Source organism: Flexivirga oryzae, assembly GCF_014190805.1.
GTDB classification, from domain to species: Bacteria; Actinomycetota; Actinomycetes; order Actinomycetales; family Dermatophilaceae; genus Flexivirga; species Flexivirga oryzae.
Genome location: NZ_JACHVQ010000002.1, coordinates 395,897 through 829,728 on the forward strand (window position 1 = coordinate 395,897; position 433,832 = coordinate 829,728).

General features: G+C 68.2%; 403 protein-coding genes, 6 tRNA genes, 1 other RNA gene, 4 pseudogenes and 1 riboswitch (1 of these 415 cut by a window edge). Of the genes and pseudogenes, 173 read left to right on the forward strand and 241 right to left on the reverse strand.

Going from position 1 to position 433,832, the window contains the following annotated elements; all coding sequences use genetic code 11:
- The 5 genes from FHU39_RS14910 to FHU39_RS14930 all read right to left on the reverse strand — a co-directional run.
- A protein-coding gene (locus FHU39_RS14910) for a hypothetical protein (protein ID WP_183321384.1) crosses the window boundary here: on the reverse strand, positions 1-710 show its 5' portion. The gene continues 496 nt to the left of window position 1, outside the view; only the first 710 of its 1,206 coding nucleotides appear in the window; the start codon lies at positions 708-710; its stop codon lies off the left edge, out of view.
- Between the two features lie 3 nt (positions 711-713).
- Positions 714-1,472, reverse strand: coding sequence for an ABC transporter ATP-binding protein (locus FHU39_RS14915; protein ID WP_281379762.1), 759 nt, complete (start codon positions 1,470-1,472; stop codon positions 714-716).
- A gap of 97 nt (positions 1,473-1,569) precedes the next feature.
- Positions 1,570-1,743 (reverse strand): hypothetical protein, encoded by a 174-nt coding sequence (locus FHU39_RS14920; protein WP_183321386.1) that lies wholly within the window; start codon positions 1,741-1,743, stop codon positions 1,570-1,572.
- 434 nt (positions 1,744-2,177) lie between these two features.
- Positions 2,178-2,492, reverse strand: coding sequence for a divalent-cation tolerance protein CutA (gene cutA / locus FHU39_RS14925; protein WP_183321387.1), 315 nt, complete (start codon positions 2,490-2,492; stop codon positions 2,178-2,180).
- Positions 2,489-3,091, reverse strand: coding sequence for a helix-turn-helix transcriptional regulator (locus FHU39_RS14930; protein WP_183321766.1), 603 nt, complete (start codon positions 3,089-3,091; stop codon positions 2,489-2,491). The genes cutA and FHU39_RS14930 overlap by 4 nt, the downstream gene beginning before the upstream one ends.
- A 169-nt stretch (positions 3,092-3,260) precedes the next feature.
- On the opposite strand from FHU39_RS14930, the gene FHU39_RS14935 reads away from it, so the two are divergent.
- The 5 genes from FHU39_RS14935 to FHU39_RS14955 all read left to right on the forward strand — a co-directional run bounded on the left by FHU39_RS14935 (position 3,261) and on the right by FHU39_RS14955 (position 8,233).
- Entirely contained in the window at positions 3,261-3,689 is a 429-nt protein-coding gene (locus FHU39_RS14935; protein WP_183321388.1) for a plasmid replication, integration and excision activator, read from the forward strand.
- A 26-nt stretch (positions 3,690-3,715) separates the two neighbouring features.
- Positions 3,716-5,191: an FtsK/SpoIIIE domain-containing protein gene (locus FHU39_RS25010; RefSeq protein ID WP_183321389.1), complete on the forward strand. Its 1,476-nt coding sequence runs from the start codon at positions 3,716-3,718 to the stop codon at positions 5,189-5,191.
- A gap of 63 nt (positions 5,192-5,254) precedes the next feature.
- Positions 5,255-6,817, forward strand: coding sequence for a replication initiator (locus tag FHU39_RS14945; protein ID WP_183321390.1), 1,563 nt, complete (start codon positions 5,255-5,257; stop codon positions 6,815-6,817).
- Positions 6,817-7,008 carry a helix-turn-helix transcriptional regulator gene (locus FHU39_RS25245; protein WP_123272904.1) on the forward strand — a complete coding sequence of 64 codons (192 nt, stop codon included), beginning with the start codon at positions 6,817-6,819 and terminating at the stop codon, positions 7,006-7,008. Before FHU39_RS14945 ends, FHU39_RS25245 begins: the two co-directional genes overlap by 1 nt.
- A gap of 133 nt (positions 7,009-7,141) precedes the next feature.
- On the forward strand, positions 7,142-8,233 hold the full coding sequence (locus FHU39_RS14955) for a tyrosine-type recombinase/integrase (RefSeq protein ID WP_183321391.1): 1,092 nt from the start codon (positions 7,142-7,144) through the stop codon (positions 8,231-8,233).
- Between the two features lie 85 nt (positions 8,234-8,318).
- On the opposite strand, the gene FHU39_RS14960 is transcribed toward FHU39_RS14955, so the two are convergent.
- The 6 genes from FHU39_RS14960 to tmk form a co-directional block, all read right to left on the reverse strand.
- Positions 8,319-8,395, reverse strand: a tRNA-Thr gene (locus tag FHU39_RS14960).
- 123 nt (positions 8,396-8,518) lie between these two features.
- A complete protein-coding gene (locus tag FHU39_RS14965; protein ID WP_183321392.1) occupies positions 8,519-9,412 on the reverse strand; it encodes an alpha/beta hydrolase in 894 nt (297 codons plus the stop codon).
- Positions 9,412-10,158: a 3-hydroxybutyrate dehydrogenase gene (locus FHU39_RS14970; RefSeq protein ID WP_183321393.1), complete on the reverse strand. Its 747-nt coding sequence runs from the start codon at positions 10,156-10,158 to the stop codon at positions 9,412-9,414. The genes FHU39_RS14965 and FHU39_RS14970 overlap by 1 nt, the downstream gene beginning before the upstream one ends.
- Before the next feature lie 121 nt (positions 10,159-10,279).
- The gene (locus FHU39_RS14975; protein ID WP_246336583.1) at positions 10,280-11,848 is read right to left on the reverse strand and encodes an alpha/beta hydrolase; all 1,569 of its coding nucleotides are present in this window, start codon (positions 11,846-11,848) and stop codon (positions 10,280-10,282) included.
- A gap of 151 nt (positions 11,849-11,999) precedes the next feature.
- Complete coding sequence (locus FHU39_RS14980) at positions 12,000-13,142, reverse strand: DNA polymerase III subunit delta' (RefSeq protein ID WP_183321394.1); 1,143 nt, start codon at positions 13,140-13,142, stop codon at positions 12,000-12,002.
- Between the two features lie 88 nt (positions 13,143-13,230).
- Entirely contained in the window at positions 13,231-13,824 is a 594-nt protein-coding gene (tmk, locus tag FHU39_RS14985; RefSeq protein WP_343065920.1) for a dTMP kinase, read from the reverse strand.
- 72 nt (positions 13,825-13,896) lie between these two features.
- On the opposite strand from tmk, the gene FHU39_RS14990 reads away from it, so the two are divergent.
- Positions 13,897-15,252: a serine hydrolase domain-containing protein gene (locus FHU39_RS14990; protein WP_183321395.1), complete on the forward strand. Its 1,356-nt coding sequence runs from the start codon at positions 13,897-13,899 to the stop codon at positions 15,250-15,252.
- 59 nt (positions 15,253-15,311) lie between these two features.
- Here the strand turns inward: FHU39_RS14990 and FHU39_RS14995 are convergent, their stop codons facing one another.
- Both FHU39_RS14995 and topA read right to left on the reverse strand, forming a co-directional pair.
- Positions 15,312-16,013 carry a hypothetical protein gene (locus FHU39_RS14995; RefSeq protein WP_183321396.1) on the reverse strand — a complete coding sequence of 234 codons (702 nt, stop codon included), beginning with the start codon at positions 16,011-16,013 and terminating at the stop codon, positions 15,312-15,314.
- A 119-nt stretch (positions 16,014-16,132) separates the two neighbouring features.
- A complete protein-coding gene (gene topA / locus FHU39_RS15000; RefSeq protein WP_183321397.1) occupies positions 16,133-18,955 on the reverse strand; it encodes a type I DNA topoisomerase in 2,823 nt (940 codons plus the stop codon).
- A gap of 197 nt (positions 18,956-19,152) precedes the next feature.
- On the opposite strand from topA, the gene FHU39_RS15005 reads away from it, so the two are divergent.
- Positions 19,153-19,941, forward strand: coding sequence for a dioxygenase family protein (locus tag FHU39_RS15005; protein ID WP_425484789.1), 789 nt, complete (start codon positions 19,153-19,155; stop codon positions 19,939-19,941).
- A gap of 103 nt (positions 19,942-20,044) precedes the next feature.
- On the opposite strand, the gene FHU39_RS15010 is transcribed toward FHU39_RS15005, so the two are convergent.
- The 3 genes from FHU39_RS15010 to FHU39_RS15020 all read right to left on the reverse strand — a co-directional run bounded on the left by FHU39_RS15010 (position 20,045) and on the right by FHU39_RS15020 (position 23,056).
- Positions 20,045-20,986, reverse strand: coding sequence for an LLM class F420-dependent oxidoreductase (locus FHU39_RS15010; RefSeq protein ID WP_183321399.1), 942 nt, complete (start codon positions 20,984-20,986; stop codon positions 20,045-20,047).
- 20 nt (positions 20,987-21,006) lie between these two features.
- On the reverse strand, positions 21,007-22,509 hold the full coding sequence (locus FHU39_RS15015; RefSeq protein ID WP_183321400.1) for a DUF7059 domain-containing protein: 1,503 nt from the start codon (positions 22,507-22,509) through the stop codon (positions 21,007-21,009).
- Positions 22,510-22,693: 184 nt separating this feature from the next.
- Positions 22,694-23,056, reverse strand: coding sequence for an STAS domain-containing protein (locus tag FHU39_RS15020; protein WP_343065922.1), 363 nt, complete (start codon positions 23,054-23,056; stop codon positions 22,694-22,696).
- A 109-nt stretch (positions 23,057-23,165) separates the two neighbouring features.
- On the opposite strand from FHU39_RS15020, the gene FHU39_RS15025 reads away from it, so the two are divergent.
- Positions 23,166-25,523, forward strand: coding sequence for a DEAD/DEAH box helicase (locus tag FHU39_RS15025; RefSeq protein ID WP_183321402.1), 2,358 nt, complete (start codon positions 23,166-23,168; stop codon positions 25,521-25,523).
- A gap of 53 nt (positions 25,524-25,576) precedes the next feature.
- Positions 25,577-26,371, forward strand: a complete 795-nt coding sequence (locus FHU39_RS15030) for a GNAT family N-acetyltransferase (RefSeq protein ID WP_183321403.1) — start codon at positions 25,577-25,579, stop codon at positions 26,369-26,371.
- 9 nt (positions 26,372-26,380) lie between these two features.
- Here FHU39_RS15030 and FHU39_RS15035 read toward each other — a convergent pair whose 3' ends face one another.
- Positions 26,381-27,907 (reverse strand): helix-turn-helix domain-containing protein, encoded by a 1,527-nt coding sequence (locus FHU39_RS15035; protein ID WP_183321404.1) that lies wholly within the window; start codon positions 27,905-27,907, stop codon positions 26,381-26,383.
- 199 nt (positions 27,908-28,106) lie between these two features.
- On the opposite strand from FHU39_RS15035, the gene FHU39_RS15040 reads away from it, so the two are divergent.
- Positions 28,107-29,561, forward strand: coding sequence for a hypothetical protein (locus FHU39_RS15040; protein ID WP_183321405.1), 1,455 nt, complete (start codon positions 28,107-28,109; stop codon positions 29,559-29,561).
- Between the two features lie 177 nt (positions 29,562-29,738).
- Complete coding sequence (locus FHU39_RS15045) at positions 29,739-30,923, forward strand: acetyl-CoA C-acyltransferase family protein (protein ID WP_183321406.1); 1,185 nt, start codon at positions 29,739-29,741, stop codon at positions 30,921-30,923.
- 14 nt (positions 30,924-30,937) lie between these two features.
- Here the strand turns inward: FHU39_RS15045 and FHU39_RS15050 are convergent, their stop codons facing one another.
- From FHU39_RS15050 to FHU39_RS15105, 12 genes are all read right to left on the reverse strand, one after another.
- On the reverse strand, positions 30,938-31,288 hold the full coding sequence (locus FHU39_RS15050) for an Rv3654c family TadE-like protein (protein ID WP_246336584.1): 351 nt from the start codon (positions 31,286-31,288) through the stop codon (positions 30,938-30,940).
- Positions 31,285-31,668, reverse strand: coding sequence for a TadE family type IV pilus minor pilin (locus tag FHU39_RS15055; protein WP_343065923.1), 384 nt, complete (start codon positions 31,666-31,668; stop codon positions 31,285-31,287). The genes FHU39_RS15050 and FHU39_RS15055 overlap by 4 nt, the downstream gene beginning before the upstream one ends.
- The gene (locus FHU39_RS15060) at positions 31,665-31,889 is read right to left on the reverse strand and encodes a DUF4244 domain-containing protein (RefSeq protein ID WP_183321408.1); all 225 of its coding nucleotides are present in this window, start codon (positions 31,887-31,889) and stop codon (positions 31,665-31,667) included. Before FHU39_RS15060 ends, FHU39_RS15055 begins: the two co-directional genes overlap by 4 nt.
- A gap of 78 nt (positions 31,890-31,967) precedes the next feature.
- Positions 31,968-32,540: a type II secretion system F family protein gene (locus tag FHU39_RS15065; protein WP_183321409.1), complete on the reverse strand. Its 573-nt coding sequence runs from the start codon at positions 32,538-32,540 to the stop codon at positions 31,968-31,970.
- Complete coding sequence (locus FHU39_RS15070; RefSeq protein ID WP_183321410.1) at positions 32,537-33,229, reverse strand: type II secretion system F family protein; 693 nt, start codon at positions 33,227-33,229, stop codon at positions 32,537-32,539. The genes FHU39_RS15065 and FHU39_RS15070 overlap by 4 nt, the downstream gene beginning before the upstream one ends.
- Complete coding sequence (locus FHU39_RS15075) at positions 33,229-34,413, reverse strand: TadA family conjugal transfer-associated ATPase (RefSeq protein ID WP_183321411.1); 1,185 nt, start codon at positions 34,411-34,413, stop codon at positions 33,229-33,231. The genes FHU39_RS15070 and FHU39_RS15075 overlap by 1 nt, the downstream gene beginning before the upstream one ends.
- The gene (locus FHU39_RS15080) at positions 34,410-35,111 is read right to left on the reverse strand and encodes a CpaE-like family protein (RefSeq protein ID WP_183321412.1); all 702 of its coding nucleotides are present in this window, start codon (positions 35,109-35,111) and stop codon (positions 34,410-34,412) included. Before FHU39_RS15080 ends, FHU39_RS15075 begins: the two co-directional genes overlap by 4 nt.
- Before the next feature lie 669 nt (positions 35,112-35,780).
- Positions 35,781-36,617 carry a Fic family protein gene (locus tag FHU39_RS15085; protein WP_183321413.1) on the reverse strand — a complete coding sequence of 279 codons (837 nt, stop codon included), beginning with the start codon at positions 36,615-36,617 and terminating at the stop codon, positions 35,781-35,783.
- Between the two features lie 77 nt (positions 36,618-36,694).
- Complete coding sequence (locus tag FHU39_RS15090; RefSeq protein WP_183321414.1) at positions 36,695-37,171, reverse strand: SRPBCC family protein; 477 nt, start codon at positions 37,169-37,171, stop codon at positions 36,695-36,697.
- Positions 37,168-37,485 carry an ArsR/SmtB family transcription factor gene (locus FHU39_RS15095; protein ID WP_343065924.1) on the reverse strand — a complete coding sequence of 106 codons (318 nt, stop codon included), beginning with the start codon at positions 37,483-37,485 and terminating at the stop codon, positions 37,168-37,170. Before FHU39_RS15095 ends, FHU39_RS15090 begins: the two co-directional genes overlap by 4 nt.
- Before the next feature lie 13 nt (positions 37,486-37,498).
- On the reverse strand, positions 37,499-38,122 hold the full coding sequence (locus FHU39_RS15100) for a hypothetical protein (RefSeq protein ID WP_183321416.1): 624 nt from the start codon (positions 38,120-38,122) through the stop codon (positions 37,499-37,501).
- A gap of 59 nt (positions 38,123-38,181) precedes the next feature.
- Positions 38,182-38,619: a nitroreductase family deazaflavin-dependent oxidoreductase gene (locus FHU39_RS15105; protein WP_183321417.1), complete on the reverse strand. Its 438-nt coding sequence runs from the start codon at positions 38,617-38,619 to the stop codon at positions 38,182-38,184.
- A gap of 126 nt (positions 38,620-38,745) precedes the next feature.
- Here FHU39_RS15105 and FHU39_RS15110 point away from each other — a divergent pair, with 126 nt between their 5' ends.
- From FHU39_RS15110 to FHU39_RS15125, 4 genes are all read left to right on the forward strand, one after another.
- Positions 38,746-39,435, forward strand: coding sequence for a TetR/AcrR family transcriptional regulator (locus tag FHU39_RS15110; RefSeq protein WP_221185547.1), 690 nt, complete (start codon positions 38,746-38,748; stop codon positions 39,433-39,435).
- A 150-nt stretch (positions 39,436-39,585) separates the two neighbouring features.
- Positions 39,586-40,554: a hypothetical protein gene (locus FHU39_RS15115; protein ID WP_183321419.1), complete on the forward strand. Its 969-nt coding sequence runs from the start codon at positions 39,586-39,588 to the stop codon at positions 40,552-40,554.
- A gap of 161 nt (positions 40,555-40,715) precedes the next feature.
- Positions 40,716-42,038: a Na+/H+ antiporter NhaA gene (nhaA, locus tag FHU39_RS15120; RefSeq protein WP_183321420.1), complete on the forward strand. Its 1,323-nt coding sequence runs from the start codon at positions 40,716-40,718 to the stop codon at positions 42,036-42,038.
- Between the two features lie 108 nt (positions 42,039-42,146).
- Positions 42,147-42,548 carry a phage holin family protein gene (locus FHU39_RS15125; protein ID WP_183321421.1) on the forward strand — a complete coding sequence of 134 codons (402 nt, stop codon included), beginning with the start codon at positions 42,147-42,149 and terminating at the stop codon, positions 42,546-42,548.
- Positions 42,549-42,566: 18 nt separating this feature from the next.
- Here FHU39_RS15125 and FHU39_RS15130 read toward each other — a convergent pair whose 3' ends face one another.
- From FHU39_RS15130 to FHU39_RS15140, 3 genes are read right to left on the reverse strand one after another with little or no spacing between them, the layout of a single operon-like run.
- Positions 42,567-43,223 carry an NUDIX hydrolase gene (locus FHU39_RS15130; protein WP_183321422.1) on the reverse strand — a complete coding sequence of 219 codons (657 nt, stop codon included), beginning with the start codon at positions 43,221-43,223 and terminating at the stop codon, positions 42,567-42,569.
- Positions 43,220-43,987 (reverse strand): endonuclease III, encoded by a 768-nt coding sequence (gene nth, locus FHU39_RS15135; protein WP_343065925.1) that lies wholly within the window; start codon positions 43,985-43,987, stop codon positions 43,220-43,222. The genes FHU39_RS15130 and nth overlap by 4 nt, the downstream gene beginning before the upstream one ends.
- A gap of 29 nt (positions 43,988-44,016) precedes the next feature.
- On the reverse strand, positions 44,017-46,110 hold the full coding sequence (locus tag FHU39_RS15140) for an acyltransferase family protein (protein ID WP_183321423.1): 2,094 nt from the start codon (positions 46,108-46,110) through the stop codon (positions 44,017-44,019).
- 189 nt (positions 46,111-46,299) lie between these two features.
- On the opposite strand from FHU39_RS15140, the gene FHU39_RS15145 reads away from it, so the two are divergent.
- The 3 genes from FHU39_RS15145 (at position 46,300) to FHU39_RS24730 (ending at position 49,495) form a co-directional block, all read left to right on the forward strand.
- Positions 46,300-46,977 (forward strand): Crp/Fnr family transcriptional regulator, encoded by a 678-nt coding sequence (locus tag FHU39_RS15145; RefSeq protein WP_343065926.1) that lies wholly within the window; start codon positions 46,300-46,302, stop codon positions 46,975-46,977.
- A gap of 149 nt (positions 46,978-47,126) precedes the next feature.
- On the forward strand, positions 47,127-47,987 hold the full coding sequence (locus tag FHU39_RS15150) for a protein phosphatase 2C domain-containing protein (RefSeq protein ID WP_183321424.1): 861 nt from the start codon (positions 47,127-47,129) through the stop codon (positions 47,985-47,987).
- An 8-nt stretch (positions 47,988-47,995) separates the two neighbouring features.
- On the forward strand, positions 47,996-49,495 hold the full coding sequence (locus FHU39_RS24730) for a protein kinase domain-containing protein (RefSeq protein WP_183321425.1): 1,500 nt from the start codon (positions 47,996-47,998) through the stop codon (positions 49,493-49,495).
- A gap of 10 nt (positions 49,496-49,505) precedes the next feature.
- Here FHU39_RS24730 and FHU39_RS15160 read toward each other — a convergent pair whose 3' ends face one another.
- On the reverse strand, positions 49,506-50,300 hold the full coding sequence (locus FHU39_RS15160) for an MBL fold metallo-hydrolase (RefSeq protein WP_183321426.1): 795 nt from the start codon (positions 50,298-50,300) through the stop codon (positions 49,506-49,508).
- Between the two features lie 171 nt (positions 50,301-50,471).
- Between FHU39_RS15160 and FHU39_RS15165 the strand changes: the two genes are divergently transcribed.
- From FHU39_RS15165 to FHU39_RS15190, 6 genes are all read left to right on the forward strand, one after another.
- Complete coding sequence (locus FHU39_RS15165; RefSeq protein ID WP_183321427.1) at positions 50,472-51,308, forward strand: lysozyme; 837 nt, start codon at positions 50,472-50,474, stop codon at positions 51,306-51,308.
- Between the two features lie 122 nt (positions 51,309-51,430).
- Entirely contained in the window at positions 51,431-52,273 is an 843-nt protein-coding gene (locus FHU39_RS15170; protein ID WP_183321428.1) for a lysozyme, read from the forward strand.
- Positions 52,274-52,530: 257 nt separating this feature from the next.
- Positions 52,531-52,884 (forward strand): transposase, encoded by a 354-nt coding sequence (locus FHU39_RS15175; RefSeq protein WP_183318081.1) that lies wholly within the window; start codon positions 52,531-52,533, stop codon positions 52,882-52,884.
- A 584-nt stretch (positions 52,885-53,468) separates the two neighbouring features.
- Positions 53,469-54,923: a group II intron reverse transcriptase/maturase gene (gene ltrA, locus FHU39_RS15180; RefSeq protein WP_221185327.1), complete on the forward strand. Its 1,455-nt coding sequence runs from the start codon at positions 53,469-53,471 to the stop codon at positions 54,921-54,923.
- Positions 54,924-54,955: 32 nt separating this feature from the next.
- The gene (locus tag FHU39_RS15185) at positions 54,956-55,966 is read left to right on the forward strand and encodes an IS3 family transposase (RefSeq protein WP_183321429.1); all 1,011 of its coding nucleotides are present in this window, start codon (positions 54,956-54,958) and stop codon (positions 55,964-55,966) included.
- A 172-nt stretch (positions 55,967-56,138) separates the two neighbouring features.
- On the forward strand, positions 56,139-57,374 hold the full coding sequence (locus FHU39_RS15190) for an IS110 family RNA-guided transposase (protein ID WP_183319556.1): 1,236 nt from the start codon (positions 56,139-56,141) through the stop codon (positions 57,372-57,374).
- Between the two features lie 163 nt (positions 57,375-57,537).
- On the opposite strand, the gene FHU39_RS15195 is transcribed toward FHU39_RS15190, so the two are convergent.
- From FHU39_RS15195 to sp36, 3 genes are read right to left on the reverse strand one after another with little or no spacing between them, the layout of a single operon-like run.
- Positions 57,538-58,377: an NUDIX hydrolase gene (locus tag FHU39_RS15195; protein WP_183321430.1), complete on the reverse strand. Its 840-nt coding sequence runs from the start codon at positions 58,375-58,377 to the stop codon at positions 57,538-57,540.
- 7 nt (positions 58,378-58,384) lie between these two features.
- The gene (locus FHU39_RS15200; protein WP_183321431.1) at positions 58,385-58,846 is read right to left on the reverse strand and encodes a RidA family protein; all 462 of its coding nucleotides are present in this window, start codon (positions 58,844-58,846) and stop codon (positions 58,385-58,387) included.
- Between the two features lie 3 nt (positions 58,847-58,849).
- On the reverse strand, positions 58,850-59,008 hold the full coding sequence (sp36, locus tag FHU39_RS15205; protein WP_183321432.1) for a Sp36 family protein: 159 nt from the start codon (positions 59,006-59,008) through the stop codon (positions 58,850-58,852).
- 169 nt (positions 59,009-59,177) lie between these two features.
- On the opposite strand from sp36, the gene FHU39_RS15210 reads away from it, so the two are divergent.
- Positions 59,178-59,903, forward strand: a complete 726-nt coding sequence (locus tag FHU39_RS15210) for an alpha/beta hydrolase family protein (protein WP_221185548.1) — start codon at positions 59,178-59,180, stop codon at positions 59,901-59,903.
- A 252-nt stretch (positions 59,904-60,155) separates the two neighbouring features.
- Here FHU39_RS15210 and FHU39_RS15215 read toward each other — a convergent pair whose 3' ends face one another.
- The 7 genes from FHU39_RS15215 to FHU39_RS15245 form a co-directional block, all read right to left on the reverse strand.
- Entirely contained in the window at positions 60,156-61,346 is a 1,191-nt protein-coding gene (locus FHU39_RS15215; RefSeq protein ID WP_183321433.1) for an MFS transporter, read from the reverse strand.
- Positions 61,309-61,932 carry a DedA family protein gene (locus FHU39_RS15220; RefSeq protein ID WP_183321434.1) on the reverse strand — a complete coding sequence of 208 codons (624 nt, stop codon included), beginning with the start codon at positions 61,930-61,932 and terminating at the stop codon, positions 61,309-61,311. The genes FHU39_RS15215 and FHU39_RS15220 overlap by 38 nt, the downstream gene beginning before the upstream one ends.
- Positions 61,929-62,765, reverse strand: a complete 837-nt coding sequence (locus tag FHU39_RS15225) for an ABC transporter permease (RefSeq protein WP_183321435.1) — start codon at positions 62,763-62,765, stop codon at positions 61,929-61,931. Before FHU39_RS15225 ends, FHU39_RS15220 begins: the two co-directional genes overlap by 4 nt.
- Entirely contained in the window at positions 62,762-63,580 is an 819-nt protein-coding gene (locus FHU39_RS15230; protein WP_221185549.1) for an ABC transporter ATP-binding protein, read from the reverse strand. Before FHU39_RS15230 ends, FHU39_RS15225 begins: the two co-directional genes overlap by 4 nt.
- A 68-nt stretch (positions 63,581-63,648) precedes the next feature.
- Positions 63,649-64,446, reverse strand: a complete 798-nt coding sequence (locus FHU39_RS15235) for an alpha/beta hydrolase (RefSeq protein WP_183321437.1) — start codon at positions 64,444-64,446, stop codon at positions 63,649-63,651.
- A gap of 74 nt (positions 64,447-64,520) precedes the next feature.
- On the reverse strand, positions 64,521-65,192 hold the full coding sequence (locus tag FHU39_RS15240) for a response regulator (RefSeq protein WP_183321438.1): 672 nt from the start codon (positions 65,190-65,192) through the stop codon (positions 64,521-64,523).
- Positions 65,189-66,406, reverse strand: coding sequence for a sensor histidine kinase (locus tag FHU39_RS15245; protein WP_183321439.1), 1,218 nt, complete (start codon positions 66,404-66,406; stop codon positions 65,189-65,191). The genes FHU39_RS15240 and FHU39_RS15245 overlap by 4 nt, the downstream gene beginning before the upstream one ends.
- Before the next feature lie 94 nt (positions 66,407-66,500).
- On the opposite strand from FHU39_RS15245, the gene bagA reads away from it, so the two are divergent.
- Positions 66,501-67,505: an ATPase BagA gene (gene bagA / locus FHU39_RS15250; RefSeq protein ID WP_183321440.1), complete on the forward strand. Its 1,005-nt coding sequence runs from the start codon at positions 66,501-66,503 to the stop codon at positions 67,503-67,505.
- Positions 67,502-68,668: an ArsA family ATPase gene (bagB, locus tag FHU39_RS15255; protein ID WP_183321441.1), complete on the forward strand. Its 1,167-nt coding sequence runs from the start codon at positions 67,502-67,504 to the stop codon at positions 68,666-68,668. The genes bagA and bagB overlap by 4 nt, the downstream gene beginning before the upstream one ends.
- 84 nt (positions 68,669-68,752) lie before the next feature.
- Here bagB and FHU39_RS15260 read toward each other — a convergent pair whose 3' ends face one another.
- A complete protein-coding gene (locus tag FHU39_RS15260; RefSeq protein ID WP_183321442.1) occupies positions 68,753-69,070 on the reverse strand; it encodes a WhiB family transcriptional regulator in 318 nt (105 codons plus the stop codon).
- 222 nt (positions 69,071-69,292) lie between these two features.
- On the opposite strand from FHU39_RS15260, the gene FHU39_RS15265 reads away from it, so the two are divergent.
- Positions 69,293-71,671 carry a transglycosylase domain-containing protein gene (locus FHU39_RS15265; protein ID WP_183321443.1) on the forward strand — a complete coding sequence of 793 codons (2,379 nt, stop codon included), beginning with the start codon at positions 69,293-69,295 and terminating at the stop codon, positions 71,669-71,671.
- Between the two features lie 117 nt (positions 71,672-71,788).
- Here FHU39_RS15265 and FHU39_RS15270 read toward each other — a convergent pair whose 3' ends face one another.
- The gene (locus FHU39_RS15270; protein WP_183321444.1) at positions 71,789-72,241 is read right to left on the reverse strand and encodes a GatB/YqeY domain-containing protein; all 453 of its coding nucleotides are present in this window, start codon (positions 72,239-72,241) and stop codon (positions 71,789-71,791) included.
- A gap of 67 nt (positions 72,242-72,308) precedes the next feature.
- Here FHU39_RS15270 and FHU39_RS15275 point away from each other — a divergent pair, with 67 nt between their 5' ends.
- The 10 genes from FHU39_RS15275 (at position 72,309) to FHU39_RS15320 (ending at position 82,988) form a co-directional block, all read left to right on the forward strand.
- Positions 72,309-73,259 carry a metallophosphoesterase gene (locus tag FHU39_RS15275; RefSeq protein WP_183321445.1) on the forward strand — a complete coding sequence of 317 codons (951 nt, stop codon included), beginning with the start codon at positions 72,309-72,311 and terminating at the stop codon, positions 73,257-73,259.
- A gap of 88 nt (positions 73,260-73,347) precedes the next feature.
- Positions 73,348-74,160, forward strand: a complete 813-nt coding sequence (locus FHU39_RS15280; RefSeq protein WP_183321446.1) for a fructosamine kinase family protein — start codon at positions 73,348-73,350, stop codon at positions 74,158-74,160.
- A gap of 287 nt (positions 74,161-74,447) precedes the next feature.
- A tRNA-Pro gene (locus FHU39_RS15285) sits at positions 74,448-74,521 on the forward strand.
- Positions 74,522-74,891: 370 nt separating this feature from the next.
- Positions 74,892-75,386, forward strand: coding sequence for a helix-turn-helix domain-containing protein (locus FHU39_RS15290; RefSeq protein ID WP_183321447.1), 495 nt, complete (start codon positions 74,892-74,894; stop codon positions 75,384-75,386).
- 114 nt (positions 75,387-75,500) lie between these two features.
- A complete protein-coding gene (locus FHU39_RS15295; RefSeq protein ID WP_343065929.1) occupies positions 75,501-75,956 on the forward strand; it encodes a PIN domain-containing protein in 456 nt (151 codons plus the stop codon).
- A gap of 296 nt (positions 75,957-76,252) precedes the next feature.
- Positions 76,253-76,447, forward strand: coding sequence for a helix-turn-helix transcriptional regulator (locus FHU39_RS15300; protein WP_183321448.1), 195 nt, complete (start codon positions 76,253-76,255; stop codon positions 76,445-76,447).
- 451 nt (positions 76,448-76,898) lie between these two features.
- Positions 76,899-78,776 (forward strand): HAD hydrolase family protein, encoded by a 1,878-nt coding sequence (locus FHU39_RS15305; RefSeq protein ID WP_183321449.1) that lies wholly within the window; start codon positions 76,899-76,901, stop codon positions 78,774-78,776.
- Complete coding sequence (locus FHU39_RS15310) at positions 78,743-79,894, forward strand: phosphoribosyltransferase-like protein (protein WP_183321450.1); 1,152 nt, start codon at positions 78,743-78,745, stop codon at positions 79,892-79,894. The genes FHU39_RS15305 and FHU39_RS15310 overlap by 34 nt, the downstream gene beginning before the upstream one ends.
- On the forward strand, positions 79,894-81,861 hold the full coding sequence (locus tag FHU39_RS15315; protein ID WP_183321451.1) for an ORC-CDC6 family AAA ATPase: 1,968 nt from the start codon (positions 79,894-79,896) through the stop codon (positions 81,859-81,861). The genes FHU39_RS15310 and FHU39_RS15315 overlap by 1 nt, the downstream gene beginning before the upstream one ends.
- 44 nt (positions 81,862-81,905) lie before the next feature.
- Positions 81,906-82,988 carry a hypothetical protein gene (locus FHU39_RS15320; protein ID WP_183321452.1) on the forward strand — a complete coding sequence of 361 codons (1,083 nt, stop codon included), beginning with the start codon at positions 81,906-81,908 and terminating at the stop codon, positions 82,986-82,988.
- Here FHU39_RS15320 and FHU39_RS15325 read toward each other — a convergent pair.
- From FHU39_RS15325 to FHU39_RS15335, 3 genes are all read right to left on the reverse strand, one after another.
- Entirely contained in the window at positions 82,985-83,929 is a 945-nt protein-coding gene (locus FHU39_RS15325) for a PfkB family carbohydrate kinase (RefSeq protein ID WP_221185551.1), read from the reverse strand. The two genes, FHU39_RS15320 and FHU39_RS15325, sit on opposite strands and share 4 nt — an antisense overlap.
- A gap of 418 nt (positions 83,930-84,347) precedes the next feature.
- A complete protein-coding gene (locus FHU39_RS15330; RefSeq protein WP_183321454.1) occupies positions 84,348-85,460 on the reverse strand; it encodes a tyrosine-type recombinase/integrase in 1,113 nt (370 codons plus the stop codon).
- Positions 85,461-85,982: 522 nt separating this feature from the next.
- Positions 85,983-86,273, reverse strand: coding sequence for a hypothetical protein (locus FHU39_RS15335; RefSeq protein ID WP_183321455.1), 291 nt, complete (start codon positions 86,271-86,273; stop codon positions 85,983-85,985).
- A gap of 215 nt (positions 86,274-86,488) precedes the next feature.
- Here FHU39_RS15335 and FHU39_RS15340 point away from each other — a divergent pair, with 215 nt between their 5' ends.
- Complete coding sequence (locus FHU39_RS15340) at positions 86,489-87,073, forward strand: TetR/AcrR family transcriptional regulator (RefSeq protein WP_183321456.1); 585 nt, start codon at positions 86,489-86,491, stop codon at positions 87,071-87,073.
- Positions 87,074-87,092: 19 nt separating this feature from the next.
- Here the strand turns inward: FHU39_RS15340 and FHU39_RS15345 are convergent, their stop codons facing one another.
- The 13 genes from FHU39_RS15345 to FHU39_RS15400 form a co-directional block, all read right to left on the reverse strand.
- Positions 87,093-87,800 carry an alpha/beta hydrolase gene (locus FHU39_RS15345; RefSeq protein ID WP_343065931.1) on the reverse strand — a complete coding sequence of 236 codons (708 nt, stop codon included), beginning with the start codon at positions 87,798-87,800 and terminating at the stop codon, positions 87,093-87,095.
- Positions 87,755-87,988, reverse strand: a complete 234-nt coding sequence (locus FHU39_RS24315; RefSeq protein WP_246336691.1) for a hypothetical protein — start codon at positions 87,986-87,988, stop codon at positions 87,755-87,757. Before FHU39_RS24315 ends, FHU39_RS15345 begins: the two co-directional genes overlap by 46 nt.
- A 36-nt stretch (positions 87,989-88,024) precedes the next feature.
- The gene (locus tag FHU39_RS15350; RefSeq protein ID WP_183321457.1) at positions 88,025-88,738 is read right to left on the reverse strand and encodes a type 1 glutamine amidotransferase domain-containing protein; all 714 of its coding nucleotides are present in this window, start codon (positions 88,736-88,738) and stop codon (positions 88,025-88,027) included.
- On the reverse strand, positions 88,735-89,670 hold the full coding sequence (locus FHU39_RS15355) for an acetoacetate decarboxylase family protein (RefSeq protein ID WP_183321458.1): 936 nt from the start codon (positions 89,668-89,670) through the stop codon (positions 88,735-88,737). Before FHU39_RS15355 ends, FHU39_RS15350 begins: the two co-directional genes overlap by 4 nt.
- A gap of 371 nt (positions 89,671-90,041) precedes the next feature.
- Positions 90,042-90,500 carry a DinB family protein gene (locus FHU39_RS15360; protein ID WP_183321459.1) on the reverse strand — a complete coding sequence of 153 codons (459 nt, stop codon included), beginning with the start codon at positions 90,498-90,500 and terminating at the stop codon, positions 90,042-90,044.
- A 176-nt stretch (positions 90,501-90,676) separates the two neighbouring features.
- Positions 90,677-91,018, reverse strand: coding sequence for a type II toxin-antitoxin system PemK/MazF family toxin (locus FHU39_RS15365; RefSeq protein ID WP_183321460.1), 342 nt, complete (start codon positions 91,016-91,018; stop codon positions 90,677-90,679).
- The gene (locus FHU39_RS15370; protein ID WP_183321461.1) at positions 91,012-91,239 is read right to left on the reverse strand and encodes a ribbon-helix-helix domain-containing protein; all 228 of its coding nucleotides are present in this window, start codon (positions 91,237-91,239) and stop codon (positions 91,012-91,014) included. The genes FHU39_RS15365 and FHU39_RS15370 overlap by 7 nt, the downstream gene beginning before the upstream one ends.
- 50 nt (positions 91,240-91,289) lie before the next feature.
- The gene (locus FHU39_RS15375; RefSeq protein ID WP_183321462.1) at positions 91,290-92,558 is read right to left on the reverse strand and encodes a sigma-70 family RNA polymerase sigma factor; all 1,269 of its coding nucleotides are present in this window, start codon (positions 92,556-92,558) and stop codon (positions 91,290-91,292) included.
- Between the two features lie 23 nt (positions 92,559-92,581).
- Positions 92,582-92,956: a YciI family protein gene (locus FHU39_RS15380; RefSeq protein ID WP_183321463.1), complete on the reverse strand. Its 375-nt coding sequence runs from the start codon at positions 92,954-92,956 to the stop codon at positions 92,582-92,584.
- A gap of 100 nt (positions 92,957-93,056) precedes the next feature.
- Positions 93,057-93,482 carry a PNPOx family protein gene (locus tag FHU39_RS15385; RefSeq protein ID WP_183321464.1) on the reverse strand — a complete coding sequence of 142 codons (426 nt, stop codon included), beginning with the start codon at positions 93,480-93,482 and terminating at the stop codon, positions 93,057-93,059.
- 21 nt (positions 93,483-93,503) lie between these two features.
- Complete coding sequence (locus FHU39_RS15390; RefSeq protein WP_183321465.1) at positions 93,504-93,905, reverse strand: VOC family protein; 402 nt, start codon at positions 93,903-93,905, stop codon at positions 93,504-93,506.
- Between the two features lie 77 nt (positions 93,906-93,982).
- Complete coding sequence (locus tag FHU39_RS15395) at positions 93,983-94,345, reverse strand: DUF3040 domain-containing protein (RefSeq protein WP_183321466.1); 363 nt, start codon at positions 94,343-94,345, stop codon at positions 93,983-93,985.
- A gap of 96 nt (positions 94,346-94,441) precedes the next feature.
- The gene (locus FHU39_RS15400; protein WP_343065932.1) at positions 94,442-95,083 is read right to left on the reverse strand and encodes a GntR family transcriptional regulator; all 642 of its coding nucleotides are present in this window, start codon (positions 95,081-95,083) and stop codon (positions 94,442-94,444) included.
- Between the two features lie 202 nt (positions 95,084-95,285).
- On the opposite strand from FHU39_RS15400, the gene FHU39_RS15405 reads away from it, so the two are divergent.
- Together FHU39_RS15405 and FHU39_RS15410 are read left to right on the forward strand one after the other, a co-directional pair.
- Positions 95,286-96,686, forward strand: a complete 1,401-nt coding sequence (locus FHU39_RS15405) for a purine-cytosine permease family protein (protein ID WP_183321467.1) — start codon at positions 95,286-95,288, stop codon at positions 96,684-96,686.
- Between the two features lie 33 nt (positions 96,687-96,719).
- Positions 96,720-97,376: a flavin reductase gene (locus FHU39_RS15410; RefSeq protein ID WP_183321468.1), complete on the forward strand. Its 657-nt coding sequence runs from the start codon at positions 96,720-96,722 to the stop codon at positions 97,374-97,376.
- A gap of 119 nt (positions 97,377-97,495) precedes the next feature.
- Here FHU39_RS15410 and FHU39_RS15415 read toward each other — a convergent pair whose 3' ends face one another.
- Together FHU39_RS15415 and FHU39_RS15420 are read right to left on the reverse strand one after the other, a co-directional pair.
- Positions 97,496-98,950, reverse strand: coding sequence for an MFS transporter (locus tag FHU39_RS15415; RefSeq protein ID WP_183321469.1), 1,455 nt, complete (start codon positions 98,948-98,950; stop codon positions 97,496-97,498).
- A 20-nt stretch (positions 98,951-98,970) separates the two neighbouring features.
- On the reverse strand, positions 98,971-100,221 hold the full coding sequence (locus FHU39_RS15420) for a M20 metallopeptidase family protein (protein ID WP_183321470.1): 1,251 nt from the start codon (positions 100,219-100,221) through the stop codon (positions 98,971-98,973).
- 146 nt (positions 100,222-100,367) lie between these two features.
- Between FHU39_RS15420 and FHU39_RS15425 the strand changes: the two genes are divergently transcribed.
- The gene (locus FHU39_RS15425) at positions 100,368-101,375 is read left to right on the forward strand and encodes an Lrp/AsnC family transcriptional regulator (protein ID WP_246336585.1); all 1,008 of its coding nucleotides are present in this window, start codon (positions 100,368-100,370) and stop codon (positions 101,373-101,375) included.
- Between the two features lie 17 nt (positions 101,376-101,392).
- Here the strand turns inward: FHU39_RS15425 and FHU39_RS15430 are convergent, their stop codons facing one another.
- On the reverse strand, positions 101,393-102,775 hold the full coding sequence (locus FHU39_RS15430) for a S53 family peptidase (protein ID WP_183321472.1): 1,383 nt from the start codon (positions 102,773-102,775) through the stop codon (positions 101,393-101,395).
- A gap of 174 nt (positions 102,776-102,949) precedes the next feature.
- On the opposite strand from FHU39_RS15430, the gene FHU39_RS15435 reads away from it, so the two are divergent.
- The gene (locus tag FHU39_RS15435) at positions 102,950-103,672 is read left to right on the forward strand and encodes a type 1 glutamine amidotransferase (RefSeq protein WP_183321473.1); all 723 of its coding nucleotides are present in this window, start codon (positions 102,950-102,952) and stop codon (positions 103,670-103,672) included.
- An 8-nt stretch (positions 103,673-103,680) separates the two neighbouring features.
- Here the strand turns inward: FHU39_RS15435 and FHU39_RS15440 are convergent, their stop codons facing one another.
- A complete protein-coding gene (locus tag FHU39_RS15440; protein WP_343065933.1) occupies positions 103,681-104,418 on the reverse strand; it encodes an AAA family ATPase in 738 nt (245 codons plus the stop codon).
- A 127-nt stretch (positions 104,419-104,545) separates the two neighbouring features.
- Between FHU39_RS15440 and FHU39_RS15445 the strand changes: the two genes are divergently transcribed.
- Complete coding sequence (locus tag FHU39_RS15445) at positions 104,546-105,955, forward strand: DUF2786 domain-containing protein (protein ID WP_183321474.1); 1,410 nt, start codon at positions 104,546-104,548, stop codon at positions 105,953-105,955.
- 16 nt (positions 105,956-105,971) lie between these two features.
- Here FHU39_RS15445 and FHU39_RS15450 read toward each other — a convergent pair whose 3' ends face one another.
- Complete coding sequence (locus tag FHU39_RS15450) at positions 105,972-107,948, reverse strand: acetoacetate--CoA ligase (protein ID WP_183321475.1); 1,977 nt, start codon at positions 107,946-107,948, stop codon at positions 105,972-105,974.
- Positions 107,949-108,147: 199 nt separating this feature from the next.
- Here FHU39_RS15450 and FHU39_RS15455 point away from each other — a divergent pair, with 199 nt between their 5' ends.
- Both FHU39_RS15455 and FHU39_RS15460 read left to right on the forward strand, forming a co-directional pair.
- On the forward strand, positions 108,148-108,747 hold the full coding sequence (locus FHU39_RS15455; RefSeq protein ID WP_183321476.1) for a hypothetical protein: 600 nt from the start codon (positions 108,148-108,150) through the stop codon (positions 108,745-108,747).
- A gap of 9 nt (positions 108,748-108,756) precedes the next feature.
- Positions 108,757-110,178 (forward strand): GntT/GntP/DsdX family permease, encoded by a 1,422-nt coding sequence (locus FHU39_RS15460; RefSeq protein WP_183321477.1) that lies wholly within the window; start codon positions 108,757-108,759, stop codon positions 110,176-110,178.
- Positions 110,179-110,185: 7 nt separating this feature from the next.
- Here the strand turns inward: FHU39_RS15460 and FHU39_RS15465 are convergent, their stop codons facing one another.
- Positions 110,186-111,478 (reverse strand): ArsB/NhaD family transporter, encoded by a 1,293-nt coding sequence (locus FHU39_RS15465; protein WP_183321478.1) that lies wholly within the window; start codon positions 111,476-111,478, stop codon positions 110,186-110,188.
- Between the two features lie 73 nt (positions 111,479-111,551).
- Positions 111,552-112,370: a CBS domain-containing protein gene (locus FHU39_RS23840; protein ID WP_221185552.1), complete on the reverse strand. Its 819-nt coding sequence runs from the start codon at positions 112,368-112,370 to the stop codon at positions 111,552-111,554.
- Between the two features lie 160 nt (positions 112,371-112,530).
- Between FHU39_RS23840 and FHU39_RS15475 the strand changes: the two genes are divergently transcribed.
- Positions 112,531-113,496, forward strand: coding sequence for a sensor histidine kinase (locus tag FHU39_RS15475; RefSeq protein ID WP_183321479.1), 966 nt, complete (start codon positions 112,531-112,533; stop codon positions 113,494-113,496).
- Entirely contained in the window at positions 113,493-114,158 is a 666-nt protein-coding gene (locus tag FHU39_RS15480; protein ID WP_183321480.1) for a response regulator, read from the forward strand. The genes FHU39_RS15475 and FHU39_RS15480 overlap by 4 nt, the downstream gene beginning before the upstream one ends.
- Before the next feature lie 12 nt (positions 114,159-114,170).
- On the opposite strand, the gene FHU39_RS15485 is transcribed toward FHU39_RS15480, so the two are convergent.
- A complete protein-coding gene (locus FHU39_RS15485) occupies positions 114,171-116,015 on the reverse strand; it encodes a chloride channel protein (protein ID WP_221185553.1) in 1,845 nt (614 codons plus the stop codon).
- Between the two features lie 111 nt (positions 116,016-116,126).
- Between FHU39_RS15485 and FHU39_RS15490 the strand changes: the two genes are divergently transcribed.
- The 7 genes from FHU39_RS15490 (at position 116,127) to FHU39_RS15520 (ending at position 122,730) form a co-directional block, all read left to right on the forward strand.
- Positions 116,127-116,543, forward strand: a complete 417-nt coding sequence (locus FHU39_RS15490) for a MarR family transcriptional regulator (protein WP_221185554.1) — start codon at positions 116,127-116,129, stop codon at positions 116,541-116,543.
- Positions 116,544-116,573: 30 nt separating this feature from the next.
- A complete protein-coding gene (locus tag FHU39_RS15495; protein WP_183321481.1) occupies positions 116,574-116,894 on the forward strand; it encodes a rhodanese-like domain-containing protein in 321 nt (106 codons plus the stop codon).
- Positions 116,895-116,925: 31 nt separating this feature from the next.
- The gene (locus FHU39_RS15500) at positions 116,926-117,477 is read left to right on the forward strand and encodes a pyridoxamine 5'-phosphate oxidase family protein (protein ID WP_183321482.1); all 552 of its coding nucleotides are present in this window, start codon (positions 116,926-116,928) and stop codon (positions 117,475-117,477) included.
- A gap of 114 nt (positions 117,478-117,591) precedes the next feature.
- Positions 117,592-118,512: an SH3 domain-containing protein gene (locus FHU39_RS15505; protein WP_183321483.1), complete on the forward strand. Its 921-nt coding sequence runs from the start codon at positions 117,592-117,594 to the stop codon at positions 118,510-118,512.
- A gap of 74 nt (positions 118,513-118,586) precedes the next feature.
- Complete coding sequence (locus tag FHU39_RS15510; RefSeq protein WP_246336586.1) at positions 118,587-120,263, forward strand: HAD family acid phosphatase; 1,677 nt, start codon at positions 118,587-118,589, stop codon at positions 120,261-120,263.
- A gap of 236 nt (positions 120,264-120,499) precedes the next feature.
- Positions 120,500-121,510 (forward strand): alpha/beta hydrolase family protein, encoded by a 1,011-nt coding sequence (locus FHU39_RS15515; RefSeq protein WP_183321484.1) that lies wholly within the window; start codon positions 120,500-120,502, stop codon positions 121,508-121,510.
- A 59-nt stretch (positions 121,511-121,569) separates the two neighbouring features.
- The gene (locus FHU39_RS15520) at positions 121,570-122,730 is read left to right on the forward strand and encodes a calcium:cation antiporter (protein WP_343065935.1); all 1,161 of its coding nucleotides are present in this window, start codon (positions 121,570-121,572) and stop codon (positions 122,728-122,730) included.
- Between the two features lie 109 nt (positions 122,731-122,839).
- On the opposite strand, the gene FHU39_RS15525 is transcribed toward FHU39_RS15520, so the two are convergent.
- The 6 genes from FHU39_RS15525 to FHU39_RS15550 all read right to left on the reverse strand — a co-directional run bounded on the left by FHU39_RS15525 (position 122,840) and on the right by FHU39_RS15550 (position 130,047).
- A complete protein-coding gene (locus FHU39_RS15525; protein ID WP_425484790.1) occupies positions 122,840-123,871 on the reverse strand; it encodes a magnesium and cobalt transport protein CorA in 1,032 nt (343 codons plus the stop codon).
- Positions 123,872-124,136: 265 nt separating this feature from the next.
- Positions 124,137-125,552: a class II fumarate hydratase gene (locus FHU39_RS15530; protein ID WP_183321486.1), complete on the reverse strand. Its 1,416-nt coding sequence runs from the start codon at positions 125,550-125,552 to the stop codon at positions 124,137-124,139.
- A 121-nt stretch (positions 125,553-125,673) separates the two neighbouring features.
- The gene (locus FHU39_RS15535) at positions 125,674-128,043 is read right to left on the reverse strand and encodes a glycoside hydrolase family 65 protein (protein WP_183321487.1); all 2,370 of its coding nucleotides are present in this window, start codon (positions 128,041-128,043) and stop codon (positions 125,674-125,676) included.
- 2 nt (positions 128,044-128,045) lie between these two features.
- On the reverse strand, positions 128,046-128,780 hold the full coding sequence (locus FHU39_RS15540; RefSeq protein WP_183321488.1) for a beta-phosphoglucomutase family hydrolase: 735 nt from the start codon (positions 128,778-128,780) through the stop codon (positions 128,046-128,048).
- A gap of 174 nt (positions 128,781-128,954) precedes the next feature.
- Positions 128,955-129,803 (reverse strand): Clp protease N-terminal domain-containing protein, encoded by an 849-nt coding sequence (locus tag FHU39_RS15545; protein ID WP_183321489.1) that lies wholly within the window; start codon positions 129,801-129,803, stop codon positions 128,955-128,957.
- 37 nt (positions 129,804-129,840) lie between these two features.
- On the reverse strand, positions 129,841-130,047 hold the full coding sequence (locus tag FHU39_RS15550; protein WP_183321490.1) for a helix-turn-helix domain-containing protein: 207 nt from the start codon (positions 130,045-130,047) through the stop codon (positions 129,841-129,843).
- Between the two features lie 105 nt (positions 130,048-130,152).
- Here FHU39_RS15550 and FHU39_RS15555 point away from each other — a divergent pair, with 105 nt between their 5' ends.
- A complete protein-coding gene (locus tag FHU39_RS15555) occupies positions 130,153-131,289 on the forward strand; it encodes a serine hydrolase domain-containing protein (RefSeq protein ID WP_183321491.1) in 1,137 nt (378 codons plus the stop codon).
- Between the two features lie 10 nt (positions 131,290-131,299).
- Positions 131,300-132,136, forward strand: a complete 837-nt coding sequence (locus FHU39_RS15560; RefSeq protein ID WP_183321492.1) for an aldo/keto reductase — start codon at positions 131,300-131,302, stop codon at positions 132,134-132,136.
- A 177-nt stretch (positions 132,137-132,313) separates the two neighbouring features.
- On the opposite strand, the gene FHU39_RS15565 is transcribed toward FHU39_RS15560, so the two are convergent.
- From FHU39_RS15565 to FHU39_RS15580, 4 genes are read right to left on the reverse strand one after another with little or no spacing between them, the layout of a single operon-like run.
- Positions 132,314-133,171, reverse strand: a complete 858-nt coding sequence (locus FHU39_RS15565; protein WP_343065936.1) for an ECF transporter S component — start codon at positions 133,169-133,171, stop codon at positions 132,314-132,316.
- Positions 133,172-133,176: 5 nt separating this feature from the next.
- Positions 133,177-134,742: an ATP-binding cassette domain-containing protein gene (locus tag FHU39_RS15570; protein ID WP_183321493.1), complete on the reverse strand. Its 1,566-nt coding sequence runs from the start codon at positions 134,740-134,742 to the stop codon at positions 133,177-133,179.
- Positions 134,739-135,830, reverse strand: coding sequence for an energy-coupling factor transporter transmembrane component T family protein (locus tag FHU39_RS15575; RefSeq protein WP_183321494.1), 1,092 nt, complete (start codon positions 135,828-135,830; stop codon positions 134,739-134,741). The genes FHU39_RS15570 and FHU39_RS15575 overlap by 4 nt, the downstream gene beginning before the upstream one ends.
- On the reverse strand, positions 135,827-136,810 hold the full coding sequence (locus FHU39_RS15580) for a hypothetical protein (RefSeq protein ID WP_183321495.1): 984 nt from the start codon (positions 136,808-136,810) through the stop codon (positions 135,827-135,829). The genes FHU39_RS15575 and FHU39_RS15580 overlap by 4 nt, the downstream gene beginning before the upstream one ends.
- 78 nt (positions 136,811-136,888) lie before the next feature.
- A riboswitch (cobalamin riboswitch) is annotated at positions 136,889-137,026 on the reverse strand.
- A 41-nt stretch (positions 137,027-137,067) separates the two neighbouring features.
- Between FHU39_RS15580 and FHU39_RS15585 the strand changes: the two genes are divergently transcribed.
- The 6 genes from FHU39_RS15585 (at position 137,068) to FHU39_RS15610 (ending at position 142,669) form a co-directional block, all read left to right on the forward strand.
- The gene (locus FHU39_RS15585) at positions 137,068-137,709 is read left to right on the forward strand and encodes a nucleoside/nucleotide kinase family protein (RefSeq protein ID WP_343065937.1); all 642 of its coding nucleotides are present in this window, start codon (positions 137,068-137,070) and stop codon (positions 137,707-137,709) included.
- Positions 137,710-137,967: 258 nt separating this feature from the next.
- Positions 137,968-138,492 carry an RNA polymerase sigma factor gene (locus tag FHU39_RS15590; RefSeq protein WP_246336587.1) on the forward strand — a complete coding sequence of 175 codons (525 nt, stop codon included), beginning with the start codon at positions 137,968-137,970 and terminating at the stop codon, positions 138,490-138,492.
- Entirely contained in the window at positions 138,473-139,273 is an 801-nt protein-coding gene (locus tag FHU39_RS15595) for a hypothetical protein (RefSeq protein ID WP_183321497.1), read from the forward strand. The genes FHU39_RS15590 and FHU39_RS15595 overlap by 20 nt, the downstream gene beginning before the upstream one ends.
- A 116-nt stretch (positions 139,274-139,389) precedes the next feature.
- On the forward strand, positions 139,390-141,327 hold the full coding sequence (locus tag FHU39_RS15600) for a MoaD/ThiS family protein (RefSeq protein WP_183321498.1): 1,938 nt from the start codon (positions 139,390-139,392) through the stop codon (positions 141,325-141,327).
- A gap of 53 nt (positions 141,328-141,380) precedes the next feature.
- A complete protein-coding gene (locus FHU39_RS15605) occupies positions 141,381-142,208 on the forward strand; it encodes a phosphoadenylyl-sulfate reductase (RefSeq protein ID WP_183321499.1) in 828 nt (275 codons plus the stop codon).
- Positions 142,208-142,669: a hypothetical protein gene (locus FHU39_RS15610; RefSeq protein ID WP_183321500.1), complete on the forward strand. Its 462-nt coding sequence runs from the start codon at positions 142,208-142,210 to the stop codon at positions 142,667-142,669. The genes FHU39_RS15605 and FHU39_RS15610 overlap by 1 nt, the downstream gene beginning before the upstream one ends.
- A 114-nt stretch (positions 142,670-142,783) precedes the next feature.
- Here FHU39_RS15610 and glpK (FHU39_RS15615) read toward each other — a convergent pair whose 3' ends face one another.
- Positions 142,784-144,283: a glycerol kinase GlpK gene (gene glpK / locus FHU39_RS15615; protein ID WP_183321501.1), complete on the reverse strand. Its 1,500-nt coding sequence runs from the start codon at positions 144,281-144,283 to the stop codon at positions 142,784-142,786.
- A gap of 7 nt (positions 144,284-144,290) precedes the next feature.
- Positions 144,291-145,073 carry an IclR family transcriptional regulator domain-containing protein gene (locus FHU39_RS15620; RefSeq protein WP_183321502.1) on the reverse strand — a complete coding sequence of 261 codons (783 nt, stop codon included), beginning with the start codon at positions 145,071-145,073 and terminating at the stop codon, positions 144,291-144,293.
- 200 nt (positions 145,074-145,273) lie between these two features.
- Here FHU39_RS15620 and FHU39_RS15625 point away from each other — a divergent pair, with 200 nt between their 5' ends.
- The 3 genes from FHU39_RS15625 to glpD all read left to right on the forward strand — a co-directional run bounded on the left by FHU39_RS15625 (position 145,274) and on the right by glpD (position 149,596).
- Positions 145,274-146,230 (forward strand): MIP/aquaporin family protein, encoded by a 957-nt coding sequence (locus FHU39_RS15625; protein ID WP_183321503.1) that lies wholly within the window; start codon positions 145,274-145,276, stop codon positions 146,228-146,230.
- A 48-nt stretch (positions 146,231-146,278) separates the two neighbouring features.
- Positions 146,279-147,796 carry a glycerol kinase GlpK gene (glpK, locus tag FHU39_RS15630; protein ID WP_183321504.1) on the forward strand — a complete coding sequence of 506 codons (1,518 nt, stop codon included), beginning with the start codon at positions 146,279-146,281 and terminating at the stop codon, positions 147,794-147,796.
- Between the two features lie 72 nt (positions 147,797-147,868).
- A complete protein-coding gene (glpD, locus tag FHU39_RS15635) occupies positions 147,869-149,596 on the forward strand; it encodes a glycerol-3-phosphate dehydrogenase (RefSeq protein WP_183321505.1) in 1,728 nt (575 codons plus the stop codon).
- On the opposite strand, the gene FHU39_RS15640 is transcribed toward glpD, so the two are convergent.
- A complete protein-coding gene (locus FHU39_RS15640) occupies positions 149,580-150,707 on the reverse strand; it encodes a PQQ-dependent sugar dehydrogenase (RefSeq protein ID WP_343065938.1) in 1,128 nt (375 codons plus the stop codon). The genes glpD and FHU39_RS15640 overlap by 17 nt on opposite strands.
- Before the next feature lie 112 nt (positions 150,708-150,819).
- On the opposite strand from FHU39_RS15640, the gene FHU39_RS15645 reads away from it, so the two are divergent.
- Genes FHU39_RS15645 through FHU39_RS15660 form a run of 4 tightly spaced genes read left to right on the forward strand, consistent with a single transcriptional unit; the run spans position 150,820 to position 154,166 of the window.
- Entirely contained in the window at positions 150,820-151,542 is a 723-nt protein-coding gene (locus FHU39_RS15645; protein ID WP_281379742.1) for a response regulator transcription factor, read from the forward strand.
- Positions 151,543-151,570: 28 nt separating this feature from the next.
- Positions 151,571-153,142 carry a sensor histidine kinase gene (locus tag FHU39_RS15650; protein ID WP_183321506.1) on the forward strand — a complete coding sequence of 524 codons (1,572 nt, stop codon included), beginning with the start codon at positions 151,571-151,573 and terminating at the stop codon, positions 153,140-153,142.
- Complete coding sequence (locus tag FHU39_RS15655; protein ID WP_183321507.1) at positions 153,139-153,588, forward strand: GtrA family protein; 450 nt, start codon at positions 153,139-153,141, stop codon at positions 153,586-153,588. Before FHU39_RS15650 ends, FHU39_RS15655 begins: the two co-directional genes overlap by 4 nt.
- A gap of 50 nt (positions 153,589-153,638) precedes the next feature.
- Positions 153,639-154,166 carry a hypothetical protein gene (locus FHU39_RS15660; protein WP_183321508.1) on the forward strand — a complete coding sequence of 176 codons (528 nt, stop codon included), beginning with the start codon at positions 153,639-153,641 and terminating at the stop codon, positions 154,164-154,166.
- Here FHU39_RS15660 and FHU39_RS15665 read toward each other — a convergent pair.
- Positions 154,147-155,631, reverse strand: coding sequence for a phytoene desaturase family protein (locus FHU39_RS15665; RefSeq protein WP_183321509.1), 1,485 nt, complete (start codon positions 155,629-155,631; stop codon positions 154,147-154,149). The two genes, FHU39_RS15660 and FHU39_RS15665, sit on opposite strands and share 20 nt — an antisense overlap.
- Positions 155,632-156,696: 1,065 nt before the next feature.
- On the opposite strand from FHU39_RS15665, the gene FHU39_RS15670 reads away from it, so the two are divergent.
- Entirely contained in the window at positions 156,697-158,364 is a 1,668-nt protein-coding gene (locus FHU39_RS15670) for a beta/alpha barrel domain-containing protein (RefSeq protein WP_183321510.1), read from the forward strand.
- Between the two features lie 180 nt (positions 158,365-158,544).
- On the forward strand, positions 158,545-159,135 hold the full coding sequence (locus FHU39_RS15675; protein ID WP_183321511.1) for a hypothetical protein: 591 nt from the start codon (positions 158,545-158,547) through the stop codon (positions 159,133-159,135).
- Positions 159,136-159,602: 467 nt separating this feature from the next.
- Here FHU39_RS15675 and FHU39_RS15680 read toward each other — a convergent pair whose 3' ends face one another.
- On the reverse strand, positions 159,603-159,956 hold the full coding sequence (locus tag FHU39_RS15680; RefSeq protein WP_183321512.1) for a hypothetical protein: 354 nt from the start codon (positions 159,954-159,956) through the stop codon (positions 159,603-159,605).
- A gap of 10 nt (positions 159,957-159,966) precedes the next feature.
- On the opposite strand from FHU39_RS15680, the gene FHU39_RS15685 reads away from it, so the two are divergent.
- The 4 genes from FHU39_RS15685 to FHU39_RS15700 all read left to right on the forward strand — a co-directional run bounded on the left by FHU39_RS15685 (position 159,967) and on the right by FHU39_RS15700 (position 161,592).
- A complete protein-coding gene (locus tag FHU39_RS15685) occupies positions 159,967-160,365 on the forward strand; it encodes a hypothetical protein (RefSeq protein WP_183321513.1) in 399 nt (132 codons plus the stop codon).
- Positions 160,366-160,731: 366 nt separating this feature from the next.
- Positions 160,732-161,034 carry a hypothetical protein gene (locus FHU39_RS15690; protein WP_183321514.1) on the forward strand — a complete coding sequence of 101 codons (303 nt, stop codon included), beginning with the start codon at positions 160,732-160,734 and terminating at the stop codon, positions 161,032-161,034.
- Positions 161,031-161,363 (forward strand): hypothetical protein, encoded by a 333-nt coding sequence (locus FHU39_RS15695; protein ID WP_183321515.1) that lies wholly within the window; start codon positions 161,031-161,033, stop codon positions 161,361-161,363. The genes FHU39_RS15690 and FHU39_RS15695 overlap by 4 nt, the downstream gene beginning before the upstream one ends.
- 1 nt (position 161,364) lies before the next feature.
- Complete coding sequence (locus FHU39_RS15700; protein WP_183321516.1) at positions 161,365-161,592, forward strand: hypothetical protein; 228 nt, start codon at positions 161,365-161,367, stop codon at positions 161,590-161,592.
- A 792-nt stretch (positions 161,593-162,384) separates the two neighbouring features.
- Here FHU39_RS15700 and FHU39_RS15705 read toward each other — a convergent pair.
- Positions 162,385-162,475 (reverse strand) — tRNA-Ser (locus tag FHU39_RS15705).
- Positions 162,476-162,680: 205 nt separating this feature from the next.
- Between FHU39_RS15705 and FHU39_RS15710 the strand changes: the two genes are divergently transcribed.
- Both FHU39_RS15710 and FHU39_RS15715 read left to right on the forward strand, forming a co-directional pair.
- A complete protein-coding gene (locus tag FHU39_RS15710) occupies positions 162,681-164,318 on the forward strand; it encodes an LCP family glycopolymer transferase (RefSeq protein ID WP_183321517.1) in 1,638 nt (545 codons plus the stop codon).
- A gap of 58 nt (positions 164,319-164,376) precedes the next feature.
- Entirely contained in the window at positions 164,377-166,293 is a 1,917-nt protein-coding gene (locus tag FHU39_RS15715) for a penicillin-binding transpeptidase domain-containing protein (RefSeq protein ID WP_183321518.1), read from the forward strand.
- A 412-nt stretch (positions 166,294-166,705) separates the two neighbouring features.
- Here FHU39_RS15715 and FHU39_RS15720 read toward each other — a convergent pair whose 3' ends face one another.
- Positions 166,706-166,909: a cold-shock protein gene (locus FHU39_RS15720; protein ID WP_123272091.1), complete on the reverse strand. Its 204-nt coding sequence runs from the start codon at positions 166,907-166,909 to the stop codon at positions 166,706-166,708.
- A gap of 299 nt (positions 166,910-167,208) precedes the next feature.
- Here FHU39_RS15720 and FHU39_RS15725 point away from each other — a divergent pair, with 299 nt between their 5' ends.
- Positions 167,209-167,616 carry a cupin domain-containing protein gene (locus FHU39_RS15725; protein WP_183321519.1) on the forward strand — a complete coding sequence of 136 codons (408 nt, stop codon included), beginning with the start codon at positions 167,209-167,211 and terminating at the stop codon, positions 167,614-167,616.
- A gap of 10 nt (positions 167,617-167,626) precedes the next feature.
- On the opposite strand, the gene FHU39_RS15730 is transcribed toward FHU39_RS15725, so the two are convergent.
- From FHU39_RS15730 to FHU39_RS15755, 6 genes are all read right to left on the reverse strand, one after another.
- On the reverse strand, positions 167,627-168,382 hold the full coding sequence (locus FHU39_RS15730) for an IclR family transcriptional regulator (RefSeq protein ID WP_183321520.1): 756 nt from the start codon (positions 168,380-168,382) through the stop codon (positions 167,627-167,629).
- Positions 168,379-168,870: a nucleoside deaminase gene (locus FHU39_RS15735; protein WP_183321521.1), complete on the reverse strand. Its 492-nt coding sequence runs from the start codon at positions 168,868-168,870 to the stop codon at positions 168,379-168,381. Before FHU39_RS15735 ends, FHU39_RS15730 begins: the two co-directional genes overlap by 4 nt.
- Positions 168,871-168,990: 120 nt before the next feature.
- Positions 168,991-170,244 (reverse strand): aminopeptidase P family protein, encoded by a 1,254-nt coding sequence (locus tag FHU39_RS15740; protein ID WP_183321522.1) that lies wholly within the window; start codon positions 170,242-170,244, stop codon positions 168,991-168,993.
- Positions 170,245-170,261: 17 nt separating this feature from the next.
- Positions 170,262-171,200, reverse strand: coding sequence for a polysaccharide deacetylase family protein (locus tag FHU39_RS15745; RefSeq protein WP_183321523.1), 939 nt, complete (start codon positions 171,198-171,200; stop codon positions 170,262-170,264).
- A complete protein-coding gene (locus FHU39_RS15750; RefSeq protein WP_183321524.1) occupies positions 171,197-172,738 on the reverse strand; it encodes a purine-cytosine permease family protein in 1,542 nt (513 codons plus the stop codon). Before FHU39_RS15750 ends, FHU39_RS15745 begins: the two co-directional genes overlap by 4 nt.
- 204 nt (positions 172,739-172,942) lie before the next feature.
- Positions 172,943-173,590 (reverse strand): GntR family transcriptional regulator, encoded by a 648-nt coding sequence (locus tag FHU39_RS15755; RefSeq protein WP_183321525.1) that lies wholly within the window; start codon positions 173,588-173,590, stop codon positions 172,943-172,945.
- A 143-nt stretch (positions 173,591-173,733) separates the two neighbouring features.
- Here FHU39_RS15755 and glyA point away from each other — a divergent pair, with 143 nt between their 5' ends.
- The 7 genes from glyA (at position 173,734) to purU (ending at position 182,430) form a co-directional block, all read left to right on the forward strand.
- Positions 173,734-175,020: a serine hydroxymethyltransferase gene (glyA, locus tag FHU39_RS15760; RefSeq protein ID WP_183321784.1), complete on the forward strand. Its 1,287-nt coding sequence runs from the start codon at positions 173,734-173,736 to the stop codon at positions 175,018-175,020.
- The gene (locus FHU39_RS15765; RefSeq protein ID WP_183321526.1) at positions 175,017-176,240 is read left to right on the forward strand and encodes a sarcosine oxidase subunit beta family protein; all 1,224 of its coding nucleotides are present in this window, start codon (positions 175,017-175,019) and stop codon (positions 176,238-176,240) included. Before glyA ends, FHU39_RS15765 begins: the two co-directional genes overlap by 4 nt.
- Before the next feature lie 79 nt (positions 176,241-176,319).
- On the forward strand, positions 176,320-176,616 hold the full coding sequence (locus FHU39_RS15770) for a sarcosine oxidase subunit delta (protein ID WP_183321527.1): 297 nt from the start codon (positions 176,320-176,322) through the stop codon (positions 176,614-176,616).
- Positions 176,613-179,528 carry a 2Fe-2S iron-sulfur cluster-binding protein gene (locus FHU39_RS15775; protein ID WP_183321528.1) on the forward strand — a complete coding sequence of 972 codons (2,916 nt, stop codon included), beginning with the start codon at positions 176,613-176,615 and terminating at the stop codon, positions 179,526-179,528. Before FHU39_RS15770 ends, FHU39_RS15775 begins: the two co-directional genes overlap by 4 nt.
- Positions 179,521-180,129 (forward strand): sarcosine oxidase subunit gamma, encoded by a 609-nt coding sequence (locus FHU39_RS15780; protein WP_183321529.1) that lies wholly within the window; start codon positions 179,521-179,523, stop codon positions 180,127-180,129. The genes FHU39_RS15775 and FHU39_RS15780 overlap by 8 nt, the downstream gene beginning before the upstream one ends.
- Positions 180,129-181,520: an L-serine ammonia-lyase gene (locus tag FHU39_RS15785; RefSeq protein ID WP_183321530.1), complete on the forward strand. Its 1,392-nt coding sequence runs from the start codon at positions 180,129-180,131 to the stop codon at positions 181,518-181,520. The genes FHU39_RS15780 and FHU39_RS15785 overlap by 1 nt, the downstream gene beginning before the upstream one ends.
- A gap of 37 nt (positions 181,521-181,557) precedes the next feature.
- The gene (gene purU, locus FHU39_RS15790) at positions 181,558-182,430 is read left to right on the forward strand and encodes a formyltetrahydrofolate deformylase (protein ID WP_183321531.1); all 873 of its coding nucleotides are present in this window, start codon (positions 181,558-181,560) and stop codon (positions 182,428-182,430) included.
- Positions 182,431-182,433: 3 nt separating this feature from the next.
- Here the strand turns inward: purU and FHU39_RS15795 are convergent, their stop codons facing one another.
- Positions 182,434-184,152, reverse strand: coding sequence for an AMP-binding protein (locus tag FHU39_RS15795; protein WP_246336588.1), 1,719 nt, complete (start codon positions 184,150-184,152; stop codon positions 182,434-182,436).
- Between the two features lie 50 nt (positions 184,153-184,202).
- On the opposite strand from FHU39_RS15795, the gene FHU39_RS15800 reads away from it, so the two are divergent.
- A complete protein-coding gene (locus tag FHU39_RS15800) occupies positions 184,203-184,904 on the forward strand; it encodes a helical backbone metal receptor (protein ID WP_183321533.1) in 702 nt (233 codons plus the stop codon).
- On the opposite strand, the gene FHU39_RS15805 is transcribed toward FHU39_RS15800, so the two are convergent.
- Positions 184,886-185,464, reverse strand: a complete 579-nt coding sequence (locus FHU39_RS15805) for an Lrp/AsnC family transcriptional regulator (protein ID WP_246336589.1) — start codon at positions 185,462-185,464, stop codon at positions 184,886-184,888. The genes FHU39_RS15800 and FHU39_RS15805 overlap by 19 nt on opposite strands.
- Before the next feature lie 29 nt (positions 185,465-185,493).
- Between FHU39_RS15805 and FHU39_RS15810 the strand changes: the two genes are divergently transcribed.
- Positions 185,494-186,669: a trans-sulfuration enzyme family protein gene (locus FHU39_RS15810; RefSeq protein ID WP_183321534.1), complete on the forward strand. Its 1,176-nt coding sequence runs from the start codon at positions 185,494-185,496 to the stop codon at positions 186,667-186,669.
- Between the two features lie 136 nt (positions 186,670-186,805).
- Here the strand turns inward: FHU39_RS15810 and icmF are convergent, their stop codons facing one another.
- A complete protein-coding gene (gene icmF, locus FHU39_RS15815; protein ID WP_183321535.1) occupies positions 186,806-190,036 on the reverse strand; it encodes a fused isobutyryl-CoA mutase/GTPase IcmF in 3,231 nt (1,076 codons plus the stop codon).
- Positions 190,037-190,131: 95 nt separating this feature from the next.
- Entirely contained in the window at positions 190,132-190,629 is a 498-nt protein-coding gene (locus FHU39_RS15820) for a MarR family transcriptional regulator (RefSeq protein ID WP_221185557.1), read from the reverse strand.
- A 66-nt stretch (positions 190,630-190,695) separates the two neighbouring features.
- On the opposite strand from FHU39_RS15820, the gene FHU39_RS15825 reads away from it, so the two are divergent.
- Positions 190,696-192,159: an MFS transporter gene (locus FHU39_RS15825; protein ID WP_183321536.1), complete on the forward strand. Its 1,464-nt coding sequence runs from the start codon at positions 190,696-190,698 to the stop codon at positions 192,157-192,159.
- 10 nt (positions 192,160-192,169) lie between these two features.
- Here FHU39_RS15825 and selB read toward each other — a convergent pair whose 3' ends face one another.
- From selB to FHU39_RS15850, 5 genes are all read right to left on the reverse strand, one after another.
- Complete coding sequence (gene selB / locus FHU39_RS15830) at positions 192,170-193,972, reverse strand: selenocysteine-specific translation elongation factor (protein ID WP_183321537.1); 1,803 nt, start codon at positions 193,970-193,972, stop codon at positions 192,170-192,172.
- A 1-nt stretch (position 193,973) separates the two neighbouring features.
- Entirely contained in the window at positions 193,974-195,272 is a 1,299-nt protein-coding gene (gene selA, locus FHU39_RS15835) for an L-seryl-tRNA(Sec) selenium transferase (RefSeq protein WP_183321538.1), read from the reverse strand.
- Positions 195,273-195,302: 30 nt separating this feature from the next.
- Positions 195,303-195,398 (reverse strand) — tRNA-Sec (locus FHU39_RS15840).
- A gap of 74 nt (positions 195,399-195,472) precedes the next feature.
- Positions 195,473-196,231, reverse strand: a complete 759-nt coding sequence (locus tag FHU39_RS15845) for a hypothetical protein (RefSeq protein WP_183321539.1) — start codon at positions 196,229-196,231, stop codon at positions 195,473-195,475.
- 151 nt (positions 196,232-196,382) lie between these two features.
- A complete protein-coding gene (locus FHU39_RS15850; RefSeq protein WP_183321540.1) occupies positions 196,383-197,537 on the reverse strand; it encodes a hypothetical protein in 1,155 nt (384 codons plus the stop codon).
- A 210-nt stretch (positions 197,538-197,747) separates the two neighbouring features.
- Between FHU39_RS15850 and FHU39_RS15855 the strand changes: the two genes are divergently transcribed.
- Genes FHU39_RS15855 through selD form a run of 4 tightly spaced genes read left to right on the forward strand, consistent with a single transcriptional unit; the run spans position 197,748 to position 201,631 of the window.
- Complete coding sequence (locus FHU39_RS15855) at positions 197,748-198,647, forward strand: alpha/beta fold hydrolase (RefSeq protein ID WP_221185558.1); 900 nt, start codon at positions 197,748-197,750, stop codon at positions 198,645-198,647.
- Between the two features lie 9 nt (positions 198,648-198,656).
- A complete protein-coding gene (locus tag FHU39_RS15860; RefSeq protein ID WP_246336590.1) occupies positions 198,657-199,304 on the forward strand; it encodes a response regulator transcription factor in 648 nt (215 codons plus the stop codon).
- A 13-nt stretch (positions 199,305-199,317) separates the two neighbouring features.
- Entirely contained in the window at positions 199,318-200,592 is a 1,275-nt protein-coding gene (locus FHU39_RS15865; RefSeq protein WP_183321541.1) for a sensor histidine kinase, read from the forward strand.
- A 46-nt stretch (positions 200,593-200,638) separates the two neighbouring features.
- On the forward strand, positions 200,639-201,631 hold the full coding sequence (gene selD, locus FHU39_RS15870; RefSeq protein ID WP_183321542.1) for a selenide, water dikinase SelD: 993 nt from the start codon (positions 200,639-200,641) through the stop codon (positions 201,629-201,631).
- Between the two features lie 224 nt (positions 201,632-201,855).
- Here the strand turns inward: selD and nrfD are convergent, their stop codons facing one another.
- The 3 genes from nrfD to fdnG are packed head-to-tail and all read right to left on the reverse strand — an operon-like array spanning position 201,856 to position 207,151.
- Positions 201,856-202,950 (reverse strand): NrfD/PsrC family molybdoenzyme membrane anchor subunit, encoded by a 1,095-nt coding sequence (nrfD, locus tag FHU39_RS15875; protein ID WP_183321543.1) that lies wholly within the window; start codon positions 202,948-202,950, stop codon positions 201,856-201,858.
- The gene (locus tag FHU39_RS15880; RefSeq protein WP_183321544.1) at positions 202,950-203,996 is read right to left on the reverse strand and encodes a 4Fe-4S dicluster domain-containing protein; all 1,047 of its coding nucleotides are present in this window, start codon (positions 203,994-203,996) and stop codon (positions 202,950-202,952) included. Before FHU39_RS15880 ends, nrfD begins: the two co-directional genes overlap by 1 nt.
- Complete coding sequence (fdnG, locus tag FHU39_RS15885) at positions 203,996-207,151, reverse strand: formate dehydrogenase-N subunit alpha (RefSeq protein ID WP_221185632.1); 3,156 nt, start codon at positions 207,149-207,151, stop codon at positions 203,996-203,998. The genes FHU39_RS15880 and fdnG overlap by 1 nt, the downstream gene beginning before the upstream one ends.
- 66 nt (positions 207,152-207,217) lie before the next feature.
- On the opposite strand from fdnG, the gene FHU39_RS25015 reads away from it, so the two are divergent.
- The gene (locus FHU39_RS25015) at positions 207,218-208,141 is read left to right on the forward strand and encodes a GNAT family N-acetyltransferase (protein WP_183321546.1); all 924 of its coding nucleotides are present in this window, start codon (positions 207,218-207,220) and stop codon (positions 208,139-208,141) included.
- 1 nt (position 208,142) lies between these two features.
- Here FHU39_RS25015 and FHU39_RS15895 read toward each other — a convergent pair whose 3' ends face one another.
- A complete protein-coding gene (locus FHU39_RS15895; protein WP_183321547.1) occupies positions 208,143-209,219 on the reverse strand; it encodes an LLM class flavin-dependent oxidoreductase in 1,077 nt (358 codons plus the stop codon).
- A 49-nt stretch (positions 209,220-209,268) separates the two neighbouring features.
- Here FHU39_RS15895 and FHU39_RS15900 point away from each other — a divergent pair, with 49 nt between their 5' ends.
- Positions 209,269-210,789 carry a purine-cytosine permease family protein gene (locus FHU39_RS15900; protein ID WP_183321548.1) on the forward strand — a complete coding sequence of 507 codons (1,521 nt, stop codon included), beginning with the start codon at positions 209,269-209,271 and terminating at the stop codon, positions 210,787-210,789.
- A 123-nt stretch (positions 210,790-210,912) separates the two neighbouring features.
- Here FHU39_RS15900 and FHU39_RS15905 read toward each other — a convergent pair whose 3' ends face one another.
- The 8 genes from FHU39_RS15905 to FHU39_RS15940 all read right to left on the reverse strand — a co-directional run bounded on the left by FHU39_RS15905 (position 210,913) and on the right by FHU39_RS15940 (position 220,601).
- Complete coding sequence (locus tag FHU39_RS15905) at positions 210,913-212,301, reverse strand: alpha-hydroxy-acid oxidizing protein (RefSeq protein WP_183321549.1); 1,389 nt, start codon at positions 212,299-212,301, stop codon at positions 210,913-210,915.
- On the reverse strand, positions 212,302-213,831 hold the full coding sequence (locus FHU39_RS15910) for an AMP-binding protein (protein WP_183321550.1): 1,530 nt from the start codon (positions 213,829-213,831) through the stop codon (positions 212,302-212,304). It lies immediately after the preceding gene.
- Positions 213,832-213,903: 72 nt separating this feature from the next.
- Positions 213,904-214,872, reverse strand: coding sequence for a DUF2332 family protein (locus tag FHU39_RS15915; protein WP_183321551.1), 969 nt, complete (start codon positions 214,870-214,872; stop codon positions 213,904-213,906).
- 51 nt (positions 214,873-214,923) lie between these two features.
- Positions 214,924-215,703, reverse strand: coding sequence for an amino acid ABC transporter ATP-binding protein (locus FHU39_RS15920; protein WP_183321552.1), 780 nt, complete (start codon positions 215,701-215,703; stop codon positions 214,924-214,926).
- The gene (locus FHU39_RS25020) at positions 215,700-217,145 is read right to left on the reverse strand and encodes an ABC transporter permease subunit (protein WP_183321553.1); all 1,446 of its coding nucleotides are present in this window, start codon (positions 217,143-217,145) and stop codon (positions 215,700-215,702) included. Before FHU39_RS25020 ends, FHU39_RS15920 begins: the two co-directional genes overlap by 4 nt.
- 86 nt (positions 217,146-217,231) lie before the next feature.
- Complete coding sequence (locus FHU39_RS15930; RefSeq protein ID WP_183321554.1) at positions 217,232-218,290, reverse strand: aspartate-semialdehyde dehydrogenase; 1,059 nt, start codon at positions 218,288-218,290, stop codon at positions 217,232-217,234.
- 2 nt (positions 218,291-218,292) lie between these two features.
- On the reverse strand, positions 218,293-219,333 hold the full coding sequence (locus tag FHU39_RS15935) for an aspartate-semialdehyde dehydrogenase (RefSeq protein WP_183321555.1): 1,041 nt from the start codon (positions 219,331-219,333) through the stop codon (positions 218,293-218,295).
- Positions 219,330-220,601 carry an aspartate kinase gene (locus tag FHU39_RS15940; RefSeq protein ID WP_183321556.1) on the reverse strand — a complete coding sequence of 424 codons (1,272 nt, stop codon included), beginning with the start codon at positions 220,599-220,601 and terminating at the stop codon, positions 219,330-219,332. The genes FHU39_RS15935 and FHU39_RS15940 overlap by 4 nt, the downstream gene beginning before the upstream one ends.
- A gap of 203 nt (positions 220,602-220,804) precedes the next feature.
- On the opposite strand from FHU39_RS15940, the gene FHU39_RS15945 reads away from it, so the two are divergent.
- Positions 220,805-221,686: a phosphatase PAP2 family protein gene (locus FHU39_RS15945; protein ID WP_183321557.1), complete on the forward strand. Its 882-nt coding sequence runs from the start codon at positions 220,805-220,807 to the stop codon at positions 221,684-221,686.
- A gap of 58 nt (positions 221,687-221,744) precedes the next feature.
- Here the strand turns inward: FHU39_RS15945 and FHU39_RS15950 are convergent, their stop codons facing one another.
- The 4 genes from FHU39_RS15950 to FHU39_RS15965 all read right to left on the reverse strand — a co-directional run bounded on the left by FHU39_RS15950 (position 221,745) and on the right by FHU39_RS15965 (position 226,554).
- Positions 221,745-222,320: a DUF5063 domain-containing protein gene (locus FHU39_RS15950; protein WP_183321558.1), complete on the reverse strand. Its 576-nt coding sequence runs from the start codon at positions 222,318-222,320 to the stop codon at positions 221,745-221,747.
- Positions 222,313-222,912, reverse strand: a complete 600-nt coding sequence (gene recR, locus FHU39_RS15955; RefSeq protein WP_183321559.1) for a recombination mediator RecR — start codon at positions 222,910-222,912, stop codon at positions 222,313-222,315. The genes FHU39_RS15950 and recR overlap by 8 nt, the downstream gene beginning before the upstream one ends.
- 307 nt (positions 222,913-223,219) lie before the next feature.
- Positions 223,220-223,897 (reverse strand): lysophospholipid acyltransferase family protein, encoded by a 678-nt coding sequence (locus FHU39_RS15960; protein WP_183321560.1) that lies wholly within the window; start codon positions 223,895-223,897, stop codon positions 223,220-223,222.
- Positions 223,897-226,554 carry a DNA polymerase III subunit gamma and tau gene (locus FHU39_RS15965; protein WP_343065939.1) on the reverse strand — a complete coding sequence of 886 codons (2,658 nt, stop codon included), beginning with the start codon at positions 226,552-226,554 and terminating at the stop codon, positions 223,897-223,899. Before FHU39_RS15965 ends, FHU39_RS15960 begins: the two co-directional genes overlap by 1 nt.
- A 209-nt stretch (positions 226,555-226,763) precedes the next feature.
- Between FHU39_RS15965 and FHU39_RS15970 the strand changes: the two genes are divergently transcribed.
- Positions 226,764-228,365 (forward strand): hypothetical protein, encoded by a 1,602-nt coding sequence (locus tag FHU39_RS15970; RefSeq protein ID WP_183321562.1) that lies wholly within the window; start codon positions 226,764-226,766, stop codon positions 228,363-228,365.
- Between the two features lie 29 nt (positions 228,366-228,394).
- On the opposite strand, the gene ffs is transcribed toward FHU39_RS15970, so the two are convergent.
- Positions 228,395-228,493, reverse strand: an RNA gene (gene ffs, locus FHU39_RS15975) — signal recognition particle sRNA small type.
- A gap of 96 nt (positions 228,494-228,589) precedes the next feature.
- On the opposite strand from ffs, the gene FHU39_RS15980 reads away from it, so the two are divergent.
- Positions 228,590-228,677, forward strand: a tRNA-Ser gene (locus tag FHU39_RS15980).
- A gap of 169 nt (positions 228,678-228,846) precedes the next feature.
- On the forward strand, positions 228,847-229,662 hold the full coding sequence (locus FHU39_RS15985) for a LytR C-terminal domain-containing protein (protein WP_183321563.1): 816 nt from the start codon (positions 228,847-228,849) through the stop codon (positions 229,660-229,662).
- An 8-nt stretch (positions 229,663-229,670) separates the two neighbouring features.
- Here FHU39_RS15985 and FHU39_RS15990 read toward each other — a convergent pair whose 3' ends face one another.
- Entirely contained in the window at positions 229,671-231,230 is a 1,560-nt protein-coding gene (locus tag FHU39_RS15990; RefSeq protein WP_183321564.1) for a helicase HerA-like domain-containing protein, read from the reverse strand.
- A 73-nt stretch (positions 231,231-231,303) separates the two neighbouring features.
- Between FHU39_RS15990 and FHU39_RS15995 the strand changes: the two genes are divergently transcribed.
- The 4 genes from FHU39_RS15995 to FHU39_RS16010 all read left to right on the forward strand — a co-directional run bounded on the left by FHU39_RS15995 (position 231,304) and on the right by FHU39_RS16010 (position 234,781).
- Entirely contained in the window at positions 231,304-231,597 is a 294-nt protein-coding gene (locus tag FHU39_RS15995; RefSeq protein WP_183321565.1) for a type II toxin-antitoxin system VapB family antitoxin, read from the forward strand.
- A complete protein-coding gene (locus FHU39_RS24740; protein ID WP_183321566.1) occupies positions 231,594-232,124 on the forward strand; it encodes a LytR C-terminal domain-containing protein in 531 nt (176 codons plus the stop codon). Before FHU39_RS15995 ends, FHU39_RS24740 begins: the two co-directional genes overlap by 4 nt.
- Positions 232,125-232,265: 141 nt before the next feature.
- Positions 232,266-232,355, forward strand: a tRNA-Ser gene (locus FHU39_RS16005).
- Positions 232,356-232,498: 143 nt separating this feature from the next.
- Complete coding sequence (locus FHU39_RS16010; protein ID WP_183321567.1) at positions 232,499-234,781, forward strand: FdhF/YdeP family oxidoreductase; 2,283 nt, start codon at positions 232,499-232,501, stop codon at positions 234,779-234,781.
- 88 nt (positions 234,782-234,869) lie between these two features.
- Here FHU39_RS16010 and ptsP read toward each other — a convergent pair whose 3' ends face one another.
- The 5 genes from ptsP to FHU39_RS16035 all read right to left on the reverse strand — a co-directional run bounded on the left by ptsP (position 234,870) and on the right by FHU39_RS16035 (position 240,755).
- Positions 234,870-236,558 (reverse strand): phosphoenolpyruvate--protein phosphotransferase, encoded by a 1,689-nt coding sequence (ptsP, locus tag FHU39_RS16015; protein WP_183321568.1) that lies wholly within the window; start codon positions 236,556-236,558, stop codon positions 234,870-234,872.
- A 2-nt stretch (positions 236,559-236,560) separates the two neighbouring features.
- Complete coding sequence (locus tag FHU39_RS16020) at positions 236,561-236,830, reverse strand: HPr family phosphocarrier protein (protein ID WP_183321569.1); 270 nt, start codon at positions 236,828-236,830, stop codon at positions 236,561-236,563.
- Positions 236,831-236,891: 61 nt separating this feature from the next.
- Positions 236,892-238,982 (reverse strand): fructose-specific PTS transporter subunit EIIC, encoded by a 2,091-nt coding sequence (locus FHU39_RS25025; RefSeq protein ID WP_183321570.1) that lies wholly within the window; start codon positions 238,980-238,982, stop codon positions 236,892-236,894.
- Positions 238,983-238,995: 13 nt separating this feature from the next.
- A complete protein-coding gene (gene pfkB / locus FHU39_RS16030; protein WP_183321571.1) occupies positions 238,996-239,994 on the reverse strand; it encodes a 1-phosphofructokinase in 999 nt (332 codons plus the stop codon).
- A complete protein-coding gene (locus tag FHU39_RS16035) occupies positions 239,991-240,755 on the reverse strand; it encodes a DeoR/GlpR family DNA-binding transcription regulator (protein WP_183321572.1) in 765 nt (254 codons plus the stop codon). The genes pfkB and FHU39_RS16035 overlap by 4 nt, the downstream gene beginning before the upstream one ends.
- A 240-nt stretch (positions 240,756-240,995) precedes the next feature.
- On the opposite strand from FHU39_RS16035, the pseudogene FHU39_RS16040 reads away from it, so the two are divergent.
- Positions 240,996-241,622: pseudogene (locus FHU39_RS16040) on the forward strand (zinc-binding dehydrogenase); the annotation flags it as partial.
- A 104-nt stretch (positions 241,623-241,726) separates the two neighbouring features.
- Here FHU39_RS16040 and FHU39_RS16045 read toward each other — a convergent pair.
- The 3 genes and pseudogenes from FHU39_RS16045 to FHU39_RS16055 form a co-directional block, all read right to left on the reverse strand.
- Positions 241,727-242,137, reverse strand: a pseudogene (locus FHU39_RS16045) (DUF4232 domain-containing protein); the annotation flags it as partial.
- A 436-nt stretch (positions 242,138-242,573) separates the two neighbouring features.
- On the reverse strand, positions 242,574-243,611 hold the full coding sequence (locus tag FHU39_RS16050; protein WP_183321573.1) for a helix-turn-helix domain-containing protein: 1,038 nt from the start codon (positions 243,609-243,611) through the stop codon (positions 242,574-242,576).
- A gap of 101 nt (positions 243,612-243,712) precedes the next feature.
- Positions 243,713-243,874, reverse strand: a complete 162-nt coding sequence (locus FHU39_RS16055) for a hypothetical protein (protein ID WP_183321574.1) — start codon at positions 243,872-243,874, stop codon at positions 243,713-243,715.
- A 370-nt stretch (positions 243,875-244,244) separates the two neighbouring features.
- Here FHU39_RS16055 and FHU39_RS16060 point away from each other — a divergent pair, with 370 nt between their 5' ends.
- The 5 genes from FHU39_RS16060 (at position 244,245) to FHU39_RS16080 (ending at position 247,099) form a co-directional block, all read left to right on the forward strand.
- Positions 244,245-244,508, forward strand: a complete 264-nt coding sequence (locus tag FHU39_RS16060; protein WP_183321575.1) for an acyl carrier protein — start codon at positions 244,245-244,247, stop codon at positions 244,506-244,508.
- The gene (locus FHU39_RS16065; RefSeq protein ID WP_183321576.1) at positions 244,508-245,404 is read left to right on the forward strand and encodes a 4'-phosphopantetheinyl transferase family protein; all 897 of its coding nucleotides are present in this window, start codon (positions 244,508-244,510) and stop codon (positions 245,402-245,404) included. Before FHU39_RS16060 ends, FHU39_RS16065 begins: the two co-directional genes overlap by 1 nt.
- 156 nt (positions 245,405-245,560) lie before the next feature.
- Positions 245,561-246,190, forward strand: a complete 630-nt coding sequence (locus FHU39_RS16070) for an RNA polymerase sigma factor (RefSeq protein ID WP_183321577.1) — start codon at positions 245,561-245,563, stop codon at positions 246,188-246,190.
- A 28-nt stretch (positions 246,191-246,218) separates the two neighbouring features.
- On the forward strand, positions 246,219-246,665 hold the full coding sequence (locus FHU39_RS16075; RefSeq protein ID WP_183321578.1) for an acyl carrier protein: 447 nt from the start codon (positions 246,219-246,221) through the stop codon (positions 246,663-246,665).
- Complete coding sequence (locus FHU39_RS16080) at positions 246,662-247,099, forward strand: hypothetical protein (protein WP_183321579.1); 438 nt, start codon at positions 246,662-246,664, stop codon at positions 247,097-247,099. Before FHU39_RS16075 ends, FHU39_RS16080 begins: the two co-directional genes overlap by 4 nt.
- Positions 247,100-247,252: 153 nt before the next feature.
- Here FHU39_RS16080 and FHU39_RS16085 read toward each other — a convergent pair whose 3' ends face one another.
- The 16 genes from FHU39_RS16085 to FHU39_RS16160 all read right to left on the reverse strand — a co-directional run bounded on the left by FHU39_RS16085 (position 247,253) and on the right by FHU39_RS16160 (position 271,097).
- Complete coding sequence (locus FHU39_RS16085; RefSeq protein ID WP_183321580.1) at positions 247,253-247,477, reverse strand: hypothetical protein; 225 nt, start codon at positions 247,475-247,477, stop codon at positions 247,253-247,255.
- A 72-nt stretch (positions 247,478-247,549) separates the two neighbouring features.
- Entirely contained in the window at positions 247,550-248,650 is a 1,101-nt protein-coding gene (locus tag FHU39_RS16090; RefSeq protein WP_183321581.1) for an ABC transporter permease, read from the reverse strand.
- On the reverse strand, positions 248,647-249,750 hold the full coding sequence (locus FHU39_RS16095) for an ABC transporter permease (RefSeq protein ID WP_183321582.1): 1,104 nt from the start codon (positions 249,748-249,750) through the stop codon (positions 248,647-248,649). The genes FHU39_RS16090 and FHU39_RS16095 overlap by 4 nt, the downstream gene beginning before the upstream one ends.
- Positions 249,751-249,780: 30 nt before the next feature.
- Positions 249,781-250,698 (reverse strand): ABC transporter ATP-binding protein, encoded by a 918-nt coding sequence (locus tag FHU39_RS16100; protein ID WP_183321583.1) that lies wholly within the window; start codon positions 250,696-250,698, stop codon positions 249,781-249,783.
- Between the two features lie 53 nt (positions 250,699-250,751).
- Entirely contained in the window at positions 250,752-251,255 is a 504-nt protein-coding gene (locus FHU39_RS16105) for a DUF2505 domain-containing protein (protein WP_183321584.1), read from the reverse strand.
- Between the two features lie 43 nt (positions 251,256-251,298).
- Positions 251,299-252,915 carry a non-ribosomal peptide synthetase gene (locus FHU39_RS16110; RefSeq protein ID WP_183321585.1) on the reverse strand — a complete coding sequence of 539 codons (1,617 nt, stop codon included), beginning with the start codon at positions 252,913-252,915 and terminating at the stop codon, positions 251,299-251,301.
- The gene (locus FHU39_RS16115) at positions 252,912-253,652 is read right to left on the reverse strand and encodes a thioesterase II family protein (protein WP_183321586.1); all 741 of its coding nucleotides are present in this window, start codon (positions 253,650-253,652) and stop codon (positions 252,912-252,914) included. Before FHU39_RS16115 ends, FHU39_RS16110 begins: the two co-directional genes overlap by 4 nt.
- On the reverse strand, positions 253,652-254,911 hold the full coding sequence (locus tag FHU39_RS16120; RefSeq protein ID WP_183321587.1) for a beta-ketoacyl-[acyl-carrier-protein] synthase family protein: 1,260 nt from the start codon (positions 254,909-254,911) through the stop codon (positions 253,652-253,654). The genes FHU39_RS16115 and FHU39_RS16120 overlap by 1 nt, the downstream gene beginning before the upstream one ends.
- A 3-nt stretch (positions 254,912-254,914) precedes the next feature.
- Positions 254,915-259,414 carry a beta-ketoacyl synthase N-terminal-like domain-containing protein gene (locus FHU39_RS16125; RefSeq protein WP_183321588.1) on the reverse strand — a complete coding sequence of 1,500 codons (4,500 nt, stop codon included), beginning with the start codon at positions 259,412-259,414 and terminating at the stop codon, positions 254,915-254,917.
- Positions 259,414-263,139, reverse strand: a complete 3,726-nt coding sequence (locus FHU39_RS16130) for an SDR family NAD(P)-dependent oxidoreductase (protein ID WP_183321589.1) — start codon at positions 263,137-263,139, stop codon at positions 259,414-259,416. Before FHU39_RS16130 ends, FHU39_RS16125 begins: the two co-directional genes overlap by 1 nt.
- Before the next feature lie 10 nt (positions 263,140-263,149).
- On the reverse strand, positions 263,150-264,325 hold the full coding sequence (locus tag FHU39_RS16135; protein WP_183321590.1) for an ACP S-malonyltransferase: 1,176 nt from the start codon (positions 264,323-264,325) through the stop codon (positions 263,150-263,152).
- Positions 264,322-264,582: an acyl carrier protein gene (locus FHU39_RS16140; protein ID WP_183321591.1), complete on the reverse strand. Its 261-nt coding sequence runs from the start codon at positions 264,580-264,582 to the stop codon at positions 264,322-264,324. Before FHU39_RS16140 ends, FHU39_RS16135 begins: the two co-directional genes overlap by 4 nt.
- 13 nt (positions 264,583-264,595) lie before the next feature.
- Positions 264,596-265,828: a condensation domain-containing protein gene (locus FHU39_RS16145; protein WP_281379744.1), complete on the reverse strand. Its 1,233-nt coding sequence runs from the start codon at positions 265,826-265,828 to the stop codon at positions 264,596-264,598.
- Positions 265,818-267,407, reverse strand: a complete 1,590-nt coding sequence (locus FHU39_RS16150; protein ID WP_183321593.1) for a non-ribosomal peptide synthetase — start codon at positions 267,405-267,407, stop codon at positions 265,818-265,820. The genes FHU39_RS16145 and FHU39_RS16150 overlap by 11 nt, the downstream gene beginning before the upstream one ends.
- Positions 267,408-267,438: 31 nt before the next feature.
- Positions 267,439-268,596, reverse strand: a complete 1,158-nt coding sequence (locus FHU39_RS16155) for a hypothetical protein (RefSeq protein WP_221185560.1) — start codon at positions 268,594-268,596, stop codon at positions 267,439-267,441.
- Positions 268,569-271,097, reverse strand: a complete 2,529-nt coding sequence (locus FHU39_RS16160; RefSeq protein WP_183321595.1) for a condensation domain-containing protein — start codon at positions 271,095-271,097, stop codon at positions 268,569-268,571. The genes FHU39_RS16155 and FHU39_RS16160 overlap by 28 nt, the downstream gene beginning before the upstream one ends.
- A 257-nt stretch (positions 271,098-271,354) precedes the next feature.
- Here FHU39_RS16160 and FHU39_RS16165 point away from each other — a divergent pair, with 257 nt between their 5' ends.
- The gene (locus FHU39_RS16165; RefSeq protein ID WP_221185561.1) at positions 271,355-273,010 is read left to right on the forward strand and encodes an acyl-CoA carboxylase subunit beta; all 1,656 of its coding nucleotides are present in this window, start codon (positions 271,355-271,357) and stop codon (positions 273,008-273,010) included.
- 20 nt (positions 273,011-273,030) lie between these two features.
- On the opposite strand, the gene FHU39_RS16170 is transcribed toward FHU39_RS16165, so the two are convergent.
- Positions 273,031-273,558 (reverse strand): mycothiol transferase, encoded by a 528-nt coding sequence (locus FHU39_RS16170; RefSeq protein WP_183321596.1) that lies wholly within the window; start codon positions 273,556-273,558, stop codon positions 273,031-273,033.
- A 53-nt stretch (positions 273,559-273,611) separates the two neighbouring features.
- Between FHU39_RS16170 and FHU39_RS16175 the strand changes: the two genes are divergently transcribed.
- Both FHU39_RS16175 and FHU39_RS16180 read left to right on the forward strand, forming a co-directional pair.
- Positions 273,612-273,914, forward strand: a complete 303-nt coding sequence (locus FHU39_RS16175; protein ID WP_183321597.1) for a DUF6412 domain-containing protein — start codon at positions 273,612-273,614, stop codon at positions 273,912-273,914.
- 61 nt (positions 273,915-273,975) lie between these two features.
- Positions 273,976-274,569 carry a hypothetical protein gene (locus FHU39_RS16180; RefSeq protein WP_183321598.1) on the forward strand — a complete coding sequence of 198 codons (594 nt, stop codon included), beginning with the start codon at positions 273,976-273,978 and terminating at the stop codon, positions 274,567-274,569.
- A gap of 98 nt (positions 274,570-274,667) precedes the next feature.
- On the opposite strand, the gene FHU39_RS16185 is transcribed toward FHU39_RS16180, so the two are convergent.
- A complete protein-coding gene (locus FHU39_RS16185) occupies positions 274,668-275,696 on the reverse strand; it encodes an SAM-dependent methyltransferase (RefSeq protein ID WP_221185562.1) in 1,029 nt (342 codons plus the stop codon).
- Between the two features lie 150 nt (positions 275,697-275,846).
- Here FHU39_RS16185 and FHU39_RS16190 point away from each other — a divergent pair, with 150 nt between their 5' ends.
- A complete protein-coding gene (locus tag FHU39_RS16190; protein ID WP_183321599.1) occupies positions 275,847-277,976 on the forward strand; it encodes an MMPL family transporter in 2,130 nt (709 codons plus the stop codon).
- Between the two features lie 265 nt (positions 277,977-278,241).
- Here the strand turns inward: FHU39_RS16190 and FHU39_RS16195 are convergent, their stop codons facing one another.
- On the reverse strand, positions 278,242-279,558 hold the full coding sequence (locus tag FHU39_RS16195; RefSeq protein WP_221185563.1) for an MFS transporter: 1,317 nt from the start codon (positions 279,556-279,558) through the stop codon (positions 278,242-278,244).
- A 191-nt stretch (positions 279,559-279,749) separates the two neighbouring features.
- Here FHU39_RS16195 and FHU39_RS16200 point away from each other — a divergent pair, with 191 nt between their 5' ends.
- Entirely contained in the window at positions 279,750-281,186 is a 1,437-nt protein-coding gene (locus FHU39_RS16200) for a protein kinase domain-containing protein (RefSeq protein WP_183321600.1), read from the forward strand.
- A 364-nt stretch (positions 281,187-281,550) separates the two neighbouring features.
- On the opposite strand, the gene FHU39_RS16205 is transcribed toward FHU39_RS16200, so the two are convergent.
- On the reverse strand, positions 281,551-283,791 hold the full coding sequence (locus FHU39_RS16205; protein WP_183321601.1) for a heavy metal translocating P-type ATPase: 2,241 nt from the start codon (positions 283,789-283,791) through the stop codon (positions 281,551-281,553).
- 208 nt (positions 283,792-283,999) lie between these two features.
- Between FHU39_RS16205 and FHU39_RS16210 the strand changes: the two genes are divergently transcribed.
- The gene (locus FHU39_RS16210; RefSeq protein WP_343065942.1) at positions 284,000-284,839 is read left to right on the forward strand and encodes a thioesterase family protein; all 840 of its coding nucleotides are present in this window, start codon (positions 284,000-284,002) and stop codon (positions 284,837-284,839) included.
- A 9-nt stretch (positions 284,840-284,848) separates the two neighbouring features.
- Here the strand turns inward: FHU39_RS16210 and FHU39_RS16215 are convergent, their stop codons facing one another.
- Positions 284,849-285,304, reverse strand: coding sequence for a MarR family winged helix-turn-helix transcriptional regulator (locus FHU39_RS16215; protein WP_183321602.1), 456 nt, complete (start codon positions 285,302-285,304; stop codon positions 284,849-284,851).
- Positions 285,305-285,470: 166 nt separating this feature from the next.
- On the opposite strand from FHU39_RS16215, the gene FHU39_RS25030 reads away from it, so the two are divergent.
- Positions 285,471-286,535, forward strand: coding sequence for an aminoglycoside phosphotransferase family protein (locus FHU39_RS25030; protein ID WP_183321603.1), 1,065 nt, complete (start codon positions 285,471-285,473; stop codon positions 286,533-286,535).
- A 13-nt stretch (positions 286,536-286,548) separates the two neighbouring features.
- Here the strand turns inward: FHU39_RS25030 and FHU39_RS16225 are convergent, their stop codons facing one another.
- The gene (locus FHU39_RS16225) at positions 286,549-287,643 is read right to left on the reverse strand and encodes a phosphatase PAP2 family protein (protein WP_183321604.1); all 1,095 of its coding nucleotides are present in this window, start codon (positions 287,641-287,643) and stop codon (positions 286,549-286,551) included.
- Positions 287,644-287,808: 165 nt separating this feature from the next.
- Here FHU39_RS16225 and FHU39_RS16230 point away from each other — a divergent pair, with 165 nt between their 5' ends.
- Together FHU39_RS16230 and FHU39_RS16235 are read left to right on the forward strand one after the other, a co-directional pair.
- Entirely contained in the window at positions 287,809-288,141 is a 333-nt protein-coding gene (locus FHU39_RS16230) for a DUF4235 domain-containing protein (protein ID WP_183321605.1), read from the forward strand.
- Between the two features lie 120 nt (positions 288,142-288,261).
- Positions 288,262-288,648 (forward strand): ankyrin repeat domain-containing protein, encoded by a 387-nt coding sequence (locus FHU39_RS16235; RefSeq protein ID WP_183321606.1) that lies wholly within the window; start codon positions 288,262-288,264, stop codon positions 288,646-288,648.
- A 92-nt stretch (positions 288,649-288,740) separates the two neighbouring features.
- Here FHU39_RS16235 and FHU39_RS16240 read toward each other — a convergent pair whose 3' ends face one another.
- Both FHU39_RS16240 and FHU39_RS16245 read right to left on the reverse strand, forming a co-directional pair.
- Positions 288,741-289,643 (reverse strand): gluzincin family metallopeptidase, encoded by a 903-nt coding sequence (locus FHU39_RS16240; protein WP_183321607.1) that lies wholly within the window; start codon positions 289,641-289,643, stop codon positions 288,741-288,743.
- A gap of 60 nt (positions 289,644-289,703) precedes the next feature.
- A complete protein-coding gene (locus FHU39_RS16245) occupies positions 289,704-290,222 on the reverse strand; it encodes an Lrp/AsnC family transcriptional regulator (protein ID WP_183321608.1) in 519 nt (172 codons plus the stop codon).
- Between the two features lie 99 nt (positions 290,223-290,321).
- Here FHU39_RS16245 and FHU39_RS16250 point away from each other — a divergent pair, with 99 nt between their 5' ends.
- The 7 genes from FHU39_RS16250 (at position 290,322) to FHU39_RS16280 (ending at position 296,630) form a co-directional block, all read left to right on the forward strand.
- Positions 290,322-291,410, forward strand: a complete 1,089-nt coding sequence (locus FHU39_RS16250) for a thiamine pyrophosphate-dependent dehydrogenase E1 component subunit alpha (protein WP_221185564.1) — start codon at positions 290,322-290,324, stop codon at positions 291,408-291,410.
- Position 291,411: 1 nt separating this feature from the next.
- Complete coding sequence (locus FHU39_RS16255; RefSeq protein ID WP_183321610.1) at positions 291,412-292,425, forward strand: alpha-ketoacid dehydrogenase subunit beta; 1,014 nt, start codon at positions 291,412-291,414, stop codon at positions 292,423-292,425.
- A complete protein-coding gene (locus tag FHU39_RS16260; RefSeq protein ID WP_183321611.1) occupies positions 292,418-293,716 on the forward strand; it encodes a 2-oxo acid dehydrogenase subunit E2 in 1,299 nt (432 codons plus the stop codon). Before FHU39_RS16255 ends, FHU39_RS16260 begins: the two co-directional genes overlap by 8 nt.
- Positions 293,717-293,781: 65 nt before the next feature.
- On the forward strand, positions 293,782-294,105 hold the full coding sequence (locus FHU39_RS16265; protein ID WP_221185565.1) for a DUF4333 domain-containing protein: 324 nt from the start codon (positions 293,782-293,784) through the stop codon (positions 294,103-294,105).
- Positions 294,105-295,076 carry a magnesium transporter CorA family protein gene (locus tag FHU39_RS16270; RefSeq protein WP_183321613.1) on the forward strand — a complete coding sequence of 324 codons (972 nt, stop codon included), beginning with the start codon at positions 294,105-294,107 and terminating at the stop codon, positions 295,074-295,076. The genes FHU39_RS16265 and FHU39_RS16270 overlap by 1 nt, the downstream gene beginning before the upstream one ends.
- A gap of 47 nt (positions 295,077-295,123) precedes the next feature.
- Complete coding sequence (locus FHU39_RS16275) at positions 295,124-295,885, forward strand: hypothetical protein (RefSeq protein ID WP_183321614.1); 762 nt, start codon at positions 295,124-295,126, stop codon at positions 295,883-295,885.
- A 49-nt stretch (positions 295,886-295,934) separates the two neighbouring features.
- The gene (locus FHU39_RS16280) at positions 295,935-296,630 is read left to right on the forward strand and encodes a Dph6-related ATP pyrophosphatase (RefSeq protein ID WP_183321615.1); all 696 of its coding nucleotides are present in this window, start codon (positions 295,935-295,937) and stop codon (positions 296,628-296,630) included.
- Between the two features lie 48 nt (positions 296,631-296,678).
- Here FHU39_RS16280 and FHU39_RS16285 read toward each other — a convergent pair whose 3' ends face one another.
- From FHU39_RS16285 to hutH, 11 genes are all read right to left on the reverse strand, one after another.
- The gene (locus tag FHU39_RS16285; RefSeq protein WP_183321616.1) at positions 296,679-297,095 is read right to left on the reverse strand and encodes a nuclear transport factor 2 family protein; all 417 of its coding nucleotides are present in this window, start codon (positions 297,093-297,095) and stop codon (positions 296,679-296,681) included.
- A 136-nt stretch (positions 297,096-297,231) separates the two neighbouring features.
- Entirely contained in the window at positions 297,232-297,990 is a 759-nt protein-coding gene (locus FHU39_RS16290; protein ID WP_183321617.1) for a methyltransferase domain-containing protein, read from the reverse strand.
- A gap of 4 nt (positions 297,991-297,994) precedes the next feature.
- A complete protein-coding gene (locus tag FHU39_RS16295) occupies positions 297,995-298,948 on the reverse strand; it encodes a zinc-binding dehydrogenase (protein ID WP_183321618.1) in 954 nt (317 codons plus the stop codon).
- Positions 298,949-298,979: 31 nt separating this feature from the next.
- Entirely contained in the window at positions 298,980-299,876 is an 897-nt protein-coding gene (locus FHU39_RS16300; RefSeq protein WP_183321619.1) for a LysR family transcriptional regulator, read from the reverse strand.
- A gap of 37 nt (positions 299,877-299,913) precedes the next feature.
- A complete protein-coding gene (locus FHU39_RS16305; RefSeq protein WP_183321620.1) occupies positions 299,914-300,096 on the reverse strand; it encodes a tautomerase family protein in 183 nt (60 codons plus the stop codon).
- 138 nt (positions 300,097-300,234) lie between these two features.
- On the reverse strand, positions 300,235-301,410 hold the full coding sequence (gene hutI, locus FHU39_RS16310) for an imidazolonepropionase (protein WP_183321621.1): 1,176 nt from the start codon (positions 301,408-301,410) through the stop codon (positions 300,235-300,237).
- Complete coding sequence (locus FHU39_RS16315) at positions 301,407-302,735, reverse strand: formimidoylglutamate deiminase (protein WP_183321622.1); 1,329 nt, start codon at positions 302,733-302,735, stop codon at positions 301,407-301,409. The genes hutI and FHU39_RS16315 overlap by 4 nt, the downstream gene beginning before the upstream one ends.
- Positions 302,732-303,916 (reverse strand): allantoate amidohydrolase, encoded by a 1,185-nt coding sequence (locus FHU39_RS16320; RefSeq protein ID WP_183321794.1) that lies wholly within the window; start codon positions 303,914-303,916, stop codon positions 302,732-302,734. The genes FHU39_RS16315 and FHU39_RS16320 overlap by 4 nt, the downstream gene beginning before the upstream one ends.
- 14 nt (positions 303,917-303,930) lie before the next feature.
- Positions 303,931-305,361 (reverse strand): purine-cytosine permease family protein, encoded by a 1,431-nt coding sequence (locus tag FHU39_RS16325; protein WP_183321623.1) that lies wholly within the window; start codon positions 305,359-305,361, stop codon positions 303,931-303,933.
- 7 nt (positions 305,362-305,368) lie between these two features.
- Positions 305,369-307,024: a urocanate hydratase gene (hutU, locus tag FHU39_RS16330; RefSeq protein WP_183321624.1), complete on the reverse strand. Its 1,656-nt coding sequence runs from the start codon at positions 307,022-307,024 to the stop codon at positions 305,369-305,371.
- 47 nt (positions 307,025-307,071) lie between these two features.
- Positions 307,072-308,613, reverse strand: coding sequence for a histidine ammonia-lyase (hutH, locus tag FHU39_RS16335; protein ID WP_183321625.1), 1,542 nt, complete (start codon positions 308,611-308,613; stop codon positions 307,072-307,074).
- An 80-nt stretch (positions 308,614-308,693) separates the two neighbouring features.
- On the opposite strand from hutH, the gene FHU39_RS16340 reads away from it, so the two are divergent.
- Positions 308,694-309,461 (forward strand): IclR family transcriptional regulator, encoded by a 768-nt coding sequence (locus tag FHU39_RS16340; protein ID WP_183321626.1) that lies wholly within the window; start codon positions 308,694-308,696, stop codon positions 309,459-309,461.
- Here FHU39_RS16340 and FHU39_RS16345 read toward each other — a convergent pair.
- Positions 309,432-310,583 (reverse strand): flavin-containing monooxygenase, encoded by a 1,152-nt coding sequence (locus FHU39_RS16345; protein WP_183321627.1) that lies wholly within the window; start codon positions 310,581-310,583, stop codon positions 309,432-309,434. The two genes, FHU39_RS16340 and FHU39_RS16345, sit on opposite strands and share 30 nt — an antisense overlap.
- A gap of 179 nt (positions 310,584-310,762) precedes the next feature.
- Here FHU39_RS16345 and FHU39_RS16350 point away from each other — a divergent pair, with 179 nt between their 5' ends.
- The 5 genes from FHU39_RS16350 (at position 310,763) to FHU39_RS16365 (ending at position 314,131) form a co-directional block, all read left to right on the forward strand.
- Positions 310,763-311,245, forward strand: a complete 483-nt coding sequence (locus FHU39_RS16350) for a methyltransferase domain-containing protein (protein WP_183321628.1) — start codon at positions 310,763-310,765, stop codon at positions 311,243-311,245.
- A gap of 21 nt (positions 311,246-311,266) precedes the next feature.
- Complete coding sequence (locus FHU39_RS24755) at positions 311,267-311,398, forward strand: hypothetical protein (RefSeq protein WP_281379745.1); 132 nt, start codon at positions 311,267-311,269, stop codon at positions 311,396-311,398.
- A gap of 3 nt (positions 311,399-311,401) precedes the next feature.
- A complete protein-coding gene (locus FHU39_RS16355) occupies positions 311,402-312,370 on the forward strand; it encodes an NAD(P)H-quinone oxidoreductase (RefSeq protein WP_183321629.1) in 969 nt (322 codons plus the stop codon).
- Positions 312,371-312,401: 31 nt separating this feature from the next.
- Positions 312,402-312,962: a bacterial proteasome activator family protein gene (locus tag FHU39_RS16360; RefSeq protein ID WP_246336592.1), complete on the forward strand. Its 561-nt coding sequence runs from the start codon at positions 312,402-312,404 to the stop codon at positions 312,960-312,962.
- A gap of 80 nt (positions 312,963-313,042) precedes the next feature.
- Complete coding sequence (locus FHU39_RS16365) at positions 313,043-314,131, forward strand: hypothetical protein (protein ID WP_183321630.1); 1,089 nt, start codon at positions 313,043-313,045, stop codon at positions 314,129-314,131.
- Here the strand turns inward: FHU39_RS16365 and FHU39_RS16370 are convergent.
- Positions 314,119-314,892, reverse strand: coding sequence for a class I SAM-dependent methyltransferase (locus FHU39_RS16370; RefSeq protein WP_183321631.1), 774 nt, complete (start codon positions 314,890-314,892; stop codon positions 314,119-314,121). The genes FHU39_RS16365 and FHU39_RS16370 overlap by 13 nt on opposite strands.
- A gap of 80 nt (positions 314,893-314,972) precedes the next feature.
- On the opposite strand from FHU39_RS16370, the gene FHU39_RS16375 reads away from it, so the two are divergent.
- A complete protein-coding gene (locus tag FHU39_RS16375) occupies positions 314,973-315,716 on the forward strand; it encodes a hypothetical protein (RefSeq protein ID WP_183321632.1) in 744 nt (247 codons plus the stop codon).
- A gap of 13 nt (positions 315,717-315,729) precedes the next feature.
- On the opposite strand, the gene FHU39_RS16380 is transcribed toward FHU39_RS16375, so the two are convergent.
- Together FHU39_RS16380 and FHU39_RS16385 are read right to left on the reverse strand one after the other, a co-directional pair.
- Entirely contained in the window at positions 315,730-316,254 is a 525-nt protein-coding gene (locus FHU39_RS16380; protein ID WP_183321633.1) for an NUDIX domain-containing protein, read from the reverse strand.
- Entirely contained in the window at positions 316,254-317,921 is a 1,668-nt protein-coding gene (locus FHU39_RS16385) for an FAD-binding dehydrogenase (RefSeq protein WP_183321634.1), read from the reverse strand. Before FHU39_RS16385 ends, FHU39_RS16380 begins: the two co-directional genes overlap by 1 nt.
- Before the next feature lie 90 nt (positions 317,922-318,011).
- Between FHU39_RS16385 and FHU39_RS16390 the strand changes: the two genes are divergently transcribed.
- Positions 318,012-318,815: a hypothetical protein gene (locus tag FHU39_RS16390; protein ID WP_183321635.1), complete on the forward strand. Its 804-nt coding sequence runs from the start codon at positions 318,012-318,014 to the stop codon at positions 318,813-318,815.
- Here the strand turns inward: FHU39_RS16390 and FHU39_RS16395 are convergent.
- The 3 genes from FHU39_RS16395 to FHU39_RS16405 are packed head-to-tail and all read right to left on the reverse strand — an operon-like array spanning position 318,802 to position 321,728.
- Positions 318,802-319,458 carry a hypothetical protein gene (locus FHU39_RS16395; RefSeq protein ID WP_183321636.1) on the reverse strand — a complete coding sequence of 219 codons (657 nt, stop codon included), beginning with the start codon at positions 319,456-319,458 and terminating at the stop codon, positions 318,802-318,804. The two genes, FHU39_RS16390 and FHU39_RS16395, sit on opposite strands and share 14 nt — an antisense overlap.
- 51 nt (positions 319,459-319,509) lie before the next feature.
- Entirely contained in the window at positions 319,510-320,445 is a 936-nt protein-coding gene (locus tag FHU39_RS16400; protein ID WP_183321637.1) for an alpha/beta fold hydrolase, read from the reverse strand.
- A gap of 56 nt (positions 320,446-320,501) precedes the next feature.
- The gene (locus FHU39_RS16405) at positions 320,502-321,728 is read right to left on the reverse strand and encodes a PucR family transcriptional regulator (RefSeq protein ID WP_246336593.1); all 1,227 of its coding nucleotides are present in this window, start codon (positions 321,726-321,728) and stop codon (positions 320,502-320,504) included.
- Positions 321,729-321,821: 93 nt separating this feature from the next.
- Here FHU39_RS16405 and FHU39_RS16410 point away from each other — a divergent pair, with 93 nt between their 5' ends.
- The 4 genes from FHU39_RS16410 to FHU39_RS16425 all read left to right on the forward strand — a co-directional run bounded on the left by FHU39_RS16410 (position 321,822) and on the right by FHU39_RS16425 (position 325,311).
- Positions 321,822-322,877, forward strand: coding sequence for a ferredoxin reductase (locus FHU39_RS16410; RefSeq protein WP_183321638.1), 1,056 nt, complete (start codon positions 321,822-321,824; stop codon positions 322,875-322,877).
- Between the two features lie 17 nt (positions 322,878-322,894).
- Positions 322,895-324,151, forward strand: coding sequence for a fatty acid desaturase (locus FHU39_RS16415; protein ID WP_183321639.1), 1,257 nt, complete (start codon positions 322,895-322,897; stop codon positions 324,149-324,151).
- Between the two features lie 45 nt (positions 324,152-324,196).
- Complete coding sequence (locus FHU39_RS16420) at positions 324,197-324,484, forward strand: hypothetical protein (RefSeq protein ID WP_183321640.1); 288 nt, start codon at positions 324,197-324,199, stop codon at positions 324,482-324,484.
- An 83-nt stretch (positions 324,485-324,567) separates the two neighbouring features.
- Positions 324,568-325,311: a histidine phosphatase family protein gene (locus FHU39_RS16425; protein WP_183321641.1), complete on the forward strand. Its 744-nt coding sequence runs from the start codon at positions 324,568-324,570 to the stop codon at positions 325,309-325,311.
- 232 nt (positions 325,312-325,543) lie between these two features.
- Here FHU39_RS16425 and FHU39_RS16430 read toward each other — a convergent pair whose 3' ends face one another.
- The gene (locus FHU39_RS16430; RefSeq protein WP_183321642.1) at positions 325,544-327,337 is read right to left on the reverse strand and encodes a long-chain-acyl-CoA synthetase; all 1,794 of its coding nucleotides are present in this window, start codon (positions 327,335-327,337) and stop codon (positions 325,544-325,546) included.
- 213 nt (positions 327,338-327,550) lie between these two features.
- On the opposite strand from FHU39_RS16430, the gene FHU39_RS16435 reads away from it, so the two are divergent.
- Entirely contained in the window at positions 327,551-329,137 is a 1,587-nt protein-coding gene (locus FHU39_RS16435) for an ABC-F family ATP-binding cassette domain-containing protein (protein ID WP_183321643.1), read from the forward strand.
- Between the two features lie 2 nt (positions 329,138-329,139).
- Here the strand turns inward: FHU39_RS16435 and FHU39_RS16440 are convergent, their stop codons facing one another.
- The gene (locus tag FHU39_RS16440) at positions 329,140-330,348 is read right to left on the reverse strand and encodes an MFS transporter (protein ID WP_221185566.1); all 1,209 of its coding nucleotides are present in this window, start codon (positions 330,346-330,348) and stop codon (positions 329,140-329,142) included.
- A 51-nt stretch (positions 330,349-330,399) separates the two neighbouring features.
- Between FHU39_RS16440 and ligD the strand changes: the two genes are divergently transcribed.
- Positions 330,400-331,368, forward strand: a complete 969-nt coding sequence (gene ligD / locus FHU39_RS16445) for a non-homologous end-joining DNA ligase (protein WP_183321644.1) — start codon at positions 330,400-330,402, stop codon at positions 331,366-331,368.
- 31 nt (positions 331,369-331,399) lie between these two features.
- On the opposite strand, the gene FHU39_RS16450 is transcribed toward ligD, so the two are convergent.
- The gene (locus FHU39_RS16450; protein ID WP_183321645.1) at positions 331,400-332,248 is read right to left on the reverse strand and encodes a glycosyltransferase; all 849 of its coding nucleotides are present in this window, start codon (positions 332,246-332,248) and stop codon (positions 331,400-331,402) included.
- Between the two features lie 23 nt (positions 332,249-332,271).
- Entirely contained in the window at positions 332,272-334,362 is a 2,091-nt protein-coding gene (locus FHU39_RS16455) for an ArnT family glycosyltransferase (protein WP_183321646.1), read from the reverse strand.
- Positions 334,363-334,544: 182 nt separating this feature from the next.
- Here FHU39_RS16455 and FHU39_RS16460 point away from each other — a divergent pair, with 182 nt between their 5' ends.
- Positions 334,545-335,015 (forward strand): hypothetical protein, encoded by a 471-nt coding sequence (locus FHU39_RS16460; RefSeq protein ID WP_183321647.1) that lies wholly within the window; start codon positions 334,545-334,547, stop codon positions 335,013-335,015.
- A gap of 254 nt (positions 335,016-335,269) precedes the next feature.
- Here FHU39_RS16460 and FHU39_RS16465 read toward each other — a convergent pair whose 3' ends face one another.
- On the reverse strand, positions 335,270-335,836 hold the full coding sequence (locus tag FHU39_RS16465) for a TetR/AcrR family transcriptional regulator (protein ID WP_183321648.1): 567 nt from the start codon (positions 335,834-335,836) through the stop codon (positions 335,270-335,272).
- A 100-nt stretch (positions 335,837-335,936) separates the two neighbouring features.
- Between FHU39_RS16465 and FHU39_RS16470 the strand changes: the two genes are divergently transcribed.
- Positions 335,937-336,833, forward strand: coding sequence for an SDR family oxidoreductase (locus FHU39_RS16470; protein ID WP_183321649.1), 897 nt, complete (start codon positions 335,937-335,939; stop codon positions 336,831-336,833).
- 99 nt (positions 336,834-336,932) lie between these two features.
- Here FHU39_RS16470 and FHU39_RS16475 read toward each other — a convergent pair whose 3' ends face one another.
- From FHU39_RS16475 to FHU39_RS16485, 3 genes are read right to left on the reverse strand one after another with little or no spacing between them, the layout of a single operon-like run.
- Complete coding sequence (locus FHU39_RS16475; protein ID WP_183321650.1) at positions 336,933-337,595, reverse strand: NAD(P)H-binding protein; 663 nt, start codon at positions 337,593-337,595, stop codon at positions 336,933-336,935.
- A 7-nt stretch (positions 337,596-337,602) separates the two neighbouring features.
- Complete coding sequence (locus tag FHU39_RS16480; RefSeq protein ID WP_183321651.1) at positions 337,603-338,481, reverse strand: SDR family NAD(P)-dependent oxidoreductase; 879 nt, start codon at positions 338,479-338,481, stop codon at positions 337,603-337,605.
- Positions 338,482-338,523: 42 nt separating this feature from the next.
- Positions 338,524-341,766 (reverse strand): DEAD/DEAH box helicase, encoded by a 3,243-nt coding sequence (locus FHU39_RS16485; RefSeq protein ID WP_343065945.1) that lies wholly within the window; start codon positions 341,764-341,766, stop codon positions 338,524-338,526.
- Positions 341,767-341,953: 187 nt separating this feature from the next.
- On the opposite strand from FHU39_RS16485, the gene FHU39_RS16490 reads away from it, so the two are divergent.
- The gene (locus FHU39_RS16490) at positions 341,954-342,433 is read left to right on the forward strand and encodes a hypothetical protein (RefSeq protein WP_183321652.1); all 480 of its coding nucleotides are present in this window, start codon (positions 341,954-341,956) and stop codon (positions 342,431-342,433) included.
- A 70-nt stretch (positions 342,434-342,503) separates the two neighbouring features.
- Here FHU39_RS16490 and FHU39_RS16495 read toward each other — a convergent pair whose 3' ends face one another.
- Positions 342,504-344,546 (reverse strand): NAD(+) synthase, encoded by a 2,043-nt coding sequence (locus tag FHU39_RS16495; RefSeq protein ID WP_183321653.1) that lies wholly within the window; start codon positions 344,544-344,546, stop codon positions 342,504-342,506.
- A 239-nt stretch (positions 344,547-344,785) separates the two neighbouring features.
- Here FHU39_RS16495 and FHU39_RS16500 point away from each other — a divergent pair, with 239 nt between their 5' ends.
- Both FHU39_RS16500 and FHU39_RS16505 read left to right on the forward strand, forming a co-directional pair.
- Positions 344,786-346,006, forward strand: a complete 1,221-nt coding sequence (locus FHU39_RS16500; protein ID WP_281379748.1) for an MFS transporter — start codon at positions 344,786-344,788, stop codon at positions 346,004-346,006.
- Between the two features lie 9 nt (positions 346,007-346,015).
- Positions 346,016-346,837, forward strand: coding sequence for an alpha/beta fold hydrolase (locus FHU39_RS16505; RefSeq protein ID WP_221185567.1), 822 nt, complete (start codon positions 346,016-346,018; stop codon positions 346,835-346,837).
- A 3-nt stretch (positions 346,838-346,840) separates the two neighbouring features.
- Here the strand turns inward: FHU39_RS16505 and FHU39_RS16510 are convergent, their stop codons facing one another.
- From FHU39_RS16510 to FHU39_RS16610, 21 genes are all read right to left on the reverse strand, one after another.
- Positions 346,841-348,034: a helix-turn-helix domain-containing protein gene (locus tag FHU39_RS16510; RefSeq protein ID WP_183321655.1), complete on the reverse strand. Its 1,194-nt coding sequence runs from the start codon at positions 348,032-348,034 to the stop codon at positions 346,841-346,843.
- A 5-nt stretch (positions 348,035-348,039) separates the two neighbouring features.
- Positions 348,040-348,279 (reverse strand): hypothetical protein, encoded by a 240-nt coding sequence (locus FHU39_RS16515; RefSeq protein ID WP_183321656.1) that lies wholly within the window; start codon positions 348,277-348,279, stop codon positions 348,040-348,042.
- A gap of 115 nt (positions 348,280-348,394) precedes the next feature.
- The gene (locus tag FHU39_RS16520; protein WP_183321657.1) at positions 348,395-348,979 is read right to left on the reverse strand and encodes a 4'-phosphopantetheinyl transferase family protein; all 585 of its coding nucleotides are present in this window, start codon (positions 348,977-348,979) and stop codon (positions 348,395-348,397) included.
- A gap of 22 nt (positions 348,980-349,001) precedes the next feature.
- Positions 349,002-349,715 (reverse strand): thioesterase II family protein, encoded by a 714-nt coding sequence (locus FHU39_RS16525; protein ID WP_183321658.1) that lies wholly within the window; start codon positions 349,713-349,715, stop codon positions 349,002-349,004.
- Positions 349,712-350,128 carry a 4'-phosphopantetheinyl transferase superfamily protein gene (locus FHU39_RS16530; RefSeq protein ID WP_183321659.1) on the reverse strand — a complete coding sequence of 139 codons (417 nt, stop codon included), beginning with the start codon at positions 350,126-350,128 and terminating at the stop codon, positions 349,712-349,714. Before FHU39_RS16530 ends, FHU39_RS16525 begins: the two co-directional genes overlap by 4 nt.
- Positions 350,125-350,721 carry a GNAT family N-acetyltransferase gene (locus FHU39_RS16535; RefSeq protein WP_183321660.1) on the reverse strand — a complete coding sequence of 199 codons (597 nt, stop codon included), beginning with the start codon at positions 350,719-350,721 and terminating at the stop codon, positions 350,125-350,127. The genes FHU39_RS16530 and FHU39_RS16535 overlap by 4 nt, the downstream gene beginning before the upstream one ends.
- The gene (locus tag FHU39_RS16540; RefSeq protein WP_183321661.1) at positions 350,718-351,164 is read right to left on the reverse strand and encodes a hypothetical protein; all 447 of its coding nucleotides are present in this window, start codon (positions 351,162-351,164) and stop codon (positions 350,718-350,720) included. The genes FHU39_RS16535 and FHU39_RS16540 overlap by 4 nt, the downstream gene beginning before the upstream one ends.
- Complete coding sequence (locus FHU39_RS16545; protein ID WP_183321662.1) at positions 351,151-351,465, reverse strand: GNAT family N-acetyltransferase; 315 nt, start codon at positions 351,463-351,465, stop codon at positions 351,151-351,153. The genes FHU39_RS16540 and FHU39_RS16545 overlap by 14 nt, the downstream gene beginning before the upstream one ends.
- 146 nt (positions 351,466-351,611) lie before the next feature.
- On the reverse strand, positions 351,612-352,100 hold the full coding sequence (locus tag FHU39_RS16550; protein WP_183321663.1) for a hypothetical protein: 489 nt from the start codon (positions 352,098-352,100) through the stop codon (positions 351,612-351,614).
- Positions 352,097-353,359 (reverse strand): MATE family efflux transporter, encoded by a 1,263-nt coding sequence (locus FHU39_RS16555; protein WP_221185568.1) that lies wholly within the window; start codon positions 353,357-353,359, stop codon positions 352,097-352,099. Before FHU39_RS16555 ends, FHU39_RS16550 begins: the two co-directional genes overlap by 4 nt.
- An 88-nt stretch (positions 353,360-353,447) precedes the next feature.
- Positions 353,448-354,545, reverse strand: coding sequence for an acyl-CoA dehydrogenase family protein (locus FHU39_RS16560; RefSeq protein WP_183321665.1), 1,098 nt, complete (start codon positions 354,543-354,545; stop codon positions 353,448-353,450).
- A gap of 1 nt (position 354,546) precedes the next feature.
- A complete protein-coding gene (locus FHU39_RS16565) occupies positions 354,547-355,137 on the reverse strand; it encodes a hypothetical protein (RefSeq protein ID WP_183321666.1) in 591 nt (196 codons plus the stop codon).
- A 17-nt stretch (positions 355,138-355,154) separates the two neighbouring features.
- Positions 355,155-355,856, reverse strand: a complete 702-nt coding sequence (locus FHU39_RS16570; protein WP_183321667.1) for a hypothetical protein — start codon at positions 355,854-355,856, stop codon at positions 355,155-355,157.
- A 124-nt stretch (positions 355,857-355,980) separates the two neighbouring features.
- Positions 355,981-356,256: an acyl carrier protein gene (locus tag FHU39_RS16575; RefSeq protein ID WP_183321668.1), complete on the reverse strand. Its 276-nt coding sequence runs from the start codon at positions 356,254-356,256 to the stop codon at positions 355,981-355,983.
- Positions 356,246-357,514 carry a type III PLP-dependent enzyme domain-containing protein gene (locus FHU39_RS16580; protein ID WP_183321669.1) on the reverse strand — a complete coding sequence of 423 codons (1,269 nt, stop codon included), beginning with the start codon at positions 357,512-357,514 and terminating at the stop codon, positions 356,246-356,248. The genes FHU39_RS16575 and FHU39_RS16580 overlap by 11 nt, the downstream gene beginning before the upstream one ends.
- Positions 357,511-358,836 carry a preATP grasp domain-containing protein gene (locus FHU39_RS16585; protein WP_183321670.1) on the reverse strand — a complete coding sequence of 442 codons (1,326 nt, stop codon included), beginning with the start codon at positions 358,834-358,836 and terminating at the stop codon, positions 357,511-357,513. The genes FHU39_RS16580 and FHU39_RS16585 overlap by 4 nt, the downstream gene beginning before the upstream one ends.
- Positions 358,823-359,770, reverse strand: a complete 948-nt coding sequence (locus FHU39_RS25035) for a 3-oxoacyl-[acyl-carrier-protein] synthase III C-terminal domain-containing protein (RefSeq protein WP_183321671.1) — start codon at positions 359,768-359,770, stop codon at positions 358,823-358,825. Before FHU39_RS25035 ends, FHU39_RS16585 begins: the two co-directional genes overlap by 14 nt.
- Before the next feature lie 82 nt (positions 359,771-359,852).
- The gene (locus tag FHU39_RS16595; RefSeq protein WP_183321672.1) at positions 359,853-359,993 is read right to left on the reverse strand and encodes a hypothetical protein; all 141 of its coding nucleotides are present in this window, start codon (positions 359,991-359,993) and stop codon (positions 359,853-359,855) included.
- A gap of 132 nt (positions 359,994-360,125) precedes the next feature.
- Positions 360,126-361,694, reverse strand: coding sequence for an AMP-binding protein (locus tag FHU39_RS16600; RefSeq protein WP_183321673.1), 1,569 nt, complete (start codon positions 361,692-361,694; stop codon positions 360,126-360,128).
- Positions 361,695-361,745: 51 nt separating this feature from the next.
- Entirely contained in the window at positions 361,746-362,081 is a 336-nt protein-coding gene (locus FHU39_RS16605) for an acyl carrier protein (RefSeq protein ID WP_183321674.1), read from the reverse strand.
- A 27-nt stretch (positions 362,082-362,108) separates the two neighbouring features.
- Complete coding sequence (locus tag FHU39_RS16610; protein ID WP_183321675.1) at positions 362,109-363,116, reverse strand: ferritin-like domain-containing protein; 1,008 nt, start codon at positions 363,114-363,116, stop codon at positions 362,109-362,111.
- A gap of 190 nt (positions 363,117-363,306) precedes the next feature.
- Between FHU39_RS16610 and FHU39_RS16615 the strand changes: the two genes are divergently transcribed.
- From FHU39_RS16615 to FHU39_RS16640, 6 genes are all read left to right on the forward strand, one after another.
- Complete coding sequence (locus FHU39_RS16615) at positions 363,307-364,569, forward strand: aspartate aminotransferase family protein (protein WP_281379749.1); 1,263 nt, start codon at positions 363,307-363,309, stop codon at positions 364,567-364,569.
- An 88-nt stretch (positions 364,570-364,657) separates the two neighbouring features.
- Positions 364,658-365,692 (forward strand): helix-turn-helix transcriptional regulator, encoded by a 1,035-nt coding sequence (locus FHU39_RS16620; RefSeq protein WP_183321677.1) that lies wholly within the window; start codon positions 364,658-364,660, stop codon positions 365,690-365,692.
- Complete coding sequence (locus FHU39_RS16625) at positions 365,689-366,594, forward strand: hypothetical protein (RefSeq protein WP_183321678.1); 906 nt, start codon at positions 365,689-365,691, stop codon at positions 366,592-366,594. Before FHU39_RS16620 ends, FHU39_RS16625 begins: the two co-directional genes overlap by 4 nt.
- 197 nt (positions 366,595-366,791) lie before the next feature.
- Positions 366,792-367,730, forward strand: a complete 939-nt coding sequence (locus FHU39_RS16630) for a tyrosine-type recombinase/integrase (protein WP_183319349.1) — start codon at positions 366,792-366,794, stop codon at positions 367,728-367,730.
- Entirely contained in the window at positions 367,727-368,659 is a 933-nt protein-coding gene (locus FHU39_RS16635; RefSeq protein ID WP_183319350.1) for a tyrosine-type recombinase/integrase, read from the forward strand. The genes FHU39_RS16630 and FHU39_RS16635 overlap by 4 nt, the downstream gene beginning before the upstream one ends.
- Complete coding sequence (locus FHU39_RS16640) at positions 368,649-368,936, forward strand: hypothetical protein (RefSeq protein WP_183321679.1); 288 nt, start codon at positions 368,649-368,651, stop codon at positions 368,934-368,936. Before FHU39_RS16635 ends, FHU39_RS16640 begins: the two co-directional genes overlap by 11 nt.
- A gap of 28 nt (positions 368,937-368,964) precedes the next feature.
- Here FHU39_RS16640 and FHU39_RS16645 read toward each other — a convergent pair whose 3' ends face one another.
- The 4 genes from FHU39_RS16645 to FHU39_RS23850 form a co-directional block, all read right to left on the reverse strand.
- The gene (locus tag FHU39_RS16645; RefSeq protein WP_221185080.1) at positions 368,965-369,738 is read right to left on the reverse strand and encodes an ExeA family protein; all 774 of its coding nucleotides are present in this window, start codon (positions 369,736-369,738) and stop codon (positions 368,965-368,967) included.
- Positions 369,739-369,776: 38 nt separating this feature from the next.
- On the reverse strand, positions 369,777-370,325 hold the full coding sequence (locus tag FHU39_RS23845) for a Mu transposase C-terminal domain-containing protein (protein WP_343065947.1): 549 nt from the start codon (positions 370,323-370,325) through the stop codon (positions 369,777-369,779).
- Positions 370,265-371,299: a DDE-type integrase/transposase/recombinase gene (locus FHU39_RS16650; protein ID WP_221185570.1), complete on the reverse strand. Its 1,035-nt coding sequence runs from the start codon at positions 371,297-371,299 to the stop codon at positions 370,265-370,267. Before FHU39_RS16650 ends, FHU39_RS23845 begins: the two co-directional genes overlap by 61 nt.
- A 114-nt stretch (positions 371,300-371,413) precedes the next feature.
- Positions 371,414-371,668 (reverse strand): hypothetical protein, encoded by a 255-nt coding sequence (locus FHU39_RS23850; RefSeq protein ID WP_221185077.1) that lies wholly within the window; start codon positions 371,666-371,668, stop codon positions 371,414-371,416.
- Between the two features lie 748 nt (positions 371,669-372,416).
- On the opposite strand from FHU39_RS23850, the gene FHU39_RS16660 reads away from it, so the two are divergent.
- Positions 372,417-373,049, forward strand: a complete 633-nt coding sequence (locus tag FHU39_RS16660) for a tyrosine-type recombinase/integrase (protein WP_183321680.1) — start codon at positions 372,417-372,419, stop codon at positions 373,047-373,049.
- Positions 373,050-373,117: 68 nt separating this feature from the next.
- On the opposite strand, the gene FHU39_RS16665 is transcribed toward FHU39_RS16660, so the two are convergent.
- Together FHU39_RS16665 and FHU39_RS16670 are read right to left on the reverse strand one after the other, a co-directional pair.
- Positions 373,118-374,434 carry an ISL3-like element ISPfr2 family transposase gene (locus FHU39_RS16665; protein ID WP_183321681.1) on the reverse strand — a complete coding sequence of 439 codons (1,317 nt, stop codon included), beginning with the start codon at positions 374,432-374,434 and terminating at the stop codon, positions 373,118-373,120.
- A 631-nt stretch (positions 374,435-375,065) separates the two neighbouring features.
- Positions 375,066-375,377: a putative quinol monooxygenase gene (locus FHU39_RS16670; protein ID WP_183319351.1), complete on the reverse strand. Its 312-nt coding sequence runs from the start codon at positions 375,375-375,377 to the stop codon at positions 375,066-375,068.
- Between the two features lie 108 nt (positions 375,378-375,485).
- Here FHU39_RS16670 and FHU39_RS16675 point away from each other — a divergent pair, with 108 nt between their 5' ends.
- Both FHU39_RS16675 and FHU39_RS16680 read left to right on the forward strand, forming a co-directional pair.
- The gene (locus FHU39_RS16675) at positions 375,486-376,427 is read left to right on the forward strand and encodes a GlxA family transcriptional regulator (RefSeq protein ID WP_183321682.1); all 942 of its coding nucleotides are present in this window, start codon (positions 375,486-375,488) and stop codon (positions 376,425-376,427) included.
- A gap of 538 nt (positions 376,428-376,965) precedes the next feature.
- Positions 376,966-377,178, forward strand: coding sequence for an antitoxin (locus tag FHU39_RS16680; protein ID WP_221185571.1), 213 nt, complete (start codon positions 376,966-376,968; stop codon positions 377,176-377,178).
- Positions 377,179-377,670: 492 nt separating this feature from the next.
- On the opposite strand, the gene FHU39_RS16685 is transcribed toward FHU39_RS16680, so the two are convergent.
- On the reverse strand, positions 377,671-378,195 hold the full coding sequence (locus FHU39_RS16685) for an SRPBCC family protein (RefSeq protein ID WP_183321683.1): 525 nt from the start codon (positions 378,193-378,195) through the stop codon (positions 377,671-377,673).
- On the reverse strand, positions 378,192-378,560 hold the full coding sequence (locus FHU39_RS16690) for a metalloregulator ArsR/SmtB family transcription factor (protein WP_183321684.1): 369 nt from the start codon (positions 378,558-378,560) through the stop codon (positions 378,192-378,194). Before FHU39_RS16690 ends, FHU39_RS16685 begins: the two co-directional genes overlap by 4 nt.
- Positions 378,561-378,847: 287 nt before the next feature.
- Between FHU39_RS16690 and FHU39_RS16695 the strand changes: the two genes are divergently transcribed.
- Positions 378,848-380,185, forward strand: a complete 1,338-nt coding sequence (locus tag FHU39_RS16695; RefSeq protein ID WP_183321685.1) for an IS4 family transposase — start codon at positions 378,848-378,850, stop codon at positions 380,183-380,185.
- A gap of 16 nt (positions 380,186-380,201) precedes the next feature.
- Here the strand turns inward: FHU39_RS16695 and FHU39_RS16700 are convergent, their stop codons facing one another.
- The gene (locus FHU39_RS16700; protein ID WP_183321686.1) at positions 380,202-381,254 is read right to left on the reverse strand and encodes a VOC family protein; all 1,053 of its coding nucleotides are present in this window, start codon (positions 381,252-381,254) and stop codon (positions 380,202-380,204) included.
- 218 nt (positions 381,255-381,472) lie between these two features.
- Between FHU39_RS16700 and FHU39_RS16705 the strand changes: the two genes are divergently transcribed.
- The 6 genes from FHU39_RS16705 to FHU39_RS16730 all read left to right on the forward strand — a co-directional run bounded on the left by FHU39_RS16705 (position 381,473) and on the right by FHU39_RS16730 (position 387,259).
- Positions 381,473-382,348, forward strand: a complete 876-nt coding sequence (locus FHU39_RS16705) for an acetaldehyde dehydrogenase (acetylating) (RefSeq protein ID WP_183321801.1) — start codon at positions 381,473-381,475, stop codon at positions 382,346-382,348.
- Positions 382,345-383,388 carry a 4-hydroxy-2-oxovalerate aldolase gene (gene dmpG, locus FHU39_RS16710; protein WP_183321687.1) on the forward strand — a complete coding sequence of 348 codons (1,044 nt, stop codon included), beginning with the start codon at positions 382,345-382,347 and terminating at the stop codon, positions 383,386-383,388. The genes FHU39_RS16705 and dmpG overlap by 4 nt, the downstream gene beginning before the upstream one ends.
- Positions 383,389-383,403: 15 nt before the next feature.
- Complete coding sequence (locus FHU39_RS16715) at positions 383,404-384,867, forward strand: aldehyde dehydrogenase (protein WP_183321688.1); 1,464 nt, start codon at positions 383,404-383,406, stop codon at positions 384,865-384,867.
- Positions 384,867-385,616 (forward strand): SDR family oxidoreductase, encoded by a 750-nt coding sequence (locus FHU39_RS16720; protein WP_221185573.1) that lies wholly within the window; start codon positions 384,867-384,869, stop codon positions 385,614-385,616. The genes FHU39_RS16715 and FHU39_RS16720 overlap by 1 nt, the downstream gene beginning before the upstream one ends.
- A 19-nt stretch (positions 385,617-385,635) precedes the next feature.
- On the forward strand, positions 385,636-386,052 hold the full coding sequence (locus FHU39_RS16725) for a tautomerase family protein (protein ID WP_183321689.1): 417 nt from the start codon (positions 385,636-385,638) through the stop codon (positions 386,050-386,052).
- Between the two features lie 142 nt (positions 386,053-386,194).
- Entirely contained in the window at positions 386,195-387,259 is a 1,065-nt protein-coding gene (locus FHU39_RS16730) for an IS630 family transposase (RefSeq protein ID WP_183321690.1), read from the forward strand.
- Here FHU39_RS16730 and FHU39_RS16735 read toward each other — a convergent pair.
- A pseudogene (locus tag FHU39_RS16735) lies at positions 387,256-388,204 on the reverse strand (IS5 family transposase). The gene FHU39_RS16730 and the pseudogene FHU39_RS16735 overlap by 4 nt on opposite strands.
- 115 nt (positions 388,205-388,319) lie before the next feature.
- Here FHU39_RS16735 and FHU39_RS16740 point away from each other — a divergent pair.
- Positions 388,320-389,912: an IS1182 family transposase gene (locus FHU39_RS16740; protein WP_183319280.1), complete on the forward strand. Its 1,593-nt coding sequence runs from the start codon at positions 388,320-388,322 to the stop codon at positions 389,910-389,912.
- Positions 389,913-390,107: 195 nt separating this feature from the next.
- Here the strand turns inward: FHU39_RS16740 and FHU39_RS16745 are convergent, their stop codons facing one another.
- From FHU39_RS16745 to FHU39_RS16755, 3 genes are all read right to left on the reverse strand, one after another.
- Complete coding sequence (locus FHU39_RS16745; protein ID WP_183321691.1) at positions 390,108-390,422, reverse strand: EthD family reductase; 315 nt, start codon at positions 390,420-390,422, stop codon at positions 390,108-390,110.
- Between the two features lie 89 nt (positions 390,423-390,511).
- Entirely contained in the window at positions 390,512-391,627 is a 1,116-nt protein-coding gene (locus tag FHU39_RS16750) for an NADH:ubiquinone reductase (Na(+)-transporting) subunit F (protein WP_183321692.1), read from the reverse strand.
- A gap of 4 nt (positions 391,628-391,631) precedes the next feature.
- Positions 391,632-392,855, reverse strand: a complete 1,224-nt coding sequence (locus tag FHU39_RS16755; protein WP_183321693.1) for a cytochrome P450 — start codon at positions 392,853-392,855, stop codon at positions 391,632-391,634.
- 159 nt (positions 392,856-393,014) lie between these two features.
- Here FHU39_RS16755 and FHU39_RS16760 point away from each other — a divergent pair, with 159 nt between their 5' ends.
- Positions 393,015-394,028: an AraC family transcriptional regulator gene (locus FHU39_RS16760; protein WP_221185574.1), complete on the forward strand. Its 1,014-nt coding sequence runs from the start codon at positions 393,015-393,017 to the stop codon at positions 394,026-394,028.
- A 184-nt stretch (positions 394,029-394,212) separates the two neighbouring features.
- On the opposite strand, the gene FHU39_RS16765 is transcribed toward FHU39_RS16760, so the two are convergent.
- From FHU39_RS16765 to FHU39_RS16820, 12 genes are all read right to left on the reverse strand, one after another.
- Positions 394,213-395,463: an acyl-CoA dehydrogenase family protein gene (locus FHU39_RS16765; protein WP_183321694.1), complete on the reverse strand. Its 1,251-nt coding sequence runs from the start codon at positions 395,461-395,463 to the stop codon at positions 394,213-394,215.
- A gap of 127 nt (positions 395,464-395,590) precedes the next feature.
- A complete protein-coding gene (locus FHU39_RS16770; RefSeq protein WP_183321695.1) occupies positions 395,591-395,791 on the reverse strand; it encodes a 2-hydroxymuconate tautomerase in 201 nt (66 codons plus the stop codon).
- A 3-nt stretch (positions 395,792-395,794) separates the two neighbouring features.
- On the reverse strand, positions 395,795-396,583 hold the full coding sequence (locus tag FHU39_RS16775) for a 2-keto-4-pentenoate hydratase (RefSeq protein ID WP_183321696.1): 789 nt from the start codon (positions 396,581-396,583) through the stop codon (positions 395,795-395,797).
- Entirely contained in the window at positions 396,580-397,371 is a 792-nt protein-coding gene (locus FHU39_RS16780; RefSeq protein ID WP_183321697.1) for a 2-keto-4-pentenoate hydratase, read from the reverse strand. Before FHU39_RS16780 ends, FHU39_RS16775 begins: the two co-directional genes overlap by 4 nt.
- 43 nt (positions 397,372-397,414) lie before the next feature.
- Entirely contained in the window at positions 397,415-398,221 is an 807-nt protein-coding gene (locus tag FHU39_RS16785) for an IclR family transcriptional regulator (protein WP_183321698.1), read from the reverse strand.
- Positions 398,222-398,346: 125 nt separating this feature from the next.
- Positions 398,347-398,889, reverse strand: a complete 543-nt coding sequence (locus FHU39_RS16790; RefSeq protein WP_183321699.1) for a flavin reductase family protein — start codon at positions 398,887-398,889, stop codon at positions 398,347-398,349.
- Positions 398,886-400,448, reverse strand: a complete 1,563-nt coding sequence (locus FHU39_RS16795) for a 4-hydroxyphenylacetate 3-hydroxylase family protein (protein WP_183321700.1) — start codon at positions 400,446-400,448, stop codon at positions 398,886-398,888. Before FHU39_RS16795 ends, FHU39_RS16790 begins: the two co-directional genes overlap by 4 nt.
- A gap of 262 nt (positions 400,449-400,710) precedes the next feature.
- Positions 400,711-401,706 (reverse strand): tyrosine-type recombinase/integrase, encoded by a 996-nt coding sequence (locus tag FHU39_RS16800; RefSeq protein ID WP_246336165.1) that lies wholly within the window; start codon positions 401,704-401,706, stop codon positions 400,711-400,713.
- Positions 401,696-402,628 (reverse strand): tyrosine-type recombinase/integrase, encoded by a 933-nt coding sequence (locus FHU39_RS16805; RefSeq protein WP_183319350.1) that lies wholly within the window; start codon positions 402,626-402,628, stop codon positions 401,696-401,698. Before FHU39_RS16805 ends, FHU39_RS16800 begins: the two co-directional genes overlap by 11 nt.
- Positions 402,625-403,563, reverse strand: a complete 939-nt coding sequence (locus tag FHU39_RS16810) for a tyrosine-type recombinase/integrase (protein ID WP_183319349.1) — start codon at positions 403,561-403,563, stop codon at positions 402,625-402,627. Before FHU39_RS16810 ends, FHU39_RS16805 begins: the two co-directional genes overlap by 4 nt.
- Positions 403,564-403,702: 139 nt before the next feature.
- Positions 403,703-405,019 carry an ISL3 family transposase gene (locus tag FHU39_RS16815; protein ID WP_183321701.1) on the reverse strand — a complete coding sequence of 439 codons (1,317 nt, stop codon included), beginning with the start codon at positions 405,017-405,019 and terminating at the stop codon, positions 403,703-403,705.
- A 492-nt stretch (positions 405,020-405,511) separates the two neighbouring features.
- Positions 405,512-405,823 carry a putative quinol monooxygenase gene (locus tag FHU39_RS16820; protein WP_183319351.1) on the reverse strand — a complete coding sequence of 104 codons (312 nt, stop codon included), beginning with the start codon at positions 405,821-405,823 and terminating at the stop codon, positions 405,512-405,514.
- Between the two features lie 126 nt (positions 405,824-405,949).
- Here FHU39_RS16820 and FHU39_RS16825 point away from each other — a divergent pair, with 126 nt between their 5' ends.
- Together FHU39_RS16825 and FHU39_RS16830 are read left to right on the forward strand one after the other, a co-directional pair.
- Complete coding sequence (locus FHU39_RS16825; protein WP_183321702.1) at positions 405,950-406,837, forward strand: IS5 family transposase; 888 nt, start codon at positions 405,950-405,952, stop codon at positions 406,835-406,837.
- Between the two features lie 103 nt (positions 406,838-406,940).
- Entirely contained in the window at positions 406,941-407,882 is a 942-nt protein-coding gene (locus tag FHU39_RS16830; RefSeq protein ID WP_183319352.1) for a GlxA family transcriptional regulator, read from the forward strand.
- Between the two features lie 523 nt (positions 407,883-408,405).
- On the opposite strand, the gene FHU39_RS16835 is transcribed toward FHU39_RS16830, so the two are convergent.
- From FHU39_RS16835 to FHU39_RS16855, 5 genes are all read right to left on the reverse strand, one after another.
- Positions 408,406-409,980, reverse strand: coding sequence for a GMC family oxidoreductase (locus FHU39_RS16835; RefSeq protein ID WP_183321703.1), 1,575 nt, complete (start codon positions 409,978-409,980; stop codon positions 408,406-408,408).
- Between the two features lie 202 nt (positions 409,981-410,182).
- Entirely contained in the window at positions 410,183-411,238 is a 1,056-nt protein-coding gene (locus FHU39_RS16840) for an MBL fold metallo-hydrolase (RefSeq protein WP_183321704.1), read from the reverse strand.
- A gap of 101 nt (positions 411,239-411,339) precedes the next feature.
- On the reverse strand, positions 411,340-412,134 hold the full coding sequence (locus FHU39_RS16845; RefSeq protein ID WP_183321705.1) for a crotonase/enoyl-CoA hydratase family protein: 795 nt from the start codon (positions 412,132-412,134) through the stop codon (positions 411,340-411,342).
- Positions 412,135-412,178: 44 nt separating this feature from the next.
- Positions 412,179-413,453, reverse strand: coding sequence for a low temperature requirement protein A (locus FHU39_RS16850; protein ID WP_221185575.1), 1,275 nt, complete (start codon positions 413,451-413,453; stop codon positions 412,179-412,181).
- A 39-nt stretch (positions 413,454-413,492) separates the two neighbouring features.
- Entirely contained in the window at positions 413,493-413,951 is a 459-nt protein-coding gene (locus FHU39_RS16855) for a cysteine dioxygenase (protein ID WP_183321706.1), read from the reverse strand.
- 331 nt (positions 413,952-414,282) lie between these two features.
- Here FHU39_RS16855 and trxA point away from each other — a divergent pair, with 331 nt between their 5' ends.
- On the forward strand, positions 414,283-414,675 hold the full coding sequence (gene trxA / locus FHU39_RS16860) for a thioredoxin (protein WP_183321707.1): 393 nt from the start codon (positions 414,283-414,285) through the stop codon (positions 414,673-414,675).
- 20 nt (positions 414,676-414,695) lie between these two features.
- Here the strand turns inward: trxA and FHU39_RS16865 are convergent, their stop codons facing one another.
- The 6 genes from FHU39_RS16865 to FHU39_RS16890 are packed head-to-tail and all read right to left on the reverse strand — an operon-like array spanning position 414,696 to position 420,652.
- The gene (locus tag FHU39_RS16865) at positions 414,696-415,286 is read right to left on the reverse strand and encodes a DUF2599 domain-containing protein (RefSeq protein WP_221185576.1); all 591 of its coding nucleotides are present in this window, start codon (positions 415,284-415,286) and stop codon (positions 414,696-414,698) included.
- A gap of 30 nt (positions 415,287-415,316) precedes the next feature.
- Entirely contained in the window at positions 415,317-415,985 is a 669-nt protein-coding gene (locus FHU39_RS16870) for a class I SAM-dependent methyltransferase (protein WP_221185577.1), read from the reverse strand.
- Entirely contained in the window at positions 415,985-417,082 is a 1,098-nt protein-coding gene (locus FHU39_RS16875; RefSeq protein ID WP_183321708.1) for a glucosidase family protein, read from the reverse strand. The genes FHU39_RS16870 and FHU39_RS16875 overlap by 1 nt, the downstream gene beginning before the upstream one ends.
- Positions 417,079-417,804 (reverse strand): class I SAM-dependent methyltransferase, encoded by a 726-nt coding sequence (locus tag FHU39_RS16880; RefSeq protein ID WP_183321709.1) that lies wholly within the window; start codon positions 417,802-417,804, stop codon positions 417,079-417,081. The genes FHU39_RS16875 and FHU39_RS16880 overlap by 4 nt, the downstream gene beginning before the upstream one ends.
- Complete coding sequence (locus tag FHU39_RS25040) at positions 417,801-419,066, reverse strand: glycosyltransferase (protein ID WP_183321710.1); 1,266 nt, start codon at positions 419,064-419,066, stop codon at positions 417,801-417,803. Before FHU39_RS25040 ends, FHU39_RS16880 begins: the two co-directional genes overlap by 4 nt.
- Positions 419,063-420,652, reverse strand: coding sequence for a flavin-containing monooxygenase (locus FHU39_RS16890; protein WP_183321711.1), 1,590 nt, complete (start codon positions 420,650-420,652; stop codon positions 419,063-419,065). Before FHU39_RS16890 ends, FHU39_RS25040 begins: the two co-directional genes overlap by 4 nt.
- Positions 420,653-420,748: 96 nt before the next feature.
- On the opposite strand from FHU39_RS16890, the gene FHU39_RS16895 reads away from it, so the two are divergent.
- A complete protein-coding gene (locus FHU39_RS16895; protein ID WP_183321712.1) occupies positions 420,749-421,903 on the forward strand; it encodes a geranylgeranyl reductase family protein in 1,155 nt (384 codons plus the stop codon).
- Between the two features lie 7 nt (positions 421,904-421,910).
- Here the strand turns inward: FHU39_RS16895 and FHU39_RS16900 are convergent, their stop codons facing one another.
- Entirely contained in the window at positions 421,911-422,471 is a 561-nt protein-coding gene (locus tag FHU39_RS16900; RefSeq protein WP_183321713.1) for a DUF4190 domain-containing protein, read from the reverse strand.
- Positions 422,472-422,520: 49 nt separating this feature from the next.
- Positions 422,521-423,912, reverse strand: coding sequence for a glucose-6-phosphate dehydrogenase (locus FHU39_RS16905; protein ID WP_183321714.1), 1,392 nt, complete (start codon positions 423,910-423,912; stop codon positions 422,521-422,523).
- A 244-nt stretch (positions 423,913-424,156) separates the two neighbouring features.
- On the opposite strand from FHU39_RS16905, the gene FHU39_RS16910 reads away from it, so the two are divergent.
- Complete coding sequence (locus FHU39_RS16910) at positions 424,157-424,603, forward strand: rhodanese-like domain-containing protein (RefSeq protein ID WP_183321715.1); 447 nt, start codon at positions 424,157-424,159, stop codon at positions 424,601-424,603.
- 142 nt (positions 424,604-424,745) lie between these two features.
- Here FHU39_RS16910 and FHU39_RS16915 read toward each other — a convergent pair whose 3' ends face one another.
- The 3 genes from FHU39_RS16915 to FHU39_RS16925 form a co-directional block, all read right to left on the reverse strand.
- Positions 424,746-425,231: an OsmC family protein gene (locus tag FHU39_RS16915; RefSeq protein WP_183321716.1), complete on the reverse strand. Its 486-nt coding sequence runs from the start codon at positions 425,229-425,231 to the stop codon at positions 424,746-424,748.
- A complete protein-coding gene (locus tag FHU39_RS16920; RefSeq protein ID WP_183321717.1) occupies positions 425,231-426,055 on the reverse strand; it encodes an alpha/beta fold hydrolase in 825 nt (274 codons plus the stop codon). The genes FHU39_RS16915 and FHU39_RS16920 overlap by 1 nt, the downstream gene beginning before the upstream one ends.
- Before the next feature lie 94 nt (positions 426,056-426,149).
- Positions 426,150-426,677, reverse strand: a complete 528-nt coding sequence (locus FHU39_RS16925; RefSeq protein WP_246336597.1) for an 8-oxo-dGTP diphosphatase — start codon at positions 426,675-426,677, stop codon at positions 426,150-426,152.
- Positions 426,678-426,776: 99 nt separating this feature from the next.
- Here FHU39_RS16925 and FHU39_RS16930 point away from each other — a divergent pair, with 99 nt between their 5' ends.
- A complete protein-coding gene (locus FHU39_RS16930) occupies positions 426,777-427,799 on the forward strand; it encodes an ATP-dependent 6-phosphofructokinase (RefSeq protein WP_183321718.1) in 1,023 nt (340 codons plus the stop codon).
- A gap of 190 nt (positions 427,800-427,989) precedes the next feature.
- Here FHU39_RS16930 and FHU39_RS16935 read toward each other — a convergent pair whose 3' ends face one another.
- Positions 427,990-428,421 carry a hypothetical protein gene (locus FHU39_RS16935; protein ID WP_183321719.1) on the reverse strand — a complete coding sequence of 144 codons (432 nt, stop codon included), beginning with the start codon at positions 428,419-428,421 and terminating at the stop codon, positions 427,990-427,992.
- Positions 428,422-428,515: 94 nt separating this feature from the next.
- Between FHU39_RS16935 and FHU39_RS16940 the strand changes: the two genes are divergently transcribed.
- From FHU39_RS16940 to FHU39_RS16960, 5 genes and pseudogenes are all read left to right on the forward strand, one after another.
- Positions 428,516-429,907, forward strand: coding sequence for an MFS transporter (locus tag FHU39_RS16940; RefSeq protein ID WP_183321720.1), 1,392 nt, complete (start codon positions 428,516-428,518; stop codon positions 429,905-429,907).
- A 12-nt stretch (positions 429,908-429,919) separates the two neighbouring features.
- Positions 429,920-430,483 carry a dienelactone hydrolase family protein gene (locus FHU39_RS16945; protein ID WP_183321721.1) on the forward strand — a complete coding sequence of 188 codons (564 nt, stop codon included), beginning with the start codon at positions 429,920-429,922 and terminating at the stop codon, positions 430,481-430,483.
- A 151-nt stretch (positions 430,484-430,634) separates the two neighbouring features.
- Positions 430,635-432,254 (forward strand): DHA2 family efflux MFS transporter permease subunit, encoded by a 1,620-nt coding sequence (locus FHU39_RS16950; protein WP_183321813.1) that lies wholly within the window; start codon positions 430,635-430,637, stop codon positions 432,252-432,254.
- A 213-nt stretch (positions 432,255-432,467) separates the two neighbouring features.
- On the forward strand, positions 432,468-433,535 hold the full coding sequence (locus FHU39_RS16955; protein WP_183321722.1) for an OmpA family protein: 1,068 nt from the start codon (positions 432,468-432,470) through the stop codon (positions 433,533-433,535).
- Positions 433,536-433,578: 43 nt separating this feature from the next.
- A pseudogene (locus tag FHU39_RS16960) lies at positions 433,579-433,832 on the forward strand (hypothetical protein); the annotation flags it as partial.

Here is a 433,832-nt window from a genome sequence, read left to right on the forward strand (position 1 = left end):
ACGGTAACAACGACGATCCCCGCGCGGCGGGCACGGACAGCAAGGCCGGTGGCGCGCCACAGCGAGAGGACTATGACGATTGCGGCAGCGACGGCCAGGTACATACCAAGTTCCCAGGCCAGGGTCGAGGCGCGCGGGGCGAACATCGTGTCGTAGTAGTTGTTGTTCAGCGTGGAGAATTGCGACAGGTACGTTCCGTCGCTGTTGCCAGCCACCAGTGCCCCGAAAAAGCCGACGGTCACGACCAGCGGGAGTGCGAACGGTAGCCGCAGCAGCAGACCGGCTGCCCGCCCGGCCGCGGCGAACGCGAACGTCGCAGCGCACGGCATGCCCAGCAGAGTCAGTGACGGCATCACTGGGGTGGCTTGCCGCGCGCACTGTACCAATGACACGGCCACCAGCAGCAGGTATGCCGCGATACCCCACAGCGAGGCAGCAGTAACGGCGGTGGTATGCGCGCGCACCTGTGCCCACAACTCGGCGCGTGTAGCCATGCCGCGGGGGGTGACCAGGCGGGCGTCAAGTGCCGTCCCGGCTGCGATGCCGAGGAACACGAACAGTGCGTACGTGCTGACAATACCGATGGCTTGGTTGGGCAGTCCTCGCCAGCTGGCGTACTCGTTGGGGGTCCAGATCGCGAATGCCGCCATAACGGTCCCAGCGGCCGCGCCCCAGCGCGCGAACGTACGGTTCGCGAGCGTGCCGAGCACCGCCTACCCCTGATCTCGGGATCGGGCTTGGGCGTGTTCGTGGCGCTCGCCCCACTGGGCGTAGGCGTCGTCGAAGGCCAGGGTGGTGTGGTGCTGCCCGCCCGGCCCGGCCAAGAAGTCATCGATGCCGCCGGAATACACAGCTCTTCCGTCCCGCAGAACGAGCGCTGTACGTGCCGCGCCGATCCACTCGCCACCATGATGCGACGACACGATTACCGGCCGGGACTGCGCCACCCGCGCCAGGTGCGCGGTCAGACGACGCCGTTCGTCGACGTCCAAGCCGTTGGCCGGCTCGTCGCACACCAGCACAGCGGGGCCGGTGATCAGCGCACACCCCACCTGCAGGCGACGTCGCGTCCCACCGGACAGCTTGCGGGCGGGGGTGCCGGCTGCGTCAGTCAGGTTGGCCAGCTCCAGCACGTCTGCGACCCGCGCTGTCCGTGTCTTGCGGTCAGCACCAGACAGCCACGCCGCGTAGTCTAACGTCTCACGGGCAGTCAGCATCGGCGGCAGGTCATCGCCCTGCGGCAGGTATCCGACCTGAGCACGTAACTGACTGGGCGTGCTGACCTGGTCGGCCACGAGGACACCACCATCGCTGGGACGCAAGTCGCCGACCATTATCCGCAGGAGCGTCGTCTTGCCGCTGCCATTCGGCCCAGCTAACAGGTGCAGACCCACTCCGAACCGCACTGAGACATCCCATATCCCTTTGTTATTGCGGAAGCGTACGCTGACCCCGCGTGCACTTAGCGACATATCCTCGGGCGCACCCGACGTCACCGGCAAAACCCCCTGCTTCAGATGTATGTTTTGGCCAACGGAGTTCTGTTGGCCAAAACACTGTGGACCATTCTCAGTAGCTCACCCACATCTTGACCGTTGTCACGGTCGCCGGGTAGATCGGCTGCTCCCGATCCGCGTGGTAGCTGGCCTTAGGCAGGCTCAAACCAGTCACGCCGACGGGGGGAGTCGAGTAGAGCTCGGGGCCGACCTGTGCCTTCGTGATGTCCGGCAACAAAGACCTCACCTGCCGCAGCCGACCGTTGTATTGGCAGTACACCGTACTGCACGAGCCGGCCGCGTCGGTCCAGAACTGCCCGTGCGTGGTAGACCCGGTCGTCTTGTTCCCGCCAGGGAGGGTGACCCAGCCGTTCCAAGCCCCATCTTGGGGCAACGTACCCGACCAGCTCACCCTAGTGGCTGCGGATGCTGCCGGGATCGCGATAGCCGTGGCGGCGATCGCTGTAGCCAGACCAACAGTGACTTTGCTCAGCTTCATGACGGAAGCCTTCCCCTGAATTTGATGTGACGGAAGTCTCTGATGGGTAGAAAGCTACAACACGAAACCGATCAGATCAACGAAATCGATGTGGCGGACGAGTGTTGTAATGACTGCTAGAACCAAGGAGTCTCATCCGAGACTCCATGCTGAGTGGGTTCTAATGGAGTACGCGGATTCAGCTACAGCTTGGTTACATCGTTCAACCACTGCACGTACGACTCGAAGGCCCCGTGCAGTGGCACGGCGACGATGCTGGGGGTCTCGTAGGGGTGGAGTCGTGCCACCTCCGCCTTGATGGCGTCGAACATTGCGGGTGTGGTGTTGAAGGTCGCGCGGACCTCGGGCTGGTGTACGAGCTGGCCGTTCCACCAGTAGGTCGACTCGATTCGCGCCATGTGCCCGGCTGCTGCGAGTCGGGATTTCACGACGTGCTCGACGATGGCTGGCATCGCATCGGGTGGGCCGTTGACGATGACTTGGATGAGTTCAGTCATGGGGTCATGCCTTCCTCGACGAGTTGTCCGAGTTGGTCGGCGGCAGCTTGCTCGTCTCGGGCGATGACTCCGTAGCCGGTGAGCATAGGCCCGTCGTGGGACTGGCCGACCCAGCGGCCGATCATGTGCTGTCCGTGGGTGTGCAGCCGCATGAAGAGCGTTCCCATGGATCGGACGCCGGCCTCGTCAGCGACGTACCAGCCCATGAGGACCTGGTTGTCCCACAAGCGCAGCTCACCACGCCAGGTGTACCCCGCCCCGGGCAGTGCCAGGCCGCGCCGGTCGGCGTGGATTTGCACGAGGTCATCACGTTGCGTGAGCGTGACCGGCTGCGTCGGGTAGGCCGGCGTGTCGTTGGTCTGTGTCTGCCATGACGCCCACCACTGCCCGGACAAGCCGACTCGGCTGCCATGGTTTCCGGCCAGTTCGTCGAGCGTGACATCGAGTGCTTCGGCGATCAGGCGCGCAACGGGGAGGCTCGGCTGTGCCTCGCCTGCCTCGTAGCGGCGAATCTGCCGCTTGTCGACTCCGGCGTGGTGCGCTAGCTCGGCCTGACTGAGGCTGAGCATCGCCCGCCGGCTGCGCATCACTTCTGGCATGTCCACCCCTCCAGTGTGCCAGGAAAGGGCTGAACTGTCCCCTTGGAGAGGGCCTCTGCTGCCTATAGAGGACTCAAACGCCCTTGTATGAGGCAGTCTGATGCCCTATGGTGACTGATACGACCGGTGGGGCAGTAAGAGTCCTCCGGGTTGTCAAAGGAGGTCGCTGATGGCGATTCCACGGCGGATCAACCTGCCGCATCACGAGGTGTTCCCGGCGGGAGCGTTCTTGAAGGGCGAGGTCGAGCCGGTGCTCGACTTCCAGGTGGACAAGCGGTCGGATGGTTCGCGTCCGCAGCAAACGGACAAGGAGACCGGGCTGCTGCTGTGGCAGGCGACGGTGCTGGACGCCGATGAGGAGGCATCCCGTAAGGACACCGCGATCGTGGTGAAGTTCGCGGCGGGCGTGCGGCCGGTGCCGCCGGCGAAGAAGGCAGGGATGCCGTGGACCCCGGTCGAGTTCGTGGGTTTGTCGGCATTGCCGTATGTCGACACCAATAGTGGGCGTCCGCGGCTGGCGTGGTCGTTCCGGGCCGAGTCGATGGCCGAGCCGGGTGCGGCTTCTGCGTCGTCGTCGAGTTCGAAGGGCGCGGCGTGATGCACGCGGTGTGGACGGTCGCCCGTGTGATTGGTTCGGGCCTGGCCAAGTCGGCGCGATGCTGGCGGCGGTGCTACCTGCTGGCGTTCCTGCTGGGTATCGCTGCCGGGGTAGGGGCGATCGCCGGCCTTACCTGGGCGTGGTGGGCGCTGGCCGGTGTGCTGGTGGGTGCCGGGTTCCCGGGTGCGGTGTGGCAGGCGCGGTGGCCCGGGTCATACGAACGGCGCGTGGTGTGGCCGGCCCTGCGTCGCGCGTGGCGAAAGCGGGTCCAACTCGTCTGGCCGGAGGTGTGCCGGGAGGCTGGCCTGTCGTCGCAGCGCACGGTCAAGGCGCGAGATGGTGCCGGATCGGTCCAGGTGTGGACCCCACCCGTGTTGCGTGAGGTGTCCGCGTCCGGTGTGTGGGTCGACGTGATCGCGCAGGTCCGGATGGGACAGACGCCGGATGAACTGATCGCGGCGGCGCCGAGGTTCGCGGCGGCGATGAATGCGCAATCGGTGGCGACCGAGCAGCTCGCCCCGGCGGTGGTGTGGCTGCGGCTGGTGATGTGCGAGCCGCTGCGTGTGCCGGTGACGGCGGCTGTTCCGCAACACGTCGAGCTGGACCGCATCACCTTGGGGCGGCAAGTGGACGGGTCGCCGTGGTCGATGCAACTGATCGAACGTCACACGCTGGTCGTCGGCGCTTCCGGATCGGGCAAGGGCTCAGTGCTGTGGGGCATCTGCGGCGGTCTCGCCCCCGCTGCCCGGGCCGGTCTGGTGCGCCTGTATGGCGTCGATCTCAAGGGCGGGGTCGAGATTGGCATGGGTGAGGGCTTGTTCACCACGACGGCCGAGACGGTCGACGAGGCGCTGGTGGTGCTGCGGACCTTGGTCGGGGTCATGGACAAGCGATTGGCGCGGATGCGTGGTGTCGAGCGGCTGCATCGGCCTGCACCGGGTGAACCGCTGCACGTGCTGGTGATCGACGAACTGGCCGCGCTGGTCGCGTATTCCACGGAGCGCGAGAAGGTGGCCGAGGCAACCAAGCTGCTCGCGCGGCTGCTGTCAGCCGGTCGTGCGCCCGGCGTCCTGGTGCTCGCCTTCGTGCAGGACCCGACCAAGAAGACGGTCGAGATGCGCGGACTGTTCACGCAGACCGTGGCGCTGCGGCTGCGGTCGGCCGAAGAGGTGCGCATGGTGCTCGGGGACGGCATGACCGATGTCGCCCCCGCGCACAAGATCAGCCCGGCAACACCCGGCATGGGCTACGTCGTGCAGGAGAACGGGACGGCGGTGCGGGTGCGCGCCGACTACTGGCCGGACGGACTTGTTCAGCACATTGGGCACGATTTCCCGGCGCCGGTCAAACAGCCTGTGGTTCATGTCGTGCCGGCACCCGGTAACGCCGACAACGGCGGCAGCCGACCTGCCCGGTCCCCGCGCAAGCCGCGATCGCCGCGGGCATCTCGGGGACTTCGTAGCGATGCGGCAACTCGATCCGATGACGGCGAGGCGAGCTGACGTGCGCGCGGCAACACGCACCTGCGGCTCGTCCCGCGACCTGGCCCTGGGAGGCGAACCGCGGTGAGCGCCCCGGTCATGTCGAGTGACGCACTCTCGCCCTCCGAGTTCGCGGGGTTCGGTGAGAGTGCGCCGCTCGATGTGCCCGGGCTGGACTCAGCACACGCTGCGGTGTGGGCGCGTGGCCGGTTCTCGTCCCGGGCGTGGGATGCGTGGTCCCAAGCTGCCGCGTCGGTGGGGCATTGCTCTCGGCCGGTGCGGTTGCATGGGTCGTCGGTGACGGTCGACCGCCGCACCGGGGAAGTGCTCTCCTCGTTCCGGTCGACGGACGCGCCACTGGGTGTGCTGCTGCGTCGGTGCGGCAACCGACGCGATCACGTGTGCCCGTCGTGTTCCCGGCTCTACGCGCGCGACACGTTCGAGATGATCCGTGCCGGGGTGCAGGGAGGCAAACAGGTCCCGCAGACCGTCGCGGATAACCCGCTGGTCTTCCTGACCGTGACCGCGCCCTCGTTCGGGCTGGTCCACGGCACGCGGCACGGCGGCGCGTGCCGGCCGCGTCGACGCGACGACCGCACCCGATGCCCGCACGGCCGGGCGACCTGGTGCCAAGGCCGGCACAACACTGGCGATGCGGAGGTCGGATCGCCGCTGTGCCCAGACTGCTACGACTACGCCTCGCACGTGATCTGGCAGTGGTGGGCACCCGAGCTATGGCGACGCCTAACCATCGAGGTCCGTCGACGACTTGCCGACCAGCTCGGCGTGCGAGAGTCACGCCTGGGCACTGTGGCGTCCTTGCAGTACGCCAAGGTCGCGGAGTACCAAGCCCGCGGACTGATCCATTTCCACGCGCTGGTCCGCCTCGACGGGCCGAAGACCGACGGGATCGGCGCCCCCGCGTCGCCGTTGGTCGACGGCCGCGACCTGGCCGCGTTGCTCGCCGCAGCGGTCGCGAAGGTGTCCTACACGCCACCACTGCTCGACCAGGCCGATACGCCGCGGGTGTTGCGGCTCGGTCAGCAGGTCGACACGCGTGCGGTCCGCATTGGTGCGCGCACCGACGACCCGGCCGGGCCGGTGACCCCGGGACAGGTGGCCGGGTACTTGACGAAGTACGCCACCAAGGGCGCGACAGCGGCAGCCAGTGTCGATCGGCGCAGCACAACACCACACCTGGCCAGGGTCCGTTGTACCTGCGTGGTGCTCGCGGACCGATCACGGGCGGCGGATCGTGACGGTTCACCCGACCCCTACGCGCTGCTGGGCCGGTGGTCGCACATGCTCGGCTTCCGAGGGCACTTCTCCACCAAATCGCGGGCATACTCCATCACCCTCGGCGCGCTGCGGCGTGCTCGCGCCCGGTGGCAGGCCATCGCTGCCGATTCCCGCCGATCCGGGCACCCGATCGACACCGCCGAGCTGGAAGCTCGCCTACTCGCAGCCGACGACGCTGAGTCAACGTTGGTCGTCGGCTCCTGGGCGTATGCCGGCACGGGGTGGGAGGACTCCACCGAGGCTGCTCTGGCGACCGCGACAGCAGCGCGAGCCCGCGAGTACGACCAATGGCGTGCGCAACACCACAAAACCAGACGAAACGCGTTGGAAGTAAAGGAGATCAGGTGATGGTAGTTCAAGTGCAAACCGAAACACTGCTCACGTCCCGGCAGGTGGCGCATTGGCTGGGCATCTCGGCGTCCACGCTGTGCCGGATGCGGCAGGAAGGACGAGGACCGCAGGTTGTGTGGCTCAGCGGGTCGACGCCACGGTATCGGCGCGAAGACGTCGCCGACTGGCTGGAACGGCAAACGTCATGACACGCCAGCTCGTCGCGGTCGCTGCGTCTGGGTCCGGTGTCCGCCTATGGTTGCCCGACGGCAGCACGCACATACTCACGCTGGGCGAAGCGGCAGACCTGGCCACGTTGCTCGCCGACCTCATGGACTTGCCATGACGGTCCGGAAAACGCCGTCCGGGCGCTGGCGTGGTGTGCTCAAGGTCGGACGCCAGCAAGTCGCCAGCAAGACATTCGACACACGCGCGCAAGCCGTTGCCTGGATCGACCGCGAACGAGCCGCCATCGCCGGGGGCGTCGACCCCCGCGCAGGCAAGGCCACGGTCCGCGCGCTGCTACCGCAATGGTTCGAGACGCGTGCGAATTCTGTCGCCGGCACGACCTACAAGACCGATCAACGGCTCTTGAAGGCACTTCCCGCGTGGTTCGTTGCTCGGGGACTGAACTCGCTGACGGATCGTGAGGTTCAGAGGGTGCTGGTCGAGTATGCGAAGGCGGGGCGCGCTCTGTCCTCGACTGTTCGGTATCGGGCGGCACTGTCGTCGTTCTTCTCGTGGTGTGTTCGAGAGCGGCTGATCGTGACAAATCCCGTTGTGAACACGCGTGTTCCGCGTCAGACCACGCCGCGCGTGGAAATGCGGCCGTTCACCGAGGCGGAACTGGAATCCGTCTCGACCGCGGTGGCCGGCCATGATGAACGCCTCGCCCGGTTGGTGCTCATCGCAGGCTGGACCGGACTGCGCTGGTCCGAACTGCGCGCGATGCGGGTTCGCTCGCTGGTGGAGGTGCCGTTGCCGCTGCTCATCGTCGAGCGAGCTGCGCCGGAAGGCGTCGAGGTCAAGACCACGAAGTCTGGTCGCGTGCGTCGGGTGCCGATCGCTGATCGCGTACTGCCTCTCGTGCGTGAGTTCGCGACCGGGAAATCCGCCGATGAGCTGCTGTTCACGACAGCGAGCGGCCATCAGCTGCATGTCGGGGCGTTCAAACGGGCGACCGACTGGAAGAACACCGGTCGAGGGCATCGCGTGTACGACCTGCGGCATACGGCCGCGTGCCTGTGGCTCGTTCGCGGGGTTGATCCGACCACCGTCAAGGCATGGATGGGACACGCGTCGATGGCGACCACGAACCTCTACATTCACCACCTGGGGACAGCGGCCGACCGAGCCGCGCTCGACCGTTTGAACGGTCCGGGGTGCGCCGGGGGTGCGCCGATCAGCACAGATGACGCGGGGCAAGGCTCATGAAAACGTGCTCGCGTCGTGCTCGTCGCATCCGGGGAATGGCCTCTGACCAGCAAGAACACCCCCGACGGTGGTCGAGGGTGTTCGGTGGAGCCGCCTATCGGAATCGAACCGATGACCTATTCATTACGAGTGAATCGCTCTGGCCGACTGAGCTAAGGCGGCATGGCCCGGAGGGCCGCGACGAGTATACGCAAGAGACCGGCCGGACACCGAATCGGCGGTCGCAACCGGTCCCCGTGATGCCGAACGCGCTGTATAGCGCGCGCTTGGCATCACGGGAGACGCTCAGCGGGTCGGTGGGCCGGTGAGCAGCTCCGCGATCGCGTCGGTGATGACGCCGGCGCCGCCGCCGAGGGTGATCGTGTAGTGGTTGACGCCCGACACCTCCCGCCAGCTGAAGTTCGGGTGCCCCGCGGCCCAGGCATCGAGCATCGCGGCCGGGTAGAGCCCGGTGGGTTCGTTCATCAGCCCACGGGGCGCGCGCAGGAAGACCGCCTCGGCGGTGAGGGTCCGCCAGGCCCGGTCGGTCTCGCCGCCGACGAACATCTGCGGGTAGTCCTGGCCGATCAGCTCACCCGACACCGTGCTCCGGTACGGCGGGCCGGAGCCCAGGTCGTAGTCGACGTATGCCGCCACAGCGTCGTTCCACTCGTCGGCGAACGCCGGATGCTGCCGCCAGAACGCCTGGTACTCCTCGTGACTCGCGAAGTCCACCGTCAACCGCTCCACGGCGGGGCCGAGCCCGGCCTTCATCAGCGCCGCCATGTCGACACCCTCCGGCACCGGGAACGGCACCCCGCCGTCGACCAGCAGCACCCGGCCGACCGTCTCGGGGTGCTCCCCCGCCAGCGTGGCGACGACGAAACCGCCCATCGAGTGCCCGACCGCCAGGTCGCAGCGGCCGTCGGCGAGCTCCTGCAGCACGGCGACGCAGTCGGTGGCGTGCTGCGTCATACCCGACGGTCCGGGCAAGGAACCCGACCGCCCGCGGCCACGCAGGTCCGGCGCGAGGATCACGGTCCCTGGCGCCACTGCATCACCCACGAGCTGCCACGAGACGTGGGTGGCGGTGATGCCGTGCACGGCCAGCACGACCCGCTCGACCGGCCCGTCGCCCTGCCACCGCCCGACCCGCAGCGAGCCACCGCGCACCGGCACGTCGTGCGTGGAGTAGCCCATCAGTGCGCCGACCAGCCGCCGTCGAGCGTGAAGCTCGACCCGTTCGCCATCCCGGCGGTGGGCCCGCACAGCCAGGTCACCATGTCGGCGATCTCGGCCGGCTCGGCCAGCCGCTTCACGGCGCTCTCGGTCAGGAAGATCTTCTCGACGACCTCGTCCTCGCCGATCCCGTGCGTGCGAGCCTGATCGGCGATCTGCTTGTCCACCAGCGCGGTTCGCACATACCCGGGGCTGACGCAGACGCTGGTCACGCCCTTGCCGCCACCCTCCAGCGCGATCACCTTGGACAGCCCCTCCAGGCCGTGCTTGGCCGCGACATACGCGGACTTGTACGCCGACGCACGCAATCCGTGCACCGACGTGATGTTGACGATGCGCCCGAAACCGCGCTCGTACATGCCCGGCAGCACGGCCCTGGTCAGCAGGAACGGCGACTCGAGCATCAGCGTGAGGATGAGGTGGAACTTCTCCGGCGGGAACTCCTCGATCGGTGAAACGTGTTGGATGCCGGCGTTGTTCACCAGGATGTCCTGGTCCAGCGACAGGTCGGCGAGCGCCGCGGTGTCGCTCAGATCGACCACCCACGGTGTGCCGCCGACCTGCTGGGCGACCCGTCCGGCCGCCTCTTCGTTGACGTCCGCGACGGTCACCGACGCACCGGCGGCCGCCAGGGCCACCGCGCAGGCCTCCCCGATGCCGCTGCCGGCACCGGTCACCAGCGCACGCTTGCCGCTCAAGTCACTCACACGACTCTCCTTCGGTTGGCGGCGCCCAGGGTGCACGCCGCGACTCAGCAGGTTCTGGCTCTGCCCCGGACGGTACCCCTCGGCCCGCCGCGGTCGACGGAGTGTCCACCCGACCGGCCGGTCAGCAGGTCTTGCCGTTGGCCGGGATGGTCCCCTTCAGGAGGTAGGCGTCCACCGCGGAGTCCACGCAGGACGAGCCCATCATGTATGCCGTGTGGCCGTCCCCGTCATACGACAGCAGGTGGCCGTTCTGCAGCTCCTTCGCCAGCCGCACCGACCACTGGTAGGGGGTGGCCGGGTCACGCGTGGTGCCCAGCACCAGGATCGGCCCGGAGCCGGCGGCGGTGATCTTCTCCGGTTTGCCGGTCGCCTTGATCGGCCATTCGCCGCAGCCGAGCCCTCCCCAGGCGAGCATCGGTCCCCAGGTCGGGGCGACCTTGCTGAACGTCTTGACGTCCTTGCGGTAGGTCGCCAGGTTCGGCGAGCTGCCCCGGTCGAGGCAGTTGACCGCGTTGATCACCTGCATGATGTTGCCGTTGTAGGTGCCGTCGCTGTTGCGGTCGGCGTACTGGTCGGCCAGCGCCATCAGCTTGTCGCCGCTGCCGTTGAACGCCGCCTGGAACGCGTCGGTCAGTGTCGGCCAGGACCCCTTGTCGTACATCGCGTCGGCGATGCCGAAACTCGCCCAGCCCTCGGTCAGCTTCGTGACGTCGCCCTGCCCGGTGACGGGCAGTGGTGCGGCGTCGACATCCTTGAGGAACTTCCGGATCCGCGCCATCCCGGCGTCGACGCTGTTGCCCAGCGGGCAGTCGCCCTGTGCCACGCAGTCACGCACATAGGACCGGGTCGCCTGCTCGAAACCCTTGGCCTGACCGAGGCTCTCCTGGGTGCCGGTGATGTCCGGCGGGACGACGCCGTCGAGCACGAAACGCCCGACCCGCTTCGGGAAGAGCCCGGCGTACGTCGACCCGATGAAGGTGCCGTAGGACTTGCCCAGGTAGTTCAGCTGCTGCTCACCGAGGGCGGCGCGCAGGATGTCCATGTCCTTGGCGACCTCGACCGTCGAGACGTGCCCCAGCAGGTTGCCCGCCTTCGCCTCGCACGCCTTGCCGAACGCCCTGTTGTCCTTGGCCGCCTGCTGCTGCTCGGCCTTCGTGTCGGGAGTGGGGTCCTCGCCGAGGAAGGTGTCCATCTGTGCGTCGCCGTAGCAGGTGATCGGCGCGGACCGCTGGACCCCGCGCGGGTCGAAGCCCACGACGTCGTATGACGAACGCACGTCCTTGCTCACGACGTATCCGGAGGCCGCCGCGGCCGCGTAGTCGACGCCCGAGCCGCCCGGGCCGCCGGGGTTGACAACCAGGGCACCCTTGCGGTCGCCGGTGGCGGGGACCTTGTCGATGGCCAACTGGATGGTGGCGCCGTCCGGTTCGGCGTAGTCGACCGGCACGGTCAGCTTGGCGCACTGGGCCTGACCGCAGGACGACCAGTCGAGCTTCTGGTCGTAGAACTTCGCCAGCGGGGCCGTCGTGCCGCTGGTAGCGGCGTTGGCGGAGCCACCGGACGCGGCCGAGGAGAACTGCGCGCCGCTGGTGGGCGCGGGTCCGGACGAACCGCTGCTGCAACCGGTCGCGAGCGCCATACCCAGGACCGTGAGGCCTGCCAACCCGGCCACTCGCCGTCGTCGCACCATGCGCTGCACGTTACGTCATCGTCCTTGCCCCGGGCCGACAAGACCGGCCACCCACCATACCGAGAGGCTCAGTAGCGACCCACGGGCTCAGTAAACCCGGCCGAAATGACCCCGGATTGCTGAGCCTCTGGGCTGTTGGTGAGCCTCTCGGTTATCGGGTGGGGGCGCGCAGCCCGATCGCCATGGCCTCCAGCGCGAGCAGCGGCGGCACGTTGGCCTCGATCCGCTCGCGCGCCGTCCCGATCGTGTCCATCGCGAGCAGCAACTGCTCGCTGGTCCGACCGTCGGCCAGCTGCCGTACCTCGTCGGTGAGGTCGGCGTTGATCAGCGGCACGGTGTTGCCCGCGCGGACGACCAGGGCGTCCCGGTAGATCGACAACAGATCGACCAGGGACCGGTCGATGACGTCCCGGCTGAACCGGGTCGCGCGGGTCTTCTGCTCCTTCTCCAGCGCGGAGATCTGCGAGCGCACGTGCGGCGGCTGGGTCCGTGCACCCGGGTCGGCGCCGAGCTGTGCCATCAACCGGGCCTTCTCGGCGGCGTCACGCTCCGCGGACGATGCCGAGGACTCCTCGCCGGCGATCGCGGCCAGGTCGGCCGCTGCGCTCATCGCCTCACCGAGGCCGTGGATGTGGCCGGCCAGCAGCAGCGTCTTGCGGCGCCGCTCGCGCGCGGACTCGTCGGTGGCCAGCCGCTTGGCGAGGCCGACGTGCGACTGTGCCGCCCGTGCCGCGTCGGCGGCGACTTGCGGGTCGATGCCGTCGCGCTCCACCAGCAGCCGCGCCACCGCTTCCACCGGCGGGGTCCGGAGCCGCACGTGCCGGGTGCGGGACCGGATGGTGATGATGACGTCCTCCAGCGACGGCGCACAGAGCAACCAGACGGTGCGCTCGACCGGCTCCTCCAGCGCCTTCAGCAGGGCGTCCGCCGCGCGCTCGGTGAGCCGGTCGGCGTCCTCGATGATGATGACCCGCCAGCTCCCGATGCTCGGCCGGCGCTGGGCGAGCCCGGCCAGCTCGCGGGCGTCCTTGACCTGGATCGACAGCCCCTCGGTGGCCAGCACCGTCACATCGGCGTGGGCCAGGTCGCGCACCGTCCGGCACTCGTGACACTCCCCGCAACCGCCGGTGGGGCACTCCAGCGCGGCCGCGAACGCGCGCGCCGCGACGGACCGGCCCGATCCGGGCGGGCCGGTCAGCAGCCAGGCATGGGTCATCCTCGCCGGGTCGGCGACCGCGGCCTGCAGCGTCGCGACCGCCTGGTCCTGGCCGATGACGTCCTTCCACACCGTCATGCCTGGCCACCGCGGCGTGCTGAGAGGCCCTGGGGCCTCCGCGAAGTATCGGAGCGACGAAGAAGCGGAGAACTTCGTGGGGTACAGCTCATGACCGGTCCACCCGTTCGGCCACGATCGCCGCGATCTCCTGCGCCGGCAGGCTCGCGTCGACCACCAGGTAGCGGCCAGGATCCGCCGCCGCCAGCTGCAGGTAGTGCTCGCGCACCCGCGCGTGGAAGTCGTCCTGCTCCGCCTCCAGCCGGTCGTGCACCTCTCCCCGGCGGTCCCGACCGACCTCGGGCGTCACATCCAGCAGCACCGTCAGGTCGGGTAGCAAGTCTTCGGTCGCCCACAACGAAAGTCGTTTGATCTCAGCAGGATCCAGCTCACGCCCGGCTCCCTGATAAGCGACGGACGAGTCGAGGTAGCGGTCCTGCAGCACGATCGCGCCGCGCGCCAGCGCCGGGCGCACGACCGTCGCGATGTGGTGCGCCCGGTCGGCGGCGAAGAGCAACGCCTCCGCGCGGGGCGCCACGTGGTCACCGTGCAGCAGCACTTCCCGGATGCTCGTGCCGAGCTGCGTCCCACCGGGCTCGCGCGTGACGACCACGTCATACCCGGCCTCGATGAGCCGACCGCGCAGCAACTCGATCTGGGTCGTCTTGCCCGCGCCGTCGCCGCCCTCGAACGCTATGAACACAATCCCGCAGCCTAGTCCGGGCCACCCACAAAACGTTTCAGCGGACCGGACCGGGCCACGTAGGTTGGGGGTATGACGCAAAGCCCCTCACCCCTGCTCGAATCGACGACCCGGGCCCTCACCGCCCACGCGATCGAGGCCCAACGCGCCAGTCGCACACCGGCACTGGTGGCCGGCGTCGCCCGCCACGGCGAGCTGCTCTGGGATGCCGCCGTCGGACAGGCGGACCTGTCCGATCCGGGCGTGCCGCTCGGCCCGGACACGCAGTTCCTCGTCGCATCCAACACCAAGACGTTCACGGCCGTGCTGATCATGCAGTTGCGCGACGAGGGCAAGCTGTCATTGGACGACACCCTGGACCAGCTGGTGCCGGGCACCACGCACACGCAGGTGACGGTCCGCGAGATGCTCGCACACATCAGCGGCATGCAGCGCGAGCCGGTCGGCGACGTGTGGGACACCCTGGAGTTCCCCGACCGCGAGGGGCTGATCAGCGGGTGGAACGAGGCCGAGCGGGTGCTGCGCCCGCACAACCGCTGGCACTACTCGAATCTCTGCTACGCGCTGCTCGGTCAGGTCGTGGCGCGGCTGGACGGCGGCAGCTGGGAGGCCTCCCTGCAGCGGCGGCTGCTCGACCCCCTGGAGCTGCGGCGCACCACGCTGACCCTGACCGCGCCGCGCGTCGGGCTCTACTACGTGCCACCGTTCACGGACGTGCCGGTCGAGGAGCCCGTGCTGGCCAAGAACACCACCGACTCGGCGGGTGCGCTCGCCAGCACCCTCGCCGACATGGTGCGCTGGCACGGCTTCCTGCTCGACCCGGTCGAGGAGATCCTCTCCCCCGACACGGTCGAGGAGATGCGGCAGCCGCAGATCGCCGCCGACCCGGGGTGGAACACCGCGTGGGGGCTCGGTCTGGAGCTGGAGCGGCGCGACGGGCGCATCTGGTTCGGGCACACCGGCGGGATGCCCGGCGGCATCACCGGGTTCTTCTCCGAGCCGGAGTCCGGCACCACGGGCGCGGTGCTGATGAACAACTCGATCTCCAAGGACCCGGCGGGCACCGCGATCAAGTTCGGTGCGTATGTCGTCGAGCACGACCCGCAGCTGCCGGCGCCGTGGCAACCCGGCACCGTCGAGCCCGAAGAGCTGAAACCGCTTGTCGGGCAATGGTTCTCCGAGGGCGCCGAGTTCACCTTCGCGATCGCCGACGGCAAACTGACCGCGAAGCTCGCGGCCGCGCCGGCAACCGTTCCGCTGTCGGTGTTCGAGCCCGAGGGAGAGGACGTCTATCGGACGGTCAGCGGCCGCGAGCGCGGCGAGCGTCTCGTCATACACCGTCGGGACGACGGCTCGGTGCGCCAGTTCAACTGGGCCACTTACCGATTCACCCGCGAACCGCTCGGCTTCGGCCAGCCCACCCCCTGAGCGCAGACGCGAAGGGCCGCCGCGGAGAACTCCGCGGCGGCCCTTCGTCGTACGCCCTGTTACTTGGTCCAGCGGATGTTGTGGTCGTAGTCGTTGTAGACGACGTTGGAGACCTTCGCACCGGGGATCTGGTAGATGTAGCAGCTGCTGCCCGTCTCACCGGCCGCCAGCTTCTTCGAGTCGCTCTCGCACGCGTCGGTGTCACCGTAGACACGCTTGGCGTTCTTGACCGAGGCGCCGATCTCCGGGTGGAAGAACAAGCCGTTGATCGAGTTGGTGCCGAAGTAGCTCGACTTGACCTTGATCGGGGTGACGTCGAACTTCAGGTAGTAGACGGTGCCGTTCGCCTTCTTCAGCCGGGCCTCGTTGTAGTCGCTCGCGGGAGCGACCTCCAGCGAGGTCGGCGTGAGCCGGTAGACGTCGTCATCGTCCTTGATGACGGCGGGTTCGCCGAGCTTGAACGTGCCGTCCGGGTCGCTCACCTCGGTCGGTCCGGTCGCCGGCTTGGTCGCCTCGGACGTCGAGGTCTCGCTCGCCTCCGACGTCGTGGTCTCGCTCGGCTCGGTCGTCGTGGTGGACGTCTCCGGTGCGCTCGACTCGGTGGTCGTGCTGGTCTTCGGTGCCGCCGACGACGTCGTCGTGGTCTGGCCGGCCGGCGTGGTCACACTCGCGCTCTCGCCACTGTTGCACGCTGCCAGGCTCAAGGCCCCGGCGACGGCGACAGCACCGATCACGGTGCGCCGAAAAGTATTGCTGGACATAGCTTCCCTCCGTTGTGTCCTGCGGGGCGATCGAGCTTGTGACGGTGCTCGTCGCCCTGCGGTTCCCCGCGAATTGCCGACGTCCCGGGCCGGCCGGTCTCCCCCGACGGACCCTCTCCTCAGTCCGTCGCCGCCTTCTTGGCAGCGGTCTTCTTCGCGGTGGTCTTCTTGGTCGTCTTCTTGGTCGTCTTCTTGGCTGCCCGCTTGCGGGTCGTCGGACCCTTGGCACGCTTCTCGGCGAGCAGCTCGAAGCCGCGCTCCGGCGTGATCGCCGCCGGGTCGTCGCCACGGCGCAGCGTGGCGTTGGTCTCACCGTCGGTCACGTACGGCCCGAAACGGCCGTCCTTGACCACCACGGGCTTGTCCGACACCGGGTCCTTGCCCAGCTCCTTCAGCGGCGGCTGCGCCGCCCGGCCACGCCGCTTCGGTTCGGCGTAGATGGCCAGGGCCTGCTCGAGCGTGATGTCGAAGAGCTGCTGCTCGGTGGCGAGCGACCGCGAGTCGGCGCCCTTCTTCAGGTAAGGACCGTACCGGCCGTTCTGGGCGGTGATCTCCACCTGCTTGGCGTCGTCGCCCTCGCCCTCGGTCACGGTGCCGACCACCCGGGGCAGGCTGAGCAGTTTGAGCGCGGTGCCCAGGTCGATCGTCGCCAGGTCCATGTCCTTGAACAGGCTGGCCGTCCGCGGCTTCGGCCCCGCCGCCTTCTTGGTGCGCTTGGGTTTCGCACCGTCCGCGGGTGCGGGCGGTTCCGGCGGGGCCGGCAGCACCTCGGTGACGTACGGCCCGTAGCGCCCCGCGCGGGCGACGATGTCGTGTCCGGTCTGCGGGTCCTGCCCGAGGACCCGGCCGTCGTCGTCCGCGGCCGCGAGCAGCTCGCGGGCCCGCTCCGGGGTCATCTCGTCGGGGGCGATGTCGTCGTTGATGGTGGCACGACGGGCCTTCGGCGCCTCCGCGCCTTCGGCGGTCACCTCTCCCGTTGACGGGTCAACCCCCTCGGGGACGACCTCCTCGACATACGGCCCGTAACGGCCCACGCGCACCACGACACCGTCGCCGATCTCGATCGTGGAGATCGCCCGCGCGTCGATGTCCGGCAGGTGCTCGACCATCTCCTGCAGACCCTCGGTGCCGTCCGGGCCGGCGGCGGGCAGGCCAGGGGCGCGATCGTTGCCGTCGCCGAAGTAGAACCGGGTCAGCCACTCGACCCGGCCGATGTCGCCGTTGGCGATGCGGTCCAGGCCCTCCTCCATGGACGCGGTGAAGTCGTAGTCGACCAGCGACGGGAAGTGCTCCTCGAGCAACCGGATCACCGCGAACGCCGTCCAGGTCGGGATCAGGGCGGTGCCACGCTTGCCGACGTAACCGCGGTCCTGGATGGTGCCGACGATCGAGGCGTAGGTCGACGGGCGTCCGATGCCCATCTCCTCCATCGCCTTGACGAGCGTGGCCTCGGTGTAGCGCGGCGGCGGGCTGGTCTGGTGCCCCTCGGCCTCGGCGCGCAGCACGTCGACGGCCACACCCTCGGACAGTTTGGGCAGCCGGCGCTCGGTGTCGTCGCTCGCGTTGCGCTCGACGTCACGGCCCTCCTCGTATGCCGCGAGGAACCCGCGGAACGTGATGACCGTGCCGGACGCGGTGAACTCCGAACGCTGCGCAACACCCGAATCCTCGATCGGGACAGCGAGTTTCACGGTGGCAGTGCTGCCGCGAGCGTCCGCCATCTGGGAGGCGACAGTGCGCTTCCAGATGAGCTCGTAGAGCGCGAACTCCTCGCCGCGCAGCTCGCCGGCCACCTGCGCCGGTGTGCGGAACGTGTCGCCGGCGGGCCGGATCGCCTCGTGCGCCTCCTGGGCGTTCTTGACCTTCGCCTGGTAGCGCCGCGGCTGGTCGGGCACGTAGTCCGCGCCGTACAGGTCGCGCGCCTGGCTGCGAGCCGCGCGAATCGCGGACTCCGACAACGTGATCGAGTCGGTCCGCATGTAGGTGATGTAGCCGTTCTCGTACAGCCGCTGGGCGACGCTCATCGCGGCCTTGCTGCTCATCCGCAGCTTGCGACCGGCCTCCTGCTGCAGGGTGCTGGTCGTGAACGGTGCGCTCGGACGCCGGGTGTAGGGCTTCTCCTGGACCGAGCTGACCGCTGCGACCGCGGCGGCCACCGACTCGGCGATCGCGTTGGCCTGTGCGGCATTGAGGTGGAAGACCTTGTCGCTCTTGAGGTTTCCGCGGTCGTCGAAGTCACGGCCGGTGGCGACGCGGGTGCCGTCCAGTGCGGTCAGCTTCGCGGTGAACGCCTGGCTGCCGCTGCCACCCGGCGCGAAGTCACCCTCGACAACCCAGTAGGAGGCGGTGCGGAACGCCATACGCTCCCGCTCACGCTCCACCACCATGCGTGTGGTGACGGACTGCACACGACCGGCGGACAGGCCGCGGCGGATCTTGCGCCAGAGCACCGGGCTGACCTCGTAGCCGTAGAGCCGGTCGAGCACGCGCCGGGTCTCCTGCGCGTCGACCAGCCGGTCGTCGAGGTCACGGGTGTTGTTGGCGGCACGCTGGATCGCGTCCTTGGTGATCTCGTGGAAGACCATCCGCTTGACCGGCACCTTGGGCTTGAGCACCTCGAGCAGGTGCCAGGCGATGGCCTCACCCTCGCGGTCCTCATCGGTGGCCAGGTAGAGCTCGTCGCTGTCCTTCAGCAGGCGCTTGAGCTCGGCGACCTTCTTCTTCTTGGCGGCCGCGACGACGTAATAGGGCTCGAAGCCGTCGTCGATGTTGACGGCGAACTTCCCGTAGGGGCCCTTCTTCATCTCGGGCGGCAACTCCGACGGGTTCGGCAGGTCACGGATGTGCCCGACACTCGCGTCGACGATGTACTCGTCCCCCAGATAACCGCCGATCTTCTTCGCCTTCGCGGGCGACTCGACGATGACAAGCTTGCGCGCCACTCTCGTTCTTCTCACTCTCCGTCCGACGTGCAGTGGATTCGTCACTGCTTCGACGTGCGAACGGGTCGCAGTCTATGCACGACCCCGGGCATCGCCGCAGTCCGGGCCGGTCCGTGGGCACCGGTGTGACCCGTGCCACTCGGTCGTGAAGGGCGCCATTGGGGAATTAGTTGAAAGTTAAACTTGTTGCTGCCATCATGAACACCATGACCACCGAACGCCAGCCCGTCCTCTTCCTCAGCCACGGCGCACCGCCGCTCGCGGATGACGCCCGGTGGACCGCAGAACTCGGCACCTGGGGCAAGGACCTGCCCCGTCCCAAGCGCATCCTGATGGTCTCGGCGCACTGGGAGTCCGCCCCGATCGCGGTCAGTTCGACCACGGGCGCGCCGCTGGTCTACGACTTCTGGGGCTTCCCGCAGAAGTACTACGAGACGCGGTATGACGCGCCGGTCGCGCCGGAGCTGGCCGACGACGTCGCCAAGCTGATCGCCACCCCCGGGCAGTCACTGGTGCGGGACGAGAGCCGAGGCCTGGACCACGGCGCCTACGTGCCGCTGGTGGAGATGTTCCCCGAGGCGGACATCCCGGTGCTGCAGCTGTCCATGCCGACGCTCGACCCGCAGCAGCTCTACGAACTCGGCAAGAAGCTCGCCCCGCTGCGCGACGACGGCACGCTCATCGTCGGGTCCGGCTTCACGACCCACAACCTCAGCTGCATGCAGCCGAGCGCCGACGCGGCACCGGCCGCGTTCATGTCCGAGTTCGACCACTGGGCGGCCGAGGCGATGGCCAAGGGCGACCTGGACGCCCTGATGGACTTCGGTCACACGGCACCGGCCGCGCAGCTGGCGCACCCGCGCACCGAGCACTGGGCACCGCTGTATGTCGCCCTCGGCGCGGCCGCGTCCGACGGGTCCGCCTCGCACACCGTCATCGACGGGTTCTGGCACGGGCTGTCCAAGCGTTCCTGGCAATTACTGTAGGTCGACTCCTCGCAGTTCGGTCCCGACTCCTGCTCGCAAGCTCGCAGCGCGTCGGACCCGAACTGGTCGTCGTCTCCCGTTTGACACCCCGGTCGCTGCCTGATCAGCCGGTGATGTGCGGCATGACCTCCGACGCGATCAGGTCCAAGTGGTCCAGGTCGTGCAGGTCGAGCACCTGCAGGTAGACCCGCTCGGCGCCCGCCGCCGCGAGCGCCGCGAGCCGGTCGACGGCCTCTGCGGGCGTGCCGGCCACGCCGTTCGCCCGCAGCTCCGCCTTGGCCCTGCCGATCGCCGCGGCGCGCCGGTCCAACTCGGCCTCGTCGCCACCCACACAGACGACCTGCGCTGCCGAACAGATCAGTGAATCCGGTGTCCGGCCGGCCTTCTCGGCCGCCTCACGCACGCGGCCGATCTGCGCTCGCGTGCCCTCGATCGGCGAGAACGCGACGTTGAACTCGTCCGCGAAGCGGGCGGCGAGAGCCGGCGTGCGCTTCTTGCCGTGGCCGCCGATCACCACGGGGACACCGCCACGAAAGCCCTGCTGCTGCACCGGTTTCGGCAGCGCCGGGCTGTCCTGCAGTTGGTAGTGGGAGCCGTCGAACGAGTAGGTGCCGGTCGCGGACCACAGGTCGGTGATGATCTCCAGCTGCTCCTCGAGTCGGTCGAAACGCTCCCCCGTCGACGGGAACGGTATGCCGTATGCCGCGTGCTCGCGCTCGAACCAGCCTGCGCCCAGGCCGAGTTCGACGCGCCCACCGGACATGGCGTCGACGTTGGCCACCTCGATCGCGAGCACGCCCGGCAGCCGGAAGGTTGCGCTCGTCACCAGCGTGCCGAGCCGGATCGACGACGTCTCCCGCGCGATGCCGGCGAGCGTGATCCACGCATCGCTGGGTCCCGGAAGCCCTGATCCGTCACCCATCGCGAGGTAGTGGTCGGACCGGAAGAACGCGCCGAAGCCAAGGCTCTCAGCGCGTTTCGCGACAGCGACGAGGTCGTCGTACGAGGCGCCCTGCTGGGGCTCGGTGAAGATGCGCAACTCCATGTTCCCGAGCCTACGGGTGCTCACCCGTCGACGAGGAGGAGGCCGTCGGCGACCATCTCGTGTATGACGGGCAACGCTTCTCGCACCAGCACGTCGGCCGCGACGTCGAGCAGGGAGGCGATCGCCTCGAGCGCCTGACCGGTCGACAGCTCGCCGTCACAGACCGATGTGAACGCTGCCATCGCGGTGTCGACCTGGAACGCCCGCCGCAGGCCACCGCCCTGCCGGATCACGATCACCGACGGGTCCTCGGCGCCCGGCCGTCCGTGTCGCTCCTCGGTCACGTCGGGCGCGAGCGTCAGGTGGGCGCCCAGCAGACCCTGCTCACCTGCTTCGGCGAGCCAGGTCCGCGCCCGCAGACCCGCGTCGATCGTCGGGCCCATCGGCGACTGCACCGGTCCGGTCACCTCGACCAGGTCCAGCCAGGGACGCCGTCGCGCGGTCGGCAATTGCACGGTGATCACGCCGAAGCCGATCTCGGCCACACTGCGCTCGCTGAAGTCACGCAACCAGGCGGCATACATCTGCTCGAAACCGGTTGCGCCGGAACGCAACCCACCGTCGCCCGACCACAGCTCGGCGTACTCGGCGGGATCCTGCGTGTCCCGCTGCACCACCCAGGCGCCCAGGCCGGTGCGCTCGAACCAGCCGCCGACCACGTCCTTCCAGTCCGATCCCTCCGGCACCTCCCAGTTGGCCAGCAACTGGGCAACACCGCCCGGCTGCAGGTGGCGTGACAGTTCGCGGATCAGGGTGCGCACCACGCCGTCGCCGACCCGCCCGCCGTCACGGTATTCGTAGGTCGGGACACCGTCGACACGTGGCGTGATCACGAACGGCGGGTTGCTCACGACCAGCTCGAATCGTTCCCCGGCAACGGGTTTGAACAGATCTCCACGTCGCAGGTCCCAGTCCGCACCGTTCAGGCGGGCGTTCCACGCGGCGATGTCGAGCGCACGCTGCGACGTGTCGGTCGCGACGATCCGGTCGGCATGGGCGGTGAGGTGCAGTGACTGGACCCCGCAACCGGTGCCCAGGTCGAGCGCCCGCTGCACCTTCCGGCGTGGGGTCCACGATGCGAGCGTCGTCGACGCCCCGCCGATGCCGAGCACGTGGTCCACCGGCAACGGCTCACCGGTCATCACCTCGGACAGGTCGGAGGCGACCCACCACTGGTGGTCGTCGTCGCCGTACGGCCGCAGATCGTATGCCGCCCGCGCCCGCGACCCCTCGACCCGGACCAGTCCCGCGGCGACCAGCCGCGCGGTGTCCCACCCTGCGAGCGCTCGGTCCAGCTGCCGGACGCCGACCGGCAGACCGAGGGCGAAGAGCCGGATGAGTGTCGCCACCGGCGAGTCGTCGCCCCGGGTGACCAGGTCCGCGGGGAGGCGCTGCTCGCGGTGCAGCGCCGCGGAGGCGAGTGGCCCGAGGCAGTCCGCGACCCCGTCAAGGGTGAAGTGGGCTGCGATCAGCGTGCGCCGGAGAGCGGCAGGGTCGTCGCCGAGCGGCGCGGGGTGCGGCATACCGACATCTTCACGCACCGACCCGGCCCACTTCAGCGACAGGCCCAGAAAACACCGACCGGCTCAGTTACCGGGCCCTCCCGGACCACGCGTAGCTGAGCCCCTGGGCGTTATGTGGGCCTTTCGGCAAGAAGGCTGGTGGCCGTCGGAGGTCCTGCTAATCCCGCTAATCCTGCTAATCCCGCTATTCCCCCTCGGCCGCCGCGTTGTCGGCGGCGACCGCCTCCGCGACCGTCGGATAGATGTGGAAGACGCGGTCCAGTCCGGTGATCCGGAAGTTCCGCAGCAGCCGTTCGGAGGGTATGACGAGCGCGAGATCCCCGCCGTCCAGGCGCAGCTGTTTCAACCGGGCGACCAGCACACCGAGGCCGGTGGAGTCCATGAACGGCACATCGGTCAGGTCCACGAGCACCTTCTCCGAGGTGTCGGTGATGAGACGCAGCAGCGCATCGCGCAACCGGCCGGCGGCCGAGACGTCCACGTCACCGACCAGGCGGATGACGGTGAAGTCGCCCTCGTCACTGCCGGTGATGTCCAGATCGGTCACAGAGGGTGCCTTTCGAAGTCGTACGTCGGTTGCCGCGGGCAAGTCTTTCACCGATCGGGGCGGGTGGTCGCAGCGCCTGTCCGGGATCGGACCTAACGTGGGATGCGCCATGACCAACATCGCGCCTGCGCCCGGCACTTCGCAAGTCCCGCCGGAACGCCCGCCTGCCGTCGAGCAGCAACCGGCTGACTTCGACGCGCGGGCCGCGCTCGCCGCACTCGACGGGGTCGGCACCGGACAACTGCTGCACGTCCACGAGATCCCGGCCCGGCCCGCCCAGGAAGCCGGTTGGCCAGGCTGGGTCAACCCCCAGGTGGCCGCCGCGGTCAACGGCACGGGCATCGACCGGCTGTGGTCCCATCAACGCCGGGCAGCCGACCTTGCCTGGTCCGGCGAGCACGTGGTGTTGTCGACCGGCACGGCATCGGGGAAGAGTTTGGGTTACCTGCTGCCGATGCTGTCCGCCGTGGCCGACGGCACCGCCGCACCCACCGGTCGCGGCGCGACCGCGATCTACCTTGCGCCGACCAAGGCCCTGGCCGCCGACCAGGAAGCGCGCATCCGCGGTTTCGCCATACCCGGTGTACGCGCGGCAACGCTCGACGGCGACACGCCTCTCGACGAGCGCCGCTGGATCCGTGACCACGCGGCGTTGGTGCTCACCAACCCTGACCTGCTGCACCACACCCTGCTGCCGGGGCACGAGCGCTGGGCGTCGTTCCTGCGCGCTCTGAAGTATGTCGTCATCGACGAATGCCATGTCTACAAGGGTGTTTTCGGCTCACACGTGGCCGGTGTCATTCGCCGGTTGAGACGCCTGGCGGCGCGCTACCGCGCCGAGCCGACCTTCGTGCTCGCCTCGGCCACCGTCGCCACCCCCGGCCTGCACGCGAGCGAGCTGATCGGCCTGCCCGTGCGGGAGGTGACCGTCGACGGCTCACCGCGCGCCCCCATGGTTGTGGGGCTCTGGCAGCCGGGCGGGAAGCCGGGCAGCGGGCACGAGACCGCCCGGCGCAGCGCCGTGGCCGAGTCGGCGGATCTCATGGCCGGCCTCATCGGCCGGGGCGTGCAGACGCTGACCTTCGCGCGTTCACGAGTCGGTGTCGAGGTCGTGGCCGAGATGGTGCGCGCCAGCGCCGGCGACCACGTGGCCGCCTACCGCGGCGGCTACCTTCCCGAGGAACGCCGCGCACTCGAGAACGACCTGCGCACAGGCAAACTGCGCGGGCTCGCGGCCACGTCAGCGCTGGAGCTGGGCATCGACGTCAGTGGGCTCGACGCGGTCCTGCTCGCCGGTTGGCCGGGGACACTGGCCTCCCTGTGGCAGCGGGCCGGTCGCGCGGGCCGCAGTCGCCGGACCTCGCTCGTGGTGCTGGTCGCCGACGACGACCCGCTCGACTCGTTCCTGGTGCACCACCCGGACGCGGTCTTCGAGCGACCCGTGGAGGCCGCCACGCTCGACCCGGGCAATCCGTTCGTGCTCGCGCCCCACGTGGCCGCCGCGGCCCACGAACTCCCGGTCACGACGGCCGACACCGAGCTGTTCGGACCGTCACTGCCGGGGATCCTCGACTCCTTGGTCTCCGGCGGCGTCCTGCGCAAGCGCCCCCGGGGCTGGTTCTGGGCCCGTGACGACCGCCCGGCCGACCACTTCTCGCTGCGCGGTGGCGGCGAGGACGACGTGCGCATCGTCGAGACGCGCACCGCCCGGGTGCTCGGCACCGTCGACGCCGCCCGGGCACACGCCGCCGTGCACACCGGCGCGGTCTACCTGCATCAGGGACAGTCGTACGTGGTCACCGAGCTCGACCTGGAGGCGACGACCGCCCAGGTGGTCGTCGGTGATCCGGGCTGGTCGACCGTCGCGCAGTCGGTGTCGGCGTTCGACATAAAACACAGCGAGCGTGAAACCCGCTGGGGTGATGCCGTTCTGCACTTCGGCACGATCAAGGTCCGCACGCGGGTGACGTCGTTCCAGCGGCTGCTGCCGTCGGGTGAGGTCATCGGCATCCACCAGCTGGATCTGCCCGAGCGCGAACTAGTGACCCGCGGCGTCTGGTGGACCATCGACGAGGACGAACTGCTCGCTGCCGGGCTCGCGCCGGGAGAGCTGCCCGGCGCACTGCACGCCGCCGAGCACGCGTCGATCGCGATGCTGCCGCTGGTCGCGCAGTCGGACCGCTGGGACGTCGGCGGCGTCTCGACCGCACTGCACCCGGACACCGGGCTACCGACGGTCGTCGTCTACGACGGTTACCCGGGTGGTGCCGGGTTCGCCGAGCGTGCGTATGGCGAGGCCGCCACCTGGTTGATGGCGACGCGCGCCGCGATCGCCGGTTGTCCGTGCTCGGACGGCTGCCCCGCCTGCGTCCAATCGCCGAAATGCGGCAACGGCAACAACCCGCTGGACAAGCGCGGAGCCGTCGTGGTCCTCGACCGCCTGCTGCGCGACCACCACACCGGTTGACGCCGAAAATCGTTTGCCCCGAACCACCCGCCACGGCAAGGTCTCCTGTCGTGATGGATGACGCGAGCCTGTTGGCTGCCTACGACGAGCAGTTGCGCTCCGTCGCCGAGATGCGCTCGACCCTCGAGTACGAGCAGCACGGTCCGCTCTTCTGGGGGAAACACCGCGGCGGGCGCGGCTTCGTCAGCTACCGTTCCCTCGGCTCTGCGACGGACGCGGCATTGGAGCGGCTGATCGTCGACACGGTCGCGCACTACTCCGCCGACCCGGACATCACCCAGTTCGAGTGGAAGACCCGTGGGCACGACGGTGTACCGAACCTGCACACCCTGCTGCTCCAGCACGGTTTCGTCGCCGAAGAACCCGAGTCGGTGATGATCGGCGAAGCCCAGGCATTGGCAACGGATGTTCCTCTGCCGGATGGGGTTTCAGTTCGCCGAGTCACGGAGCGCGGCGACATCGAGGCGATGACCCGGATGCAGGCCTCTGTGTTCGGCGACCCGGAGACCGCGACCGAACGGGTGGAGGAGACGATGCGACGGCTCGCGGAGCCGGACGCCGCCGGTCTCGAGTTGTGGGTGGCCGAGGCGGACGGGCAGGTCGTCAGCGCCGGCCGGATCGATCCTGTTCCGGACACCGAGTTCGCCGGCATCTGGGGTGGCGCGACGCTGCCCGAGTGGCGCGGCCGCGGCATCTACCGAGCGCTCACCGCAAAGCGTGCCCAGGCGGCCCTGCGTGCCGGCAAGCGGCTGATCAATTCCGATTCCACCGAGTACTCCCGACCGATCCTCGAACGGTCCGGCTTCCGACGGGTCACGACGACGACGCCATACACCTGGACGCGCTGAGTTCGCCTGTCATTCCCAGCAACCCGGCCCCACGCTCTGCCACCACCGGGCATCGGGGCTCTCCGCCTCCGGCGACATCAACTGCGGGTGATGGGTGATGCCGGCGACGTAGATGGCCGTCCACCGCAACTCGCTGTCACACAGATAGGGCCGCAGGTCGTCCTCCGTCCGCAGCGCCGAAATGTGCCCGAGCGCCATCAGGCACGCGCTGCGCAGGTCCCTGCGCCGGGTGTCCGCCAGCACTGAGCGCAACAGCTCCTCGTTGTCGGCGGTGACGGTGCGGCTCAGCACGTAGATCGCTGCGTCATGGGCGGCGGCCCCGAAATCATCTGAGGATGCGACGAATACGGCTGCTTCGGCCAACGCGGCAGCGTAGGGGCTCACCCACAGCAGACTGCCGGTGTGCATGCGTTGCCCGAACTGCTCACCGAGCAACACCACGCGCAACAAGGCCTCGAGCTGACCGTCCGGCCGGCCCGGCCAGGCAGCCTCGGTCGCGAATCGCAGATACACCGCCAGCTCGGCGTCCAGGTCACGGTCGTCCTGCGACGTGTCCGACCGGCGAGTGCGCGGCCGTATCCGGGCGATCTCCTCACGAACGGCCGCAGTCACGCTGCGCGGCATCCAACCGATCAACCGGTCGACGACTTCAACGGTGGTGTGCCCCGCGGTCGGCAGTCGCGCCGCACAGGCGGAGCAGATGCTCCTCATCTGTTCGGTCGTCAACCGCTGATCGAAGCCCGGCTGGCTGAGCGCGGCGCAGAATGCTCGGAACGTACTCTCCGGCACCGTTTGCAGCGGTTCGATCAACTGGTCCAGCAGCCTGGGGTTGCGTATGTCGCCGACCACCGCCCAGGCGTCATACGCCCCGGAAACCCCAGGGACTGCGGTGAGTTCGCGCACTGCTCTGAGCACCATGGGTGCGGTGTGGTCGTACGCTGCCACCGTCGACGCAGCCTCGAGCCGTACGAAGTAGCCGTTGTTCACGCCACGCATCAACTCGCTGAGGAGCCGCCGAACCCACCGGAACAACAACCGGGTGGGCACTCCGTCGCAGACGCCCGTGGCGACGGCGTGTGCCAACCGCAACCACTGCGCGCCGGTGATCGGCGCGCCGGCCTCCTCCGCATCGAAGATCTCGTCGACGATGGCCCCGGACCGCCCCTCCGGCACAGCCGACGGCTGCAGCCATCGCCGCCCCAGGTCGTCGTCGACAACGCGCGACAAGGACAGCAGGGGCGCCTGCAGCTCACCGTACGGCAGCTCGAGCAGCCGCTCGTAGCTGTGAATGGTGCGCAGCGGGACGTCCACCTTGCCGTGCTCGACCCGACTCACCTGGCTCTCGGACAGCCCGAGTGACTCCAGCACCGGAGCCAGCTCCTTGACCGGCACCAGGCCGAGATCCGACGACATCCGGCGCGACCACAGCAGCCAACCCGCGCACCGGCGCAGGTCCTCGATCAGGGTCCACTCACGGGGCGGCCGCCCCGGTCCGTGCGAAAGGTTCCCCGAGCGACCGGCAACAGGCCAAGTCACGAGGTCCATGATGTCGGCGGCCGGTGCACCGAAAAGACGGACTTGCGCTGCAAGACTTCTTGCGCAAGATACTTGGGAGTACAGCACCGGGCCCGCACGACGGGTGCAAAATTCGGTGATGGTCTGGGAGGTTGCAAAACGCAGGGGGCACGTCGGTCAGGGGCCCGTCGTCACCGGGCCATGGCACACGCTGCACGACATGAACGCCGTGGCGGGCTGGCTGCTGTGGTCACACCGGATGTCATCCGAATTCGGCGGTATGACGGGCCGGGCCTTCGCGGCCGCCGCCCGCGAGCGTGGGGTGCCGCTGTCCGAGACGGAGGTCTCACGGGCCGAGAACGGCGAAGGGGACGTCGCGATCGCCGCGATCGCGAAGTACGAGCGGGTGCTCGGCATGTCGGTGGGCGCGTTGAGCTCCCCGTTGCGTTCGGCCGCACGCCTGGCCGCGGGTGCGCCCGGATCCGACAAGTTGGCAGCCCTCCGCTCGGTACCGAAGTCCATGGAGGTCCGGCAGGAGGTCGTCAACGACGCGTATGTGCGCTGGTCCGCCGGAGAGCGGTTGATCGCGAGCGACTGGTTGCGGCTCATGGACGCCATCACCTACGACCGGCAGTCGTTGCTACCGGACGCCTTGGCAGCGGCATGGATCCGCGAACTCCTCGACGAAGGAATGCGCTCGGTCAACGCCGCGTACTTCCCTCGCATCGAGGCGCTGTCCACGGTCGCCGAGTACGACCGCTACGCGGTGCACCTGCTCGCAGCCGCCCGGGAGCTGACCGCGGCACCCGGTTCCTCGGGCGAGCTGGAAGCGTGGAGCGTCGTCGGTGACATCCGCAACCCGGCCGTGATCGACGTGCTGGTCCACCAGTTGCGATCGGTGCCGGACGACAAGATCCTGGAATTCGCCGTGGCGCTGGTCATGCCGATCCAACGAGACGATCTGAGCCACGAACAGGCGCAGCTGATCGCCGCGGAGTTGACACGGCGTCTCGATCACTGGTCGCTCGGCTCGTACGAGCCCGTCGCGACGCTGGCAGCGGAACTGCCGTTCGGGCTGGGTGGGCCGATCCTGCGGCGCATCGACCAGGTGCACCCGATGTCCCGACTGACCGGGCCACGGGTCGACCGCGACGTGAGTGGCGAGATCGCGACATACACCCGCGCGGCGCTGGCCAACTCCTGGCCGGACCATCCGAGCGGAAGCGTGCTGCCGGAACTGCTCCGGCTCATCCTCAGCAGCGAGCACTTCGGGCTGCGCCACCACGCGGCGAACCTCATCTACTGCAGTCCGTTCGCCGCCGCGATCTGTGACGCGGCGGCTGACCTCGCCATGCTCGGCGACACCCCGCCGGCCCGGCAACTCGCCACCTACCTGGTGTCACGCCTGGCGACCCGGGAGAACGCCGAGCGGCTCCGCCTGCTGTTGAAGCAGGGCGACCGGAAAGGCCTGATCGTCAACACCCTCACGGGTATGGCGCACGCCGGCATCCTGACCGAGCAGGACGACTTCACACCGTTCATCGAGGACAAGGACTTCCGGTACATCGGCATCTACGCAACAGGAATTACCGACCACCCCGACCTCTACCGCGAGATCGCCGACGGAGACGCAGCAACGTGGTGGCGGTCCAAGCACGGCGGCGTGTGGGCGTAGGTCTCACTCTGCGAGCACCGTTCCCCGAGAGCGTGTCTGACGGCAGTCGCCGGTTTAGGCTGCGAGCGTGCCCGACAAACGGGTGATCGAGACGGGACCGACCGAGTCGGTCAGCGTGGACATCCTTGGCCAGGAAGGCTTTTGACGCGACCGGCCCCCGTCGTGAAAGGAACTGGCATGAGCGAACGAGATGTAGTCGTACTGTCCGCCGTACGGTCACCGATCGGCAGCTTCGGCGGAAGCCTCGCCGATCTGGAACCGGCCGACCTGGCCGGGACGGTGATGAAGGAGGCCGTCGATCGCTCGGGGATCGACCCGAACGTCATCAACTACGTGACGGTGGGCAATGTGATCCCCACCGAGTCGCGGTATCCCTACGTCGCGCGGGTCGCCGCGATCCAGGCCGGTCTGCCGATGGACTCGGTGGCGATGGCCGTCAACCGGCTGTGTTCCTCGGGCCTGCAGGGCGTGGTGACCACCGCGCAGAACATCCTGTTGGACGACGCCGACTTCGGCGTCGGTGGCGGCGTCGAGGTGATGTCGCGCGGCGCCTACCTGTCACCGGCCATGCGCAACGGCGCCCGGATGGGCGACACCAAGGTGATCGACGGCATGGTGGCCGCGCTGACCGACCCGTTCGGTGTGGGTCACATGGGCATCACCGCCGAGAACCTCGCCGCGAAGTGGGACATCACCCGCGAGCAGCAGGACGAGTTGGCTGCCGAGTCGCACCGGCGCGCCTCGATCGCGATCGAGGAGGGCCGCTTCAAGACCCAGATCCTGCCGATCGTCAAGCAGACCCGCAAGGGTGAGGTCGTCTTCGAGACCGACGAGCACGTCCGCCCGGGCACCACCGTCGAGAAGCTGGCCGGGATGCGGCCGGCCTTCAAGAAGGACGGCACGGTGACCGCCGGCAACGCGTCGGGCATCAACGACGGCGCGGCGTTCCTCGTGCTCGGCGAGGCGTCCGCGGCCGAAGCTGCCGGCGCCAAGCCGATGGCCCGGCTGGCCTCGTATGCCGTCGCCGGCGTGCCGAACGACGTGATGGGTGAGGGCCCGATCCCCGCCACGAAGAAGGCGCTCGCCAAGGGCGGCTTCACGCTGGACCAGATGGACGTCATCGAGTCGAACGAGGCGTTCGCGGCACAGGCGATCGCGGTGTCCCGCGGCCTGGGGTTGGACATGGACAAGACCAACCCCAATGGCGGCGCGATCGCGCTCGGCCACCCGATCGGCTGCTCCGGCGCGTTCCTCGCCGTCAAGGCGCTCTATGAACTGGAGCGCATCGACGGCAAGTACGCACTGGTCACCATGTGCATCGGCGGCGGACAGGGCATCGCAGCGGTCTTCGAACGGCTGTAAGAGCCGACCACCGGTTACGGACTGGGTCCGGCGCGTGCGCCGGCACGCGCCGGGCCCAGTCCCGGCCAGCCCGGTGCGGTGGCGACCGTGACGGTGACCGCTGCACCGCCGACGACGCAGGCGAGCACCGTGGACCCGTTGCGCGCGGCGACCGTGCCCGCTACCGCGCACGGGTCAGCGGCGCGGCCGTGCACCAGGGCATCGGCAGCGGCCAACGCGGCCAGGTCCGCCGCGGCACGCGCACGATGACTCGCCGACACGGCGGACACCAGCGCCATCGCAGCGCCGAGAAGCAACGCCAGCACACCGATCGCCGACACCACGAGCACGGTGCCCGATCCGCGCTCACGCTCACCAGCACTCATGGCGCCGGATCCGCATCCTCGACCGGGGTGGTCGCGGAGGCCCGCAGCGGCTGCCCGCCCACGAGCCATCCGAAGGGGCCGGGCACCGGCGCGGACACGGTGACCGTCACCATCGCACCCCCAGCCGCCACCGAGACCGCGCTCCCCGACGGGCCCGCCCGCGCACCGACCTCCTGCACCGCCTGCGCGCTGTCGCCGCGGGCGGCAGCCCGTGCCGCCGCCCGCGCCGCATCGACGCACCGCACCTGATCGATGCCGATCATCACGGCATTGACCGCCACCAGCAACACGAAGATCAGCGCCGGGATGGCGGCCGCGAGCTCCGCGGTGACCATCCCGCCGTCGGCGCGCTGCCGCCGCGACCACCGTCCCCGCGTCACCCGACGCTCAACGCCGCCTGGATGATGCCGGACAGGGCGGACTTCACCGCACCCGACTTCACCACGACCATCAGCACCGCGGCGAACGCGACCGCCGCCAGGGTGCCCACGGCATACTCCGCCGTGGTCATCCCGTGCTCCCGGCGCGCACTGGTCGCGTCGCCGAGTTGCATCAGGCGGTGCTGCAACCGGACACCGAGCCGGATCGTCCTTCGTGACATGTGATTTCTCCTTTGTGAGGTGGATCGCCCTCCCCGAGGGCGGTTTCCGTGCGCCGGGTTCGACGCATGGTCGGGAGGTCACGCCGCACCGGCCAGCAGGTCACCGGCGAGTGCGGCAACCACCGGAACGACGGTCAGCAGCGCGAACGCCGGCAGGAAGCACAGCCCGAGAGGTATGACGACCAGCACCGACAGGCGACCGGTGGCCTCCTCGATGCGGCGTTGCTCGGCACGGCGCAGGTCGGCGGCGGCACGGGTGAGCAGGCCGGCCGGTGGCACGCCCGCCATCCCCGCCAGTGCGACTGCCCGAGCGGCCGGGCGCCATACCTCCGGCAGCCCCTCCCACGCCTTGGCGTCCTCGACCCCCCAGCGCAGCGCCGCGACGACCCGGCGCAGGTGACCGGCGACGACGGGTCCGGATCGCTGCGCGACCTGCTCGACGGCGACCACGAGCGGGACGCCACTCCCGAGCGCGAGCGCCATCAGCTCGAGGGCACCGGCCACGCTCAGCACGTCCTCGGTCCGGCCGGCCGCGCCCGGACACGCGGGCACCGGCGCTGGTGCGGGCACCGCCGCGCGACCGGAGATCCCGCGGGTGGGCCACACCAGCGGCAGCACGGCGAACACGACCGCCGCCGCCAGCACTGTCACGACAGCGCCGCCGGTGCCGATGCCCGCCGGATCATCCGCCGGGTGAGGAGCCGCCCGGCCGTCACGAACAGCGCCCCGAGGATCAGCACGGCCATGCCGAGGCGACCGGAATACAGCTGCCAGGGCGGCACCCCGATCAGCGCCGCGATGGCCACTCCGAGGATCGGCAGGGCGGTCAGCAGCTGCATCGTTGCGCGTGGCCCGGCGGTCGCGGCCGCGATGCATCGCTGCAGGTCGACCTGCTCGCGCAGCATCGTGGTCGTCGCACGCAACGCATCACCGATCGGGCACCCGAGTTGCTCGGACAGCGCCCAGGCGCGGGCGATGTCGTCGAGGGCGGCGATGCGGTGCCGGGCGTAGAGCCGTGCCCACTGCGGCGCGAGTTCGTCGCCGTCACCAGCGCGTCGCCCCAGGTGCGCCAGGTCGCCGCCGAGCCCGGGCCGGGTCACCGAGGTGGCGGCCAGTGTCGCCGAGGTCGCCACGGCCGTCGCGGGGGTGACGCCCGCGGCGAGCGCCGGACCGATGCCCTCGAGCATGCCGGTGATCGCGTCCAGGTCGGCGCCGGGCCTGCTCCGCCGCGGGAGTGCAGCACGCCACCACCTCCTCCGTGGACGTGGTCCGACGGGGCCGCCGCGCACCGGCCAGGCGATGACTCCCGCGCACACGCAGACCGCGGCCAGCAGGATCATCAGCGGCCACCCGAGAGTTCGAGCAGCGACCGCAGCTGCGGCCAGCCCGCAGCCTCACGCAGCGCACCGTCGGTGCGACGCATCGCGGGTGCGACCCGCAACCGGTCGCCGTCCCAGCCGATGACGCCGATTTCGTCGACCAGGCGCGCGGCGCTCTCCCGGCGCAGGTGGACCACGACCTGCAGGGCCGACGCGAGTTGGGACCGCACCGCGTCGCCGGACATGTCCGCCAGCGCACCCAGCGCCTCGAAGCGGGCCAGTACGTCGCCGCTGGTGTTGGCGTGCACCGTCCCGCAGCCTCCCTCGTGGCCGGTGTTGAGCGCACTCAGCAGCTCACGCACCTCGGCGCCACGGACCTCCCCCACCACCAGCCGGTCCGGGCGCATCCGCAGCGACTGCCGCACCAGGGTGGACAGCGAGATCTCGCCGCTCCCTTCGACGTTGGGCGCCCGGCTCTCCAGCCGGACGACGTGCGGGTGGTCGACCTGCAACTCCCGGACGTCCTCGACGATCACGATCCGCTCGGCCGTGGCCACCTCGGCGAGCATGGACGCCAGCAGGGTGGTCTTCCCGGAGCCGGTGCCGCCGCTGACCGCGAACGCCACGCGCGCAGCCACGATGCGACGGAGCACCGCGAGCCCCCGCGCATCACAGGTGCCGGTGTCGGCCAGCTCCGCCAACCGTGGCGGACACCGCCGCGGCACCCGCAGACTGATGTGCGCCGCACCCTCGACCAGCGGCGGCAGCACGGCGTGCAGCCGCACCCCGCCGGGAAGCAACCCGTCGACGTAGGGGACGGTCTCGTCCAACCGCCGGCCGGCGAGGGTGGCCAGCCGCACCGCGAGCCTGCGCACGGCCGCCGCGTCCCCGACCTCGACGTCGGCCCGCTCCAGACCCCGCCCGCGGTCCACCCAGACACCTGTCGACCCGTTGACGAGCACATCGGTCACCCCCGGTATGGCGAGCAACGGATCGAGTGGGCCGGCGCCGAACACCTCCGACCGCAGCCGGCCGGCCAGGGTCCGGACACTGCGCTGCCCGAGGACCGCCGCGTCCACAGCCGCCAGCACGTCCACCCGCTCCGGTGTCGGCGACCGCCCTTCGCGGATCTCCTCCCAGAGCGCATCGCCCACCGCGACGTCTCCCGTGCCGGACCCGCGCGCATCCGAGTGCGCGGCGCTCATGCGGCGGCCCTCCTCGACACGAGCAACTCGCGCAGCAGGCGGTCGCACGCACCGGCATACGACGAACGGCCCCGGGACCCGGCCGGTAGGCCGCGCTCGCAGTCCCCGGACAGGTGCCGGTCCTCGGGCAGGCAACCCGCGCACTCCAGCCCGAGGGCCTGCGCGGCGTCGACCGCCTGCTGTTCGCGCATGCCGCGCACCAGCAACAGCGCGGGCCGGCCGAGTCGTTGCGCGGTGGCGCCAGCGGCCGCCAGTCCGCACGGGGACCCGCGCGAGACCAGCAGCACCTCGTCGTACTCCGCTGTTCGTGCCGTCCGCAGGTCGCGACCCAGGTCGACCAGGACCAGCTCGCTGACCTGACGCAGCGCCGACATCGCGTGCTCCAGCAGGTCGGCGGGCAGGTCACACCACTGCCGGCCGAAGGAGAGGACCTTCGGCCCGCCGGACCGCGCCGGTAATCGCTGCGTGAGCCGCTCCCCGTCCAGCGGCCCGTCCGAGCCCAGCAGGTCCTCCCAGCGCACCCCGGGCTCGGTCTCCAGGCCGAAGGCCACGTCGATGCCGCCACCGCACGGATCGGCGTCCACCACCGTCACTTCGCGGCCCGCAGCGGCCGCTCGCACGGCCAGGCCGACGAGTGCGGTCGTCGCCCCCGCGCCGGTGCCGCCGCCGAGCACCGCGATCGTCATCACGTCGTTCATGGACCGATCGTGGGTCGGGTGGAACCCGATCGGCAGTGCGGACGTCGCTAACTGTGGATGTCGGCCGACGCTTCACCGGGGTGTGGATGAGGGGACCGGAGGGCGCCGGCCGGCATCCGCACACCCGACCCCGTCGACGAGCGCGTCCGGTGCATAAGAAGGCCCCCGCCGGGGGGGTGGGCGGGGGCCTTCTGTGTGCACCGAATCCCCGGGGGGGGGTTAGGAACCCGATGCGGCGCTTCGACCTGGAAGGGAGCGCTTCGTCAACCAGTGTGAAACCGGTCAACTGCCCAATACAACGATCCGAGACGATCCCATAAGAAATCCTTACCTTTCCCAGAAGGACGGCGCACACCGTAAGGATTTCGTGAGAATTTCGTGGGGCGACAGCAGTGCGGACAAGGACGAGGACCCCGCCACACAAGGTGGCGGGGTCCTCAACCGCTTTCTACCTCCGGTTACCAGGCGTGCATCCTCAAGGTTTGTCGCCGCGGCGCAAGGCCCCGGACGAGCGGTCCATAACGTGGACTGTCTCCGCGTGGGTGCCGGTCTCGATAGCGGTGGTCGTCGGATTCCCATCCGTCGTTCGTGAGACCAGGTTTACTCCGATCCGTGCCGTCATACAAGACTTGAATCCGGTGCGTCGGAGGCGGACAATCCGCCCTTGGTTCAGCGGCCGGTGAGCCGCCCCGCGAGCACCGAATCGGCGATGTCGGTCGCCTCGACGGCCCCGGCGAGGATCGCCTCGGCGTAGTGCCGCAGCCACAGCGCGACCCCGTCCGGACGTCCGGTGGCGTATGCCGCGAGCGCTCCCTGGTAGGCGACTCCACCCTGCCGCGAGTAGCCCGCCTCACCCACGACGACACCGGTCGGGTCGACACCCAGCACCTGCAGCAGCAGCCGCTCCAATGCGCGTGCGACCAGGCCGTTTCCCTGCACGAACGGCCGCACCGAGGCGACCTCAGCGTGCGCGATCGCGGCGACCAGGACTCCCGGCTCGCCCTCCGCGGCGCCCAGCAGCTCGACGACTCCCCGCAGCCGCGCCCCGGCCTCCGAGGCCGGTGGGGCGACCCCCAGGTCCTTCAGCTCGGTCGAGGTCTCCCCGGCCAGCCGCGGCCGGCCGAGCTGATCGGGTGCCGCGGTGCCCGCGGCGGCCGCGATGTGCAGTCGTGCGAGTGCCTGCGCCGGCGCGGTCAGCACGACCGAGCGCAACTCCTCGGTCGCCGCCGTCACCTGTATGGCGCCACGCAGCACCCGCTCCCGCGGCCCGTCCTGCTCCAGCGCGAGCGCCCCACGCATGACGTCGCGCACCACCGGGACCGGGAACTCCGCGCCCTCCAGGAACGCGCTGGCCCGGGCGCCGCGCACGCGTGATTCGGCGGCCACTTCGGGGATCCGGCGGCGCAGCGCCTGGTGCCAGCGCAGCTGGGTGCAGGCGTCCCGCGCGGCGTCGACGGCGCCGGCGACTCCGGGCAGCGCCAGCAGTCGCGTCAACTCAGCAGCCATCGGGGCGGCCCTCCTCGGGCTTGGTCGGGAACGCTCCGAGGATAGGGCTGGGCCGCGGGGGCGGCTCAGGCGGCCGATCAGACAGCGGCAGCGGTCCCGGCGAGCTCGGCGAACCGGCCCAGGTAGACCGGCCAGCCATTGTCCCCGCCGAGTGCCGCAGGCATGCTTCCCGCTCCGGGGCCGTGCTGGTCGAGCCGGAAGTGCCGCAACGACACGAGCGTGCCGTCGCCGTCCGGGGTGAACCGCACCTCCACCTCGCTGGCGTTCTCGCGCGGCTGGATCTGCCAGTCCGGCCCGATCAGCCAGGCGAACCGCAGCAGGCCGGGTGGTTCGACGGCGAGCACCTCGCCCCAGACGCATTGCGTGCCGTCCTCCGCCTCGTCGAGGATCCGGCCGCCGGGCCGCACCTCCATGACGGTGCGCGCGACGGGGACCTCCATCAGGTTGTGGTCGCGCGGCTTGATCCGGTCGAACTGCTCGGTGAACATCCGGAACGCCTGCTCGACGGGCAACGGCACCGTCACGGTGCGCAGCACTTCGGGTGTGGTGGTCATGGCTGGTTTCCCTTCGTATCGCTCGGCTGCTCGCCGAAGTTGGCGAGCGTGCGTGCCCAGAAGGCGTCCAGCTGGTCACGCAGGGCCTCGACCGCAACGGGGTTGAGGCGGTACACCCGGCGGGTGCCGGCAGGTTGCTCGGCGACGAGACCCGCCTCCTTGAGCACCTTCAGGTGTTGGGAGACGGCGGGTCGGCTGATGGGCAGTTCGGCCGCGAGGTCGACCACCGCCCGCGGCTGCCGGGCGAGCGCCTCGACGATCGCCCGCCGGCTCGGGTCGGACAGCACGGCCCACGCGTCTTGGTAAGTTGTCACGAACCGTAAGTTCTCACTTACCATTCGTGATGTCAACCCCCTGCCGCGGACCATGCCTGTCGTCCCCCTCGGACATGACCTGCGCGTTGATCGGCATCCGCCACCGCCCCGTGGGGCCGTCCCCGGTCAACGCGTTGAGCAGCCGGGCGACGCGCCACGAGATGCCGATCGCCATACCCATCAGGAAGATGGCCAGCGGGATCTCCACCACGATCGCGGACGCCACCGACAGGTGCACGCTGTCGCGGTCGGCCGTGGTGACGTCGAACCACGCATCCGCCAGCAGCAGCACCCCCGCGGCGAACGAGGTCAGCACCACGAGCATCCGCTTGCGCCACGCGAAGAACGCCGTGAGCCCGAGCAGCACCATCAGCAGCACGTCGAAGCCCACCCAGGTCAGCCGCCAGGCGTGCGACTCGTAGTGCTCGGGGAGGCTGAGTGCGAGGTATGCCGTCCACGGCACCAGCAGTGCCGTCGCGACGGCGGTGACCGTGAGTGCGACCGCGCGGCCGCGGCGCGCCTTGCGCACAACCGGTGCGCGCACGGCGTCGACCACCTCGCCGTGTCGCAGCCGATGCACCAGGGCGAGCCGTTCGGCGAGGGTGAGTTCCTCGATCTCCCGATCGGTCAACGGCATGGCTCAAGTCAACCTCATCAGCCTGACAACCGCCGAGTCCTTTCGGACCAGCGCCCGGCCTACGCCCGCTCCAACCGGAACACCGGATGCGCCGCGACGATCGCCTCGAGCTCGGCGTCGGTCGACGTCGCGGTCACGCCCTCCGGGAAGAACTTCCCCACCTCCCAGGCCCACCGCTTCAGGTAGTGCCGCATCACCGGCACCGCGTCCGATCCGTGCACCTCGTGCACGGTGCATGCCGCCTCACGCCGTCCGCTGCGCACCGTGACCCGGGGGTTGTGGCGTGCGTTGCGCACCCATTGCGTCTGCCCGCGTGGCGCGACTAGGTAGAGCTGCCCCTCGACCTCCACCGGATTGACCGGAGTGCTGTGCGGCTGACCGGACTTGCGCCCGATGACGACGAGTTCCTTCGCCCCGAAGGCCCTGATGCCCATCCGGGACATCCCCTTCACCAGCGAATTCATCACCCGAGTGGACCGGTCGAGTTGAGTTGCCATGACTTTCACCTTCCGCAGGAATCCGAGAGCACCGCTCTCTGAAATAAGGAAACCATGTCATCTCGAATAAAACAAGAGCACTGCTCTCTCTTGTGTTCGATGCTCACTATTGCGAGCATGGTTCCCATGTCCCCCACCCCTCGCGAGCGCGCACGCATCGACACCATGGAGCGGATCCTGGAGTCCGGCCGCCGGCAACTGGCCGAGCAGGGCGCGGCCGCACTCTCGCTGCGCGCCGTCGCCCGGGACCTCGGCATGGTGTCCTCCGCGGTGTACCGCTACGTGCCGAGCCGGGACGACCTGCTGACGGCGCTGATCGTGGAGGGCTACCGGGACGTCGCGGTCGCGGCGGAGGCCGCTGCGGCCGGTCGCACCGCCCCCGGGCGCCGCTTCGTCGCGGTCTGCGAGGCGATCTACACCTGGGCCCGCGAGCACCCGCACCAGTACGCGCTGATCTACGGCTCACCGGTGCCCGGATACCACGCACCGCAGGAAACCATCACCGACGCCGCCCGCATACCCGCTGTCGCCATACAACTCATCGAAAATGCATGGACTGCAGGAGAACTCAGCGTTGACGCCCCCATGCCACCAGCAGGCCAGGCACTGCGCCGGCAGGCACGCGACCTGCGCACGACGCTCGGCACCGAACTGCCCGAGCCGGTGCTGCTGCGCTTCGCCGCCGCCTGGACCCAGATCTTCGGAGTGATCAGCTTCGACCTGTTCGGGCAACTCGTCGGCAGTTTCGAGCCCGGTGATGCCGTGTGCACGTTCACCTTCCGCACCGCCGCGCAGGCGATCGGCTTCACCGACTGACGCCCCAACCCGCGGTTGACGCCCGAGATCGCCGTTGACCCCCCTATTGCGCCGTCAGCGGCCATTTCGGCCGTCAACGGCCGAGCGCCGCGCCCGATCTCCCCTGTGGACAACCGTTTTGACCCCGTCCGGGCAGCGCATCATCGGACGATGCGCACCCCCGAGCGACCGTTGCACCCCGACGACCTCCTGCACACGCGTGACCTGTTGCGCCGCGGCGTCCTCCCGTCGGAGGAAGCGCGCCGCGGCAAGGCCACGCTGCGTCGAATCCGTCGAGGCTCCTACATCGAGCAGGCCCGCTGGTCGGAGCTGGACGCAGGGAACCGGTTCCGCGCGCTCGTGGTCTGCTCCTACGAATCCATGCGCACCTCGCCGCCACCCACGGCCTGCCTCTTCGCAGCAGCCGTCCTGTGGGGGCTGCCGATCCTCGGGCGGTGGCCGGATCGCGTTGACGTCGTGACGGATTCGGGTGCTTCAGGGGGGAGCAAGCTGATCCGCAGGCACCGGGTTGCAGTCGTGCCGGATCCGGTGGACCTGCGCGGCATCCCAGTCACCACGGTCGCGCGCACCGTCGTCGACCTGGCCCGCATCGGCGACCTGGCGGCCGGACTCGTGACGGCCGATGCGGCGCTGCACGAGCACAAGTGCACCTTGGCGGAGTTGGATGCCGAGGTCGCCGCCATACCGCCCGGCGCAGCCGGTCGACGGCGCGCTGCGCTCGCCATACATCTGGCCGACGGTCGCTCGGAGTCACCTGGGGAATCGCTCAGCAGGGCACGGATCTACGAGTTCGGCTTCACCCAACCCGACCTCCAGATGCCGCTGACCGACGGCGGCGGCTGTTTCGGATTCTCCGACTTCGGCTGGGTGAACAGGCGCGGCGAGTTCGACGGTGAGTTGAAGTATGCCGAGCCCGATGCCCTCTGGCGGGAGAAGCAGCGAGAGGACCGGGCACGGCGTGCCGGGCAGCCGTCGGAGCGATGGGTCTGGGACGACGCGCTCCGTGGCCATCCCTTGCGCACCGTCCTGCGCAACGCTGGCATCCCGCGATCGAGGGCGCCGTGGCGCCGCTGGGACCCGGAGCGGCAACCGATCCGGACCGATGCAGGCTTCCATTGACGGTCCAACCCGTCATTGACGCCCGAGACCGCCGTTGACCCCCCTATTGCGCCGTCAACGGCCATTTCGACCGTCAACGGCGGGCCGGTAGAGTAGTCGCCGGTGTGCCGGGAAGTCTGGTCGGCGTCGCAATTTGCAGACCCCGCACACGAAAGGCGCGTATGACGATCCGGCCCATCCGACGAGCCTTCGCCCGCGGCGACTGGCCCGAGGCGCGGCGCATCGCGGGCCTGCTGCGCCAGGAGACCGTCGGCGGCGCGGTGCTCCTGCTGGCCGCGCTCGCCGCACTCGTCTGGGCCAACTCCCCCTGGCGCGACGCGTACCACGCCCTCACCGCATGGCACCTCGGCCCGGATGTCCTTGATCTGGACCTGAGTCTCGCCCACTGGACCTCCGACGGGCTGCTGGCGATCTTCTTCTTCCTCGCCGGGCTCGAGCTGAAGCACGAGTTCACCCACGGGGCGCTGCGCGACCCCGGCAAGGCGGCCGTGCCGATCGTCGCGGCCTGCAGCGGTGTCGCGCTCCCGGCGATCCTCTACGCCGGCTGGCAGGTGTATGACGACGGCACACTCGCCGGCTGGGCCATCCCGACCGCCACCGACATCGCCTTCGCGCTCGCCGTGCTGGCCGTCATCGGCACCCACCTGCCGAGCGCGCTGCGGTCGTTCCTGCTGACGCTGGCCGTGGTGGACGACCTGATCGCGATCAGCATCATCGCGTTCTTCTACACGAGCAGCATCAGCATCGGCTGGCTCGTCGTCGCCCTCGTGGCGCTGGCCGGCTTCGCGTCGACCCTGCGGTACGGCCGGAACCCGGTGCTGCTGCTCGCCACCGCCCTGCTGGCCTGGCTCGCCGTCCTCAACTCCGGCGTGCACGCGACGGTCGCCGGAGTCGCGCTCGGGCTGCTGATGCCGGTCACCGCGGGTCCCGGCGAACGCGTCTCGTTCGGCGGACGGGTGGACCGCTGGCTGAGACCGGTGTCCGCGGGGTTCTGCGTGCCCGCGTTCGCGTTCTGCGCGGCCGGCGTCACGGTGGTCGGCGGCGGGCTCGGCGACGCGATCGGCGATCCGGTGTTCATCGGCGTCGTCATCGGCCTGGTCGTCGGCAAGACGATCGGTGTCTTCGGCGGCACCTTCCTCACCGTGCGGCTGACCCGCGCGGAGCTGGACGACGAGCTGACCTGGCCGGACATCTTCGGTCTCGCGCTGCTGGCGGGTGTCGGTTTCACCGTCTCGCTGCTGATCGGCGAACTCGCCTTCGGCGGCGGGTCGGTCACCGACGACCACGTGAAGCTCGGCGTACTGGCCGGCTCCCTGCTGGCGGCGCTGCTCGCGAGCGTCTGCCTGCGGTTGCGCAACGCGACCTACCGGCGGATCCACGAGGCGGAGTCGCGGGACGCCGACGGCGACGGGGTCCCGGACTGCTACGCCCCGGAACGGGCTCCCGCACCGACCACTGACCCGCCCGGCAACCCCGGCCGGTGAGCCGATCCGGCTCAAGTCGCTACAGTACCGATGAGTTCGATGACCCTATGCTGGCTGGCAGCACGACAGCGAAGGCGCGATCAGACACCTACTCACGAGGAGTAATCGATGGCCCAGATCACCAAGGGCACGGAGCGGACGCTCGGCCAGTTGGTCGCCGACGCTTCCACCGACCTGAAGACGATCGTCAAGGACGAGATCGCGCTCGCCAAGGTGGAGATCAAGGCCGATGTCGCCAAGGGCGGCAAGGGTGCCGGTCTGCTCGCGGGCGCCGGGCTGTTCGCGCTCTACCTGCTCGGCTTCCTGCTGCTGACCCTCGCCTGGGGGCTGCACGCCGCCGGTCTGCAGCTGTGGATCGGCCTGCTGATCACCTCGGGCGTACTGCTGGTGATCACGCTGATCCTCGCCCTGCTCGGCGTCAGTGCGCTGAAGAAGGTCAAGGGCAAGCCGGCCCGCACCATCGACAACGCGCAGCGCACGGTCGCCGCGATCAAGCCGCCCAAGGTCTGACGCCCCCGATCGACCGGGTCAGCCGCCACGCCAGTAGCGGTCCGGGACCGGACGCTTGTCCTCGCGGTCCCACGGCCGCTCCAGCCCGGCCAGCCGCAGCGTGGCGTCGAGCACCATCGCGGTGAATCCCCAGATGTAGAGCCCGTCCACCTCGAAGGCCGGCGCGTCGAACGATCGTGCCGGGTGGACCGAGCTGAACCGGTGGTCCGGGTCGACCAGGTCCGCCAGCGCGACCCGCTCCACCCGGGCGACCTCGGCCGGGTCGACGACCCGGATCGGCGACGGGTCACGCCACCACGCGACCACCGGGGTGACCTGGAAACCGGTCACGCTGAGCGGCAGCACGGGCAACTCCCCCACGACCTGCACGCCGTCCGGGGACAGCCCGATCTCCTCGCGCGCCTCCCGCAGCGCCGTGTCGACCAGCGTCGCGTCGCCGGGGTCGGCCCCACCGCCGGGGAACGACACCTGCCCGGCGTGCTTGCGCAGGGTCAGCGCCCGCTCGGTCAGCACGACGTCCTCGCCGCCGGAGCCGGCGGGCCCGAAGAGTATCAACACCGCGGAGGCACGCCCGGTCGCCGCGGGCAGATGCGGGATGAAGGCGGACTCGTGCGCCCGGTGCTCCAGATCCCGCAACCACTGCGGCTCCGGCGCGCCGGCGGGCTCGGCCGTCATACCGGCGAGACCGCCGCCGGCTCGGGCACGCCGGGGGGCCGGGTGGCGCCGGGTGCGAGCTCGAACTTCAGCAGTTTGCGGGCCTTGTCGGGGTCGGTCTCCCCCGTGCCGTACGACGGGCACCACCGCGCCACCGGGCAGACGCCGCAGGCGGGCCGCTTCGCGTGGCAGATCCGCCGTCCCTGGAAGATCAGCACGTGGCTGAGCTGGGTCCAGTCCTTGCGCGGGAACATCGCCCCGATCGCGGCCTCGACCTTGACCGGGTCCTCCAGGTCGGTCCAGCCCATCCGGCGGACCATCCGGCCGAAGTGCGTGTCGACGGTCAGCCCGGGCAGCCCGAACGCGTCGCCCAGCACCACGAACGCGGTCTTGCGGCCGACACCGGGCAGGGTCACCAGGTCCTTCAGCCGCGGCGGCACCTGCCCGTCGAAGCGTTCGACCAGCGCCTGCCCGAGCGTCATCACCGACTTGGCCTTGGCCCGGTAGAAGCCGGTCGGCCGTAGCAGCTCCTCCAGCTGCTCGCGGTCGGCGCCGGCGTATGCCGCGGCGTCGGGGTAGCGGGCGAACAGTGTGGGCGTGACCTTGTTGACCCCCACATCGGTGGTCTGCGCCGACAGGATCGTCGCGACCAACAGCTCCAGCGGAGTGCGGAAGTCCAGCTCGCAGTGCGCGTGCGGGAACTGCTCCTGCAGCGCACGGAACATCTTGCGGGCGCGGCGGGTGCGGGAGAGGTCGGACTCACCCGAGATGTCGATGCGCTTCACGGCGTCGAGCCTAGTCGGCGGCGGTGACGCTACTTCTCGACCGCCGCCCGCGCGACCAGGTGCGCGTAGGCCTGCCCGCCGCTCGGTGTCAGGTGGATGCCGTCGCTCCACAACCAGCTGCTCTGGTCGGCGACGGCGGCGTTCCAGTCCATCAGCCGTGCGTTGGGGTAGTCCGGCACCACCTTGCGCAGCACCGCGACGGCCGGCTGCTCCCACTGCCGAGGCGTGTGCGGTGTCGCGACGACCACCCGACGCGCACCGTGCAGCGCGGCCAGGGCGGTGCGCAGCTGCGACTCGGAGATCAGGCCGTTGTCCCCGGTGTGCAACAGCACCACCGCGCCGTCGAGGCGCCCCGCCTGCGCGTCCGCGGTCAACTCGGGCAGCAGGTCCCACGACTGCTCGCCCTCGGTCGCGTGGTTGGTGACCGAGGCGAACTCACCGGTCAGTTCGGGCACCGCGCCGAGCGGCACCGAGTCGCCGTAGACGACCAGGGGCAGGCTGCGCAGCTGTTCGACGCCCTGTGGTGCGGGCGGCACCGCCTGATGGGTCGTGGGCGCCGGTTCCGACGCCGCCGACGGCGCCGATAACGACGCAGTGGTCGGCTGCGTCGTGGCAGTCGCCGTCGCGTGGTGGGTGGGTTTCGGCGCCGGTGAACTCGTCGAGGACGCAGTGGGTTTCGCGGCCCGGGTGCTCGTCGCAGTGGGTGCGGTCGCCGGGTGGTCGGTGTCCCCGGGTGCGCACCGCGCGCCCGGTGGAGCACTCGCCGGCAGGTGCGGTGTGCCGTTCGCCGCCGTCGGGCACTGCACGTAGACACCGCCTGCGGCATACGAGGTCTGGTGCGGTGCGGCGACTCCGGCGGGTGCGCAGACCGACGCGACCAGCACCGCCCCGAGCCCGCCGAGCAGCGCCGGGCCGCGGGCCCGGCCGATCCGCACCGCGCGGATGCGCCGCCAGACGGCCCGCCAGCCGTGCCGGCGGATCGGGCACTCCACGAGCTGGTAGGTGGCCTCGGTGAGGGCCAGGGTGATGCCGACCCGCAGCAGGAAGACCTTCCACTCGGGCCAGGCGAGGTCGAGGCCGGGGCGCGTCATACACGCGACCGGCCAGTGCCACAGGTACATCGAGTAGGACCGCCGGCCGATCGCGGCCAGCATCGGGTTGCCCAGCACCCGCTCGAGCGGGCCCGGCTGCACCGCGACCGCGATCACCACGGCGGTCACGACGCTGAACAGCAGGAAGCCGAACCGGTAGAGCCAGGTGGAGTATTCGCCGACCTGGGAGAGGCAGACCAGCACCAGGGCGAGCGCGAGGAAACCGACCCGGGTGGACCACGGGTGTGCCCGCCCCGCTGTCGTATGACGTCGTCCGCCCAGCCCGTCGCCGCCCCGGGCGATCGCCAGGATCGATCCGACCAGCAGCCCGATGGCGTGCGAGTCGCTGCCGAAGTACCACCGTGACGGGTCGCCGAGCTGCGGCACCTGCGCGTGCGCGCTGCCCATCCCCATCACGAGCGCGCTCGCCACGGCCAGCCCGACGGCCACCAGCAGCAGCGCACCCTTGCGGGCCCACCGCTTGCGCACCACCAGCGTGACCAGCAGGACCACGACCGGCCAGACGAGGTAGAACTGCTCCTCCACGGCCAGTGACCACAGGTGCTGCAGCATCGGCGGGCGGCCGGAGGCCACGAAGTAGGAGCGGTGGTGGAAGACGTACCACCAGTTCGAGGTGTATGTCGCAGCGGCCGCGAGGTCACCGCGGTAGACGCTGAGCTGCACCCGGTCGGCGACCGCGACCACGCCGGTGGTCACGGCGAGCACGACCGCCAGCGACGGGAAGAGACGACGGGCACGGGCTCCCCAGAACTTCCCGAACGACCGGACCCCGATCGACGGGCCGAACACCCACCGGGTCATCAGCTGACCGGTGATGAGGTAGCCGCTCAGCACGAAGAACAGGTCGACGCCGAGGAAGCCGCCGGAGGAGTGCGGGACCCCGAAGTGGTAGAGCAGCACACCGATGACGGCGACCGCGCGGATGCCGTCCAGGGCACGGAAGTGCTGCATCGGTCGCGGTGTCCGGACCGTGCCGACGGATCCACCCATCCGGTGTGTCGTCTGGACCATGGTTCTGCTCGCTGCCGCCTCTCCCGGCCGCAACCCCTCGCGGCCCTCACCCCGAGGACGCCGTAGCGCCGCTCGCGGTTGGTCAACGGTCTCGCCGGCGGCCGCCGGAAGCGAGCATCACGCCCGGCGTTTCGGGTCTGGGTGTGAGGTGCGTAACTTCTGCGGCCGGCTCGTGGCAGACTGCAGGACGTGGATACTGAGGCCGTGCGCAAAGCGCCACTGTTCGCCGCCCTTGACGACGACGCCGCCGAGGCGTTGCTCTCGACGATGACCCGCACCAAGTTCGCGCGGGGACAGGAGCTGTTCCATGAGGGCGAGCAGGGCGACTCCCTGTATGTCATCACCTCCGGCAAGGTCAAGCTCGGGCGCCGTTCACCGGACGGCCGGGAGAACCTCCTGGCGATCCTCGGCGAGGGCGAGATGCTCGGCGAGCTGAGCCTGTTCGACCCCGGCCCGCGCACCGCCACGGCGACCGCCGTCGCCGACACCGAGCTGGTCGGGCTGTCGCACCCGGACATGCGGTCGTTCCTGGGGACCCGCCCCGAGGTCGCCATGACCATGTTGTCCGCGCTGGCCGCGCGCCTGCGGCGCACCAACGAGGCGCTCGGTGACCTGGTCTTCACCGACGTGCCGGGTCGTGTCGCCAAGGCGCTGCTGGACCTGTCGCGCCGCTTCGGCAAGCCGTCCGACGAGGGCACGCTGGTCGCCCACGACCTCACCCAGGAGGAGCTGGCACAGCTGGTCGGCGCCTCCCGGGAGACCGTGAACAAGGCGCTGGCCGACTTCTCCTCGCGCGGTTGGATCAAGCTCGAGGCCCGCGCCGTCACCCTCATCGACCTCGACCGGCTGCAGCGCCGAGCGCGCTGACGTCGGCGCAGCGGACCGGCTGCGCCCGAAGGGCCGCCACCGCGGCCACCGATCCGACATACTGACCTCGTCGCCAGGGGAACCGCCGACGCGCCGGTGCCGTCTGCCTGTCGGGCACCAGTGGCGGTCGTGGGAAGAAAGGCCAGGGAGTGGACAACAGCCAGACACCGGAGGCGGCGCAGGATCCGCGCGATCACGTTGCGCTGTCACCACACCCGTGGGTCGCCGGCCTGTCCGACATCGGTCGCCGGCACCGTCGCAACGAGGACTCCATCGCGCTCGCGGCCTCCAGTGAGGTCGGTGGCCGCGCGGTGCTCGTGGTGTGCGACGGGGTGTCCACCTCGACCGAGTCGGAACTGGCGTCCCAGGCCGCGTCGGTGGCCGCGATGGAGCGCCTGTCCGAGCCGATGCCACGTCACGACATACCCGTCGAGACGTGGCTGGAGACGGCTGCGCACGCGTTCGCGGAGGCGGCGGAGGCGGGCAGCGCGGCGGCGGCTGCGACCGCCGAGGAGGACGACCCGACACCACCGTCCTGCACGATGGCCGCGGCCGTCGTCGAGGACAACCTGATCGTCGGCGGCAACGTGGGCGACAGCCGGGTCTACTGGATCCCGGCGTCCGGTCCGGAACGTGCCGTGCAGCTGGGCCAGGACGATTCGATGGCCAACGAGCTGATGCGGCGCGGGGTGCCGCGCGAGAACGCCGAGAACGCACCCAACGCGCACGCGATCACCCGCTGGCTGGGCCGCAACGCACCCAAGGACGTCACGCCGCGCCTGGCGCACCTGCCGGTGGAGGAACCCGGCTGGCTGATCGTCTGCAGCGACGGGCTGTGGAACTACTGCTCGGCCCCGGCCGACCTGTGGGACCTGGTCCAGCGGGTGCGGTCCGCGCGCGGCGAGTCCCCCGCCGAGCTCGTCGAGGGGCTGGTCGAATTCGCCAACGCCTCAGGGGGCGCGGACAACATCAGTGTCGTGCTCGCCGCACTCACCCCGGCGGAGGGTTGACCGGAGCCGTGTCACGGGGGCTGCACGAGGGCGACATCTTCGCCGGTTATCGCATCAGGGGGTTGCTGGGCCGGGGCGGGATGGGCGCGGTGTATGCCGCGGACCACCCGCGGCTGCCCCGCACGGTCGCCATCAAGACGCTGACCGCCGCCACGGACGACCGCGAGGCGCTGGCCCGTTTCGAGCGGGAGGCCGAGATGATCGCCCGGCTGGACCACCCGGGCATCGTGTCCGTGCTCGACCGCGGTGTCGAGGACGGCGTCCCGTGGATCTCCATGCAGTTCGTGCGGGGCTCCGACGTGGCCGCCCTGCTGCGCGCCCACGGCCCGATGCCGCTGGACCGGGCGGCAACCATCGCGGCGCAGACCGCGGACGCGCTGGACTACGCGCACGCCCGCGGGGTGCTGCACCGGGACGTGAAGCCGGCCAACATCATGCTGGAGTCGGAGGCTCCCGGCCGCGCGTTGCTGACCGACTTCGGGATCGCCACCGTGCTGGACCACTCGCACGACATCACCAGCACCGGGCAGACCCTGGCCACCTTCGATTTCGCATCCCCCGAGCAGCTGCGCGGCGGGCAGCTGGACGGCCGCTCCGACCAGTACTCGCTGGCGTGCACCGTGCACACCCTGCTGACCGGGCGGGCGCCATACGCATCCGACAACGTGGCCACCGTGGTGCAGGGTCACCTGACGGCTCCGCCGCCGGCGCTCAGCGCGACCCGGCCGGACCTCGGCGCGGACGTCTCGAGCGCGATCGTCCGGGCACTGTCGAAGGACCCGGCGGACCGTTTCGCGTCGTGCCGCGAGTTCGCCGAGGCGCTGCGGGGCACCGGGCCGGCAGTGGCGACGCCGGTGCAGCAGGCGGCGGCGCCGGCAGCGGCGCGGCGACGGCGGCCGGCCCTGGTGTGGGGTGCCGGCGCGGGTGCGGTGCTGGTGCTGGCGGCCGGGGGCTACGGCCTGAGCCGGTCGCTCAGCGACGCGGCGCCGCCTCCCACCACGACCACCGACCCGACCAGCTCGACGAGCTCGACGAGCCAGTCCGGTATGCCGACCGGCGACGACGGGCCCGGCCAGCTCGCGGTGTGGGACGCCGTGAAACCGGCGCAGCAGTTGTGGCCGACGCTGCTGCCGCAGACGCCGACCGGCGTGGGTTACACCGGGCTGAAATGCGCGGCGGTGACCAAGAAGGTGACCGGGACGATGCCGCAGTACAACTACCGGCTCAACTGTGCTCGGGCAGACGGACTGGAGCTGGAGATGCTCGCCTACGACACGAGCAGCCACGTCGACCGGCTCGTCAGCTACTACGGCGCCAAGGGCCCGATCAACCTGACCGCCGCCAACGGGCGGAAGCTGATCGCCTACAAGCTCGTCGACCCGGACAACGCCAAGACCTGGATGCTGGTGCAGGTGCAGGGGGACAGCGACAAGGGCGCCTACGCGTTCCAGGTGAGTGGCCTCGAATGGCAGGGCGAGGCGACGTTCGTCGCGACCGCGCCCTGGTGAACGACTCCCCTCAGGGGGTGGCCCGCAGGTAATCCAGTTGGGCGGCGACGCTCGACCTGGCCGCCGGCCACACCTCGCGCGGCACGTCGGCATACACCCGCTCGACGACCGCCTGTGCCACGTCGGGGGCGTCGGCGTCACCGGCCGCGAGCGCGGCACGCACCTGATCCAGCCGTTCCGCGCGGTGTTGCTGGTAGGTCGCGATCACGGCCGCGGCATCGGCGTGTGACGGACCGTGTGCGGGAGCCAGCAGCGTCGGGCGCTCCGCGGCGACGGCGTGCAGCTTCGCCAGCGAGTCGAGGTAGGGGCCGAGGGCACCGTCCGGGTGCGCGACCACCGTGGTGCCCCTGCCGAGCACGGTGTCGCCGGTGACCAGCACGTCCGCGTCGGGCAGGTGGAACGACACCGAGTCCGCGGTGTGCCCCGGGGTTGCCAACGCCCGGATCTGCAGCGATCCCACGGTGATCCGCTCGTCATCGTCGAACGGTGTGCCGTGCCCTCCGCCGCGGATCGGTGCCTCGACCAGCTCCGCCCAGCGCCCCAGCGACTCGGTGTGGTCGTGGTGCCAGTGGGTGACCAGGGTCAGCGCGACCCGCGCGCCGCGCTCGGCCACCCGGCGCAGCACCGCCTGCAGGTGGCCCTCGTCGAGCGGACCGGGATCGACCACCGCGGCGACGTCGTCGCCCGGGGCGTGCAGGATCCAGGTGTTGGTGCCGTCCAGGGTCATCGGTCCGGGGTTGGGCGCGAGTACGGCGTGGGCCCGATCGCCGAGGGGGCCGCCGCGCCATACCGAATCAGTCGTCATGAAAACAACGCTAGCCGCTACCGATGGGCGCCACCGCAGCAGCCGATCGGCGCGCTGATCTGCCAAACCTTTACAGAACCTTGGTACCGCATTTACTCAGCGTGAATACCGTGAAAGATGTTGCAGCTGAGGTTTCCCCGCCCAGCTCCAGTCTCGCGCAAAGGACCGTCGATGAAGAAGCCCCTGCCCACCATCTGCGCCGCCGTCGCCGCGCTCGGCCTCGCGGCCACCGCGGCGCCAGCCCACGCGGCGACCCGACACAACACGCTCCCCACCAAGGCCGCCCGGCTCGCCGGCATCACGGCGCTCGGCGGCGGCTACGCCGGCTGGAAACAGCACGCCGAGCCCAGCCGGTCGACGTCCCTCCTGGTCGGCGTCACCGCGGCGACGCGGCGGACCCTGGGCGTCGACGTGTCGGCATACCAAGGCAACGTGAACTGGTCGGCACAGTGGAAGAACGGCGTGCGCTGGGCCTACACGAAGGCGACCGAGGGCACCTACTACAAGAACGCCTACTTCAACCAGCAGTACAACGGCGCCTACAACGTCGGGATGATCCGCGGCGCCTACCACTTCGCGAACCCCGCGTACTCCTCCCCGGTCAGCCAGGCCGACTACTTCGTGGCGCACGGCGGCGGGTGGTCCAAGGACGGCAAGACCCTGCCGGGGATGCTGGACATCGAGTACAACCCGTACGGCGCGACGTGCTTCGGCAAGACCAAATCGCAGATGGTCAGCTGGATCCGGTCCTTCCTCAACGAGTACAAGCGCAAGACCGGTCGTGACGCGGTCATCTACACGACCACCGGCTGGTGGCAGCAGTGCACCGGCAACTCGACCGCGTTCAACTCGACCAATCCGCTCTGGGTGGCCCGGTACTCCTCCTCGGCCGGCACCCTACCGGGCGGCTGGCCCTACTACACGATGTGGCAGTTCACCGATTCACCGATCGACCAGGACCTGTTCAACGGCGACATCTCCCGGGTGCGTGCCCTGGCCACCGGCTGATCCGGCAAAGTTTTACCTCCGCGCGGTAATCAATTTACCAAGTCTCAATACCCTGGGAATTCCTTACCGATGCGTCGTGCACCTCACCAGGACGGCACCACGCACGTCCCTGGAGGAAGCACATGAGGAAATCCCTGATCCCTGCCGTCTGCCTGGCCGGCGCTGTCGCGTGCACCGTGTCGGCCACCCCGGCACACGCCGCGGTCGTCGGCTCCGTCACGCCGACGAGCTCGGCCGCACGCGCCGGCATCCATCAGCCGGGTGATGCGTATGCCGGGTGGTCGGCGCACCGGTCGGCGTCGCTCACGCGCACGCCGCTGGCCGGCGCGCGCCCGATGGCGGCCGCGGGTCAGACCCTCGGGATCGACGTGTCCAGCCACCAGGGCAACGTGGACTGGAGCGCGCAGTGGGGCGCCGGCGTGAAGTGGGCCTACACGAAGGCGACCGAGGGCACCTACTACACGAATCCCTACTTCGCGCAGCAGTACAACGGCTCCTACAACGTCGGGATGATCCGTGGCGCCTACCATTTCGCGACCCCGGACACCACGTCCGGCGCCGCGCAGGCCGACTACTTCGTGGCGCACGGAGGCGGGTGGTCCAAGGACGGCAAGACGCTGCCGGGCATGCTGGACATGGAGTACAACCCGTACGGCGCGACCTGCTACGGCAAGTCCGCGTCCTCGATGGTCAGCTGGATCCACTCGTTCCTGAACGAGTACAAGGCCAAGACCGGCCGGGACGCGGTCATCTACACCAACTACGACTGGTGGAGCACCTGCACGGGCAACTCGACCGCGTTCAACGCGACCAACCCGCTGATGGTGGCCCGCTACGCGTCCGCCCCGGGCACGCTGCCCGGTGGCTGGCCGTACTACACGATCTGGCAGTACACCTCGTCGCCGCTCGACAAGGACTGGTTCAACGGCGACATCTCCCGCGTCCGCGCGCTCGCCAACGGCTGACCCCCGAGAGGCTCACAAACCCACCGAGCTTGCCGGGCCGCTTCGCTTGGCCCACCGTGGGTGGGGAAGATTTCTGGTGGTGGTGGCTGGCTGTTCGTGGGCTGTTGGCGGGACACTGGTGGAGTGTGTTGCGGTTAGACGCCGTTCCTCTCTAGCGCCATGGTGAGCCTGGCACCGAGCATGGTGGCGGAGGGCTCTGAATCGTCCTTGGTTTGATTGAGGGGAAGCCAGATTTCCTGGAAGGAATCCCATCGATCATGGCGAATGTGAAGTATCCGCTGGAGCTTCGTGAGCGTGCGACCCGGTTGGCCGTGGAGGCCCGTCGTGACCCCGATACCCGTACCGGCGCGATCGCTCGGGTCGCCGAGCAACTCGGGGTGCACAAGGAGGCGTTGCGGATGTGGGTCCGTAAGGCCGAAGCAGCGGATCTACCGGTCGAGCCGGAAGACTCCGAGGCGCGGATCCGGTTGCTGGAGAAGGAGAACCGGGAACTACGTCGTAGTAACGAGATCCTGAAGTCGGCCGCGGCTTTCTTCGCGGCGGAGTTGTGCGCCACGAGGCGCCGTGTTATCGAGAGGCGGTGGGAGACCGTCTCCGCCGGGTTGTCGTAGCAGCTTGGTGAAGCCTGGGGGCAGCCTGGTGCGGGTGGTGACTCGCGCCGGGTGGCAAGCGGCCCCGACAAGCGCAGGGCGTGCCGGTACTGCCAGACGGTGCGGGCCTGTGAGGCGAGGTCAGAGGGTACAGCGAGAGCGAACCAGTGGTTGACGCCCCGTAATCGCGAAGCCGGCTCGAACCTGGTAGATCTGGGCCGGTGCGCAGCGCACGCTCATCGGGCACCGTGTGGTGACCGGTGGGTGACTTCGAAGCCGTGTAGCTCTGACGGTGGGAAGGCTGCGGTGAAGGGCTACGGCGTAGCCGCAGCGATGCTGCCGGGGTAGAGCTGGGTGCCGGACTGGCTGATCGAGACATGGTGAACGTGGGAACCACCCCGTGGTGCGAGAGCCCGTTGTCCGGGCTCGGGTCGGTCACCACCGGTGCGCCGCGGGGTGGGGCGGAGGCCTGGTAGTAGTCGCGGGCGTGACGACCCGCCGTAGGAGTCCGGGAAAGCCGGGCACAGGGCGAAGCGGGCCAGCAGGTCGAGCAGGTTGTGTCACTGGAAGATCAGGAGGTTCCCGTCCCACATGGGCGGGTGTCGATGGTGAATACCGACGAACTGGAAGCTGCGCTGTTCACGGCGCAGCAGCGGGTACTGAAGATTCAGACCAAACTGCATGGTTGGGCGCTGCGGGATCGTGATCAGCGGTTTCGTGACGTGTTCAACCTCGTTGCCGATCCGGCGTTCCTTTTGGTGGCGTGGGATCGGGTCGCGGGAAATACCGGCGCACGTACTGCCGGGGTCGACGGACGAACTGCCGTCAGTGTTGCGGACGGGATCGGTGTGGACGTGTTCCTGGCCGATCTTCGGGCGGCGTTGCGTGACGGGACGTTTCGGGCCTTACCGGTGCGGCAGCGGATGATTCCGAAGCCGTCCGGTGGGAAGCGACGGTTGGGGATCCCGACCATCGCGGACCGGGTGGTGCAGGCGTCGGTCAAGCTGGTGTTGGAGCCGATCTTCGAGGCGGACTTCCTGCCGTGCTCGTACGGTTTCCGCCCGAACCGCCGCGCGCATGACGCGGTCGCCGAGGTGCGTTACCTGGCCAGCCGCCCACGCTGTTACCAGTGGGTGCTGGAAGGAGACATCAAGGCGTGCTTTGACGAGATCGACCACACGGCCTTGTTGGGGCTGGTGCGTCGTCGCGTCAAGGACAAGCGCGTGATCGCGCTGGTGCGGGCGTTCTTGAAGGCCGGGCTGATGGATGAGGCCAGGGCCTTTGAAGAGACCACCGCGGGTACCCCGCAGGGTGGAGTGCTGTCACCGTTGTTGGCGAACATCGCGTTGTCCGTGCTGGATGAGCACATCGCGGCTCACCCGGGCGGGCCGCGCGCCAGTAAGGACCAGCGACACCGGCGTCGCCGTCACGGGCTGCCGTCGGTGCGGTTGGTCCGGTACGCCGATGACTGGTGTCTGATGGTCAAAGGCACTCGGCAGGACGCGGCTGTTCTTCGCGAGCAGATCGCCGTCGTGCTGGCAACGATCGGGTTACGGCTCTCGCCGGACAAGACGTTGATCACCCACATCGATGAGGGACTGGACTTCCTGGGGTGGCATCTTCAACGCCACCGTAAGAGGGGAACCAGCCGGTACTACGTCTACACCTACCCCTCACGCGCTGCGGTGCGGCGCGTGACCAGGAAGGTCAAGTCGCTGTCCCGGCAGGTCGGCACGAGCCAACCACTGGCCGAGCTGCTGCGACGCGTGAACAACGCGGTCCGTGGCTGGTGCGGCTACTTCCGGCACGGGGTGTCGTCGCGCGTGTTTTCCTACCTCAACCACGTCGTGTGGTCGCGGGTGTGGAACTGGATGCGGCGCAAGCACCGTCACGCCACGTGGAAGGACCTACGCCGCCGGTACTGCGGCGGCAGGTGGTGGCCCGCGGACGACCGGGTCGTCTTGTACGACCCGGCCAAGGTCCGCACGAACTGGTACCGATACCGCGGAACACTCATCCCCAGCCCCTGGCCACAACCGGCCCAGGGGCAGGCTGCCTGAGCAGACCTGTGGAGAGCCCGGTGCATTGAAAGGTGCACGCCGGGTTCGGGAAGCGGCCCGGGGAAACGGAATCCGCCCCTGCGGCGGACACCGCGCCCCGGGCCGACTTTCACCGACCGCCCATCCAGGTAGTCGTCGCGTTCATCGACGAGCACCGGCACCGCTGGGGTGTCGAACCGATCTGCCGCGTCCTTTCCACCGAACTGGACGTCAAGATCGCCCCCGGCACGTACTACGCCCACAAGAAGCGACCGCCCTCGGCACGCGCCCGCCGCGATGCCGAGTTGAAGGAGGAGATCATGCGCATCCACGCCGACCGGCGGATGCGGGTCTACGGGATCCGCAAGATCCACGCGCAGCTGAACCGCGACGGGATCGACGTGGCCCGGTGCACCGTGGAGCGACTGTGCAAGCAGCTGGGTATCCGCGGCACGGTACGGGGAAAGTTCCCCCGCACCACGCGCCCGGCACCAGAGACCGGCCGGCCCAAGGACCTGGTCGATCGGCAGTTCGTCGCGGCCGCCCCGAACAAATTGTGGGTCGCGGACATCACCTACGTGCGCACCGAGACCGGCTGGGTGTACGTGGCGTTCGTGCTGGATGTGTTCTCCCGGATGATCGTGGGCTGGCAGGCCTCCACCCGGATGTACACCGACCTGGCGTTGGACGCGTTGAACATGGGCCTGTTCGCTCGCCGCCGTGCCGGGCATGACGTCAACGGCCTTGTGCACCACAGTGATCGGGGCGTGCAGTACCGGGCGTTGCGGTACGCCCACCGGCTGGAGGAGGCCGACGCGGTCGCGTCCGTCGGGTCCCGTGGGGACTCCTACGACAACGCGATGGCCGAAGCGTTGAACTCCTTGTACAAGGCCGAACTCATCCACCTCGACGGCCCCTGGGACGGCATCGACGACGTCGAGACCGCGACCGCGGACTGGGTTGCTTGGTTCAACCACCACCGGATCCACTCCATGCTCAACTATCAACCTCCGGTCGAGGTCGAAGCAGCGTACTGGACGCAACACGCGACCGGCGCAGCATAAGAAAATCAAACCCGCTGAGCCTCAACCAAACCCGGGACTTGACACTCCACGGGAACCGTGGATTGTTGCTACGAGCACGCGTTACAGACTTCATTTCTTTCCTGCCCTCCCCGCAACACGCACCCGACCCCGGTCCTGGGGCCGGGCCGGCGGCGGTCTGAAGGAGGCCGTGATGGAAGTAGTACACGCCCGGTGTGCCGGGATCGATATCGCAAAAAAGGGCGCGAAAGTCTGTGTCCGGGTACAAGGCACTCGCCGCCGCAAGACCGGGTATGAGGTCACGGACTGGGGTTCGATGACTGATGACATCCTCGGGTTACGCCAGTACTTGATCGATCAGCAGGTGACCGGGGTGTTGATGGAATCGACCAGTGACTACTGGAAACCGTTCTACTACCTGCTCGAGGACGCCGGGTTCGAACTGATCTTGGCCAATGCCCGGCACGTGAAGAACATCCCCGGCCGCAAGAGCGACGTCAATGACGCGACCTGGCTGTCGGACTTGTGCGCACACCGGCTGGTGCGATCCAGCTTCGTGCCGCCGGCACCGATCCGGGCGTTGCGGGATCTGACCCGTTCCCGGGAGGTGATCACCCACGAACGGACCCGCAAGATCGCCCGGCTGGAAAAGCAGTTGGAGGACGCCGGGATCAAACTGTCCTCGGTGGCCTCCAACCTGAGCGGGGTGTCCTGTCACGACATGCTGACCGCGATGGTCGCCGGGCAACGCGACCCGATCGCCCTGTCGGAGTTGGCCCGCGGCAGCATGCGCAACAAGCGCCCGGACCTGCAACGAGCCCTGACCGGCCGGTTCACTGAGCATCACGCGTTCTTGGTGCGGATGTCCCTGGAACGCATCGCCCAGGACGACGCAGCGATCGCCGCGTTGACCCAGCGGATCGAGGCACAGATCGAACCCTTTCGCTCCTTCCGGGACTTGATCTGCGCGATCCCGGGAATCAGTACCACCGTCGCGGACGTGATCATCGCCGAGACCGGCGCGGACATGAGCGTGTTTCCCACCGCCGGGCACCTGGCCGCGTGGGCCGGGGTCGCGCCCGGGCAAAACGAGTCCGCCGGACGCACGGGATCGACCACGGCCCGTCCCGGGGACTCCCACCTCAAAGGCGCCCTGGGCATCGCGGCCATGTCGGTTTCCCGCACCAGAAACACGCGCCTGGGCGCCCGGTATCACCGCATCGCTGCCCGCCGCGGCAAACTCAAAGCCATCGTCGCGATCGAACGCACCCTGCTGTCCATCGTTTGGGCCATGGGCCACACCGGCCAGCCCTACCAGGAACCCGGCGCTGACTACTACACCCGGCTACGCCCGGACCGCACGAAAACACGTGCCCTGAAAATGCTCCGCGACCTCGGCTACACCGTCACCCTCACACCCGCAGCCTGACAACCCAGGACACAACGCCACGCACCTATCTTCGTTACAGAGGCTCACTAACACCGGCGATTTCGCGCGATTTTGTCCGGAATTGCTGGGCCTGTCGGTAGTTGCTGAGCCTGTCGGCCAGGGGTGTATGGCGAGACGCCGCGTCCCGGGGGCGCGGCGTCTCTCAGTCGTTCAGGTGGGAGCGCAGTACGACCCGGTCGCCGAGGTCGACCGGCTCCGGCAGGACCGCCGCCAGCCCTTCGCGGCTGGCCGTCACCGGCGTGAGGTCGCGCCAGGCGGCGACCCGGTCGAGCTGGACGACGGTCGGCGGGAACATCCGAGTGCGTCCGTCCCGGACCTCGGCGAGCGCGTCGGCGGGGCGGCGCCATACCGCCTCCTCGGCCTCGCTGGTGCGGTCGTCGGCGACCTGCGACGCGGGCAGCAACGCCGAGAAGAACCAGGTGTCGTAGCGGCGCGGCTCCAGCTCGGGGGTGATCCAATGGTCCTGCAGCGCAAGCAGATCCGAGCGCAGCAGCAGCCCCCGACGCTGTAACAGCTCGGCGAACGCCACGCTCCGATCGACCAGCGCGGCGCGGTCGGCCTGCCAGTCGTCGCCGCTGACGTCCGGGGCGACCTCGTCGGCGCTCGGTCCGGCGAGCAGCACGCCGCACTCCTCGAAGACCTCACGCACCGCCGCGATGACCAGCGCCTGCGCGATCGGCTCCGGCACGCCCATGAGCCGGGCCCACTCCCGCGGAGCGGGCCCGGCCCAGGGCACACCGGACGTCTCGTCGCGGGCGTCGACCCCGCCACCCGGGAAGACCCACATCGACGGCGCGAACTTCATCGACGACACCCGCCGCTGCATGAAAACCTCTGTGCTGCCGCTGGATTCGCGCAGCAGCAGGACCGTCGACGCCAACCGTGCTGGAGCGGCGGTGCGCTCATCCGCCGGCGTCGACAGCCACTCCCGGGCCCGCTCGCGCAGTTGCTGCGGCGGCTCGAAGTCGCGCGTCGTGGTCACGCCGGTGCTACTGCACCGAGACGGTGATCTCGACCTCGACCGGGGCGTTCAGCGGCAGCACCGCGACACCGACGGCCGAGCGCGCGTGCGCACCGCGCTCACCGAACGCCTTGCCGAGCAACTCGCTGGCGCCGTTGATCACCGCGGGCTGCGCGGTGAAACCCGGGTCGCTGGCGACGAATCCGACGACCTTGACGACCCGCGTGACTTTGTCGAGGTCGCCGACGATCGACTTCACCGCCGCGATCGCGTTGAGCGCGCAAAGCTCCGCCAGCTTGGCCGCGTCGTCCTGTGCGACCTCGGCGCCGACCTTGCCGGTGGCCTGCAGCGCGCCGTCGACCATGGGCAGCTGGCCGGAGGTGTAGACGAGGTTGCCGTCCTGGAGGGCGGGCACGTAGGCCGCCACTGGCTTGGTGACCTCGGGGACCTGCAGACCCAGCTCGGCGAGGCGGTCTTCAACTGCGGACATCTGTCACTGCTCCTTCTGGCGCTTCAGGTAGGCAACGAGGTTGCTGCCATCGGGACCGGACACCACCTGGACGAGCTCCCAGCCGTCCTCGCCCCACTGGTCGAGGATCTGCTTGGTGGCGTGCACGATCAGCGGAACGGTTGCGTACTCCCACTTGGTCATGCCGTCACTGTATTCCCCACCCGGCGCACCGCCCGACCGCCTCCGGATTCCCGGTGAACCCACGGACCGAGAGGGGCACAAACTGACTGGCGGGAGTACGAAAATCGCCCGTTCCGGTACTCCTGTGGGTCGGTTTCTGCGCCTCTCGCTCGCCGGTAGGGTCGGCGACGTGTCCATCCTGTCGATGCCCGCTCCCCCACCGGACCGCAGCGTGGCCTACGGCGCGCACGCCGATCAGCTGTATGACGTCCGGCGTCCCACCGGCACACCGCGCGACGCTACGGTCGTCGTGGTGCACGGCGGGTTCTGGCGTCCGTCATACGACCGAACGCACGCGGGTGCGCAGTCCGAAGCGTTGGCAGCACACGGGTTTCACGTCGCAACGATCGAGTACCGCCGGATTCCCGGCGACTGGCCCGCCATGGCTGCGGACGTGCTCTCGTCGGTCGGTGCCGTGCAGGACGACCCGGCACTGCCGGACCGCCTGGTGCTGCTGGGGCACTCCGCCGGCGGCCAGCTGGTGACCTGGGCGAGCTACCAGCCGGAGGTGCGAGTCGTCGGTGTGGTCTCGCTGGCCGGCTGCGTCGACCTCCACCTCACCCGGGACCTGGGGCTGGGTGACGGTGCGGCCGCTGCGTTGCTGGGCTCCGCCCCCGAAAAGGTATGGCGCGCCGCCGATCCCGCACTGCTCGGCCCGCCGCGGACCCGGGTCCGGCTGGTGCACGGCGCCGCCGACGACCGGGTGCCGGTGGAGGTCTCCGAGAGCTACCAGGCCGCGGTGGGCGGCGGCGTGCCGTTGCAGGTGCTCGCTGGCTGCGGACACTTCGAGCTGATCGACCCGCGATCGGCATACTTCCCGCCGACCGTCGCGGCCGTCGACGCCGTCCTCACCTGACGACCGTCGGCACTTCGGGACGCCCCCGGGGCACAACCCCGTCCCTACCCACCGACCGTCGGCACTTCGGGACGCCCCCGGGGCGCAACCCCGTCCCTACCCACCGACCGTCGGCACTTCGGGACGCCCCCGGAGCACAACCCCGTCCCTACCCACCGACCGTCGGCACTTCGGGACGCCCCCGGAGCACAACCCCGTCCCTACCCACCGATGGTCGGCACTTCGGGACGCCTCCGGGGCACAACCCCGTCCCTACCGACCGACCGTCGGCACTTCGGGACGCCCCCGCGCATCGGACCGGCCGCCGGCGACCGCCCCGAACACCGTGAACGGCACCGTCACCACCTGCAGCACCAGCGGGACCGACCACCAGTGTGCGAGGCCTCCCACCAGTGCGAAGCTGGTGATCGCACCCACCTCGGCGAGCACTCCGCTCACCGAGGTGACCGTGGCACGAGAGGTTCCCACTATCTGGTGCTGCAGCCGGTTCTCCTGGGCCACATACACATTCGTGACGAGTCCGTAGGCGACAGCCACGAGCAGGGCGGCCCCGGCCGCGGCCGCGACGCTGTGCAGGAGGGCCGCCGCCGAGCCCGCGACGAAGCCACCGCCGCCGAGCAGCGTCAGCCACAGCACCGCACGGGGACCGGGGAGTGCCCGCCGCCCGGCGGTCCAGGTGCCGACGCCCTGGGCCAGTGCGGTCACCGCCATCGCCACCGCGACCCATCCCGGCGCGAGTCCGGCCTCGGCGAAGAAGAGCGAGAAGTACTCGTCGAGGCCGACCAGCGCCACGATCGCGGCGATCGCGAGGACGGTCCGTCGCAGCGCCGGTGTCCGGGTGACCTCCGACAGCCCGTCGCGCAGGTGCTGGAGGTAGCGGTGCTCGGCAACCGTGTCCCGCTTCGCGGCGCGCGGCAGGACCGCGGTCAGCGCCAGGTGGATCGCGGCGACGGCAACGCTCGCGATCCCGACCGCCCGGAAACCGCCCAGGGCGATCAGCGGGCCGGCCGCGAGCATGCCGGCCGCGATCGCCGCCACCGCGGCCGTCTCCGCCCGCGTCCGCACGAGGTTGTACGACGCCTGCGCGCCGGCGGATGCCAACTCGTCGTACAGCAACGCCTCGAAGGTGCCGGACATCAGCGACGACGAGACGCCCCAGAGCACGAAGCCGAGCAGGAAGCCCCAATAGACAGGGAAGAGAACCCAGCTCGCGAAGCACCCCAGGTACAGCACTCCGGAGATCCCGAGCAGCAGACGGCGGTTGACGCTGTCGGCGAGCGCGCCCGACGGCACCTCACAGACGAACGAGGTCAGCGACCACAGCACGAACAGCGCCCCCTGCGCGGTCGCACCGGCACCGTGCGCGGCGAAGTAGAGCGGGCTGACGGCGAAGAACGCGATGAACTCACGGCTTGCCCGGTAGGCAGCCGCCCGGTAGGTCAACGAGGTGACTCAATGTCGGCGCATCACCACACTGTATGCCGTGCCGTGCTCGCCTGCTGCGCGTCCACCGCACGGCCTGCCCCAGCACGGCCATGGTCACCAGCGAGATCGCGGCGACCACGATCGGGCCGGCGCCGGTGAGTGCGCCGACGGTGGCGCCGATCCCCACCAGGTATGACGCCCACAGCGTGGACCCGAGCACGCTGGCTGGGAGGAACCGGCGCAGCGGCAGCCCGCCGGCCCCTGCCAGGAAGGTGATCGCGACCCGCCAACCGGGCAGCAGGCGCGCGGACACGATGAGTGGCACACCCTGCCGGTCCAGAGCGGCGCTGGTGCGCTCGAGGATCCGGGCGATCCGCGGACGACGTTGCCACGCAAAGCGTTTCGTGCCGATACGCCGCCCGATCAGGTAGGTGATCAGGTCGCCGAGCACCGCCGCCGGAGCGGCGAGCAGCACCAGACCGAGCAGCGCCGGCCACCCCGCTGCGGCAGCCGCCGGCACGTGCGCGAGCAGCACGGCCTCACTCGGGACCGGTGGCACGACGCCGTCCGCGACGACCATCAGGAAGAGCAGCACGAGGCTCATCGCGCCAACCTCCTCAGCCGGGCGAGAGCCAGCGGCATACAGACCGCGGTGATCACGACCGGCCAAGCGACAGCGGCCCCGGTCGCGTGCTCAGCCACCCACGAGGTCGCCGGCCCGGCCGGATTCCCGAGCAGGCCCCGGGTTGCGATCACGGTGGCGGACAACGGGTTCCAGCTCGCCGGACCGGACAGCCAGCCCGGCATCAGGTCGGTGGGGATGACGGTGTCGGCGACCATCGCCAGCGGGAACAGCAACGCGAAGTACTTCATCGCCGCCTCCGGCCCGCTGACCAGCAGACCGAGCAGGATGCCGACCCAGGAGAACGCCACGCGCAGCAGCGCCAGCAGACCGAACGCCGCGAGCACCGCCCCCAACCCACCGTGCCACTGCCACCCGAGGGCGAAGCCGAGCGTCATCACGATCGCCAGTTCGACCGCCGCAGTGAGCAGATCGGCCAGCGATCGGCCGGCCAGCACGGCGACGGGCGACATGGGCAGCGACCGCATCCGGTCCAGCACGCCCCCGCGTACGTCGGCCGCTACGGAGATGGTGGTGTTGCCGATGCCGAACGCCATGGTGAGCGCGAACAGCCCGGGCAGCAGGAACTCGCGGTATTCGCCGCCGGGGACGGTCATTGCCGCACCCAGCGCGTCGCCGAAGACGAAGCCGAACATCCCGACCGCCAGCACCGGGATCAGCAGGGTGCCGAGCAGTTCGTCCGGCCGGTGCAGCAGCCGCATCAGGTGTCGCCGGGCGACGACCCAGGTGTCGGACGCGAACCAGCGCAGGCCGGGACGCGGTGCGACCGGAAGGACTTCGACCACGGCAGTCACCCCGCCCTCCGACCGGCCGCGCCGGCCGCGCCGGCTGCGTCTGCCTCGTGGGCCACGTCCGCCGCGTCCGCCGACCGCACCGCGGTGAGCTGCAGGAACGCATCGTCCAGGCTTCCCCCGGCGCGTTCCTTCAGCTCGGCCGGCGAGCCCTCGGCGACGATCCGGCCCCGGTCCAGCAACGAGATCCGGTCACACAACCGGTCGGCCTCCTCGAGGTACTGGGTGGTGAGCAGCACGGTCGTTCCCGCCGCGGCCAGCTCCCCGACCGCGTCCCACACCTCGCCGCGGCTGCGCGGGTCGAGTCCGGTGCTGGGTTCGTCCAGGAAGAGCACGCGGGCGTTGCGGATCAGGCTGACCGCCAGGTCCAGGCGGCGGCGCATCCCGCCGGAGTAGTGCCGCACCGGTCGGTCGGCCGCGGCGCCCAGGTCGAACCGGTCCAGCAGGTCAGCCGCCCGCCGCCGTGCGGCCGCCCGGCGCAGGTGGTGCAGCCGCGCGAACAACTCCAGGTTCTGCCGCCCGGTGAGCACCTCGTCGACCGCCGCGTACTGCCCGGCGATGCCGATCCGGGCACGTACGGCCGCCGGATCGCGAGTCACGTCGCGCCCGGCGACCCGGACCCGGCCGGAGTCGAATCGCTGCAAGGTCGCCAGGATTCGCACCAGGGTGGTCTTGCCGGCGCCGTTCGGGCCGAGCAGTCCGTGCACCGTCCCGGGAGCCACCGCGAGGTCGACGCCCTCCAGCACCGGACCGCGGCCCGGGAAGCTCTTGCGCAGCCGTTCGCACAGGATCGCCGGCTCGGTCGTCGGCGCACTCATCCGAGGCCTGACGCGGGGTCCCCGCGAAGTATCGGAGGAGCGCAGCGGGGGAGAACTTCGTGGGGTCTTCATGCTGCGACCTCCATGGCGGCGGCAGGCGCCGTCGCCACCGCGCGGACGCCCGCCGGGGTGACCTCGGCATACCGGCCGACCGCGATGCGCGCGATGTTGCGCACCGACTCGCTGCCCGCGGTGTAGTAGCCGCAGTGGCCGGTGATGTCACCGGTGCCGAACCGCCGGGCCTGTATGGCGGGGTGCAGGGGCGGCCGCCCCAGCCCGAGCGGCCCCACCCGGCCGTGCGGGAAGAAGCGGATCCAGTCGGTCTCGGTCTGCGCGGCCCACAACCGGGTGCCGGTGCCGAGTTCGTCCCGCCGGGACACACCGACGCCCGCGCTGCCCAGCGCGACACAGTCCTCGACCCGCGCGGCCGGTAGCGCCAGACCGCAGACCGCGCTGCCGTAGCTGTGCCCGATCAGCGTCAGGTGTGCCGAGCGCGGCAGGTAGTGCGTGAGCCGGGCCAGGTCGCCCGCACCGTCGCGGGCGTACCGGTTGGAGAACGCGGACGCCATACCGGCCGGGGTGCGGTAGCCGACCCACACGACGACGGCGACACGCTCCCCGGGTGCCTGCGCGGCCATGGCGTCGCGCACGAGCTCACCGCGGGTGCGGGGGCTGACCGGGCCGCGGTCGGTGAAGTAGTTGCCCAGGTGGTGCCCGTTGCCGGGCACGACGATCGCGATGTGGTCGGCCATCGCCACGTCGCCGAACGCCTCGACGATGCGCACCCCACCGGGCGGGTCACACGCCAGCAACGTGTGGTCGTCGACGTGTTGCAGTCGGTAGTGAAGAGCGGTAGAAGTGTTCATGCCGGCGAAGGTAGGGAGCAGGTTGTCCCACCCGCATCACTCCGGGGAGCCATTTGCCGACCCCTACCCGGGTACTACTCGCCGGGCGTCACCAGCCCCGACTCGTAGGCGAACACCACGGCCTGGGCGCGATCTCGCAGGTCGAGTTTGGTGAAGACCCGGCTCAGGTGCGTCTTCACCGTCTGCTCGGCGACGAAGAGCTGCCCCGCGATCTCGGCGTTGGAGTTGCCGCGGGCCACCAGGGTCAGCACTTCGGTCTCCCGGTCGGTGAGCGCGTTCAGCCGCAACGCCGGCTTGCCTCCCCCGGCCGGCCGCCGCTGGGCGAACTCCGCGATCAGCCGCCGGGTCACCGACGGTGCGAGCAGCGCGTCCCCGGCGGCGACGACGTGCACGGCCGAGATCAGGTCGGCCGGCGGGGCGTCCTTCAGCAGGAAGCCGCTGGCGCCCGCGCGCAGCGCCTCGTAGACGTAGTCGTCGATGTCGAACGTGGTCAGCATCAGCACCCGGGTCCGGTCCGCGACACCCGGCGACGACAGGATCCGACGGGTCGCCTCCAGGCCGTCCATCTTCGGCATCCGCACGTCCATCAGCACCACGTCCGGGTGGGTCCGCCGGCACAGTGCCACACCCTCCTCGCCGTCCGGTGCCTCACCCACGACCTCCAGACCGTCCTGGGCGGACAGCAGCGCCGCGAACCCGGCACGCACCATGGCCTGGTCGTCGACGATGATGACCCGCGTCGTCACGTGAGTTCCTTTCCGGTGAGCGGGATTCCGGCGATCACCTGGAAGCCGCCGCCCGGTTGCGGGCCCGCCTCGAGGGTGCCACCGACGAGCCGGACGCGTTCGCGCATGCCGACCAGGCCGTGCCCAGTGTCGCCTTCTTCGAGCGGCGCATCGGGGGGCTCCGGTGAGCGTTCGTTGGCGACGCGCACCACGAGTTGCCCGTCGCCGGCGGTCAGCGCCACCCGGGTCGGCGCGCCGGGTGCGTGCCGCACCACGTTGGCCAGCGCCTCCTGGACGATGCGGTATGCCGACAGCCCGACCCCCTCTGGCACTTCGACCTCGCACGGCGTGAATTCGACTGGCACTCCTGCGCGTTCGGTTGCCTCGACCAGGTGTCCGATGTCTCGCAGGCCCGGTTGTGGCGCGAGCTCCCCGCCGTTCTCCTCGCTGCGCAGGACGCCCAGCAGCCGCCGCATCTCCCCCAGCGACTCGCGCGCCGTGGCCGCGATGGAGGTGAACTCCTCCTGCACCTGCGGCGACAGGTCGTGCAGCCGATAGCTCGCGGTGTCGGCCTGCACCGTGATCATCGACATGTTGTGCGCCACCACGTCGTGCAGTTCGCGGGCGATCCGGGCACGTTCCTCCAGCAGGGTCCGCCTGCTGCGCTCGGCCTCGCTGATGGTCTCCTGCTCGGCGAGTCGCCGCTGCGCGTCATACCTCTCCCGCAGCGCCGCACCCAGGACCAGGGCGACGCCGCTCAGCACGATGACGACGGCGCTGGTGTTGCTGGTGCTGGCCGGCGCGAGGAGGGTGAGCGCGATGCTCGCGACCGTCGTGGCACCCCACACCACCAGCAGCATGCGGCGCGGCTCGCGCAGGCCGACGGCGAGGCAGAGCGCGACATACCCGACGATCTCCATCGGCGGGTACGGCCAGGCGTACCCGGCGGTGTCGACGGCGAGCAACGCGAGCGCGCCGGCGACGTCGGCGGCGAAGACGACGTACCAGGACTGCAGTGGGAGGACCACGGCGACCAGCAACGGCACGGTCTGCAGGACGGCCAGGGCGCCGGCGATCCCGTCGTTGAGCCCGTAGTCGGCGCTGAGCACGCCGACGGTGGTCGGCAGCAGCGACACCACGAGCAGGAACGCGACAGCCCAGGGCAGCAACCGGACCCACCGGCGTGACGCGTCGGCAAGCAGCGCGTCCGGGCGGCTCCCCTCGACGGACGTCATGCAGTCAGCGTAGGTGAGCGACCCGGCACCGTCGTCACCCTCGAGTATGACGACGCAGGTATGACGCCCGCGGCCTCCCGATACCGTGGGCGGCATGACGTTCGGCGACGCAGGCGGAGTGCGCCTGCACGTGGTGACGGGCAAGGGCGGCACCGGCAAGACGACGGTCGCGGCCGCCCTCGCGATGGCGCTCGCGACCCAGGGCAAGCGGGTGCTGGTCGCCGAGGTGGAGGGCCGGCAGGGCATCAGCGGCGTCTTCGACGTGCCGCGGCTGTCCGGTGACGAGGAGGTGCAGGTCGCGACCGGCCCGGGCGGCGGGCAGGTGATGGGGTTGTCGGTCGACCCGAAGGCCGCCCTGCTCGAATACCTGCAGATGTTCTACAAGCTCGGCATGGCCGGCGGGATGCTGGAGCGGTTCGGCGTGATCGACTTCGCCACCACGGTGGCGCCCGGGCTGCGGGACGTGCTGCTGATCGGGAAGGTCTACGAGGCGGTCCGGCGCCGCCCGAGCCGGCGCGGCACCCGCAGCGACCAGTTGTATGACGCCGTCGTCCTGGACGCCCCGCCGACCGGCCGGGTGGCACAGTTCCTCGGGGTCAACCACGCGATGGCCGGCCTGGCGAAGGTCGGCCCGATCAAGAACCAGGCGGACGCGATCACCGCGCTGCTGCAGTCGTCGCAGACCGCGGTGCACCTGGTGACCCTGCTGGAGGAGATGCCGGTGCAGGAGACGGTCGAGGCGGTCGCCGAGCTGCGCGCGCTGTCCCTGCCGCTCGGTGCGATCGTCGTCAACCAGGAGGTCACACCCCCGATCAGCGACGAGACGCTGGCGCTGCTCGCGGCAGACGACTTCGACGAGGACCCGCTCGCCGAGGACCTGGCAGCGGTGGGGCTGCGCGTCGGCCCGCGGATGCTGGGCGGGCTGACCCAGACCGGCATCGACCTGACGCACCGGCTCGCCCTGCAGGACCGCGAGCGCGAGACGCTCGACGGCCTCGGTCTGCCGACCTTCCACCTGCCGCTGATCCCGGGCGGGATGGACGCGGGCGGCCTGCTGGAGCTCACCGCCGCCCTGGCCGAGCAGGAGGCTGCGGTATGACGCAGCCGCCCACCCTCGACATCGACACGCTGCTGCGCGACGACTCGGTGCGCACCATCGTGTGTTGCGGCTCCGGCGGCGTCGGCAAGACGACGACGGCGGCCGCCATCGCCATACGAGCCGCGGAGCAGGGGCGCACGGTGGCGGTGCTGACGATCGACCCGGCGAAGCGGCTGGCGCAGGCGCTGGGGCTGGAGCACCTGGACAACGAGCCGGCCCCGGTGGAGGCGATCGACGGGTCCAACGGCGGCTCGCTCGACGCGATGATGCTGGACATGAAGCGCACCTTCGACGAGTTGGTGCTGCGGCACTCCGCGCCCGACAAGGCGCAGCAGATCCTGGAGAACCCCTTCTACCAGGCGGTGTCGAGCTCGTTCGCGGGCACGCAGGAGTACATGGCGATGGAGCGGCTGGGCCAGTTGCACGCGGAGCAGGCCGGCGACGGCGCGCGGTGGGACCTGATCGTGGTCGACACCCCGCCGTCACGGTCGGCGCTGGACTTCCTGGACGCCCCGAAGCGGCTCGGGTCGTTCCTGGACGGCAAGTTCATCCGGTTGCTGATGTCGCCGGCGAAGGCGGGCGGCCGGGCCTATCTGAAGGTGATGTCGGTCGGCGTCAACACGGTGACCGCGGTGATGTCGAAGGTGCTGGGCGGGCAGTTGCTGCGGGACGCGCAGACGTTCGTGGCGGCGCTGGACTCGATGTTCGGCGGCTTCCGGGAGCGCGCCGACCAGACGTACGCCCTGCTCAGCGATGCGGCGACGGCGTTCGTGGTGGTGGCGACCCCGGAGCGGGACGCGCTGCGGGAGGCGTCGTTCTTCGCCGGCCGGCTGGCGGAGGAGCGTATGCCGCTGGCGGGTCTCGTGGTCAACCGGGTCGAACGGACCCGGGTGCCGTCACTGCGGGAGGGCCGGGCGGACGCGGCGGCGGAGGAGGCGGACGCGTTACCCGAGCGGGAGGGCACGCAGTGGCAGCCGTCCGACACCGCGGCGCTGCTGCGGTTGCACGCCGAGCACGCCGCGCAGGCGATGCGGCAGGAGGCCGCGATCGGCCGTTTCACGGCGGCGCACCCGACGATCCCGCAGGTGCTGGTCGCCGCTGCGGCGGAGGACGTCAACGACGTGGAGCAGTTGCGGGACATCGGGGCGCAGCTGGCCGACTGACTGCGGGTAGGGCGGGCGCCGAACGCCGAGCAAGTAACGACCGTAGCCAGCCGCTCGCGCGGGAAAACGCGCGAAGCCGGAAGGTCAGTCGGTGTGCGAGCGCGCCTCGTCGGCACGCGCGAGCTTGAACAGTTGCGCCCAGGAGCGGACGTCCGGCCGGCGGCGCAGCAGGGCGCGGCGCTCGCGCTCCGTCATACCGCCCCACACGCCGTATTCGGTGTGGTTGTCCAAGGCGTCCGCGAGGCACTCGGCGACGACCGGGCACTTCTGACAGATCACTTTGGCCGACTGTTGCGCGGCACCCTTGGCGAACAGCTCGTCAGGTGATGACCCCGTGCGGCACAGCGCTCGGGCCGGCCAGTTTTCGTCCCAGGTCGCCTTGTCAGGCAGTACAGCTGTCATGTTCTCTTCTCGGCCTTCCCCACCCAGCTTGGATTTTTTACGTCCTCGCGCCCCGCGTGTTCTGTGGTCACCGTATTGACCGTTCGGGTCGGCCGCCAGATCCCCGGGGAACTATTTCCAAATAGTCCTTTCGCACTATACGTGGGCGGCTCTCATTTCGTCTATGATGTCGGGCCGCGCCGGATGCGGGATCTGACAGCCTCGGCGGTTAGGCTGCCCACCATGCGTGTTGCGACCCGTCTCGGCACCGTGCTCAGCCTCCTAGGAGCTTTGATCGCCACAGCAGTGGCCATGGGGCTGATCGCGGCCTGCTTGGCCCTACCCGCGCTCGGCGCGGCGGGCCAGGCGACCAACGGCAGCATCAAGCTGTTCAACGAGATGCCCGGGTCGTTCGCGATGAATCCGCTGGCCCAGCAGTCGAAGATCCTGGCCGCGGACGGCAGCGTGCTCGCGACGCCGTTCAGTCAGAACCGCATCGTGGTGCCGTTCGACAAGATCTCCAAGCCGATGAAGCAGGCGCAGGTGGCGATCGAGGACGAGCGCTTCTACGAGCACGGTGCGCTGGACTCCAAGGGGCTGGCCCGCGCGATCACCTCCAACATCTTCAGCAACGGCACGCAGGGTGCGTCGACGCTGACCCAGCAGTACGTCAAGATCGCGTTGCAGAACCAGGCGCTCAACTCCGGCGACACGCAGGCCGCCAAGGAGGCCGTCAGCCGCACCGGCATGGAGGGTTACGTCCGCAAGCTGCAGCAGTTGAAGTACGCGGTGTCGCTGGAGCAGAAGTACACCAAGGACCAGATCCTCGACGGATACCTCAATCTGGTGCCGTATGGCGGCAACATCTACGGCGTCGAAGCTGCCGCCCTGACCTACTTCGGCGTGCACGCCTCGCAGCTGACCGTCCCGCAAGCGGCGATGATGGCCGGCATCGTCAACGAGCCGGGTCTGCTCAACCCGTTCGTCCGCCCCAAGCTGGTGCTGGACCGGCGCAACGTCGTGCTGCAGAAGATGTACCAGCAGAAGATGATCACCCGGAAGCAGCTGATCAAGGCGCAGAACTCCCCGCTCGGCCTGCACCCGACGCAGACGTCGTCCAACAGTTGCGCCGACTCGAAGTACCCGTACTTCTGCTACTACGTCATCAACTGGCTGGAGACCCAGCCGTCGCTGGGCAAGACACCGAAGGAGCGCCTGGCGACGTTGCAGAGCGGTGGCCTGACGATCAGGACCAGCTTCAGCCCGAAGATCGCCGACGTCATCAACAAGGAGGTCCGGGCCAAGGTGCCGCAGGGCAACAGCGCGGGCATCGACTCCGCGGCGGTGGTCGTGCAGCCCGGGACGGGTCTGGTGCTCGGTAGCGGGCAGAACACCAAGTACTCCAACTCCTCCGGCCGGGGCCTCAACGCGTCCGACTTCACCGTCTCGGGCCGCGGCTACCCCTACGGTTCGACCGCCAAGTTGTTCGCGGTGATCACCGCGCTGGAGAACGGCTACACGCCGGACAGCACGATCACCGTGCCGTCGTACGACGCGAAATCGAGTGCCGGCGCCAACGCGCACGCGTTCACCAGCGAGGACTTCCCGGGCAAGTGCGGTCTGGGCGGCAGCGAGGTGTGGACGCTCCCGAACGACGCGCCGCAACCGCGGGCGGGCAGCAAGATGACCCTCGCGAACGCCACCGCGCAGTCGGTCAACACCGTCTTCGCACACCTGGTGAGCACCCTCGGTGCGTGCAACGTGCTCAACACGACCACCAAGTTCGGCATCCGCGACGGCAACGGCAACCCGATCGAGGCGGGCCCGTCCTCGATCACCCTGGGCACCTCCAACACCACCCCGCTGGACCTGGCCAACGCCTACGCGACCGTCGCGTCCGGCGGCGTGTACTGCGAGCCCCACCCGGTGGTGTCGATCACCGACGGCAACGGCAAGAAGCTCAAGCTGACCGGCACCAAGTGCAAGCGCATCATGAACAAGAAGGTCGCCGCCGAGACCACGCAGATCTTCGAGACGGTGCTGACCAGCCCTTACGGCACCACCGGCGGCAAGACCCTGCTGGCGGGCAACCGGCAGGCGGCGGGCAAGACCGGCACCAACGACCGCTCGACCAACATCTGGTTCGTCGGTTACACGCCGCAGATGGCCACGGCGGTCTGGGTCGGTCACGCGAACGGGTTCTCCGAGATGAGGAACGTCACCCTTGCCGGGCACCTCTACACCAGCCCCGGCGGCGGCTACGTCTTCGCCGGTGACCTGGCGGCGCCGATCTGGAAGGGCATCATGGACGGTGCCCTGAAGGGCCAGAAAGTGAAGTACTTCCCGTTGCCGGACGGCAGCACCCCCACGACGGCGCCGTCCCCGTCGACGACGGCACGGACGTACACCTACACCTACACGTCCACCTACAGCCCGCCGGCCACCACCACGACGACCCAACCGCCGTCGACGTCGACCACGCAGCCGCCGAAGACGACCGAGCCCCCGAAGTCGACCGAGCCGCCGAAGCCGACAATGACGACGCAGCCGCCGCAGCCGACGAAGACCCAGACTCCCCCACCGGGACGCAGCCACACCGGCCCGCCACGGCACGTCGGCTGATCACCCTGCGCGGTCCGGCGATCCCTGAGTAGGTCGCGAGGAACGAGGTACCGGTCCAGCGTTCCCTGAGTAGGTCGCGAGGAACGAGCGACCGTATCGAAGGGACCCGGCTCCGGCTCAGCCCTGCAGCGCCTGCTTGACCGCGGCGGCGACGCGGCCGCCGTCGGCGCGACCGGCGACCTTCGGCTGGACGGCCTTCATCACCTGACCCATGCCGGCCATGCCGGACGCACCCGTCTCGCTGATCGCGTCAGCGACCAGCGTCGCCAGTTCGTCGTCGGACAGCTGCTTCGGGAGGTACTCCTCGAGCACGGCCAGCTCGGCCCGCTCGGTGTCGGCGAGCTCGGTGCGACCGGCGTCGTCATACGCCTGGGCCGCCTCGCGACGCTTCTTGGCCTCCTTGGCGATCACCTGCTGGACCTCGTCGTCGGTGAGCTCCTTGGCCGCCTTGCCGGCGACCTCGGCGTTGGTGACCGCGGCGAGTGCCATCCGCAGCGTGCCGGTGCGCACCTTGTCGCGGGCGCGCATGGCGGCGGTCATGTCCTCACGCAGACTCTGCTTGCTCGTCATGCGCACCAGTGTCGCACCGTGGGTCGATCGAACCCGCACGGATTCCCATCGCATAATTGGCAGCCTCATGCATGCACTCACCAAGACCTCGGCCGCTGTCGTCGGCGTTGGGCTCGGGACACTCGCCTGGGCGTCCCTCGTCGAGCGTCATCTCTACACGTTGCGACGGTTCGAGGTGCCGGTGCTGGCGCCCGGGTCGCGTCCCGTGCGCCTGCTGCAGGTGAGCGACCTGCATCTGATCCCGCGTCAGCAGCACCGGATCGACTGGGTGCGTGGGCTGGCGGCGCTGGAGCCGGACTTCGTCCTCAACACCGGGGACAACTGCTCGGACCTGTATGCCGTCCCGGCGGTGCTGCATGCGATGGAGCCGTTGCTGGACTTCCCGGGTGCGTTCGTGCTGGGGTCCAACGACTACTACGCGCCGGCGCCGAAGAACCCGCTGAAGTATGTCGGCATCGGCCGGGCCCACAGACGCGGTCCGGAGCTCAACGTGCCGACCCTGCCGGTCGAGGAGCTGGTCGGCGGCTTCACCGGCGGCGGGTGGACCGACCTGGACAATGTGCGCACGACGCTCGAGATCAAAGGGATGCCAGTCGAATTCGTCGGCGTCAACGACCCGCACATCGAGATGGACGACTATCCGTCGGTCGCGGGGCATGCTGCCTCTGGCGTCGCCACGACGGTCGGGGTGGTGCATGCGCCATACACGCGGGTGCTGGACGCGATGGCTGCCGACGGTGCGCGGCTCATCATCGCCGGGCACACGCACGGTGGCCAGGTCTGTGTGCCGGGGTATGGCGCCCTCACCACCAACTGCGACCTGGACAACGCTCGTGCCAAAGGGGTTTCGCGATGGTGGCCCGGTGCGCTGGGACACTCCGACGCCGACGCACCGAACGATGCGGCATGGCTGGAGGTGTCCGCGGGACTCGGGCACAACAAGTACAACCCGGTGCGCTTCGCCTGCCGGCCGGAGGCGACGCTGCTGACGCTCGTGCCTGCCGGAGCTGCGGGTTGAGCACGAGCCGCGGGTTGAGTAGGGCGAGGAACGAGCCACCCCGCGGGTTGAGTAGCGCGAGGAACGAGCGCGTATCGAAACCAGCCCGATGAGCTTCGTCAAGCACGCGTCATCGCCACGGGCTGCGCAGTGGGAGGCGGCGGGGCTCGACTGGTTGCGTGCCGCCGGCGGCGCGACGGTCGTCGAGATCGTCGCGATCGAGCAGGAGACGCTGGCGTTGCAGCGGCTCCGCTCAGCGTCTCCGACTCCTGCCGCGGCGGAGGCGTTCGGCCGGGCACTGGCAGCAACACACGCCGCGGGTGCGTCCGCGTATGGCGTCGGCCCCGACGGCTGGGACGGCGACGGCTTCCAGGGCCCGGCCGACGACATGCTGCCGTTGCCGCTGCGCCCCTACGAGTCGTGGGGTGCGATGTATGCCGACCTGCGCCTCGCTCCCCTCCTCGAGCCGCGGGTCGAGTGCCGGAGGAGCGAAGCGGGGGAGGCATATCGAGACCAGCGGGGCGACGGAGTCCGCGTGTCCAGGCTCGCGCCGCTCGCGGAGCTTGCCGAGCCAGTCCTGCGGCGGCTGCGCGACGGCGAGTTCGACGGCTCCTGCCCCGCGCCGGCGCGGCTGCACGGTGACCTGTGGTCGGGCAACGTCATGTGGACCGCGGACGGCGCAGTGCTGATCGATCCGGCCGCACACGGCGGGCATCCGGAGTCCGACCTCGCCGCGCTGGCCCTCTTCGGCGCGCCGCAGCTGGAGAGGCTGCTCGCGTCATACCTCGAGGCCGCGCCGCTGGCCGACGGCTGGCGTGACCGCGTGCCCCTCATGCAACTGCACCTGGTGCTGCTGCACGCCGTGCTCTTCGGCGGTGGCTATGTCGACCACGCTCGCGCCATCCTGCGCCGCTACGCCTGAACCGGCGCAGCACACCGTCCGAGCCCACGCCGCGGTGGCCGAGTAGCGCGAGCCGATAGGCGAGCCCGTCATCGAGGTCCCGCACCCTCGATCGCACCGTCCGAGCCCACACCGCGGTGGCCGAGTCACCACCGCGGTGGCCGAGTAGGGCGAGCCGATAGGCGAGCCCGTCATCGAGGTCTCGCAGCCTCACTCGCGCCCCGCCGACCCCGATTGGGCGAAACCCCAGGTCAGCTTGTATCGTTGCATCTCGCTGCGCACATCCATCGGGTGCACGCGGCATGCCACGGGGTGTGGCGCAGCTTGGTAGCGCGCTTCGTTCGGGACGAAGAGGTCGCAGGTTCAAATCCTGTCACCCCGACCGGTTAACACACCGGCTCTGACCTGCGAAAACGCGGTCAGGACCGGCGCGTATGGCATCCTGTCGGGCATAACAGCGCCGGTCGGCGACGCTTACGACTGCCGAGATAACGACTCTGGGGCCGAGCACCAGCGGCACCTTCAAGGGCCGTGAGGCGCTCGGAGATGCCAGCCCCTCATGCTGAAGATCGCGCGCTGGCACGCGATGCCAGCCTTCACGCAGGCCTGTATCGTGCAGGTACCACATCCCCACAGCCTCTCCACGATGCGCAACTCTGGGGATCTTCTGTTTCCACAGCCGAACCAGAAACGACATCGTGTTCGTTTTGTTCGTTTAGGCTAGGGTGGGGTCAAACCCAAGGAGGCAGATCATGAGTCGCGCCGCAGCGGTCCCCGCACCACGCACCTACATCACCGATGACCGCGAAGACGCCCAGATCCTCGACTTCGTCCGCGCACTGGAAGCAGCCGGCCTGCAGGCGCCCGAGGCAATGCCGTCCCTCGTCGCGGCGGACGGCACGCGGCTTGAGCTGCCCCCGGCCATGTACGCCGTGCTGAAACAGGTCGCCGAAGCCCTCGCCGGTGGGATGGGCGTCACTGTCGCGCCCCTGAACGCGATGCTCACGACCCAGGAGGCCGCAGACTACCTGGGCGTCTCTCGCCCGACGCTGGTCCGGATGCTTGAGCGCGGTGATCTACCGATGGAGAAGCCCGGCCGGCACCGGTTCGTGCGACTCAGCGACCTGGTCGACTTCCAGGAGCGCCAGCGGATCGACCGGCGGCGCGCCCTGTCGGATATGCAGCGGCAAGGTCAAGAAGACGGCCTGTACGAGGCCACCGACGGCCCGGCACCGCGCACCCGCTGACCGTGAGTTTTCCGGTCTTCTTCGACACCTGCGCGCTGTTCGGCGGCACCCTCAACGACACACTCCTACGCCTCGCCGAGCCCGGCCCCGTACCGGATCCTGTGGTCCGAGGATGTGCTGACCGAGCTCGAACGCAACCTCACCAGCAGGGTCGGCCCGACCGGCGCTGCCCGGCGAGTGTCGGCCATGCGCGTCGCGTTCCCCGACGCCGCAGTGACGGACTACGAGGACCTCGTCCATGCGATGACCTGTGATCCGAAGGATCGACACGTGCTCGCCGCCGCCGTCCGTGGTCAGGCAGAAGTGCTCGTCACGTTCAACACCACAGACTTCCCCGGGCCCTCACTCGAGCCCCATGCGCTGACGGTCGTACACCCCGATGACTTCCTCCTCGACCAGCTCGACCTCCACCCGGCACGAGTCGGCGCCGCTCTGGCAGGTCAGGTACTCGACGCCAACAGGCCACCGCTGACGCGACTGCTCGGCATCCTCGCACGCTCGAACGTCCCCCGGTTCGCCGCCGAAGCCCGACGCCACGACTTCCAAGTCCCAGGAGAATCCGATGACTGAACCCACACCGATAGAACGTCGCATGACCCGGCAGCCGTGGACGGACAACTTGCCGTCGCCTCACCCATCACCTGCGGGTCGGCTGCTCTTCGCACTCCCGCCGCCATCTGGCCGCGCGCCGCAGCGACCTTGTCCGTACGAGAGACAGGCAAACGCGGACTCCTCGGTTCGCGGCTCCGTTGTGAGCGAACCGCCACGAGTCCTCCCAACGATCGAAACCCCCTTCCAGGATCTCTTTCCGAATCCGACCGCCAGAGACACGACACACCCCTTCAGGTAGGTGAAAGGAGAACACCATGCCTACCACTTCAACTCCCCGCCGTCAGTTCGAAACCCTCGCAGACGCCGCCGAGCGCACCGGTCTAAGTACCCGCACAATCCGCCGCAGGATCGCCGCCGGCCAACTCCCCGCCTACCGCAGCGGACCCCGCGTCCTGCGAGTAGACCCTGCCGACGTCGACCGCCTGATGGTGCTCATTCCCACCGCATAACCTCGCGCGACCTCAGGCAACAGATGTAAGCCCCACGTGCGCGTCTTACCGCCCAAAATGACGCCAGCTTGATCCTAGGCAACGCCATCGCCTCTACCTCGCCCCACCGGCAAGGTCACCGCGGCCCTCGCCCAGTCGTGTCGGGCCGTTCGTCCAGCACTCAGTCGAGCTCGAGACCGCGGCCCGTCACACGCGGACACATCGCTCCGCCGTTATTGCCGGGTACGTAGCAGGTCAGCTTGTTACTGATCGTGCCGCAGGCCCTTCTCCATAGCTCCCTCGCCAGACGCCACAACACGACCAGCCAATTGCGGGTAGGTCGAGGGCGATCTGATCCGGCGGCGGCCGCCGCGTGGCGATGGCGATGGCGGACAGAGGCTCGATGTCCGGATTGTCGGCGACGTCTGGTAGTACTCAACGAAAGATCGAGTGATGTGAGAGAGTTGAGACCTTGGGACGACGGTACGCAGACGAGCTGGGAGAGCTATCGGAGACCTACCAAGCTGTCCGGGCGCTCGAAGACGAGGACTTGGCCAAGCTCAGCCGGGTTCAGAGTGAGTTCAACCGGCACAGTGCCTACTTCGTAGGGAGTGGCGGAGCGCTGGCGATGGCGCAGTTGGCCGCTCGCGTTCATGGGGCCCACAGCTCATACCCGTCGAGCGCCGTGACTCCGTTGACGTTGGCGCTCGGTGATGGTCTTCGGCCGACGAATGCGACAGTGGGCCTGTTCAGTGCGCGGGCGCGACACCCCGACGTGCGCCTCGCAGCCCGAGCGGTGCGAGCCGGGCCAGGCAACAGGGTGGTGCTACTGACCCAGCTATCGGCCTCGAAGGTAGCCCCTGAGTTAGCCGCGGTCGTCGATGAGATCGTGACGTTGCCGCGAACGGCCAAGGACGGGTTCTTGGCGACCAACAGCATCTTGGCGATGGGGAGTGCGTGGTTGAGAGCCGCCGGGTTTGACCTGCCCGACAGGCTTCCGATGCTGGATGCCCCGATGTCGCCGTGGCCTGAAGAAGTCCGACGCGCCCTGGTGCTCTACGGGCCGGACCAACTCGCAGCGGCCTATGACGTGGAGGCGCGCCTCTCGGAGACCGGGCTCGTTGACGTGCAACTGGCCGATCTGCGGAACATGGCGCATGGCCGACATGTCGGCTTGCTCAATCGAGCGGCGTCTACGGTCGTCGTCACCCTGGGTGACCCTGGCTCGCAGCCGTTGGTAAACAAGACAATCGGGGTGCTTCCGTCGTCGCTTCGCGCGGTGGACCTGTCCACCCGGATATCGGGTCCGGTCGGCACGCTGGACAGCCTCGTTGGCTGTATGCGGCTCGCCGGGGAGATCGGCGCGGTCAGCGGGGTCGACCCTGGGCAACCGCCGGTCAGCACCACTGGACGAAAGCTCTACCACTTGCCTTGGGCAAGTCTCGCGTCGAGCCCGGACGGATCACGCCCGGCGCGTGTCAAGGCGATCGCCGCCGGGATGGTCGACCGGAATCGAGCCGACCTCGACGCCTGGATGGACGCGTGGCAGACGTGGCGCACGTCCGTTTGCGGACGACCGCTGGCAGCTGTGGTGCTCGATTACGACGGCACCTGTGTCCCCACTGCACGTCGGACGAAGCCCCCGACGCAGGAAGTCCAGGACGAGATTCACCGGCTGCTGGAGCACGGCGTACGAATCGCATTCGCGTCGGGGCGAGGCCCATCAGTCATCGACGAGCTGCGCCGGTGGATTCGGCAACCGCTCTGGAACGAAGTGGTCATCGGGATCTACAACGGTGCGGTGATCAATCCGCTCGCCGAAGACGTCGAGCGCGGCACCGTCGCGGATGGAGACCTGGCAACGGCTGCCGACATCCTCTCCCGGCGACTCGTGGGCGAGGGATGGGATCTGTCGGCCCGGCGCTGGCAGGTCACGGTGCAAAGAGGCGGCGCTGCGCTGGCCGATACCGGCGCAGCGGTAGCCGCGATTCTTGAGCCCGCGCTGGGCGAACGGTTGAAGGTCGTCGAGAGCGGACACAGCGTCGACATAGTGTCGCGGTCCACAAGCAAGCGAGCGGTCGTCGATCATCTCGGGGTCGATAGCAGCAACGTGCTTCTGATCGGCGACCAAGGAGAAGTCGGAGGCAACGACTTCGAGTTGCTGTCCTACTCAGACCTCTCACTGTCGGTTGACCGGGTGTCCGCAGACGGAAGCCGATGCTGGAACCTCTCCGAAGACGGGACCGCTGGACCAGCGCTGTTGACACGATATCTTCGGGCTGTCCAACTACGAGAGCGGGCGGGCGCCAGGTTCTCGTGGAAGCAGCCAGGTATGAGGAGGAGCAGCTGAAGACCTCACTCGCCAATCAACTGCTGGGCAGGCTCGTCGACCTCGACGAGGCAGCCGAAGCCGAACTCGTCCCGAAGCTGACGACGATGGCGGAACTCAAGTGGGACACCTACGAGGGTTTCCGAGCGGGCCAGCGATTCATGGAGAGCCTCGCACGGTGGCTGCAGGGCTTCGACCAGGCGACCCGTAAGCGATGGCTCGACTTCCTCCTCGACCGGCTTGTCTTCATCAGCGCTGCGGAAGTCGATCATCTCATCGCCGTGGCATATCCGGACGTCATCAGACCAGCCGTTCTCGAACGGGTCGCCATGGCCAGCGGCATTTCGCGGCACCGCAAGGCCCAGCTCGTGAGCACGCCCGCCTTCAAAGTTGAACTGCGCCGCATCCTCGTTTTTGCCCTATCCGACGGTGCCCGCCTCGATGTCTTGAGGCGCAACTCCGACCTGTCCCACGAGCAGTTCATCCCCCAGCCCGCTGTGCCTCCCACTAGACGCGCCGACCTCAGGAAGAAGCTCGTCACGGCGCTGCAAGTTCACGGCGGGGAGGCGGACGATTTCACCTTCAACCACGTGCTCCTGGTCGATGACTTCTATGGCAGCGGAACCAGCCTGATCGACATCGTGGAGAACGCTGACGGCACCGTTTCCCCCGACGGCAAGATCGCAAAGTTTCTCAAGGAAGCTGCATCACTCGCAACCGCTGATGAGGACGAACCGGCGGTGCTTGACGAGGGCTACAGCGCCACCATCTTGATCTACATGGCCAGCGCCCGAGCCAAGCGCCACATCGAGGACGCCCTCCAGAAGGCGGGGCTGGCCGATCGCTGGAGGTTGGAGGTGATCCAGGTGTTTGACGACACGTGCGAGGTCACCGACGCCGACCTGCTGGCGGACTGCGACGTCTTCTGGGATCCGGTCCTAGAAGACGAGCACAAGGCCTGTGCCGCGCGCGGTTACAAGGACTGCGCGTTGCCCATCGTCCTGCACCACAACGCTCCCAATAACAGCGTCAGTCCGCTCTGGGCCGACAGCACTGGCCGGCGCCGCGAGGGCTACACGAGCATGGAGAGACGAGCCCTGTTTCCCCGTTACGAACGCCACCATTCGGATCGCCCCTGATGACCCGCGCGAACCCCTTCCGCACCCGACACAGTGAGGCAGCCTCCCGCAATCTCGGGCTCTTCACTGCCACCTTCGCCCCAGAGGTGCTGCACGCGCTTCCGGCGCCTCCGTTCGATCAGTTCTACGTGTTGCGGAGCGCGCCGGGGGCTGGCAAGACCAGCCTGATGAAGTGCCTGACCGCTCCGACCTTGAACTACATCCATCAACGTCGCTCCAAGACCGCCCACCTCGTCTCGTTCCTGACGGACTTCGGCGTCTTGGACGTCAACGGACCGCTTGTCATCGGTGTGCTGGAGAATCTCGACCAGAACTACGCCGGCCTTGTCGACGTAGCCGAGGACTCTGACCTCCAGAAGCGGCTGCTGTTCAAGCTGCTCGACGCTCGCGTCATCCAGGGCCTGATCCGCGCCTGCCTTGAATTCGCGGGAAGGGCTCCCGATGAGGATCCCGACCTGGTGCAGTTCCGTCCTCGGACCCCCGATGCAACGCGCGCCTTCATGCGTCTCGGAGGAACCAGCGGCTCCGACCTCATCGCCGCCGCGGAGGCTGCAGAGGACGAACTCCTCGACCTCTTTGACCAAATCATCGCCACATCTGGGGAGATGCCCACGGGGCACGGCAGACTGCACAGTCTTACGGCCTTATCGGCCACCGGGATAGAAGTGGCAGGTGCGCCAGTTTCGGCCAGCACGCTGATCATGTTTGACGACGCCCACGCCCTCGCTGAGAGCCAGCGAACAGCCCTCCTAGGAGAGTTGCGAAGCCGGGCGCACACCGTGGGGCGGTGGATGGCGACGCGGAACGTGGCCCTCGATGACGACGAACTCTTCGGGGCTGGCGACGAGGGTCGCGACTTCGACGTGATCGAGCTCGAGGCGCTGGCCCGGGACCGCACCAGCAGCGCCGCGGCTCTCCACCGACTCACGGGCCAGACACTCACCCCCACTCGCTTTCGCAAGGTGCTGCTGGACATCGCCGACAAACGCGCCTCACCAGCGCTCGATAGAATGCTCACCGACGACACCTCCCTAACCAACCTGCTCGGAGTCGAGCCTGATTCGGCGCTGGAGTTCGCCTCCGAGGATCCCTTCGCCAGAGTACGGAGCAGGATCGCCGACAAGGTCGGAGACGATCCTCGGTACGCCGTTTGGCTCGCGGAGACCGTGCAGCTCGACGGCCGCGATGGCCTGGCACGTCTGTCCGAGATCGACGTGCTGATCGAACGCGACCGAACTCGAGCACAGCAGGAACTCTTCGACGTTCCCCTGCCAGCTGATCAACTAGTTTCCCGTGGCAGCAGTTCCTTGCGCGAAGCGGCTTACATGCGCACTGCCATCAACTGCGGCATCCCTTACTACGTCGGCGCCGAGACCTACGCCCGTCTCGGAAGCGCGAATATCGAGCAATTCCTCGAAGTCTGCGGCGACTTGATGGCACGCCTCCAGACCCAGGATGTAACAGGACGCGAGTTGGCATTGACGCCGTCGATCCAGGACAAGATCGCCCGCGATGCAAGCCGGAACTACTACCGGAGTCTCACCCAATTGCCCCACGGCAACTACATCCAGAGGTTCGTCGACGGTGTCGCGCGCATCAGCAAGGAGGAGGCCGCCAAGCCGCGGATTCCCTATCCGCCCGGCGTTACCGGGACTGCTCTCCTCATGTCGGACCGCGCGAAACTCCGCGAGCCCTCCAGTAGAGAGCTGCCAGAGATGGCAGCTCTCTACTGCGGGCTCAAGTCCGCAATCGCGCACAACGTGGTCTGGATCGAGCTCAACTACCGGGTCAAGAACGCCGACTACATGGTCATCTATCTCAACCGACTGCTGTGCCCAACCTTCGACATGCCGCTCGGGCTGGGAGCGTTCCGCGAACGCAAGCTCATCCAGATGGCAGGCTGGATGGTCGAACCGCCTCGCCGCGCTGGCGAGACAGCCGATCCGCGACAGGGGACGCTCCTGTGACCCAGACTGCCCCCACCAATACGTCCTTGTCATGGGACAACCCAATGATGGCGACCGATGGCGCGCCCAACGGCGCGGCAGTCGTGGACGAACTGCTCACCACCGCTAGTCACGACAACGACCGCACCCTGTTCGTACTCTCGGCCGGGTTCGATCCTCGGTCGACCGCGGGGCTTGCGCGTTTCATCGACGCCACCGGATCGGCGCCCCACGTGTTGGCCATCGATCCTCAACCCGCGAGCGAGGCGTCTGGTGACGACCTCACCGCTCGACGCGCCGACAACGAGACGGCAATCGCAGACCTGGCCACCCGCACCCACCGCGCCTGGAACTACCCGGCCGTGCACGATGAGGCGAGCGCAGGCCGGCAGCTTGCGCGTGACCTCGCCGCGCAGAGCGCGCTGAAAGATATCGATGCCGTCGTGTTCGACCTCTCGGCGTTCCCGACGACCTTGGCCTTTCCGATGCTCAGCGCACTGCTTCAGCGAGCCGGGACAGCGGGGTTCCCGACCGAACTGTTGGCGCTCGTCACCCAGAACCCGAAACTCGATGGAGACATCACGGAGGACGGCCTCGGTGCAGCCCACCAGCTGCCGGGCTTCGGCAAGCGCAGTCAACGGGCACGCTCCAACGCGGTGCGAGTGTGGGCTCCGGTCCTGGGACGAGGGTCCGGGGCAGCAATGAAGAAGATTGCCGACTTCCTGGACCCCCAGGAAGTGTGCCCGGTGCTGCCGTTCCCAGCGCGCGATCCCCGGCTCGCCGACCAGCTCCTATTGGAGCATCGCGACCTGATCAGAGACCGGTTCGAGGTCCAGCCCACCAGCTTCATCTACGCCGCGGAGACCAATCCGTTCGACCTGTACCGCACCCTGGTCAAGTTCGATATCGACTACCAGCACATCCTCGGTCCAATTGGCGGCGCCGACGTCACTCTCAGCAGCCACGGCAGCAAACTGCTATCGATCGGTGCGCTGCTCGCGGCGTACGAGCGGAAGCTACAGGTATTGGCCGTTCGCGCCACCCGGCGCACCCTTGATGGTGGGCACTGGGAACCCGAGGCGCGGGTCGCCGATCAGTTGGCGTGCGTCTGGCTCAAAGGCGAGCCCTACGACCAACTACGGTCCTAGGCACGATTGCCGCACGCGGTACAGCCATCAATCTGGTGAGCTGGCGTCACAACCTCGGAGCGGTAGGCGGACTTCCGCTCTGCGCCCTGCCAAGAGATGAAACCAGGACGGTCTAGGAGCCCTTGAGCCTCGCCCCAGGACAATGTGTTGTTCATTCCGCGTGCCCCTACGAAGGCACACGAAAGTGCAGCCAATGCCTGCCCCAGATCGAGGCCATCGCTGATGTTGCGGTGGGTCAGCCTCGGATAGTCAGTCAGATAAGCCAGCAAGCCCGCGGTGACCCAGTCACCGGCACCCGCCGAGTCACTCACCCGCGCCCGGTGTGCACGCCGGGAGTGCCACGCACCGTGCCCGAGACGGAACTCAAGTCCCCTCGCCCCCCGCGTTCGGACCTGAACCTGGCTCCCCGGCGTACTGCTCAAGAGCGACCCGAGCGCTGGGACCCGCTCCTCGCTGACCTTGAGTATGTCTGCGAGCGCAATCGCCTCGGCCGTGAGCCCCCGCCGCCCGGGACCATTCGGTTCGAACATAACAATTCCGCCCCGCTGCTTGACCTTACCCATCAGATCAATGGATGCCTTGCTCGCGCGATCGACGAAGACAACTTCGGGACACGAACCCGCTGCCTCCTCGGCCTGCTCGCGAGTCGCAGGCCGGTGCGAGGCGAACTTGTAGTTGCAAACAGGGCATCTGAAGAGGTATTCGGGTCCGGACTCCGTGAGTCGCTGGATCAGCATCGGCGTCTCCACATCCGCGCTGCAGTGAACGTGACTGGTGTCGACGCCCGCACCCGAGAGATCGTTGCGCAGAAGTTCGCCAGCGACGTCGTTGCCGATGCGTGCCAGCAGTCCGGATCGTTGGCCGAGCCAAGCTAGGTCGGCCGCGACGTTGCCTGCAGTCCCGCCCGCATTCCGGCCCACCACATGGGTGGTCGTGATCACATCCAGGACTAGGTATCCGACGCTGAGAACCGTTACCCGCGACACCTCTGGCGCTTTGGCATCCCGAGGTATGGCGTGCTGCGCAGGGCGAAGCTGCAAAGACGTCACAGATGAGAGCCTAACCGGGAGCGCCGACAAGCAACGCACCGGAGCCTCCTCAACTCCGTGTCCGCAAGACCGGCCCGATGGCGCGTCACTCCGCCGGCAGTCGGCGTCTTCGACCTGCGTCACTCCGCCGCATGTCTGGGTCGCACGACGTACTGCCTCGAGCGTCCGTGCTGGCGGCCCTTGCCTTCACTCGGGAACAGTGCGGTAGTCACGTGCAACCGATCGGCATACCTGGCAAGGTGCCCCACATCGCCGCGTATACGTCTACGGCGAGACGACACGGCAAGCCAGATCGGGTGCAATCGCACACTCAATAACCAGCCAGCTCGGACAGCTTCGCCGCAATCTCCGCGTCGCGGCCTCGCGCGACGTGCTGGTAACGCATCGCTGCTTCGGCGCTGAGGTGCCCGAGCCGGTCCATGGTCTCCTTCGGTGTCGCGCCGGCCAGGGCGGCGAGCACCGCGCCCGTGTGCCGCAGGTCGTGGATACGCATGTGGGGTCGTCCGGCGGCCTCTCTTGCCTTGATCCAGTGGCGGCGGACGGTGTTGGAGTGGATCTGGCGGGTGCTGTCACCGACGGCAGGGAACAGCAGCGCGTCCGAGGGGCGTTCGACGAACCGGTCGAGGTGCGCGCTCACTACGTCGACGATGTGCGGTGGCATCGACACCGAGCGCTGCTGGCCGTTCTTGGGCGTGCCGACGACCGGGGTGCTGTGGTCCCAGGTGACTGCTCGCCGCACGTGGATGAGCCCGGTCTTCACGTCGATGTCGCCGCGACGTAGCTCGGCAAGCTCACCGAAACGCAGCCCGCACCACGCGGCGATGATCACGAATGCCCAATATCGGTCAGGCATTTCGTTCATCAGGGTCACGATCTCCTCTGGCGACGCCGGGTCGATCGGCCGCTGCCGCTTGGCGATGCCGGCGCTTCGGATGGTGCACGGGTTCTTGGCCAGGATGTCGTCCCGGACCGCCTCGTTCAGGATCGCGCGCAGCAGCGAGTAGACGTGGGCTCGTTGCGTGGGCCGCGTCGGGTCGATGCTCGTGTACCAGGTGCGAACGACGGGTGGCGTGATGTCCCGCAGAGACATCTCGGCGAACGCCGGAAGGATGAAGCGATCGAGCTGGCGTCGGTAGAGGGCTCGAGTTCGCTGCTTGATCTCGCGCTGTGCCAGCCATGCCTCCGCATACGGCCCGAAGGCCTCGGTCGCCCGTCGCACCTTCGCCCGACGTGACTTCGCCGGCGACCACTCGTCGTTCTGAATCAGCCGACGCTCGGCGGCGAGCCAGCCCTCCGCGTCTGACTTCGTCTGGAAGGTCGATGGCGCACGATGGAAGCCCTGATCGGGTCCCATGTAGTAGGCCTGATAGCGGCCGTTGGCGCGCTTCCGGATCGTCCCGAAGTCTCGTTTTGCGCGCGTCATGACGTGCCGTTCGCGGACACACCGGGACATAATCCGGGCATAATTCGAGGATCGTCGTGTCCTCTTGTGCCCATTCCTCTCACGCGCTAGAGTCTACATCGCTGCAGGTCAGATGCTTGTAGTGCAGATCAGAGTGTTAGCCGAAGACCGCGCGTGAACAGTTCAAATCCTGTCACCCCGACCAAATTTTCCGCCAGCTCCGCTGGCGGATTTTTTGTTGGTCGTGACCGCGGTGTCCTTATCCACCTGCCACTCGCGGCAATCGTTCAGCAAGCCGCCATAGGTTGACGGTGTTCATGGTCGCGGCTACCGCGATCCCACGAATCATCGAGCCCGAGCGGCACTGAGGAGGAAGTAGTCGTGCACCTCCCATGGCAGCGGACCAAGCAGCATCCGCACGCAGATCGCATCTGCAAGTGCGGCCACCACGAGGGATGGCATGACGGAAACGGTTGTCGCGTATGTGAATGCTGCCTACCTCGGTCGCACGGTGAGCCGTAGCCGAACCGGCGTCGCACAGGGCTAGCGTTGAAGCTGCCCGATCTTCGCCACCACCGCCCCCGCAGCCGGACACATCCAGACGGCGGTCTCGTTTCGCTGCTCCGCGACGAGCGGATGTGTGCGAGGGTGCATCGGGCACTGCGGCCACACCAACCCTTTCGCGCCCAATGCCTCGGTGACGTAGTCCGACGCTTCGCTCGCCGCCGCGACCAGCGCCTCCGCCATGTCGTCAACCGGCGAGAGGTGCAGCGTGACACCGTGATCGCCGGCAACGCATACGTGAATCGTCTCGCCCTCGGGCTTGAACTCCACGTCGTGAGCAGGAAGAAGTGCCCTGGCGTCGGCGAACAACGCCAGAGCGACTTCTACCGCGCGAGAATTCGTCATCTCCGTAAATCAGTCTGCCTTGACCGGACAGTCTCGCCGAACACCGGAGCAGCCCTGCCACCGGACGTCGAGATTGCCTGCTACAACCGTAGAAGATAATGTAATCAACGTAAACATAGACTGGTGGATAAGGTTCGGGCATGGCTGACACGGCAGCATCGAGCTACCACCACGGCGACCTGCCAGCGACGATGGTTCGGTCCGCGTTGGAGATGCTCGACGAGGACGGCGACGTGGAGCTGTCCCTTCGCGCCGTGGCGCGCAAGGCCGGTGTGTCGAGTGCGGCGCCGTACCGCCACTTCCCCGACCGACTGTCGTTGCTGTCCGCCGTCGCCGCAGTCGGCTACCAGGAGCTGACGACCGACCTTGCCTCTCGGCAGCCGCGACCGAGCACCGCGGACGATGTGGCCGAACTCGCCGTCGGTTACGTGGAATTCGCGCTGTCCCGGCCCGGCCTGTTCCGGGTGATGTTCGCCGAGGGCTGCGACCGCACCAGCCCGGATCGGGTCGCGGCGGTCGACGCCATACACGCCTACCTGGGCGAGGCGGTCGGGCGGATATTCCAGACCGATGATCCGGCGGCGCTGGCGACCGGACTGTGGTCCGTCGTCCACGGCCTGGCCTTCCTGCATCTGGACGGAAAGCTGGACACCACTTCAACCGAACGCGTCCGGGCGCGAGTGCGCCAGACGATCACCGCGCTGCTGTCGGCACGGATCTCCTAGCGCACGTCGGCCACCCGGGTCAGCTCGCGAACGCCTCCCCGCCGCCGTTGAGTGCGGTGCGCAGGAAGTCGATCGCCAGTTTGCGGGCGACGTTGGATGCCTTGGTGTCGCGCAGGCTGTCCAGCAGCAGGAAGTCGTGGACCATGCCGGCGACGCGCACGGAAGTGACGTCGACGCCTGCTTCACGCAGTTTGTTGGCGTACTGCTCGCCTTCGTCGCGCAGCACGTCGGCCTCGTCGGTGATCACCAGGGTGGTCGGCAACCCCTTCAGCTCGTCGAGGGTGGCTTGCAGCGGGGAGGCGTACTTTTCGGCACGCTGGGCCGGGTCGGTGGTGTATGCGTCCCAGAACCACTGCATCCCGTCACGGGTCAGGTAGTAGCCGTCGGCGAACTGGCGGTATGACGGGGTGTCGAAATCGGCGTTGGTCACCGGGTAGAGCAGTGCCTGCGCCTCGAGGTCCAGGCCGCCGCGGTCCTTGTTCATCAGCGCGAAGACGGCCGACATACATCCGCCGACCGATTCGCCGGTGACCGCGAGCCGGGACGCGTCGATGCCGTGCTCGGCACCGTGCTCCTTGACCCACTGCCCGACCGCATAGTTCTGCTCGACCTGGCTGGGATAGCCCTTCTCCGGCGCCCGGTCGTAGACCGGGAAGATCCCGGTGGCTGCGGCACCGACGGTCAGTTCGCGGAAGAGTCGGTCGTGGGTGTGCTCGTCGCCGAACACCCAGCCGGCGCCGTGGATGTAGAACAGTCCAGGCGCGGCACGGACTGGTCGCTCTGCAGGTCGGCCAGGATCTTGCGGCCCTCCTCCGGCGGTATCTCGTAGATCCGCGGGTGCTGCGCGGTCGCCTCGGCAAGGTCCTTGGCTGCCGGCTCCAGGTAGGGCGTGATGGGTGCAGGAATCTCGGACATCGTGCTGCTCCTTCTTCGGATGGGTTGACGTACGGGTCAGTGAGACGCGGCCGGAGCTTGTAGCTCGGTGATGAGTCGCCGCGCGAGTTGCTCTGAGGACTGGGGGTTCTGACCGGTGTAGAGGTTGTGGTCGTGGACCATGTGCGGACGTAGTGGCAGGCCCTTGGAATAGTCGGCGCCGGCTTCCTTGAGCCGGTCCTCCAATAGCCACTTGGCTTTCCAGGCGAACTTGTTGAGGCGTTCTTCGCGGTTGGACAGGCCGGTCATTCGGTAGCCGGCGAAAGGCCAGCTCCCGTCCGGGTTTTCGGCCGCCAGCGCGGCAGCAGGTGCGTGACACAGCAATGCCAGCGGACGACCCGACGCGAGCCGTTTGGTGAGCAGGGCGCCGGATACCTCGTCCACGGCGAGGTCTTCCATCGGTCCGTGGCCGCCGGAGTAGAAGACCAGGTCGAAGTCGTCCGGATCCATGTCGGACAAGTTCGCCGGATGATCCAGCACCGGCTGGAGGCGCTGCACGTCGGTGGCAATCTTCTTGGTCTTGGACGGCAGGCCGCCGGAGAGGCCGAGGCTGAGCTGGTCGATGACAGGCTGCTTGCCTCCGGGCGCCGCAACCGTGACGTCGAAGCCGGCGTCCGTGAACAGTTGGTAAGGCACCGCGAATTCCTCGGCCCACACCCCGGTCGGATGCAGGGTCCCGTCCTTGAGGGTCCAGTGGCGGGCTGCGGACAACACCATCAGCACGGCAGTCATGACTTCGCGCCTTTCAAGGGTCCGTGCGTGGCGGGGAACGACACGGGTACGGGGATGTGGAGGGCGTTCTGGCACTCGGTGAACACGTCCAACCGCAGCGGTCGCTTCGGTTTCAGGGAGCGGATATCGTCGCTCAACCTCCCCGACCCCAGCTCAAGGCCCACGTCCCCCGTCAGCAGGTCGCTGCCGAAGACCAGGTTGTTGGTCTGGCTGAGCGTTTGGTTCCAACCACCGTTCAGTTCGGTGTATGACGTGAGCGTCGACACGCTCGTCCCGCTGGCGACCCGCTTCTGCTTCGGAGTCGCCACCGACAGCGCGATGTCGGTGCCCCCGGCGTCATTGGCGACCCGGCCCGTGGCACGGCGTGCGTCGATGTCCACGTCGATGTCGGTTACCCACTTGGGGAACCCGTAGCCGTCGTGTCCGCGCACTTGGGCGATCTCGGTGTTCACCGGCAGTGAGAGCACGTACGCGTACAGATGGTCGTTGCCCAGCGCGGACAGCAGGTCCACCGGCGGGAGGTTGCCGTGCCGTACTTCCCTGACCGCGATCCCGACGGTGACCTCGGTGTAGAAGTCGATGTCGCACACGTCATACCGGAAGAAGACCACCGAGAACAGTCCGATCCCGGGCGCGACGGTCAGCGGGTCCAGCCCGTCAGGCAGGCGGCTGCGTAGCGCCTTGGTCGGTGCGAGGTAGGTGATCTGCGCCTTGGACATGGCGTAGTAGAAGTTCGGTGTGCGGGTGGTCCCGATCGCCGACTCGACGCTTGTCTTGGGCAACGTGCGGAAGAAGTCGACGGTGCTGACCCGCGGGTCAGCCTCCACGACATCCAGATCGGTGTCCATGCGGTACCGGGCAAAGAGCCCGTCGGCCGGCACCCTCAGTTTTCTGCTGCCGAGCTCTACCTCAACGGTTTCCATGTTCGTCATCGGTGACGCCCTCTCGTGCCTGGTTGGCAGGTGGTGCATGGTCCTCGACTCGCATCCCGGCGCTTCCGGTGCGACTCGAGGTGTGCAACCCGCGCGCGGTGATGCGATGTAAACACTGCTTGCATTACCGTATGGCGCAATGTTTACAGTGTCAACAATGGTTTGACGGCGCGCACTCACCCACTCGCCTTCGTCGACGAGTTCAAGAGGCGATTCCCCCGGGCGCTCCTGGACGCTGAGCAGGTGATCGATGAAGGCCCAAGCATCATGCTGCGCACCTGCGAGGTTCATGATCGCCGACGCCCCGTAGCGTCCGGGTTGCTCGGTCTCAGGCTGGCGTCATACAGCGCAGCACTCTTCGCACACGGCGATCAGCGAGAACGACCGGCGTAGAGATCACGCAGGAGGGCGGCCTCGGCACCGTGGTGAATGAGTTCGTCCGCAATGTGCAGCACGAAGGCACGTCGGGTGGATAGTTCAAACGGCCCCGCCACGGGACCGAGCTCCACCCCGAACGTGGGCGCGGCGTCACTGAGCACCGCCCGCAGATCTGCATACGCCGCTGCCAGGGCTGTGCACGCGGATGACGCAGTCCTGGCCGCCCCGGCCGTCGCGGACGCGTCCGGCGTCGGCAGGCCGAGCCAGATCCAGTTCTTCGGTGCCCTCAGCAGGTCGGTGATGTGGTCCAGTCGCCATTGAATGCTGATGTCATGGTCGGCATCGGAGGGGCACCACCTCCACTCCGCGTCCCCGAGACCCTCCATGCGCCGGCGCAGGCGATCCCAGGCGAAGTCCAGAAGCTCGAGTACGTCGTCCTCAGCAGTGTTCACGTCCGTATCCTCCTCCAGCCGGCGCGTCCACCACGCCTGGACAATGAGGCGCACGTTATGCCACCCCGGTAGACGTATCGTGAGTTCACAGAAAGATTTCCGAGGCGTGAGGGTGTGACCATCTTGACGACGCGCGACCGCGAGACACGATGACCACGACACTCGATTGCTGTCGATCAAAGCCCGAGGACCAGTCGGAGGCCGGAGTCGACTTGCCGCATCGCGACCGAGTCCAACCTTCCGACGACGTCGGTCAGGCGTCCGCGATCGATCACGAGCGTTTGAGACACATTGACGACCGATGGCTTCGTGAGGCCGACAACTCCAGACTCGAACTCGACGTTTCCCGGCGCATCGGCGAGACGCAAATTGCTGGTCATCGCCGTCACAATCACCGTCGAGATCCTCGACCGATTGAATCGGTCCGAGGAGACGACGAGCGCAGGCCGGCGAAAACCCGGCTCAGATCCGACTGGCGCTCCAAAATCGACCCACCAGACCTCACCGCGGACTACCACTCCCAGGCCCCGGACTCAATGAGCGCACGACCCGTGTTCGGAGTCACCGCCGCGTCCTCCGCGAGCGCATCAAGTGCTGCGGTCACCGGGTCGTCTTCCTGACCTTCGAGGAAGTCACGGATCGCCCGCGTGTAAAGCTGCGACCGGCTCCAGCCGAGTCGCGTAGCGGTTTCGTCGGCGTCGCGGAAGACATCATCCGGGATTGATACTGCGGTCTTCATAAGGAAAGTATAACCGGTATAACCAACTACACAGGCGCTGTCCACAGCGCTCAAACCGGGCCTGCCCGGCCCTCCAGGATGAGGCGTTCGCTGTCGTTCTTCGTCCGCGCGGCGGCCTCGGTGAACGCTTCGCGCGCCTCTGTATGGCGCCCAGCGCGTTCCAGCAGATCACCGCGCACACTCGGCACGAGCGGCGAGTCGCCGAGCGCGTCGTCCGGCAGCGCGTCCAGCACCGCCAGCCCGACGTCGGGTCCGAACGCGCGGCCATGCGCTACCGCGCGATTCACCTCCACCACCGGTCCGGGAGTGGCGGTGGCGAGGACGTCGTACAGGGCGGCGATCCGTCGCCAGTTGGTGTCCTCGGCCCGCTCGGCACGTGCGTGCTGCGCGGCGATCGAGGCTTGCAGGAAGTACCGCCCCACGGGCCGACCCCGGCCGGCCATCTCCTCCGCCCGCCGCAGCGCAGCCAGCCCGCGACGGATCAGCAACTGGTCCCAGCGCGTCCGGTCCTGCGCCTCCAGCAGCACCGGTGCACCGTTCTCGTCGAGCCGGGCCGCCATCCGCGAACCCTGCAACTTCAGCAGCGCCTGCAGTCCGAGCACTTCGACCTCGTCCGGCGCGAGCGTCGCCAGCATCCGCGCCAGGCGCATCCCCTCGTTCGCCAGGTCCGGCCGCATCCAGTCGGCGCCGGCGGTGGCGGCATACCCCTCGTTGAAGATCAGATAGATCACCGCCATGACGTCGTCCAGCCGCTCGACCCGCTCCCGCCCGGTCGGCAGTTCGAACTCTGCACGCGACTGCACAAGCGCCTTCTTGGCGCGCGAAATCCGTTGTCCCATGGTCGATTCGCTGACCAGGAAGCCGCGCGCGATCTCCGCCGTGGTGAGCCCGCCGACCAGCCGCAGCGTCAACGCGGCGCGAGACTCGGCGGTGAGCGACGGGTGACAGGACAGAAAGATCAGCCGCAGCACATCGTCCTCGATGTGGTCGACCTGATCATCGAGGTCGGGCACAGTGCCCTCCTCTCCGGCACCGGCATGCTCCAACTGCGCCACCTTGCGACGCAGCACGTCCGCGCGCCGGAAATGGTCGATGCCGCGCCGCTTCGCCGTGGTCATCAACCAGGCGCCGGGATTGTCGGGTATACCGCCCGCCGGCCACTGTTCGAGCGCTGCTACGAGCGCGTCCTGGGCAAGATCCTCCGCGAGCGCGACGTCGCGGGTCATGCGGGTGAGCGCGCCGACGAGGCGGGCCGACTCGGCCCGCCACGCGGCAACGATGGCGTGGTGCGGATCCCCCGCCTGGGTCTGCGCCGGCACCAGGCCAGCGTAGTGAGCGGTGCTCAGCCGGCGGGCTCCTCCGGGCCCTCGGAGATCTGCCGCAGCGTCGCGACCATCGAGACCTCCGGCCAGTACTTCGCGTGCAGCTCGGCGAACTCCTTGTTGCCGGCGATCGCCTCCTCCAGGCTGTCGAACTGCATGAGCGCCCAGCCTCCGACGACCTCCTTCGCCTCGGCATACGGACCGTCGACCCGGCTGACCTCGCCCTCGCGGACGACGAAGTTCACCGCGTCCTCGGTGCCGTACAGCCCGCCGCCGTCGAGGAAGATGCCCTTGGCGGCCTGCTCCCCGATGTAGGTGTCCATCGCATCGAACAGCGCCTTCGGGGGCGTGCCGATGCCTTCTTCCATCCGGACGAATCCCATGAAACGTGGCATCTCGATCTCTCCTCGGGTTGGTGGGAGGTGCCTGTCACACGTACGTCGATCAGCTTCCAGCATCTTCGACATCGGGTGCCAAGAATTTTCCGGGGAAGTGTCAGCCGCCCTCCGCGGCCCACCCGGTCAGCCCGGTGAGCTGCAGGATCAGCACCTTCGCAAACGGCCGCTGATGGTACTGCGGAAAGGAGCTCGCCAGCAGCCCGGCGAGCTCCTCGGCGAGCGCCGGGTCGGTGCCCTCGCGCCACCGCAGCTGCGCCCGGACCCACCACAGCCGCGACCAGTCCTCGCGCTCCCAGTGCTCGACCAGAAGCGTGGCACGCGGGTCGGCCCGCAGATTGCGCTCCCGCTGCAGATTGGTCGACGACTTGGGTTTCACCGTGTCGATGGGTATGCCGACATACTCCCCCGTGATCGCGTAGACGACCGGCACCGCGTCCACCCCACGCCGTGGGTGCACGGTGCACAGCACTCCATGCCCATCGGCCACGAGCAGCTCGCGCGCCGACTCCGCGGTCAGCCTCACCGTTCACACGGTAGTTGCCACTCAGTCGTCGTCGACGACAATTTCGAACTCGAAACCTTCCTCGTTCTCGACGAACAGTGCCGTGTGGTGAGGGCCGCCGGCGTGTGGATAGTGCTGCGCGAAGAGTTCTGACCAGCCATGCGCGGCGGAGTCGTCACGCAGCCGGTCCAGAGTTTCACGATCGGGCGCGCGTAACGCGAGGTGGTTGAGCCCGGCACGCATCCGCTCGTGCCGTCCCGTCACCGCAGAGGACTGCTCGAGCACGATGTATGGCGCGCCCTGGCGGCGCCATACACGGCCGGCATCCCAAGCGGCGTCGACATCCTCGTCCCAACCGATGCGGGTGAGCAGCCAGTCGAACGACGCACCGCCGTGGCGAATATCCGTCGTCCAGAGCTCGATGTGGTGCACAGGATTCGCCATGGAGGCGCACGATACCCGGGAAGTGACGAACACACCGTTTCGTTGACCTGGCTGCCCTGCAACGAGTCCCGAACAACTCAGAGACGCCGCGACAGCCGCCGCGACACCCATCGCACGGGCCGAAGTCCGGTGCGGCCCGCACGCAGTGCCACCGCACGGGTCCGACGGATCACCACCCGCGGGTCGGCGCTGCGGACCTGCCCGAGGCACCAGCCGGCGAGGAACGCCGCAGCTGCCGTACCGGCTACCGTGACCGTCGGATTCTCCGGTCGTGACACCACCAGTACGACGACGAGCACCAGCAGACACAGCCCGGCGACCACGAGCTTGCGGTGCGGCCGCAGCAGTCGATGCATCCGCTCGGCGAAGCCGGGATCACTCTCGAGCAGCGACTCCTCGATCTCGTGGATCTGCCGTTCCTCGTGCGGCGTCAGGCCCATGGTGCGCTCCTTATGCAACCGGTCGCCGGATGCATACCCGCAAAGGACCCGCGTGAATCCCCTCGCCGTAGGGCTGCGGCCACCGCCGGCCCGGCGTCAGCGTGAGCTCCGCAGCGTGGCGTACGAGAAGTCGATGAGGTATTCGTTCAGGGCACGCGAGGCGGCCTCTGCGGCGTCGGCGTCCCCGTCGAGGATCGCCGTGAGAATGCGGCTGTGCAACGACGATCCCGCTGCGATCTCGGCCTGCTCATCGACGACGTGCGCGAACCAGAAGCGTCGGGACAGACCCTGCGCTGGTGCAATGGCGTCGGCGAGGTATTCGTTGGCGGCGCCCTCGACGATGAGCTCGTGGGTGTCCTTGACGGTGTCGGCATACGCCTCCAGCGTGAAGGCGTCCTTTGCCAGCAGCTCCACCATCGCAGTCATCCGCTCGCGCACGTCGGCGCCAGCGCGCTCGGCGGCCAACCGGACCGCGAGCGCCTCGAGTGCCCGGCGCAGTTCGAGCATCCGCAGCTCGGCCTCCACCGACGTCGGCGGGATCAGCACGCCCTTGTTCGGGTGGATCTCCACCATCCGATTGCGGGCGAGCTGCTGGAGCGCCTCCCGCACCGGCGTGCGACCGAGTCCGGTGCGCTCCATCAGCTGTGACTCGGACACGAGGGAGCCCGGCGGCACCTCCTGGAACACGATCATCCGCTCGATCGCGCGATAGGCCTGCGCGGCCTTTCCTTCACTCACGTCCCACCTCCGTCTGCCGCCGATCGTAGGACGGACCGGCAGGAGCCGCCGAGCTCGCCGCCCCACTGCGAAAGAAGAATCTCCATCAAACCATTGTGCAACCAGTATATCGGTTGCATACTGTATCGACGAAGCGTGGTGGTACACATCACTACGACCCTCGCCGCGGCAACCGCCGCACGGCACGTTTGTGAGGTTGAGCATGAACACACTCGAACAGCGATCGATCGACTTCATCCCGCCCGATGAACGGCACGGCTCACCGAGGAGCCTGCTCTTCGTGTGGTTCGCCGCGAACACCTCGATCACGGCAGTCGTCACCGGCGCCTTGTTCGTCGTCCTGGGCAACACCGCGCTCTGGTCGATCCCGGCGATCGTGCTGGGCAACATCGCCGGGGGCTTCTTCACGTCCCTGCACTCCGCGCAGGGCCCGAGGCTCGGTGTGCCGCAAATGATCCAGAGCAGAGCCCAATTCGGCTACCTGGGCGCCATACTCCCACTCGTCCTCGCCCTGATGATCTTCCTGGGCTTCTACGCGACAGGACTGGTGCTGGGCGGCCAGGCACTGGCCAACCTCCTGCACATCTCCCGGCACCTCGGGGCGGTCCTGTTCGCCGTCGTGTCAACGGTGCTGGCCATCTACGGTTACCGCTACATCCATCGCTTCTCCCACCTCGCGGCAGTGCTGAGCGGCGTGGTGTTCGTCGGCCTGTTCGTGCGGATCGGCTTCGACTCGCACACGGGCGCAGCCTTCAGCCACCACGAGTTCGCGGCCGCCCCGTTCGTCCTCGGCGTCTCACTCTCCGCGTCGTGGCAACTCACCTTCGGCCCGTACATCGCCGACTACTCGCGCTACCTGCCGGAGACCACCCCCAAGTCGGCAACCATCGGCTGGACCTTCCTCGGCAGCGTCCTCGGCGGCTCGCTCGCCATGGTGCTCGGCGCGCTGGTCGCGGCGATCGGCGGCGCCGCGTTCCTGAGCGACCAGGTCGGCTACCTCGCCGACCTCGGGGGCGCGCTGTCCGCCCTGGTCCTGCTCGCCGTCATCTGCGGCAAGCTCACCGGCGACACGCTGAGCGCGTACGGAGGTTACATGTCGGTGGTCACGATCGTCACCAGCATCACCGGCCAGAAGGTGATCCGACCGAAGCACCGCGCCATCTACGTCACGCTGATCTCGGCGGCGGCGCTGGCGATCGCGCTGGCCGCGACCAATTCGTTCCTCACATCGTTCACCAACTTCCTGCTCTTCCTGCTCTACTTCATGACCCCGTGGTCGGCCATCAACCTCGTCGACTTCTACTGGGTCCGTCGCGAGCAGTACCGCATCCAGGACCTGTTCGACCCGCACGGCAGCTACGGCCGGATCAACAAGGCAGCGTTCACCGCATACCTGATCGGCGTGGCGATCCAGATCCCGTTCATGAACAGCAGCCTGTATGTCGGCCCCATCGCCGACTGGCTCGGTGGCGCCGAGGTCGCCTGGGTGCTCGGCTTGCTGGTTGCCGGCGGTCTCTACTACGTCCTGTCCGCTGCTGTCCGGAGGGAACACCTTCCGGTTGCGGAGTTACCCGCCGAGCCGGCCTCCGCCGCAGCCAACTGACCCGACACCCTTCCCGAAACACGAGGAGTCATCGTGAAATACAGCCCTGCCACCGAGCGGAACCCCCTGCCCTACTCCCCCTTCAAGGCGTGCACCGTGCCGCGCCCGATCGGCTGGCTCTCCAGCGTCAGCCGGGACGGCGTGGAGAACCTCGCGCCATACAGCCAGTGGCAGAACCTGACGTTCGACCCGCCGATGGTGATGTTCTCCGCAAACCAGTACCCGGACGGCCGGCGCAAGGACACCGTCGTCAACGCGGAGCGGACCGGCTGGTTCGCGTGGAACATGGCCACCTGGGAGCTGCGCGACGCCGTCAACATCAGCGCCATGGCCCTCCCCGATCACGAGAGCGAGTTCGAACGTGCCGGTCTGCGCCGCGAAACCGCAGACCTGTCAGGGGTTCCCATGGTTGCCGACAGCCCCTGCCACTTCGAGTGCAAGTACCTGTCCACCCACCGCCTGGTGGGCAACTCCGAGGTCGGCACCATCGATATCGTCTTCGCCAGCGTCGAGCGCATCCACATCGCGGATGACGCCCTCACGCCGGACGGCAAGCTCGACGTCTCGCGCATCCAGCCCATCGCCCGCATGGGCTACTACGACTACACCGTCGTCAAGGACACCTTCGAGATGCGCATCCCTGGTGCCACCGCGGAAGCCGCGGACGGACTTGAGGGCGCGGCGGGTTAGCAGGGCGGCACCGTCGACCGACAGGCCCAGCAAACACTGACAGGCTCACCTACACCGGCGCGAATCCGTCCGTGTAAGTGGGCCTGTCGAGCGTAAGTGGGCCTGTCGGTGGTGGGGGGTCAGGCCGCGGGGGCGGGAGCACCCTTCCGGCGGCGGCCGGCGATGACGAAGCCGACGGCGACCACTGCGGCCAGTGCACAGGACAGGCCCATGACCAGCCAGCTGAGCTGGTAGCCGTGCTCGCTCGCCAGGCCCTTCACCGAGGACGCGTGCGCGGACAGGATCGCGCCGAAGACCGCCGAGCCGACGGCCGGGCCGAGGCTGATCGACAGCTCGTAGATGCCCTCCCCCATCGACACCTCGTGCTCGCGCAGACCGCCGACGACCAGGGTGCGGGTGGAGCTCTCGATGAAGCCCATGCCGCCGACCGCCACCGCCGTCAGCACGACCACCGCGGCCAGGCTGTTGTGCCAGCCGACCAGGCCGAGGAACCCGACGGCCGCCAGCACGGAGCCGATCATCATCACCGTGCGGAAGCCGATCGCCTTGCCGAGCCAGGCGGTCGACAGGACACCGAGGAACATCACGAAGAAGGTCACGGCCAGCCAGATGCTGATGCCGAAGGGCGACAGGCTCAGTCCGTAGCCGAGGACGGCATGCGGTGCGGCCATGAAGGTCGAGCCAACGACCTGGCCGCCGAGAACGGCCAGGTACGTGCAGAATCCGACGATGTAGACCGGCACGAAGTGCGGCTTGAAGAGCCACCGCAGGTCGGCGAGCGGCTGGTCGATCCGCAACTCGACGGCCGTCCAGGCGACGAGGATCAGCGCGCCGAGCACGATGCTGCCGATCACCCGGGCCGACGTCCAGCCCCAGTCCGAGCCCTCGGAGATGCCGAGAAGCAGGAACGCGAAGCCGGCGCCCAGCATGACCGCACCGACCCAGTCGACGCGCAGGTCGGAGCGACGCTCCACCTTCTCGCCGCGCACCAGCAGCAGCCCGACCAGGCCGACCAGTGTCCCGACCGCCGGCAGCCAGAGCGCCCAGGTGGGTCCGTCCGTGTAGCGAGTGATGAATCCGACTGCGACCAAACCGAATACGACACCGAAGATGAGGATCGAGGTGAGGTAGCTGATCGCGCGCTTGGTGTCGTCGTCGCCGTACCGAGCGCGCACCAGCCCGAACATCAGGGGCAGGTATGCCGGGAACATGCCTTGCAGCACACGCCCTGCCACGAGCACGGAAAACGTTGGTGCTGCTGCAATCAGGACGGATCCGGCGGCGACGATGGACACCTGGATCCGCAGGATCTTGCGGTGCCCGTACACGTCACCGAGCTTGCAGAAGACCGGTGTCGACACGGCGCTGGCGAGGGTGAAGGCGGTCAGTGCCCAGGACAGGGTGCCGACGCCGACGCCGAACTTGGCTGCCAGCGACGCGTAGACCGGTGAGAAGTAGATCTGCAGCACGCCGCTGAAGAGTTCGACCAGCACCAGCGGTCCGAGGAAGACGGCGAGCGGTTGCCGGGTGAGCGGTTGCGCTTTGCGCAGTGGGGTTTCCAGTACGTGGGTCATGGTCCTACCTGTTCGGGGAGTCACGCCGTCGCCAGCGCGTCGGCGGTGTCGGTCGGCGTCGCCTCGGCATGCAGCGCGGCGAGGCGGGTCGTGGCGAGTTCGGCATACAGGGCGGCGCCATCGGTGAGGACACCGTCGTCGAAGACGGCGAGCGGCGAGTGGTTGAACGCCGCGGCGGCCGGGTCGGCGCCGGGAGTGAGCGCGCCGAGCCCGATGAAGGTGCCGGGCACCCGATCGAGCACGTGGGAGAAGTCCTCCGACCCGGAGACCGGGGTCGCCAGGCGGGTCATCCGCTCCTCCCCGAGCAGGGCGGCGATGACCCGCTCCGCACGCTCGGTCTCGGTCAGATCCGTGACGGTGCGCGGGTATTCGGTCCGGTAGTGCACCTCGGCCTCCAGTCCGTGCGCGGCCGCGATCCCCTGCAGCAGCCGTGGGATCGCCACCTGCAGGTGGTTGCGGTTCTCGTCGGAGAACGTCCGGATGGTCGCCTCGAAGCGTGCCGTGTCGGGTATGACGTTGCGCTTCGTGCCGGCCTGCAGCAGCCCGACCGTCACCACCGCCGGATCGAACATGTCGAGCTGCCGGGTGACCATCACCTGCAGCGCGGTGACCATCTCGGCGGCGGTCGTGACCGGGTCCTTCGCGTGGTGCGGCGCCGACCCGTGCCCGCCGGAGCCGTGCACGACGACCTCCAGCCCGTCGGACGCGCTCATCATCACGCCGGGCTTGGTCAGCAGCTGGCCGTGCGGTGCCAGGCCGGAGAAGACGTGCATGGCGTATGCCGCGTCCGCGGTGCGTCCGGCCGCCTCGAGCACGCCTTCGCGGAGCATGACGGACGCCCCGTCATACCCCTCCTCGCCGGGCTGGAACATCAGCACGACGTCGCCGGGCAACTGCTCGACACGATCCGCGAGCAGCCGGGCCGCGCCGGTGAGCATGGCGGTGTGCAGGTCGTGACCGCAGGCGTGCATCGCACCGTCGACACGCGAGCTGAACGCGACGCCGGACCGCTCCTGCACGGGCAGCGCGTCCATGTCGGCACGCAGCAGGACGACAGGGCGGTCCGGTCCGGCCGGCGCACCGCGTCCCCGAAGGACCGCCGTGACCGAGGTCGTGTCCGTGCCCGTCGAGATCTCCAGCGGCAGGCCGTCGAGCTCACGCAGCACCTTCTGCTGCGTCCGCGGCAGGTCCAGACCGACCTCCGGCTCCTGGTGCAATTCGTGGCGGAAGCGGATCAGGTCGTCGGTCAGGTCGCGGGGTTCCAGTGACATCGGCTCTCCTCGTCGGGTGAAAATCGGCTGGATCGATTGTGAGGTGAGCCGCATCACAGATCACTGAATCCCTACAACCGATCAGTAACCTGCTAGCTATCCCAGCTTTCATGCTTCAATCACGGAGTATGGCGAGTATTCGCGATATGCCCAGCGAGGAAGATCTGGCCCTGATCAACGCGCTGCAGATCGCCCCGCGAGCGCACTGGACCGACCTGGCCGACGTGCTCGAGGTGCACCCGACTTCATTGGCGGCGCGCTGGGAACGGCTGCGCGCAACCGGCACGGCCTGGGTCACCGGACACCTCGTCGGGGATCCCCAGGCGATGTCGCTGTCGTTCCTGGAGGTCGATTGCGACATGCGGCAGCGTGAGACCGTCTCGGCGGCGCTGACCCGGCTGCCGAACATCGCGACCGTGGAACACTCGGCCGGCGACCGGACCCTGCTGCTGACGGTGATCACCGAGTCGTTCCAGACGTTCAGCGACGTGGTGATCGAGCAGATCACCGCACTACCCGGCGTGATGGGTTACCGGTCGGCACTGTGCACACGACTGCACCACGGCGGCTGGGCGTGGCGCCTCGGCGTGCTGAACGCTACCCAACGGGCCCAGATCCAGCGGCTGGCAACCGTGATCGGCCCGACGCAGCCGGTGCCGGACAGCCACCGGGCGTTGCTGCCCCACCTGGCCGTCAACGGGCGCGCCACTGCAGCCGAGATCGCCCGTGCCGTGGGCCGCAGCCCGGCGACGGTGCAACGCCAGCTGAACCGGGTGATCGCCGCGAACGTGCTGTCCTTCCGGTGCGAGATAGCCCAGCGTTACAGCGGTTTCCCGGTCAGCTGCCAGTGGTTCGTGCGGGTGCCCGCCGACGCCCACGACCAAGCGGCCCGGGCCATCGGCGAGCTCCCGCAGGTCCGCCTCGCCGCGTCCACGACCGGTGAGGCGAACATGATCATCGTGATGTGGCTGCGTTCCGTCGCGGAGGTGATGGACGTGGAGGTCACACTCACCCGGCGGATCCCGGGCATCGAGTTGCTACGCAACAGCATCATCCTGCGTGCCACCAAACGCGTCGGCTGGTTGCTCAACCCGGACACCACCGGCAAGGGACCGGCGGAGCATCCGCTGGAAGTCACCGACCTCGCGCACTGAGCGGCCGTACGAGAGCGTCAGCGGTGTCCGTGCCCGTGTCCGTGCCCATGTCCGTGCCCACGCTGCACCAGCGCCGGAATGAGCTTGTCCGCCTTCGGGGTACCGAGACCGCTCGCAGCGTCCCAACCACGGTGCGCCGAGAAGCCGGCAATCACCGGGTCACCCGGGAAGTGGTTGTCCCCGGTCGTCACGTCGTGGAAGTCGTTGGCGTAGTTCTTCCTGGAGTGCGAGATGGCGTAGAGCGTCGGGTTGATCGCGCCGACCCGCCGCCGGCCGGCCTGATCGGCCAGGGCGATGAGCCCGGCCCACTGCGGCGACCCGGCGCTGGTGCCTCCGAACAGGTAGGTGGCCTGTGGGTTGTTGCCCGGCGTCCACACCGCCAGCACACCACCGTTGATCGCGGCGTTGTACGCGACGTCAGGAACCCCGCGGGACCGGAGGTGCAGGTTGCCCCGCTGGTATGACGGGGTGCGGTACAGCACCGAGAAGCCGCCACCACCCGCGGCCTCGTAACCTGGCTCGTTCCAGACGGTTTCACTGTGATACGCGCCGGTCAGCCCGTCCGCGTCGAGCATCGTTCCGCCTACACCCGTGACGTTGGGATCGCTGGCCGGCGTGCTCGCCGCCTTGTAGTAGGAGGTGCCGTCGCAGGTCGGCTGCGCCGATCCCTGGTCTCCCGACGAGGCGAGCAGGGTGATGCCTCGGGCAGTCGCCCTGGCGAACAACCGGTGCTGCTGGGCCATCAGTGCGGGGTCCATGCACTTCTCGCCCTCGCCGAAGCTCTGCGAGATCACGTCGCCGAGGTTGTGGTCCACGGCATACCGCGTGGCCGACAGGATGTCCGCGTCCTGGTTCGACCTGGCCATCACCAGCTTGATCCTGGCGGCGGGCGCGATCGCGTGGGCCCATTCGACGTCGAGGGTGATCTCACCGGACCAGTTCACCTGGTTCGCGTCGTTCGGGTCGAAGGGTGTCAAGCCGTCCGGCGCGATCTGCGTCAGGTTGGCCGCGGGGAGGTCGAACTGCGCGTTGAACGTGTTCAGGTCGTTGACCAGCGACGGGCTCGAGTAGGCATCGATGATGACGATCGTGCGGCCGCGACCGTCCAGGCCCTTCTTGGCGAGCTTGTCGACGCCGTACGCGGCCCGCATCTGGGCCGGACCGTAACAGCCGGCGGGCGTGGTCGTCTGGCACCCGAACGTCGTCGCGTTCGGCGATGCGGTGCCGACCCGCTTGAAGTGCGGCTGTGCACCGATCGCCGGTGTCATCGACCCGGTGGCGGTGCCTGCCGCCGTTGCGGCGGTGCCGGGTGCTGCGGCGGTGAGTGCGAGGGCCGCGGAGCCTGCCATGGCGATGAGGGTGGCCGCCTTGCGTCCGGTGCGGGCAGAGGTGTGGGGCATGGATGATCCTCCATCCTGAGCAACGCCGACGGGGTGGTCGTGCTCAGTCGTTACCTGCGGAGGCTCGGGGTGGGCCAGCGCATCGGCAACCTATACCCTCCTAGCGCGTGTGTGGGCCGGAACGACGGACATACGCGATCGTCGACCGATTCGACAGCAGAGGACGGTTTCGTGATGGATCAGCCGACAGCGGCGCGGGTGTTGGTCGTCCAACCCGGCGACGACGACCCGCTGGGTCGCTTCGACGGGTGGCTCACCGCACGCGGCATCGACATACACACTGTTCGGCCGTATGCCGGAGACGCTGTCCCACAACGGCTTTCGGCCGACGCACTAATCGTGCTCGGCGGTGAGATGAGTTCGACGGACGACGCGAACTTCCCGTGGCTGGAGCAGGTTCGCGTGCTCTATCGCGACGCGGCGGAGCAGGCGAAACCCACCCTCGGGATCTGCCTCGGCGGGCAACTGCTCGCGCAGGCGCTCGGTGGCACGGTCGAGAAGGGCGCACACGGGACCGAGGCCGGACTGGTCACTGTGGGTCTGACCGGGGACGCGGCCGGTGACGACCTCTTCGGTGACCTCGGACCAGAGATTCAGGTCGCCTCCATGCACGGCGACGCCATCACCAGGCTGCCCGACGAGGCCGTGTTGCTCGGCACCGGTCGGACCTATCCCAACCAGGCATTCCGCGCCGCGCCGAACGCGTGGGGTGTGCAGTTCCATCCCGAGATCAGCCCCGCCACCTATGCGGAGTGGGCAGGTGCGTTCCGCGGCTCCGACCCGGAGGAGATCCGGCGGGTCGGGCAGGGCGTGGACGACCTGGTCGCTGCGGACGCCACGGTGCAGCGGACCGCGGCCGTGCTTGCGTCCCGGTTCGCCGACCTGGTCACCGGCTGACCGGCGACCTACTCGAGGTGCCGCAGATAGCGCGTCGGTGAGTCGCAGAAGTTGCGGTAGTGCATGACGAGTTCGAGGTCGTCCCACGAGCGTTCGTGGTAGCCCTCCTCATCCAGCTCCAGCACCGTCGCCCCGGGCAGGCTCGCGATGACCGGCGAGTGCGTCGCCAGCAGCACCTGGACGCCGGGACTGGTCAGCATCGTCATCAGCTCCCCCACCAGACGCAACTGCGCGGTGAACGACAGACCCGCCTCCGGCTCGTCGAGCACGAAGAACCCGTCACCGCTGAATCGGCTGGTGTCGATGAGGGTCCGGAACGCTTCGCCGTGGCTGAGGCGATGGAACTCGGGGTCCCTGGTGTGGCTGTCACGCCGGGTGCTGTCCAGGTAGGTGAACAGTCCGTGCATCGTCTCGGCCCGGACGAAATAGCCCCACCGCGACGCACCGGCGCCACGGACCAGACGCAGCCAGTCGTGCAGCGGGGACTCGCTGTGCCAGGTGGTGTGCATGGCACCGGTCGAGCCGCCCTCGGCGTTCATCCCGAACGCCATGGCGACCGCCTCGACGAGCGTGGACTTGCCGGTGCCGTTCTCCCCCACGAGCACCGTCGCACGGGACAGGTCGAGACCCTCGTCGAGCAGTTGCCGCACCGGCGGAAGCGACGCCGGCCACCCCTGCTCGACCGGCGCGTCCGGTCGCTTCTCGACGCGCCGCACCGGTGCCGGCATGAGCCACTGATCCGCCACGCCTCGCACCCTACGGGTCGCCACCGACCGGTGGTCGACAGCAGCAGGGCGGCACGGCGGCCCTGTCGGTGCTCGGTGCGAGCATCGCCCGATCAATCAGAACCGCGAAGGACTCGGGGGAGACACCATGGGGATGCACAATCAGCAACGGCGAGCCGCGAAAGCCAAGGCTCGCCGACGGCGCCGAGCACCGGCCGGTCATCAGGGTGCGGGCTCCGCCGCACATGCCGCGTGGCCATGGACCGGGGCGCCGCCCGCGGATCCTGACCGGACCGAGGACGACCGGATCGCCGACGACATCGCCGATGCCGTCGGATCACTGGCCGCGGGAACCCCACAGACGGCAGCTGCTCCGTTGCAACGGTTGCTGGATCGTGGCGCGCCCGCGGCGCTGCGGGTTGCGACCTGCCATCAGCTGAGCGCGATGCTGGAGGCCAGGATCGACGACGCGTGGACGCGCGGTTGGCGACCGGTCGACCTGCACAACCTCACCGGTCGCAACCTCAACGAGTCCGCCAAGCTGGTCGTCGCGGACGCCATGGCGGCACAGCTGGCCGCCTTTGCGACCGCAACGATCGCCCCGGCCTGGGCCGAGCAGCTGCGCACCATGGGTGCCAGTCGTTGGTGGCGGGCATCGGACGACTTCGTGACGGCCCGATCCGGCACCGACGGTTTCGAGCGCACTGTCCGATCCGCGGTCGACGTCGCCGCCCTGCTCGCAATGCTGCCCACCATCGAACGCCTCGACCCGCTACCGGGCACGGCGCGCCCACAGCGGCCTGAACCATCCGATCAGGTCGACCCACGGATCCTCGAGCGAGTACGCCGGTTGCTCGCCCAGGCGGAGTCGACGCCGTACGAGGCGGAGGCCGACACCTTCACCGCAGCCGCACAGTCGCTGATGGCCAGGCACAGCCTCGACGTGGCCATGTTGTCGGTGTCTGCCGACCGACCCGCCGACCAGGCCGGACCCGTCCGGCTCTGGGTCGAACGCCCCTATGAGCAGGAGAAGATCCAGCTGCTGCACGTCGTGGCGGAGGCAAACCGGTGCCGCGCGGTCTGGACGTCCGATCTCGGCTTCGCGACCGTCATCGGCCACCGGCCCGACCTGGCCGCCGTCGAGGCGATCTTCACTTCCCTACTGCTGCAAGCGACCCGGGCGATGGTGGGTGAAGGACGCCAGGTCACGAGCTCGGGTCGGTCGCGCACTCGCAGCTTCCGACGGTCGTTCCTGTTCTCCTACGCCACTCGTATCGGCGAACGTCTGCAAGCCGCCACCGACTCGGAAACTGCGTCAGTGTTGGAGGAACACGATGCCAACCCGTCCGGTGACACAGACGCCTCACGTGCGCTCGTCCGGGTCCTGGCGAAGCGCTCCGCCGAGGTCGACGCAGTGGTCGACGAGCTGTTCCCCCAACTGGTTTCGAAGGCGAGCAGCTTCACGCCGGATCTCTACGGCTGGAGTGCGGGCCAGCGGGCCGCAGATGCCGCGACCCTGTCCGGTGCCAAGTCGACACTCGCGAAACCCTCCTCGTGACAGTGCTGTTGGGCGATCAACGCGCGTATGCCGTGAACGCCTGTAGCGCGGCGAAGTCATCCACCGCATCCGGGCTGGCGACCTGCTCCAGCGGATGACCCTGGATCAGCCGTTTGACCGGCACTTCCAGCTTCTTGCCGGTGCGGGTGTGGGGTATGGCGTCCACCGCGACGACGTCGTCCGGCACGTGCCGCGGTGAGGCGCCGGTCCGGATCGCCGCCTTGACGTCGGCCGCCAACTCATCGGTCAGCTCGACGCCGTCCGCCGTCACGACGAACAACGCCAACCAGTAGCCGCCATCGGCGAGTTCGGCTCCGATCACCAGGGATTCGCGGATCTGCGGGATCTTGTCGACCACCGCGTAGATGTCGGCGCTGCCCAGCCGCACACCGTGCCGGTTGAGCGTGGAATCCGAACGCCCGGAGACGATCACGGTGCCGCGCGAGGTCACCGTCACCCAGTCGCCGTGGCGCCATACACCGGGGTAGGTGGAGAAGTACGCGTCGTGGTAGCGGCTGCCGTCGGGGTCGTTCCAGAAGTACAGCGGCATCGACGGCATCGGCCGGGTGACCACGAGCTCGCCGACCTGGTCGACCAGCGGCTGGCCGCCCGCGTCCCAGGCCGCGAGCGCGACACCGAGCGACGGCCCCGACATCTCGCCACGCCACACCGGTGTGGAGGGCGCCGCCCCCGCGAAGGCAGCGACCACGTCCGTGCCGCCGGAGGTCGACTGCACCTGGACCTGCGCGCTGACCCGTTCGCGCACCCAGTCGTACGACGCGGGCGAGACCGGTGCCCCGGTGACGCCGATGACCCGCAACGCCGACAGATCCAGGTCGCGTCCCGGCTGCAGATCGGCCTGGGCGCCGGCGAGCAGATAGCCGGGGCTGACCCCGAGCATGGCGACCCGTTCGTCGGCGGCGATCCGCCACAGCCGGTCCGGGCCGGGGTGTGAGGGGCTGCCGTCATACAGCACGACCGGTGCGCCGACGAGCAGCCCGGCGGCGACGATGTTCCACATCATCCAGTTGGTGGTGGTGTACCAGAAGAGCGGGCGTTGCGGGCCGGCATCCAGGTGCAGCCCGAGCATCTTCAGGTGCTCCAGCACCACGCCACCGTGCCCGTGCACGATGCCCTTGGGCAGGCCGGTCGTGCCCGAGGAGAACAGCACCCAGAGCGGGTGGTCGAAGGCGACCCGGTCGAAGCGTGGGGCCGCCGGTGTGCCGGCCACCTGGCTCCAACTGAACGCCCCTGGGGCGGAGGGCTTTTCGTCATACAACCCGAGGTTGGGCACCTCGACGACAGCCCGCAAGCTCGGCAACGACTCGCGCAGCGCGGCCACCTCGTCACGGCGGTCGAGCGAGCGGCCGTTCCAGTGGTAGCCGTCCGCGGCGAAGAGCACGACCGGCTCCAACTGCGCGAATCGGCCGGCCGCTCCGCTGCCGGAGTAGTCCTGCGCACAGGCCGACCAGACCGCGCCGATGCTGGCACAGGCCAGGAACGCGACCAGCGTGGGAGTGGTGTTGGGCAGGTAGCCGACCACCCGGTCACCGGGACGCACGTCGTTCGCGCGGAGCCAGCCGGCGACGGCACCCACCTGGGCACGCAGTTGCGCCCACGTCGTCCGCACGACGGTCCCGTCCTCGTCGATGGCGGTGACCGCCACCGTGTCGGCCGTCGCGGGGTCCGCACCGTGCCGCAGCGCGTGCTCGGCGTAGTTGAGCCGGGTGCCGGGGAACCACTGCGCTCCCGGCATGGTGTCGTCGGCCAGCACCGTGGCAGGGTCCCCGTCGGCGACGACGTCGAAGAAGTCCCACACCTGGCGCCAGAAGCCGTCCGGGTCGGTGACCGACCACGACCACAACTCGCGGTAGTCGCTCAGGTCGCACCCGGCCCGGGTGGCCGCCTGCTGCGCGAACCGGGTGATCGCTGCGCCGGCGAGCTCGGCAGGGTCCGGCCGCCAGATCGGCTCGGGTGTCTGGTCGTCACTCATCAGGTCCTCTTCCGTTCGCAGCCCGTCGCCGCCTGATCAATCCTGCTGCTGAGAAGTTACCCGCCGGACCCGACGTCGTGGCGACCCAGTCGCCGGACCCGCCCGCGCGACGCCGCAGCCGTCCTTTTCAGGGTCGTCCAAGGTGTGCCTGGGGGTTGACCCTGATGTGTGGTGCACCATCGCGAGCAACAGTGGATGGATGAACCAATCCCGCTCTCTCGCCGTCGATTCGGCGCGCGTTCCCGCCCTGTGGGTTCCGGCGATGCTGCTCGCCTACGGACTCTTCCGCTTCCTCGACCGGCTGGGTGGAACCGACCGGTCCGGACCACTCTGGGTCGCCGGGCACGTGTGCTTCTTGGTGGCCATCATCGGTGTCGCGGCCCTCGACGTCATGGTCTGGCGACGGTTGGGCCGCAGCCTTGCGCCCGACGCCGCCCTGGTCGCCGGTCTTCTCGGGTCCGCGGCGTTCGTCTGGGTCATCCTGGGAGACATCTTCCCGGGCGTGCACTCGAACTATCCGGTGCCCGACCTGGTCGCCGCCGCGGGCCCGCCGGCGTTCCTGGTCGGTCTCTTCGGGCTGCTGGGCAGCCTGGCACACCGAGGCCTGTTCCCTTGGCCGCATTGGGCTCTCGTTGTGATCGGGTTCGGCTGTGTCGGCGTCTCGCTGCAGCTGCTGCCGCTCGCGGCAGTCATCCTGTTGCTCGCCTTCGAGCCGTTCCGCTCCGCCACCCGCAGGCTCGTCGGCGGACGGGCGCCGACGGGGACGCGCCTCCCCCACAACAGTCCGCCCGGCGGCTAGCGTCGACCCATGCTCATCGCCAAGGACGCGGCCCAGCTGTCGCACGCGGGCAACACGCAGCTCACCTTCGCAGCCTTGGCCGGCATCGCCGCCGTGGTGCTGCTGATCGTCGTGGTGAAACTGCACCCCTTCATCTCGTTGATCGTCGGCTCGGCCGTCGTGGCCCTGGTCGCCTGGATCCCCGGCGCTGATGCGGTGACCAGCTTCACCAACGGCGCGATCTCCCCGAACGGTGGCTTCTCCGGCACCGCCGGCTCGGTGGCACTCCTCATCGCGCTCGGCGCCATGCTGGGCCAGATCCTGGTCGACTCCGGCGGCGCCGGGGTCGTGGTCGACACCATCAGCGACAAACTGTCCGGCTCCGCCCTCCCCTGGGGTATGGCGCTGATGGCGGCGCTCATCGGATTGCCGATGTTCTTCGAGATCGGCGTGGTCGTGCTGGTGCCGATCGTGCTGATGGTGGCCCGGCACACCGGGCAACGGTTGATGCTGGTCGGCATACCCGCCCTCGCCGGCCTGTCGGTGCTGCACGGCCTCGTCCCACCGCACCCCGGCCCGGAGACCGCGATCGCGTCGTTGCACGCGGACCAGGGGCGCACGCTCATCTTCGGCCTCATCGTCGCGATCCCGACCCTGGTCCTCTGCGGCCCGCTGCTCGCCCGGGTGCTGGACCGAATGGTGCCGATCGAGCACCCGACGCTGCCCGGCGGCAGCACCGAGGACGTCGCGGCCCACCTCGACGACAAGACCGGCGCCACCACCCGCCCCAGCTTCGGCCGCTCGGTCGCGATGCTGCTCCTGCCGGTCTGCCTGATGCTGCCGGCGGCGATCATCAACCTGATCGTGCACGACGAGGACAACCGGGCCCGGCAGATCCTGGACGTGATCGGCACCCCGTCGGTCGCCCTGCTGATCACCGTCGTCGTCGCCTACTTCGCGCTCGGCCTCGGCTCGGGTATGTCGCGCAGCCAGGCCAGTGACTCCCTCGGCCGCGGCCTGCCCGGCATCGCGGGCATCATGCTGATCGTCTGCGCCGGCGGCGGATTCAAGCAGGTGCTGGTCGACGCCGGTGTCGGCAACGTGATCGCGGACTGGGCCGAGGGCAAGCACATCAGCGTGCTGCTGCTCGGCTGGCTGGTCGCGGTCGGGATCCGGCTCGCGACCGGGTCGGCCACGGTCGCGACGGTGACGGCGGCCGGCATCGTCAGCGGCCTCGCCGCCGACCTGTCACCGAGTCACCTGGCGCTGCTGGTGCTGGCCATCGGGTGTGGATCGCTGTTCTTCTCCCACGTCAACGACGCCGGCTTCTGGCTGGTCAAGGAGTACTTCGGGATGTCGGTCGGCCAGACGATCCGGTCCTGGTCGCTGATGGAGACCGCGATCTCGGTCGTCGGTTTCGCGTTCGTGATGCTGCTGAGCGTCTTCACCTGACCGGGTCTCACGCGAACACGAAGTACCGCAGGCTGACGTACACCCAGGCGAGCGTCGTGGTCACCGCCGTGACCACGATGCCGTAGCGGGTGAACTGCCAGAAGCTGATCCGGTGCCCGGTGCGGGCGGCCAGGCCGATGGCCACCACGTTGGCGCTGGCTGCGACGGCGGTGCCGTTGCCGCCGAAGTCGGCGCCGAGCGCGAACGCCCACCACAGCGACCGTCCGGTCGCCTCGTCGGGCGCGTCGGCGGCCAGTTCCTCGACGACGGGGGCCATCGTCGCGACATACGGGATGTTGTCGAAGAAGGCGCCCAGGATGCTGGACCCGAACAGCAGCGCGGTGGCGGCCAGGTAGTAGTTGTCGCCGACCGCATCCGCGACCCAGCCACCGAAGGTGTCGATCACCCCGGTGTGAGTGAGTCCGGCGACCATGACGAACAGGCCCATGAAGAAGATCAGGGTCGGCCACTCCACCTCGGCGACCGCGTCCTGCGGGTCGGTCCGCGTCACCAGCAGCATGACACCGGCACCCAGCAGCGCGACGATCGCCGGGTCGAGCGACAACGCCCCGTGCAGGCTGAAACCGACGACCACGAGGGCGAAGACGGCCAGCGCCCGGCGCAGCATCGCCGGGTCGGTGATCGCCCGGCGTTCGTTGAGCAGCATCACCTCGGCGACCCGGTCCGGGTGGTACCGGAACTCGGACCGGAAGAGCACCCGCGCGCCGAGCACGAAGACCACGAAGATGACCACGACGACCGGCGCCATGTGCACCAGGAAGTCGGTGAAGCTGAGCCCGGCCCGGCTGCCGATGATGATGTTCGGCGGATCGCCGATCAGCGTCGCGGCACCGCCGATGTTGGACGCGAGCACCTCGGCGATCAGGTAGGGCCGCGCCGAGACGGCCAGCCGGTCGCAGACCACCACCGTCACCGGCGCGACCAGCATGATCGTGGTGACGTTGTCCAGGAACGGCGACGCGATCGCGGTGATGATCATCAGCATCACCATCAGCCGGTACGGCTTGCCGCCGGACCGTTTCGCCGCCCAGATCGCCAGGAAGTCGAAGAGGCCGGTCTGTTTGATGATGCCGACGATGATCATCATCCCCAGCAGCAGGAAGATGACGTTCCAGTCGATGCCCGCGTGCTCGGAGAAGAAGACCTCGCTGCCCGGGATCAGCTTCAGCCCGGCCATCACCCCCGAGGCGATGAGCACCACCGCAACCTTGTCGGCCTTCTCCGTGGCGATGAAGAAGAAGGCGACAAGGAAGATCGTCAGGGCCAGCGCCGCTGTCATCGGCTGGTCCTCGGGGGACGGGCTGGGCGGTTCACGGGGTGTCCTCCTCACCCGGGCGAAACGCCCAGTGGGATCAGGGGTTGTCGGTCAGGTCGTCACCGGCCGTCACGGCGAGGCTGGTGATCAGCCGCTCGAGCGTGATCGCGCCACGCAGGGATCCGTCGTCGTCGACGACCGCGATGACCGGACTACGCAGCCGCGCCATCAGCGCGGCGACCTCGAGCAGCGTCGCGTCGGCACGCACCAGGACCGGGGGTCTCATCGGGTCGGGCAGGCAGTCCGCGATCGTCCGCTTGGCCGCGGTCAACCAGAACCGGTCCGCGTGCGACTCGTCGACGGTGCGCACCAGCGCCGGGTCGTCCCGGTAGGAGTCCGGCACGATGAGGCGGAGCACCTGGCTGCCCGGCAGCACCGTCACCGGGCGTCCCTCGTCGTCCACGACGATCAGTCCCGGGATGCGGCTGACGGCCATCACCCGAACCGCTCGGATCACCTGATCGCCCGTGGTCACGGTCGGCGCGTGGGCGGCGATGTCCCCTGCCTGCATAGCATCCGTTCCCGTCATACATCGCGGTCGCGTGAGCAACCCGACGGCGCCCGGCACCACTTCGGTCATCACTGGCGCCTCCGTCCGTATGTCGTTGTCGATCCGCTGCCAGCCTTTCAAATCGGCCGGCGCCCCGGTATCCGTGCTGACACCCATATCGGTCGTGGGCAACCATGCAGCCGCATCGGCGTGACGCGTCCTCCGGCGCGGTGGCTCGACCGCGGACAGACCCGCCACGACGAGGCCGGCGGCGATCAGCAGACCGTGCCCCAGAGTCATCCCGATCGCGACCGCCGCCAGCCCCGTGACGAGCGCCACCTGCAGCCACCGCCGTGGTGTCATCATCGGCATCACGACCCTTCGGCTGGGTTCTCGTCCCTTCCACCCTGACCGGTCCCGCGCCGGTTCACCATCGGTGTCAGCACCCATCTTCGCGGCGTGAACCGTGCAGCACGGCCCCGTCGTGTGGACGCCGCGACGCCTCGCATGTCAGGCTCGCGGCACTATGTCGCTCTTCTGGCGGATCTACCTGCTGAACGCCGTGGTGCTCGTCGCGGCGACCATCAGCCTGGTCTTCGGGCCGGCGAGCGTCTCCGCACAGCCGGTCTTCGCCGAGATCGTCGTCGTCGTCCTCGGACTCGCCGCCCTGCTCGCGCTCGACGGCGTCCTCTTCCGGATCGGGCTGGCGCCGCTGCGCCGGCTCAGCCGGGCCATGACCTCCGTCGACCTGCTGCGCCCGGTCCCCCGCCCGGTGGACGCCGGCGGCGGGGACGTCGCGGAGGTGATCCGCACCTTCAACACCATGATCGACCGGCTCGAGTCCGAGCGGGGCCGCAGCGCGGCCCGTGCCCTGTCCGCGCAGGAGGCCGAGCGCCGGCGGATCGCCCAGGAGTTGCACGACGAGGTCGGGCAGACCCTGACCGCGGTGCTGCTCGACCTCAAACGGGTTGCCGATCGCGCCCCCGACCACGTGCGGGCGGAGCTGCGGGAGGTGCAGGAGACCACGCGTGGCAGCCTCGACGAGATCCGGCGGATCGCCCACCGGCTGCGCCCCGGTGTGCTCACCGAACTCGGACTCCCGAGCGCACTGCGGGTACTCACGGGCGACACCGCCGAGCGCACCGGCCTGCAGATCGACTACACCTGCAGCCCCGACCTGCCGCAGCTCGGCACCGAGACCGAGCTGGTCGTCTACCGGGTGGCGCAGGAGGCGCTGACCAACATCACCCGGCACGCACGGGCGGAGCGGGTCATGCTGTCGCTGGAGCACACACCCACCCGGGTCGAGTTGCGGATCCGCGACGACGGGGTGGGTATGGCGGGCGCCGCCGAAGGCGCGGGCCTGCAGGGGATGCGCGAACGCGCCCTGCTCATCGGTGCCCGCCTGACCATCGGCACCCCGCCGACCGGACACGGCACCGACATACATCTCGAGGTCCCCGTCGACCCGCAGACCACGGGGGCCGCATGACCTTCGACGCGCAGAACCCCGCCACCGTGCTGCTGGCCGACGACCACGCGCTGGTCCGCCGCGGGGTGCGGCTGATCATCGACAACGAGCCGGACCTGCAGGTGGTCGCGGAGGCCAGCGACGGCGCCGAGGCCATCGAGCAGGCCCGCGCCCACCTGCCGGACCTGGCGATCCTGGACATCTCGATGCCGCGGATGACCGGCCTGCAGGCCGCCCGGGAGCTCTCCCGCGAGCGCCCCGACCTGCCGATCCTCATCCTCACCATGCACGACAACGAGGAGTTCTTCTTCGAGGCGCTCAAGGTGGGCGCCTCCGGGTACGTCCTGAAGTCGGTGGCCGACCGCGACCTGATCGAGGGCTGCCGGGCCGCGCTGCGCGGCGAGCCGTTCCTGTATGCCGGAGCGGTGAACGCACTCATCCGCAACTATCTCGACCAGGTGCGTCGCGGCGCGGACCCGACCGGTTCGCCGATCACCCCGCGCGAGGAGGAGATCCTCAAACTGGTCGCCGAGGGCCGCTCCAGTCGGGAGATCGCCGACCTGCTCGTCATCAGCCCCAAGACGGTCGAGCGGCATCGTGCCAACCTGCTCGCGAAGCTCGGCCTGAAGGACCGGGTCGAGCTGACCCGTTACGCGATCCGCACCGGCCTGATCCAGGCCTGACGGGCCTCAGCGCTACGGGCGGTCCTGCCGGCCGAACCAGCTGGGCCGCGCGACCCGCAGCCGCAGCACCCGCTCGGACTCCTGCGCCTCCCGGACGTCACGGACCCGGCCCTCGAGCAACATGGTGAGCGACACCAGCCCGACCAACCGGGTCGAGTCCTCCCGGTCGACGACCGGCATCTTGTCGACAGCGTTGGCGGCCATGGCATTCGCGGTCTCCCGCAGCGTCTGGTCGGAGTGCGTGACGATGGGCGCGGTGATGCACAGCTCCTGCACCGGCCGGTTTGCGGAGCCCTCGTGCACGGCGGTCTCCAGCTGGGTCCGGGTCACCACGCCGACGATCTTGTCGCCGTCCTCGACGACCGGGTAGAGCATCTGCCGGCGGGTCTCCACCTTGGCCGGCTCGGTGCCGGAGATGACCTCCAGCGCCTCCGCCGCGGACAGGTCGCTCTCGTAGCTGAGGATGTCGCGCTGCATGACCTCGCCGACGAAGTAGATCTCCAGCGGGTCGACGTCGTACTCCCGCGTCAGGTGGTAGCCGCGGCGGGCGATCTTCTCGGTCAGCACCGAGCGCTTCAGCAGCAGGCTGGACAGCGCGAACGCCGTGGACGCGCCGATGATCATCGGCAGGATGGCGTCGAACCGGCCGGTCAGCTCCAGCGCGAAGATCACCCCGGTGAACGGCGAGCGCATGACGCCGCCGAGCACGCCGGCGAGCGCGACCAGCGCCCAGAAACCGGGACCGACGTCGGGGAAGATGTGCGCCTCGAGGGCACCGAGCGCGCCACCGATCATGAACATCGGCGCGAGGATGCCGCCGGAGGTGCCCGATCCGAGTGACAGCGACCAGATGAGGGTCTTGACGATCAGGATGCCCACGACCAGGCCGATCGAGATGCTGCCGTCCAGCTCGGCGCCGATGATGTTGTAGCCGACGCCCAGCGCCTCCGGCACGATCAGGCCACCGAGGCCGATGATGATGCCGCCGATCGCCGGCCACCACATCCAGTGCACCGGCAGCCGCCGGAAACCGTCCTCGGCGGCGTAGACCAGCATGGTCGACACGATCGCGAGCAGGCCGGCGACGATCCCGGTGACCGCACACAGCAGCTCGGCCAGCGGCGAGACGTGCAGGGCGCCGTGCACCGGGAAGAGCACACCGCTGCCCAGCATCGGGTGTCGTATGACGGTCGCGACGCACACCGCGGTGGCCACCGGCACATAGCTGCGCGGCCGCCATTCGAACAGCAGCAGCTCCACCGCCAGCATCACCGCCGCGAACGGCGTGTTGAAGGTTGCCGCCATACCGGCCGCCGAACCGGCCACCAGCAGGGTCTTGCGTTCGTCGGCGGTCAGCCGCAGGAACTGCGCGAACAGCGAACCGATGGCACCGCCGGTCATGATGATCGGGCCCTCGGCACCGAACGGACCGCCGGTGCCGATCGCGATCGCCGACGACACCGGTTTCAGCACCGCGACCCGCGGTTGCACCTTGCTGCCGCCCAGCAGGATCGCCTCGATCGCCTCGGGCATGCCGTGTCCGCGGATCTTCTCGGACCCGTAGCGCGCCATCACCCCGATGACCAGACCACCGATGATCGGGGCGAGCAGCACGACATACCAGTGGTCGTGACCGCCACCCGGTGCGACGAGCGCGGTGTCGATGCGCTGGTAGAAGATCGCGTTGGTGATCAACCCGATGAGCCGCAGCAGGGCCCACGCCACGACTGCCGCGATGGCGCCGACCGGAATGGCGAGCGCGGCGATGACGACCATTCGCGGTGTCGCGCGGAAGTCGCCGAGGTGGTGGACGTCGCGCGGTACGTCGTTCGGCGCAATGGGCTGGGTCGAGCTCAACGGGGTCACTCTCTTGTCATGTGCACTGGTTCACATTTATATCGTGACACGACTATGTCGTGCGACGACATAGTATAGGGTTGCCCGAAATCACAACGGAAGGTCCAATCCGTGGCCACGCGCCCGCGCGTCACCGACGCCGACTACGCACGCCTGTTGCGGATGCGCACGCGCCTGCGCAAATTCGAGCACTGGAGCGCGGCACAGGCGGCGGCGATGGGGCTCACCGCGAGCCAGCATCAGCTGCTGCTCGCCATCCGCGGGCACGGCGGGGACGAGGGCCCGACGATCGGGGAGGTCGCCGACTACCTGCTGGTCCGGCACAACACCGCGGTCGAGCTGGTCAACCGCACCCAGGAGCTCGGGCTGATCGACCGGCACCGCGACGGCGCCGACCACCGGGTCGTGCGGCTCAGCCTCACCGACGAGGGCCGCGAACGACTCAACGCGCTGTCCGCGGACCACCTGGAGGAGCTGGCCCGGCTGGCGCAGGTGGTCGACGAACTCTTCGACACCCTGCACACCTGATCTCCCCCGCCCGTTTGGCAGGATCGGCGTATGAGCAACAACACCACTCCGGCCGAACTGGCCGACGACGCCGTCATCCTCGATGTCCGCCGCCAGGACGAGTGGGACGCCGGCCACGCGCCGACCGCCGTCCACATCCCCATCGAGGAGCTGCAGGACCGGCTCGGCGAGCTGCCCTCGACCGACGGCCCGATCCCGGTCGTCTGCCGCGGCGGTGGCCGGTCCGCCCGAGCCGCCAAGTGGCTGGGCGAGAACGGCTACCAGGCGATCAACGTCTCCGGCGGCATGAAGGCGTGGCACGCGGCCGGCAAGCCGATGGAGAGCGCGAGCGGCGACCCGGAAGTCATTTGAGGCCGCACCGCCGGCTTGCCAGACTTGGGGCGTGGCCACCCAGTACCCCGAGATCAGCGACCAGTTCCGCGGGTTCATCGAGGAGCAGCACCTGTTCTTCGTCGGCACCGCGGCGCGCGACGGTCGGGTCAACGTGTCCCCGAAGGGCCTGGACTCGCTGCGCGTGCTCGGCCCCGATCGGGTCGTCTGGCTGAACGGCACCGGTAGCGGGAACGAGACGGCCGCCCACCTGCTGGACACACCGCGGATGACGCTGATGTTCTGCTCGTTCACCCGCACGCCGATCGTGCTGCGGTTGTATGGCGCGGCGCGGGTCCTGCACCGGCGCGATCCGGAGTGGGACGAGTTGATCGACCTGTTCCCGCCGATGCGCGGAGCACGCAACATCTTCGACCTGCGGGTCGAGCTGGTGCAGAAGTCCTGCGGTTACGGTGTGCCGCTGTTCGACTTCCAGGAGGACCGCACGCTGATGGACTCGTGGGCGGCCAAGAAGGGTGCGGACGGCCTCGCCACCTACCAGCGGGACACCAACCAGCGCAGCATCGACGGCCTCCCCACCGGGCTGTTCGACGACACCCGCTGAGGCGTCCGATCTCGCCACCGGTTGCACCGCGCCGACATCGACCGGCGCAATAAGTCACACCAACACCACCGGCATCTGGTGGAATGGAGGTGTGATCGCGAGGGGAGGGCGACCATGACAACCGCACCCGCCGGTTCGACGCCGACCGGCGCACCGGCTTCGGAAACCACGCGTTTCGTCGCGCCGGACATCGACAATCTGAACGTCCGGATGGGGCCGAGCACGTCATACCCAGCCGTCGGCCTGCTGATGCCCGGCGCGCAGGTGACCGGCGTCAGCCTCCCGGGGCAGGACTGGCTCCAGGTGACGCACGGTCCACTGACCGGCGCCTGCGTCAGCGGCGACTACCTGACCGACGAGGCGCCTCCGGCGACACCCGCGACCCCCTGTCCGCGCATCGAAGGACGGGTCACCACCGACGACCAGTTCGCCAACATCCGGTCCGGCCCGGACTTCTCGCACCCGATCGTCGGGCGCTACCAGCACCACGAGCTGGTCAGCGGCAGCCTCGTCGACGACGGACCCTGGATCCGCACCGAACGCGGCTACGTCAACGGCGGCACCCTCACCCTGCACACGCCCGACCCGAGCTGCCTCAACGGCCGGATCCCGGAGCACCTGCTGTCGCCGATCCCGTTGTGCTACAACGCCACTGGCGAGTTCGACCCCGGCTACACCGCGACGACGCCGCGCTATCTCAACGGCGCCGCGCTCGACGCCCTGCACCGACTGCAGGCGGCGTTCAAACGACGTTTCGGACATTTCGCCACCATCGACCTCACCTATCGCTCGTACGACGAGCAGCAGTTCTGGTTCGAGAAGTTCAGCAGCCCACGCGCCGCGACTCCGGGCACCTCCAACCACGGTTACGGCCTGGCGATCGATTTCGAGGAGCGCGAAACCCCGTGGATCTACTCGTGGGGCGCGGTTGCCAACGAGTGGCTGCTGGCGCATCAGGCCCGCTTCGGTTTCGACAACCCGTTCGCGAGCACCCTGCAGGAGGGCGAGGACTACCACTTCAACTTTGTTGGCTGAAGTCTTGCGCCTTCCGGTCTCCGGAGCAGTAGTGTCGGTGGGCCCCAATTATCGTCACGTTTCGGAGATGAAATATGCATCGTCGTGCTGCACTGATCGCTGCGGTCACGGTGGCGACAACCGCCCCCGCGCTCGCACTCGCGCCGACTGCGACGGCCAAACCGGGTCACCACCCGCCGGCCGCCTCCACGAACCATCAGATGGTCAAGTCGCTCTCCTCCTGGGTCGACAAGCACCTCACACCGCGCACCCACTTCATGATGGCACCGGATGGCTCTAGCGGCAAAACCCAAGGTGGAGAGGGGATTCCGAACATCGACTCGGTGAAGGCGACGATTCGGGCCTACTACAACGCCGACTCCAACGGCATCGCGAGCAAGACGTCGTCGCCATACCGCACCGAGATGCAGCGGATCCTCGCCAAGGAGACCAAGAAGCTCAAGGCGCTCTACCGACAGAGCTCCCGGCACGGCAAGAAGCCGGCCATCGTCTTCGACGCCGACGACACGACGCTGATGACGTACGACATGGAAGACGGCGCCATGCACTTCAACTACAACCCTGCGCTGCAGGACGTGTGGGTGCAGAGCGAGAAGTTCCCCGCCACACCGGGCATGGTCGCGTTCGTCACGGCCGCCAAGCGGGTCGGCTTCACGATCTTCGGGGTCACCGGTCGCAACGACGACCAGAAGAAGGCCACGGTGGAGAACCTGGCCAACGACGGCTACCGCGGCTTCACCCTCGACCGCTTCTACACCAAGTGGACCGGCGTGGGCGACAGCCAGCAGCCGAACTACATCAAGTGCGCGACGAGCTCCTGCACCACCGTGGAGTTCAAGGCGGGCACCCGCAAGCACATCGAGTCGATGGGTTACGACATCGCCCTCAACGTCGGCGACCAGTTCTCCGACCTCCAGGGTGGTTACGCAGACCACTACCTGAAGCTGCCGAACCCGACCTACTACCTGCCGTCCCCCGACCTGCCCGGTGTCAGCGAGCCGTGGCTGTCGCCACGGACCCACTTCACCATGAAGCCGGACGGGTCCAGCGGTAAAACCCAAGGCGGAGAAGGCATTCCGAACATCGACTCGGTGAAGTCGACGATCCGCACCTACTACAACGCGGACTCCAACGGCATCGCCAACCCGACCACCTCGCCGTACCGGACCGAGATGGCGAAGCTGACCTCGAGCGTCACGCCGCTGCTCTCGACGGCCTGCTGGTTCGGGAAGCTGTTCGGCGTCAACCCGGCCATCGTGCTCGACGCGGACGACACGACCTTGATGACGTATGACATGGAAGACGGCGCCATGAAGTTCAACTACGACCCCGCGCTGCAGGACGTGTGGGTGCAGAACGAGCAGTTCCCGGCCACCCCGGGCATGGTCGCGATGGTCAATGCCGCGAGCAAGGCCGGGTGCACGCTGATCGGGCTCACCGGCCGCAACGACGACCAGAAGGCCGCCACGCTCGGCAACCTGAGCAAGGTCGGCTACACCGGCTTCACCAACGCCAACTACTACACCAAGTGGACGGGCGTCGGTGACAGCCAGCAGCCGTCATACATCAAGTGCGCGGCCGCCAAGTGCACGACGATCGAGTACAAGTCGCAGACCCGGGCGCACGTCGAGACGCGCTCCGGCGGCAACTACACGATCATCGCGAACTTCGGTGACCAGTTCAGCGACCTGATCGGCGGCCACGCCCTGGTGCCGGTCAAGCTCCCGAACCCGACGTACTACCTCCCGTAACCCCACCGCTCCTCTTTGCCGAGAGGACAAGCAATACCCGAGAGGACAAGCAAAACAGCCCGTTCCGTGGCGTTTTGCTTGTCCTCTCGGCGTGATGTTGTCCTGTCGGGAGCGATGTCGTCCCCTCGGTCGGCGGTACGTTGGACGACATGCTCGGTCAGGGGAGATCCGCGGTTGCCGCGTGCGCTGCCGCTGCAGTGCTGCTTGCCGGTTGCGCAGGTGCGTCGAAGCCGTCCGTGACCGCCGCTGCGCCGGGCACCGCAGCATCGGGCACCGCAGCAACGGCGCCGACGAGCACCGAGGTGTCCTTCGACGCCCAGGGCACGACGACCTACGCGACGCTCGAAGAGCCCGCGCACCCGAGCGGCCGGAAGCTGCCGGCCGCACTGCTCATCGCCGGCAGCGGCCCGACGGACCGCAACGGCAACCCGAAGACCGGCGAAAGCCCGGACACCTTGCGGCTGGTCGCGGATCTGCTTGCCCGACAAGGCATTGCGTCACTGCGCTTCGACAAGTACTTCTCCGGCAAGACCGGTGCGGGGCGGTTCGCCGGGAAGGCCTCCACCATCACCGTCGACGACTTCCTGGATCAAGCGACTGCGGCATACAGTTTCCTGCGCGGCCGGCCCGGCATCGATCCCGGCAAGCTGCTGCTGGTCGGTCACAGCCAGGGCGGCAAGTACGCGCTCGTGCTGGCGAATTCGCTCTCCCCGCGCCCGGCCGGACTCTGCCTACTGGAGCCGGGCGACCTGCGGCTGCTCACCGTCCACGAGTTGCAGCTCGACGAGCACATCGCCGGCTGGGTCAGGTCCGGAGCGCTCACCTCCGCCGCGGGCAGGCAGAACTCCCGCCTGGTCCACGCACAGATCGTGAGCTTCCGCACGACCGGATCGGCCACCACGTCGGGTATGGCGCCCCAGGTGGCACGCGCTTTCACGAGCGTCATCAATCCGAACAACGCCGCGTACTCCCGCAGCGACGACGAACTCGTGCCCGCGACGTACGCCGCGAAGCTTCCGAGCAGCACCAAGGTCCTGATGACCGACGGTACGCGCGACAGCAAGATCCCGCCGAGTTCGACCGGCCCGCTGGTGTCCGCGCTGCGACGAGCGCACGTGAGCGGCCCCGGCTACCGGCTGATCAAGGGCATCGACCACGACTTGCACCTCGCGGACCAGCCGGACTCGACGCAGGTTCTCGCACCCGCGGTCGTCGACGTGATCGATTCCTGGTCGAAGGAGTTCTGAGCACCGCCGGTCCGGGCCGTATGTCGGACCAGCGCCTCCCGTCCCGGATAATGGCGTGGGTGAACCCGACTCGACTGCGCACCGCGCTGGCCCGCTGGACCGTCTGGGCTCCCATCCTGGCGTTGCTGCCGCTCCCCTTCACCTTCGGCAAGCACATCGGGGCTGCGTGGATCGTCGTCGTCGCCGTGCTGCTGTGCGCGTCCGTGCTCGCGGCCGTGCACCACGCCGAGGTCGTCGCGCACCGGGTGGGTGAACCGTTCGGCTCGTTGGTGCTGGCCGTGGCGGTGACCGTCATCGAGGTCGCGCTGATCGTGACCCTCATGGTCAGCGGCGGGTCCGACGCCGCCACGCTCGCCCGCGACACCGTCTTCTCCGCCGCGATGCTGACCTGCAACGGCATCGTCGGGGTCTCCTTGCTGGTGGGAGCTTTGCGGCACAACACGGTCACCTTCAACGCGGAGGGCACCGGTGCTGCCCTGGCCTGTGTACTGACCGTCGCCACGACCTGTCTGGTGCTGCCCAACTTCACCTCGAGCGTGTCCGGCCCGGAGTTCTCCGGGTCGCAACTGGCGTTCGCCGCCGTCGCATCGCTCGCCCTCTACGCGCTCTTCGTGCTCACCCAGACCGTCCGGCACCGCGACTTCTTCCTGCCGGTGCGCCGCGAGGACTACCGGCCGCTCGCACAGAACGGGTCGGACGCGACCGCACCGGTCGACGACCCGGCGACCCAGGAGTCCGAGGGCGACCACGCACCGCCGCCGACCAGCCGCGCCGCGTTGCAGAGCCTTGCCCTGCTGCTGGTCTCGCTCGTCGCGGTCGTCGGTCTGGCCAAGGTCGAGTCCAAGCCGATCGAGGACGGGGTGTCCGCTCTCGGGCTGCCCAACTCGTTCGTCGGGGTGATCATCGCGCTGCTGGTCCTCGCGCCGGAGACGCTCGCTGCGGTCAACGCCGCCCGGCGCGACCGCGTGCAGATCAGCCTCAACCTCGGCTACGGCTCCGCGATGGCCTCCATCGGCCTCACCATCCCGGTCATCGCCATCGCGTCCATCTGGCTGCCGACCGATCTGCACCTCGGCCTCGGGGACACCCAGATCGTGTTGCTCGGCATCACCGCCGTCGTCGGCATCCTGACCGTCGTGCCGGGACGGGCGACGCGCCTGCAGGGCGCCATACATCTGCTCTTGACAGCGGCGTTCATCTTCCTGGCGGCAAACCCGTAGCCCCTCCCGCCGAGAGGACAACAAACGACCGAGCGGACACGAAAAATTGCCCCTGCCGTAGCCGATTTAGTTGTCCTGTCGGTACTTTCGTGTCCTGTCGGCTGGTGGGTTACAGCCACTTCCGTTTGCGGAAGATGACGAAGAGGACGCAGCACACGACCAGCATGAGCAGGATCGCGAACGGATAGCCGATCCGCCAGGCGAGCTCCGGCATGTGGTGGAAGTTCATCCCATAGATGCCGCTGATCAGCGACGGGGCGAAGAGGATGGCGGCCCAGGCGGAGATCTTCTTGACCTCGTCGTTCTGGTCCATGCCGGCCTCGGCGAGCCGGCGCATCTCTTCGTTCTGGGTCTGCGCGACCAGGGTCGCGTTGAGGGTCAGGATGTCGGCGAGGTTGCTGCGGAAGCCGTCGACCCGCTCCACCACGCTCGTCGCGTGGTCCTTGACGTCGCGCAGGTTGCGCTGCAGCTCCTCGTCCGTGCCGTACTTGTCGAAGCCGCCCTCGAGCGCATCCATGATCTGCAGCAGCGGCTTGGTCGCGCGCTGCAGCTCGGCCACTTCACGCGACAACTCGTAGATGCGGCGGGACACGGCGGGGTCGGACTCGAAGACCTGGTTCTCGATCTCGTCGATGTCGTTCTCGAGACCGGCGATCACCGGGGCGTAGGCGTCCACCACGAAGTCGATCAGCGCGTAGAGCACCGCCTCCGGCCCCCGGGCGAGCAGCTCCGGGTCACCCTCCAGCCGCTGGCGGACCTTGCCCAGGCTGATCCGGTCGGTATGCCGGACGGTGAGCACGAAGTCCGGCCCGATGAAGATGTGCACCTCGCCGATCTGCACGGTTTCGGAGTCGTCCAGGTAGATCGCCGGGCGCAGGACCGCGAAGAGCGTCTCGTCATACCGCTCCAGCTTGGGCCGCTGATGCGCGACGATGGCGTCCTCGACGGCCAACGGGTGCAGGTCGAACACGGCGGCCATGTCGTTGATCTGCGCCTCGGTCGGGTGCACCAGACCGATCCAGGCCATCGGATTGTCCGGCTCGTGCAAGCGGTGCATCGCCTCCCGCAACGACTGTGGCGCCTCCACACGCCGCCCGTTGCAGTAGAGCGCCTTCTCGACGACCGATGCCTCGACCGGCACGTCGTCCTCCCGCCGCGGCTGCAGGAGGCGTTCGGGCGCGTCGTGCAGCGGCTGCTGCCGCGGCGATCGTCCCGGCAGCACCGCGGTCGGCCGGAACGGCCGGTTCTTCCAACTGGGCACGGTTGCAGCCTAGTGCCGGACTCCCCGCCGAGAGGCCCACAAAACCACCGAGAGGCTCAGATCGACAGGCGATCGGGCCCGATTCAAACCCGTATTGTTGGGCCTGTCGATATTTGTTGGGCCTGTCAGTGGTGGGGCGGGCGCGTCAGTCACCGTGCGGGCGGGCCATGGCGAGCACGTCCAGCACCCGGTCCAGCTCCTGCTCGCTGATGGAGCCGTCCCGGACGTGGCCGCGTTCGATGACGACCTCCCGGATGGTCTTGCCCTCCTTGAGGGACTGCTTGGCGATCGCGGAGGCCTCGTCATACCCGACGTAGTGGTTCAGCGGGGTGACGATCGACGGCGACGACTCGGCGAATTCGCGACAGCGGTCGGCGTTGGCGGTGATGCCGTCGATGCACCGGTCCGCGAAGAGCACACCGACCCTGGCGAGCAGCCCGATCGACTGCAGCAGGTTGTCGGCGATGACCGGCAGCATGACGTTGAGCTCGAAGTTTCCTGCGGCGCCGCCCCAGGCGACCGCGGCATCGTTGCCGACCACCTGCGCTGCCACCTGGCAAACCGCCTCTGCCAGAACCGGATTCACCTTCCCGGGCATGATGGAGCTGCCGGGCTGCAGATCCGGCAGGAAGATCTCGGTGAGGCCGGTGCGCGGCCCGGACCCCATCCAGCGGATGTCGTTGGCGATCTTCGTCATACCGACCGCGATCGTCCGCAGCACGCCGGACAGTTCGACGAGGGAGTCACGAGCACCTTGCGCCTCGAAATGGTTCGCGGCCTCGGTCAGCGGCAGGTCGAGCTCCTGTGCGATCCGCGAAATCACTTCGGCGGCAAGGCCTTCCGGTGCGTTGATGCCGGTCCCGACCGCGGTTCCGCCCAAGGGCAGCGACCCCACGCGTGGCAGCACGCTCTCCAGCCTGGTGATGCCGAGTCGTACCTGCGCGGCATACCCGCCGAACTCCTGACCGAGCGTCACCGGCGTCGCGTCCATCAGGTGTGTGCGACCGGACTTGACGACATCGGCGAACTCGATCGCCTTGCCCTCCAACGATGTTGCCAGCTGTTGCAGTGCCGGGACGAGCTCGTGTATGACGGCAGCGGTGGCCGCGATGTGGATGGCGGCGGGGAACTGGTCGTTCGATGAGAACGGGTCGTTGACGTCGTCGTTCGGGTGGACGGGCTGCCCGAGCGCATCCTGCGCCAGGGTCGCGATGACCTCGTTGGCGTTCATGTTCGACGAGGTGCCCGAGCCGGTCTGGAAGACGTCGATCGGGAACTCGTCGTCCCAGAAGCCGCGTGCCACCTCGGCGGCGGCGGTGTGGATCGCCTTGGCCTTCTCCGGGTCGAGCATGCCGCGCTCCGCGCGCACGGTCGCCGAGCAGCCCTTGATCGACGCGAGCGCGCCGATCAACTCACGCTCGATGTGTTTGCCCGAGATCGGGAAGTTCTCGACGGCCCGCTGGGTCTGCGCCCGCCACTTGGCATCCGCCGGCACCTCGATGTCACCCATCGAGTCGTGCTCGATCCGCACTCCGGAGGTCGAATTCGTCTCTGCAGCCATGCCTCCAGTCTGCCACCGGCCATGTCGCGGTGCCCGAGCATGAGGTGGCCGAGCCTGTCGAGGTCACGCCCTGGGGGGTTTCGACAAGCTCAACCGCCTCGCGGCTCAACCGCCTCGCGGCTCAGCCGCCGGAACCCGCCCGGATCGGCTCGCGGCCGACCGGCTGCTTCGGCCGTGGCGTGAGCGGCTTCGGTGGCTTGGTGGCCTTGGACGCCGTCTTCCCGGACCGCAGGGTGAACTTGCGCCCGTAGTGCTTGATCGGCACATGGGCGTCCGGACCGTCCTCCAGCTGGTAGATCGTCCGCTCGTGGGTGACCTCGACCCGGATCTTGCAGCCCTGCCAGCGCAGCGTGAAGGCGAGGCGCTGGATCTTCTCCGGCAACGTCGGGGCGAAGCTGAGCTGCCCGTGGTGGTCCCGCATCCCGCCGAAGCCGCACACCAATGCCAACCAGGCGCCGGCCAGCGACGCGACGTGCACGCCGTCGCCGGTGTTGTGCTCCAGGTTGTGCAGGTCCATCAGGGCGGCCTCGGTCGCGTAGTCGTGGGCGAGCTCGACCTGGCCGACCTCGGCGGCGATGACGGCCTGGGTGCAGGCCGACAGCGACGAGTCCCGGCAGGTCACCGCTTCGTAGTACTCGAAGGCGCGGGCCTTCTGCTCCGGGGTGAATTCGTCGCCGCACCAGTGCATTGCGAGGATCAGGTCGGCCTGTTTGACGACCTGCTTCGGGTAGATGTCGACATACGGGTAGTGCAGCAACAGCGGGTAGCCGTCGTCCTTGAGTGTCTCCTCGAAGTCCCAGACACGGTGCTGGGTGAAGTCGGCGTCCTGCATGTGGACGTCCTTGTCGCTGTCGTAGGGCACCGCGATCGTCTCCACCGCCGCCCACCAGTCGGCGCGTTCGGACTCGGTGACCTTGAGCTCCTTGGCGGCCTTCGGCCACCGCTCGGCTGCTTCGGCGGCGTAGCGGAGGTTCCGGGCCGCCATCAGGTTGGTGTAGACGTTGTCGTCGACGATCGCGCTGTATTCGTCGGGACCGGTCACGCCGTCGATGTGGAAACGCCCGTCGTCGCCGTGATAGCCGAGGTCGGCCCACAGGCGCGCGGTCTGCACCAGCAGCGGGAGGGCGATCTCCTTGTCGAACTCCTCGTCCTGGGTCCAGAACACATACCGCGCAGCCGAGACGGCGATCGCCGCGTTGACGTGGAAGGCCGCCGTCCCCGCCGGCCAGTAGGCGGAACACTCCTGACCGCGGATGGTGCGCCACGGGAAGGCAACACCCTTCAGTTTCAAGGTTTGTGCGCGCTCCGCGGCGAGTTCGGCGATCGACAGGCGCCAGCTGATCGCGTCCCGTGCCGCCTGCGGGGCCGTCGCCGTCAACACCGGCAGGACGTACATCTCGCTGTCCCAGAAGCAGTGCCCGTCATACCCCGGACCGGTCAGGCCCTTGGCGGGTATGGCGCGCCCCTCCGCGCGGGCGCCGGACTGCAGCACGTGCCACAGACCGAAACGCACCGCCTGCTGGATGGCCGGGTCACCGTCGACCTCGACATCGGCGCCGTCCCAGAACTCGTCGAGGTAACTGCGCTGCTCGGCGACGAGGTTGTCCCAGCCGGTGTGCAGCACCGCGGACAGCGCGGCGTCCACCTGGTCACGCAGTGCGGGCAGCGTGCGCTGCGAACTCCAGCCGTAGGCAACGAATTTCGTCAACCCCACGGTCTCGCCGGGCTGCAACTCGGTGCCCACCGTGGTGCGGGTCCAATCGGGTTGCACGTAGGTGTTGGAGTGGAAGTCCTCCTCACCGTGGATGACGTGGTCGCAGGCCACCGCGACGCGCAGCTTGCTGCGGCGCGTGCGATGGATCAGCAACGACCGGTTGCCGGTGTGGGAGTGTTCCTCCGGCCGCAACGGATCCTTCAAGGCCGCAGCGACCCGGGGGTCCTTCGATGCGACCTTGAGCCGCTCGTTGGCGACCATCTCCGACTGCATCACGATGCGCACCGGCTTGTTGATCGCCTCGACCGAGTAGCGGATGGCGAGGATGGCGCGCTGCGTGAAGGACACCAGCCGGGTCGAGCGGATGCGCACCTGGGTGCCGGCGGTCGTCTCCCAGATCACGTCGCGGTGCAACAGGCCTTCGCGCATGTCCAGGGATCGTTCCTGGTGGCGGACAACGCCGTACCGCATGTCGAGCGGTTGGTCGTCGACCAGCAGCCGGATGATCTTGCCGTCCGTGACGTTGACGATCGTCTGGCCCTCTTCGGGGTAGCCGTAGCCCGCTTCGGCATACGGCAGCGGACGCTCCTCGTAGAAGGAGTTGAGGTAGGTCCCGAGCAGGCCGTTCGGCGTCGACTCGTCGTAGTTGCCGCGCACCCCGATGTGCCCGTTGGACAGCGCGAAGACCGACTCGGACTGCGCCAGATTGCCCGGATGGAGGCCGAGTTCGCGCACCCGCCAGGGTTCGACCGTGAATTCGCTCTTCGCGCTGGCCATCGTCATTTCTCCTCGTCGATCAGCTCGGAAAGGTCCTGCACGACGACATCGGCGCCGTGCTCCCGCAGCGCGTCTGCATGACCCACTCGGTCGACGCCGACCACGAGGCCGAAGTTCCCCGCGTGGCCGGCCTCGACGCCGGAGACCGCGTCCTCGAACACCGCGGCCTGAGCAGCGGTCACACCCGCGAGCTTTGCCCCCGCGAGGAAGGAGTCGGGTGCTGGCTTTCCCTTGATGTTCTGCTCCCGCAGGGTGACTCCGTCAACGCGCCCTTCGACATACTCCGCGAGCCCCGTGACCTCCAGGACCATGGCAGTGTTGGCGCTCGACGACACGACGATCCGGTGCAGCCCGTTCTCACGGGCCAGCTGCAGGTAGCGCCGGCTGCCCTCGTACACCTCGACGCCGTTGCGCTTGATCTCGTCCTGCACGTTGTCGTTCTTGCGATTGCCCAGACCCCAGACGGTTTCGGCGTCCGGCCCGTCGTCGGGAGACCCTTCGGGCAGTTGGATGTCCCGTGACGTCAGAAAGTCCCGGACACCATCCTGGCGTGGCTTGCCGTCGACGTACTGGTTGTAGTCGTCGTCGGTGAACGGCCGGAAATCCTGGCCGTCGCGTGCCTCCAGGTAGGCATCGAACATCTGCTTCCACGCCTTGCGGTGCACGCTGGCGGTGTCGGTGAGGACACCGTCCAGGTCGAAAAGGCAGGTCGTGACGGCGTCCGGCAGTCCAAGCATCGAACCGTTCCTCTGCATCGGCAATCGTCTTCATCGCATGCTGCGGCCCCGTAGGGCTCTTGGCAGATTAGACCCGCAGCGCCCGTGGGCCAGGGACATTCCGTGCAGTGTTCGGACATGCGTCAGGGCTCGGCCACCCACTCAGATGAGCGGCCGAGCCCGTGGACGGCCAGGTCAGGCGGTGGTCCGGTCGGCCAATTCATCCACGGCGTCGCGCAACGCCTTCGGGTCGTCGGACGCCTCGATGATGGCTTCGATCGCCGGGTCCCCGCTGTTGAAGAGCGCCGCCAACACCACACCCGCGAGCGGCCCGCCGGCGTCATCCCACGGCCCGGACCCGTGCGACGCCCGCATCTCCTGCCGCATCTCGTGCAGCACCCGGTGCATGCTCGGGGTCACCTGGGTGAACCGTCGGCTGCGTGGTCCGCGACGGCCTCGACCGCCCGGCCCGAAACCACCCGGCCCGAAACCACCGGGGCCGAACGGGCCCGGGCCGAACGGCCCGAATCCCTCGTCGAAACCTTCCGATTCGTTCTCGTGCCCTTCGCGGTCGGAGCCGGACTCACCCGTGTCCTCCACGCACGGCAGCTGCCCGCCGCGCGGATGCGGTCCGCGTGGCCGACGTCCGCGATGACCGCCGTGCTGCCCGCGTCCCCGGCGCTGCCCCCACCCGTCCGTGATGTCCTCACCGAACGTCTCGCGGACCGCGTCCCGCACCTTGTCGAGGTCGATACCGATGGCCCGCAACGCCTCCCGGTCCTCCTCGAGATTGTCCGCCGCGTCCTGACGGTCCCGAGCCGGTGCGGACGAGGCCGTGTCGTCGTGCTTCTCGACGACCACCCGACGTGCCCATTCGTAGGTCACGCCCTGCTCGGCGAGCACCTTGTATGCCGAGCCGCGCACGTTCGAGAGAAGTCCGAGCAGGAAGTGATCGGGGCCGAGCAGCTCATGATCGAGCTCCCTGCGCTCCTCCACCGCCTGCAGCATCGCTATTCGTAGCTCTGAATCCATTCGTCGAAACATGGTTGATCTCCTTGAAAGTCGTTGATCCGCAGCACCTTCACCGCGAATGCTTCTGATGAACGGCCTGTCGGCTGACCTGCAGGACATCGGCGATGGCCTGCCAACTCCAACCGCGCTCCCGAGCGTTTCGCACCTGCACGTCCTCCAACCGGTCGGCGAGGACGCGGAGTGCACGAACCGCGGCGAGTCCCTGCGCGGGATTGGTGCTCGCGGCCGCCTCGGTGAGCTTCATGTCGTCGTTCATGGTGTCAAGTAAACCTGACACTTCCGGACATGTCAAGAAAACCTGACACGAGAGTCTTGCCATCGTTGGGTGAGGGAGCCGTCACCGGCGGAATAGGGTCGGATCATGACGCTCCCCGGAGTCACCCGCGCGGTCGACGCCGCCATCAGTGGCCGGCGCATCGCCGGCGCGGTGGTGCTGATCAGCCGTGACGGGCATCCGGTGCACGACCAGGCCGCGGGTCTGGCCGATCTGGCGTCGGAGACGCCCATGCGGCGGGGCACGGTGTTCCGTCTCGCCTCGGTGACCAAGCCGGTCATCGCCGTCACCACGATGCACCTGGTCGAGGCCGGAGACCTGGACCTGACCTCCCCGATCCATCGCTGGCTGGGCGATTTTCGGCCGAGGCTCGCCGACGGGTCGGTGCCGGACATCACGGTCGACAACCTGCTCACGCACACGGCGGGTCTCTCCTACCGGATGAGCGAGCCGCCCGGCAGCGACTACGACCGGCTCGAGGTCTCCGACGGGCTGGACCGCACCGATCTCACCCTGCAGCAGAACCTGGACCGGATCGCGCGGACCACGCTGCGGGCGGTGCCCGGCACCGAGTTCCGCTACTCCCTCGCGTATGACGTGCTCGGCGCGCTCATCGAGTCGGTGACCGGCACGACGTTGCCGAAGGCAGTCGACCAGATCGTGTGCCGCCCCCTGCAACTGCACAGCTTCGGCTTCTCCGTCGGTGAGTTGGCGCAGGTGGCGACGGCGTACAGCGATGGCCTCATCCCGATCACCGACGAGCCGATCCCCAACGACTTCAACGTTGTTCGGTTCTCTCCGGAGCGGATCTTCGACCACACCCAGTGGCCGTCGGGCGGCGCTGGCGCTGCCGGAACCGCGGGCGACGTGCTGCGGTTCCTGGAGTCGGTCGCCCTCGGCGGCGACCCGATCCTCACCTCGCGCACGGTCACCGAGATGTACGCGGCCCGGATCGGTCGGCAGCTGGTCGGGACGACGCTGCACGACTCCTTCGCCCGCGGCTGGGCGGTCACGTCACCGGACACCGCTCCGCTCTACGGCCTGCCGATCGACTCGGTCCACTGGGGCGGCGCCTACGGACATTCCTGGGCGATCGATCCCGCGACCCGCACCGTGGTCGTCGCGCTGACCAACACCACCCCGGAGGGCATGGCGGGCGCATTCCCCGCGGACGTCGCTCGTGCGGCGTTCACCGATCTCGCAACCGGCGCGCTCGACGCGTAGCGTGGTGGCGATGAGCCTCCCGACATACACCCTCAACGACGGCACGACCCTTCCGGCGATCGGCTTCGGCACCTACCCGCTGAGGGACGAGGACGGCCTCACCGCGATCCGGAGTGCCCTCGACGCCGGCTACCGATTGCTCGACACCGCAGTCAATTACGAGAACGAACCCGAGGTCGGCGAGGCACTCCGCCGTTCCGGGGTACCGCGCGACGAGGTGCGGATCCAGAGCAAGATCCCCGGCCGGCACCACGGGTATGACGATGCCCTGGCGTCGATCCGCGCGTCCCTCGAGGTGATGCAGCTCGACCACATCGATGTGCACCTGATCCACTGGCCGAATCCGAGCGTCGACAAGTACGTCGAGGCGTGGCGCGCCCTGGTGACCGCGCAGCGGGAGGGGTTGGTGACGACGATCGGCGTCTCCAACTTCACCCAGGAGCAGCTGCGCCGGATCATCGACGACACCGGGGTCACCCCGGCGGTGAACCAGATCGAGCTGCACCCCTACTTCCCGCAGGTGGAGATGCGAAAGGTCAACGCCGACCTGGGGATCCGCACCGAGGCGTGGAGCCCGATGGGCAGGCGCCAGGCACCGTTCGGCGAGCCGCCGGTCGCGGATGCGGCGACCGCCCACGACGTCACACCCGGTCAGGTCATCCTGCGCTGGCACTACCAGCTCGGGTCGCTGCCGCTGCCCAAGTCCGCGACCCCGCAGCGCCAAGCGGACAACCTCGACATTCTCGGGTTCGAGCTGACCGACGCCGAGATGGCCGCCATCACCGGACTGGCCAAGCCGGACGGCCGGCTCTTCGGCGGCGACCCCAACACCCACGAAGAGATGTGACCCCACCCCCAGCCGACAGGCTCACATAACCACCGACGGGCTCACAAATACCGCCCTCCGGCGCACAGAATCGCACCCATGAGTGAGCCTCTCGGTCATTACTGGGCCTGTCGCTGAATTGGGTGGGCGGGGTGCGCGGGGTGCGGGCGGGGTGGTCGTCTGCTGACTGGGTTGCGGTCAGGCGTCGGTGCGGATGGGGTCGTATGACGCGCGGCGGGCCGCGCGGCGCAGCAGCGTCAGCACGGGGCGGCCCAGGAGGGCGATGGCTATCGCGTTGGTGATGGCCCGTCCGGTGTCCCATCCACCGGTCGAGGTCACGAGGGTGTAGACGAGGAAGCGGTGCAGGTTGGACCACAGCGAATCCCCCGGAACATAGGCCAGATTCGCGTGCCCCGAGATGTCCGTGCCGGCGAGGAACGGCCAGCCGTAGAGGTTCATCAACGCCCCGAAGAGATACGCCACCAACACGCCGTAGCCGACCAGCATGACGATCTCGCGCCGCCCGCGGACGCGGCGTGGCAGCAGTCCGGCGCCCATCCCGATCCAGGCCGAGCAGAGCATCTGGAACGGCAGCCAGGGACCGACCCCGGCGGTCAGCAACGCCGACGCGAAGAGGGACGTGCACCCCAGCACGAAGCCGAAACCCGGCCCGAACACCCGCCCGGCGAGGATCAGCAGGAAGAACACCGTCTCGATACCCCCGGTGCCGCCACCGGTCGGCCGCAACGCGGCATCGACCGCCGACAGCACGCCGAGCATCGCCAGCGCCTTGGAATCCATGCCGCCATCGGCGAATTCGGCGAGTACGACGACGACCAGCAGCGGCAGCGTCACCGCGAAGATGATCGGCGCGTCGGTCACGTGGGCCGTGTCGGTGGCAGCGTGCCGGGTCAGCAGCGGCCAGCAGAACATCGCCAGCCCGGCGATCGAGACCAGCACGAGGACGACCGCGGACCGCAAACCCACGGGCACCGCGGAGCCGCCCAGCCGCGCCACCAGATCGGCCGGCCGGTCGGGGGCGGCGCGGTCGGTCACCGGGTTCACGCGGAGCCCTCGAGCGCCACCGCGACGTCACCGACCGTCAGGAAAGGCTCCGGTGCCAACACTTTCGCCACCTGTGGCGCGAAGATCGGCGATGATGCGACCACCTCGGCGGTCGGCCCGTCGGCGATCACATCGCCGTCCGCCAGCACGACCACCCGATCGGCCAGACCGGCGACGAACTCGACGTCGTGGGTGGCCACCAGGACCGCGTGCCCGCCACGAGCGAGCAGGTCCAGCTGTTCGGTGAGTCTCTCCTTGGCCAGGTAGTCCAGACCACGCGTCGGCTCGTCCAGCAGGAGCACACCCGGGTCACCGGCGAGCTGGATCGCCAGCACCAGCGAGAGCCGTTGGCCCTCCGACAGATCGCGCGGATTCTGCCGGTCGGGGATCCCCGGCGCGAGCCGGTCCAGCAGGTCCCGCGCGGCCGGTCCCGCGACCGCGCACTCCTCGCCGACGGTCTCGAGATAGAGCAGGTCGGCCGCCGTCTGCGGGACCAGAGCCACCGCACCCGTGGCTCCCGCCGTCTCCACCCCGTCGACCAGCACCGAGCCGCCCGCACGCGCGCCGCTCCCCTGCAGTGCCCACAGCAGGGATGACTTCCCCGACCCGTTGCGCCCCATCAGCGCGGTCACCGTGCCCTCGGCCAGATCCAGGTCGACCCCGCGCACCGCGACGTTCGCGCCGTACCGCACCGTCACACCACGCGCGGCGAGCGCCACGTCACCCGCCGAGCGGGTGCGTGCCGCCGGCGCCCGCAGCGATGACCGCAGCGGCCGCGCAGCGCGCCGTGCGTCCCGCACCGACAACGCCAACGGCGCCCACGAGCAGAGCCGGCCGAGCCCGACCACGGGCGGCGCAACCGGTGAGTCGATCATCAGGGTCGCCGGGTCGCCGCTGCGTACGACGCCGTCGCCCGGCAGGACGATCAGCGAATCGGCATACTGCACAGCGCGTTCCAGCCGGTGTTCGGCCATCACGACGGTCGTGCCCAGATCGTGGACGAGACGGGTGATCGCCGCGAGCACCTCTTCGGCCGCGCCCGGATCGAGCGCCGAGGTCGGCTCATCCAGCACGAGCACCGAGGGCGAGGTCACCAGGGCGGCTCCGATCGCGACGCGCTGCTGCTGCCCACCCGACAGCGTCGCCAGTGAGCGGCTGCGCAGCTCGGCGATCCCCAGCAGGTCGAGCGTCTCCTCGACGCGCTTGCGCATGGTTGCCGGCGGAACGCCCAACTGCTCCATGCCGTAGGCGAGTTCCTCCTCCGCCGTGTCGGCGACGAAGCCGGCCAACGGATCCTGCCCGACCCGGCCGACGACCTCCGCCATCTCGCGCGGCGGATGGTCGCGGGTGTCCAGTCCGCCGACGATCACCCGACCGGACAACCGCCCCCCGGTGAAATGCGGCACCAGCCCGTTGACGGTCCCCAGCAGAGTGGACTTCCCGGCGCCGGTGCGCCCCACGACGAGCGCGAGCTCGCCTTCCTCGACCACCAGGTCGACGTCCGCCAGTTCGGGCGGGCGGCTGTCGTCGTACCGCACCGACACGTCGGTCAGCTCGATCACGCCGGCACCTCCTGATCCTGTATGGCGCGCGGCGGCGAAACCACCACCGCGACCAGCCCGACCACGGCGGCGAGCAACGGCAGCAGGTCCACGATCGGCCATTGCACCGGGTCGGTCGACGTACTCAGGTGTGCCGGAGCGTACTTCGTCGCCAGCAGCATCAGCACGCCCGCGGCGAGCCCGCTGGCCGACACACCCCACGCCGCGAGGTCGAACGGGTCGGGCCGATACCGCGTGACCGTGCGTTCGCGTGCGGTGAAGGCCAGCCCGGCCGCAGCCAGCAGTGCGCCGAACACGAAGGCGGGCCAGCGGAACACGGCGGCCGCCTGCCCGTCCAGCACACCGAAGATCCCGATGCAGACGGCGATCAGGCCGACCAGCGTCAGCACGGCGACGGCCCGGCGGGTCCGCGGCGGGGTCGCCCCGCGGCGGCCGTACCCCCGCGAATCCATCGCCGCCGCGAGCAGCAGCGACCGGTCGAGCGCATCGCCGAGCACGGGCACGATCATCCGCCGCACCAGGTGCCACCGTCCCCCCGGCGCCGGCCGCAGCCGTTGCGCGCGTCGCACCCGCGCGATGCTCTCCGCCAGCTGCGGGAACACCGAGACGGCGACCACCACGACGGTCCCGATGTCGTAGAGGCTGATCGGCACCACCTTGAGCAGTCGCTTCGGGTTCGCCAACGAGTTGGCGGCGCCGACGCAGATGACCATCGCCGCGAGGTGGAGGCCGTCATACAGGCCGTCGAGCAGGTCGGACAGGTGCACCGGGCCCAGCAGGGTGATGCCGGCCGCCCAGTCGGGCAGCGGGATCCGCGGCAGGTCGACCAGCACCGGTCCGGTCCCGACGGCTCCGAGCAGACACCGGAACAGGACGCGGATGACGACGATGAAGGCACCGAGGGCCAGATAGACGCGCAGCGACCGCGCCCACGGGGCGTTGCCGCGGCGGGCCACCACCACGAAGCAGGAAACCCCGATGAGCAGCAAGAGCAGCAGCGGGTTCGTGGTGAACGACGCCGCCACGGCCAAGCCGATCGCCCAGAGCCACCAGGCGAGGGGGTGGACCGGAGCCCGCAGCCGCTTCACCCGAGGTTGCGCCGACGGATGATCGCGACCGCGGCCCCGCCGATCGCCAGCACCGCGAGCACGCCGCCGCCGACGGCGGTGGTGGCGTTGATGCTGCTGGACTTGTCGGACTCGTTGATCAGCCTGTCGCTGTCCGCCAGCCTCGCGCCGCCCGCGGCGACGGCGCCGCCGGACGTCGAACCGCTCGACGCCGAACCCGCGGCCGAGGCCGAGGTCGACGTGCCGCTCGCTCGCCGCGACTTCTTCGCGGCACGACTCGACGACGTGGTGTGCGACGTGTGGGCCGTCGCCGGTGCGGTCGAGGACGGACGTGACCGGTGCGCGGTGCTGCTGTGGGCGGACGGCGCCGGGTCGTGCCTCGCCGCGGTCGTGGACGGCGGCGCAGTGGTGGTCGTGTGCCGGGGCGGCGCGGTGGTGGTCGTATGACGAGGCGGTGCGGGCGGCCGGGTCGTCGTGTGGGTGGCGGTCGGCTTCGGTTTCGGCGCCGGGCGGACCGGGGCCACACCCGGGGCGACCTTGCTGCCGGTGGAGAAGGCCCAGCCCTCGAACCCGCCCGGGATGACGTGGTGGCTCGCGGCACCCTCGCTGCTGTAGCTCCAGGCGCCGCCGTTCGGGGCGTGCCAGTAGCTCCAGTAGGCGGTCGTCGGGGAGGCGTTGACACACGGGTCGGAGGCGGGCTTCCCGTAGAGCCGGCAGACGAAACCGGGCTGCCGGGCCGCCATCGTGACCGGGACCCCTGCGGCCTGCAACGCGTCCAGCCCGGTCGCGCCGCTGCGGACGGGCGCGCACCGCACCGCGACTCCCCCACCCAGGCTCCGGAAGTCCACCACCACGGTCACGCCCGTGCTGGAGGTGCAGTAGCCGTTGTAGCCGGCCGCGCGAGCCGGCGCCGCCGTCCCGGCATACAGCACCCCGCTCGCAGAGATCGCGAGCGCGCCGGCGGCAGCCGAACGCATCAACCGGCGGGGTGCGGCGGGCATACGGGGTGGATCCTTTCGGACCGCGGAACGCCACGCGCGACCCGAGAATCGCCCGAGACTGCAGTCCGCGGCAGTCGTTGTCGGTCTTCCGGTGGCGCAGGTGTTCCGGCTCACGACGTCGGGTCGTTCACGGCTGCGGGTCAGCGCCGGAGTCACACCGGCTTCCCCTGCTCGCACCTCGGACGCTCGGCCTGAGCGTCCGCCGAAAACGGTAGCACCGCTTGTGCAAAGACCCGGAATGCCGCAAAGTCCTGCCCGTGACGTCGATCCGCGAACTCAATCCCGACCGGGCCGTCCGTGCACTGACCCGGCTCGCCGACGGCACGGACCGGGTGATCGTCGGGATCACCGGCGCTCCGGGCGCGGGCAAGTCGACGGCCGCCAAGACCCTCGCCCGGCGCTGCACCGCCAGCGGCGTGCCCACGGTGGTGGTGCCGATGGACGGCTTCCATCTGGCGCAGGCGGTGCTGGAGGCGCGCGGCTGGGCGCCGGAGAAGGGCGCGCCGCACACCTTCGACGGGGCCGGGTACGTGGCGCTGATCGAGCGGATCCGCCGCGAACGACGCTGGTCGGTCTGGGCGCCCGCCTTCGAGCGGACCCTGGAGGATCCGGTCGCCGGGTCGATCGAGGTCGCACCGCAGACCCGTCTGGTCATCACCGAGGGCAACTACCTGCTGTCGCCCGACGAACCGTGGTCGGAGCTGCCCGGGCTGCTCGACGCGGTCTGGTATGTCGACACGCCCGACCAGCTGCGGCTGGACTGGCTGATCGCTCGCCGCCGCAGGTACGGCGCCACCATGCAGGAGGCGACCGACCTGGCCCTCGGCCCGGACGAGCGCAATGCCGAGCTGATCCGGGCGTCCCGCGACCGGGCGGACGCGTTCTTGCAGGTGGAGTGAGCCGCGTCATACCACCGGCCAGGCAACCTCGGCGCCGCTCGAACGTCTTCCCACCATGAGACGTGACGCAGGGGCGGCAGGGCGGGGCCTTCGGGCTCCCTCCCCGCGCTGCGTTACCCATCGACGCGATCACTGGTTAAGGTCGGAGCGAGGGGTCGGGGCCTCATGACGGTGAGCGCACCCGCCGTGTATGCCGAGAGGCCGTATCGCGTGGGAGGTCGGATCCGTGACCGTGGATCTGCGGCCACCCGCGGCGCGATGACCGCCGACGACTCGGTCGACCTGGCCGAGCTCTACCGCACGCACCACCTGCAGATGGTGCGGCTGGCGCGGTTGCTCGTCGACGACCTGGCCAGCGCCGAGGACGTCGTGCAGGAGGCGTTCCTCGGGATGCACCGCAACCGGGCGGCGCTGCGCGACTCGGGGGCGGCCGTGGGCTACCTGCGGCGGGCCGTGGTCAACCAGTCCCGCTCGATGCTGCGCCGCCGCCGCACGGTGCGCGCGCACCTCAAGGTCGCCGAGCCGGAGATCGCACCACCGGCCGACAGCGAGGTGCTGCTGGCCGAGGAACACCAGCAGGTGCTGCGCGCGGTCGACCAGCTGCCACCGCGGCAACGCGAGGTCCTGGTGCTGCGCTACTGGTCCGACATGTCCGAGGCGGAGATCGCCGCCGCCCTCGGGATCAGCAAGGGAACTGTGAAATCACAAGCAAGCCGGGCAATGACCGCTCTGGCACAGATCATGGCCGAAGGAGGCGCATCCGATGAGTCAGCACCACGATGACGACGACCTGGAGCGTCGCCTCCGGGCGGCCTTCACCGCCAAGGCCGAGCAGATCGGTCCGCACGACCTCGACACCGACCGCGAGGACGCGGTCGCCGCGTTGCTGCGCGAGCCCGCGCGGCCCGGGCGCGTCCGCAAAGTGGTGTCCGGCATCGGCATCCTCGCCGCCGCGGCCGCGGCGGTCGGGGTGGTGGCGCTCGCCATACATCCTTCGCAGCAGCACACGACCACCGCGCTGCACCCGGTGACGACGGCCGCGTCGACGGGTGTGGTCAGTGTTGCGCCGCCGACGCAGACGACACCGAGCACGACCGCGGGGGAGACACCCCACATGGGGCAGGCGACGCCGGACAACCAAGTGGGCACGCAGTCGCAGCCGCTGACGACGACCACCACGACGACGACGTCGACCAGCACGACCACGACGCCGCCGAGCTCGTCGACGACCCGCACCGCCCTCAGCGCCGGAGGGACCCAGGGGTCGTCGAGCAGCAGCACGTCCAGCAGCAGCACCCCCACCGACCGGTCCGGTGCGATCCCGCTCGACGGTCAACGCACCGTGCCGGTGCCCGAGGGCCTCACCTGGGAGGTGACCGCGGAGACCGACCGCACCCGGACGGTCCGCATCACCTACCTGCCCACCGACATCGAGGCCTGGTGGGGCACGCACCTGCCCGCGCAGGGCTGGGAGGAGTCGGCGGACCACGGGTGGACGATCCCCGGCACGGCGTATGCCGTCAGCCCGATCACCGACAAGGGGTCGTTCACCGTCACCTGGTGATCCCGGGCCGCGTTCCGGAACGAGTGTCTACAGAGTGAGACGCTTTGACGCGCTCCCATGCCGGATGGTTATCTTTCTAATCACGTTCAGTTAACCAACCGCTCGGAGAGGTAACCATGACTGCCGTGACGGCTCGGCCCCGACGCTCGCGCGCCGATCGGCCAGCGCCCGACTGGGACCTGGTTTACAAGCGCAACTACATCGAGCGACTGAAGCGGGACCGCCCGCCGATGAACGTGCGCGAAGAGCTGCCCGAGCTGATCGCTCGCGGTTACGAGGATATCCCAGAGGAGGACATCGTCCGCCTCTACTGGTGGGCGCTGGCGCACGACAAGCCGAAGATCGGCACGTTCATGGTGCGCATCAAGGTCGCGGGTGGCCTGGTCAACGCGGCGCAGGTGCGCGCGCTGGCCCAGATCTCGAACGACTACGGGCGCGGCGAGGCCGAGCTGACGACCCGCCAGGGCATCCAGCTGCACTGGGTCGAGCTGGCGAAGCTGCCCGAGGTCATGGAGCGGATCGAGGCGGCCGGTCTCACCACCAACGGCGGCGAGGGCGACACCGTCCGCAACATCACCGGGTGCCCGGTCACCGGGCTGGCCGAGGGCGAAGCCTTCGACGTGACGCCGGTGATCCGCGAGGTGGCCGACCACTTCTACGGCAACCCGGAGTTCTCCAACCTGCCGCGCAAGCACAAGTACACGATCTCGGCCTGCGAGTCGCAGTGCAACGCCCCGGAGATCTCCGACGTCGCGCTGATCGCCGTCCGCAAGGACGGCCGCGAGGGTTTCACGCTCCGCATCGGCGGAGGTATGACGAACACCCCGCGCATCTCGCGTGACGTCGGTGTGTTCATCCCCCGCGAGGAGACCGTCGAGGTCCTCGAGGCGGTCACCAACGCCTGGCAGCGCGACCTGCGTTACCGCATCTCCCGGGCGAAGGCCCGCATCAAGTTCATGATGGACGACTACGGCCCGGAGGGCATGCGCCAGCGGATCGAAGCCGCCCTCGGCCGCCCGCTGGAGGACGGCGTAGCGCCCGAGCCGACGGCCGACACCGACCACCTCGGCGTCCACCCGCAGGCTCAGCCGGGCCTGCTGTATGCCGGCGTGCCGGTCTCATCCGGCCGCATCTCCGGCGCTCAGCTGGAGGCGATCGCCGACCTGGTCGAGAGCTACGGCGGCGACGTCCGCTTCACCCGGCAGCAGAACTTCCTGCTGGGCAACATCCCCGAGTCCCGGATCGACGATGTCCGGAACACGTTGCGCGACATCGGTTTCGACCTGGACCGGGGCCGGGCGTTCGGCCGCTCGATCGCGTGCACCAGCCACCGGTTCTGCAACTACTCGGTCGCCGAGACCAAGGGCAAGCTGGAGGAGATCCTCGACGAGCTCACCGACAGCTACGGCGCCGGCCCGATCGGCGACCTGGCGATCCACGTCGACGGTTGTCCGCACGCCTGTGCGCAGCACTGGGTCGGCGAGATCGGCCTGCAGGGCACGACGACCCGCGTCGACGGCTCGGACGAGCGCATCGAGGCCTACGACCTGACCGTCGGCGGGGGGCTCGGCTCGCGCAGCGCCATCGGCCGCCGGTTGATGCGCCGGGTGCCGACGCACGAGATCAACGGCGTCATGGACCGGCTGGTCGGTGCGTGGCTGAAGGAGCGTGCCGACAAGGGCGACTTCAACTTCACTCTCGGCGACTTCTGCAACGGCCACACCGACGACGAGCTGATCGCCGTCGCCCAGGGCATCGACGTTGCCAACGCGTCGCCCGACACCAGTGTCGGCGTGCGCGTCCCCGGACCGCTGCTGCCCCTGGTGGACGGCGAGGACCGCATCGAGGTGCAGGCTCCGACCGTCGGCGAGGCACTGGCCATCGTCGCGAAGCGCTTCCCCGGGTTCAAGGAGACGGTGATGCCCGAAGGCACCGTCGACAAGGCCTTCCTGATCGCCATCGGCGACGAGGACGTCCGCAACCTCGACGGCATGAACACCGCCGTCCAGCCCGGTGCCGACATCGTGGTCATCACCGCCCTCTCCGGCGGCTGAGCGACGCGCAACACGGCACACCACTTCGGCTACGGCATACGAAAGGACATGGCATGACACTGAGCCTCGCACCGAGCACCGAGGATGAGCGCGTCGTCTTCGACGACCTGGAGATCGGCGAGATCGCCGTCGAGCTCGACGACCAGGAGCCCGAGGACGTCATCGAGTGGGCCCTGGAGACCTTCGGCGACCGCGTCGCGATCGTCACGGCCCTGCAGGAGGACGGGATGGCCGTGCTCGACATGGCCGCCCAGATCAAACCGGACGTGAGGGTGATCACCGTCGACACCGGCCGACTGCCCGACGAGACCTACCAGTTCATCGACGAGGTGCGCTCGCGGTACCCGCGGACGCAGTGGGACGTGCTGTTCCCGGACTCCTCCGAGGTGGAGGCGATGGTGAACCGCCGTGGCGTCAACCTCTTCCGCAACTCGGTGGAGGAGCGGATGCTGTGCTGCCAGATCCGCAAGGTCCGTCCGCTGGTCAAGGCCCTGCAGGGGCTGGACGCCTGGTTCACCGGGCTGCGCCGTGACCAGTGGGCATCGCGCGCCGCGATCAAGAAGGTCGAGCTCGACCACGACCACGAGGGCATCGTGAAGATCAACGCGTTGGCCGACTGGGAGGGCGACGAGGTCAAGGCCTACATCGCGGACAACGATGTTCCGGTCCACCCGCTCTACGCCAAGGGTTACACCAGCTTCGGCTGCGGCCCCTGCACCCGCGCGATCGAGCCCGGCGAGAACGACCGCGCCGGCCGCTGGTGGTGGGAGACCGGCGCTCCCAAGGAGTGCGGCATCCACTGCCCGATCGAGACCGGCAGCTTCGAGCACGAGGCCGAGGCGATCTTCGCCGAGGCCGAGCGCAAGTCCGCCGGACACTGATGACCGACGAGCCGTTCGAGCTCGCTGAGGCAGAGGCGGTGGCCATCGCTGAGGTGGCCACCGCCTTTGCCGCTGTCCTGCCGCCCGAGCGACGCGGGCCGTATGACGGGCTGGTCGAGGCCGCATCCGCCGGAAGCGTTGACCCGGAACAGCTTCCGGAGCTGGAGCGGGTCTGCGTGCTGGCCCTGGAGACCGGCCGCGCGCGGCAACTCGGCAAGGCCGAGACCGAGCGCCTGGTCAATGCGGTCTACCGCCGCACCCCGGGCGGGCGGGCGCTGACCGCCGAGGCCTCCGACGTCAACAAGGTGCTCGCGGGCCTGGCCGGCAAGTCGCTGCAGACCGCGCGGATCACCTGCCGTATGCCGGGCCGCTACCTGCTGGACCTGGTCGTGGACGGCATCGACGTGTCGATCTCGCTGGAGCCGGAAGGGCTCGAGGTCCGCAGCCTGCAGACCGGCTGAGCGGCGCCGGCCCGGCGCCGCGGGGACTCTGACGGCCGGATTCACCGTTGACGGTCGAATTCGGCCGTCAACGGTGAATCGGACCGTCAGCCTCGTCGCGACATACCCCCGCGGTCACCCGCGCACGTCGAGGGTGCGCACGATCGCCGCGCGCCACGCAGCGCGCTGTTGCTCGCGCAGCTCGCTGCGCAGCTGCGGGTCCCACTGCCCGGCGCGGTGCCAGTTGCGCCGCAGCACGTGCACGTCCGGCCAGTAGCCCACCGCGAGGCCGGCCAGGTAGGCGGCACCGAGACTGACGGTCTCGCTGCTGGTCGGCCGCACCACCGACACGTCGAGCACGTCGGCGACCAGCTGCATCAGCAGGTGGTTGGACGTCATACCCCCGTCGACCCGCAGTGATTTCAACGGAACTCCGGCATCGGCCGCCATCGCCTCGACCACGTCGTTGGTCTGCCAGGCGCACGACTCGAGCACCGCGCGCGCCAGGTGCCCCGCCGTGACGAAACTGGTCAGCCCGGAGATGACACCGCGCGCGGAGGACGACCAGTACGGCGAGAACAACCCGGTGAAGGCGGGCACGACCACGCAGCCGCCGCTGTCGTCCACCGTCCGGGCCAGGGTCTCGATCTGCGGCGCCGACTCGATCAGGCCCAGCCCGTCGCGGACCCACTGCACGAGACCACCGGCCACGGCGATCGAGCCCTCCAGGGCGTAGGCCTTCGAACCGTCGGCCAGCTGATAGGCCACGGTCGGCAGCATGCCGTGCGTCGAGGTCACGATGTCGGCGCCGGTGTTCATCAGCAGGAACGCCCCGGTGCCGTACGTGCACTTGACCTCGCCGGCGTCGAAGCAGGTCTGCCCGAACAGCGCACCCTGCTGGTCCCCGACTGCCGCCGCGACCGGCACGCCGGCGAGCCCACCGACGGCGGTGCCGACGACCTTCGAGGACGGCACGATCCGGGGCAGGATCGCCTCGGGGACGTCGAAGAACTCCAGCAGGTCAGGATCCCAGTCGAGGGTCTTCAGGTTCATCAGCAACGTGCGGCTGGCGTTCGTGACGTCGGTGACGTGCACCCCGCCGTCCGGGCCACCGGTGAGGTTCCAGATCAGCCAGGTCTCCATGGTGCCCATCAGCAGCTCCCCACGCAGCGCTCGGACGCGCAGGTCGGGGTGCGTCTCCATCAGCCAGGACAGACGCGGCGCCGTGAAGTATGCCGCCGGCGGGATGCCCGCTCGGCTGCGGAAGAAGTCCGCGCCGGGATCGTCGAGCAGCCGGTCGACGATCAGCTGCGACCGGGTGTCCTGCCAGACGATCGCGGGGCACACCGGCCGCCCCGAGTCCCGCTCCCACAGCACGAACGTCTCGCGTTGGCTGGCCACCCCGACGGCTGCCACGTCGGCGACCGAGATGCCCAGGTCGGCGAGCGCCTGCGGTATGACGCGCCGGGTGTTCGCCCAGATCTGCGCGGCATCGTGCTCGACCCACCCCGGCCGCGGGAAGATCTGCCGGTGCTCGCGCTGCCCCATCCCGGCCAGCCGGCCGTTCCGGTCGAAGACCATCGCGCGCGTCGAGGTCGTGCCCTGATCGATGCTGAGCACATATCGGGAGGTCATGGCGGGGCTACCACCGTTCTGCCATCAGCGCATGGCTGGTGCCGCGGGCGGCCTCGCGGAGCGGGGCCAGCAGATCGTCCCTGGGCGCCCGCCGCGGTGTCAGCACGTCTTCGGGAGTGCCCCGCACCCCGAGAGCGGCGACCACCACTCCGCCGAGGCTGCGCACCGGCACCGCCAGACCGGCGGTGCGGACGGCCGATTCCTCGTCGTCGACGGCGAACCCCCGGCTGCGTGTCGCATCGATCTCGTCACGCAGGGCGCTGGTGCGGGTGATCGTCCGTGCCGTCGCGGCCACCGGACGCAACCCGTCCAGCACGTTCGCACCGGACGGCGCGAAGGCCAGCAGGATCTTGCCCTCCGCGGTGGCCGCGAGGTTGACGTCCTCGCCGATCTCGACGTGCTGCGGGGCCGGCGACGCACTGAACACGTGGTGCGACACGATGCCGGTCTGGATCTCCGCGGCGGGTACGTCCGGCAACACGACCAGCCGCGTCGACAACCGGGTGCGTGCTGCCAGCGCGTCCACCCAGTTGGTCGCGCGCGCTCGCATTTCGTTGAGGTCCATGGATTTCCAGCGGTTCTCCAGGATGCTCGGCGCCAGCCGGTAGCTCCCGGTGGCCTGATCCTGCTCGGCGAGGCCGACCTCGACGAGGGTCCGCAGGATGCCGTGGACGGTGCTCTTGCTCAGTCCCAGCGCCGACGACAGATCGCCCAGTTGCCGCAGGTCGCGGGTCGCGAGCAGGCGCATGATCGCCGCCGCTCGTTCGACGGACTGCACATATCCCGGCACCCGACCGACAGTAACGGGCCATGATTCAGGAGAATCTGACGCCTATTCGACAATGTCGAACGCTCTGCCGTTCAGGGCCTCCCGTTCTCCCTAATGTGTCCCGCGCGCACCACAACCGTGTGATGCACAGCACACCGATCAGGAGGCTGTTCCGTGATGAAACGACCAGATTCCCACCCGCTCCACGGGGTGAGCACACGATGAGCGCCGTCACCGCACCGTTGAAGACCGGCCTCGGGCTGAAACGCCTGGGCGGCCTGTGGGGCGAGTGCGCGGCGGAATTCCTCGGCACCTGCGTGCTGATCCTCTTCGGCGACGGCGTGGTCGCCATGGCCGTGGCGGCACTCCCGGCGTCCGGCCGGGCGGAGACGTCGACCACGATCTTCCTGGCCTCCGGCGACTGGCTGCTGATCACCTGGGGCTGGGCCTTCGCGGTCTGCTTCGGGGTCTACATCGCCGGTGGTGTCACCGGTGCGCACCTGAACCCGGCGGTCACGCTGGCCTTCGCCGTACGGCGCAAGTTCCCCTGGCGCAAGGTGCTCCCCTACTCGCTCGCCCAGGTGGTCGGTGCCTTCGTCGGTGCGGCACTGGTCTGGTGGAACTACCACGACTCCATCAACGCCTACGATCACGCGGCCGCGGCCAAGGCGGGGACCGTCCTGGTGAACGGGCACACGAACGCCACCTTCTCGATCTTCGCGACCTTCCCGTCCGGGGCGTTCCACGGCTCGATGTGGGGGCCACTGCTCGACCAGATCATCGGCACCGCACTGCTGTTGCTGTGCATCGCCGCGGTCGTGGACGCCCGCAACACGATCGTCAAGGCCAACCTGGGTCCGCTCGTCATCGGCTTCGCCGTCGCCGCGATCGGCATGAGCTTCGGCGCGAACGCCGGATATGCGATCAACCCGGCACGTGACCTCGGTCCGCGCCTGTTCGCCGGCCTCGCCGGCTTCGGCAAACTCGCCCTGCCCGGATCCGTCCCGGGAAGTTTCAGCAACTACATGTGGGTGCCCATCGTCGGGCCGCTGATCGGCGGCGTGATCGGCATCGTCGTCTACGACCTCCTGATCGGCAAGGTGCTCGACGTGCGGGCCCAACTCGGCGAACCGCACGAAGAACCTGAGAAGGTGACAGAAACCGACGACGAGGACTGACCCTTCCGCCACCACAACCCCACACGCCACCACTTGCAAGGAGAGACCATGGCCGACTTCGTAGGAGCCCTCGACCAGGGCACGACCAGCACCCGTTTCATGATCTTCGACCACAGCGGCAACGAGATCGCCAAACGCCAGCTCGAGCACGAGCAGATCATGCCGCAGGCCGGCTGGGTCGAACACAGTCCGCTGGAGATCATCGACCGCACCCGCACCGTCATCGGCGGCGCCCTGGCGAACGCGAACCTGCAGGCGTCCGACCTGGATTCGATCGGCATCACCAACCAGCGCGAGACCGCGGTGGTGTGGAACAAGAAGACCGGCCGCCCCTACTACAACGCGATCGTCTGGCAGGACACCCGCACCGACAAGATCGCGTCGGCCCTGGAACGGGAGGGCAAGGGTGACGTGATCCGGCAGAAGGCGGGCATCCCGCCGGCGACGTACTTCTCCGCGGGCAAGGTCCAGTGGATGCTGGAGAACGTCGACGGGCTCCGAGAAGCCGCCGAGGCTGGCGACGCGATCTTCGGCAACACCGACAGCTGGGTGCTGTGGAACCTCACCGGCGGCACGGACGGCGGCGTGCACGTCACCGACGTGACCAACGCCAGCCGCACCATGCTGATGAACCTCGAGACGCTCGACTGGGACGACGAGCTGTTGTCGTTCTTCGGCATCCCGCGCTCGATGCTGCCGACGATCCGGCCCAGCTCCGACCCCGACTTCTACGGGACCACGCAGCGATCGGGGCCGGTCGGCGGCGAGGTGCCGTTGTGCGGCGACCTCGGCGACCAGCAGGCCGCGACCGTCGGGCAGGTCTGCTTCGCCCCCGGGGCGGCGAAGAACACCTACGGCACCGGCAACTTCCTGCTGATGAACACCGGCGAGGAGATCGTGCGCAGCAAGAGCGGTCTGCTCACGACCCCGGCGTACAAGTTCGGCGACGCCCCTGCCGTGTTCGCGCTGGAAGGCTCGATCGCCGTGACCGGCAGCGCCGTCCAGTGGCTGCGCGATCAACTCGGCATCATCTCCGGCGCGGCCGAGACCGAGCAGCTGGCCCGTCAGGTCGAGGACACCGGTGGGATGTATTTCGTCCCGGCGTTCTCCGGCCTGTTCGCCCCCTACTGGCGCTCCGACGCACGCGGCGCGATCGTCGGTATGTCGCGCTTCAACACCAACGCGCATCTCGCGCGGGCGACGCTCGAATCCATTTGCTACCAGAGCAAAGACGTCGCCGACGCGATGGCCAAGGACTCCGGCGTGACGTTGGACGTGCTCAAGGTCGACGGCGGTGTCACCGCCAACAGCCTGTGCATGCAGTTGCAGGCGGACATCCTCGGTGTGCCGGTGTCACGCCCGGTCGTCGCCGAGACCACCGCCCTGGGCGCGGCATACGCCGCCGGGCTGGCGACCGGTTTCTGGAGCAACACCGACGAGCTGCGCGCCAACTGGAACGAAGCAACGCGGTGGGATCCGGAGTGGAGCGACGAGCAACGGGCCAGCGGCTACGCCGGGTGGCAGAAGGCCGTGCAGCGCACGCTCGACTGGGTCGACGTCGACTGAGACATCGACGACCGGGGTACCTAGAGTGAAAGACGTCAGCCGTCCGCGGGTCGGCATACAGGAGGAGAACCCATGGTGATGCAGCTGGGCAGCTCTCGGCTCGGGCCGGCAGAGCGCGCGCAGGCATGGAAAGAGTTGCAGGAGAACGAGTTCGACGTACTGGTCATCGGTGGCGGGGTCACCGGCTCCGGAGCGGCACTCGACGCTGCCACCCGCGGACTGCGCACCGCACTGGTGGAGTCGCGCGACCTGGCCAGCGGCACGTCGTCCCGCAGCAGCAAACTCTTCCACGGCGGGCTGCGCTACCTGGAGCAGATGAACTTCGGTCTGGTGGCGGAGGCGCTGCGAGAGCGCGAGCTGATGCTGACGACGATCGCGCCGCACCTGGTGCACCCGGTCTCGTTCCTTTACCCGCTGTCCCACAGGGGGTGGGAACGCCCTTACGTGGCAACGGGTTTGGCGATGTACGACCAGATGGGTGGGGCGCGGTCGGTGCCGCGGCAGAAGCATCTGACGCGCGGCGGCGCGCTCAAGCTCTTCCCCAGCCTGAAGTCCGACTCGCTGGTCGGCGCGGTCCGTTACTACGACGCGCAGGCCGACGACGCCCGCCATACGATGACCGTCGCGCGGACCGCGGCGCACTACGGCGCCGTGGTGCGCACCTCGACCGAGGTGGTGGAGATCCTGCGGGAGGCGGACCGGGTGGTCGGCGCCGTGGTGCGCGACGTCGAGACCGACGAGCGGATCGAGGTGCACGCCAAGGTGGTCGTCAATGCGACCGGCGTGTGGACCGACGACGTGCAGAAGATGAGCGGCGGTCGGGGCCGTTTCCGGGTCCGTGCGTCGAAGGGCATCCACATCCTGGTGCCCCGTGATCGCATCGCGGGCGAGGTCGGGCTGATCCTGCGCACCGAGAAGTCGGTGCTGTTCGTCATACCGTGGGGCCAGCAGTGGCTCATCGGCACGACCGACACCGACTGGACGCACGATCTGGCACACCCGGCGGCGACCGCCGCGGACATCGAATACCTGCTGGAGCACGCCAATTCGGTGCTCGCGACGCCGATCACCAAGGACGACATCCTCGGCGTCTACGCCGGGCTCCGTCCGCTGCTCGCCGGCGAGAGCGAGAACACCAGCCAGTTGTCCCGCGAGCACGCGGTGGCCCGCCCGCAGCCGGGACTGGTGTCGATCGCCGGCGGCAAGTACACCACCTACCGGGTGATGGCCAAGGACGCGATCGACATCGCCGGCAAGGACCTCGGCGAGATCAAGGAGTCGGTCACCGAACACGTCCCGCTGATCGGCGCGGACGGGTATGCCGCCATGCTCAACCTCACCCACGAGCTGTCCGAGCAGACCGGCCTGCCGTCCTGGCGGATCGAGCACCTGCTCGGCCGCTACGGGTCCCGGCTGGAGGAGGTGCTGGCGCTGGCCGCCGAGGACGACACCCTGCTCAAGCCGGTGAAGTCCGCCGAGACCTACCTGCGGGTCGAGTTGAAGTACGCGGTCACCCACGAAGGTGCCCTGCACCTGGCCGACGTGCTGGCGCGGCGCACCCGGATGTCGATCGAGACCAAGCACCGCGGCGTCGACGCGGCGCAGGAGACCGCCGACATCATGGCCGAGGTGCTCGGCTGGGACGAGGAGGCCAAGCGCAAGGAGGTCCAGACCTACCGGGAGCGTGTGGAGGCCGAGCGGAAGTCCCAGGAGCTGGAGACCGACACCGAGAGCGACGCGGCCCGGTTGCGCGCCCCCGAGATGCGCCAGGGGCTGCGCCGCGTCACCGCGACAAAGTAGCGGGGTCCACCCGCAGGATCCGGTCGTCGCCGGGTTTCGGGTCGCCCCGGCCGTCGGTGTTGTTGGTCAGCACCCACAACGACCCGTCCGGGGCGACCTCGACGTCGCGCAGCCGGCCGTAGGTGCCGACGAAGTAGGACTTCGAGGTGCTCGGTTCCGGCACCGGCACCGCGCGCAGCCGCTCGCCGCGCAGGCAGGCGATGTAGATGGTGTCGCCCCGGATCGCCATCCCGCTCGGGGACGCCTCTCCGGTCGGCCACTGCTGCACCGGGTTGCGGTACTTCGGGTCGTCCGCGCGACCCTCGTGGACCGGCCAGCCGTAGTTGCCTCCGGGCACGATGACGTTGAGCTCGTCCCAGGTGTTCTCGCCGAACTCCACCGCGAACATCGTCCGGTCGGCCGCCCACGCCATACCCTGCACGTTGCGGTGGCCCATCGACCAGACCCGGCTGCCGGGGAACGGGTTGTCCGACGGCACCGACCCGTCCGGCTCCATGCGGAGGATCTTGCCCGCGAGACTGCCCCTGTCCTGGGCCAATTCGCGCTGGGTGGTGTCGCCGACCGAGACGTAGAGCTTGCCGTCCGGTCCGAACTCGACCCGTCCCCCGTCGTGCACCACACCGGCCGGTATGCCGTCCAGGATCTGCTGCCGCCCCGTCAACCGCACGGTCCCCGATCGCTTCGACCAGCGCCACCGTGCGACGTGGTTCGCGTCGTCGCTGCCGGTGTAGTAGACGGTCAGCCAGTCGCCGCGCACCGCCATACCGAGCAGGCCGCCCTCGCCGCCGTGCCGCACGCCGGGCACGGTGAAGACCGCACGCAGCTCACCGTCGACCAACTGGCGGATGCGGGCGTCGTCACGCTGGCTGATCAGCGGTGCGCCGCCCGCCCACACGACCGACCAGGGTGCCGTGAGTCCGGTGATGACATCGCGCACACCGCCGGTGGGCCGCTCGGCGGTCGACCGTCCGGTGCCCGCCCGCACCGAATCGGGTGCCTGCTGAGCGCTGCCGGTGGCGCACGCGCCGACCGCAGCGGTGCCCGTGACGGCACCGAGCAGCGTCAGCACCGTGCGTCGGGTCGGTCCGGGGTCCGGTCTCACGATCACCACCACCTGCACCCATCGTGCGCGACCGGCCGGTTTTTCGCCATACAGATTCCACACAGGATCGTCATAGACTTGACCGGGTCCGCGCACAGTGAAGGGCGACAAAGTGACAGGTATGAGCACTGCATCTGGCCTGAAACGACCCGACGGTTCCCCCGTCCGGGTGCTCGTCGTGGACGACGAGAGCAACCTGACCGAGCTGCTGTCGATGGCACTGCGCTACGAGGGCTGGGACATCAAGAGCGCCGGCACCGGGTCCGGCGCCGTCCGCACCGCCAAGGACTTCCGCCCCGACGCCGTCGTGCTCGACATGATGCTCCCCGACTTCGACGGCATGGAGGTGCTGCGCCGGCTGCGCGACGAGGACCCGACCGTGCCGGTCCTGTTCCTCACCGCACGCGACGCGGTGGAGGACCGGGTCGCCGGGTTGACCGCAGGTGGCGACGACTACGTCACCAAACCGTTCTCGTTGGAGGAGGTCGTGGCGCGGGTGCGAGCACTGCTGCGCCGGTCGGTGGTCATGAGTGAGGACAACTCCTCGATGCTGGTCGTCGGCGACCTGCGACTGGACGAGGACAGCCACGAGGTCTTCCGGGGGGACGACGAGATCAACCTGACCGCAACCGAGTTCGAGCTGTTGCGCTACCTGATGCGCAACCCGAAGCGGGTCCTGTCCAAGGCGCAGATCCTGGACCGGGTGTGGCACTACGACTTCGGTGGCCAGGCCAACGTCGTCGAGCTCTACATCTCCTACCTGCGCAAGAAGATCGACGCCGGTCGCGAGCCGATGATCCACACCATGCGCGGTGCGGGTTACGTCCTCAAACCGGCCGGCTGAGCGAGGCCCGGCAGTCTCGGCGCATCCCATGACCGCACACGCAATCTGGCGACCCAGCCGGTGGACCCTCCGCACGAAGCTCGTCGCGTGGATGCTGCTGCTCTTCATCGCCGTCACCGTCGCCGTCGGCGCGTTGACCGTCTGGCAGCTGAACCGCACGCTCATGTCGAGCGTCAACCACCAGCTGCAGTCGGCGCAACTGGCGATCGAGGGCCCGGGGAACGGCAGCGGGCCGGGGAACAACAGCGGCAACGTCGGTCTGGCCGGGGGAAACTCGCTGCGCTTCGACTTCCAGACCAATGGCGACGCGGTCTACCGCTTCGACAACCAGACGCAGCAGAGCGTCCTCAGCGCGACGGTCTACAAACTCGGCGGCAGCACCCAGCTCACCGCCGCACAACGCCAGAAGCTGATCAAGGCCGGCATCGGGCACGACCCCAAGGCGGTGGACCTCGGCACGCTCGGCACCTACCAGCTCATCGCGGTCAACCACCTGCAGACGCTGCGGTCGCTGAACACCGGCAACGAATACCGCGCCGAGGTCACCACGATTGTCGGGCTGCCGATCAACGACAACGTGTCGACCATCCGCAAGACCGCCGTCTCGATCGCGCTGCTGAGCGGCTCCGGCGTCATCCTGGTGGCGCTGGCGGCGACCTGGCTGATCCAGCGCAACCTCGAACCGTTGCGCCGCGTCGCCGGCACTGCGACCCGCGTCGCCAAACTCCCCCTGTCCTCCGGTGAGGTCGTGATGTCCGAGCGCGTCGAACCGCGCGACACCGACGAGCGCACCGAGGTCGGACAGGTCGGTGCGGCACTCAACGACATGCTCGACCACATCGACAACGCACTGACCGCCCGGCAGACCAGCGAGATGCAGGTGCGGCAGTTCGTCGCGGACGCCTCCCACGAACTGCGCACCCCGCTGGCGTCGATCCGGGGGTATGCCGAACTCTCCCGCCGGGAGACCGAACCGGTGCCGCCCGGTGTCACCCACGCCCTCGGCCGCATCGAGTCCGAGGCCGGCCGGATGACGACCCTCGTGGAGGACCTGCTGCTGCTGGCCCGGCTGGACGCGGGCCGCCAGCTCGACTTCCAGCCGGTGGAGCTGCCGATCATCGCGATCGAGACCGTCAGCGACGCGCGGGCCGCCGGGCCGGACCACCAGTGGGCGCTGGACCTGCCCGAGGAGGGTGTCGAGATCGAGGCGGACGAGGCGCGCATCCGGCAGATCCTGATCAACCTGCTCGGCAACGCCCGCAAGCACACGCCCGCCGGGACCCACGTCGTGGTGTCGGTGCAGCCGCAGGGCGACAGCGTCCAGCTGCAGGTCCGGGACGACGGCCCCGGCATACCCGCCGATCTGGTGCCGCACATCTTCGAGCGCTTCACCCGCGGCGACGCGGCGCGCACCCGCACCGAGGGGTCGACCGGGCTGGGCCTGTCCATCGTCTCCGCGGTCGTCGCCGCGCACCACGGCACCGTCGAGGTCAGTTCCCGGCCGGGCGAGACGGTCTTCTCGATCCGGCTGCCGCGCCGGCAGAACACGTCGGGCCCGACCCCGGCCGCACAGCCGAGCGATCCGCGGGTGTCGGTATGACGGGCGCGCGCCATACCCGCCTGAGTCACCAGTTGAGCAGCTTCGCGGTGATCGGGGTGGCCAGCACCCTGGCCAACGTCGTGCTGTTCTACCTGCTCAACCTGACGATCAACACCCAGCTCGCCAACGCCCTGGCGCTGATCATCACCACGGTCTTCAACACCGCGGCCAACCGGCGCTACACCTTCGGGGTGCGCACCCGGGAAGGCGCGGGCGTCGCCCAACTGCAGGGGCTCGTGCTGTGGCTGATCATGTGGGCGATGACCGCGCTGGCGCTGTGGCTGCTCGCCCGGGCCGACCCGCACGCGTCGCACGGGACGCAGTCGGTCGTGCAGTTCGCCGGCAACGTCGTCGCCACGATCATCCGCTTCGTGATGCTGCGCAAGTGGTTCGCGCAGCGCCCCGCGCCCGTGGCTGACGACCCCGCCCCGGCCCCCGCCGAGTGACGCTGCAAACACGCGCACCGGTGTCGTTAGCCGCGGGTAGCGTCAGCAGTATGGCGCTCCCCGACTTCGACTTCGCGGCATTCACGACAGCCCTCGACACCCAACGCGTGCAGGGGGACCTCGGCTGGTACGACCTGGCGGACCAGGTGTGGGACCAGTCGGTGTCGCTGAACGCGCAGCGACCACAGGACCATCCGATGTGCGGCGGTGCGATCGGGCGTTTGTCGGCGCGTGGTGAGACCTCCTGTCAATACGCGCTGTTCCTCCTCCGGTGGATGGGCAGGGCACCGGAGGAGTTCCTCACCGGCGACATGGTCGACGTCGGGAAGGTCCACCTGCCGAAGGCCGGCCCCGACAAGCGGCTGCGGTGGGATCTGCCGGCGCTGCACGCCGCTGTCAACGACGAGCGCCGCGCCCGCGAGATGACCTGGGCGCAACTCGCGGACGTCATCGGCTGCACACCGAGCCGATTGACCAACCTGCGCGGGGCCAAACAGGCCGACCTCGCACTGGTCATGCGCGTCACCCAATGGCTCGCCCGTCCGTCGACGGACTTCATCAGCGCCGTGTCGTGGTGACTCCCGGGCCGAGCTGCGGCACCTCGAAACCGTTGTCCGACAGGAGGGTTCGCGCCGCGTGCCAGCCCGCCATACCGTGCACGGCCGGGCCGGGCGACGTGGCCCCCGAGGCCAGGTAGACACCTGACAGCGGAGTCCGCCACGGCACCGGCGACAGCACCGGCCGCTTGATCAGCTGGCGCATCGTGATGGCGCCGCTGGCGAAGTCGCCGCCGGCGAAGTTCGCGCTGACCGCGGCCCCCAGCTCCGTCGCCGGGGTCGCCGTGCTCGCCAGGACGAGGTCACGGAAGCCCGGCGCGTGCTCCTCGACGGCGGCCGTCACCGCCTGGGTCGCGTCGAAGTCGCTGCCGAACGGCACGTGCAGGTAGGCCCACAGCACGGCCTTCCCGTCGGGGGCACGCGACGGGTCGACCACGCTCGGCTGCGCGACCAGCACGTAGGGGTGCTCGGGTATGCCGCCCCGCAGCACCATCCGCTCCGCTGCCGCGATCTGCGCCCGGGTCCCGCCCAGGTGCACCGTCGGTGCCTGACCGACCACCGGGTCGCTCCACGGCACCGGGCCGGCCAGGGCGAAGTCGACCTTCGAGACGCCGTCGCCGGGCCGGAAGCGGGCCAACGCGCGGCGGTAGCGGTCCGGCAGCCGGTCACCGCCGAGTGTCGCGAGCGCCCGGGCGGAGACGTCGAGGACGGCGGCGTCGAAGCCGTCCAGCTGTCGCAGCTCGGTCACCTCGGTGCCGAGGCGCAGCCGACCACCGTGCGCCCGCAGGTCGGCCACGAGCGCATCGGTGATCGATTGCGAACCGCCGACCGGGATCGGCCAGCCCGCGCGGTGTGCCGTGGCGGCCAGCAGCAGTCCGCCGCCGGCCGCGGCCGGACCGGGGTGGCGGCCGATGGCATGCGCCGCGCAACCGGTCAGCATCGCCGGCGCGATGTCCCCGTCGAAGCGCGCGCCCCATGCCGGCGAACCCGCCTCGGCGACCCTCACGCCATACAACCCCGCGGCGAGCGGATCGCGGGGCAGCCGGAGCAGCGGGTTCATCGCCAGGTCGACGACGCCGTCCAGGTGATCGACCAACGGGCGCAGCAGCCGGCGGTATGCCGGGCCGTCCCGGCCGAGGTCCGCGGCCGTCCGATCCAGGTCGCGGTAACCGTGCCCGCCGCGCCCGGGCAGCGGGTGCGCGAACGACACCTCCGGCACCACCAGGTCGATCCGGCGGGCGAGCCCGAACTCCCGGAAGAACGGGCTGGCGAGCGCCATCGGGTGCACGGCACTGGCCACGTCGTGCCGGAAACCGGGCAGGGTGATCTCGCGGGTCGCCGCGCCACCACCGGCCCAGTCGTTGCGCTCGAAGACCTCGACCGCCAGCCCGGCCCGCGCGAGCGTCACCGCCGCCGCCAGACCGTTCGGACCCGATCCGACGACGGCGACACTCCCGAGTCGGGCAACAGCATGTCGCCGGGTCATGAATTCACTCTAGAGAGACGGAGGCGGAGGGAGCCGTCGCTCAGTCGCTACGCTCCCTCGCTCCTCCCAAATCCCGCGTATCCAAAAAACGACGTTGGACCCCGACGAAAAGCATGTCGGGGTCCAACGTCGTTTGCGGGCCAACTGACAGAAGGATGGACCCAATCAGTCTGGGATCGGGTGGCGCGAGTGCTGGCGGCGGGCACTCCAGCAACCCCCGTCGTACGGCGGCAATCCCCGCCTCGGCGGCGCCAGCACCGGCTCAGCGCGGCCCAAGTTGCTCAGCTCGTAGCTGACTATCAGGCCGGGATGTCGATCCAGAAGGTCGCTACCAAGTACCGGGTCGTTCCGCAGCACACCAGAGACCAGCTTGACCTGCGGAAACGCGGAGACGCCACATCCATGACTCACACCTACGAACCTGACGGGCGTCTGCTCCCCATGGGGTCCACGAGCATCTCGCTCCAGCGGTCCGCAGTCTGGTCATGTCGTCTCATATTTCGAGACGTACGTCGACCATGCTCCGAGCGCGTAACTGGTCCAGTTGCCGGGACCTTGCAGTACCTGAGGCCCGAGTCACTGGGTTCGCCAAAGCCAAGGCGTCACTCCGAGAGTTGACCTGAAGAAGCCTTCGACGGGGACTATCGCAAATGGGCGGATCGCCCCCGAACCGAATGATGAGATATAGTACGAAGGGTAAGGAACATTCGTACCGTCAGCACCATTCACGTAGGTTGCGACGGGAAGAACTTTCCCCAACACTCGGACTACCAGGAACTTCGCGAGCCCCGTTACCGTTATGATGCCCAGGCAAAGGCTGACGAACGGACGGGCAGACATTGATTACTGTGAACGGAGTCCAACACCGCACCATTGCCGATATGGTGCCCGTGTTCGGGGTCTCGACCAGGACCATCAGGAACTACGTCAGGCAGGGCATCATCCCCAAGCCGCCAGTAGTAGCCTATGGTCTCCGGGAAGTCTGGGTCTTCCCCGATGACTACCTCGCAGAGGCGGAGCGCGACCTCGCAGAGCGTCGAGGTCGCGCGAATGGAGATGACTGACGTGTCCGAGGACACCGCCACCAACTGGTTGACTGGCCCCCCGGCAGTTGAACCTGAAGAGGTCCGATCCCAATGGGGCGACTTCGCGCCCCGTGAAGAACGCGCGGTCCTCCGTGCGCTTCTGAGCGACCTCTCGGACGACGGTGGCCCGCTTGACGCGCTCGATCAGGAACTCCCCGCTGCCCTCGAGGCTGGGCTGCCCGGCCGAGTTGCACGCACGGTCCGCGACGCCGTCGTGGCAGACCCCGACATGATGGGCGAAGATGCGCCCGACGTGCTTGGCGACCTCATCGAGTACCTGTACTACGCCGATCAGTCGTCCTTACTTGCCAAGTACCGCCTTCTGCAGCCTGCCTACAAGGTGTACGCCGATCATGAGGCGAACGCCAAGTCTCCGTCCGGCACCTTGCCAGAGAACGTGCCATCCTGGATCGGCTCACGGTGGCCCTTCCTGGGGCACCGCATCGGGTTCCCCATCGGGGTTGCCGCCTCGGGCCTGACTACGAACGCCCGTTGTGTGCAGCGCTTGTTCGAAGCCGGGTACAACGTCGTGACTTACAAGACCGTGCGCTCTCGGTTTATCGGACCGCATCCACGTCCGAACTGGGCTTTGCTCAACTCGTACGACATCGAGGCAATCGATGACCCGAACACAGTGGTGACGGTTAACCCCGAAACCACCCTTTCCGAAGCAGACAGTTCTGCGAATTCTTTCGGCGTGCCGAGCCCGGACCCGGTCGAGTGGATTACGGACTTCCGCGCTGCGGCAGCGGCCGCGGACGACGGGCAGGTTCTCATCTGCAGCGTCCTCGGTGAGGACTACAACAGCGACCGAGGCGCCCGAAACACAGATGTCTTGATTGCGGACTTCGTAGCGGTTACTCGTCACGCCATCTCGGCGGGTGCAGAGTTCGTTGAACTCAACTTGTCCTGCCCGAACACACTCGGCAGGAAGGGCGAGCCCACCCCGCCGCTTTGCTACGACATCGATCTGGCGATCGATATTGTCACGCGAGTTCACGCCGAGCTTGGCGATTCCGTCAAGCTCGGCGTAAAACTTTCGCACTTGGAGCACGGCAACCTTGTTACGTTCCTTGAAGGGGCCGCAAGCCACTTGGACTTTATTTCCGGGATCAATACGGTTGCGCACCCGGTGGAGTCAGCCGCTGGCGGAGGTGCGGCGTACTTCGGCGAGCGCACAATCGCCGGGATAGGCGGGACCGCCATCCAATCGTTGGCGACTGAGTTCGTGCGCGCTTGCAAGCAATACCGGGACGATAACGACGCGAAGTTTGTCATTGTCGGAGTGGGTGGCGTCACCGACCCCGAATCATTCATATCCATGCATGAGGCTGGCGCCGACGTTGTCCAGGCTGTTACTGGCGTTTTCCTGAACAGCCTCTTGGCTGTCGACTGCATGCGCACGCTTGGTGCCACGCTGCGCAGTCCACTGGACGAGAACGGGAAGGACGATCTTCTTCGCATCGCTTCAGTGAACGTCGCTGTGCCTGCCTGGGAATTCGCAACCTCACTCGACCTCCCGGTGGGCGTTACCCTTAAGTTGCTTGATGAGCTAGTCGAAAATGGAGAACTCTCCGTCACGTCCGTAGCGGGTGCGCCAAACTACATGCGAACAAGGGCCGTCGAGCACCTTTCAGTGCGATCCTAAGCAGAGGGCATACTTGTGCTCTTCTGCCTGGTGGCGAGCCTCTGTGTGCTCGCAGTCGCAGCATGGTTCGCGTTCGAACACCGAAGTCTATGCCGCTTCAATGCCCCTGTTCTACGAGGGAAACGCGACGACCCTGGCGGGAAGACACTCGCGAAGTCTTTTGCGCTCTATTTCGGTACGATGGAGCTCATCCTGTGGGTCCCAGTTGTTGGTGCAGGCAGTATTCGCGCAAAGTGGTGGGGAAAGTTCGAGCTTTCGTGGTGGGCAGGCCTTCCTGCGCTCGCGGGTGCACTACTAACAGGAGTTTGGTTATCCGTTCAGATCAAGCACCTCTTCAAAGACGATGACGGGCCACCAGCCGGCTTTCTCCGTGGCGAGCGCTTCACCTCAAGCCGCAACTATCTAGTCCGCTGGCAGGACAGGCTGACTAGTGAGTATATTCGAACCGAACGTGAGAACATAAAAGGATATTTCCCGATACTTGCCGACAGAATTCTTGCTGTAGACAAATTCAGTAGTGCTGAGGTTCGAAGACGCTTTCGCACCTCGTACACGAATTACGTCACGGCTGATGGGGTTACGGAAGACGCGACGCGAATCGAGCAGACCGAAATTATGCTCACGTCTCTCGTCTCAAGTTGGGATATCACTGATCGACAGGTCATCATTCTCGGCCTCGGCTGCATTACATTTCAGGGCTCAGAATACAATTTCGAGTACATCGAATTTATCGAACGCCATTTCAATCCGACATTCGTGGACGACAACTAATGTATAATAAGCATATGAAATATGCTCAGCACTCTTGTAAGTTGTACCCATGGCCGAGGGACCGGAGTTAGCCCCCTATCACCGGCGACCCAGCTGGCGCCTGATTCGGCGCCTTGGTCGGATTTTCGACCCCGTGTCGACTGGAGCTCTCGACGGACTGGACTGGTCCCTTAGGGTCCGCATTCCGCGAGGAGCTGCTGTCGAACGGCGCCTCGGGGCCGAAGCCATCGATAGCTTTCTTGAGTCCTCGGCTTCTTTTCCTGCCTTGGTGCGGGGTCTGGCCACTGGTAACGAGATTGAACAGAGCGTTGCAGTGAGGTCTCTTCAGAATCTGGGCAATAGGGACATGGTCCTCGCTTGCGCAATTGCCGAAGAATTAACCTCAAGTCAATATCCCAAGGTCGCAAGTGCGGCGTCGAAAGAATGGGACGAACTAGCTAAGTTTGCCGGCAGCGCTGACTGACTATCTACCACTCCCAGGCCACCCCGCAGTACAGGCCGCCGTAGATGTCGCGAAACTGGGCCGCGGTGGTGCCGCGTGCGGTCACCTCGAGCGTGGTGTCTCTGGTTGGCGGGCCCGGTCGTTCGAGCGCGGTCAGCCCTGAGAACGCCCACGTGATGGCTGGCACCTCGCCGAGGAAGACCACCTCGAACGTGGCGAAGCGGGTCGGTTCGTGGAAGGCGAGACTTTCCTCGTGCAGCCAGTAGGGATCGTTGGTCGGGTCTGGGTTGACCACGCGGAAGGCCAAGTCGTAGGTCTGGCCTCGTCGCATGGGCGCCTTGTGCCAGAACTGGTGGAGGTATCCGCCGGTCGTCTGCATGGTGCGAACCGTGAACTGGTCGCCGACGACCACAGGTGGTGTTGGTTCGGCGCTGCTCCAGGCGAGGGTACTCGACTCCGTCGAAGAGGGCGAAAAGTCGGTAGTGGTGCCGGGATTCGAGGTGTTTGCGGTCCCGGACGTACGTGGTGACGCTGACGGCGTGCTGGACGAACCTGTTGTGCGATTCGGGGATCCGGATACCCATCGGGGACTTGGGGTACCAGCCGGTGAGGAGTTGCCGCAGCAGCTTCTCGACCGCAGCAGCGTCCCGATCGGCGACGGCTTCTCTCCGGATTCCCAGCCGTCTACCGGCGACGTCGCGCCGCGGTCCGAGGCTGGCTATGCCGTTGGTCTCGGGATCCAGGCCATAGACGTCCAACAGGAGGTCGGCATCGCTGTCGTGCAGTGAGCAGATCGCGGATCTCTAGGCGTTCTCGCAGCACTTCGGGTGTTTCGGACCGGCCGCCGAGCACGCCGACCAGTGCTGGGCGTCCGGCGAGCCGCTGCGGCGTGTAGCCGGGTCCTTTGCGCAGGTAGAGCAGGTCGGTGAGGACGTCCTTGGGTGCGTACGGCCGCACCGGACGCTGTACCGCAGGCTCTGCCACGTCTGTTCCTCCCTTCTCCGACTGACTGATTCCAACTTTGCGCGCCCCAGACTCCAAGTCCGCCGCGGCCCATGGTGAAGCGTTCGGGGCGTTCGTAGCGTCGTTGTCACCGGGAATTCCCGGCCCGAACAACCCCAGCACGAACATCACCTGAGAGAAGGAATCAGTCCATGAGCAGTATGGAGCTACACCGGCAGGGATCCGGTCAGCGTTTGCCGGTCCGCGAGCAGAAGCAGCACAACAACGCCGTGGCCCGCGTCGTCGCCGACACCAAGCTGACGGCGGTGAAAGTGGATGCCGAGGCGGCCTTGACCGGCCGCATGATGGAACGGGCGGTCGACATCGACGACTACCGCCACGCCCTGGTCGGCGGCGATGAGACCAAGAACGCCATCCTGACCCGGCTGGAGATGACGTTCATCGGGAAGGTCGAGCGCATCCAGCGCAACTTCGGCTCGGAGTTCGGGCTGTGAGCACCACCGCGGTTGCCGTAGTGGCGGCCCGCGCGGCGATTCCGCCGTCGGTAGCATCCGGGTCCCCGCTCGGGGTGCTGGTCGCCGCGTGGTGGCACCGCCGTCGGAGCCGCGTCGAACATGTCGGAGTTGCCGGCCCGGAGCACACCGGCAGCGAGAACGGCGTCGTTACCTGTGAAGACCGCGAGGTTCTCGACCCGGAAACGGTGGTCCACGCGCAGGCGGTCGCTGCTGGGTTGGCGGACTACGCCGACACCCTCGCGGCCGGGGATCCGCTGCTGCGCTCGCGGCTACGGGTGCTGGAGCACCGTATGCGCAGGCGGGCCTGACATGACCGGCATACTCATCGCCGTTGTTGTCCTGGTCCTGCTGGCGGTGGTGTGCGGCGTCACCTCGTGGCGCGCACATCAGGCCCGGCTCTACGGACCGCCGCGCACCGCCGCGGAGGTTCACGCCCGGTTGGAGCAAGCGGATGAGGAAGTCACTGCCGCCTGGAAGGCGACCCGCCGTGCCATGAACGACGCGGTGGGCCAGTCCTGGCGCAACTTCACCGACTGACCCGCGCAAAGAGAAGGAATAGCGGCTCCCCATCGAAACCTCGTGGTGGACACCAACCACGTCGTGATGGCCGACGCGCCCCTGACCGGACCAGTCGCCGCCGTCACCCGAACAGCACGGCTCGCCAACGAAAAAGAGACCCCAAGGGTCTCCACACGCAAGCCGCAGCCGGTCGATCCTCAGAGTCAGGTCGGGCCGTCCCCCTCGCCGAGCTTTCGCTCAGCGAGGGTTCCAACCTGACTCTTCTGGCGGAGGCGGAGGGAGCCGTCGCGGATGGACCCCCGACGAAAAACGTGTCGGGGTCCATCGGCGTCTTGCGGAGGCGGAGGTGTTGAGTTTCACGACATCGATGACGGGTCTGACCTGCGGTTTTCGGGGTGATCGTTGACCGGTGAGTCGGGTCATGGTTGACACAATCGGGCTCGTGATCGTTGACCGGTGAGTCGCGACATCGGCGACATCCGTCTGACCTCGACAGGATCGTCTTCGCTGGCGCGAGAGCAGGAGCACGAAGCGGCCCGACAATGGCCGTCATCGTCGGTGCCCGCAGCCGGCGTCAGGGCTGGCCGTGGGCCGCCCGAAGGGCTTGGCCTTGACGCCAGTGAGGACACCGACACCATCGCGCGCGGGGAGCGTGAATCAGCCTCGGTTCGAGCGTGCATCGCTTCAAGTGCCCGGGACCGAAGATCAGCGACTCGGTGAGCCGCGACATCCACGACACCCCAACTGAACCCACGAAAAAGGTCCTGAGCCGCGACACCGTGTAAACGATGTCGCGACTCAGGACACTTGCGGAGGCGGAGGGATTTGAACCCTCGATGGGGTTTTATCCCCAAACCCGCTTAGCAGGCGGGCGCCATAGACCAGACTAGGCGACGCCTCCAGTGCTGCACCTCGCGGTGAAGCGTGGCAAGGCTACCCAAGACACGGGTCGAAGTTCAAAGCGGGTCCACGCGGCCCGGCAACCGAAGACCTAGGTTCGGCGTCTACGGTGACGACACCCGATTTGTGATCCGACCGACAGTCGTTCACGATTGGCAGACCCACAAGGTCACAGCACGGTAACGGACTCGAATGAAGGTAGGCGAATGACGGGAAACGTCGGAGGTGTCGGCGGTGGCCGCCCGGTGCCCGAGCGTGACCCCGATGAGACCATCATCGCCTCCCGGCGGGAACTCGCCCGGCGCCAGAGTGCCCCCCGGCAGACCGCGCGCTCCCGCCACGAGCGCCGGATGGCCCGCGCGCGGGACGTCCGTCGTGCCCTCGGCCTGACCGCGCTGTCGGTGCTGCTGCCCGGCCTCGGACTGCTGTGGACCAAACGGCGCATGATCGGTCTGGCGATGATCGGCGTGGCGCTCGTGGGCGCCATCAGTTTCGCGATCATCGTCTCCAGCGGCGGGCTGATCCACGGCGCCGCGCAGCTGCTGACCCGCAAGGGCCTGATCCTGCTGCTCGTCTTCACGATCTGCGGCGGGCTGCTGTGGATCGCGGGCATCGTGCTGACGGCGTTGACGACGACGAACCGGCGCTGGCCGGAGCAGACGCGGTGGTTGCACCGCATCTTCGCGACCCTCATGTGTCTGATCGTCGCCGCGCCGACGGCATACGCCACCCGCGACGTGATCATCACCCGCAACGCGTTCGACCAGATCTTCACCAAGCGCTACACCACCAACACCGATGCGGTCACCCCGGCCGACGGCAGCAACCCGTGGAAGGACATTCCGCGGGTCAACATCCTGTTGTTCGGCTCCGACGCCGGCGCCGACCGTTACCTGCAGCGTCCCGACTCGCTCATCGTCGCCAGCGTCAACACCGTGACCGGCGACACCGTGCTGGTCAGCGTCCCGCGCAACATGGGCCACGCACCGATCCCGGCGAGCGACCCGTTGCACAAGATCTACCCGAACGGCTTCGTCAAACTCCCCGGCCAGACGGACCCGGCAGCGGGTCTGATGGAGAGCATCTGGCAGGCCGGCAACGAGCACAAGAAGCTGTTCCCCAAGAACGACCCCAGCCCCGGCCTCACCGCCACGCGCGACGCGGTCACCGGGATCACCGGCCTCAAGATCGACTACACCGCAACCGTCGACCTCTCCGGCTTCCAGCAACTGGTCAACGCCATGGGCGGGGTCTGGGTCAACGTCAAGCCCGACCCCAACTCGCTCACCGACCCCAAGAAGGGCATCCCGATCGGCGGCCGGATCATCAACGGCCAGATCCAGCCCGGCTCGATCGTCGGTTACATCAAGCCGGGCTACCAGAAACTCAACGGTTTCCAGGCGCTGTGGTACTCCCGCAGCCGCGTTGCCAGCAGCGACGACCAGCGGATGCGCCGCCAACGCTGCATGATCAACGACCTCATCTCGCAGGTGAACCCGTTCCAGATGGTCCAGAAGTTCCCGTCGATCATGCAGGTCGCCGCCAAGAACATCCGGATCGACATCGACCAGGACAAGTTGCCCGCGTTCGCCACCCTGGCCAACAAGATGAAGAACGGCAACATGCGCACGGTCGACATCTCCGACCCGGTGAGCAACAGCAACCCGGACTTCACCAAGATCCACGCGCTGATCAAGAAGGCGATCACGGAGAAGCACAACAAGAAGGCTCCGACGCCGGACAAGGGCAAGACCAAGACCAAGAAGGCGACCGCCTCCTCCAGCTCCTCCTCGTCGTCGAGCACCACCACCAGCGCGATCAGCGACACCGCGAACTCTTGCTGACACGCGCGAGGCGCTCCCGTCATACGAGCTCACCCGCGCGATGGGGTTGGATGCTGTCATGAGTTCACGCACAGTGCTGGGAGTCACCGCGGGAGCCCTGGTCATCGCCGGTGGGGTCGGCGGCTACATGTACCTGCAGCAGGCCTCGGCGGTCAGCAAGCAGGATTCGGCCGCGAAGGCGGCGGCGACGGCATTCGCGCAGGACTGGTCGGCGCGCACGCTCGACAAGGCGGTGTATGTCGGCACCACCCCGAAGGCGGCCGCGGACAACTTCGCCACCGCCACCGCGGCACTCGGCAAGGGCCCGATCTCCGTGCAGGTCGACGACTTCAACCGGGACGGCGACACCGGCACCGCAACGCTGCACGTGGCCTGGACGCTCAGCGGCAAGCGGGTCTTCAAGTGGGACGACCCGATCGCGCTGGTCAAGTCGGCCGACGGCACCTGGGGCATCCGGGTCGATGCGACCAAGTCGTTGTGGCACCCGAAACTGCAGGCGTCCGACGCGTTCGTGGTGAACCAGACGATGGGTCTGCGCGGCGAGATCCGCGGCGCGGACGACAGCGGGATCATGACCAACCAGAAGGTGTACGACATCTCGATCGACCCGACCAAGGCCACCGACGCCTCGATCGGGCAGTTGCAGAACGTGCTGAACATCGCCGGGTTGGTCACCAAGCTGCACGCGGCCAAGAAGTCCGGGTCGCAGGCGCTCATTCCGGTGATCACCTACCGGCAGAGCGACTACTTCATCTACCAGAACGGCATCCAGGACCTCCAGGGCGTCGTGGTGCAGACCCGACGCCAGCCGCTGGCCGCCACCTCCACCTTCGGACAGCCGCTGCTGGGCACCGTCGGGCAGGTCACCGCCGACATGATCAAGAAGCACCCGAAGACGTACCGGGCGGGCGACTACGCCGGCCTCTACGGGCTGCAGGCGCAGTATGACGCCACCATGCGTCCGACCTCCGGCTTCACCGTCACGCCCCGCTCGGACACGTCCGACATACTCTTCGGCACCAAGGCCAAGAACGGCACCAACCTCAAGACCACCCTCGACCCGACCGTGCAGAACGCCGCCGAGAAGGCGCTCGCGAGCATGAAGGACAAGCCGGCCGCCATCGTCGCGGTCAACGTCAAGACCGGTGGCGTGTCGGCGGTGGCCAACTCCCCCTACTACGGCATCGACCGGGCACTCCTCGGGCGTTACGCACCCGGCTCGCAGATGAAGATCGCCACGACCTACGCGCTGCTGACGCACGGCTTCGACCCCGACTCCAAGGTGCCCTGCCCCAGGAACGTCTACGTCAACGGCTACAAGATCGGCAACTTCGAGGGCGAGACCGGTGGCAACCCGAAGTTCAGCAAGGACTTCGCGATGTCCTGCAACACCGCCTTCGTGAAGGCCAGCTCCGACTTCACCGACACCGAGTTGCAACAGGCCGCCAATTCGCTCGGCCTGGGCGCCGACTGGGCCGACCGGATCGGGGTGGCCGGAACGTTCGCCGGGAACGTGCCCACCGCGAACGGCGCGACCGACAAGGCGGTGTCGGTGTTCGGGCAGGGCCGGGTGCAGGCCTCGCCGCTGTCGATCGCCGTGATGACGGGGTCCGTCGCGCGCGGCTCCTACCTCGCGCCGGAGCTCGTGACCAGCCCGGCGCCGGCGAAGGGTGCCCGGTCGGCCACGCCGCTGAAGGCGGGCGCGATCCAGGAGATCAAGAAGCTGATGCGGCTGACCGTCACGGACGGCACCGCGACCGCGGTGAAGAAGGTGCCCGGCGGCCCGGTCTACGCCAAGACCGGCACCTCCGAGTTCGCCGAGGGCGGCAAGACCGGCGTCAACGGCTGGCTGACCGGCTGGCAGGGCAACACCGCGTTCTGTGTGCTCGTCGAGGACGTCCCCTCGGGCAAGAGCGGCGGCAACACGGCTGCCCCGCTGGCCGCGAAGTTCCTCACCACCCTCGCGACCAGCTGACTACTGTCGTCACTTCCTCGCCCGTGTGCGTAGGTCCCCCCGGGGGAGACGTATGACCGGGTTCCGGCATCGCACCCGTACACAGCTCCCCACCGGGGGGACGTATGACCGCGTTCCGGCGTCCCACCCGTACACAGCTCCCCACCGGGGGGACGTATGACCGGGTTCCGGCGTCCCACCCGCGCGTAGCTCCCCACCGGGGGGACGTATGACCGGGTTCCGGCGTGCCACCCGTACACAGCACCCCACCGGGGGGACGTATGACCGGCTCGAGCGCAGGGCGACGCGAAGCCCGACGCGCGCCGCGCCCACCGGAACGACAAAACGCCCCGGCGAGCGCCGAATGCGCTGCCGGGGCTTTCGCTGACCGGGCTACTGCCCGACCATGGGTCCTGCTACATCAAGGGGTCGATCAGACCGGAACGACATTGGCCGCCTGCGGGCCCTTGTCACCCTGGGTGATCTCGAACTCGACGCGCTGTGCCTCGTCGAGGCTGCGGTAACCCTGAGACTGGATCGCAGTGAAGTGGACGAAAACGTCCGGACCGCCGCCATCCTGGGCGATGAAACCAAAGCCCTTTTCAGCGTTGAACCACTTGACGGTTCCCTGTGCCATTGGGGGTAACTCTCAATCTATTGTTCTTCGTTGCGTGTGACCGCGCACCTTACGTGGCCACGACGACCGCCGAGGCATCCCCCCAATGGGTGAACCGTCCGCTCACAAACTCGGCGCCCAACGTTTGGGGTCGGGCGCCGCACCACGAGGAACTGCAACAACAGTCGAGGCTCGACGGTAGCACGGCAAGTGTGGACGCAAGGTGTCCTGGAGATGACCGATCTCACACGGTGAACTGCTGCCCCGCTCCGCCCGAGCTACCCCGTGCCGGGGGCCGTTGCACTGGTTAGGCTGCGGTGATGATCGAGCGGGCCGGCGAGTTCGCCTTCGCGCACAGATTCCACGGCGGGACCGGCGAGACCCGCGTCGAGTGGCACGGATTCGGCCGCCTGCAGCTGCCGGTGGCGGTGCAGACCTGGCACCTGCCGCCCGGCGCCTCCGAGGGTATGCACACGCACGATCCCGCCGCTGATCCGCTCGAGGAGCTCTACGTGGTGATCGCCGGCACCGGGCGGATGCGCGTCGACGACACGGTGTATGACGTCAGCGCCGGCGACAGCGTCGTCGCCGCGTCCGGCAGCGCGCACGATCTCGTCAACACCGGCGACGACGAGTTGCGGGTGCTCGTGGTGTGGGGGCCACCGGGGGACGCCGACTGGTCGGCATACGGCTCCGCACAGAAGGCGCGGCGGGCCCGCGAGCGCTGACGCCGCGAGATCAGGCCGTGCGCTGCTCCGGTGTGCCGCCCAGGGCGCGGGTCAGGTCGTCGGCGGCGGCCCGACACGCGGCGCACAGCTGCGCGAGCCGGTCGTCGTCGACGCGGTAGGCGGGCACCGCGAGCAGGATCGCGGCGATGAGCCGGCCACGGTGGTCACGGACCGCCGCGGCGACGCCGACCTCGTCCGGCGTCGTGTCACCGTTGTTGACCGCGACGCCGTCCCGGTCGTTCGCGGCCAGCCGCCGGTATGCCGCCCGGCTCTGCGGCGCCGCATCGAAGAACTCGTCACGCTCGGTGTCCGACAAGGTCGCGAGCCGCACCCGGACGGAGGCATCCTCGACCCTGCTGTACCGCGAGCCCAGCTCGGTGACGTGCTTGATCGGGTTCGCGGACGGCACCTGCTCGACGATGACCGCCGCGAAGCGGTCCCACAGCACCAGGGAGCTGGTCTCGCCGGTGGCGGCGGTGAGCTCGGTGAGCACCGGCAGCGCGGCGCGCCGTACATCCAGGTTCGCGAGCAACGAGCCGGCCACGCTGAGCAGACCGAGCCCGAGCCGGTACTTCTTCGACAGCGGGTCCTGCTCGACCAGGTCCTCGGCCTCCAGGGTGGTCATCATCCGCGACACCGACGACTTGTGCAGCCCGATCTCCTCGGCGATCTCGACGACGCCGAGCACCGGATGCTCCGGGCTGAAACACCGCAGCACGGCCATCGCGGTGGCGACCGGGGACGTGCCGCGCGGTGCGGTCGTCATCGGTCCGCACCGTCCGGCTCGGCGGGCAGGGCGCCGATGTCCTCGGCCCACACCCGCGGAAAGCGTTGCTGGAACTGCCTCATCAGCTCCGTGCACCGGTCGTCGCCCAGCATCAGCACGGTCACCCCGCGGCTGCGCAGCCAGTCGAGTTCGCCGTCGAAGGTGCGGTTCTCGCCGGCCACCACCGAGGTGATGCCGAACTGCACGATCGCCCCGGCGCACATCGCGCACGGTGCGAGTGTGGTGTGCAGGATCGTGCCGGCGTACGAGCCGATGCGACCCGCCTGGCGCAGACAGTCGATCTCCCCGTGCGCGGTGGGATCACCGTGCTGCACCCGTTGGTTGTGGCCGGTTGCGAGCAGCCGGCCGTCCTTCTCGAGGGCGGCACCGATGGGCACGCCACCGTCCTGCAGCGACGCGGCCGCCGCCGCGACCGCCGCCTCGAACGCCGGCCGCGAGTAGCGAGTGCGCAGTTCGTCCTCGTCCATGGCCTCCCCTTTCCGGTGCTGGTTTCCCTCGCGATTGTGGCGCACCCGTCGTCATACCGCGCGCAGAACGCCGGGCTCGGGGGGCCTGCAGGTCCCCCGAGCCCGGTCGTTCCGCCCTGCTCAGGCGCTGATGATGTTCTGCTCCGGGCCGAACGGGAACTTGGTGATGTTCTCGGCACCGTCCTCGCCGACGACCAGGATGTCGTGCTCGCGGTACCCGCCCGCGCCCGGCTCGCCCTCGGGCACGGTGATCATCGGCTCCATCGACACGACCATGCCCGGCTCCAGGACGGTGTCGATGTCCTCGCGCAACTCCAGCCCGGCCTCGCGTCCGTAGTAGTGCGACAGCACTCCGAAGGAGTGCCCGTAGCCGAAGGTGCGGTTGGGCAGCAGGCCGTAGCCGACGTAGATCTTGTTCAGTTCGGCGGCGATGTCCTTGCAGACCGCGCCGGGCTTGATCAGTTCCAGCCCGGCCCGGTGCACCTCGACGTTGATGTTCCACAGCTCCAGCGACCGCGCGTCCGGCTCGCCGAGGAACAGCGTGCGCTCCAGGGCGGTGTAGTAGCCCGAGGTCATCGGGAAACAGTTGAGCGACAGGATGTCGCCCTCCTCCAGCTTGCGGGTCGTCGACCAGTTGTGTGCACCGTCGGTGTTGATGCCCGACTGGAACCACACCCAGGTGTCGCGGATCTCGCTGTGCGGGAACGCTTTCGCGATCTCGTGGGTCATCGCCTCGGTGCCGGCGAGCGCGACCTCGTACTCGCTGACGCCGACCTTGATGGCGCGGCGGATCGCCTCGCCGCCCAGGTCGCCGATCCGGGTGCCGTGCTTGATGACCTCGATCTCCTCGGGCGACTTGATCATCCGCTGGCGCATGGCGGCCTGCGACACGTCGACCAGTTCCGCGCCGTCCAGGGCGGCGGCCAGCCGTCCGCGCAGGATGAGCGGCAGCTGGTCGTCCTCGACGCCGACCCGCTTGGCGGTGACGCCGCGCTGCTTCAGGGCCTGCTGGATCGCGTAGTAGTAGTTGTCGCGGTTCCAGTCGGTGTAGACGATGTTCTCGCCGTACGACCGGCGCCACGGCATACCGGCGTCGATGTTCGCCGTGATCGTCACCGTGTCGTCCGCCGTGACGACCATCGCGTAGGAGCGGCCGAAGTAGGTGAACAGGAAGTCGCTGTAGTACTTGATCGAGTGGTATGACGTCAGCACGACGGCGTCGAGCTGCAGGTCCGCCATGATCGAACGCAGCCCGTTGATGCGGCGCTCGAGCTCGGAGTCACTGAAGGTCAGCGGCACCTTCGAGCCGTTGTGCAGGACCTTCAGGCGCTCCAGGTCGGCGACGCTGGTGGCGGGGGAAGCGGTGGTGGTCATGGTGTTGCTCCTTCGTTCTAGAGGTTGTCGTGCAGGTGGCCCAGCGGGTGTCCGTCACCGCTCTGGCCGGGTTGTGCACCGGGATCGGGGATCCGGCGGTGGATCTTGATGTCGGACAACGTGTTCGCGCTGTGCTCCGCGATCTGCTGCAGAGTTGCGAACCACACGCCGTCCAGTGATTCGAGATGGTCGACGAGCTGCGACAGGGCGCTCAGCCGGGTCGGGCGCCCGGAGATGAACGGATGGTTGGTCAGGACGAAGCAGTTGCCGGCCGCGGCCGCCACGGACGCCTCGTCGGACCACATCTGCAACGCCTTGCGGGGCGACTCGATGAGTCCGCTGCCGGTCCACTCCGGGTAGAACGCGAACTGCTCCCAGTCGTCCAGTGCCCAGTCGACCGGGATCTCGACGAGATCACGGTCCGCCCCCTCCCCCGAGGTGAAGCGGTAGGGCACGTCGCCGTCCAACAGGCTCGAGTCGTAAGCGAATCCGCGGTCGAGCAGCAGATCGGTCGTGCGGTAGTTGTACTCCCACCACGGTGCCCGGTAGCCGACCGGTCGCACGCCGACGCGGTCCAGGCTCTCCAGTCCGCGGTCGAGCATCTCGGCCTCCTGCTCGTCGGTCAGCGAGGTGGTCTTCTCGTGCATCCAGCCGTGGTGCGCGATCTCGTGGCCGGCGTCGGCGATCTGCTTGACCATGTCCGGGTAGAGGTCGGCGGTGTAACCGGGCACGAAGAACGTCGCCGGTATGCCGTGGTGCTCGAGCATCGCCAGCAGCTTCGGCACCGCCACGGTCGGCCCGTAACTCTGGTGGGTCATCAGCGACATCCGGCGGTGGAACGTCGAGTCGAACGCCAGCGCACCGGACTCCGCGTCCACGTCGAAGGTCAGCGAGGCCGCGAACCTCGTGCCCTCGGGCCAGACGAAACCCGACGGCGGGTGGAAGATCTCGCTCATGCTGAGATCTCCGGGACACGGTCGCGGACGGCGGCGTCCTTCTCGCAGGACTCCAGCTCGGCGACCGCCTGGTGGTCCTCGATGTCGCCACGGATCCCCAGCGGGATGCCGTCGTGGATCCGGCGCTTGAACCGCCGGTAGCCGGTGAGGAAGTAGATCGTGCCGGAGGTCACGGTGCCGGCCAGCCAGGAGAAGTCGGCGCCACCGAGGGCGCGAGCGGCCGGGCCCTGGAGGGCGGGGATGCCGCCATACATGAACGTCCAGGTCATGACCAGGCCACAGAAGAACGCGATGATGGCGTATTTGTTGACGGCCTTGAGATGGGTGTCCTTCGGGTCCCGGAAGAGGTAGTCGAAGTTGCGGTGCCGGCGCTCGAAGATGAAGTAGTGCACCGCCATGATGCCGCCCCAGGTGGCGACCCAGCCGGCGATCGCGACGAGCCAGGTGTCCACGACGGTGGCGAAGTCGCCGGCGAACATGAACCCGATGACCGCGCACATCGACAGCACACCGACCAGCAGCGAGAGCTTGCGGCGGGAGATCCGGATGTCCAGCGCCTGGCTGGCGACGCTGAAGGTGTACATGTTGATGATGTTGGTGGCGATCGGCCCGTGGATCACCAGCAGGATGATCGGGATGGCCATCGTGCCGAAGTTGCCCGCGATCAGTGCCCCGGGGTCGGCCTTGGGGTTGGTCGTGGCGAGCGAGGCACCGAGCGCGCCCAGCCAGACGACGGGGATGAACTGACCCAGCACGCTGGCCAGGTACAGCTTCCGGCGCGGAACGCTGCGGCTGACGAACCGTGAGTAGTCGGGTGCGTAGGTGAACCACCCGATGCCCCACCCGATCCCGATGGCGGTCATGATCGCCGACATCGTCGCCAGGCGCTCCGTACCGTGCAGGCCGGCACCCTGGAAGCTCCAGTTCACGTCGACCTTGGTCCACGCGAGAATGGTCATCACGGTGAGCACGATCATGGTGGGCGGCATCGACCAGCGCTCGAACGCCGCGATCGCCCGGTAACCGAGGAAGCAGATGGTGACCTGGACGAGCATGATGACGGCCGCCACCGCGATGCGCGCGCCGTAGTTGTGCGCGTCCGGGTCGACCCAGCCGAGCAGCCCGAACAGGCTCATCACCAGGTCGAGGATGATCCAGGTGTTCACCGCGGCCCAGCCGATCGCGACGATCGCTTGTATGGCGGCGGGCAGATACGCGCCCTTGCGGCCGAAAGCGCCGCGGGACAGCAGCATTCCGGTGGCGCCGGAGCGCTGGCCGAGCAGCACGAAGAAGCCGAAGCCGAACATGCCGATCAGGTTGCCGACGACCAGCACGATCATCGTGTCGCGCAGGCTCAGGCCGAGCTGCACGCCGAGTGCTCCGAGGATCCAGTTGATCGGCGCGACGTTGGCGCCCAACCAGATCCAGAACTGCCCGGAGACCTTGGTGGTCCGCTTCGATTCGGGGATCGGCTGGAGGACGTCCTCGACGTCGGCCGTGCGGCTCTCGTCGGTTGATGCGTCAATAGGGGTCTGCATTCCGGTTTCTTTCTGAGGGAAGGGATCCGGTGTCCGTGACCGAAGGGTCCGGGGTTGCCGCGAGGGGCGAGCGCAGGTGCCGGACCAAGCCGGTGGTTGCGCTGAATGCAACGTGGTTGCATTGAATGTAGGTGTGCCGCGACGCACCGTCAACCCCTACCGGGGAGTAGTCGGTGCGAAAGGCCGGGAAAGGCCGCCGGTGAGTCAGAGAACGGTGCGGATGCGCGCCTCGAAGGCGTCCATGTGCTCGCGCATCAGGCGCTCCGCGCGCTCGCTGTCGCCCTCGGCGACGGCGTCGAGCAGCTCGACGTGCTCGAGGATGTGCGAACCGACGTCCGCCAGTCGGGGTGCGGCAACCGACCAGATGCGGGTTGCGAGGTTGCCGTAGCGGATCAGGGCGGTCTCCAGGTGCGCATTGTGCGTCGCCTGGTAGATCGACCGGTGCACCTGCAGATCCCACTGCATGTGATCGCGCGCCGACGTGTCGGCCGGCAACGCGACCAGGCCGTCACGCAGCTTCTGCAGGATCCGGCGATCCTCCGCGTCCGCGCGCTGGGCGCCGAGTGCGGCGGCGAGTGGCTCCAGCGCCCGGCGGATCTCGGAGATCTCCGACAGCGCGGTGATGTCCACCGCCGTTGCGAAGGTCCCCCGGCGCGGATAGGTGACCACCAGGTGGTCGGACTCCAGCCGCTTCAGCGCCTCCCGCAGCGGCGTGCGGCCGACCGCGAGTTCCGCGGACAGCGCCTGCTCGCTCAGCGGGTCGCCGGGCGCGATGTCCAGCAGGACCAGCCGTTCCTTGAGCGCCTCGTAGGCGACCTCGGTCAGCGATCCGTTGCTCACGGTTCGAATCATGACATCACCTCGGGGTTGACACGGACGCGATCAGGGGGTCAAGCTTACCCGACAACTGATATATAAGTTGTCGATCTCGTGTAGAAGGAATCGTCGTGACTTCAGCAACCTCCCCTGTGCAAGACACCCCCACCACCGGCAGTGTGCCCAGTGGGTTCAATTCCGCTCTGGCGCAAGCAGATCCGGAGGTCGCCGCCGCGATCGACCAGGAGCTGATCCGCCAGCAGAGCACGCTGGAGATGATCGCGTCGGAGAACTTCGCACCGGTCGCCGCACTGCAGGCCCAGGGCAGCGTGCTCACCAACAAGTACGCCGAGGGCTACCCGGGACGGCGCTACTACGGCGGTTGCGAGCACGTCGACGTGATCGAGAGCCTGGCGATCGAGCGGGTGAAGGGGCTCTTCGGGGCCGCCTACGCCAACGTCCAACCGCACTCCGGCGCCCAGGCGAACACCGCCGTCTATTTCGCGCTGCTCCAGCCGGGTGACACCATCCTCGGCCTCGACCTGGCACACGGCGGCCACCTCACGCACGGCATGCGGATCAACTACAGCGGCAAGATGTTCGACGTCGCCGCCTACCACGTCGACGACAACGGACTGGTCGACATGGACGAGGTCGCCCACCTCGCCCGCGAGCACCGGCCGAAGCTGATCGTCGCAGGCTGGTCGGCATACCCGCGCACGCTCGACTTCGCCGCCTTCCGCGCGATCGCCGACGAGGTCGGCGCGCTGCTGATGGTCGACATGGCGCACTTCGCCGGGCTGGTCGCGGCCGGCCTGCACCCCAACCCGGTCCCGTATGCCGACGTCACCACCAGCACAACCCACAAGACGCTGGGCGGCCCCCGTGGCGGCATCATCCTGACCAATGACGCCGCGATCGCCAAGAAGATCAACTCCGCGGTCTTCCCCGGCATGCAGGGCGGCCCGCTGGAGCACGTGATCGCCGCCAAGGCCGTCGCGTTCCGTGCCGCCGCATCGGACGACTTCGCCGACCGGCAGCGCCGGACCCTTTCCGGCGCCCGCATCCTCGCCGAACGACTGCTGCAGGACGACGCCGCGCAGCACGGCGTGCGGGTGCTGTCCGGCGGCACCGACGTCCACCTGATCCTGGTCGACCTGCGCGATGCCGAGCTCGACGGCAAACAGGCCGAGGACCGGCTGCACAGCATCGGAATCACGGTGAACCGCAACGCCGTTCCCAACGATCCGCGCCCGCCGATGGTGACCTCCGGGCTACGGATCGGCACCCCCGCGCTGGCCACCCGCGGCTTCGGCGACGCGGAGTTCACCGAGGTCGCCGACATCATCGCCGCGACCCTCGTCGCCGATGACATCGATGCGGTCGCGGACGAGCTGCGCTCCCGCGTCGCCGCGCTCACCACCCGTTTCCCCCTCTACCCCGACCTCGGCCAGGAGAACTCATGAGCAACCAGCGAGCACTGCCACCACACCCGTCGTTCCTGTGGCGCAACCCGGACCCGCGCGACTCCTACGACGTCGTGATCGTCGGAGGCGGCGGGCACGGCCTGGCGACCGCCTACTACCTCGCCAAGGTGCACGGCATCACCAATGTCGCGGTCCTGGAGCGCGGTTGGCTGGCCGGCGGCAACATGGCCCGCAACACCACGATCATCCGCAGCAACTATCTGTGGGACGAGTCGGCCGCGATCTACGAGCAGTCGCTCAAGCTCTGGGAGGGCCTTGAGGAGGAGCTCGGCTACGACATCTTCTTCTCGCAGCGCGGCGTGCTGAACCTCGCGCACACCCTGCAGGACGTCCGTGACTCGGTGCGCCGGGTCGAGGCGAACCGGCTCAACGGGGTCGACGCGGAGTTCGTGACGCCCGAGCAGGTCAAGGAGCTCTGCCCGATCATCAACATCGGTCAGGACATCCGCTATCCGGTGATGGGTGCGACCTACCAACCCCGCGCGGGCATCGCCAAGCACGACTGGGTCGCCTGGGGTTACGCCCGCCGCGCCAGCGAGCTCGGCGTCGACCTGATCCAGAACTGCGAGGTGACCGGTTTCGACCTGGACGGCGACCGGGTGGTCGGCGTCCGCACCAACCGCGGCAACATCAAGGCCGGCCGGGTCGCACTGGCCGCCGCCGGGCACACCTCCACGCTCACCGAGCTGGCCGGTTTCCGGGTGCCGATCCAGTCGCACCCGCTGCAGGCACTCGTGTCCGAGCTGCACGAGATCATCCACCCGACCGTCGTCATGTCCAACCACGTGCACGTCTACGTCTCGCAGGCGCACAAGGGCGAGCTGGTCATGGGTGCCGGAGTCGACTCCTACAACGGCTACGGGCAACGCGGTTCGTTCCATGTCATCGAGCACCAGATGTCCGCCGCCGTCGAGCTCTTCCCTGCCTTCGCGCGAGCGCACCTGCTGCGCACCTGGGGTGGCATCGTCGACGTCACCCTCGATGCGTCGCCGATCATGGGACTCACCCCCGTCGAGGGGATGTATGTCGACTGCGGCTGGGGCACCGGCGGATTCAAGGCCGTGCCCGGCGCGGGTTACGCGTTCGCACACACCATCGCCCACAACGAGCCACACGAGCTCAACCGCCCCTACTCCCTGGAGCGCTTCGTCACCGGAGAGCTCATCGACGAGCACGGCGCCGCGGCCGTCGCCCACTGACAGCCCGGTTCGTACCTCACCGCGCTGTCGCGTAACCAACACTTTGTGCGTCCTTCGGCCGCACTGAGAGGACCCAGACATGTTGATGATCGAATGCCCGCACTGCGGCGTGCGCCCCGAGGGCGAGTTCACCTACGGCGGACAGGCCCATGTGCCCTACCCGGAGGACCCGCACACCCTCAGCGACGAGGAGTGGGCCCAGTACCTCTTCTACCGGGACAACCCGAAGGGCGCGTTCCGTGAACGCTGGGTGCACAGCGCCGGTTGCCGCAAGTGGTTCAACGCGGTGCGCGACACCCGCACCTACGACATCACCTCCACCTACGTCGGCGCCGCACCGTCCGACACCAACACCACGCAAGGAGCGCAGTCATGACCGCACACCGTCTCGATTCCGGCGGCGTCGTCGACCGCGCTGCCGGCCGTCGCTTCACGATCGACGGCCAGTCACTCGAAGGCTTCGCAGGTGACACGGTTGCCTCCGCCGCACTGGCGAACGGCGTTGTCCGCGTGGGCAACTCGATCTACCGGGGCCGGTCGCGCGGCGTGCTGACCAGCGGTGTGGAGGAGCCCAACGCGTTCGTCCGCAGCGAGGGCGGGTACGGCGAGTCGATGCTCCCGGCCACCACCGCGGAGCTGCTCGACGGACTGCAGCTGACCTGGGAGGACGGCATCGGCACGCTCGACCAGTCGGTCGACCCCGCCGAGTACGACCACATGCACGTCCACACGGACGTCGCCGTCATCGGCGCCGGACCGGCCGGTCTCGCCGCGGCCCGTGCGGCCGTCGCGACCGGGGTCCGGGTGACGCTCTTCGAGAGCGACTTCGCACTCGGTGGCAGCCTGCTCGGCCGGCCGGGCGAAGTCGTCGAGGGGATCCCCGCAGCCGCCTGGATCGATGATGTCCGTGAGCAACTGGAGGCGGCGTCGAACTGCCGGATCCTCACCCGCACCAGCGTGTTCGGCAGTTACGACAGCAACTACCTGATCGCCCTGGAGAAGCGCGTCGGCGCGCCCGCCACGGACGGCGTCTCCCGGCAGCGGGTCTGGCACGTCAACGCGGGTCGCGTCGTGCTGGCTACCGGCGCGTTCGAGCGCGCGCTGGTCTTCGCGAACAACGACCTGCCCGGCGTGATGCTGGCGTCGGCCGCGCAGAACTTCCTCGGCCGCTACGGCGTCCTCGCCGGGGACCGGGTCGTCGTCTTCACGACCAACGACTCGGCATACCCCGTCGCTGCGGATCTCGCCGCCGCGGGCGCAACGGTGACCCTGGTCGACAGCCGCGCCGAGGCGGGTGTCGAGGACCCCACCGAGGTCGACGTGCGCCACGGCAGTGTGGTCGTCGAGGCGGTCGGGACCGACCAGCTCGACGGCGTCCGGATCGCGGCCGCAGGAGACCTCGACAAGCTCGGCCACCTCGACAAGCTCGGGGAGGCGCAACAGCTTCCGTGCGACCTGCTGGCGGTCTCCGGCGGTTGGTCGGCCAACGTCAACCTGCACTCGCAGCGCCAGGGTGCGCTGCACTGGGACGACGCCCTGGTCGGCTTCGTGCCCTCCGGCGGCGTCCGTGACCAGGCGCTCGCCGGCTCGGTGACGGGCACCTACTGGACGGACGGCGTCGTCGCCGAGGGTCGCGCTGCGGGCGCGGGCGAGCCGGCGCCGCTCACCGCCGTCGAACGCGCCGTCGGCTCGGGCCACACCGATGCCCTCTGGCTGATCCCCTCCCCCGACGGGGAATTCGACACGCACTTCGTCGACCTGCAGCGCGATGAGACCGCGGCGGGTGTCGTGCGGGCGGTGCGGGCCGGGATGCGCTCGGTCGAGCACGTCAAGCGCTACACCTCCATCAGCACCGGCCTGGACCAGGGCAAGATCGGCGGTGTCCTGACCATCGGCGTGCTCAGCCAACTGCTCGGCGAACACGATATGGCAGCGATGCCGGCCGGCCAGCCCGGCCAGGACGAGAGCACCGGTGCGCCGAAGCCGTCGCCCGGCACCATCGGCACCACCACGTTCCGTGCACCGTTCACTCCGGTCGCGTTCGCGGCACTCGCCGGGCGCCACCGCGGCGAGCTCTACGACCCCGCCCGCCTGACGCCCGCTCAGGCCCGGCACGTCGAGCGCGGAGCGGAGTTCGAGGACGTCGGTCAGTGGAAACGGCCCTGGTTCTACCCGCAGGACGGGGAGGACCTGGATGCCGCGGTCGCCCGCGAATGCCGTGCCGCACGAACGAATGTCGCCTACATGGACGGCTCGACGCTGGGCAAGATCGAGGTCCGCGGCAAGGACGCACCGACCTTCCTCAACCGGATCTACACCAACGCCTTCGCCAAGCTGCCGGTCGGCAAGCAGCGGTACGGCGTCATGTGCCGGCCTGACGGGATGGTCTTCGACGACGGCGTCTCCTTCCGGCTCGCAGACGACCGCTTCCTGATGACGACCACCACCGGCGGCGCCGCCGGCGTCCTCGAATGGCTCGAGGAGTGGCACCAGACCGAGTGGCCGGAGCTGGACGTCTTCTTCACCTCGGTCACCGAACAGTGGTCCACGACCGTCGTCGCCGGGCCGCGATCGCGGGACGTCATACACAAGATCGCGCCGGACCTGGACGTGTCGAAGGAAGGCTTCGAGTTCATGGCCTTCCGCGACACGGTCCTGGCGAGCGGCATACCGGCTCGCATCGCCCGGGTCACCTTCTCCGGCGAGTTGGCCTTCGAGGTCAACGTCAGCGGCTGGTACGGCGAGGCCGTCTGGGACGACATCACCGAGGCCGGTGCGGAGTTCGGCATCACGCCCTACGGCACCGAGACGATGCACGTGCTGCGCGCCGAGAAGGCCTACCCGATCGTCGGGCAGGACACCGACGGCACGGTCACGCCGCAGGACCTCGGGATGGACTGGGTGGTGGCCAAGAAGAAGAAGGACTTCATCGGCATGCGTTCCTACGCGCGGGCCGGTCACGTCGAGGAGGGCCGCAAGCAGCTTGTCAGCCTCTTCCCGACCGACCGCGAGCTGCGACTGCCCGAGGGCAGCCAGATCGTCGCGCCCGCCGACGCACCGGCAGCACCGATCAACGGCTTTGCCGCAGAACCCATTCCGATGCTCGGGCACGTCACGTCCAGTTACCGGAGCGAGGCGCTGGACCGCACGTTCGCGCTCGCGCTGGTCCGTGACGGCCGGTCGCGGATCGGCGAGCAGGTGATGGCCTCGTTCGAGGGCAAGTTCTTCCCGGTGGAGATCGCCGAGGCAGTCGTCTATGACAAGGAAGGAGCACGTCGCGATGGTTGAGCGTAATGCGGTGCTGGAGCGCCGACGGAGCCCACTGCAGCGGCTGTCGGCCGAGCTGGTGGCCGGCAGCGGCACGCAGGTTTCCCTGCGGGAGATCCCGTTCCTCGCCCAGATCGGGCTGCGGGCCGAGCCGGGCAGCCCGTCGGCGGTCGCCCTCGAATGGGCTTTGACGGGAGCGCTTCCCGGCGGCGTCGGTGACGTCACGGAGCTGTCCGAAGACCGCCACGTCCTCTGGCTGGGCCCGGACGAGTTCCTGCTCATCGCCCCCGACGAGGCCGCGGGTGGCCCGGACCCGGCGCGGCTCACGGCCGAACTGAGCACCGCGCTGGGCGGATTGCCGGGTCAGGTCGTCGAGCTGTCGGCCAACCGGACCACGCTGGAGCTGCGCGGGCCACGCGCCCAGGAGGTGCTGGACAAGTCCTGCCGCCTCGACCTCGACCTCGTGTCCTTCCCGGCCGGGTCGGCACTGGTCACGGTGCTCGGCACGGTGAACGTCATCCTGTGGCGCGTCGAGCCGGACAACTGGCGGATCCTGCCGCGGGCATCCTTCGCGGTGCACACCGCACGCTGGCTGCTGGACGGCATGCGCGAGTTCGTCTGATGGCACTGTCCGTTCTCGATCTCTTCTCGATCGGCATCGGGCCCTCGTCCTCGCACACGGTGGGTCCGATGCGGGCGGCCGCCGCCTTCGTCGGACGACTCCGTGCCGGGTCGTCGTTGCCGCGGGTGCACCGGGTGTCGGTGCAGCTGTTCGGCTCGCTGGCGGCCACCGGAGTCGGACACGGGACCGACCGTGCGGTCGTGCTCGGCCTGACCGGGGCCGACCCGGAGACGATCGACGTGGCGGCGGCGTTCGCGCAGTACGACGACATCTGCGACACCCGGCGGCTGCGGCTGGGCGGAGACCACGTCATCGGATTCGACCCGGACGTCGACGTGGAGTTCCACCGCAAGCCGCTCCCCCGGCACCCCAACGGGATGCGTTTCGCTGCGTATGACGCCGCCGGCGTCATACTCTCCGAGGCCGAATCATATTCGGTGGGAGGGGGTTTCGTCGTCGGCAAGGACGACGACGACCGGCTCGGCACCAACGAGGTGACGGTCCCCCACCCGTTCGCCACGGCGCAGGAGCTGCTCGCGCAGTGCGCCCGCACCGGCGGCTCCATCGCGGAGGTGATGCTCGCCAACGAGGCCGCGTTCCGGCCCGAGCCGGAGACGCGGGCGCAGCTGCTGCGGATCTGGGACGTCATGCAGGAATGCGTCGAGAACGGCTGCACCCGTGAGGAGAAGTTCCTGCCCGGGCGACTGCAGGTGCGGCGGCGTGCCCCTGACCTGCGGCGGAAGCTGCGTGAGCACGAGGCCGCCGAACGCGCGCGCACCGGCACGATGAGCGATCCGTTGTGGGCGATGGAGTGGGTGAACCTGTACGCACTCGCCGTCAACGAGGAGAACGCCTCGGGAGGGCGGGTCGTGACCGCGCCGACGAACGGGGCAGCGGGCATCGTGCCCGCCGTGCTGCACTACCTCACCCGGTTCGTCGACGGTGCCGATGACGACGCGGTCGTGACCTTCCTGCTGACGGCGGCTGCGATCGGCATCCTCTTCAAGGAGGGAGCCTCGATCTCCGGTGCCGAGGTGGGCTGCCAGGGCGAGGTGGGCTCCGCGTGCTCGATGGCGGCGGGTGGGTTGTGTGCGGCGCTCGGCGGGACACCGGTCCAGGTGGAGAACGCCGCCGAGATCGGCATCGAGCACAACCTCGGACTGACCTGCGACCCGGTCGGCGGCCTCGTGCAGGTGCCGTGCATCGAGCGCAACGCGATCGCGTCGGTCAAGGCGATCAACGCCGCCCGGCTCGCCCTGCAGGGCGACGGCGACCATCGCGTCGGGCTGGATGCGGCCATTCGCACGATGCGGCAGACCGGCCGGGACATGAAGAGCAAATACAAGGAGACCAGCCGCGGCGGGCTCGCGGTAAACGTGGTCGAGTGCTGAGTGCGCTCGATCTGCTGACAGGACAAGGAGGTTCGCCGTGAGCGAACGCAACGGTGCCCACCGCTACGTGTTGACCGTCGATGGTGCCGAACGCCCGGGACTGCTGCACGCGGTGACCGGGTTCCTGGTCGACCACCGGGCCAACATCCGCGAGATCAAGCAGTTCGACGACGAGCTGGCCGGCCGCTACGTCTGCCGGGTGGATTTCGTGGTGCCGGATGACGACGATCCGGGGCTCGAGGAGCTGGAGGCCTCGCTCGACGGGTTACGCGTCGACTGGGAACTGACCGCACGGTTGCGCCGGGCGGCGGACCGGCAGCGGGTGCTGATCATGGTCTCGAAGTTCGCACACTGCCTGAACGACCTGCTCTTCCGGGCACACGTGGACGAGCTGCCGATCGACATCGTCGCCGTGGTCTCCAACCACCCGGACCACGAGGATCTGGCGCGCTGGCACCAGGTGCCCTTCCACCACATCCCGGTCACCCGCGACACCAAACCGGACGCCGAGGGCCGGCTGCTGGAACTGGTGGACGAGCTCGACGTCGACCTGGTGGTGCTGGCCCGGTACATGCAGATCCTGTCGGACGACCTGGCCAAGACACTCAGCGGCCGCGCGATCAACATCCACCACTCGTTCCTGCCCAGCTTCAAGGGCGCGAAGCCCTACCACCAGGCGTACGAGCGTGGAGTGAAAACCGTTGGAGCCACGGCGCATTACGTCACCGGAGACCTCGACGAGGGGCCGATCATCTCCCAGCAGGTGCAGGAGGTGGACCACTCCTACACGCCGGCCGACCTGGTGGCTGCCGGGCGCGACACCGAGTGCAAGGCGCTGTCCAACGCCGTCCGTTGGCATTGCGAGGGAAGGGTTTTCATCCAGGGTCGGCGGACCGTGGTGCTGCGCTGACGCTCAGCCCTTCAGCTCCGGGAAGTCGTCGTCGCGCCACTCCGGCACCGAGCGCTCGTCACCGGACACCTCCTCCTCCCTGCCGCGCAGCTCGACCCGGCGGATCTTGCCCGAGATCGTCTTGGGCAACTCGTAGAACTCCACCCGCCGCACGCGTTGGTAGGGCGCGAGGTGCTCGCGCGCGTACTTGAGGATCTCGAACGCCGTCTGCTTCGTCGGTTCGTGACCGGGCGCGAGGGCGATGTAGGCCTTGGGCACCGCCAGGCGCACCGGGTCGGGCGCCGGCACGATCGCCGCCTCCGCGACCGCAGGGTGCTCGATCAGCACCGATTCCAGCTCGAACGGGCTGATCTTGTAGTCGGATGCCTTGAAGACGTCGTCGGTCCGGCCGATGTAGGTGTAGTAGCCGTCGCCGTCCCGGGACGCGACGTCACCGGTGTGGTAGACACCGTGCGCCATCACCGCGGCGTTGCGCTCGGGATCGGCCTGGTACCCGGTCATCAGCCCCACCGGGTGCCGGCTCAGGTCGAGGCAGAGCTCGCCCTCGTCCGCGTCGGGCGGCAACAGCTCACCGGTCACCGGGTCGGCCAGCCCGGAGGGGACCCCGGGGAGCGGGCGACCCATCGAGCCCGGCTTCACCTGCGATCCAGGAGTGTTCGCGATCTGCACACTGGTCTCGGTCTGGCCGTAGCCGTCCCGGATGGTCAGCCCCCAGGACCTCTCGATCTGCCGGATCACCTCTGGATTCAGCGGTTCCCCGGCGCCGACTACTTCGCGCAGCGCCTCCGGTTTCGTTCCGAGGTCGGCGTTGATGAGCATGCGCCATACGGTCGGTGGGGCGCAGAAGCTGGTGACACCTTCGGTGCGCAGCTGCTCCAGCATCGCGGCGGCGTCGAATCGCGTGTAGTTGTAGAGGAAGATCGTCGCCTCACCGATCCACGGTGCGAAGAAGTTGGACCAGGCGTGCTTCGCCCAGCCCGGGGACGACACGTTGAGGTGGACGTCGCCGGGTTTGAGGCCGATCCAGTACATCGTCGACAGGTGCCCGACCGGGTAGGACACCTGGGTGTGCTCCACCAGTTTCGGCTTCGAGGTGGTGCCGGAGGTGAAGTAGAGCAGCAACCGGTCCTGCGGCGTGGTGCCCGGGTGCGCGATCGCCTGCCAGTCGGTGTCGAAGGCGCCGGTGAGATCCCGCCAGCCGTCGGCGGTCCCGACGCTGAGACGCAGGTAGTCGCCCGGGACCCCGTCGAGCTTGTCGACGTCAACGGCGTTGCAGACGACCGCCCTGGCGGACGTGCGCCCGATGCGGTCGGTCAGCTCCTTGGGCCCGGCGGCTGTGGTGGTCGGCACGATCACGGCGCCGAGCTTCATGACCCCGAGCATGAGCTCCCAGAGCTCGACCTGGTTGTTCAGCATGATGATCACCGCATCGCCCTTGCCGACACCGAGGCCGGCGAGCCAGGTCGCCACCTGGTCCGAGTGGCGCGACATCTCCTGGAAACTGCGGCTGGTCCGGGACCCGTCCTGCTCCACGATGACCAGCGCCTCGCGGTCGTTGCCGGCGGCGACCGCGTCGAACCAGTCGACGGCCCAGCAGAACTGGTCGCCCAGGTCGGGCCAGCGGAAACCTTCGACCGCCGCGTCGTAGTCGTCGTGGTGCTGCAGCAGGAAGTCCCGTGCCGCCCGGTATGCCGTGGTTGCCGTCGAGTCCATGTTCGTCATCATGGCACCGGGAGCCCGGACGCGCGGGTCGTCGTGGAATCATCGTGCCGATGGCTGCTCGACGCGTCGTGTCACTGGTGCCCTCGATCACCGAGGCCCTGGCCGCCACCCGCCCTGAGGCGCTGGTCGGTGCGACCGACTGGTGCACGCATCCGGCCGGCCTGGCCGTCACGCGTGTCCGCGGGACCAAGAACCCGAACCTCGACGTCATCCGCGCGCTCGAACCCGATGTGGTCGTCGCCAACAAGGAGGAGAACCGCGAGCTCGACGTCCGGCGGCTACGTGAGTCCGGGGTGACCGTGTGGGTCAGCGACATCGAAACGGTGCCTGCGGCGTTCGAGGCGTATGACGAACTGTTCGACCAGGTCCTGCGCTGGCCGCGGCCGGACTGGCTGGACGTGGCGCGGGCGCTGTGGTCCGGCGCTCTGCCGCCGATACGCGCTCGCGTCGCCGTGCCGATCTGGCGCGACCCGTGGATGGTGGTCGGGGCGCGCACGTTCACCGGGGATCTGTTGCGCCGCCTGGGTTTCGAGAATGTGTATGGCGATGCCGACGGGCGTTATCCGAAGGCAGAAGCGGGCGAGATCGACCGCAGCGGCGCGGACGTCATACTCCTGCCGGACGAGCCGTACGTGTTCACCGCCGACGACGGGCCCGAGGCGTTCACCACTCCGACCCGGCTGGTCAGCGGCCGGCTGATCACGTGGTACGGCCCGTCGATGATCGAGGCGCATCACCGCCTCTCGGGGTGACCGGGGAAGATGCCGGCGCCGGACATGACGCTGAAGACGAGTTGCGTCTCGGTGTGCTGCACACCCGAGTGCACGTTGATGTGGTCGAGCACGATGTCGCGCAGCTGCTCCGGGCTGGTGACGGCAACGTGCAGCAGATAGTCGTTCTCGCCGGCGACGTGGAACACCGTGAGCACGCCCGGTATGGCGGTGAGCGTGTCGTGGAAGCGCAGCACGTGATCCCGGTTGTGGCTGGCCAGGCGCACCGCGATCACCGCCTGGATCGGGTGTCCCAGCGCGGCCAGGTCCATCTGGGTGGTGAATCCGGTGATGATCCGCCGCTCCCGCAGCAGCTGCATCCGTTTCGCGCAGGTCGACTCGGCGACACCGACGCGCTTGGCCAGTGCCGCGCCGGTGATGCGTGCGTTGCCGGACAGCTCGGCGAGGATCGCCAGGTCGACGCCGTCGAGTCCTGCGCCGGGTTGCGGATTCTGCGTCGCCGCCGCCATCGTGCCGCTCCGATCATCGGAATCTGCTGAGTATTGCTCATTGTGCTGCAGGATCTGCGCCGTGTGCGCCATACAAGATGGGTTTCTTCTAACTTCCTGGTATGACGACAGCGCTGCACTTCGACTCGATCGCCACCCATGCCGGCCGGGACGGCCTCGCCGAGCAGGGGGTGCACGTCCCGCCGATCGACCTGTCGACCACCAACCCGGTTCCTGATCTGGACGCGAGCGGGCTGTCCTACGAGACGATGGCGGGCGGCGGGAGGCCCGTGACCGGCGGCGGCAATGTCTATGCGCGACTGTGGAATCCGACGGTCGCGCGCTTCGAGGAGGGACTTGCGGCACTGGAGGGCACCGACGAGGCGGTGGCGTTCTCCTCCGGGATGGCGGCGATGACAGCGGTCGTCCTGGCGGCCAAGGGCGAGCGCGGTGGGCGACACGTCGTCGCCGTCCGCCCGCTGTACGGCGGCACCGACCACCTGCTCGGCTCCCCGCTGCTGGATGTCGAGACGACCTATTGCACCCCGGACCAGGTGGCGACAGCGGTTCGGCCCGACACCTGCCTGGTCGTTGTGGAAACGCCCGCCAACCCGACACTGCAACTGGTCGACATCGCGGCGATCACCGCGGCGGCGGGCACGGCACCGGTCGTGGTCGACAACACCTTCGCGACGCCGGTGCTGCAGACCCCTGCGCAACTGGGAGCCTCGCTGGTGTTGCACAGCGCGACGAAATTCATTGGCGGACATGGGGATGCGATCGCCGGCGTGGTCGCGACGAGCACCCCGTGGGCGGAGGCACTGCGGCGAGTCCGGGCGATCACCGGCGGCCTGCTGCACCCGTTCGCCGGCTACCTGCTGCACCGCGGCCTCGCCACACTGCCGCTGCGAGTACGCGCCGGCCAGGACTCCGCGGACAAGCTGGTCAGCTGGGCGACCGACCACCCCGCGATCGCGGAGGTCTTCTACCCGGGGCTGCCCGAGTGCGACCCAGTTGGCCTCATCGGCCGCCAGATGCGTGGTCCGGGAGCGATGTTCGCACTCCGCCTCGCCGGTGGGTATGACGCGGCAGCGCGTCTCGTGAGCAACGTCCGCCTCTTCGAGCACGCCGTCTCGCTCGGCGGTGTCACGTCGCTGATCTCCCACCCCGCGTCGCTGACCCACCGCCCCGTCCCCGCCGACGCACGACCGGGCGCCGACGTGGTCCGGGTGTCGATCGGCCTGGAGGACGTCGAGGACCTGCGCGCCGACCTGGACCAAGCCCTCCCTGCCCACTGACCGAAAGGCTCACCTACGACCGACAGGCCCACTTGTATCGCGCGTTTTCGGGCGTTTCGGGCCTGTCCGACTGAGCCTCTCGATCGTTTGTGGGCCTCTCGGCATGAGGCACCTCGGCGTGTCGGTGGGTGGAGCGTCAGACGTTGCGGCGGTACTGGCCGCCCACCTCGAAGAACGCGTCGGTGATCTGGCCGAGCGAACACACCCGCGCGGCGTCCATCAGCACCGCGAAGACGTTCTCTCCCTTGGTCGCGGCATCGCGCAACCGGGCCAACGCCTCCTGCGCCTCCTGGCTGTGCTCCTGCTGGAACGCGTGCACCCGCGACAGCTGCGACTCCTTCTCCGTCTCCGAAGCACGCGCCAATTCAACGGTTTTCGCTTCTTCACCCTCGTGCGGATTGCGGAAGGTGTTGACGCCGACGATCGGCAGCGACCCGTCGTGTTTGCGGTGCTCGTAGAGCATCGACTCGTCCTGGATCCGGCCGCGCTGATAGCCGGTCTCCATCGCACCCAGCACGCCACCGCGCTCCGAGATCCGGTCGAACTCGGTGAGCACGGCCTCCTCGACCAGGTCGGTCAATTCGTCGATGATGAACGATCCCTGCAGCGGGTTCTCGTTCACCGCCAGACCCCACTCGCGGTTGATGATCAGCTGTATGGCGAGCGCCCGCCGCACCGAGTCGGCCGACGGCGTCGTGACGGCCTCGTCGAAAGCGTTGGTGTGCAACGAATTCGCGTTGTCGTAGATCGCGATCAGTGCCTGCAGCGTGGTCCGGATGTCGTTGAACTGCATCTCCTGGGCGTGCAGCGACCGACCGGAGGTCTGCACGTGGTACTTCAGCTTCTGGCTGCGCTCGCCCGCGCCATACTTGTCCCGCATCGCGACCGACCAGATGCGGCGCGCGACCCGGCCGATGACGGAGTACTCCGGGTCCATGCCGTTGGAGAAGAAGAACGACAGGTTGGGCGCGAAGTCGTCGATGTCCATCCCGCGGGCGAGGTAGGCCTCGACGTAGGTGAACCCGTTGGCGAGCGTGAAGGCGAGCTGACTGATCGGGTTCGCACCCGCCTCGGCGATGTGGTAGCCGCTGATCGACACCGAGTAGAAGTTGCGAACTGCGTTGGCAATGAACCATTCCTGGATGTCTGCCATCATCCGCAGGGAGAACTCGGTGGAGAACAGGCAGGTGTTCTGTCCCTGGTCCTCCTTGAGGATGTCGGCCTGCACGGTGCCGCGCACCGTCGCGAGCGCGCGAGCCCGAACCTCCTGCGCTTCGTCGGCATTCGGCTCCCGGCCCTGCTCCTCGGCGAACTTCGCGAGCTCCTGGTCGATGACCGTGTTGAGGAAGAACGCCAGGATCGTCGGCGCCGGACCGTTGATCGTCATCGACACACTCGTCGACGGGGAGGTGAGGTCGAAGCCGTCGTACAGCGCCTTCATGTCATCCAGCGTGGCGACGGAAACGCCTGAGGTGCCGACCTTTCCGTAGATGTCGGGACGCAGGTCGGGGTCACGGCCGTAGAGCGTCACCGAGTCGAACGCCGTGGACAGCCGGGTCGCCGGCTGTCCCTCCGACAGCAGCTTGAAACGCCGGTTGGTGCGGAACGGGTCGCCCTCGCCGGCGAACATCCGTGCCGGGTCCTCGTTGTCCCGCTTGAACGGGAAGACACCCGCCGTGAACGGGAAGTAGCCGGGCAGGTTCTCCCGCCGAAGGAAGGACAGCAGCTCGCCGTGGTCCTGGTAGCGTGGCAGTGCGACCCGCCGAATCTTGTTGCCGGACAACGACTCCTTGGTGAGCGCGGTGTGGATCTCCTTGTCGCGGATCTTCACGACCTGCTCGTCGCCGCTGTATGACGCCACGACCTTCGGCCAGTCCGACAGGACGCGGCCGATCGAGGCCGGCAGGTGCTGCCCGGCATCGTCGATCAGCTCGGACAGCTCGGCGGGAGCCTTGTCCCCCAACGCGTCCCGTGCCGTCGTGAGGTGCTGGATGCGACGCACCGCGTCGACATACGACACGGTGTCGGCGTGGTAGCCGCGCACCGTCTCGGTGATCTCGGACAGGTAGCGCACCCGCTGGGGTGGCACGACCTGCCGCAGCACCGACGAGTGACGCACGCTGACCGGCTCCAGCGTGCCCTCGGCCAGCTCCAGTCCCTTGCCACCCAGCTCGGAGCGCAGCTCCTGGTAGAGCGCGGTCACCCCGTCGTCGTTGAAGGTCGCGGCGGACGTGCCGAAGACCGGCATGTCCTCGGGCTTCTTGCCGAACGCCTCACGGTTGCGCACCATCTGCCGGCCGACGTCGCGCAGCGCGTCCATCGCGCCGCGCCGCTCGAACTTGTTGATCGCCACCACGTCGGCGAAGTCGAGCATGTCGATCTTCTCCAGCTGGCTCTGCGCGCCGAACTCGGGCGTCATCACATAGAGGTTGACGTCCGCGAAGTCGATGATCGCCGCGTCGCCCTGGCCGATGCCGGGGGTCTCCACGATGATCAGGTCGTAGGCCGCGGCACGCAGGACGGTGAGCACCTCGGCCAGTTCCTCGGGGACTTCGCGTCCACCACGAGTGGCCAACGACCGGAAGAAGATGCGTTCGCCGTCAAGGGAATTCATCCGGATGCGGTCACCGAGCAGGGCACCGCCGCCGCGCCGCCGCGTCGGGTCGATCGCCACGCACGCGATGCGTAACTTGTCCTGCTGGTCCATCCGGAAGCGCCGGACCAACTCGTCGGTGAGGCTGGACTTGCCCGAACCGCCGGTGCCGGTGATGCCGAGCACCGGGGTGTGCCGCTCGTCGGCCGCCGTGCGCAGCTGCCCCAGCAGATCCGAGGCGATGGCTCCCTGCTCGGCGCCGCTGATCGTGCGCGCGACCGCCGCGCGATCACCCGAGATCACGGCGTGCGCGTCGGGCCGCGAGACGTCATACACATTGAAGTCGCAGTCCTTGATGACCTGGTTGATCATCCCGACCAAGCCGAGCCGCTGCCCGTCCTCGGGGCTGAAGATGGTCACCCCGGAGTTGCGCAGCCGGGCGATCTCCTCCGGCACGATGACGCCGCCACCACCGCCGACCACGCGGATGTGGTCCGCACCGGCGTCCCGCAGCAGCTGCACGAGGTATTCGAAGTATTCAACGTGCCCGCCCTGGTAGGAGCTGACCGCGATGCCCTGGGCGTCCTCCTCGATCGCCGCGTCGACGACCTCCTGCACGCTGCGGTTGTGGCCGAGGTGGATCACCTCCGCACCCTGGCTCTGCATGATGCGCCGCATGATGTTGATCGACGCGTCGTGGCCGTCGAACAGACTGGAAGCGCTGACGATGCGCACGGGGTTCTCGGGGACGTGCAGCGCGGGTGCCTCGGACATCGGATCTCCACTACCTAGGATGAGGGATCCGCTAATAGTAGGACGTCCTAGTATTTTGGTCCAATCGTCGGTATGGCGCCCGCCGGCGGACCGACTCAGCGCCGCCGGCCGCCCGCAGCGTCGCGATAGGCCTCGACGAACGTCGCCAGCATGACCAGGAAACGTTCCTGTTCGGATCCGAGGGCGGCGAGGGCGGCACCCATGACGCCCATCAGGGCTTCGACGTCCTCCTCGTAGCGCCGCGTGCCGTCCGTGGTGGCCGTCAGCTGCGCCGCGCCCGAGCCGGCGTCCAGCCGTTCGAGGTGCCCGGCGCGCAGTGCCGCGTTGACCTGCCGGTTGACGGTCGACTGCTCGAGGTTCAGCTCGGTGGAGATCTCCCGCTGGGTGCGGGGCCGGCCGTCGGACAGCAGCCACAGCAGGCGCAGGTCGGCAGCACTGAGGCTGGTCGCGCTCTCGACCACCCGGCGATCGACGTCGAACGAGTGCAGGATCGCCGCCACGCGCTGGACGGGCGCCAGGTCCTGCCGCTCGGCCATCGCGACCAGGTCGGTCGGCCAGTCGCTGGCCGGCTGGGCGGAGTCGTCGGCGGTCATGGGGGTCATTTTGACAGATGTGGTCATATGCATGCACCATACATATAACCACAACGAAGAGGACCCATGACGACCACGACATCCGAAACACCGCCGGCACGGACGAAGGTCAGGCCGCAGCTGATCATCGCCGTCCTCTGCTTCGGCGCACTGTCCGCAGCCTTGATGCAGACCCTGGTGCTACCGATCCAGATCGAACTCCCCCAGCTCCTGCACGCCTCGGCGAGCGACACCTCCTGGATCGTCACCGCCACGCTACTCGGCGGCGGTGTCGCGATGCCGGTCTCGGGACGCCTCGGCGACATCGTCGGCAAGCAACGAGTGCTGGTCGGCTCCTCGGTCATCCTGGTCGCCGGGTCGGTGCTGTGCGCCCTGTCCACCAGCGTGTGGCCGATGATCGGCGGACGCTTCCTGCAGGGCATCGCCATGGGATTCATCCCCGTCGCCATCAGCATGGTTCGCGAGGTGGTGCCGCCGCAGATGGCCTCCACCGCGATCGCCACCCTCAGCGCGACCATGGGGGTCGGCGGTGCCATCGGCCTGCCGCTCGCGGCCTGGCTCGCGCAGGACTACAACTGGCACACGCTCTTCTGGGTGTCCGCCGCACTCGCCGTGGTCATGGTCGCGACCAGCGCACTGTTCGTCCCGAACGTCGCCGACGGGCACCCGGCGTCCATCGACGTGGTCGGGGCGATCAGCCTGGCGATCGGACTGATCGCGACCCTCGTCGGCATCTCCAAGGGCAACGACTGGGGCTGGGCCTCCGCGAACACGCTCCTGTGCGTCGTCGGCGGCGTCGTGGTCCTGCTGCTGTTCGGTGTCTACGAGCTGCGCCAGGACGACCCGCTCGTCGATCTGCGCACCACCGCACGACGACCGGTCCTGCTGACCAACCTGGCCGCGCTGCTCATCGGATTCGGGATGATGGCCCAGTCGATCGTCGTCCCGCAGCTGCTCGAGATGCCGAAGGCGACCGGCTACGGCCTCGGCCAGAGCATCCTCGAGGCCGGCCTGTGGATGGCCCCGGGCGGACTGATGATGATGTTCCTCGCACCGGTCTCGAGCAAGCTGATGACCACGGTCGGCGCCCGCATCACCCTGGTGATCGGCGCCGGCGTCCTCGGCCTCGGCTACCTGGTGGCGCTGTTCATGATGAGCGCACCGTGGCAGCTGCTGGTCGCCAGCTGCATCAGCATGGCCGGCGTCGGCATCGGGTATGCCGCCATGCCGACCCTCATCCTGGAGAACGTCCCGCCGTCCGAGTCCGGCTCCGGCGTCGGCATCAACACGGTGATGCGGTCGGTCGGCACGACGATCGCGGGCGCGGTCATGGCCAGCCTGCTGACCAGCCGGACCATCACGCTGGCGCCGGGCACCGCAGCGATCCCCTCCCAGGACGCATTCCGGCTGTGCTTCCTGGTGGGCGCCGTCGCGGCACTCGCCGGCGGTGCGATCGCCCTGACCATCTCCGGACGACGCCGCAAGCAGCCGATCGCGGTGGTGGAGGACCTCGCACTCAGCGAGACCTGAGGTCCACTGCTCACCCGTCGACGCCGGCTCGCACCACGGTGCGATGTCCGGCGTCGATGCGTCTGGTCCAGCCGCGCGCGTCCAGGTGCTCCAGGAGAGGTATGGCGACCCGGCGCGTCGTGCGAAGCGCACCTCTCGCCTCGCTGGTGGTGAACACCCGTGGCAGTTTGACCAGTTCGCGCATGGCCTGCGCGGGCGCGGTGGGCAGCAGCACGACACCATCGGCCAGCCGGAGCAGCCGGCCCGTGCGTTCGGCGGCGGCCAGCTCTCGGCGCCCGAGGCCGAGCTCGGTGAGTTCGTCGGCTTCGGGGGCCGCGAACGGGGCCTCCTGCAGCCGGCGTTCGACCTCGGACACGGCGGCCTCGGCCGGCCCGAGATCCTCCGACGCCTGCGACGTCGTCACCGACGGGCCGTGCACCGCGAGCTCCGCCTCTCGAACGACGACGCCGAGCAGCACGACGTCCGGGAGCGCGATGGCATCGGCCGCCGCCTTGTGGGACAGCCCGGATGACAACGGGTTCCGCGCCCGGTCGTCCTCGACTGCGGCGCGGAGGCCCGCCGCCCACTCGTGCAGGCGACGCTCGTCGATCCACCAGTCGGCGTCCGTGCGCAGACCGTCGACCGGGTGGTCCGGGACGATGACTCCCAGTCGCCGCAGGTCGGCCACCCGCATGGCCCCACGGCGAGCGACCTCGGCCCGGATGGGTCCGGCGGGATCATCGGCCGCCAGGGCGGCCGCCCGCCGGCGCCCGTCACCGCGTCGCCGCAGCGCGGGCGGGTCGACGTCGAGCACCTGCACACCACCCGCGATGCGCTGAGATCCGTTGTTCCGCAGGATCATCCGGTCACCGATGGTGAGTGGGAGCGCCCGCACCAGGGTGAGTCGAGCCGTGTCCTCGTCGAACGGCCGCAAGTGTGCACGCACCGCCGCGGTCCCGATGTGCACGATCACCTCACCGGCTGCGTCGTGGCACGGGACCCCGCTGGTTCGCCGCACGTCGACGACGTCGGCCAGTTGCCAGTCGCCCCGGGTGAGCAACACATCGCCACGGTGGATCTGGTCGGCGCCGGGTGACCGTAGGTTGAGCGCGACCCGATTCGCCGGACCGGCGCTCGGGACCACTGCCCCGTGCTCCTGCACTCCCCGGACGGTCACCTCTTGCGCTCCGTGCGAGCCGGCGAGCACCAACCGGTCGTCGGGGCGGACGGTGCCGGCGGACAGGGTGCCGGTCACGACCGTGCCGGCACCCTTGATCGTGAACGCACGATCGATCCAGAACCGAATGCGGCTGTCAGCAGGCGGTTTCGGGACGGTGACAAGAACACGGTCCAGCGTCGCGAGCAGCTGATCCAGCCCCTCGCCGGTGACCGCGGACACAGGCACGATCGGCGCGTCACGCAACCCGGTATCCGACAACTCCCGGCGGATCTGGGTCACGACCTCCGGGACCCGATCCGGCGCGAGATCGATCCGGCTGATGACGACCACACCGTGCTCGATCCCCAACGCCCGGACGGCGTCGCGATGGTCGTCGGACTGCTGCCGCCAACCCTCGTCGGCCGCGACCACGAAACAGACGACGGGTGCGGGGCCGATGCCGGCGAGCATGTTCCCGAGGAAGCGTTCGTGACCCGGGACATCGACGAAGGAGACCTCGTTGCCGGACGGCGTGGTGGTCCAGGCGAATCCGAGATCGATCGTCAGGCCGCGCCGCTTCTCCTCGTCCCACCGGTCGGGCTCGATCCCCGTGATCGCGCGCACCAGGGTGCTCTTGCCGTGGTCGACGTGCCCGGCGGTCGCGACGACATACATCTCAGCCGCCCAGAGCGGCCCGCACCGCGGCGGCCAGCCGCTCGTCCTCGGACTCGGGGACACACCGCAGGTCCACCAGGCAACGCCCGCCGTGGCTGCGCGGCAGCACCGCTGGATCCCCGAGTCGCAGTGCGGCTGCTGCACTTTCGGGCAGCGCGACGGCCCAGCCGGGCAACGGAACACCCGGTGCACCACCGCCGCCGACCCGCCCGTCGTGCGGGACGACCTCTCCCCCGACCGTGGCGGCGAGCTTCTCGGCACGTTCCCGGAGCCGCACCGGGTCGGCGTGCAGCGCAACGCTCGTCGGGGTGTCGGGCCCGGACAGCGTCGCCTCGAGCGCTGCCAGCGCAAGCTTGTCGGCGCGGACTGCGCGGGCGAGGGGGTGTTTCGCCATACGATCCACAATTTCCTTGCGGCCCAGAACGATTCCGGCCTGTGGGCCGCCGAGCAGCTTGTCACCGCTCGCGGTGATGACATCGGCGCCATCGCTGATCGTCGTGGACGCGTCCGGTTCGTCGGGGATCATCGGGTCCGGTGCGAGCAACCCGCTGCCGAGATCGACGACAAGGGGCACGTCGTGCTCTGCCGCGAGCGCACGCAGCTCGCTGACGGAAGCCGCAGCGGTGAAGCCGCCGAGCCGGAAGTTGCTCGGGTGCACCTTCAGGATGCAACCGGTCTCCGGGCCTGTCGCGTCTGCGTAGTCGACCAGGTGCGTGCGGTTGGTGGTGCCGACCTCCCGCAGCCGCGCTCCGGTCGACGCGATCAGGTCGGGCAGCCGGAAGCCGGCGCCGATCTCGATGAGTTCGCCTCTGCTGACAATGATTTCACGACCTTGTGCAAGGGTCGTCGTCGCAAGCACGAGCGCAGCAGCACCGTTGTTGACGACCAGCGCCTCTTCGGCGGCCGGGCACCGGGCGAGCAGCGCGGCACGTGCGGCGACCCCGCGCTTCGACCGGGTGCCCGTGGTGAGGTCCAGTTCGACATCGACATACTCCGCGGCGGTGCAGATCGCGTCGATCGCGGCTCGCGACAGCGGTGCCCGCCCCAGGTTGGTGTGTATGACGACCCCGGTCGCGTTGAGCACCGGGTGCAGTCGGGTCGGGCTGCGCTGCAGCGACCCGGCGAGCACTGCAGCTACCTGCTCCGGCTCGATCTCCCCCCTGCGTGCCCGGTCCTGTGCCGCCGTCACGAGACGCCGCACCGTGGCCGCGCCGAGCCGCTCCGTCGCCTCGAGCGCCGCCGGTGACGCGAGCAGCGTGTCCGTGCGTGGGATGCGGCTGCGCGGGTCCTGCGACGACATCGGCACCTCCGGGCGGCACGGCATTCGTTCTGGCGGAGACGGACGGGAATCGAACCCGCCAGACCGAGATGCTCGGCCTCACCGGTTTTGAAGACCGGGGGGCCCACCAGGAACCCTGACGCCTCCACACGCCAACTTACCCGCTGCCCCGTTTCGGCCAGTGCGGGCTGTGGGTGCCCGGGCGAGCCGTGGAGCTCGGCTCAGTGGGTGACCTTGAGTGGCGGAAGCTGAGCCGTCAGCATCTTGACGCGCGGGTTCGAGGTGATCGGCACCTGACCCTTGGGCATGGTCGCGTTGGTGCCTGGGTTGACCGCTCCGTACTTCTGCTGCACGGCCAGGTAGGTGACGCCGGTCGTGGAGTCGCCGCCCGGGGCGGGAGCGGGCTCGGTGATGGTGACGTTGTCGACGTGGTAGGTCGTGCCGTTCGCGGTGAACGTGTAGTCACCGGTGAACGTCGCCTGCCGGTGTGCCGCGGCGACCCAGACGGCGGTGCCGGGCCGGGCCGTCACCGTGATCCGCTCCGAGTCGGAGGTTTCGGTGGCCCACCGGTGCTCGGCGCTGAACTTGATGCTGACCTTGGCATTGGCAAAACCGAGGGCGCTCAAGGTCGTCTCGGCTCCGACCGATCCACCGATCGAGAAGCTCGCCCCCGCCTGGTGGGTCACCTTGATGTCCTGGGTGACCGGTTCCGTGCTGTCCGGGGGGTTCTCCAGGATGGTCGAGCTGGCATCCTCCCAGCCGGTCTCGGAGTAGGCGGGATTGCTGGTCGGTTTGAACGCCTTGTCCGTGGCGTTCGGGAAGAGCGCCATCGCCGTGCCGGCGGCCGTGGGTTGGGCGGCGGCGTCGATGGTGACCGTGTTCCCGTCCGCCGCGTAGGCCGCCGTGCCGATGGCGGTCGACCCGACCAGCACGGTGGCGAGCAGGGTTCCGGTGATGACTCGGGTCTTGGTGATTTTCATGGTGTTTCCTTCGAGGTGTGGTGTCCTGGTGGACGCTGCGATGGGGTTGTTGTCGAGGTGTTACGAGTGTGTCGGGGCGCGGCCCGACCGGCCGTCGGCCGGACGGCCGATGGGGCGTACGACGTGTCCGTCGGCCGATCGATGGACAGAGCTACTCGCACGCGGCCGGATCGACCGGTGCCTGCCCCGTGCCGACCGCGCTGAGGACCGGACGGAACGCGGTGCCCGGCATCGGTATGGACTGGCCCGGCTTGCTGATCCCCGGCATCGAGACCGTGACGTTCTTGATGTGGTAGGTCAGCTCGCCGTTGTAGACGGTGAAGTCGAAGTCGCCCGTGACGTTCTCCACCTCAGTGGTCTTGACGAAGTGACCTTGCTGACACGCGGGGACGGTCATCGTGTCGCCGTTGTCGACGCTGTTCGACACGCTCCACTCCTGGCCGCTCTCGACCGACGCGCTGATGCCGGCGTTGGCCAGCCCCAGGACACCGAGTTCGGTGTCCCATTCGAGGCTTTCCGACAGGGAGGTGCTTTCGGTGTTGGTGCTGCCGGTCATGGCGGTCAGCTCGGCCGGGCTCGACGTGGTGTTGATGAGCGTCGCCGACCCGGGGGCCGGGTTCGACTCGGTCCACGTCGGGTCCGCGGTCGGTGTGAACGCCTTGTGGGTCGCGTCGGCGTCGGTGAAGTGAGTCATCGCATCCGCGGCCCCGTCGGGGCTGGTGCTCGCGTCGACGGTGATCTCGGCGGGTTCGTTGAGGAACGCGCCCACCGAGTTCTTCTCCGCGCCGGGCTGCACGGCCATGTGGAACACCGCCGTGGAGTTCGCCCAGCCGGTGTCGGTGTCGGCCTTGTCCATGCTGAAGCTGGTCACGTTGTCGTTGACGTCGGCGTGGATCCGCACCAGGTGCTGGCCGCCGTCGGCATCGGTGAACGTGTAACTGACCCAGTCGTCGTCGCCGTCGGCGGCGTACGGCGACTTCGACTCCTTGCGCAGGTGCATGACGTCGCCCGGCTTCATCGTCTCGGCCGGCCCCGTCCCCCGCCAGTCGACCTTCGTCCATCCGGAATTGCTGTACAAGTGCTGCGACTGGGTGCCGGACGGCTGAATGGTCCACGTGTACGGAGTGTCGTTGTAGAGCCGGTAGTCGAACGAGAGGTCGTTCGGCGCCGGCGGGCCGACCGGCTGCACCCCGGAATCGTCCTGGCCCCCGGTCGCGGCGAGCGCGGGGCCGGCCGCCAGGCCGACGAGCACGACACTGCCGGCCACCGCCGCGGCGAGCTTCCTGGTCACGGTGTTGATACGCACGGTACGTCTCCTACAGTCTGATCCGCCCGGTTCGGGCGGTTCGTGGTTGATGCCTCAACTGTCCGGCCGAACGACGATCGCCACAGTCGGCCGAGGAGATGACCACCCGGTGGAAACGACGTCGGCCGATCGGCCGACATGTGCTGTCGTCGAACCGGTGATCCGGCGAAACCGGTCCTGGCCCGCGGCCCTCGCGCGTAGCGTGGATTCGTGCAGCACAGTTGGCCGGACGGAGTCTCGCCGGAGACCGTCGACACCCGGCTGGGACCGGTGCAGTACGCGTGCATCGGCAGCGGCGCTCCCGTCGTCGTGCTCCACGGGAGCCCCGGCGGGATCGACGCGGCGGCGCTGATGGCCGACTTCCTGCCCCGGGACGGCGTCCGCGCGATCCTGCTGTCGCGGCCCGGCTACCTCGGCACGGAACTCGGCGGCCGGCAGACTCCCGACCAGCAGGCGGACCTCGTCGCCGCGCTGATGGACGTCTTGGGGATCCGCTCCGCCGGCGTGCTGTCCTGGTCCGGGGGCGGCCCGTGCGGATTCCGGCTGGCGGTCCGCCACCCCGACCGGGTGACGGCTCTCGTCGCGTTCGCTGCTGTGAGCACGGCATACCAGCCCCCACCCGTCGGCCTGAGTGACCGGCTGCTGCTGGCCACCGCGCCGGGGCGCCGGCTGCTGCGGATGCTCGCCCGACACCGCCCCGCGGACGTGATTACCGGCACGCTGCGCAGCGAGAGCTCGCTGACCGGTGCGCAGCTGCGGGACCGGGTCGCCGCCATCGTCGCCGACCCGGTCAAGCGCGACTTCGTGCTGGGACTTGCGGGCACCGCCGGTCTCGGGCCTGATCGGCGCGTCGGCTACCGCAACGACCTTGCGCAGTTCGCCCGGATCGGCTCACTCGAACTGGAGCGCATCGGTGCCCCCACTCTGGTGGTGCACGGCACCGCCGACACCGACGTTTCGCCCGAACACAGCGATCATGCCGTCGCAACGATCCCGGGGGCGCGCCGGCTCGACCTCGATCAGGGCAGCCATCTCGCGCTCTACACCCATCCCGACGCCGCGCAGGCACAACGCCGGGTGGTCGACTTCCTGCTGCGCAGAGAGGCATAGGTCGCCGCGATGGCGATGTCGGACGAGTTGGTCACCGTGGTCGTCGCCGACGACCACCCCTTCTTCCGCGACGGGGTGGCCCGGGGGCTGAACAACAGCGGACGGATCCGGGTCGTCGGCGAGGCCGGCGACGGGCGAGAGGCGCTGGACCTCATCCGGGGCGAACATCCGCAGGTCGCGGTGGTCGACCACCAGATGCCGCAACTGAGCGGCCTCGAGGTCGTCCGTGCCGTGGTGCGCGACCAGCTGCCGACCCGGGTGCTCCTGCTGTCCGCCTTCGCGGACGGCGCCGTCGTGTTCCAGGCCTTGCAGGAGGGTGCGGCCGGTTACCTGACCAAGGACGCCTCCCGCGGCGAGATCGTCGAAGCTGTGGCGCGCGTCGCGGCCGGCCACACCGTCATACCGCCTGGACTGGCCGGCGGACTCGCCGACCAGATCCGACTGCGCTCCCAATCGGAGACGCCGGTGCTCTCGGAGCGCGAACGACAAGTGCTGGAGGCGTTCTCGCGTGGCCTGTCCATCCCGCAGGCGTCCGCCGAGCTGTTCCTCGGCGTGAGCACCATCAAGACCTACACGCAGCGGCTCTACGAGAAGCTCGGTGTCTCCGATCGGGCCGCCGCGGTCGCCGAGGCGATGCGCCGAGGCCTGCTCGAGTAGAAGGGCCGGTGACATGGCCGCAGTGCTTGGCGAGGTTCGGCTCGACGAACTGGCCCGGACCCCCGAACTGCGGGACGTCCTGCTGCGCCACGCCTATCGCAGCGTCTGGGTGCAACTCGGATTGCGCGTGCTGCTCGTCGTTTTCGTCGCTCTGACCATCGGTTTCGTTCCGCCCGAGCACGATCTGGCCGCATGCTGGTCGATCGTCACGGGGTATGTCGTGTGGGCCGCCGCTCTCGCCGCGCTGACCCGCGATCGAGGTGTCGCCCCCTTGCGCTGGATGTGGCTCGCCCTCCTCGTCGACACCTGTGCATTGTCCGCGCTGACGCTCGTGTCCGGGATCGCCGCGGAGCAGTCGTGGACCGCCGACGTACTCGTCAACGGGTTCTACGTCATACCCATGCTCGCCGCGACGTCGTTGCGGCCGATGGTGTGCGCCGCGATCGCTCTGCCGACGCTGGCGGCCAGCGTGGTGGTGAGCGTCCTGACGCAGCAGGCCAACGCCGAGCCGTGGTCGTCGATCCTGCTGCGGTCGCTCGTGCTTGCCGGCCTCGGTGCCGGATCGGTCGCCCTGTCCGCAGTGCAACTGTCCCGCGTGCTCACGATCGGCAGCCTGCTGCGGGAACGGACCGGTCTGCTCGACGACATCGTCTCCGTCGAGGCGCGCGAGCAGGCCTTGCTGGCCGAGAACCTGCACGACGGTGCCCTGCAGTACCTCCTCGCCGCCCGGCAGGACCTGGAGGACGCGCGCGACTCCGGCGACCCAGCTTCCTTCGATCGCATCTCCCATGCTCTGCGCGAGTCCTCGACGCTGTTGCGGTCCACGGTGTCCGAGTTGCATCCCGCCGTGCTGGAGCAGGCGGGGCTCGCTCGGGCGCTCGCGGACCTCGCCGCCGGCGTCGCCGCCCGGGCACGACTCACTGCGGAGCTCGACCTGGCCGACTGGTCCGAGCCCACCGCGGTGGACCGGGTGCTGTTCGCCGCCGCCCGGGAGGCGTTGACCAACGTGGCCAAACACGCGCACGCGCGCACCGTCCTGGTCTCGCTGCACCGGGACGGACCCGACGCCGTGCTCATCGTCAGCGACGACGGAAGGGGCATCGCCGGCGACGCGCTTGCCCAGCGGTTGGCCGACGGCCACATCGGGCTCGCCAGCCACCGCACCCGGGTGGCGGCAGTCGGCGGCGAATTGCAGGTTGAGCCGAATCTGCCTGTCGGCACACGAATTCGGGTACGTGTGCCGGTGCCTGAGCGATCGGCGTCGCCGAGGCCGGCCCGGTTGCCGTGAGTCATCCGCAGTACGGACGGACCGGTGGCGTCATACCCTCGGAGGTATGACGGGCACCGAGGCACCCTTGCGACTGACCGACTTCGCGCACGGCGGCGGGTGCGCGTGCAAGATCCCGGCGGGCGAACTGGAGGACGCGGTCCGCGGCCTCGTCGGCCAGACCGGGCCGGACGTACTGGTCGGGCTGGATGACGGTGACGACGCGGCCGCCGTCCGGGTGCGCGACGACCTGGCCGTGCTGTCGACGGCGGACTTCTTCACCCCCGTGGTGAACGACCCCTACGACTGGGGACGGATCGCGGCGGCGAACGCGCTGTCGGACATCTACGCGATGGGTGGACGGCCGGTGGTCGCCATCAACCTGGTCGGCTGGCCGCGCGGGGTGCTGCCGATGGAGCTGATGACCGAGGTGCTGCGCGGTGGCCTCGACGTCGGCCGACAGGCCGGCTGCCCGGTCATCGGCGGGCACACCATCGACGACCCGGAGCCCAAATACGGTATGGCGGTCACGGGTGTTGCTGACCCGAATCGCTTGCTGCGCAACGATTCCGGCGTCGCCGGTCTACCGCTCACCCTCACCAAGCCCATCGGTGTCGGGCTGTTGAACAACCGCCACAAGCAGACCGGTGACCCCATTGAGGCTGCAATCGCATCGATGACCGCGCTGAACGACGTCGCCGCCAGGGATGCGCTGGCCGCGGGGGTGACGACCGCGACCGACGTCACGGGCTTCGGTTTGCTCGGCCACCTGCACAAGCTGTGCCGGGCGTCCGGCATCGGCGCGGTCCTCGACCGGGCAGCGGTGCCGGCGATCGATGGCGCGCTGGACGCGCTCGCCGCTGGGTGCATCACCGGCGGGACCCGCCGCAACCTGGACTGGGTGCGCCCCCACCTGCAGGTGGGGTCCGGAATCACCGAGGAGGACCTGCTCTTCCTGGCCGACGCGCAGACCTCCGGTGGGCTGCTGATCGTGGGCGAGGTGCCGGGCTACCCGGTCATCGGGCACACCGTCGCCGGGAGCGGCATACAGGTCCGCTGAGCGGCGGCGCTTTCGCCCAACCTCTCCCGCCAAACCCCGTCCCGCCATACCCACTGCCGGCATGACACACACCCCGACGACCGACAGGCTCAGCAACGACCGAGAGGCCCAGTAACACCCGGCCAAACACACCGGAATTGCTGGGCCTCTGGGCGTTTACTGGGCCTCTCGGCGAGAAGGGGAGGGGCGAGAAGGGGAGGGGCGAGAAGGGTGGGGGTCGTTCGTCAGCCGGCGGTGGTGATCGAGTCGTCGGTGATGCCGGCGGCCCGACGTGCGGCGAGGCGGCGGCGCTGCGGTTCGATCGTGTAGCGCGGGTCCTTCGCCGAATTGATCCCGGCCTCGAGCACCCCGAAACGGGTGCAGGCCGACGCACCGAGCAGCGCGGCACCGGCCACCGCAGCGCACACCCGGTTGCGACCCAGCAGCAGCGCACCCACCCCGCCGGCGATCGCCAGCCGCTCGCTCCACCGCAAGAGGGTGCCCGGTCGGCCGTGGTGCAGCGGTTCGGCGGCCACCGGATCCATCCGGCGCTCCATGTAACGCGTGGCGAGCAGGTCACCGGCGACGCCCAGCACCGCGAGGACCCGTGCGGGCCTTGTCTCGCGGGTCGGCGTGGTGACCATCGCGAGGCCGCCGGCTGCGAGTGAGGCCGAACTGGCGAAGACGAACGGCAGGTCGCGGTGCGCGGCGTTCCAGGTCGGGTTGGCCGTGTCGGACAAGAGCACCGCGGTGTAGACGGCGAGCGGTGCACCGAAGACTGCGCCCGCGACACCCGCCGCCGGCTCGACGGCGGACAGGACCCGGCGCAGTGGACCGAGCGGCAGCCGGCCACCGGTGAGCCGGTCGACCTCGGAGGCAGCCGCGAGCCCCATGCCGCCGCTGTACGCCGTGAGGATCCACGACCCGAGGCTCATCGGCGAGGTCAGCTTGACGGTACGCAGCATGTTGTAGAAGCGATCGGGTCGTCCGAGGTCCTTCACCAGCGCCCCGCTACCCAGCGCGATCGCAAGCATGGCGCCGATGCGAGCGTTGCGGCACAACAGTTTCCGGCCGGTGAGCTGCGCACCGTAGGCCAGCAGCCCCGACCCCCCGGCGACACCGCCGAGGAAGAGGTATGCCGCGATCTCCGGCCCCCACGGGGGCGCCTTGACCACCGGTTTGCCGTAGTACGACGTGAATTCGGCGTCCGGCACCATCGGCATCTCGCGCGCGCCGTCGGCACCGCCTCCGCCTCGACGACGACCGCCCGGGCGGCGCAGGCGGCGCCGCCGGCCACCCTGCTCCGGCGGCCGATAGGCGTCGTAGGGCGACGTCGTCATCAGCGGCCTCCCAGGAAGGCAACGGCTGCCGCGGCCAGCATCCCTGCCGCAGCCAGTCCGGCACGCTTGAACATCACCGGCAGATCCGCGGTCGGCACCCGCGGGTCCGGCGGCAGACCGTAGACCTCGGGCTCGTCGAGCAGCAGAAAGACCGAGCCGGTTCCGCCGACCCCGTCGAGCTCGTTGGCGCCATACAGTCGTGCCTCGGTGAGTCCCTGCTCGTGCAGCTGCTTGACCCGATCGCGAGCGGTGTCAACCAGATCCGCGTGATCACCGAACTTGATCGACGTCGTGGGACAGGTCTTGGCACACGCCGGCTGCTCCCCGTCGACCAGCCGGTCGTAGCAGAGGGTGCACTTCTGTGCGATGCCGATGTTGGGCACGTCAGGCTGTTCGCCCTTGCGCTCGCCACGTCGTGTCTTGGGGGCGGCCGTGCCGTCGGTACGCCGCTCGATCACGCCGAACGGGCACCCCGCGACGCAGGTGCCGCACCCGTTGCAGACGTCGGCTTGCACCACGACGGAGCCGAATTCGCTGCGGAACAGGGCGCCGGTCGGGCAGACGTCGAGGCAGCCCGCGTGGGTGCAGTGCTTACATACGTCGGAGGCCATCAGCCAACGGAACTCCGGCGTGTCGGGAGGAGTCACGTCGGATGGTGGGGCGTCCGAGACCTCGATACGGCCTCCGCTAGCGCTCCGGCCTACTCGGCCATCTTGGGTGGTGCGGTCGCTCGACCGCACGGTCGGCATCCCGAGATCGACCAGTTTGCGGCCGGATTCGCGTGCCTGCTCGATGTGCGCGGAGTCCTGCTCGATGAACGCGACGTGCCGCCAGGTGCTGGCACCCAGCTGCTGCGTGTTGTCGTAGGACATGCCGGTGATCTCGAGGTCACCGTCCCGCGGGTTGTGGTTCCACTCCTTGCACGCCACCTCGCAGGCCTTGCAGCCGATGCAGATCGACGTGTCGGTGAAGAACCCCTTGCGGTGCTCGTGGGTCGTCCAGTGCGCGTCGACCGCGGGATCGGCCGGGCCGGAGAACTGTCCCATCAGTCGTCCTCCCTCGGCGTCATACGCTCGTTGTCGGTCTCGGTGGTCGCCCCGGCGCGCGACTGGAACTCCGCGATGAAGCGCAGTAGCGCGTCACCCTGGGGTCTCCGTCCGGGCAGTATGTCGCACGAACCCGCCTTCGACTCCTGGATCAGCACGTTCGGGTCCAGCGTCAGGCCGAGCAAATCGTTGGCCGAGTCGCCGCTCACGACGGCGTCACTTCCGACCCCCCAGTGGTATGGCAGGCCGATCTGGTGCACGGTGTGGCCTGCGATCACCAGTGGCGTCATCCGCTCGGTGACCAGCACCCTGGCCTCGATCGCCGCGCGTGGCGACACGATCGTGGCCCACCCGCCGTGCTCCAGCCCGCGCTCGGCCGCCAGCTGCGGCGAGACCTCGCAGAACATCTCCGGCTGCAGTTCCGAGAGGTAGGGCAGCCACCTGCTCATGCCACCCGCGGTGTGATGCTCAGTGAGCCGATACGTCGTGAAAACGTAAGGGTAGACACCAGATCCGGGGGCACCCGCGCTCGGCGCACTGAGGTTGTCCTTGCGCGGGAACACCAGTCTGGCCGGGTTCTGCTGCTGGTGGTACAGCGGGTTGGCGACCGGCGACTCCTGCGGCTCGTAGTGCGTCGGCAGCGGGCCGTCCACCAGCCCGCTCGGCGCGAAGAGCCACGCCTTGCCGTCGGGACGCATCACGAATGCGTCGTCTCCCGCGAGCGCCGCGGGACCACCGAGCGCGGGATCCGGGTGGCTGTCCGGCGCTCGATCGACCGGGAAGTCGGGCACATCGTCACCGGTCCATTTGCCGAGATCCTCGTCCCACCAGACGTACTTCTTGCGCTCGCTCCACGGCCGCCCCTGCGGGTCGGCGGAGGCTCGGTTGTAGAGGATCCGGCGGTTGGCCGGCCAGGCCCAACCCCATTCCGGCGCGACCGGCGACTGCGAGTGGCCGGGCTTGCGCCGGTCGGCCTGGTTGACGCCGTCCGCATAGACGCCGGTGTAGATCCAGCAGCCGCCGTCGGTCGATCCGTCGGCACGCATCTCGTTGAACGTCGAGAGCGGCTGCCCGGCCTTCTCCCCGGTGCGGAACCGTCCGTTGATCTCCAAAAGGACTGCCTCGCCGTCGGGTTCACCGTGCTCGTCGACCGGGTAGTCCCAGGTCAGGTCGAGCAGGGGTCGGTCCCGCTCGTCGGTGGATCCGGCCAGCCTGGCGCGGATCCGGCGGCCCAGCTCGTAGAAGAACGTCAGCTCGCTCTGGCACTCACCCGGCGGTTGCACTGCCTGGTGGCGCCACTGCAGCAGCCGCTGCGTCTGGGTGAAGGACCCGGCCTTCTCGACGTGGCTGGCCGCGGGCAGGAAGAAGACCTCGGTGTCGATGTCCTCCGGCTTCAGCTCGCCCGAGGCGATCTCGGGACCGTCCTTCCAGAACGTCGCCGACTCGATCATGTTGAGGTCGCGCACGACCAGCCACTTCAGGTGCGCCATCGCCTCACGTTGCAGCCGCCCGTGCGCGGATCCGACCGCGGGGTTCTGGCCGAGCAGGAAGTAGCCCTCGACCTGGTCGTCCTTCATCGCCATGGTGGTCTCGTAGGTGCCGTGCGGACCGGACAACCGCGGCAGGTAGTCGAAGGCGTAGTCGTTGTCGGCCGTGGCAGCGTCGCCCCACCACGACTTCAGCAGGCTGATGAAATAGGCGTCGGTATTGGCCCAGAAGCCCTTCTCCGACTTGGAGTGCACCCGGGTGAGGTAGTCCTCGAGCGAGTCGTGCTGGCCGACACTGGGCATCGGCAGATATCCGGGCAGCAGGTCGAAAAGCGTTGGTATGTCGGTGGATCCCTGGATGCTGGCGTGCCCGCGCAGCGCCATGATGCCGCCGCCCGGGCGGCCCATGTTGCCCAACAGCAGCTGCAGGATCGCCGCTGTGCGGATGAACTGGGCGCCGAGCGTGTGCTGGGTCCAGCCCACGGCATACGCGAAGCAGGTGGTGCGCTCTCGGCCGGAGTTCTCGGTGATCGCCCGCGCGATGTAGGCGAAGTCGCCAGCCCCGACACCGCACGCCTGCCGGACCATCTCGGGCGTATAGCGCGCGTAGTGCCGCTTCAGGATCTGGAAGACGGTGCGCGGATGCTGCAGCGTCTCGTCGCGAGCACCGTCCGCGTCATACGACCAGCTCGTGTTGTCGTACTTGCCGGTGCTCGGGTCGTAGCCGGAGAACAGCCCGTCCGCGTCCTCGGCGTCCTGGTAGTCGGCGCTGATCAGCATGGCGGCATTGGTGTAAGCGATGACGTAGTCCTTGAACCACAGGTCATTGCTCAGGATGTGGTTGATCAGGGCACCGAGCAGCACCACGTCGGATCCGGCGCGGATCGGGACGTGCTTGTCGGCGATCGCTGACGTGCGCGTAAAGCGGGGATCGATGTGAATCACCTTGGCGCCACGTGCTTTTGCCTCGGAGACCCACTGGAACCCGACGGGATGGCACTCGGCCATGTTCGAGCCTTCGATCACGATGCAGTCGGCGTTGGCCATGTCCTGCAGATATTGCGTCGCGCCGCCGCGTCCGAACGAGGTCCCCAAACTGGGAACCGTGGAGGAGTGTCAAATGCGGGCTTGGTTCTCGATCTGTATGGCGCCCGCCGCGGTGAAGAGCTTCTTGATCAGATAGTTCTCTTCGTTGTCCAGCGTCGCACCACCGAGGGACGCGATGCCCATGGTGCGGCGGAGTTTGCGCCCCTTCTCGTCCAGGTCCTGCCAGGTGTTGCGGCGGGTGCGCAGGAAGCGGTCGGCGATCATGTCGATCGCGGTGTCGCGATCGAGCCGCTGCCACTCGGTGGCTCGTGGCGGGCGGTAGAGGACCTCCGTCTGCCGGCCCGGCGAATTGACCAGTTGCTCGCTCGCCGCACCCTTCGGGCACAGCCGTCCCCGGGAGATCGGCGAGTCCGGGTCACCCTCGATCTGGACGATCTTCTCGTCCTTGACGTAGACGCGCTGGCCGCACCCGACGGCGCAATAGGGGCAGACGCTGCGCACGACACGGTCGGCGGTCGCGGTGCGCGGCTGCACGTCACGTGTCTTCGCCGAGGTCGCGGCGGGACCGCGCCCGAGATAGTCCCCGGACCGGAACTGCCGGACGACCGGCCACTCCAGCATGCTGAACCTGCCCACGCTTCAACCCTAGCGCGCTGATCGCGTCCGTTCCCGGCATACGGTTGGACCGTGAGCGATGACGAGGCCCTGACCGACTTCTGGCAGGTATGCCGGGAGCGGCTGCCGCAGCTTCCCGCGCAGCAGCCGCAGGCCTGGGCGTTCGGTGCCACCGCCGAACAGGCGGACGAGTTGCTCGGCCTGGTGCTCCGCGGCGTGAAGACCGCCACCGCGTCGAGTCTGTGGGACTACGAGGCCGACGGGGATCCGCTGCCCGAGGTGGGTGAGCTCAGCATCCTCCTGGACAGCAGCGGCGCGCCGCACGCCCTCATCGAGACGACGGAGGTGCGCACGGTGCCCTTCGACGAGGTCGGGCCGGAGCACGCACGTGCCGAAGGCGAAGGCGACCGGACGCTCGAAGCCTGGCGCGCCATCCACGAGCGGTTCTGGACCGAGCACTCCTCCAGCCCGCGCGGTTTCGAGCCCACCATGCCGGTGGTCTGCGAGCGCTTCCGCCTCTTGTACCCGACGGCCCCGACCGTGGTCGTCCGCCCAGTCGACGCTGCCGACGAGGCACGCTGGCGTGAGTTGTTCCGCGGCTACCGCGACTTCTACCGGCTGCCGGACTCGGACGAGGTCGTCTCGCGCGTCTGGGGCTGGCTGATGGACCCGGAGCACGAATGCCAGGGGCTGGTGGCGGAGACGGCTGACGGGCTCATCGCGATCGGCGACTACCGCCGGTTCGCGCGCCCCTCCACCGGCACGGTCGGCCTGTGGCTCGACGACCTCTTCACCGATCCCGCGGCGCGCGGGAATGGTGCCGGGCGGGCGATCATCGCCCGGCTCACCGACATCGCCGCGTCCGAGGGACTGTCGGTGGTGCGCTGGATCACGGCGGACGACAACCAGCAGGCGCAAGCGCTCTACGACCAGGTCGCGGCGCGCACCCGCTGGGTCACCTACGACGCCACACCGGACGACGGCGCGCAGCTATAGGTCACTGCGCCGGGGCCGGTGTCGCGGCGAGCGCAGGGTCGTCGCCCTCGACCGGGCCCGTGGTGTTGGGCCGCCAGCCGAGCGCCGGCGCGACGTGCTCGGCGAACGCCTGCAGCACGTGCAGGTTGTAGTCGACGCCGAGCTGGTTCGGGATCGTGAGCATGACGGTGTCGGCCGCCATCACCGCGGCGTCGCCCCGCAGCTGCTCGATCAGCTTGTCGGGGGCGTCGGCATACGTCTTGCCGAACGTCGACCGGTAGCCGTCGATGATGCCGACCTGGTCGCTGTCGCGGGCGCCACCGAAGTATGCCGCGTCACGCTCGTCGACGATCGGGAAGATGCTGCGCGACACCGAGACGCGGGGTCGGCCGGTGTGCCCGGCGGCGACATACGCGGCCCGGAAGCGGTCGATCTGCTCGCGTTGCAGGTCGGCGAACGACGCGCCGTTCGCCTCGGTGAGCAGCGTGGACGACATCAGGTTGAGGCCGAGATTGCCCACCCACTCTGCGGTTTCGCGGGTGCTGGAGCCCCACCAGATGCGGTCGCGCAGTCCCGCGGAGCGCGGCTCGATCCGCAACCGGATGCCGGGCATGGTGCGCTGCGGGTCGGCGTCGACCAATCCCGCGCCGTCGATGGCCGCCAGGAAGGTCGCGAACTTGTCGCGGGCGACGTCCGCGCCGCGCGGGTCCTGGGCACCGGTGTAACCGAACGCCTCGTAACCGCGCACCGCCGTCTCGGGTGAGCCACGGGAGATGCCGATCGCGAGCCGCTGGTCGCTGAGCAGGTCGAGCGCGCCGAGCTCCTCGGCGAGCTGCAGCGGGTTCTCGTAGCGCATGTCGATGACCCCGGTGCCGACCTCGATGTGCTTCGTGCGCGCGGCGATCGTCGACAGCAGCGGGATCGGGGAGGACAGCTGCCGCTCGAAGTGGTGGACCCGGAAGTAGGCGCCGTTGACGCCGATCTCGTCGGCACCGACGCCGATCTCGGCCGACTGCTTCAGCGCGCTCGCCGCGTCCTGCGTCTGCGAGCCGGGAACCCGGCCGTAGTGGCCGAAACTGAGGAATCCGAAAGCTTTCATACAAATTTGAACAATTGCGGCTCGCCTGCTGTTCCCGCATGCTCCAGCAATGAGCGATTCCCAGCAGGAGGTGCGCCGCCTCGGCGTGGAGACCACCGGTATCGAGATCATCGAGGAGTCGGAACGGACGGCGCAGCCGCGCGATCTGTTCTGGCCGTGGTTCGCCGCGAACGTGTCCGTCTTCGGCATCTCCTACGCCGCCTTCGTGCTCGGCTTCGGGATCTCGTTCTGGCAGTCGGTCGTGGTGGTCGTCGTCGGCGTCGTGGTGAGCTTCGCGCTGTGCGGTCTCATCGCGCTGGCCGGCAAACGCGGGTCGGCACCGACGATGATCCCGTCGCGGGCGGCGTTCGGGGTCACCGGTCAGAAGGTCCCCGGCGTGATCAGTTGGCTGACCTCGATCGGCTGGGAGACGTTCCTGACCATCAACGCCACGCTCGCCACCGCAACGGTGATGCACAAGCTCGGCTGGGGCGGCGGCACCGCGACCAAGATCATCGCCTGCATCATCGTGGCCGCACTCGTCGTGCTCGCATCGGTCGCGGGCTATCACATCATCATGCGGTTGCAGTCCTGGCTGACCTGGATCACCGGCGTCATCACGGTCGTCTTCATGGTGGTCGCCGCCTCGCACATCGAGTGGTCGAAGGTCTCGGCGCTGCCGTCGGGCAGCTGGCAACAGACCATCGGCGCGCTGGTGATGGTGATGACCGGGTTCGGCCTGGGCTGGATCAACATCGCCGCCGACTGGTCGCGCTACCAGCGACGGGACGCATCGGGCGGTCAGATCGTCGCCTGGAACACCTTCGGCGGCGCCATCGCACCGGTCATCCTGGTGATCTTCGGGCTGCTGCTCGCCGGCTCCGACGACAAGGTCGCGAACGGCATCCTCGACAACCCGATCGGCGCGCTCGCCGACATCCTGCCCACCTGGTTCCTGGTGCCCTTCCTCATCGCCGCCATCCTGTCGCTCGTCAGCGGCGCGGTCCTGGGCATCTACTCCTCGGGGCTCACGCTGCTCTCGCTCGGGGTGCGGATCCCGCGGCCGTCGGCTGCCCTCGTCGACGGCGTGATCCTCACGCTGGGAACGATCTACGTGGTGTTCGTCGCCGAGAGCTTCGCGAGCCCGTTCCAGTCGTTCCTGATCACTCTCGGGGTGCCGCTCGCGTCCTGGGCGGGCATCATGATCGCCGACATCGCACTGCGCAAGGGCTCGTACGCCGAGGACGATCTCTTCGACACCAGCGGCCGCTACGGCGCGTGGGACTGGACCGCGATCGGCACACTGGTCGTCACGTCGGTGATCGGCTGGGGTCTGGTGGTCAACAACTTCGCGCAGGACGCCTCGTGGAACAACTGGCAGGGCTATCTGCTGCATCCCCTCGGCCTCGGCACGTATGACGCGAAAACCGCGTCGTGGAGCGGCGACTGGGCATACGCGAACCTCGGGGTCCTCGTCGCGCTCGTGCTGTCGTTCGTTGCGGCATACATCCTGCAACGCGGCAAGATCGCACGCCAGGAGGCGGCTGGCTCCGACACCACTGACGACAAGACCACGACAGTGGACGCGTGACACAGGACGCACACCCCCTCACCGAAAGGCTCAGCAACGATCGACAGGCTCAGAAATATCGGCGAATCCGGGCGAGCCTGGCGGGCATTACTGAGCCCCTCGGTGCGTATGTGAGCCTGTCGGTCATGGGTGGGCGAGGCAGTCGCGGGTGATCCCGGCGATCGACGCGACGCCGGAAAGGCCCATCGTCAGGTCGAGTTCGGCGAGCAACCGCTCCATCACCGCCTGCGCTCCGGCCGCTCCGTCGAGTGCGAGACCGAAGAGCCACGGCCGGCCGACGAGGACCGCGGATGCGCCGAGTGCGAGCGCCTTGAAGATGTCCGCACCACCGCGTATGCCGCTGTCGAAGAGCACCGGCACCCGGCCGTCGACGACCGGCGTGATCGCGGCGAGTGCGTCGAGGGACGCGACTGCTCCGTCGACCTGACGACCGCCGTGGTTCGAGACGATGATGCCGTCCACCCCGTGATCGAGTGCAGCGCGCGAGTCCTCCACTGCCTGAATCCCTTTGAGTATGACGGGCAGTCGCGTCCAGTCGCGCAGTTTCGCCAGCTGCTCCCAGGTGAGGCCCGGGCAGGGGAACACGTCCAGGAAGGTCTCCACCGCGGCGCGTGGTAGCGGTGACCGGAGGTTGTCGCGGAAGCGACTCAGACCGCGCGCCGAGTAGTCCGGAGCCTGCGGAGGACGTATCGAGGCGTAGTGGCGGGCGATCGAGATGAGAGTCCGGATGGCGGCGGGTGTGGGGCGCTGGTGCGGAATCACGGGGTCTCGATACGGCTCGGCTAGCGCCTCGCCTACTCGACCCGCAACACCCGCCTCGCCTACTCGACCTGTTTGACCGACGCGGTCACGCACCAGTTGCTGGAAGACCGGGTCGGAAAGGTACTGCGCGATACCCTGCCCGCGCGCGAAGGGCAGGTAGCCGAGATCCAGATCCTTGGTCCGCCAGCCGAGCAGGTGCGTGTCGAGCGTGACGACGATCGCCTGGGCGCCCGCCTTCTCCGCCCGCTGCACCAGCGACCTCGCCAGCTCGTCATTGTTGCTCCAATACAGCTGGTACCACATCGGATTGCCGCCGAGCTCCCGCACGGTGTCCTCCATCGGCACCGAGCCCTGGGTCGAGAGCACCATCGGCAGCCCAAGGGCGCGGGCCGCCCGCGCCACCGCGAGCTCCGCGTCCCGGTGCGCCATCTCCAACACACCGATGGGCGCGAACAGCACCGGCGCCGGCAGGTCGTGACCGAAGAGGCTCACGCCGAGCGAGCGCTCCGACACATCCCGCAACATCCGCGGAACGATCGGGAACCGTTGGAAAGCATCCCGGTTCGCGGCATCGGTCCGCTCCTGCCCGGCGCTGCCCGCGACATACGCCCACGCCTGGCGACTCATCCGCCGCCGCGCCGCGGCATACAAGGCGGACGGTTTGACCGGGACCTTGGGCTTGTGCCCGTACGCGCCGGCGCTGTAGATCGCACCCTGGACCGCGCGGCCGATCCCGGTGAGGTCCCGCACTCAGTTGACCTGCTTCTCCGAGTCCGCCCAATACGGTTGCCGCAGCTTGAATTTCTGCAGCTTACCGGTCGCGGTACGCGCCAGCTCGCTGCGGAACTCCACCTTCTTCGGCACCTTGTACCCGGCGAGCGACTGCCGGGCGTGCGCGATCAGGTCGTCCTCGCTCACGTCCGACTCGGCGACCACGAGAGCGGTCACCAGTTCACCCCACTTCTCGTCCGGTATGCCGATCACCGCGACCTCACGCACCGCGGGATGCGACATCAGGACGTCCTCCACCTCGATCGAGGAGACGTTCTCACCACCGGAGATGATCACGTCCTTCTTGCGGTCGGCGATGACCAATGCACCGTCGTCGAGATATCCACCGTCACCGGTGTGGAACCAGTTGCCCGCCAACGCCGCCGCGGTCGCCTCGGGGTTGTCCCAGTACGCCTCCAGGTTGTGGTTGCTCTGCGCGAGCACCTCTCCGCTCTCGTCGATGGCGAGCCGCACACCGACGGCCGGGTATCCGGCGCGACCGAGTTTGCGCGCCTGGTCGGTGGGCGACAGCTCCTCCCATTCGGAGCGCATGCGGCTCATCGTGAGCACCGGTGCTGTCTCGGTCAGCCCGTAGATCTGGATGAACTCCCAGCCGAGGTCCTCCCGCACCCGTTCGATGGTGCGCGTCGGCGGTGGCGCGCCGGCGACCACGATCCGAGTGCGGTCCCGCCCGGGGATCGGGCCGTCCCAGTCACGCGCCGCATCCAGCGCCGCCGCAACGACGGCGGGTGCGGCACACATCAGGGTCACGCCCTGGTCCCGCACCCGGCGCAGGATCTCCGCGCCGTCGACCTTGCGCAGCACGACGTGTCGCCCGCCCATGCCGGTCACCGCGAACGGCATACCCCAGCCGTTCGCGTGGAACATCGGCAGTGTGTGCAGGTAGACATCCTCATCGGAAACGCTTGCCTGCCAACCGAACACGGTCGCGTTCAGCCAGTTGTTGCGGTGCGTCAGCTGCACACCCTTCGGGCGGGCGGTCGTGCCGGAGGTGTAGTTGATCGTCGCCGTGGCGTGCTCGTCGCCCTCCCAGGGCCGCGGTTCCGCAGTGGACCCCCACACCTCGTCGTCGGACTCCCCGAGCAGGAACTTGCGCTCACACTCGACCTCGTCGAGCAGGTTCTTCAGCTCCGGGTCGACCATCAGCACCTCGGCACCGGAGTGCTGGACGATGTATTGGACCTCGGGCACCGACAGGCGGAAGTTGACCGGCACCAGGATGCGGCCGTAGCCACTCACCCCGTAGAACGACGTCAGCAGGCGGGCACTGTTGTGCGACACGACCGCAACCCGGCCGCCGACCGGGACACCCAACGCGTCCAGTCCCGCGGCCTGCGCACGGGCCAGCTGAGCCATCCGCCGGTAGGTGATCTCACCTCCGTCGAACGGCGCCGCGGGTTGGTCGGGTTCGTCGACGGCCGCGACACGGTCGCCGTAGACCGTCTCGGCGCGATCGAGGAAATCACGGACGATGAGTGGGAATTCCATCGGCAGCCTCCAAATCGGGATGCCGCCATTCTTGCCACCTCAGCTGTATGGCGCCAGGGATCCGCGCAGAAGCTACGCCAGCCGCACGATCTCGGCGTGCAGCTCGCCGGCCCGGTAGTGCGCCAGCCGGGTCGCCCGGGCAGCGGGTTCGGCGTCGCGCAGCTCGGGCGCGTGACTGACCGATCGCAACACACCGACCGTCTCATCCGCGATCCAGATCCCCTCCGCGTGCCGAGCGCTCATCAGCACGTCCATCAGCCCGCGGTTGTCGACCGAGCACAGGAAGGACGAGCCGAACACGACCGGCAACCGTCCGAAGCCGAAACCCTCCGACGCCACGACCTCGAAGGCGTTACGACGCGAGACCACGATGTCCTGCTCGTCGACCAGCCGTGCCGCGCGGCGCATGCGTTCCTGAGCGGCGACCTGGTCGGGCTCGAGCAACGACAGCATGCGGTCGAGCACGCCCTCGGCGCGCGGGTCGAGCGGGTGCAGGTCGTACCCGCGCCGGGCCACGATGTGGTGCCCGGCGAGCAGGTCGGGCTCGAACGAGTCCGCGACGAGCTCGAAGCCGGCCGCCGCGCCGACCGCGACCAGTTCGAGCGTGACCGGCCCCGCGAAGGCGTCTCGCAGGTACTGGTCTGCGAGTTGCAGCATCCGCACTCCCGTTGCGGGATCGTTCAGCGGCACCGGCTCCTCCTGCAACAGCCGCCCGATCGGACCCCTGCGGTCCCGCAGCCGTTCGGTCCACAACTGGTAGGAGCGGTTGTCCGGCGGCAGCGTGCCGTCGAGCACCGGGAAGTATGCCGCCAGCGGCTTGTCGCGCCCGGTGCGCCGGAGGTCGAGGCTGGTCGCGCGCAACAGGTGCTGAGCGGCCCGCCAGTCGCCGAAGTCCAGCCCGTATGCGGTGAACGCCGTGAAGGTCCGGTCGTCGGTGCCGGTCTCGGCGCCGGCGAGCGCGCACCAGCGACGATAGAGCGGGCCGGAGAAGCGTTCGGCGGCAGCGGCGAACGCCGCGCGGCAGTCGGCGAGGACGGTCATGATCACGCCAATGTAACCGGGGCAGAGTGGGCTTCGCGCGGCCGCTCGGCGTCATACCTCCAGGAGGCGGTGCAGGAACGTGCGGGTGCGCTCCTGCTGCGGATCGTCGATCACCTCGGCGGGGGCTCCGCGCTCGACCACGAGACCACCGTCGATGAACAGCACCTGGTCGGCGACATCCCGCGCGAAACGGATCTCGTGGGTCACCAGGACCATGGTGCGGCCCTCGGCCGCCAGCCCGCGGATGACCTCCAGCACACCGCCGACGAGCTCCGGGTCGAGGGCCGATGTCGGCTCGTCGAAGAGCAGCAGGTCCGGCTCGAGTGCGAGCGCCCGCGCGATGCCGACCCGTTGCTGCTGGCCGCCGGACAGCTGGGACGGGTACTTGTCGGCGTGCTCGGCGAGTCCGACCTTCGTGAGCAGCTCCCGCGCCTCGTCGTTCGCCTGATCGGTCCGCTTGCCCTGCACCACGATCGGACCCTCGGTGACGTTCTGCAACGCCGTGCGGTGCGGGAAGAGGTTGTGACTCTGGAACACCATGCCGCTGCGGGCCTGGTAACGACGGATCAACTCCCGGTCCGAGGACTTCAGCCGACCGTTCCGCGATGACCTCAGCTTCGCGAAATCGACTGTTACGTCACCGATCCGGATGATGCCGCTGTCCGGGCGTTCGAGTGCGTTCAGGCCGCGCAACAGGGTCGTCTTGCCCGATCCGGAGGGCCCGATGATCACGGTCACCGTCCCCTTGGGCACGGTGAACGAGACGTCCTTGATGACCTGGTGGTCACCGAACTTCTTGGCCACCGAGGTGGCTTCCAACAAGTCATTCATGCGATGACATACCTGTTCAGTCGGGTCTCGAGACGACCTTGGAATCCGTTGAGAACGAAGCAGATCACCCAGTAGTAGACGGCTGCCGCGGAGTACAGCGCGAAGTAGCTGTAGGTCGGGGCGGCCGCGATCTGGGCCTGGTGGAACAGATCGAGGGCCAGGATGACGGAGGTGAGAGACGTGTCCTTGACCAGCGACAGCAAGGTGTTGCCCAACGGCGGCACGGCGATCCGTGCGGCCTGCGGCAGCACGACCCGGCGCAGCGACGTCCGATAGCCCATGCCGATCGTCTCGGCCGCCTCCCACTGGCCCCGTGGGACCGAGGAGATCGCCGAGCGGACGATCTCTGCGCCGTACCCACCGACGTTGAGGCTCAGGGCGATGACCGCCGAGAAGAACGTCGAGAACTTCACCCCGATCTCGGGCAGCCCGTAGAAGACGATCACCAGTTGCACCAGCAGTGGAGTGCCTCGGATGATCGAGATGTAGATCCGGGCGATCCAGGAAAGGACCAACACGCTGGACCGCCGCAGCAGCGCCACGACGACGGAGATGATCAGGCCGATCACGAAACTGACTGCGGTCAGCGGGATCGTGGTCTTGAGGGTGGCCTGGAGCATCGGCCACGCGTTGTCCTTGACGAGCTGCCAGTCGCTGGTCGTCGACTTCTGCTCCGACTTCGCACCGAAGTACTTGTCGTAGATCTGCTGCAGCGAACCGTCCTGCCGCATCTGGGCGATCTGCTTGTTGATCGCCGGCATGTAGCCGCTGCCCTTGCGGGCCGCGAAGACCGACTCGCTCTTGTCGTCAGTGGTGGCAACGATTTTCACGCTCTTGTTGCCGGTGGTGTTCAGGTAGTTCTTGACCGCGAGCTGATCGTTGACCATCGCGTCCACCCGTCCCTGGGTCAGCGCGGCGACCGCCTTGTCCATGGCGTCGACGCCGACGACGGTGGCGCCCGCCTGCTTCGCGGTCTGCGCCCAGTTGCTGGTGATGTTCTCGGCCGCGCGCTTGCCCTTCAGGTCGGCGAGCGACTTGATGGTCGTGTTGTCGGACTTCACCACCAGGACTCCGGTGGTGGTGATGTATGGCGCGGACAGGTCGTACTTCGCCGCCCGCTCCGGATTGCGCGTGACTTCGTTGGCGACCAGATCGATCCGCTTGGACTGCAGCGCCGCGAACATCGAATCCCATTGGGTTTCGACGAATTCGATCTTGACACCGAGTCGCTTGCCGATGGCGGTGATGAGGTCGACGTCGAAACCGGTCAGCTTGTCGGAACTGTCGTGATAGCTGAACGGCGGGTAGACGCCTTCGGTGCCGACGCGCAGCACCGGCGGCAGACCCGTCCCGGAAGGCTTCTGCGGCGCCGCCACTGCCGCGGGCGTCGCCAGCGCGCCCAAGCCGAGGAAGAGCGTGGCGAGCAGCGCAGCGGAGCGCATCAATAATAATCGAACCTTATGCACTACCAAAGCCTACGATATGGAATCTCGGGCCGCGAAGTCGCGCACCGACGAACCGGTGAGAGTCAGACGGTCAGCTCCGCGATCTGCAGCAGGTTGAGCGCCGAGCCCTTGCGCAGGTTGTCCGCGCAGATGAACAACTCGATCGAGTTCGGGAAGCCCTCGCTGCGCCGCACGCGGCCCGCGAAGATCGGGTCGGCACCGACCACGTCCACCGGCGTCGGCCATGCGTCGTCGAGCGAGTTGGCCGAATCGTCCAGCACCACCACGGAATTGGACGACTCGGTGAGGATCCGCACGGCATCGTTGCGGTCGGTCTCGGCTGCGAACGTCGCGTGCAGGGACACCGAGTGAGTCCGCACCACGGGCACCTGGACGCAGGTCACCGCAACCGGCAGGTGCGACACCCGCAACAGCCGGCGCAGTTCGTCGCGCACCGCGCTCTCGGTGGTCGTTGCGCCCTGGTCCGCTTCGTCGCCGACCCACGGGATGACGTTGAACGCCACCGGCGCGAGGAACGGTGACGACCCGAGGTCGGACAGCATCCGTCGCACGTCCCCGGGTGACTGACCCACGCTCTGGTTGCCGGCCAGCTCCATCGTCTCGTCGTACAACCGGAGGGCGCCGGCGACACCGGCGTCCGTGACGGCCTGGAAGGTCGTGATGACGGCCGAGGTCAACTGCCAAGCACTGTGCAGCGAGTGCAGCGCACCGACCATCATCAAGGTGGCGGCGCTCGGGCTGGCGACGATCCCGGACGCCGGCTCCTTCGCCGCGTCCGGGTTGATCTCCGGCACCACGAGCGGCACGTCCGGCGTGAGGGTGAAGTTGCCGGAGCTGTCGACCACGGTGGCGCCGGCCTCGACGGCGATCGGTGCCCATTTCGCGGCGACCGCCGCCGGCACCGCCATGACGACGACGTCCACCCCGCGGAACGAATCGACACTCAGCTCCCGGACGACGGTGTCCTTCCCGAGGATCGACACCCGGCGACCGGTCGACCGGCTGGACGCGATCGGGCGGATCTCACCCCAGATGTCATCCCGGGTGGGCAGCAGGGACAGCAGCGACAGCCCGACGACGCCGGTCGCCCCGACGACTGCGAGTGTGGGCTTGCCCGCCATGGTCAGCGCCCCGCGGCGATGACCTCGGCGATCTGGATCGTGTTGAGGGCAGCACCCTTCCGCAGGTTGTCACCGGAGACGAAGAGCACCAGTCCCTTGCCGTCCGGCACGGACTGGTCCTGCCGGATGCGCCCGACATACGACGGGTCCTTGCCGGCCGCCTCCAACGGGGTCGGCACATCGGTGACCACGACCCCGGGTGTGTCGGACAGCAACTCGCGCGCCTCGTCGGGGGTGATCGCCCTGTCGAACTCGGCGTGGATCGCCAGCGAGTGGCCGGAGAAGACCGGCACCCGCACGCAGGTGCCCGCAACCGCGAGGTCCGGCAGGTCGAGGATCTTGCGCGACTCGTTGCGCAGCTTCTGCTCCTCGTCGGTCTCCCCGCTGCCGTCCCCGACGACGGACCCGGCCATGGCGAGCACGTTGTAGGCGATGGGGGCGACATACTTCTTCGCCGGGCCGAGCTCGACGGCCTCCCCGTCGTGCGCGAGTCCCTCGAGGTTGCCCTCGACGCCCTGGCGGATCTGCCCGGCCAGCTCCTCGACACCGGCGATGCCCGACCCTGAGACGGCCTGGTAGGTCGCCACGATCAGCCGGCGCAGCCCGGCCGCGTCGGTCAGCGGCTTCAGCACCGGCATCGCAGCCATCGTGGTGCAGTTCGGGTTGGCGATGATGCCCTTCGGGGTGTTGGCGATCTGCTGCGGGTTGACCTCGGAGACGACCAGCGGGACCTCGGGGTCACTGCGCCACGCGGACGAGTTGTCGATGACCGTGACTCCGGCCGCGGCGAACCGGGGGGCCTGCTCCCGGGAGGTCGCACCACCGGCGGAGAAGATCGCGATGTCCAGACCGGCCGGGTCGGCGGTCGACGCGTCTTCGACAACCAGTCGCTTGCCCTGCCAGTCGATCTCACGGCCGGCCGAGCGTGCCGAGGCGAACAGGCGCAACTCGGCCACCGGGAAGTTGCGCTCCGCGAGCAGCTTGAGCACGACCCCACCGACCTGGCCGGTGGCGCCGACGACGCCGACGTTCAATGCATTCATCGTCCGGTACCTCCGTAAACCACTGCTTCACCGTCACTGGAATCCAGGCCGAACGCCGTGTGCACCGCACGCACCGCGTCGTCCAGCAGGTCACCCCTGGTGACGACCGACACCCGGATCTCCGAGGTCGTGATCATCTCGATGTTGATGCCGGCGTCGGCCAGTGCCTGGAAGAACGTGGCCGAGACGCCGGGGTGGCTGCGCATGCCGGAGCCGATGAGCGACAGCTTGCCGATCTGGTCGTCGTACTGCAGCGACTCGAAGCCGAGCGCGTCCTTGGCGTCCTGCAGCGCCTGGACGGCACGCTGGCCGTCGGTCTTGGGCAGCGTGAACGACACATCGGTCTTGCCGGTGGCGACCGCCGAGACGTTCTGGACGATCATGTCGATGTTGACCTGCTGCTGCGAGATCAGGTTGAAGATCGCCGCGGCGCTGCCCGGCGTGTCCTTGACACCGACGACCGTGATCTTGGCCTCGCTGGGGTCGTGCGCGACACCGGCGATGATCGGGGCTTCCACGTCGTCTTCTCCTTCGACTGCTGGGTAGACCCAGGTGCCCTCGCGGTAGCTGAACGACGAGCGCACATGGATCGGCAGGTTGAACCGTCGGGCGTATTCGACGCACCGCAACATCAGGACCTTGGCGCCCGACGCGGCCATCTCCTGCATTTCCTCGTTGCTGATGCGGTCGACCTTGTGGGCCGTGGGCACGATGCGCGGGTCCGCGGTGAAGATGCCGTCGACGTCGGTGTAGATCTCGCAGACATCGGCATTCAACGCGGCGGCGAGCGCCACGGCCGTGGTGTCGGAGCCGCCACGGCCCAGCGTGGTGATCTCCTTGGTGTTCTGGCTCACGCCCTGGAAGCCGGCGACGATCACGATGTGGCCCTTGGCGAGCGCATCGGTGATCCGGCCGGGCGTGACATCGATGATGCGGGCCTTGCCGTGGGCGTCGTCGGTGATCACCCCGGCCTGGGAGCCGGTGAACGACCGAGCGGAGTCGCCGAGGTTGGCGATCGCCATGGAGACCAGGGCCATCGACATGCGTTCACCGGCCGTGAGCAGCATGTCGAGCTCCCGCTCCGGCGGGGCGGGCGAGACCGCGTCGGCGAGGTCGAGCAGCTCGTCGGTCGTGTCACCCATCGCGGAGACGACGACGCATACCTGGTTGCCGGCCTTGCGCGTGTCGACGATGCGTCGTGCGACCCGCTTGATGCTTTCGGCGTCGGCGAGCGAGGAGCCGCCATACTTCTGGACCACGAGAGGCACTGCTCGAGCTTCCCTTCGGGGGACGTCATGGGCGGGGATGCCGATTCTACCGGCGGCTCCTCCCCCAGATTTCGTCGCCCGTATGGCGGAATGTCCGTCCACCTTCTGGACGCACGTTCAGGGCGGCCCGGTAACCACCCGGTGAACACACCGTGATCGGGAGGCAATTTCGAGCTGTGAGACATCAGTGACAGACTTGATGTGTGTCGAGTAGTAGGGAAGGGGTCGGCGACCTCACTGTCTCACAGCGTCGCGCCGAGTCCGGCCCGGCGCTGCTACCCGTTGCGTGGCGAGCGTACCGTCCGCCGCGCTGGTGGTTCGAGATCATCCTGATCGTCGTACTCGACGCCGTCTACGAGCATCTGCGCGACCTCGTCCCCCTGCGCGAGCACGAGGCCTACGCGCGGGGCTGGGACCTGTTCCACTTCGAGCAGCACCTCGGCTTCGACATCGAGCTCACCCTCAACCGGTTCGTGATGCACCACCACTGGATCGCCCAGGCCGCGAACTACGGCTACGCAACCTTCGCTGTCCCGGTGATCGGGGTGCTGGTCTGGCTGTTCATCTGGCACCGTCGCGTCTACAAGACCGCACGAAGCGTGCTCGCCTTCACTACGATCCTCGGGCTGATCGGCTTCTGGCTCTTCCCGACGGCGCCACCGCGCTTGCTGAACGGCGCCGGGTTCGTCGACACCACGGTCTATTTCCATACCATCGGTTCGTGGGGCAGCCGCACGGTGAGCGAGCACTCCAACCTCTTCGCCGCCATGCCGAGCCTGCACTGCGCGTGGGCCCTGTGGGTCGGGCTGTCGCTCTTCTTCGTCGCGCGACATCGGCTGCTGCGCGCACTTGGTGTCCTCTACCCGCTCTGGACGTTGTTCCTCGTGATGGCGACGGCCAACCACTACATTTTCGACGCGCTCGCCGGCTACTTCTGCGTCGCGGTCTCGGTCGTGGCGGTCTGGCTGCTCTTCGGCCACCAGCCGTGGTCACCGGCGCGCGACAAGGAGGAGCTGACGCGCCTCCACCACGCGAAGGACGCGGCACAACCGTCCGAGGGAGACCGGGCGCCGTCCGCGGTCTGACGCATGGCGGGCGAGTAGGTCGCTACCGTCGTCACTTCCTCGCGGCCCAGGATCCGGCTCAGGGGTGCAGTGCCTCGAACTCCGCATCGGCGACCGTCTCGTCGTCGGCGTCCAGCCGCAGGTGCGCCAGGATCGTCTGTACGACGCGCAGCGCCGCCGACGAACGCACACCCCACTGCGACAGGTAGCTGAACTGCCACCACCACAGCGCCTCGGTCAGCCGACCGTGGTCGAAGTGGGCCAGGCCGTGCTCGAGCGCGCCGACGATATCGGCGAGGTCGTCGGAGAGGGCGCCGCGGGCCGGTTCCACGGAGGTCATCGGGTCGACGACGTCGGCGTAGTCGTCGATGCCGTCGAGCATGTTGGCCAGGCCCATGCGCAGCGCGTCGAGGTTGCTCTCCGGGCCCGGGTCGGCTTCGTACCGCTCCTCCGGCACGACATCCTGTATGGCGCCCAGCCGGGCACCGGCGACCTGCAGTTGTGCCAGCATCAGCAGCATCAGGGGCAGCGCGGCGTCGGGCGCCGAACCGGCGGCCAGTTGGCGCACCGACTCGCAGAACGCGCGCGCGTCCTGGGCGGTCTCCGCCGCCAGCGTGCCGACCTGCAGGGCTTCGGCGTCAGGTGTCTCAGGCATCGACAACTCTCCGTCCTTCGAATGCGCGACCGAGGGTCACTTCGTCGGCATACTCCAAGTCTCCCCCGACGGGCAGGCCGGAAGCCAGGCGGGTGACGCGCAGTCCCATCGTGCGCAGCAGCCGCGACAGGTAGGTAGCGGTGGCCTCACCGTTCAGGTTGGGGTTGGTGGCCAGGATGACCTCCTCGATCGGCTCCTCGCCGAGGCGCCGGACCAGCTCGGTGATCTTCAGGTCGTCCGGCCCGATGCCGTCGATCGGGCTGATCGCCCCGCCGAGCACGTGGTAGCGGCCGCGGAACTCGCGGGTCCGCTCGACCGCGACGACGTCCTTGGGCTCCTCGACCACACAGATCGGCGTGTCGTCGCGGCGTGGGTCCTGGCAGATCCGGCAGAGGGTCTCCTCGGCGACGTTGAAGCACCGCTCGCAGAAGCGCACCTTCTCGCGGACGACGGCCAGCACCTCGGTCAGCCGGGCCACGTCGGCGGGGTCGGCCTGCAGCAGGTGGAACGCGATGCGCTGCGCCGACTTCGGACCCACCCCCGGCAGCTTGCCGAGCTCGTCGATCAGGTCCTGGACCACACCCTCATACACAGTTCACGAGCCTAATCCTCGGGCGCGACACCACCGCCATCGACGCTCCCACCCGCAGGCCGGAAGCCTCGCGGACGGGTCGACACCGGCACATCGGGTAGCACAATTGGCTGGTAGGCCCTTGTTAGGGTGCCGGGATGTTGGCTGATCTGTTGTACGTCGCCGCTCCGCGTGACGACGTCGTCGAGATCGCGCATCTGTCGTCGGCTGGGACCAACCGGACTGGACGCTGCTCGGTTATCGGCGCGGCCGCACCCGCCGTCGCTTCCACTCTCGCTCGACTGACCCCCCGCGAGGGCGAGACTCGCTACCCGGCCGGGCGTTCGTTGTATGACGACGCGCGCTCCTGGCCGGACAACTGCGCGATGGCGTCCATGATCCGGTCTGTCGCCACGCGCCGGGCCTTGCCGGCCGGCATCGACTTGAACTCCTCGCCGAAGGTGAGCGGCGCGCCGAACTTCACCGTGACCTTCGCCAATCGCGGGACGTTGGTGCCGATCGGCTGGACCTCCGGGGTGCCGATGACCCCGGTCGGTACGACGGGCACACCCGCCTCCATCGCGAGGTGGGCAACCCCGACCCGGCCCCGGTAGAGCCGGCCGTCGCGCGAACGGGTGCCTTCGGGGTAGATGCCGAACGCCTCACCTTCCCGTAGCACCCGCAGCGCCTGGTCGAGCGAGTTGACCGCGGCGCGCGAGTCCTCCCGCTCCACCGGGATCATGCCCATGGCGTTGAACCAGCTCCTGGACGCGACCCCTTTGACACCCTTGCCGGTGAAGTATTCGACCTTCGCCAGGAAGACCACCTTGCGTGGCGCGACCAGCGGGATCACGACGCTGTCGATGAAGGACAGGTGGTTGCTCGCGATCAGCACGCCGCCGGTCCGGGGCACGTTGTCCCTGCCCTCGACCTGCGGGCGCCACACCGCCCGCAGCAACGGGGCAACGGTCATCCGCGACAGCGGGTAGAGGGGCCCGCCACCCATCAGTCCACCTGCTCGTCGATCACGGTGGCGCCGAGCACCGCCTGCATCACCGGAAGCCCCACCGGACCCGGGTCGTCGACGTCCTCGTCGTCCATCGACTCCGCAATCTCCTCCTCGGGCTTCGGCTTCGCCTGCGCGACGGAGCGGTCCGGAGCCGCAGGGTTCTCGGCGGTCGCCCACTCCGGTGGCGGAGCGTTGACCGAACCCCAGCCGCCGCCGGTGTCCGTCGTGCCGGAACCTGCCGACAGGCCGGCCTGGGCGAGCGCCTCGGCGGCCCGGGACCGACGCGAGGGAGGTGCGGCGTCGCGGGTGCGGTCGCTCGGCCCGTCAACCGGCGGTGGGATGTCCTGGGCCGGGGGCTGCCGGTCGGTCTGCGGTGCGGCCGGTGCCGACGCGTCATCGGGCGGTCCGGGCGCACGGCCGGGCCCGTCATCCGGCTCCGGCGGGAGGTTGGGAGCCGGCGCGCCCGAGTCGGGTCGTGCCGTCACCCGGGCACGTATGCCGAGCGCGTCGAACAGTGCCGCCGCCACCACGTCCGGGTGCGGTGGTCGCTCGACCGCCTGCGCCAGCCCGGGGCTGCTGGTGCCCAGCACCAGCGTCTCGCCGTCGAAGTCGGCCACGTGCGCGTGCTGGCTCAGCAACGTCCAGGTGACCCGCTTGGCGCGCGCGATGCGCTCCAGCACGTCCGGCCACGCACGGCGTACGGCGTCCGTCGTCACCGCGCCCGACGGTGCCGCCTGTTGTGGCGCACCCGCGCCGGCCGAGGCGGCACCCGCGCTGGTCGAGCCCGCTCCTGCGCCGGTCGAGCCCGCTCCTGCGCTGGTCGAGTAGGGCGAGGCGCTAGCCGAGCCCGTATCGAGACCCGCGGGACCTCGATGCGCGGCTCGTTCCTCGCCGCTTACTCGGCCACCGCTGCCTTGCTCCTGCCCCACTCGGGGCGAGGCGCCAGCCGAGCCCGCTCCCGCGCTGGTCGAGTAGGGCGAGGCGCTAGCCGAGCCCGTATCGAGACCCGCGGGACCTCGATGCGCGGCTCGTTCCTCGCCGCTTACTCGGCCACCGCTGCCTTGCTCCTGCCCCACTCGGGGCGAGGCGCCAGCCGAGCCCGCTCCCGCGCTGGTCGAGTAGGGCGAGGCGCTAGCCGAGCCCGTATCGAGACCCGCGGGACCTCGATGCGCGGCTCGTTCCTCGCCGCTTACTCGGCCACCGCTGCTTTGCTCCTGCCCCACTCGGGGCGAGGCGCTAGCCGAGCCCGCTCCCGCGCTGGTCGAGTAGGGCGAGGCGCTAGCCGAGCCCGCTCCCGCGCTGGTCGAGTAGGGCGAGGCGCTAGCCGAGCCCGTATCGAGACCCGCGGGACCTCGATGCGCGGCTCGTACCTCGCCGCTTACTCGGCCACCGCTCGGGTGCCCGGCTTGGTCCTCGCCGCTTACTCGGCCACCGCTCGGGTGCCCGGCTCGTTCCTCGCCGCTTACTCGGCCACCTCCCATGGCCGGGGGGCCGCCGATGTCCATACGGCGCTCGAGGCGGTCCAGGCGGGCGGCATACCCCTGCTCACCGGAGACGGCAGGCAACAGCACCCGCGCACAGATCAGCTCCAGTTGCAGCCGCGGGCCGGTGGCGCCGGTCATCTCGGACAGCCCGGTGTTGACGATGTCGGCGGCGCGCGACAGCTCCCCCGGCCCGAACGAGGCCGCCTGCTGCCGCATCCGGTCCAGCTGGTCCTCCGGCACACCACGCAACACCTGCGCGGCACCGTCCGGCACCGCGGCGATGACGATCAGGTCGCGCAGTCTTTCCAGCAGGTCTTCGATGAAACGCCTTGGGTCGTGGCCGGATTCGACCACCCGGTCGATCTGCCGGAAGACGGCGCCGCTGTCGCGTGCGCCGAGCGCGTCCACCGTCGCGTCGAGCAACTCACCGTCGGTGAAGCCGAGGAGGGCGGCGGCCCCGGCATACGTCAGCCCCTCCTCACCCGACCCGGCGATCAGCTGGTCGAGCACCGACAGCGAGTCACGCACCGACCCGGCACCCGCCCGCGTCACGAACGAGAGGACACCCGGCTCGACGGCCACACCCTCGGCGTCGCACAACTGCTGCAGGTAGTCGGTCAGCCGCGCCGGCGGCACCAGCCGGAACGGGTAATGGTGGGTGCGCGACCGGATGGTGCCGATGACCTTCTCCGGCTCGGTCGTCGCGAAGACGAACTTCACGTGCTCCGGCGGCTCCTCGACGATCTTCAACAGCGCGTTGAAGCCCTGCGGCGTCACCATGTGCGCCTCGTCGATGATGTAGATCTTGTAGCGCGCCTGCGCGGGGCCGTATGACGCCCGCTCGCGCAGGTCACGCGCGTCGTCGACACCACCGTGACTCGCGGCGTCGATCTCGATGACGTCGACCGTGCCGGACCCACCGCGCGACAGCGCGACACACGACTCACACACCCCGCACGGCGTGGGCGTCGGCCCCTGCTCGCAGTTGAGGCAGCGGGCCAGGATCCGTGCCGAGGTCGTCTTACCGCACCCGCGCGGCCCGCTGAACAGGTAGGCGTGGTTGACCCGCCCGGTGCGCAGGGCCTGCATCAGCGGCTCGGTCACGTGCTCCTGGCCGATCACGTCGGCGAAGGTCTCGGGCCGGTAGCGGCGGTACAGCGCGGTCGTCACGACTCCGACTCTATTCGCCCTCGCCCACACGCGTGATGGGTCCGTGGCGTCCGGTCGGAACCCGCCGGTCATATCCCGCGCGGAAAGCCACCGGAGAGTGCGACGATGGAGGTACCGGGCGCCGTTGATCAGCTCGCCAGACCTCACGGGCGCCGGTCCCAGGGGCACGGTCAGGGGTCGATCAGGCGGCGGAAGGGGCCGTGGGAGTCATGCTTTCGTGGCGTCGGCTGCGCACGCCGACGGCCTTGGCAACCGCGTGCGCGGTCGTGTTCGCGCTGCTCTACATCTTCTGGACGCCCCAGGTGCCGGACCTCGCCGCACAGGTCGCCCGCGCCAAGGTCGCCCGCGTCGGTGGCTCCCCGGTGTGGTGGGGCGGCTGGTTCGGGGGCATCACCCTGCCCAACTACAGCGCCCTGGTCCCCTTCTCGATGGCGACCGTCGGCATCCGGCTGACCGGCGTCATCGCCGTGGTGGTCAGTGCGTATGGCGGGGCGCTGCTCGTCGCGGGCGCGCCGCGGCCCCGTGCGGGCGCGGTCGCGATCGCGCTGGCCCAGGCCGCCGATCTGCTGAACGGCCGGGTCACGTTCACGGTCGGCGCGGCGCTCGGGATCTGGGCGCTGGTCGCGTTGCGTCACCGGCACGAGAAGTCCGCGATCGTCCTGTCACTGCTGTCCTTCCTCGCCTCCCCGCTGGCCGGCTTCTTCGTCGGCATGATCGCCGCGGTGGTCGCGCTGTCGCGCCCCGAACGCCGGCGCACCGCGGGCATCTGCGCCGGCATACTCCTGCTCGCCGGAATCGCAATGGCGGTCCTCTTCCCCGGCACGGGCAAGATGCCGTTCCCGATCACCGACGCGGCGCCGGCGCTGCTGTCCTGCGTGGTGGTGTTCGGGGTGTGCCATCACAAGCTGATCCGGGCGACCGCCGCGGTCCTCGCCGTGTCCTTCATCCCCCTGCTGATCGTCCCGCTCGCCATCGGCAGCAACGTGACTCGGCTGGCCTGGCTGGCCGCGGTGCCGGCGGTCGTGGCGTATGCCGAACTGCGCCAGTCGCTCGTCACCGCCTGCGCGGTGATCGTGGCGATCTGGCCGATGAGTGACCTGGTCAACCAGTTGACCCTGGCCCACCAGCCGTCCAGCAACTACGTCTTCTACAAGCCGCTCGCGACCGCGCTGAAGACGGATCAGCAACGGTTGGGACCGAAGGTGATCGGGCGGCGCGTCGAGGTCGTCGACACCAAGAACCACTGGGGGTCGGCATACCTCACGTCGTTCTCCCTGGCACGCGGCTGGGACCGGCAGGCGGACAAGGCGGACAACCCGATCTTCTACCAGCCGCAGAAGCTCAACCCGGTGAGTTACCGGCAGTGGCTGGACTCACTCGCCGTCGGCTGGGTCGCGGTCCCGAAGGCGCCGATCGACTACGCGTCCAAGGACGAGGCCGAACTGGTGCTCGGCGGGCTCCCCTACCTCAAACTGACCTGGAGCAACTCCGACTGGCGACTCTTCCGGGTGATCAACCCGGCACCCCTCGCAACCGGCGCGAAGGTGAGCACCATCGACGCGCACGGCGTCGTGCTGAACGCGACGGCGAACAAGACGATCGACCTGAAGGTCCGCTATTCGGCGTATGTCGGCGCCAGCGACCCGGTCACCAAGAAGCCGCTTCCGGCCTGCATCGTGAACAATCAGGGCTGGCTCCGGGTCACCGTGCCGGACAGCGAGCGCATCCGACTGTCCAGCGATTTCGCGCCGGTGCGGTCCACCCCACCCGGCTGCGCCACCCCCAGCAACTCGCCGACTGCGACGCCGTGACTCGGCCGTCGTAGGGACTCCCGATCGGGAAAAAAGAACCCCTCGCGCACCTGGAAGAGCTCTCCTACCCTTGCTGCATTCCTGCCCTGGGGGAGTTCGGAGAGGTACCACCGCACGAGGGGTCCGGCGCCAACTGTAGAACACACCGGGCCGTCATACGCAATCGAGACCGGTCGTCCGGTGCCGATTCGGTGTCCGGGCGATGAACGGGTATTCTCCTGCGCGGAGGATTCGCATAGTGGCCTAGTGCGCACGCTTGGAAAGCGTGTTGAGTGAAAGCTCTCAGGGGTTCGAATCCCCTATCCTCCGCCAACTGGTCGCGCGTATGCCGATCGCGCCGAATACGACGCGCTTGGCATGCCCGGGATCCTCCCGCCGAATGCTGTGACCGACCCGCAACCGTGGGGTGCTCGGGTTCCCAAGGTCCACCACTCATACTGTGTGTCGACAGAGTTCGTTTGGGGCGCACAGGGTGGGCACGATGGGATTGACCGGCACACGCGCGGTGGGAGTTGCTGCGGCCGTGGCGCTCGCGCTCCCACTGCTGGCCGGGTGCACCAGCTCCGGCCCGGACCGTGCCGCAACCTCCAGTTGCAGTGCGTCGATCGCGACGCCGACGATGAAGATCCCGCTGAGTTCCATCCACGCCAACGTGTGGAACGCCAGTGGCGAGACCGGGATGGCCGCGACCGTCTCCTCGCAGCTGAGGTGGCGTGGCGTCCAGATCATCGCGACCGGCAACGACCCGAGCGCCGAGAAGGCACCCAAGTACGCCATCATCCGGTACGGCGCCAACGGCAGACAGATCGCGCTGACCCTTGCCGAGCAGGTCCAGCATGCGAAGCTCGAGCAGGACGACCGGACCGACCCCAGCGTCGACGTCGTGATCGGGTTGAAGTTCGCGCTGGTTCCCGTGCCACCGCCGCCGCCGTCGAAGATCACGATCAACGTGCTGAACGCCTACGTCATACCCGGCACGGCCACCGACATCGCCACCGAGATGCGCAAGCGTGGCTTCCACGTCGACAAGATCGGCAACGACACCTCGCACTTCTACCCCGACCACGCGGTCATCGTGCGCTACGGCGCGAAGGGTGAGCCGGCGGCCCGTCGAGTCGCGTTGCAGTTCAACGATGTCCGGATGGTTCAGGACAACCGCAAGAGCTCGACGGTCGATGTGGTGATCGGCAGCAAGTGGACGGACAAGGCCGTCGTCCCGGCAGCGCGGGCCACGCCGAAGCCGACCTCGCCATCACCGACAGCCACGTGCGCCCCGGCCACGTCGGCCGCCCGGTGACCGGCTGGTCAGCGCCGCTTGGCGACCCCGAAGATGCTGCGGGTGATCTCCCGGCCGACGACGGTGCCCGCTGACCGCATCAGCGACTTGAACGCCGAGGACTTCACCACCTGTTCGACCATGCTCGGCTCGTCCTTCTTCTTGGGCTCGGCCTTCTCCTTCGGCGCCGCCTGCGCGGACGCCTGCTTCTCGTCGGTTTCCTCCGGGGCGCTCGCGAGCTTCTTGTTGAGCATCTCGTATGCCGACTCGCGGTCGACTGCCTCCGAGTATTTCGGTGCGAGAGGTGATTTGGCGACGATGCCGTCGATCGTCGCCTCCGGGGACGGCGCCATCAACGACAGCGGGGCACGCATCCGGGTCCAGGCGACGGGGGTCGGCGCACCCTTCTCGGAGAGCACAGTGACGACGGCCTCGCCGGTCCCCAGCGAGGTGAGCAGCTTGTCTAGGTCGTAGTCGCTGGTCGGGAAGGTCTGCACGGTCGCCTTCAGCGCCTTGGCGTCGTCCGGGGTGAAGGCCCGCAGCGCGTGCTGCACGCGGTTGCCCAGCTGGGAAAGCACATCGTTGGGAACGTCTTTCGGCGTCTGGGTGACGAAGAAGATGCCGACGCCCTTGGAGCGGATCAGCTTCACCGTCTGCTCGATCGACTGCAGGAAGGCGTTGGACGCGTCGCTGAAGAGCAGGTGCGCCTCGTCGAAGAAGAACACCAGCTTGGGCTTGTCGGCGTCACCGACCTCGGGCAATTCGTGGAAGAGGTCGGCCAGCAGCCACATCAGGAAGGTCGAGAAGAGCGCCGGCTTGTCCTGCACACCGGGGAGCTCCAGGCACGTGACGACGCCCTTGCCGTCGTCCGTGGTGCGGGTCAGGTCCTTGGTCTCGAACTCCGGCTCACCGAAGAACGCGTCGGCGCCCTGGTCGGAGAACGCGATCAGGTTGCGGAGTATGACGCCGGCGGTCGACGCGGACAGGCCCCCGAGGCCTTTCAGGTCCGCCTTACCCTCGTCGGAGGTCAGGAACTTGATGACGGCCGTCAGGTCCTTGAGGTCCAGCAGGCTCAGGCCGCGCTTGTCGGCATAGTGGAAGACGAGTCCGAGCGACGACTCCTGGGTGTCGTTCAGGCCGAGGACCTTCGACAGCAGGGTCGGGCCGAACGACGTGATGGTCGCCCGGATCGGCACCCCCTTGCCCTGGCCGCCGAGGGAGAGGAACTCCGTGGGGAATCCCGTCGCCTCCCACTGCTCCCCGACGTCCTTGGCCCGTGCCTCGATCTTCTCGCCGCCCTCGCCCGGCGAGGCGATGCCCGACACGTCACCCTTGACGTCGGCGAGAAAGACCGGCACCCCGGCGGCCGACAGCTGCTCGGCCATCAATTGCAGGGTCTTGGTCTTGCCGGTGCCGGTGGCGCCGGCCACCAGGCCGTGCCGGTTCATCATCGAGATCGGCAGCCGGACGGGAGCATCCGCGTGTGCCGTGTCGTCGATGACTGCGGCGCCGAGCTCGACCGCCGCACCCTCGAAGGAGTAGCCATTCCTGATCTGTTCGAGCTGGTCGCTCGCCGTGGTATCGGTCACGTTGCCTGAGAATAGCCGCGCCACGCCCGAGTTCGAAGTGTTCCGCCCGGTGACGCGACCTAAGCTGTGCCTCGTGATCTTCAAGGCGGTGGGCGAGGGGCGGCCCTACCCGGATCACGGCCTGGTCAGTCCGAAGGACTGGCGAACCGTGTCACCCAGGGTCGTCCGCCTCGACGAACTCGTCACCATCAAGCGCACGCTCGACCTCGACACCTTGCTCTCGGAGGACTCTACGTTCTACGGCGACATCTTCGCGCACGTCGTGTCCTGGCAGGGCGACCTCTACCTCGAGGACGGCCTGCACCGTGCGCTGCGAGCGGCCCTGCAACAACGTCCCGTGCTGCATGCACGGGTCCTGGCGCTGTGAGCTACGTCCGCGAGGACGGCCTCGCCCAGGCCCGCCGCCGCCGGAAGCGCCGGTCGATCATCGTCCTGATCATCGCCGCGGCGCTCGTCGTGGGCGCCTTCGCCTATGCCCTCGGTTACATCAACACCTCGGGTTCCTCGGATCCGGCGGCTTCGTCGTGCGCCGTGACGACCACTTCGCCACCGCAGTCGATCTTCGTCCTCAACGTCTACAACGCGTCCTCGGACACCGGTGTGGCCAACCGCACCGCCACCGCCATGGAGTCGCACGGCTTCAACATCGGCACGATCAGCAACGACCCCTACAAGGAGTCGCTCTCCGGGGCGGGTCAGATCCGGTTCGGGCCGAAGGGTAAGAAGAACGCCGTCGAGTTCGTGAAGAAGTACCTACCCGGCGCCCAGTTGGTCCAGGACGGCCGGACCGACGACTCGGTCGACCTGGTCCTCGGGGACGACGCCCCGGTGATCAAATCGGCGCCCCCGACGACCGCCACTCCCCCGCCCGGCTGCGACAACGTCGTCCAGTGAGCAGGCGGTGGCGGTGGCCGAGCTCGTCGAGGTGGCCGAGCTCGTCGAGGTGGCCGAGCTCGTCGAGGTCCCGCGCCGGCCGAGCCTGTCGAGGTCCCGCTCATTTTGGCGTGAACGCCCGTGTCAGGTAGCCTCTTCGGCGGTGGCGTGTCCGAGCGGCCGAAGGTGCAACACTCGAAATGTTGTGTGGGGGCGACTCCACCGTGGGTTCAAATCCCACCGCCACCGCCAGATGTCTGAGGGGCCCGACAGCAGCTTGTCGGGCCCCTCAGACATTTTCGGATCCAGCGGGTGGGATCCGGGAGGTGCTGGCGGACCGCTCTCAACGACACGGACTACAGTCGCAATGGCGGTCGACGTCGAGGGAGTGCGCGATGGCATCGAACGAAGATCCGCGGGACGACTTGAAGGTCACCCCGCCGAAGCGGTGGGCCGCAGGGGTCCCGGCGGTGGCCCACGCGATGGAGTATTCGATCCACCAGGCCGGGCTGAAACGACCGGCGCTGACCTTGCTGAACCTCAATCAGGTCAACGGGATCGACTGTCCCGGGTGCGCGTGGCCCGACCCGGGCCATCGGCACAAGAACGAATACTGCGAGAACGGCGCGAAGCACGTCAACGACGAGGCGACCACCCGTCGTGTCCGTCGCGAGTTCTTCGCCGAGCACTCCGTCAGCGAGCTCGACGGCAAGTCGGACATGTGGCTCAACCACCAGGGCCGGCTGACCGAACCGATGATCAAGCGACCGGGTGCGACCCACTACGAGCCGATCACCTGGGACGGAGCCTTCGACGTCATCGCCGGTGAACTGCGAGGCCTGTCGTCGCCCGACGAAGCGCTGTTCTACACCTCAGGCCGGGTCAGCAACGAAGCCGCCTTCCTGTTCCAACTCTTCGCGCGCTCGTTCGGCACCAACAACCTGCCGGACTGCTCCAACATGTGCCACGAATCGAGCGGGTCGGGCCTCAACGAGACCATCGGGGTCGGCAAGGGCACCGTGTCGCTGGACGACATCTACGCCGCCGACCTGATCCTCATCGCCGGGCAGAACCCGGGGACCAACCATCCGCGCATGCTGTCGGCCCTGGAGAAGACCAAGCGCAACGGCGGCAAGATCGTCGCGATCAACCCGCTGCCCGAGGCGGGTCTGATCCGCTTCAAGAACCCGCAACAGCCGAGCGGCGTCGTCGGGCGCGGCATCGACATCGCCGACCAGTTCCTGAAGATCCGCCCCGGCGGCGACCTCGCGCTCTTCCAGATGCTCGGTCGTTTGCTGCTCGAAGCCGAGGACGCGGCCCCCGGACAGGTGCTGGACCACAAGTTCATCGCCGCGAACACCACGGACTTCGACAAGTTCGCCGAGCACGTGCGCTCGACCAGCTGGGACGACGTCCTGCGTGCCACCGGACTCGCACGCGAGGAGATCGAGGAGTTGCACCGACGGGTGCTCGAGAGCCGGTCCATCATCGTGTGCTGGGCGATGGGGATCACCCAGCAGAAGCACGGTGTGCCGACCATCCGCGAGATCGTCAACTTCCTGCTGCTGCGCGGCAACCTCGGGCGCCCCGGCGCCGGTGTGTGCCCGGTGCGCGGCCACAGCAACGTGCAGGGCGACCGCACCATGGGCATCTGGGAGCAGATGCCCGAGTCGTTCATGACCGCCCTCGGCGACGAGTTCGGCTTCACCCCGCCGGCGAAGCACGGCTTCGACTCGGTCGATGCCGTGCGGGCGATGCGCGACGGCGCCGCGAGCGTCTTCTTCGGCCTCGCCGGCAACTTCGTACGCGCCATGTCCGACAGCGACGTCACGGAGGAAGCGCTCCGCAAGTGCCGGCTCACCGTGCAGGTCTCGACCAAGCTGAACCGCTCACACACCGTCTGTGGGGAGACTGCGATCATCCTGCCGACCCTCGGGCGCAGCGATCGCGATCTCCAGGCCGGGGAGGAGCAGTTCGTCACGGTCGAGAACTCCATGAGCGAGATCAGCGCATCCCGCGGCCGACTCGAGCCCGCCTCCCCCGACCTGCTGAGCGAAGTCGCGATCATCTCGCGGCTTGCCCGTCATACGCTCGGCCCGGAGAACACGATCGACTGGGAGGGGTTCGAGGCCGACTACGACCGGATCCGCGATCACATCGCTCACGTCGTGCCCGGCTTCGAGGACTTCAACGCACGCATCAAGCAGGGCGGCTTCCGGCTGCAGAGCGCGGTCAACGAAGGCCGCTACCAGACAGCGAGCGGCAAGGCCGTCTTCACCTGCAACGACTTCGAGATGTCCGACGCCCCCAAGGGGTACCTGGTACTCCAGTCACTGCGCTCCCATGACCAGTGGAACACCATCCCCTACACGATGAACGACCGCTACCGCGGCATCCACAACGCTCGGCGGATCGTCATGGTGCACCCCGCCGACATCGCCGAGCTCGGTTTCGCCGACCGCGACCTGGTGGACATGGTCAGTGTGTGGACCGACGGGACCGAACGCCGCGCGGCGGGCTTCCAGGTGGTCGGTTACCCGGCGGCCCGTGGCTCGGCAGCGGCATACTTCCCGGAGGCCAACGTGCTGGTCCCCCTCGACAGCGTGGCGCACACCAGCAACACGCCGACGTCCAAGGGCGTCTACGTGCGTTTGGAGCCGGCCACCACGCAGGGCTGAGCTCGTCCCCTGCATCTGGCAGGAGGCTCGCGAGGTAAGAGCGAGCCGACGGCTCCCACCGCCACCGCGGTGGGATTTCGGAGGGGACTCAGAGGATCTGGACGACGTCCTGATCGGCGGCGTGTCGGACAGCGGCCCTCGCGTCGGCGGCGGTGCGCGCCTGACGCGCGAGCGCCGCGAGGTGCCGGCACTGCGCGAGTGTATGGCGACCGAGCGCGTAGCGGACCACGGGCACCTTCGACGGTGCCATCGACAAGGACGCCACGCCCAGTCCCACCAGGACCAGCGCGAGCAGCGGATCACCGCCGGCTTCACCACACACCCCAATGGGCTTGCCGGTGTCCTGGCCGCCCTCGCACGCCGCCGCGATGATGTCGAGCACCGCGGGCTGCCACGGGTCCAGCAGGTCAGCCAGGTCGCCCTGCATCCGATCGGCCGCCATCGTGTACTGCGCCAGGTCGTTCGTGCCGAGGCTGGCGAAGTCCACATCGGCCAGCACCTGCCGGGAACGAAGCGCCGCGGCCGGTACCTCGATCATGACACCTGCTTTCGGCAGACCGTGCTCGCGGACACGCCGGGCGAACCACGCCGCCTCCTCCGCCGTCGCGACCATGGGCGCCATGACCTGCACGTCGGCCCTGGTTACCTGGGCGGCGGCGGCCACGGCGGCGAGCTGCGTGTCGAGCAGGTCCGGATGAAGTGCGGACAGACGCAGTCCGCGGCGCCCAAGTGCAGGGTTCTCCTCCGGCCCGAGGTCGGCGAAGGACAACGGTTTGTCGGCGCCGGCGTCGAGCGTGCGCACGACCACTTTGCGGCCACCGAACGGCTCGAAGACCGCCCGATAGATCGACGTCTGCTCCTCGACCGTCGGCGCTGATGTGGCGGACAGGAAGACAAACTCAGTGCGAAACAGCCCGACACCCTCCAGATCCTGTGCGCCGGCGGCGACAGCGTCCTCGACACCACCGATGTTCGCCAGGAGCGCCACGGGGTGGTCGTCGCTGGTCCGCCCCGGTCCGACGGACGATGCCAGTGCGGCGGTCCGCCGCTCGCGCCGCTGCGTCATACCGGTCACGAAGTCGGCGCTCGGGTCGATGCTGACCTGGCCGGTGTCGCCGTCCAGCGCCACCATGGCGTCGGCCGGGATGTCCAGCACACCGCCACAGTGGACGACAGCCGGGATCCCCATCTGGGCCGCCAGGATCGCGGTGTGGCTTGTGCGACCGCCCGCCTCGGTCACGATGCCCGCGACCAGGGCCGGATCGAGGGTCGCGGTCTCCGCCGGTGCCAGGTCGTGGGCCAGGACAATGCTCGGTGCGGCGAGGTCGGGGATGCCCGGCGCGGGCACCCCGAGGACGGCCGCGATGGCGCGTGCCCCGACGTCGCGCAGGTCGGTGACGCGTTCGGCGAAGTATCCACCGAGCGCCTCGAACTGCGCGGCATACTCCTCGATCGCTGCGTCGACCGCGCTCGCCGGGCCGAGGCCGGCGGCGAGCTGTTTACCGGTCGCCTTGTGCAGACCCTTGTCGCGCGCGATCAACGCGGTCGCCTTCAGGATCTGCTGGGCCGTGTCGTCGGACCTGCTGGCGCGTGCCTCCAGGTCGGCGGCCACCTTCTCGTATGCCACCTTTACACGCGCCAGCGCTGCATCCGGATCGGTCGTGGCCGGCTCGTTCCGGGGAGGACGCACTGCCGGTGCCACCTTGACGACCGGGCCGTAGGCGGTGCCTCCGCTGACCCCGATGCCGCGCAACGTCTCCGACGACTCGCCGGCCATGATCACTCCGCGTCGAGGTCGCGCGACAGCAGCGCGACCAGCTTGTCGAGTGCCTCGTCGGCTCCTTCGCCGTCGGCGGTGAGGACGACCTCCTCGCCGTGCTTGGCGCCCAGGGCCATGACACCGAGGATGCTGGTCGCGTCCACTGGGTCCTCACCGGGTCGGGCGATCTCGACGTCGAGCCCGGTGTCACCGGCGGCTTCGACGAAGAGTGCCGCGGGTCGTGCGTGCAGTCCGACGGACGAGGCGATGGTTGCAGTGCGTTGAGCCATGAGAGTTCTCCTTCGAGTGGTTGTCAGAGCGTTTGTCGTTGTCTGGAAAAGGTGCCTGGGGTCAGGCGTTCTCAGCTGCCATGAGCCGTGCGGGGTCGCGCTGCTTGAGCGCGATCACGATGGCGGCGCTGACCAGCACCCCGATCGCGAGCGCGACGACGAACATCGCGAAGTTGCCGATCAACGGCAGCACCCAGATCCCACCGTGCGGTGCCCGCAATGTGGCGCCGAAGAGCATCGTGAGGGCTCCGGTGATCCCCGATCCGACGACCGAGGAGACGATGACACGCCACGGGTCGGCCGCCGCGAACGGGATCGCACCCTCGCTGATGAAGGAGGCGCCCAACAGCCACGCGGCCTTGCCGTTCTCCCGCTCCGGTTCACTGAACAGGGCCGGGCGCACCGCGGTCGCCAAAGCCATCGCGAGCGGAGCGACCATGCCGGCCGCCATGACCGCTGCCATGATCTTCAGCTGCGGCGCGTTGGTCGCCGTCCCGGCCGCAGCCAGTCCGGTCGTCGCGAACGTGTAGGCGACCTTGTTGACCGGACCACCGAGGTCGAAGCCCATCATGACGCCCAGGACCAGGCCGAGCACGATCGCGCTGGTGCCGTTCATGGAGTTGAGTGCATGCGCCAGCCCGTCGGACAAGCCCTTGATCGGGCGGCCGAGGACGGTGATGAACAGCCCGATGGTGATCAGTGTCGAGACCAGAGGTATGACGACAACCGGCATCACGCCGCGCACACCCTTGGGGACCCGCCAACTTGCGACCCATTTGGCGAGGAAGCCGGCCAGGAAGCCGGTCACGATGCCGCCGAGGAAGCCGGCGTGCATGGTTGCCGCGACCGCACCACCGACGATGCCGGGCACCAGTCCCGGCCGATCGGCGATCGCGTAGGCGATGAAACCGGACAGGATCGGCACCAGGAAGCCGAACGCGGCGGACCCGATGAGAAAGAACAGCGCCGCCCAGTTCATTCCGCTGGTCGGGTCGAAACTGTTCTGCAGGATCGCCACGCCCTTGGCAGTCGAACTGGGGTCGAGTGTGAAGTGGGTCGTGACGTCGATCGCGCCGGTCTTGCCGCCGGCGAACTGGGCGATCATGAAGCCGATCGCGATCAGGATGCCGCCCGCCGCGACGAACGGGATCATGTAGGACACACCGGTCATCAGCCACTGGCGGATGCGGGTTCCGACACCGCCCTGGTCGTCGACCTTGGTCGCCATACCTGCTCCGCCTCCTGCGGTGGCGGCAGCGGCCTGCGCCCTGCTCGGGTCGGCCTTCCACTCGGCGGCGAGGCGCTCGGCCTCCTTGATGAGGGCCGGACCGTCGCTGATCGCCTTCTTGACCCCGACATCGATCGTCGGCTTGCCATGGAAGCGGACCTTGTCCCGGACCTCCACGTCATGGGCGAAGATCACTGCGTCAGCCTCGGCGATCTCCTGCGGGCTGACGGGATTGGCGCCCGCGGAGCCCTGGGTCTCGACCTTCATGGAGTGGCCGGCCTCCTGGGCGGCCCGCTCCAGTGCTTCCGCCGCCATGTAGGTGTGCGCGATGCCGGTGGGGCAGGAGGTCACGCCGACGAGCTTCAGCTTCCTGTCCGCCGGCGCTCCCGCGGCGTGCACCGGCTCGGCCGAGTCGGTCGCCGGGCCGGTCGCAGGTGCCGCGGCGGCGGGTACTGCGGCGGCGGGTGCTGCAGGCTCATCGAGCCGAACGTGCCCGTTGACGATGCCGACAACCTCCTCGCTCGTTGTCGCAGACTCCAGTTGCGCCCGGAAGTCCTTGTTCATCAGCGCTTTTGCAAGCTTGGGAAGCATCTGCATGTGCGCTTCACCGCCGCCTTCCGGCGCCGCGATCAGGAAGATCAGGTGCGCCGGCCCGTCCTTGGCGCCCCAGTCGACGCCGTCGCTCGAGCGTCCGAAGACGAGCGACGGCTCGGTGATCGCGGCACTGCGGGCGTGCGGTATGCCGATGCCGCCCGGTAGCCCGGTCGCCATCTTCGACTCGCGTTCGCGCACATCGGCGAGGAACACCTCGACGTCCGTGCAGCGCCCGCTCTCGGAGAGCGTTCGGGCGAGCGTTTCAGTCGCCTCATGGCGGTCCGCGCCAGTCAGGTCGAGAACGACCTGATCCGTGGTGATGAGAGACACGGTGATCGGATCCTTACGGTGTGGTGGGTGTGGGAGTGTGGGCCTGCTCGCCGGTCAGGCGGATCGGCATGGACAGGTCCGGTTCGGTGGAGGTCCTGACGGTGACCTCGGCAATGTCTGCCGGGCCGGGAACCCTGCTGCCGGGCAATGCGACGGCCGCCGCACCCCAGGCGACGCCCCGGGCCAGCGAGGCCCCGAGGCCTTCCCCGGCATCCAGCCCGAAAAGGACACCGGCGAGGAGACAGTCACCTGCGCCGACCGTGCTGAGCGGGCGCTCGACGGTGGCGTTCGCCCACAGCGGGTCGGACTCGGCGCTGGTCGCATCGACCGCAACCGCGCCATCCGCCCCAAGGCTGACCACGACCACTTCGATTCCGTCATCGACAAGGTCGCGGGCGGCGTCGACGACGTCGCCGAGAGTGGGGAGTGGACGCCCCACCAGCTCGGCGAGTTCATCGTGGTTGGGCTTGATGAGGGACGGTTTGGCCGCGACGGCGGCGTTGAACGGCATGCCCGACGAGTCGATCGCGACACGGGCGCCGAGGTTGCGAGCGCGAGCGACGAGGTCGGCATACAAATCGCTGGGCACCCCGGGTGGCAGGCTGCCGCATCCCACGACCCAGTTGCCGGGCTGCGCGGCATCCAAGGTTGCCGCGAGCAGTGCATCGGCCTCCTCGCCGGTGAGTTCCGGTCCCGCCTCGTTGAGCTTGGTGGTGGTTCCGTCAGGGGTAACGGCGGCGACGTTCATCCGGCCGGCCCCGGCGATGGGCACCTCGCACCGAGGGACGCCCGCGAGCTCGAGCAGCTCGGCGAGCAGCCGACCCTCGGGACCACCAACGGGCAACACTGCCCGGGTGTCCGCACCGTGCGCGATCAGCGCACGGGAGACGTTGATCCCCTTGCCACCCGGGTCGATTCGACTGGAAGTGGCGCGCTGGACCTCGCCGATGCGGATGCTGTCGAACGCGATCGTCCGGTCCACGCTGGGGTTGGGGGTGAGCGTTACGATCATGCGCGCGTCACCTCGGGGCCCAGAGCCTCGACTGCTGCAGCAATGGTTCGATCGAGCGAACTGTCGGTGATGATCCGATCCAGCTGCGACAGGTCGGCGAAGGTGTGGAAATGGTCGACACCGAACTTGGAGGCGTCGGCGACGGCCACCACCCGGCGCGCACAGTGGACCATCGCGCGCTTGACGGTCCCCTCGGCCTGGTCGGGCGTGGTCAACCCGTGCTCGGGTGACACACCGTTCGTGCCGATGAAGGCGACGTCGACGGTGATACCTCCCAGCGCACGCCCGGCCCACTCCCCGACCATCGCGCCGGTCCGGTTGCGGACCCGGCCACCGATCACGAACAGCGTGAGCTTGTCGTGCGCCGCCAGCTGGTCTCCCGTCTGAACGGAGTTCGTGACGACGGTGAGCTCGCGGTCCGTGGGCAGCAGTTCGGCGATGGCACCGGTCGTGGACCCCGCGTCCAGCAGGATGGTGGCGCCGTCCTCGATCTCGTCCAGCGCGCGTGCCGCGATCCGCTTCTTCTCAGCTGTGAGCCGGGTCGACCGGGCCGCCAGGGTCGGCTCGTCACCCAGCCGTTCGACTGGTATGGCGCCTCCGTGCACGCGCCGCAGGGCACCCCGCTTCTCCAGGGTGGTGAGGTCGCGACGCACCGTCTCCGGCGTGACGTCGAGCTCGGTTGCGACTGTATTGACCTCGACCCGGCCATGGCGCCGCGCCTCGTCCAGGATGCGCTGTTGCCGCTCCGCTGCGTAGAGCATGTGTGCTCGCCTCCAACCGGGTGATGTGAACCTGGCCACAAGCATGGCAACACAAATACAGACATGTCAACAGATACACAGATTTGTTTATGTCTGTTTCTCGGTGCGAGGAACCCCCCGCACGAAGTAGGTCGCGCCGGCCGACTCAGTCGCCAGTATTCTCCGAGCCGGGGAGGATCGGGCCAACCGTGAGATAGGACCGGCTCTGCGGCGGCTTGCAGGTGACGGCCGGCAGCGGTAGGGCAGCCCGACGAGGACCTGATCCCTTCACTGCTGGCCGCATCCGACGTGCTCGGCACGGGTTGGTTCGGAGCAGTCGCCGCCGAGACCGGGCCCGGCAAGACCGTCGCCGTCGTCGGCGATGGCGCCGTCGGACTGCTCGCAATTCTCTCCGCCAAGCAACTCGGCCCCCAGCGGATCATCGCGATGTCCCGCCACGAGCCACGCCAGCGGCTCGCGCTCGAATTCGGCGCGACCGACATGTTCGCCGAGCGCGGCGAGGAGGGTGTGGCACGCGTCAAGGAGCTCACCGCCGGCCTCGGCGCACATTCCGTCGTCGAAGCTGTCGGCACCCAGGAAGCCATGGCACAGGCCATCCGCTCTACCCGACCCGGTGGACATGTCGGCTTCGTCGGGGTCTCCCACGGTGTGCAGCTCCTCGGCGAAGAACTCTTCTACTCGGCGGTGCACCTGCACGGTGGCCCGGCTCCGGTCCGCCGTTTCCTCCCTGACCTCATCGACCGGATCTGGAAGCGGGAGATCGATCCGGGAAAGGTCTTCGACCTCGTCCTGCCGCTGTCCGAGGTCGCCGAGGGCTACCGCGCCATGGACGAGCGCCGCGCCATCAAAACACTGCTGCGTCCCTGACTCATCCCGTCATTGATTCTCGGACGTTGAAGGTCGCTCAACGGTCCGTAGAAGGTGCGGTATGGCGCACTTTGTGCAGACCACACGCGTCGGGTGCCGCCGCGTCATACCCCGCTGTTGTTCGGACCGGGCAGGATCGGGCCGACCTTGAGGTAGGAGCGGCTCTGCGGCGGCTTGCAGGTGAACTCGGGCAGCGGGAGGTATGCCGACCGGTACGAGTCCGGCGGGTAGACCCGCAGCCCGCGCACCGCCACCTGCTGGCAGTCGCTCTTGCGCGGCGCGCTGGACAGGAACGGCCCGGCGGAGGCGGTCGCGTTCGGGATCAACACCACCGGCTGGTGCCCGACGATCCGGTCCGCCGCGCGGCCGACCTGGTGACCGTCGTCGCCGGCGACATACGAAACACCCGGCGCGCCGGTGAGCTTGCAGACCGTGTTGCTGATGTTGGTGAACCGCAGCGGCCGGTGCGAGCCCTGCATGTCGAAATCGCCGGCGCCGAGAGACAGCTTCAGCTGGTCGACCGTGCAGCGCGGGACCCGGTTTGTCGCCCGGCGACGAGGTGGTCGGTTGTTGGGTGGTCTGCGGCGCGGAAGCGTGGCTCGTGCTTCCCGTCCCCGTCACGGATGCCGCCGCCGGCGAGCTGTCTGTTGTGCTGGAGGTCTGCAGGCTCTGCACCTCACTGGTCGTTCCCGCATCCACACCTGTCGAGGACCCGGCCGGTGACTGCACGGCTCCGGAGCCGCCACTCGGCCCGCAGCCGGCGAGGAGAAACACCGCACCGACACCTGCGGCGGTCAGAGCAGTGCGTGCTGATGTGCGAATCATCGTGATCGTCCCCTGCTCACGGTCGATCTCTGGCCGACCGACCTCTCCTGGTAGGACGCGCAGGTGGCAGGCCAGGTTGGCTCAGCGGTGTCAGCGCTGGTCGAGCAGGGGTGCGTCCTCCGGATTTCAAACGGGTGGTGCGGCGCCCGGGTCCTCGTAGTCAGAGGACAGCAGACCCCGTCGAACCGCCGCGATCCCGAGTTGGAAGCGCGTGTCGACGCCCAGGCTCTCGAAGAGCTGCGAGAGATGGCGCCGCAGTGTCCTCGACGAGATGCCGAGCCGGCGGGCGATCGCCTCGTCGGTCCTGCCCTCGGCAAGTTCGTGCAGGATCGCCGTCTGTATCTCGAACGGGACGTAGTCGTCGCCCTCGTCGGTCGTATCGCTGAAGTCCTGCCCGCGCTCCCACAGGAACTCGAAGATCAGATGCAGATAGTCGACGACCGCCTGGTCGCGAACCAGCGCTGCGCTCGCACCCATCGTCGGTGCCGGAATCAGCGCGAACGAACGGTCGATGAGCACCATCCGGGCGGGAATGATCGACGCCGTGCGGATCTCGGCCCCCATCTCCGCCATCGACTTGAGGTATTGCAGCGAGTGGTGATAGCGCCGGGCGGTGTGCGTGTACAAGTCGCGGAAGACGATCCCACGCCGAAGCATCTCGCCGTCCTCCTCGACCGCGGACTTGAGCACCTCCGGAGTGGCCATGGTGGGGTGGGCCGAATAGATGCACTGTCGAACGCCGTCTCGGATCTCCCCCATCCGGTCGCGAACCTCACCACCGTCGGTGAGCAACTCCGAGGACGCCAGGACCTCACTCACGCGGGTCGCGTCGCGGTACAGGGGCGCGAGTTCGCGCAACTCCGCCCGCAGGTCTGCGCAGTCGCGCAACTCCTGGTGAACCCTCGCCTCACGTGGCCCGAGCACTTCCTCCGCGGCCTCGCTCGGGCTCAACGCCTCGAACCTGTCCTCCCCGCTCCGATGCACCAGGTGGAGCCGGACCAGCACGTTCAGGGCCTCGTCGATGTCCGTGTCGGCCAGCGTCGCGGCCGCCTTGGTGAGGTCCCCGACGTGTTCGATCAGCGACGCATACAACGCACGGGCACCGGGCCCCAACCCATCTGGATCGGAGTCCGGTGCCGTCGAGTCGTCTGAGCGACATCCCATCGTCACGCCTCCCGCGGCGACTATACAAGCGATGGGCGACCCGGCGTGCCCAGTTCGGAAAATCCACCAGGCCCGCACGAGTTCAATTGCCTACCAACGGATCACGGCCACCACAGCCCGTCCGCCTGGAAGGTCGCACCACCGTTGTCGGTCGTCACGGTGCTCGCGGGTGCTCCGTCGGCCTGGTGCGAGACTGCGTGCCCGCCACCTCCGAGACCGATCAAGACAGTCGACATGACGACGGCGAGTGCGAACTTCTTCATCAGTGAACCCTCCAGAGATAGAACTTGAGAAACGTTGTCGTCTACGCGTTTTCGTCCAACACCCCCGCTTCGGCGACAACCACAGCAAACGCTCGCCGGGTAAGTCGCCGCAATAGATTCGGGCTGTCCTACGTCGGCCAGTACGTGACCGCATCGGGACATCCGGCCCGTCGACCGATCTTGCTCAACCGTCCGGTAAGTTACTGAAATCCCTTTATCTGCAACATTTTTCATCGCCCACTTGTTGCCCCGGGTGGCTCACACCGTGTCCGGTGCCAGATGGGGGCACCGTCCGGTTCACCGGGCCCGGGAACTCTTGCTAGCTGAATGAGCGGCACTCGGAAGCCGTTCCGCAAGGTGAAGAGGCACCATGACCGTCACGACCACAACATCGGGCAAGCGCTCCACCCAAGACGTGAGCAACTGGCTGGTCGGCTGGATCCACCGGCACCTCGGCATCCCCGCCGAGTCCTTCGGGATCGCGTGCGACCTACGAGACCTCGCGATGGACTCCACCGAGTCGCTGCTCCTGTTGGAGGACATTCGCTCCGAGTTCGGCGTCCGGCTGCGCCCGATAGCGCTGGTCAACTCCTCGGTGTGGCGGCTCGCCGGGCTTGTCGCCGAGCGCCCATAATGACAACCACCGAACTGCTACCGGCGCAGTCGGTGGCCACCCGAATACACCCGGTCCCGGGTGGGTGTGACTTGTGGCTGCTCGCCGAGTCCGACGTCGACGAGGTCGCCGCACGCCTCGACGCGTCGTCAGCGCTGTCACCCCTGGAGACCGAGCGGCTGCAACGGTTGCTACGCCCGGATTCGCGTCGGCGGCATCTGGGCGCAAGGGTGCTCGCTCGCTGGGCCGTGGGTCGCTATCTCGGACAGCGTCCGCGCGACGTCCGATTCGCCGTCGGCGAGTACGGCCGACCGTTGTTGATCGACGGAGGCCACCTGGACTTCAACCTGACACACACCGACGGCCTCATCGCGTGTGCGGTGACCACCGGCGCGACCGTCGGTTTGGACGTCGAGACCTTTCCGGCTCGCGCGGAGGCCGGTCGGTTGATCACACGGGTGCTCACCGCTCGGGAGCTCGAGCACATCGAGTGCACGAACCAACGAGGTGTCCGGGAGGCCCTCGCCGAGCACTGGGTCCTGAAGGAGGCCTACACCAAGGCTCTCGGCCTGGGACTGCATCACGCATTCGACTCGTTCGACATTCGCGACCTCAAGGGACGGCCCCGCGTGCACGACCCGAAGACCGCTGCGATGCCCCTGCCCGACTGGTCGTTGCACCTCCTGCACCTCGGGCGGGCCTACGTGATGGGACTGGCCCGGTCCGATCGGCGCCACGGAACGGTGCTGCCTCTTCGGCTGTTCGACGCCGCCGGGACCCTCGCGGGGGTGGAGACGGCAACGGCGGCCCTCGTCCCCCGCGCTGTCGCCGGTGTCGCGGTGGCCCGGGTGTCCGTCTCGGGACAGGCCGTAGTGAGCCACCTGCAAACCCTTGAGGCACCCGCGCACCCCGATTAGACATGACTCACCGGGTCACCCGACCCGGACGCTCGAGGCCTCGAGCTCCTTCCCCGCCTGTGGGTCGACGAAGGACCGGACGCGGTTCCGGCCCACCGGCGGACTTTTCGACCGACCGCTTCGTGCGGGGGGACCGCATCACCGAAGGAGTTCACCATGCCTGCTCTGACCCGTCTCGGAAACAAGCCGCCCGACGTCTCGCCCGGAGATCTGGTCGCGGGTTGTGCCGCCGGCGAACAAGCCTGCTGGGACGAGTTGATGAGACGCTACGGGCGGCTGGTCTACGGCGTCGCCCGCCGTTACCGGCTGACCTCGGCCGAATGTGACGACGTCGCGCAAGCCACCTGGCTCCGGCTGGTCCAGCGGATCACGACCCTGCGCAACCCCGACAGCGTCGGCGATTGGTTGGCAACGGTCGCCCGCAACGAATCCCTCCGGGTCATCACCCGCGAGCGCCGCGCGATCCCCATGGCGGAGCCGATCGAAGCGATGGCCGTCGCCACCACCGGCGACCCGGAACGGGCGGCACTGGTCCGCAGCGAACTGGCCGTGCTTCGGGTCGCGATGGAACAACTGAGCTCGCGCGACCAGCACCTCCTGCGCCTGGTCCTGCGCGACCCGGCTCCGACATACCAGCAGATCAGCGACGAAACGGGCATACCGGTCGCGTCGATCGGACCCACGCGCACGCGTTGCCTGCGCAAGCTGCGCGCGGCGATGTCCGAACTCGGCGTCGAGCGTCCGTCGGCATGTCCGGTTCAGGCCACGGCGGGATCTTCTACATAGACCTGTCCCGTCGCCCAGGAGGAAATCGGTGCCCGGATCAAACTCGTCATACCAACGGCGCCCCACCACGGCGGCGGATGTCTTCCCGATCGTGCGCACCTGTATGGCGCAGGCACTCGACGTGCCCGAAGTACTGATCGAACCGACGACCGCGTTCTTCGACGAGCTCGCGGCCACCTCCTTCGACGTGGTCGACCTGCTTCACCGACTCGACGAGGCGACCGGAGCGATCGGCGACACGCACGACCTGCGGACCCTGATCCGGGGCGATCTCGCCCCGGATCAGTTCGCGGATGCATCCGGGAGGCTGACCGAACGCGGCCGCGCCCAGGTCGTCGAGCTGCTGCCGCACCGACGCGCGGTGACACGGCAGCCACAGACGCCCGAGGACGCCGTCTCGTCGCTGACCGCCTGGGCGATCGCCATGATCGTCGGCCGGCGAGTCACCGCCCAGGAACAGGCGGCACACCGATGAACGCCTCCTTCGCCGACACCGTCAGGGTGAGAACGGCCGTCGTCGGACAGCCGCACGACGTGTGCGACACCGTGCGCGAACTGACCCTGCAGGCACTGGAGCCCACCGAAGCACTGTGGCGGCCGGACCTGGTCGAGGTCGTCGAGGTCGCCGGCGAGATCTGCGTCGAACTTCGCGGGCCGCTGGGCGTCTTCGCCCGGGCGCACGGTTGCCGGACCGTCGGCGCGCACAGCCGCCGGCACCTCGACCGGCAGCTCGCGACGGTTGTGCTGGTCCGACACGCGGACGGCGCATCGGCTGAAGCGGCCGCCGCCGACGGCGCGGATGCCGGTCTCATCGCTGGTGGTCCCGCGACGACATCGAGCACCGCGCGCAATCATCTGGCGGAGCTCGTCCACTCGGTGATCTCCACCTCGGACGCCGCGGCGGCCTGAACCGCACAGCCAAACCGCAGATCCGCTCCTGCTGCACGCAGGGGCGGATCTCCTTTCTGTGCCCGCCCGGGGTCGGTGCGGCACATCGACAACGACACCACCCTCCGGCGGCAGAAGCCCTCCGGAGGGTGGTGGTCGATCGGTGGTGGCCCGTCAGCCGGCCGCGAGGTGACGCAGTCGCAGTCGCGAGGCCAGCACGACGACCGCCAGGCCCACGATCCCCATGACGATGCCGGATGTCGGCTGGTCGTGACCCATCCAGGTCGTGAGAACGGTGTCCATGTTCAGCTGGGTCCGCAGGTATGCCGACCCGAAGCCGAGCACGGCGAGCGTCCAGCCCACGGCGCGGACGAGGTGGTACTGCACGTGATGTGACATGGGGAGATCCCTTCGTTGATGGCTCGATCGGTTGATGAACGGCCGCGCGATGGTCGGGGCGGCCTGCTCTCTTCAGAGCTTTTCGGTCGACACCCTGCTGAGCGTGACCAGTGCGACGGCGCCGGCGGCCGCAAGCAGCAGCAGCGGCCGCGCCACGGACCAGGCACCGGGTGTGAAACCGCTGAACAATGCGCCGTTCAGCTGCGTGACCCACGTCGTGGGCAGCACCTGCGCGACCGCCTGCATCCAGTCCGGCATGATGCTGAGCGGCCACAGCGCGCCGCCCAGCATCGCCATCGGCAGGGTCACCGCCGTGACGAGCAGCCGGGCGACCGACTCCTTGGTGGTCCGGGTGACCAGCAACAGCCCGAAGGCTATGGCGAACACGTTGAACAGGACGAACGCCCCCACAAGTGCCGCCAGCCGTCCGGTGCTGAGACCCAGCGGAACATGGAAGATCCATCGCATGCCGGCCACCATGACGAGGAACTCACCCACCGCCAGCAGCGCGAACAACGAGACGAGCTGGGCGACATACCCCAGGCGGCTGCTGGACGCGATGAGGATCCGTTGGGTCGTGGTGAATGTCTTGTCCTTCACGAACATCAGGATGTTGGACATGGTCAGCAGCAACATGACGAAGACGATCATGTTGAACGAGGACACCAGGACGGTGGCGTTGTCGTTGCCGATCACCGATGCCTCGGCACGCATCGCCGGTGCGGTGTGCGCGAAGGTTCGCAGCGAGTTGCGCAGCTGCGCCGCTGAGTCGCTGTTGTCGGCCAAATAGCCCAGGGTCGACGCGATCGAATTGAGCCGGGTGGCCAACAGCACGTTGTTGGCGCTGACCTGGCCGTAGCTGACCTTCGCGCGGAGCGCCGCCGCATCACCGGCGGCCGCCTCGAGGCTGCCGTCGATGGCAAGCATGGCGTCGTCTGTCGAACCGCGGTCGGCACGCGACACCACCGAGTAGTCGATGTCTGCCGACTTCAACTCCGTGGTGACGAAGCCTCGCAACACCGGATCCGTGACCGAGACGGCGACCGATGGGTTGGTCCCGTTGTGGTACTGCAGCACGACGCCCTGCACCAGCACCAACGGCATGACGATCGCCACGAGCAGCACGAACGGTCGCTTCAGCACCCGCCGCGCATAAAGGGCCAGAACACTCATCGGACCGCTCCCTTCTGACCGATCATCACGGCCGACGCCGTCAGCGCCGCGACGGCGACAGCCGCACTCACCAGCAGCGGCGTCCACTGCGTCGCATATCCGGAGATCTCCCGGAAGAAGGCGGATTGGAAGACCGAGTTGACCGCCAGGTTGCTCAGCGCGCCGAAGTCGAGCTTGACGAACCCGCCGCCGACGAAGGTCATCACCGGGATGAGCAACGACACCACCGGATCGAGCCACGGGCGGCTGCGCCCGAGAACGCCCAGCAACAGGCCGATGCTGTTGAACAGGACCGCGCTCACGACGATGATCGCGGCCAGCACCCACGGCCTCGACCCGAGGTCGGCGCCGAATGCGAGCGTTGCGGTGACCACGATGACCGTTGCCTGCAGGATGGAGCACAGGGTTCCCGCCACGACCTCCGCGCTCATCAGCCGGAACACCCCCGTGGGGCTGGCGAGGTACCTGTCGCCCAGCGGCCCGTCATACTCGTCCTTGACGAAGTTCATCGTGTTGCCCAGACCGTAGAGCAGGATCAGCACCAGCATGGTGACCGTGTAGTAGGTGATCCCGGACACTCCCGCCGATGGGTCCTTCGCGGTCGACACCGGTTGTGAGATGTAGTCGGCCGTCTTGTATGCCGCGGTCGACCCGCCGGCCGCGACCACCGCCGTCGCCCGCTGCGCATCGGTGATCGAGGACACCGCGGCTCGCGCCGCGTTCAACTGGTCGATGCGGGAGTCCACGGCGGTGAGCTCGACGATCGGTGGCGAGGCGGCCCGGGCAGCGCTGCCGAAGTCGGCCGGGATGGTCGCGACGACGTCGACCGAGCCGTCCGCCAGCTGGTCGGCGGCCGCGGCCGCCGACGCCGGGGCCACGGTGAACGCGTTGGTCGCCGAAAGCTGCGACACCAGCGCCGTCGACGCCGCAGTGTGGGACAGGTCGACGACCGCGAGTGACGTGCGCGAGCCGACGGTGTCCGAAGAGGCGCTGTGCTGCGTGAAGGTCGACGCCAGCGCGTTGCCCAGGATCACGATCAACAGCAGCGGCAGCACCAGCAGGTTGAGCAACACGGACTTGTTGGTCAACTTCCGCCGCATGGACGAGACGATGATGGTCAGCACGCCGCGTCAGTCCCGAAGAGCCTTGCGAGTGAGCCGGAAGAACACCTGCTCCAGGTTCGGAGGTATGTAGGTGAACCGCTGCACCTTGTCGTCCAACCGATCGGCGAGTACGCCCATGTCGTCCAGGTGCCCGTCCGGCATCGCGACGCTCACCGTCCTGTCCGTGCGTTCCAGCACCTGCAGTCCGGTCAGGTCGTCGCCGTGCAGGGATGCGCCCTGGGTGAGTTCGAGGTTGACGATCGCCTCAGGTGCGTAGTCCGACAACAACTCCTCGAGGGTGCCACCGCACAGGTACGTGCCGTCATCGATGATGCCGAGCGACGAGCACAGCCGCTCGACCTCCTCCATGTAGTGCGAGATGTAGATGATGGTGGTGCCGGAGTCCCGCAGCTCCTCGATGGCCTCCAGGATGCGGTTGCGCGACTGCGGGTCGACACCCACGGTCGGCTCGTCCATGATCACCACGTCGGGCTCGTGCACGATGCCGCAGGCGATGTTCAGCCGTCGTTTCATACCACCGGAGTAGGACCCGGGCTGCTTCTTGCGTTCCGCCCACAGGCCGACGAAGTCGAGTGCGGCGCGTGTCCGTGCCTTGATCTGGCCGGACGACAAACCGTTCAGCCGGCCGAAGAAGCGAACGTTGTCCTCCGCCGACAGGTCGTACAACAGGGCCAGGTCCTGAGGGACGTAGCCGATCCGGCGTCGTGCCCGGGTCGTCAGCTCCTCCCCGAACCACCGCACGGTCCCGCCACCCGGCTTGTTCAGCCCCAGGAGGATCTTCACCAGGGTCGACTTGCCGGCACCGTTCGGGCCGAGCAGGCCGAAGATCTGACCCTGATCGATGGAGAAGGTGATGTCGTCAAGAACCTGGTGTTTCCGGTCGTAACCGAACGACACGTTGGTGCACTCGAGCGCTGTGGCCATGCCCGGTCCTTTAGGTGCTAGGTGAAACTGCTGTCAGTGAGAAGATCCCTGGCTCAGCCGATCCGGACAGCGGCAGCCGACATCTCCTGCGCCTCCTGGGCACACGCACTGTCCAGACTCGCCAACAGAAACGCTTCGATCTTGCGGCCCAGCAACGGGATGCCCGCGGATGCGGTCGCCTCCACCACCCATTCCGAACCGGTCGCGGTCGGGCTGACCCGGTAGGTTCCGCGCAGCGACGTGGAGTTCGAGGTGGACTCCACGGTGAACTTGCCGCTCAGCCCATCACCGTCCACGACCCAGTCCTCGGTGCGCACGTTCTCGGGGCCATGATCGGGGAACCGTCCCTGCATCCAGCCCGGTAGTTCGTCCTTACGGGTGAAATAGCGCGCGGTGATCCGAGTCCGCCCGTGACCGGTCGAATGGCTGACCAGCACCGGATCCTCGCGCCGCGCCGCCGCAAGGCGCGCGACCGCGAACTCCGGTGCTGCGAGTGCCGTCGCGAGGTCCGCGGGGCTGATGTCGAGGGTGTATGTCGTGCGGGCCGAACGGGTCATGATGTCTCCTGGTCGATGGTGGGTACGCGTGGCCACGGTGGGTTCAGGCAGCGGCCGAAGGCGGTGCCACCTGCTGGGTGGCCGCCTCCAGGGAACTGATCCTCGGGTCGAGCAGAACGTCGAAAAGCGTCAGCTCAGTGCCGAATTCGTCGTTGATCGCGGCGACGAGGGTCCAGATCGCGATGGAGTCCGCACCGAGGACGAACAAATCGTCGTCTTCCGCGTGTACCGCGACGCCCAGCTGCTCGGCGATCACCGTTCGGACGGAGGTCGCGGAGGGCCCGGCGAGCCTGCGCTCGATGAGCGCCTTCAGCGCCGGTAGGTCCACCTTGCCGTTGGGCTTGGTCGGGATGACGTCGACCAGGTGGATCTGTTGGGGCTGCATGTAGCCGGGCAGGAAGTCCGCGGCCGCTTCGCGCAGGGAGTCCCCACCCTCGGTCACCGCCAGTTGCACGCGGCCGTCGTCGACGAACGCCTTCGCGGTGCCGGCTCCACACTCGAGGAACGCGTGCTCGACCTCCTGCAGGTCGATGCGGTAGCCGCTCACCTTCACCTGCGAATCGATCCGTCCCCGGTAGGCGAGCCGCCCGTCCGGCCCGCGAGCGACGAAGTCACCCGTGCGGTATGCGCGGCGCCCGGCGAGGTCGACGAAGCTGCGCGCAGTCTTGTCCGGATCGTTGAGATAACCGAGTGCGAGGCCGTCGCCGAGCGCGAGCAGCTCACCCTCGTCCGCGGCGTTCCCCGCCTCGTCCACGACGATCACCTCGGTGCCGGCGACCGGCGTGCCGATCCGGATCTCGCTGACCGCGGAGGCTGTCATCACATCCAGCGTGGTGAAGACGGTGTTCTCGGTCGGCCCGTAACCGTTGACGACCGTGACATACGGCAGTGCCTTGTTGACGTGGTGCAGGCTCAGCGCCTCTCCGCCGACCAACACCCGCCGCAGGCCACGGAACGCCTCGGGGCGGCGATCGACGAAGAAGTTGAACAACGATGTCGTGAGCCACATGACGTCCGCACGGTGCTCGATGATCTCGAGCATCACGAACGGATCGATGACGTCCCGGGGTGGCACACAGAGCACCTCCATCCCGCTCAGTAGTCCGCCCCACAGCTCGATCACCGACGCGTCGAACTCGATGGGCGACACGTGGGTGATGCGGTCGCCGGCGGCCAGCCCGATCCTCGGGTCGGCGAGCAGCCGCAGCACGGCGCGGTCGGGTACGCCGACCGCCTTGGGTGCGGAGGTGGTCCCGGACGTGAAGACGACATACATCAATGAATCCGCTTGGCGAACGAAATCCTCTGCTGAAGAAGCATTTTCGATGTCAGGCTGAAATCCCTCATCGATGGTGAGGACTGGATCGAGGGCCTCGATCATGGCCGCACGCCGGTGCTGCGGGTAGCTCTCCCCGATGACGGTGTAGGCGCCTCCGGCGAGGAGGATCCCGATCATCGCGGCGATGGCGTCGATCCCGCGCGGTCGTTGCAGGATCACCGTGCGACCGGCCGTCACGCCGCGGCGCAGGCAGGCGTCGCGGTAACCACCCGCGAGCCGGGCAAGCTCCGCATACGTGACCGCCCGATCACCCTCTCGCAGTGCGATCGCGTCGGAGTGTTCACTCACCGAGTGACGGAAGGCAGTGGCGAAGTCGTTCATACGTGGGTCCTTTCGCTGAGTCTGGTGAGCGTGTCCGAGACGTCTCCGATGAGCGCGTCGGCGCATTCGGTCAGGAAGAAGTGCCCGGCGTCGTAGGTGTATTCGTCGCCCCGCCGGTCGGTGAGTTCGTACCACTCGGCGATGTCCTCGACGGTGCGGTCCGCACGGCCGTTGAAGGTCGTCACGGAGGTTCCGGGTTGCAGCCTGCGCTGCCCGCGCGCCGCACCCGGGTAGCGATCCACGGCCAGGATGTCGTTGCGCAGGGCGGGCAGCAGCAGCGCACGCAATACACCGTCGGTGAACGTCGCAGCATCGATCAGGCCGTACTGCTCACAGTGCGACAGGAGATCGGCGTCACTGTCCAACTGCAGGCCCGTGCCGTGGATCCGGGCCGGCGGAGTACACGCCATCGCGAGCAACCCGATCTGCGGCACGCCGAAATCCTCGAGCAACTGCGACAACTCGTACGCGACGAGCGCACCCATGCTGTAGCCCAGCAGGGTGACCGGTTCGGTGATGTCCCGCGCCGCCCGGTCCGTCAGGACCTTCTCCAAGGCGTCGTGCGCCATCGCGACGATGCTCGGCAGCGGCTCAGCACCGATCCGGTTGCCGTGCCCCGCATAGGTGATGCTCGTGCTGCGCAGTCCGGCGACACTCGACTCCCACACAGCGCGCGCGGCGCGGAACGGGTCGAGATGGGAGCCCGCGAAGGGCAAGCAGACCAGGTGCTGGCTCATCAGGCAGCCACCTCCCCGGCTCGTGCAGGGCGCGTGCCACGGTCGGTGCCGCGCAGGTCGACGACGACGGCGACGCAGCTGCCGTGCACCGAATAGGCGACGAAGACGAAGACGTCGAAGTCGGCCGGGTTCGCGGCCAGATGCTCGACGGGCCGTCCGGACAACACCGCACCGGAAGGGTGCGCGGCGAGATCGTCCACCGCGTCACCTGCGGCTCGTCGCTGCAGCAGCCGGACCAGGCCCTGCAGGCCGTGCGCACCGATGACGTAGTGCGTGTCGCCCTTCAGGTAACCGGTCTGCAGCAGTGGGAATTTCGCCCGAACCCGCTCCATCGCCGCCAGTTCGGCGCTGTCATCGATCCGGTTGCCGCGACCGTAGAGATCGACGAAGACCGGCGTCCCCTCGTCCACCCCGGCCGACCGGAGCGCGCGCAGCACGACGGCCGTGACGACCTGCCGGTTGACCACGCTCGATCCGAAGGTGCCGTGTGCCGCGCCGACGACACGAGCGAGAACCGGGCCGTCATACCCGTCGGCGTCCATCAATCGCAGGCCCACGCCACCTTCCGCGTTGTAGTGGCCGGTGGCGTTCTCGGTGAACGGGAGCCCGTCGCGGCGGCCGCCGAAACCGACGGGTGTGGTCTCGAAAGGCAGCGCGACGGATTTCCCGCTCGCGGCCGTGACGATAGCGCCGCCGTTGGTCGCCGTGACCCGCTCGGCCGCGTCCACCAGTCCGACCACTCCCGACGCCGATGCTTCCACCACACGGCTCACCGACGGCCGGCCGAGACCAGGGACCGCTCCGTACAGACCGAGCGGATCGAAGAAGGTGCCGAACTGCTCCGGCGGGATCGTCGCGCCGGCCGCTGTCACGAACGTCTGCTTCGCGATGTCTTCCAGCGGGTCCGCGGTCACCACGTGCATCGCCTTCGAGGCCGACGGCGCGTTCCTGGTCAAGGTCTCCACCAGATGCAGCGAGATCCGCTCACCGGTGCTCACCATCGGCTCCGGCAGCCCCGCGGCCGTCTCCGACGGCGCTGCACCGACCGGGTCCTCGAGGTAGATCCCGCGGAACGGCTGCGCCGCCACCTGCCCGGCGCCACCCATCCGCTGCAGCTCGCGATTGAAACGCGCGGACCGGAGCTGCCAGATCGACTCACTGCGATCGGCGTGTACCTCTGCCGCCGATCTGGTCGTCGACGCGTGGACCGCTGCGACGTCGGTGATGACCGCGCCGAACCTGCGGGAGTCAACCGGCATCGCTCAGCCCTCCTGCATCTCGCGGACGTGCGCGCTGAGCTCGAGCACGGTGGAATGGATGAAGATGTCGGCCACCTCCAGGTCCACGTCGAGTTGTTCGACCAACGGGGTGTAGATGCTGAACGCCTTGAGCGAGTCACCACCCAGATCGGTGAAACTGGCCCGCACATCGATCTCGTCGCGCTCGAGCACGGAAGCGAAGAGCACCGCGACCAGCTTCTCGATGTCGCTCAACTCACGATCCGCACCGGTGATCTTCAGCTCGTCGAAGGAGCGGATGACCAGGCCGTTCTGCTCCGCGGACTCGGTGTCGACGCCCGCAGCGGTCGCCGTGCCGCTGGACTCGGTGGACGGCGCCGGTTCCGCGGACGAAGCCTCGAAACCCATCCACGGAGAGAGTGTTTCGTGCGCCGAGGCGGTGAACTCCCCAGCGACGACATCGACGAACGACCGTCCCAGGGTCTCTCGCACGTAGGCTGCGGCTTCATCCGTCGGCAGCGCCCGCAACAGGAAGGCGTCGTCCGTCGCGGAGTCCACGCCGAACCGGGTCGCCATACCGGTCTCCTTCCAGCCCGGCCACCGAACGACGCCGGCACCGTCCGTCGCACGTGCCAGACCCTCCAGGTAGGCATTCGCGAAGGTGTAGCCGAACTGACCGGGCGCTCCCGCGAGCGTGGTCATCGAGGAGGCTGCGAGGAACTGCGGCCGCTGTCCGGCCAGTTCCTCCAGCAGCACCGCCGCCGCGGCCGCCTTCGGCGCAACGATCGCCCGAAGGTCCTCCCACTCCTTGCGGAACAGCATGCCGTCCTCGGGAACACCGGCCAGATGAACGACGGCATCGAAAACCAGCTCCTCGCGGAGCGACCGGATCGTTTCGCGGACGGCTGCGTCGTCGGACAGGTCGCAGCGGACGAAGCGCAGCGACATACCGTCGTCGACGAGCCGGCCGATCTGCTCGCCGCGTGCGCGGTCGTCGGCGTCGTCGCTGTCGAGCAGGTCCGTCGCGTCACGCCGCCCCAGCACGACGACCGACGCCCGATAGTGCTCCCACAACGCGGTCAGGTACTGCGTGCCGACACCACCGAACGCACCCGTCACGAGGACCGTTGCGTTCTCGGGAAGCTGACGGTCCGGCAAGGCACCGCGTCGGGTTCGGACAACCTCGCCCAGGAGGCCGTCGGCACCGACCAGGACCTTGCGTCCGGCGAGAGCCTCTGCCGACGCCAGCCGGACCGCTCGCTGCAGGTCGAGCTCGGGGTCGGCGATCGCGACCGTGGTCAGCCGCGGGTTCTCCAGCTGGATCACTCGCGCCGCGGCGGACACGGCATACGCGAACGGGTCCGCCGAACCGGTCCCGGTGGCGAGTCCGTCACGGGTGAGGAAGACCAGCCTGCCGCCGGCCCGCAGGGCGCGGGGAGCGGCCTTGGCGACGGTGAGGACGTCGCGCAGCGCCTTCTCGAACGCTGCCACGTCACCGCCGTCCATCGCCGGGCTGACGTGGACCAGCGCATCGAGCTTGTCCGGCAGCCCGGCCACCTCATCGGCGCCGATCCGTTGCCATTGCGGCAGACCGGTGAAGTCTCCGAGCCGACCCGCGCTGTCGACGACAGCGACGGACGCGGGAAGCTCGCACTCCGCCGGCGACTCGATCGGCTCCAGGCAGACCTCGTGGAACGTCGTCGTGTGGCTCGTCGCCGATCCCGTGAACGCCCGCATCGCGTAGCGCTCCAACTGGACGACGAGGCGACCCTGGTCGTCGTAGATCCACACGTCCGCGACCGCGACCAGCGGGTCGGAGGCCACGTCGTAGTGCAGCTTGGTCCGCGACCGAACGGTCGGAGTGAACGGCAGACCGGTGAACCGCAGCGCACCGTAGGACAACGGGAGGTAGGTGCGGCCGGTCGCGGTGCTGCGCTCCCAGCTGACGACTCCCGCCACAAGATCGAGCAGCGCGGGCGAGATGTGGAAGTCGGTGAGGTCCTCGCGGAACTCCGGGGCGAGGGTGAACCGCATGACATGATCCGACGGCGTCAGCGCGTCCAGGACCATCTCGTTCTTGCGGACGTCCCAGCGTCCGGCGAAGCGCATGCCGCCGCTGTCCTCCTCATCGTTCCCGGACCAGTTGGAGGCGACGGCGTCCGGTCCCGGGTCGGCAGGACCCGGACCGATGTCGATCCGGTCGTCCGACAACGGTGCGAGACGGAACGAACCGTGTGTGATGAACGGCGCCTCGGCGTCGTCGGTCTGCGAGAACACCTCCACTTCCAGACCGCGGTCCTGGCCCTTGGCGCTCTTCGTCGCCTGCACGAGCACGGTCCGCGCCTCGGTGACCTGGATGAGGTTCTGGAACATCATCTTGGTGAGCTCGTAACGCGGCGTGCCGAAGTGCAGCTGCGCCAGCTCGGCCGCCAGTTGGGTGTATGCGGTCCCCGACAGCGTTGGCAGGCCTGCGATCCGGTGATTGGTCAAGAACCAGCGGTCGAGGTCGAGCTGCATGGTGTAGAGATCGGTCGACGGTGTCGACAGCAGCCGGGAGGTGAGCAGCTGCCCGTCCACCGGCGTACCGCTCAGAGCGTTGTCGGCCTGGTAGACGTTGTACTTCTTCACCGTCCCCCAGTAGCGCCGTGTGTCGAAGACGTGCCCCGGCAGACCGCACACCCGGGCGTCGCCGAAGTCGCCCTCCCCGAGGAAGCCGTCACCCTCGGCGGCCTCCAGCTCCAGCCGTTCTTGCAGGCTGAAGAGTTCGGGGTGCTGGGCGATCCTCGCCCGCAGCAGTTCCGTCGACCTGCTGGCGGGTCCGTCGGCCGTCCCGTCCCCCAGGAAGATGCCGTCGGCCGCTTGACCGGCGGCGAGCGCCGCCCGCGCAGTTCGCAACGAGGCGAAGAACTCCTCGTGTGACGAGGCGGTGAAGCCGACACTGCTGGCGTAGCGCCGCCGGCGGCATACCAGGGTGTAGGCGATGTCGGCGAGGAGATTCTCGCGAATGAGCTCTTCGTGCGAGAGGAAACCGTCGATCACCTGCATCAGTTGGGCACCGGTCGGCGAGCTGAGCAGGAAGGGGAACTCGGTCCCCGTCTGTGGATCCCGACGGTCCGCCGGGTACTCCTCCAGCACGGCGTGCCCGTTGGTGCCGCTGAAGCCGAAGCTGCTGATGGCGCCGCGCCGCGGGTGGTCACGCGACTCCCAGTGCGACAGTTGGTTCGGGACGTAGAACGGTGTGTCGATGAACTTGATGAAGTCGTTGGGCACCTCGAAACCGCCTGCGGGATAGATCATCCGCGAGTTGAGCGCGAGGGACATCTTGATCAGACCACCGACTCCGGCCGCTCCGACCGTGTGGCCGATGTTCTCCTTGAGGCTGGACAGCGCACAGGTCGAGTAGGACGCGACGCCACCGGTGCGGAATGCGTCCGTCAGTCCACGGATCTCGATCGGGTCGCCCAGTTTGGTGCCCGTCCCGTGTGCATCGACGTAGTCGATGGTCTCCGGGGAGATCGCCGCGGCGGAGTAGGTGTCGAGGATCAGGTTGGTCTGGGCCTTCGGGTTGGGTGCGGTCAGCCCGTTGGAGCGACCGTCGGAGTTGATGCCGGTCGCCCGCACCAACGAGTAGACCTTGTCGCGACGACTCACGGCGTCCGGCAGCCGACGCAGCATCACGAAGCCCACTCCCTCGCCGAAGATCGTTCCCGACGACGCCCGGTCGAAGACCTTGAGATGGTCGCGCGCGGTCTCGACGCTGGCGTAGTCACCGAAGACCTCACCCTGGCGCGGCGCCATACCCAGCGCGATGCCACCGACGAGTGCGATGTCGATCTCGTTGTCCCGCAACATCTTCTTGGCGATGTGCAACGCGACCAGTGAGGACGAGCATGCGGTGTCGACCACCAGCGAACCGCCCTGCAGGTCGTACAGGTAGTTCAGCCGACTGGCCAGGATCCCTTCCCAGGTACCCGGGTTCACCAGATCGGAGTCCGCCTCGATCTCGGATGCGTAGGAGCCGGCTATCGACCGGTCCTTACCGACATAGATCGCCGTGCGGGAACCGACGATCTCCTCACGGGTCATTCCCGAGTGTTCGATCGCCAGGTGCAGGTGTTTCAGCACCAGCCGGTGCATCGGATCGATGTACGTCGCCTCGTTCTCCGCGATGTCGAAGAAGCCCGGCTCGAACTGGTCGACGTCGTCCAGGTAGGCACCGGGTTGGCCACACATCGCCTGGAACAGTTCCTCGGCGTCGCGTCCGGACACCCGGGCGGCGTCCACCAGGTAACGATGGTCCCTCGGGAAGTACTGCTTGCGGGACTCGGGGAAGGACCGGAAGCCGTTGCGGCCACTGCGCAGCATCTCCTCGAATCCGAAAACTGAGTCGGCACCGGTGTATTCGCAGGACATACCCACGACGGCGATGTCGCTGGGTAGAACCTGCCCGATGTAGCGCCGACCTTCCGCCTCGTCGAGTTGACCCGAAGTGATCTGGGAGTACAAGTACTGTGCGAGTTCCATCAACGGGAACCTCCGTTCGAATCGAGAAGGCGTCGTATCGCGTCTATGTCGGCGGCCGTGTCCGCCGGGTCGTGGTCGGTTTGCAGCGCCTGCTCCACCCAGCTGACCTGGTCGTCGACCGTCGAGCAGGAGAACAGGGTCGTCACGTCGAAGAGGTCCGGAAACTCGCGGCTCAACTCGTCGCACAACTGCACGACCGAGATCGAGTCGCCCCCGTACTCGAAGAACGTGACATCAGTGGCGTAGGTGTCCTCGCCCAGGACTCGGGCCCACGCACCGAGGACCGCACTGCGCAGGCCGTCCCGGTCCGTGATCGATGCCCCTGGGTTGGTTGGCGATCCCGCAGGGCTCGAAGGAGTCGGCGCCACCGCGGCGGACACACGACCGGGTGCGGCGAAGAGGATGGAGTAGTCGTCCGCCCCGGCGAGTGTGTCGAACAGGGACGCCACCGGCCGGTCACTCATGACGAACGTGTGCACCATCGGCAATCCCTCCTCCGGCCGCGTCTTGACGAACAGCTCATCGATGAGATCCGCCGACATGCCGATTTCGGACCAGCCGCCCAGATTCAGGCACCGGAACGGCCCCGCCGACTGCGCCAGCCCGCTCTGGTAGGCGTTGCCGGCGGCGTACTCCGCCTGACCCATGGCGCCGACATATCCGGCCACCGAACCCATCAGCACGATGTCGCGGCACTCCGGGTACGCCGCGGCCAGCAGATGCGGTCCCTGGACCTTGGGCGCCATACACGCCTCGAACTGCTCCGGGCCGCTGGTGACGAACAGTCCCCCGGCGGCCAGACCGGCGAAGCTGACGATCAGGTCGACCGGGCCCGTCATACGCGCCAACTGCTCCAGCTGCACGGGATCACACACATCGGCTCGCAGGTATTCGAAGCCCGAACCGTCGGCATCCAGCTGCCGCCGACCGCACCCGATCACGCGCAGCTGTGGGTAGTGCGCCGCCAGCCAGTTCGCGTAGGCCTGCCCGATTCCGCTGCTGGCCCCTGCGATCAGGACCGTGCCGGTCTTGTCCTGTGGCCACGGCTGCACGGCGAGTCCGACCTCCCGCAGCCGACCGGTCTCCACCACGTCCGACCCACGCTCGGGATCGACACGGAAGATGCCATCGGTGCCCAACGCCTCTGCCAACCGCAGGGAACGCGGGTCCGCCGGCGCATCCAACACTCGCACGGCGAAACGGAATTCGGTGCGCAGTGAGTATGCCGTCTGCGCCATCGCGGTCAGCCGGGCGTCGGCAGCCGAACCGGTCGCGAACGCACCCGGGGCGACGACGGTGACCAGCTCGGTGGTGGATCCCTGGTGGATGCTGAGCAGCGTGTCTCCCACGGCACGGCACTGGCGGCCGAGGGATGAGCCATCGTCGGCGAGCACGAGCGCAACGTGTTCACCCCAGTCATGGACGTTCCGTGCGTCTGGCGCCGAGATCGTCCGACGGCCGTCGGCTTGCCACCGGGCGGGGTCCGTTCCGGCAGGCAGGACGATCGTCGCCGCCTCCGGAGACTTCGTCGCCCGGTCCGGGGCGCACGTCTCGAACATCAGGTCCTGCATCGTGCACCGGTCGCCGACAGCGGGACGATTCTTGACACGGTGCCCTCGAACCGACACGACACAGCGACCCGATTCGTTCCAGAGGTCGGCGTCGACGGTCACGATGACGTTGCCCAGTTCGTCCGTGACGGTCCCCCGGTGGACGATGTTGGCCGTGAACCGGTGCCCCTCCAGCGCAGGGACGTGGTAGCGGACGCGATCGGTAACCCACGGGAGCAGCACCTCGTCCGGGACGAGCAACGCGTTCGACCCGTTCAACGCGGCGTCCAGGATCGGGGGCCAGAAGCGGTAGTCACGCGCTTCGTCGACGAAGCGCGCCGGCACCTCCAACAGCAGGACGACCCGGGACCGGTCGGGTGCCTGTGCCAGGCGTCGGGTCACCGCCCACCGTTCGGACACCGCGACGCGCTCGTCGTCGCCTACCTGTGTGGTCACCGGTATGTCGACGAGCCCGTCGAAGGCGGGAGGCTCGGCGGTGAGGGGCTCGATCCACTCGGTCGGGTGCAACGTGAAGGTCACCCAGGGCTGCCAACCCGATTCCGCCACCCGGAAACGGACTTCGCCCTTTCCTGTCCGATGTTCGACGGCGGCGACCAGGTCGACCGACGCCGCGGTCGAGGCCAACGGCCCCGCCATACACAGGTCGACCACGTCGTACTCCAGCAGCGACGACCCGCTCCCCGGAAGCAGCCCGGCGAGCACCTCGTGGATGGCCGTTCCCACCATCATCGGTGCGCCGCCCACCCGATGCTCGCTGATCTCCCAGTCACGGTCCGGGGTGATGGTGTGACTCGCGGACGACACCCCGAGCGCGTGAACGTGCGAAGTGCCGCTGTGCTCGAAGGTGTTGCGCCGAGGGGTGAACCAGTGCCGGACCGGTTCTTCGCCGATGTCGGCAGCCGGGCCGGGCAGGCGTCGCCCACCCCGGACCACCACATGCACATTGGTGCCGGTCATGCCGAACGAACTCACGCCGGCCAGCGCACCCGATGGTGGTGTCCCCGTCATGGTCGGGATGAAGAAGGCCGACTCGACGAGTTCGGAGCTGTCCGACGGAGTCACGAACGCCGGATGGGACGGCACTCGACGGGTGTTGAGTGCGCCGATCGCGGCAGCGACGGAGATCAGGCCGGATGTCGAATCCAGGTGCCCCAGATGTGCTTTCACCGAGATCAGCGGTACTGAGGACGGCTGCAGATCGGCAAACGGACTCGCCGTGCGCAGCGCCTCCACCTCGATCGCGTCCCCGACCGACGTGCCGGTGCCGTGGCTCACGAGCAGACCCAACTCCGCCGGGTCCAGGCCGGACCCGGTCCATGCCTGGTCGAGCGCAGCGACCTGGGCGGCCGGGTTGGGCGAGGACATGGTTGCCGTTCGGCCGTCCTGGGTCACGGCCCAGGCCTCCACCTGCGCGTAGACCGACTCCGGCGAACAGTCGTCGGCCCTCCTCAGCACGAACGTGACCACCCCCTCGCCCATCGAGGTTCCGTCCGCGGTGCGATCGAACGCCCTGGCCTGCGAGGTGGGTGACACGACGTCCACGGCCGCGGAACCGCGACGTCCGGGGTCGAGGTAGAGGTTGGTGGAGCTGACGATCGCGGTGTCGACTCGTCCTGCGCGAAGTTCCTCGGCGGCGACGGTGAGGGCGTACAGCGACGACGAACACGCGGTGTCGACCATCACCGACGGTCCGTGCAGGTCGAGGAAATGGCTGATCCGACCGGCGACACTGGAGTTGAGCACCGCCAGCAGATCCGGAGAGACACCGTTCTCACGCTGGGTGGAGCCGTAGACCGCCTGCTGGAAACCGTTGCAACTCGCATACACGCCGACGACACCGTCACCCGGAGCGACACCGGCGTCCTGGACGGCCCGGACCGCGGATGACAGACACCACCGTTGGAACGGATCCATCTGGTCGGCGACCTTCGACGACACCCGGAACCGACGGTGGTCGAAGCGGTCGATCGACTCGAAGAAGCCACCGTCGTAGTAGTCGTCGGGTCGTCCGGTCAGTAGTGAGTCCCGTAGCCGTTGCTGCGGGAAGGACCGGGTGTTGACCCGGCCCGCACCGAGCATCTCGGTGAGGCCGGCGAAACCCTCGCCTCCCGGCACCTGCACGTCAACACCGATCACGGCGAGCGGCATACCCATCAGAGTCTCCTCATGCGGCGAACCGCGCTGCGCGCCAACGCAACTCGGACATCTTACGATCGCGGAGCTGTTCGTCGACCTGCTTGACCCGGAGCACGTCGTCGACGATGCCGAGGATCTGGTCCGGTTGCTGGTCCGCCCGACCGACCATCGCTCGCAGCTCCTGGTACGCCGGTATGACGCGGTCGCGGTACAGCTCCCTGTCCGGTTGATGGTTGGGGGTGCTGACGATGGCCCCGAGCGCGCGAGCCGCGAGGTCGTAACTGCCCTCGACCGCCAGCACGTGACGCAGTTCGCGCTGCACCGCGTCGATGGCATCGGGGGTGCCGGAGGGCAGGTGCCGGACGCCAGGACACCCCGCCATCCGGGTGAGCATGCCCGTGGACGACAGGTCGAGTGCGACTTGGCTGCCGTGCATGTACGCGTAACGCAACGCCTCGGCCCAACGGACCGGAGCAACGATCTGCCGGGCGAGTTCGTCGATCAGGTCGGCGTCGTCCGGATAGGGGGTTGCCGTGCGGTTGCGGATGACCGCCGGCCCGAAGCTCTCACCCAGATCGAGTGGGGCGGCGAGCTCGCGGAACCTGTCGGCGGCCGCCTGCATGAACGGGGTGTGGAACGCGCCCTTGACCTTCAACGGCAGCAGTCGCAGCCCGGACGTCGCCGCGAAGTCGTCCAGTGCCGACAGGGTTCCGCTGATCACGATCTGCCGGGTGGAGTTGTGATTTGCCACGTAGACCTGGGGTGCCGCCGCCACCAGCTCCGCGAGCTCCGCCGGCGGATCGACGACCGCTCGCATACCGGTCGGGACCTCGGCGGATCGCAGTGCGTCGTGCATCGCCCGTCCGCGCGCGGCCACCAGCTGCGCGACCGTGCTCACGCTCAAGCCTCTGCAGATGCCCAGGGCAGCGACCTCACCGACACTGTGGCCGACCGCGAAGCTCGGCGCGATCGGCACCTCCCGGGCGACAACGGCATAGGTGGCCATCGACCCGATCGCCGAAATCACCTGGGCACGGTAGGTATCCGTCGGATCTCCCTGGTCGAGCCAGGAGTCCAATGGTTCCTTCAGCGTGTCCGCGGCTTCCTCCCAGACCGCTCGGGCGCGGTCGTCGCAGCGCCACATGGTGATCACGTCCGCGGAGGGTGTCTCGCCCTGCCCCGACAACAGCAGCGTCATTCTCATCGGACATCCTCCGCCCGTTCGGCGATCAGCGAGGCCAGTGAGTCGATCTCGAAATTCGTGAAGAAGTCGGAGAACTTCACCGAGACACCGAATTCGTCCAGGATCTGTTCCTTGAGGTCGACGAGCATGAGGGACTCGACACCGATGTCGAAGATGTTGTCGTCCCTACTCACCTCCGCACCCACGAGTTGTGAGACTGCCGTGACCAGGAAATCGGTGACCCTCGGTGTCGTGGACGTCATGGGGACAGCTGACATGTTTTCCTCCTGCTCAGGCCGAAGCGGCCAGTTCTGTGGGGTGGGTGAAGGACTCGGGCGGCGCCGATCGCAGTGGCCCGTATCGCAGTTGCTGCGCGTAGAGCCATGCGAGCTGTTCGAGCCGGTGAGCGGGGATGCCCTCGGCCACCAGGGTCAGGCTCTGCTCGTCACCGTCCTGATCCACACTGAGGTGCAGGCCGTACTTCGGATCCACGTAGCTGTCGTCCTCGACGATGCGACCCGGCAGGTCCTCGTGGATCCTCCGGGGTACGAGCGACTGTGTCCCGTAGTCGAAGACGACTGATGTCGCGGGGATCCGGTCGCTCAGCTTCGCGGAGCCGGACGAGAGTGGAACTGTGGCACGGATCGCCATGCCGACGGCCAGCGAACCGAGCTCCCTGCGCAGCACCGGCGTCTCGACCAACGGCCAGGCGTCGACATCGAAAACGAGCGGCTGCAGCCGGACGAAATTGCCGATCGCCGCACGATGTGCGGCGTCGCGTCCGACGAGCGCGGTGGACAGCAGCACGCTCCGGGTGTCGGTCCACACCGACAGTGCCGGCACCACTGCACCGAGGCTTGCGGCGAACCCCGTCCGTTCGGGCGCGCGCACCGTGCGCCGTACCTGTACGGTGCCGACTCCCGCCTCGCGCATGCCGTGTAGGGCGGTGACGAACGCCGCTGCTGCCTCGGATGATTCGGACATGGCCAGGTGTTCGGTGCCGACGATGGCACGGGGTGCTGCGTGATGCTCCGCCGCGTCGGCGATCCGCGGGAACGCCGGTGGTGCGCCCGTCAGATATGCGTCGGCGATGGTGTGCAACAACAGCGCAAGGCTGATGCCGTCGACGACCGCATGATGCGCGTTCAGGTACAGCCGGGTTCGGCCGGTGTCCCGTACCGAGATCACGGCTGCGTGGACCAGCGGCGTGTCCAGGACGGGAATCCGCCGATCGCCGACGTCGTTCATTGCCCGGCTCGACAGGACCTCGACCCGCTCCACGACCGGGGTCGCCGGTGTCGCGAACAGCCGGACGCCATCACGCCGGAACGCACGACACAGTTCAGGACAGGCCTCAACGGTCATGCGCACGGCCCGGAACAATCGCTCCTCGTCGACCGGCTCGTCGAAGTCCACGAATACCGGCACGTTGTAAGGGGCTTCGTGATCGCTCATCAGACAGGCAGTGACAATTTCACGTTCCCGTGCCGACAACGGGACTTCCACCACGGACTCAAGCGACATTGCTGAGCACCTCCTCCAACGGTCGGGTGAGCAGGTCTCCCATGTCGACCACCACCCCTTGGTCGTCCAACTGCCAGACTGCGTTCATTGCGCTCAGCGAGTCGCCGCCGAGGTCGAGGAACGTGCTGGACGGTGTGCCGGTCGGCACCAAGGCGGCGAAGAGTTCCCGCGCGCGTTCCTGCCCCGGGGTCATTTCACGTGCGAACTCCAGCAGTGCGCCGGTGTCGGTCTTCCCGTTACGAGTCAGCGGGATGGCGCCGACCGGCGTGACCACGGGGACCGTGTATGACGGCAGCACCTCCCGCAGATGGTGGCGTAGCGCACTCAGATCGGAGCAACCGCTGATGAACAGCCGGACGATGCCCTTGTCCGTGACCGCTGTCGCCGTTGACCGACGTCCGTTGATACAGACGAAATCTGTTGCGACGCGCTCAATTTCGGCAAGGTCGATGCGATATCCCTTGACTTTGACCTGGCGGTCGCGGCGACCGATGAAGGTCATCGCTCCTTCGGCCGAGGTCACCAGGTCGCCGGTGCGGTAGTGCGGGGCGCCGTGCAGGGTGATCATCGACCGTTCGGTGATGTCCGGCTCGTCACGGTAGCCGCGCATGAGACCGGGCCCGCCCACGACCAGTTCGCCGGGATCGGCGCCGTTCACCGGATCACCGGTCTCGTCCAGCACATGAGTGCACATGTTCTGCATGGCGCGGCCGATCGGGACGTCTTCCCCGGGGAGCACATCGCCGATCTCGTAGGACGTGGCGAACACCGTTGTCTCCGTTGGGCCGTAGACATGAATGACGCGGCATCTGGGTAGAACGTTGCGCACATGCCGAGGAGATACTCGTTCACCCCCGAACAGGACGAGCTGGAGGTCGTCGAACACCTCCGGGCTTCGGTCGGCGAGCAGGTTGAAGACCGCTGTGGTGACGAAGAGTGTGTCCACGGCGTGCAGCGCATGGCGCACCCGGGAACGGTCCAGCAGATCGTCCAGTTCGACGACCTGGATCGTCATACCGTTGAGGAGACCGCCGAGAATCTCGTAGATGCACGCATCGAACTGCAACGCGGCCGTGTGCGCGATGACCTCGCCCGGGTAGATGCCGGGTTGGGTCGCCAGATTCGCCAGGCCACGGTCCGTGATCTCGACGGCCTTCGGTTCGCCCGTGCTCCCCGAGGTGAAGATGACGTAGGCGAGCTGGTCGGGCCGGCGCGATGGCAGAGCACGTGTCGTCCCGTCCCGCAGTTCGACTGCGTCCGCAACACTCCGGACGACGGCGACCGGCCGTGTCCGGCGCCTGATCTGCTCCACCCGCGCCGTCGGGTACGTCGGGGGCACCACACAGAAGCCGCCGCCCGCACGCAGCACGGACACCATCAGGATCACTGCCTCGACGTGATCGTCGGTGTGGATCTCGACGATCTCATCAGTGGTCGTTCCGGCGGCACCCAGGCCGTCCGCGGCCTGACGCGTCAACTGCTCGAACTCGCTGCGGCTGAACGATCGCTGCTCGGACCGCAGGATGATGCGGTCATCCGGGTCCTGGAGTACCTCCTCCAGACGGGTGGCGATATTCATTCTTCCTCCTTGACGTACTGGGTTCCGGTGATCAGGCGGTGAGGGTCTCGTCCAGGTGGGCGAGCAGGCTCCGCGCCAGTTGTTCATCGACCCGCGAGCGGTCGAACTCCAGGTGGATCGTGGTTGTCCCTTCGTCGACCACTGCCCGGGCATAGAGCGCGAAGCGTGGATACGTGTCCACCGAGATGAATCGGCCTGTGCGGTAGCGGAAGTCCTCGTAGGAGAAGACGACATCCGCAGTGGCGGCGACCGCCGTCGACGGCTCCAGGACCGGGTCAGCGGTCCGCAGCATCAGGTCGGTGCAGCGACTCCGCAGGTCCTCGTGAGGTCCCGCCTCCTCGACCACGAGGACAGGGAGGTTGGCCACGACCTCGCGGATGCCGAGCGTGTAGCGCCATGAGGACACCCACACGTACGACGAGCCTGCGGCCACGGTGTGCAGCCACTCCTCGAAGGCGGCCTGGATCGCCACGCGCGGGAAGCTTCGGTGCCGGCGCGCGAGGTCCGCGATCGAGGACGTCGCCACGTCGACGCGGAGCCTGCCGAGCTCCGGACCGTGCGCCGGCGGTCCGCCGCCCGGCAGCGGAAGTGTGGCGACCGCGGGACGCCGTGGCCACTTCTTCTCGGCCGCCGCAACGTGCTCGTAGACCAGCCGTATCCGCTCCGCGTCCTCGACGACCGTGCCGCCGCCCGAAGGGAACAGCGACTCCTCAACGGCCACGGCTCCGATGCCGTCGACCGCGATGTGGTGGAACTCCAGCACGAGGTGCGCCTGCCCGCCCACAGTGCACCGAAATGCGGTGACGGGCAGAGCGTTCGGGCCAAGTGGTGGGATGTGGCTCTCGTCGGCGCAGAAGGAGAAGAGCGACTCCACCGGACCGGCATCGGTGACCACGGCGTGCCGGATCAGGTCCGGCCGCGCCGTGCGGAAGAAGCCCCTGCCGTCATACTCGAACGTGCTCGCCAGGCCCGGATGCGCCGTCAGCATCCGGTGGACCCGTGCGGTCAACGACGCGATGTCGTGTTCGTCGCCGTGCAGTGCGTAGGCGAACGGCAACCGGTAGCAGGCTGCACCCTGGCTGATGAACATCCTGATCTGGGTGTCCGTCATGGGCTGCCGTGACCGGATCTTCGACCCCACGACGATGGGTGATTCGCGCATCATGCAGCCCTCACGGTCGGTCTGCACCCCGGTAGATGGGCGCACAGTGCGGCGGTGAGTTCGCGCAACTCGGGTGGCGTGTAGACGTCGGCCGCCACGGTGACTTCCAACACCTGGTCGTCGCCACCGTCGACGATCGTGAGCAGAATGCCGAACTTGGTGCGCCCGCCGAACTCGACACGTTCGGCATGACCGGTGGACAGCGGGCGGACTCGCAGTATTTGGAACGCAATCGGGAACGCTGTTCCGTTCGGCCACCCGGTGTCTCCCGCGGTTGCGGCCTGGCCCTGCAGTACCCGGCGAATGCTGCGTTCGAGCACTGCGCCGTCGTGTCTGTCGTACTGGATCGGCAGCACCCGCGCGAACGAGCCGACCGCGTGTGCGCTGCCCGGGATCGTCCGCCCGTGGTGCACTGAACCGAAGGTTCCCCGGTCACGGCCGGTGAAGTCGGACAACGCCTGCGTGATCGGGCCGAGGACGCCTGGCAGCTCGAGGCCGAGTGTGCCTCCAGACAGATCGAGCACGCTCTGATGGAATTGGCCTCCGGCGGTCGGCGTGCGTCCGGCCGGGGGGAACTCGGCGGTGTCGATCGGGGCGGCATCCCAGACGCGACGGGCCGCCTGCGCGCCGCGGTCCAGCCCGGCAGCCAATGCGTTCCAGTCCGAGCGCCCGCTCAGCTCCTCACCACGCAGACCGCGTGCGACGTCCGCCAGCAGTAGCTGCAGACCGGCGTCGTCGATGAGCAGATGATGGAGCTTGAGGTACAACCACGTGCGCCGGTTCACTTCTGCCACAGCCAGATCCGCGAGATGTTGGCCTGCCGCACGCAGCCGCAGCGGCCGACGGTCGCGCACGTCCTCCCACCCACGGGCTCGCACGGACCGGACCCGGAGCGGGGCACCCGGCAGGAACATCACCCCACCCCGACCGAACGAGATCCGGGCGGAGAGCATTTGGTGGTGGTCGACAACGCGCTGTACCACTGCGGTTGTCGTGTGCAGGTCACGGGAGGTCACGTCGAGGCGGTAGGCGAACTCGACCTCGTACGGATCATCGTCGCCGCGGCGATATGCGTCGATGAAGATGTCGTTGAGATGGGGCAACGTCACCGCTGCCGACGCGTGTGGCGGTGCCGCCGAGGGGTGCGCGGTGAGCTGGTCGTCCGCCGGGGCCTGCGGTCGTTGCACCAGCTGCTGCACGTCGGCCGCGACCTCCCAGCGGTAGAAGTCCTCGACCCCGACCCGGATCCCGTGCTCGTCGGCGAGGGCGTCGAGCACGGTCAGCACGTCGAAGGACGAGATGCGCAGGTCCCGCAGGTCGGTCCCTGGCGCCGCGTGCAGAATGCGGTCGAGCGGACCGTCCGTGTCCTGGCGGGTCGTTCCGCCCTCGCGGCAGGGCACCGGTGCGGGGACCACCGGGGCCGGCGCCTCGAGCGCACGCCGATCCAGCAGCGCGTCCAAGTGCTCCAGGTAGCGCTCCAGCAGTCGCGCCCCACCACGCTGGTCGTAGCACTCGAGCCGGATCTGCCCGTCGTGCGCTTGGAGCTGAACGTGTCGTGCGAACTTCACGACATACGGACCGAGGTCCACACCTGTGATCGCGGTGAGACCGTCGGTGTCCGGCAGACCGGACATGGAGATCAGCAACTCCTGCGGGTCGCCGGTGGACGGCTCCGCCCTGCCGCCCCAGGTGCGCACGAACTCCTCGTAGCGCGCCCTGACCTCGGTCTCGGTGTCCACGACGGCAGCCAACGCAACGCTCAGATGACGGGTGGCGTTGCCCGATCTCCCCAAACCACGAACCGTGCGGTCACTCACGACCGCACCGAGGCTCGGCCCGGCGTCGGAGGGCTCCTTGAGCGCCGAGCCGAGCCTCGCGCCCGCCGCCCAGAACACTGCGAAGGGGGTGGTTCCGCAGCGGTGGGCGAGGGCGTCCACCCGCTCGACACGATCGCGGTCGAGCGGGAGCTGGGTGTGCTCACCCGGCTGCGGGTACCGCGCCGACGCGAGCGACGGCACCTCGGGCAGCACGACATGACCGTGCCGCGACTCCCACGGCCACTCCGGTTGATGCGGGAGCGGAGCGGCTACCAGCGCCCGGTCCAGATCCTGCACCAGCTCGCGAAGGGAGTCGGCGTCCAGCGCGACATGGTGCCCCAGCAGTTCCAGAACACAGCGCTCCGGATCCAGGTGATAGTGCAGCAACCGCTGCCCCCGAGCGGCGAGGATCGTGAAGCCACGTAGCGACGCCGCGTGCTCCAGTTCCGTGACTTCACGGACCGGGTCGTGCACCGCAACGAATCCCCCGTCGTCGGCAACGATGCGTGCCTGGAGGCTCGGCCACGCCTCAAGCGTCTGCGCCAACGCCTGTCGGCATACACCGAAAACCTCTGGTGCAACATGCAGCTCGACGAACATGCCGAAATCGCCGCCACGTTGTTCGGCCCGTAGGAGTTCCACGTCGGCCGGCCCGAGCAGCCCCTGCAGCCGGGCCCAGCCCTGATCTGCCGCACGAACGATGTCCGCCATGAAGCCCCTCCCTTCCGTCGACTGCGCTGTGTGAGCGAGAAGAAAGATCCCGTGCGGTCGCCCATCGGGCTGCGCTGGGCCTCACCGCTTCCGGACAGGAAGCGCTGCACGGGTGTCCAGAACCGGCCAAGCGGATCGACCTGACTCGTCGCCACCGTCAACGCGGTGCCGGTGAACGGTCCGGTCGGCGGGCAACCCGTATCTGGTTGATGAATGGGAAGAGACATCCCCTGCCTGCCGACCCAGGGAGCAACGTGATGAGTACGACAGCTGCAGGGCCGTCCGACCGGTTCGACGAACTGCCCTGGCCCGCACCGGAACAACGCGAAACGAAGCGCCCGCCGCTACGGGTCGTTCCGGTCGAGCCCTCGATGACTGCGTTGACCACTGACCTCCGGCACACCCGGCGTGCCGTGCATGCCGGGTCCGCGGATGCGACCGCAGCGCAACACCGCAAGGGGAAACTCACGGTCCGCGAGCGCATCGACGCGCTGTTCGACGACGATTCGTTCACCGAGATCCAGGCATTTCGGCGCCACCGCACCACCGAGTTCGGTCTCGGCGACCGCCGACCGCACTCCGACGGCGTCGTCACCGGTTGGGGGCGCATCTTCGGCCGGAAGGTGTTCGTCTTCGCCCACGACTTCCGCATCTTCGGTGGCGCGCTCGGCCAGGAGCACGCGGCCAAGATCCACCGGCTGATGGACCTGGCTCGCCGCACCGGTTGCCCCATCGTCAGTCTCAACGACGGTGCCGGCGCCCGTATCCAGGAAGGCGCCCGGGCGCTCGACGGGTTCGGGGGCATCTTCCGACGGACCGTGGCAGCCTCCGGAGTCGTCCCGCAGATCAGCGTCATGCTCGGCCCGTGCGCCGGCGGCGCGGCATACGCGCCCGCCCTCACCGACTTCGTGTTCATGGTGCGGGACACCTCGAAGATGTTCATCACCGGACCGGACGTCGTTCGGTCCGTCACCGGCGAGCAGATCGATCACGAAGGGCTCGGCGGTGCCTCGGTGCACGAGGCCCGGACCGGCGTCGCGACGCTGGCCTACGACTCGGAGGCCGAGTGCCTGGAGGACGTCCGCTTCCTGCTGTCGATGCTGCCGTCGAACAACCGCGAACCGGTCGATCCGGTCGAGTGCGCCGACCCGGTCGATCGCGCCACCCCGGCTCTCCTGCAGATGGTCCCGTCCGACGCGACCCAGCCCTACGACATGCGGGCCGTGATCGAGGAGATCGTCGACGACGGGGAGACCTTCGAGGTCCAACCGTTGTGGGCACAGAACCTGATCTGTTCACTGGCACGGTTGGGCGGACGTCTCGTGGGTGTCGTCGCGAACCAACCCCAGGTCCAGGCTGGGGTGCTCGACATCGATGCGAGCGCCAAGGGGGCGCGGTTCGTGCAATTCTGCGACGCGTTCGGCATACCCCTGGTCAGTTTGGTGGACGTGCCGGGCTTCCTACCCGGTGTGGGTCAGGAGCACGGTGGGATCATCCGGCACGGCGCCAAGCTGCTCTATGCCTACTGCGCGGCGACTGTTCCGCGCATCCAGCTGATCACGCGCAAGGCATTCGGCGGCGCGTACATCGTGATGGACTCCCTGTCCATCGGGGCCGACATATCGCTCGCCTGGCCGAGCAACGAGATCGCCGTGATGGGTGCCGAGGCTGCGGTGAACGTGATCTTCCGTCGCGACCTCGCGCAGTCCGACGACCCGGAAACAACTCGTGCGGAACGGATCTCGCTGTACCGGGACACCTTGATGCATCCCCTCTACGGTGCGGAGAACGGCCTCGTCGACGATGTCATCGACCCGGGTGACACCCGTGCGGTCCTGATCGAGGCGCTGACGACGCTGCAGGACAAGAGCGATCGGCCCGTCGAGCGCAAGCACGGGAACCCACCGATCTGACCCTCGCGCGGCGGCAGACGTCAGCGCTGGTCGAGCAGGCCTTTCACGTAGGAGAGCTGACCGAAGTGCTGGGTGATGTCGCCGAGCACCGACACCACCCGCACCGCTGCCGTCACAGGCGGGTCCCACCGCTCGTCGACGATGCGTTCGTAGTCCTGCGGGGTCTGCAGCATCCCGAGCACCTGCGCCGTCAACTCGTACACCGCCTGGTGGTAGCCGATCAGCAGCGACGTGTCGCTGACGGCGAACGCCCCCACCTCCGCGCTGGACTGGCCATAACCCACGGTGGCGTCGTCATACGGGAGCGCGAACCGCGTCGACCAATCTCCGCCGGTCCACGCCTGGTCGACGCCACCCAGGTCGGCGAGGTGGTCGTCCTGGACGCGGGTGAGGTGCCAGGCCAGCCAGCCGATGGAGTTCGCGTCCGGCGCGGGGCGCCAGAGAACTTCGTCCGCGGTCAATCCGTCGAGTTGTGAGGCCAATCCGTCCCGGACCCGGGTGAACGCGTCCAGCAGGATGTTCGTCGTCACTTCCGCCATGTCTGCCATGCCTCCACTATGCGCCTTGTCACCCTGTTGGCCGATGACGGAGACTGGGCCCGATGGAGATGACCGAGACGATGCACCGCATCCGCACCCACGTTGCGGGTGTGGCGGTCCTGCTCGGCCTGCTCACGGTCGCCGCCGAACCGGGGCACTCACCCCTCCTGATCGGGGTCGCACTGGTGGCGGCGCTGCTGGTCATCGCAGCGAACCACCTGCTGCTGATGCCGGTCGTGGTCCGCTGCTCCGTCGGGCCGCATCGCGCGCGAGCGCCCGGCGTCGTACTCACCAGCACGCACCCGGACGCGGCAGGGCACGCGCGCCCGAGGGCACCAGGGGCCGGCATGGTGACCCTGGCCTGACCCACCGCTGGGGTCACCTCCGATCACCCATCGATTTCCTTGATCCGGAGGCTTTTTCGCCATGCACATCCTTGCCCTTCTCGACCCCTTCGTCGATGCCCTGTATGCCGTCGTGGGGCCGCTCGCCGAGCACGTCCCGGCGGCGGTGCTGGTCGTCGCACTCACCCTGCTCACCCGGCTCGCGCTGCATCCGCTGATGCGCCGGCCGGGCCTGCTCACGATCGTCGCGCAGGCTCCGGTCTTCGCCACGATCTACCGGCTCTTCACCAGTCCGGTCATCGCCGGACAGCAGAACCTGCTGCTCGACCAGTCACTGCTCGGCGCACCGATGGCCGGCCACCTGCTCGGCGTGGGCCTACCCGGCGTGTTCGTGCTCGGCGGGTTGCTGGCACTCATCGCGCTCGTCGGCTGGCTCACCGTGCTCGACGCCCGTGCCCATGTTCCGGAGTTGAAGCTGCCCGACGGGCAACCGCCCGAGGTCGCAGCAGCAGCGGCCCTGATGCAGCGGGTGGCGCCATACCTGTCGCTCGGGTCGGTGCTGTTCGCTGCGCTGATGCCGCTGGCAGCGATGTGCTACCTGCTGACCAGCTCGGCCTGGAGCCTGCTGGAGCGGCGTCACCTGCGCGGCCTGACCGCAGCAGCAGCGCCCCTCTGATCGACCGGCATACCGATTGATTGAGCGGCCTACGGATTCGGGCGAAATCCGTATGCCGGTCAATGCAGGGGTATGCCGCTCGATCGGGGGCCGCAGGATCAGCGGCGGGTGGCGACGACCGTGACCTCGTGCCGGTTGTGCTGCAACTGGCGCATGAAGCTCGGGTCGTAGGCCTGGGTCAGCACCGCGAGCGCGTCGTCGATCTGCTTCTCCGGGTTGTTGGTGCCGAGCTTGAGCGTGACGACCGCCTGCCCGCCCGGCCGCAGCAGCCGCGCCGCGTCGACCATCGTGTGCGCGGTCAGCTGCGGCACCATCCGCATGTCGTTGACGATCAGGTCGACGGCGTCGCCGTCATACTCCTTGACGAAATCGCCCGCCGTCTGCCGGTGATGTATGACGCCCGGCAGGTCCAGCACCCGCTCGTCCAGGGAGGCCGGGTCAACCGAGTGCACCGTCCGAAATCCCTGCGAATGCACGATTCTCGTCCAGCCGCCGGGGCTCGCACCGAGGTCGACGGCGAGGTTGCCACGCGGTGGTTCGACATACGAGAAGAGCTCCTCGAGTTTGAACTCCGCGCGTGACACCTGCTCCGGTCGGGTGGCGAGGCGGATCCGGCCGCCCGGCCAGTCGCACAACGACACGTCCGTGGGGTTGACGCCCGCGGAGACCCGCTCCGTGCCGAAGCAGACACTTCCGACGGTCTCCGCTCCGGTGGTGACGACGCGAATCCCGTTGTCCACCAACAGTTCCAGCAGTGGCCGGCGGACCTTGCCGGGCGCGAAAGCCGCGTCTCCGCTGTCCCAGGTGTGCAGGCTGATCGTGTCGCCGACGTTTACTTTCGCGAGCAGCACGCTGGCCGCCCACTCCGCGAGCTCCGTCGGGCCGGCGAACGTCCCGGCGCCCCGCACCGCGTCTGCCCGCGCGAGGTGCCGGACCAGCGGGATCTCACCGCCCCAGCAGGCATCGGCGACGCCCTGCAGATCACCGGATCCGAGGTGCGCTACGCCGGCGTCCGGACCGACGCGCTGCACCTTGGTCACGTCGAGCGCAGCGCGCAACTCGGCGACGGCGAAGCGGTAGTAGTCGGGTGCGGCAGAGAAGAGCACGGGCGGTTCCACGCCGTCCATGCTCTCAGGTGGGTCGGTCCGGCGGATCTCATCCTCAAGGCGGAGACGGTCGAGCCATTGGTCGCATGCGCGCGGCGCACAGGGCAGGCATGATGAACCGTGGGCCGCTTCGCGGCATACAGCCATCCGCGCCACGACTTCAGGAGAGCAATGTTCGCCAGCCTCGGCCGGTACGTCGTCAAACACCCCTGGCAGATCATCGCCGGCTGGATCGTCGCCGCCGTCGTGATCGTCGCGTTCGCGCCCGCGCTGCCGAACAGCAGCAACGAGAGCGACTTCCTGCCGCGCCACTACGAGTCGATCAAGGCCGCGACCGTCCAGCAGGAGGCATTCCCCGCGGCGTTCACCCCGACCATGATCGGTGTCTTCCAACGCTCCGACGGCAAACCGCTGACGAAGGCCGACCAGGCGAAGGTGGCCTCGCTCGCGGGTCTGATCACCGACAAGAAGATCAAGTACGTCCAGCGGGTCGTCCCGGCGCCGGCGTCGCCGAAGAAGCTGGTGCAGACCCTGCTCTTCCAGACGCCGGAACAGACGCAGAGCAACTACCTGAAGCTGAATGACACGGCCAAGGAGGTGCGCAGCCAGCTGCACGCCATGGTCAAGGGCACCGATCTGAAGGTCGGTACGACGGGGGCGATCGCGCAGAGCCTGGACCAGCAGGAGGCGTCGGGCAACTCGGACGCGATCATCGGCATCGCCACGATCGGTTTGATCATCGTGCTGCTGCTGGTGATCTTCCGCAGCCCGATCATCGCGTTCCTGCCGATCGTGCTGATCGGCGTCGTCAGTCAGGTCGCCAATGGCCTGATCGGATTTGCTGCCAAGGTTTTCGGGCTCAAGGCGGACAGTTCGATCAACCAGTTGCTGATCGTCGTCCTCTTCGGGGTGGGCACCGACTACATCCTGTTCCTGATGTTCCGTTACCGCGAACGGCTGCGCGCGGGTGAGGACCCGAAACAGGCGATGGTGACGGCCGTGACACGTGTCGGCGAGGCGATCGCGTCCGCCGCCGGCGTCGTGATCATCGCCTTCCTCGCCATGTCGCTGTCGTCGCTCGGCATGCTGCGGGCCATGGGCCCGTCGCTCGCCATCGCCGTCGCGGTCACCCTGATCGCGGGGCTCACCCTGGTGCCGGCGGTCGTGTCGCTGCTCGGGACGAAGGTGTTCTGGCCGAGCAAGGCCTGGCAGAAGGAGCCCACCGGCGCGAGGTATGCCGCCATCGGCAGCTCCCTCGGCAAGCGCCCCGCAGTGTTCGCGGCCGTGTCGGGCCTGGTCCTGCTGGTGCTCGCGATCAGCGCACTCGGTTTCAAGCCGACGTTCGACCTGGCCGGTTCGTCGATGCCGAAGACCGCCGAGTCCGTGGTCGCGTTGCACGACCTGGAACGCGACATGCCCGCGGGCGCCACGGAACCGACGGACGTCTACGTCCAGGCGAAGACGCCGCTCGACAAGGCGGCGCTGGCGTCATACAAGACGAAGCTGGCGGCGGTCGACGGCGTCGGCTCGGTCGCGGCACCGAAGCTCAGCAGGGACGGCAGGACCGCCGACTTCTCGGTGATCCTCGCCGACTCGCCCGAGTCGGACAAGGCACTCGACACGGTGGCCGGGCCGCTGCGCGACGCCGCTCATCACAACGCACCGGAGGGTGCCACGGCGTATGTCGGCGGCATCACCTCGGTCTACGTCGACATCAAGGCGGCGATGAACCGGGACTACGCGCTGGTCTTCCCGGTCGCGGCGGTGCTGATCATGATCGTGCTCGGCGTGCTGCTGCGCAGCCTGGTCGCGCCGTGGTACCTGATGGTCTCCGTGGGGCTCGGCTTCCTGGCGACGCTGGGGGCAACCACGTTGATCTTCCAGGGGATCCAGGGCGAGAGCGGCCTGATGTTCATGCTGCCGCTGATCATGTACATGTTCGTGGTGGCGCTCGGCACCGACTACAACATCCTGATGGTGTCGCGGTTGCGGGAGGAGGCACAGGAAGGTATGTCGCCGCGGGACGCCGCGGCGGTCGCGATCCGGCACGCCGGCCCGACGATCGGTGCGGCCGGGCTGATCCTGGCGGGTTCGTTCGGGTCGCTGATGCTGGCCGGCAACTCGTTGCTGTCGTCGATGGGCTTCGCGCTCGCCTGCGGCATCGTGATGGCGGCGTTCGTGATGGCGACGATCTTCACCCCGGCGCTCACCGCGCTCATCGGGCACCTGGCGTGGTGGCCGGGCCACGGGGACGAGAAGGATCCTGCGGCCGAGGAGCAGGTGCCGGCGTCGGCGCACTGACGGCGCGGGGTCGATGAGCGGGGCGGGGTCGATGAGCGGGGCGAGGAGCCGCGACGCCACCCATGGACCCGGCCCTCGGGCGCGCCTTTCGCGCCACCTCCCTCCCTCCCCATCCCGAAAGGCTCAGCAACGCTCGACAGGCTCAGTAAAACCACCCTCACAGGGCCTCACAGAGCCGGTTTTCCTGAGCCTGTCGCGATTTTGTGAGCCGCTCGGTTGTGGGGCGGGCGGCGTTTGTGAGCCGCTCGGTGTGGGCGGGCGTGCGTCAGGGGGTTGGTGGCGGGTGCGGGGCGGGCGTGGGTTCGACTGCAGGAGCACGCACGACGCGGTACCGCACGAACACGGGTATGGCGAACGCCGCCACGAGCACCAGCACGACCACGAGCACGCCGCCACCCGCGGCGGTCGCGGCCGTGCCGGCGACCGCCGCGACACCACCGTGCGCCACGTCGGCGATCCGCGGACCGCCGGCGACCACCACCGTGAAGACGCCCTGCAGCCGGCCGCGCACCTCGTCGCTGGCCGCTTCCTGCAGCATCGTGGACCGGAACGCGGCCGACGCCATGTCCGCGGCGCCGCCGACCACCAGGCCGGCGAGCGCGAGCACGAGGAACACATCGGCGCTCCCGTCGGCGAGCCCGACTCCCACGCCGAACAGCACCATCGACGCTCCCCACACCACGATCGCGCTCACCACCGCCAGGCCCTGCCGCTCGACCCGCGACACCCACCCGGAGAAGATGCCACCGAACACCGCACCCGCCGGGATCGCGGCGAACAGCAGTGCGAACGCGAGCCCGCCGTCGGTCGGCCCGCCGAAACTCTGGTGCGCGACCTGCGGGAAGAGCGCCCGCGGCATACCGAAGACCATCGCGATGATGTCGACGAGGAACGACATCAACAGCACTTTGTGTTTGCGCAGGTAGGCGAATCCGTCGATGACCGAGCGCAGCCCGGCCTTCGGCGCGTTGTCGTGCTCCGGCGGCATCGGCGGCAGGGTGATGACCGCCCACAGCGTCGCGAACAGGCAGATCGTGTCGGTCAGGTAGAGGTAGGAATAGCCGAGGACCGGGATGAGCGCACCGCCGACGAGCGGTCCGGCGATCGCGCCGAACTGCATCACGGTCATGTTCAGCGAGTTGGCGGCCGGCAACTGCTCCATCGGGATCAGCCGGGGCAGGATCGCGGTGCGGGTCGGCTGGTTGACCGCGAAGAACGCCTGCTGCACCGCGAACAGCACCAGGATGAACCACACGTTGTCCGAGTGGAACGCGGCCTGCAGCCAGAAGAGCGCGCTGCACGCGATCAGCCCCACCGTGGAGATCGTCAGCAATCGGCGCCGGTCCATCGCATCCGCGAGTGCCCCGCCATACAACCCGAAGATGACCAGCGGCACGAGGCCGAAGATCCCCGTCAGACCCACGTATGCCGAACTCCCGGTCTCGGCGTAGATCTGTGCCGGCACCGCGACGACGGTCAGTTGGGCGCCGATGACGGTGATGATGTTGGCGGTCCAGAGCCGCTGGAACGCGGGCACCTGCAACGGCCGGGTGTCCGCGAACACACTGCGCAGGCTGCTCATGGCAGTTCCCTCCTCCGTCGGGCCATGCCATTCGCCTGTGTCCCTCGTCGCTCGCTGCGCTCGCTCACTCAGGGTCCTGTTCGCACTCGAAATCTTCGGACACCAATGTAAACGCGGTACCTCCCGGATGGAACGTGCGACCGCCCTTCGGACGTCGTTAGGCTGCAGCGAAAGATCTCGGAGGGCTCGTCATGCAACGCACGAACGGCACGGAGGTGGGTGGCCGCTACCGCCTCGAGTCACGCATCGCCGGCGGCGGCATGGGTGAGGTATGGCGAGGCGTCGACACAGTGCTCGAACGACCGGTCGCGATCAAGCTGCTCAAGACCGGGCTGACCGACGACCCGGAGTTCCTGGCGCGGTTCCGCACCGAGGCACGCAACGCCGCCCGGCTCAGCCACGGCAACATCGCGCAGGTCTACGACTACGGCGAGGACAGCGGCACGGCATACCTCGTGATGGAGCTCCTGGAGGGCGAGCCGCTCTCGAAGGTGATCGCCGAGCGCGCGCCGATGGACGAGGACGACGCGGTCCACCTGCTGGTGCAGGCCGCCAACGCGTTGCACGCGGCGCACGCCAAGGGCATCGTGCACCGCGACGTGAAGCCGGCGAACATCGTCGTCGACGACGAATTCGTCGCCAAACTCACCGATTTCGGCATCGCGCGGGCTCTCGACGCGTCCTCGATGACACGAGCCGGAGAGGTGATGGGCACTCCGCAGTACCTCGCGCCCGAGGCCGCGATGGGCAAGGAGGCGACCCCGGAGTCGGACATCTACTCCCTCGGGGTCGTGGCGTTCCAGATGCTCGTCGGGCATCTGCCGTTCCACGCGGACACCGCGGTCGGTTTCGCGCTGGCGCACGTGCAGCAGCCGGTGCCACCGCTGCCGGAGTCGGTGTCGGCGCCGTTGCGCGCGGTGATCGACGCGTCGCTCGCCAAGGATCCGGATCGGCGGCCGCAGGGTGCGGTGGAGTTCGCCCGAGAGCTGCAGGAGGCGATCGGGGTGTCCGCCCCGACTCCGCACCGGATGGCACCGGTCCGGGTCGCGCACCTGCCCGAGGTGCAGCCGACGACGCCGGTGTCTGCGACCGTGGTGGGCGAGGCGCAGCGGCAGGCGGCGTTCACGTTGTCCCGCGGGCAGAACGCGCCGCTGTCCTCCACCTCGTTGTCCCTGCGGGTCGAGGCGACCGGCGACGTCACCGTCGACCTGATCGCCTGCGAACTCGGCGCGGACGAGCGCGCCCTGGGCGACGACAGCCTGGTCTTCTTCAACAACCGGGCCTCCGCCGACGGTGTCGTGCGGCTGACCGACTCGGGGCGGGTGGAGTTCGACGCGTCCGGCCTGGACCCGGAAGTGCACGCCGTGGTTGTCGGTATGGCGGTCGACCCGCCCGCCACGCTCGGGCAGCTCACCGACCTGCGCACCACCTTGTATGCCGGGAGCGGCGACACCCGGGAGGAGTTCCACCTGCCCGCCGGGCTGACCGACGAGCGCGCGGCCGTCCTCGCCCGGATCTACCGACGGGGCGAGACGTGGAAGGTGCGCAACGTGTCGGCCGGCTGGCAGTCCGGCCTCCCTGCGCTCGTCGACGCGCTCGGGCTGGCCGTCGCATCGCCGGCGGAGTAGGCGGCGAGAGGGAGTCGGCCCGTCGACCGGGCGAATCGAAATCGCCGAGCCCGTACCGGAGTCCCCCCAGTGGGGAGACGCGTACGCCAAACCACGGCCGACCCGTACCGGAGTCCCCCCAGTGGCGACCTGTGACCGCTGTATGCCGCCCGCCCGTACCGGAGTCCCCCCAGTGGGGAGACGCGCACGCCAAACCACCGCCAAGCCGTACCGGACTCCCCCCAGTGGCGACCTGTGACCGCTGCACGCCACCCACCCGTACCGGAGCCCCCACTGGGGAGACCTACGCACGGCGCTGGGGCACGCCGCCCACCGCGCACCGCCCGCCGCCCGACGCCTCCGCCCGGCCGACGGAACCCAGCCGTCACTCCAAGGGCTGGAAACGCCTCAGCCGCAACGAGTTCAGCACCACGAACACCGACGAGAACGCCATCGCGAAGCCGGCCACCATCGGCCCGAGCCGGCCACTCATCGCCAGCGGGATCGCCGCCACGTTGTAGCCGAACGCCCACACCAGGTTGGACTTGATCACCCGTAAAGTGCTGCGGGACAACCGGATTGCATCGGCGGCGCCGCGCAGGTCGCCACGGACGAGCGTCAGGTCGCTCGCTTCGATCGCGACATCGGTGCCGGTGCCCATCGCGATCCCGAGGTCGGCCTGCGCGAGGGCGGCGGCATCGTTCACGCCGTCGCCGACCATCGCCACGACGCGTCCCGCGTCCTGCAGACGTCGCACCTGCGACGCCTTGTCCTCCGGCAGCACACCCGCGATGACGTCGTCGATGCCGACCCGTGCGGCCACCGTCCGCGCGACGGCCTCGTTGTCACCCGTCAACAGCACCGGCCGCAGCCCGAGCGACCGCAGGTTCGCGACGGCCGCCTCCGACGTCGGCTTGATCTCGTCAGCGACCGCGATGAGCCCGCGGGCCACGCCGTCCCAGGCGACCGCGACCACGGTCTCCCCCAGCCCCTCGGCCGCAGTCATTGCCGATCGCAGCTCGTCGGTCAACTGAATCTCGTTGCTTTGCAATAGGTTCGGCCGGCCGACGATCACGTCGCACCCGGACACAACCCCGGTGACTCCGAGACCACTGACATCCGTCATACCCTCGACCGGCGCCAGCGCCGCCCGGTCCGCTGCGGCGTCGGCGATCGCCCGCGCGATCGGATGCGCGGAGCCGTGCTCGAGCGCCCCGGCGAGCGCGAGCACCCGATCCTCATCCTCGCCCGCAGCCGGTATGACGCGAGCCACCCGCATCACCCCGGTCGTGACGGTGCCGGTCTTGTCCAGCAGCACGGTGTCGATCGTGCGGGTGCTCTCCAGCACCTCCGGGCCTTTGATCAGCAGACCCAGCTGGGCACCCCGGCCGCTGCCGACCAGCAGCGCGGTCGGGGTCGCGAGGCCGAGCGCGCACGGGCAAGCGATGACCAGCACCGCGACCGCGGCGGTGAACGCCGTGACGACCGACCCGCCGAACACGACCCATCCAAGGAACGTGAGGAGGGCCAGCACGATGACCGCCGGCACGAAGACGGCGGACACCCGGTCGGCGAGGCGTTGCACCTGTGCCTTGCCGGTCTGTGCCTGCTCGACCAACCGCCCGAGTTGCGCCAGGGCCGTGTCCGCGCCGACACGCGTCGCCCGGACGACGAGCTTGCCACCGGCGTTCACCGCGGAGCCGGTCACAGCGGAACCGGGACCCACCTCGACCGGCACCGACTCCCCCGTCATCGCCGAGTTGTCGACGGCCGAGGTGCCGTCGACGACCTCACCGTCGGTCGCTATCTTCTCGCCGGACCGCGTGACGAAGAGGTCGCCGACCCGCAATTCCTCGACGGGCACGGTGAATTCGCGTCCGTCGCGCAGCACCGACACCTCCTTGGCGCCGAGCTCGAGCAACGCGCGCAACGCCGCGCCGGCGGCCCGCTTGGACCGTGCCTCCAGATAGCGGCCGGTCAGCAGGAAGGCCGTGACTCCGGCCGCCGCCTCCAGATAGATGGTGCTGGTGCCTTCGCCCGCGGGAGTGGTGAGCGAGAAGCCGTGGCGCATGCCCGGCATACCGGCATCACCGATGAAGAGCGTGTAGAGCGACCACCCGAACGCCGCGATGGTGCCGACGCTGACCAGCGTGTCCATCGTCGTGGCCCGGTGCCGCAGCCCCGCCCAGGCCGCACGGTGGAACGGCAACCCGCCCCAGACCACGACCGGCGCGGTCAGCACCAGGGAGAGCCACTGCCAGTTGCGGAACTGGAACGCCGGCACCATCGCCAGCACGATCACCGGCGCGGCCAGCAGCCAGCTGACGATCATCCGGTGGCGCAGTGCGGCGGTCTCGTCGGCAGGTTCCGCGCCGCCCTCCTCGTCCGCACGGCGCGGTTGCGGCACGCTGGCGTCATACCCCGCGGACTGTATGACGCCCACCAGCTCCTCGGTGGACACGCCCTCCGGGTAGGACACGGTGGCCTTCTCGGTCGCGAAGTTGACCGTGGCGTCGACGCCGTCGACCTTGCGCAGTTTCTTCTCGATACGCACCGCGCACGACGCACAGGTCATCCCGGTGATGTTCAGCTCGACCTCGTGGGCCGCCGGGCTCTCGGTTGTCATGTCGTCACCTCCGATCAGCACCAACTATACCCCCCGTGGGTATATTCCGACGCGCCCCTCACCCCCGCCCCCTCCGCTCGACAGGCTCAGAAACGCGCCCAGCGGCTCAGTAATCCGGCCCGACAGACGCCGCACAGGTGAGCCTGTCGGTCGTAAGTGAGCCTCTCGGCGAGGGGGTATCGCGCCGTGTCGCCTACGCTGCTGTGTCGTGACCGACCCCAGCACCGCCCCCGCGACGGACGCCGCCACCCCGAATGCCTTCTACGTACCCGTGGCACCCGGCGTCTACCGGCCGACGCTGCACGTGCAGGGCGCGTGGCAGGAGACCGAGCAGCACATGGCGCCGATCAGCGGGCTGATCACCCATGAGCTGGCCATGCACGACCCGCGCGACGACATGCAGATCGCGCGGATCTGCTTCGAGATCCTGGGGATGATCCCGCTGGAGGAGAGCACCATCACGGTCGAGACGGTCCGCCCGGGCCGGACGATCGAGCTGCTGGAGGCGACCCTGACGATCGGCGGCCGGACGATCATCCGGGCGCGCGCCTGGCGGCTGGCGGTGTCGGACATGCGATCCGTCGAGGGCATCGAGCTCCCCGCCATGCCAGGTGCCGACAACGCGGAGAAGCTGGAGAGCACTCTGGAGTGGCCCGGCGGTTACATCCGATCCGTGCAGGTCCACGCGGTTCCGGGCGGGCGCGACGGGCGCCGGCAGGTCTGGGTCCGGTCCGATTGCGACCTGATCGACGGTGTGCAGGCGGCGCCGATCGCGGCATACACCATGCTCGTCGACACGGCCAACGGCATCGCAACCCGTGTGCGGCCGACCGAGCTGATGTTCCCCAACGTGGAGCTCACGGTGCACTACATCCGCGAACCCGACCCGACGCTGGTCGGCCTGGACACCAGCGTCACGTTCGGGCCGACCGGCCTCGGCCTCACCTCGTCGGTGCTGAACGACGTCCACGGGCCGGTCGGTCGGGCCGAGCAGTGCCTCACGGTCCGCCACTTCCCGGCACGCAAGGACACCGCCGCCGCTCAGTGATCGCCGCGGTCAGCCGAAGCTGTCCGCGCCGAGCTCACGCATCACCGCCACCATCGTGTCGTAGCGGCGGGCGCCCACTTCCGCCCGCAGCCTCTCCTCCACCGATCCGATCACTCGGTCGATGTCGGCCGCCACCGCATCGCCCAGCGCAGTCCTGCGGACCAATCGCACCCGCCGGTCGCTCGGAAGTCGCTCGCTGACAACGAGTTCCGCGGTCTCCATCGAGTCCACGAACTCACCCACCGCCTGCTTGGTCATGCGCGCGAGCGTCGCGTAGTCCGTGATCCGGATCCCGTCCGGAGGAATCAACTGCAGCATCCGCGCGAAACTCGGCCGCTCGAACGGTGGGTGCGGACCGAAAGCAACAGCCACCTCTGCCCGCATTCGCCGACGCAGACCCTCCACCAACCTGAACAAGTGGTCCGGCAGGTGATCGGTGGAAACCTCTGGTGAACTCTTGCCCATAGTAGTAAGCCTACCTTACTTTAAAAAGAAAGGTAGCCTTACTTTCTTGATCGAGAGCGGTGATCGGCATGCCAACGCACATCGAGTCCGAGGCGGAGACGTTCGCGACCGCTGCCGTCGACGACGACGTACTGCAGCGCATCACGTCGGCCGCCACCGCTCCCAGGTGCATGTCACCGCTGTCGACGTCCGGCCCATCGACTACGCCTGGGGATCGGTGCCCACCGCAGGGCTGTGGCAGGTGACCGCACACTTCGACGGCGGAGGCTACCGCTACTTCGTCAAGCTGCTACGCCACCCACGGCTCTGGCCGGGCCTGGCGTCGATCCCGGAGCAGTATCGCGAGGAGTTCCTCGATGCGCTCCCGTGGCGCTTCGAGTACGACATGCATCGTTCGGGCATCGAAGACGTCTTGCCGGACGGCATGCGAATGCCGCGACTGCATCATGTCAAGACGATCGATGATGCGTACGTCGCGCTCTGGTGGGAATTCATCGACATCGACACATCTCCTTGGGCAACAGCGGATTTCGCGCTCACCGCGTACCTGCTCGGTCGGTTGGCCGGTCGCCGGAAGGTGGGCGCGGAGGTCAACCGCAGAATGCCCACCGTGGCGAGCATCGACAACTCGTTGCGCTATTTCGTCGAGCATCGGGTGCTGCTCATGACGGTGCCGGCCCTGCACGACCGATCCGTGTGGCAGCACCCCCTGCTCGCCGAGGCCCTGCACCGCGTTCAGGACCCGTCGCTGCCGGACGACATGCGCGGGCTGGCCGACCGCATCCCGGCGATCCTGGATCACCTCGACGCGCTTCCGCAGACCTACGCCCACGGTGACGCAGGCCCGCAGAACCTGCTCATACCGGCCGCCGATCGCAGCCAGCGCGTCGTGATCGACTGGGGTTTCGGCACACCGCTACCCATCGGATTCGACCTCGGACAGTTGTTGATCGGGTTGGCCCACGCCGGCGAGCTCGCCCCGGACCGGCTGCGGGAGATCGATGCCGCGATCCTGCCGGCCTATCTCGAAGGGCTCGCCGACGAGCACTACATCGCCGATCCCGTGGAGGTGCGGTTCGGGTATGTCGGGTCGATGGCCGCACGCTCCGCCCTGTGCGCCCTACCCCTGGAGCTCCTCGACACGACACCGACGGAGGCCGACCTCGACCTGCTGGTGGACCGGGTGCGACTGACCAGGGTGCTGGTGGACATGGCGCCCGCCGCTCACTGAGTGGCCGGGCGAGTCAGACGTGCGGTCGCTCGAGGACCGGTGCGGGACCCTCGACCGGCGCCTCACGGTCCGGCACTCTCCAACTCGACAGGACCCCGGAGCCGCCCAGTAGCCGCGGCAGGTGCAGCGGCCGGCGGCGCAGCACCCGCCACGCCGCCAGCAGCACCAGCGCGTAGAGCACACCGGCGATCTCATCGGTCACGTAGTGCTCACCGGAGTAGACGAGCGTGAACGCCATCAGCGCCGGGTAGAGCAGCAGCAACGGCCGCACCCAGCGACGGACGCTGAACCAGAAGAACCCGACCACGAGGGTCGCGGTCGCCATGTGCAGCGAAGGCATCGCGGCGACCGGGTTGGAGCGCGCCTGCGCGTCGCCGAGCACCTGCGCCGCGCCGTGGAAGTCCAGCCACGCCCAGCCCTGCCCGGAGATGCGGTAGATCGGCGTCCCCGAGATGTAGTCCTGTTGCGACGCGAGCCACGGCGGACTCATCGGGAAGAGGAAGTATGTCGCAATGCCCGCGACGGCCAGCGCGACGAGCAGCGCCGCCCAGGCACGGAACCGGTCGCGGGAGCGGATCCACAGCACGGCCGCCACGATCGGCGACACCATGAAGTGGCTGCAGTAACACATGGTGATGAAGATCGACCACCACGGCGCGTGCGCGACCGCGCCGCTGAGTTGCTCCTGCACCCATTGGTTCGGCAGGTGTCCGCCGAACAGCCACTCGTCGACGCGGATCGGGAAGGTCACGTGCAGCGGCATACCCAGGCGGTTGACCGATCCCTCGAGCGGGAAGCCGTCGGTGAAGCCGCCGCTGAAGTGCGATGCGGCGCCGTAACTGTAGTCGTAGGCGAGCAGGATCCCCTGGAACGGCAACCAGTCCAGCATCATCCGGACCCAGGCCCGCCAGCCCTTGCCGATGCACACCGCGGTGAGGCCGACGATGATCCAGATGGTGAGGCCGACCCGGTCCATCGGCACGCCCCACGTCACGCAGTAGCTCGCCAGCACGACGACATACAGCCCGATGGCCCCCCAGCGCACCGTGGTCCACGGCACGCGGGAGGAAAACGTCGTGGGGACGCTCTCCTCCCCTGCGGTGACCATTCGAAACATAGTAGACAAACACTCCGGGAATCACCCGTGGATTGGCGGTGTACCGGGCGTGGGTATGGCGCCGGCGCGCCCCGGCGTGACGTGGACGCTGGGACGTGGCAGGCTCGGACGGGGCAGGAGAGCTGCCCACGGCATACGAACGGAGATTGCAAGGCTATGGCTGGGATGGCGTACAAGGTGCTGCTCACGGTGTCCGGCATCGCCGCAGGCAAGGCCGCGAAGAAGGTCACCACGTCGACCTGGAAGACCGCGACGGGCGGCACTCCACCGGTCGACAAGCACGACCCGAACTACTCCGCGGCGCAGGTCGCGGTGTTCGCGATCCTCTCCTCCGCCATCGCCGGCGGATTCCGTGCCTACGCCCAGCGCAAGGCGTCCGACTACTACACGAAGACGTCGGGGCATCTGCCGCCGCCGGTCGAGAAGGCCCGCAAGAAGGCGGAGGCTGCCGCTGCCGCGAAGGGCTCGAAGAAGTCCGCGAAGGCCTGAGCTTTTCTGCGACTTCTGCTGACGTCACCTGTCAGTTAGGCTCACCTTATGAGCGCCGACCGAGCCGAGGATCGCAGCGAAGCGAGGACCGGAGGCGAGGGAAGAGGCGCGGCCAACGCTATGAGTGACGCGCGAACGGACGAGGGAGCACCGGCGGGGCACGTCGTCGACCCCCGCACCGATCTCGCACGTGACGGTGACGTGCCCGGTCTGGTCGGTCAGCTGGAGACCGGTATGCCGGTCGACCTGGCCGATTCGTGCGGCAACACGCTGCTGATGCTGGCGGCATACCACGGGCACGCGGGCGCGGTGTCCGCGCTGATCGAGCGCGGTGCCGACGTCAACCGGCTCAACGACCGCGGTCAGTCCCCACTGGCCGGCGCGGTGTTCAAGGGCGAGGACACGATCGTCTGGCTCCTGCTGGATGCCGGCGCCGACGTCAACACCGGGTCACCGTCCGCCGCCGCCACCGCCGAGCTGTTCGGCCGCGGCGACCTGCTCCGCTGAGTTCTCCGATTGAGAGGAGCACAAACCGACCGAGTGGAGTACGAATTCGAGCGTATTTCATACTCCGCTCGGGACGCATGTACTCCTGTCGGTCAGGACACGAGCTCGGCGACCTGCTTCTTGTATTGCGCCGCCCAGTCCTTGGTGACCGACGCGAGCGTGGCGCCGAACACCGCGTGGAACGCGTGCGACGTGCTGCCGCCGGAGGCGTCGGTCGCACGCTTGTAGAACCGGATCGCGCTGCGTTGGCCGAAGCGGTCGACCAGGTAGGCCACGAACACGAAGGCCTGGGCGTACGAGCTGCCCGGCCGGTGGGCGAAGTCGGCGTCGGTCGGCACGACCGCCGGGGGTGGCTTCGTCGGAAACGCGATCATGATCGCCGAGGCGACCCACTCGGCGAATCCCTCGAGGACCCATTTCGGTGCGCCACCGTCGCCGTCCTCCAGCGTGTTGGCGTGGAACAGCTCGTGCCGGATGACGGAGTTGAGGTAGTCGTCGTCGTCCAGCAGCGTCATGCCGTGTCCCACCGCGGCGGCGCACTTGATGACGACCCAGCCCTGCCAGCTCGAATCCACCGGCGCGCAGTAGTCGCCGGCGACGTCCGCGGTCCGGTCGTGCGACCAGCTGTCGAACTCGGCGGACGTCCTGGGCAGCAGCACCAGATACTTCTGATCCAGGTGTATGCCGGTGAGCTTCTCGATCACCCGGATCGAGGTGTCGGCGTGCAGCTGACAGGCCTGCAGCTCCCCCACCCCGATGTCGCCCACCAGCACCGAGCGTGCGCTGGTCAACGCGTGCAGATCACGCCGCGTCGCCAGCGGTCCCGGGGTGAAACTGTCCGCGATCCGGTCGATGACGCTCGGCGCCAACGTTCCGCGCGGCGCGGTCGTGTCGCCGGCGGACGTGCGCGCCACCACGCCGGACGCCCTGCAGCCGGTGAGCGCCGACACCGCTGCGACCCCCGCCAAGCCGAGCGCCTGTCGCCTACCCAGCACCGCCGTGCCCCTCTCCTCGGTCGTCCGCAGCCTCGCTCACGCTGCTGGGAGCACGCTGAATCACCGCTCCCAGGGGGCACCCGCGCCGCGGATCTCCTCGAACGCCAACCAGGTCCGCGTGCCCAGGACGCCGGGGATCGCCTGGATCCGCTCCAGCACGAGGGTGCGCAACGCCTGGTTGTCGGGGGCGTGGGCGAGCGCGAGCACGTCGAACTCCGACGCCAGCAACGAGATCGAGTCGATGTAGTCCAGTTTCGCCAGCTCCGCGGAGACCGCCCGCCAGGTGTTCTGCTCGATCTGCAGCGCGATGTACGCCGTGGTCTGCAACCCCGCCAGGTGCGGCACCACCCGCGCGGAGAAGCCGGCGATCACGCCGTCGTCGAGCAGCCGTTGCAGCCGGGCGTACGTCGCCGCCCGCGACAGGTGCAACTGCTCGGCGAGCGACCGCACCGACAGCCGAGCGTCCCGCTCCAGCGCACCGACGATCCGCAGGTCGACGGCGTCGAGGGCGCGGGGCGCGGCCGACTGTCCGGTTGAGCTCGGACTGCGACCGGGTTTGCTGGACTCCTGTGGCGTCATACCGGAAGTATGCCGCCATACGTCTTGTATGACCCGCACAATCGGTGCAATCTGCCAAGTCGGCGGCACACTGGAGTGATGGAGACCACAGTCGAGGCGATGACAGCTGGCTTGCTGCCCTCGCCCAATCCGGTGCAGTTGATCGACCCGACGGGCGCCGAGGTGGAGCAGGCCGGCACCCGGCGCGATTACCCGGTGCCCAGTGCGGCGCGGCTGCGCGAGGTGTGGCACGCGATGGTGATCGGACGGCGGTTCGACATCCAGGCGACCGCACTGACCAAGCAGGGACGGCTCGCGGTCTACCCGAGCTCGCGCGGCCAGGAGGCGTGCCAGGTCGGCGCGACGCTGTCGATCACCGGCGACGACTGGCTCTTCCCGACCTACCGTGAGTCGATGGCGCTGGTGACCCGCGGCATCGACCCCGTCGAGGTGCTCTCGCTGCTGCGCGGCGACAGCCACTGCGGCTACGACCCGATCGCGACCAGGACCGCCGCGCAGTGCACTCCGCTGTCGACGCAGCTGATCCACGCCGCCGGTGCGGGGTATGGCGAGAAGCGTCGCGGCACCGACCATGTCGCGCTGGCGTTCATCGGTGACGGCGCGACCAGCGAGGGCGACTTCCACGAGGCGCTGAACTTCGCCGCGGTCTTCGAAGCACCGACCATCTTCTTCGTCCAGAACAACAAGTACGCCATCAGCGTCCCACTCTCCAAGCAGACCAAGGCACCGTCGTTGGCCTACAAGGGAATCGGGTACGGCGTCCCCGCCGAACAGGTCGACGGCAACGACCCGGCGGCCGTGCTCGCGGTCATGGACGCTGCGCTGGAGCACTGCCGCAGCGGCAAGGGACCGTTCCTGATCGAGGCACACACCTACCGCCTCGACGCGCACACCAACGCCGACGACGCCACCCGCTACCGGTCCGACGACGAAGTGACCGCGTGGCTGGAGCGCGACCCGATCGCGCGGGTCGAGGCGTGGCTGCGGGCCCGTGGCGAGCTGGGCGACGACATCGTCGCGGCGACCAACGCCGAGGCGGAGGCCATGGCCGCACAGCTGCGTGACCGGATGAACGCCGATCCGAGCGTGGATCCGATGTCGTTGTTCGACAACGTTTTTGCACAACGCACGCCGCAGCTGGAGGAAGCACGTGCAATGGTCGCCGAAGAGATCCAGGCGGAGGTCTGAGATGACAGTGACGATGGGCGGCGCACTCAACGCCGCACTGCGCGACGCGCTCGCAGCGGACGACGACGTGTTGGTCTTCGGTGAGGACGTCGGCACCCTCGGTGGTGTCTTCCGGATCACCGACGGACTCACCCAGCAGTTCGGCGAAACCCGTTGCTTCGACACGCCACTCGCCGAGTCCGGCATCGTCGGCTTCGCGATCGGCATGTGCCTCACCGGTTTCCGGCCGGTCGTGGAGATGCAGTTCGACGCGTTCGCCTACCCGGCGTTCGAGCAGATCACCTCGCACGTCGCCAAGATGCGCAACCGCACCTCCGGCCGGGTCGGGCTGCCGTTGGTCATCCGGGTCCCCTACGCGGGCGGTATCGGCGGCGTCGAGCACCACTGCGACTCCAGCGAGGGCTACTACGCGCACACCCCCGGCCTCAAGGTCGTCACCCCGTCCGATGCGGCCGACGCCTACAGCCTGCTGCGTGAGGCGATCGAGGACCCGGACCCGGTCATCTTCATGGAGCCGAAGGCGCTCTACTGGTCGAAGCAGGACATCGAACTCCCCTGCAAACGCCCGGCATTCGGCAAGGCGAAGGTCCGCCGTGACGGTGACGACGTCACGCTGGTCACCTACGGACCGTCCGTGCCGACCGCACTGAAGGCCGCGGAGGCCGCCGCGGAGGAGGGCTGGAGTGTCGAGGTCGTCGACCTGCGCACCATCGTGCCCTTCGACGACGAGACCGTCGTGGAGTCCGTGCGCCGCACCGGCCGGTGCGTGGTCGTGTCGGAGGCGCAGGGCTTCGCGGGCGTCGCCGGGGAGATCTCGGCCCGGGTGACCGAGCGCTGCTTCCACTCGCTGGCCGCCCCGGTCGCGCGGGTGAGCGGCCTGCCCACGCCATACCCCGCACCGATGCTGGAGAAGACCTACCTGCCCGGCGTCGAGCGCATCCTGGACGCGATCGCCCGGCTGCAGTGGGACGACCAGCCCGACCTGACCTACGCGGAGGTCGGTGCCCGTGGCTGAGCAGACCTTCAACCTCCCGGACCTCGGCGAGGGACTCACCGAGGCCGACCTCGTCGAGTGGTTGGTCGCCGACGGCGACGAGGTCGCGATCGACCAGCACGTCGTGGTAGTCGAGACCGCCAAGGCGACCGTCGAGGTGCCCTGCCCGTATGCCGGTCGCGTCCACACCCGGCACGGCGCGGTGGGCGACACCATAGAGGTCGGATCCGCGCTGTTGACAGTGGATTCCGGGGACGGCGCCGCGAGCGAGTCCGGTGCGGTGCTCGTCGGTTACGGCACGTCCGAGGCGAGCAGCAGCTCCTCGGCGGCCCGCCGCGCCGCCCGCCGCAGCCGCGCCGCCTCCGTCACCCCGGCTCCGCCCCCGGCGCCGGCCGCGCAGCCCACCACCGGGTCCGCCGCACCCAAGGTGATCTCCCCCATCGTGCGCAAGCTGGCGGCCGACCACGGCCTGGACCTGCACACGATCACGCCCGGACCCGACGGGGTGATCCGGCGCTGCGACGTCGAGGCCGCGGCCGCGATCACCACCACCGAGCCCGCTACCACCGAGCGCTCGCCGAGTAGCACCTCCGATCGCTCGCCGAGTAGCGACGAAGGAGCGTATCGAGGTGGCGACCAGCGCATCCCGCTCACCGGCATCCGCCGCGCGGTGGCCGACAAACTCACCACCTCCCGCCGGGAGATCCCGGACGCCACGACCTGGGTCGACGCCGACGCGACCGGCCTGGTCGAGGCGCGCCGGGTCATCGGCCTGGAACGCGCGGGCCTGCTCGCGCTGCTCGGCCGCATCTGCGTCGCCGGGCTGCGCCGGTTCCCCGAGCTCAACGCATCCGTGGACACCGACCGGGCCGAGATCGTGCGGCACGGCGCGATCCACCTGGGTTTCGCAGCGGACTCCCCGCGCGGACTCGTGGTGCCGGTCGTGCACGACGCGCACCTGCTGACCACGCGGCAGCTCGCCGAGCGGATGGTCCAGCTCGTCGAGGCGGCCCGGGCGGGCACCCTCGCGCCCGCCGACCTGACCGGCGGGACGTTCACGCTGAACAACTACGGCGTCTTCGGCGTCGACGGCAGCACTCCGATCATCAACCACCCGGAAGCGGCGATGCTGGGCGTCGGGCGGATCATCGACCGGCCGTGGGTCGTCGACGGCGAGCTCGCAGTCCGCAAGGTCGTGCAGCTGGGGCTGACCTTCGACCACCGGGTCTGCGACGGCGGCGTGGCCGGCGGTTTCCTGCGATTCGTGGCCGACGCGGTGGAGCGACCACTGCAACTGCTCGGGGACCTGTGACACGTGGGAGGCCTTCGCCATACCACTCGAAACTGCCACGACGTAAACTCGCGCGGGTGATGCGCGTGACAGCAGAAGGTTCCAGGAAGAAATCAGTGCGTCGCGGCGCGACAGGTCTCACCGCTGCCCTCGCGGTCGTCGGCCTGCTCGCCGGCTGCGGTGGCAAGGTCGTCAAGAAGAGCGACCTCGAGTCGCAGATCAAGGAGAAGGTGGCCGCCGCGGCGACCGGGTCCAAGGTCGGCGACGTCAAGTGCGACGACGACCTGAAGGCCAAGGTGAAGGCGACCACGTCCTGCACGGTCTCGATCGACGGCAAGACGCAGAAGATCACCGCGGTCGTCAACAAGGTCGACGGCGACAAGGTGAGCTACAGCATCAAGCAGGGCTGATGACCTGCGAGCGCCGCACACGCGTGTGGCGCGGTGGCGCCACCGGTGAACACGACCTGCCGCTGAGTGAGCTGCCGAAGCTGCTGGCCGAGGACGGCACCCTCACCTGGGTCGATCTGCTCGACCCGAAACCCGACGACGTGCAGGAGCTCGCCGACGCGATCGGCCTGGACAAGCACACCGTCGAGGATGCTCTCGGGGAGCGCGAGCGGCCGAAAGCCGTGCGTTTCCACGACTATTTCTTCGTCACCTGTTTCACCGTGGAGGGTATGGCGGAGGACGACGACCTGCACCGCCTGTCGATCATCGTGTTGCCGCGTGCCGTGGTGACGGTCCGCCTCGGCAACGACTTCCCGATCGACACGGTCGAGGAGACCTTCTCCGCGGACGACGACCTGGTGCGGCTCGGCGCCAAGGCCCTGCTGCACGCCATCCTCGACACGGTGGTCGACGACTACTTCGAGGTGATGACGCGCATCGACGACGCCGTCGACGATCTGGAGAGCGGCCTCTTCGACCAGCAGCACGCCGGTCCGGCGATCGCCCGGAAGGCATTCACCCTGCACAAGCGGATCAGCCGGATGCGGCGGGTGACCCTGCCGATGCGTGAGGTCGTCACCACCATGCTGCGCCGCACCGACCCCGAGCATCACGAACTGCTGCCCTACTACGAGGACCTCTACGACCACACGATGCGGGTCGCGGAGTGGTCGGAGTCGCTGCGCGACACGATCGAGTCGGTCCAGGACACCAACCTCGCCCTCGGTGACGCCGCCCTCAACAACGTGATGAAGAAGCTGACCTCCTGGGCGGCGATCATCGCCGTGCCGACCGCGATCACCGGGTGGTACGGACAGAACATCCCCTACCCGGGCTTCGGTGAGGTCTGGGGGTTCTGGTTCAGCACGGCCCTGATGGTGGCGATCGCGGTCGTTCTGTATGTCGCCTTCAAACGACGCAACTGGCTCTGACGGCCGGGGAACGGGTGGTTCGGGCACGCAACACGTATGGTCTCGGTATGGGGAGAATGAGAATCAGGGGAATTTCGACCATTGCCGCGGTGGCGGTGACCGCCGGTGCGCTGGCGGGCTGCAACGGCTCCAGCACCGCCGGGTCGGGCACCGGCAGCGGGGCAACCACGCCGGCGGCATCCACCACGAGCACGGCGGCCACACCGAGCAGGACCACCACGGCCGCGCCGAGCAAGACGACCGCGACCAAGGCCGACGCGACCAAGACCACCGCGTCACCGTCCGGCAGCAGCGCGTCCCAGGACGAGCTCAAGGGCAAGATCATCGCCGGTGCACCACCGCAGGACCTCACCTGGCTCGTCCGGCGTGTGCCGTCCAGCTGGAAGAAGGTGACCAATGTCGGCTCCGGCCAGTCCGAGTGGTCGATCGGCGGCCGGTGCGCCGTGCTCCTCGACCAGCCGGCGGGCATCGGCACCCAGCCGCAGCCGGACTCGCGCGGGGTGCTCGAGCACACCGCGGACCGGACCGGCCAGGCGTTCCCGGGCAAGCCCAAGCCGAAATACGTTGCCGGGGCGCAGAAGCAGCACACCCTGCCCAATGTCGTCACCGGCCTGAACGGCATCACCACGGCGAAGTTCGAGGAGGATGTGGCCGACTACGGCAAGGGCCGGGCGCAGTTCCTCGCCTATCGCAACGGCGACTTCGCGCTGACGTTCACCGGGGTGTGCGGCACGAAGGCCGGTTTCGCGGCGAAGAAGAACGTCTTCGAGAGCTTCATCAGCGATCTGAGCGCGCACACGACGTACTGAGCCGCGTCCGGGCAACGACCGCCCGGCGCGGTCGCGGGACGATGGACCCATGACCCCCATCCCCGTGGCCTTCCACTGGAGCGGCGGCAAGGACTCCGCACACGCGCTCGGTCGGTTGCTGGCCGACGAGCGGTACGACGTGCGCTGCCTGCTGACCACCGTGCACGCGTCGAAGGGCGAGTCCACCGTGCACGGCCTCCCCACGGCGCTGCTGCGCTCGCAGGCGGAGGCGATCGGTCTCCCGCTGCGCGTTGTCGAGCTCGCCGGTGCCGGTCTTGACGGGTATGTCGAGGCGATGGACGCGCAGGCGCGACTGCTCCGCGCGGAAGGCATCGCGGGCTTCGCGTTCGGGGACCTCGAGCACTCGGATGTGTTGCGGCACAAGCAGGCCCAGTTCGGACCGCTGGGGGTCGAGGTCATCGAACCGTTGTGGGGTATGTCGCCGCGCGAATGCGTCGAAGACTTCCTCACCACCGGGATCCAGGCGCTGATTGTGGTCGTCGATGCGTCCGTGCTCGGGCCGAGCCACCTCGGCGTGGCGGTCGACCGAGCCTTCGTCGATGCCCTGCCCGAGGGCTGCGATCCGTGCGGTGAGTATGGCGAGTTCCACACCTTCGTGTGGGACGCGCCGTACTTCCGCGATCCGGTGCCGTTCACCCGCGGCGGGACCGAGCGCATCGAGCGACGCATCGGCACGACCTCCGGGGTGCAGGAGTTCGCCTACTGGCGGCTGCACCTTCGCTGAACCGGCGCGTGATGCTCCGAGTCGTCCTGCTGCAGGTCGCGGTGCATCTCAGGCAGCCTCTGCGAACAAGGTCTCGGCGACGTGCTGGGTGTCAAGGTACTCGCGGACCTCACTGATCCGGCCGTCCCGGACGACGAAGACCCCGCAGTACTCGTTGTCGTACTCCTTGCCGGTGGCGGTGGCGGTGCCGCGGGCTCGCCACTCGAGCACCGCCCGATCGTGCTCGGCCGTGATGTCGCCGAAGGTGAACGTCAGGGTGCCCGGCACGAAGAGCGCGACGGCGCTCGTCAGGAAGTCGACGATCGCCTGCCGACCCCGGCGCACCCCCGACAACGGCAGCCCGCCATACAGGGTCCAGGTGGCGTCCTCGGTGAAACTGTCGGCGATCCTCTCGAGGTCACCGGCGACCAGCGCCTTCAGATATGCCTGGACGACGTCGCGCGCTTCGATGGTCTGGGTGGACATGGTTGTGCCTCCTGTATGGCGTGTCTCGCCTTTCGTTGCCACCATTCGACGCCATCTCGCCGCGCTGATCGAGACGCCAATCAGTCTCGCAGCGATCGGTTTTCGTGATCGACCGCCCTGTGGGACGAGGGGGCCTTCAGTCCGGCTTGTGGGCGCGGACCAGCAGCCTGGTGGAGTGCGCGACGAACGTGCCGTGCCGGCGCAGGTGTGCGTCGAGCTCGCGCAGGCGCGCGTCATACCGCTCGACGCTGAAGTCGGGCACCCACCACACGCACTTGCGCAGGATGTACACCACGGCACCGATGTCGAAGAACTCCATCCGGCAGCGTGCGCTGCGGATCTCGTCCACCACCAGGCCGGCGGCCGTCGCTCCCGCCCGGTCGTGGCGGGGATGACGACCCTCGCGCACCTCCGTCGGCAACGGCCCGGTGAACCATTCGATGAGTTCGAACGCCGATGCAGGTCCGACGTGCTGGGCGAGGTAGCGCCCGCCGGGACGCAACACGCGTGCGATCTCCGGCCACGGTGCGCGCACCGGATGCCGGGAGGACACCAGCTCGAACGACGCGTCCGGCCACGGCAGCGGTGCACCCTCGGCGACCTCCACCACCTGGACACCCCTGGGACCCAACCGATTCCGGGCTGCCGCAGCGTTCGGTGACCATCCCTCGGTCACCGCCATGCGGTCGGGCAGCCGTGCTACGGAGTCGACCACCTCTCCCCCACCGGTCTGCAGATCCAGCCCGCTGCCCACTTCGGACAGTGCGGTCGCGAGCAGGCCGGCGTAGCCCCAGCCCGGCCGCTCCTCGACGGCTCGTCCGTCCAGCCAGGAGAAGTCCCACCCGGACACGTCGACGTGCGCTGCCTCGTCCACCAGTTCGTCGTACGACCTCATGTGTTCACCTCGAGGTGGTCGGTGTGCTCGGATCCGTCGTGGCCATACGCGTCACTTCCAGCACGGCGTTCCCTCGGACCCGGCGGGCGAGCAGGTCGGTGATGACCGACGCGGTGTCGGTCCAGTCCGCCACCGCGGTGATCTCCGGGTGCAACCGGCCGGACGCCACGAGCCGCACGAGGGTGGCCAGGTCGGCAGCGTCACTCACGTCGGACTCCGAGTAGAGGAACTTGCGCATCGTGGCGTTCGCGCCGCCGGTCCAGTCGAAGAAGTCGATCGTCGGCCGGGTGTGACTCGCCTGTCCCATCCAGACGAGCAGGCCACGGGTCCGCAGCAGGCGCCAGGTGGCCGCGAAGAGGTCGCCGCCGACGCTCTCGATCACAACGTCGAACGGGCCCGCTGCGTCGGAGATGTCGGTCACCAGCTGTTCGGCGCCGAGTGCGAGCAGCCGCTGCCCACGGTCGACCGACGAACACATCACCGTCACGCGGGCTCCGAGCCCGGCAGCGAGCTCCACGAAGTAGTGGCCAACTCCTCCCGACGCACCGGTGAACAGCATTGTGCGTCCTGGGATCTCGCCGATCGTTCGGATCAGCCGCAGCGCGGTGAGACCCGCCAGCGGCAGCGCGGCCGCTGTCCGGCTCGGGATCGAGTCCGGGAGTGCAGCCACCCGGTCCGCCGGTACGCCGACCCGCTCGGCCCAGCCGGAGTGCTCGGGGTGCGCGACGACACGCTGTCCCACGGCCAGCGCGGTGACCTCGGCGCCCACGTCGAGGACGGCACCGGCCACGTCCTTGCCCGGTCGCCACCCGTCCGGGGGCGCGTCGAGCAGGAACGTCTCGCCGCGGTTGACGGAGTACGCCTCGACCGCGACGAGCACGTCGTGCCTGCCGACACGCGGCTCCGGAACGTCGGCCCATGCGATCGACCCTCGTCCGTCGGGGATCGCTGCTCTCATCTGTTGTGCACCTTCCTGATTCGTGACGCGCTCAGGTTTCGTGATCGCCGGCTCCGGCCGCGGCGCAGGCGCGCAGGAGCGGCGCCACCTGGCGGGAGGTCGCCGTCTCCGGCACCGCCAGAGCGGTGGGCATCAGCAGAGCCGGCTCGGTCGGGACGAACTGCACCGACGGATGCCGCAGGGTGTCCGCCTCGGGTTGGTAGATCACCGTCCAGCTCGGGCTGCCCGAGCCCACCGCCGCGATCAGGTCGTCGAGAGAACCCAGGTGTTCGCCGAGCGTCGGCGCGAATCCGGCTGCCGCGCACCTTTCCATCACCAGATCGAACAGTGGGGCGTTCCGCTGGCGCGGCACGATCCGCAACGGCAGCGCGGCCAGGTCGGCCAACCGGACCGTCGCGTCCTCGCCGATCGGGTATGACGCCGGCAGCACGGCCAGCAGGCGGTCCTGCCAGACCTCGATCAACTCGACGCCACCGGCGCTGGTCACACCCCGGACGAAGGCCGCGTCCAGCTGGCCGCTCGCCACTCGGGCGAGCCGGGCGCGGGCCGGCGCTCGCACGAGTTTGGTGGTGGTCGCCGGAAGCAGGTCGGACAGCGCTCCGAGCACGCCGGTCAGCCTGCTTCCCATGCCCGCGCTGCTGCCGAGCCGGAGCGTCTGTGACGGCCGTTCCACACCGGAACGAGCGACGTTGCGCACCCGATCGGCGGCTGCCAGCACCGCCCGGGCCTCGGGCAGCAGCCGGGCGCCTGCGGCTGTGAGGCGCACCCTTCGTGCCGACCGGTCGAACAGCTGCACTCCGAGCTCGCGCTCCAGGCGGGCGACCTGCTGGCTGACCGCAGGCTGGCCGATCGCCAGATTCGCCGCCGCACGCCCGAAGTGCAACTCCTCCGCGACGGCGACGAAGTATTCGAGCTGACGCAACTCCACCAAGCCATCGTGCCATCACGGAGACGGTGACGTCCGATCACTTGTCGGCGGTCAGCACCCCGTCGGCACCCCAACTGTCAGCTGGGGTCTCCTGGATCCAGACCTGCACGAGGTCACCCGGGATCCCGAGCACCTCGACGAACGCGTCGGTGATGCGGCGGATCAGGTCGCGCTTGACCTCGACGGGGCGCGGCCCCTGCAGAACGGTCACGGTAGGCATACTGGAATCTCCTCGATGATGGTGACGACACCGTGTCGCCGTCACCCATTCCAGTCGCCCGGCCGGCCGGGAACCAGGCGTGATCCGGACCTGCAGCGATCACGATCTGCGATGGCTGCCACCTGCCCGGGTCTCGCGCTACGTGAGCTTGCGCGCGACAGGAACACCGGGACGGTAGGCCAGGTGCAGGTATGACGGCGCATCGAGGACCGTGAGATCGGCCTGAGCCCCACCGCGGATGACGCCGATGTCGGTGCGCCGCAACGACTGCGCCGCTCCCGCCGTGGCCGCGAGCAGGGCCTCGGCGGGCGTCATACCCATGTCCCGCACCGCGACCGCGATCGCGAACGGGATCGAGCTGGAGTAGCAGGTGCCGGGGTTGCAGTCACTGGCCAGTGCCACGGTCGCGCCGGCATCGATCAGCCGGCGGGCGTCCGGGTAGGGCGACCTGGTGGAGAACTCGACACCCGGCAACAGCGTTGCCACCGTTGCAGATCCGGCCAGGGCGTCCACATCCGCGTCGGACAGGAACGTGCAGTGGTCGACGCTTGCCGCACCCAGCTCGACCGCGAGTCGTGCACCCGGTCCGTGTCCCAGCTGGTTGCCGTGCACGCGCAGCTCCAGACCGGCCGCGAGTCCGGCGCGCAGCACTCGCTCGGACTCCTCCCCGGTGAACGCGTACACGCTGTTCGGCTCGCAGAAGACGTCGATCCAGCGGGCGTGCGGCGCGCAGGCGGCGAGCATGTCGCCGCACACGAGGTCGAGGTAGTCGTCGCGCCCACCGGCACTTTCGCGGAACTCAGGTGGCACCACGTGCGCACCGAGGAACGTTGTCTCGTCGGTGAATTCGCGTGCGATGCGCAGCGCACGCGCCTCATTGTCGACGTCCAGTCCGTAGCCGCTCTTGATCTCCACGACACCCGTGCCCTGAGCGTGCAGCTCGGCGACCCGTGCACCGACCAGGGCGCGTAACTCGTCGTCGGTCGCCGCGCGGGTGGCCGCCATGGAAACCGCGATACCACCGCCGTCGTACGGCTCACCGGTCATCCGCGCGGCGAACTCCGCGGACCGGTCGCCGGCGAAGACGAGGTGACTGTGGCTGTCGACGAAGGCGGGTATGACGGCACGCCCACCGAGATCACGGCGCTCGTCCGCGTCCGGCAATCGGTGCTGGGCACCGACCCACACGACCTTGCCGCCGTCGGTGACCACCGCGGCCTGCGTGATGATCCCGAGTGGTGAGCCGTCCGCCTCGGGATGCGTCGGATCGTTCGTGACCAGTTCGCTGATCCCGGTCCACGCTGTGCTCGTCACGGTGCCTCCCACAAGTCGTTGATCGCGTCGGTCAACAGGTGACCGACGTCCCCCAGCCGGTGTTGCCGGTCGCCCACGACGACCTCGCCGTCGCGGATCACGTCGGTGACATCGGCTGCGGTGGCAGCGGTGAGCACGAATTCTGCCGGGACCCCTGCGGTGCGGGGCGACTCGAGGTCGACGGCGACCAGGTCGGCCTTCGCGCCGATCTGCAGTGACCCGGCCTCGCTCCAGCCGACCGTGTCGTGTGCGGTCGCGGCCGACAGCAGCTCCTCCGGCATGAGGCGGCCGCGGTGCAGCGTCCGCAGCCGTTCGTGCGACTCAAGGCCACGGACCTCCTCGAACATGTCGATGACGGCGTGCTGATCCGAGCCGAGGCTCAATCGGGCTCCCGCGTCGAGCAGTTCGCGGGACGGTCCGATGCCGTCGGCGAGGTCGCGCTCGGTGGTCGGGCAGAACGATGCGATCGAAGCTGCCCCGCCCAGCGTCTTGATGTCGCCGTCGGTGAGGTGCGTGGCGTGCACCGCGGTGAAGTCGTCGTCCACGACGCCCGCCTCGGCGAGCAACTGCACCGGCGTCATGCCGTAGAACGCCAGGCACGCTTCGTTCTCCGCCGGCTGCTCCGACACGTGCGCGTGGGTCGTCGGCAGCGTCTGCCCGAAGTGCTTGTACTGGACGAACTCCCGCAGTTGGTCGCGCGGCACGGCCCGCACGGAGTGGATCGCCGTGCCCACCCGGTTGGTCGCGTCGTCCCACAGCTGGGAGACCCGCTCCGCCCAGCGAGAGACGTCACCGTCGCCGAAGCGCGACTGTTCGGGCTCGAGCGGCACGTGCCCGTCGGCGGTCAAACCGCCTGCGAGATAACAGGTGTCGAGCAGCGTCAGTCGCACACCGGCGTCGCGCGCCGCCTGCTGCAGCGCCTCGCCCATCGCGTTGGGGTTGTCGTAGGGCGTGCCGTCCGGGTTGTGGTGGACATAGTGGAACTCGCCCACACTGGTGATGCCCGACAGCGCCATCTCGGCGTACGCCGCCCGGGCGAGCTTCAGGTAGTTGTCCGGGGTGAGACGCGCCGCTGCGTCATACATCCGGGACCGCCAGGTCCAGAAGGTGCCGCCCTCGGCGTGCGTGCGGCCGCGCAGCGCCCGGTGGAACGCGTGGCTGTGTGTGTTGGCGAAACCGGGCAGGACGACGCCGGGCAGGCGGTGCGCATCGCCGTGCGGCTGCCCGGCCTCGATCCGGTCGAAGACGTCGCCGGCGAGCGTGAAGCGCACATCGTGCGCGATTCCGCTTGGCAACAGTGCGTATTCGGCCCAATAGCTCGTCATGACGAAGCCAGCTCCTCCACCACTGCGGTGAGCGCGTCCACCCCGCGCAGGCAGTCGTCGCGCTCGGCGAACTCCTCCGGCGAGTGGGAGACACCGGTCGGGTTGCGCACGAAGAGCATCGACGTCGACACCCCGGCGGTGGCGAGCACCCCGGCGTCGTGACCGGCGCCGGTGCCGAGCATCGGCGTCTGCTCACCCAGGATCTGCCGGAGCCGCCCGGACAGCTCGTCGTCGAAGCGCGTGGTGTCGGTCCAGGACTCCTCGGTGAGAGTGCCACCGAGCCCACGCGCCGCCTCCTCGACCGCGGAAACGGTTGCGCGCACGGCCTGCTGGTCCGAGCCACGGGCGTCGAGCCACAGCCGGACGTGCGAGGGTATGGCGTTCACGCCGCCCGGCTCGACCGCGATCTTGCCGGTCGTGGCGACACAGCCGTTCGCGGTTGCGGCGGCCCGGGCGGCGAGGACGACCTCGGCAGCCGACAGCATCGCGTCCTGTCGGTCCGCCAGCGCCGTGGTGCCGGCGTGGTTCGCGGTACCGGGCAGGTCGATCCGCCACCGGCCGTGCGGCCAGATGTCGGTGCCGACCGCGACGGCCGAAGTGGCCGGGTCCAGATCGGCGAGCGCACGACCCTGTTCGACATGGAGCTCGACGAACTGGCCGATGCGACGCAGGGTTTCGTCGTCACGGCCGATGGTGTCGGGTGCACGACCGGCAGCGCGCAACGCCTCGGCCATGCTGACACCGTCGGCATCGGTCAGGCCGAGCGCCCGCTCCGCCGTCATGGCGCCGCTGATGACGCGTGATCCGGCGCAGGCGACGCCGAACCGAGCACCTTCCTCGTCACCGAAGTTGACGACGGCGATGGGTCGGGTCGGCTGGAATCCCCTGGCCCGCAGCGCATCGACCGCCGCGAAGGCGGAGACCACCCCGAGCGGCCCGTCGTACGCCCCACCGTCGGGCACCGAGTCCAGGTGCGAGCCGACGACCACGCCGGGGCCGTCACGGTCCGGGTCACCCCACCAGGCCCACTGGTTGCCCATCCGGTCCTGGGTCAGGTCCAGGCCGCGTGCCTGCGCCTCGGCGGCGAACCACTCGCGCAGCGTGTGGTCCTCCGCGGTCCAGGCGAAGCGCCGGTAACCGCCGGTCGTCGCGCGACCCACCGGCTGCAGGTCGGACCACATCCGGTCGAAATCGCTCACGCCTTCACCTCCGCGCGCTCGGTGTACCACTTGGCCTCACCGGCCACGATGTGCCCCCGGAAGGCGGCGTACACGGCGGCAGACACGATCAGCCCGAGGATCCAGGAGATGTCCGCGCCGCCGAGGTGGTCGACCATCGGGCCGGTGTAGAACGTGGTGCTCATGAAGGGCACCTCGACGATCACACCGAGCACGTAGGCCAGCAGCGCCGGCCAACTCCAGTCCGGGTAGAGCCCGCCGCGGTCCAGGATCGACGGAATGTCGTAGCGCTCCCGCCGGACCAGGTAGAAGTCGACCAGATTGATCGCGGTCCACGGGATCAGGAAGTAGGCGAGGAAGAGGATGAAGTTCTCGAAGTTGGGCACGAAGTTGGAGTGCCCGAGCACTGCGATCAGCGAGCCGACAACCGCGGTGACGATGACGAAGCTCGCGCGAACACCGGTGCCCATCTTCAGTTTCACGACCGCCGACGTGGTGGTTGTCGTCGACATGAACGCGCCGTAGAGGTTCAGCGTGTTGATGGCCAGCACCCCGAGCAGCAGGATGATGTAGAAGACCCACTGCGCGCCACCGGGGGCCAGGTCGACCACGAACGACACCGAGTTGTCGCCGAAGGACTTCGACGCGAGTGCTGCGGCGATCGAGCCGAACGCCATCATCCACACGGTGCCGATGAACGACCCGGCATACGTCCACCCGAAGGACGCCCGCGCGCTCGTGTCCTCCGGCAGGTAACGCGAGTAGTCGGCGACGTACGGCGCGAAGGTGATCTGCCAGGTGGCCGCGATCGCGACCGCCAGCAGGAATGTCCCGAACGAGAAGGACCCAGCGTGCCACGCGTTACCGATGTCGTGCTGCTGCAGCAACCGGAAGGACAGGTAGAGGAAGCCGAGCACCGCACAGACACTGATCACTCGCTCCATGGCGTGGATCCAGCGGTAGCCGAGCACGGCCGCGACCGTGCACACGGCGCTGACGATCAGGATCGACGGCACGAGGCCCAGCCCGGTCCACGCGGACAGGGCCTGACCACCGAGCACGCCGCTGCTGGCGAAGAAGCCGAGGTACATCAGCAGCACCAGGATCAGCGGCAGGATCGCACCGTAGAAGCCGAACTGCGCTCTGCTCTGGATCATCTGGGGGATGCCGAGCTTCGGCCCCTGCGCCGAGTGCAGCGCCATGAAGATCGCACCGAACGCGTTGCCGACCACGATCGCGAGCAGCGCCCACGGCAGCGACAACCCGATGATCACCGCGAGCGCGCCGGTCACCACGGTGGTGATCTGCATGTTCGCGGCGAACCATACCGAGAAGAGGTTGCGCACGGACCCGTGCCGGTCCTCCGGGGGGATCCAGTCGATCGAGTGCTTCTCGACCGCGCCGGTCGGCTCCGCGGGCACCTCGGGGGCAAGCGACTCGGTGCTCATCGCCGGGTCAGCCCTCGCGCATCGGGACGCGCACGCCGCGCTCGGTCGCGACGTCCTCGGCGATGTCGTAACCCGCGTCGACGTGGCGGATGACGCCCATGCCCGGGTCGTTGGTGAGCACGCGGGCCAGTTTCTGCGCGGCGAGCGGAGTGCCGTCCGCCAGGGAGACCTGGCCGGCGTGGATGGAACGGCCGATGCCGACACCGCCGCCGTGGTGGAGCGACACCCAGCTCGCACCGGAGCTGGTGTTGACCAGCGCGTTGAGCAGCGGCCAGTCGGCGATCGCGTCGGAACCGTCTGCCATCGCTTCGGTTTCACGGTATGGCGACGCGACCGATCCGCAGTCCAGGTGGTCGCGGCCGATCACGATCGGTGCGCTGACCTCACCGCGGGCGACCAGGTCGTTGAACGCGAGTCCGGCCTTGTCACGCTCGCCGTATCCGAGCCAGCAGATACGGGCCGGCAGCCCCTGGAAGGCGATCTTCTCCTTGGCGCCGCGCATCCACTTCTGCAGGCGGTCGTTGTCGGGGAACAGATCCATCACGGCCTTGTCGGTCGCGTAGATGTCCTTCGGGTCACCGGACAGCGCCGCCCAGCGGAACGGGCCCTTGCCCTCGCAGAACAGCGGGCGGATGTATGCCGGCACGAAGCCGGGGAACTCGAAGGCCCGCTCGTAGCCGCCCTTGCGTGCCTCGTCGCGGATGGAATTGCCGTAGTCGAAGACCTCGGCGCCGCCGTCCTGGAACTCCACCATGGCCTGCACGTGCTTGGCCATCGACTCGCGGGAGCGGTCGGTGAACTCCTCCGGCTTCTTGGCGGCGTAGTCGTGCCAGTCATCCGGCGAAATGCCTTCCGGCAGATAGGAGAGCGGGTCGTGGGCGCTGGTCTGGTCGGTGACGATGTCGATCGGCACACCGCGACGCAGCAACTCGGGGAAGATCTCGGCGGCGTTGCCGACGACACCCACGGACCAGGCGCGGCGCTCGTTCTTGGCCGCGACGGCCTTCTCGATCGCGTCGTCCAGATCGTCGGCGACCTCGTCGAGGTAACGGTGCTCGACGCGGCGGCGCAGCCGTGACTCGTCGACGTCGACGATCAGGCAGGCTCCGTCGTTGAGGGTGACGGCGAGCGGCTGCGCGCCGCCCATGCCGCCACACCCGCCGGTCAGTGTCAGGGTGCCGGCGAGCGTGCCGTTGAAGCGCTTCTCCGCGACCGCGGCGAAGGTCTCGTAGGTGCCCTGCACGATGCCCTGGGTACCGATGTAGATCCAGGAACCGGCGGTCATCTGCCCGTACATCGTCAGGCCGAGCTGCTCCAGCCGGCGGAACTCCGGCCAGTTCGCCCAGTCGGGAACGAGATTGGAGTTGGCGATGAGCACGCGCGGCGCCCACTCGTGGGTCTGCATGACGCCGACCGGGCGGCCGGACTGCACCAGCATGGTCTCGTCGGCCTTGAGGCCCTGCAGGGTGCGGACCATCGCGTCGAAGGACCGCCAGTCGCGGGCGGCGCGGCCGGTGCCGCCGTAGACGACCAGGTCGTCGGGGTGCTCGGCGACCTCCGGGTCGAGGTTGTTCATCAGCATGCGCATCGGCGCCTCGGTGGCCCAGGACTGGGCGGTGAGGGTCGTACCGCGCGGGGCGCGGACCGGTCGTGCACCTTCCATGATCGTCAGATCCTTTCGTTGTCAGTCAATTCGGTATGGCGGGAACGTCAAACCAGCGGGCCGGTAACGCTCTCCGCAGCCGCCAGCGCGTCACCGGCTGCGACGAACTCAACGGCCTTCTCGATCTCCGGGGACAGGAATCGGTCGGGGCCGGGGACCCCGATGTTCGGGAGCGCGGCGACGACCGCGGCGGTCGCCGGACCGGGTCGCAGCGGCTGACGCAGCCGGATGCCGCGGGCCGCTGTGAGCAGCTCGATCGCGAGGACCCGGCGCAGCCCGTCGACGGCGCGCCGGAGCTTGCGGGCGCCGGACCAGCCCATCGAGACGTGGTCCTCCTGCATCGCGCTGGACGGGATCGAGTCCACCGATGCCGGGTTGGCGAGCCGCTTCAGCTCGGAAACGATGGCGGCCTGGGTGTATTGGGCGATCATGTGGCCGGAGTCGACGCCCGGGTCGTCCGCGAGGAACGGCGGCAGACCGTTGTTGCGGGACACGTCGAGGAAGCGGTCGGTCCGTCGCTCACTGATGCTGGCCAGGTCGGCCGTCACGATCGCGAGGAAGTCGAGCACGTAGGCGACCGGTGCGCCGTGGAAGTTGCCGTTGGACTCCACACGCCCGTCCTTGGTGACGACCGGGTTGTCCACTGCCGAGGCGAGCTCGGCGTCCGCGACCGTTGTCGCGTGGGCGATGGTGTCGCGAGCGCCGCCGGCGACCTGCGGGGAACAGCGCAGCGAGTAGGCGTCCTGCACGCGGGTGCAGGCTGCCGGGTCACGGTGGCTCTCGCGGATCTCACTGTCCTTCAGCAGGTTCCGCAGGTTCTCGGCGCTCAACGCCTGGCCGCGCTGCGGGCGCAGCTCGTGCAGGTCGGCGGCGAAGACGTCGTCGGTCCCGAGCAGGCCCTCGATGGACATCGCGGCCGTGATGTCGGCGACCTTGGTGAGCGCGGTGAGGTCGGTGATGGCGAGGCAGAGCATGCCGAGCATGCCGTCCGTGCCGTTGATGAGGGCGAGGCCCTCCTTCTCGCGCAGTTCGACCGGGGTGAGTCCGGCAGCTGCGAAAGCGTCTGCGGTCGGCTGCAGTTCGCCGTCGGCGCCCCGGACCTCGCCCTCGCCCATCACCGCGAGCGCGCAGTGCGCGAGCGGTGCGAGGTCGCCGGAACACCCGAGCGAGCCGTACTCCCGGACGACCGGGGTGATGCCCGCGTTGAGCATCCCGACATACGTCTGCAGCACCTCGGGGCGCACGCCGGTCCGGCCGGTGGCCAGCGTGCTCGCGCGCAGCAGCATCAGCGCCCGCACGACCTCCCGCTCGACCTCGGGGCCGGAGCCGGCCGCGTGCGAGCGGACCAGCGAGCGCTGCAGCTGGGCGCGGGACTCGACCGGGATGTGCTTGGTGGCGAGGGCACCGAAACCGGTGGAGACGCCGTAGTGCGGGATCGGGTCGTCGGCGAGCTGCTCGATGATGGCGCGGCTGCGGGCGACCTCGTCGAGGGACTCCTGGGAGACCTCGACCTTCGCGTCGTGACGGGCAACGGCGACGACATCGGCGATGGAGAGGGCGCCGACTCCGACAACAACTGTTTCGCTCATGTGATCCATTGCATACCCCTGGGAACACCGCCAACAGCGGCGAGCGGCCGTTTGTGTCTCGCATCTGAGACAATGTGAGTATGGCGAACGCCCCCGCCGCCGCTCAGGCCGTGGCGCTGCTGCAACTGCTCGCCCGGCACGCGGAGCCGATGCCGGCGGCCACCATCGCGCGCCAGCTGGGCATGCCCCGCTCGTCGACCTACCACCTGCTGACGGTGCTCTCCGACGCCGGTTTCGTCACGCACCTGGGTGACGAGCGCCGCTGGGGGCTGGGCGTGGCGGTCTTCGAGCTCGGCTCGGCATACGTCCGGCAGGCTCCGCTGCAACGGATCGCGCGGCCCATCCTCGCGCGCCTGGTGGAGAGCACCACGCACAACGCACACCTGGCGGTGCTGCACGGCCGGGACGTGTTCTACGTGATCGAGGAACGCGCGCCACGCCGCCCGTCGCTCGTCACCGACGTCGGCGTGCGACTTCCTGCGGCGCTCACCGCATCGGGTATGGCGATGCTCGCGGCGCTGCCCGGCCCGCAGGTCCGCGCGCTCTACCCGGACCGGGCCTCCTTCGTGCAGCGCAACGGACAGGGCGTCACATCGCTCACCGCGCTGAACTCCGAACTCGCGCAGGTGCGGCGCCGTGGGTATGCCGTCGAAACCGAGTCGGTGTCACCGGGATTCGCGTCGGTGGCGGTCGCGGCGCTCGACCACAACGGCGGCCCCGCAGCGGGGATCGCGGTCACCTACCCGGCGGACGAGCCGCCCGCGGAGGGCCTGCTCGTGGCCGCGGTCCGGTCAGCGGCTGCCGATCTCAGCCGTCGTTTAGGCCACCGCACCAGGTTGGCCGAGTAGCGGAGGAGCGAAGCGAAGGAGCGTATCGAGGTCTCGTGGCTTCTCGAGTGAGCGCAACGCCCCGCGCGCGGCGCGCCGCCCGGCCCGCGTCGCGCCGAGGGTCGACGCGCTGGGCCCGTAGCCGACCACGAAGAGCCGCGGCTCCCTGACCAGCGAGACGTCGTCGTCCGCCACCAGCAGTCCGCCACCCGGCTCGCGCAGTTTGAGCGGTGCGAGATGCCCCAGCGAGGCACGGAACCCGGTCGCCCACAGGATCACCTCGACGTCCGCGTGGCTGCCGTCGACGAAATCGACGCCGTGCTCGGTGAGCCGGGCGATCCGGCCGCGGCTGACCAACGTCCCGCGAGCGATACCTGCCTCGTAGTCCGGCCGTTTCAGCAGTCCTGTGTTGGACACGACGGAGCCCGCAGGCAGTCCGGCGCGGGTCTTGGCAGCGACCCGTCGCTCCACCTCGGCGCCCCATCTCGGGCTCACGGCGCGGTCGATCCATTGCGGCGGGCGGCGCGTGGACCAGACCGTCGAGACGCCATACCTCTCCAGGAGCAGCAGGAACTGCACTGCCGACGCTCCCCCGCCCACGACGAGCACGCGTTTGCCGCGGAAGTCCTCCGGTGCTCGGAAATCCCTTGTCGTCAGCTGGATCCCGGCAAAGCGCCCGGGGTATGCCGGCACGTACGGCCGGTCCCATGTGCCCGTCGCGCTGATCACCGCATCGGCCACGTACTCGCGACGCAGGTCGCCGCTGGTCGCGCCCACCAGCAGTGGCCCGCGGCCGGAGTCCTCGACCTCGGTCACCCGCCACGGCCGCTGCACCCGGAGGTTCTCGTGCCGCTCGTAGGCGGCGTAGTAACGCTTGACCACTTCGCGGGCCGGCTCGGTCGGGTCGGGCACGCCGAGCGGGAAGTCGGGCAGGTCGTGTATGCCGTGCGCGTCGCCGAGGGTCAACGCGTCCCACCGGTGGCTCCAGGCCCCGCCCGCGGTCGGGTTCGCGTCCAGCACGTCGAAGTCGACGCCCGGGGTCAGCCCGCCCTTGCGCAGGAAGTGACTCGCGGACAGGCCCGCTTGCCCGGCGCCGATGACGACCACGTCGCGGCGCAGCGTCGTCGGCGTTCGGTCAGTCATACAAATTTGAACGACCTCACTCGCCCGGGCATTCCATCGCCGTTGACGGTCCGAACGCCCGCTGACGGCGCAATCTCGGGGTCAGCGGCGGATTTGAGCGTCGACCGCGGTTTCGACCGTCAATGGGCGCGCTCCGAGCACACTAGGGTCGGGAGCCATCCGCCACCGAAAGGACCACCGTGCCCGACAGCCGCGCCGAGCGGGAAGCCGACCTGCGCACCTACTACGACAACGAGGCGGCCGACCGGCGGGACAAGCACCTGCCGGTCGCCCGCGTGCAGCACCGGGACGCCTTCATCGAGCTGTTGCGGCGCGAGCGGCGCGGCTCTGTCGTGGAGGTCGGCACCGGACCCGGTCGCGACCTGCTCGCCTTCCGCGACGCCGGGCTGGCCGTGCGCGGCCTGGATCTGGCACCGGCAAGCGTCGAACTGTGCCGGGCCGAAGGCCTGGACGTGCAGGTCGGCTCGGTGCTCGAGACTCCGTTCGGCACAGGAGAATTCGAGTCGGCATACACGGCGAGCACGCTGCTGCACGTCGCCGATGCGGACCTGGACACCGCGCTGGCCGAGCTCGTCCGGGTCACCCGGCCCGGTTCCCCGATCGCGATCGGCGTCTGGGGCGCCGACGAGACCCGCGAGCAACGCTGGGGCAAGGCGGCATAGGGCCCGCCCCGGTTCTTCGCGTTGCGCAGCGACGCCGACCTGCGGGCCGCGCTGGAGCGCCACGCCGCGATCGAAGGCTTCGAGACCTGGCCGGACGACGAGACGGACCTGCACTACCAGTGGGCCGTCCTGCGCGCGCCGCGTAACGTCTGACCCATGCGTGCGATCACCCTGCCGAGCTTCGGCGACGAGTCCGTGCTCACCCCCACCGACCTGCCGACCCCGGCCATCGGCGACGACGAGGTCCTGGTCGACGTCGCGGCGGCCGGCGTGAACCGGGCCGACCTGATGCAACGGCAGGGCTTCTACCCACCGCCGAAGGGCGAGTCGGAGATCCCCGGGCTCGAGGTCAGCGGCACCATCGCGGCGCTCGGCGACGCGGTGACCGGCTGGTCCGTGGGCGACCGGGTGTGCGCACTGCTCGCCGGCGGCGGGTATGCCGAGCAGGTCGCCGTGCCCGCGGGCCAGCTGCTACCGGTCCCCGACGACCTCGACCTGGTGGACGCCGCGGCACTGCCGGAGGTCGTCTGCACCGTCTGGTCCAACATCTTCATGACCGCGCACCTGCAGCCCGAGGAGCTGCTGCTCGTGCACGGCGGTTCCAGCGGCATCGGCACCATGGCGATCCAGCTGGGCAAGGCGTTCCACGCCCGCGTCGCGGTGACCGCCGGCTCCGCGGAGAAGCTGCAGCGCTGCGCCGAACTGGGCGCCGACATACTCATCAACTACAAGGAGCAGGACTTCGTCGAGATCGTGTCGGCGGAGGGCGGCGCGGACGTCATCCTCGACGTCATCGGCGCCAAGTACCTCGCCCGCAACATCGCCGCGCTGGCGCCGGACGGCCGGCTGGACATCATCGGCTTCCAGGGCGGCAACACCGCCGAGCTCGACCTGCGGGCGCTGATGGTCAAGCGCGGATCGATCGTCGTCACGGGCCTACGAGCGCGGGACCGGGCGAACAAGGCGAAGGTGGTCGCCCAGGTGCGCGAGCTCGTCTGGCCGTTGCTGGAGGCCGGCACGGTCCGGCCGATCGTGCACGAGAAGCTGCCGCTGGAGCGCGCCGGCGACGCCCACCGGGTGCTGGCGCAGTCGCAGCACGTCGGCAAGGTCCTGCTCACGGTGTGAGGCGCAGCCCGCATTTGGCAGGATGGGGCACATGACGCCTGACGAGGAGAACCAGGACGACCAGCAGCGGATCGTCGTCGTGACCCAGGACGGCATGGGGGTGGCGTCGCCGCCGAGCGACGACGCGGAGTCCGACGGTGAGACGACCGAGGGCACCGTCGAGGAGAACCCCGCCGACCTGGTCGAGCAGCCCGCGAAGGTCATGCGCATCGGGTCGATGATCAAGCAGTTGCTGGAGGAGGTCCGCAACTCGCCCCTCGACGACGCCGGCCGCCGGCGGCTCGCCGACATCCACAAGCGGTCCATCGGTGAGCTCAGGGAGGGCCTGGCACCCGAGCTGGTCGAGGAGCTGGACCGCATCGCGCTGCCCTTCACCGACGAGGCGCCGAGTGACGCCGAGCTGCGGATCGCGCAGGCGCAGCTGGTCGGCTGGCTGGAGGGGCTGTTCCACGGCATACAGACCGCGATCGTGGCGCAGCAGATGGCCGCGCAGGCGCAGTTGCAGGCGATGCGGCGTGGCCTGCCGCCCGGTCAGGGCGCGCACCCGGTGCCCGCGGACGGGCCGACCGGCCCGACGGGACAGTACCTCTGAGCACACGCGCCCACCTGGATCGCTGGCTGCAGCGGCCGGCGGGCCGAGCCTGGCTGGTCGGCTGCTCGATCTTCGTGGTCGTGCGGCTGGTCGGCGCCTGGTGGCTGATGTATGTCGGGCACCGCAACAACCGCTCGGTCCACGACATGCTCGCGTCCTGGGACGGGCAGTGGATGCTCGCGCTGGCGCAACACGGCTACGCGGACGTCCCGGTCAGCCTGACCGACGCGCACGGCCAGCACACCGCCGACACGGCCTATGCGTTCTTCCCCGGCTATCCCGGGGTCGTGCACACGGTCAGCTTCCTGGGCATCGGCACGTATGCCGCGGCGATCACGACGAGCCTGGTCTGCGGCGCGGCCGCGACGGTGGCCGCGTACCGGATCGGCAGCTGGTGCGCGACCCGCAGGTGGCCGACCGGCGATGCGCGGGCCGACCAGGCCGGGATGCTGATGGCCGTGCTGTTCGCGGCCACCCCGATGAGCATCATGCTGTCGATGGCCTACACGGAGGCGATCTACTGCGCACTCGCCGGCTGGGCGCTGTGGTTCGTACTCGAAAAACGTTGGACCGCCGCAGGATTCCTCACCGCCTGTGCCGGGCTGACCCGGGCCACGGCGGTTGCGCTGATCGCGGTCGTGGTGATCGCGGCGTTCGTCGATCGACGCGCGGACGCACGGGCCTGGCTGTGCATCGTCCTCGCGCCGCTCGGCTGGCTGGCCTGGATGGTCGCGGTGGCGGTGCACACCGGATCGCTCATGGGCTGGTTCGACGTGCAGGGCGACGGCTGGGACACCGGCATCGACTTCGGCCGGGCGACACTCACCTACCTGCGGGACACCTTCGCCGCCAACCAGACCGCCGGGGACGTGTTCACCGCGTGGGTGATCGTCGCGACCATCGTGCTCGTCGTGCTCAACTTCGTGACACGACTCCCGTGGCCGGTCGCGCTGTACGGCACCCTAGCCGCCGCGACGGTGCTGCTGTCCACCGGGTTGATGAATTCCCGTGTGCGGCTGCTGCTTCCGGCGTTCGTGCTGCTGACGCCCGTCGCGCTGGCGCTCGCGCAACGGTCCCGGACGACGCAGTTGACGGTCGCGGCGGCGACGACCGCGGTCAGCGCCTGGTTCGGCGCCTACATGCTGGGCATCTACCCCTACGCGATCTGAGACGTGCCGACCCTGCGCGCGAGATGCAGGGTGAGATCTGCGCGCAGCTCGACCGCGTCGGGCAGCGCCGCAGCGACGGCGGCGAACACCGCGCCCCGGTCAGCCTCGTCCAGCATCAGGTAGGCCGAGACCGTCGACAGGTAGCCGATCCAGTCCTCCGTCGCCACCTCGAAGCGTTGCTCGATCGTCGTCTCCCGAACATCGGTGAATCGCGGATCGCCGACGAGCTCGCTTGCCGGCCAGCGCATCCCGTCTTCGGTTGACTCGACCGGACCTGCTGGGGAGTCATCGACCAGCCACGGCCGCTGCGCATCCTCCATCGCCTCCTCGAGTGCCGGGTCGGCCAGGTACGGCGCACCGCCGAAGTTCGCGAAGACCCCGCCCGGACGGAGCAACCGCGCGATCCGGTCCCAGCGGCCGTCGGGAGCGGTCCAGTGCAGGGCAGCGGCCGCCACGACGAGGTCGAAGGGCCCGAGCCGCGGCAGCTGCTCGAGTGCTGCGGCGACCGTCGTGGTCTCGGGAACCGCCGCCGCCAGCTGCTGCAGCATCGCCTCGTCCGGATCGCTCGCGGTGACCGCGATCCCGTGTCGGGCAAGGACTCTCGTCGCCTTCCCGGTGCCGGCACCCAGCTCCAGCGCGGTCCGCACCGGTCCGTCGGCATACTCGAGGATCAGTTGCACCAGCACATCGGGATATTCCGGTCGGTACCTCTCGTAGGCCGCAGCCATCACACCGAAACTCCGCGACCGTTCCCTCGCCATACCCTCGACTATCCCGATGCGCGCGACCTGCGGCAATCCATTTGTGCGCCGGATCTGCCTCGGCGGCTTATGCTCCCGGGGTGCGTGGTCAGGGGAACAACCCGGTGTTCGACCGGCTCTTTCGGCGTGCGGCGCCGGTCATCGTCAACGGCGCACACGAGCGGGACCAGCCGCCGCAGGACGGCGGTCGCTGGCCGGTGTCGGTCGTCGCGACCGGTGCGCCCGACTCCTTCCGCACCCTGCTGCACGAGCACCTCACCGAGCTCGTGGAGTATGCCGGGCCGGGCCACTTCATGACGGGACGGCCCGAGGCCTCGCACATCACGGTGCGTGCACTGGAGCCGTACCGGCAGGCCGCCGACAAGGATGACCTGATCGTGGGTGACTGGGTGGACGCCATGAAGCGCACGGCGGCCGACACACCGACCTGCGAGCTCACCTGCACCGGGCTGACGCTGACCACGGGCGGTGTGCTCGCCCAGCTCGAGCCGCATGACGCGACGCCGTGGGAGCTGCTCGACCGGTTCCGTGCGGAGCTGGGCGACCTGGCGTGGTTCGAGGACCAGTGGATGAAGCGAAACATCTGGTACTCCAGCATCATTCACTTCGCTGCCGACATCCGAGACCCGCACGGTCTGGTCGACTGGGTCGCCGGGCACCGGCGGTTCGCCGACCCCATGACGGTCCGCCTCACCGGCCTGGACCTGGTGCGGTTCCGTCACACGGTCGTGCCGGACACGCACGAGCAGTACATGGGGCCGCGCACCTGGTACTCCGTCGAGTTCGCGGACACGGCCGGGGACCCGCGGGACGCCGGTAGGTGACCACGCGGTGCGATTACCCGCCCACCGCGTCGTCCGGCGACGTCAGCACCGCACCCACGCGCGGCTGCCGGTGCGCCGCCTCGAGCGCATCCAGGATCCGCTGGGTCGCGTTGTCGACGTCGTTCCACTGGTCGGCCGGCAGCCACTCGTACGACGTGGCCTCGCTCGCGACGTGCACGGTGGGCTCGGTGTCACACACCACCCGGAAGATGACGTCGATGTGCCGGACCGTCGTCTCGAAGGTCGTCGCGGCGACATCACCGGGATCGATGCGGATCCCGGTCTCCTCCAGGACCTCTCGGACGACGGCGGTCGCGGGGTGCTCGCCCTTCTCGACCATGCCGCCGGGCAGGCTGACGCCCTTGCGGTGGGTCTGCCGCAGCGCGAGCAGTTTCCCGTCGTACTCGATGAGTGCGATGGCGCCCATCGTGAACGTCGGTGAGATCAGCCGGACGGCCGGCCAGACGAGGCGCATGGGGCTGACGCGGAAGACCAGCAACGCCAGTTTCCGCACCGGCCCGGGGTGCTCGTGCGACATCAACCGACCTGTGCCGCCGCGGCACGCCCTGCTGCTCGCCCGGAGAAGATGCACCCGCCGAGGAACGTGCCTTCCAGCGAGTTGTACCCGTGCACGCCGCCGCCGCCGAAACCGGCGGCCTCCCCGGCGGCGAACAGCCCTTCGACCGGGTCACCGTTCGGACCGAGCACCCGGGACTGCAGGTCGGTCTGCAGTCCCCCCAAGGACTTTCGCGTGAGAATGTGAAGTTTCACGCCGATCAGCGGACCCGCCTCCGGGTCCAGGATCCGGTGCGGTTTCGCGACCCGGATCAGCCGGTCACCGCGATAGCGGCGCGCACCACGGACCGCGGTGATCTGCGCGTCCTTGCTGAACGGGTTGGCGACCTCACGGTCACGCGCCGCGATCTGCCGCTCGATCTCCGCCGGTTCGAGCAGCGGCTCCGGCGTCAGGGCGTTCATCCGGTCGACCAGCGTCGAAATATCTTCAGCCACAACGAAATCCGCGCCCTTCTGCTTGAACGCCTCGACCGGCCCCGGTGCACCCTTGCGTACCCGCGACGCCAGTAGCTTCAGGTCCTTGTTGGTGATGTCCGGGTTCTGCTCCGACCCGGAGAGCGCGAACTCCTTCTCGATGATCTTCTGCGTGACGACGAACCACGAGTGGTCGTACGGCGCCAACTCGGGTGTGGTCCGCAGGTAGCGCAGCGTGCCCAACGTGTCGAAGCCCGGCAGGTATGGCGCAGGAAGCCGACGTCCCAACGCGTCGAACCACATCGGCGACGGCCCGGGCAGGATCCGGATCGCGTGCTGTGGCCACACCGGCGCCCAGTTCCTGATGCCTTCGACGTAATGCCACATGCGGTCCCTGTTGACCGTGCGTGCTCCCGCCTGTTCGGCGATCTCGATCATCCGGCCGTCGACGTATGCCGGGACACCGGTGATCATCTCGCGCGGCGCGGTGCCCAGCCGGGTCGGCCACCACTTGCGCACCAGGTCGTGGTTGCCGCCGATGCCTCCGCTGCTCACGATCACCGCCTGCGCGGTCAGCTCGAACTCCCCGACCTCTTCGCGGGAGGACTGCGCACCGCGAACAGCGTTGTCCCCGAACAGGATCCGGCCGCGGACCCCGGTCACGGCGGCGCCGTCCCGGATGAGTTCGTCGACCCGGTGCCGGTGCAGCAGGCGCACCTGCCCGGACTCGGAGGCCGCGACCGCAGCGTCCGCGAACGGCTTGACCACACCGGTCCCGGTCCCCCACGTGATGTGGAAGCGCGGCACCGAGTTGCCGTGTCCGTCCGCGCGTCCGTCGCCGCGCTCGGCCCAGCCGACGATCGCCAGCCAGCCCATGCCGCGTTCCTTGAGCCAGGAGCGCTTCTCGCCCGCCGCGAACTCGACGTAGGCGCGAGCCCACTTGCGCGCCCAGGTGTCCTCGTCGACCAGCCGGTCGAAGGCGGCGCTGCCCTGCCAGTCCTGCCAGGCGAGCTCGACCGAGTCCTTGATCCCCATCCGCCGCTGCTCGGGCGAGTCGACGAAGAACAGCCCGCCGAAGGACCACCACGCCTGGCCACCGAGGTTGGCGGCGCTCTCCTGGTCGACGATCACCACCCGCTTCCCGGCCGCGATCAGCTCGCCCGCGGCGACCAGCCCGGCGAGACCGGCTCCGACGATGATGACGTCAGCGTCCATGGGGGTGTGGCCACCTTTCGAAGTTGCGAGCCCCCTTAACCTACCTGCCGGTATCGATCACCGGGCGGCGTCGTGTTGTTGACTGGGCGCATGGCAGCCGACGACTTCGACACCACGGTCGAGCAGTTGTATGGCGCGCCGGCCGCGCAGTTCGTCGCCACCCGCGACGCAGCGGTCAAGCGGGCCCGCGCGGCGGGTGACCGCGAGCTGGCCGATCGGATCAAGCAGTTGCGGCGCCCCACCGCCGCAGCCGCGGTGCTCAACCGGTATCTGCGCGGCGGTGACACGGACGACCTGGACGCACTGATCGAGCTCGGCGAGAAGCTCCGGGCTGCGCAGCGCGAGCTGGACGTCCCGGCCATGCGAGAGCTCGGCGCGGAACGGACGCCGCTCATCGCGGCGGTCGTGGTCGCCGTCGAGGCGGTGGCGCCGGACGAGCTGACCGCGACGGTTCGTGAGCAGCTGAGCCAGACGCTGACCGCGGCGGTGGCGGACGCCGACGCCGCGCGTGCGGTGCGCAGTGGCCACCTGGTGGCTGCCCTGAGCTACAGCGGGTTCGGGGAGGTGGACCTGCGTGACGCCGTCGCGGTGCCGCTGGCCAGGCGCACCGAAGACGCCGGGGGCCACACCGACACCAGCCCGGAGGCACCGGCGCAGGAGGATCGCGCAAAAGCCGCGGCGGAGCAGCACCTGGCGGAGCGGCTCGCCATACTGACCAGGGCCCAGCAGGCGGAGGAGTCGGCGCAGCAGTCGGCGCAACTGGCCGACCGCGCACTCGCCGCGGCTCGTCGCACGGCGCAGAACTCCCGCGCCCGCGCCACGGAGGCGAGCGCCGCCCGTGCGGCGGCGGAGGCCGAGGTCGCCGAGGCGCGCGCCCGGGTCAGGCGTTCGTGATCAGCTTCTGGCAGTAGCTGCGCAGCGTCCCGGAGTCCTTGTTGTAGGCCGTCGTGGTCACGCTCTTGCCGTCGAACTGCGCCTTCGCCATCACGTCCAGGTCGGTCGCGACAGCCTTCACCCGGGTCTCGAAGCCCTTGTCCTGCGACGTGGCCGGCAGCTTGCGCAGGTTGTCCGCCGTGGTCTGGAAGTTCTTCGCCGCGGCGTCCAGTTTGCTCTTGGACTGGGAGGTGACCGCGGCGTTCCACTGGGTGATCGCGGAGTTGCTGTCCTTGTTGGCCGTCAGGCAGGCGCCGACCGGGTCGGCCTTCACCGACGGCTTGCTCGTGGCCGGCTTCGCGCTCTTGCTGCTCTTGCCGCTGGTGGACGCCGACGGGCTGGACGCCTTGGAGCTGGACGCCTTCGCGCTGGAGGACAGCGGGCTCTGCGCGGAGGAGGACGCCGACGGGTGCAGGACCGATCGGCTGACCGACGGGGTGCTGCTCGGGGTGGTGGAGGTGACCGTCAGCGTGCTCTTGGTCGTCAGACCGCTGCTGGACGAAGCGCCCGTCGAGCCGCTGCTGGAGCAGGCGCTCAGCGTGACGAGACCGCATGCGGCGACGGCGACCACGCCGGCTCCGGAGAGGACCTTCGGTTTGCTCATGCCGTAAACCATGCCGGTCGATTTCGGTTGCACCAAATCGCGTGACCCTCGTCACGCACTGCGCGCCAGGGTCAGTTTGCGCATCATCGCCGACTGGCCATCCATCCAGGTCAGCACCTCGTCGGCGACCCAGTCTGGGTAGTCGAGCATGGGTGTGTGCCCCTTGTCGGCGCCCTCGACATACGACCAGTGCGGGTGCGCGGCGGCCAGCGACCGGGCCGTGCCGACATGGATCAGCCGGTCGAGCGCACCGTGGATCAGCAGCACCGGCTGCAGGATCCGGTCCATCGTCGCCGCGTAGCGATCCCGCCGGAACAGCTGCCACAGCAGCGATCGGGTGGCGGCGAGGTGTTGCGCGTCGGCCTGCGCGATCCGGTCACGGCGCTGCAGCGTGTCCTCCAGGTGCTGCAGCCGCAGTTGCTCGCTGATCCGGTCGGCGTTGCTGGTCACCAGGCGCATGGTGAAGTCGACCTGCTGCTCCAAAGTCACGCGTTCGCTCTGCCGGGCCAGGAAACGCGGGCCGAGCACCGGCAGCGACTCGATGCCGAACCCGGCGAGAACGAGCGGGTGCGGTCTGCTCACCGGGGTCGGGGGTATGGCGGGGTCGATCAGCACGGCGCCGGCGACGGCCCTCTTGTCCAGGGCCGCGAGCTGCGCGGTGAGCAGGCCGCCCATCGAGTTACCGATCACGACGGCGGGTCGGCCGTCACATGCGCTGTGCACGAAACGCTGCAGCAGCTGCAGGTTGGCCGGCATACTCGCCTGTTCGGGCGGCACGTCGGTGAGCCCGTGGCCACCCAGGTCCAGCGCGACCACCCGGCCGCGTTCGGCGAGCAACGGCATGACATCGGCCCAGTTGGCCCAGGACCCGCCCAGGCCGTGCACGAGCACGAACCGCGGCCCGTCCTTGGGGCCGTCCTCGGTCACGTAGTGGACGCGGGTGCCGTCCAGGTCGACATAACGCTCGCGCAGCTTGGCAGTCGTCACGGTCGTCCAACCTATAGACCGCGGGGTGACCGTGTAACGCATGCGGTCAAGATCGCTCAGTCCTGCGCAGCCGGATCCGGCCGGTGACCCGCCCGGAGCACCAGCTCGAGCTCGAAGCGGCGGTCGGGGTCGTCCAGGTCGTCGGCGAAGACGTCCCGCAGCTGCCCGAGCCGGTAGCCGACGGTCTGCGGGTGCACGTGCAGCTCGCGCGCGATGCGGCCGCGTTCGCCGCGGTGTTTGAGCCAGACGAGGAGCGTCTCGGCGAGTCGCTCCCGCTGCTCCGGGCGCAGGTGCCGCATCGGCTCCAGGCTGCGCGCGGCGAGATCGCGCATCACCAGCGGATCGGACCGCAGCGCGATCATGGTGAGGTGGTCGTCCACCCAGCGGACGTCACCCTCCGGGTCGGAGAGGGACGGTGTGCCGGCGGCGAGCGCCGCGGTCCGGTAGGACTCCTCGGTGGTCTCCCAGCCACGAGCCGGGCCGACCCACGCGTGCCGGCCGCGCAGCATCTGCGCGATCTGCTCCCGCTGCGCATCGGTGGCCGGCGCCGCGAACACGACCACGACCTCACCGGTGCGGCTGCTGATCAGGGCGTCGTCGCCGAGTGCGGCGCGCAGGCCCTCGGCGTGCTCGGGCGAGAGCACGGCCGCGACCACCCGCGCCGGGATCGGCCAGCCGGCGCGCGCCGCGAGCCGCCGCGCCTCCACCTCGGACAGGTTGCCGGCGAGCATCCGGCGCAGCAGCGACTCCCGGCGCCGGTCCCGTTCCCCCACCTGGCGGGACTGTTCCTCGGTGAAACCCTCGATGCTCGCGGCGGAGATCTCGTCGATGTAGACGAAGATCGACTCGCCGAGCGGCAGCATCAGCCGCGGCTCCAGGCCGACGCGGTCGGCGATCGCCGACACCGCACGGAACGTCACCCGGGCACCGAGCCGGTATGCCGACAGCAGCGCCTCCAGGGAGCGGCCGGTCCGGGCCTCACCGACCCCGATCTGCCGGTAGATCGCGCGGGTCGCCGGCATCAGCGCCGGCTCGTCCCGGCCGGGCAGGTCGATGAAGAGCCGGCCGAGCGCGATCTCGACACCACGCCGTACCGAGGCGCCGAACTCGCCCTCCAGGGGACGGGAGTACTCGGGAACCTCCTGCGGGATCCGCAGCACGATCTCCTCCACCAGCTCCGACAGCGAGCCGGCCAGCAGCGTGCTGACGTCGCGCGGCAGCTCCGCCCACGGCATCTCGGAGCCGAGCGAACTGCGGCCCATCGGCTGGTGTGTGCTCGTCATACCGCCCCTTTTGTGCTGTCGCGATAAAACTAGATGCTCCATTGTAGGCCGGAGGCGGATGAATCAGCGCCGCGAGCCAATTACAGTAGTGGCATGGGTCTGAAGTCCGCCGCGCTCCGCGCAGCCTCGGTGTTCACGCACCCCGCGCACCCCCACGACTTCCTGGCCCTGATCAACCCGTTGTCCTCGGCACGGCAGCTGCGTGGTGTCGTCACCGCGGTCCGGCCGGAGACTCCGCAGTCCACGACGATCGCGTTCCGGCCCGGCGACGGCTGGTCGCCGCACGACGCCGGCCAATGGGCCCGGATCGGCGTGGAGATCGACGGTGTCCGCCAGTGGCGGTCCTACTCGTTGTCCGCACCGGCGGGCGGCGACCCCGAGATCACGGTGACCGCGTGCGGCAGGGTCTCGGCGCACCTGGCGCACGAGACCCGGGTCGGCGACATCTTCTTCCTCGCCCCGCCGCAGGGCGACTTCCTGCTGCCGACCGGGCCGCGCCCCCTGCTGATGCTCACCGGCGGCAGCGGCATCACACCGGTCATGTCGATGGTCCGCACCCTGCTGCCGAAGCGCGCGGACGCGGATGTCGTGCTCATCCACTCCGCACACGACCGTGAGTCGTCACTGTTCGGCGACGAGCTCGCCGAGCTGGCGGCGCGGCACGACGGTTTCCACGTCGTGCACCGTTACACCGCCGAGGACGGACGCATCGACTTCTCCACCGTTCGCGACATCGACGCGCTCTGCCCCGACTGGCGCAGCCGCAAGACCTACGTGTGCGGCCCGTCGGCGATGCTCGACGACGCCGAGAAACTCTGGGTGGACGCGAACCTTCCGGGCAGCCTGACCGTTGAGCGTTTCGAGACGGCGAAGCTGACCCAGGTCTCCGGCAACGGCGGCACGGTGATCTTCGAGAAGTCCGACCGCGAGGTCGAGGCCGACGCGAGCACACCGTTGCTCGAGGTCGGCGAAGAAGCCGGCGTGCTGATGCCGAGCGGATGCCGGATGGGTATCTGCCGCACCTGCCTGACCCCTCTGCTGTCCGGCCAGGTGCGCGACCTGCGCACCGGCGAGATCAACGACACCGAAGGCGACCTCATCCAGACCTGCATCTCGGCGGCCGCCGGGAACTGCCACCTCGATATCTGAGCAAGGACGGATACCCCGTGACTCTCACCACCGAAGCGACCGAGACCACCGTCGCGACCAAGAAGCGCACCGGCGTCCTCCCGACCACCGGCGCGCCGCTGGAGCGACCGTCCGCGGCTGCGCACCTGTCCGACGAGCAGGTGCAACAGCTCGGCGCCGAGCTGGACGCGATCCGGGACGAGATCATCGCCAAACGCGGTGCGTCCGACGCGGCATACATCCGCCGGACGATCAAGGTCGCCCGCGGCCTCGACGTCGGCGGTCGCATCGCGCTCGTCTTCAGCAAGACCAAGCTCGGCTGGGCGGCCGGCACCGGCGCCATCGCGCTGTCGAAGGTGCTGGAGAACATGGAGATCGGGCACAACGTGCTGCACGGCCAGTGGGACTGGATGCGCGACCCCGACATCCACTCCACGACCTGGGAGTGGGACTTCGTGGCGCCGGCCCGCGGCTGGCAGCACACGCACAACGACATCCACCACACCTGGACCAACGTGCTCGGCAAGGACCGCGACGTCGGCTACAACATCCTGCGCGTCAGCGAGGACCAGCCGTGGCAGCCGCGGGACGTCTGGAACCCGGTCGTCAACGCGTTCCTCGCGCCGTTCTTCGAGTGGGGCATCGCGTCCTACGACCTCGAGTGGGACATGGTGACGGCCGGCCTGAAGTCCAAGGAGGACTTCAAGTCCGACCTCACCGCGCTGAAGAAGAAGGCCATCCGTCAGGTCGCCAAGGACTACGTCGCCACCCCGGCGGCGGGCATCCTGGTCGGCAACTCGTTCAAGCGCGGGCTGGCCGGCACGGTCACCGCCAACATGATCCGCAACGTCTGGGCGCACGCGGTGATCTTCTGCGGTCACTTCCCCGACGGCGTCGACGTCTTCACCGAGGAGATGATCGACGGCGAGACCCGCGGTGACTGGTACATCCGGCAGATGCTCGGCTCGGCCAACCTGTCCGGTTCGAAGCTCTTCCACATCCTGACCGGCAACCTGTCGCACCAGATCGAGCACCACTGCTTCCCGGACCTGCCGTCCAACCGCTACATCGAGGTGGCTCCGAAGCTGCGTGCGGTATGCCGCAAGTACGACCTGCCCTACACCACGGGTCCGTTGCCGAAGCAGCTCTTCCAGACCTGGAAGAAGATCTGCCAGCTGGCGCTGCCGGACGAGAACAAGTGGGAGACCGTGAAGGCCGTCTACTCGCCGAACAAGGCGAAGCGGCGTCGCGCGAAGGCCGCGCTCAAGGCGGGCCAGCCCATCCCGACGGCATAGACGTCGCATAGCAGGGTCATAGCGCTCGACGGTTGAGTTGTCCCCATGGACACCACAACCGCCTTGCACCTACCCGAAGCCGACCGTTCCGGATTCCTGCGCCGAGCCGGCCGGTCCGTGCTCGGCAGCGCGGCCATCCTCATCGTCGGCGCCGGCGCCATACCAGCGGCCGACGCCGCGGGCGCCGGGGTCGCGACCGGGCTCAAGCACATCTCCGCGCAGCACTCGAGTCAGGACGCGAAGCTCAGCCCCAGTGCCCTGCCTGCCGAATCACGAGCCTCTGCAGCACGATTCGTGGTCGGCGAGGACGGCCGGCTGACCCGGGCGGACTGAGGCCAAGTGCGACGCCGCGGTGTGCATGAGTGCGCACGGCTCGTCGTTGCGCGTCGACGCCCGCGCCCGGCTAGGTTGATCTCATGCCACGTTCGATTCTGCTGGTGCGCCACGGCCAAGCGTCGTTCGGCAAGAGCGACTACGACCAGCTCAGCGACGTCGGGCGCACCCAGGCGCGTCTGCTCGGTCAGTTCCTGAGCACGCGCGACATCACACCCGACCGGATCGTCACCGGCAGCCTCAACCGGCAACGGCAGACCGCCGCCGGGATGTGCGTGGCGGCGGGCTGGATCACCCCGACCGACGTGAACGATTCGTGGAACGAGCTGGACCACGTCGAGATCATCAACACGTTCAAGCCGGCGTACAAGAACATGCTGGTGCTCAAGGCCGACATGGTCCGCACGCTGCGGCCGCGGGCGGCGTTCGAGGACATGTTCACCCAGGCGATCGCGCGCTGGGCGAGCGGCGAGCACGACGAGGACTACACCGAGAGCTTCTCCGCGTTCGACACGCGGGTCCGCAAGGCGATGTCGGCGCTGCTCGAGGACGAGGCGGATTGCACGATGGTCGTCTCCAGCGTCGGCCTCATCTCCTGGATCGTCGCGCGCATCCTCGTGCGCGAGCCGTGGGACCGCGACGTGCGTGATCCCGGCCGCCCGGGCACCAACGACCTTGCCATCGAGAGCATCTGGCGCGCGACCTCCATGGCCGGCTACAACAGCGGCGTCACCCGGCTCCAGCTGGACAAGGAGGGTCAGCCGCAACTGTTGACCTACAACGAGATCGGGCACCTGCCGGAGAACAAACTCGTCACCGTCCGGTGACCCTCCCCGCGCAGCCGAACCCCAGCTCGCGACGAACCGGAGCGCGACGAACCGGAGCGCGACGAACCGGAGCGCGGACGAACCCACCACGCCACCCGCCCGTCCACTTCCTGCCGAGAGGACACGATCTGGCCCAGAGGACACGAAAAGCGCTCGCTCTGGGGCGCTTTCGGGCCGCGGTTCGTGTCCTCTCGGTGCGTTTGTGGGCCTCTCGGCGAGGGGGGTGTCTGCGTCAGAGACTCGGGATCCTGCCCGCCGCGACCTCGTCGACATAGCCGTCGTAGACCGGCACATACCCTCGCTCGCTGTCGGTGAGCACGAAAACCTCGTCGTCACCGGGCTTTTCGAAACCTTGGTTGCGCAGCTCCACCTTGCGGCTCTTGAAGGTCGAGGTGTGCTCGAGGGAGTCGGTGATCCGGATGAACAAGGGCAGGGCGTATGACGGCAGGCTGCTCGCGAGCTCCTTGCCCCAACGGACACCGTCGACCGAACCGCCTTCTGCGAGAACGACGGCCGCCATACCGGCCTTTCCGTCGGTGCCGGGCACGCCGACGCCGTAGACGATGCTCTCCTCGACACCGGGTAGCCCGTCGAGCGCGCCCTCGACCTCGGTGGTCGCGACGTTCTCGCCCTTCCAGCGGAAGGTGTCGCCGAGCCGGTCGACGAACGCGACGTGCGTGAGACCCTGATTGCGCACCAGGTCACCGGTGTTGAACCACACGTCGCCGTCCTTGAATCCGTCGCGCAGCAGCTTCGCCTCGCTCGCACCCTCGTCGGTGTAACCGTCGAACGGTGCGCGCTCGGTGACCTTCGCGAGGAGCAACCCGACCTCGCCCTTCTTCACCTTGCGCAGCCGGCCCTTGTCGTCGCGTGTCGCCGCGCCGGTCTCGGTGTCGTAGGCGACGACGGAGTAGGGCAGCGGACAGGTGCCGGCGGTCTGGTCGACGTTGTAGGCGTTGATGAAGGCGATGTTGCACTCGCTGGCGCCGTAGAACTCCGCGATGCGGGCGATCCCGAAGCGCTGCTGGAACTGCGCCCAGATGTCGGGGCGGAGGCCGTTGCCGACGATGACCCGCACCTGGTGCTGCGTGTCGACCGGCTTCCCCGGCTGCGAGAGCAGGTAGCGGCACAACTCGCCGATGTAGACGAAAGCCGTTGCGTCATACCGGATGCAGTCGTCCCAGAACCGGCTCGCGGTGAACTTCGCCGGCAACGCCATACTCGCGCCACTGACCAGCACCGAGCTGAGCGCGACCGTCACAGCGTTGTTGTGGTAGAGCGGTAGCGGACAGTACATCGTGTCGGTGGATTTCAGCCGCACCCCGAGCGCACCGAGCCCGCTGTAGGACTTCAGCCACCGGAAGTGGCTCATCACCGACGCCTTCGGCATGCCCGTGGTGCCGGAAGTGAAGATGTAGAAGGCCTTTTCGTGGGCGACGGTCTCCGCGCACGCGCCCGGGTCGTCGTCCGGCGCATCGGCGGCAGCCTCCTGCAGTTCGCTGAACGTCATGACGTGTTGCGCCCGGGAGGCGTCGCCCGCGCTGGCGAAATCCTCGGTGCACGAGTCCTCGACGACCACGAGGCGCGCGGTCAGCACCCCGAGACTGTGCGCCAGCACGTCGGCGCGCTGGTTGTAGTTGAGCAGTCCGGCGATGGCGCCCAGCTTCACCACGGCGAGCTGGACCAGCAGGTTGTCGATGCCGTTGTGCGCCATCACGCCGACGACATCGCCGCGCTGGACCCCGAGTGATTCGAGTACGTGCGCATAACGGTTGACGGTTGCGTTGGCCTCGCCGTACGAGACGGTGCGGACCTCACCGTCCGCGCCCTCGCCCTTGAGGAACGGCCGCTCGGGGTGGCGCGCCGCGGCGTGCTGGAAGACCAGACCGAGGGAATTCTTCGCGGTCGGCTTGCGGAAGAGCAGGCCGGGCGCCTCGCGGGCGAGCAACGGCAGGTCCGGGAGTATGCCGAGCGCCCCTTTCCCGAGATCGAGCAGGCCGACGCGCTGACGGGTCTGTGGGCTCACTGGACTGACTCCTTGTTGCTGATGCGAGGCTCCCGGAAACTCCTACTTTACCCGCGAGTAACCCGTTGGCCAGGGGTTCGCGGTCGCCAATCGAATTGTGTATGCCGGCCGGGTCGTGGCACAGTATCCGCATCATGAAGCTCTGAGTCCGTCATCGCTCGCGTCCGCGGCCACGCCCGGCGAGCATTCCCACACCCGTGGAACGGATCCCTCATGTCATTGCTGATCACCGATCTGGTGTGTTCGTATGCCGACCGCCGTGTGCTCGACGGCGTCAGCCTCTCGGTCACCGACGGGGCGACCGTCGGCCTGGTGGGCGAGAACGGTTCCGGCAAGTCGACGCTGTTGCGTGTCGTGGCGGGGCTGCACGAGGCCGACGGAGGATCGGTGAGCGTGTCCCTTGATCTCGGGTTCTTCAGCCAGGACACCGGCCTCGATGCCTCCGCGACCCTCGGCCAGGTCCTGTATGACGCGCTCGCGCCGTTGCATGAGGCGACCCGCCGGTTGGAGGCACTGGCCGAGCGGATGTCCGACGACACAGCGGCGGCAGCCGAGTACGCGGCAGTGCTCGAGTGGGCCGTGCACCACGACGCGTGGGACGCCGACCGGCGCGCCGAGGTGGCGGCGCACCGGCTGGGTCTGGGCGAGATCGACCGGGGCCGCACCGTCTCCTCGATGTCCGGCGGTGAGCGGTCTCGGCTCGCACTGGCCGCACTGCTGACCCGGCGGCCAGAGGTATTGCTGCTGGACGAACCGACCAACCACCTGGACGACGACGCCCTTGACTTCCTGGAGACCGAACTCGCGGCAATGAACGGCGCCACCCTGGTCGCGTCGCACGACCGGGTCTTCCTGGACCGGACCTGCACCGCGATCGTGGATCTGGACCCGTCCCACTTCGGGACCGATGGCCGCGGCGGACGACTCTTCTCCGGCAACTTCACGGATTATCTTGCGGCCAAGCGCGATTCGCGAGTGCGCTGGCAGGAGGAGTTCGAGGCCCAGCAGGACGAGTTGAACGCCTTGCGGGTCGCTGCGCGCACGACGAACACCGATATCGCGCACAACCGTGGCCCGCGGGACAACGACAAGTTCATCTACGGCTTCAAAGGGCAGCGGGTGCAGGCCACGGTGAGCCGTCGACGGCGCAACGCGGAGCAGCGCATCGAGTTGCTGGAGCGTGAACGGATCCCGAAACCACCTGCGCCGATGCATTTCTCGGGCTCGTTCGACCGGGAACCCATCGCCAGCGTGATGCTGCGGTCGGTGCGGGTGCCCGGCCGGTTGCGGTGCGATCGGCTCGACGTGGCGCCCGGCGAGCAATTGCTGGTCACCGGCGCGAACGGCGCCGGGAAGTCGACGCTGCTCGACGTGATCGCGGGACGGCTGGCGGTGGCGGACGGTGATGTGCAGGTCCGGGCGCGCCAGATCGGGTTGCTCACCCAGGATGTCTCACTCACCGACCTGTCCACGAGCGCGGCGGCCCTCTTCGACGAGGTCGACTCGCGGATCTCCCTGTCGTCGCTGGGATTGCTGCACCCGCGGGACCATCGCCGGCGGATCGGCGCGCTGAGCCTCGGGCAGCAACGGCGGGTCGAGCTGGCCCTGCTGATCGCTCGCCAACCGGACCTGCTGCTGCTCGACGAGCCGACCAATCACTTGTCCCTGTCACTGGTGGACGAGTTGGAGGAGGCGCTCGACGCGAGCCCGGTGACCGTCATACTCGCCAGCCATGACCGGTGGATCCGGCGGCGGTGGGCCGGCGACGCCATTCACCTCGAGCCGGCCGGTCGGGCATGAACTCAGCCGACGCGCGCCGAGCGCAGCGTCCACTCGCCGACGACGATCGCGAGCAGCAGCACCACGGCGATCGCGCCACCGAGGACGCACACCCCGTCCCAGCCGTGCGCCGCGGCGACGCGGGTCGCCGCCCACGAACCGAGTGAGCCGCCGATGAAGTAGGTCGTCATGTAGGCGCTGTTGACCCGCGACCGCACCTCGCCGGGGATCGCGTAGATCTGGCTCTGGTTGCTGACCTGGACACCCTGCACCCCGAGGTCCAGCGCCACGATGCCGATGATGAGCGGCACCAGGTGATTTCGCCCCGCCGCCATCGCGCACCAGGACAGGAGGAGGAGTATGGCGAAGCCGACGGCGAGGTGCAGCGCGTGGCCCTTGTCGGAGTGGCGGCCCGCGAACTGCGCCGAGACGGCGCCCGCCGCACCGACCAGGCCGAAGAGTCCGATCACTGCCTCCGAATAGTGATAGGGAGCGCCGACCAGTAGGCCGGTCAGCGCCGTCCACAGGACGCTGAACTGCGCGAAGGTGAGCGCGCCGTACAGCATCCGCCGGCGCAGCACCGGCTCGGTGCGCACCAGCCGGGCCACCGATCGCAGCAGGCCACCGTATGACGCGGTGACCGTGGCCGGGCTCGGCGGCAACCCGCGCCGCAGGGCCACGGCGAGCATCAGGACGAGTGCCGCCGCGACGACATACACCGCGCGCCAGCCGCCGACCTCCGCGAGCGCCCCCGCGACGGTGCGGGCGAGCAGGATGCCGAGCAGCAGGCCGCTCATCACGGTGCCGACGACGGTGCCCCGCTCGGCGGGCGCGGCCAGATTCGCCGCGAGCGGCACGAGGATCTGCGCCAGCACGGACAACAGGCCGACCAGCAGCGACGCGACGAAAAGCCAACTGGCCGTGGGCGCCACCGCAACCAACAGGAGTGCGACGACCAGCCCGAACGACAGGTTGACGACGAGCCGGCGGCGCTCCAGCAAGTCCCCGAGCGGTATGACGAAGAACAGGCCCAGGGCGTAGCCGACCTGGGTGCAGGTCACCAGCAGGCCTGCGGCGGCATGCGGGATTCCCAGGCCCTGACTCATGGTGTGCAGCAACGGCTGGCAGTAGTAGAGACTCGCCACCGTCAGGCCGGTCGCCACCGCCATGAGCAGCACGGTCGAACGATGCAGCGGAGCGACGGGCGGTGCGGTGGGCTGCTGGGTCGACACGCGTCCATTGTCCGTGACGCACCCGATCGGTCCGCACAGTAGGTTTGCTGGATGGCAGCCAAGGGCAGCACGCCGGCCATCGAGGTCGAGGCCGGCGACCACACCGTCCGCATCTCGAATCCGGACCGGGTCTACTTCCCCGCGCGCGGCGAGACCAAATTGGATCTCGCGCGTTACTACCTCGCGGTCGGCGACGGCATCGTGCGGGCGCTGCGCGACCGGCCGTGCATGCTGCACCGCTACCCGACCGGGGTGACCGGTGAGAAGGTGCACCAGAAACGCGTTCCCCGCGGCGCACCGGACTGGTTGGAAACAGTGCGGATCCACTTCCCGCGGTGGAACCGCACCGCGGACGAGCTGTGCGTGACCGAGATCGGCGCGGTCATCTGGGCGGTGCAGATGTCGACCGTCGAGTTGCACCCGTGGAACTCCCGGCGCTTCGACGTCGAGCAACCCGACGAGTGGCGGATCGACCTCGACCCGATGCCGGACGCGGACTTCGCGCGGGTGCGGCGCACCGCGCACGTCGCACACGAAGTGCTCGACGAGCTCGGCATCACCGGCTACCCGAAGACGTCGGGCGGCTCCGGGCTGCACATCTACGTGCGGATCGAGCCGGAGTGGGGCTTCCAGGACGTGCGCCGTGCCGCGCTGGCGTTCGCCCGCGAGGTCGAGCGTCGTGCTCCGGACGACGTGACCACCACCTGGTGGCGCAAGGACCGGGATCCGCGCCAGGTGTTCGTGGACTACAACCAGAACACCCGCGACCACACGATCGCCGCGGCCTATTCGGTGCGGGGCAACCCGGACGCCACCGTCTCCACACCGTTCGCCTGGGACGAGTTGGACGACATCGACCCCCGCGACTGGACCATCGCCACCGTGCCGGCGCGGTATGCCGAGAAGGGCGACCTCACAGCGGGAATCGACGACGAAGCGTTCCGCCTCGATACCTTGCTGGAGTGGGCGGACCGGGACGAACGGGACGGCGCCGAGGAGCCACCGGAGCCGGAGGACTGATCGCCGAACTCCGACTCCAGGGGCCCCTCAGCTAGTCCACCGGTGCGAGTGATCTGGTCGCGACGCCCTGGATACCGAGTCGCCCCAGCGCGTTTCGCACCTGTGCGAGCCTCGGCTCGAGCTGGGCTCGGGTGCTGCGCAGGCGCCATACACCGTGCAGATCGTCGCGGGCCGTGCTCGCGATGTGCACGCGGCTGTCCGGATCGTCATACCAGTCGACCGGGACCTCGTGGATGCGCAGCCGGCACCACTCGGCCAGCACCAGCAGCTCGGTGTCGAAGAACCACGACTCGTCCTCCACCAGCGGGAGGAGCACCTGCGCGACGTCACGGCGGATCGCCTTGAAACCGCACTGCGCATCGGAGAACTTGACCCGGAGCCCCTGGTGCAGGATGAAGTTGTAGCTGCGCGAGATGAATTCGCGTTTCGGTCCACGTACCACGTGAGCACCGTGTGCGAGGCGGGAGCCGATCGCCACATCCGAATGACCGGACATGAGCGGCGCCACCAGCGGGAAGAGCGCGCCGAGGTCGGTCGACAGGTCCACGTCCATGTAGGCGAGCACCAGGGCGTCGGACGCGAGCCACGTCTGCTTCAGCGCGAGACCGCGGCCCTTCCTGCTGAGCACCTGCACGCGGACCTCCGCGAGCGACGATGCGAGCCGACGCGCCACTCGCAGGGTGCTGTCGGTCGACGCGTTGTCCGCGATGGTGATCCGGAACGGGTAGGGGAACTCCTTGTGCAGCATCCGCCAGACCGTCTCGACGCTGGCCGCGAGCACGTGCTCCTCGTTGTAGACCGGGATCACGACATCGAGCACCACGGGCTTCCGCTCCGCCCAGACCGGGCGATGATCCGGCGAAATGAGCTCTGTCTGCATTTGTTTCATCATCGTTCCCTGTCTCAGTCGCTCGACGACGAACTGGTCGGCTGGGTGAGGTCGTAGAAGGTCGATCCCCCGATCGTCACCTTCTTGTAGTTGGCCTCGACCCAGCTCGAGATCTCCTGCGAGGCGTTGGAGCCACCCATCTGCTGTCCGCCGACTCCGCCCGCGACGAAGTAGTGGATCTTGCCCGCCTGCACGTATGCCTTGAACTGTGCCAGCGTCGGCGAGTTGTCGCTGCCGTTGAAGCCGCCGATCGCCATCACCGGCTGCTGGGTGGCCAACTGGAGCCCGGCCGCGTTGTTGCTGCCGATGGCTGCCGCGACCCAGGTGTACTTGCTGGCGTTGGACTGGAGGGCCGCGACGACCGCCGTGCTCGGTGTCGACGCATCGAGCAGTCCGCCCATGCCGCCGCCGTTGGTCGTGCCATCCTGCGTGGTGCCACCGGTGGTGCCGCCGGGAGTCGTCCCGCCCTGGCCGGTGGTGCCGCCCTGGCCGGTCGTACCACCGGGTGCGGTGCCGCCACCCGGCATACCGCCGCCGCCGCCTCCGGGGCCGCCACCCATGCCGCCACTCGGGCCGGCGGTCGGGATGGACCCGGTGTGCGCGGAGTTCACCGTGCTCCAGGTGTATGCCGCCGGGCCGGCAAGTCCGGCCGCCACAGCGGCCGCGAGCACGAGCGGGATTGCCTTACGGTGCAACCAGTTCAGCGCGAGTAGGAGGAACGCTGCCGCCATACCGACTGCAAGGATCGAGACGCGCAGCCAGTCGCCGTACGCCGTGGTGCGGGTCAGCAGGATGAACGACCAGGTTGCCGCTGCGGCCGTGGCGGCCGCGAGGGTGATCGAGCCGAGGGGGCTGTGCCGGCGTTCCCAGGCCTCGTGGGCACCCATGCCGACCACCGCGGCGATCGCGGGCGCCAGGGCCACCGTGTAGTACTGGTGGAAGATGCCCGCCATGAAGGAGAAGGTCAGCCCGGTGACCAGCAGCCAGCCGCCCCAGACGAGGTATGCCGCCCGGCGGCTGTCCGTGCGCGGTGCGCGACCGCGCATGACCACGCCCATCGCGAGCAGGATCAGCGCGGTGGGTAGCAGCCAGGAGACCTGACTGCCGACCTCGGAGCCGAACATCCGGGTGATGCCGGTGACGCCCCACATGCCGCCGCCGTTGCCACCACCACCGCCGACGGAACCGGTCTCGTTGCCGCTGAGCCGGCCGAAGCCGTTGTAGCCGAAGGTGAGGTTCCAGAACGAGTTGTCCTCGCTACCACCGATGTACGGCCGGCTGCCGGCCGGAACCAACTGCACGATGAGCACCCACCAGCCACCGGCGGCGACGAGACCACCGATGCCCGCGAGGAGGCCGAGGACGCGACGCTTCAGGTTCGTGCGCGCCGCGAGCAGATAGGCGATGCCGAAGAACGGGACGACCAGGAACACCTGCAGCGTCTTGGTGAGGAAGCCGAAGCCGAGGAAGATGCCGACGAACGCCATCCAGCGGATCGAGCCCTTCTCGATCGCCTTCATCGTCGCCCACGCGCCGAGCGTCATCAGCAGCACGAGCAGCGCATCGGGGTTGTTGAAGCGGAACATCAACGCTGCGACCGGGGTCAGTGCCAGGGTCGCGCCCGACAGCAGGCCCGCCACCGGACCGAAGTGGCGTCGAACCATGGTGTACACGAGGCCGACGGTCGCGACGCCCATCAACACTTCGGGCATCAGCAGCGCGAACGAGTTGAGCCCGAAGATCCGCACCGACAGGGCCATCACCCACAGCGCGGCCGGTGGTTTGTCGACGGTGATGGAGTTGGCTGCGTCGGAGGAGCCGTAGAAGAACGCCTCCCAGTTGACCGAGCCCGCCTGGGCGGCAGCCGAATAGAAGGAGTTGGCCCACCCGCTGGCGGTGAGGTTGTAGAAGTAGAGGACCGCTGTCGCCAGCAGGAGCCCGAACGCGGAGGGCCGCGCCCAGCTGGGGTCGTCCGGGTGGCCCCTCCAGAGCCGGGTCGTTCGGCCACTTCGGGTGGCGACCGCACTCACGTGGGTCGCAGCACCCTGCGGCTCCCGAGGGATCGCCTGGTCTGAGGTCCGCAGGTGTGCGGTCGCTGAATCCATGCCGCCGAGACTGTCGGCGCTCCTTGTGGGCATCCTGTGGCAGGCAGCAGGTCTGCCCATGAACGAACAGCGGCTTCGAAAAGTTGCCAGGACAGACAGCGAATGCTCAAAGGCGAGACACAGGACGGGCGGCGAGGTTCTGCTGTGACAACGATTCCCTGCCACGCGAAGGACCATTGTTCATGACGCAGCAACCACCTCAGCAGCCGGAGCAGAACGGCCGACCGCCCGAGACATGGTCGGGGGCCGCGTCGGGTGAGTCGCCGGTAGCGCCGCCCGGGTACGGGTATGGCGTGCCGGACGCTCCGCAGCCTCCGGCGACCTCGCCCGCGCTGCGCCAGCCCCGCTGGTCCGGGAAGAAGACCGCGGTGGTCGCGGCCCTGGCGATCGGCCTGTCGTCCGCGGGCGCGATCACGGCGTCCGCTGCGGTGCCGAGTGGTTCCACCGGTGGCGACGGCATGGGCGGTCGCGGTGGTTTCGGCAACTTCCGGCAGTTCGGCGACGGTGGCACGGGCGGAAACTCGAACGGCAGTGCCGGCAGCGACGGCAACGCACCCGGTGGCGGGGTCCCCGGTGGCACCATGCCATCCGGTGCACCGGGCGCAGGCGAGGGAGCACCGGGCGGCTCCAGCGGCTCCGGTAGCAATACCTGACCGATCGGCCGGTGGGACGTCATGTGCACCGGCGCCTGAGCAATACCGCGCGCGACCTCGATACGCCTCCTCCGCTTCGCTCCCCCGGCTACTCGGCCACCGCGGAGTGGACTACTGACTACTCGACCACCGCTGTGCCGATCGGCCACCGCGAAGTGGACTACTGACCACTCGACCACCGCTGTGCCACTCGGCCAGCGCGGAGTGGACTACGACTACTCGGCCGCTGTGCCGATCGGCCAGCGCGGAGTGGACTACTCGGTCACCAGTTGCGTGAGCGCGGCAAGCCGCTCGTGCGCGATGGTCGCCATACTCCGCTTCTCACCTTTGGTGATCCACTGCTGGAACGACAGGTGGAAGACCATGACACCCACCTCGGCGGCCAGGGTCGCGGCGGGCTCGCCGACGCCTCGCTCGCCGAACACCTCGCCGAGCCGCGTCTTCAGGGTCGCGAGTTTGGCCAACTCCCGCTCCTGCAGCGCAGGCTCGCGGGCGATGATCACGGCACGTGCGCGAGCGAACGCCCGGCGTTCGTCGGTGAAGAAGGCTCCCGCCGCGACGAGCGAGCGCCCGATCAGCTCGTACGGCGCGGTGCCGTCCGGCGCCGCATCGATCGGCTCGAGGAACAGCTGCAGAAAGTCGTCCTGCCCGGCGAACAGCACCTCGCGCTTGTCCGCGAAGTGCCGGAAGAAGGTGCGTTCGGTGAGTCCTGCGGCCTCGGCGATCTCGGCGACGGTCGTCCGCTCGAAGCCCTGATCCGCGAACAACCGCATCGCGACCTCTCCCAGTCGGTCGCGCGCTCCGGGTTCCCAGCGGGCCATGCCGAGAACTGTACTGATGACAGTCACTGACGTCGAGGTGTACCGTAGGTGATGTCAGTGAATGACATCAATTCGATGCACCACTCAGGAAGGACGCAGCATGCGCGTATTCGTCACCGGAGCCACCGGATGGATCGGCTCCGCGACCGTCGACGAGTTGCTCCGTGCGGGGCACCAGGTGACCGGTCTCGCCCGGTCGGACTCGTCGGCCGACCAGCTCGTCGCGAAGGGAGCCGCTGTCCTGCGCGGCGACCTGGATGACCTGGACGCCATTCGCAAGGGCGCCGACGCCGCCGAGGGCGTCATACATCTCGCCAACAAGCACGACTGGGCCAACCCGGCCGACTCCAATGCCGCAGAACGTGCTTCGGTCGAAGCGATCGGTGAAGTCCTCTCCGGGAGCGACCGCCCGTTCGTCTTCGCCTCGGGTGTCGCCGGCCTCGTCCAGGGCCGGCCGTCGACCGAGGATGATGCGAGTCCCTTCGTCGGCCCCGACGCACCGCGCGGTGGTGCCGAAGCTCGTGCGTTCGACTTCGTCGGCGACGGGGTGCGATCGATCGCCGCCCGCTTCGCACCCACGGTGCACGGCACCGGGGACCACGGTTTCATCGCACGGATCGTCGCCGCTGCGCAGCAGCACGGGGTGTCCGGGTATGTCGGTGACGGCTCCAACAGCTGGGCGGCTGTCCACCGGTTCGACGCCGCGCGCCTCGTGCGACTCGGATTGGAGTCCGCACCGGCAGGCACCCGGCTGCACGCGACCGGCGAGGCCGCCGTGCCGACCAAGGCGATTGCCGAGGCCATCGGTGCGGGCCTGAACCTGCCTGTCGTCTCGATCGATCCGAGCGACGCCGTCGATCACTTCGGCTTCGTCGGCCAGTTCTTCGGCATGGAGATGTCGGCGTCGTCGAACCGGACCAGGAAGCTGCTCGGCTGGCAGCCGACCGGACCGACGCTGCTCGAGGACCTCGCGGCCGGGGCGTATTTCGGGTCGTGAGTCCGCGGAGCACGTGGTCTCGATACGCCGGCTCGTACCTCGCCGGCTACTCGACCCGCGTGAGCATGCCGTACTCCGGCTACGCAACCCGCATTCGGGCTAGAGCTGGGCGACGGCCTCCGCGATCGGGGTGTCACCGTTGTTGAACTGCACGAACGCGCCGACGGAGTTCTGCGCGGGCAGCAACGCCGCGACCACGGCCGCGACATCGGCGCGCGACACCGACCCGGAGGTGAGCTCGGCCCCACCCTGACCGTTGACCTCGATCCGTCCGGTGGGCGGATCGAGGGTGAGCCCGCTCGGCGCAGCGATGGTCCAGGACAAACCCGTGCCACGCAGGTACTGGTCCGCCGCGGCCTTCGCCTCGGCATACGCGAAGAACGGATCACCTTCGGGCACACCGTGATCCGGCGATGCTCCGAAGTACGAGACCATGATGTAGCGCTCGATGCCGAGCTCCGCGGTCGCGTTCATGCTGCGGATGGCGGCATCCCGGTCGACCGCGTAGGTCCGCGCCGAGTTGCCGCCGCCCGCACCGGCGGACCACACGACGGCGTCGACTCCGTCGAGCAGTTCCGAGAGTGCCGGCACGTCGAGATGTTCGACGTCGGCGACGACCGGTATTGCCCCGGTGGCCGCGACCTCGGGCGCGTGGTCCTCGTTGCGGAACAGCGAACGCACCGAATGACCTTGGGACGTCAGCAGTTCCGCGAGGAGCAACGCAACCTTGCCGTGTCCGCCGATGATCGCGACCGAGCTCATGACTTCCTCACTTCTTTCTGGCGCCGAGCGACTGCAGCTTCTCGACGATCCTAGGCGTCGTCGGCCGACCCGTGCCCACCTGCTTCCCGGCGGCGAACATCGCCCGGTCGTAGAGCGGCCGCGCGAAGCGCTTGGCGGCATACGCGACATGCCCGTCGCGGTCGGTGAGGATGATGAACTTTCCGGCCTTCATCCCGGCAAACGCAACGGCCGCAACCTGATCCGCCGACCGGGGCGCCTTGTTGATCATGTCGGTGCCGCTCGCCTCCATGTCGACGTCCTTACCGCCGAACGACTGCGCGAGGTTGGTGCGGAAGAACGACGGGCAGATCACCGACACCGAGATGCCCGAGGGCGCGAGCTCCGTGCGCAGCGTCTCGCTGATCGCCACCACGCCCGCCTTCACGGCGTTGTACGACGCCATCGCCGGCGCGTGCACCAGCCCGGCGAGGGACGCGGTGTTGACGATCTGGCCACCGGAGTCCTGCTGCTTCATCATCGGCACGAAGGTGTGGCATCCCCGGGCGACGCCGATCAGGTTGATGTCGGTGATGCGGCGCCACTCGTCCATGTCGGCCACGTCGATGCGGCCACCCGCGGCGATGCCGGCGTTGTTGATCAGCAGGTCGAGACCGCCGTACGTGCTCTCGACCCAGTTGCGGGCCGCGTCCCAGTCCTCGTCCTTGCTCACGTCCAGCCTGAGGTAGTCGACCCCGGCCGGCAGCGAGCCCTCCGGCGCGGTCTCGTGCACGTCGCCGACGACCACGCGGGCGCCGTCAGCGACCAGCAGCTCGACCAGCGCCTGGCCGAGCCCGGAACACCCGCCGGTCACCAGGCAACGGGCTGCGGCATACGACCTGGACGGTTTCGAGGAGAGGAGACCCATGTCCTCACCCTAGACGCGGTTACCGCCCAGTAACCAGGGGGTTCACTGCAACAGGGCGCGGATGTCGTCCGGTGTGATCGCCCCACCGGAGCCGCCGTCCCCGTCGACGACCTTCTCGAAGAGCTCGCGTTTGCGGTCCTGCAGCGCAACGACCTTCTCCTCGATGGTGCCGGCACTCACCAGCCGGTAGACCATCACCGGTTTGTCCTGGCCGATGCGGTGCGCACGGTCGATCGCCTGAGCCTCGGTGGCGGGGTTCCACCACGGGTCGAGCACGAAGACGTAATCGGCCTCGGTGAGGGTGAGCCCCACCCCGCCGGCCTTCAACGAGATGAGGAACGCCGCGTCGTCACCGTTCTTGAACCCGTCGATGACCTGCTGCCTCCCGCGGGTCCGACCGTCCAGGTATGACGTGCTCAGCCCGGCGTCGGCCAACGCCTCGCGGGCGAGCTTCAGGAACGACGTGAACTGGCTGAACACCAGGGCCCGGTGACCCTCGGCCGCCAGCTCACCGATCTGCTGGACCAGCAGCGCGAGCTTGGCGGAGGTCTCGGCGGCGTTGCTCGGCACGTCGTCGACCAGCCGCGGGTCGAGCGCGAGCTGGCGCAGCCGGGTCAGCGCGGCCAGGATCGCGACGCGGTTGCCGTCCGGGTCCTCCAGCAGTCCGAGCACCCGCTGCCGCTCCCGCTGCAGGTGCCGGTCGTAGGTCTGCCGGTGCTTGGCGCCCAGCTCGACCGTCTGCACCTGGACCTGCTTGGGCGGCAGGTCGCTCGCCACCTGTTCCTTGGTGCGGCGCAGCATCAGCGGGCGGATGCGGCGGCGCAACTGCGCCAGCAGCTCCGCGCCGTCGCCGCGCTCGATCGGCTTGCGGTAGCGCTCCTTGAAGGAGTCGGGGCGCGGATAGAGGCCGGGTGCGGTGAGCGCCAGCATGGACCAGAGGTCCATCAGCGAATTCTCCAGCGGGGTGCCGGTGATAGCGAGGGTGAACGGCGCACCGATCCGCTTGGCCGCCTGGAACGTCTTGGACTGGTGATTCTTGATCCACTGGGCCTCGTCGAGGACCAGGCCGTTCCACCGGGTCGCGGCGAACTCGTCGGCGTCCAGCCGCAGCACGGCATACGACGTGACGACGACCTGCGCATCACCGATCGCCTCGGCGACCGTGCTCCCGCGCCGCTTGCTGGTCTCGGCGAGCGGCAGCACCCGCAGGTCGGGCGCGAACCGTGCCGCCTCGCTCACCCATGTGCCGACGACCGAGCTGGGTGCGACGACGAGCACCGGCACGTCCAGCTCGCCCTCCTCCCGGGCCCGCGCCAGCAGTGCCAGCGTCTGCAACGTCTTGCCGAGGCCCATGTCGTCGGCGAGAATCCCGCCGAGCGCGCAGTCCCACAGCGCGGCGAGCCAGGTGAACCCGTCGACCTGGTAGCCGCGCAGCGTCGCGTGCAACGACTCCGGCACGCTCGGCGCCGTGAACCGGTCGAGGCCGCGGACCCGCTCGACCTGCTGCACCCAGCGCTCGCTCTGCTGGTCGACGACCCCGAGACCCTCCAGCTCGTCCCACAGCCCGAGGTGGAAGCGGTTGATCGACAGCCCCTCGCGGTGCTTGTCGGAGATCTCGCGGGCCTCGGCTATCAGCCGCTCCAGCTGCCGCAACTCCGGCCGGTCCAGGCTGAAATAGGTCCCGGACATCAGCAGCATCGCCTCGTCCCCGCGGGCGAGCGCGGCGAAGAGGGCCGCGAACGGCACCTCCTCCCCGTCGATGGACACGGTCACGTGCAGATCGAGCCAGTCGTGGTCGTCGGAGTCGGTGGCGCCGATGGTGATCTGCGGTGCGGTCCGGCTCTCCTCGAAGCTCGGCAGCTCCGTCGCCGTGACGATCTCGAGGTCGTCGTCGTCCTCCAGCTCGGCGAGGCTCTCGACCAAGCGCACCGCGGGCCAGCCGCGCAACAGGCTCCGGCCGAGCGGCCACCAGCCCAGGCCGCCGACCAGCTCCATCAGCTCGTGCTCGCGCAGCGTGTCCTCGAGCCGGCCGACGAGGGCGTGCTCGGCGGCGCGGTCGCGCGTGCGGTCGTAGACGTCAAGCGCGACCGGCCGCGCGTGCTTGCCGGCATACAGCATCTCGGCGACCACCTCGACCGCCTGCGGCTCCGGTGAGCTGAGCGTGAGCCGCAACCGGATGGGCTCCGGCTCCGGCACGGGCACGCCGTTGCTCGCCACCAGGTGCAGCTGCCGCGTGAGGCGCGGGTAGTAGAGGTCGCGGAACTCCTCGGCATCCTCGGCCGGCACGTCCACGGGGCCGTCCAGCAGGAGGGCCCGAGCCGCGGTGCTCAACGCGCCGTCGAGAGCGGCGAGGGTGATGCTGCCGTCGGGCCGGATGTGCGCGATGCCGTGGCCCGGGTCACCGAGCACGACGAGCTCGCCGGTGACGTCGGCCAGGCCGAGCACACTCGCGGACCCGCGCAACGAGCCGTCGTCCTGCTCCTCGAAGTCGGCGACGACGTGCGTCGGATCGGGTGCGAGGCGCACGTCACCGTGCCCGTTGTATGACGGCAGCAGCTCCACCCCGGTGGCCAGGCACTCGCGCAGCGCCGACCACACACCGGCGTTCGCCCCGTCGAGCTGCACCACGGGGTCGCTGAGCGCCCAGGCGTGACGCCTGCTCGACGTGAGGTCACGCAACGCGGTGACCGCGTCGGCCTGCGCGACGTTGAACCGCCGGCGGACCCGGTTGAGGCCGATCTCGTCCCAGGACGACTGTTTGGACCAGCGCTCCGCCTTGGTGCGGTGCGACGGGGTGAGGCCGATGCGGGTCACCCGGTGCCGGCCGCTCAGCTCATGGCTCACCGAGACCCGCAGGCCCAGCCGAACCCCGTCATCGGTGTCGTCGACCGGCGGCTCGGTCAGTTGCTCCTGCACGAACCGGCGCCAGGCGGGCACCTCCGGGGTGCCGCCGCCCAGGTGGTCGCGGGCCGTGAGCAGCGTCGCCGCCACGTGCTTGCACTCGGTGGCCATCGGGCAGGAGCACCGGGAGTGCCACTGCGGCACCCCGTCGAAATCCTCCATCCGGGTGATCATCACGGTGTAGGGCCGGGCCCGGTTGCCTTCGACCGTGGCCAGCAGCAGCCTGCCCTGGTCGCCGACGTTGATCGTCTGCACGCGCTCGGAGTCGACATACAACTCCGCCCGGGCGAGCGTGAGCTCCCCCATCCGCTCGGCGAGCTGCTCCGGTGTCACGCGGCGCACCCACTCGGCACCGCGCAGCTGCAGCTCCGACGGGTTGATCACGCTCCGACGTTAGCCGCCGGGGCCGACAGCCGCGACCACCACCACCACGCTTCTGTGCACGACGGGTTTCCGGGGCAGGGGATGTGGACGCCCGGCCGGCCCGCCGACGGCGGCGCCGGGTTGCGTACTGGTAAGGATTGTGGACACAACTTGGACGATTCCCGCCGTCCGTCAGATACTCGGCTCTATGCGAAGGACACAGAGCGCCGTCGGCATGGGCCTGGCGATCGCCGTCCTTCTCGGGATTCTGGGCCTCTGGCTGTGGGGAAAGCCGCGCACCTCGGTGCCGCTGCCGTCGAGCGAGGCGTCGCCCGCCCAGGTGGTCAAGACGTTCGCGCAGGCCCTGAACGACCGGGATTTCGCTGCGGCGAAGAGCATGGTCATCGGCAACCAGGTGGGTGTCGACGCCGAATGGTGGGACCTGCACGGCCCGCGCATCGAGGAGCTGCAGATCCTGGGGACCAAGCGGGTGACGACCGGTGCCACCTGCGGCAGCAAGGTCACCAAGGCCTGGAAGCAGTGCGTCGAGGTGGACACGCTGTCCACCTTCCGGCACGTCAAGAGTCTCAACACCAGCGAGGACCCGCACCGCGAGGCCTGGTCCTACTACCTGGTCCGCAACAGCGACACGCAGAGCTGGCGGATCCGGGACTGGGGCAAGGGGTAGGGCTCCTCGTCGGGCTTCGAGTATGCCCAGCGCGTGGCATACGCCGCGATCGGCATACTGCAGCGCCTGATCAGTCCGCCGGGACGTTGGCCTCCAGCTCCCGCAGCCACGCCGCAGCATTGCCGTCGCTCGGGGCGCGCCAGTCGCCGCGCGGTGAGAGCGCACCCCCGGCGACGACCTTGGGGCCGTTCGGCAGCGCCGACCGCTTGAACTGGCTGAACCCGAAGAACCGCTTGATGAACAGCTCCAGCCAGGACCGGATCTCCGCGAGGGTGTATGCCGTCCGGCGGTCGTCCGGAAAACCTTCCGGCCACTCCCCTGCCGCGGCGTCGTGCCACGCGTGCCACGACATGAACGCGATGCGGCTGGGCCGGAAACCGAAGCGCAGCACGTGGAAGAGATTGAAGTCCTGCAGCGCGTAGGGACCGATGGCGTCCTCGGTCGACTGCGGCTTCTCGTCCGCGCCCGCCGGCACCAGCTCCGGGCTGATCTCGGCATCCAGGATCGTCTGCAGCGTCCGGGCCGCAGCCTCGTCGAAGTGCCCGGCACCGATGACCCACCGGATCAGGTGCTGGATCATCGTTTTCGGGATGCCGGCGTTGACGTTGTAGTGCGACATCTGGTCGCCCACGCCGTACGTGCACCAGCCGAGCGCGAGCTCCGACAGGTCGCCGGTGCCGAGCACGATGCCGTTCTCGTTGTTGGCGATCCGGAAGAGGTAGTCGTAGCGCAGCCCGGCCTGGACGTTCTCGAAGGTCACGTCGTAGACAGGTTCGCCGTCGCCGGCGGGATGCCCGAGGTCGCGCAGCATCTGGGTCGCCGCGGGGCGGATGTCCAACTCCTGGAAGGAGACCCCCATCGCGCCCGCCAGGTCGGTGGCCGCCGTCCTGCTCGCGCTGCCGGTCGCGAAACCCGGCATGGTGTAGGCGAGTATGTCGGTGCGCGGCCGACCCAGTTCGTCCATCGCCCGCGCCGCGACGAGCAGCGCGTGCGTCGAGTCGAGACCCCCGGAGACCCCGATGACGATCTTCGGCCCGCCGATGGCCCGCAACCGCTGCTTCAGGGCCGTGACCTGGATCGTGTAGGCCTCGTAGCAGTCCTGCGCCAGGTGTGCCGGGTCGTCCGGGACGAAGGGGAAGCGCTGCAGCTTCCGCAACAGGCCGATGTCCTCACGCGGCGGGTTCAGCCGGAAGCCGACCGTCCGGAAATCGCTGGCAGCTTTGAAGGTCCGCGCATTGTCCGCGATCGACCCGTCGCGCAGCCGCTCCTGCCGGAGACGGTCCAGGTCGATGTCGGCGGTGGTGCGTGTCGCCTCCTGCGGGAAGCGCTCGCCCTGGTCGAGCAGGGTGCCGCACTCGTGGATCATCGTCATACCGTCCCAGGACAGGTCGGTGGTGGATTCGCCGGACCCGGAGGCGGCATACACGTACGCCGCGAGGCACCGGGCGCTCTGCGCGGCGGCCAGCGCGCGGCGGTCGGCGGCGCGCCCGACGGTGATCGGGCTGCCGGAGATGTTGACCAGCAGGTTCGCGCCCGCCAGGGCGGCGACCGAGGACGGCGGGATCGGCACCCACATGTCCTCGCACACCTCGACGTGCAGGCGCAGCGACGGCAGGTCCTCGGCGGCAAAGATCAGGTCCGGCCCGAACGGCACGGTCGCGTCGCCGATGGTGATCGACTCCCCGCGCTGGTCGTCGCCCGGCGCGAAGTAGCGCTTGTCGTAGAACTCCCGGTAGTTGGGCAGGTAGCTCTTCGGCGCGACCCCGAGCACGCGGCCGCGGTGGATCACCACCGCGCAGTTGTAGAGGCGCAGCCCCTTGCGCAGCGGCGCACCGACGACGACGACGGGCAGCAGGTCGGTCGTGGCCGCCGCGATCTCGCCGATGGCGGCCTGCACCTCGTCGAGCACCGCGTCCTGCAGCACCAGGTCGTCGATCGCGTAGCCGGTCAGGCTCATCTCGGGGAACACCGCCACGCAGGCCGAGTCCGCGTCGCACGCCCGCACCTGCTCCAGGATCGTCGCGGCGTTGGCAGCCGGGTCGGCGATCGCGGTCGGGACGGTGCACGCAGCAACACGCGCGAAGCCCTGGTCGTATGCCGAGAAGAAGTTCATGGCTGCAGTCTGTCAGGCCGGGCGTGATGGGACCTCGACAAGCTCGGCCGCCTCCGAGCGCCCCAGCCGAGCGCCGCCCTGAGTAGCCCGCGAGGTACGAGCGGGCATATCGAAGGGTAAGTGGAGGAGCGAAGCGGGGGAACGCATCGAGGTCCCGACCCATCGGTGGCCGAGTAAGTGGAGGAGCGAAGCGGGGGAACGCATCGAGGTCCGCTCCCCCACCGCTTCCCGCCACTGCCATGCTGAGCACCATGCGGATCCCCGGTTGGCTGCGCGTCGCCTTCGCGATGTTCGTCGTCGGGTGGGGCGCCAACCAGTTCACCCCGCTACTGCTGGTCTACCGCTCAACCGACCACTACTCGCAGACGCTGGTCACCTCGATGTTCGCGGCGTACGTGCTCGGGCTGGTGCCGGCGCTGCTGCTGTCCGCCGAACTCGCCGGACGCCACGGGCACCGTTCGGTCCTGCGGCCGATCATGGTCCTCACCGCGATCTCCTCACTGCTGCTGGCGGTCGGCGCACATTCGGCGGCACCGCTCTTCGTCGGCCGGGTCCTGTACGGCGTGTGCACCGGCGCCGCCATGGCACCCGGCACCACCTGGGTGAAGGAACTGTCCACCGACGCACCCGTCGGCACCGGTGCCCGCCGCGCCACGATCGCGCTGTCCGCGGGGTTCGGCGGCGGCGCGTTCCTCGTCGGATTCATGGCGCAGTGGCTCCCAGAACCCAAAGTGCTGCCGTATGTCGTGCACATCGCGCTCACCGTCATCGCCGGGATACTGGTCTGGAACGCGCCGACCATCGACGCCGGTGTCCACCCAAGCGGTGGCCGAGTAGCGGAGGAGCGAAGCGGGGGAGCGTATCGAGGTCCCGCGCGCCCTCACCACGCCCTCAGCCGGCACTTCTGGACGCGCATCGCACCGATGGCGGCCTGGGTCTTCGCTTGTCCGAGTATCAGCATGGTCATCCTGCCGCCGCTCATCAAGGCCCAGATCAGTGGATTCGCAGTGGCATTCACCGGCATCGTCTGCGGTCTCACCCTCGGCACCGGCGTGCTCGTGCAGCAGCCGGCGCGACGGCTGGAGGCACGCCGACCAGGTGGCGTCACGGTGCTGGGCATGCTGGGAACCCTCGCCGGTGTGCTGCTCACCGTGCTGACCGCGGGCGAGCACTCGGTGCTCCTCGTCGTCGTTGCCGCGGTCGTGCTCGGCGCCGGCTACGGTATGACGCTCGTCGGTGGCCTCACCGCGGTCGAACGCTCCACACCGGCAAGCGAACTCGCGATGACCAATGCCGTGTTCTACTCGCTCACGTATGCCGGATTCACCGTGCCGACCATCGTGTCAGTGCTGGTCGAGCACTGGCCCGAGCGGTCCGTGCTGGTCGGACTCGCCGCACCGGCCGCACTCAGCCTCGTGGCAGCGTTGCGCGCACAGCGCGCCGCCGCACCCGCGAGCTAAGGTCGACACATGCACGAGGAGACGCTGGCCGACCCGGAAGGCGTGCTCGTCATACCCGAGAACCATTGCGGGACAGGTATCCTCACCATCGGCGGGTCCAGCGGGCGGGTCGATGCCGACCGCGCACGATTGCTCGCGGCACACGGCGCCCTTGCATTGTCGATCCGCTGGTTCGGCGGGCCCGGACAGCCCGACACACCGCGGCTGGTGCCGCTCGAGACCTTCACACACGCACTCGACCGACTCGCCGTCGACTGTGACCGGCTGATCATCTCGGGGCTGTCGTTCGGGGCGGAAGCTGCGTTGCTCGTCGCTGCCCACGACGAGCGGGTCGACGGTTGCATCGGATTCGCACCCAGCCCGTACGCCTGGAGCTACATCGACCCGGACGACAGCCAGGTCTCACACTGGACGCTGCACGGCGCAGCGGTACCCGCCGTCCCGTTCGACCTGAGCTGGGAGCCGGACACCGATCCACCGGCCTTCGTCGGTAGCTACCGGCAGAGCGTGGCCACCGCCCGCGCGGAAACGCTTGCGAACGCTGCCATCCCGGTCGAACGGATCGGTGAGCTGCTCCTCGTCGCAGGCGGCGACGACCAGGTGTGGCCGTCCGTCGACTTCGCGGAGCAGATAGTCGCCACCCGCCAACGCCACGGCCTGGCAACGGATCTCGTCACGCTGCCCGCGGCAGGGCACCGCACGATGCTACCCGGCGAGACTCCGGTGGTCGCCGGGCAGGCGATGGCCCGAGGCGGCACCGACGAGAGCAACCGAGAGCACGGCCGGCTCGCCTGGCCGCACGTCAGACACATGCTGCGACTTCGGGAGTAGCGATCAGCTCGCCACCGCGACTGTCCGCACGCTCACTGTGGAACGGTCAGGCACCGCGGCGGCCTGCAGCATCAGTCGACTGACGTGGTAGCGCGCAGTCGTTGACTGACGAACATGGACAAGTCCCGAGCGGATGAGTCGCAGTAAGACGATCACGGCTTGCTCACGCAGCATGCCGCACATGACTATGGAGTCGACGACCTGCTCGAAGGTCATCCAAGGAAGCGCATGACGGGCGACGGTCCGCGCAGTCGCCAGGTCTTCCTCTGAAACGGCCGCGGCCTGCTCACACAGCCGATCCAAGGTCGTTCTCTGCGAACCCGGGAGGTAGGCATACAACAATTGGACCAGGTTTGGGGTGGTGAGCATCTCAGCGATTGGTAGCGTCAGGCTGATCTCGGCGAGGCGCAGGACGAACCACGGCCGGTCGTCGACCAGGTCGCAGAGTTTGCGGATATCGCTCGAGTCGGGCAGTGACCCCCCGACCTGCCGTGCCTGACGACGGTACAGCTCGACCGACGGCACCACGGCATCACGGCCATCGCCACAGAGCGTGCCGACCTCGATGGTCGGCCCCCAGGTGCGTTCTGCGTCACATGAGGTCGCGACAACGTAGATCGGCAGTTTGGGTGGTACTCCGTCGAGCATCGTCGTGACATGTTGTCCTGGCCGGATCCTCTCCGGAGCATCGGGTATCACCACGACGATTCCTTCGCACGAACCGCAAAAGTAATTGTTATGAACCATCGGGGTGACCGCGCCGCTCGAGCCCGAGTGCGATCGCGGCTCGATCACTGCGAGATTGCCGAATTGCTCAGCTAGCCGCTGCGCCACGGCCGAAGCGAGCGCCCGCTTGCCAACAACGGCGGGGCCGAGCAACGTGATGACTTTCTCGTCGTGGAGTTTCGCCACCGCACGCTCGATCAGCTGATCGCGGCCGAGGAGACGAGGCCTCTCGTCCGCCGATTGCGCCGGCGCCTCCAGCAGTTCGGAACGTTCAAGCCCGAGGTGGGTCGCGAGCAACGTGAGAGTGGAGCTGCGGGGCGCTTCGATAAGGTCCCGCTCCAGATTGCGAATCGTTCGCACGCTGAGTCCTGTGGCTTCGGCAAGTTGCTCCTGGGTCCAACCCTGGCGATGCCGAGCTGCCTCGACGAGCGTCGCGATCCTTGTCGTATTGCGTAGCTGGCTACTGGACACTTTCGTCACTCTCCCCATGCGTCGTCGTCGGGCCACCCCACGAGCGAGTCTCCGGTCGCGTTCGCAGGACGAACCACATCACCGTCGTCGGGCCAGCCAACTGGCGCGGCCGAAACAACTGACGGGTGGCTGAGTGCCATTGATGTGTTGTCGTGCGCAGCACCAACCACGCCATGGAACGCTGCACCCGCCAGCGTGATCGACAAAGCACCTTTGGCAATGACGCGAAGCGTACGGATCATCATGTGGCCCTCCTGAGGTTCGTGTGAACTCGATGCAGATCATTTGAGCGGACCCGGGAACGGCATGGAAGATCCTCGGCTGGCATGCGTCGGCCATGACAGAAACCGGCAAAGCCGCTCAATGCACAGCTCGGGTCAACCACATCCGTGTACGCCGTGGCGCGGCTACCGACAGCACCCAATCAGCGGTCAGCAGCGTTCCGTGGAACAGGCTGGGCTCAGCGGTGGGCCGCAAGGCCGACGATCCGCACACCCGGTTGGGCGTCCCGAAGTTTCGTGCAGCCAGCGCTCCCCCCTGCAGGCCGATACCACGGAGTTTCCCAATCGATTCCTTCATCGTCCACAACTGGAGGAATGCCACGTTCTGGTCTGGCTGTGAGCGCAGCCATGCGGTGTCGTCGAGATGAAAGAACCGTTGGGCGAGGCGTGCCGGATCGATGACCCGGCGGTCGCGGGGCTCGACGTCGATCCCGATCGGATCGTCGAGGTCCGCTGCAACAGCGACCCAGCCGGCCGAATGCGCGATGCTGACATGGATCGGCGGACCGTGGGGGATCTCGGCGGTCGCAGGGCGCCGGAGTGTGTGTCTGACGCGGACCTCATCCGGATTGCGTGCCGTGCATTCGGCAACGACCCGACGCAGCAGGTCGTCGGCTGTTGGTCGCTCTTCTCGCCCCTCGCAGCGAGCGATCGCGCAGCGCATGTTCGATCCGAACCGTGCCCTGTCAGGCGGCTGCGCCGGCGATCGCGTCGGTCGGCAGGCATCGGTCGAGCACGTCAAGCAACGCGGGTGCGTCTTGATGGAACAGATGGGAACCGATGACCGTGCTGGATCGGAACGTCTCCGTGCTGTAGCTCTCCCACTGGGTGATCAGCGACGGCGTACACCACGGGTCGTCACTGCCCGCTATAGCAGCCACGGGCGTGTCTAGCGGGTTGCGGTCGACGAACTCTCGCCAGCTCCGCACGAAGCGGAGACCCGCACGCAACCTCGGCAGCAGCACCCGCCGGAGGGTGCTGCTCCGCAGCGTCAGCGGTGCGCCGTTGGCCTTCTCCAGAAACGCGAACAACCGCTCCTCCGATGCAGCATCGTCGATGCGAGGAGCAGTGATGTGTGGCGGCAGGCACGCTCCGAGAGCAAGGAAGCAGGGCCCGCGCCCCTGGTATTCGAGGCGTCGAGTGAGCGCGTGCGCAACTGCCGCGCCCATGCTGTGCCCGTACAGTGCATACGGCTGACTCGTGTGTGAGCTTCGCAGAATCTGACGCTCGAGTGCTCCGACGACGCGGTCGACGTAGACCCTGTCCTCAGGCTCGGCCATGTGCTGCTGCAGTGGGATCGGCACCGGAATGACGGCGAACCGGGACTCTGTCATCGACAAACGCCGATAGGTGAGTGCGCTGCCGCCAGCGTGGTGGAAGCACAGCAATGGCAGTGTCATGACGCCAACGGGTCAGAAGAGACTTCGGCGGCTGCACCCTCCGCGACTGCCACGGCGACTGCAACGACGACCGACGGCTGATGGGAGATGGAGAGCTGGATCTCGGTGATACCGAGTTCATCCTGTCGACGGCGAGCTCCGCCGTGAAGGACGATGGCTGGTTCTCCGAACCAGCCGGTTGCAATCTCGATGTCCCGCCAGGTGAGCCCCTGGCCGTACCCCCGGCCGAGCAGTTTGCCCACGGCCTCCTTTCCGCACAATCGCCCACTGCACCACTCGACGGCGCGGTCGGACGCCATCGACCTCACCCGCTCCGCTTCGGCCCGGTGCAGGATCCACTTGTGGCTCTTCGGAGTCCGGAAGATCCGATCGGACCGGCTCCTTTCGAGGACATCGATCCCTACCCGCATCATGACGCCACCTCGACTTTGGTCCGCAACCGGTCCTTGAGCTGACTCCAGCGTTGCTCGGCACACTCGAATGCATCCAAGAACTGCTTCCGGTCCTCGGTCCAGTAGAACGCGTCGCGGTCCTGACCGGCAGTGTTGTCGTCGTTCCTGCTCACGAGAGTTGCATAGCGGTTCAGCTGGCTTCGGCGCACGAACATGCTGTTGTGGCCGAGCACCTGATGGGTCACGGCGGCCATTCCGAGTTCGTTCCAGACGTACCAGGAGGCGGCCGTGTGCACGAGCAGCCCGTACGCACCGCGGTATTCAGGGAGAATCGCGAACGACAGCTCGCAGTGGGCTGCAACGACGTCCAATGAGGTGATCCAACAGAACCCGACCACTACGCCATCACCTTTCGTCACGGTGTATACGCGCTTGGTCCACTGACCGTCGGTGATGGTGTGCTCTTCCCGCGCTCGAATCGCGTCGGCGGATGACCGGGAGCCCCATCCGTTCAGGTTCGCTTCGAACGCTGCGTCTCGCAGTAGTCGGGCGCGGATGGGGATGTCCGTGGAACGATAGTGACGCACTACGAGTTTAATGGAGCGGGGGTTCACGATGCCTCCTCTGGAATGCGGACGTAGACCGTGACATCGTGCTGCACACCATCCCGCAGGTGATGCGCGCGCATTGTTCCACAGCGCTGGAATCCACTGCGAACAAACGCATCCGGTGATTCATCCGCATCGAGAAACGTGATGAAGTTGCGGTAGCCATACCGCTGTTCGGCAAGCTCCAGGAACGCCGGCAGATGTGCTCCTGCCGCCTCGCTCATCGACACCTGGGCGTAGTCCGACAACTGCTGAGCCGGTGCGACGCCCAGCAGTTGTCCTGCGCACGAGTACACGGAGGCACGTGCCTGAGTCAGTCGCCGACTCATCCATGACGCGTTCTGGACGATCGGGTCCAGTCCAAGGAACCCGCGATACGCAGCCGGATCGTCCTGGAGAAGCTCGCAGGCCTCGTCGACATCCGAGCGGCGCAGTTCATCGTTCGTCATGGTCGCCTCCGCGCGCCCAGATCTCTCGGTCGTGGAATCCGCCGCCCATCCAGTGGCCGTGCGGGACGCGTGCCTCGCAGACGAAGCCGTTGTCGGCGAGGCCGGAGTACCCGTGCGGCCCGTCGGGTGTCACCCAACCCCAGATCTTGGTGAGATTCAGGTCGCGGAAGGTATACCGGACGATCTCGTCCACGGCCTGCTGAGGATCACTGGCCGGACCGAGAGCAATCTCGATCCTGCCCGTGCGCGCAGCCCAATCGATGTCGTGGACCGCTGCCACGGTGTCCGGCCCGAGAACCACTGGTCGACAGGTTTCGGGTTCGCAACCGCATGCGGTCAGATCGGTCAGATCGGTCAGGGCCGGCCAGGGCAACGGGCGCGAGATAAGTTCCCCGGGGATCCAAGGGCCCCTGAACCGCGTCCGGTTCCCGTGACGAAGTGCGGTGATCATGGCGTCTCCTCTGGGGTGGAGTACTGGACGATGTCACGGCGTTGCCCATTCACGAAGCGTGCTGCGCGCATGAATCCCTCGTTGACGAGCCCAAGAATTGCGCACCCCCCGGCGGCCGCCGGACTGGCGTCGTCGACCAGAACGCTCACCTTGCGTACTGGGCACGTGAACCGTAGGGAGTTCGCTACGAGGTTGAAGGCCGCCGCCCATTGTTCAGGCGTGCAGGTTTCCGACACGTCGAGGTGGACTCGGTGGTGCTGCGCCGCGCGGGAGCCGATCGGCTCGGTTCCTGCGACCGCGACCGCGGATCCACAGCGCAGGACGGATCGCCCCTGCAACAGGTCCCACAACTCCGGCTCACGCATCGTGCGGGGCGACCGTCCGTCGAGTGTCGGCAGGTGTTGGTCGACGAGATCGAGGACACGCGGATCCGCGGGCTCGAGGTGCTCAACGGTCCACGCGGTGCCGGCGGTGACGTCACTCATCGCGGGTCTCTGCTCTCGATGATGTGTCGCACGTATCGGGGTGCGACCAACCCCGCGAGACCTCCCGCAATCGTCATCATCGCGTACAGCCCCACGACGCTGCCGGTGAAGTGTGTCAGGAGCCAGCCGATGACGATGACCTCGACGAAGTACAGAAGGTTCAGCACGACCGCGATGTGCCCAAATCCGGTTTCCTCGAGGATCGTCATGGTGCCGAGCGCCAGACCAGTGAGGCCCAGCGAGGGACCAACGATGTGAAGGAAGAGATACATCTGGTCCGCGGATCGATGATCGCCGATCATCACCTCGGCCAGGCTGTGCGCCCCGACGATGAGCAGAACTGTCAAGAAGGCGTAGTAGGCGACCAGCAATTGAACTCCCCGCCGGTACAACTGCTGTGCCTCCTGTCCTCGCAGATCGCCGGTCTGGTTCATCAGGATCGCCAAACCGGATGCAAAGCCCGCGGCGGGCACGATGACGAGGGTTTGAATCGTCATACCGGCGGAGAATCCTTCGACAGTTGCCCGACCGTGCCCTGAGACGATGTGCAGCAGGAGCGAGTTCTCGATGAAGAGCAGGATGAACGATGCTGCGACCGGCAGCCCGATCCGGACGATGTAGCCCGTTACGGCGCTGTCCCATCGAGCGACGGTCCCTAGCGTGCACAGTTCGCGGTGCACGAGCAGGCCAGCGCCGATCGTGATCTCGATGGCACCACCGAGCACATAACCGCAGGGGACGGCGAAAAGGCCGGCACCGGCGCCGAGTCCCACGAGGGCAACGAACGCCACGTTCACGCACGCGCCCGATACGGACATCAGGGTCCCGGCGGTGGTGGCACCGCTTCCGCGCACCATCGCTGCACACAACTCCCCGATCGCATTGATCGTGACCGCCACGACCATCAGGATCAGGAAATGGCGAAGCTCAGGGACGTAGCTCGCCGGCATGTTGTTCGCCCACGCGAGTGGCCTGACCAGACCTGCACACAACAGCCCGACCACAAGACCACAGACGATCACGATGCGTGCGCTGCTGCCGAGCCACGCACCTCGCTCAACGGCACCCGCGTCCCGAACCGTCCGGGCGGTCCGCACCTGGAGAGGCACGGCTGCACCAACCGTCACCGCGTTCAATACGAATGAGAGCGGCGCATAGATCGAGCGGATATAGAGCGCCGATCCACCCATCTGCCCGATCAGTGCCGTCAGCACGACGGTGGTCGCAAGCCCTATGCCCGAGCTCAGCGAGACAGGCAAGCAAACCCGCACGATCCTGCGTGTCCGGCTTGACTGCTGCGGCCCGTGGCCCGCAACAGTCGAACGCTGAGCTCCGCGGCCGGGCGCGTCATGCACAGCGCTGAGCGAACTCTTGGGCGATGTGGATGCGTTGGACATTCGATACCCCTTCCATAAACTCGAACCCGTATGCGTCACGCCACCACTTCTCCAGCAGCGGGTGCTCCAACAGGCTTGATGGTCCGAGGGATTCGATGGCCCACTCGGATAGATCGCGGCAAAGTTCGACTGCGTGGAGCTTTGCCAATGAAGCAAGGTGCGATACCGCGGGATCCTGATCAGCCTGCTCGGCGCCGCGCAACATCAATGCGTAACCGGCGTCGATGCGCGCTCGGTGAAATGCCACGTCCAGTGCTGGTTTCGCCGCTGCCACGAGGTCGACGATGGCGGCCGAGGTCCCGATCGCGAGCGCAGCGACTTGCGTTCGCATGATGTTGAAGGCTTGTACTGCACCCCATACACCGCGGCGTGTGACCGGGAGATGCTGGCCCAGCACGGCATGGGATGGGACAAAGACGTCGGAGAAGGTCAACTGGGCGATCTGTGCGCCCCTCAGACCAACCGTGTCGATCGGTGTTCGTTGGACTCCGGACGCGGCCGGATCGAGCAGGATGGCGCGGATTGTCAGCGGCGACAAACCGGTTCGGGCGAAGACGACGCCGATCTTCCCACGAGCGCCGTTGCCGATATAGCGCTTCTCGCCATTGAGAAGGTAGCCACCGTCCGTCGCGGTCAGCCGCGCCTCCATGCCCATGGCGTCGCTGCCGTGACGTGGTTCGGTGATTCCGCAGAAGCTGTGCGCTGCGGGATCGCTGAGAGCGGCGTAGAACGTGTCGCGCTGCTGCGGAGCGCCGAGCAGGTCGACGACCACCCCGGCCAGAGACGGACCTGGCGCTGCCAGAACCCCGCCCGCGTCGCCATACGCGAGGGCTGTCACGAGAATGCTGTGACCAACGCAGCCCTGTAGCTTCGCCTCGTCATTGCCAGGCGCGGGGAGCGACGCGTGCCTAAGCAGTTGCATACCGACCGAGTCGGCGTATCCGCTGGTATCACCAGGGTCCCGATCGATGGGGAGTGCCATCGCACGCAGGTCGTCAGCACCACGCGTCGTATCGGCGCTCTCGCCGAAGGTGTGCCGAGCGGGCATGTCAGGCCGCCATCTTTCGGGTGTCGCCCGCATCGGATCGGACGATCCAGGACTCGGCGACGAAACGCAGCTGCATCAACTGGTGAGGGAGGTGGCCACGCTGATATCCCGAGGCCCCGAACAGGGTCATGGCGTTTCGCTCATGCCTGGCCAGCATGTCGGACAGCTCCCGCAACACCGTGTCACTGTCCACGCTGGTCAGGATCTGCCGGGAGGTGGCGACGGCTTGCACGATATCGGCGACGGTGCCCTCCACCAGCTGCATCCTTCCGATCGGCTGACCGCCGAAAGTGCGATCGCGAAGCCACAGGACCGCTGCGGCCGTAAGTCCTTCGAGCATGGTCAGGCGTGCTGAGAGCACGGAACGAAGCAGCCCGCGACGGACCGTGGGAGACCGCTCACCGGCGGGAACGGACACCCAGCACAGGCCCGAGTCCAGGACACCGTGTGTCGTGCGAAACCAGGCGTGCTCCTGCACCAACTGCGTCGGGAGGATCACCGTGTGACCACCGAAGGCTGCGATGAGGTCGACGTCACGGAGTAGCTGACTGAGCACTTCGACCGTGCCGTGTCCGGTATTGCTGAGAGACATCGTGTACTTTCCGATCGCTAGATCTGCGCGTCCAGGGTGGCCGCGTAGATGCGCTGGGCGTGCGGGTCGTAATCCGCCAATAGATGCGTGCCGCTCTCGGGCCACTTCGACTCGACCGCCCGCCAGAGGCTGGTGCACATTCCTGCAGGGCCGACGAACAGGTCGCGCCCTGGAGCAAGCTGTTCGGGATCATCGGCGTACCCGGCGAGCGTGGCACCGACATAGACACCACTGATGCGCGGATCAGCGGCGATCATGTCGTTGAGCTGGCGGACCGGGTCCGAGGTCGACGCGACACGGAATCCCTCGAACACCGGGCCGGAGTCCGTGCCGAAACGGACAACTGCGGCGCCGTCGACCTTCGGCGGGTGCGGCGCGCCCGGGACGTGGTAAGGCGTGATCTGGTCAACGGCGAACAGCAGTCCGTCGGTGTGGTTACCCGATGACGCGAAGCCGCGCGCGATTTCGAGCGCCGTCAACCCTGCGCCACCGGCCTGATCGGACACGCCATACATCTCCGGGCGCTGGTCCTCGCCGCAGAGGGCATCAACCAGGTAGCAACCCACCACATCGGTGAGCATCAGATCCGGCGTCGAGTACGCAACGGCAATCACTGCGGGCGCCGGCATGTCCTTGAGGAGGTCACGGGCGCATTGCCGTGCCATACGGACGTAGCTGTGCCCGGGCCAAAGATCTTCGATGGGAAGGTCGGCCGGCAACTGGTACTCATCCAGCAGTTCCGCGGTTGACTGCACATCGGGGTCGTCGTACCGCTCGTGCCACGAGTGACGACACTCGACGGACTCCACTCGCTGGAGGTGAAGTTGACGCGTCCCGTTCATGTCAACTGGCCGCCGGAAAGACCGCGGAGGAACTGTGCGCCGCCGCGTAATCGGTGAGGCTGCCAAAGGTTTCGAAGACCTCCGGCTCGAGCTCGTCGGGATCGATGTCCAGGCCGAGACTGTCCTCCAGCACCATCAGGAGTTCGATGACGCTCGTGGAGTCCAGTTGCAGCTCCTCGAACAGCATGGTGCTTGCGTCGACAGCGCCCAGATCGTCCTTCTCCAGGACCACGCAGAGTGCTCGACGGACATGTTCGGCGACGGATTCATGCGACATGGCGTTCCTCTTTCTTGGTTGTGCTGGTGAACAGAATTTGGCCGGACAGAATGTCTTCGACCGTTTCGCGGCGACGAATCAGGACGGCTTCACCATCGACGAGCAGGACCTCCGCGGGAAACCCGTGGCTCAGGAACCGCCCGGGTGACGCCGTGGGACCATATGCGCCGGATGCATCGACGACGACGCAGGCACCCACCTCGATGCCGCTGAGGCTCACTTTGCTGCCGATCGTGTCGTTCGGCGTGCAAAGTGGACCGGTCAGTGTCCAGTTGTCCACGGCGCCCGCCGCACAGGACCGCAGCGGGAAGTTTCGCTTCACGAACGATCCGATACCGACAGCCGCCATGTGATGGTTGGTCCCGCCGTCGCATATCGCGAACCGGCGTCCCTTCGATGACTTGGTGGAAACGACTCTCGTCACGTAGTGGCCGCTCTCAGCGACGAGGAATCTGCCGGCTTCCAGGATCAGTCGGGTTTGCGAATGCCTGCCCCGAAACCCGCGGAGCAATTGACGCATCGGCTCGTGTATGGCGAACAGATCGATCGACTGCTCACCTTCGAAATACGGCACACCGAGCCCACCGCCGACGTCCACGGCATCCAGGTCGAATCCGAACTGTACGGCGAGTTCCTCGGCCATTCGCAGGATGTACCGCGTGTGCTGCAAGACGACATCGGCGTCGAGAATCCTGGTCCCGAGATAGGCCTGAACACCCATCACCCGCACACCCTTGTACTCCGGCAACGCCGACAGTTCACGCAGTTGCGACTCGTCGATCCCGAATTGGCGAGGCTTGCCGGCCATCGACAAACGTGAACCACTGGTGGACAACTCCGGGTTGACCCGCAGCATCACGTCCTGAACACATCCCATGGACTTGGCGAGCGCATCAAGCCTCGCGAGCTCGTCGAACGATTCGACGACAACCGCGTAGACACCGGTCGTGACACAGGCACGCAACTCTCGGTCCGTCTTGCCGGGACCCAGGAAGATGATGTCCTGCGGCTGGTGCCCTGCCAGCTCGGCGGTGCGCAGTTCCGCCAACGAGCACACCTCGGCCCGCACGCCGTTCTGGCGCAGAGCCGCGACGATGCTCGCGTTCGGATTGGACTTCAGCGAGAAGAAGACTTCGAGTTCGCCGTCGCCGAGGTCTCGGAGATCGGCCGCTCGTTGCGTGAGAACGTCGCTTTCATAAACAAAGACCGGTGTGCCGAAGGTATCCGCAATACCCGACAATGTCTGCGCAGAAATCATGCTGCACTCCATTCACTCAGTGCTTTCTCCGAACGGTCCTGAATGCTTGCGACCTCTTGTTCGCTGCTCCCGGTGATGACGCCGTATAGCCGGCCCTTACCCGATTTCCCCGAGACGACCGCAGCATTGACGGTCGCGAAATTGGTCACCAGGATCCCGTGACCATCGAGCCCCTCCGCCAGCGTGTCGGACAGCGCGTCACGTAAAGCGGAGAAACGCACCGGCTGATCGACCAGGATTCCGAACTGCACCGCCCGGCCGACTCGGCCCGACGACTCACCGAAGAGGTTGTTCTGATAGGTCGACATGTTGAAACGGGCATTGATCTCGAGACAGGGGAAGACCGTTCCCGTCGAGGAGACGAGTGCGTCGATCCCAGCGATCCCGAAATAGCCGTCCGCGAAGAGGCGGCGACCAATCGCCATTCCTGCGAGGAGAAGTTCGGATCGCTGACGCTCGGACAGTTGTGCCGGGAAACGGTGCCCTCGATGAACGCCATCCACAACGACGGCTTCCTTGATCGCCTGGATGCTGATCTCGCCGTGCCGGGAGATCAGGACCTGATAGTTGATGTCAATGGCATCTGGAATCCATGACTCGACCACGAATTCAAGGGCGCCGGCCTTCTTGGCGAGCATCCGCAGGAGTGACGCTGCCTGCCGCTCACTCCGGATAACTACTTGGCCGCGGCCAGACACCCCGAGCGGTTCCTTGACCGTGCAGGTGCCACCGTCCGGACGGTGGTGGGCAATCAGTTCACCCAGTTCGCCGATGGACTGCGCGACACCCCCTGGCACAACCGGCAGCGAAAGCTCCTCGCACAGCCTTCGGCTGTACACCTTCGAATTGACGGCTCGGCATATGTTGGCCGGAGGGCCGGACAACGGCAATCCGGACAGCTCAGACAGCGTCATCTCGACTTCCGATGTGCCCAGCGGACACAGGTACGTGTTCCCATCGTTCAGCTGCCGCAAGGCGCTCAACAGCCTCGGTGATGCCACGGCGTCCTGGGTCACGGTCGCCTCCGGGTGATTCGCGTCGACGACTAGCGTCCGGGGGAGCCGGACACCGACACTCTGGAGATACCGGCGGTACTCCTCGTCGACTTCCGATTTCAGGACGACCACGTCGTGGGTGTCCGCCAGCAGGAGACCCAGCTCTTCCATCCGGTTCACAGTGGAAGCGGCGAAGCTCACCGCCGCGCCCGGTAGCTGAGGCGAGCCGACCGCCCACAGGCGCTCCACCTCGAAATTGCCGAGGAACACGAATCGTGCATCTGGGTCTCCGACAAGAGCTTCCTTCAATTCGCTAACAAACGACATCGCACGAACCCACTTTCACTACGCTGGCGACAAAGGTCGCTCCAAGTCCTGCACTCGTCAGCACGACGTATTCCCCGGGCCGAACGGAACCATCACGCTTCGCGTCGTGCAGATTGATGAAAGGATCCGCTCCGAAGCAATGGCCGAACCTCGGAATGTTCTTCGTGTACACCACGGTGGCATCGACAGCACTGTGGCGCATGACTGATCGCCATGAATAGGTGTTGACATTGTGCGGGAGAATTTTCGAGATGCATTCGGGATGTAGTCCCGCTTCACGAACCGCTTCATCGATCGTCGCACCTAGAACTTCCGGATATAGCGCGTCGTATTCTGCCTGAAGTTGAGCGGAGACTTCGTTCGCCTCGAAGAATCTGCCGACAATCCGGTGAGTGACACTGAGGACTTCGTCTCCCCCCTGTTGCTTGCTCACCAGGCACGACGCAGTGGCCTCCCCCATGACTGTTGTTCCTCGGATGATCCGGGCGCGGTCCGGGAAGGCTCGCTCGCCAGCAAGGATCACCGCCTGCGCCCCGTCCGGCTGCGCATTCAGCAGGACTTCAGCGATCCTGAGGCAGTACAGCGGCGTGGAGCAGTTTTGCTGCGAGACGGCCAGAGCGACGGCGTTGTCCAGGTCGAGCCGGCGACGCACACGATCGAGAATGGCGCGGTTGGGCGGCGCCATGTGCGGCACGGTATGCCCGTAGATGAGATATGCGACCTGGCTCGTATCGGCATCTTCCAGCGCGCGGAGGGCAGGTTCGACCAGCATGTCTTCCAACTCTCGCTCGGAGATCACCAGGTTTCGCTGCCCGAGAAACCACGTGTGCATCCGGACCTCTTTGCCCGTCATCCCGAGGTGCTCGGCCATGTCCATGATGGGCATGCTCCGTTCTGGGATCTCTACGCCGATGCGGTCGATGCTGAGATTCACGTTGCCCCTCCTTTCTCCGAGAAATCTGTTGTCGGTGGTTCCCGTGGACGTGTGCAGGTACGCACACGTCCACGGGAAGAACTCAGTCCGCCTTGGAGTCGGCCTTCGAGAACGCCGGAGCGTCCGCCTTGGAGTCGGCCTTCGAGGCGAGCGAACCGTCGGCCTTGGAGTCAGCCTTGGAAAACGCCGGACCGTCGGCCTTCGAGTCAGCCTTCGAGAACATGTCTGTCATCCTTTCTGTTGATTCCTTCTTATTGAGTCACCTAGCCCTTTGTTTGGCTATTGCTTGGCGACTACACCTATATTGAATCCCGGCACGTTCCCTTCGACCAGGAATTTCACCGGCAGAACGCGACTACGCTGCGGCAGCTTCGCGCATCGCCAGGAAGTTTCGGAACATCTCTTTGCGCCGCGGTTTGCCACTGCTGGTGAGCAGCATCTTTGACTGCGAGGCCTCGTAGATCTCGATGGCCACGTTCGCCGGCAGACGCCGCGACGCAACCCTGACCGCAATGTCGCGCCAGCCGGGTCTTGGTTTGACCAGTACCACGACAGCGTATGGCCGGCCGCTTTCCGAGTTACCGAGCAATACCGCCGAACTGCGTTGCGGGATACCGTTCTGCGCAAGATCCGCTTCAATTGTTTCGGCGAACAACATCGTTCCGTTGACTTTGAATCCATCCCCGTAGCGACCGATGACAAAGAGCTTTCCGTCGCGCATGAACCCGGCATCTCCGGTGAAGAGTTGGTTGTCGAATATCGAGGTGGTGGACTCAGAACTACCAGCGACATACCCAGGAGATATCGCAGGTCCCATCACCACGATTTCCCCAATTTCCCCGTCCGTCGCCAACTTCCCGGAATGGGTCATCACACGCACCGTGACATCCTTCAAAGCCTCGCCGCAGGTCACGACTTTGTCCGTGCTCCCGTTTGCGCTGGAACTGCTCCAGGATGTGCCGCGAGGCAACCCGGTGACCGCAAGGGTGGCTTCGGCCCCGCCATAGGCCGGGAGCAACGCCGTGGAAAGCAACCCGTTGGCCTCGAAGCGGCTGCTGAACCGTTTCATGAGCTCAGGATCCAGCCGCTCGGCACCGAGGATGATGCCATCGAGACAGGAGAGATCGAGGTCAGCCGTTCGGTCTCGGGAGGCGCGACGCACTGTGTATTCCATGCCGAAATTCGGCATGACGGTAAAATTGATGCGATGTCTCGATATTGTCTCCAGGTACCACGTGGGGTCCCGGATGAACTGCTCAGGTTGCATCAGCCAGGTCTCACACGATGCCACGACCACGTTGAGCAGGACGCCAACCATTCCCATGTCATGGTGGCTGGGTAGCCAACTGATTCCCCGGGTGATCCCCTCTTGGACACCGATCCATTCCCGAATCGCGCCGAGGTTCGACTCGAGGTTTCTGGTGGTGATCTTGACTGCTTTGGAGTAGCCGCTCGACCCGGACGTGAACTGAATCATGGCAAGGTCGCCGGTACCTGGGAGGCTGAGCGTAACCGGCGCGGCCGCCGGTTCCGTCACGATCAGTTCCGGCACGGGTAGCCCACGCCGGGTGCACAAGGCGGCGACCTGTTGAGCCGAGTCGGCATCACACAGCACGATGTCCGGCTTCGCGACGGCAAGAAGTTGGCCAACGTGATCCTCGTACCGATCCGCCTGCAGAAAGGCGAAGGGGTGTGGGACCGAACATGGCACGGCCCCGATGGCGAACGCTCCGAAGAAGCTGGCGACGAGCCCGGGGCTCGTCCGCGACACCACAGCGACGACGGATCCACGTGTCGCGCCGAGCTCTGTCAGCCGAGCCGCTGCGGTTCTGGTGAGTTCGGCGAGGTCGCGGTATGACCAGAACTGCCACTCTCCGTCGTCCTGCGCGAAGTGCAAGCCCTGGTGGGAATCTGGTTCCGTCATCCAGTCCAGTAGGCGTCGAGATGGTTGCTGAGACGCGGTCGCCATCATTGCTCAGTCCACCGTGTAGCGTTCGATGTACTCGCGCACAGCCGTCTCTGTCGGTGCTGTCGCACTCCCATCCTGGATTTTTTCACCGAGAAGTTCGGTGATGTCCGAGAGTGTTTGCAACCGGACTGCGACCTCGGGGACGACCGGCTCCAGATCGAACAAGTCCTCCAACGCGAACGCGAGCTCGGCAAAGCCCAGGGAGGTGTAGCCGAGATCCTCTTCGAGATGACTCGAAGCGGTAAGTGGCACCGCTTTGCGCGCCGCGAATGCTCGGACGACTTCTTGGATGGCCGATTCGAATGAATATTTGTCGTTGGTGACTGCGATGTAGTGACTCATGATTGCTCCTACTGACGATGTGATTTCTTATGCGGCGACAGCTCGGGGAGTGGCAAGTTTCTGCTCCACCAGAAGATGGCGCAGCCGCGGCGTGAGCAGGTCCACCTCTCGCAGAATTTGTACTACCTTCTGGAAAAGGAGATTCCGGAAGGCAACCATTCCGGGGTAGTTCTTTGCATAGTCGACGCCGTCTGCCACCGGCACGCCCATCTTCAACCAGACGTCCTCCAGCAGGAATCTGCGCGACATGAGGAGCAGCGCCTCTGCGAGGAATTCATCCCGGTCGGCGAGCTCCGCCGACGTGAGGTCCTTGTAGAGGCCCTTGAGCGACAACAGGCCAAACGCGATGTGCCGCGCCTCGTCGCGAGCGACGTATTTGGAGATGTCTCGAACAATGGGGTCGTTGAAGCTGGTCGAGGCTATCCGCGTGGCGACGAGGGCCAGTCCCTCGACGATCACCTGCATTCCGAGATAGACGATGTCCCATCGCGATTCCTGCAGGATGTTGGTGAGGAGCGATCCGAGCCCCGGGGTGATCGGATAGGTGACTCGCAACTTCTCATTGACGTACCGTGCATACGCCTCCACATGCCGCGCTTCGTCGGAGACCTGAACTGCGGCATAGAGTTTGGACTCGACGTCCGGAACCGTTTCGGTCAGCCGGCCAGTGGCAACGAGAGCACCCTGCTCGCCGTGGAGGAACTGGTTGACCATCCACGCCTGGTACTCCCAGCGAAAGGTATCCCAACGGTCGCGGGGTATGAGCCTAGCCAGAGCCTCGGAGAACGGGCCCTTGCCTGGACTCTCGAGGACCTTCAATGGCGACCCGAATTCGACCGGAATCGACCAGTCGATTGTGGTCGACACGTTCCACTGCGCAATCTTGTTGCGCTCGTACAGGGTGCGCAGGCGTTCATTCTTGCTCGAGTAGTCCCAGTTGAGGACCGACCCGACCATGGCCTGTATGTCGAGGCCCGATAGGTCGGGGTATTGATCGATCGGGGGACCATTCACTTCTGGAGATTCGTCGTTCATGCCCGTGTCCGCTCCTAACTGTGCGTCGAGAAGTGCTTCTGTGCAGAAGCTACGAAGGAACGTGCGGAAGGGTCGAGGATGTACGGCGGCAACTGCCTGGGGCGGCAATTGCCGGTCAGGTTCCTGGGATCACCCGGGGTATGGACGACACGATGAGCGGGCATCAATATCTCGGACCGATAGGAAAGCCATGAAGGTTGCGGACCACAACCCTGAGTCAGCACAAGGCTGTCTCGCCGCATATCGTCAACACTCGAGTCCGGCCACCGCTGACCGGTATCAACTACTCGGTGGCGGCGGTGTGGAGATACGTGGTGCGGGCGCAACTGTGGAACTCAACAACGGCCGGCAGTTGATCGACATGGGCAGCTACGCCGTTCCGCTCTTCGGCCACCGCCCTGCAGCAGTCGCCGACGAAGTGCGTGCGACCCTCGACCGCTTGCCCGTGACGACGCGCCTGGTCGCCAACCCCGTCGCCGCCGCGTACCTGCGTGAACTGTCCAACTACGTCAATCGGGCAGATCTGACGCGGGTGTGGCTCGGCCTGAACGGCACCGATGCCGTCGAGGCTGCACTGAAGTTCGCAGTCGCAGCGACCCGAGTACCGAGCATCCTGGCGGTCAAGGGCGGCTATCACGGCAAAAGTCTGTTCTCGCTGGCCGCGACATGGGACCCGGCGCGCAAGGAGCCGGTTCGAGGCGTCCTGCCCGACGCACGCCACATCGATGTCGCTGCGAACGCTGTCGCCCGGGCGTTGGACGAGCGTCCCGCGGCCGCCCTGATCTTTGAGCCGTTACAAGCTGAAGGGGGCGGTCATCTGATTCCAGCCGAGGTGATGCGGCAGTGGGTGGCCGATGCCCACGACCGCGGCACCTTTGTCATCGCGGACGAAATCCAGTGCGGGTTTCACCGTTGTGGTCCCGTGTCGCTTGCCCTCGAAGCAGGCGCGGACGTCGATGCTGTGCTCCTGGGCAAGCCGTTGGGTGGAGGGGTGATGCCGCTTTCGGCTGTGGTGACCACTGACCGGTTGTGGGGTGACATGGCCACTGACCCCTATTTGCACACGGCAACCTTCTCGGCACATCCGTTGTCATGCGCCGCAGGTCGTGCCGCGTTGCAACTTGCGGTGACGACCTGCGAGGAGCGGAGCATCGCCGAGCAACGTCTGTCGCGTCTGGTCGCCGACGTTGCCGAGCAGTGCGACGTGGTGCAACGAGCGGAGGCGCACGGCCTCTTCGCCGTCTTCGACGTCGGCACGGCTGAGCAAGCGGGCGCAGTGGTGACGCACGCGGCCCGAGCCGGCCTACTGGTCGCTCCATGCACCACGTCGCCCACCTCGATCCGCCTGTTGCCCTCGCTCACGACAACACCGGAGCAGTGGCACCGGGCACAGTCGATCATGTGCCGCGCGCTCGGCCGAGCCGCCAGGATACGGCCCGCGACGGCCGCCTGACGCGAGTCCGCGATGTCACGTCAACCCCAAACCGACACTTCGAGTCGTATGCTGCTGACGAAATGTCGGGCTACGTGGGGGCGGGCAAGTGGCGAGGCTGGAGAAGTTCGGACTGGGCCGCAATGCCGAGACCGCGTATGACGCGCTCATCCGTGGCGTTGCACCCACTGCAGAAGCACTCGTCGCCGCTATCGGGTTGACCACGGAGGATGCGGTGCAATCCCTCGACGAACTCAAGTCGCATGCACTCCTACGTGAGTCGAAAACGGCCGACTGTCTTCGAGTGACACCACCGGACGAGGCAATCGAACTTCTCATCGCGCACGAAGAACGACTCCTCGAGCAAAGACGCCTGGACATCCAGCAAGCACGAGGCGAGATCGACGACCTCGTCGAGTCATTCGTCAGCGCCGCAACCGAGACTCCTGTCGGATCGCCTGCCATCACGTATCTCAAGGGAAGCGAAGTCATCCGCTCCAAGCTGTATCAACTCGTGGGCGAGGCATCTGACGTCACCTTGAACATGATTCCCGGATCGCGCACCTTCAGTGCTGCCGCAATTCGGTCCGCGGAACGACTCGACAACCAACTCATTGCTCGCGGAGTCCACGAGCGATTCATCGTGTCCGAGCTCTCCATTCAAGACCCGAACTGGAGCGCCTATCTACGACGCATCGGTGAGAAGGGGTGCCAGGTCCGCACGCATGTGTCACCTCCAACACTCCTGGTGACCTTCGATCACCGGACGGCCGTGGTGCCTCGCGGCAAGGACATCTCCAATGCCGCCATCCTGATTCAGGAACCCGGAGTTGTCGAACAGATCGAATATCTATTTGAAGAGGTGTGGGCTGCAGCCACACCCCTTCCCCTCCACGATGCGCCGACCAACACGGACGCAGCGGATACTGTTGACCCTCGCCTCCGGCAGGTGATCGTGCTCCTCGGACGTGGCTACAAAGACGAGGCAATCGCGCGAAAGATCGGTGTCTCGGTGCGCACGGTCGGACGGCTTGTCGCCGAGATAGTGGATCTTTTCGGCGCGCAAGGTCGGTTCCAGGCGGGTGTGATCGCGGCTCAGCAGGGCTGGATAGAAAAGGCCGCCTCTCCAAAAAGCGACGAATGATGAGAAGATCCGTCGACGATGCCCAGCAGCGCCTGCTCCTTGAGGATGAGCGCTTTCTTGCCCGGTCACAGAAGTTGAGGTACCACGAGATCGCGGAGTCCGGCGATGACGGTACCCTCAGGGCCGCGGTTCCGGTCTACGACGCCGAAGTGTCCGAATTGCCGATCTTGTTACGTCGGTACATGGGCATTGATGACGTGACAGGTTTAATTCGCTGTGTCGGTGGCGGACTCGCAATCCGGCGCTCCGTGTTCTACGAGAACATCAGTAGCGACGAAAACGGGAATTCCCTCGCCTCGCTGCTGGAAAAGAACGGCGAGTGGATCATGGATTTCCCTGGCACGATCTACGCGCTCTACGCCACTTCCTGTGAAGCGGGTCTCCTGCAAGGGATCGCACCGGATGCAACTGCCACGGACCACGGCACGACGCACTATTCACTGCAACTCCCCGGCGGTGACGCAATCTTCGATGACTTCGTCGCAACTCTCACGGCGCCTCCCCGGCGGACCTGGAAAGTGGATATTTCAGCGGCCAGCAACCTCGAACTCACGTATTCCGCAGCACCCCTGTCGCCTCAGCAGATCCCCGAACTGGCACCACTCATCTCTGACGTCGCCGCTCGCAACGGGATCCGGCAGCCATTGTTCGTCCAGCGACAGATCCTTCGAAACCTACTCACCCAGGCGGGAGAACCCGTTGTGGTGAGAAGTTCCATCGACGGCCGACCAGCAGGGGCATGCGTTTGCCGTCGTTATGACACATTTCTCGACGCCTTCCAGGTCGGTATCATCGAGCACGAGAACCGTCGGGAGATATATCATTTCACTGCTTTTGTGGCGCCCCTGCTCTACGCACTTTCCAGGCTCATCCCAATCGGGGGTGTAGGAGTTGGGGTCTGAAGCCGCCGGTCTCGAGCAGGCTTCGGGCGATGGTATGTCGACCTCGGGGTTATGTTGACTGGCTCGGTCGATGCCCTGCTCCGGAGGGGACCGGGCGCTGAGCTGGTCAAGATAACGATGAGCGTCTGTGTCGGGGTTCGCTTGATCTGACTGGGCGGTCGCTGGGATCGCCTGGCGTCAGGTCAGGAGGACCAGGGATGGTGATTCATCGTGATCAGCGCCGCGCCGACGTGCGGGAGGCGCTGAACGAGTTCGAGAAGTGGCTGCTGCGGGAGCGGTCAGCGCAGGAGCGCACCGCTGCCGCTTACACGGCCCGTGTCGCAGCGTTTGTGGAGTGGCTGCCCGCACCGGTCGATCAGTCGCTGGCGACGCTGACGGCGGCGAAGGTGACCGAATGGGTGAACCTGGAAGCAGCACGAGGGTTGAAGGCGTCCACGCTGGGCAAGCAGTTGGTGATGCTGCGCTCGTTCTTGCAGTACGCCCACCGCTCAGGCCGGACGGGGCAGGACCTGTCCGGAGTGGTGCCGCACGCGGCGGCCTGGCGGCTGTCGTCGATCCCTGACCCGGTGCCTGCTGGGACGATCGAGGCGCTGTTCGCCACTCTCGATTTGCATTCGGCGAAAGGGCTGCGTGACCGGGCGATCCTGTTGCTGTTGACCGGTCTGGGGCTGCGGGCCTGTGAGATCGCCGGGCTGCGACTCGACGACATCGGATGGCGCACCGGAACCCTGCGCGTTCGGGGCAAGGGTGACCGTGTCGATGAGCTCCCACTGCCGGATGAGATCGGCCAAGCGTTGGAGGACTACGTTCTTCACGGCCGCGGCGGCCGGATCGTCGGCGAGGAAGTGTTCTTCACCGTGATCGATCCGGTCCAGCCGTTGACGGCGAATGGTGTCTGCGGGACCGTCCGACAGATCTGTATCAAGGCCGGGGTGGAGAAGTTCGGCCCGCACCGTCTGCGACACACGTTCGCGACGGGGATGCTCGCATCCGGGGCCACGTTGCAGGAGATCCAACGGCTGCTACGGCACGCTCACCTGCGCACGACCGCGATCTACACCAAGGTCGACACGAACCGACTGGCCGCGCTGGCTCCCGAGTGGCCTGCTGCCGCGTCGAGCAGGCGGACCCGATGACCGGCCTGCGTGAACTCCTGGAAGGCTACCTGGCGACCCGAAGGGCGCTCGGGTTCAAACTGGCCACGCCCGGCAAGGCCCTGGACGCGTTCGTGGGGTGGATGGAAGAAGCAGGCGAACCCACCATCCGACACGATCTGGCGACCGCCTGGGCTTCACAGTTCTCCCGTGGCACCGTGTTGGAGTACTTGAACTACGTCCGTCAGTTCGCTGCGCACGTCGCCTGGTTCGACCCCGCTACCGAGATTCCGATCCTCGACGGGCGACCCTACGGGGCGCATCGTCCTCGCCCGCTGATCTTCACCAGCGACCAGATCGACATGCTGCTGGCTGCGGCGGGCAGGCTGACTCCACAGGTCCGTGCGGCATCCTGGCAAACACTGCTCGGGCTGCTCACAGTGACCGGGATGAGGATCAGCGAAGCCCGCAACCTCGATGACGGGGACATCGCCCTGGACGAGTCCGGTGATGGCAGCGGCTGGGCACGAGTGACGGACACGAAGTTCGGCAAGTCCCGCCTCGTTCCGCTCCGCTCATCGACGATGGCAGCGATCAACAGATATCAGCGCCTTCGGGACAAGACGTTCCCGGTCCCGAAGACCGCGGCAGTGTTCGTCGCTCGGCGCGGCACCCGACTCGCTCGCTCGACCGCAGGAAACACCTTCCGAGAGATCCGAGAGATGGCCGGTCTGGCTGGTGGCCCGAACCAGCCGGCTGCCCGGCTGCATGACTTTCGGCACTCGTTCGCGACAACCACGCTGATCGGTCACATCCGCGGCGGCGGGGATGTCGATGCGATGATGCCGGTGCTGTCGGCGTTCCTCGGGCACGTCGGCCCGGAAGCGACGTACTGGTATCTGTCGAACACCCCGGAGTTGGCAGCCGCTCTTGCCGAACGTATCCAGGCGAGTGGGGCCGATGATGAGTGAGCTCGCACCGCTGCTGCAACGGTTCTTCACCGACAAGCTCGACCGGCACCTGAACGCCAGCGTCCACACGAAAGCGGCCTACGCCGACACGTTCCGCCTCCTGCTGGGTTACGCCGAGCGGGCCACGGGCATCGCCCCGTCCGCGCTGACTCTGGCCGACCTCGACGCGTGTTGTCCGTCGCTCATCTTGCGGATGTTGTCGTCATTGATGTTGCCGATGATTGGGTATGAGATTGGCCCCGCCCGGAGGTTTCGGGCGGGGCCTTGCTCGTCATGATGACGGCGTTGTCGGCGCGGTGACGCGGTTAGTCAGTGCCGGTTTCGGTGATCGCGGCCCGGGCTGCTTTCTCGTCGACGAGGGTGTCGTTACGGGCGAACGCGGCGGTCAAGGCGTTGAGGGCGAGGTTGTTGACCGCTCGGGGGTAGCCGCGGGAGGCGTTGTGGATCAGGGTGATCGCGTCGGCGGTGAACAGGGCGTCGGCGCGGCCGGCGATCTTGAGGTGATGGCCGATGTAGTCGACGGTGTCCTCGGGGTTCATCCCGGCCAGGGCGTACCGGACGGCGATGCGTTGATCCAGGGCGGCGAGCACGCCCAGGCGTAGGCGTTGCCGCAGGGTGGGTTGGCCGACCAGGATCGCGGCGAACGGTGCGCCGGAGTCCATGTCGTGGTTGGTCAGCATCCGGATCGCTTCGAGCTGCGGGTTATCCAGTAGGTGGGCTTCGTCGAAGATGATCACGGGGGTGCGGCCGCGTTCGGCGTGTTCGGCGGCCAGGGCGTCGGCGGCTTGCGGGGCCAGCGTCGCGGTGTAGAACGAGGGGACGTGTCCCAGGGTCGCGACGATGTGGTGCAGCATCCCGCGGACCCCGATGGAGGGGTTGGGCAGGTAGATGATGATGTGCCGGGAGCCGTCCAGGGCGGTGGTCGCTGCGCGTACTGCGACGGTTTTCCCGGCGCCGACTTCGCCGGTGACCACCCCGAGGGCGTGCTGGCTGATGCACCAGTCGATCCGGGCCACGGCCTCGGCGTGTCCGGCGTGCCGGTGCAGCATGGACGGGGCCAGGTTCCGCCCGAACGGCATGGTCGTGAATCCCCAATGTGATTGCAATCGTTGAATACTCACTGCTGCTCCTGTGTCGGGTCGTTGCCGTGGTGGCGCCGGTGTTCGGTGTGTGCGTCGTCGTGGTCGGGCGCGTCGATGAAGTCCTCGATGCTGGTGTGCCCCGGGACCTGCTCACGGCCACCGCCGTCACCAGCCAGCCGGGAGTACAACGCGTTGAACCCGATGCCGGGGTCGTCGGCGAGCCCAGCGTGGTGGGCCTGGGTGACCAGGTTCAGGTACGCGATCCCGGTCGATGGTGCTGTTTCGGGCTCGGGCGTTTCGGGTTTCGCCTTGGGGTGAGCGTGCCGGGTGATGACCTGCGGGAGGGCGGGACCGTAGCAGCGGCCGTCGTATCGGACGTGAATGTGTTCCAGGTCGAACGGGGAGAAGACGAGTTCGACCTTGCGGCCGACCAGGGCGGCTTCGACCTGGTAGCTGTTGCCGTGCAACGAGACGGTCGCGGTTTTGGTCACGGTGCGCACCTGTGACCATAGGAACGCCTCGGTCAGGCGTCGCCGCTGGGTATCGCGGGGGCGGCTCCGATCCGGTCCCACCCGGTGTTCCACCGCTCCAGCGGGGTTTGCCCGGTTTCGGAGTGGACCTGGTGGTGGTAGACCGATTCGACCCATGCGGTGAACTGGGCATTCAACCCCAGTAGCGCCGCCGCAGCTGTGATGCCCTGGCCGGTCAGGTCGGCGGCGCTGGTGTCGGTGACTTCGACGAGGAACTGGTCTCGTACGGTCCTGAAGAATCGTTCGATCTTCCCTTTTCCTTGGGGCCGGTTCGGGGTCGCGTGGGTCAGCCGGATCCCGAGCGTGGCGCACGCCCGCAGCAACCACGAATCCACATAGGCGGCGCCGTTGTCGACGTAGCAGCAGCCGGGGATCCCGCGGGAAGACAACGCGGGTTTGAGGGCGGCTGCTAACCGGACGGTGTCTTCGGCGAACCCGAACCGGTAGCCGACCAGCAGCCGGGTGTGGTCGTCCAAGAACGCGAACAAGTACACCTTCCGCCCGCCGATCTTCGGGCCGTGTAACGCGTCGCCGACCCACCGCTGGTTGGGCGCGTCGGCCTCGTACCGGCTGAACACTTCACCGGTCCCGGGTGCGTCGAGCATCAACTGCCGTCGGTGGAACAGGCGCAGCAGTGTCGATTCCGAGGGGGACCAGCCCGAGGAGGCGGCCAGGATCCGGGCGACCTGCGCGGCGGTCCGGTCCGGGTTCTCCTTCTTCAACGCGACCGCGAGTTCGAGCACGTTCACATCGATGCGTGAACCTGCCTGCCGCAGTGAGGGTTTCAGCCCTTCGAACCCGTCGGCCCGGTAGCGGCGGATCCACCGGTCCAGGGTGTCGCGGGAATACCGGTGCGTCCCGCCGAACGGTCCCTGATGGTCACGCGCGGCGATCGCGCGCACGATCCGCCCCCGCGCCCTGGTCGACAACGCCGGGTCCAACGCGGGACAAATCACCTGGTACCGGAACAGCGCGACCTGCTGTGCCCGTTCCTGTCGTTTCACGCTCTCGTGGGCAGCCTCGGCCATGAATACCTCTATTCGACAACGAATCCCAGCCCACACGTACAGGCCGAGAAGGGATGCCCGCGAGGATTCCAGGCCGACCCGCCACCGGTCAGGGGCAACTGGTGTTGCCCGCCCTCACACCGCCACCGCCGGCCATCCCGGCGCGAGAAGCCGACCAGCCGAGCACGCGGCAGCAACCTGCCACGCCGTCACCGGACCGAGAACACCCCGCGGGCCGAAACGAGCCGTGATCGCAGCCATCGCCGCGCCGAGCGCGGCCAGCACGTCCCGCCACTGACAGCCCAACCCGTCCGGGACCGGCACGTCGACCCCCGCCCGCCGGGCAACGCCCAGCAGCGCGACACGCGCGGCAGCCAGCCGACCAGTCATGACTCGTAGCCAGCCCCGGACAGTGGACTCGGGCACCCCAAGACGCACGCTGATCGGCCGGAACCCCCGCCCCTTCGCGCGCGCCGCCAACGCGGACCCGATGACCTCCACCCCATACGCTCGACGCAGCAACACCGTCACCGGCAACAGCACATGAGTGACCAGGCATCCCGGGCACCGAGCACGCCGCGGCCGCAAGACGCCCGCGATCCCGTGGATTCGTCGAGGCCGCGCCCACCCCCACGGGCGTAACGCTTCCCGGCACGCCGGGCAGTCGATCCCGCCCGCGGCCAACCGTGACTCGACCCGACCATGATCAGCCTCTACTGTCACCACAGGGTGCCTCCGTGCATCCGGCACGGTCCTCCCGCGACAGGTCCTCCACGACGAGAAGCGGGAGGGCCGTGGTCATCGATTGATCAGGAAATCCTGCCCGAGACCGGCACACTGACGATGCCGATCACCACGAACACGCCCCGGCACCCCCACCACGACACTCATCGGCAAACCCGATGACGACACCCACCTGCCACACCGTCATCCAGAGTGACGCTCAACAGACGCGGACCTGATCGGCGGGTTCCTCCAGCACCTGGAAACCGAGCGCAGGAACTCCCCGGCCACCCGCAACACGCGCCGCGCGGCGCTGCGCTCGTTCTTCACCTACGCCAGCTACCGGGCACCGGACGCGATCGCCACGATCAGCCAGGTCCTCGCAATCCCCGCGAAACGCACCAAGACCACCCTCGTGTCGTTCCTCACCGCGGCCGAGGCTGAAGCCCTCATCTCCGCTCCAGACACCAGCACCTGGCTCGGGCGCCGTGACCGGCTCCTGCTGCACCTGGGCATCCAAACCGGGCTGCGTGTCAGCGAGCTGATCAGCCTGCGGATCGACAGCATCACCATCGGACCGCACAGCCAACTCGAGTGCGTCGGGAAAGGCCGCAAGCAGCGAGTGATCCCGCTGCAGAAGAACACCGTGAAACTCGTTACAGCCTGGCTCGCCGAGCGCCCACCGCAGGCAGAGGGACCGCTGTTCCCGACCAGTACAGGCACCGCGCTGACCAGAGCCGCCGTCGGCAAGCTCGTCACCAGACATGCGGCGACCGCGGCCAAGCGATGCCCTTCGCTGGCAGGGAAGAACGTCACCCCGCACACGCTGCGGCACACCTGCGCGATGAGCCTGCTGCACGCCGGGATCGACACCGCGAGCATCGCGCTCTGGCTCGGTCACGCGAACATCCAGACCACGCAGATCTACCTCCACGCCGACCTCGAAATCAAACGACGAACCCTGGAACGCGTCCCCGCGATCGATGAACGGCCCCCAGCTCGCTACCAGGCCTCGGACGCTCTCATCGCGTTCCTCAAGAACCGCTGAGCCCGGCACGGTTATGTTGACCAGCTCAGCGCCCGGTCCCCTCCGGAGCAGGGCATCGACCGAGCCAGTCAACATAACCCCGAGGTCGACATACCATCGCTTATGCGGAATTCCGCATAAGCGATGTAGTTGGTCAGGTTGCGGAACCCGAGTGCGGAGCCGCGCAGGTGTTCCAGGCGTCCGTTGAGCGCCTCGGTCGGCCCGTTGCTGGTGCCGGGTCGTTCGAAGTAGGCGAGCACGTCAGCGGCTCGCTTCTTCAGGGTCCGGCCCAGGGTGGTGAGCTCGGTGAGCACCTTGGGGACGCCGGCGCTGAGGTCGGTGATCAGCTTCTCCATGAGCTCGCGGCCACGTTGCCGGTCCTCGTGGCGATAGGCGGCGATCATGCGCTGGTAGACACCCCAGGTCGCCTCGACCTCGACGTGAGCGTCATCAACGAACAGCGCGCGTAGCCTGTCGCTCTGCTTGTCGGTGAGCAGGTCCGAGCCGGTGTGCAGCGTGCGCCGCGACTTGTAGAGCGGGTCGTCCCTGAACCCACGGTGCCCGTGGATCGCGAGTTGGACCCGGCGCCGGCACCTGTCGAGGGCGTCACCGGCCAGGCGCACGACGTGGAAGGGATCCATCACCGTGACCGCGTCCGGGATCTCCTCTGCAGCGGCGGTCTTGAACCCGGTGAAGCCGTCCATCGCGACCACCTCGACCGCGTCACGGAAGGCGTCGTCGCGGTCGGCGAGCCAGGCCTTGAACGCCGCCTTCGACCGGCCCTCGACCATGTCCAGCAGCCTTGCTGGGCCGGCGCCATCGCGGACCGGGGTGAGGTCGATGATCACGGTGACGTACTTGTCGCCACGCCTGGTGTGGCGCCAGACGTGCTCATCGACGCCAATGACCTTCACGCCCTCGAACCGCGTGGGGTCGTTGATCAGCAGCCGCTTGCCTTCAGCCAGGACCGCGTTGTTGGCGGTGTCCCACGCGACCCCGAGTCCCTCGGCGACACGGACGACGGTGAGGTGTGCGACCACGATCCCTTCCAGCGCCCACCGCAGCCCGGTGCGCGAGAGCTTCGCGCGTGGCTCCGCCGCGGCGCTGGTGTCTTGGCGCCACACGTGTCCGCAGTCGGCACAGCGGTAGCGGCGCACTACAACTTCCAGCACGGTCGGTCGCCAGCCCAGCGGCTCGTGGGCCAACCGCCGGATCACGGTGTCACGAGCAGCGCCTTCGCTGCCGCACCGTCGGCACCACTGATCTGGTTCCACCACGCGGCACGCGAGGACCGCACGATCCGGCTCAAGTCGTTGCCCGGTCACGCTCAGACCGAGGCCGTCGAGTCGAGCGAAGGCGGTCAGGTCAGGGCGGCCGAAGCCGGCCGGCGGGGTAGCGTCGGACACGTCGAGGTCTTTCGGATGGATGGCGTAGGAACCTCCGTCGTCGGGAGACCTCGACGTCTATCTGCGGACCGACGCGCCCGGCCGACCTACACCGTCATCTGGGAAGACCCCTGAAACGTCTTCGACGACGACGGGACCGGCGAGGAGGAGGCGCGGTGAGCTAAAAGAATGGAGCTTGCTCGGCTCCGACGCCGCCGCAAGCTCCGGTGAAACGGTCGGTACTGGTCGGTCGTCGTCGGTCACCACCGGATGGCGGCGTCCTCCACGCTCGGCGTTTACGCAGGTCAGCGGCTCGTTCGCCCAGTGGGCGCATCAAGCGATAGACGCAAAGCCGACGTGATTAGGTCGTCGGTTCGATTCCGACAGGCGGCTCCGGCGAACAGCCCCTGACCTGCGGAAACGCAGGGCAGGGGCGGTTCGGCTCTGGTGGTCGCGCGATGCGCTGGCCTCACGGCTCTGCCCGACACCGACGTCGCTCTCCTCTGCGACGGACCCCTCGCCGGCTGAGCGCTCGCGGCCGGCATCCTGTCCGTGTGCCGATAGGCCTCGCACCGCTCGGCAACGCAGCGTGGCGTTGCGTCGCGACCTGGCGACGGCTCGGCGGGGCGCGATCGTCTCGTGCGTTGGCGGACTACGGGAGCTTGGAAGCGAGGACGTCGGCCGCCAGGATCTCGGGTGCTGCGCCGAGGAGGTGCTGGTTGGCCGTCAGGGCTGCGACGATGGCGCCGTTGGCGTGGGCGTCGCGAGCGGCCTCGTCGGGGAATGCATCGAAGATCCAGAAGGTGTCGGCGTGGGTCCTGACCGCGAACCAGACAATCGTTCCTTCTTCTTCGTTGGCGAGTGCGACAGCGCCGGCGAGCAGATCGGCGAGCGCGTCGTGCTGTCCATCGGCCGCGACGATCTTGGCGACGAAGGCATACGGAAGTGATGCGGGTGTGGACATGAGGGGTTCTCCTAGGTGTCGAGGTTTCTTGGTGAAGCGAGTTCAGCGTATGACGAGCAAGGGCATGTGAGAAGTGGCGTATACGGCAGTATTGCTATTGTTCACGCCATGCGTATCGGACTGATCGCGATCGACGGCTGCTTCGGTTCGGCTGTCGCGTCGGTCATCGACATCGTGCGGGTGGCCGACGGAGCCCGCGGCGATGTCGACCCGCGGATCGGCCCGATCGAACTCGCCATCCTCGGACCGAAACGGAGAGTGACCACGACGGCATCGATGACCCTGTCGGTGGACCACCCGCTGTCGGAGTCGGCAGAGTTCGACGTGGTCGTCGTGCCTGCGCTTGGAACCCTCACGGCCGCCGCTACCAACGACGCCCTCCAGAGCCGAGATGCTCGTTCGGTCATCGCCTCGCTCGGGCGCCTCGACGAGGCGACCACCCGGATCGCCGCGGCGTGCACCGGCGTGTTCGCTGTCGCCGAGACCGGACGGATGCATCATCGGCGGGCGACGACCAGCTGGTTCCTGGGGCCGGAGTTCCTGAAGCGCTATCCGACCGTCGCCCTCGATCTCGACACCATGGTCGTGGTCGACGGGAACCTCGTCACCGCCGGCGCCGCGTTCGCCCACATCGACCTCGCGCTCTCACTCGTGCGATCGATCAGCCCCGACCTGGCCCAACATGTCGCCAAGCTCCTCATCATCGACGAGCGCCCGTCGCAGGCGGCCTTCGTCGCCTACGAACATCTCCGGCACGAGGACCCGATCGTCGTCGAGTTCGAACGCTTCGTGCGCGCCCGCCTGGACGAACCGTTCAACATCGCCTTCGTCGCGCAGTCGCTCGGCACCAGCCGGCGCACCCTCGAACGACGAGTCCGTGCGGCGCTCAACCTCACTCCGCTCGGCTTCGTCCAACGGCTTCGCATCGAACGAGCTCGGCACCTCTCAGCAACCACGGACCTCACCTCCGCCGAGATCGCGCTACGGGTCGGCTACGCGAACGCTGAGACTCTGCGCTCCCTCCTGCGCAGGGAGCGACGCCGTTCCTGACCTATCGCCATGCCTGTAGCCGGTGTCCTAGTGCTCGACTGGAACCACCTCTCAGCACGTCGCGTCGACGCTCCTGCGTCGCCCCTGGACGACCCACTCGACACGCCCGCAGCACAAGCCATGTGACGTGTCCCGGCTTCCCGGACGGTCGGGGTTGGGTGGCTGTGATGTCGCTGCGTTCTCGTCGAGGGGGTCAGCAGACTCGATCAGGGTCGATTGGGATGAGACGCGAAGGCGCTCAGGTCAGGGCGGCCGAAGCCGGCCGGCGGGGTAGCGTCGGACACGTCGAGGTCTTTCGGATGGATGGCGTAGGAACCTCCATCGTCGGGAGACCTCGACGTCTATCTGCGGACCGACGCGCCCGGCCGACCTACACCCTCATCTGGGAAGAGCCGGCATAGGGATCTTGGTCGCCATTGACAGTGAGCCCGCTCGCTGCGCTCCCGGCGCCCGCCCGGCCCGACGACGGGCCCGACCGGAAACGGTCGGGCCCGTTGTTTTTCGGCGTCACCGTTGTCACGGGCATATCATCTGTGGCATGCCAAAAGTGACGTTCGATCTGCCGGACGACTTGAAGCGAGCCATCGAAATCGAAGCGCAGCGACAACTCCTGCCAGAGGCCGAGATCATCCGACAAGCTCTGCGGTCGGTAATAATGACAGACAAGCCCAAACCGCGGGGCGCGTTGTTCGCGAGCTCCGATGCCATCGGTGGGCGCGTCGACGATCTGCTCGACAGGTTCGGTGAATGACTGTCGAACAGTGCGACTCAAACTAGCGATGGGAGTGTCCGTGACGTGGTCGTCAATGAGTCATTGAAGCAAGTGGAGGGTCACCAGTGGGGCTGCCGACAGTGATAGTGATCGGTGGCCCCCGCCGTTAGGTGCATTGACATTCGGTGGGTTGTACGTCATGCCGGTGGTCGACTCAGTTGTCGTGGTCGGCGAGACGGTTGTGCTTGAGGTTGTCGTGTAGTCCATGTGAACTTGTCGAAACTGTCCATACAGCAGTCGAATTGACCGGCTTGGCGATGATGTGATCGTACGGTTATAGCGAATAGTTACGGGACTATCAGTGGCGGAATAGGCGATGGTGCCTCCGGTGTGCCCGGTAGCCGTATCGCTGAGTACGTGCCCAGTGGGTGATGACGTAGCCGCGGCATTGCGTCGATTTCGTCACCGGATGAGTGTTCGGAGTAAAGCGACATCGTGTCTACTCATATGTTGCCGTTCTTAACAGGCGATCTAACTCGGACCGAACTCGTTCAGGTAGTACTCGGCCATCGACGGCGAATAGTCCTCGAACGCAATCGATTCCACCGATCCTCCCGACTCTGCCGCCACCAACCGATCCAGATAGTAGTCCCACCCGGGGCCGACGCCCTCAGCCATCTTCAGATCGGGAACGTTCTGTGCGAACGTCAGTGTGGTGACGCCGTCGGCTTCCGTGAGGTCGAGTCGGAGCAGCCAATGTTCGGGATTCTCCCCGTCATACGGCATCGACGTGGTGATCCGGAGTCGGTGCGGCCGTTCGCATTCGTCGATGCGGAAGTGCTCGGCCGGAATGTCGTCGCCCTCGAAGAGCATCTGGAACTTCACATGGTCGTCGTCCGGATCGCCGGTCCACGTCCCGATCCAGCGGGCAAGGCGTTCCGGCTTGGTTACCGCCGCCCACACGTCATCGATCGGTGCGTGGAACGTCCGCTGCCATTCGCAGTAGGTCTCGGCGCCGACGTCGCGCCGGTGCCCGGTGGGGTTTGGAGTGTTCATGCGGTGCTCTCCCTGTCGTCTTTGGTTGTCGCCGTGGTGTTTTCGCGCTCACGGGTAGTGCGTCGCACTTCCAGGTCGAGTGCGTCCAGCGCCCGCTCCGGGATGGGAGGCGCGCCCGCACGCAGCCCGGCCAGATAGTGGCGGACCGGTTCCAGGCCGTCTGCGGTGATGGCGTAATGCCGCTCGCGGCCATGCGTCGTCGCGGTGACCAGGTCGGCTTCGGTCAGCAGACGTAGATGCTTGCTGACCGCGGGGCGACTGATCGAGTGTTCCGCGGCGAGATCGACGACCCGTGCGGGGCCGGCCGCGAGGCGCTGCAACAGGCCGCGACGTATCGGGTCGGCAAGTGCCTCGAACGCGTCCACCTCTCAATTGGTAACCGATCAGTTACCAATTGTCAACGGCGGGTGAAAGGCGAACATGGAAACCGGGGCCCGCGACATCATCGCGGGCCCCGGGGGTTCGGTGAGGCGTTAGACGCAATGCCGCGCAGTTAGTGGTGTTGCTGGTGTTACCAGTGTGACGTGGTTGTCGGCGTGTCGCGGGATGAAGCAACGGGACTCCCGGTAGTGAAGAGCTGTCCTCACAAGACGCTCTGCTACCAAATGGAGTCCCGTTGCGCGCTCAGTCTGTCACGTCCGAATCGTTTGATGTGCCCGAGGATCCGTTCACAGCGGGCCACCTGGGCGAGTTGACCCGTGTGGTGTCCACCGACTTGGTCGACGCGGCCATCGATGCCGCGGGAGCAGCACAGAAACGGTTGCGGCGGCTACCGACCCGGGTCGTGGTGTACGTGCTGCTGGCCGGGGTGTTGTTCGCCGATGTCGGCTACCGGCAGGTCCTGACACGGTTGACCACCGGTGCCGGTGCGGCGATGAGGGTGCCGGGCAGTTCCGCACTCTCGCAAGCCTTCCGGCGGATCGGGGTGCGGCCGTTGGCCGAACTGTTCGACCTGGTCCGTGGCCCAGCGGCTGGCTCACCCCGCTGGCGCGGGTTGCGGGTGTGCGCGATCGACGGCACCAGCATGTTCGTACCCGACACCACCGCCAACGCGGTCGCGTTCGGCCGGCAGACCGGCCGGCCCGGCGCCCCGGGCGGGTATCCGATGCTGCGTTTGCTGACGATCGTGGCGTGCGGGTCCCGCACGATCATCGATGCCGCCTTCGGGTCCTACCGGATCGGGGAAACCAGCTACGCACCGCATCTGCTGGACAGCCTGGCCCCGGGCATGGTGCTCCTGGCCGACCGCAACTTCGCGTCCGCGGCATTGATAACCCAGATCGCCGACACCGGCGCGCAGCTGCTCATCCGGTGTAAGAACGGTCGTCGATTCACCGTCGTGGAGTCCTTGGGCGACGGCACGACGATCGCCTTGATCGGCGCCACTCGGGTGCGTGTCATCGACGCGGTGATCCGCGTCGAGTTGGCGCCTGGATCCGGCCGCTACCGGACCGGCACCTACCGGCTGATCACGACCCTGACCGACGCCGAGCGGTACCCGGCGCTGGCGGTGGTCGAGCTGTACCACCAGCGGTGGGAGATCGAAACCAGCTTCCGGGAGACCAAGGCCACCCTCTTGGACGGGCGCGTGCTGCGGGCACACACTCCGGCCGGTATCGCCCAGGAGGTCTATGCCGTGCTGATCGTGGCCCAGTCGCTACGGACCGCGATCGCAGACACCGCGCTGGCCAGCGCCGGCACCGAACCCACCCAGCTGAGCTTCACTATCGCGCTGAACACCGCGCGAGACGGAATCTGTTGCGCGGCAATCGTACTCACCGAACCGGTCACCGACCTGATCGGGCGGATCGGAACCGCCCTGCTGGCCAACGTCCTCCCACACCGTCGATCACGATCCAGCCCCCGCATCGTCAAACGGGCGATCTCCAAACACCGGGCCAAAGGATCCGTCGACAGGACGAACTACACCACCACCATCACGACACGCATACACACCACCAGTTCCTTGACACCCGGACACACCGGCTAACTGCGCGGCATTGGCGTTAGACGCTGACGGGCTCGGCCGCCACCTCGGTGTCGGTCGGCAGCTCGGCACCCGGACCGAAGTGCGAGTAGGTCTCGATGTGCCGATCGAGCGACAGCGGGCTCGGAGTGCCGTAGGTGAAGTAGGTCTCCCAGGGCAGCGCCGCTCCGCCGATCGCTAGGCCGGTGTCGATGTCGGCCATCTGCCAGGTCTGCGTCTCGGCCGACGGATCGAGATGCAGGAAGCCCGCTTCACCGAACAGCTCGATGCGGTTGCCACCGGGCTCGAACACGTACAGGAACTGGCCCTGCGTGATGCCGTGCCGGTCTGGTCCGGCCTCGATCTGAATGTCGTAGTCGCGGAACATCTCTGCGGCGTCGATGTTGTGCTGGCCGGTGCCGTAGTAGAACGCGACGTGATGCAGCTTGCCGTGTCCACCGGTCATGTCGCGCATGGTCGCCACCTCGTGGCCGAGCAGATTGGAACTCATCCACGCGCCGATCTCCACCTCGCCGTCGATGACCCGTTCGGTGGTGCGGAAGCCGAGGTGACGTTCAAACTCGGTCTTCGTCGCGGTTACGTCCGACGACATCAGATTCAGGTGGTCGATCCGCTTGACCGGAATACCGCTCAACGGTTTCTTCGACGGCCGCGTCAGGATCTTGCTGCGCAATTCCGGTGGGGCAACGTACTTCTCGGCCTCCCAGAGCAATGCGAACTGGTGGCCGTCAACCGACTGATACTCGAACGTCTTGCCGTAGCCGAATTCGTCCTCCGACCATTTGCCCTCGATGTTGGTGTCGCCCAACGATTTCGCCCGACGATCCAGAGCCTCGGGGGAGCTCGTCCGCAACGCTGCGTGGCCCATGCCGGGCTGCGCGGCCTCGGTAATCTTCAGGCTCCACTGGTAGGGGTCCTCGTATCCGCGCAGGTACACCGACTGACCCTTGCGCCGCGTGACGTACATGCCGAGGAAGCGAGTGAAGAAGTCCTCGGTCTCCTGCGGCTTCGGGCTGAACAGTTCGACGCGCGCCAGGTGCGCGATCTCGAAGCGGGTGTCGTTCTCGCTCATCGATACTCCTGTGAATCTCGGGTTGTGGCCGGCATCTTCCCGGCGGCGTGCACCCAGCATGGCACCGGTCTGTGACCCCGATCACGACGATTCGGCGATCCTGAACAGTTCTCCGCAATCGCCGTCTCGTTTCCGATCACGCTGTCGCACACCCCGCAAGCAGCCTCTCGATGCCTACCGTCGGGACAACCACAACGCGTGAGTCTAAGGAGAACGAGATGAGTCGGTTGAGCGCCGCCATCGTCGGGTCGGGCAACATCGGTACCGACCTGATGTACAAATTGCTGCGATCCGAGCAGGTGGACCCGGTCTATATGATCGGCATCGACCCCGCGAGCGAGGGACTCGCGCGGGCCCGGCAGGAAGGACTCGAAGCATCGGCTGAAGGGATCGATTGGCTTCTGGCGCAACCGAATCGCCCAGACCTCGTCTTCGAGGCGACGTCGGCGAAGATCCACGCGGCGGCGGCACCGCGCTATGCCGATGCGGGCATCACCGCGATCGACCTGACGCCGGCCTCGGTCGGTCCCTACGTGGTGCCCGCGGTGAACCTCGACGCTCACCTCAGCGCACCCAACGTCAACATGGTCAGTTGCGCCGGGCAGGCCACCATCCCCATCCTCTACGCGATCAACGAGGTCGCCGACGCCTCCTACGGCGAGATCGTCGCTGCCATCGCGTCGAAGAGCGCAGGCCCCGGCACTCGGCAGAACCTCAGCGAATTCAGTGAGAAGACGTCACGCGCTCTCGCACAGGTCGCCGGGGCAGACAGCGCGAAGGCCATCTCGGTGATCAATCCAGCCGAGCCACCGATGAACATGCGCGACACTGTCTATGCGCGGGTCCGACGCCCCGACGCCGCCGCCATCGAGCGTGCCGTGATCGACATGGTCGAGCGGGTGCAACAGTACGTGCCGGGCTACTCGTTGCGGCTCGTCGACGTTGACGGCGACCTGGTCACCGTCATGGTCGAAGTGGTCGGTGCGGGCGACTTCCTGCCCACCTATGCGGGCAACCTCGACATCATCACTGCAGCCGCGGTCCAAGTCGCCGACGTGATGGCACAACAGAACCTGGTAGGAGCAATCAAATGAGCACCCATCCCCTCGGCGCGGTCACCCTCGTCGATACGACGCTGCGCGACGGAATGTCCAGCGTCTCACATCAATTCACCCCGGAGAACGTCGCGGCGATCGCCGCCGGACTCGACCGAGCAGGCGTCAAGACCATCGAGGTGGCCCACGGCATCGGCCTCGGCGCATCCTCCATCCAGTACGGTTTCGCCGCCGCCACCGATCCCGATTACGTCCGAGCCGCAGTCGATGCCGTGGAGAACGCCGACATCGCGGCCCTCTACGTGCCCGGCATCGCCACCCTGCCCGAGCTCGGCAAGGCGATCGACGCAGGCATCAAGACGGTGCGCGTCGCGGTCCACTGCACCGAAGCCGACTGCGGCCAGCAGCCCATCGAATGGGCCAAAGAGCAGGGCCTCACGGTAATGACCTTCCTGATGATGAGTCACAAACTCGAGCCCGACGCCCTCGCTGAGCAGGCCGTGAAACTCGATTCCTACGGCGCCGACGTCGTTTACGTCGTCGACTCCGCGGGCGCTATGGTGCCCGCGCAGGCTGCGGCCCGTGTCGCGGCGCTGCGGTCGGCCATCGACGCCGACCTCGGCTTCCACGCACACAACAATCTCGGTGTGGGCATCGCCAACGCACTCGCCGCCGCCGATAACGGTGCAACCTTCATCGACGGCTCACTGCGTGGCCTCGGCGCCAGCGCTGGCAACGCCCAAACCGAAGTGCTGGCAGCGGCTTTCGACCGCGCAGGGTGGCAGACCGACGTCGACCTGTTCGAACTGATCGACACCGCCGAACACATCGTCGCACCGCTGATGAAGGAACCGCAGATCGTCGACGAGACCGCACTTGTCCTCGGTTACGCAGGCGTGTATTCGACGTTCTTCCATCCGACCAAACGCGCAGCGAAGAAGTTCGGCGTGCCCACCCGCGACATCCTGCTCGAACTCGGCAAGCGCGGTGTGATCGGCGGTCAGGAAGACATGATCATCGACGTCGCCTCCGAGCTGGCCGGACGCACCTACGAGACCCCCGCCGTCGCGGCCGTCTAGAGGAGTTATCCACTAATGACAACGCAATTCGACGCCGCGCACCTCATCGGCGACAAGTGGCTGCCCGCCTCCGACGGTGCCACATTTGAGACCCGTGACCCGCACGACGGTTCGTTGCTCGGCACCGTTCCGAAGGGGACGGCCGCCGACGGCGAGGCCGCAATCACCGCCGCGCGGTCGGCTTTCGACGACGGTCCGTGGTCCACCATGGCTCCGAAGGAGCGTGCGAGGATCCTGCACGCCGTCGCCGACAATCTCGACGCGCATCGAGAAGAGCTGGCGCAGTTGGAGACTCGTGACGGCGGTAAAACCATCACGCAGTCGCTGCACGCCGAGATCCCACGGGTCGCACACAATCTGCGGTTCTTTGCCGACTATGTGTCGATGGCCGCCAACGAGGCGTACCCGGACGGCGATCTGCTCTCTTATGTGCTGTACCCGCCTGCGGGCGTGGTGTCGGCGATCAGCCCGTGGAATGCCCCGCTGATGCTTGCGACGTGGAAGATCGCTCCCGCCTTGGCATTCGGCAACACCGTGGTGCTCAAGCCGGCCCCGCAGACGCCGCTGACGGCACATCGGTTCGCGGAGCTGGCGCTCGAAGCAGGTCTGCCACCGGGCGTGCTGAACGTGGTGCATGGATTCGGCGGCGAAGCGGTCGCTGGACCGCTCACTTCCGACCGTCGTGTCGACCGGATCACTTTCACCGGGTCGAGCGCGACCGGCGTCAAGATCCTGCAGTCGGCAGCGCTCAACCACACCCCGGTGTCAGCGGAGATGGGCGGTAAATCGGCGAACATCATCTTCGAAGACGCGGATCTCGATGTGGCAGTGCCGATGTCGCTGCGTGCGATCTTCGGTGGCAACGGCCAGGTCTGTCTGTCCGGATCGCGGCTCCTTGTGCAGAACTCGATTCGGGAAGAATTCGTCGCGCGCTTCGCCGAGGAAGCTGCGAAGCTGACTGTCGGAGATCCCAAGGACCCCGATACCTTCATGGGGCCGCTCATCGAGCAGCGCCACCTCGACAAGGTGCATGGCTACGTCGAACTCGCCCAGTCGGAGGGAGGTAAGGTTCTCACCGGCGGCGAACGACTCGCCGACGCGTCGCACTCGGCTGGTTTCTACTATCCGCCGACGGTGATCACCGGGCTGACCAACGAATCCCGCACGGCCCGCGAGGAGATCTTCGGTCCGGTCGAGACAGTCCTCGGCTTCGACACCGAGGAGCAAGCGTTGGCCATCACCAACGACTCGCCCTACGGACTCGCCGGAATGCTGTTCACGCAGAATCTCGACCGAGCACATCGGATGGCGGCGCGCTGGAAGGCGGGCACGGTGTGGATCAACACATTCTTCGAACGCGATCTACGGCTGCCGTTCGGCGGCGAGGGCATCAGCGGATTGGGACGCGAAGGCGGTCAGTACTCCCGCGAATTCTTCACTGAACCCCGCGCTGTCACCATCCGACTGCGGCAGGCATAGTGTCCGGCGAAGTCTGCGTTGTCGTCGGCGCGACGGGCGCGATGGGCGAGGTCATCACTGAACGTCTCACCGCGCAGGGGTATCGAGTGCTCGCGGTGGCCCGCAGCGGGGAGCAGCTCGACAAGCTCTGCGCCACAAATGATTCCGTGATCGGCTGCGTCGCCGACATCGGGTCCGACGCCGCGGTCGACACGATCAGCGCCGCCCTCGACGCCCCGGTACGCATGGCCGTGTTCGCCGCAGGCCTGCCGGTGCGTGGCTCGGCCGACACCATCGAGCCGTCGGCGCTCGCGACGGCGGCAAACATCAAAGTGGCTGGGCCGCTGCGGTTGTTGCACGCAGTACGTGACCGGCTGGCGTTCGATTCGCGGTTTGTGGTGGTAGCCGGGTCCCTCGGCGTCGAGCCAGGGCCGCTCGACGCCGGTCCGGGGACGGCGAATGCGGCGCTGCTCAACCTGATGCGGCAGATCAGTGCCCTGTACGGCCCCAAAGGCGTCACGACGCATGTGGTTGCGCCGGGCCCCATTGACACACCACGACTAAGAGCTCTCGTGCAGACTCAGGCAGACGAGTCCGGTACATCGTACGAGGAGATCTGGAGCAGGTACGTCGCCAAGACCACGCTGGGCAGGCTGCCTACACTCGACGAAATCGGTTGGCTGGTAACCACTTTGCTTGCGCCAGAGGCGGCGGTACTGCACGGTGCGGTACTCGCCGCCGACGGCGGTACGCGGCACGGAATCGTCTGATCGGAGAAGGAGAACACTCATGCCCATTGCCCATTTTCATGTGCCGGCAGCCACATTCGACGCCGAGCAGGAACGGGAACTGCTCGAACGGGCCAGCGCGACCTACTCGCGGGTGCTCGACTCGCCGATCGAACGGGTCCGCGCCTTCCTGGTGCACTACCCAGCGTCGTCGATCGCCGTCGGTGGAATTGTCGACAACGACTCTCCCGCACCGTACTTCACCGCGATCGTGCTCGCCGGTCGCAGCGTGGAACAACGCCACGAATTGCTGACCGCATTGACCGATGACATCGTCGACACCCTCGGCGTCGACGTCTCTGGCGTGCGCGGCCAGATCATCGAGGTGTCGCCGGACAACTGGGGCATCGCCGGGCGGCCCGCCAGCGGTGTACGGGCAACAGAAATCGCTGACCGAGCGGCGTCGGCAACCGCATAAGAGCGGCGAATCAACTAAAGAATCCCCGAAGCCTGGGGCTTCGGGGATTCTTGTTGTGATCACCGAGTAGTGCTCACAAGAGGCCCGCTAGTGGCGCGTGTTGAAAGTAGTTTGGTGATCGGGGTGGTGGGACAATCGGTGTATGCGCGCCGAGCCGGTTCTGATATCTGAGTCTGATCGTGAGTTGTTGAAGGCCTGGCTGCGGACGCCGTCAATGCCGTCCGGGCTGGTGACGCGAGCGCGGATTGTGTTGTGGGCTTCGGAGGGTGTCACGATGGCGGCGATCGCGCAGCGGTTGTCGATCTCGCGGCCGACGGTGACGTTGTGGTGTCAGCGGTTTCGCGAGCTGGGGCCGCAGGGGTTGGCGGATCAGCCGCGCTCGGGGCGGCCGGCGACGGTGGACCGGGAGAAGGTGATCGCGGCAACGTTGACGCCTCCTCCGGCGAGTTTGGGTGTGACGCACTGGTCCTCGCGGCTGCTCGCCAAGCGTTTGAAGCTCGATCATGGGCAGGTCGCGAAGGTGTGGCGGGAGATGGGGATCAAGCCGTGGGGTGAGAACACGTTCAAGTTCTCCACTGACCCGGAGCTTGAGGCGAAGGTCATCGATGTCGTCGGGTTGTATCTGGCGCCGCCCGAGGGGGCGGTGGTGATCTGCATCGATGAGAAGACGCAGATTCAGGCTCTCGATCGCACGCAGCCGGCGTTGCCGATGGCTCCGAATCACCCGGCCGCGCGCACGCACGATTACATTCGGCACGGCACGACCAGCCTGTTCGCCGGATTGGAGATCGGAACGGGCAGGGTCGTCGGGCAGTGCTATGACCGGCACACCCATAAGGAGTTCCTCGCGTTCCTCAAGAAGGTCGCCAACGCGTACCCCGAGGTTGAGCTGCATCTGGTGATGGACAACTACGCCACCCATAAGAAGCAGGAGGTGAAGGACTGGCTCGCCGAGAACCCTCGGATTACAGTCCATTTCACTCCGACGTCGGCGTCGTGGATGAACATGGTCGAGATCTGGTTCTCGATCATCGAACGTCAAGCGATCCACCGCGGCACCTTCCGATCGGTCCGCGAGCTGAAGGCGGCGATCCGTGCGTTCATCAATGGCTGGAACCCGCGCTCGCAGCCGTTCGTCTGGACCAAGACTGCGGAGCAGATCCTCACGAAGATCGATCGCAAGAAGACTTCAGCCACGGGCCACTAGGGCGTGTCTCCTAATAGTCGCGACCAGCGGAAGCATGCCTGCAGGACCACGCCGGCCCGGTAGGTGATGGCGAGTTTGTCGTAGCGGGTGGCCAAACCGCGCCACTGCTTGGTGTCGCTGAACGATCTCTCAACGACGTTGCGGCCCTTGTAGATTTCGGCGTCGAATGCGGGCGGCCGGCCACCGGAAGTGCCCTTGCGTCGGCGGGCGTCGATCTCGGTGATCTTCTGCGGGATCACAGTTTTGATGCCCCGACCGGCCAGCATCCGCCGGTTCACACCACTGGTGTAGGCCCGGTCAGCGACCACCACGTCCGGCCGGGTACGCGGACGCCCCCGTCCCTGCCGGGGCACCCGAATGTCCGCGAGGACCTCACCGAGCATCGCACCATCGTTGCGTTGCCCACCGGTGACGACCAGCGCCAACGGACGCCCGTGACCGTCGACCGCGGCATGAATCTTGGTCGTCAGACCACCGCGAGAACGACCAATCCCGTGCCCGGCCGGTTCCCGGTCACCCCCGAGTGGGCTCGCAACGAACCCGACCGGCAGATTCGTGTAGTTCGACCGTGCCCCCTGTGTCCTGATCAGGGCGGGAGGTGTTCGTACCGTGCTGATGAGCACGGCTGATCGTGGCATCCACCGATACCGTCCAGTCGATCTTGCCTGCCGCGTCCGCCTCCGCCAACAGGCTCGCGAGCACCGCGTCCCAGGTCCCGTCCCGGGCGTAACGGCGATGCCGCTTCCAGACCGTCTTTCACGAACCGAACGCCTCGGACGGGAGATCCCGCCACGGAATCCCCGTCCGATACCGGTAGACGATCCCGTTCACCACTCGCCGGCTGTCCTGAAACGGCCGCCCACGCCGCCCCGCATTCGACGGAAGCAACGGCTCGATCCGAGCCCACCGCTCATCGGACAGCACCTCGTACCTCGATGAACTCACCGAGCAATCATCACCGAACCGCGACCGGAAATTGGGAGACACGCCCTAGGTCGCTGGTGTTTTTCGTGGCGTGGCGGTCCGTGTTGCTTGGTGCTGGGTTCGGGAGGATTGGCCTGTGACGTTGGGAGTGACTCCGAGCCAGGCTGATTTGTTCCGTTCGACGACCGCGTTCTGCGAGCCGCGGATCGGCGAAGACTCGATCTACGGGTTGTTGCACCGGCAGTGCCACCGGTTGTTCCCGGACGAGATGTTCGCGGACTTGTTCACCGATGTTGGTCGCCGGTCGGTACCGCCGATGATCGTGGCGGTGGTGATGGTGTTGCAACGTTTCGAGGGGTGCAGTGACCGGGAAGCGGTCGACCGGTTCGCGTTCGACGCCCGGTGGAAGTACGCGGCGGGCGGGCTGGACTTCGATTACCCGGGATTCGTGCACACGGTGCTGGTTGATATGCGGGCCCGGCTGGCCGCCTCGGATGCGCCGGACCGGATCTTCGATGCCGTGCTGCAGGTGGCCAAGGCTGCCGGACTGGTCGGGCGTAAACGGGTGCTGGACTCCACCCCGTTGTATGACGCGGTCGCCACGATGGACACGGTCACGTTGATCCGGTCGGCGATCCGTGGGCTGCTCAAGGCGTGTGATGCGCAGTTGGGGGCGCGGGTCCGGGACGTGCTGGCCCGTGATGATGACTACGTGGGCGCGGGGAAACCGGCCTGTGACTGGGACGACCAGGTCGCCCGGGCGGTGTTGGTCGATGAGTTGGCTCGGGACGGGATGGCCGCCCTGGCCGTGTTGGAGGGGCGGACGGTCAGTGAACCGGTGGCCGCGGCGGGGCAGTTGCTGGCCACCGTGCTGGGGCAGGACCTGGAACAAGACGCTGACGGGGTGTTCGCGATCGCGCGGCGGGTCGCCAAAGATCGGGTGATCTCCACGGTCGACCCGCAGGCCCGGCACGGGCACAAGACCGCCGCACGCTCCTTCGACGGGTACAAGGGGCACCTGGGCCTCGACCCGGACAGTGAGATCATCACCGCTACCGGCGTGACCCCGGGCAACACCGGTGATGCCGCGGCCGCACAAGACCTGATCGCTGATCTCCTCGACACCGACGATCACGATGCCGGCGATCACGGCGACGCGGATGAGCCTGGCGTGTATGGGGATAACGCGTACGGGACTGGGCCGATCCACGACTTGCTGGAGGCTGCCGGGATCGATGACAAGTGCAAGACCCAGTCGCCGTCCAATACTGGTGGCCTGTTCGCCAAGGACGAGTTCGAGGTGGACTTGGACGCTGACACGGTGACCTGCCCGGCGGGGCAAGTCTCGCCGATCCGGCGCGGGAAGGGTGGTGCCGGCACGGCACGTTTCGGGGCGGCGTGTGCCGAGTGCCCGCTACGGGAGCAGTGCACTACCTCCGCGAAGGGCCGCACCATCAAGGTCGGCGCCTATGAACGGCAGCTGACCGATGCCCGCGGGCGGCAACAGGACCCGGGATGGGTGGCCGACTACCGGGCTACCCGCCCGAAGGTCGAACGCAAGATCGGGCACCTGATGCGCCGCAAGCACGGCGGGCGCAGGGCACGGGTCCGCGGCACGACGAAGGTTGCCGCTGACTTCTCCCTGCTGGCCGCCGCGGTCAACCTCGTACGCCTGAGTGTGCTCGCCGTGACGTTCACGACCGGTCAAGGATGGGCAGCGACCGCCTGATAACACCAGGATCAGACTCGAAACCCCTTACCTGGCCGTCATATCCGCCCTCAAGCCGGCGTACTCGACTGGCCAGCGTCATCAGTCCCGCCCGGCGACCAGCCGCGCTCGGCCAGCCTCAGCCCCACGCGGTGACCTGATCTACCCCAGCCGACCATCCTCACCCACACGCAGCTGTTCAACACCAGCCACCTACTAGTTGAAATCCTCGGTGACGAGCTCAGCGCCGAGCATCGTGACCCCCCCGGTCGCGAAGTTGGGTACGTCGGCTGCGGTCGCCTTACCCTCAGGCGAACCCAGCCCGGCGCCGAACGCTTCCTTCGAGTCGAAGTCGAGCGTCGTGACCAGGTAGATGTCCGGAGTGGAACCGTCCAGCCCCTCGGTCTTCGAGATCGATACGTGGCGCAGGCCGGGGATCTTGCGGGCCAGCGGGATGTGGGTGTTGAAGTAGTACTCATCGAACGCGGCCGGGTCGGTCGGCTGGTTGTACAGCACGTTCAGGCGATACATGGTTCTCCGATTATCGTTGGGGGAGTGACATTTTCAGTTGTGCGGACCGACTTGCGGCCAGTTGTGACACCTCGTGTCACCTTACGCGTTCAGGGCGCGGCGCAGTCGGGGGCCGAATTCGCAGCCGCCGACGGTGCAGCTGCGACAGTGAACTCCTCGCGGAAGATCAGCCTCGGTGCCATCCGGCGGCGCTTGAGTGACTTCACCGCAGCCTCGATCATTGCGGGTGGGCCGCACAGGTAGGCGCTCATGCCCTTGCACGAGGAGAAGTCGCCGACGACGACGTCGGTAACCATTCCGGTTGCGCCCGCGCACGACAGTTCGTCGTCGCCGCTCCACTGGTCTTCACTCAGCGCGGGCCGGTAGGTGAAGTGCTCGTATTCCTGCGCCAGCGCCGTGAAGTAGTCGACGTCGTAGAGATCCTCCCGGCGTCGGCCGCCGTGGTAGAGGTGCAGCGCGGGAACCAGGTCGTTCTCCAGCGCGTGCCGGATGATGGACTTCAATGGTGCGAGTCCGGTGCCTCCACCAATCAGAATGGCAGGTTCGGTCTGTGCCTTGACGAGGTTGAACTGGCCGAGTGGGCCGCGCAGCGTGAACTGGTCGCCGGTCGCGAGACCGGCGAAGATCCAGCCGTCAGTCGCGGCGCCGCCTGGAGTGCGCTTCACGTGGAATTCGAGCCGCGATGTTTCACTCGGTGGATTGGCCATCGAATACTGGCGGCCGACGCCGCTGTGCGGTATTACCAACTCGGCGTACTGACCGGCGTTGAACGTCATCGGTTCGTCGAGTTCGACGACGAGTCGCCTTGTGTCGGTGGCGATCTCATCGATCGTTAGCACGGTGGCGGTGTAGTCGCGCAGCGGATGATGTGGCGTGTCGTCGTCGACCGCACCGAGCGGTTCGACGGTGACATCCGACCGGGGACAAGCCATGCAGCCCAACGCCAGTCCGGCGCAACGCTCGTCCGCGGTCAGGGTGAACTCGGGTGAGTCGCGATGGTCTACGTCGCCGCTGCGGACCCGGACTTTACAGGTGCCGCACGTGCCCTGTGTGCATGAATGCGGCAGCCACTGTCCGGCGCGTAATGCGGCGTCGAGAATCGATTGCTCGGGTGCCGCCTCGAACGGGGTGGGCGAGCCTGCGACGGTGACCGAGTGCGTGATCAGGTGGTCCTCCTGGGGCGGATCGAGAGTCGGAGCGGACATGACCTCAGACCTCCCAGGTGACGTGCAAGGCTTGGGCGCCGCGGAATCCCCAGCCCCAGAAGTCGACATCGTGGGTGTCGTCGCGCTCGATGTTCGGGATGGTCTCGAGCAGTTCCTCGAGGCCGATGCGGATCAAGTTGTTCGCGAAATATGTTCCTGCGCAAGCATGTACTCCGCCACCGAAAGTGAGATTCGGAACCACGGGGCGGTCCATGTCGAAGTCGGTGGGAGCGTCGTACTCGTGCTCGTCATTGTTGGCCGAGCCGTACGTCAGCATCACCGGGGTGTGGGCGGGCAACGTGACGCCGCCGACGGTGACTTCCTCGGTCGTCAGTTTCACCGCGGCGGACCAGATGGGGGCCACCCAGCGCATTCCCTCGCCTACGGCGCGGGGAATCAGATTCGGGTCGTCGATAACTCGCTCCAACTGCTCGGGCTTGGTGAACAGGCCCGCCAGGGTGGTGGCCATGGCGTGCCCCGGCTCCTGCATCGCACCCAGCAGAAACACGTACAGGTTGGGGTAGATGACGTCGCGGCTACGGGTCTGGCCCGCCGGCATTCCATCGTGCAGCCAGTGGCTGATGGCGCTGTCGTCGGGTTCGACGATCCAGCGGTCGATTTTGGGGTCGAGGATCTCCTGGATCTCGGCTTTCGCCTCGTCGCCGGGGACAAACCCCTCCGGATTGGCGAATTCACCGTTCTCGTCGACAGCCGCGTTGGTGAACGATCCGGACAGCTTGTGGAACCATTCGCGCAGCTTGTCCTCGGAAACGTCGGGCAATCCCATCATGTCGCCGAGGGCACGGACAGCCAGCGGCTCGCAGTACGCGGAGACGATTTCCGCCTTTCCGTCGTCTTCGATCGCGGCGACCATCCGCTGCGCGGTTGGGCGGACGAGGTCGTCGATGTAGGTGTCGACGGCCGACGGCTGCAGGTGCGGCTCCACCATGTCGCGCAGCTCGCGGTGTTCGGGACCGTTGGCGTTGAGGATGGCGCCGTCGCCGAAGGTGCGGCTCCCGGCAGGCGAGATGATGGCAGGCCAGTTCGCGGAGTCGCGCGAGATCTCCATGCAGAGCTCGCGCGTCGAGATGATGTGCAGCCCCAGCGCAGGGACGAACGCGACCGGCGCTTCGCGGCGCAGTCGCTCGTAAAAGGGATGTGGGTCGGCCTCGAGTTCGGCCATGGTGATGTCTTCGATCCACGATGGGATAGCGGGGGCGGCGGTCATCTGAGACTCCTAGCGGGCGGTGAATTCGGATATGCCGAACGCGGCATGGTGACTGGCTGCGCAAGGCTTCGGAGATCCGGGTGGTCCGTCGAACCGATACCCTGTGATTTGAAACACTATTGGCGGAGGTGGCTCAAGAGAATGACTGAACCTGCACCGATGAATGACCCGGAGTGCACGGACGCGACCGCGTCCGAGAGCAGTCTGGTCGCGGTGAAGACTGATCAGTTGGCAGCAGCTGAAGGGCGCGCGAGATGGTCGGCGGCGTTGGATCAGACGTTCTGCGAGATGGATGTCGATTGGCCCGGCGAGGGCGGGCCGTTCCGTGCGGAACTGACCGCCCGACCGATTTCGGACCTGTCGCTGTCGATGGTCCACGCCGACCCGCACACCGTGGTTCGGTCACCGGCGATGATCGATTCCGACGCAGGCGAGGATTACATTCTGTGCCTCGTGACTGGTGGTTCCGCGACGCTGGGTCAGGACGGACGGACCGGGGTCCTCGGCGGTGGGGCGTTTGGCATCGTGGACGCATCGCGACCGTTCTTTGTCTCGGGCACAACAGAATTCGCGCAGGTGGTGCTTCGTATCCCCCGGGCCGAACTGGACTCCCGAGCTTCCCGCGGCATCATCGACTCGGCGGTCGGGGTGGCCGTGCCGGCGAAACAGGGAGTGGGGCGCCTTGCGTCGAATCTGATCGTCGACGTCGCGACGCACGGCGACGACGTCTCCGCCGGCTCTGCGTCGGCGATCGCCACCGCATTGTTGGACATGGTGGTGACCGCGGTGAACGACGTCACCACACCGGTCGCCGTAATCGATCGAGTGCACGCCGACGATATTCGGCGGGTACAGCGAATCATGCTGCGGCACATCGACGATTCAGACCGGACCATTGCGGACATCGGTGCTGAGGCCGGTATGTCGGTGCGGTATGTGCACAAGCTGTTCAGCGCGGCGGGCGGAACTCCGCGAGCCTGGCTTTCTCGTCAACGACTCGAACGTGCACGCACCATGCTGCTGCAGACCGACCTCGGCGTCGTCGACGTCTGTGCGCAAACGGGATTCAAAGACCCGTCGCACTTCAGTCGGGCGTTCCGGCGCGCCTTCGGTGCGAGTCCGGCGCAGTACCGGACTCAGCGAGGTCAGAGTGGTCGGTCAGGAACGGCGTAGATCGTCCGACGGCGAGACGCCGAACTCGCGACGGTACTCGCCGGCCGATACCGCCGGTCGAGTAGGGACCTCTCCGCTTCGCTTCGAGGTCCCTACTCGACCGGCGGGAAAGTCCCTACTCGACCGGCGGGAAAGTCCTTACTCGATCAGCGGGGAAATCGGCAGTGGGCAGTGTTGGCGAACATCACCCTGCAATCTCCCTACCGAAGATCTGCCTCGCCAATACCCAGCGTTGAATTTCACTCGCACCCTCGTAGATCTCGCCGATCTTCGAGTCGCGGTAGATCGCCTCCACTGGGCTCGACGAATCGTCAGCGCCCAGTTGCTGGGTGAAGCCGAAGCCGCCGAAGGCCTGTACGGCGTCGCGGCCCATCTGTACGGCTATCTCGCTGCCGCGCAGCTTCGCCATCGCTGCCTCGGGCTCGGGGAACGGTACTCCGGAATCCAGACGAAGTGCGGCCTTCAGATACAGGTCCCGCGCAATCGCGATCTCAGTAGCGCGGTCGGCCATCAAGAACTGCCAATGCTGCTTGGCGCCTAGGGGTTCGCCGAACGCATGGCGCTGGGCGAGATGCGCTGCAGTGTGGTCGAACGCAGCCTGTGCCATTCCGACGCCGGCCGCTGCGATCCCGATCCGACCGTACGTCAACGTCTGCAGTGCGACCTTCAGGCCGCCGCCCATCTCGCCCAACACAGCGTCGTCGGCTAAGCGCACGTCGTCGAGAATCACATCGGCGGTGATCTGTCCACGGTTGCCCAACTTGCGATCCGCCTGGCCGATCGACACTCCGGGAGTATCCGTCGGGACGATGAAGGTGGTGAGGCGTTCGTCGGTGCGAGCGAGCACGACGACGAACGCGGCAACCACCGAGTTAGTGATCCATCGCTTGCGCCCGTTGAGGATCCAGCCGTCACCGGAGCGGACCGCGACGGTCTGCACGGCCTGCGGTGAGAGGTCGCTCGACGCCGCAGGCTCGCTGGTCGCGAACGCCCCGACTATTTCGCCCGCCACCACCGGGGTCAGCCAGCGGCGACGCTGATCAGCGGACCCCTGGTCGATCGCGTTGCCGGCGAGAATAGCGTGCACGTCGAAGATCGCTGCGACGCTGTTGGAGTAATAGGCGAGTTCTTCGACTGCCGTCGCTGTTGCCGTCGCGCGATGCGCCAGTCCGTCGCCGCCGACATCGGTGCCGAACGGGATCCGGTAAATCCCTGCGGAGGCAAGAGCATCGAATGCATCCCGTGGAAAGCCGTCGAGCCGCTCGTCGCCGCGAGCGATGCGGCAGGCGAGCGGTGCGATGTCCCGACCGGCGACGTCGCGGACGCGTCGGCGAAGTGCAACGATTTCCGGTGGGCTGAGCAGATCGTGATACATGGTGTCGGACTGGCGCGACACCGGTGGGGCGGCAACGGTACGTTCGTCGAGGGAGGTCATCTGGGGCTCCTAGGTTGAAAGGCTTTGTACCCCAGTGATGTTTCGGCATTCGCTACCGTCCGACCAGCGTGTGTCGAGCATTCAGTGCGTCGACGGTCGAACGGCTCCGACGGTTCGGCGTTGCCGATCAGTCGGCGGCCGCGCGGCGCTCGGCGAGGGTCTCGTCACCGGCGGCGAAGTGCGTCGGCGGGACTTCGCGAAGAATCACCCGGATGTTGGCCTTCGGTGCGGCCACGGTGCGTTCGGTCGCCGCGGTCAGCTCGTGGATCAACGCCCGCAACTGTTCCGGTGTACGACCTTGGGCGAGAGTCACTTCGATGAACGGCATAGTTCAACCTCCTGCGATGGAAATGGATCCGAGGGACGTGAAGTGTGCCGCTACCCGCGCCCCCGGTTCAACTGCGACGGCGTCGGTCATGCCGCCGGTCAGCACCACCCACCCTGCTTCCAACGTGTGTCCTCGTGCGCCGAGTGTGTTCGCGGCGAACGCGAGAGCCTCGGCCGGATGGCCGAGAACTGCTGCGCCGGTGGCGCTGTCGACGACGTCGCCGTCGACTTCGAGAAGACATGCCTCCATTCCGAGATCGAGCGAATCAACCCGGCGTGCAACAGGTCCGGTCACGTAGACGCCCGACGAGTTGTTGTCGGCCACCGCGTCGGCGAGCGTGAATTTGAAGCCCGAGTAGCGGCTGTCGATGATTTCGACAGCGCCTACCACCCAGTCGACGGCGGCGAGTGCCTGCGCCGCGGTCACGCCGGGCCCGGCCAGCGGCCGCCCAAGAATGAACGCGATCTCTGGCTCGGCTCGCGGATGGATCAGTGTGTCGCGAGGGACGGGTAGTCCGGCGGGCAAGGCCATCGCGTCGGTCAGCCATGCCACCGACGGCTCGTCGACGCCCATCTGCTTCTGCTTCGCGCGCGAAGTGAGGCCGAGCTTCACTCCGACGACATTCTCGCCCTTGGCTTTCCGGTCGGTCAGCGCGAGATCCTGTGCGGCGTAGGCAACGTCGAGGTCCAGCCCCGACCACTCCGCCTGCAGCGACGTTCGCGGCGTTCGGGTGCGTTGGGCGGTCAGGAGAATGTCGGCGACCTTGGCCGGCCCCCACTCGGTGTCTGTCATTTGTCTTCCTGTCCGAACACGGCGGTCACCGATCCGAGGCCGGCGACGGCGGCAACCACCGAATCGCCGGGTCGCAGATCGACCGCCTTGGTCATGGAGCCGGGGAGTACCACGTGGCCGGGTTCCAGCGTGACGCCCAGCGGTCCCACGGTATTGGCAAGCCACACAAGCGCATTCAGGGGTGATCCGAGGACGGCGCCGCCTGCGCCGGTGCCGACGAGATCGCCGTTGACGTGCAGGGTGCAGCCGGCGAGGCGAAGGTCAACGTCGGAAAGCTGCACCGGGCGGCTGCCGAGCACCACCCCGCCCGACGACGCGTTGTCTGCAACGGTATCGAAGATGCCGATCCTCCAATCGCGGATCCGGGAGTCGACGATCTCCAGCGCAGGTAACACGAAGTCGACGGCGGCTGCCGCCTCGGCGACTGTTACGCCGGGACCGGTGAGTGGCCGACTGAGAACAAATGCGACCTCGGGTTCGATCCGTGGCTGGATGAAGGTGCGGGCCGGAATCGGTTGGTGCTCAAGGAAGAACATTGTGCTGGTGAGCTGGCCGAAGTCAGGTTGAGTCACCCCGGCCTGGCGCTGCATGGCGCGCGACGCCAGGCCTACCTTGTGTCCTTTGACGGTGTCGCCTGCCTTCTCCCAGGCCTGGACTTGCGCCTGGGCGATCTCGTAAGCGACCGACAGCGGAGCGTCGGCGAATTGGGGGGTGAGCGGGTCGATGGGCTCGTGGGTTTCATAGGCGCGCAGCAGAGTATCGGCGGCGCGTGCGATGTCATCGGTCATGAATGACTTTCTCGGTAGATGCTGGACAACGAAAGTCGGGAGATCATCCGGCGACCGCGTGCAGGGGTGTTTCCGGCGCGCCGACCGGGGTGATGTCCTCGGCACGGGCGAGTGTCCGCGATACCTCCGCAGCCGCCGAGATCACCGCGCGCCGGTACTCGTTCTGGGCGGGCACGAAGCGAGTGGAGGGTGCGGTCATGCTCAACGCCGCGACCACGACGCCGAGTTCGTCGCGGATCGGAGCCGCCACGCAATGCACCTCGGTGACCGCTTCGCCAGAGTCGAATGCGCATCCGGTCCGTAGAACGCTCTGCAGCTCAGCCTGCAACGACGCCGGATTGGTGATCGTCGACGGCGTCAGCCGACGCAACGGCTTGTGCGTGATGTTCCGCTCAATCTCCGCCGAACTACAATGCGCCAGAAGGACTTTGCCAACTGCGCTGCAGTGGGCGTCGAGGTGCGCACCGATCCGGGCGCCGGTCACGTTGATCACCTGATTGCCGACCACCTTGTCGACATACATGACGCGGTAGCGGTCCATGATCGCCAGATGTGTTGTCTCGTTGTAGGTTTCCGACAGCGTCTGCAGGGTCGGCGCCGCACACGACCGGACGTCGACGGTCCCCTGCAGCGTCTGGTTGAGTTCGACGACGCGCCATCCGATCCGGTACCGGCCGCGTGAGCGGCATTGCAGCAGGCCGATGTCGACGAGCGACGAAAGCAGCGCGTGTGCGCTGGACCGGGGTACGTCGATGGCCGCGGCCACCTCGGAGACGCCCCATTCGGGTTTGCGAACGGAGAACAGATCCAGGACCGGACCGATCTTTCCTACGGTTTGCAGCGCTGCCATGAGTATCCCTTCTATGGCGCACCCTTCAGGGGGGGTGACTCAGAACACTAAGGCCGGTATGGGGCGGGGAGAATGACCGTGCGTGCACAGTTGATCGCCTGAGCATGCACGGCCTCCCCGCCCCGCTAGAAACCCCACTGCTCGGGGCGTTCGGGCAGTTCGAGTGCCCGGAAGCTGCCGGTATAGAACACCAGCGGTCGGCCGTCGTCGTACCAGAGCTCCTCAACTCGACCGACGTGCAGCGTATGGTCGCCGGCCGGGTGGGAGTCGGTGACCCGGCACGACAGGTGCACCAACGCACCGTCGAGCAGCGGGACGCCCTGCCGCCACACGAACTTGACGAGGTCTGGCTTGTGCGTCGCCCCGGCGAAGTGCAGCGACAACGGTTCTTGATCGCCTGCCAGGATGGACACACCGTAGCGGCCGGTCTCGGCGATGCGGGCATCCATCTTGGCGCGGGTCGAAATGGACACCAACACCAGCGGTGGGTCCAGCGATACCGAGGTGAACGCATTGGCCGTCATCCCGTGCACGGCCGCGTCGTCGCACGATTGGGCGCCGTCGTCGACCTCCGCGGTGGTGACGATGGTGACGCCGCTGGCGAAGCGTCCCAACGCCTTGCGCATCCGCAGCGGGGTGGCGGCCAAGTCTGCGGTCGGGCTGCTCATCGCCGCACGATCTCTAGGTCGTCGTTGCTGATCAAGTCGGGCCGCGTCCAGCCGTTGACGTCGTACTCGGACATGCACTGCTCGGCGAATCCCTTCAACGCGACGTCCTGCCCGCTGCCCTGGTAGGCGAACAGCGTCTGAAAGCGCACCGCCTCGTGGTCGCCGCCGTAGTTGCGCTCGTACAGTTCGTGGCGGCCGCCGAACTCGCTGCCGACTGCGTCCCAGAGCAGCTTCAACAGTTGCACGCGGTCGATGGCGGCGATGCCGTTGGACCCGCGCACATACTGCTCGAGGTACGGCGCGATATCGGGATTGCCCCAATCGCTGGCGTGCGAGTTCAGATAGATCAGCCCACTTCCGAGCACCTGCTGGATGATCTCCTTGATCCGCGGATAGCCGACGCCCATGAACGTTCGATACGCCAAGCCGTAGTTGAGATTCGGCTGCACGGCGCCGTTGACCCACTCGTCGGGCGATTTGGCCATCGCGTCGGACAGACCCCAGAACATGTCCCGCCAGTTCAGGATCTCGCCCACCTGCATCTGCACGCCGCGGAATCCTGCCGTCCCGGTCATCTCGACTCCCTTGAGGACGCAGCCCGCGATGAAGTCGAGTTTCACTGCGAGGCGGGCACATCCGTGGAACATGAAGCGGTTGAGGAAGCCGGAGCGCATCACGAAGTTGTTGGTGGTCTCTACGTCGTAGGCGAAGACGTTCTCCCACGGGACGAGCACCTTGTCGAACACCATGATGGCGTCGTTCTCGTCGAATCGACTCGACAACGGGTAGTCGAACGGCGTGCCCATCACCGCGGCATTCATCTCATACGAGGTGCGGCACAACAGTTTAAGACCGGGCGAGTCCATCGGCACGGTGAAGATGAGGCCGAATTCCTTCTTGCGCAACGGAAGTCCGTAGTGCGCGATGAAGTTGGCGTTCGTGATTGCCGAGCCGGTGGCGACAACCTTCGCGCCCGAGACGATCAGGCCGGCGTCGATTTCCTTCTCCACGTGGACGCACACGTCGGCGGTCTCGTCGGCCGGCTTGTCGCGGTCGATCGGCGGGTTCACGATGGCATGGTTGAGGTAGAGCACCCGCTCCTGCGACTTGCGATACCAGTCCAGCGCATTGTTTTTGTACTCGCCGTAGAAGTCGGCGTTGGCACCGAGCGTGCCCAGGAACGACGCCTTGTAGTCGGGAGAGCGCCCCATCCAGCCATACACCTCACGCTGCCAGGTGGTGATGGCGTCGCGGGCCGCTAGCAGATCGTCGGCGCTACGTGCGGTCTTGAAGAACGGATGCGTGAAGCCGCCGTTGCCGGTGTCGGTCGGTGTGGTGAGTACACCGGCGTTGGCCGGGTCATGCATGGCGTCGTACATGCGGGCAACCGACCGCGCCGAATTCCGGAATGCCGGATGCGTCGTCACATCGTCCACGCGCTCACCGCGGTAGTAGATCTCGCGGCCGTCACGCAGTGATTCCAAATACTCGTCACCGGTCATCGGCCGAACGTCGTTGAGGGTCCCGGTGTCGAGCTGATCGGGGGTGGTGATGGTCATGCGAACTCCTTGCGAATCTGGGCATGGTTAAGGATCAGGTTGTGCAACAGTCGAATTCGATGTCGCCACTCGCTTTCGGCTGTGGCGATGGGTTATCGGGCTCATCCCAATCGGGGGTGTAGGAGTTGGGGTCTGAAGCCGCCGGTCTCGAGCAGGCTTCGGGCGATGGTATGTCGACCTCGGGGTTATGTTGACTGGCTCGGTCGATGCCCTGCTCCGGAGGGGACCGGGCGCTGAGCTGGTCAACATAACCGTGCCGGGCTCAGCGGTTCTTGAGGAACGCGATGAGAGCGTCCGAGGCCTGGTAGCGAGCTGGGGGCCGTTCATCGATCGCGGGGACGCGTTCCAGGGTTCGTCGTTTGATTTCGAGGTCGGCGTGGAGGTAGATCTGCGTGGTCTGGATGTTCGCGTGACCGAGCCAGAGCGCGATGCTCGCGGTGTCGATCCCGGCGTGCAGCAGGCTCATCGCGCAGGTGTGCCGCAGCGTGTGCGGGGTGACGTTCTTCCCTGCCAGCGAAGGGCATCGCTTGGCCGCGGTCGCCGCATGTCTGGTGACGAGCTTGCCGACGGCGGCTCTGGTCAGCGCGGTGCCTGTACTGGTCGGGAACAGCGGTCCCTCTGCCTGCGGTGGGCGCTCGGCGAGCCAGGCCGTAACGAGTTTCACGGTGTTCTTCTGCAGCGGGATCACTCGCTGCTTGCGGCCTTTCCCGACGCACTCGAGTTGGCTGTGCGGTCCGATGGTGATGCTGTCGATCCGCAGGCTGATCAGCTCGCTGACACGCAGCCCGGTTTGGATGCCCAGGTGCAGCAGGAGCCGGTCACGGCGCCCGAGCCAGGTGCTGGTGTCTGGAGCGGAGATGAGGGCTTCAGCCTCGGCCGCGGTGAGGAACGACACGAGGGTGGTCTTGGTGCGTTTCGCGGGGATTGCGAGGACCTGGCTGATCGTGGCGATCGCGTCCGGTGCCCGGTAGCTGGCGTAGGTGAAGAACGAGCGCAGCGCCGCGCGGCGCGTGTTGCGGGTGGCCGGGGAGTTCCTGCGCTCGGTTTCCAGGTGCTGGAGGAACCCGCCGATCAGGTCCGCGTCGAGGTCGGCCAGAGTCAGCGCGGACGGGGCGATGCCCGTGGCCCGCTCGGCGTAACCCAGCAGGAGGCGGAACGTGTCGGCGTAGGCCGCTTTCGTGTGGACGCTGGCGTTCAGGTGCCGGTCGAGCTTGTCGGTGAAGAACCGTTGCAGCAGCGGTGCGAGCTCACTCATCATCGGCCCCACTCGCCTGGATACGTTCGGCAAGAGCGGCTGCCAACTCCGGGGTGTTCGACAGATACCAGTACGTCGCTTCCGGGCCGACGTGCCCGAGGAACGCCGACAGCACCGGCATCATCGCATCGACATCCCCGCCGCCGCGGATGTGACCGATCAGCGTGGTTGTCGCGAACGAGTGCCGAAAGTCATGCAGCCGGGCAGCCGGCTGGTTCGGGCCACCAGCCAGACCGGCCATCTCTCGGATCTCTCGGAAGGTGTTTCCTGCGGTCGAGCGAGCGAGTCGGGTGCCGCGCCGAGCGACGAACACTGCCGCGGTCTTCGGGACCGGGAACGTCTTGTCCCGAAGGCGCTGATATCTGTTGATCGCTGCCATCGTCGATGAGCGGAGCGGAACGAGGCGGGACTTGCCGAACTTCGTGTCCGTCACTCGTGCCCAGCCGCTGCCATCACCGGACTCGTCCAGGGCGATGTCCCCGTCATCGAGGTTGCGGGCTTCGCTGATCCTCATCCCGGTCACTGTGAGCAGCCCGAGCAGTGTTTGCCAGGATGCCGCACGGACCTGTGGAGTCAGCCTGCCCGCCGCAGCCAGCAGCATGTCGATCTGGTCGCTGGTGAAGATCAGCGGGCGAGGACGATGCGCCCCGTAGGGTCGCCCGTCGAGGATCGGAATCTCGGTAGCGGGGTCGAACCAGGCGACGTGCGCAGCGAACTGACGGACGTAGTTCAAGTACTCCAACACGGTGCCACGGGAGAACTGTGAAGCCCAGGCGGTCGCCAGATCGTGTCGGATGGTGGGTTCGCCTGCTTCTTCCATCCACCCCACGAACGCGTCCAGGGCCTTGCCGGGCGTGGCCAGTTTGAACCCGAGCGCCCTTCGGGTCGCCAGGTAGCCTTCCAGGAGTTCACGCAGGCCGGTCATCGGGTCCGCCTGCTCGACGCGGCAGCAGGCCACTCGGGAGCCAGCGCGGCCAGTCGGTTCGTGTCGACCTTGGTGTAGATCGCGGTCGTGCGCAGGTGAGCGTGCCGTAGCAGCCGTTGGATCTCCTGCAACGTGGCCCCGGATGCGAGCATCCCCGTCGCGAACGTGTGTCGCAGACGGTGCGGGCCGAACTTCTCCACCCCGGCCTTGATACAGATCTGTCGGACGGTCCCGCAGACACCATTCGCCGTCAACGGCTGGACCGGATCGATCACGGTGAAGAACACTTCCTCGCCGACGATCCGGCCGCCGCGGCCGTGAAGAACGTAGTCCTCCAACGCTTGGCCGATCTCATCCGGCAGTGGGAGCTCATCGACACGGTCACCCTTGCCCCGAACGCGCAGGGTTCCGGTGCGCCATCCGATGTCGTCGAGTCGCAGCCCGGCGATCTCACAGGCCCGCAGCCCCAGACCGGTCAACAGCAACAGGATCGCCCGGTCACGCAGCCCTTTCGCCGAATGCAAATCGAGAGTGGCGAACAGCGCCTCGATCGTCCCAGCAGGCACCGGGTCAGGGATCGACGACAGCCGCCAGGCCGCCGCGTGCGGCACCACTCCGGACAGGTCCTGCCCCGTCCGGCCTGAGCGGTGGGCGTACTGCAAGAACGAGCGCAGCATCACCAACTGCTTGCCCAGCGTGGACGCCTTCAACCCTCGTGCTGCTTCCAGGTTCACCCATTCGGTCACCTTCGCCGCCGTCAGCGTCGCCAGCGACTGATCGACCGGTGCGGGCAGCCACTCCACAAACGCTGCGACACGGGCCGTGTAAGCGGCAGCGGTGCGCTCCTGCGCTGACCGCTCCCGCAGCAGCCACTTCTCGAACTCGTTCAGCGCCTCCCGCACGTCGGCGCGGCGCTGATCACGATGAATCACCATCCCTGGTCCTCCTGACCTGACGCCAGGCGATCCCAGCGACCGCCCAGTCAGATCAAGCGAACCCCGACACAGACGCTCATCGTTATCTTGACCAGCTCAGCGCCCGGTCCCCTCCGGAGCAGGGCATCGACCGAGCCAGTCAACATAACCCCGAGGTCGACATACCATCGCTTATGCGGAATTCCGCATAAGCGATGTAGTTGGTCAGGTTGCGGAACCCGAGGGCGGATCCGCGCAGGTGTTCCAGGCGTCCGTTGAGCGCCTCGGTCGGCCCGTTGCTGGTGCCGGGCCGATCAAAGTAAGCCAGGATGTCGGCGGCGCGGCGTTTGAGCGTTCGCCCGAGGGTGACGATCTCGGCCAGTTCGGCTGGGACCCCGGCGCTGATCTTGGCGATCAGGACGCGTAGAGCTTTGCGGCCGGCGGCGCGGTCCGGGTCACGGTAGGCGGCGACCATGTCCTGGTAGACACCCCAGGTCGCCTCGACCTCGACGTGAGCGTCATCAACGAACAGCGCGCGTAGCCTGTCGCTCTGCTTGTCGGTGAGCAGGTCCGCGCCGGTGTGCAGCGTGCGCCGCGACTTGTAGAGCGGGTCGTCCCTGAACCCACGGTGCCCGTGGATCGCGAGTTGGACCCGGCGCCGGCACCTGTCGAGGGCGTCACCGGCCAGGCGCACGACGTGGAAGGGATCCATCACCGTGACCGCGTCCGGGATCTCCTCTGCAGCGGCGGTCTTGAACCCGGTGAAGCCGTCCATCGCGACCACCTCGACCGCGTCACGGAAGGCGTCGTCGCGGTCGGCGAGCCAGGCCTTGAACGCCGCCTTCGACCGGCCCTCGACCATGTCCAGCAGCCTTGCTGGGCCGGCGCCATCGCGGACCGGGGTGAGGTCGATGATCACGGTGACGTACTTGTCGCCACGCCTGGTGTGGCGCCAGACGTGCTCATCGACGCCAATGACCTTCACGCCCTCGAACCGCGTGGGGTCGTTGATCAGCAGCCGCTTGCCTTCAGCCAGGACCGCGTTGTTGGCGGTGTCCCACGCGACCCCGAGTCCCTCGGCGACACGGACGACGGTGAGGTGTGCGACCACGATCCCTTCCAGCGCCCACCGCAGCCCGGTGCGCGAGAGCTTCGCGCGTGGCTCCGCCGCGGCGCTGGTGTCTTGGCGCCACACGTGTCCGCAGTCGGCACAGCGGTAGCGGCGCACTACAACTTCCAGCACGGTCGGTCGCCAGCCCAGCGGCTCGTGGGCCAACCGCCGGATCACGGTGTCACGAGCAGCGCCTTCGCTGCCGCACCGTCGGCACCACTGATCTGGTTCCACCACGCGGCACGCGAGGACCGCACGATCCGGCTCAAGTCGTTGCCCGGTCACGCTCAGACCGAGGCCGTCGAGTCGAGCGAAGGCGGTCAGGTCAGGGCGGCCGAAGCCGGCCGGCGGGGTAGCGTCGGACACGTCGAGGTCTTTCGGATGGATGGCGTAGGAACCTCCGTCGTCGGGAGACCTCGACGTCTATCTGCGGACCGACGCGCCCGGCCGACCTACACCGTCATCTGGGAAGACCCCTGAAACGTCTTCGACGACGACGGGACCGGCGAGGAGGAGGGCGCGGTGAGCTAAAAGAATGGAGCTTGCTCGGCTCCGACGCCGCCGCAAGCTCCGGTGAAACGGTCGGTACTGGTCGGTCGTCGTCGGTCACCACCGGATGGCGGCGTCCTCCACGCTCGGCGTTTACGCAGGTCAGCGGCTCGTTCGCCCAGTGGGCGCATCAAGCGATAGACGCAAAGCCGACGTGATTAGGTCGTCGGTTCGATTCCGACAGGCGGCTCGCGGCCGGCATCCTGTCCGTGTGCCGATAGGCCTCGCACCGCTCGGCAACGCAGCGTGGCGTTGCGTCGCGACCTGGCGACGGCTCGGCGGGGCGCGATCGTCTCGTGCGTTGGCGGACTACGGGAGCTTGGAAGCGAGGACGTCGGCCGCCAGGATCTCGGGTGCTGCGCCGAGGAGGTGCTGGTTGGCCGTCAGGGCTGCGACGATGGCGCCGTTGGCGTGGGCGTCGCGAGCGGCCTCGTCGGGGAATGCATCGAAGATCCAGAAGGTGTCGGCGTGGGTCCTGACCGCGAACCAGACAATCGTTCCTTCTTCTTCGTTGGCGAGTGCGACAGCGCCGGCGAGCAGATCGGCGAGCGCGTCGTGCTGTCCATCGGCCGCGACGATCTTGGCGACGAAGGCATACGGAAGTGATGCGGGTGTGGACATGAGGGGTTCTCCTAGGGCCTGTTACGAAAGTGGTTGGTGTGGTGTCGGCGTGTCCTCACACATGAGGTGAGGCCTCCCGAGTAACGCAGTTGGTGTCAAAGCAAATCCGTCACTGCGGGAGGCCTCGTGTCCACCATAAGCGCGACAGCACGTCATGACCTGACCAATGCGCAGTGGCAGGTGCTGCAGCCGCTGTTACCGGCAGCGCCCCGTCGAGGTCGCCCACGCGCGTATCCGCTGCGAGCACTGGTGGACGGCGTTCGGTACCGAACTCGGGTCGGCTGTCCCTGGCGAGACGTGCCCGATTCGTACGGGCCGTGGTGGCGGGTCTACGCACTGTTCGCGTGCTGGCAACTGCTGGGCGTGTGGGAACGCATCGAGACCGCGCTGTTGCAGCAAGCCGAGCAGGCCAACAAGCTGTCCTGGCAGGTCAGTGTGGACTCCACCACTGCTCGGGCGCACGTGCATGCCGCCGGCGCCCGCCGAGACAGCCCGCAACGTGTTGCGGGAGAACCGGATCACCACTGTTTGGGCACGTCCCGGGGAGGCTGGTCGACCAAGACGCACGTGGCGATCGATCGGCATCGTGGCGTGATGGCGTTCGTGCTGACTCCCGGCCAACACGGGGACAGTCCGCAGATGATCACCGTGCTGAACCAGATCCGGGTACCCCGGCCCGGGTGCGGGCGCCCGCGGACCCGCCCCGACTGGGTACTGGCCGACAAGGCGTACTCCTCCCGTGCCAACCGGTCCTGGCTGACCAGCCATCACATCCGAGCCACCATCCCGGTGCCCGGTGATCAAGCCGGCCACCGGCGCCGCAAAGGAGCCCGCGGCGGCAGACCACCGGCATTCGACAAGGCCAAGTACAAAGACCGCCACGCCGTCGAGTGCGGCATCAACATCCTCAAGCACCATCGGGCATTCGCCACTCGATACGACAAACTCGCCGTCCGCTACGCCGCCACCGTCCGCGTCACCGTCATCGATCACTGGCTCCGACGACTTTCGTAACAGGCCCTAGGTGTCGAGGTTTCTTGGTGAAGCGAGTTCAGCGTATGACGAGCAAGGGCATGTGAGAAGTGGCGTATACGGCAGTATTGCTATTGTTCACGCCATGCGTATCGGACTGATCGCGATCGACGGCTGCTTCGGTTCGGCTGTCGCGTCGGTCATCGACATCGTGCGGGTGGCCGACGGAGCCCGCGGCGATGTCGACCCGCGGATCGGCCCGATCGAACTCGCCATCCTCGGACCGAAACGGAGAGTGACCACGACGGCATCGATGACCCTGTCGGTGGACCACCCGCTGTCGGAGTCGGCAGAGTTCGACGTGGTCGTCGTGCCTGCGCTTGGAACCCTTACGGCCGCCGCTACCAACGACGTCCTCCAGAGCCGAGATGCTCGTTCGGTCATCGCCTCGCTCGGGCGCCTCGACGAGGCGACCACCCGGATCGCCGCGGCGTGCACCGGCGTGTTCGCTGTCGCCGAGACCGGACGGATGCATCATCGGCGGGCGACGACCAGCTGGTTCCTGGGGCCGGAGTTCCTGAAGCGCTATCCGACCGTCGCCCTCGATCTCGACACCATGGTCGTGGTCGACGGGAACCTCGTCACCGCCGGCGCCGCGTTCGCCCACATCGACCTCGCGCTCTCACTCGTGCGATCGATCAGCCCCGACCTGGCCCAACATGTCGCCAAGCTCCTCATCATCGACGAGCGTCCGTCGCAGGCGGCCTTCGTCGCCTACGAACATCTCCGGCACGAGGACCCGATCGTCGTCGAGTTCGAACGCTTCGTGCGCGCCCGCCTGGACGAACCGTTCAACGTCGCCTTCGTCGCGCAGTCGCTCGGCACCAGCCGGCGCACCCTCGAACGACGAGTCCGTGCGGCGCTCAACCTCACTCCGCTCGGCTTCGTCCAACGGCTTCGCATCGAACGAGCTCGGCACCTCTCAGCAACCACGGACCTCACCTCCGCCGAGATCGCGCTACGGGTCGGCTACGCGAACGCTGAGACTCTGCGCTCCCTCCTGCGCAGGGAGCGACGCCGTTCCTGACCTATCGCCATGCCTGTAGCCGGTGTCCTAGTGCTCGACTGGAACCACCTCTCAGCACGTCGCGTCGACGCTCCTGCGTCGCCCCTGGACGACCCACTCGACACGCCCGCAGCACAAGCCATGTGACGTGTCCCGGCTTCCCGGACGGTCGGGGTCGGGTGGCTGTGATGTCGCTGCGTTCTCGTCGAGGGGGTCAGCAGACTCGATCAGGGTCGATTGGGATGAGACGCGAAGGCGCTCAGGTCAGGGCGGCCGAAGCCGGCCGGCGGGGTAGCTTCGGACACGTCGAGGTCTTTCGGATGGATGGCGTAGGAACCTCCATCGTCGGGAGACCTCGACGTCTATCTGCGGACCGACGCGCCCGGCCGACCTACACCCTCATCTGGGAAGAGCCACTTTCCATCGGCATCGAGAAGATCGGCTACTCATTTGGGCACGGCGCACCCAAGAAGGCCCGGGGGTGCTCGGAAACCGTCCTCCATCGTGTGCGACTGAACTAGCCCGCTTACTCGAAGCCCCAGGTTCAGAACCCTGACCTGATGAGATCCGCGGCCTTCTCCGCAACCATGATGGTCGGAGCGTTCGTGTTTCCGTGCGGTATGGATGGAAAGACCGAAGCATCCGCGATGCGAAGGGCGGTCAGCCCATGCACACGGAGCTCGGGTGAGACCACGCCCTCACCCGGTGCACCCATCCGCGCAGTGCACGCGGGGTGATACGTGTGCTGCACGTGACGTCGGACATCGTCCGCCAGATCCGCATCGGAGTGGCCAAGTCGCGGATCGAGCTCCCGCGTCGTCAGGGCACGCAGCGACGGGCTGTGCGCGATCTCCCGAATGAGCCGGCATGCGACGACCATGGACGTCATGTCCGCGGACTCCCGAAAGTAGTTGAAGCGCAGGGACGGTGCGCTGTGCGGGTCGTTGTCCCTCAGGCTCACCCGACCTTCGCTGCGCGACCCGACGAGCGAGGAGCCGATCATGAAGGCCGGTTTGTCATGAGACCGCCGGCCGTGATCGCGGAAGAAGGCTGGTCCCGCAAGCAACTGCTGATCGGGTGCCGGACCGGACCTGGTGCTGAAGAAGCCACCGACCTCAACAATGTTGGAAGTCAGGACGCCTCGACGCTCCCTTGCATAGGTCCTCAGGACTGTCCGGTCCGCCGAATCGAACAACGTGCCAGGTCGGTCGGTTTCGAAGTTGACCGTATAGAAGGGATGGTCCATGAGATGTGCACCGACGTGGTCATTCGCCACGACGGTGGGGATGCCGAGGGCCTGCAGGTGCGTCTCCGGACCGATGCCTGAGAGCATGAGCAGCTTGGGGGTGTTGAACGCACCACAACAGATGATCACCTCCGACGCGGCGCCGATGGTCTCGACCCGACCGTCGTGCTCCACCACTACACCCGTCGCGCGACCGTTTCGAATCACGACGCGGTGGGCATCAGTGTTCGTCATGATCGTCAGGTTCGGCCTGCTCTCCAACGGATCGAGAAATGCAGCGGCGGTGCTGTGCCGCATGCCGTCGCGTTGTGTGAGTTGGAACGATCCCACACCTTCCTGACGAGCGCCGTTGAAGTCGCCATTCTGCCGAAGGCCAACGCTGAGCGCCGCAGCGATGAACGAGGCTCTGAACTCATCCGGGGACCGCGGGTCGGACACCGACAACGGTCCTTCCGTGCCGTGGTACTTGTCCCGGATGCTGGAGTTGGATTCGGACCGCTTGAACAGTGGCAGGACCTCGTCATACGACCAACTACCCATGTCGGGTGATGTGGCCCAGCTGTCGTAGTCGTGACGGTTGCCACGGATGTAGATCATGGCGTTCATCGCAGAAGACCCGCCCAAGACCTTGCCACGTGGGTGATAAATGCGCCGCCGGTTCAAGTACGGCTCCGGCTCCGACCGGTACGCCCAGTCGATGTCGGTGTTGAACTGGGTTGGAAATGCCGCGGGGACCTCGATGCGCCCCTGGTGGTGGCTTCCCCCTGCTTCGATCAAGAGCACATGGGCGTCCGGCGACTCGCTCAACCTGCTGGCAAGAACCGCACCGGCAGAGCCGGCGCCGACGACGATGTAGTCGTACTCCAGACACATTGATCCAATCCTTTGGTACGCGAAGCTTTGCTAACCCACCTCATTCTGGGAAGTCAGCGCGCGCTGCACCGCTCCTGGACATGTCTGGAACACGCAGTGACCGATTGTTGCCAGGCGTGGTCATCCGACGTGGATCTGGCACACCACGCAGTCCAGCGCTTCCCCTCACTCAAGGCGCTCACACCACGAAATCACTGAACTGCTAAGTGAATTCGAGCGCTTCACCTGCTTCGCACCATGCGGTGGTACCGCCGATCAGGTCGGCGACGTCGTCATACCCGTGCCCGGCAAGGAACCGGGCCGCGCCGCGCGAACGGCCGCCCGACTGACACACCACGAGCACCCCGTGGTCGTGCGGGATCTCGCCGATCCGCACCAGGAGGTCGGCCTGCGGCACGCACACGGCACCGGGCAGGTGTCCGCCGGCGTATTCGGCGGGTTCACGCACGTCGACGGTCAACCCGGGACCGGTGAGGAACCGCTTCGCCTGCGGAACGTCCCACCGGGGCGGGTCCGCATCCCCGAGGTCCTGCGCCTCCGGCAGGTCCGCGCGCCCCTGGTTCGTCGCCATGATCGCGGTCATGTTGAGTGGTCGGGCGGGCGGTTGCTCGGCATACCCGAGGAACTCCTCGTGCGAGAGCGCAAGCACCGGATTGAAACGGCGCTCGAAACCGATCGTCGTACTTGGGCGCCCGCACATCGCCTTGCCGCAGGTGCCCTCGAAATGCGCCGGGAAGACCTCCACCCAGTCCGGCAACTCCAGCAGCCGGCGCACACTGCACCACTGCTGTTCCGCGCCCTCGGCACCGCCGAAGTCGGGCCGACCGACATCCCCGACGAACAAAGTGTCGCCCGACAGCACCATCGACGGCTCGGGGCTGCGCGGCGGGTTGACCACCAGCAGCGACAGTTCCTCCACCCGATGGCCCGGCGTGTGCACCACGCGCAACTCCAACCGGCCGAGCCGCACCACGTCACCGTCGTCGAGCGGGACGAACTCGAAATCCACGTCGGCAGAGGAGTGCAGGTGCACGCCGGCACCGGTCGCCGCAGCCAGTGCCCGGTTGCCGGAGACGTGATCGGCGTGCAGATGGGTGTCGATCACCGTGGTGATCCGGTAGCCGCGCTCTTCGGCCAGCTCGAGATACGGGGTGATGCCGACCTGCGGATCCACCACCGCAGCCTCCCGGCTCTCGCGCGAGGCGATGAAGTATGACGCGCAGCCGTGCTCGTCGTGCAGGAACTGTTTGAAGTACATGCCGCGCCTCCGAGGACCAGTAGTTCGGGCGCCACCGGTCTGCTTCGAATGATCCACCTGCGCATAGCGTCCTCGCAGCTCATTGTCAGATTTGCGTGCCCTCAGCGCCTCGCCCGGAAGACCGGCTCCTCCCGCTTCAGCCCTGCGGTGCGCGCGATCCGGAAGTTCGCGCCGAGCAGCAGTTTGGTCTGCTCCCACCGCTCCCGGGAGAAGGTATGGCGGGCCGAGGACCGCCAGGTGCGGTCGAACAACCGCTTCGCGCCGACCAGCGCATCGGGAGACCTCCGGGTCAGCTGCTGCGCGAGAAGGCGTGCGGCGTCATACGGCTCGGGAGCGAGCTGACCGACCAGGCCCAGCCGCGCGGCCTCCTCACCGGAGATGATCTCGGCGGTCATGGTGAGCCGTTTGGCGGTCTCGATGCCGACCAGCTCGGACAGCGCCTGCACGCCGCTCATGTCCGGGATCAGGCCCCACTTTCCTTCCAGCACAGACCATTTCGAATCCGGTGCGGTCACCCTCAGGTCGGCGCCGAGCGCGATCTGCAACCCGCCGCCGTAGCAGTGCCCGTGCACCGCGGCGATCACCGGGACCGGCACCCGGCGCCAGGCCCAACATGCCTCCTGGAAGACGTTGGTGCCGCGCCACGGCCGCGGGATCATGCCGAGCGGCAGTTGCTTCGGGTCGGCCGTGACGGTCTTGAAGTCGAGTCCGGCGCAGAAGGAGTCGCCCGTTCCGGAGAGTATGACGGCGCGCAGCGACTTGTCCGTGCGCAGTTCGTGCGCCGCATCGGCCAGGCCGCGCAACATCGGCAGCGTGAGACCGTTCAGCTTCTCGGGGCGGTCCAGCCGGACGTCGGCGATGCCGTCGGCAACCGTGACATCAATGTTGTTACTCATGAGTAGAGAGTAGGCCCCGATACGCCACCCGCTGACGCTCCGGGCTACTCGACCCGCGGTGATGCAGCGAGACGACGCAGTTGCTCCTCCTGCCAGCGGTGGGCGCCCGCCTCGTACGCGACGATCGTGACGAACGGTGCCGCCATGGTGAGCAGCAGGCTGACCGAGATCGGCGCGCCGACCAGGGCCAGCACGACCGCCGCGATCAGCAGCAGCGCGGTGACCATCATGTTGGCCAGGTGCAGCGGGTCGAACCGGCCGATCAGCACGTCGTGCAACGAGTAAATCGCGACGAGATACAGCGCCACCGGAAGCGTCAGCAGAAGGGCCGCCGCCGTCTCGCTCAGCTCCGAGCCACCGTCGAGGAACAGTCCCAGGATGTGCAGGCCGGCGCCCGTCGCGGCGATCGCGACGAACACCACGATGTGGCCGTAGCCGAAGAAGTACCCGTAGGTCGGCCGGTGCTGCAGGAAGGTGCCGAACGGCATCATGAAGTAGACCCACCACATGCCGAAGGTGAGGCCGATCCCGGTGATGACCACCGCGATGGCGTTCCAGCTCCAGTTCTCGCCCGTCTCCCCGCCGAGCAGGCCCTGCGAGGAGCCGATGGTGCCGACGATGCCTTCTCCCAGGGTGATGATCGCCAGCAGGCTGTAGCGCTCGGCGATGTGCTGCGGGTGCCACGGCGTGCCGTTGGCGCCGCCCTGCGCCAGCACCGGGATGAGCAGTTCGCAGGCGCCGAGGAAGACGCCGATCGCGACCGTCACGGCCAGCGGCATCGGCACGAACCCGAAGACCACCCAGCCCGCCTGCACGATGAGCATCCACCGGATGTTGCGCAGCGCGACCAGCCGGTACTGCGGGGACTGCCGCGACGCACGCCACCACTGCGCGGCCAGCGGGATGCGCATGACGACATACCCGATGACCATCAGCCGGGTGTCGACGTGGTGGCCCTCGTCGACCGAGTGGAACATCGGTCGCAGTCCGAGCGCGAAGACCACGACGCCGACCATGGTGAGCATGGTGAGGACTCGGTAGAGCCAGTCGTCGGTGTCGAACGACGACGCGAACCACGAGAAGCTGATCCACGCCACACAGATCGCGAACATCGCGAAGAGGAAGGCGAAGACGCCCTTGGCGATGTGCCCCTCGGCCGCCATGTCCGCGAAACGTTCGGCGGACGTGCCGACCGCGACCACGAAGATCAGGTCGAACAGCAACTCCAGCGGAGTGGACGCTCGCTCGCCCTCACCCGGGTCGCGGCCCCGCATGGGGACCAGTCGTCGGCGGAAGGAGTCGGGCGACATACGGCTCATCCCCGCATCCTCGCAGGCGCGCCCCCGTCCGGTCAGCGGTCAGGACGTCGCGTCGATCGCGACCGGCTGACCATCCTCCCAGGTGTAGGGCGTCATCTCGGTCAGGCCGGGCGCGTAGGCGTGGATCGTCACCGCGTAGCCGTCGCCCACGTTGGTGAGGTTGTGCGGTGTGCCGGCGGCCACCGATCCCTCGTCGCCGGGGCCCAGCTCGGTCCAGTGCTCGGAACCGCCGCGCCACTGCCGGTCGATCAACTCACCCTCGACGACGACCATCGCACCGGCCGCCTTGCCGTGGTCGTGCCAGTCGGTCGTGGCGCCGGGCGGCCAGGTCATCACCCACACCTCGAGGTGCGGCGTCTTGGTCAGCTGGTGCCGCTTGCGCTCGTCGCCGGTGCGTTCGATCGTGCGGGCTACGCCCGCCTCGTGCGCGAAAAGTCGCGCCATCCGGACCAATTGGTCCTTGGTGAAATCCCGAACGCCGGGTGAGGTAGTGGTCATCGAAGTCTCCGTGATGTATGGCGGAAGCGCGCCCCCTGAGGCGCTGTGGTCTGCGGCAGCTGAGCGAAGGTCGGCTCAAAGTCGGCAGACATGCCACGTCGTCATGCGACGCCGGTCGGCGATGCGCATGAGACACGTGGCTTGCGAAGACATGCCCACAGCAGAACATGCCGCGGGCCGCTTTGCCAAACAAGTTCGGTCACATCTCGTATGACAAGACGATTGCCCGTAATGTGGACACGCGGTCCGAACGGAAGGTTCTGGGGCACTCGTTCGTTGGCACCAGCGACGGTGTCCGATCGGCACCGCCCGATCAAGGAGTGCGAGAAGCATGGCAACCAAGACCCTCACGACCGACACCTTCGCGCAGGAGGTCCAGGCCGACGGCATCGTCCTGGTGGACTTCTGGGCGGACTGGTGCGGCCCCTGCAAGATGTTCGCACCGATCTTTGAGGACGCCTCGGAGAAGAACCCCGACATCGTCTTCGGCAAGGTGGACACCGACGCCGAGCCGGCGCTGGGCCAAGCGCTGCAGATCACCTCGATCCCGACGCTGATGATCTTCCGCGACGGCATCCGCGTCTTCGCCCAGGCCGGTGCGCTGCCCGGCCCCGAGCTGTCGTCCCTGATCGACCAGACGCGCAAGCTGCCGATGGACGAGATCCGCGAGCAGGTGGCGGTCGAGCAGGCGCAGGCCGAGCAGAACCCCGACGCCGAGGTGTGACCCACCGCGGCCGCGACCGGTCAGACTTCGGGGCCGCCGGGGTTGCAGCGGGTGTCGTACATCCGCTGCGCGGACACCACCGGTCGCCACGGCTCGAGGTTCCAACTGGGTTTGTTCGGCTCCGCCAGCCGCGCAAAGGCCCAGTGGCAGTCGAACTGCGCACGCATCCCCGGCGTCCCGGCATCCGGTGTCTTGCGCAGGACCTCGCGCCACGCCACCCGCTCGGCGCCGTCCGAGGTCGCCACGCGTCCGCTGCTCGTCGGGTAGACCTGCAGGCTACGGCCGCTGGGCAGGCTGACCCACACGACCTTCGCGATGTATGGCGGAGGGGCCTCGTCGGTCGTCGTACTGCTCCGGCGGGCAGCGGGGGCGGTGCTTCCCGAGGCAGTCGCCGTCACGCCGGGGGCAGCTGTGTGCAGCGGCTCGACGCGGTGCGTGGTCGCTCGGCCACTGCTCGCACTGCGGACGTCGCCACTGCCGCACGCCGCGACCCCCGCGATGAGCAGCAGCGCCATACCTGCCCGGGCGCGCGCCGCCATACCTGCCCGGGCCCGCGCCATACCGACACGGAAGCTGACAGGACCACCGGCGGACACGCCACCCATTCTCATGCCGACAGGCTCACAAACTCATCGACAGGCTCAGAAATCCCGGCGCCCAGACCCCGGTACTTCTGCGTTTTCTGAGCCTGTCGGTGAGTGAGGGGCGGTGAGGACGCGTAGGGAACCGTGCTGCGCGATCTCGGTGAAACCGTCGGCCACGGCGGCCTGCACCACGTGCCAGGGTGCCTGGCCACCGTCCGCGGGGTCCGGGAAGACGTCGTGCACGAGCAACAACCCGCCCGGCACCAGATGCTGCGCGAACGCCCGGTAGTCGTGTTGCGCGGTCTCCTCGGTGTGGTTGCCGTCCAGGAAGAGCAGCTCGAGCGACGAATTCCACCACGTCGCAACCACTTCCGTGGTGCCGACCACCGCGGACGCGACGTCGGCCAACGAGTCCAGCACCGGACGGAAATGCGGCAGGGTGTCCAACCGACCGGTGCGGGGGTCGACCAGGGAGGTGTCGTGCCACTCCCAGCCCGGCTGATTCTCCTCGGAGCCGTGGTGGTGATCGACGGTCACCAGCTTCGCAGCGGCGAACCGGGCAGCGGCACCGAGCAGCAGCGTCGACTTGCCGCAGTAGGTGCCGATCTCCAGCCAGGTACCCGGACGCGCCGTGAGTGCCGTGTCGTACAGCGCCTCACCTTCCTCGACGGGCATGAAACCTGTTGTGGCAGCGACGACCTCGGCAACCTCGACCGGCACCGGCATCAGCCGACCGCCTCGTCCCGCACCAGCCTCTCGGACACGGTCGCGCCGGCGTCGCCCGGCCAGCCCGCGTCCCGCCAGAGCGCGGCGCCGCCGGTCGTCTGCGTCACCGCGTCGACCGCGAGCAGCACCGCCGCTGCCGTCCACGAGGTCTGTTCGCGCGGCCAGATGACCATGTCCGGCAGGTTGCGCCCCGTCCAGTAGCCACCGGTCTCCTCGTCACGCAGCCCCTGCAGGTCCGCGAGCACCGTCAACGCGCGGTCGGCATCGCCCATGGCGTCGAGCGCCGCTACGAGCTCGGCGGATTCGGCGGAGGTGACCCACGGCTGGTCGTGCACGCACTGCGCACCGTGCCCCGCGCTCACGTAGGTCGCCCACCCGTCGTCCAGCCGGGCCCGCGCGGCCGCACCACGCACGACTCCCGCGAGGACCGGGTAGTACCAGTCCATCGAGAAGCGGGACCGATCCGCGAACGAGTCGGGCCGCTCCCGCAGCGCCGCCGCCAGCCGATTGCCCGCCCAGCGCCACCGGGGGCGGTCGTGGCCCAGGGTCGCCGCGATGTGGCACGCGCACTCGATGGACTGCAGCGCACTGGCGCTGCCGGTCAGCAGCGCGAAGTCGGCGACCCCGCCGCCCTCCCCCACGGCCCAACCGAGTTCGCCGCCCGGATGTTGTGCCCGGATCACGAAATTGATCGCAGCCTCGACCGTCGGCCACAGTCTCGCCAGCCCGTCGGTGCGGCCGGTCACCAGGTAGTAGTGCCACAAACCCACTGCGAAATAGGCACATTGGTTGGTGTCCGCGCCCGCGTCCTCGACCTCGCCGTCGCGCAACACCATCGGCCAGGAGCCGTCCTTGCGCTGAGTGGCGGCCGACCACTCCAGTGCACGCCACGCGGCCGACCAGTGCCCGGCGACGGTCAGCCCCATCGCGGCCTCGATGTGGTCCCAGGGATCCAGGTGGCTGCCGTCATACCACGGGATCGAGCCGTCGGATCGTTGCTGCCGCAGCACGAATTGTGCTGTCGCAGCGCACTGTTCGGCGCTCAGCACACCGGGGACGGCGAGCGCACCTGTTCCTCGCACGAGCTCTGCCGTCATACAGCCACCTCCGGCTTCCGGAGGTAGACCACGAAGCTCTTGCCGAGCACCGGGTTGAGGGCGCGCTCCGAGGCGCGGGTCACGAACGGCGCCTTCATCATGTCCCAGACCAGCAGCCGGTGATAGGCCTTGACTGCCGGATTGTCGTTGTTGTCAGGCCCCACAGCGCATTTCAGCCACCAATAGGGGCTGTGCAGGGCGTGCGCGTGATGTTGTTTGTATGGCGCGAGCCCAGCCCTCTCGAGCTTGGCCACCAGCTCGGACGCACGGTAGATCCGGATGTGGCCGCCCTCCACCTCGTGGTAGGGGTCCGAGAGTTTCCAGCAGACCTTCTCCGGCCAGCTACGCGGCACTGAAACCGCAACAAGGCCACCGGGTTTGACGATCCGGAAGATCTCCGCCATGACCTGTTCGTCCTCGTGGACGTGCTCGAGGATCTCCGAGGCGATGACGCGGTCGAAGCTTTCGTCGTCGAACGGCATCGAGCGCGCGTCACCGTGCATGACGCTCCCGGACGCACCCTCGGGCACTTCGCCTTCGAGCTCCATGGCACCGAACATCACCTTGATGTCGGCCAGATCGGACTCGGACTGGTCGAAGGCGGTCACGATGCCGCCGCGCCGCAGCGCCTCGAACGAGTGACGGCCCTGGCCGGCACCGACGTCGAGCACGGTCATCCCCGGCGCCACCGGGAAGGCGGAGTCGAAATCCATCGTGATCATCGCTGTTGCTCCTTCTGCTCCGGCAGCGCGCCGGGCGCCGACGGCCGCGGGTGGGCCGCAATCACCTCGGTGTAGACGTCCGCGGTCGCGCGTGCCACGGCCGCCCAACTGTACGTGCTCACCGCCCGGGCCCGGCCTGCCGCACCCATCCGGGCCGCTTCCCGGGGTGCGTTCAGCACCGCTGCCATCGCAGCGGCCAGCGCGTCGGCGTCCCCGGAGGGCACCAGCCGTCCGACACCGTCCGCGAGCAGGTCCGGCAGTGCACCGACGTCCGATGCCACCACCGGCGTGCCGCAGGCCATCGCTTCGATCGCGGGGATCGAAAACCCTTCGTAGCGCGAGGGAATCACCTGCAGCTGGGCGGACCCGATCAGCGCGGCGAGCTCGTCGTCGCTGATGCCGCTGCGGAAGCGGACCCGGTCGACCAGGCCGGCCTCGGCCAGCTGCTTCTCGGTCGTTTCGCTGGGCGTGCCGACCACCACCAGCTCGCTCCACGCCTCCCGCGGCAACGCCGCGAGCGCGTCGACGAGCACCGCCATACCCTTCAAGGGCACGTCGGCGCTGATGATCGACACGATTCGGCCCGGCACGCGCGGGGTGGCCGGCGGGCGGAAACGCACCGTGTCCACACCGACCGGCACGATCCGCATCCGGTCGCGCGGCACACCGAAGTCGGCGGCGATGTCCTGCGCCGACACCCGCGACACGGTGAGCACCTGACTGCTGCGCCGGGCGACCCGGCGCTGCATCTGCACGAAGCCGTACCAGCGGCGTTTCGACACCCGCGCCCAGCCGGTCGCCGCGTCGAGTTCGAGCCGCCGGTCCCGGCTGATCGGGTGGTGGATGGTCGTCAGCAGCGGCAGACCGCGTCGCTCCAGCGCCAGCAGACCCGGCGCGAGCGTCTGGTTGTCGTGCAGGATGTCGAAGTCGCCGACCCGGTCACGCAGCAGCCGGGAGAGCCGCATCCCGAACGTCCGCGGCTCCGGGAACCCGGCCGTGCACATGGCGGCATACTCGAAAACATCTACACCAGAACGGAACTCGTGGAGGTTCGGCCGGCGGAAGGGGTCGTCCGCGCGGTAGAGGTCCAGGCTGGGCACCGGGGTGAAACGCACACCCGGGTCGAGCACCGGGTAGGGCTGACCGCTGAAGACCTCGACGTCGTGCCCGAGCGCGACGAGCTCCCGGGACAGGTTGCGCACGTAAACGCCCTGACCACCGGAGTGCTCCTTGCTCCGGTACGACGCGAGCGCGACCCTCACCCGACCCGCTCCGTGTCCCGAGTGACGGTCTCCTGGTCGAGTGACGGCGCAATCTCGCCGTCACTCGCCGAGGGAGCCGTCACTGGCGAAGAGGGGGTGGCGGTGTGCAGGTCGGACTGCGGCAGACGCACCTCGCCCGGCCGCACGAACGTCATGTCCGCCGTGACGTCCGCCTTCTTGGCGTCGCGCCGGTCCACGAAGTAGTTCTGCTTGAGGAACCACGGTTTGCGGTCGCCCTGTTTGGGCAGCGCCGCCAGCGAACGCTGCACGTAGCCGGCGGCTAGGTCCAGCGCCGGCGTGGGCGGCATCGCCTCCTCGACCGTGGGGTAGCCGTAGAGGTAGCCGTGCTGCCGCACGTGGTTGACGAAGGTGCAGAAGTACTTCGCCGACAGGTCGGCGCGCAGCGTCCACGACGCGTTGGTGTAGCCGATGCAGATCGCGGCGTTCGGGACGCCTTCGAGCATCAGCCCGCGATAGATGTACCGCTCCCCCGGGTCGCACTCCTCGCCGTCGATGCGGATGGTCGCGCCGCCGGCCATCAGCAGGTTGAGCCCGGTGGCGGTGATGATGATGTCGGACGGGATGTCGTGGCCCGAGGAGGTCCGGATCCCCGTCGCGTCCACCTGCTCGATGGTGTCGGTGACGATGTCGACGTCGTGGGCCTCGATGGCCCGGAACAGGTCCGCGTCCGGCACCACGCACAACCGCTGGTCCCACGGCCGGTAGCGCGGCGTGAAGGCCGCCATACCGACCGAACCGTCCTTCAGCTGCCGGGCGACACCGGCCCGCAGCACCTTGGTTGCCGCGCCCGGCGCCCGCCGGCAGAACTCGTAGAAGCCGAGCGAGGTGACAGCGTTCTTCATCCGGATCGCGTGGTAGGCCTGTTTCGCGGGCAGCACCTTGCGGGCCGCGTCCGCGATCGCGTCGTGGGCGGGCAGGCTGATCACGTAGGTGGGCGACCGCTGCAGCATCGTCACGTGCGCGCCCTGCCGGGCGAGCGCCGGCACCAGCGTCATCGCGGTGGCTCCCGAGCCGATGACGGTGACGTTGCGCCCGGCGACGTCGAGCCCGTCGGCCGGCCAGAACTGCGGGTGCACCACCTGACCGGCGAAGTCGTCCAGGCCCGGGATGTCGGGCCGGTAGGGATCCTCGTAGTTGTAGTAGCCGGAGCACAGGTAGACGAAGTCGGCGCTCACCTGGCGGGTGCCGTCCGGCGTGTCCACGGTCAGCGTCCACCGCGCGTCCGCGCTGGACCAGTCGGCCGCCGTGACTCGGGTCGAGTAGACGATGCGCCTGTCGATGCCGTACTTGGCGGCCGTGTCCTTCAGGTAGGCCAGGATGTCGGCGCCGTCGGCGATCGACTTCTCCCCCGTCCACGGCTCGAACGGCAGCCCGAGGGTGAACATGTCGGAGTCGGAGCGGATCCCCGGATAACGGAACAGGTCCCAGGTGCCGCCCAGCGACTCGCGTGCCTCCAGGATCGCGTAGTCGGCTCCCGGGCACATCGTCTGGATCCGGTAGCCGGCGTCGATGCCGGACAGGCCGGCACCGACCACCAGTACGTCGTAGTGGTCCTGCAAGGGCATCGCGTCTCCTCGGCCGGTCGACAGGTGGCGGTCGGCCCTCTAAGTTACTCGCCGGTCACTTCGCTCGCCAGCGCGGACCAATTACCATCTCCCAGCGTGACACAGCCGCCTGAGACGTATGACGTGCTGGTCGTCGGCGCGGGCCCGAGCGGAAGCCGGGCCGGGTATGCCGCTGCACGCGCCGGCGCACGCACCCTCGTGCTGGACCGCGCGGGCTTCCCGCGCTACAAGACCTGCGGCGGTGGCCTGATCGGCCCCACCCTGGCGTCCCTGCCGGACGACCTGGACGTGCCGGTGCAGCAGGAGATCGGCCGCGCGTCGTTCACCCTGGCCGGCGCGCGCCCCTTCGAGCGTTCCGCCGGTCGCCGCATCCTCAGTCTGGTCAACCGGGGCGACTTCGACACCGCACTGCTGCACGCCGCCGAGGCGGCGGGCGCGGAGGTCCGCACCGGCGTCACCGTGACGGCGATCGCCGAGGCCGACGACCTGGTCACGGTCACCACCTCCGACGGCGACCTGCGCGCCCGCGCGGTCGTCGGTGCGGACGGCTCCGCCAGCCGCATCGGCCGGTACGTCGGTGTCCGGCTACGACAGACCGACCTCGGTCTGGAGGCCGAACTCGCCCCGGACGACGCGGCATGCCGGGCCTGGGCCGGCCGGGTGCACCTGGACTGGGGTCCGACGCCCGGGTCGTACGCGTGGGTGTTCCCGAAGCAGGACCTACTCACCGTCGGGGTCATCATGGCCAAGGGCCACCCGGCCGAGACGAAGCGATACCTCACCGAATTCATCGCCCAGCAAGGGCTTTCGCACCTGGAAACGGTCCGCGAGTCCGGGCACCTGACCCGGTGCCGCACCGCGGACTCGCCGCTCGGAAGGGGCCGCGTCCTCCTCGCCGGAGACGCGGCAGGCCTGCTGGAACCGTGGACCCGCGAGGGGATCTCCTACGCCGTGCGGTCCGGCCAGCTCGCCGGTGCGTGCGCCGCGCAGTCCGGCCAGGGACGCCTGACCCCGTCGGCGGCGCTGGCGTCATACACCACGGCGGTGGGTGCCGAACTCGGTGCGGAGATGGCGATCGGCGAGCGCACGCTGCGGGCGTTCGAGCGACACCCGCGGGCGTTCCACACCATGCTGCGGACCGGTCCGGGGTGGCGCGTCTTCACCGGGATCACGCGCGGCGACACGACCCTGGCGAGGGTGGCGCGGCACCGGCCGGTGCGACTCGGACTGGCGGCGATGAACCGCTGGTGAGACCGGCTCAGACGGTGTTGCCGACGGTGCCGCTGCCGCTGCTGTCGCCGTGGGCGATCAGGACGAACATCAGGATGGCGAACCCGATCGCCAGCACCAGTTGCGCGGCACCGATCACGATGCCGGCGATCGCCATACCTCTGCCGGCGTCCTGCAGTTCCTTGGACCTGTTCAGCGCGACGATGCCCAGGATGATGCCGACGATGCCCGAGACGCCGCACAGCACGAAGGTGCCGGCGAGGCTGGTGACGAACGACGCGATGGCCATGCCGTTGCTGGGCTGTGGCTGGTAGTTGCTGTACGGGTTGTAGGCGGGCGGGCCGTATTTCGGGTCGTATGGCGCCTGCGCGGACGGCTGCTGGCCGTACTGCGGCGGGCTGGCGTATTCCTGCTGACCGTGGTCCGTCCCCGGATACCCCTGCTGCCCGTAGACCGGCGCGGACGCCTGCGGGTAGGGGTCGCCCTGCTGCCCGGACGGCGTGGCGTACGGGTCGACGGCGGGCTGGGCGCGCGTCTCCTCGTAGTGGATGTTCCGGTCGCCGGACGCCCCGCCATACGGATCAGACATGCGGCAAGGGTAAGCGGAGCCGCTCCGGGACCGCGAATCGTCGCGGCACTCAGTTGACCACGGAGTCGCCCGGCAACCAGCCGTCCGGCCCGCTCGAACCGGCCGGGTAGGTCTCCATCGGGACGCGATCGGCCGCCCACGCCTTGAGCACCGGGTCCATGACCCGCCAGCAGGACTCGGCCGCGTCACCACGGACCGAGAGCATGGTGTCGCCGTCGAGGACCTCACGCAGTACCTCGCCGTACGGGAGCATCCAGCCGGGTGCCAGCTCGGCGCGCAGCTCCTTCTGCTCCAGGTCCATCGGGCTGCCCTCGGCGTTCATGGTGAGCACGAACGACACGGCACCCGGGTTGAGGTTGATGATCAGCTTGTCCGGTGCGGCCGTGTTGTCGAAGCCGACGGGCAGGTGCGGCACCTGGCGGAAGTAGGCCACGATCTGCTTGCGCGGGGTGCCGAGCGCCTTGCCGCTGCGCAGCGTGAAGGGGACACCGGACCACCGGTTGTTGCGCACCTCGACCTGCACCTGGGCGAGGGTCTCGGTGTTGCGGGCGGGATCGACGCCCTTCTCCCGGGTGTATGCCGGGACCTTGCGCCTCCCGATCGTGCCCGCGGTGTAGCGGGCGCGCTTGCTGGCGCGTTTCGGGCTGTTCGACCACAGGTGCGTCGAGCGCAGCACCTGGTTCTTCTGGTCCTGCACCTCGGTCGCGCTCAGCTCGGCGACCGACTCCATGGCGAAGACCGCGAGCACCTGCAGCAGGTGGGACTGCAACATGTCACGCAGCGCGCCGGCCTTGTCGTAGTAGCCGGCGCGGCCCTCGAGGGCGAGGTCCTCGTCGTAGATGATCTCGACCCGTTCGATGTGCTCACGGTTCCAGACCGGCTGCAGGATGCGGTTGGCGAACCGCAGCCCGATGAGGTTGAGCACGGTGGAGCGCCCGAGGAAGTGGTCGACCCGGAAGATCTGCTCCTCGGGTGCCACCCGGTGCAGCTGCTCGTTGAACGCGCGGGCGGTCTTCTCGTCGGAACCGAACGGCTTCTCCAGCGCGAGCCGGGTGCCGGCCGGCAGGTCGATGTCCTCCAGCAGCTTGCACACGCCGATCGACACGGCCGGCGGCAGCGCGAAGTAGATCACCAGCGGTCCCGCCAGGGAGCCGATCAGGTCGGACAACTCGGTGGCGTCCAGCAGGTTGGTGCGCTGATAGCGGGTGCGTGACAGGACGGACCGCTTGGGGCGGGCCGGCACCGGCACCGTGTCGAAGGCCTCCTCGACCCGCTTCTTCCAGTCGGCCGGGCTCAGGTCCGCGCGGTCGGCCCCGATGATCCGAACCTTCCGGGTGGGCTCGATCTTCAGCAGGCTGCCGACGCCGGGCAGCAACAGCCGGTGGGTGAGATCTCCACCGGCGCCGAGGATGAGCAGGGTCACGGATTCGTCTGCAGCCATGCGTCAGAGCATGGCACGGGATCCCTGGGGTGTTCGCGATGCGGACGCGGCAGGTTGCCGTGCACTCGCACCTTCATGTAACTTGTCGTTATGCAATACATCATGGCACGTGATCCCGTTCGGCCGATGCGCCGTGCGGTCATGTGTCGCTGTCTGGCCTCGTGAGCTCCCGCGTCACGCCTGAGACACGACGAATCCCGCCCTCCCACAACGAGACTCGCACAGACAGCCCAAGGACACCCTCATGACAGTCACCAGCCCGCCAGCACCGGATGTCGAATTGACGTGGCAGTCGGAGCTTTTCAGCGCCGCGCCGGCATTCCGCCGGACGGCCGTCGCCGACGCACGTGAGCGGCTCAGCCCGCGCGCCGCGTTCCAGGAGGTCCTGTGGGGGCGCGCGACACTGGTCGACATACGCCCCGAGGCCCAGCGCCGGACCGAGGGAGCGCTGCCTACCTCGTTGACCCCGTTGGCGATCGAGCACTCGACGCTCGGCGCGCGGCTCGACCCCCGCGGCGACGCGCGGCTGCCGATCGCCTCCACCGATCTCCGGGTGATCGTCATCTGCCAGGAGGGACGCGACTCGTCCCACGCGGTGGAGACGCTGGGGCGGCTCGGGGTGCGGCACGCGACGGACGTCATCGGCGGCTTCGCCGCCTGGCGCTCGCTCGGCCTCCCTGTCGCCGCCTAGCGGCCACCCACTTCACCGACAGGCCCACAAACGACCGACAGGCCCACTTGTTCGACGCGTTTGACGGCGTTTGACGGTGGATTTCTGGGCCGCTCGCTCGTTGGTGAGCCTCTCGGCAAGGGGGTTTGGGGGTGGGGGGTCGTCAGACGTGGGCCGTCGCGACGGTCTCGCCGTCGATGACGAAGCGGGCGTCGACCACGACCTCGGAGCGCAACGAGTTGGCGATGAAGCACTCCTCGTGGGCGATCCGGGTCAGTCGCTCGAGCTGGCCGAGCCGGCTGCCGGTGGCCAGGGTGACCACCGGCCGCAGCTCGATGCGGGTGACCCACATCGGCGAATTCGCCTCCGGCATCACGCCTTCCGCGTCGTCCCGGTAATCGACGACGTCCAGCCGGGCACGGGCCGCGACGGCCAGGAAGGACAGCAGTTGGCAGCTGCTCGCCGCCATCACCAGCAACTGCTCCGGGTTCGCACGTGCCGGGTCGCCGCGGAAGTGCGGGTCGGACGACATCGGCACAGCCGCGAGCTCCCCGGGAGCGACGTCGTGCGCGCGCGAGTAGGCGTCATACCCCTCTCCGGTGGAACCCGACCAGGTCAAAGTGACCGGGTAGGAGTGGGTTTCGGTCATCAGGCGCCGGTGAGGTGCAGCAGCGGCTGACCGGCCCGATCGGCGGCCTGGACCACGGTCTGCACGATGGCGCCGGCAACCAGCTCGGGGTTGTCGACCATCGGGACGTGCCCGCAGTCGGGCAGCGTCAGGTGGGAGACCATCGGCAGCGCCCGGCGTGCGGCCGCCGCCTGCGACGGCGGGAGCAGCCGGTCCTTGGTGCCCCAGGCGATCGTGACCGGGACCAGCGGCTGGTGCCGGTAGCGGGATCGCGAGGCGTGCCACGCCACCGGGAAGAAGCCCGGCGAGGTGCGCAGGTTGAGCGCATCGCTGTAGGCGACGTCCCCCGGGACGTTCTCGGGGTGGGAGTAGAGCGTGCGCAGGCTGGCCCTGCGCAGCAGCGCCTTGTCGGAGAAGAGCTTGACGACCGGACGCGGTGCGTGTGCCGACGCCTTCAACACCGACAGTCCCGCGATGGCGTTGGCCAGACCGAGCGGACCCCAGAAACCGGCCGGTGAGATCGCGGTCGCCGTGCGCACCGACCCTCGGGCGGCCAGCTCCAGCGCGAACAGCCCACCCAGGGAGTTGCCCGCGACGTGCGGCCGATCCAGCCCGAGGTGCGCGAAGAAGCCCTCCAACTGGTCGACGTAGCTGTCCATGCGATAGCTGTATGGCGCGGCCGGGGCCGGCGACCTGCCGAAACCGGGCAGATCGAGCTCGATGACGTCGAAGTCCTGCGCCAGCAGCTCGAACGTCTCACCCCAGGCCGAGCGCTGATGCCCGATGCCGTGCACCAGCACCAGCGGGTCGCCCGAACCCGCACGCGTGTAATCGATCGTCGACATCAGACCTCATCTCGCCACCCGAGTCACGGACCCGTCGAAGACCCGTGGGAGTTGCCGGAACATCGCACTCCGTGGTGCGGCCGACCGTCCCACACTACCTAGAGATCGTGCTTCGCGCTGGTTTCGGATCCGGGAGAACGATGAGCGACACCTGAGCGACCAGTGATCCGGATCGGTCGTAGGTGATGTCCGCGTCGATCAGTTCGCCGCGGAGCACGTGCGGCAACCAGATGCGCGAGTCGTCCCACATCCGGTCCGTCGGCAGTGCCGCCACCGGGTGCCACTGCGGGTCCAGTTCGTCGGACGCCACCAGTTCGCCGGTCCAGGTCGTCGTCCGGTAGAGCGCCACTGACATGTCGGTGCCGGGCGAGGCGGGGAAGCGGAAGACGACGCGGCCCGCGTCATACAGGTCGGCGGGTGCGACCCGCAGGCCGGTCTCCTCGAAGGTCTCGCGCACGCCGGCCTCGAGGTCGGTTTCGCCGGGCTCGACGTGCCCGCCGATGCCCACGATCCGGCCGGTGCCGAACCCCCGTTGCTTCAGCCCGAGCAGCACCTCCTGCCCGCCGGGCGTGTCGCGCAGCAGGAAGACCAGGCACATCGGGGTCATCATCACTGCCAGCATGCCCGATCCACCCGGGTGGGTGAGTCGCCGGGCCTCGCGGGACGACAACATCGTGGACAACCGCGCACAGAACGGCGCCGACCCGCCACGATAGGGCGCGTGAGCATCGGAATCCTGACCAGTGGCGGTGACTGTCCCGGCCTCAACGCGGTGATCCGCGGGGCCGTGATCAAGGGTGACCGCATCCACGAGGTGTCCTTCCTCGGCATCCGCGACGGCTGGCGCGGACTCGTCGAGGACGACATGGCGCCGCTGCCCCGTCACGACGTGCGCGGCATCTCCCGCGCGGGCGGCACGATCCTGGGCACCTCGCGCACCAATCCCTTCGAGCAGGGCGGCGCCGACCGGGTCCGCGAGGTCATGGAAGCCCGCGACATGACCGGCCTCATCGCCATCGGCGGCGAGGGCACCCTCACCGCGGCACGGCGCCTGGCCGATGACGGCATCCCGGTCGTCGGTGTCCCCAAGACGATCGACAACGACCTGTCCGCCACCGACTACACCTTCGGGTTCGACACCGCGGTCTCCGTCGCGACCGAGTCCATCGACCGGCTGCGCACCACTGCCGAGTCGCACCACCGCTGCATGGTCGTGGAGGTCATGGGCCGGCACGTCGGCTGGATCGCCCTGCACGCGGGCATCGCCGCCGGAGCGCACGCGATCCTCATCCCCGAGGTCGAGGTCTCGGTCGACCAGATCTGCGGCTGGGTCGAGGACGCCCGCGACCGCAAGCGCGCCCCCGTCATCGTGGTGGCCGAGGGGTTCGTCCCGTCCGGCGAGGAGCACCTGCACGCGCCGCGCGGCCTGGATGCGTTCGGCCGGCCCCGGCTCGGCGGCATCGGTGAGCGGCTGGCCCCGGAGATCGAGGAACGCACCGGCATCGAGACCCGTGCGGCCACGCTCGGTCACCTGCAGCGCGGTGGCGTCCCATCGGCGTACGACCGGGTGCTGGCAACCCGATTCGGCACGGCTGCGGTTGATGCGGTGGTCGAAAAGCGTTGGGGCACCATGGTTTCGCTGATCGGCACCGGCATCGAGTTGGTCGACCTGCACTCCGCGACCACGGTGCTGAAGACGGTGCCTCGCGAGCGCTGGGACGAAGCGGCGATCCTGTTCGGTTAGGAGCGGCGGGACCTCGATACGGTCTCGTTCCTCGACCTACTCGGCCACCGCGGGCTACTCGTTCCTCCGTCCGCGTATCGAGGCCTCGGCCACCGCGGGCTGCTCGTTCCTCGACCAGCAGCGGTGGCCGAGTAGCGGATGGAGGAGCGAAGCGGGGGAATCCGCGTATCGAGGCCTCGGCCACCGCGACCTACTCGGCCACCTCGGCGAGTTCGGCCACGACCTGGGCGGTGTATGCCGCCACGGCGTCACTCACGTCCACGATGCCCTCGAGGGGCGGCCCGACATACTCGGGCGCGAGCAGCCCGGCGTCGGCGAGCGCGTGCACCAGTGCGTGCTTGACCTCCGGCCGCGGCAACCCGGGCGGCACCGGGAACGCGTAGATGTCCGCCGCTTCGGTGCTGATCCTCGGGAACCGTTTGCGGACCCGGCCGAGCTCCTTGTCCTTGGAGTTCAGGTGCAGATACATCCGCAGTGCGGGCGGCATCCCGGTCGTCCCGAGGTAGAGAATGTTCGCCCGCGGGTCGGGGCCGTCCGGCAGCCGCCATACATAGACCCATGAATCCGGTCGATCCCCAAGGAGTTCGCCGTCCCTGACATGCCAGACCTCAGTGCCGTCCACCCCACAGTTGTACCGCGCGAGGGGCCGCTTGGTCTCGATACGCTCCTTCGTCGCTACTCGACCCGCGCGGCCCGCGGGCAGATACGTTGAAACCATGACGCAGCCGCGTGGCGGAGGACCCGACCTGACCGAGCAGCTGGCCGAAGCGGCCCCGGACGAGAACGACCCGGCATTGCGCAGCGCCGTGCGGCGATCCGTGCGCCGGCTGGTGCCGTTCGTCGCGCTGCTCTACTTCATCAACTACCTGGACCGCACCAACATCGGTTTCGCCGGCCCCAACGGCATGAACGACGACCTGCACCTCACCGGGTCGATGTTCGGCTTCGCGTCCGGGATCTTCTTCCTCGGCTACCTGCTGCTGGAGGTGCCGAGCAACATGGCGCTGCACAAGTTCGGCGCCCGCCGCTGGATCGCGCGGATCCTGGTCACCTGGGGCATCGTCGCCGCCGCGATCACCTTCGTGCCCAACGCAGGGACCCTCTACCTGCTGCGCTTCCTGCTCGGCATCGCCGAGGCCGGCTTCTTCCCCGGCATCGTGCTCTACCTGACGTTCTGGTTCCCGCAGCGTCAACGCGCCCGGATGACAGCACTTTTCATGGTTGCGGTGCCACTGTCGAGCGCGATCGGCACACCCATCTCGTCCTTGCTGATCGCGCACGCGGACGGCTGGCTGGGCCTCGACGGCTGGCGCATCATGTTCCTGCTCGAAGGTGTGCCCGCGATCCTGCTGGGTGTCGTGACCTGGTTCTTCCTGACCGACCGCCCGGAGAACGCCAAGTGGATGCCGGCCGAGGAGCGCGACGCCCTGCAGCGCGCGCTGGACGCCGAACAACTCGGCCGCAGCCGTGCCTACCGGGTCACGATCCTGCAGTCGCTCACCCGGCCGCGGGTCTGGGCGCTCGCCTTCGTCTACTTCGCGATGGTCTACGGCCTCTACGCGCTCGGCTTCTTCCTGCCCACGATCATCGCCGGGTTCGCCGATCAGTACGGCACCGACTACTCGATCGTGCAGCGCGGGTTGATCAATGCCGTCCCGTATGTCGCCGGCGCCATCGCGATGATCCCGTGGGCGCTGCACGGCGACCGGACCCGCGAACGCGTCTGGCACGTCGCGGGACCGACGATCGTCGGCGGCATCGCCATACCGATCACGCTCTACCTGGGCAGCCCGTTCGCGGCCATGGTCGCGGTCACCATCTGCGCGGTCGGGATCATGTGCGCGCTGCCGACCTTCTGGGCGCTGCCGACCAACTTCCTGTCCGGCGCCGCGGCGGCGAGCGGCATCGCGCTGATCAACTCGGTCGGCAACTCGGCGGGCTTCTTCGCGCCGTACTTCACCGGCTGGCTGAAGGACGGCACGGGCACCGAGAAGACCGGCCTGTGGCTGGTCGGCATCGTGATGGTCGTCGGCGGTCTGCTCGCGGTGCTGCTGGGTGCGGCCCCGCCTCCACGAGACGAGAATGCTGCCAAGACGGTCCAGTCCTAGGAGGTCCGTGACATGAGCACCATCCTGTTGCTGCACTCGGCGTTCGGGCTGCGCCCGGCGGTCACGCATTTCGCGGACGCGCTGCGCGAGCACGGGCACGAGGTGGTGGTCCCCGACTACTACGGCGGTCACGTCTTCGACGACACCTGCGCCGGGCTGTCGCACCGCGACGACGTGGGCCCGGCGAACCTGCTCGCGGGGGTGCGACCGATCCTGGAGGGTCTGCCCGCCGACACGGTTCTCGCCGGTTTCTCGCTGGGTGCCGCGTTCGCCCAGCGACTGGCCGCCGACCGCCCGCAGGCAGCCGCGGTGATCCTGATGCACAGTGTGGCGCCGCCGCGTGGCGGGACGTGGAGCGGACAGCCGGTGCAGGTGCACCGGTATGCCGAGGACCCGTTCGTCGACCCGGCCGACCTGCAGGCACTGGGCGACGCGGTCCGCGCATCCGGCGCGGACTTTGTGGACTTCGTCACACCCGGCAAGGGGCATCTGTTCACCGATCCGGACCTGCCCGACGGCGACGCGGGCGCAACTGCCGCGACAGTCGAGCGGATCGCGGCGCTGCTCGCGGACTGAGTCGCGCGAGATCCGGCGGAGGATCCCTCCGGTAATGATTGGCGCGTTGTCGGCGCCCGGGGTTAGCCTTGACTGCTGCACTTTTCATGGGCGCAGTGCATCACCCCACAAACCAGCTCAAAGGAGGGGGAGCGTGTCCCAGACCGCACCCATGGACTATCCCGAGGAGATCGACGGGGCGGTCCTCAAGGTCGCCGGAGTCGTCGTACTCGGGGCCATCATGTCGATCCTCGACATCACGGTCGTCAACGTGGCGTTGCCGACCTTCCAGAACGTCTTCGGCTCGCACGGCCAGCCGGTCGCCTACTCCACGGTCGCGTGGACCGTCACGGCATACACCCTGGCCCTTGCCACCGTCATCCCGCTGACCGGCTGGGCCGCTGACCGGTTCGGCACCAAACGACTCTACATGCTCGCGATCGTCCTGTTCACCCTCGGCTCGGTGCTGTGTGCACTGGCCCAGTCGATCGGCATGCTCATCGGCTTCCGCGTGCTGCAGGGCCTCGGCGGCGGCATGCTGATGCCGCTCGGTATGACGATCATGACCCACGCCGCCGGCCCGAAGCGGATGGGCCGGTTGATGGCCATCCTCGGTGTGCCGATGCTGCTCGGCCCGATCCTCGGCCCGATCATCGGCGGCTACCTGATCGAGCACGCCAGCTGGCACTGGATCTTCCTGATCAACCTGCCGATCGGCGTCATCGCGCTGATCTACGCGTTCTTCGCCCTGGAGAACGACAAGCCGACCCCGTCGGAGTCCTTCGACTTCCTCGGCATGCTGATGATGTCGCCCGGTCTCGCGTTGTTCCTGTACGGCGTGTCCTCGATCCCGTCCGACGGCCTCGGCTCGGCGAAGGTGCTGATCCCGGCCGCCATCGGCATCGTGCTGATCATCGCGTTCATCTTCCACACCTTCCGGCCCGAGCACCCGCTGCTCGACCTGCGGTTGTTCAAGAACCGCCTGCTGTCGGTGTCGACCGTCACGATGTTCCTGTTCGTCGCGGCGTTCTTCGGCGGGCTGCTGCTGGTACCCACCTACTTCCAGCAGATCCGCGGTGAGTCCACCCTCGACGCCGGGCTGCTGGTCGCCCCGCAGGGCATCGGCGCCATGCTGACGATGCCGATCGCCGGCGCGCTGACCGACAAGTTCCCGGTCGGCCGCATCGTGCCGTTCGGTCTGGTGCTGATCATCGGCGGCATGTTCGCGATGACCCAGATCGACGGCAGCTCCAGCTACTGGGGCTACATCATCCCGGTGCTGTTCATCATGGGCCTGGGCATGGGCGCCACGATGATGCCGATCATGACCTCGGCGCTGAAGACGCTGAAGCACCACGAGGTCGCTCGCGGTTCGACACTGATCAACATCATCCAGCAGATCGGCTCCTCGGTCGGCGTTGCCGTGATGTCGACGGTGCTGACCAACCACCTCAACTCCAACAAGTCGGTGGGGATCGCGCAGTCGCTGGCCGAGCAGCAGGCCGCCGGCAAGACGCCGAAGCTGACCCAGGACCAGACGGCCTACATCGGCTCGCACTTCCCGTCGATCGCCTCGCAGTTGGGTGACCTGGCCACGCACCCGCAGAACGCCGCCAAGGTGTTCGCGCCGCTGTTCAAGGAGGCCCAGAGCGCCGGCGGGCACGCCTTCGGCAACACCTTCTGGGTCGCCGCACTGCTGTGCCTGCTGACGATCATCCCGGCGCTGCTGCTGCCGCGGAAGCCGCTGCCGGAGACCGCGGACGAGGACGCCGCCCCGGTGATGATCCACTGAGCAACCTCCGGGGGTTCCTCCCGGGGTACGACGAAAAGGGTGCCGCTGCCAGCTCTGGCAGCGGCACCCTTTCGTATGTCGTGGCTCGGCGATGCGAGGGGCCATGGTGTGATCGTAGGCGCGGCGCCCGGGAGCGGGCGGATCCGGATGGAGCGAAACGGAGTCGCCGCGCGTCATACCCGACGCACCCTGCGAGCGGAAGGATCAGGGGACATGAAGCGAATCAAGTCGGTCACGGCGGCGACCGCCGTGCTGGCCGCTGCCACGTTGCTGTCGGCGTGCAACCAGCAGGACGAGGGGGCGACCGTCGACAGCGGGAGCAGCACCCAGGCGACCAGTCAGGCGAGTTCGGCAGCGCCGTCCACCTCGAGTGGCTCCGGCGGCTCAACCGGCTCGGACTCGTCTGCGAGCACCGCCCCGAGCTCGGGCTCAGCGGCCGCTGCCGACGGCGCCGACAGTGCGTCGAAGGCGGGCACCCTGACCAATCACGGCGGCTGGTATGCCGAGGGCAGCAAGATCACCTTCGTCTACAACAACGGCATCCGGTACAGCGTCGACACCGGGTCACCGATCACCGACCTGCAGCACACGAAGCAGACCAGCTCCGCGGGCACCCTCACCCTGACCCCGACAGAGGCCACCTGGCTGTCCGCGTCCGGCAAACCGTCGACCGTCGACACGAAGGGCTCCGGCGTGATCGCGGACTCCTCGGGCGTGATCGGTGTGCTGCCCGACGGTTCGGTGAGCTGCGCCAACAAGGACGGCCTGCAGTTCGTCGGGTCCGACGGCACCAAGGGCGCCGCGTCCAAGAGCGGCCTGTTCTACGTGGACAAGACCGGTAAGAAGACCGTGGTCGGCAAGGCCCCGGTGGGCGGCAAACTGGCCGGGCGCTACGTGGTGTGCAACGTGGGCAACACCTCCACGGTCGACCTGAACGCCGACGTGCTCTTCGCCTTCGGCAGTGCGAAGCTCACCGCGAGCGGCAAGCAGGTGATCGACCAGACCGCGAAGTCGATCAAGTCGCACGTCGACGGCAAGACCGTGGCCGTGGTCGGCAACACCGACTCCAAGGGCAGCGACGCGTTCAACCAGAAGCTCGGCCTGAAGCGCGCGAACGCCGTGGCAGCGGTGCTGCGCAAGGACCTGCCGGGTGTGAAGCTGAAGGTCTCCAGCAACGGTGAACGCCAGCCGATCGCCGCCAACACCACGAAGGACGGGTCCGACAACCCGGCAGGGCGTGCGAAGAACCGTCGCGTCACGATCTCCTGGGCCAACCACTGACCCGAGCCATCGGGCTTCAGTCGGGCGTCTTACGCTGCGGGACATGGCTCTTCGCAACGCGACGCACGTCCAGACCGCACCGATCGCAGCCCTCGGGCTGGTCGGCGGTTACCTCACGGCTCGGGAGACCGGCATCCGTCCGCTCGGCGGTGTGCTGCTCGGCGCCGCGGGCATCTTCGCCGGTCGCACCTGGCTGGCCAAGCGCGGGCCGGTCGGTGCCGCGGCATTGAGCGCGATCTACCTCGGCTCGTTCGGCGCCTCGCACCCGCTGGCGAAGAAGATCGGCGCGTGGCCCTC

Coding starts and splice junctions, on each gene's coding strand:
- FHU39_RS16490 (WP_183321652.1), top strand. CDS start 341,954: ATGCGAAGGACACAGAGCGCCGTCGGCATGGGCCTGGCGATCGCCGTC.
- FHU39_RS16255 (WP_183321610.1), top strand. CDS start 291,412: ATGACAGTGACGATGGGCGGCGCACTCAACGCCGCACTGCGCGACGCG.
- FHU39_RS15025 (WP_183321402.1), top strand. CDS start 23,166: ATGACCAACATCGCGCCTGCGCCCGGCACTTCGCAAGTCCCGCCGGAA.
- FHU39_RS16550 (WP_183321663.1), bottom strand. CDS start 352,100: ATGAGTGACGTCACCGCCGGCACCGCGTGGACCGTTGAGCACCTCGAG.
- FHU39_RS15650 (WP_183321506.1), top strand. CDS start 151,571: ATGACCGCACACGCAATCTGGCGACCCAGCCGGTGGACCCTCCGCACG.
- FHU39_RS16650 (WP_221185570.1), bottom strand. CDS start 371,299: ATGGCCGAGGCTGCCCACGAGAGCGTGAAACGACAGGAACGGGCACAG.
- FHU39_RS15450 (WP_183321475.1), bottom strand. CDS start 107,948: ATGAGTGACGACCAGACACCCGAGCCGATCTGGCGGCCGGACCCTGCC.
- FHU39_RS16495 (WP_183321653.1), bottom strand. CDS start 344,546: ATGAACTTCTTCTCGGCATACGACCAGGGCTTCGCGCGTGTTGCTGCG.
- FHU39_RS15380 (WP_183321463.1), bottom strand. CDS start 92,956: ATGCCACGTTTCATGGGATTCGTCCGGATGGAAGAAGGCATCGGCACG.
- selB (WP_183321537.1), bottom strand. CDS start 193,972: ATGTATGTCGTCGCGACCGCCGGGCACGTCGACCACGGCAAGAGCACC.
- FHU39_RS16170 (WP_183321596.1), bottom strand. CDS start 273,558: ATGGCAGACATGGCGGAAGTGACGACGAACATCCTGCTGGACGCGTTC.
- FHU39_RS16515 (WP_183321656.1), bottom strand. CDS start 348,279: ATGATGATCCGTACGCTTCGCGTCATTGCCAAAGGTGCTTTGTCGATC.
- FHU39_RS14965 (WP_183321392.1), bottom strand. CDS start 9,412: ATGGGCTACTCCACGCACGACGTGCCGGTGCGCGGTGGCTCGCTGCGG.
- FHU39_RS15845 (WP_183321539.1), bottom strand. CDS start 196,231: ATGAAAATCACCAAGACCCGAGTCATCACCGGAACCCTGCTCGCCACC.
- FHU39_RS15505 (WP_183321483.1), top strand. CDS start 117,592: ATGACAACCGCACCCGCCGGTTCGACGCCGACCGGCGCACCGGCTTCG.
- FHU39_RS16945 (WP_183321721.1), top strand. CDS start 429,920: ATGAGCACCATCCTGTTGCTGCACTCGGCGTTCGGGCTGCGCCCGGCG.
- FHU39_RS16955 (WP_183321722.1), top strand. CDS start 432,468: ATGAAGCGAATCAAGTCGGTCACGGCGGCGACCGCCGTGCTGGCCGCT.
- FHU39_RS16295 (WP_183321618.1), bottom strand. CDS start 298,948: ATGAGAGCAGCGATCCCCGACGGACGAGGGTCGATCGCATGGGCCGAC.
- FHU39_RS15770 (WP_183321527.1), top strand. CDS start 176,320: ATGTTGATGATCGAATGCCCGCACTGCGGCGTGCGCCCCGAGGGCGAG.
- FHU39_RS16225 (WP_183321604.1), bottom strand. CDS start 287,643: ATGGTCACCGCAGGGGAGGAGAGCGTCCCCACGACGTTTTCCTCCCGC.
- FHU39_RS16370 (WP_183321631.1), bottom strand. CDS start 314,892: ATGGCGAGGGAACGGTCGCGGAGTTTCGGTGTGATGGCTGCGGCCTAC.
- FHU39_RS16850 (WP_221185575.1), bottom strand. CDS start 413,453: ATGAGCCGTATGTCGCCCGACTCCTTCCGCCGACGACTGGTCCCCATG.
- FHU39_RS16805 (WP_183319350.1), bottom strand. CDS start 402,628: ATGACCGGCCTGCGTGAACTCCTGGAAGGCTACCTGGCGACCCGAAGG.
- hutU (WP_183321624.1), bottom strand. CDS start 307,024: ATGGAAGGTGCACGACCGGTCCGCGCCCCGCGCGGTACGACCCTCACC.
- FHU39_RS15910 (WP_183321550.1), bottom strand. CDS start 213,831: ATGGAATTCCCACTCATCGTCCGTGATTTCCTCGATCGCGCCGAGACG.
- FHU39_RS16830 (WP_183319352.1), top strand. CDS start 406,941: ATGCGTATCGGACTGATCGCGATCGACGGCTGCTTCGGTTCGGCTGTC.
- FHU39_RS16085 (WP_183321580.1), bottom strand. CDS start 247,477: ATGTCACATCACGTGCAGTACCACCTCGTCCGCGCCGTGGGCTGGACG.
- FHU39_RS16795 (WP_183321700.1), bottom strand. CDS start 400,448: ATGACCATCACCACCCCCGATCAGCTCGACACCGGGACCCTCAACGAC.
- FHU39_RS15820 (WP_221185557.1), bottom strand. CDS start 190,629: ATGACCGCCGACGACTCCGCCCAGCCGGCCAGCGACTGGCCGACCGAC.
- FHU39_RS15105 (WP_183321417.1), bottom strand. CDS start 38,619: ATGGCAACTCAACTCGACCGGTCCACTCGGGTGATGAATTCGCTGGTG.
- FHU39_RS16575 (WP_183321668.1), bottom strand. CDS start 356,256: ATGTCGCATGAATCCGTCGCCGAACATGTCCGTCGAGCACTCTGCGTG.
- FHU39_RS15795 (WP_246336588.1), bottom strand. CDS start 184,152: ATGACGAACATGGACTCGACGGCAACCACGGCATACCGGGCGGCACGG.
- FHU39_RS16845 (WP_183321705.1), bottom strand. CDS start 412,134: ATGAGTAACAACATTGATGTCACGGTTGCCGACGGCATCGCCGACGTC.
- FHU39_RS16360 (WP_246336592.1), top strand. CDS start 312,402: ATGACGCCTGACGAGGAGAACCAGGACGACCAGCAGCGGATCGTCGTC.
- FHU39_RS16910 (WP_183321715.1), top strand. CDS start 424,157: ATGACAGTCACCAGCCCGCCAGCACCGGATGTCGAATTGACGTGGCAG.
- FHU39_RS15350 (WP_183321457.1), bottom strand. CDS start 88,738: ATGACTGCCGTGCTGATGGTGTTGTCCGCAGCCCGCCACTGGACCCTC.
- FHU39_RS15950 (WP_183321558.1), bottom strand. CDS start 222,320: ATGCCTGAGACACCTGACGCCGAAGCCCTGCAGGTCGGCACGCTGGCG.
- FHU39_RS15860 (WP_246336590.1), top strand. CDS start 198,657: ATGGCGATGTCGGACGAGTTGGTCACCGTGGTCGTCGCCGACGACCAC.
- FHU39_RS15865 (WP_183321541.1), top strand. CDS start 199,318: ATGGCCGCAGTGCTTGGCGAGGTTCGGCTCGACGAACTGGCCCGGACC.
- FHU39_RS16580 (WP_183321669.1), bottom strand. CDS start 357,514: ATGATTTCTGCGCAGACATTGTCGGGTATTGCGGATACCTTCGGCACA.
- FHU39_RS16060 (WP_183321575.1), top strand. CDS start 244,245: ATGACCGTCACGACCACAACATCGGGCAAGCGCTCCACCCAAGACGTG.
- FHU39_RS16760 (WP_221185574.1), top strand. CDS start 393,015: ATGAATGACCCGGAGTGCACGGACGCGACCGCGTCCGAGAGCAGTCTG.
- bagA (WP_183321440.1), top strand. CDS start 66,501: ATGACGTTCGGCGACGCAGGCGGAGTGCGCCTGCACGTGGTGACGGGC.
- ligD (WP_183321644.1), top strand. CDS start 330,400: ATGGCAGCCAAGGGCAGCACGCCGGCCATCGAGGTCGAGGCCGGCGAC.
- FHU39_RS16135 (WP_183321590.1), bottom strand. CDS start 264,325: ATGAGAATGACGCTGCTGTTGTCGGGGCAGGGCGAGACACCCTCCGCG.
- FHU39_RS16480 (WP_183321651.1), bottom strand. CDS start 338,481: ATGGGTCTCCTCTCCTCGAAACCGTCCAGGTCGTATGCCGCAGCCCGT.
- FHU39_RS15245 (WP_183321439.1), bottom strand. CDS start 66,406: ATGACGTCCGTCGAGGGGAGCCGCCCGGACGCGCTGCTTGCCGACGCG.
- FHU39_RS15460 (WP_183321477.1), top strand. CDS start 108,757: ATGCTCATCGCCAAGGACGCGGCCCAGCTGTCGCACGCGGGCAACACG.
- FHU39_RS16670 (WP_183319351.1), bottom strand. CDS start 375,377: ATGTCCACACCCGCATCACTTCCGTATGCCTTCGTCGCCAAGATCGTC.
- FHU39_RS15370 (WP_183321461.1), bottom strand. CDS start 91,239: ATGAAGACCGCAGTATCAATCCCGGATGATGTCTTCCGCGACGCCGAC.
- FHU39_RS16900 (WP_183321713.1), bottom strand. CDS start 422,471: ATGTCTGATCCGTATGGCGGGGCGTCCGGCGACCGGAACATCCACTAC.
- FHU39_RS16090 (WP_183321581.1), bottom strand. CDS start 248,650: ATGAGTGTTCTGGCCCTTTATGCGCGGCGGGTGCTGAAGCGACCGTTC.
- FHU39_RS15540 (WP_183321488.1), bottom strand. CDS start 128,780: ATGCTTGGACTGCCGGACGCCGTCACGACCTGCCTTTTCGACCTGGAC.
- hutH (WP_183321625.1), bottom strand. CDS start 308,613: ATGAGCGAAACAGTTGTTGTCGGAGTCGGCGCCCTCTCCATCGCCGAT.
- FHU39_RS16275 (WP_183321614.1), top strand. CDS start 295,124: ATGGGGAGAATGAGAATCAGGGGAATTTCGACCATTGCCGCGGTGGCG.
- bagB (WP_183321441.1), top strand. CDS start 67,502: ATGACGCAGCCGCCCACCCTCGACATCGACACGCTGCTGCGCGACGAC.
- FHU39_RS16585 (WP_183321670.1), bottom strand. CDS start 358,836: ATGTCGTTTGTTAGCGAATTGAAGGAAGCTCTTGTCGGAGACCCAGAT.
- FHU39_RS15805 (WP_246336589.1), bottom strand. CDS start 185,464: ATGGCGCACACGGCGCAGATCCTGCAGCACAATGAGCAATACTCAGCA.
- selD (WP_183321542.1), top strand. CDS start 200,639: ATGACGGGCACCGAGGCACCCTTGCGACTGACCGACTTCGCGCACGGC.
- FHU39_RS16730 (WP_183321690.1), top strand. CDS start 386,195: ATGCGCGCCGAGCCGGTTCTGATATCTGAGTCTGATCGTGAGTTGTTG.
- FHU39_RS16765 (WP_183321694.1), bottom strand. CDS start 395,463: ATGACCTCCCTCGACGAACGTACCGTTGCCGCCCCACCGGTGTCGCGC.
- FHU39_RS15590 (WP_246336587.1), top strand. CDS start 137,968: ATGACCGCCGACGACTCGGTCGACCTGGCCGAGCTCTACCGCACGCAC.
- FHU39_RS16640 (WP_183321679.1), top strand. CDS start 368,649: ATGATGAGTGAGCTCGCACCGCTGCTGCAACGGTTCTTCACCGACAAG.
- FHU39_RS15465 (WP_183321478.1), bottom strand. CDS start 111,478: ATGACAGCGGCGCTGGCCCTGACGATCTTCCTTGTCGCCTTCTTCTTC.
- FHU39_RS15415 (WP_183321469.1), bottom strand. CDS start 98,950: ATGACCCACGTACTGGAAACCCCACTGCGCAAAGCGCAACCGCTCACC.
- FHU39_RS15495 (WP_183321481.1), top strand. CDS start 116,574: ATGAGCAACAACACCACTCCGGCCGAACTGGCCGACGACGCCGTCATC.
- FHU39_RS16520 (WP_183321657.1), bottom strand. CDS start 348,979: ATGCGCTGCGCGATCGCTCGCTGCGAGGGGCGAGAAGAGCGACCAACA.
- FHU39_RS16645 (WP_221185080.1), bottom strand. CDS start 369,738: ATGCCGTTCGGGCGGAACCTGGCCCCGTCCATGCTGCACCGGCACGCC.
- glpK (WP_183321501.1), bottom strand. CDS start 144,283: ATGACCTCCCGATATGTGCTCAGCATCGATCAGGGCACGACCTCGACG.
- FHU39_RS14930 (WP_183321766.1), bottom strand. CDS start 3,091: ATGCCAGAAGTGATGCGCAGCCGGCGGGCGATGCTCAGCCTCAGTCAG.
- FHU39_RS15880 (WP_183321544.1), bottom strand. CDS start 203,996: ATGGGACAGTTCTCCGGCCCGGCCGATCCCGCGGTCGACGCGCACTGG.
- FHU39_RS16380 (WP_183321633.1), bottom strand. CDS start 316,254: ATGTCGCACGAGCACCCCGGGCCGGTGCGGAAACTGGCGTTGCTGGTC.
- FHU39_RS16200 (WP_183321600.1), top strand. CDS start 279,750: ATGCAACGCACGAACGGCACGGAGGTGGGTGGCCGCTACCGCCTCGAG.
- FHU39_RS16950 (WP_183321813.1), top strand. CDS start 430,635: ATGGACTATCCCGAGGAGATCGACGGGGCGGTCCTCAAGGTCGCCGGA.
- FHU39_RS15010 (WP_183321399.1), bottom strand. CDS start 20,986: ATGGAGTTGCGCATCTTCACCGAGCCCCAGCAGGGCGCCTCGTACGAC.
- FHU39_RS16395 (WP_183321636.1), bottom strand. CDS start 319,458: ATGAGCAAACCGAAGGTCCTCTCCGGAGCCGGCGTGGTCGCCGTCGCC.
- FHU39_RS16390 (WP_183321635.1), top strand. CDS start 318,012: ATGGCAGCCGACGACTTCGACACCACGGTCGAGCAGTTGTATGGCGCG.
- FHU39_RS16100 (WP_183321583.1), bottom strand. CDS start 250,698: ATGGCCACAGCGCTCGAGTGCACCAACGTGTCGTTCGGTTACGACCGG.
- FHU39_RS16190 (WP_183321599.1), top strand. CDS start 275,847: ATGTTCGCCAGCCTCGGCCGGTACGTCGTCAAACACCCCTGGCAGATC.
- FHU39_RS15605 (WP_183321499.1), top strand. CDS start 141,381: ATGACACTGAGCCTCGCACCGAGCACCGAGGATGAGCGCGTCGTCTTC.
- FHU39_RS15190 (WP_183319556.1), top strand. CDS start 56,139: ATGGAAGTAGTACACGCCCGGTGTGCCGGGATCGATATCGCAAAAAAG.
- FHU39_RS15430 (WP_183321472.1), bottom strand. CDS start 102,775: ATGCCCCACACCTCTGCCCGCACCGGACGCAAGGCGGCCACCCTCATC.
- FHU39_RS16475 (WP_183321650.1), bottom strand. CDS start 337,595: ATGAGCTCGGTCGCGATCATCGGCGGACACGGCAAGGTTGCGTTGCTC.
- FHU39_RS16785 (WP_183321698.1), bottom strand. CDS start 398,221: ATGGCAGCGCTGCAAACCGTAGGAAAGATCGGTCCGGTCCTGGATCTG.
- FHU39_RS16160 (WP_183321595.1), bottom strand. CDS start 271,097: ATGGCGGACATCGTTCGTGCGGCAGATCAGGGCTGGGCCCGGCTGCAG.
- FHU39_RS15680 (WP_183321512.1), bottom strand. CDS start 159,956: ATGCAGACGACCGGCGGATACCTCCACCAGTTCTGGCACAAGGCGCCC.
- FHU39_RS16790 (WP_183321699.1), bottom strand. CDS start 398,889: ATGAGCAGCCCGACCGCAGACTTGGCCGCCACCCCGCTGCGGATGCGC.
- FHU39_RS15915 (WP_183321551.1), bottom strand. CDS start 214,872: ATGACCGTCCTCGCCGACTGCCGCGCGGCGTTCGCCGCTGCCGCCGAA.
- FHU39_RS15725 (WP_183321519.1), top strand. CDS start 167,209: ATGATCGAGCGGGCCGGCGAGTTCGCCTTCGCGCACAGATTCCACGGC.
- FHU39_RS16525 (WP_183321658.1), bottom strand. CDS start 349,715: ATGACACTGCCATTGCTGTGCTTCCACCACGCTGGCGGCAGCGCACTC.
- FHU39_RS16215 (WP_183321602.1), bottom strand. CDS start 285,304: ATGGGCAAGAGTTCACCAGAGGTTTCCACCGATCACCTGCCGGACCAC.
- FHU39_RS15675 (WP_183321511.1), top strand. CDS start 158,545: ATGGAGCTCATCCTGTGGGTCCCAGTTGTTGGTGCAGGCAGTATTCGC.
- FHU39_RS15475 (WP_183321479.1), top strand. CDS start 112,531: ATGTCGCTCTTCTGGCGGATCTACCTGCTGAACGCCGTGGTGCTCGTC.
- FHU39_RS16145 (WP_281379744.1), bottom strand. CDS start 265,828: ATGTCGCTTGAGTCCGTGGTGGAAGTCCCGTTGTCGGCACGGGAACGT.
- FHU39_RS16600 (WP_183321673.1), bottom strand. CDS start 361,694: ATGACGGAACCAGATTCCCACCAGGGCTTGCACTTCGCGCAGGACGAC.
- FHU39_RS15825 (WP_183321536.1), top strand. CDS start 190,696: ATGACGACCACGACATCCGAAACACCGCCGGCACGGACGAAGGTCAGG.
- cutA (WP_183321387.1), bottom strand. CDS start 2,492: ATGACTGAACTCATCCAAGTCATCGTCAACGGCCCACCCGATGCGATG.
- FHU39_RS15435 (WP_183321473.1), top strand. CDS start 102,950: ATGGATCAGCCGACAGCGGCGCGGGTGTTGGTCGTCCAACCCGGCGAC.
- dmpG (WP_183321687.1), top strand. CDS start 382,345: ATGAGCACCCATCCCCTCGGCGCGGTCACCCTCGTCGATACGACGCTG.
- FHU39_RS16875 (WP_183321708.1), bottom strand. CDS start 417,082: ATGACGGCAGAGCTCGTGCGAGGAACAGGTGCGCTCGCCGTCCCCGGT.
- FHU39_RS15750 (WP_183321524.1), bottom strand. CDS start 172,738: ATGCAGACCCCTATTGACGCATCAACCGACGAGAGCCGCACGGCCGAC.
- FHU39_RS15810 (WP_183321534.1), top strand. CDS start 185,494: ATGACGACAGCGCTGCACTTCGACTCGATCGCCACCCATGCCGGCCGG.
- FHU39_RS15170 (WP_183321428.1), top strand. CDS start 51,431: ATGAGGAAATCCCTGATCCCTGCCGTCTGCCTGGCCGGCGCTGTCGCG.
- FHU39_RS15930 (WP_183321554.1), bottom strand. CDS start 218,290: ATGGCGGGCAAGCCCACACTCGCAGTCGTCGGGGCGACCGGCGTCGTC.
- FHU39_RS15600 (WP_183321498.1), top strand. CDS start 139,390: ATGACTGCCGTGACGGCTCGGCCCCGACGCTCGCGCGCCGATCGGCCA.
- FHU39_RS15900 (WP_183321548.1), top strand. CDS start 209,269: ATGAGCGATTCCCAGCAGGAGGTGCGCCGCCTCGGCGTGGAGACCACC.
- FHU39_RS14935 (WP_183321388.1), top strand. CDS start 3,261: ATGGCGATTCCACGGCGGATCAACCTGCCGCATCACGAGGTGTTCCCG.
- FHU39_RS16420 (WP_183321640.1), top strand. CDS start 324,197: ATGGACACCACAACCGCCTTGCACCTACCCGAAGCCGACCGTTCCGGA.
- FHU39_RS16780 (WP_183321697.1), bottom strand. CDS start 397,371: ATGACCGATGACATCGCACGCGCCGCCGATACTCTGCTGCGCGCCTAT.
- FHU39_RS16865 (WP_221185576.1), bottom strand. CDS start 415,286: ATGAGAATGGGTGGCGTGTCCGCCGGTGGTCCTGTCAGCTTCCGTGTC.
- FHU39_RS15175 (WP_183318081.1), top strand. CDS start 52,531: ATGGCGAATGTGAAGTATCCGCTGGAGCTTCGTGAGCGTGCGACCCGG.
- nhaA (WP_183321420.1), top strand. CDS start 40,716: ATGACGATCCGGCCCATCCGACGAGCCTTCGCCCGCGGCGACTGGCCC.
- FHU39_RS14915 (WP_281379762.1), bottom strand. CDS start 1,472: ATGTCGCTAAGTGCACGCGGGGTCAGCGTACGCTTCCGCAATAACAAA.
- FHU39_RS15610 (WP_183321500.1), top strand. CDS start 142,208: ATGACCGACGAGCCGTTCGAGCTCGCTGAGGCAGAGGCGGTGGCCATC.
- FHU39_RS16115 (WP_183321586.1), bottom strand. CDS start 253,652: ATGAGCCAGCACCTGGTCTGCTTGCCCTTCGCGGGCTCCCATCTCGAC.
- FHU39_RS16835 (WP_183321703.1), bottom strand. CDS start 409,980: ATGTGTCTGGAGTACGACTACATCGTCGTCGGCGCCGGCTCTGCCGGT.
- FHU39_RS16105 (WP_183321584.1), bottom strand. CDS start 251,255: ATGACCCGTTCGGCCCGCACGACATACACCCTCGACATCAGCCCCGCG.
- FHU39_RS15070 (WP_183321410.1), bottom strand. CDS start 33,229: ATGATCCTGCTGGCCGCGGTCTGCGTGTGCGCGGGAGTCATCGCCTGG.
- FHU39_RS15700 (WP_183321516.1), top strand. CDS start 161,365: ATGACCGGCATACTCATCGCCGTTGTTGTCCTGGTCCTGCTGGCGGTG.
- ptsP (WP_183321568.1), bottom strand. CDS start 236,558: ATGGCCGGCGAGTCGTCGGAGACGTTGCGCGGCATCGGGGTCAGCGGA.
- FHU39_RS14995 (WP_183321396.1), bottom strand. CDS start 16,013: ATGTCCAGCAATACTTTTCGGCGCACCGTGATCGGTGCTGTCGCCGTC.
- FHU39_RS16070 (WP_183321577.1), top strand. CDS start 245,561: ATGCCTGCTCTGACCCGTCTCGGAAACAAGCCGCCCGACGTCTCGCCC.
- FHU39_RS16905 (WP_183321714.1), bottom strand. CDS start 423,912: ATGGCTGCAGACGAATCCGTGACCCTGCTCATCCTCGGCGCCGGTGGA.
- FHU39_RS16565 (WP_183321666.1), bottom strand. CDS start 355,137: ATGTCTCTCAGCAATACCGGACACGGCACGGTCGAAGTGCTCAGTCAG.
- FHU39_RS16755 (WP_183321693.1), bottom strand. CDS start 392,855: ATGACCGCCGCCCCCGCTATCCCATCGTGGATCGAAGACATCACCATG.
- FHU39_RS16810 (WP_183319349.1), bottom strand. CDS start 403,563: ATGGTGATTCATCGTGATCAGCGCCGCGCCGACGTGCGGGAGGCGCTG.
- FHU39_RS15080 (WP_183321412.1), bottom strand. CDS start 35,111: ATGAACGACGTGATGACGATCGCGGTGCTCGGCGGCGGCACCGGCGCG.
- FHU39_RS16940 (WP_183321720.1), top strand. CDS start 428,516: ATGACGCAGCCGCGTGGCGGAGGACCCGACCTGACCGAGCAGCTGGCC.
- FHU39_RS16050 (WP_183321573.1), bottom strand. CDS start 243,611: ATGGGATGTCGCTCAGACGACTCGACGGCACCGGACTCCGATCCAGAT.
- FHU39_RS16465 (WP_183321648.1), bottom strand. CDS start 335,836: ATGGCCCGCTGGGAACCCGGAGCGCGCGACCGACTGGGAGAGGTCGCG.
- FHU39_RS16035 (WP_183321572.1), bottom strand. CDS start 240,755: ATGCTCTACGCAGCGGAGCGGCAACAGCGCATCCTGGACGAGGCGCGG.
- ltrA (WP_221185327.1), top strand. CDS start 53,469: ATGGTGAATACCGACGAACTGGAAGCTGCGCTGTTCACGGCGCAGCAG.
- FHU39_RS15455 (WP_183321476.1), top strand. CDS start 108,148: ATGAACCAATCCCGCTCTCTCGCCGTCGATTCGGCGCGCGTTCCCGCC.
- FHU39_RS15785 (WP_183321530.1), top strand. CDS start 180,129: ATGGCACTGTCCGTTCTCGATCTCTTCTCGATCGGCATCGGGCCCTCG.
- FHU39_RS15920 (WP_183321552.1), bottom strand. CDS start 215,703: ATGAATGACTTGTTGGAAGCCACCTCGGTGGCCAAGAAGTTCGGTGAC.
- FHU39_RS16450 (WP_183321645.1), bottom strand. CDS start 332,248: ATGCAGACAGAGCTCATTTCGCCGGATCATCGCCCGGTCTGGGCGGAG.
- FHU39_RS15545 (WP_183321489.1), bottom strand. CDS start 129,803: ATGTTTCGACGAATGGATTCAGAGCTACGAATAGCGATGCTGCAGGCG.
- FHU39_RS15200 (WP_183321431.1), bottom strand. CDS start 58,846: ATGTCCGCAGTTGAAGACCGCCTCGCCGAGCTGGGTCTGCAGGTCCCC.
- FHU39_RS15085 (WP_183321413.1), bottom strand. CDS start 36,617: ATGGCTGCTGAGTTGACGCGACTGCTGGCGCTGCCCGGAGTCGCCGGC.
- FHU39_RS16405 (WP_246336593.1), bottom strand. CDS start 321,728: ATGACGAGCACACACCAGCCGATGGGCCGCAGTTCGCTCGGCTCCGAG.
- FHU39_RS16055 (WP_183321574.1), bottom strand. CDS start 243,874: ATGAAGAAGTTCGCACTCGCCGTCGTCATGTCGACTGTCTTGATCGGT.
- FHU39_RS15775 (WP_183321528.1), top strand. CDS start 176,613: ATGACCGCACACCGTCTCGATTCCGGCGGCGTCGTCGACCGCGCTGCC.
- FHU39_RS16750 (WP_183321692.1), bottom strand. CDS start 391,627: ATGTCCGCTCCGACTCTCGATCCGCCCCAGGAGGACCACCTGATCACG.
- FHU39_RS16820 (WP_183319351.1), bottom strand. CDS start 405,823: ATGTCCACACCCGCATCACTTCCGTATGCCTTCGTCGCCAAGATCGTC.
- FHU39_RS15235 (WP_183321437.1), bottom strand. CDS start 64,446: ATGAACACTTCTACCGCTCTTCACTACCGACTGCAACACGTCGACGAC.
- FHU39_RS15780 (WP_183321529.1), top strand. CDS start 179,521: ATGGTTGAGCGTAATGCGGTGCTGGAGCGCCGACGGAGCCCACTGCAG.
- FHU39_RS25020 (WP_183321553.1), bottom strand. CDS start 217,145: ATGCGCTCCGCTGCGCTGCTCGCCACGCTCTTCCTCGGCTTGGGCGCG.
- FHU39_RS15090 (WP_183321414.1), bottom strand. CDS start 37,171: ATGACCACCACACCCGAAGTGCTGCGCACCGTGACGGTGCCGTTGCCC.
- FHU39_RS15275 (WP_183321445.1), top strand. CDS start 72,309: ATGCATGCACTCACCAAGACCTCGGCCGCTGTCGTCGGCGTTGGGCTC.
- FHU39_RS16130 (WP_183321589.1), bottom strand. CDS start 263,139: ATGGGTATGCCGCTCGCCGTGATCGGTGTTGACGTGCAGGTGCCGGGA.
- FHU39_RS15710 (WP_183321517.1), top strand. CDS start 162,681: ATGACGGGAAACGTCGGAGGTGTCGGCGGTGGCCGCCCGGTGCCCGAG.
- FHU39_RS16250 (WP_221185564.1), top strand. CDS start 290,322: ATGACAGCTGGCTTGCTGCCCTCGCCCAATCCGGTGCAGTTGATCGAC.
- FHU39_RS15115 (WP_183321419.1), top strand. CDS start 39,586: ATGCGCACCCCCGAGCGACCGTTGCACCCCGACGACCTCCTGCACACG.
- FHU39_RS16270 (WP_183321613.1), top strand. CDS start 294,105: ATGACCTGCGAGCGCCGCACACGCGTGTGGCGCGGTGGCGCCACCGGT.
- FHU39_RS16770 (WP_183321695.1), bottom strand. CDS start 395,791: ATGCCGTTCATCGAAGTGACTCTCGCCCAAGGTCGTACACCGGAACAG.
- FHU39_RS15270 (WP_183321444.1), bottom strand. CDS start 72,241: ATGACGAGCAAGCAGAGTCTGCGTGAGGACATGACCGCCGCCATGCGC.
- FHU39_RS16185 (WP_221185562.1), bottom strand. CDS start 275,696: ATGGACGGCGTGGAACCGCCCGTGCTCTTCTCTGCCGCACCCGACTAC.
- FHU39_RS15480 (WP_183321480.1), top strand. CDS start 113,493: ATGACCTTCGACGCGCAGAACCCCGCCACCGTGCTGCTGGCCGACGAC.
- FHU39_RS16425 (WP_183321641.1), top strand. CDS start 324,568: ATGCCACGTTCGATTCTGCTGGTGCGCCACGGCCAAGCGTCGTTCGGC.
- FHU39_RS15660 (WP_183321508.1), top strand. CDS start 153,639: ATGGCGCTCCCCGACTTCGACTTCGCGGCATTCACGACAGCCCTCGAC.
- FHU39_RS16855 (WP_183321706.1), bottom strand. CDS start 413,951: ATGACCACTACCTCACCCGGCGTTCGGGATTTCACCAAGGACCAATTG.
- FHU39_RS15765 (WP_183321526.1), top strand. CDS start 175,017: ATGAGCAACCAGCGAGCACTGCCACCACACCCGTCGTTCCTGTGGCGC.
- FHU39_RS15165 (WP_183321427.1), top strand. CDS start 50,472: ATGAAGAAGCCCCTGCCCACCATCTGCGCCGCCGTCGCCGCGCTCGGC.
- FHU39_RS15550 (WP_183321490.1), bottom strand. CDS start 130,047: ATGAACGACGACATGAAGCTCACCGAGGCGGCCGCGAGCACCAATCCC.
- FHU39_RS15300 (WP_183321448.1), top strand. CDS start 76,253: ATGCCTACCACTTCAACTCCCCGCCGTCAGTTCGAAACCCTCGCAGAC.
- FHU39_RS16505 (WP_221185567.1), top strand. CDS start 346,016: ATGCACGAGGAGACGCTGGCCGACCCGGAAGGCGTGCTCGTCATACCC.
- FHU39_RS16745 (WP_183321691.1), bottom strand. CDS start 390,422: ATGTATCGCCTGAACGTGCTGTACAACCAGCCGACCGACCCGGCCGCG.
- FHU39_RS15445 (WP_183321474.1), top strand. CDS start 104,546: ATGGGGATGCACAATCAGCAACGGCGAGCCGCGAAAGCCAAGGCTCGC.
- FHU39_RS16530 (WP_183321659.1), bottom strand. CDS start 350,128: ATGATGCGGGTAGGGATCGATGTCCTCGAAAGGAGCCGGTCCGATCGG.
- FHU39_RS16290 (WP_183321617.1), bottom strand. CDS start 297,990: ATGAGGTCGTACGACGAACTGGTGGACGAGGCAGCGCACGTCGACGTG.
- FHU39_RS15715 (WP_183321518.1), top strand. CDS start 164,377: ATGAGTTCACGCACAGTGCTGGGAGTCACCGCGGGAGCCCTGGTCATC.
- FHU39_RS16205 (WP_183321601.1), bottom strand. CDS start 283,791: ATGACAACCGAGAGCCCGGCGGCCCACGAGGTCGAGCTGAACATCACC.
- FHU39_RS16605 (WP_183321674.1), bottom strand. CDS start 362,081: ATGAGTCACTACATCGCAGTCACCAACGACAAATATTCATTCGAATCG.
- FHU39_RS15535 (WP_183321487.1), bottom strand. CDS start 128,043: ATGGCCAGCGCGAAGAGCGAATTCACGGTCGAACCCTGGCGGGTGCGC.
- FHU39_RS16340 (WP_183321626.1), top strand. CDS start 308,694: ATGGCGAACGCCCCCGCCGCCGCTCAGGCCGTGGCGCTGCTGCAACTG.
- FHU39_RS16675 (WP_183321682.1), top strand. CDS start 375,486: ATGCGTATCGGACTGATCGCGATCGACGGCTGCTTCGGTTCGGCTGTC.
- FHU39_RS15160 (WP_183321426.1), bottom strand. CDS start 50,300: ATGACGACTGATTCGGTATGGCGCGGCGGCCCCCTCGGCGATCGGGCC.
- FHU39_RS16125 (WP_183321588.1), bottom strand. CDS start 259,414: ATGGAACTCGCACAGTACTTGTACTCCCAGATCACTTCGGGTCAACTC.
- FHU39_RS15040 (WP_183321405.1), top strand. CDS start 28,107: ATGAACGCCGTGGCGGGCTGGCTGCTGTGGTCACACCGGATGTCATCC.
- nrfD (WP_183321543.1), bottom strand. CDS start 202,950: ATGACGACGTCGCCCTACGACGCCTATCGGCCGCCGGAGCAGGGTGGC.
- FHU39_RS16610 (WP_183321675.1), bottom strand. CDS start 363,116: ATGAACGACGAATCTCCAGAAGTGAATGGTCCCCCGATCGATCAATAC.
- glpK (WP_183321504.1), top strand. CDS start 146,279: ATGGCCGACTTCGTAGGAGCCCTCGACCAGGGCACGACCAGCACCCGT.
- FHU39_RS16080 (WP_183321579.1), top strand. CDS start 246,662: ATGAACGCCTCCTTCGCCGACACCGTCAGGGTGAGAACGGCCGTCGTC.
- FHU39_RS25245 (WP_123272904.1), top strand. CDS start 6,817: ATGGTAGTTCAAGTGCAAACCGAAACACTGCTCACGTCCCGGCAGGTG.
- FHU39_RS16725 (WP_183321689.1), top strand. CDS start 385,636: ATGCCCATTGCCCATTTTCATGTGCCGGCAGCCACATTCGACGCCGAG.
- FHU39_RS16140 (WP_183321591.1), bottom strand. CDS start 264,582: ATGTCAGCTGTCCCCATGACGTCCACGACACCGAGGGTCACCGATTTC.
- FHU39_RS16925 (WP_246336597.1), bottom strand. CDS start 426,677: ATGCTGGCAGTGATGATGACCCCGATGTGCCTGGTCTTCCTGCTGCGC.
- FHU39_RS15595 (WP_183321497.1), top strand. CDS start 138,473: ATGAGTCAGCACCACGATGACGACGACCTGGAGCGTCGCCTCCGGGCG.
- FHU39_RS15530 (WP_183321486.1), bottom strand. CDS start 125,552: ATGGCTGCAGAGACGAATTCGACCTCCGGAGTGCGGATCGAGCACGAC.
- sp36 (WP_183321432.1), bottom strand. CDS start 59,008: ATGACCAAGTGGGAGTACGCAACCGTTCCGCTGATCGTGCACGCCACC.
- FHU39_RS16800 (WP_246336165.1), bottom strand. CDS start 401,706: ATGATGAGTGAGCTCGCACCGCTGCTGCAACGGTTCTTCACCGACAAG.
- FHU39_RS15005 (WP_425484789.1), top strand. CDS start 19,153: ATGAACACCATGACCACCGAACGCCAGCCCGTCCTCTTCCTCAGCCAC.
- FHU39_RS15560 (WP_183321492.1), top strand. CDS start 131,300: ATGAGCCTCCCGACATACACCCTCAACGACGGCACGACCCTTCCGGCG.
- FHU39_RS16095 (WP_183321582.1), bottom strand. CDS start 249,750: ATGCGGCGGAAGTTGACCAACAAGTCCGTGTTGCTCAACCTGCTGGTG.
- FHU39_RS15075 (WP_183321411.1), bottom strand. CDS start 34,413: ATGAGCGCCGCGCACTCGGATGCGCGCGGGTCCGGCACGGGAGACGTC.
- FHU39_RS16595 (WP_183321672.1), bottom strand. CDS start 359,993: ATGTTCTCGAAGGCTGACTCGAAGGCCGACGGTCCGGCGTTTTCCAAG.
- FHU39_RS16705 (WP_183321801.1), top strand. CDS start 381,473: ATGAGTCGGTTGAGCGCCGCCATCGTCGGGTCGGGCAACATCGGTACC.
- selA (WP_183321538.1), bottom strand. CDS start 195,272: ATGTCGTCGCAGGACCCGCGCAGCCGCATCCCACGCACGGACACGCTG.
- FHU39_RS15355 (WP_183321458.1), bottom strand. CDS start 89,670: ATGACGAACATGGAAACCGTTGAGGTAGAGCTCGGCAGCAGAAAACTG.
- FHU39_RS16150 (WP_183321593.1), bottom strand. CDS start 267,407: ATGAATATCGCCACCCGTCTGGAGGAGGTACTCCAGGACCCGGATGAC.
- FHU39_RS16920 (WP_183321717.1), bottom strand. CDS start 426,055: ATGTCGACGATCGATTACACGCGTGCGGGTTCGGGCGACCCGCTGGTG.
- FHU39_RS15060 (WP_183321408.1), bottom strand. CDS start 31,889: ATGTCACGAAGGACGATCCGGCTCGGTGTCCGGTTGCAGCACCGCCTG.
- FHU39_RS16500 (WP_281379748.1), top strand. CDS start 344,786: ATGCTGAGCACCATGCGGATCCCCGGTTGGCTGCGCGTCGCCTTCGCG.
- FHU39_RS15730 (WP_183321520.1), bottom strand. CDS start 168,382: ATGACGACCGCACCGCGCGGCACGTCCCCGGTCGCCACCGCGATGGCC.
- FHU39_RS16355 (WP_183321629.1), top strand. CDS start 311,402: ATGCGTGCGATCACCCTGCCGAGCTTCGGCGACGAGTCCGTGCTCACC.
- FHU39_RS16470 (WP_183321649.1), top strand. CDS start 335,937: ATGCGCGTATTCGTCACCGGAGCCACCGGATGGATCGGCTCCGCGACC.
- FHU39_RS14975 (WP_246336583.1), bottom strand. CDS start 11,848: ATGGTGCGACGACGGCGAGTGGCCGGGTTGGCAGGCCTCACGGTCCTG.
- FHU39_RS16110 (WP_183321585.1), bottom strand. CDS start 252,915: ATGAACGACTTCGCCACTGCCTTCCGTCACTCGGTGAGTGAACACTCC.
- FHU39_RS15895 (WP_183321547.1), bottom strand. CDS start 209,219: ATGAAAGCTTTCGGATTCCTCAGTTTCGGCCACTACGGCCGGGTTCCC.
- FHU39_RS15015 (WP_183321400.1), bottom strand. CDS start 22,509: ATGCCGCACCCCGCGCCGCTCGGCGACGACCCTGCCGCTCTCCGGCGC.
- FHU39_RS16715 (WP_183321688.1), top strand. CDS start 383,404: ATGACAACGCAATTCGACGCCGCGCACCTCATCGGCGACAAGTGGCTG.
- FHU39_RS16285 (WP_183321616.1), bottom strand. CDS start 297,095: ATGTCCACCCAGACCATCGAAGCGCGCGACGTCGTCCAGGCATATCTG.
- FHU39_RS16880 (WP_183321709.1), bottom strand. CDS start 417,804: ATGATCACGATGGATTTCGACTCCGCCTTCCCGGTGGCGCCGGGGATG.
- FHU39_RS15230 (WP_221185549.1), bottom strand. CDS start 63,580: ATGAGTGCGCCGACGACCGAGCCGGCGATCCTGTGCGAACGGCTGCGC.
- FHU39_RS15220 (WP_183321434.1), bottom strand. CDS start 61,932: ATGAGCCTCGTGCTGCTCTTCCTGATGGTCGTCGCGGACGGCGTCGTG.
- FHU39_RS16385 (WP_183321634.1), bottom strand. CDS start 317,921: ATGGACGCTGACGTCATCATCGTCGGAGCCGGTCTCGCCGGGCTGGTC.
- FHU39_RS16870 (WP_221185577.1), bottom strand. CDS start 415,985: ATGCCGGTGCCGGTCGAGGTTGCCGAGGTCGTCGCTGCCACAACAGGT.
- FHU39_RS15330 (WP_183321454.1), bottom strand. CDS start 85,460: ATGACGCGCGCAAAACGAGACTTCGGGACGATCCGGAAGCGCGCCAAC.
- FHU39_RS15645 (WP_281379742.1), top strand. CDS start 150,820: ATGAGCACTGCATCTGGCCTGAAACGACCCGACGGTTCCCCCGTCCGG.
- FHU39_RS15390 (WP_183321465.1), bottom strand. CDS start 93,905: ATGGCGAATCCTGTGCACCACATCGAGCTCTGGACGACGGATATTCGC.
- FHU39_RS16320 (WP_183321794.1), bottom strand. CDS start 303,916: ATGTGGTCCGACCTGCAGCCGGTGGGTCGCGCGACGACCGGCGGTTAC.
- FHU39_RS15405 (WP_183321467.1), top strand. CDS start 95,286: ATGAACACACTCGAACAGCGATCGATCGACTTCATCCCGCCCGATGAA.
- FHU39_RS16120 (WP_183321587.1), bottom strand. CDS start 254,911: ATGCCGGTTGACTCCCGCAGGTTCGGCGCGGTCATCACCGACGTCGCA.
- FHU39_RS15395 (WP_183321466.1), bottom strand. CDS start 94,345: ATGGGCCTGACGCCGCACGAGGAACGGCAGATCCACGAGATCGAGGAG.
- FHU39_RS15320 (WP_183321452.1), top strand. CDS start 81,906: ATGATGGCGACCGATGGCGCGCCCAACGGCGCGGCAGTCGTGGACGAA.
- FHU39_RS14990 (WP_183321395.1), top strand. CDS start 13,897: ATGACGCAAAGCCCCTCACCCCTGCTCGAATCGACGACCCGGGCCCTC.
- FHU39_RS15045 (WP_183321406.1), top strand. CDS start 29,739: ATGAGCGAACGAGATGTAGTCGTACTGTCCGCCGTACGGTCACCGATC.
- FHU39_RS15960 (WP_183321560.1), bottom strand. CDS start 223,897: ATGGGTGGCGGGCCCCTCTACCCGCTGTCGCGGATGACCGTTGCCCCG.
- FHU39_RS15280 (WP_183321446.1), top strand. CDS start 73,348: ATGAGCTTCGTCAAGCACGCGTCATCGCCACGGGCTGCGCAGTGGGAG.
- FHU39_RS16305 (WP_183321620.1), bottom strand. CDS start 300,096: ATGCCTACCGTGACCGTTCTGCAGGGGCCGCGCCCCGTCGAGGTCAAG.
- FHU39_RS24315 (WP_246336691.1), bottom strand. CDS start 87,988: ATGTCCGAGATTCCTGCACCCATCACGCCCTACCTGGAGCCGGCAGCC.
- FHU39_RS14980 (WP_183321394.1), bottom strand. CDS start 13,142: ATGACGGTGTGGAAGGACGTCATCGGCCAGGACCAGGCGGTCGCGACG.
- FHU39_RS15580 (WP_183321495.1), bottom strand. CDS start 136,810: ATGCCCGCCGCACCCCGCCGGTTGATGCGTTCGGCTGCCGCCGGCGCG.
- FHU39_RS16175 (WP_183321597.1), top strand. CDS start 273,612: ATGGAGATGACCGAGACGATGCACCGCATCCGCACCCACGTTGCGGGT.
- FHU39_RS16435 (WP_183321643.1), top strand. CDS start 327,551: ATGTCATTGCTGATCACCGATCTGGTGTGTTCGTATGCCGACCGCCGT.
- FHU39_RS15970 (WP_183321562.1), top strand. CDS start 226,764: ATGCTTTCGTGGCGTCGGCTGCGCACGCCGACGGCCTTGGCAACCGCG.
- FHU39_RS16230 (WP_183321605.1), top strand. CDS start 287,809: ATGGCTGGGATGGCGTACAAGGTGCTGCTCACGGTGTCCGGCATCGCC.
- FHU39_RS16345 (WP_183321627.1), bottom strand. CDS start 310,583: ATGACTGACCGAACGCCGACGACGCTGCGCCGCGACGTGGTCGTCATC.
- FHU39_RS16245 (WP_183321608.1), bottom strand. CDS start 290,222: ATGACGCCACAGGAGTCCAGCAAACCCGGTCGCAGTCCGAGCTCAACC.
- FHU39_RS16460 (WP_183321647.1), top strand. CDS start 334,545: ATGACGCAGCAACCACCTCAGCAGCCGGAGCAGAACGGCCGACCGCCC.
- FHU39_RS15935 (WP_183321555.1), bottom strand. CDS start 219,333: ATGAATGCATTGAACGTCGGCGTCGTCGGCGCCACCGGCCAGGTCGGT.
- FHU39_RS15420 (WP_183321470.1), bottom strand. CDS start 100,221: ATGTCACTGGAACCCCGCGACCTGACCGACGACCTGATCCGCTTCCGC.
- FHU39_RS15315 (WP_183321451.1), top strand. CDS start 79,894: ATGACCCGCGCGAACCCCTTCCGCACCCGACACAGTGAGGCAGCCTCC.
- FHU39_RS15140 (WP_183321423.1), bottom strand. CDS start 46,110: ATGGTCCAGACGACACACCGGATGGGTGGATCCGTCGGCACGGTCCGG.
- FHU39_RS16540 (WP_183321661.1), bottom strand. CDS start 351,164: ATGACGAACGATGAACTGCGCCGCTCGGATGTCGACGAGGCCTGCGAG.
- FHU39_RS15800 (WP_183321533.1), top strand. CDS start 184,203: ATGGCTGCTCGACGCGTCGTGTCACTGGTGCCCTCGATCACCGAGGCC.
- pfkB (WP_183321571.1), bottom strand. CDS start 239,994: ATGATCGTAACGCTCACCCCCAACCCCAGCGTGGACCGGACGATCGCG.
- FHU39_RS15425 (WP_246336585.1), top strand. CDS start 100,368: ATGCCCAGCGAGGAAGATCTGGCCCTGATCAACGCGCTGCAGATCGCC.
- FHU39_RS16630 (WP_183319349.1), top strand. CDS start 366,792: ATGGTGATTCATCGTGATCAGCGCCGCGCCGACGTGCGGGAGGCGCTG.
- FHU39_RS15740 (WP_183321522.1), bottom strand. CDS start 170,244: ATGACCACCACCGCTTCCCCCGCCACCAGCGTCGCCGACCTGGAGCGC.
- FHU39_RS16890 (WP_183321711.1), bottom strand. CDS start 420,652: ATGCCCTTGCAGGACCACTACGACGTACTGGTGGTCGGTGCCGGCCTG.
- FHU39_RS16020 (WP_183321569.1), bottom strand. CDS start 236,830: ATGGCTCAACGCACTGCAACCATCGCCTCGTCCGTCGGACTGCACGCA.
- FHU39_RS15290 (WP_183321447.1), top strand. CDS start 74,892: ATGAGTCGCGCCGCAGCGGTCCCCGCACCACGCACCTACATCACCGAT.
- FHU39_RS16180 (WP_183321598.1), top strand. CDS start 273,976: ATGCACATCCTTGCCCTTCTCGACCCCTTCGTCGATGCCCTGTATGCC.
- FHU39_RS23840 (WP_221185552.1), bottom strand. CDS start 112,370: ATGATGACACCACGGCGGTGGCTGCAGGTGGCGCTCGTCACGGGGCTG.
- FHU39_RS15555 (WP_183321491.1), top strand. CDS start 130,153: ATGACGCTCCCCGGAGTCACCCGCGCGGTCGACGCCGCCATCAGTGGC.
- FHU39_RS15665 (WP_183321509.1), bottom strand. CDS start 155,631: ATGACCCGGCGACATGCTGTTGCCCGACTCGGGAGTGTCGCCGTCGTC.
- FHU39_RS16280 (WP_183321615.1), top strand. CDS start 295,935: ATGACCCCCATCCCCGTGGCCTTCCACTGGAGCGGCGGCAAGGACTCC.
- FHU39_RS16615 (WP_281379749.1), top strand. CDS start 363,307: ATGAAGGTTGCGGACCACAACCCTGAGTCAGCACAAGGCTGTCTCGCC.
- FHU39_RS16915 (WP_183321716.1), bottom strand. CDS start 425,231: ATGACCGAAACCCACTCCTACCCGGTCACTTTGACCTGGTCGGGTTCC.
- FHU39_RS15735 (WP_183321521.1), bottom strand. CDS start 168,870: ATGGACGAGGACGAACTGCGCACTCGCTACTCGCGGCCGGCGTTCGAG.
- FHU39_RS16560 (WP_183321665.1), bottom strand. CDS start 354,545: ATGCCCGCTCGGCACACCTTCGGCGAGAGCGCCGATACGACGCGTGGT.
- FHU39_RS15625 (WP_183321503.1), top strand. CDS start 145,274: ATGAGCGCCGTCACCGCACCGTTGAAGACCGGCCTCGGGCTGAAACGC.
- FHU39_RS16625 (WP_183321678.1), top strand. CDS start 365,689: ATGATGAGAAGATCCGTCGACGATGCCCAGCAGCGCCTGCTCCTTGAG.
- FHU39_RS16325 (WP_183321623.1), bottom strand. CDS start 305,361: ATGAGCACCGAGTCGCTTGCCCCCGAGGTGCCCGCGGAGCCGACCGGC.
- FHU39_RS15100 (WP_183321416.1), bottom strand. CDS start 38,122: ATGCCGTTGACCGATCGGGAGATCGAGGAACTCACCCTCGCCGAACGG.
- FHU39_RS16315 (WP_183321622.1), bottom strand. CDS start 302,735: ATGACGAGCTATTGGGCCGAATACGCACTGTTGCCAAGCGGAATCGCG.
- FHU39_RS15265 (WP_183321443.1), top strand. CDS start 69,293: ATGCGTGTTGCGACCCGTCTCGGCACCGTGCTCAGCCTCCTAGGAGCT.
- FHU39_RS15655 (WP_183321507.1), top strand. CDS start 153,139: ATGACGGGCGCGCGCCATACCCGCCTGAGTCACCAGTTGAGCAGCTTC.
- FHU39_RS15340 (WP_183321456.1), top strand. CDS start 86,489: ATGGCTGACACGGCAGCATCGAGCTACCACCACGGCGACCTGCCAGCG.
- FHU39_RS16455 (WP_183321646.1), bottom strand. CDS start 334,362: ATGGATTCAGCGACCGCACACCTGCGGACCTCAGACCAGGCGATCCCT.
- FHU39_RS16700 (WP_183321686.1), bottom strand. CDS start 381,254: ATGAGCGAGAACGACACCCGCTTCGAGATCGCGCACCTGGCGCGCGTC.
- FHU39_RS14955 (WP_183321391.1), top strand. CDS start 7,142: ATGACGGTCCGGAAAACGCCGTCCGGGCGCTGGCGTGGTGTGCTCAAG.
- FHU39_RS23850 (WP_221185077.1), bottom strand. CDS start 371,668: ATGACTGGTCGGCTGGCTGCCGCGCGTGTCGCGCTGCTGGGCGTTGCC.
- FHU39_RS15745 (WP_183321523.1), bottom strand. CDS start 171,200: ATGAGCGAGATCTTCCACCCGCCGTCGGGTTTCGTCTGGCCCGAGGGC.
- FHU39_RS16410 (WP_183321638.1), top strand. CDS start 321,822: ATGGGTCTGAAGTCCGCCGCGCTCCGCGCAGCCTCGGTGTTCACGCAC.
- FHU39_RS15260 (WP_183321442.1), bottom strand. CDS start 69,070: ATGACAGCTGTACTGCCTGACAAGGCGACCTGGGACGAAAACTGGCCG.
- FHU39_RS16840 (WP_183321704.1), bottom strand. CDS start 411,238: ATGTACTTCAAACAGTTCCTGCACGACGAGCACGGCTGCGCGTCATAC.
- FHU39_RS15720 (WP_123272091.1), bottom strand. CDS start 166,909: ATGGCACAGGGAACCGTCAAGTGGTTCAACGCTGAAAAGGGCTTTGGT.
- FHU39_RS16680 (WP_221185571.1), top strand. CDS start 376,966: ATGCCAAAAGTGACGTTCGATCTGCCGGACGACTTGAAGCGAGCCATC.
- FHU39_RS15130 (WP_183321422.1), bottom strand. CDS start 43,223: ATGACGGCCGAGCCCGCCGGCGCGCCGGAGCCGCAGTGGTTGCGGGAT.
- FHU39_RS15030 (WP_183321403.1), top strand. CDS start 25,577: ATGGATGACGCGAGCCTGTTGGCTGCCTACGACGAGCAGTTGCGCTCC.
- FHU39_RS15690 (WP_183321514.1), top strand. CDS start 160,732: ATGAGCAGTATGGAGCTACACCGGCAGGGATCCGGTCAGCGTTTGCCG.
- FHU39_RS15125 (WP_183321421.1), top strand. CDS start 42,147: ATGGCCCAGATCACCAAGGGCACGGAGCGGACGCTCGGCCAGTTGGTC.
- FHU39_RS15985 (WP_183321563.1), top strand. CDS start 228,847: ATGGGATTGACCGGCACACGCGCGGTGGGAGTTGCTGCGGCCGTGGCG.
- glpD (WP_183321505.1), top strand. CDS start 147,869: ATGGTGATGCAGCTGGGCAGCTCTCGGCTCGGGCCGGCAGAGCGCGCG.
- trxA (WP_183321707.1), top strand. CDS start 414,283: ATGGCAACCAAGACCCTCACGACCGACACCTTCGCGCAGGAGGTCCAG.
- FHU39_RS16065 (WP_183321576.1), top strand. CDS start 244,508: ATGACAACCACCGAACTGCTACCGGCGCAGTCGGTGGCCACCCGAATA.
- icmF (WP_183321535.1), bottom strand. CDS start 190,036: ATGTCCGAGGCACCCGCGCTGCACGTCCCCGAGAACCCCGTGCGCATC.
- FHU39_RS15050 (WP_246336584.1), bottom strand. CDS start 31,288: ATGAGTGCTGGTGAGCGTGAGCGCGGATCGGGCACCGTGCTCGTGGTG.
- FHU39_RS16685 (WP_183321683.1), bottom strand. CDS start 378,195: ATGAACACTCCAAACCCCACCGGGCACCGGCGCGACGTCGGCGCCGAG.
- FHU39_RS15510 (WP_246336586.1), top strand. CDS start 118,587: ATGCATCGTCGTGCTGCACTGATCGCTGCGGTCACGGTGGCGACAACC.
- FHU39_RS15110 (WP_221185547.1), top strand. CDS start 38,746: ATGTCCCCCACCCCTCGCGAGCGCGCACGCATCGACACCATGGAGCGG.
- FHU39_RS16775 (WP_183321696.1), bottom strand. CDS start 396,583: ATGACAGACACCGAGTGGGGGCCGGCCAAGGTCGCCGACATTCTCCTG.
- FHU39_RS15755 (WP_183321525.1), bottom strand. CDS start 173,590: ATGATTCGAACCGTGAGCAACGGATCGCTGACCGAGGTCGCCTACGAG.
- FHU39_RS16010 (WP_183321567.1), top strand. CDS start 232,499: ATGGCATCGAACGAAGATCCGCGGGACGACTTGAAGGTCACCCCGCCG.
- FHU39_RS16165 (WP_221185561.1), top strand. CDS start 271,355: ATGAGTACGACAGCTGCAGGGCCGTCCGACCGGTTCGACGAACTGCCC.
- FHU39_RS16635 (WP_183319350.1), top strand. CDS start 367,727: ATGACCGGCCTGCGTGAACTCCTGGAAGGCTACCTGGCGACCCGAAGG.
- FHU39_RS16235 (WP_183321606.1), top strand. CDS start 288,262: ATGAGTGACGCGCGAACGGACGAGGGAGCACCGGCGGGGCACGTCGTC.
- FHU39_RS16195 (WP_221185563.1), bottom strand. CDS start 279,558: ATGAGCAGCCTGCGCAGTGTGTTCGCGGACACCCGGCCGTTGCAGGTG.